The sequence below is a fragment of the Rathayibacter sp. SW19 genome, from assembly GCF_030866825.1.
GTDB classification, from domain to species: domain Bacteria; phylum Actinomycetota; class Actinomycetes; order Actinomycetales; family Microbacteriaceae; genus Rathayibacter_A; species Rathayibacter_A soli.
Genome location: NZ_CP133020.1, coordinates 916896 through 1378268, shown reverse-complemented (window position 1 = coordinate 1378268; position 461373 = coordinate 916896). Strand labels below are relative to the sequence as shown.

Here is a 461373-nt window from a genome sequence, read left to right as displayed (position 1 = left end):
TGCGCCTCCTGCTTGTGAGCTGATCGGCTGGCTCAGTGTGAGTTGACCGGCCCGCTCAGCGGGCGGTGTAGCCGCCGTCGATGGGCAGCGAAACCCCGGAGATCATGGATGCGCCGTCGCTCAGCAGGAACACGATCGGCGCAGCGATCTCGGCTTCGGTGGCCCAGCGGTGCAACGGCATGGCGTCGAGGAACGGCCCTTCGATATCAGGGCGTCCCCAGTACCAGGCCGACATCGGCGTCATGACGACGGTGGGGTTGACACTGTTGACGCGGATGCCATAACCGCCGAGCTCCAACGCGGAGACGCGGGTGATGTTGTCGAGGGCAGCCTTCGACGAGCCGTAGGAGATATGGCCCGCGAGCGCGACAAGCGAGGCTTGACTTGACACGTTGACGATCGCGCCGCCCGTGCCGACTCGGATCATCTCCCGTGAGGCGTACTTGGTCACGAGCAGTGATCCGCGCGCGTTGACGCGCATCACGCGGTCGAAGACGTCGATGTCGGTTTCCATGGGCGTGGCGATCTCGCCGCCCCAGCCGCCGCAGTTGACGACGCCGTACAGGTCGACGCCTTCGATGGCGGCGCGCACCGAATCCTCCGACTCGAGATCGAACGGGAGGCTGCGGCATCCGGTTTCGGCGGCGATCGCCTCCAGTGAGTCTGCGGTGCGGCCGGACGCCAGAACGTCGGCGCCTGCGGCGACGAGCTGGCGCACGACTTCGCCGCCGATCCCGCCGCCAGCTCCGGTGACGAGGATGCTACGGCCGTTGAATTCGGTCATGGAGGTGCTCCATCCTGGGTTGATCGAAGTTTGATCGCGCTTTGATCACGCTGTGATCACATCGGCATCCAATAGCTTGACACCGGTGTCATGAACAGCGTAGCTTACTCACACAACACGAGAAACTGCGAAGGAGCTGCTCATGGCCGATGATCGAGTCCCCGTGCTGGAGGCACTGGGTCTTTCCCGACAGTTCGGGCATGTGCGTGCGCTGAACGAGGCGAACTTCGACATTTATCCGGGTGAAGTGGTTGCGCTGATCGGCGACAACGGCGCCGGCAAGTCCACCCTCGTGAAGGCTCTGTCCGGCAGCCTGGCGGTCGACAGTGGCACCATCCGCTTCGACGGTCGAGAGGTGGACATGTCCACCCCGTCAGCCGTGAGCGCGCTGGGCATCGAGACGGTCTACCAGGATCTGGCTCTGGCCCCGCATCTGAATCCCGTGCAAAACATGTATCTCGGTCGTGAGCTCAAGGCATCCGGCATCGCCGGCGCGTTCGGGTTCATGAACAACAAGGAGATGCGCAAGCGATCTGCTGGGGCTTTCAACGCTCTCGGCGCGACCGTGCGATCGCTGAATTCCGAAGTGGGATCGATGTCCGGTGGGCAACGGCAGGCGATTGCGATCGCGCGCGCCGTGCACTGGGCGAGCCGGCTCGTCTTCCTGGACGAGCCGACGGCGGCGCTCGGCGTGCGACAGACCGCGAACGTACTCGACACCATTCGCCGGGTTAGCGACAACGGGATCGCGGTGGTGTTCATCAGTCACTCGATGCCCGCCGTGATGGAGGTGGCCGATCGCATCCAGGTGCTGCGACTGGGCACCCGCGTGGCGACGCTGAACGCCAAGGAGACCAACATGGAGGAGCTCGTGGGGCTGATGACCGGTGCGATCATCAAGGAGGGCCGGTCGTGATCGATCAGCAGCCCACCACCGAGACGGTGGCCATCGGCACCGTAGACGAACCCCAGGCGCCGTGGTGGAAGAGGATTCTCTCCGCGCAGGCCTTCCAGATCTTCCTGATCCTCGTGCTCATCGTGATCGCGTTCGCCGTGGTCGCGCCGACGCAGTTCGCACAGTGGTCGAACTTCCGCCTCATCTTGCAGAATGCGGCAATCCTCGCCGTGCTTGCGGTGGGCATGACCTTCGTCATCATCACCGCAGGCATCGACCTCTCGATCGGCTCGGTTCTGGTTTTCTCGGGTGTGGTCTCTGCGATGGTGATGCGGGCGATGGGCGGGCAGGGCTGGGGAACCGCCATCGTCGGCATCCTCGTCGCGATCGTGGCCGGCAGCGCCTGGGGTTGGATCAACGGCGTGCTGGTCGCGAAGGCGAAGATCCCGTCGCTGATCGTAACCCTGGGCACCTTCGGCGCGGCTCTCGGTTTCGCGCAGATCCTCACCGGCGGCGTTGACATCAGCACGGTGCCGCTCGTGCTGACCCAGTCCATCGGGTACGGCAACGTCTTCGGCACACTGCCGGTCATCGTCGTCATCGCCGCGGTGATCGTGGTGATCGGTGCGATCATGCTCAACTTCACGAAGTTCGGCCTGTACACGCGGGCCGTCGGGTCCAGCGAGGAAGCCTCCCGCCGTGTGGGCGTGAAGGTGGACCGTCACCTCATCTACGTGTACACCCTGACGGGTGGGCTCGCGGGCGTCGCCGGCATCCTCTCGCTGTCACAGTTCGCCACGACCGCAATCGCGGGCCAGTCGCTGACAAACCTGAACGTCATCGCCGCGGTCGTCATCGGCGGCACGTCACTGTTCGGCGGCATCGGCACCATCGTCGGCAGCATTGTCGGCCTCTTCATCCCGGCCGTGTTGCAGAACGGTTTCGTCATCACCGGCGTGCAGCCGTACTGGCAGCAGGTCGCCGTCGGTGCCGTGCTGATCGCCGCGGTGTACGCCGACCAGGTGCGCCGCTCCGCAGCCGCTCGCGGTGGCAGGGGCGGCGCGTGGAAGAAGATCTTCAGGCGAAGATCCACCTGACCTCACAGACAAGCCCATCCCTCATTACCGTCCCTATTCACCATCCCTAATTCCCATCCCTACCAGAGAAACGGAACATCACCATGAAGTGGAAGAAAGCGATACTCGGTGCCCTCACCATCGGCGCGGCGGCATCCCTGGCCCTGACAGGCTGCTCGAACTCGGGAGGCTCCGGAGGCTCAAGCACCAGCGGTTCCTCCGCAGCGAAGAGCTACAAGCTGGCGTTCGTGCCGGGCGTCATCGGCGACCAGTTCTACATCACCATGCAGTGCGGCATCGAGGCAGCAGCGAAGGCCGCCGGCGTCACTGTGACCACGCAGGGCCCGGCGAAGTTCGACCCGACGCTACAGAAGCCGATCGTTGACTCGGTCGTGGCATCGCACCCGGATGCCCTCCTGGTCGCCCCGACCGACCAGACGGCCATGCAGGCGCCCATCGCTGCGGCCAAGGCCGCCGGCATCAAGGTCGTGCTCGTTGACACCACCCTGACCGACCCGTCGGTTGCAGTGTCGCAGATCTCCTCCGACAACCTCGCCGGTGGCGCGGCGGCCTTCAAGGCCATTGAGCAGGCGCACCCGAATGGCGGCAAGGTGCTCGTCATCAGCGTCGACCCCGGCATCACCACGACCGACCAGCGTGAGCAGGGCTTCAAGGAGGCTGCCGCGAAGGACTCGAAGTTCACCTATCTCGGAGTGCAGTACAGCCACAACCAGCCGGCCACGGCCGCGCAACTGGTCACGGCTGCGCTGCAGAAGGACCCCGACATCGTGGGCATCTTCGCCGCTAACCTCTTTGCCTCGCAGGGCTCTGCGACCGGCATCCAGCAATCCGGCAAGACCGGTATCACGCTCGTCGGATTCGACGCCGGCCCCGCGCAGGTGCAACAGCTGAAGGAGGGCCAGGTGCAGGCGCTGATCGCCCAGCAGCCGGGCACCATCGGCCAGGACGGTGTGGCGCAGGCGCTCAACGCATTGCAGGGCAAGTCCGTCACCGCGAAGATCCAGACCGGCTTCACGATCGTCACCAAGGACAATCTGGACAGTTCCGCCGGACAGGCGGCGTTGTACAAGTCGTCCTGCAGTTGATCGCCGTATCGGCTGATCGATGACCGCCGCCCGCGAGTGCACGAGCACTCGCGGGCGGCGTATTCCCCCGCGCCCTCGGATTGTCGCGGGGCGATTCCCTGGAAGGATTCCGCATGACCGCCCTCACCGTCCCCTATGACCGCGCCGCAGTCACGCCGTCGATCGTGCACTTCGGCGTCGGCGGCTTCCACCGCGCGCACGAGGCGATGTACCTCGACCGGCTGCTGCGAGCCGGGAACACCGAGTGGACCGAGTGGGGCATCTGCGGGGTCGGTGTTCGGCCGGAGGATGCCGCGATGCGCGACGCGCTCGCCGCACAAGACGGCCTGTACACACTCGTGACCGTGGCCCCAGACGGAGCCGAAGAAGCCGCAACCATCGGCTCGATCGTGCGCTATCTATTCGCGCCGGACGACCCCGATGCGGTGTCACGGCAGCTGGCGTCACCGTCGACGCGGATCGTCTCTCTGACGATCACCGAGGGCGGCTACGAAGTGTCCGATGCGACCGGTGTCTTCGACCCGCACGACGATGCCACCCTCGCCGACATCGCCGAGCCCACGGCGCCCCGACGCAGCGTGCTCGGCTTCCTCGTGCGGGCACTCCAGCGGCGGCGGGATGCCGGCATCCCTCCCTTCACTGTGATGTCGTGCGACAACCTCCCTGGCAACGGGCATGTCGCCCGCGCAGCCGTGACGGGCTTCGCCGCCCGGATCGACCCCGAACTCGCCGAGTGGATCCACGCGTCGGTCGCGTTCCCGAACTCGATGGTCGACCGCATCACCCCGGCGACGACCGATGCTGTTCGGGATGCCGTCGAAGCCGCCTTTAGCGTCCGCGACCGGTGGCCGGTGCGATCCGAGTCGTTCGCCCAGTGGGTGCTCGAAGACAACTTCACCCTCGGTCGCCCACCGCTCGAGCGGGTCGGTGTGCAGATCGTGCCCGACGTCGTGCCGTACGAGCTCATGAAGCTGCGGATGCTGAACGCATCGCACCAGGTGATGAGCCATCTCGGCATCCTCGCCGGGTTCACCACCGTCGACGAGGCCTGCACCGACGCGCAGCTCGGCGAATTCGTGCGCGACTACATGACGCTCGAGGCCATCCCTACGCTGCCCCCGGTGCCCGGCATCGACCTCGACGAATACCGCGACCAACTGCTGGAGCGCTTCCGCAGCCCAGCCGTCGGCGACACGCTCGCCCGGCAAATCGTGGATGCCTCCGATCGCATCCCGAAGTTCCTCCTGCCCGTTGTGCGCGAGCAGCTCGCCGCAGGCCTCGGCCCTGGCCCTGGCCGCGGGATCGAGCGGGCGGTGCTGACCCTCGCGGCGTGGAGCGTCAACCTGGATCCGGATGCCGCCACCGGCGTCTCGCCCGACGACCGACGATTGCCGCAGCTGCGGGCGGCCGCGGTCGACGAGAGGCGGCATCCGGGAGCGTTCCTAGACCTCGACGTCGTATTCGGTGACCTCGGCAAGGATCCCCGGCTACGTTCTGCATTTATCGCCGCGCGGGCATCCCTTCTCGAGAACGGAGCGCGCGCTACGCTCGCCGCAGTTGGCTGAGCGCAGTGCTAAGTTCTCTGGATTAGTTCGGCTCAATACGGTGCGGACAATCCGGGGAACATCGGGAAGTGCTTCACGTTGCGGGTGAGAAGCGGGGCATCGAGCGCGATTGCAGTTGCGGCGATGGCGAGATCTGCGGAATCGATGCCGCGATTGCCGGGAAGCCAGCGTCGCCCCAGTTCGCCGGCGATCTCGGCCAGCCGCTCGTCCAACGGATGCCAAACGAATGCACCGAAGAGCGCTCGCGTTGCATCCTCTTCCCGAGCACGCATACCGGCCAGAACTTCCAATCGAGTCACCTCGCTCGCGTGCAGCGAGCCGGCTTCGCGCGCTGTGCGGAGCACGGCAGCGGCCAGCGGTTCCCCCCGAAGCACATCGATCAGGATCGAAGTGTCGACGAGAGTCATCGCGCGACCGCTTCGCCCAAACGGCCGCCTGAGCGGAGTCGCTCGACGTACCCTTCACCGTCAATGCCGTGTTTGCCCCACGCGCCAAGCGCCGCATCGATCGCCCCGATGTCGGCGGCGGCATCCCGCCCCGCACCGTAGCTGCTGGCAACGGCATCCCGGATGAGAGCAGAAATGGACCGACCCGTCCGCGCTGCCTCCGCGTCAAGCAGCCGCCGCTCCTCGGGGGTTAGTGAGATTTGAGTCCGCAGCATGATGTAATCATACATCACTTGAAATTTCGAGCGCAGGTTTTCGGGCGGATGTTCGCGCGCGCTTCTTCCCCTGCGACTTGCGATGGACACACGATCGCTTGTTCCGCACTCGGGCGAATGCGCGATTGCGGCGGCAATGCAAAGTGGCAGCAGCACGAGCAAAGTGGATGCGGCGCCAGCAAAGTGGATGCCGGTTGTCGCTATGTTAAATCTGCCTTATGTAAGGCGGATTTGAAACACCGAAAACGAGCACCTCAAATCCTGGGGCACCTTCCCCGGCGCGATCGCGGCCAGAACTTCCAACCGCGTCACGTCGCTCGCAGGCAGCGAGTCAGCTCTGCGCGCTTCCGGACCGCCAGCGGGGCGGTTGATCCACGGGGCACCGGGTGCTCAGAACGCGGCCGAGCGCCTTTCGAAATTGGAGACCCCGGTTGCAGCGCGACGCTCTCGCGTTGACGACGGCCTGTCGGTTCGGATGTTCGCGGTCAGGCGTCCGTGAACTCGCGCGCGTGATAGCAGTACGGGTCGATCACGGTCGGGCGGGGCACACCCAGACGGCTGGTCGGGCCGATCCGACTGGTCGGGGCGGGCGAACTAGGCGGGTCGGAATGACCGGCCTGCTCATTCTGGGCAGTCGGATCGGCCCAAATGCAGGTGCAAATCATGAGTTGAGTATCCTTCGGGTATACAGACCCTAACCCAGTTCCAGAGCCGGCGCACCTGACAATGCGCTGAGATTCGCGAGGGCACCTCAATCAGCTGCACGATGCGCCCGCGGCACCGCCACCGAAGCCGCCAACCAAGCGCATGCCGCACCTCGCGAGCTCCGCACAACGACCGCAGTCCGGCCCCGCCAATGGCGCTTCCGCCCGCCGAGTAGCGACGAAAAGCCGCCGGTCGACTAGCGAGGAAAAGCCGCCGGTCGAGTAGCGCGCGAGGAACGAGCACGCGTATCGAGACCGCTCACGGAGATCTCGATACGGCCGCGGGCCGCCAACTCGATCAGCGCGGCAAGCGCGGCGCGCGCCTGCGCATTGCCGCCCGCCAGCTCGGTCAAACTCGCCTGCCAGGATGCCTGCGGGTCGTATGCGCCGCCGTTCCAGGAATAGTCGGCCACGTTGAACAGGTCGATCTTCGAGGCTTCGGGTTGGATCATCGGGTTGGCGGTGATGCCATACCGGTCGAGCCCGGCATCCCTGCCGACAAATCGTTCTTGATCGCGGTCTTGTACGGGGTGACGGCGAGGCCCGAATACTCGGTGGGCACCATTTCGATTCGGGATGCCCGGGGTGCATGTCGATGAAATCCTTCTGCACCTGGGTCAACAGGTACGCCTGCGCCTGCCCGGCAGCACCGTCGCCCGTGCCGAACTTCGTCTTGTCCGCCGCGCAATTCCAGGTGGTGTAGCTGAGGTCATCCAGCGGACTGGAGAAGGTGCGCACGGTGACACCGGGCACCACCGGGTGGTTGCCTTGCGTGGTAATGAGTAGGCGCATGGTCTGCACGGCATAGAAGGTTCCGGCCACGTCCTGCCTGTTCAGCACGATCATCGCGCGCCCGTTCACCTTGCCGGTCGCGAGCGCGTAGCCGTCGGCCGCGAAGTCGCTGGCATCCGGCACGCCGAGCGTCTGCAGCGCCTGCAGCGTTGCCGGGTTGGCCGTGCTGCTGCCGAGATAGACGGCCGAATCCCGGAGCCCCACCGCAGCGGCGTCGGCGACCTGGTAGACGTCGCCGACGCCGCCGGACTTGGGCACGGCGCCCAGTGCCGTGACGGCTGATGCGTTGGTATCATCCGTCGCAACGACCGCGACGGATGAGCCAAGTGTCACGGAGTGGCCCTGTGCGGTGATCGAATTCGGCACCGGGTACACCGCTGGCAGGTCGGTGTAGGGGTTCGAGGGCGGCATGGTTGCGGTGGCGGCGGATGCCGGAGGCGCAGCATACAAAGCGCCCCGGATCAGCGCTGCTGTCATGCCGAAGATGACGGCGGCGACCAGTGGAAGAAGTGCGGAACGACGCTTGAACTCTCCAATGAATTCCTATGAAGACGAACTGAATTAGACCAATCCCTGTTTTACGTCAATCGGCCAGACCTGGGTATCCCTGTCAAGGGGTCGACTGGCGGGGTGCTACGGTCGGGGCGCACCGGATCAGGCGTTTCTGGAACTCGCCACGACGATGTCGAACGGATGCTTTGCCCCACCAACCGACTATTTGTCGCCCTGCGATCGCCGCTGGAGACCAGTCCCCTACTCACCGCATCGGCAGGTGGCCCCGAACGCCAATGCCGGCCCCCAAGAACGAAGACACTAAGTTGCCGTCGTAGACCCGGATGGGTATGCAATGTCATCCACGTGCGGCAACTCCCCTGCCGCGTCACAGTCCCTCAATTCGTCACAGATGTCGCCCCGCGTTCACGGCCTCATCATCTCGGCGAATCCACGCCGGCAACACATACGACACCCTCCAGGAGAACTTGCTACCCGGACTATGCAGATCCGTTGGTGTTACCTAAATCCCCGTCAATATGTACCGCCTGCGTCCGCGTCATCCCGGTGATCTTCGCAACCACATATGCATCATTTGTTGGCTCCAAATGCCCGGTCCACGAGGCATCCTCGCGGATCGGCTGCGCCGCAAATTTCGAATAGATGCGCGGCGAACCCAGGAACTGCAACAGCTAGGTGCCGACCCTGTCCTTCAGATCGAGCTCTGCGGATGCCTCCTCCGGCCAATCGCATAAACGCCACAGCTTCCAGCCGAGCGCCAGACCAGCACATAGCTGAAGTACGCGACAGTGAAACTTGGGTTGCACGGCATCAGATGTTTGGAACCTCCATACGTGTCAAATGACACGCAGACCGCATCACATGATGCAGTTTTCATGACATACAGGTCCACCGTCGTAGTTCAGCCGATCGGTAGCGCCGCACCCGGGCGGTGCTGACCACAGGCGGATCGCTCCCTCGAAGTCTCAAAACCGGGACGCAGCCTCGACCAGTACCTCTTCTCGTCCCCGAGTACACGCGGTTTGCGCGGGTCCAGTGGGTGATCATATCGGTGAAGCCGCCGCCGGCGACGCCGGTCGACAGCATCCGCGACGCTGTCGACGCTTTCGAGCGGGAACTGCGGCGACGCATCCAGGCTGAAGTAACGCTTAAGCGACCGTGGTTCGCGGCCGGCGCAGTTCAGGCTCTCGTCGAGTTGCGTGAACAGTTCGGCACCCCGCACCGCCACGCGCCTAGAAAACCCGCTCACGGACCAAACGCCAGCCAGCCGTCGCCGAGTTTCGTGACGAGCTGCGCCGCCAGCGGCGATGACGCACGGACATGCAGCCGTGCAAACGCGCGGAATTCCTTAATTGCTTCATCGCCCGGCTCAATCGGTCGGAGCAAGGCCGAGGGCCGAGATATTGCCGCGTAGCCGCGGCGCGACCGAATGCCTTCACGCGACATTTGGTCTATCAGGGTCGGACCGTGTCACGTAGCGCAAGCCGACTCGCTAGGAGTAATATCAGCAAGCCTGTACCGGAGAGGCCCGCGCCGATCCAAATTGGTGAGGCAAAGCCAAGTCCGGCAGTGATCGCTAGCCCGCCGATTCCGGCGGCAAGAGCATTGCCTACGTTGAACGCAGCGATATTTGCGCCGGATGCCATAGTCGGTGCGTCGCTGGCAAAACTGAGGATTCGCATCTGTGAGGTGGGAGAGATCGCGAAGCCGAAGCCTGCCATTAGTACAAGGCAGATAACTGACATGACCTTGCTCCCGACGGTGAGCGCGAAGACACCAAGGACAACGGTAAGCGAGCTCAGAGCAACGATCAGCGTCTTGTTGAGGTTCTTGTCGCCCGCCTTGCCGCCGATCAGATTGCCAATCACCGATCCAATGCCGAACGCCACAAGTAACAGAGGCACCGCGGTGGTCGAGAAGCCCGTCACCGAGGTCAGGGTGAAGGCGACGTAAGTGAAGGCGCAGAACATCCCTCCCCACCCTAGAATTGTGATCACGGCCGAGTACCAGACCTGTGGTCGTCGGAAAACGCTAAGTTGCTTTCGTAGATTTGCCTCGGTGGCTGTGCGCGGTTGAGGAACCGCGATGACGATTCCGATTAGAGCGACTAGTCCGATTATCGCGATCAACCAGAACGTGGATCGCCAGCCTAGGTTTTGTCCGACGAATGTTCCGAATGGGACACCTAGTACATTCGCGATGCTCAGCCCGCTCAACATGACGGCGATGGCTGTTCCACTCTTCTCCGGCCGAACCATTCCTGACGCAACAACGCTGCCAATTCCGAAAAATGCGCCGTGCATCAATCCGGCGAGTATGCGGCCGGTCAGCATCAGTTCGAACGTCCCTGAGATGGCCGATACGAAATTCCCCACAATGAATAGCACCATAAGCCCCACGAGTACCGTTTTACGTGGGAGTCTTGTCACGGCTGCGGTGAGCAAGATAGCTCCTACTGCTACCGAGACCGCATAGCCCCAAATCAAGATTGCAACGCCGGACTCATTGACCTGGAAATCGATGGCAATTTCGGGGAGAAGGCCGACTATTACAAACTCGGTGAGGCCGATTCCGAAGCCACCGACAGCGAGTGCAAAAAGCCCTAGCGGCATATGCACCTCCCTCGGGACAGAATTCAGATATGGCGTCTGCACAAGTTGAGGCCGTAGTCGTGGATGCAAGGGGTGCTCCATCGAATACTCACCGATGTGCCGCTGCGACCACGAGCCAGTGTCGCCGATAGTTCGGGAACGTGCTCGATGGTGCGTCCGAGCACGTTCCAACCGGCGATTGTAGATTCAGCGTTTTTGTCGAAAGGCGCCGAATCGGCACCAAGACTTCAGGTCAGGTACGCACGATCGCTGCGATCGGCGCATGCCCCGGAGGGGTCTGGTGCTCGGTACCCCCTGAGACAAAGATACGGGAGTCACCCGTCAAGCTCGCGATGACGGCCCCGACAGCTGCGCGACCGTGGCGCTCATAGTTTATGTCCGCATCCGAAAGCATGGTGGTGCGCTGACCGCGGAGCAGGCCGTCTACTGGCGCCTCCGCCTTGGCGAACACGGCTGCGATCCGCTCTTGATCTGCTGTTGACGGGTCGCAGGTGAAATTCAGCCCGGCGTCTCGGAGTGCGTTACGCACTCCGTCGATGTCGATGGGGTCCTTGAGTGAAGCGTGGCCGATCCGGAAGTCGCTGCACGACTGCGGGGAGTTTGCGAAGACGAGCACTTCACAGTTCACGAGTTCGCCTCCCGCGGACGTAGATGCGACCTTCGAGTACAGCGACATGTCGGTGGCGATAACGTCGTCAGTGATCGCGGAGGACGGTACCTCGGAGAGTCCGACGGCGACGCCGAGGGCGGTTGCACCGCGCGCATACGCCTTGGAGCGGTTCGGGTCGGTAGTCACGACTTCGACGCCCCGTCGCCGAGCGTCGGCGAGGCTCGACGGGGTGAGCAACGGACCCTTGACCTGGACATAGTGCACCTCCTGGGGGTTGCAGCCGAGGTCCTCGAGCGCCCGGTGGACGGCAGCCGCAACTTCGTTGACCTCCGCCATGCGACCGACCTCTTCGGGCAGTAGATCACGAGTGCGCTGGACCGACAAAGCCAGACGGCCGCCATCGGCAACGATCGCGCCAGCGGTGTCGTCGCGAGTAAACACCGTAACGTGGGGCGATAGAATTCCTTCGCAGCCACCTGACCACACGAAAGCGATTTGTTCAGTCACATCACTGGGGTTCCGATCTAAAACCTTGCCAAGATAGTTTGAGAAACTCGTCGTGGCTAGTGCGCGAGTGAAGTCGTTTGCGCCCCCGTTTCCTTCTGTCTTGCCGATGGTCGCGACGATTTTCGCCGGGTCGAGGTCACCGCTTTCCACTAGTTTCTTAAGCTCACTGACATCACCTGGGTGTGCCATCGCCATCCTGTGCAAACCGATCTTCATGTTGTGTTCCTCTCTGTGGTAGTTGACCGTGGTAGCTAACCTGATTATGCGTTCTCGACGCGGTTGACCAAGCTGCCGAGTGAGGTGATCCGGCACTCAACAACGTCGCCTGACTGCAGGTATTGGGGCGGCGACAGTTGGTATCCACACCCTCCAGGAGTCCCGAGCGTGATGATGTCGCCTGGCTCGAGCGTGATTCCCTGGGAGAGCCACCCGACTACCTCTTGAGGTGAGAAGAGCATATTGCCGGCGGACTCACTCTGACGCAGATCGTCGTTGACGAGCAGATCAAGAGTAAGGCTGCTGACGTCAACTTCGTCGGCGGTGCGGATTATGGGGCCCAACGGGCAGTAGGTGTCCTGCCCCTTTCCATAAAGGAACTGGCTGGTGCGCCACTGTAGGTCTCGTGCGCTTACGTCGTTAGCGATCGTGTAGCCGAAGATGTGCGACGGGGCGTCGGCTGCACTGATCCATTTCCCGCGCCGACCGATGACGATCGCCAACTCGACTTCGTAGTCCAGCTTGGTAGTGAGCCGCTCGTCGAGGACGATGGCGTCTCCTGGCCCGATTACCGCTGTGACTGGTTTCGAAAAGAAGAGTGGCACTTCTGGGATCTGCGCCTGCTCCCCGAGCGCTGCCGCGTTCTGCTCCACATGTGAGCGGAAGTTAAGGCCCACGCAGTAGACGTTCTTTCGCGGTCGTGGAATCGGCGCGAGCACCCTGACGGCGCCAATCGGCAGCGCGTGTTCATCGAACTCGTGCGAACTCAGCAAATTCTGCGCGCGGGCGATCCCGGAATCACCCGAGTCGATAAGGCTGAGAAGGGAACTGAAGACAGGATCTCCAGCGGCCGCCTGGGTGAGATCGAGCAGCGTCTCATCCGTCAGCAGCGCGCCTACATGCGGCCCGCTTCCTTCACGGGTAAATGTTAGAAGCCTCATAGGTCCTCCTCGTTCGTGTTGTGGCTAACGGATCGGGCCCATCGCCCGATCGTTTGGTCGCGGTCGGCGGTCGTCGTGACCCTCCGTTCAGGATTGCGAGATGACCGCGTAGCAGTCTGTCGCGCTGAGAACGAAGAGTGTGAGGACAAGCGGAAAGATGCCACGTTGCCCTCCGCCAAGCAGCACCATCCAGAGACGCGGTGCTGCCGTCCGGGCGAACAGAAGGCCTCCCGAACCGAAACCGGCAAGCGCGGCGACCAGGGCACGCTCGCCTGATGCCCATGCCGGGGGCGTGGCAACTATCAGAATGGCCAATGCTGCGATGAGCGTAGCCACGGATAGGAGGATCCTTGGCATCGGTGGCGAAGCCCCGCGGTCCTGGAGGATCGACGGGAACCAGGCGATCGCGCGGTGGCAGATAACCGACTGCGAAGCAGTGACGATTATGATTACCCAGGCGAGCGATTTGCGTCACTACGCGAGGGGTGCTGCTTTTATTGCCATTGAGCTTGCATTGTGGTCGCGTCGGCGCATTACCAGGGGCAGTCACCGCAGCAGTGCGGCGTTGATCGCGATGATCCAAATCACGAATCCTCCGCGGCGGCCCCGACCGGTGAATAGATGCGGTAGCACTGTGGTTCCCATCGTGACTGCAGCCAGAACGACGGGAGATATCTCGTAGAACTGAACGATAAGTCAGACTCGCAGGGGAAATCGTGTCATGCCTTGGACGGCTTGCCCCAGATTGCCGATGCCGATCGCCGCTCGGTGCGCCACTGCTCCGCCTAAAGGTGCAGAACACTTCTGACCGAGCCGAATGAGGTTTCAGGCGATTGACAAGGCCACGGCCGTGAGGATTGTGTACTCCATTCCCATCCGTCGCCGGATGGGCGTGACGATTCAGGCACCGAGCCCGAAGAACAACTCTGGCGACGCTGTCGGTAGCGAGGCCCGCGCACAACTTAGACCAGGGTTTATCTTGATCTGTGCAAGTACCGGACTGGCCGCGATTAGCGTCGGCCCGAGGTTTGCGGATTACAGGAACATCGCGGCCACAAGGAATACTGCTCGGCCACGGGCGCGCGTTGGCACGTTTCAGTGGGGTGTTCCTCGTGACCGCACCAGGTCCCCATTGCATGTCTTGAACTCTCAACGAAGAGTTGTTTGCCTCGTTCAAGAGGCTGGAGCGACATCGCTGGGAGGCTCACTCGCATTCCCTTCAGCTCCCTCAATCACTTCGGCTTCCTCAATCTCTTCGGCTTCCTCGATCTCTTCGGCCGTTCCACGGAACCCGCTGACGATGAGGTTGAGCACTATGGCCGTTATTGCGCCGGCAGCGATACCGGAGCTGAAGATTGTCTGTACCCACTCCGGGAACTGGGCGTAGAAGGCAGGGGCAACGCTGGGGAGGATACCCATCGTCAAAGTGGCGGCGACTATCAAGCCGTTGGCCGTGCCACGCTCACTGAAGAAGTCGACCTTCGCGAGGTACTGCACGCCGTTCACGGCAACCAAACCAAAGATTGCGATGCCGGCCCCACCAAGTACAGGAAGCGGAATGGCCGCGATAAACGCCGCAGTGATCGGGAACAACGCCAGTATGACAAGGAGTATTCCGCATGCTGCCACTGCAAACCGCGTCTTGGTCCGACTGACCACGACGAGCCCGATGTTCTGTCCGTATGCACTGGCTTGGAATCCGTTCAGTGTTGCGCTCAGCACCGATCCGAGAGTATCGGCCCTGAGGCCATCAGCAATATCTCGTGGCCTCAGCTTCTTTCCCACGATGCCGCCGATGACCACCATATCCGTTGTCGCTTCGGTCATGATGACGAGCATCACGATGATCATCGAGATGATTGCCGCCACGTCGAATCGTGGCAAACCCAACTGGAAGAAGCCCGGCACCGCGAAGATCTTGGCACTCGGTACCTGTGAGAAGTCAGTCAGCCCCATCGGGATCGCGATGATCGTGCCGATCAACATAGCGACAAGCATGCCGACACGCTTGGTGAACCCTGGAACGTATCGGGTGATGACGACGGTCAAGATCAGTACGAAGAACCCGAGGAAAATATTCTTCATCGAACCGTAGCCGGGCGTGCCTTGCGAGCCCTGCATCCAGCCGATCGAGATGGGAATCAGGGTAAGACCGATCACGGTAGCCACCGAACCCAGTACAACCCGAGGGAACAGCACCGGGATGAGCTTGGCGAACAGCGGTGTAAAGAAGAACATGATCGCTGACGAGACCAGTACCGCGCCGACGATCACCTGAAATGCGACAAGCGGGTCGGTGTGTTGCTTGCCTATAGCGATCATGGAAGCAATCCCGGAGAAGGAGACCCCCTGCACAAGCGGGAGGCGAACACCGATACGCCAGATACCAAGAGTCTGGAGCAGCGTTGTTATCCCAGACGCCAGAAGGCTCGCGCTGATTAGAAACGTGATGTCGAGGAACGACAGCTTCAACGCGGACCCGATTATCAGGGGTGGTGCAATGATTCCCGCATACGCTGCGAGCAAGTGTTGGAACCCCAACACGAATAGCTTATGCGGCGGCAACCACTCGTCGACTGGATGTACTTCGCTGCCGCCGGCCCCAGCGGACCGGAACTTCTTAAGCATTCTCGCCATTTCATCACACTTCTTCGGGTTCGAAATTCGGTATCCCAACTCAACCTCATTTCGTTCCGAATTGTCAAGACCAATTTTGAGACGGTAACGATCGGGCGCATGCGGCGAGTGTCTTGTATGAGTTGCTGTCAACACGGTCGTGGCCATCCGACTGCAACCTCACAGAGGGCATTCGGCCGATAACTGAATGTTGCGATATCACTCAAGCTCGCCGGGGCGGTATGCGGTTTCGATGCATTGACAAAGTTGCGGGGCTGGGTGATGGGATAACAAGAAACCGTATAATTGCTCCGGTCGTGGGTGCCCAAGCCCCAAAACAACTGTTCAACCAAGAATAGATTTATCACCTTGTAGGAGGGCCATGAAGTCGTCAAGCGCCCTGTACCAGAACGGCTCTCCGCTGCGGGAAGTTGTAAGTGAGAAGATCAGGTCCCGAATCCTCGATGGAACATATGTTCCCGGCACTCGCCTTGTCGAGAGGGATCTTGCCGTAGAATTTAAGGTATCGCGCTCGCCCGTTCGTGAGGCTATCCGACTGCTAACTCATGAGGGTTTGGTTGAATTGCTGGCCACACGTGGCGTTGTCGTGAAGAAGCTGACGCGCAATGAGGTCGTAGAGATCTTCGATCTTCGTGAGGCATTGGAGGGTCTTGCGGCGAGGTTGGCCGCGCAACGCGTCGCAGACGGTGCAGTCAGCGATCTGGATGAGTACGTTCGCCGTTCCCACGTTGCCGTGATTGCTTTGGATTTCGATGCCGCACACGCGGCGAATGCTGCCTTCCACGATGAATTGATTGCCTTCTCACAGAACGGCAATCTCCAAGCGACGCTCACACCGCTCCTGGGGCGTCTGCACTGGATCTTTCGTCAGGTATTGGATTTCCAACAGGTCTATCGGGAACATGATGGGCTGGCCAAAGCCATCGCCACAGGAGATCCCCGCAAGGCGCGCCGCGTTGCCGAGAAGCACGTCCAGTCTTATCGCGCGCGAACCTTGGACTATTTGTTCAACTGAATGGCGTGCTGCCGTTGTTCGGTTCTGCACTGAATGCTTGAGGGCTTGGCCGAGCGTCCTGTGCCATTGCCTTGGCATCCCAAAAGTAATAATCTATTGCGCAATGGCGACTTATTGGAGTCGATCATGGCCGAGGCGATCCGACAGGGTGCGAGAAGAATGCGAATGATGATCGAGAACACCGGGAATCGGGATTTTCGGCGGACCCGGACCTTTTGCCCGGGCGGGAACTGCCGCGGGTCGATGACTGATCGGAGTGCCTTTGAGGCGTGTGAGTATTCAGGGTCGCGCAGAATGGTCGGCGAATTGACAGAGGGGTACGTACCCAGGTGAAGCTCCTTGTTGTTGATCCGAACAGCAGTGAAGACGTCTCGATCCGCGCTGAGGAACGCCAGCACGGGGACTGTGTGGTGGCCACGGTTTTCCGTGATCCTCGTAAGAGCGCGCTCAAAGAGCTCGTGGTTGTTCCTGTGGGTGACATTGCCATGGCCGCCCTGTCCACGGCCGAGCTGCAGAGCATGCGGTCGTCGAGGATCGCGATCTCGAGTCTTCCCCAAGCTGGGTACCGCGCGGGCACGAATCGTGATGGCGTGCGTTCACGGTTAGCACCGATTCGTTCGCTGACAGATCCGTTGACGAGATCTGGATCTGTTCGCACCGACTTCGAAGACACGCCGCGAATTTTGTCGGAGGCTGCGGTGGCCGAGGGCAGTGCCGATCACGGGAGTTGGGCCGGCGTCTCGATAACCGGCCGGGCTCGAAAGTTCGGAAGAAGCCTCCCCCTTCCTATCGTCGGCGGTATTTCAGCCGGGGCCAAACCGTGTGAACCGTTGGTCGACATTGGATGCAGAATCCACCGTGCGGGAACTTTGGCCTGCCCTCCAATCTTGCCAAACGAGGGACTCACCGCAGGGATGGCTCGCACGCCCGCCGCCGGGAAGGAACGCGAATGAACGCGCCAGTCGATCTCCTGATAGTCAACGCAGTCGTTGTCAATTCCACGCACACCATGGCGGGACACATCGCGGTCAAGGCGGGGCGAATATGTGCGATTTACGACGTGCACACTCGGCCGGAGCTTTTACCCCTGGCGGGAAGGATATTGGACGCTGCCGGGAAGCTGGTCATCCCGGGAGGAGTTGACGGACACTGCCACGTGGAGCAGGTAACCGGGCCGTACAAGACCCGTGACACTTTCGAATCCACCTCGATCGCAGCACTGTGGGGTGGAACAACCACCATCATCGACTTCGGAATTCCCGCCGACAGAAGCGAGTCACCCCTTCATGCCGCCGAGCACAAAATGAATTTGGCGCAAGTCGCGCGCTGCGATGTCGGGTTGCACGGCTGCGTGCTGAAGTGGGATGAGACGGTTCCGGCTCAGCTGGAGGCTATGGCCGCCCACGGCATCCGTTCGGTCAAGCTGTACACGACGAATCGGAACTCGACGATGGCCGATGACGACACGATCATCAAGGTAATGAAAGAGATGGTGCGTCTGGATGGCCTTGTCTACGTTCACGCAGAGCACGATCCGATCATCTTCGACTGTACAGAGTCGAGTACGTCACTAGGGTTGACCTCCATTGAAAATCTGAACCACACTCGACCCGAGCTTTCGGAGACGGCGTCAGTACGCGAGACCCTGGCGATGGCCGAGTACACTGGAGCGGCTGTCTACTATGTACATCAGAGCACTCCGGAAGCCGTACGGCTTGTGCAGGACGCTCGGTCACGCGGCATGATCGCGTATTCCGAGACTTGCCCGCACTATCTGATGTGCGATGAACGCGTGTACGACTTGCCCGCGGCCGAACGGTTCGCCTGCTGCCCTCCGATGCGAGGCATAGAGTCCGTTCATCTGCTTCTCGAACGAGCGGTGAGGGGAGACGTGGACACGATCTCCTCCGATCACTCCTGCTACGACATGGCCCAGAAGAAATCTCACAAGGACGACATCAACTTCATGCCGTACGGGCTGCCTGGAGTTGAGACGCGGATGCCCGCCGCATTCACTGCGCTCGTGAAAGAACGAGGAATGTCGATGCAGCAATTCGTTAACGTGTTCGCCGCCGGTCCAGCTCGAATCAACGGGCTCCAGAACAAGGGAGTGATTGCTGCCGGATATGACGCCGATTTTGTCATCTTTGACCCGAAGGAAGTCCGCACCGTATTTGGCGCGGCACTTCACATGGGCACCGATTTCAGCCCTTTCGACGGCATGGAACTGGCAGGTTGGCCCAACACAGTGGTTTCAGCCGGGCGGGTGGTACTCGAAGATGGCCAATTCATCGATCCCGGGCCCGTCGGGAGATTCCTCAAGCGGCAGGGCGTTCGCGAAAGCGCCCAGTTGAGTGACGGCCGTCAGACGATCGCCGACTTACTTGCGACCGGAGGGCACTGATGTCAGATCGTCCCGCCCGCATTGGCATGATCGTCCCGTCGTCCAACACCTGCCTGGAACCCCAGTCCTACCGGATCCTCGGCGCACGCACGGATGTGACATTGCACTTTGCGCGGATAGATGTCACCAGAATTGCGATGGACGCAGATTCGGATCACCAGTTCGATCTGTCGACCATGATCGCGGCGGCGACACTACTAAAGCCAGCTGAGGTCGACGTCATCGCCTGGAACGGAACGTCCGGTTCGTGGCTCGGCGCGGCTTACGATCGTGAGTTGGTGGCGCACATCACTGCGGCCACCGGAATTCCTGCCACTACCTCGGCGCTAGCCTACTTCGACGCATACAAGGAGTTCGGGATATCTGAGATCGCCGTTGTGAGCCCGTACACGCTCGACGTGAACGCCGCCATCGCACAGCAGTACGCCAAGGAGGGGTTACATGTGATTTCCGAACGGCATTTGGGGCTCGTCGTGAACGAATCGTTTGCCCGTGTTGCGCCTGAAGACCTCATAGTCCCGTCGCATGAAGTTGCTGGCGGAAGGGATGGCAAGCGGCCGGACACGATCATCTACCTTTGTACCAATTTGTATGGGGCGCCGATCGTCGAGCAGGTCGAACGCGAGACGAACCTTCCTGTGCTCGATTCAGTCGCTGTGACCCTGTGGAAATGCCTAACCATGCTCGGACTGAAGGGCTTGGAACAAAAATGGGGGCGCTTGTTGTCCTGAAGGCTTCAGACCGGAGTGTCACATGAGCGTTCATCACCACAAATGGTCGACAAGAGGTGTCGCGGCGGATGGAAGTGGCATCCCTTACCGGCATAGTCGTGAGTAAGTGAATGATCGGTGTTGCGGTGGCAGAAGTTCTTGACCATGTGACGAAGCAGCCGGCGGGCGCGGGGGCACGCTCAGTCGAGCAGGCTTTCACGCTGCTCGAACTGATCGCGGACGCCGGCGGTGAGGCGAGCCTGAGCGAGTTGGCCGCGTCGTCCGGGCTCGGGCCGCCGATCGTCGACCGGCTATTGCGTACTCTCGTAGACCGGGGGTACATGCGGCACACCGCTTTCCGGCGTTATGCGCTCGGCCCCCGGCTGGCACGGTTCGGCGAAGCGGCTAATAAACAAGTTTGGGCGTCGGCCGAACCGCAGTTGACAAAGCTGGCTAGCATGCTCCACGAGACCGCGAGTCTGGCTGTACTTGATGGCGACCTCGTCCTGTACGTCGCGCAAGCACCAACCCAGCACGCGCTGCGAATGGCGATAACGATCGGCAAGCACGTACCCGCTCACGCAAGCGGTGTCGGCAAGGCGATCCTGGCTCAGCTTGACGACGTCACGGTGCGCAGTCTTGTCGGGAGGGAGGGGATGCATGCCTTCACGACCTTCAGTCTTGCTAATGTCTCGGCCCTTCTGGCAGAACTCGCAGTTATCCGACGACGCGGCTACGCGGTTGACGACCAGGAACAGGAGATCGGAATGCGGTGCTATGCGGTGGCAATTCCGAACGAGTCGTTGCGTGCCGCGGTCTCAGTGTCGGGTCCTGCACTCCGAGTCAACGACGACTTCGGCGCTGTGGCTGTGCCACTACTCAATGCGGTCGCAGTCGATATCGCCGACGGATTCAACGTACCACTCAGAAGCTACTGACGCGCAGTCGCGCCCTTGGGACAAACCTGCCTGCCAGATTTCAAGATCGAGGACAAGAGGTCACCGCGAACTGAACGCGTTTCTCATCGAACTTCGTGCGGCCGCTACTCAGTTAGAGCGAAGCGAACATTTCGACCATCTGAAAAAGTACGTGGCACAGGCAACGCGACACGTCGAGCAGTCTGATCCGCTGCGGACTATTCCGCTGCCGCCAGTCGAGATTCCCGACATGAACTACGACGAATGGCGGGACTGGCGCGACCGAAATCCTCAGCGGTAGTAGACCCGGCCGGAATGCGCCAAAGGGCGCCCACGGACTTGACCGCCGCGGGCGCCCAACAGCATCAGCCCTCCGGCAGGTTCTCGAGGTTGTCGAGCTTGGTACTGTCCGGATTCGTCTGAATGTAGGGTGAAGCCATACAAGCCGACCTCGGGCAGTAGCTGACTTGGCGGACGGTTGCCGCGTACCCGCCCGCGCTGGTCTGCCAGGTGTTCCCGGCTGTGATGCTATCGACAACTTGCTTGCGAGTGTAATGCACACTCATGTTGGTGATCACACCCTCTATGTGCCGATGGGTGCCGTCCGCGGAGAGTTCCTTGCGGACCTTGGTGACGGTGTACATGCTCATGTAGCACGACCTTTCTCCTGGCATCTGCCCGCCAGGTAGGCGACTTCCAGGAGAACGTGACTGTGTTGCGTCGCCACGGTCCAGCGGAATGGATGCAGATGCGCGCGGACACAGGCGTCCCCGGATTCGCACAGGCGCTATCGGAGCACCTAAGGTCGTAGTTGTCGTACCAAGACACCACGGACCTCGATCTGCCGCGAACATCGTTCGGGTTGATCGAGGCTCGTTGCTTTAATTGTACCGGCCAGAGCTGACATTCGCTCATCTACGCGCCTCAAGTGCAATCTGTCCACAGATGTACAGCGAGCCTGACATCTGCCGCGAACGGCCATTCTCCGGTCATTCCGGGGCAATTTTGGCCAGGGTACGTCCGGCGCAGGGAACTACAAGGGTGTTATTCACATCGATCGGGTTGTGCATAACTGAGTTATTCACAGGACTGCGTGTTTTTGCGGCTTCGCGACATATCAAAATCGGTAAACACTACGGCAGCTCAGCCCTTGAACGGATAGTGCTTATGGCTCATAGTCATGGGCAGATATGCCGTTGGATCTAGGAAAGACACCAGCTCGGGTAACCAAACAACGCGGCTTCAGTCTCGTGGACCTACTCATTGTCATCGTCGTCATTGCCATCTTGGCGGCGATCACCATCATCGCCCACAACGGCGTGACGCAGAAGGCACATGAAGTTGCCCTCCAAAGCGATCTCTCTAATGGTGTAGCTGCCCTGGAGATGAGTAACGCAACCGATGGTCAGTGCCCAGGCAGTGCCGGCGATGCCAGCAACGGCCAAGGCTTGAAATCTAGCACCGGTTACACCTTCACCTACAACGTCAGCAGCGACGGTTCGAGCTACGGCTTGCAAGAAAGCGGCTACGGCATGACATGTGTCGTCACGAATACCAGCACCGTACCGCAATTGGGCTATTGCTCCGGAACCACAAGTATTTCCGGCACGCCGCTACCACCTAATGGTGGTGTGGTCACGACACTCGCAGGATCGGGAACGGCAGGCTACGCCGACGGCACCGGCACAGCGACGCAGTTCAGTAACCCATACGGAGTCGCCGTTGACGCATCTGGCAACGTCTATGTGGCGGATACCTATAACTACAGCATCCGCATAATCAAGTAGCGACGGCCATCAGCTCGCGCGCCTACGACGGATCTATACAGCGGCTGAAGTCATGATGACTTGCCAGCAGCAGTGATTGGTCAGCGCCGTCAAACGCTCGGCGCCGGCCCTGTGGACGTGGAGCCATTTGGAGCGCCCGTCCACGCCCCGCCAGGAGAGTCACCGTCGGCATACCCGTAGAGAATCGAACCTTGGGTAAGCATCGTCTCATCACCAGTTGCAGACTATACGCCGGAATACTGACGTTGATACGCGGGGGCATGACGGTTAACCCGCCCGGGGTTGTCTACATCGCAGACCTAGCCTGTAGCCGTATTCGAGAAATCACGCCAAGCGGCGTGGTCACGACCCTGGCCGGGTCCAGCTCCGTAGGCTGCGCCGATGCCACCGGCGCTGCCGCACAATTCAATGCTCCTGCTGGCATCACGGTCGATTCCTCAGGCACGATTTACGTTGCCGACGAAAGCAACAATCTCATCCGCATCATCAAGTAGCTCGACGAAAGTCTGGCAGGGTCAACTCGACGTAGTAGGCCAAGGGGTCGTAACCAGCGTGGACGATCGTACATCTGGCCAGTTCTGACTCGTCGCAGCGAACCGGTTTCATCTTCGGACGTGGAATCGCTGACTGCGCGTTGGTCGATGGCCTTATGTCGAGGGCTCCACTTATCTGTCACACCTCGCCGACGGTCTCCAGCATCTTGCGCAAGATTGCCGCGTACTCCTCTTTGGTGATGCCGGGCTTCGGGTCATAGTCATAGATGTTCATGTCACGCAGGCCGTACATCCGATGCCCACTGATTGGGTCAACCCTGTCGCTCTGCCACCCCACGGGGAACCCAGCAAGCCGCCCCTTGCCCTCCACTCGGTTGATCTTGCCGCGAATGCTGCCCGTGTTCTTGAGACCGACCTTCTCGACCATCTCCTGATCCGAAACCAGTTCTGGCGACGCGTTGATCCACAAGCGCCAGACATTGCGCTCGTCTTGGTTCAGACGACCCCACCAGTCGACCGCCTTCGCTACGAGGTGATCACTGGCATAAGTGTGCGGAAATGGCCCAGTGGACGCCTCGGCGACCGTGATCTCTCTTACCTGCGGCGCTTCCGCTCCGCCCTCTCGCCAATCTGCGAACCACCGATAGAAGTTGCTAACCCGATCTACCGGCACCGGCACCGTTACCTGCACGTCCTTGTTGTCCATTGCGCTCCTCGTCCCCGCTCATCTCGACTTCAGGTGAACTTAAATATATCATACATGTCGTATCATATGTTTGACTTCTATCATAAGCAGAACCTAGGCCGCGTTGCCCCCTGCCCGCCTGCGTCCTCGTCTCCACGCGCTAGCAACGCTTCGGGACACCCGATGAGACGCTTGCAGAGCACTCCAAGCGGCTTACAACAAGACGTGCTCAAGAGCATGGGCGAACCAGGAGGGAGGTGGCAGTCAGCTCCTCGGTGCCATGCGGCTTGTTGGAGAACCAGCCCGGTTCGCCGGCCGCACCCCATCGAGGAGGCCACTCTCATGAGTGATCCTGAAGCACCCGGATATGCGGCGAGCTACCGGGTCTTGTCAGGTCGGACGGACGATGAGACCAGAGCACAGCTCGAAGTCCTCGCCCAGCTGAACAACCGCTCCGTGACCACGGAAACTCGGTTCGCCCTGGAGAGCTGGGTGGAACGGTCTAAGACCGATCCAGCCATCAAGGAACGCGCCGAGGCTGCGCGTGCCGAGATCGAGCGCGAGGCACAGACAAAGCGCAATGCAATCGCCGCCATCTTCGGCGGCGGCGCGGTATCTGCGCCCTCATCACAATCCAGGCCGAGCAGCAGCGCGCGTTCCACCAAGCAGGCCGATCAGGCCTGAACTGCGGTCGCCAGCCACGGTCGAGACGATCGAGGTCTCCCCTGGCCTGGTTGCCGCCTATTTCATTTCGACCACACTGCTTGCCATTCGGCGGCCGCTACGGTGATTCCGCGGCCGACATTCCGATTCGAAGTGCGGGCGAACCGCGGCACTCTCCAGAGCCGCTCGTTTACGCGCTCAAGGAGACCCTGCAGGATCTGCTCGCGACGCATGCGCCCCTCATCCCTGGAGTTAGCAGTGAGGCGCGGACGCATCCAGCGGTGCACACAAACAAGCAAGCGCAACAAATCTGAATGAGGGGAGCAGGAGAGCTTCCAAAGTGGTTGCATACTTCCGGCGAGCGATCCTTCTGACACCCAGACGGGGCCGTGCAGCTTGTTGGTGACCACCGGTAGCGTTGAAATATGATCTTTCGCGACCCGAGCGCACGCCGTGCAATGCAGCTTGCGCGCATCCTCGCTCCGACGGCAGCCCATGCCTAGAGAGCAGATGTGGGTCGAATGGGATGACGGGTCCGAGCTCGGACGTTCTAAGCAGGGCGACGCATACGCCGCCAACGCCTACGCCGATGGAAAGCTTGTCGACCAAGCGCGCTTCACGCCCATCAGCGAAGACGAGAAGACCGCATACGACGATGACGGCTCCTGGAATCACTCGGAGAGGCGTACGGAGTCGAAGCACCAGCTCTCCGAGGAGGAACTCGAAGCGCTTCTCAAGTTGCTCGTATTCACAATCGAGGTCACAATAGCAGCCGCTCCACACGTCCACCGTTGGTACAAGAGGACTTTCACGCCGGCCGTTCGGTCGGGGTGGAGCTCTGCGAAGGCGACGGTGTTGCGGCTTTCCAAAAGGCGCCGCAAGGATGCGACATCCGAGCCTGATGGACTCGTGATACCTGTCGAAGTTCACGAGCCGAACCCATCTGGTGCCATCGCGGTTTCGCCCAAGGTCAATTCGCCCATCATGACCTTGAACGAAGCGCAGCAACGCATCCTCTCTGCACTACTGGCCGCCGCATACAGTAACGAGCAATTGCGCATTGTGGCCGGCGCTCGCATCGTTGATGGCGACCTCCAGCAACTGCTATCTGCAATGCAGGCTCTCTCGGCTGAACAGGCATCGGACGTAGTAGGCCAGATGCTCGAAACAAACCCGTCGCTTGTCACAGACGACGGGGCGGCCGAAATGGTGAAAGTCTTGGTCGACGGGGGCTTGGTGGACGAGAAGTACCTTCCACCGGAACCAAACCATGCGGGGCGGCATCGCGCCTGACACCCCACTTCAGCAGTTCGACATGGACCTGTACATTCGAGGGGCGATCTCAAGGCAACGCTCGGACGCCGACGCCCTAGATCCGAGATAGCAGAGCGAGGATCGACCGCTCTGCACCAGTGAAATGAGTACGCCATGCCGTTCGATCTCTTGATCTCCTACGCCTGGACCAGCGATGCCCACCGGGAATGGACGTGCCTCCTCGCAAGTTCGTTGCATCTCCTCGGCTACAACGTCGCGCTCGATAGAAACGTTGACTACGGATCGAACTTGACCGGCTTCATGCGTGAGGTCACGGAGTCGCGGCACGTGCTTCTGGTCGTCGACGAAAACTATGTCGACCGAGCAGACAACAATCCTGCGTCAGGCGTGGCTGTGGAGAACGATTGGATTCAGTCTGATGTGTGTTGGGATAACGCGGTCGCCGAGTCGTTCTTCTCCCATTTAAAGACCGAGATGTTCTACCAGCGCTCATGGCCGACCCGGATGCATGTGCGCACCGCGGTGATGGACTACATCGAGACCTGGTACAACCGTCGCCGACCTCACGCACGAGCTGGCGGTATCCCACCGGTGATGGCCCGAAACGCACACCAAACCCGCGACCACGCCGTGGCCGCGTAACCAAGAAGGAAAACACAACAGACTGTCTCAAAAACTTGACGAACGCATTCACCTGCTGCGGCCCGTCATAATGCTCCAACAGGTGCACACACGCCACCGCCATATCATCCACATGCAAAAACTCTCGCCGCGGGCTCCCGGTCCCCCAATTCGTCACGGATGCCGCCCCCGAGGCCACCGCCTCGTCATACCGCGGAATCAACGCCGGCAACACATGCGACCCGATGCGCGAGAAGTTATCCCCCGGACCATACAAAACCGTCGGCATCGCCGAAATCCACGGCAACCCATACCGCCGCCGCACCGCCTGCACCTGCATGATGCCCGCGATGTTCGCATACGTGCACGAGGATCCGAAGAACAGCGGCGGCCAGCTGCCGGCCCGAGCGTTCAATCAAGCTCTGCGGATGCTTCCCCCCGCTAACCGCATGAATCGCTCGCCTCTTCGTCGACGCCGGATCGCCAAACTTACCAGCCGACGACGTCAAACACAGCGCAACCTTGGGCGAACAACGGTCCAGCGTTGATCGCAGGCCAGGCCGAGCCAAGACAGTTGCTGGATGAGGGGCAGGCGAGTAACAGTCCTTGCGACGCGTACAGGCGATATCTGAGCGGCACGAGAAATCACCTGCCATTCTCGGCGCGATGGCAGCATGCACGAGTGGCCGACATTGCTGCTCGACTAGACCGTACTACGACCGCCGTCGATGAGGACGTTCTCGCCCGAAATCATCGCGGCGTCGGCGCTGGCGAGATACCCGATGAGAGAAGCGACCTCCTCTGGACGAGCAAATCGGCCAACCGGAATTTCGGCCTTCGCACGCTCTCCCTTCTCGCCGGCCCAGGCTGCTTTTCCCAGTGGCGTTTCAACCACCGTCGGGGACACTGCATTGACGGTGACGCCACGACCCGCCCACTCCAATGAGAGCACCCGGGTGAGGCCGACAAGCGCCGCCTTACTCGCGGCGTAAGCGGCGTGCTGGTCGAGGCCGATGACGGCGGCCTGTGAAGCAAGGCTAATAATGCGGCCAAAGCCCGCCGCGAGCATCACGCGACCAGCCGCCTGCGCCATGTAAAAACTTGCGCTGAGATTCACGTCGATTGTCGCCTGCCAGCGTTCAGGCGACACGTCGACTGCGGAGTCGAGTAGCGCGATGCCGGCCGAGTTGACGAGCACGGTCGGCACCCCAATTGACTCCACGACGGATGCGATCACATCGGCGGCTGCGGCCGGATCGGTAAGGTCCCGCGTGATGCCCTGGTGTGCTTCTCCGGGTAGGCCGATCATCAACTCATCCACGCGTGGGCTCAGGTCAACACCGACCACGCGTGCGCCCCGAGCCGCAAAGTGGTGCGCCACGCTATAGCCGATGCCGCTCGCGGCGCCAGTGACAACAACGATGCTGCCATTGAACGATTGATTCATGCTTGCGCCTCATATTCCTTGATAGCCTGCACTTTGGCTTCCGATGGGCTGGATGGATCGAATCGGTACCCTAGCCACTCCCTTGTAAGGCGCCGCGCGAGCTCAAGTCCGATGACCCGCTGTCCGATGCACAACACTTGTGCGTCGTTGGACAACACACTGCGTTCCACGGAATATGAATCGTGCGCGGTAACGGCGCGCACGCCCGGCACTTTGTTGGCGGCGATCGCGACGCCGAGGCCGGTTCCGCAAAGCAGTAGAGCACGATCGACCTCCCCGGCCGCCACCAGCCGGGCCGCGGTGACAGCGATGTGTGGGTAGTCCGTGTGCTCGTCCCGGATTACGCCGACGTCGATGACTGACGTCACGCGCGAGTCTGCCTCCAGGTCCGCTTTCAGCACTTCCTTGTAGTCGAGAGCAGCATCGTCGCAGCCGATCACGACACGCAGACTTTTCTCAGTCACGTTCATTTCCTTTCTTGGGGAACTAGAAGTTCACCGATGGTCGAGACGATCAGACTGAAGGACGTTGCGCCCGCGTCGGGCGTGCCGACGCTCCTTTCGGCCAGCGGCCGGGCGCGTCCTTTCTTTGGGCTCAGCCAAGTTGTTTCCGCTGCAGCCTCGCCCGCGGCAAGGGCGGCGCGGTGCCATGCCGTGGTCAAATCGCATCCGTCGTCAGATTGCTGGCGCAGGCTAGATGCGAAGGGCACGAGCGCGTCGACCAATGTTTTGTCGCCAAGTTCGGCACGCCCCAAACCAACGATGGCGTCGACGAATGCATCGACCGCATCCACCGCGTTCGAGAGTGTGTACTTTTCCCGATCGTCGCGGAGTGAACGTCCAGCGCTTTCCAGGCCGGCCCCCCACAGCACGCCCGAGGTGCCTCCCGCCGCGGCGGCCCACGCTCGCCCGGCCCGAATGAGCATCCACCCCGGACCGCCGTCGGCACCGGCATCGGCAGAACCGGCCGCCGCCGCGGCTCCCTTGAGCATGCCGCGGCCGTGGTCGCCATCGCCAGCGACCGCATCTATCCGACCCAGCTCTTCTTCATGCTCACGTAGCTCGGCCTCAACTGCATGCAATGCCGACGCCACAGCAGGCGAGAGCTGACGCGCAGCGTCAGACGCCCAGGGCATCTCGACGGCCGCGCTCGATTCGGCGACTAAATCAACGGGGCGTAGTGCCAGGAGGGTGCTGTGCTGTTTGCGGTACGCAGGCGTGTAGGCGTCTGCTTGCCACATTCTCTCCAGTTCACCATCGAGCCACATCAGTGTGAGCGAACATCCACCCATGTCCAGGCTGGTTACCAACTCGCCGACCTCGGGAGCGACCGGCTCAAGGCCTGCGGCGCGCAGTAGCGGCGCAATTTCGCTCCACAGCAGAAACAGCTCCTCGTATTTCGTCGTTCCGAGACCATTGACGATCACCGCTACCCGCGAGCTTCCCGTGCGGGGTCGCTCCTCAAGTAGAGGGGTGACCAGCATGGCTGCGAGGGCTCGCGCATCGGTCACGGCGATATCGCGGATGCCGGGCTCGCCGTGGATGCCCAGCCCGACGCCCATCTTCCCCTCGGGGACTGCAAAGAGAGGCCCACTGGCACCCGGCATCGTGCACCCGCTGAACGCCACGCCGAAGCTGCGGGTGGCGTCATTTGCAGCGCGCCCGATGCGTTCTACTTCGTCAATGTCCAGTCCTTGGGCGGCTGCCGCCCCTAGCGCTTTGAAAACAGCGAAGTCTCCCGCGATGCCACGCCGGCCGGTAGGGTCCGCGGCCGACGCGACATCGTCAGTAACCAACACGATTCGGGTATCGATCCCCTCACTTCGCAGACGCTCGGCGGCAATACCGAAGTTCATGACATCGCCCGCGTAGTTCCCAAACGTCAGGACCACGCCCCGACCCTGTTCGGCCGCTTTCGCGACCGAATAAACGTGTGCCGCTGAAGGAGAGGTGAAGACGTTTCCGACGACCGCCCCTGAGGCGAATCCCGGGCCAACGAGCCCGCAGAATGCCGGGTAGTGACCGGATCCGCCGCCGACGATAACGACGACGATCGGTTCGCCGCTGCGGAACCCGACCGTACCCCCGGGAACACCCACCAAACGGTCCGAGTACAGGTCCAGGAAACCTGCGAATTGGTCGTCGGCGAAATCGGCCGGGTCGTTGTAGATGACAGTCATCAGCTGCTCACCTCTTCCAACTTCTGCTGGCTACTTCTGACCGGGAAGGCCTTCGTAGGCGATATCGCCGGACTTCAGGTTCTTGTCGATCAGCGCGGGGAGCTGCTTCAGAAACACCGAATTGTCGGTAACAACGTTCTTGATCGCGCTGTCCACGTTGTCCGAAGTGATCGCAGGCATGGTGTACACCAGGTTCGTGTTGACCTTTTGCTTCTTGACGATGCGCTCTGCCACGGCTAGGCCTGTAGCCAGTTCGACGGTTCCATGCTGCAGGGAGGTGCCAATCATCTGGCCCGATTTCACAGCGTTCAATCCGTCTTGGATTCCATCAATGCCGACGACCTTGACGCCGGTGAGTTTGCCCTGTTTCAGCGCCTGCAATGCACCGATTGCCATGTCATCGTTCTCGGAAATAACGCCATTGATCTGACTCCCGAAGGCCGACACCCAGTTGCTCATCTTGTTTACCGCTTGGTCGCGATCCCAGTTCGCTGTGTCTTTGGCAAGCACCTTGATGTCTGGGTTCTTCGCGAGAACGTTGTCGATTCCTTGCCCTCGGTTGATTTCAGGTGAACTCCCGAGTGGTCCCTGCAGAATGACGACGTTGCCCTTTCCGCCGAGTGCCTTCACCATCATGGTGGCTTCTTGTTCACCTGCTGCAACGTCGTCAGGCTGAACGTTTGCGTCGAGCTTCGCGCTGGAAAGTGCCGTGTTGACTGCGATTACGGGGATGTGAGCGGCCTTAGCGGCCGCGACCTGAGGCTGCAACGAGTCGGCTTGAACCGGAACGATGATGATCGCATCGACATGCTGATTGACGAACTGGTTAACCTGGTTCGCCTGCGTCGATACGTCGTTGTTGGCCGAGTTCCACTCCAGTGTGATGTTGTTGGCCTTCGCGTAGGCTTCCATGCCTTGTTTACCTTGCGTGATGAACGACGACATGTCGTACACCGAAACGCCGACCGTGACCGTCTTGGACCCTGCCGTCGGGTCCCCAGCCCCGCACCCGGAGAGTATGAGGGATGAGCCGATCGCGACGATCGCGGCAACGGCGCCGAGTGTGTGCTTTTTCATATGCCTTTTCCTGTTCTTCTTTCTTGGTTGCGGTGAAGAGAAACTCGTTAAATCGGTGCAGAGCGGACCGGGTCAGCGTCGATGTCGGCTGGCCCACACATCAACTCCGACGGCGGCGACGATGATCGCGCCTTTGATGACGTCCTGCCAATAGGCAGGAACCAATTGCAGGTCAAGGCCGTTGTTGATCGTTTGAATCAGCAGGAGGCCAATGACTGTGCCCCAGATCGTGCCGCGACCCCCCATGAGGCTGGCGCCGCCGATAACGACCGCGGCGATAGCATCCAGCTCGTAGCCGCTACCCAAGTTGGGGGCACCCGTGATAACGCGGGAGGAAAGCATCAAACCGGAGATCCCGGCCAAAACGCCGCTGATCGCATACACACTGAACAAGGTGCGACGGGAACGGACGCCGGCAATTTCTGCGGCCAACCGATTGCCGCCAATTGCGTAAATGCGAAGGCCGTATGCTGTGCGCTGCATCAAAAATGCAAAGACAAGAATTGCGACGATCATCAAGATCACTGGGATGGTGATGCCGAAGATCTCAGTATTCGCATAGCCACCATAGCTAGCGCTCAAACCGTTGATAGGAGCACCGTTGCCGATCGCATACGCAAGACCGGAGGCAAGGGTGAGCATGCCGAGCGTCGCGATGAATGGCGGCACATTCAGCCAGCTGATGACGATACCGTTGACAGCTCCCGCCAAAAATCCGACGACCAATGCCGCTGCCAACGGAATGAATAGATTGTGGCCAATATTTTGGTCAGCCCACGCGGCGGACATTGCACTGAGTGCGATGATGCTGCCCGGAGATAGGTCAATGCCTGCTGTGAGGATGACGAGCGTCTGCCCCAGCGCGATGAGTGCAAATGGTGCCGCAGCGATCAGGATCGTTGCGAGGTTGTCCGCAGTGGCGAAACGCGCGCTCCGGTAAGCGAAATACGCAATGATCAAGATCATCACGAGCACCATGATGTGGCGAATCACGAAATTGCTGATTCTCGGGCGCAGGGCTCCGATTCTGGCAGCGGCGGGTGATGTAGTTGATGTGGTCAACGGTTTGTCTCCTTTGACGATGCGGGCAAGGATTCAGATGCGTCCGCGAGCTGTCCGGATGCGAGGCGGAAGATCGTGTCGGACGCGGTCGGTTTGGCTAGCTGCGCCGCGGAAAGTTCGCCGACGACTCCCTTGCCGCGCATGATCAGGGCGCGGTGCGACAAGTTGAGGATCTCGGGCAGGTCACTGGATGCCATGACCACCGCCATTCCCGAGGCGGACAGTTCGGTCACGATCCGGTAGATTTCACTTCTCGCGCCAATGTCCACACCACGAGTCGGCTCGTCGAGCAGGAGCACATCAACTCGGCCTGTCAGCCAGCGCCCCAAAACAACCTTTTGTTGATTGCCACCAGACAGATGTTCTAGGCGCTGCCCGAGGCCATCACTCTTCAGACGCATCGATTTCATCGCCTCACCGATTTCGGTGCGCCTCCGCCGCCCGCGGAGGACACCGAATCGTATGAACGCGGCCACACGCGGCAGCGTTGCATTGTCAAGCACACTCATCGACAGCACAGCGCCGGCACCTTTGCGGTCTTCAGGCACGAACGCCACATGTTGCGCGATCGTCGCACCCGGATTCGCCTGCCTCAGCCGTTTGCCCGAGACAAAGACCGAACCGGAGACTGGCTTACGGATGCCGTAGATCGTTTCGATGAGTTCAGAACGCCCGGCTCCGACGAGACCGGCAAGTCCCAGGACCTCCCCTTTGCGTACTCGAAACGAGATGGGTGCCGCACCCTGCTCGATCACGAGGTCGGACGCCTCCAGCACAATGTCGTCCGCCGCCGGCGGCAGCACAGGGAATAGTTGATCCAGTTCCCGCCCGATCATCGCTGTCACGATTTCGTCATCAGTAATGTCTTCTAGAGCGCTGTCCACGATCAACGTGCCGTCTCGCAACACCACAACCCGGTCGCCCATGGCCCTGATCTCTTCCATCTTGTGCGTCGTCACGAGGACAGCAACGCCCTTATCCCGCAATGCGCGCACCACGCTCGCGAGATGCGCGACTTCACGCGCAGCGATCGCGCTGGTCGGTTCATCGAGCAGGAGCACTCGGGCACCGCGATTGGTCGCCTTGATAATCTCGATGATCTGCCGCACCCCAATCGGAAGCGTCACCATGCGCGTCAGCGGGTTGATGTCCAAGCCGAAATCGGAAAGCTGCTCACGCGCAACACGGATCATGCCGCGACGGTCCAGCGTGCCCAGGGCGGCGCGCTTCTCTCGTCCAACGAAGAGGTTCTCGTAGACCGAGAGATCCGGAATGGACGCCAGTTCTTGCGGGACGATCGCAACGCCAAGTTCCATCGCCGCACGGGTGCTGCCAGCGCTGAGTTCTGCACCTCGAACATGCACAGTTCCTTCGTCTGGACGGTACTGGCCCGATGCGATCTTCATCAGCGTCGACTTCCCTGCCCCGTTCTCGCCGGCGAGAGCTGTCACCGTCCCGGGTTCGAGTCGCAGGTCGACACCATTGAGCACGGGCACTCCGCCGAAGGACTTGCGCACCCCTGTACAGGTCAGCATTGCCACATCGGTTGCGGGTGCGTCAGGCATGCCTTGTCCTTTGCTCAGTGTCATTCGATGTGGTTGCGTGGCAGGACCAGTATGAACATCATGTTCTCATCCGTGCAAGTAGTTTGCTCATTTGAGCGCATTAGTGTTTAGTGCAAGTGCTATGCTCAAATGCTGAGGAAGGCTTCGATGACGCAACACCCAGGCCCGGCACGGCAGGTTCAGATTGCACAAATCGCAACTGAGTACTACCTGAATGGGCGCACCCGTATCGAGATCGCCGAGCAGACTGGACTCAGCCGATTCAAGATCGCGCGGCTTCTCGAAGAGGCTGCAGAGACTGGGATTGTGCGCTTCGAGATCGCCAGTACGACCGGCGTCGATCTCGGCCTGTCGATCCGATTGAAGGAACGATTCGGTCTCGACCACGCCGTCGTCGCCTCTGTTCCGATCGAGTCCGAAGAAAGAATCCAGAACGCGCTAGGCGCGACTGCAGCGGCACTGCTATCGGAGATTCTCAGCGAGGACGACGTGCTTGGTCTCACCTCTGGGCGCACACTGAACGCGATGGCCCACGCGATGCACGAACTTCCTTGCCGAAGCGTCGTGCAACTCGCCGGGATCGCTGGCCCTATACAGCAAAGCGGGCTGGAAGTGATTCGGCGAGTCAGTGCCTTCGACGGCGTGCGCCCGTGGCCTATTTACGCTTCGCTAGTCATGAGTGACGCGCAGGCTGCCGCTGGGACCCGACGCCAGCCGGACGTGAAGCAAGCCTTTGATCAATTCCGTCGAGTGACGATCGCAGTCGGCTCGGTCGGTTCGTGGGTGCCGCGCAACTCGCTGATGATTGAGAACCCGGCGCTTTCGGAAGCCGACCGACGAAACATCCTCACGAAGGGTGTTGTCGCCGAATTGGCGTCGACCCTGGTTACCGATGCCGGCAAGATCATCCATGACCTCGACGACCGGTGTATCGCAATCTCTGAGCAACAAATCCGAGCTATCCCAACACGGATCGCGGTCGCCGGCGGCCCACTCAAAACCAGGGCCATCCGTGCCGTCCTGACCGCGGGACTCGTTAGTGGCCTGGTAACCGATGGCGCAACGGCCGAGCGCCTCCTGGCTTCGTAACAGCAATGGCACGCACCCGCCCCGTTGCAGGCGTTGATTCCTCCACACAGAGTTGCAAGTACATCATTGTCGATTCCCGCAGTGGCGAACTTCTACATTCGAGCGCTCTGCCGCATCCAGATGGCACGGCAATTGACCCGGCGCGATGGTGGGAAGCGTTACATGGCGTCGGTGCCGCAACCGGCAATGACGTGCGTGGACTATCCGTAGCAGCGCAGCAACAAACTACTATTTTTCTCGATGAGCGCGGCGCGTCTGTGCACGATGCCATTCTCTGGAACGACAGCCGTGCCGCATCGCAGGGGCTCGCGCTACGTGCAGAGTGGGGCGAGTCGCGATGGCTCAGAACCTTTGGCCTTCTGCCCGGCGCTGCACACCCTGTATCGAAGCTGAAGTGGCTGCGAGAGCATTCGCCGGAGGCCGCGGACCAGGTCGCGCAAGTGTTGATGCCTCACGACTGGCTCACCTGGCGGCTTCTGGGCGGCACGCATTCTGGCTATGAGCCAACCACGGATCGATCCGAGGCATCCGGAACTGGGTACTGGTCAGTCGTGGAACGCAGCTACCGAGAGGACATCATGCGCCTCGCCTTCGGTCGTACATTCCGGGCCCCGCGCGTCCTGCAGCCGGAGGAGGCAGCGGGCACCATGCCCAACGGAACGGTACTCGCCGCCGGGTGCGGCGACAACGCAGCAACGCACCTCGGCCTCGATTCGCAAGTCGGCGAGGCTGTGGTGTCGATTGGCACGAGTCTGACTGTCTCGACATTGTCGCGCTCGCCTCTGTACGATCGCCGCGGGCACATCGAGAACATGGCTGACGCCACTGGGCGGTATCTTCCGATAATCGTGTCTTTGAACGGTGCGCGAACACTATCCTCGGTCGCACGCATGTTGCGCATCGATCTTAACGAACTCGATCTGTTAGCAGCCGCGGGCGCACCAGACGCCGATGGTATTACGTTCACACCCTATCTGGACGGAGAGCGCACACCACTTCTACCGAATGCGAAAGGAGCACTACTTGGTCTCACGCGTACGGCGCTCACTGCCGAGAACATCGCACGCGCAGCCGTCCTGGGTGTGGCCTGCGCGGTCGCCGACGCGATCGAAACGTTCGAGGAAGCAGAAGCATTCGTGCACACCATCACGGCGGTCGGTGGCGGGTCGCGGTCGATTGCGCTTCGCCAAGCGATTGCGGATTTGACCGGGCGCCCGGTGGCTTGGCCTGAACCTGCAGAATATGCGGCTCGCGGCGCGGCACGACAAGCCGCTTGGGCCGTTGACGGCGAGCTTCCCATCTGGGCAAGGCCCTCCCGTAGTGAAACCACGCCGTTGCAGTCCGCGAGCTGGGCAACGGACCTGAGACATCGCTACCGCGTGGCAGCCGAGCGAGCCCTCAGCACAAGTCCGCTAGGAACATGACAGCGATCCGACTTGATGGCACATTGATCAGCACCGCGTCGGGCCAAGTGACTCGGATCTCCATCCGAACCTGACCGTGTTCGTCGACGCCGCGGCCGTACCGGCGCTCTCGCACCCGACAACTTCCGCGGGACCATGCGCAACCAGATCGTCGGGATGCAGCCCGTGCGCGCCAGTGGTCGCCGGGTCCAGCCGGACGATTGCATTGCTCGAAACCGCAGTAGCGCCACCCTGCAAAGAAGTGATCGACGAGATTGCAACCCGACGTGTCGACTGTGTGAGTCGGCACGACCGTCCCTACTCCCTAACCGCCCCCTTCTGCCCCCGGTACCACGCCGCAGTCCCCCGCAGCCCGTCCTCCAACCCGATCTGCGCTCTCCACCCTTCCCCCGCCAACTTCGACACATCCAACAGTGCGTTCGTCAAGTTTTTGAGACAGTCTGTTGTGTTTTCCTTCTTGGTTACGCGGCCACGGCGTGGTAGCGGGTTTGGTGTGCGTTTCGGGCCATCACCGGTGGGATACCGCCGGCTCGTGCGTGCGGTCGGCGACGGTTGTACCAGGTCTCGATGTAGTCCATCACCGCGGTGCGCACATGCATCCGGGTCGGCCATGAGCGCTGGTAGAACATCTCGGTCTTTTAAAATGGGAGAAGAACGACTCGGCGACCGCGTTATCCCAACACACGCCGACCTCACCCATCGACTGGGTGATCCGGTTACCGGCGCACCAGTCCTGGAAGGCGCTCGAGGTGTACTGGGCGCCGCGATCGGAGTGGAACACGGCCCCGGCCCGATCCAGCCGGCCGTGGTCACGGGCCATGGCCAACGCGTCGATCACCAGCTGGGTGCGCATATGATCGGCCATCGACCAGCCGATGATCTCCCCGTTGAACAAGTCGATCACCGTCGCCAGATACAGCCAGCCCTCCCCGGTACGCAAATACGTGATATCCCCGCAGAGGCGCTGCCCCGGCGCGACCGCGGTGAAGGACCGCTTCCCGTTCTCATCGAGCATGTGATTGTGGATGTGCGCCGTCCGGGCGTGCGGATCCTGCCTGGTCGTCTTCTTCCACGCCCGCAGCCGGATCGCTTTCACACCGAGCTCACGCATGATCGCCCCGACGGTCGCGGCGGCCACCCGGATGCCCTCCAGGGCCAGCAGCCGCCGGATCTGGTCCCGCCCGGCCTTGCCGCCGATATCCTTGAACACGCGGGCCACGTGCCCGGCCAGCTCCTGATGGCGTGCCGCCCGCGGGGAGGGGCCAGACGGTTTGACCCACCGGTAGAACGACGCCCTGGACACGTTCAATCTCGTGCACATCCAGGTGATCGGATAGTTCGCCTTCTCCGCGGCGATGAACGCGAACACGTCCTCTACCGTTGCTTCGCGGCGAAGAAGGCGCTGACTTTTCTAAAGGAACTCAACCTCACGCTTCAGCTCCGCGTTCTCGGCCTGCACCGCCTGGAACTTGGCCCACTCGACCGGGCCGCGCTCTTCCCGCCCGGCCTCGGGATGATCTGCCCGCCAGTCGCGCACCCAGTTGCCCAGCGTGCCCTCGTTGATTCCCAGATCGACCGCGCACTGCGCGATCGGCCGGCCCGAAGCGATCACCAACTCGACAGCGTCGGCCCTGAACTGCGGCGTGTACTTCTTCCGATCGGTCATTTGAAACAGATCCTCCTAACGACTGTCTCAACAAACCATACGGGCGCACCCGCCCTGGAGAAATTAACCCCCGGACCATACAAATTTGTCGGCATCGCCGAAATCCACGGCAACCCATATGCCGCCGCACCGCCTGCACCTGCATGATCCCCGCGATCTTCGCAATCGCACACGCATCATTCGTCGGCTCCAAATTACCGGTCAACAACGCATCCTCACGAATCGGCTGCACCGCGCACTTCAGGTAAATACACGACGACCCCAAAAACAGCAACGGCTCAGCACCCGTCGCAACGGCCGCATCCAGCACGTTCACCTAGATCTGCAGGTTCTCCGAAATGAAATCCGCCGGGTACGTGTTGTTCGCCAAAATCCCGCCGACCTTCGCCGCCGCCACAATCACATACCGCGGCCTCACCTGCGCGAAGAACGCGAACACGCTCGCCCGATCCTTCAAATCAAGCTCCGCGGATGCCTTCCCCACCAACCCCGTAAACCCCTCAGCCTCCAGCCGCCGCCAGATCGCAGAACCGACAAGACCACGACGACCGACAATACGGATCCGACGTGTGCCGGCACCGGATGTACCCGGCCGACCTGCGCTCGTGCTCACTCCCGGGTTGCCCCGCAACGCTAGCGCTCCTTAACGTAGCGATCGACGAGCCGGTCCCCGGTCACGACCTGACACTCGGGAAAGAGGTCATCCTCGGACGGAAAAACCGACCGTCGAAGTAGACGAGGCAGGCGGCCGATAGTAGAGGGAGACCGAAAGGAGCCGCTAATGGCTAACGAAGAATGGAACGAGTGGCACCGGCAACAGTGGGAGCGCGACGACCGTGATGCATATCGCTGGGCAAACCTGAGCCCTAACGCGAAACCCCCCCACCTACCGACGTAGATGCGGCAAAGTAGTTTGATCAGCGAGATGCGACGCACTCGCTCCCACCGCACGAACTCAACTCCGAAAGCACGCGCTGGGTTGAACGCGACATGCGAGGAAAATGAGCTCTTCCTCCGCGACCTCGAGCATGTCGGCCTCGTCGATGTCCAGCCGATCGGTCGCGCCTATCGCTATTCACCAACCTGCGGGCACATCGTCAGGCCCATGAGCAGCCAGCTACTCAAGATGCCTGCGGTCCTCGACTCGGAACCCAAAGACTTCGTCGTCAATTTCTTCGGCGACCACGCGCGGCGCACCAACCCTTACGGCCCGTTCGCCAAGGACGCCGCAATCACGGGCTACGACCTGGATCTCCTCGTCATGAGGCGGCAAGATACACTCACCGAGGAACGCGCACAGCTGGTCGATGCCGCAACCGATCAAGTACGGCGCCGCACAGGCAACTCGGCGCAGTTCCTTACCGCCCCCGTCGAACTCGATTCTCTCATCGACAATGATTATCCACTGAGCGAATCGCTACGCACCGATGGGCGAGCGCTCACCGAGGGCACGGATGACTGAGCCATCCTGACGGGCACGGGATGACAATATGCAAATCGCTCACTTCGAACGTCCGAACCGAGCAGCGACCTCGGTCAGGACGTCTTCTCGCCCGGCGTACACCCCGTCGGCGCGCGGCCAGTGGGTGATTACGTCGGTGAAGCCGAGCTCGGTGGCTCGGCCGACGGCATCCGTGAAGCTGTCCACGCTTTCGAGGGCGAATTGCGGCGAGGCATCCAGGCTCAGATAGCGGTCGATGCTCTGTGGTGCGCGGCCCGCGTTCGCGAACGTCTCGTCGAGACGGGCGGACAGTTCGGCAACACTCCGCCACCAGGCGTCGAGGGAGTCGGATTGCCGGCCGAGCGTCACCCAGCCGTCGCCGAGTTCGGCGACCAGTTTCAAGCCTTTCGGCCCGTCGGCGGCGATGACGAACGGCATCCGCGGAAGCTGTGCAGGTTCGCCGACCATGCGCGCTTGGTGCGCGGTAAACCACTGACCGTCGAAACTGATCCCGCCGGAGCCGGGCTGCTCGAAGCGCAACAGCGTGTCTAGGCCGCGCACGAATTCGACGAAGCGTTCGTGCCGTTGCCGCGGCGTCAACTCCGGATAGCCGAGCACGTCTGCGTCGAAGCCGGTGCCGCCGGAGCCGACACCGAGCAGAAACCGGCCGCCGGACACGTCATCAACGGTCGCGAGATCCTTGGCGAATGGCACCGGATGCCGAAAGTTCGGCGACGTCACGAACGTGCCGAGCCGGATCGTCGAGGTGACGGATGCCGCGGCCGTCAGCGTCGGAATCGTCGCGCCCCAGCGCTGATCGGCCAAACTCTGCCACGACAGATGATCGTAGGTCCAGGCATGATCGAAACCGAGCCTTTCCGCGCCCTGCCACGTGCGCTGCGCCTCACTCCAGGGTGCCTGCGGCAGGATGACGATTCCGTGTCTCATGCGCCCACTCCAGACCGCGCTAGAACGCCAACCCCAGGACGCTGGCGGCCCCGTAATCGCGGGCATCGATTGCTCGGATCGGAGCGATGCAACTTCGGAATCATCGTGCGGCGCCTCCCTTACACCACTGCCGCTTCGGCGTGCTTGGTGCTCTGTGCAGTTGTGAACGCGTTGAGGAGGCGTGCTGTATCGGCCATCTGCTCATTCCACACAGCACGAACGATGTCAATGCGCGACATTTCGCCCTGCAGTTCTCCCAAGTAGGCCGCAACACCCGCAAACCCATCGGATGCCTCTTCGTGCAGCGCGATCATTCGGAGCGCGAGCTTGGCCTGTTCTCCATACACGGGGATTTGAGGCCCTCGCGGTGAAGCCAGACCGATGTAGTACAGCTTTTCCAATCCTTTCGGGATAATGCCGCCGGCAAAGCGTAACGGAACGCCGTGTCGACGTTCGACGAGCTCGTCGGCAAGGAACGGCAGAGTCGGCTTAAATCCGGTCGCCCACAATATGGTGTCGTACTCACCATCTGTGCCATCGCTGAAGAAGACCCGACGACCGACAATGTGATCGAGGCCTGGGCGAATCGCGATGCGCCCGTGCTGCACCCAGTAGTGCAGCAGGCTGTTGACGGTTGTGCTGCCCTCCTCGGACCGATCGCGCGTAGGCTCTGGCATGCCCGGATAGTCCTTCCAGTCTCCGAGCGTTACGCGAGAGAGCAGACGGGCGATCATGTCCCGTTCGTCGGCGGGAAACTGGCTCAGCCAGGGGATATCCGACCGCGGAACTCCGAAATAGGATTTCGCCTGAAAGTAGGTGCCCGTGCGGATCACGATATCCACCTCGTACCGATGCTGAGCAGCATCGGCCGCCAGGTCACAACCGGAGTTGCCGGCTCCGACCACAAGGACCCGAGTCCCTTCGACATCGTCGGTGTTGTGGTATGAACCTGAATGGATCTGCTTGCCAGTGAAGTCGGCGGATATGCGCGGGATGTTCTGATCCCAAAGATGCCCATTGGCGATGAGCACGCCATCATAGTTGATGCTCTCACCGGTGTCCAAGGTGACGGTCCATCCGGCGGACCCAACTGGACCATCCGTGACAATCGGCACCACAGATGCGACCGCAGTATCGAATCGGATGGCCTCGTAGAGCGCGTGGTGACGGGCGTAAGACTCAATGTACGTGCGCACCTGATCGCGACGCGGAAAGTGCGCGTAGTCGGCCGGCATCGGAAAGTTCTCGAAGTAGGTCGTGTCTCTCGAGGTAATCAGGTGCAAAGCGTCGTAATCGGTGTGCCAGTGACCGCCTACTCGATCGGTCTTCTCATAGCAGTCAGCGTTGAACCCAGCCTGCAGCAGCTGCTGCAATGCTGATACGCCGGCGGCGCCGGCGCCGATGACGCAATAGCGGGTCATGTCGTGTCCTTTGGATCGGTGCGTGTGGTGGTGTGGAGCTATTAACGACGCTAATGAGGCGGCTACAAAAGGTAAATGTTAAGTTTCTGACGGCAGATAAAGGTTTTGCCAATACAAGGCGCACGCTGTCGTTGCAATGTCAGAATGCGCCGCGGGCAAGCCTGTGTTCAGCGAAGACGGACAGCCAAGTCGCCGGCACGGCGATGAGAACGTAGATCAGGCCTGTGACGGCGTACACCTGCAGGTACTGGAAGTTCACGGCGCTGACCTGATAGGCCTGACTCATCAACTCGGCCACTGCGATCGTGTATGCGAGCGAGGTGCCCTGAAACGACTGGATGGCCAGGCCCATCAGTGGCGGTATCGACGCGCGCAGGCCCTGCGGCAGCACGATCCGGCCGAACGTGCCTCCCCAGCGGAGGCCGAGCGCTGCGGCCGCTTCGTGCTGGCCAACAGGAACCGAGCGAATGCCCGCACGGATCATCTCGGAGGAGTACGCCGCAACGGTGAAGGTGAGACCGATCGCGGCGGCAGTGAAACTCTCGAAGAGCAGCCCGATCGCGGGAAGCCCATAGTAGACGATGTAGAGGACTACGAGCGAAGGAATGCCGCGGCCGATCTCGACGAGAACGAGCACCGGCCAGCGTATCCAGGGGTTCTCCGATGCCACGCCAACCGCGAATACCAGACCGACGATGAAGCCGAAGAAGACGGATATGACAGTCAGTTGCAGGCTGACGATCAGCCCCTGGCCCAGCTGAGGAAGATAGCTTGCGATATCCATCAGCGGGCCCTCGACATTTTCGAGTCAAGTCGCCGGGCAACGATTGCCAAGGGCACGCTCACGACGATGTAGACGCCAGCCGCGGTCAAGAACGGGGTCAGACCGTCGCTTCCGGAGTGTTGGCGTGAATAGATGGTGGCGGCACCAACCATTTCCAGAACGCCGATCGTCGAGGCGATCGAGGAGTCCTTCAGCAAGGCCAACAGATAGGTCGTCAAGGATGGCATTGCTGTCTGCAGCGCCTGCGGAGCGAGAATGCGGCGAAAGATGGTCGGGCCGCCGAGCCCGAGCGCCTGCGCGGCTTCCGACTGCCCGCGGGGCAGGGTCGTGAAGCTGCCGCGGTAGATTTCGGCGAGATATGCACAGGAGATGAGGCCGAGGCCGACGATTGCGGCAGCGAGTGAACTGAACCGGAAGGCACCGATCGCGATGCCGAAGTAGATGAGGAACAGCCAAACGATGATCGGCACACCGCGAATGAGGTCGACGATCAGGCGAAAGGAAAGGCGCACGATCCGATGCTTGGAGCGCAAACCCAACATGAGCGGTATGCCACCCAGCAGTCCAATCGCGAACGCTGCGGCCGTTACCAAGAGCGTCAGTGGAAGGCCGACGATGACGGCCAGAAATACTTGCATGTCATCGACCTAGAACAGCGCTCAAGAATCGTCGGGTGCGTTCCTGTTGCGGGTTCGCCAGAATCTCAGCTGGGTTGCCTTCCTCGATCAAATGCGAGTCGGCCATCACAACAAGGTGATCCGCGACATCACGGGCAAACTGCATCTCGTGAGTGACGACGATCATTGTCATCCCGCCCTCCGCCAGTTCGCGCATCACGGCGAGCACCTCCACTCCCACCTCGGGATCGAGCGCGCTGGTCGGTTCGTCGAACAGCATGGCGCGCGGATTCAGCGCTAGTGCCCGCACAATGGCGATGCGCTGCTGCTGACCTCCTGAGCACTGCGCCGGATGCTGAAGGGCTTTGTCTTTCAACCCGACGCGCTCGAGCAGAGTGAGCGCGCGGGCTTCCGCCTCTTCTTTGCTGATGCCGAGGATCTTCTGTTGCGGAAACGTAACGTTGCGCAGCACAGTGAAATGCGGGAAGAGATTGAAGGATTGGAAGACCATTCCAACCTGGCGACGCAAGGCGAGGAGGTCACGCTCCGACACCCTTGTTCCCGCATCAACGCTCTGCGCTCCAATGGTGATCGTTCCCTTGTCTGGCTTTTCGAGAAGGTTCACGCACCGCAGCAGTGTGCTCTTGCCCGATCCAGACGGCCCAATCAAAGCCGTGACACTGCCCGGCTTGACTCTGATGGAGATGTCGTCGAGGACCAGATTCGTGCCGAAGCTTTTGGAAAGGTGCGAGATTGTCACACCAGCGTGATTGACTTTGTTGGATTCGGTAATCAGCTGTGCATTCATAGCCCCTCCCGGGGTAATGAGCCTGCGGCGTCATGCCGCAGGCTCGACGGGCCCGCTAGCGCAGGGATTTCGCCGCCACATCGGCAGGGACAACCAACGACGCGGAAAGGCCGTGGGCCGTGAGGATCTTCGCAAGCGTGCCGTCTTTGCGGTACTGATCGATGAGCTTGCTGAGCGCATCGTTCAGGGCCTTATTGCTCTTATTGATCGGGAACGCGGTGATGGGGCGGTCGATCGTGATCGCGATTCGCGGATCTTTCTTGGCGATCTCGACTTTGAAGTCTGTTCCCTTGTATGCGTCCACGGCGACGGCGTACCCGTCGAGGCCTGCCTGAATACGGCCTGCCTGCAAATCCTGTTTGATCTCGACGGTGCCGGGGTATGACTTCAAGTTGTCGCCGAGAACCTTCGTCATATCGCCCTGCCACGAGAATCCGGTGGCGCTGCCGACTGCGCCAATCGATTCGAGGCCCTTCACGGTGTCAATCCCCGACTTGGAGATGATTGCCATTTCGTCGTAGTCGATTGGCGAGGTGAAACCGACCTGCTGAGCGCGTGCCGGAGTGACATACCAGCCTCCGGTGATGAGATCGGCACGCTTCTGATTGTTGATCATCGCGATGCCGTTGCCATACGTGACGGGTATGTATGAGACCGGAAGACACTCAGCAGCCGCGAGCTTGTTCACAATGTCAATCTCGTAGCCGGATGCCTTGTTGCCGTTGAGCACGGTATATGGCGGGTTCTGTGGGACTCCGACGGTGAGCACACCTGCTGTGTACGTTGTCAAGCCGGGATCTGCAGGCGTACAGCCCGCCGCGGCGGCTGTGGTGCTGGCGTCGGAGGACGTCGTTGCGCAACCAGCCAGCGCAAGAGCGGAAATGCTGAGCAACGCTGCTGCACGAACCGCGCGCTGTATGACGATGTTTTTGGTCATTGTTTCGCTTTCTGGGTAATGAGTTGTCGATCGGATGATGTTCAGTATTGAAGATTCAAACGGCGGTCAGCCCACCGTCGATGGTGTAGACCGAGCCCGTGATGAACGAAGCGGCGGGAGAGGCGAGAAAGTCGATTAGGGGTGAGATTTCGTCTGGATGCGCTCGTCGCCCGAGCGGCGCTGACGCGCTTGTTCCGCCATCCGGCTCCTCATCATTCATCGCCGTGGCCACACCGCCAGGGCAGATCGTGTTGACCCTCACAAGTGGTGCAAACTCAACAGCGGCTACTCGCCCGAGCGCGATCACTGCCGCCTTTGAGGACGCGTACGCCGCGTAACCGTCCGACCCACGCAGCGCCGCGGTGGACGACACGTTGATGATTGAGCCTCCCCCGGCGTCTGCGATAACGGGACCGAAAGCGCGAATGCCAAGGAACGCTCCATGTACGTTCACTCGTTCATGCAAGGTCCACGCATCCAGCGTCGTGTCGACGATCATGTTGTACTTGAGAATTCCCGCGTTATTGACGAGAGTGCGTACACGTGCCTTGGTCACCGCAAGTTCATCGACGAGGGCAGCCCACGAGCGTTCATCCGTAACGTCCAAGTGCCGATAGTCCGCCTCGGCGCCAGAAGAACGCAATACCGCGGTGGTCTTCTCTCCTTCGTCGTCGAGAACATCCGTCAGGATGACGCGGGTGCCGAGGTGCGCAAGACGCGCCGCGTGCGCGGCCCCCTGACCACGAGCCGCACCGGTAACGATGACAGTGTCTTTGCGACTCATCGCATCACGTCCCCTCCGGCGAGCACGATCGTCTCACCGGTCATGAATGCGACTTTGGACCGGGACGACAACGTCAAGACCCATTCTGCGATTTCCTCCGGCTGCGCGACGCGACCCAACGGGATGCCCGCGGCTGCGGCGGCCATCCGCTCGGTTGCGGCGTTACCGGGCGTGGCAACCCAACCGGGTGCAATACCGTTCACGCGGATGCCTGCTGGAGCCAATTCCAGCGCCAGCGATTTGGTGAGCATGACGACCGCGGCCTTGGACGCCCCGTACAGGAGCTGCCCTGGAGAGACGGTGAAAGCATCCACCGATGCGAAATTGACGATGGCCGAGCCGTCAAGCATTCGAGGCCGCGCGGCCGCGGTCACATTAAGGATGCCAAGCACATTGATGTCGAAGATTCGCCGGTATGTGTCCTCGTCATAGCTGTCAAGCGTTGTCGGCGGGTAGACACCGGCAACATTCGCAACGGCGTCGATGTGTTCGCCCGGCGGCAGCAGCTGGTCGATGACGCGGGTCACGTCTTGGCGAGACCGAACGTCGGCCACACCGGCGAGGAACATGCTGGGTTCAATGTCGCCGACCACGGTCTGGACGATGTCGAGACCGACCACGCGCCATCCGTTGCGCAGAAAAACGCGAGCTGTGGCCAACCCCATTCCCGACGCAGCTCCTGTCACGATGACTGTGCCTGCAGTTCCCACCATTGCGATCTGACCTCCTGGTCTGGTACGTATCCCTAAGTGCACCAAGAAGCGGAAAGCAGGACAATACCTAATAGCGGATGGCAGGCATAGGTTAAACCTTACGTAAGAAAGGGATCGCACATGGCACTACCGACCATTCGGCAGCTTGAGTATTTCGTCACGGCCGCACGGGTCGGGACATTCGCGGGCGCAGCCGCGGAACACTTTATTGCACAGCCGAGCCTGTCTGAGCAGATCAGCACTCTTGAGCAGTCGCTCGGAGTCGTACTTTTCACCCGAACGTCGCGACGCCTTCTACTTACCGACGCCGGCAAGCAGTTACTCCCGCTGACGCAGCGCACGCTCGCGAGTGCCCGCGAGCTCTCCGAACACGGCAAGCGCCTACGGACATTGGAGGAAGGCACCGTCTCGTTCGGCACGTTCAGTAGCGCTCACCTGTATTTGCTCACCGACCTGATCCGCGACTTTCACAACCTGTACCCTTCTGTGCGCATTCGGGTGACCGGGCTCAATTCCTCCGATGTTGCCGATGCGGTGCGTGCTGGCGACATCGAGGCCGGCCTCGTGCAGTTGCCAATTGATGACAGCGAACTCGACGTGACACCGTCAATCTTCAGTGACCAGGTGGTGTACGTATCGAACAATCCGGAGCACACCGCCAAACCGGTTAATGTCGCCACCCTGGCGAACTACCCGCTGATCCTCTCCGAGGCTCGATGGGCCAACGCCGACCCGTTGCGGGTGTCTCTGGCCCGACTGGCGCAACAGGAAGGCATCAGCCTGCAGCCGCTGATCGAGGTGGAGTTCCAAATCCATGTGCTCGATCTCGCCGCCGAAGGCGTCGGAAATTCTCTCGTGTCGTATCACGTGGGCCGGCCGTTGCTAGCCCAACGCGGCTTGACGTGGGCACCACTCGATCCGCCTATCATCGAGCACTACGCATTCATCACACGCCACAACGGGGCGATTTCCCCGGCCACCGCACAGTTCATGCGTCTGGCCGGCCAGGCCCTGCAGAAGCTCGCCAAGCAGGTGGAGACGGGCGAAACCACCATCTGATTCGCGCTGGTCCGCTGCTTCCTGTCGGCATCACTCACACGACGCTTCAAGTCAAGCTGCGCAGGTGTCCTCCCGTAGCCGTGCCGCCCTCGCCGGGCCGCCCTAGCCGTGCAGTCGTCGCCTTCGAGTTCCGGCGATTACTCGCCCGGCTTCGTCGCGGCTAAGGTCGTGTATCGCGCCGGTGGTGCCGGGGGCTGACCAGATGCAAACCGACTGGGCCCAGGCGCGCACACGCTCGAACCCTGGTCAGCTTTCGCACCAACGTTCGAACGATTGTCGGTCGCGAAGGTACGGGCGTCGCCGACCTCGATTGCCACGTACGACGAGTATCCCGTTCCAAGCTTCTTCGGTGGTGAGCAGGCCCGTTCGTACGCAAAGCTTCAGGATATCCCAGGTGGTATATGTAGGAATGCCAAGCAGGGTGGCTCGCAGCGCGGCTGCCTCGTCGTCTGTCACGAACATCGCGTTGATTTGACGATTGTTTATGATGGTGAGCGTTTCTGCTTCGCCAAGGTGTTTGGTCTTCGGATCCCCCGGGGCTGCGAAGGTTCCCCGAAGTGCCAGCGCATCGATCCGTTCCTTCCGGTCGCGCAGATACAGCGGCTCCCCGAATATCTCGCGGGCGAGCCCCATTGACTCTTGGCCCGGTTTGCGCGCACCGAGGTCGCACTCGTGCGCGACGCTTGCACACCATGAACCGCGGTCGCGCACGACCAAACGCAAAGTTTCCATCCGGCCCATGAGGGCGAAATGCACGAGAACAGTAGTGTCAGGAAAGAACAGCGATGCCACGGTCGGGCGCTCAGGCTGGTAAAAAACCGAGCGCGTCCGCCAACGCGTTGACGTCACCCTCGGTCAGTCCCGGCTCGTCCACTTCGAGGGACTCCGGAGCAACACCCAGCATCCATGCCAACGTATCTTTCCTAACGCGACCTTCCGCGATCGCCCGCACGTGCGCCTCTTGCAGGGATAAAGGAAAACGACGCGCCGCGGCAGCATCCATGCGCCGCGTGATCTCGTCGATCGGGCCAGCCGGCGGTGCCCAATATCGTCGGAGCAGACCCTGAGTCTTCAACGACGCAAGCGCGTCTGCCAGCGCCGGAGTTACCGCTATTGTCAGCGCATCGAGCCGCGCACTCAGCGCGGCAGTAGAGATACCCCAGTCCCATACGAGGTCGGCTACATCCGATAGTTTGACGCGCTCCCAGTCGATAGACCGCACAACCTCTTCCGGCATGAGAAGCTCAGCCGCGAACTCATTTGCCGCGGATTCTTGCACCGCCGTCGAATGCTTATTTGATACTTCATGTCCCAGGGCGACATGTGCCACTTCATGAGCGAGCGAGAAGTTCTCGTAGAACCAATTCGGCGTCTCTCCGATAATGACCACCGTGCGCGATAGAAAGCGCAAGGTTGCGGCAGAAGGCAACCCATCGACACGCACCACATCCACGTTGAGATTGTTCTCAACCCGGTCCGCGAAATCGCGAACGAAGTCGGAACCTAAAAGGTCTCGGACCTGGCCAGCGGAAGAGGGCACGTTGGGTACCCTGTCGAGAAGTTCGACCTGATGGTACGCAAGCGTGACATCGTCGACGACGCTCTGTAGCCCATCCCAGTCAACGTGCCGGGCACCTGTGCGCTGGTCGAATGTGTGGCGGGCCACAACCAAGGGTTCGGACGGATCCCGCTCCCCTGTGATCAGCCAGTAAGTGGAGGCGTGCAAGAACTCGGAAAGGCGCGCGAGTTCCACGGCGGCGAACGCACGGTTGCCGCTCAGCGCGCGGGAGAAGCTATCGGCAGTCATCTCGATTTTCTCAGCGACCTCTCCCTGCTTGAGGTCTGCCGCCACCTCATGGAGGCGCGCGCGAACGCGTGCACCGATCTCTGCGTTCATACCAACACCCTAGCAAGATCTGTTGGGAAAATCCCAAGGAATAGTTCCTCTCTCCTATTGCTCAGGCGGGGCGCCATCCAGCCTTCCGCCGCAAGCTTCGACACATCCAACAACTTCTGCGGCGTCCCATCCGGTTTCGACGCATCCCACAACGTCTCCCCGGCGTATCCGACCACCCGCGCCACTGTCTCCGCAACCTCACGAGCGGTCACATCCGTACCCGCACCCACATTCACCTGCTGGGCCTGGTCGTAGTGCTCCAACAAATGCAGACACGCCGCCGCCATATCATCGACATGCAAACGCTCCCGCCGCGGGCGTCCCGGTCCCCCAATTCGTCACGGATGCCGCCCCCGAGCCCACCGCCTCGTCATACCGGCGAATCAACGCCGGCAACACATGCGACCCACCCTGGAGAAGTTAACCCCCGGACCATACAAATTCGTCAGCATCGCCGAAATCCACGGCAACCCATACTGCCGCCGCACCGCCTGCACCTGCATGATCCCCGCGATCTTCGCAACCGCACACGCATCATTCGTCGACTCCAAATGACCGGTCAACAACGCATCCTCACGAATCGGCTGCACCGCAAACTTCGGGCAAATACACGACGACCCCAAAAAGCAACCACTGGATGCCGGCCCGATCTTTCAGATCAAGCTCTGCGGATGCCTTCCCCAGCACCCGCATGACACCCTCGACCGCCAGCCGGCGTCAGATCACTGGACCGGCAAGCTCGTGGCGTTCGCCCTCCCAGAACCCCATGCTCAGGATGCCTTCTTGGCCAAGTACTCGCTCAGCGCGTCACGGATGATCGTGCTTGGCCGTCGCCGGTCTTCAACGGCCGCAGCCGTCAGCGCCGCGTCTAGCTCACGCGACAGTCGCACCTGCCGCTTGGGTGACTCACCGCTGCCGGCCGGGCGATTCAGTGCTGGCCGGCCCCGGCCGATCGAAGCCAGCTCGCCATCGCTGAAAACCTCGTCAAGCAGCCCGCCGATCTCCTCTTCAGCAGCGTCGCCTTCGAAGGCATGGGCGCTGGCCGGGGTGTTGAAGTCGTCGGACTCGGCGCGCTCGGCCCAGGCTGTCCAGAACTCGCCGTCGACCGGCAGCGTCGCTCGTTGCGACTCCTTCTCGCTCATCATCGGTTCCTTTCTGCCAGCAGCAGCTCGACGCGTCGGCGGGTGGACTCACGAGCTTGCATCACCTGGAAGACAATCATTCTCTTGTTCCGACGGTCGATGTGCGCCGGCACCTCGACCAGCGTCGAGCCGTCACGACCTTGACCGCCAAGATCACGCAGCACGGCTACACGTGAGCGAAGATCTCGAGCACGTCCGTCCGATCTTCCACACCCAGCTCCGCGGATGCCTTCCCCACCGCACGTGCCGAACTCTCCTCTTCCGCCCGGTCCCAGAATGCTCAACCGACAAAATCTAGTTTCGCGACGTGCCGTTCGGAATAAGGCCGTTGCGCAATGGGTCGCCGGGTCGGTACTCAGCACTACGCATGCGGGCCGGCGGCTTGCAGCGCACGAGGGACAAGTCGCCCGAAAGACGTGTGTTTCCGACCTCGAACGGTACGAGTACGGTGTCTCCCGCGCAGATCGGGAGTACGCCGCGGTCCCATTCGAGTTCGCCTAACCCAGACGTGACGACGATCACTGAGAACTGGGAAGCCAACCGCAGATCGGCCATAGGCCTCACTACGATCCACTCGGCTTGGAGGAATGGGCGTGCCTGCGGTGGTAGGAGATCGCCTGTTCCGTCACTCGGTATCCGTCCCACGTATGCAGCGAGGTCTTCCGCGCGGAGAGCGGCACGATTCACCGCTCTGGACGCCGTGGTCACTTCGAGATCGAGCACCGAATCTTCCCGTTCGAGGCGCTCGAATGGTGCGTATTCGAGGATGACGGAGAGATCTGCTGGCTCCTGCAATTCGAGAATGAGCGAATCCGCAGCAATTGAATGTGGAGTCCCGGCGGGTACGAAGAGGACGTCCCCAGCGCGGAGCGATGCTCGATTCATGGCCGCGAGCATTGCACGGCTGTCCTGCGAGTCGTACCAATCGGCCAGAGTCGACTCTTCTACGTTCTCCCGGAAGCCGAGCCAGGCAGCGCCCTCTGCGCCTTCATCAACGTCGAGGACAATCCACGCCTCGGTCTTCCCGTTCGGAAGATGAAGCTCGCGACGAGCGAAGTCGCCGTCGGGATGGACATGCACGAAGAGTCTCTCGCCGGTGTGCAGTAACTTGCACAGTAACCGCGGGTCGGTTCCGAATGCAGCAACGTGCGCAGCGCCCAGGTAACCCAGTGGGTCGGACGCAATCCGGTCCCGGAGCGCAACGCCTTCGATTACGGTCGGCCCCTCATTCAGGAGCCGAATGTGGTGACCGTGGGCGAGAGGAAGTCCTCAGGAGCCCATTCGTTTTCGGTCTCCGGAAGACGACGGAAGCGTTCGATTCCCGCGCCTCCGCGATACGGTCGCGGTGCTGGGCGATTCGGTGAGAGTGCAACGGGAGACAAATCTCCGCTCATGCGGGGTTGTGCCCTTCGTTTGGAGAGGCGGCGAGTGCGGCCAGGAAGCCCCCGACGAAGCAATCGCCTAGTCCGATTGTGGTCGGGTGCTCGACGGAGATCGAGTATGCGGGAACGCTAGTGATCGGCTCGCTCCCGGCGCGGGTTATGGACTCCGCGAACCGCTGGTGAGCGACTGGCGGATTAATCTGCGTGATCGCTGCGACTCGAGCCGCAGTGACGCGGTCACCGTACACATACCGCGCGGTGGCGGCGGATATACCTCCGCGAAGTCCAGGCGCTAACCTCGCGGCACCGTGGCCGGATGCCAGCGCCCAGTGTCGGGTGTGGATGACGAGTGTAGGACCCGGGATGAGTGCGCGCGCGTCGTCGAGCGCGTGCGCCACTGAATCGACGTTGAGCAGGTCGACAGTGCGTCCGAGGTGTGTTTGCAGTTCATCCTCGTTCATGCTGTACACATCCACCATCGGCGCGATGTGTTCGCGAACGCTCGTTTGCAGCCGTGGCGAGTGGAATCCTGCATCCTCGTACATGACGGTGGCCGCGGCCGGTCTCACCTTGAGCGTGGACCTGAGCTCCGTCAGCCTCTCATTCAGGAGATCGATGTCGTTCATTGCGTTAAACCCGGAAACGAGTACCAACTGCGCAGTGCGAACAGACTCTTCGAGGTCCGAGCTGAGCCCCATCTGAACATGAGGTGGATCGTTGACGAAGATCAGACGATTCGGACCCTCGATCGGTATGTCCCCGTCGATGAGCTTGATGCATCCGCGCTCGGGCAGCTGCACTATCAGATGTGGGTACATCCCGTCGTGAGTCGCGCTCGAGATGTAGTCGCAGTCCGGCGGGTATAGCTGGCGGAATTCGTCGTCGACGCTCACCAGGTGGACTGTCGAGCGCATGCCGAGCGTCCTCATGATGAGGGCGGCACGGACGCAGGTTCCACCCAGGGTGATTATCTTGTCGTGCCGTGCTGCGAACTCTTCGATAATCTCGGGCGACTGAACGAAGCGTTCCCCGCCATGACGTTCACGTGCGAATCCGAGGATCACGGCGATGAGCGAGCGCTCGTCGATGATCGGGAGCGTCGAGTCGCACTCCTCGCGGCGCATGCGATGCTCGAACGCGAGCTGTTGAAGGAGCAGCTCGTCCCAGCGAATTTCGTAGTCGATGGTTCCCCCGAGGCCCAGGACGACGCGCCCGGGCCCGGAGGGAGTCATCGCGTCAGTAGAGATCCGCTTTTCCGGCTGCATCGAAGAGTTCGATCTTCTGCTTCGCGGTGGCCTTCAGCGCCGCAATCGGCTCGGGCTGGATCGCGTTCGGTTCCCGCAGGCGTTCGTCGGTGCCCAGTACTTCGCGCATCCGGTTATGGTAGGCCACCTTGATGTCGCTGGAGATGTTGATCTTGTTGATGCCGAGTTCCACCGCCTTGCGAAGTTCCGAATCGGGGTTTGCAGAACCGCCATGCAGCACGAGCGGGATGCCGGTTGCGGCCTTGATCTCCTGCAGCAGGTCGTGCCGCAACTCGGGGTTCTTGTCGGCCGGGTAGAGGCCATGGGAGGTGCCGATCGCGATCGCGAGGCTGTCCACTCCTGTCTCGGCAATGAAACGCACGGCGTCTGCGCAGTTGGTGTAGATGATCTCAGCCGCTCCCGTCTCCCCGTAGCTGTCATTGCCGCCGATGGTGCCGAGTTCGCCTTCGACCTGGATACCCACTGCGTGTGCGGCTTCCACCACCTTTCGTGTCAGTGCCACATTTTCGTCGAACGGTTGCAGGGACGCGTCGATCATGACCGAGGTGAAGCCGGCTTGGATCGCGGCGATCATCTGCTCGTAGCTGCCGCCGTGGTCCCAGTGGATCGCGACGGGAACGCTCGAGCGGTGCGCGCGGGAGTGCATGGCGGGGATGAGATCAGTCGTGATATGCGCGACCTCGTCGGGGTGGATTGCGATGATGACCGGTGCCGCCAATTCCTCGCTGATGTCCATGACGCCGTTGAACATCGCCCAGTCGCTGATGTTGAAGGCCGGGATCGCGAAGTTGTGCGCGTTTGCGACGTCGAGGATGGACTTTCCTTTGTATAGCACGGTTTTCTCTTTCTGTTGTGGGTCTGGGTTTGACCGAGCTGGTCAGGATTTCACGGCACCGGCCGCGAGACCGCCGATGAAATAGCGCTGGAAAATGAGGAACAGAACGAGCACGGGAATGGATCCGAGGATGCTCATGGCCATGACTTCGTTCCACAGGTAGTTGTTCTGCCCCATGAGAAGTTGGATGCCGACCGGCACCGTCCGTCGGTCGTCGGTCTGGGTGAGGGTGAGTGCGAAGAGGTATTCGTTCCACGAGATCATGAACGTGTACAGACCGACGGAGACCATGCCCGGTACGGAGACGGGCACGAGGATGCGCCAGAGCACTGAAATGGGTCCGGCGCCGTCCACCCTTGCTGCTTCGTCGAGTTCGCGCGGAAGGCTGTCGAAGTAGGCGGTCATCATGATAATCGCGTACGGCAGCGTGAACACGACGTACGTAAGGATGAGTCCCTGATAGGTGTTGTAGAGGTGCAGCGCGACCATGATCCCGAAGAATGGGATCAGCAACGTGATTGGTGGCACTGCCTGGACGCCGATGATCACCACCCGGATGATCGACTTGAACTTGAACTCGTACCGGCTGAACACGAACGCGGCCAGAAGTGCGATGACCAGCGTGATGACGACGACGCAGATTGCGACGATGTAGCTATTGACGAAGTAGCCGATTTTAACCGGGTCGGTGAGGACGGCGACGTAAGGCTCGAATGAAAACGAGCTGTCGAAGAGCCTGGGTGGGTAGGCGAAGATGTTCGCGTTCGATTTGAACGAACTCGACAGCATCCATAACACTGGGAAGGCTGCGAAAACGGCGCCGATCAGCAGTGCGAGGTAGATGAAGACACGCCCGGCGTTGCGTTTCGTGCGGGATTTCATTGCGATGCTCAAAACTGGCTCGCCTTCTTCTGCTGACGTACGTAAAAGACCGCGACGAACAGAGACGCGACGAGGATCAGGACCGCGCTCGTCGATGCTAGTGAGAACTGGTAGCTGTTAAACGCGAGCTTGTAGGTATAGGTGCTGAGCACTTCCGTGTGATTGATCGGTCCCCCTCCGGTGGTGGCCCAGATCAAGGTGAACTGCTGCGTGGTCCACAGCAAGTCGAGCAGCGCCATGCTGAGCAGGATCGGCCGTAGCGCCGGCAGCGTCACGCTGAAAAACTGGCGGATGAGTCCAGCACCGTCCACCCGTGCGGCCTCGTAGAGATCCCCGGGCACGCCTTGCAGCCCGGCGAGCAAGCTGATCATGAAGAACGGGTAGCCAGACCAAATGTTGATGACCGTGACCGCTAGGAGGGCAGTCGCGGGCGTGGCAAGCCACGGGACTGCCTCCTGCAGGACGCCCAGCGTCTGCAGGAGGTAGTTGATGACGCCGGAGGGGTCGAGCAGCAGACGCCATAGCACCGCAACGACGGACGCGGTGAAGATCCAAGGCAGAATGTAGATCGCCCGGAAGATCGCCCGCGGCAGCGTGTGCACGAGCTTCGAGTTGAGCATCAGCGCGAAACCGACGCCAATGCCCATGTGGATGACGACGCTGGCTACGGTGAAGATCACCGTGTTGCTGACCGAATTCCAGAAGTTCGGGTCGGTCAGGATCGTGAGGTAGTTGGCGAGCCCGACGAACTGCGGGTTCTGGTTCGTGACCACGTTGTCGAAGAGTGAGTACGCGATGACGATGACTACCGGCACGACCATGAGGCCGACGACGAGCAGCACGGTCGGTGCAATCAGCAAGTACGGCTCGGCTCGTCCGCGCCGACCGCGGCGCGGGCGCGACGGGTCGCGTGGCGCCGGTGTTGTGATCATCACCGTGTCAGGTGGTGATGTGGTCATGATGATCCCTTTCCGGGCGGCCGACCGCAGCTGTGGAGCCGTGCCGGCCGCCCGTTCTGCACCTCAGGTGCAGATCAGAATTGCTTCTTCCACTGGGCTTGGACGTTTTGGAGCATCGTCGAAGTCGACTCCTGCCCCGCAACCGACTTCTGAAATTCGGTGAGGAATGAGGTCATGAGTTGATCGGCTGCAGGCAGGCCGGTGAACTCGTTGACCGGCTTACTGTTCTGATAAATGCTGAACGCGGCCTGGAAGTGCGGGTCGGCACCACTGAAATCGGGCCTCGACGTCTTGTTACCGGGGAAGCCGTTGGCCAGCGTGGAGAGGTTGGAGTTCGCGTCCTTGCTCATCAGGTACTGGATGAACTCCCACGCTTGAGTCGCGTGCTGGGTCTTCGCCGAGATGCCGATCCCCCAGGAGGCGGTGAGCATACCCTTCGTTCCGGTGTAGCCGTCCTTCACAGGCTGTGCCGACACGTGGAACTTCAGGTCCGGCGCGCCCTTCGTGATAGTGGTGACATGCGCGAGAGAGTCGATCATCATCCCGACGCGACCGTTGATGAAGTTCGTGACCTTGTCCGTCTCCTGCAGACTGTTCGCACCCGGGAGGACATCGTTCGAATTGACGAGGTCCTTGACCATATCGACAGCGCCCGTGACGTCCGCGTTGTTCGTGAGGTCAGGTTGCCCGTCCTTGAGCATGCTGCCACCAGAAGCCCAGGCCCACGACAGAATGTCGTTCTGAACTCCGTTGGGATTGGTTGTACCCAATGGCACGACCCAGCCCTTGGCGCCGCTGTCCGCTTGGCTGATCTTCTTGGCATCGTCGGTGAACTGACTCCATGCCGCCGGCGGGGATGTGATGCCTGCCTTGGCCATGATCGCGTCGTTCGTGAAAAGCGGGTAGACGAAGTTGACCACCGGGATCATGTACGTGCTGCCCTTGAACCCAACCTGACTGGCCAGTTCACTGTCGTTGTACTTCGCCGCCGTCATCGCGTTGGTGAGGTTGTACAGCGCGCCCTGCTTATACAGGGGGTTCACCCACGACCCATCCAGACCGACGATGTCCGGTAGTGTGCCCGAGGCGGCCTGCGAGATAGTCTGTGTCTGCAGTGATGCGAACGGTGCACTGATCAGCTTGACCGTAATGTTCGGATGCTCCTTGTGGAAGTCATCCGCGATTTTCTGCAGCGCACCACTTGGCATTTCTGGTGCCCACCATTGCGAAAAGGTGAGCGTGACCTTCTGATTGGTGTCGTTGCTGCTGGGGCTCCCGCTGCTACACCCCGTCAGCGCAAGCGCGGCCGCCGACACGGTCGCGGCGGCGGCGAACATCCATCGCGATCGCTTGAACGACCGCCGAGCTTCCTTGCCCATGATTCTCCCATCGTTGGAATGAGACTGCTGTTCTTTCCTGCTTTGTGCAGTTCTATGCATGTTACGAGCTTGGCGATTGCTTAGTCAAGCACAAATCAGCAACAATTGGGTGAAAATTGCTCGTGCGGCTACTGTTATACGCAATCCGATGCGGTTTAGTGCGGCTAGCTTATGCTGGTGCTGCACGTTGTGTGGGACTCGAGGAGGTCATGAGATGAGCCTGTTGGACATGGAGCGGCGTCTTCCCGCCGGGCGCAAGGCCGATCTCGCGGCGTATGTGGCGGAACACGGAGAGGTCACGGTCTCCAGGCTGGCGTCACACTTTGGTGTCTCCACCGACACGATCCGGCGTGACCTCGACCACCTCGACAGCGAGGGGCTGCTGATTCGTACGCACGGTGGTGCGGTGAGCCTGAGCGCGGGAACCAAACCAGACACGGAATTCGAGGTTCGACTTCGCGTTCAGACGAGCGCGAAGGAAGCGATCGGACAATGTGCAGCGAGCCTCATTGAAGACGGATCCGTGGTCATGCTCAACGGGGGCACGACCACACTCGCGCTAGTACGTCACCTGAAGAAGCACCGCAACCTGACGATCGCGACGAACAACCTGCGGATACCTGGCGAAATCTCCCCCAGCGTTCTTCGGGACCTCTACATGTTCGGCGGCCCGGTGCGAACGTTGTCGCAGACAACCACCGGGCCGGTCGCCTTGCGGCTGGGCTCGAGCGACCGCGAGATCGATTTGCGTAGCGAAATTGCGTTCATCGGCGTGGGCGCCGTTTCCGCTGCGGGCGGCTACTCGACCAGCAATCTAGGCGACGCTGACATGATGGCGGCGATGATGGCACGGTCATCTCGAGTCGCCATCCTCGCCGACTCGTCCAAGTTCGACCGCGACCTGTTCGCTCAGGTGGCTGCCATCGGAGCAGCCGACTACTTCATCACGGACGCGCAACCGCCGGCCGACCTGATGGCAGAATTCGATGCGGGCAGCGTGCAGGTCCTCATCGCCGCGGTGACGTGACGCTTGGTCAGGCAGATCATGCCCAAGGCACTCATCGCGACCAGCCCCAAAATTTCGGCGATCCAGCCCACCGTGGCGAGTTCTCCGCAGAAAGTGGTCTGCACCGGCATGCTCGACACCGTGCGCCGGCAAGCGTTGGCGAGGTAGATCGTCCGCGAAAGTAATGGCACGTAGGCCTGCGCGGCTCCCGCTCAGCCTCCAACCGCACCGGATCTGTGTCCGGATACTCAACCTGGCGAACGGCCCGCCACCGCCCCGCTGCAACCGATGCCGCGGTGGTCTACCGATAACGCACTTCCGTTCATGAGCAGCAGCGCGCTGACGATCGTGACCGCCCTGACGAACACAGCACAGGAGAATCCCCTCTTCACGAACGACGCCGCGATTCACCATGCGGGTTTCCACCAGGTCGCACTCGCGCTGAAAGCAGACGCGCTGGTGATCGCTTTGGCCGCTCTAACGCCCGTAAGCCTGTCCCGCATTCGGGTGATGAGCGAACCCGATTACACGGGCATGCGACCATTTCACCCCTGTCGCCGTTGTCGACCCGGGCGCACCCCCAGTTAGAGGGCGAGCGGCATGTCGGCGTTGTCGACGAATTAAGCTCGAGTTGCTCTACTGAAATGAAGAAGCGATCATGCCCAAGCAGCAGCCGATTGCAGGCTGGTACGTAGACACGCGCAGCCCGAATATGCTGCGCTGGTGGGACGGCACCCGATGGACCGATTCAGTCACACCGATGCCGGGCATACCACCGTCCACGCCGCCGCCCGGTCAATCGGGGCCGCGCAATCTGAACAAGCCACGCGCGTCCTTGCGCAACGTGACCACGCGCAACAGGGTCACGTGGCGACCAACAGTCTCGACGTGGGCCGTCGGTCTCGTCTTGCTTCTCTTTCTCACCATTGCTGCACGAACGGGCGGCTTCTTTAGCTTTCTCATCATGCTCGCGCTCGTCGCGCTGATCACAGCGCTCTATGTGGCTTTCACGCGTCGCCCGTCCTGGGCCAATCTGCCACGTTCCCGAACGGCAGCCGTCGTAACAGCGACAGTCGCCTTCATCGTGCTCCTCATCGGATCGGGCGGCTACGGGGCCACGCACCCCACCGCCGACAACGCTGGCGCGATCATCGCGACGAACTCTGCAACTGCAACCCGCCACCCAGCGCTCACGGTCTCGAACTATATCGGCCAGCACAGCGACATAGTCCAGAGGCGACTTGCCAAAATGGGTTACCGCGTTGTCCTGAAAACCAACGACGGATCCGCCCCGACCGATCTCTCTGCGTGGCTGGTGAAATCCCAACTCCCTGCGCCTGGAACGGGCCTTTCCAAGGGCGACATCGTCACGCTGACCCTCGTACCGATTCCCAAACCAACGCCGACGCCCTCCATCCTCTTGACGGACCATGCCGGTCAGCTCGCTGAGCAAGCGCTTGCCGCCGTTGCCGCCCAAAAACTAGCCGCTGTTTTCGTCGACGGCAGCGGTGCACCCGTACAAGATGCAACGGGCTGGACCGTGATATCACAGAGCCCCGCCGCGGGCTCGATGTTGTTCGCCGCAGACACCGTGACCTTCACCGTGAAGGCGCCATACGTTGCGCCACCGCCCCCACCCGCACAGGCTCCGGCTCCTGCCCCTGCTCCAGCTCCAGCTCCCGCGCCAGCTTCGGGTCCGATCACGCCCGGCGCCTTCTGCCCCGACAGTCTCGTCGGTCAATCGGGAACAGCGGCAAACGGAAGAACCTATGTGTGCGGCGGCAAAGGTGCCGACGCCAACGGCCACTATCACTGGAACAGTTGACTCCACAAAGGGTTCGGATATTGTCAAGCCGCGGCCGCGCACATACTCCGCTTTCTTCCTCACATGCCTCTAACACCACCGTCACTGATGCCGCACTCGCCGCCACCGCCTCGTCACGCAGGCGAATCATCGCCAGCAACACCTGCGGCCCGGCGCGCGAGAAGTTATCCCCCGCCATACAATTCGTCGGCATTGCCAAAATCCACGGCAACCTTTACTGACGCCGCACCGCCTGATACTTCATGAACCGCACGATCTTCGCATCGGCCATCTGCCCCTTCAAGTCAAGGCCCGCGGATGCCTTCTCCTCTGGTTACAAGCGGCCACCCCAATAACCCGCCACCCTCACCGCGACTTTCGAAAGCCCTCTAGAGGAGCGGCAATCCGAAGCGATATTCCCAAAGTTGCCAGGCGGTCATTTGAGCAATTCACATGTGGAGTCGATAGCCGACCGCGTCGAGGCCTTCCGGAAAGAACTGGACGATCTACCAGAAAGTGACGTGCAGCAAACCGGCCAGCCGCTGAATCCGGCCCGTGTCGACCGTGGACTCGAGCTGGCGGCCCGGATGATGGTGCGTCGTATGCCGGCAGCGATCGCCGTGCATCTTGATAACGATGACGGTGTGGGCGACATCGATGCTGCGCGAGCTTCGTCGGCCGAGCACCGCATTAGTCGGCCCATTCTCCTGCTCGGGGTGGTCGAAGAAGCGATCTCCAGCGTGCTGCTGAACGGCCACGCTGCCGAGCTGGCCATGCGCATCACCTGTGACGGGCAGGATGGCATTGTTCTCACCGTCGACGGCAACGGTACGGGCCCGCCAGAACACGCGCCAACCCTCCACTGCCTCAGCCTGCTCTCGCAAACCATCCACGCGCTGGGGGGCGCAATCACACTCGCGCCCGGACCACTCAGCGGCGCCCGGCTGGCGACCACAGTCCGATTCTGCGCAACTGCGCACGACTAGATTCCGGCCCAAAGCGAACGTCAAGAACAAGCAGATGCTCCTTCACACCAAGCCCCGCGGATGCCTTCCCTGGCAACCCTCTACAGCCCGCGAATTATCACCGCTGCCTCCACGGTGCCCAGAGTGCTTCCCGCTCGCATGAGCCACTCATCGGACTTGCGCCGACGGTTCTGACACTCGCAACAATTGTGGCATTTAGTTGCACTGCCGAATATCGTGCTCCTGTGCAATCGAGACGTTGCGACTGAGATGAATGCCACATATTGGGTTGATATGTTGCAGTCTGTCTTGAATCCGACACGCGGCACGACCGCACCTACTCCCGCAACTCCCCGGCATGCTCCCGGTACCACTCAACGGTCCCCCGCAGCCCGTCCTCCAACCCGATCCGCGCTGTCCACCCCTCCCCCGCCAACTTCGACACATCCAACAACTTCTGCGGCGTCCCATCCGGCTTCGACACACCCCACAACGTCTCCCCCCGTAAACCCGACCACCCGCGCAACCGTCTCCTCAACCTCACGAATGGCCACATCCGTACCCGTACCCACATTCACCTGCTGCGGCCCGTCATAATGCCCCAACAGGTGCAAACACGCCGCAGCCATATCATCCACATGCAAAACCCCCGCCGCGGGCTCCCGGTCCCCCAATTCGTCACCGAGGCCGCCCCCGCAGTCACCGCCTCGTCATACCGGCGAATCAACGCCGGCAACACATGCGACCCGGTACGCGAGAAGTTATCCCCCGGACCATACAAAACCGTCGGCATCGCCGAAATCCACGGCAACCCACACTGCCGACGCACCGCCTGCACCTGCATGATCCCCGCGAACTTCGCAGCTATCTGAATCCCGCTGACGTTCGTCGGGTCGAAGGTCACGTGCCGCAGGTTCAATAGCGTGACGACCTCGAGCGCACCCGCCCGAATGTCTAAATCAAACCCAGCGGATGCCCTCCCTCGCCACCCAGAGAAGCGCTCGGCTTCCGGCCGAAACGAGTCTCCCGAAACGATCAAGGTGCCCTGGTTGCGCGCTAGAACGCGACTTCGATTGCCGGTGAGACAACGCTGCCGCAACCTTCAAACGCCAGGGCAGCCTTCGACAGCCCCGCGCCAAACGGGAATTCGACGGCGCAGAACACGGACGGCATCCTGAGGCTTGCCCGGTGCCCCGTCGAGGGACGGATCTCGTACAACGGCAAATGCATCGGCATCCCCCACCGCAGTGCATGGGAATCATCGACCTGCGATGAGTCGGTGTCTGCGTGGCAGTTCGGCCAACACCAACACCAGGCACACTGCCAACAGAATGCCGACCCATGAGAACACAGCGGCCGGCGTCGAGCCCGCACCAAGCGCGACAAAGAAAGAGATTACAACCCCTCCCGCCGCTCCCGCTGCGACCAGCGCCCCTGTGACGAGAGGAACGGAATTCCCGCTATCTATTCGGGTGAGCGCCCTACCAAGGAGCAACGCATAGACCGGTGCGATCGATACGATGGCGGCACCGACCAGGATGGCTGCAACTGGGCCATGCCCGACGATCGCTGCGCTAACCGCGAATGCTGCAGCGCCGAGCAACACAAGGACAAGGTAACGCTCTGGCGAAACCCCGCGCCGTAGCAGGCCAGCGCAAATGAACCGGCCAGCGGCAGCCAACACCCAAAAAGCCGAAGTTCCGAGGGCCGCCGATTCCACCGGGGAACCCAGGACGGTCTGCGGGAGCACGCTGGACCACCCTGATAAAACAGTTTCAGCACCAACGAAGACGAACACCGCGAATCCTAGGACTACTAATGTCGCTATTGGCATCCGTCGCCGGCCGGTCGCTGTCGAGCTAAGGGTTGCCTTTGGACACGGCACGCCAACCCACGCGATCACGACCCCCGTCAATGGGACTGTACAGAGAAGCACAACGGGAATCGTTTGAAAGAGCGGGGGGAAAGCGGCGATGAAAAGCGGGCTAAGTGCCGCAGCGACGGCAGAGGAACCGTTGAGCACCGCAAGGTGTCTTGAGGTTGATCGCGCCGCCAGCGATCGAGTCAGCGCCGTCGCACTGGTCTCCACGAGACCGTATCCGAGGCCATTCAGCGCACATGCGACGAAGAACATCATCGGCGTGACACTCGCGGCTAGAAAGGCAAGGCCAACGAACAGAAGGAGAAGACCTGTAATCAGGAATCTCCGCTCATGTCGCCGGGTCACGGCAACGACTACGACACCGACGAACAGTCCCAGAAACAGCGCGGAGATTGCCTGCAATAATTGGTCGGAATCGGTATGCATTCGAAGCGCTGAACCGGGGATTGTCGCCGGAATTGTCGCCCCAACCACGCCCATCGCGAAGAACGCGACCACGAGCGACGCGCGATGCAGGCGCATTGTCGGAACACTAGCCGTGTCTGCCATTATCGCCAAGACATAGTTGCATCGCCGAACAGGTCGCGAATGTGACGATAAGGTTTGCCTGTTGCTTGCGTCATTCTGAGCCCACATGCCCGAATAGCCGAGGCGCGAACAGCACGGTGTGACCTTCGGAGCCCACAGACTCGGCGCGCCCGCCCACGCTCCCGCCTCATCACGATGCGTTGGCTCGGGGTGGCGGTCAGATCATTGCTTACGCAGACCGCCTCGCACAACCCGCACCCGACACCGCGGTCAGACTCGGACTCGACGGTCGGAGTCAGCACAAGGTTCGGTACGGGCCCGTCAGAATCTTCCGTGAGTAGAAACCGCGTCCCACGGGCCATCCCGCTGGAGTTGGAGGCGCTTGTGCCCTCAAGCGTGCAAGCGATCCCGCTCGCGGGATCCGACCCGAGCTCGTGTATGCGACGGGCAGGCCGAATGCTGACCCGCCGAACCGTCGCCCCCGACCGGAAGCTCATCGGAACGCGTAGCTCTGCCGTCAGGCCGACGAGGTCGACCAGGCGGTCGTGATCGGCCACCACCTTCACGCCCAGAGACGCCATCAGGTGGCCAGACCCATCGTGTGCCATCGCCAACGCCGTCGAGCGTTCGAGCTCGTACAATGCAAGACTGAGCGCCTCGAGTGGTTGGATGCGGGCAGATAGTCTGGCCCCCGAATCCTCGTCCAAAATCCTCAATTGACCGCGAGTTCGCGCCCAGGGATCGCGGCGATGAGCTGACGGGTGTATTCCTCACGCGGAGCTTGGAAGATCGCGTCGGGCTCACCACTCTCGACCACTTTGCCGGCGCGCATAACGTAGACGCGATGCGACACGAGTCGCACGACCGCCAGATCGTGACTGATAAAGAGGTAGGAGAGGCCAAGTTCACTCTGAAGCGAGACCATCAAGTCCAGTATCTGCTCCTGAACGAGGACGTCTAACGCACTCACCGCCTCATCCATGACGACGAGTTCGGGGTTCAGCGCAAGCGCGCGCGCGATTGCAATGCGCTGACGTTGTCCACCGGAAAGTTCGTGGGGATATCGTTCGGCGAAGGACGCTGGTATTGCAACCTTGTCAAGCAGGCCGTCAACGGCTTTGTTCCGACTGGTCGGGTTACCAATCTTATGGACGCGCAGCGGCTCCTCGACGGCCTGTCTGATTGTGTAGCGCGGATCGAGCGAAGCATACGGGTTCTGGAATACCGGCTGTATTGAGCGCCGGAATTCAAGAAGCTCTCGGCCAGACAGCTTGGCCACGTTGTGTCCGCGGAATTTGATAGTCCCGCCGTCCGCCTCCTCCAATTTGAGAGCGAGTCTGGCCGTCGTCGACTTGCCTGAACCGGATTCGCCAACAATCGCTACCGTTTCACCCCGTCCGATCTTCAGACTGACTCCATCGACGGCCAGGAAAGGCTCACGGGCACCCCGGATCCGATACTTCTTCACCGCATTGGTGACCTCTATGATCATCTGAGGTTCGGCTGCGTCACCGCCCTGGTCGAATGTGGGCGCGACCTTGGCAGTGGCCATGCCGGGTGCTGCAGCGAGCAAGCGCCGGGTGTACTCGTGCTGCGGATTCGCGACGAGTTCGGCCGCAAAGCCGGTTTCGACGATCTCGCCACGATACATCACTGCAACACGGTCCGCGCGTTCCGCAGCCAGCGCCAGATCGTGGGTAATGAGCAGCACTCCCGCTCCCAGTTCAGACGCCAGCTCTCCCATCTGATCAAGAACCAGTCGCTGAACGGTCACGTCGAGCGCCGAGGTCGGCTCATCTGCCAAGAGCACTTCAGGGCGGCACGCCAGCGCCATCGCAATCAGAACACGCTGACGCATGCCACCGGAGAACTCGTGAGGATGTTGATTGAAGCGCGCGGCCGCCTCGGCAATTCCTGCGCGTTGAAGCAGCCGGATCGCCTCCTGTTTGGCGGCACCGCCTCTGGCTCGGTCGTGAACTTGGAGGGCTTCGACAATCTGCGCGCCGATCTTCATCACAGGATTCAGGCTCGTCATAGGGTCCTGTGGCACGAGGCCGACCCGATTCCCGCGGATCGAAATTATCGCCCTCTCGTTCGCCGCGGTGATGTCCATATCGCCGAGCATGATTGTGCCTGAGACGATTCGCCCGTTATCCGCGAGGAGCCGATTGACGCAGGCGACCAGCGTGGACTTCCCAGAGCCGGACTCGCCAACAATCGCGACGGTCTCACCAGCGGCAAGGTCAAGACTGACATTTCGTACGGCCTCAACTTCTCCCCGTGATGTGGTAAACGCAACCGAAAGATCCCGGATGGTCAGAACGAGCTTTGAAGCCGAATCTAGATTGTTGGCGTTCATACGTCCTCGGGCAATGTCGTGGCACGGGTGGGTTCGGTCCGGAGCGCATCAGCTGCGGTGGCCAACAGGATCTTCTGAATGTGGTCGACTGTAACGAGCTGAGGTAATGGTGTCAGCGGCCCGTGGCGCGAAAGCTGGCCCACAGTGCCGTACAAGCGCATCACACCTCCGGCGACCACGACCTCCTTCTCCAGGGCGAAGCCGAAGCATGCTCCCGTGAAACCACCGTGGTGAAGGATTGTGATTGGGTCCCCATCAACGTTTACGGTCGTACATCTGAATCCGACGGCTTGGTCCGAGCGAAGCGAAGTCGACTCAGCGAATGCGTGGACCACACGGCGTGGGATAAAGTTGCCCCCGCGAATTGCGGCACCAAGGGCGAGTAAGTCGTCCACTGTTGAGAACAGGCCAGCGTGTCCCGAAACACCGCCGAGTGCGTGCGCGGTGTTTCCGTCGTTCACTTCTCCGCGCAACGGATGACCACGCCAGCCGAGGAATTCGTCTGCAACGAACGGTACCGGATACGGAATCCCGGTTTCCACCATCCTCTGCTCATAGACATCGCTGTCCGCACTGGTCACGGCGGTGTCTGCGGCAACGGGGCCGTATGTACTTGTCAAGCCAATTGGTTCCGCGACGAGAATACGATATGCATCCGCCAGGCAGTGCGTGGTGACCCGCTCGACCACCGCTCCTGCGAGCATCAGGCCCAAGTCAGAGTATGACCACGCGTCTCCCGGTTGTGCCGCGAGCGAAAGCCGTTGCACCCGCTCGATCGTCTCTTCGCGCTGCGTGCTCTCGAGGTACAGCGGCCACCACTGCCGCATGCCAGCGGTGTGCGTGAGTAGTTGCCTGACGGTAATCGCCTCTTTGCCGTCGCCGGAGAACAACGGCAAGAATGAGCGCACAGTGTCATCCAGGCGAATCTGGCGCTCAGCGATCAGGCGCATCACCGCGACAGTTGTCGACGCGACTTTGGTCACGGACGCCAAGTCAAGACGCAGTCCACGTCTCATCGGCACCCCAGGAGAATTCTGGCTGGGAAGCACAGCCCATCCGAACGACTCGACTGACGTGCCCTGGGATGTACCGACGCCGAGGATGGCGTTAGCGGGGGGCGCGGGTGACGCGTTGATCAAGCGCTCCAGGTGCTCAGCTAGATTACGCACGGTCGGGCAACTCTCCAGCTTCGAACCGAACCCGGGGCCACCGGTCCAGCGCACTCCACATGGGCGCCGACCGCACGGGCGAAGGCGTCACGCTGCCAAGGACGCGCGGACCGCTTGCTCCGGTGCAGCTTGGGACGTTTGCTGACAGCCCGTGTGCCGTGGCCCAGCCGATCAGCGCGAACGCTACAGCCTCCTTGCCGTCTGATGAGACGCCGAGATCGTCACTGGGCAGTACCTCCACGTGCGGCAGAAGGTTGACAATCCGATCGATCAGCGTCGGGTTTCGCACTCCGCCTCCAGAGACCACGAGCACCTTGACATGCGCAGCCTGCACTGCGTCGGCCACGGTGCGAGCGGTGAGTTCCGTAACCGTGGCGACGAGATCGCTGAATGAAAGTTCCACCTGTGCTTGGGCGACTTTCGACTTGAGGTACTCGAGGTGGAACAGTTCCTTTCCTGAACTCTTCGGCGCAGGCAGCGCATAGAACGGTTCATCCAGCAGAACGCCCAGGAGTGCGGGATGGACTGCACCTGAGGCGGCCAGGGCGCCGTCACGATCAAACGTGTCTGTCGTCGCTGTTGACGCGGTGACAACGGCGTCGATAAGCGCGTTGGCTGGGCCGATATCCCATGCCCTGGGATCGGCGTCCGGCGCACATACTGTGATGTTGGCGATCCCGCCTAGATTGAGCGCGGCAGCGCTCATACCATGGCTCAGGTACGGGGAAAGCAGGATCTGATCGAGGATCGGGACCAAAGGTGCACCTTGCCCGCCTGCTGCGATGTCAGCAGCTCTGACGTTCGAGACGACAGGCAGTTGTGTTTTCTCAGCAATCCAAGCTGGCTGTCCAAGTTGTAGAGTCCCGCGGGCACGGCCCTCCTCAACCCAGTGAAACACTGTCTGTCCGTGGGAGCAGACTAGGTCGACTGCGGCTACGGGCGCGGCAGCGGAATGACGCCGTAATGCGGCTGCGGCAGCTTCTGCGAAGGCTTGGCCGATAACTGTGTCCAGCTCACAGGTTACTTCGAAGCCCACCGTGGCAGGGGGCAGGGAACGGAGCAGGCGTGCGCGCAGTTCGGGCGAGTAAGAAGTGGTCGCGGTGTACTCAATGCGAGCAACTACATCGCCACCGGTCTCGGAAAAGTCGACCACTGCGACATCGATGCCGTCGTGCGATGTGCCGGAGATCATCCCGAGGACGCGCATCAGACCCTCCCCGTTCCGGGGACCGAATCGACGACTTTGCGCAACACGCCGCCGACTGCGGCCAGCGCCGATTGTGCGTCGGACACGCTCAGACCGGTGACGATCGTTGCGATTGCCAGTTTCGCGTTCCAGTCTGCAGCATCGAGCGCTGTGCGGGCTGACACTTCATCCGCCCCGGTTGCGAGGGTAACGATGCGAATTGCACGTCGGATCAGCTTAGCGTTGGTCGCTTTTACATCGACCATGAGCGTCCGGTAGGTCTTGCCAAGTCGGATCATGCTGATCGTCGAGAACATGTTCAACACCATTTTGGTGGCGGTACCCGCCCCGAGACGGGTTGAACCAGTAACAATTTCCGGGCCAACCGCTATTTCGATGCCGTAGCGCGCGACAGCCGAAACTGGTGTGTCGGTGTTGCATGAAAGCCCGACTGACAGCGATTCCCGCTCATTCGCAAGCTTCAAAGCGCCAAGGACATAAGGAGTCCTCCCGCTCGATGCTATCCCGACAACGGTGTCGAGCGGCCCGACGCCGAGCCTGTCCAGATCGGCCCGGCCTGCGTCTTCACTATCCTCGGCCGACTCGACCGAGCTCACGAGCGCCAGCGGGCCACCGGCAATCAGCCCCAGCACAATGTTCCCGTCCGTCCCGAAGGTCGGCGGAATCTCTGACGCATCGAGCACACCCAGGCGCCCCGATGTACCGGCACCAACATAGATAAGCCGCCCCCCTGCCCGGATCCGCTCGGATGTCGCCTCGATTGCAACAACAATCACCGACAGCGCCTCGCGCACGGCGCCGGCGATCGCCGCATCTCTGCGATTCATCATCGTGACGAGCTCTCCAACTGACAGTTCGTCGAGCATAAGTTCATCGTCAGCCACAGCCTCGGTCAACAGGTCATCGAGCGCGGCGTCTGGAGCGTTGTTAGCCACTAATGGCCTCCGGTCTTTGGGTCGAGTGCGGCGCGCAATCCGTCGCCGAGAAGGTTTAGCCCGATCACGGCGCAGATCAGCGCGGCGCCCGGGAAGAGCAGCATCCACGGTGCGACGCTCGAAAGTGCCTGCGCCTCGTAGACCATGCCGCCGAGCGATGCTGCGGGTGGAGGTGTGCCGAATCCGAGAAAACTCAGCGCCGCTTCGGTGAGGATCGCCCAGGACAGCGAAAGTGTCACCTGGACCACGAGGATGCTCCGCATGTTCGGAAGAACATGCTCGAACAACGTTGATAATCGCCGCCTGCCGATGGCCGTAGACGCGATCACGTATTCTGCGGAACGTAGTGTGAGCACAGGACCTCGAGCTACACGCGCGAAGATCGGCATATAGACAATTGCGATCGCGATCGCAACGGTCAACCAGCTGCGTTGCAGGGCCGCGGCCAAGGCCAATGCCAGCAGCAAAGACGGGAAAGCGAACAGCACGTTCGTGACAACGCCTACGATGCGATCTGTGACACCAAGGTAGAAGCCGGCGACGACGCCCAAGAACGTGCCGACGACACCCGCGGCGGCAACAGAGACGATCGCGATTAGAAGCGAGTTAGACAAACCGGATGCGACCCGCGACAGCGTGTCACGACCGAATTGGTCCGTGCCAAACCAGTGTGCAGCAGACGGTGGCTCCAGCGACTCTGCGATATTCTGGTGCGCCGGATCATACGGCGTTAGACCAAACACTGCCATGAGCGCCAGCACGATCACAATGAGCATCAGGACAAGTCCTGCGATCCCGGGCACCGAGCGGAAGGCTGTCGCCCAAACATGGGAACGCCTGCTCGTGTCGATCGCCACCTCGGGCACGTTGCTCATTTCGACACCGGCACTCATCGGGCACGCACCCTTGGGTCGACTAAACGATAAACGAGGTCGGTGAGGAAATTCACCAGCACGAACAGTGCCGCAATGATGAGAACGGTGCTCTGCACCACGGCGTACTCCTTCTGGTTGAGCCCCAGGAGAACTTGTCGTCCGATCCCTGGAATGGCAAAGATCTGCTCGACGACGACGGCGCCCCCGAGCAAGAACCCGAACTGGAGGCCAGTCATGGTCACAACCGGAATGAGTGCGTTGCGGAGAATGTGGCGCACTCGAAGCCGCCGTTCGGGAACCCCCTTGGCACGCGCGGTCCGAATGAAGTCCTCTGATCGAATAGCGAGGATAGCTGTCCGCGTCGTTTGGAGCACCGGCGGTGCGATGCTGATGCCGAGTACCAGCGATGGGATAAGCATCTGTTGAAGATTCAGTGCGGGGTCCTGCAGAAAGGTCTGGTAGCCCGCACCGTTCGGGAACCATCCGAAGGCGTTAGTGAGCCATGTAGCCAGAAGCGTCGCGAGGAGGAAAGACGGAACGGAGAGTGCGACGAGACTGCCGAACTGCGTCAAGTTGTCGCCAAACTTCCCAGGCCGATTCGCCGCGAAAACTCCACCGGGAACGCCGAGTGCGAACCCAATGACTATGGAGAAGATGGCCAGTTCAATAGTGTTCGGCAGCGCTTGCGCCGTCATCTGCGCGACAGTCAGGTTCGAAGTTGTCGAGATGCCGAGATTGCCGGTAAGGATCCCGCCGAGCCAGTTGAAATATTGAACAATCAGCGGCTTGTCGAGGCCGTAAAAGGCCTCGAGGGAATGAATCTGCGAGGCAGACAGATCGCCGGCAGCCGTGCCGTATGCCGCCGTGATCTGGTTCCCGGGCACGACGCGAAGCACAATGAAAGTAAGGACGGACACACCGATCAGGGTCAGCAGCGCCTCACCGAAGCGTCGGGTGACGGGATGGCGAACTATCGCCGCGAGTTGTGTCATGAGATCTTCAGTGATGATGGTGGGGTGGGCAGGGCGCCCACCCCACCTGTGCGGTCAGGAGATGGTTGCCTGCCAAAGCATGCTGAGTTCTGCATCCGGACGAGCGGCAAAACCATTCACCCCGGAACTCATCACAATGTATTCCTTCGGGGTAAACAGCCAGATCCATGCGGCGTTGTCGACCAGCTGACTTGACACCTCTTTATAGATGGCTTGGCGCTTCGATACATCCGTCGTCGCGATCCCCTCTGCGAACAAATTGTCGAGTTCAGCGGAACTGTAGCCGGCAACCTTGTTGTACGTGCCAGTCGACGTGAAATAGCGCGCGTACATCGTATTCGGATCAGCATTGCCGCTGTTCTGTGCGATGGCGGCATCGAAATCGCCGGCGAGCCACTTGGTGACGTAGGTGTTCGAATCGAGCGTCTGCACGTTTACCTTGATGCCAACCTTGCCAAGTTGCGCCTGTACCGCCTGCGCCTCATCCACAGCTGTGGAGTATAGACCCTGCGATGTCATCACGTTTAGCGTGAATCCATTAGGTGTGCCGGCCTTCGCGAGGTAATCCTTCGCCTTCGCAAGGTCCTGCTTCGGACAAGGCTGCGCATTGATATCAGACTTGAACAACGGGGACGTGATTGGACCAGTCACTTGACCAGCACCCAGGGCCGCCGAGTCGATGACGTCCTGGCGGGAGATGGCGCACTGGATTGCCAGGCGGGTGTTGACGTTGGACAGCACAGGCGAAGCGGCACGCAGCTGTAGGACGTGATATTGAAGCGACCCTGCCTGCTCGGTCTTCGTCTTGCTTGAGGCCGCCGTCTTCGCTGTGACCGGGTTGTCGAAAACTGCAATATTGACCGAACCTGTCTTAAGCGCGGACACCATCGACTGATCGTCGGGGATGATGCGGAAGGTGAGCTTTGCTGCGCCAGGCGTGCCTGCATAGTAGCTCGAATTACGTGCGAGGTTGATCGATTCATTGGGCACACGGTTTACGAACTTGTATGGTCCGGACCCGACCGGGGTGGTCTGCAGGCTTTCAACAGATACGTCTGACGGGACAATGCCTGTGTTCACGGCTGTCAGGCCCGCGGGGAACGACGCGTCCGGCTTCTTGAGGTGTACGACGACAGTGTCGGGTGACGGCGCATCCACTGACGCGACGGAGGCGAAGTAAGAGCCGGAACTAGCTTTGGATGCCGGATCCATGATCTTGTCGTACGTGTACTTGACGTCAGCCGAGTCTAGAGCTGATCCGTTCGTGAATTTGAGCCCACTCTTCAGAGTGAATGTATAAATGAGGCCGTCGGCCGACACTTTCGGGAGCGCCGCCAGGCCGGCGGCGGGTTCTGCGTTCGCGTCTTTGTTCAGCAGTGGACTGTAAATCTGCGACAGCACCTGCAGGGACTGCTCCGAGGTTGTCGTCCAGGGGATCATCTGAGTCGGGTCCGCGGTGATACCGAACACGAGTGTCGCGTTGGAGTTCGCGGACGACTTTGGGGGATTGCTGCTGCCGCTACATCCGGCGAGCAGCATGGATGCCGTAGCAACCGCGGCGCCGACTATGAGTGCTCGGCGTAGGGAACGGGTGACCGTCATTAGTGGCCTCCTAGGTAGGTGTTGCGTCTGCTGTGAGCGGCAACGCCGGCGGCGTTGCCGGGGAGTGCACAAAGGCAACAATATCCCTTTTTGATGCCAATGTTGTAAATTATTCTCCAACGATGTTAGAGCCCAGGAGCGACTGCAGGTTTCGATCGCACCAGGCCGCCAAATATGAGGCGGAATAGCGTCACATCACGAGGTCGCGCAACGTCGCGCGCGGCATTGATTTATCCACAAGGCAAGAGGGGAAGGCAAATGACAGACGATATCTTGGTCCGGTTGCGTCAAGCGCTGCCGACACTGCGCCGCAGCGAACGGCTCATCGCCCAAGCCGCACTTGCAGAGCCGGCAACCGTATCGGAGCTGAGCATTACCGAACTGGCAGCGCGGTGCGGAACCTCGGCCACGACCGCCGCGCGATTCTGTCGTAACGTCGGATTCGAAGGTTACAGGAGCTTTTGCCTCGCATTGGCCCGCGCCGCAGTCAACGAGAGCGGGCGCCGCCTGGAGTTCGGTGTGTCGGAAGGGGACATCGAATTGGGCGACTCTACGAGCGAGGTCGTCCGTAAGCTAGCTTTCCAGGAGGCTCGCGCGGTCGAAGAGACGGCACAGCTGCTGGATCTAGCCGAAGCAGACCGCGTCGTGAGCGCCATAGCCCAGGCGCCGGCAATCGACGTGTACGGCTCGGCGTCGAGCGGTCTTGCTGCGCAAGACCTCAGTCAGAAGCTGCGCCGCATCGGCTACTACGCCAGCGCATGGACCGACCCACACTTGGCACTCACCAGCGCCGCTGTGCTGCGCCCAGGATCAGTCGCGATCGCATTCTCGCACTCCGGCGAAACAGAGGAAGCATTATCGGCGATCGCAACGGCGCAACGGGCCGGCGCATTTACGGTCGCAGTCACGAACTTCCCGGAGTCTTCATTGGCTCAGATGTCAACTGCCGTCCTCGCGACGGCTTCGCGCGAAACGCGATTCCGTTACGGAGCGATGTCGAGCCGTATGGCACAGTTGATGATCGTCGACGTGATCTTCATCGGAGTTGCTCAACGGGACCCCGATGCCGTAACGGCCTCCCTGGCCGCAACTCTGCGCGCCGTCGAAAATCGCCGGCGCCCGGCCACCAGCGGAGCGAGCTGAGCAATCACAGCTCTTTGGTCATCCCGACCTGCGGTTCGCTCCATTCAGCCAAAGTCGTACAGCGCCCGTCGAGCGTCCAGCCGAGATTGCTATAGAACGCTTGCGACGGACTGTTCTGCTCGAAAACCCAGAGCTGAGCGCGCTCAGCTCCAAGACGTCGGAGTTCGTCTTCACCGCCAGTGAGCAGAAGTCGACCAAGCCCGCCGCCCTGAACGAACGGAGAGACGTACAGCGAACTCACGTACCCCAGGCTTGGGCTCACGAGACGAAACCCCACGAACCCGACGACCTGGCTATTATCCACTGCTGCCAGATAGGTATCCGTCCCCGCCGTCAACGCTGTCCTCCACAGGTCGTTGGCCCGCTCCGACGTCATGCTTTCAAGCAGTGTTGTGGGCATGGTCTTCGCATAGCTAACGCGCCAGCAGTCAAGGAAAACGGCGCGAAAAGCTTCGGCATCGTCAGGACCGGCAAGCCTTACTGTAGCCACGCTCTCTCCGCTCATGATCGTTCTCAGGTACAGCGTAACGACGTCTACGATTCCAATCACACCGTCGGTGGAAATGGCGTATGAGATTGGCATCTCGATCCGGCGATCAACGCCGTCCACGCATCCGACCCGGTCAGCGAGAAGTTGTTGCCCGGACCATGCAAATTCGTCGGCATCGCCGAAATCCAAGACAATCCGTTCTGCCTATGCGCGCATCCACCTGCATGATCCCCGCGTTCTTCGAACAATTGCAGATGAACACAGGAACAGCACCCGCGACCCCCAACATCCAGGTCAAGTTCCGCGGATGCCCCTCCCGCGGGCCGCAAGAACCTCCAGGCTGCTAGCCCCGCCTGATCGCTCATCCGACAAACCGCTGGGGTCGGCATCAACGCAATCGAGGGCCCCGCCGATGCATGCCATCTAAGCCGCACAAATAGCGCCCAGCGATCGTTTTCCAACCTGACCCGGCCGCGACTCCGACCGCCCGGCCCCGCCGGCCGCCAGCGTCACCGGCGCTACATCAACCCTTTGCTTGCGAGCCACTTCTTGGCGATATCAGCCATGTTTGCTCCCGTAGCCGCCTGGCCATTCAACGTAATCAGGTCATCCGTCGTGAGCTTCGCCGAGACGGCGTTGAGAGCCTTCTTGACGGCGTCGCTGACACTGGCGGTTCTGATGATCGGCACAACGCTCTCGTCTGCGAACAGCGACTTGTCGTCTTTCAACACCACCAGGTTGTTCTTCTTGATGCCGGGATCCGTACTGAAGATGTCACCGGCCTGCACTTGGCCAGACGTCAGGGCAGTCATTGTGAGCGGCCCACCCGCATCCAGGGTGACGAACTTCTGGAATGTGATGCCATACAACTCATTGAGTCCGACGACACCGTTGTAGCGGGTCTTCCACTCGGGCGGGCCGCCCAGAGCAATCTGGGAGCCGACCGCAGCGAGATCCGAGATCTTCGTGAGGTGAAACTCGTCGGCGGTCTTCTGCGTGACCGAGACGGTGTCGTTGTCGGTCGCCTGCGACACATCAAGCAGACTGAGGCCCTTTGGAAGCTTTGCCGTGAGTGCAGCTATCACATCTGATCTGGTTGTTGCTTTCGCTTTTTCGTCGAGATACAACAGAACTGAACTCGAGTACTCCGGCATAAGGTCCAAGGAGCCGTCCTCCAACGCCTTCATGGTGACCTCGCGGCTGCCGATGTTGAACTGCTCCTTCACGTTCACACCGTCATGTTGAAGCTCCTGCGAGTAGATGTTCGCGATGATCTCGCTCTCCGCGAAATTCGCCGAACCGATGATGACAGGTCCGCCCGACTTGGCATTCGTTGCCCCACCGCCACCGCTGCTGAGCGGATCATTGCCCGCACAACCGGCGAAGGCGATAGTTGCCGTAATGGCGATGGCAGCGGCCACCCCTGCCCGCATTTTCCTGTTCATCTGTGAATCTCTCCTAATCTCGTTGATGACGTATCAGTGGTGCCGGAAAGCGCACTAGCCGGCGCTCGAGCCGCTCGGCCCGCTCGAGCCGCTCGAGGCTGTCGACGGGTCTTACGAAGAAGTCCGGGAGACACGACAAGCCTCGTCAGCCCGATGAAGCCCAGCTCCAGTACGACCGCAAGAACAGCGATGAGCACCGCCCCGCCGAGCATCTCCGAATAGTTGCCCTGAGCTTGCCCATCGATGATGTATCGGCCGAGACCGCCGAGGCCCACATAAGCGGCGACGGTGGCAGTTGACACGACTTGAAGCAATCCGCCCCGAATCCCTGAAAACATGAGAGGCAATGCGCACGGCAGTTGCACGTGCCACAGAATCTGCATTTTGGTATAGCCCATGCCTCGGGCTGCGCTGACGGCACCCGGGTCCGCGGATTGGATTCCGCCATATGTCCCCGTCAGGATGGGCGGGATGGCCAGCAGCACCAGCACGGCTATCGCCGGGATCGTGAACGCCAAATCCGAGGCGAACATTGGCGCCAGGATCAACACGGCGAGAATCAGCAACCCGACGGTCGGAAGTGCCCGAAGCGAGTTCGCGAGGCCCGCCACGATCACTTCGCCACGCCCGGTGTACCCGACGTAGATGCCAAACGGCACCGCCACCACCAAGGCGATCAAAAGTGCAATGCCGGTGTATTCCAGATGCAGCCCAACCTCGAGCGGGATGCTCTCTGACCCGGTCCACTGCGCCGGATTGAAGAACCACTCAAAGAAGTTCATGAGGTTTCCACCCGCTGACGCCACGGCGTGAGAGCCCGGTTGCCCCACACGATCAAGAGGTCGAACACAATGGCCAGCACCAGGCACAGGATCACGCCGGTGATGATCGGCACGAACAATCGCAGAATGAAGCCCTGCGTGAACAAGGACCCCAGCTGCGGAACGCCGACAAGCGCCGCGACTGTCACAATGCTGACGTTGGAGACGACTACGACCCGCAACCCGTCCGCGATCACCGGCAGCGCCACCGGGAGCTCAACGTGCAACAGCCGTTGCCATCCTCGGTATCCCATCGCGGTCGCGGCAAGCACCGTTTCAGGCGGCACCGAGGCCAGGCCGTCTGCCACGACCCTCACCATCAATGCCACCGTATACACGGTCAGCGCGACGACCACGTTCAGCGGGTCCAGAACCTTGGTGCCCAGAATCTGCGGCAACAAAACGAACAGCGCCAAAGAAGGAATTGTGTAGAGTATGCCGGCCACCCCCGTAATCGCCGGGTAAACCTTGCCGTGCGCGTATGCCCACCAGCCGATCGGCAGTGAGATGAGCAGGCCGATGATCGTCGGAAGCAGCGTCAGCACGATGTGTGAGAGCGTGAGCCCCCAGATCTCGTCGAGGTTTGACCAGACCCAGTCGATGTTCATGACGCGAGCACTCCGGTTTTCGCCGCACGGATGGCCGACACGACGTCTTCAGCGGTGACGGTTCCGAGCAGTGCTCCGTGGTCGTCGACCGCGACCCCCCGGCCGCTCGGGCTCGAGAGCACCGAGTTGAGCATGTCGCGAAGCGTTCCGGATGCTCGCGCGACCGTGCCGCTGATATCGATGTCTTCAACGGCGACCTTACGGCCATCCGTTGTGCCCAGTTGCACCCACCCCAGTGGCGCACCCGACCTGCTCACGGAGAGAACCCAATCACCGTCTGAACTTGGACGGTCGCTCAGATCATCGCCGACCTGCACGGTCGCCTCCCGCGTGATGGGCACGGCCTGGTCCGCGGTGACGAAGCTGAGTGCGTGATAGCCGCGAGCTGTTCCGACGAAGTCCGCAACGAACCCGTCCGCCGGGTGTGCCAGCAGGTGGGCGGGCGGTGCGATCTGCACGAGAAAGCCGCCCTGCCGCAGCACAGCCACTTGATCTCCGAGCTTCAGTGCTTCGTCGATATCGTGCGTCACCATGACAATGGTCTTGCCGATGTCGCGTTGCAGGCGAAGGAATTCGTCCTGCAGTTGCGCGCGAGTAATCGGGTCGACGGCACTGAAAGGCTCGTCCATCAGCAACACCGGCGGGTCTGTGGCCAAGGCGCGGGCCACGCCGACACGTTGTTGCTGGCCTCCAGACAGCTGCCAGGGGTACCGCGTTGCGAGGTTGGTGTCGAGACCGACGCGTTCGAGCAATTCCAGCGCCTTCTTGCGCGCATCCGCTTTGTTGGCCCCGAGCAACCGCGGAAGGGCCGAAATATTGTCGACGATCGTGCGGTGCGGAAACAATCCGGCGCTTTGAATCACGTAACCGATGCTGCGCCGCAGCTCTACGCGGTTGAGTGCCTGAGTCGCCACCCCGTCCAGCGAGATGGTGCCAGACGTCGGCTCGATCAGGCGATTGATCATTCGCATGGACGTTGTCTTGCCGCAGCCCGACGGCCCGATCAGGATGGTCAGTTTTCCGGTCGGAGCTTGCAGGCTCAGGTCATTGACGGCGATGGTGCCGTCGTCATAGACCTTTGTCACGTTCTTGAATTCGATCACAATACCGTCTTCTCCGTCGTAGCTGGGTTGGTTTTGCCGCCGAGCAGGGCGGACACGTGGTCGGCCCCCTCGATGAGCAGGCGACTGTACCTGGCCGTATCGAGCTGGGTTAACCGATAACTCGGAATGACAAGGCTGAGTGCCGCGACCACTTTGTGTTCAGAGCGGATTGCAGCCGCAATGGCGGTGATATCGTCTTCGACCCCGTGTTCGACGATCACGTACCCCGCAGCAGGGATCTCGTCGCGAAGTACCGCCCCGGCAGCAGAGCCGGAGATCGGGATGGTGCGCCCAACCCAATTCGTGTGCCTCACGGAGTGCGTGCCCTCAACGGTTGCGATGTAGATCGATGTCTTGTTATGACCCTCGATGCTCAAATAGACGGACTCACCGGTATCCGTGCAGAGCATCTCCATCGTTTCGCGAGCAAGTGAGATCAGCGATTCGTTGCTCAGCGATTGCGCACCGAGCTGGATCATCCGGCTGCCTGGGCGGTAGTCCCCCGCGTCGTCGCGGCGAACGAACCCGCCGCTTTCGAGGGTGCGCAACAAGCGCAGTGTGGTGCTCGGTGACAGCCCGGCAGCGCGCGAGCTATCGGCGAGATTGATCCGACCCTCGTCACAAATGATCGCAAGCAAGCTGAGCGCTCGCTCCACGGTTCGGGTCGCCGCTTCGGCCACGAGTTCCCTCTCGTCGTTGAGCTTGGACATGCCACGTCGCGCAATGCGATGTTGCACAGAGCAGGTCCGGTTATTTCGTGGATTTCCGAATCGAGCTAGAACATGTTTGTTTCACCTAGTAAAATACAATTGCCACCAGATAGCAATATGTGATTGACATCTTTTGTAATTACGACTGGAAGCGTTACCGACACGGAGGTTGGTTGTGATCGAATTCGACGGGGAAATTAGTGTCGCTGACATCGTTTCGGTGGCGCGTGACCACGAGCATCCGGTTGTGCCTGACGCGACGCGTCAGCGGGTGCGGCACATGCACGACCACGCGCAGGAATTGGCTGCGCGGGTTCCCACCTACGGCCGCACGACGGGCGTGGGTGCGAATCGCACAACTTCTGTTGACACGACGGATGCCGAGCACGGGCTTCGGCTGCTGCGTAGCCACGCGATCGATGCCGGCAATCCGCTTCCGGCCGTGGCCGTGCGCGCGATGCTCGCCGTGCGCCTCGCCCAGCTCAGCATTCCGGGCTCGGGCATTCAGGTCGACATCCTGGACGGCGTGCAACGCATGCTCGACACCGACGCACTCCCCACCGTGCTCGAGTTCAACTCCGTCGGAACAGCCGACCTTGCAGCACTTGCCGGCACCGCGCTCACCCTGATGGGCGAACGGCCCGCTACCGCCCCGCTTCAACCGATGCCGCGTTGGTCTACCGATAGTGCACTCCCGTTCATGAGTAGCAGTGCGCTGACGATCGGGCGGGCATGCCTGGTCATCGACGAATTGCGCGCGCTCAGCCGCGCCTCAATCGTCGTGTTCGGTCTCAGCTTCACGGCCCTGCGCGGCAACCCGTCACCGTTCAGCCAGGCTGCGGCCATCGCGGGCGCGTCCCCGCAGCTCGTGCCGACCTGCGCCACCCTTCGCACCATCGTCGGGGATGCCGACCAACCGGCGCGCATCCAGGACCCGTACGCGCTGAGAGCCTTCCCGCTCACCCTGGCCCCCGCGGCAGACGCACTCGACCAACTCGAAACAATCGTCATCGCACTGACGAACACGGCACAGGAGAATCCCCTCTTCACGAACGACGCCGTGATCCACCACGGGGGTTTCCACCAGGTCGCCCTCGCACTGAAAGCGGACACGCTGGCGATCGCCTTGGCCGCTCAAACACCCGTGACCCTGTCCCGCATTCGGCTGATGAGCGAACCCGACTACACGGGGATGCGACCATTTCTTGCCGCCGGACAGCCCGGCTCATCAGGCATCATGATGGTCGAATACGTCGCCGGAGCCGCGATCGGCGATCTGCACGCCAGTGCACAACCCGCCTCGCTGACAACGGTGTCCCTGTCACGAGGAACCGAGGAAGATGCCAGCTTCGCGCCCTTGGCGATCAGCCAATTGGAGCGTTCTGTGCGTGCACTCCGCATCCTCCTCGCGTGTGAGGCACTGATCGCAGTACGCGTGCTGCGCCAGCAAGGAGCCTCCGCCGCCGACCTGCCATCAGAAACCCTGGCCTCCGCATGGAACGTGTTGCAGGAGTTGCCGGCCGACGACCACGACCGCGACCTCCGACCAGACCTCGAACTCGCGCAGAACCTCCTCGACCGACTCGGTGATTTGGTCTGACGGCCTATCGCCAATCCCTCAGGCGCGTTCAACTACCGTAAAAGCGGGTATATATGGGGTCGAGCCATTCCAGCCGATCTCCCATGCACCAGCGTTGTGACCGCGACCAGCGCTATTCCGATGCCGCGCCTGCGAGCCCTGGACCAATCCCGGATCTCGTCACGAAGTAAATTCCCAGCGGCCGAATTCATGCGCTCCGCTGGCAGGACAACCGGCCGCTGAAATAGTCGCACACTACTGCTCAACCGTCCCACAACCAGTTGATCACACGCAACGTCACGAACCAGCAGCCGCTCATTAAAATCCAACTCCGAGGATGCCTCGACACCAACTCTCTTAGGCCCGCGAATTATCGTCACAGGCTACACGCTGCCGAGAGCGCCCCCCGCGCCGCATGGCCTCAGCTTCCCACCGCTAGAGGGGCACCGCTTCGCTGAGTGTTCGACCGTATGAGCGCCACAGGGCATGTCGATCCCGGGTCGCTCAGAATTGCCGGTAGACCCCAGAGGTTCAGCTCACGCTAACAGCCGCGGTTCGAGTCCGAGCCCCGCATGTTCGCGCATGTTGGCGATGCCAGTCTCTAGCCAGATCGTGTGATAAACGATGCGGTCGTTGACTGCGTAGGTGTGGACACCGGAGCCCAGGTGTTGATGCCGGTCCTTCTATTGCGCAATAGGTGCAGAACTACGTCGACGCGGCGCCCCAGTGGCGTTGCATCAGCCCGAAAGCGCAGGTCGTCGAAGTAGTCGTCTGGATGGTCGTGTAGCCAGCCATCCACCACGCGGAGCATGAACGCCAGGTACTTTCGCGGGAACTTTACTTCTTTTGTCGTCTAACAGGGCAGACGGCGCTCAGCCTCAACGCCGATGGCACCCCAGTACCCAATCGTTAAGAAGCGCTCGATGCTGCGGACCAACGGGCCACAATTCGTTCCCTGCTAGTTAGGCGGACCTCCTCAAGAAGTCGGTGTCCCGCAAATTGCGCACGCGAGAATTGACCAAGCAGTGCAGAGTCCCGACGATGCCTTTCAGAAGTCACTGTTGATGCCACCGCGCTCGAGTCGGACTGTTTGCTGTGACCCCACAAACCATAGGTGTCCCTGCGCTGGTCACCCCCGTCGCACCAGGCGGCGCACAGAACGCGCCCGGATGCACGATGTTAGCCGGCGCCGGTGGGGCTGGCGGAGCCACAGGAGCCGCGGGCAGCGCCGGAACAACCGGAGCAGGAGTCACCGGTGCAGAAGGCTGCGGCGATGCAACAGGCGACGGATCCGCGGATGGCAAGGGGGCTGACGTCGCTGTCGATGGCAACGGTGCAAAAGGAGACGCATACGTAACCTGCTCAGGGCAGCTCCCGAGGACACGAGCAAGAGCGTCATGCTCCGGTTGTTTAACCCACAGCCCATAAGTGGTCTTCACCGAAATTTGAAAGGCCGCATATTTGCAGCGAAATCCCTTGTTGGCGGGAAGCCACGACGCCGCGTTCTGATCGCTTTTCTGCTCGTTCGCAAATCCCGCGACCGCGACGAGGTTGAGCGGGTCATTTGCCAGGCTGACCCGCTGGGCTTGGGTGAGCTGCTGGGCCCCCGTTTGCCATGCGTCGCCGAGCGCCACAATGTGGTCGATCTGCACAGCCGTCGACGTCGTGTTGCCGCGAATGAAATCGAGTGTTTAACCCGTGTACGGATCGTCGAGTACGCCAGACAGCACCTTGCACGACCCGGACCGCTGAAGCTTTGATAGGTCTCTAGCCAGAATGTCGTTTCTCGTGTCACATCCGTTCCGGTCGACATCAAGCCACCCGACTCCGAAATTAGTAGTCCTTTGATACCCAGTCATCGGAGCGCGCCCCTTGATTGCGAGCGCGGCCAAAGCCGCTAGCGCGGTTGGTCGCGTGACCGGTGCGCTTGTCTCGACTACGGATGCTGGCGCTTCCGGCTGCACAACAACCAGCGGGGCCTCGGACTTCGGGCTCGCGCTGGGCGTGACCATTGTTACCGGAGCTTCGACAGGGGAATGCGTCGCGCCGAAAAGGATCGAGCCGAACCCTGTCAACATCAGCGCTGCGATCGACAAGCTCGCCACGGTTACGTGCGCCGTGGGTAGGTGCAGCCACGACGAACGCCTGGTCGTGAGTGCGTATATTGCGGTGCCCAGCGCGATGAGCCCCGCTGTCAAAAGCATTCCACCGAACCCTCCGCTGACGGAGCCCACGATGATTGCGAAAGCCGACAGGCCGAATCCGAGCCAGGTGGCGAATCCAAGGCGGCCTTTGCGACGCTGTTCGGACGCGCTTCCAGTCACATGAGCGCGCTCCTGCGTCGCCAGCGTCCAATGTGTGCCATCCCACCAATGTGCTAGCGAGGGATCCACGCGATCCGGATACCAACCAGCTGCCAGCGGGCCCTGTTCGCCCACCGCAACTCTGACTTCAACGGTTTTGTCGGAAGCGCGGATTCGCGTCAGCGCGGTCCATGAGGTCGGCCAGCGGGGTCGTATATTTCGGCGCGACGTCCTCTTCAACTGTCTCAACTCCACCATGTATCGCCGAACGGCCGCTTGGAGCCTCGGATCCACGGGCAGCAACACCTGCGCCGCTCATAGGGCAATGATTCCACCCTGACTTCTTCAGCGGACGTTTCTGGACCTCCCACTTCAGGGGACGTAGCCAAGTCGGCCCTGGCCAGCGAACAAGACCGATAGTGTGTCGTGTATGAGTGCGAGATTTCCGACACTACCTCAGCGGGCACTCATGCACGTCGGCAGTCAGCGCAAGCTGCCTACGTTGGAGTGGCGCGCGATCATAATTGCGATCGTCGCCGCGTTTGCGGCTAGCAGTCCCGACTACGTTCTGCGGTGGGGCGCTGCCATTTGCGGAGCGGTCCTTCTGACTCGGCTTCGGTGGGTCCGGCTAGATGCCCCGAACGTATTTATGATCGCACTGACTCTTTGGTATGTTCTATCTCAGCTCTGGGCCGTCAATGCCGACGTAACCGGATTGGCGATCAAGAACCAACTTGCGGTTGCGGCGCTGTTTTTGGCCACTCGATCCATTAAAAGTCAGCGAGAGTTGGTAATCATCGCTTGGGGCTATCTCGTTGGGTGCCTCATTGGCGCATACCTGCTGTTTGTGCAGAACCCGGATATCCTCGCCGCGCCAGAATTATCGACTAGCCGCGCCGGAATAGAAGGCGTCAACATAAACTACCTGTCGTACGCACTTGCCGTCGGACTGGCTGTCATCGTTCTGCTTTGGTCAGTGTATCGGGTCCGGGTCGTGCGCATCGGGTTAGCCGTTTGCATCCTGCCCTTAGTTGTGAGCATCTGGTACAGCAATACGCGGGGCGCAGAGATAGCGGTCGTATTACTCGCCATTTGGATTCTGGTTCACCATGTCAGGGGTGCTCTTGTGGCCGCTTGGCTTATGGTGGCAGTTTGCGCGCTGACAATAGCTACGGGTGCCGCCGATGGCGTGCTGCACGAGATCGATTCAATTTCCGTCCGGTCAACGGGCGATCTAGCCGGCCGGTTGACGATTTGGCCGTTTGCTCGCGAAGTTTTCTCTCAACATTTCATTGCAGGCGTCGGTGCGGCGGGATTTCAAGCGGTTGACCCAACGATGGTTGCCACGCACAATGTCATCTTGGAATTCGCGACCGGTCTCGGGCTGGTAGGTGTCCTCACCTTCCTGGGGCTTTATGTCAGTGCGTTAGTCCCAGCGACAAAGGGGCTAACAATAGGACGTCGGTCACTTCTCGTGGGCGCAATTCTTCTTGTGAGCTCCCCCATGTATCTGTCGGGTCAATGGGACCTATCGCCAGCGGCATGGCTTACTCTAGCCATGTTCTCCCGGATTCCCTTGTTGACCGCAGCAGCTGTAACCCCGTCGAGTGGGTAGTGCTGGCAACGCCCTCCGCTGTCTGCCCGAGGACCTCCTCGACGCGGAGATAGATGAGCGCTGATGCTGACAGTTTGAATCCCCCCACGACGACATATCCCAGGAAATACATCAGCCTGACGGAACCCGTATGCGCTCCCGATACTGTGTCGCGCTCTGCGCAGATTCACCACGGACAATACTTTCGTGCCGACGATGAAGCCTAGTCCGTGCCTGGCCGCGTGCAATCAAACCCAGGATCGGCGCGCGAATCGATCAGCGGCCGCAACGCACGTCGGCAGGATGTTCGAATTCGTCCGTATCAAGGAGCAATGCCACTTCCCCGACCGTGGCAGTTTGTCGACTCCCTGTCCCGCCGCTTCTCGCCAGCCCGCGCGGAGTCCGTGTGCCAGGCCGCCCCGCACCACGACTAGGCTACTCTGGCCGGCCGCCAAGCGCCGAAACACTCGGACCGGCTGTGCGCAACGACTCAGTTGCGCCCCAGATAAGCAACAGTCACTGTCGGTCGCATTACCGGGATTCACCATTCTGATAGTTTTGACATGCGCTTTCGCACAATAGAACACGGATTGGATCTCATGATCGCACAGCCCCACAAAGCCGTCATTGTCGGACAAGGATATGTCGGATTGCCGGTCGCAATGCGTGCTGTCGAAGTGGGATACGACGTTGTGGGCATCGATCTTGATATGGCTCGCATCGAGAGTCTCTTGCGTGGTAAGTCGTACGTTGACGACGTCAGCCAGGACCAGTTACAGAATGCAATCGCGTCCGGTCGTTACCTCTCCACCTTTGACTATGACGACGCGGCAGACTTTGACATCGCGGTCATAACTGTTCCGACGCCACTGCGTGAAAGCCTCCCCGACCTGACCTTTATAGAGGAATCCGCGAAATCGCTCGCAGAGCACCTCACGAAGGGCGCAACGATCGTCTTAGAATCAACCACCTATCCTGGCACTACGGAAGAACTACTGGTCCCCATCCTCGAAGGGGGTTCGGGGCTTACCGCTGGTACGGACTTCTTCGTCGGCTATAGCCCTGAACGAATTGACCCCGGCAACAAAACGTGGGGCTTCGTCAATACTCCGAAGGTGGTGTCGGGGCTCAACGAAGAGTCGCTCGCGCATGTCCGCGGGTTCTATGACGACCTCGTCAACCAGACCGTTCCGGTTAGCTCCCCTAAGGAAGCCGAACTAACCAAGCTGCTCGAAAACACGTTCCGCCACGTGAACATCGCACTTGTCAACGAATTGACCGTCTTCGCGCACCAACTCGGGGTGAACCTATGGGAATCGATTGAGGCGGCGAGTACCAAGCCTTTTGGATACATGAAGTTCACCCCCGGACCGGGGGTGGGAGGGCATTGCCTGCCTGTAGACCCGAGCTATCTCTCGTGGCAGGTTCGCCGGAAGCTAGGCAAGAACTTCCGCTTTGTGGAGCTAGCAAACGACGTCAACGACCACATGCCGGACTACGTGGTGCAACGTCTCATGACATTACTGAACACAAACGGCAAAGCGCTAAACGGCTCCACCGTTCTAATTGCGGGGCTCGCTTACAAAAAGAATACTGGCGACATTCGCGAAGCGCCTTCTCTGCGGCTTGTCGAATTGCTCCATGAGTACGGTGCCAAGGTACTCGCCGTCGACGGCCACGTTGAGGCGAATCGTTGGCCGCATGACGTGGAGTCGGTGGAACTCACGCAAGAGACTGTCGCGCGCGCAGATGTTGCGATTTTGGTTACTGATCATGACGATCTCGACTTACGTGACCTCACGTCTAGCAACGTGCCAATCCTGGACACCAAAAATGTTCTGGTCGGCCACTCTGTCACGAAACTCTGATCACCTAACTCGCGCGATCGAACCCATACCGGTCGCAGAGCCACGCTCATCTAGGCAAGGAAGACCAATGCGTATTCTCATCACCGGCGGTGCCGGCTTTATCGGTTCAAACCTGGTCAAGCTCATCAATGCTCGCGAACCGGAAACCGAGGTCCGCGTCTTGGATGACCTCAGCACGGGATTTCGATCCAACTTGAAGTCCACCGATGTCAAGTTCGTCGAGGGTTCGATACTCGATCAAGACACACTTGCTCAAGTCGCGGCGGGCGTAGACTCGATTGTGCACTTGGCTGCTATCCCGAGTGTGCCTAGGTCCGTCGCGGCACCGCGGCCAAGCCACGACGCAAATGCCACCGGGACGCTCAATGTACTCGAGGCTGGGCGCACGCTAGGGATTGAACACGTGGTAGTCGCATCTTCAAGTTCGGTCTACGGCAGCAATCCAACTCTGCCGAAAAGCGAGTTTGACTGGACGCGACCCATGAGCCCGTATGCCGTCAGCAAACAGGCTGCAGAGGGGTATGCGCTCGCGTACGGATTTTCGTACGGAATGAAGGCTCTGGCCTTCCGCTTCTTTAATGTATTCGGCCCTGGACAGGCAGCTGGTCACGCGTATGCGGCGGTCATCCCCAAATTTATCGAAGCGGCCCTCGCCGGAGACCCTCTGCTTGTTCATGGCGATGGGACGCAGTCACGAGATTTCACCTATGTAAAAACCGTGTGCGACGTAATCTACGAAGCGGTGCTCTCGCAAGTTCATACGCAAGATCCCGTCAATCTCGCGTACGGCACACAGACCACGCTTCTCGATTTGATCTCCTTGCTAGAGGGTCTCCTGGGTCGCGGCCTCGAAGCGCAAATGGATGATCCGCGCATAGGCGATGTGCACGCGTCACAAGCTGACGGCCGCCGCGTCCGTGAGCTGTTCCCAACCATAGAACCCACGGCTTTACTGCCAGCCTTAGAGGAAACTCTCGCCTGGTACGTGGAGCACCGGAAAGCCACGAGCTTACCGTAATTTACTGTCACGCCGTGCCCGTTTGGTTCCGGCCAAACTGACGGCGCCGCGCGATTCAAATTGCTGCCAATAGTTCAGATTCTTTGCCCGTGGCACGCTGAATATCGATTGCCGCGGCAAGCGACAGGCATCAGATGGTAAACCTATTGGCAGGCCGCCGTATACCGACCAAGGTAGAGTACCTACGTCGGCGCATCGTGCGACATAGAACATTCGGGAGCATCAGCAGACATTCTGGAACGGCTCCGCCACGGTATCGGCCAGACCCGGATCGGGGCAGTATCGTGGGAAGTCTACGACTTGGTACATACGGCGGCGGTCAGGGGGGCGTTTGCAAGACACCATCAATCGGGGGCCCGTTATTGAGCCGGATTAGGTTGACGCCGAGAACCGATCAGACGCGTGCCGTCGCGAAAAGGCGGACTAACGCCCTTTTTCTTGGTATTGCGACCGGCCTCGGCTCACGGGTCTTGACCCTCGCAGCACCGCTGCTAACGATTCCAGTAACACTGCACTACTTGGGTTCAGAGCTCTTCGGGTTTTGGATGATCGTAGCGTCGATCACTTCGATGGCGATGTTTGCCGATCTCGGTCTTGGTAACGGACTGCTCACTCGACTAGCGGCATCTGTGGCGTCGGGCGATTCAGTCGAAGCAAAGCGCCTGATAAGCACCGCCTACGTCACTCTTGGTGGAATCGCGTTAGCCCTACTTGCGGCAATCTGGATCGTCGTTCCAACGCTGAACTGGGCGCAATTCATAGGTCACAGCACGGGCCTCGATTCTTCCAAAGTCAAGTTGGTGGCCGGGCTGTGTCTTTCGGCCTTTGCACTGACGATCCCTCTGTCGCTGGTTCAGAGGGTACAGTATGCATTTCAACAGGCATGGAGAAGTAACCTCTGGCAGGTAGCTGGCGCTGTCTTTACGGTGTTGAGCGTCTATGCAGCCGCGTACTTGAACCTCGGTTACGAGCTGGTAATAGCAGCAGCCGTTTTTGCCAGCCCCTGTGTGATCCTCTTAAATAACATTTGCTACTACTTGTTGGGTCACCGAGATGTGATGCCGAGCCTCCGCGCTGCGTCTTCCGGGGCCGCCGGATCGCTGCTTCGGATTGGGCTTGCGTTCTTCTTCCTGTCGATCCTTACTTCATTGTCCCTGAACGCTGACAATCTGATTGTCGCGAATGTAGCAGACCTGAAGACTGTCGCTCAGTACTCGATTACGACAAAACTCTTTTCGTTGCTCGGGCTTGCCATCACGCTCGTAGCATTACCGCTGTGGCCGGCAAATGGCGAGGCACTCGCTCGCGGAGACACCGATTGGGTCAAACGAACCACACGGACCATGGTCTGGTTGTCGGTCGGCTCCGTATTGTTCGGCGGACTAGTCCTGACTTTCGGGCGTGATCTCATCGCATCGCTGTGGCTGGGGGACGGCCATTCGGTGCCACTCGACTTAGCTCTTAGCCTCGTGTTGTGGTCAACGGTCATGGCTTTTGCGTCCCCGTATTTCAGCGTTCAGAACAGCGTAGGTCTACTTCGATACCAGTACGCAGGTTGGGCGTTATTCGCGCTCGTGTCCATCCCGCTCAAAATATTGCTCTACCCGCTCTTCGGGCTAGCAGGCATCCCTCTCGCCGGAATCCTCGCATACTCTGCGTTCCTTGTCCCTGCAGCCGTCCTCGGCTATCGCGCAACGATCCGAAAGGTGGCGCTTGTAGGTGGCGCTTGAATCAGAACCTCGTCAGCAACCCCTTCGCCTAGTCTATGTTGGACCCGTCGATTATCCGTCGTCATCGGCCAATGCTCAACGCATGAGTGGTATTGCGGGAGCCTTGCGCCACGCGGGCGACCAGGTGCAGATTGGATCCGGCGGTCGACCGAACCGAAGTGGGCTAGCTCAACCCGAGATGGCTGAGAGCTTTACATTGCTCGCCGAAATACCTGACCCCGCGTGGCGCCGAATTCACAGAGTCTGGCGCGGCCTGAGTTGGGGAGCGTCAACGAGCTCGTGGATCAAACGGATGAAGGATCCGCCAGACGCTATTCTGGTGTACGGAACATCCCTGGGTTATCTTCTCAGACTGATCCCATTGGCCCGACGACTCAATGTTCCCCTCGTGATCGATGCGGTCGAATGGCAAAAGTCGTCGCACCTCCCGGGCGGTCGATTTGGTCCATTCGCAGTCGCGAATGCGATTTCCATGCGCTTGATGGCCCGCCGCGCATCCGGCGTCATTGTCATCAGCCGTTACCTTGAGCAGCATTTTGCGCACCAAGGATCGCCCACCCTTAGAGTTCCACCGCTTTTTAGTGTCGGAATCGATCGGGGTCGTGCGCACCTCCCAGATCGCCCGCTATCTTTGTGTTACGTTGGAAGTCCTGGCCAAAAGGACAAACGGACCGTCCGCAACTTGGTGCTAATGTGCCGAGATCTCGAAGTACGTCAAACTGAACTCCGAATCGACATAGTTGGCGTGGATAGACACGTCGCGGCCTCGCTAATCGGTCGGGACGCTGCGGTCTCAATTGATCACCCCAGTCTGCAGTTTCATGGCCGCGTCTCAGCAGACCAAGCACGCGAAGTCGTGGCCCACAGTCATTTTTCCGTTTTGCAACGCGAGGACGAAAGATATACGCGAGCGGGGTTCCCATCCAAGGTCGCAGAAAGTCTCATTCTCGGTACACCAGTGATGACTAACATGTCTAGCGATCTATCCGATTATCTGACCGATGGAGTGAACGCAAAAGTGCTGGCCGATGCATCAACTGACGCGCTCGCCCAAGCCGTCTCGGCAATGATCACCACCCAATACGACTACGATGCCGAGACGATAGCGTCAACTGCGCGCGGCCATTTCTCACCGGAGAAGTATGGTGATTCGTTACATGCCTTTCTCGTGCGTTTGCGCGATTCGGCGGCCTTTACGCATGTGGCAGATTCCGCAGCTACCACCGAATGAAAATCGGCTCAATGGTGCCGTCAGGCAACGGCGCCGCGCGATCGCGGTCACCGAGTATCAGCGTTATCGAAGGGGCGCTGTGTCAGCGGTCATCGGAAAGTGCCGACCGGTGACCCTTCGGGGATTTGGATTGTATTTCGATACGGTAATCAGAATCCTCACAGGAGCTCAAGCGAAGCGACCTCCTATGGCGACGGCGACCCGCTATGTTCGCAGCTGAAGTCGGGCTTCAGGTCCTTAACCATCAGCACGTTCTGACAGTAAGCAGCCTCCAGCATCGAGGTCGACATCACGGCAAGAACCGTTCTGGGCCGCTCTGGTGACCTGTGAAGGTGGCGATCCCGATCGGATATGGGCGTCGCATTCGAGGCGGAGCGCATGCATGCCGCAAACGTCCGACCGATTTTCTCGCAACGGTTGACGCAACGCAACCAGCCTGCACCGCGACTCTATGCTGCGGGAGCCACCTATGCCTACAGGCGCCGCACCATGGTCGGCCGTGTTCCGGCTCAGCAAGTACCATATGCCGGCGGTTCTTCACGATCGCTATCATAAGGACCGCGACATCTATCCGTGGATGGGTGTCTCAGCGTTCCTGATTGTGCCGCTCCACTAAGCGGTGTCGCGCAAGTCCACGCCAGCTATCTGCGACAGGAACCTCTCAATCCGCTCACCCTGCGCAGTAATCGACTTCTTCGCGAGGACGTATTCTTGAGCAAGCCGTGCTCGATGGGCGCAATCCACAGGAGCTGTTCGGACAGCGAGGATTGCTCTCGTCAGAGCGTCAACTGAGTCGTCATCGACAAGCTCGAGATATGGGTAGTAATCGCGTGGTATACCGGCCAATCGAGTCGTGACCACGGGAACCCCAAGCGCCATGTACTCAAGCAGTTTAGAGGGGAATGAATATTGAACGAACGATTGGTGGGCGGGCCTCGCGTTCACCAAGATCTGAGATCGCCTCAACTCCCCAATAACTTGATCATGCGGAAGCGCGCCGTGGTACCGTATTCGACGATCGTCTCTGCATTTCTGCTGAACCCATGGTTCTAGTGGGCCACGTCCGAATAAATCCAAGCGGAGTTTGGCGTCCTCGATCTGCATGAAGGCAAGCACTAGGTTCCGGACACCATAGTCTTCACTAATGCCACCAGCGTAAGAGACTCGTTGTTCCCGCCCTCGACTTCGCTGAAGCGGACTTGGCAAGGCGAGTCCAGCATCCGCGAACCCTTCCATCACCAGTGCCGGGACACCCGGAGCAAAATCGCGCGCGAGCTGGGGGGTGAGCGCAATCACGCCGTCAAATCTGGATGCCAGCCGCGTGACAATCACTCGATCGATTCGTTTCAGCGCCCGCGACACGACGCCGTCGATCTCGCGCACAACTCCGGGTGGGTCGGTCATTATCAAACATGTTCGCGTGCTAAGTGACTTTTGCAATACGCTCGCGAAAAGCAGAAAGGGGCTATGAACCCCGTGGACAATGACGACCTTTGGATTTACCCTACCCACGTAGCGGCGCCCGCGAGTAATGCAAGCAAAGAAGCGGGTCAGATGTTTGAGGAGCATCAGATTCACGAATCCGAGCGATATGCCGGCGGCTCCGCCCTGATGTACAGCACCGGAGTGAATCAGGATCTTTGGGTACTCAGGATAATTTGGAATCGGCAACACCGAAATAAGCTTCACCGGCACACCTGTAGACGTGAGGGCGCGGACCAAGTTCTTGGCAAAATTGTGCGTCTGAACGGCAAGCACAGCGCTGCGTTGCGAAAGCGCGGCAGCAACATCGTCATCCACAGTGAATCCAAGGAGGATCACAGGCACGGAACGATTGGCGTTCATTTTTGTTCGCGCTCCAGAACTCGCCGATAAGCACTCGCCAGCGCAGCGGTCATGTGCCGGGTGGTGTAGTGCTGCTCGATAACAAGCCTGGCCTGCGCGCCAAGCTCTTTTCGAAGGTTGGCATCCGTCAGTATCGGCTCGAGAGCTTCACGAAGCGCGTTAGGGTCGCCTGCGGGAACTAAAATGCCACCGCCGCGGGAAACTACCTCGGTGGTGCCGCCAACGGCAGTGCTGACGACCGGTAGCCCGGCGGCCATTGCTTCAAGAAGCGCATTTGACATGTTCTCGTGCAGGCTGGGAAGGACGAACGCGTCCGAAGCCGCGAGCAAACTATCGACGTCCAGACGCCGTCCAAGCATATGCGCTCGCACGCTTTCTAGTTGCTCTGCGAGCATTGAAATCGATTGTGAATCAGGACCGTCCCCGACGATGAGAACGTGAGTATTCTCCGTACAGGCACAAGGAAGGGCCTCGAGCGCTTCAAACAAATTAGCATGGCCTTTGTCATGTGCGAGCCGCGCTACGATGATCAAGACAACGTCATCGGAAGCAATCCCCAACGCACGCCTAGTTTGATTTCGTGCTGTGGCCGAAATCGACGGAATGTCTACCCCGTTCGGCACCACACCGACCATCTTGTGGCCGACATGACGCAGGATTGGCTTGTGGAGCGCAGCTTCGCACACCACGGCGACATCGGTAGCCATTCGCAATGTGATCGGCTCGAGGATGCGCGATACAAGCCGTTGGCGAAGCGATCCACGGCCAGCCACTACGTCTCCGACGGACCCGTGGACTGAGACCAGAATCCGCGGTACTCTGGCTATTCGCGCGGCGAGCACGCCGTGAAATCCCTCATTGCCTAGTCCCCGAATATGAGCCATGTCCGGATGAAAGTCATGCATTTCGCCGGCCATCCGGCGGATCAGCCGCAGGCTAATACCGCCCGCCGCCTTCGACTGCTGCACATGGCGAAACTCAAAAGACTCAGCAAGGTCAGATCGCAGTATTCTTCCTAGCGCGCCGATTGGGCCGCCCGAACCAAGTGAACCAAATGAATGCTGTATGACCCGAGGCCGAGGCGCATTCATTGCGTGTCTTTGTCCTTTCATAGGAAACCACCTCCGAGGAGCCGTCCAGCACGATCGATCACCAATAGCGTTCCAAATCCAAGCTCAACGTATCTGGAGGCCATGATTGGTTGTTTTCGGCGATGCAAACGACTGCGATTGCCGCATGACCAAGAGCGCAAGCGACAGCGGGTGAGGCTCGTATCGCATGCCGATCCACATTCGCGCCATGAGCCGCCCGAAACCTCCCATGAACAGCACCGCCCGGGAGGATGCGAGATCGGGTGTCAGCCATGCATGAATTGTCGACCAATATCGGACCTTGTCGCTTGCCAACGGTGGAACGCTCGCCGCTTCTGAGGCAACGAATGAGACGTCTAGCTCCTTGGAGGAGCCGATAACACCGATAGTTGGACGAAATTGTGCGACCGCGTCGCCCCACGAGAACGTTTCGCCGGATGACAAAGTAACTACTGGATTAGGTTCAAAGCTCGCTGCAGCATTAGTGCATTCGATGCGAGCTTCTTGCCTGTTGCCGAGGTAAATCACGGCCCCGAGCGACCGCAGGATAGCCAACACGCGCGACGGACGGCGAAGGCGACTGCGCCTTCTCGGATTCGTGGCGTCAAGACCGACTACTGCGGCTAGTGCAGCGCCGAGATAAATCACCACACGTTCCAAAGGCAAAAGCGCACTCGGTGGAGAGCTATCCTCTGATCCAAGGTCGGTGCGCCGTTGCGTGTGTGTTGCCGAGATTACGCGGCATTGTTTGGACAGAAGCGTCAGCTCTTTCTGATTCCGGTGCGCAGGTGGTGGCTTCGTGCGGTCGAAAGAATGAAGTTTACGACGCGCCGCGATGCATCGGAGATCTCGTATTCAAATGGCACGCTGGCTGGGCCGTCGGTTGCCCACGTTGCGAGCAGAACTCGTGCGCAGTCGCTTACTGACTCGGCACTGACTCCCGTAAGGAGAATAGCTGCCGTATCGAGCGCTTCAGGTCTCTCTATGGAATCGCGAAGCGTAACTGCGGGAAATCGCAAGATGCTCGACTCCTCGCTAATGGTTCCGCTGTCTGATAAAACCAACTTCGCCGACTGCTGAAGCTTGACATAATCGTTGAATCCAAAAGGCGGATGGAATGTCAGCCCGTCCTTCAAATGGTCTGGCTGCCTTTCCAGCCGATGGCGAGTTCTCGGATGCGTCGAGACGAGAACAGGCAATTCGTATTCGACGGCAAGCTGCCCAAGCGCATCCAGTACGGACGCCAACCGTTCTGGGTTGTCTACATTCTCTTCGCGATGCAAGCTGACCAGAAAGTACTGCCCGTCGTTGAGCCCCTGCCGTTCGACGACATCGCTCGCGGCGATGGCAGCCGTGTTTCCGTCGAGTACCTCCCGCATCGGCGATCCGGTTAGCAAAATGTGCGAAGGATGGATGCCCTCCGCGAGAAGGTTCCGCCGCGCGTGCTCCGTGTATACGAGGTTGTAATCAGCAACATGGTCCACCATTCGCCGGTTAACTTCTTCCGGTACGTTCTCGTCGAAGCACCGGTTGCCCGCCTCCATGTGATAGACCGGAATCTTCATTCTGCGAGCCATAAGGGCTGAAATACAACTGTTGGTATCACCCAAGACCACCATTGCATCGGGCCGCTCCTGAAGCAGCACTCGCTCCACCTTGGTCAAGATGGAGCCGAGCACTGCGCCGAGCGAACTCGTGTCCGCCTCAAGAAAGTGGTCTGGTCGCCGCAGCCCGAGATCCTCGAAGAAAACTTCGTTCAATTCGTAGTCATAGTTCTGTCCGGTGTGCACGAGCACGTGCTCGGTGAACCGATCCAAGCGTTTGATGGTCGGTGCAAGTCTGATGATCTCTGGCCGGGTACCTACGACCGTCAGGACCTTGAGCTTGGTGTGGTGACTCATACCGCCTCCGCGAAGGTGTCAGGGTTGACGGGATCGAATATTTCGTTTGCCCAAAATGAGGTGTACAACTCTGACGCACCGGTATTGACGATGTTATGTGCCCACATGGTCGGCATATCGATGGCCTGAGGTCGCTCCCCGGAGACCGCGAATGCGTGCACTTTTTCACTGAACAGCCGACGCAGGGAAATAGTGGCCTCGCCAGCTAAGACTGTGAATCGCTCAATTTTGCGCCGGTGATAATGGTCACCGCGACTAACTCCAGGAACTGTCGTTGAAAACGAACTCTGCCCGGACCCGCCGTGTGAACGCACAATCTCAAAGAATGAACCACGGTCGTCGGCGTGCCGCTTCAGTGCAATTGGCGACTGTGAGGCGAAAGCGAACGAACGATAGGTGTTGAAGAGATCTCGGTCAAATTTGGCGGAAATGTCCGGAATGTCGCCAATCGCATAACTGGTGGCCATCACAGTAAGCCGTTCGAGCACGGTTGAAACATTGGCGTGCTGTATCGGCGCCGCGGCGTCAGCGATCACTCCAAGCATGAGGTCAGCGGCATCCTGAGCATGCATCAGGGTCAAATCTCGATCTTGTTCGACCGAGGGCACGCCCCGTGACGCGAGCAAATGGCAAAATGTCGCCACAACGGAGTTGTAGAACGGAACGCCGTGTTCTCCAAACAAGTTGGGCAAAACAACGTCGACAAACTGGGCGCCAACGTCTTCAGCCGCGGTGCCAAGTATGCCCGACGCGACTCTCTTAGCCTCTCCGTAGGCCGAACCGTTGCCAGCTTGCGTGGAATTCGCGAACACAACCCTTGGCGGCGGCGCTGGTGCAACTCGAAGTGCGCTCGCGATCTGCTCTGCGAAATGTCGGTTCCCCGCGACGACCTCCTCATCGGTCGCTCGGTTTACACCGGCGATATGCACCAAACGGGAGGCGCCGCTGATACTCTGCGCAGCGTCACTGATGCTGAACTCATCACCGACGGGAATTGACCGCACGATCGTGCCCTGCGACAGCGCGGCAGCCCTTGTGTGCCAGCCAAGAAAGCCATTGGCTCCGGTCATTGCGATGGATTGCACGGTCAGCTCCGCTGCTCTACTGGATGTCCGGCAATTTCAAGTTCCTTCCGCACCTTCGGCAATGTGAGTAAAAGGTCCTCGACTTGGCCGACAGTAAGGCGCTCCACCGTGTGTGAGTCATAGTCGCGGAACTGTGCCTGTTTTGTGTCGCCTCGGTCGAAATACGCGTCATAGTTCAGATCACGCTTGTCCGCTGAGATGCGAAAGTAGTCTCCCATGTCCTGCGCGCGCGCGAGTTCTTCACGACTCGCGAGGGCTTCGGAAACTTTCTCCGCGTGCCGCGTGCCGATCACCCGAATGTCTGCATCGACGTGGAAGAGGTTGGCAATCGCTCGGGCGAGGTCTCCGATGGTGCATGCCGCCGCCTTCCGAATGAACAGGTCGCCCTGGGTCGCGTTTGCGAATGCGAATTCAACTAGATCTACTGAACTCGCGAGGGACATCATAAATCGGGTCATGTCTGGGTTGGTTACCGTCAGCGGCTGGCCCGACTTGAGCTGTCGGATGAACAATGGAATGACGGATCCTCTTGAATACATGACATTACCGTAACGAACGCACGAGACAATCGTCCCTGCGTTCGGGTTATTCAGACCATGCGATTGTGCAATCTTTTCCATCATCGCCTTGCTCATTCCCATGGCGTTGACGGGATACACGGCTTTGTCGGTGCTGAGGCACACCAGCGACCGAACGCCAGAATACTCGGCTGCGCGCACGACGTTCTCACTGCCTATGACGTTTGTTTTCACAGCCTCCATCGGGAAGAATTCGCACGACGGTACCTGCTTGAGCGCGGCCGCATGGAAGGCATAGTCAACGTCCTTCATGGCGCGTTCCACGCTGGTGTAGTCGCGAATGTCACCGATATAGAAGTGAACACGAGGGTCGTTGAGCTCGTGACGCATGAGGTCCTGCTTGGCTTCATCGCGACTTAATATTCGGATCTCACCGACGTTCCGGGACAGCAGCTTCTTTGTAACGGTGTGCCCAAACGAACCAGTCCCACCCGTAACAAGAATCTTCTTTGCGTCATAGCTTTCGTCAATCAATGTGGCCCTCCAAATTGTGCCTTGTTTGAGTTGGAAACTTGCGCCCGCCTGCGTCGGCGGAGTCTGACATCGTGAGTTCGGCGCGAACCCTAGGATCCGACCCAGGATGCGGGGTAACGCTCATGATCGATACTCCGGAAAGAACCCAGACGATTTCTGACGAGTTGCATCGGCGTCGCGCGCAGCCACCAGTCGCTCATACGTTCTTGTGTCAAAGACTCGTCTCCCGACCGTGAACGGCCGGATACCGTTCGGCGCAAACGCCTTCTTGTATCGAAAGATGCCGTCATCAGGCTCATACCCTCCTCCGAGCACGAACCATTGACGACCCGAGTTTTTTACCCACCGGATGATTTCGTACTTGAGAAAGTCATTGGGGCGAAGGTCGAACGCCGTGCTCTCGGTCCCACCGAGGAATGAGTATGCGGTTTGGGCCGAAAGCAGAACGAGCTCTGTTGAAACGACTGCTCCAGCATGCAACGCGTGGAAGTACGCATACTGCCCTCCCAGTTGCTCGTGCACTCGCTTGAAGAATTCGATATCAAAGTAGTAGTTTGCGCGCGCGCTACGCCGATCCAACGTGCCCTCATAGATCCTCACAAAGTCGTCGACTCGCTCCCCGACTTCATCGACGACCACTGTAACCCCCGATTTTCGGGCACGGTTCACGTTTTTGCGAACCTTGTGCTCAAAACCCATCCAGAGTGCCTCTTCATCCAGTGAAAGGTCGCAAACAACATTCATCTGGTTGACAGAGGTGTCGCCGTCAAACGGGAGTATTGAGTTCGGGAAGAGGCTCAATCGCACGAATTCGGATACGACGCGATTTTGCGAAGCCCACTTGTCGAACGCGTCCGAAAACAACTCGGCGGCAGCTTCTACATCCATCGTCCCCCAAACGAAGGCGCCGCCATAGCCGTAGGGACTGACGATGTCCTTCAGGGCAGCGTCGGCCGTGGGCGAGCCAATCGGTGGTATGTCTCGCAAGATAAATGGGAAGAGGACCGACCCATCTGAAGACTCCCAGACTGCGCACATGGGCTCACCCGCACCTTGGCTGAAGAGATTCACAAATGCCGGGTGCGCATGAACTTCGCGAGTCGGCGACTCGGCCCACAGACGAATCCACTCGAGTTTGTCTGCTTCTGATCGAATTGTTAAGACGCGAAATGACGTCGATGAGTTCACGACACGTCCGACCGATTATTGACTACAACATCACTACCTGACACGTGGCGTTGGAACGCTGCAGCCATGGGTGAAAGCTCCGACAAAACGACATCTTGATGCACTGGAAAGTTGATAATGTGCCGCGCGAGGTCATTGAGCGCCTGGAAGTTCGCACGAACGGGCTCGATCAGCGTGTGATAGAGGCTAACCATGCCAAACCCGTCCGCATTCATGTTTGAGTAGATCGAATCTCTGCTGTCGCCAGTAACAACTACTGGAAGAGTCTGCGGCACGTCGCATTCGCGCAGGCTGGGCCAAAGCAACTTGAACCGCGTTCCGTAACCAGGCAGTTTTTGCAGCAGTGACGCCAGATGCAGATAGTTCTCACGTCGAGCATGTGCGATCGCGCGCCAGTCGTAGCCGAGAATTCGAATAGCGAGGTCCGGCCTCGACTCCCGCTGTCCTCTCACCAATTTCTGGTCCAAGTACGAAACCATGCCACCCTCAGCAAATGGAAACATCTTGTGTAGCGAGAACAGGCTCGCATGGCCGTAGCTGCCGGCCTGCCCGGTGCCATAAGCGGAGAAGAATCCGTGTGCGAGATCCTCCACCAAAATGGCACCGTGGCGATCTGCAATGGTGCGAATCACCGCGAGGTTAGGATCAGTGCGACCGAAATAGTGGATCAAGACGATGACGCGACACTGATCGGCAACGAGCCGCCGCTCCAGATCATCGATATTGGCCGACAAGTCCGCATTGAGATCGTAAAAGGCAAACCGCGCGCCACTATTGACGATCGGGTCAAACACTCCGCTGCCCTCGCGCCGCGACCAGCCAATGTAGGCCGGCAGAAGCACGCCGTCATCGGCGTGATCGAGTACGTTCGCGAGCAGGTCACGCATCCCCTCGCGCGCCGATTCATAGAAGAATGTGGGGCGGCGAAACTGCTCGACACGTTGCGCCGTCTTGGCGACCAATGGAGTCACGCCTGTCTTTGCGATCACGAACGAACCGCCAATGTCATCCGAATAGAACGCTTGATCACCTGATGTTGCACCCGCAATTCCGGCTCGGCCTCTTCAGGTAGTACGAAAAAAGCACGATCAGTATCAGGGAACAGCGTGTGCATCCCAGCGAGAAGTTCGTCGTTCTGAAACGTCGAGGATGAAAAACAACGAATAGTCTGCGCGCCAATGAGGCCCAGCCTTTCGGTACTTTCACCCTCGCCGACCAGAACTTCACAAAAGCCGTAGCGCGCATGCGCTGCGAGCGCTGTGTGGGGTGCCATCAACGAGGCTCGTCCGCGCGATTTCGGGAGCCGCCGATCGACCCACACCGACGCGCCTGACGCGACAAACCCCATTTTGTAATACAGATTGCACGCGCGCACGTTGTCGTCAAACACATCAAGCTGCATCTGCCGAAGTCCGTGGCTGGGATCGCAAACGCGGGCCAATAGTGCCGACGCAACTCCTCGCCCTTGCGAATCGGCCTCCACGCATATATACGACAGGAAGATCTGCCCGTCTTGTCCAGTGCGATAATCGGCAAATCCTGCAAGCGTGTTCGGAAGCCGATCACTTGTCGCGACGATGAGTCGCCGGTCGGAGGCAGTGCTTGGATATCGCATATCGACGGCGAGGTATTCGTGGATCCCTCGCTGTGCATAGATCATGTATCGCCACAATGATCTGTCGAAAGAATGCCGCAGCAACGCGGCAATGCCGTCGAGATCCTCAATGTTCGCATCCCGGATTTGGCAGCCGATCATGCTGACACAGCCTCGCGACGCTCTTCGTCCAGGTTCTTCATTTCGGAACCAGGATCGACCACAACACCGCTACCCCGAAAGACCCCAACCAAAGTACCAACCAAGATTCGCGCATCGATGCGCGCGGACATGTTTCGCACATACCATACATCGTGCGCGAGTCGGCTATTCCACGAGAGCTCATTACGTCCGTGAATCTGCGCCCACCCGGTGATTCCGGGGCGCACAAGTAGCCTGAGTTGCTCTTCCTCGGTGAAATACTTCGTGTATCGCATGAGCAGCGGCCTTGGGCCAACCAGGGACATGTGGCCCCGAAGGACGTTCCAGAGAGTTGGCAGTTCATCGACACTGCTCGCTCGGAGTGCAGCCCCGAACGTGCCAAGCCGTTCTCCGTCCGGCAGTAATGCTCCTGAATCGTCTCGACCGTCGTTCATGGTGCGGAACTTCACCATTTCAAATGGCACGCCATCCCTGCCCGGGCGCGTCTGTCGAAACATGACCGGTGTGCCCAGCTTGACCCGCACAAGGACAGCGGTCACGGCAATGGGCAAACTCAGTGCCGCGAGTGCAGCGGCTCCAACGCCGAGATCCACCACCCGTTTCAGCAACTGGAAGTGTGGCTTTGACAGGCGAGCCACTCGAAACACACGGATGAATTCGCGTGTGCCGACCGACAGGGCTAGCCGGTCCTGATAAAACTGCCGCCCTGAAGCGCCTAATTGAGCACGCCGCGCGCTGCTCATGGCCTTCAGTCGCAATACTGCATCAGCCAACTGGGCGGCGTTTCCTGGTTCGAAAACAATGCCAGCGCCGGCATCTGAAACCATCTTGGCCGCGTCGCCTTTGACGCCCATCAGGATCGGTCGTCCTGCCATGAGGTAGGCCTGCGTTTTTGATGGGATTGTGATTGAGAAGAGCGGATCGTCGATCAGATGTACCAGGAGAGCATCCGAGCTGACTAGGATCTCACCCATCTCGTGGATTGGTCGACGGCTAAGGAAATCGACATTTGAAAGGTTACGTGCGCGGGCTTTCTCGGCGAGTTCGGCCGCGTTCACACCGCCCCCGACGAGTAGGAAGCGAACGTCGGGAACGTCAACAAGGCGTTCGGCTGCGTCAAGAACGGTTTCCAATCCCTGCACCTTGCCCAGGTTGCCTGCGAACGTCACCGTAAACTTACCGCCAAATCCCAGTTCGACATACCTGTCCTGGGATGGCGGAAGCATCTCGATCTGCTGCTCATCGGCCCAGTTCGGAATGACGTTAATCCGGCGTGCGGAGACTCCCCTTTCAATCAGGGCCTTGCAGAACCCCTCCGACAGCACAACCACCCGGCTTGCGCCTCGGTATACGCGCGTCATCGAACGACCGATTACCTTCAGCAGGCGAGGGTGGGTGAGCATTCCAGTCGCCTTGAGTGAGTCCGGCCAAAGATCCTGCACGTCGTACACGAATGGCACGCCTTTCAGGGCCTTCAATACGAGCGCCGGGAGTGCTACGGTCGCCGGCGGGTGATAGATATACGCCACGTCCGGGCGGCGCGAAGCGAGAGCACCAATGGAAGCCGATAGGGCAAAGCTCATGTAGTTAGCGATCCTGCGTATTGCGGACCCATCGTGACTCGGGTATAGCGGCACTCGCAGAATCCGGATCCCGTCAACGACCTCGCGCTGCCATGGCTTTACCCGATAGCCTTCGTAGATCTTGCCGCCAGGATAATTGGGAAACCCCGTCAAGACCTGCACGTCATGGCCTAGGCTTTGCAGCTCTTTCGCGAAAAGCATCCCCTTAAATGTGGGTTCCGGATCAAACCACTGGGTAATCAAGAGAATCCGCATCGGACCGGTGTCTTCAGAGTGCGGCGGCGCGCTTTCGGTATGCTTTTGAGTCATGCGGAAGTGGTACTTGTGAACAGCACCGCGTTGCGATTGGAATATGACCTCGCGCTGGCATCCAGGAAGGTTTGAATGCTTACCCCGACACGTTGCACGTCCCCGTCGCGCAAAGCAGACCCACTCGGCAACGTGAGCCCTGATTCGAACAGCCGTTGCGAATTGCCGTTAAGCAGCGCGGGCGCATCAGCAAAGACCGGCTGCAGATGCATCGGCTTCCACAGCGGCCGGCTTTCAATGTTGTCGGCGCTGAGCGCATCCCGCAGCTCGGCGGCGCTCCACCCGGCGGCCTCTTCATCGACGACCACTGAAGTCAACCAGCAATTGTCCTCGCGGTCGTCATCGCCTCCGAAGATTTCGACCCCGACGACATCGGCGAACAACGCACGATAGCGTTCTCGGATCGCGCGGCGGCGGGCGATCATACTGTCGAGCCTGGTCAGCTGTGCTCGCCCGAGCGCCGCAAGCAAATTGCTCAGGCGGTAGTTGTAGCCGATCTCGGTGTGCTCGTAGTGCACGGCCGGCTGACGCGCCTGAGTGGCCAGATATCGGGCGCGGGAGGCAAGCTCACCGTCATCGGTGAGAAGCATTCCACCGCCCGATGTGGTCATCACCTTGTTGCCGTTGAACGAAACGATCGACACTCGGCCGAACGAACCAGCGGCCTTGCCGTGATGAGTCGCACCGAGCGACTCCGCTGCATCCGCGACAACCGGGATTCCTGCGGCATCCGCAATGCCGCAGATCGCGGTGTAGTCGACTGCCTTGCCCAGCAGGTCAACCGGCACTATTGCGGCGACGTGTTCGCCTGCGCCAGCCAATTCGGCAAGAGCTTGCTCGAGCAGCTCTGGCGACATGTTGCCGGTCGACAGCTCACAGTCGATGAAGTACGGGCGCGCCCCGGCATAGGTGATGGCGTTGGCCGTCGCAGCAAACGTCATGGTCGAGGTCACCACGGTGTCCCCTGGCTTAACTCCAACTCCGAGCAACGCAAGGTGCAGGGCAGCGGTTCCAGAGCTCAGTGCCGCTGCGTGTGCGACGCCCACTCGATCCGCAATCTCCCGCTCGAATGCGTCAACGTCAGGCCCGAGGGGCGCGATCCAGCCCGAGCGGAAGGCCTTAAGCAGGTACTGTTCCTCGAGCTCGCCGACGTCAGGCGACGACATCAGAATGCGATCGGTCACGACTTGGCCTTCGTCACACTCAACCGCTGGATGATCGCCGTGTCGCCGCCGTTCGTGCGCAACCGGTAGTCCCAGCCCTCTTTGTCTAGGTGTGACGCAGGCATCGGCGGAATCTTGGCGTGGGAGATTTTCGGATGCTTCGGGCGGTTGTCGACCTCGTCGAAACCCATCAACTCCTCATTCAACTTCTCGCCCTCGCGCAAGCCCGTGTACACGATCTCGATCGGCTTGCCGCTCGCCGCGATCATGCGCTGCGCGATATCGAGAATGCGCACCGGCTCCCCCATATCGAGAATCAGCACCTCCCCCGGGTCGCCGATGCCGCCAGCCTGAACCACCAGTTGGCATGCCTCGGGGATCGTCATGAAGAACCGTGTCACGTCTGGATGCGTCACCGTGACTGGCCCGCCGGCCTCGATCAGCGACTTGAACGTGGGCAGCATCGAACCGCGGCTGCCGATCACGTTGCCGAAGCGCACCGACAAATAACGCATGTCGGTTTCTTCTGCCATCCAGGCCGTCAGTTTCTCGCCGACCCGCTTCGAGTGGCCGAGCACGCTCGTCGGGTTCGCCGCCTTGTCCGTCGAGATGTTCACGAAAGTGCTCACCTCGGCATCCCGCGCGGCTTCCAGCACGTTGAGTGTGCCAAGCACATTCGTCTTCCACGCCTCGTCCGGATACTGCTCGAGCATCGGCAGGTGCTTGAGCGCGGCGGTGTGGAAGACGACCTGCGGCCGGCGCTTGGTGAAGATCTCCGCCAACGCCTGAGGGTCACGGATGTCCGCGAGCACGACGTCTTTCGTGTTCAGCAAGCCATGGCCGAAGATCGACAATTCGGTCCTCTGCAACCCTGTCTCATCACGGTCGAGCATGATCAACTCGGCGGGGCCGTACTTGAAGAGCTGGCGGCACAGCTCGGAGCCGATCGATCCACCCGCGCCGGTCACGAGCACGCGCTTACCCGTCACATAACCGGCAATCGAGCTGACATCGGTGTCCACCGGATGCCGACCGATCAGGTCTTCAATGGAGATGTCGCGCACATCGGAGAGCCCGGACTTTCCTGCAAGGATCTCGTCGAGCACGGGCAGAACCTTGACCGTCAAACCGGCCGCGAGCGCGGCATCCGTGATCGTACGCAACAGCGTCGCATCCGCGCGCGCGATCGCGATAATGAGCGTTCGAGCACCAGTCTTTGCGACGATCTGCGTCAGGTGCTTGCCGGTGCCGAGCACCGAGATGCCGCTCAGCTGCAGGTTGCGCCTGCGCTTGTCGTCGTCGATGAAGCCGACCGGGCGATAGGCCGAGAGCCGATCCGTCACCATGCGGCGAGCAAGCACGCCACCCATGTAACCGGCGCCGTAGATCAACGTGGGCTGGGCGCCCTCGCCCGGCTTTTCCTGGCGCTCGACCATCAAGCGTTTCACATAACGAGCTGCTGCCATCAGCACCAGAGCAAACGGCAACGCGATGACAATCGTGCTGCGCGGAATCGACCAGTTGACCCCGTACAAAATCACCGGCAACCCGACCACGAAACCGACCAGGAGCGCGGTGTAAGCAAGCGCCCGCACCTCGTGGAAACTGCCAAAGGTGTAACGCCCTCGATAGAGCCACATGCCCCAACCGATCAGCAGTTGTGCAACCGCCGTGGCGAGAACCACGGCGATCAGAGGCAGCCAGTGGATGGCATTCACGTCGAATTCGTAGCGGCAGATTTCTGCGCCGATAAGCGCAACCGCCCACGCCACCGCGTCCAGCAGATATTGACTGCCGAATCGCCCGATAAGCGTTTCGCCGCGATCTGCCGTCTGCTTGCGAACCGCCGCACTCCATAACCGCGAACTCAATGCCATGTTTTCCCCTGATCTCCTGAACGCGCAAGCGCGTCTCCCGCCCATAACCACAGCGTTCCAGCGCCGTCCGACAGTGCCACTGCGCCGGCGGCCGGCGCTGCTGTGACAAAGCATCCCGCGGTCGACGGCTGCGACGATGCAGCATCGAGGGCGGCAAGTGAAATTCCGGCGCAGTCGGTGACACCGACGGATGCCGCGGCGTAGCCTGCGCCCGAACTGCTGATCGCGACTGCTCCCGTCACGGTGGTCGCCGCTCCCCAGGTCGCACCGGCGTCTGCGGTTCGGAACACGGTGTGGTTGCTGCACAACACCGCTGCGGATGTCGCGTCCCGCGGCGCCAATCCAACCACCGTCGGGCACGGGGCCGGCTTGTCTCCCTGCGGAGAGTGCACCACGGCCGCGTTGGCCGGGTTGAAGTACCAGGTGCCGGCGAGTTGGGTGGGATACGTAGCCCAGTTGTCTCCGTTCACGTAGCTGCGGATGAACTCGGGCGCGCATCCGGCCGCCGCCAACGCGACAGCATCGATCTGCGTAGCGCTTTGCACGCTCAAGCGAATGATTGCGGATGCGCCGGCCGGCCGCGCGGCATCCGAATTCTTCCAGGTCGCACCAGCGTCGCTCGTGCCCTGAAGCGTGCCGGGAGTGGCCGGGCATGCGCCGGTGGCAGCGCGCCACGCGGTGTTGGCGTCGAGTGAGGAGATGATCCGGGTGGGTTGCGTGGCATCCGGGAGCGACACCGCAGTCGGGGCAGGAGTCGCCGACGCGGTCGGGCGGGCGGTGGGAGTGCTGCTGGCTGTCGACCGGGGCGTGGTCATGCTTGAATTTGCGGGATCTTCGTTGCCGTGCGGTGCCCGCGTTGCAGACACTGCCCACGCAATCAAGAGAATGTCCACGAGGACGAACGCACCGATGCCGATGATGGCCCATCGTCGGCGAATCGGATCTGTCTGCCTCCTTCGTGTGAGAATCTTGCGTGCCATCCGCGCCTACCGAACTGAAACGGCAGCCGCGCGCTGGAGTGTAAATGCGATCGAGTTGACGGCTGGCACGAGTTGTGCGACCGATTCTGCGTAAACCTCATCGGTGCGGCCATACGGGTCGATGATGTCGTAATCCTGCGGCTGGTCTGGCGGCACGATCGTGCCGCGGTTGTCTGCTGCGCTCTCGACAACGGCCGTGAACCGCGCCGTGAAGTCGGTCTCGGGCAGGTTTGCGGCGGTGCTGAGCACGTCTTGCTGGGTCGCGGCGAGAATGTGCGCCAATTCGCGCAAGGTAAAGGCGTAGCGGGCTGCGCGCGGCAGCATTTGCACGATGGCCTTGCGATGCTCGCGGGACATCGCCAACACCAGATCCGAGTCGGCAATCTGTTCGACCGTCAATTGGCGGGAGCGATGTTGCGACGGATCTCCGCCGAGCTGGCGCGAGTACGCGGCCGCGCGGGCATCCATTCCGTAGCCTTCCATCGCCACCGTGCCTGAACTCTCAATCGTCACGCCCGGCTGCTCGGCGAGCTGCTCGCGCAGGAGTTGCTCGGCTAGCGGTGACCGGCAGATGTTGCCGGAGCACACGGTGAGAATTGCGACGCCACTCACGCGCGCGCCGCCCGACGAGGCGCTCGCTCCGTCGTCATCTCGTCGTCGACGACCTCGTGCTGCACGCCGTAGCCGTACACCCCATAGCCGTAGGAATCCGGCCCGCGCACCGGCAACTTCGTCACGACGACGCCGACCAAGCGGCTGCCGATGTGCTCGAGCGCACGAACCGCCGCGGCCAACTCGTTCTTCTTGGTGGTTCCGGATGCCGCCACAACGATCGCGCCGCCCGTCAGCTTGCTGACAACGGCAGCGTCGGTCACCAGCAGAAGGGGCGGCGAATCGACCAGCACATAGTCGAACTCAGCGGTCAATGTGTTGAGCAGGGAGGCCATGTTCTTCGAACCGAGCAACTCGCTCGGGTTCGGCGGGATGCGACCACTCGGCAGCACGTAAAGCTGGCCTTTGCCCCACTTCTGCAGCACGTCGGTGAGTTTGGCCCGGCCGATCAGCACGTCGGTCAAGCCGACCGCGCCCTCGACGCCCATGTATTCGGAGATCTTCGGCATCCGCAGGTCGCCGTCGATCAACGCGACGCGCGCCCCGGTCTCGGCCAGGCTGATTGCCAGGTTCGCACACGTTGTGGACTTGCCCTCACCCGGAACCGAGCTCGTCATCACGTAACTGCGCGGCGCATCCGAAAGGTTGACGAACTGGAGGTTGGTGCGCAGGCTTCGGAAGGATTCTGCGCGGGGATTGCGGGGGTCGGCGTGCACGATCAACGGGCGCTTCTTCGCATCCGGATCCAGGTTGATTCCGCCGAGGATCGGGGTCTGGGTGACCAGCTCGATGTCGCGTGAGCTGTGAATCCGGGTGTCAAGCACGCTGCGCAGAACGGCGGCGCCGATGCCCACCGCGAGGCCGACGAGCAGGCCGAGCACCAGGTTCAGGGGCACGTTCGGGCTCGACGGTTTGGCCGGCGCGGTCGCCGGCTGAATGGTCTCGATGCGAACAAGACTCGGGGTGTCCCCCGAGGGCTTCTCCAACTGGTTGACGACGACGTAGGCGACGTTCTTGCCTACCGAGTTGGCGATCTTCGCCGCTTGGGCTGGATCGGAGTCCGTCGCTGTGATGTCGATCAGCACAGTGTTCAATGGGGATGCCGCGGTTATCTGCGAAGAGAGCTTGGACGCGGAGACCGTGAGGCCCAGATCGCTGATCACTCGGTCGAGCACGCGGGCGCTGTTCACGACGCTGACATAGCTGGTGACGGCCTGCCGGGCAAAGGTCGTGCCTTGGGCAAGATCGGCCGTCTGTGCGGCGTTGCTCGTCTGCACGGAAACGTAAAGCTCGGTCGACGCCTGATACTTGGGCGTCGTCAACGCTGAATAGACGGCGGCGATTCCCACGCCGGCGAGCACGCAGACCACGATGAGGATCCACCCTTTGCGAAGGATCCTGATGTAGTCCCGAAGCTCCAAGCTGGCACATCCTCAAATGTCGTGTTTATCGGTCGTGTTTATCGGTCGTGTTGGTTTTCGGCGCTGTTCTGCCGCTGCGTCTATAGCCCGCACCACGCGCGGGCAGCCGCCAACTGGGCTCTGACCACTTGTACGTGCGTTGGTTCTGTCAAAATCACACGCAAAACTCGGAGTTTTCGTAGACTCCGGATTCCATCATGACATACGGGTTGGGGGACACCCATGCACTTTCTAGCCCCTACTTGGGTGATAGAACCGCAGCAAGTCGGCTTTAAGGGGGACAGCGCGGGGCGTGCCGCAATGCGCGCGCTGAGTGGTTGCTGGGTGGCCGCGCTGCCGCACTTTTGATCAGTCTATGGGGTTGCGATGCGATGCGCTGCGCCGGTGGCGAGCGCGATGCGCCGGGCGGGCGGTGGCGAGCGCGACGCGCCGGGCGGCGGGTGCCGGGCGGCGGCAGCGGGCGGCAGCGCGCGGCGGGCAGCGGGCACCGGGCGGCAGCGCAGCGGGCGGCAGCGCAGCGGGCGGCAGCGCGCGGCGGGCAGCGGGCGGCAGCGCGCGGCGGCGCAGCGGGCGGCAGCGCAGCGGGCGGCAGCGCAGCGGGCGGCAGCGCAGCGGGCGGCAGCGCAGCGGGCGGCGGCGCAGCGCGCGAGGATCGGCTATCGTCGTCCTGCCCGCCAGCAAACAATGCCACCGATTTCCTTATTTCAAATGCGCCTTACATAAGGCGGATCTGAAATAGGAGAATCCGGCATTGACTTTGCCCGGCGAATTGCGCCGCACGTCGACAACCGCCACGCACGTCGAAAACCGCGACGTCAGCCGCACGCTTGCCTTGAGCTTCCGCAAGCTTGGCGCCAGCATCCGCGAGCTCGGCACCAACATCCGTGCGCTTGGCACCAGCATCCGCGCGCCTGACGCCACCTTCCACGAGTTTGGCGCCAGCATCCGTAGGCATCCGCTCGGTCTCACAACCCGGTGCCATGCCGTGTTCTCCACAGATCGGACAGACCCGCGCTTGTGTGTGGGCCCGGCTTGCTAGCGTTTTCTCAAGGAACAACGGACACTTGAGGGATGGGGCTGGTGATGAACGACGTGCAAGTCTGGAGCGTCATCGGCGTGCTCTTCGCCACCGTCATCTCGATGGTCGTCGGCATGTTCACGCTGTTCCTGCGCACGATGAACACTCACTTCCAAACTGTGAATGCGCAGTTCGAAACGGTGAATGCGCAGTTCGAAACCGTGAACGCCCGGTTCGACGCGGTGCGCGGCGAGCTCTCCGGTGAGATTTCCGGGCTGCGAGCCGAGATGAACGCACGTTTCGAGACCGTCAGTGCCCGATTCGACGCCACCGACCGGCGCATCGACGACATGGACCGCGACATACAAGTGGTGTTCTCCAAAGTGTTCGGCACCGGCGGAGAACACATCTGACTTCCCGAAAGCGTGACCGATCACTCGGGCGGCAAGCCTGGCCGATGTAGGCACGCAGGCGGCAGGCGCGACGCAGGCCGCTGGCGGCGCTCGGGCGGCGGCATCCTCGAGTGCAGGCAGCGGTGCACGGGCCGTGGTGACTGACGCCCGGCGCGCTAACGCCGCGCGCGCATCCGCTCGGCTTCCCAGAGGATGCCTACGCCGAGTTCTCCACAGATCGCTGCCGCCAACGAGTTTGGCCGGGCCCTGTCCGCTAGCTTTTTGTCAACGGACAGCCGACACTTGAAGGGTGGGCGTGATCATGAACGAGGCGCAGGTGTGGAGTGTTATCGGCGTGCTTGCTGCGACGCTGATCTCGATGGTCGTCGGTATGTCCACTTTGTTCCTGAGAACGATGAAGGCCAACTTCGACACCATGAGCGCACGCTTCGAAACGGTCGGGAGCGAAATCTCCGGGCTACGGGCGGAAATGAACGCACGGTTCGACGCGGTCGGTACGCGTTTTGACGCAACAGATCGACGCATCGAGGGCGTGGACCGCGATATTCAAACCGTGTTCTCCAAGATCTTCGGCACGGGCGGCGACAGAATCTGACGCGCCGGACGCGGCGGACACGGCGTTATGGGCAAGTGCTGCTTTATCGGCGACCGCGGCGGCTACGCCTCGTAGAGTTCGAGGGGCAGGCCGTCGGGGTCGCGGAAGAACGCCATCCGCTTTCCGGTGTGCGGGTCGATGCGCAGGCCTTCATGGGCGACGCCCTTGGCGTCGAGTTCGGCGAGCGCAGCCTGCACGCTCGGCACCTCGAAAGCCAGGTGGCGCAGGCCGACGGACTCCGGCCCGCTCACTCGCGCCGGCGAATCCGGGAATGAGAACAGCTCCAAGATGTACTCGCCGTTCAACGCCAGCTTGCCCATCCACGAATCGCGCTCGGCGCGGAACACCTCGCTGAGAAACTCACACCCGACGGTGTCGACGTAAAACTGCTTAGAACGCTCGTAGTCCGACGCGATGATGGCAATGTGGTGGATCCGATTCAACTGCATGCGTCAATCATGGCGGGAGACGCGGGGTGGCGAGGTCCTTTGCAAAATCAGCAAACGCACCGCCCGGTGGTCGAGTAGTGAGCGCCAGCGAGCGTATCGAGACCTCGTGCAGGTCTCGATACGCTCGTTCCTCGCTATTCGACCAACAGAATCGTTTGAATCCACGACTTTGCAAACACCCTGGGGATGGCGGGCAGACGGCGCGAGCGAGCGGCGACCACGCGACAGGCGAGCGCGGCGCGCGCGAGCCGGCCACGGGCATCCGCACGATGTCGCGTAGCGCTGGGTGAGCGGTCCTTCAGCGGATCCACAGCCGATCCCGATGGTGTCGAAGTCGCGCCGACTTACTCTGAAAGCAACCGCACGGTTGGCGCGAAGCCGGCGGCCGCGACACGTGGCCGATGCGAATGGAATGGGAGTGCGAGCTATGAAGGTGCTGATTCTCGGGGGTGACGGATTCATCGGATGGCCCGCGGCCCTCGACCTCTCGGCCGCCGGTCACGAGGTGGTCATCGTTGACAATCTCTCCCGCAGGCGGATTGATGTCGAGCTTGGAACGGACTCCCTGACGCCGATCGCGCCGATCGAGTTGCGGCTGGCGGCGTGGCGGGAACGATTCGGCCGTGAGGTGCGGTTCATACCGTGCGACATCGCCCAGGACTACGACGGGCTCGTCGCGCTGCTCGACACCGAACGGCCCGACACGATCGTGCACCTCGGCGAGCAACGATCGGCCCCGTACTCGATGAAGACGCCGACGACCAAGCGCTACACCGTGGACAACAACGTGAACGCCACCCACAATCTGCTCGCCGCGCTGGTCGAAGCGCAGCTCGACAGCCACGTCGTTCACATGGGAACGATGGGTGTCTACGGTTATGGCACAGCAGGCGTGCGGCTGCCGGAAGGCTACTTGTCTGTGACGACCGAGGGCGCCGACGGCCTGCCGGTTGCCCACGAAATCCTGTATCCGACGAACCCCGGCAGCATCTACCACATGACGAAGTCGCTGGACCAGCTGCTCTTCGCATTCTACAACAAGGTCGACCGGCTGCGGATCACCGACCTACACCAGGGCATCGTCTGGGGCACCCAAACGGTGCAGACGAGCAGCGACCCTCGGCTGATCAACCGCTTCGATTACGACGGAGATTACGGCACGGTGCTGAACCGGTTTCTCGTGGAATCGGTGGTCGGGCATCCGCTCACCATCAACGGCACGGGCGGCCAGACGCGTGCGTTCATCCACATTCAGAACAGTGTGCAGTGCATCCGCCTCGCGGTCGAGAACCCGCCCGAGCCGGGTGACCGGGTGCGCATCCTGAATCAGATGACCGAGACGCATCGCGTGCGGGATCTCGCCGCCCTCGTGGCCGGCCTGACCGGCGCGACGATCGAATACGTGGAGAATCCGCGCACGGAAGCCGCCGAGAACGAGCTGCTCGTCAGCAACGACGGCCTGCTCGCGCTCGGGCTCGAACCGATCACGCTGAGCGATTATCTGCTCTTCGAGATCACGGATGTCGTGCACCGCTTCGCAGACCGCGTCGACGCTGAGAAGATCCCGAGCACGTCGCTGTGGCGGCAGCGGGTTGGGGTTGGGGTGCGGGTCGGGGCGACGTCGGGGGTCGGGGCGCCGGTTGGAGTTAGTGCTTCGGCGGCGGTCGCGTCCGACGCGCCGGTCGGGGCTGGGGCGTGGGCGGGCGCGTCCGAGGCGCCGGTCGAGGCTGGGGCGTGGGCGGGCGCGGGGATTGCGGCGGCGGAGTTGCCGCAGGCTGAGGAGCCGGTCGGGGCCGGTTTGCGCGGCGCCGATCGATGAGGATCGCATTTGTCACCGAAGTGTGGAAGCCGTCGATCAATGGCGTGGTGACCCGGCTCTCCCTGACAATCGATGAGCTGATCGCCGCTGGGCACGAGGTGCTCGTGATCGCGCCGCGAGTCGATGGCGCCGGCGATCGCTCGGGCGAAACCGTCGGCGACCGCGGGGCGGGTGGCGACGGCAAATCCGTCGGCAACCGCGGGGCCGGTGACGAGGGCGAAACCGTCGGCGACCGCGGGGCGGGTGGCGACGGCAAATCCGTCGGCAACCGCGGGGCCGGTGACGAGGGCGAAACCGTCGGCGACCGCGGGGCGGGTGACGACGGCAAGGCCACGGAACGCACGGGCAGTTCCGGCGCGGTCGGCAATTTCGACGCTCATGATTCGGCCGGCAATGACCGCGCGGGCGAATCCGCGGTGCAGCCGGGGCTGCAGGTGCGGCGGATGCCGAGTGTGCGCATCCGCTTGATCTATGGTGGGCAGCCGTGGGGGCTCCCCCTGTTGCGGATGCGTCGCTACCTCGCAGAGTTTGCCCCCGACCTCGTGCACGTCGTTGCGCCCGCGCTGCTCGGTGTCGGCGGGGTGCGGAGTGCGAAACGGTTGGGGCTGCCGCTGGTTGCGTCGTTCCACACGGATATCGCCGGCTACGCCCGGTTCTACCATCTCGGCTTTCTGGCGCCGTTCATCTGGTGGTGGCTGCGGCGACTGCACAACGCGGCGGAGATCACGCTGGTGACGTCGGAGTATTCCGCGCGGCTGCTGGCTGGGCATGGGTTTATGCGGGTGGTGCACTGGCGGCGCGGCGTCGATGTGCGGCTGTTCGACCCGGCGCGGCGGACGCGGGTTGCTGGTGTGAGTGCGGTGGGTGCGGGGGCGGGTGCGAGCGCTGCAAGTGCGGCTGCCGCCGATGTCGCCACTGACGCGGTCGCCACCCTCCCCATTGCCTTGTACGTCGGCCGGCTCGCCTGGGAGAAGGGGTTGCAGCGCTTGGAATCCCTTGCGCGCTCGGGTGCCGTGCAGCTCGACGTGATCGGGGACGGCCCCGACCGCGAACGGCTCGAACACGTCTTCGACGGCACGCCGACGCGTTTCGTCGGGTCGGTCACCGGCGTCGAGCTGGCCATCACCTATGCCAACGCGGACCTCTTCGTCTTCCCATCGACGACCGAAACACTCGGACTTGTGCTCCTCGAAGCCTCCGCCAGCGGCCTGCCGATCGTTGCTGCCGAGTCCCCGGCCAGTCGCGAGTTGCTGGCTGCGAGCCCGACGGCGCGGTTGTTCCCGGCCGATCATCCGGAACTGGCCGTGCAGGCCGTGTACGACCTGCTCGCCAGCGGCTCCCGGGAGCAACTCGCCCACGCGGCGCGCAACGGCGTCGCCGGCTGGGGGTGGGCATCCGCGACGGCTGGCCTCGTCGAGGAGTACCGCGCGGTGCTTGCCGCACGTGTGCGTGTTGCCGATCTGGATGCTGCGGCTCACGATGCTGCACCTCACGTCAGTGCGCAGGTGCCGCATCCGGATGCTGCGACCCCGGATGCTGCGCCTCACGCGGGTGCGCGAGTGCCGCATCCGTGATCGTGTTGGCACTGCGCCGGTCGAGCGCGACCGCGCTCCCGACTGCGCAGAATTCAGGCTGGATGGCCAAAATCGCCGGGCCTCACGGCTTTGACCCCCGGCCCAGCCTGAATCCTGGCCCGGCCTCGAGCGGCCACGCGCCAAACGGCATCCGCCAACCGGCAACCGGATCTGCCGAGCCGAAACGCCGAAACGCCCAAACGGCCCCGGCCCCGGCCCCGTGCCAGCCGACCCGACTGCGCAGAATTCAGGTTGGATGGCCAAAATCGCCGGGCCTCACGGCTTTGACCCCCAGTCCAGCCTGAATCCTGACCCGACCTCGAGCGGCCACGCGCCAAACGGCATCCGGATCCGGCATCCGCCAACCGGCAACCGGATCTGCCGAGCCGAAACGCCCAAACGCCCAAACGGCCCCGACCCCGCGCCAGCCAACCCCGACTGCGCAGAATTCAGGTTGGATCGCCAAAATCGCCGGGCCTCACGGCTTTGACCCCCAGTCCAGCCTGAATCCTGACCCGACCTCGAGCGGCCACGCGCAATCGCCCTCGACGGGGTCTAACCGATCTACCCCCCGAAGAGGGGCAAAAACTTGCCAAAATCTAGCATTTAGCTGAGAAGCAGGTGTAAGTTTCGAGCGCTGCCTCCGGCCAGGCGGGCAAGGAGCGACTCGTGCTATTGCGCCATCCCCGCACACTCCGAACACGATTGTGCACCTGGATCGCATCGGCCGCGATGGTGGCGGCCCTCACGGTCGCTGCTCCCACAGCCGGTGCCGCAGCGGCAAGCCAGGCTGCAACACCGGCTGCAGCCCAGGCGGCAACACCGACGCCAGGCCAGGCACACAGCCCTCTCGCCGGCCCAACTTCCACCGCCCGCGCGACGACGGCTGCCATGTCCTCTTCGGATTGCTCCGCCCTCGCCGTCGGCGGTTACTGCTCATTCAGCTATGCCGACTTTCCCAACCAGACCACCTTCACGATCCCGGAAACGGTGAACACCATCACGGTGCTGCTATCCGGAGGTTCAGGCGCCGGCGGCAGCACGAAGGGCGGCGGTGGCCAGGGCGGGTCCGTGATGGCGACAATCACCTTGGCGCCCTCGACAACAGACCGGTCGCTCGACCTGTGGCTTGGGGGCAGCGGCCACGGTCGTGACCGTGGCGGCCAGGGTTGGGCAGACGGCGGACCCGGTGGTGTCGGAGTAGGTGGCGACGACGGCGGATCCGGCGGCGGCGCATCCGCTTTGGCCTGGTCAAGCGCAGGCCACGACGATCCGCTCATGGTTGCGGGCGGAGGTGGAGGCGGAGGCCACGACATCGACGGATTTGCACACAATGGCGGCGTCGGCGGCGCCGGCGGAAACCCGCCCGGCAACGGCCTTCGTGGCACCAGCGGCGGAATCTGGGGCCCGGGCGGCAAGGGTGGCGGCTCCGGCAGTTCACACGGCGACGCCGGTGGCGGCGGATCGGACAGTGATTTTACCGGCGGCGGCGGGGGCGGCGGCGGGTATCGGCATGGAGGCGGCGGCGGAGAAGCTGGCGGTGTCGCGTATGGCGATTACCAGGCGGGGTCCGGCGGCGGCGGGGGCGGCGGCGCGTCATTCGCGAAGGGAGTGACGGTTCATACCTACGGCGTGGGGCCGTTCGGTGACGGGTCATTGATGATCTTCGGCGGCAGCCCGCAGAGGTACGACTGCGTCGATACTCACAACCCTCGGACCCTGACAATACCCGCTGGCGTGTCTGCGTACGGATTCATTGCGGTCGGAGGAGCGGGCGAGCACGGGAGCAACAAAGCGCCGGGCGGCACCGGGGCCCTCGCATCCGGAATCCTCAACGTCGACGGATTGAACACGCTCGACTACTGGGTCGGATGCACCGATTACGGCGGAGCCGGATACAGCTACCGCGGGCACGGCGGTGACGCCGGGGACGGCGGCAACGATGGCGGCAATGGCGGCGGCGCAACGCTGATCGCCAGCAACAATTACCCAACCCCCAGCTCGAACACCGTGCTGGTCGCAGCCGGCGGAGGCGGCGGAAGTGGTGGAGACGCCTCCAACTGCGACCACTACCCCAGCCAATATTGTGGCGGACAGGGCGGCTCCGGCGGTGGGGTGAACGGCACCCGGTACACCTATGACGGGCAGGAGGGCGGCGGCAACGGCGGAGACGGTGGCTATGCGAACCACCACACGGAACACGGCAAACCGTATCCTCACGGAGGTGACGGCACCAGCAGCGGCATCGATACGGGTGCTGGAGGCGGGGGCGGCGCCGGCTGGCCGAAAGGCGGAGACGGCGGCCATCACGCGACCTTCACGCCCGGCGGAGGCGGCGGCGCGGGCGGCTCCTACCTCTCCAGTCAACGCGTCACCGGCGGTTCGATCTCTGCCAGCGGCACCAACACGAACGGCTACATCCTGCTCCTGCCGATCAAGCCCGCGAAGACCGATCTCACCGTGACGAAGGCCGTCAACGGCAATGCTGCCGCCTACGGGTACGGGCCGTTCACGATCGACGTCACCTGCACGCTCGACGGTCACTCCACCCTGAAGGAGACGATCACGCTCGGGCCTGGTGGCTCGCACCTGTTCCCCGGTGTGCCGACCGGATCGTCGTGCGTCGCAAACGAGACCGGCGCGGGCGGTGCCAGCAGTCCCGCATCCGAAGCACAGGTGACGCTCGGCATGAATCCCGCCACACTGACTCTTGTCAACGGATTCGAGGCGACGTCGTTCACCATCTCGGTGTTCTCAGCGATTCGCGGCGAGAACGGGGCACCTGACCCTGATGTCGCGATCACGCTCGGCGACCTGGGGGTGCACGTGGCGTGCACGTTCAACGGTCGCCCGATCGTTCTGCCTGCGCCCGTTTTGAACGGGCAACTCGACTTCGCCGGGCAGAAGACCTGGGTGAGCGGCGGGCAAACCTTCACGATCAACGGCATGCCCGTCGGTGCGCAGTGCACGGCGAAACTTGCGGCAGGCAGCGGTGCGACCGAGACGCTGTACGCGGTCGACGGCAGCTCCCCAGCCGGCGACGCGGCGACGTTCACGCTCGACTTTGCGACGACGAACGTGCAGGTGACGGATGTCTACGAACTCGCGCCACTGACCGTCACGAAGCTTGCAGACGGTGACAGTACGCCGCCTGCCGACGTGAGCTACCCGGGCACCGTCAGTTGCACATTCCAAGGCAGGCCCGTGATGCTGCCGGCTTCCGCGAGCTTCTCGATCGGGATCGGCACGTCGCAATTCGTACACAATCTGCCGATCGGCGCGCAGTGCACCGTGACGGAGACGAACGCGCACGGGGCAGCCGCCACGACTTACGCGCCGGCGCAGACCGTTCCGATCACGGCCGATGCCGATCCGGTTGCATCGGTGACGGTGACGAACACCTTCGACGCCCACACCCTGCTGGTCTCGATCGGCACGAGCGGCGCCGGCGCGAGTTGGGCGAATGAACCGTACCGTGTGCACGTCACCTGTGCCAGCGCCTCGGGCACGGTCTTGGATACCACTTTCAGAACCCACGACACGTTTGGCGGCTGGGCCGCGTTCGATGTGGAATCCGGCGCGGTCTGCTCCGCGACTGAGACCAGCTCTGGCGGCGCAAGCAGCGTCGCGTATGCCTCAAGTGTCAATCCGACACGTGGCGGTTCCCCGGTCTCGGTTGCCATTCCGACGCACGGCTCCGTGAGCCTGACGATCGACAATGAGTACACTGCGGCTGAACTCCGTGTCGCAACCACGACAACGGGCGCGGGCGCGATCTACGCGAGCGCAAGCGACGCGGGCGCGATCGGCGCGAGCGCAAGCGACGCGGGCGATCCGACGACCGTCACAGTCAGTCAGTGCACGTTCAACGGGTTGCCGATCGAGATTCTGCCAGGGCAGACCTCCGTCGCGTTTGCGCTGCCCGCGGGTGGTGGTGCCGCAGCGATTCCCGAACTGGTGACAGGCGCGCTCTGCGCTGTGACCGAGACGGATGCCGCTGGCGCGACCGCCACCGCGACCGCCACGTCCACGTCGTATGCGACGGCCAACGCGGATCCTTCCTCTGCTCTGCCCGACGGCGGCATGCAGGTCACAGTGAACCAGTCCGTCGCGGGCACACCGACAACCGTGAACATCGACAACCGGTTCGATCTGGCAGCGCTCACCGTCGGAACCACCGTTGCGGGGCCGGCAGCCTGGGCGGCGAACGCGCCGTACCAGGTGAACGTACAGTGCACGTTTGCGAACGAGCCCGTGCTGCGGCTCGGACCGGACGGCATCGCAGTGCTGCAGTTCACGGCCGACGGTGCCCTCGTGCCCAACTACGGATCCGAGGCGTTGCAGACTCTGTCGGTCGGAACTCAGTGCAGCGCGCTTGAGCAGACGACCGGCGGTGCGACCACGGTGAGCTACAACCCACCGGATGCCTCCGGCACGCGATCCGGATCGGTGACGGTTCCGAGCATGGGAACCTCGATCGGCGTGACCAACACGTTCGCCGCAACGACCCTGACCGCGACCAAAATTCTCACCGGCAACGACGCACCGGCGCACAGCGCTGACGTCTTCTTCTTCGACACTGCATGCACATTCAATGGCAGGATTCTGCCATCACCGCCGGATGACCCACGTTCCGAGGTCTTCACATTGATCGGCGGCGAGTCGCAGGCGTTCACCGAGTTGCCCGTGGGAGCGAATTGCTCGGTGAACGAGTTCGACGACGAGCACGCAACCGCCGTGACGCCACGTCACGACCAAACCGTCGTGCTGACAACGACGCCGGCGGTGCTCACATTCACCAACGCGTTCGACGTGACGCCGCTGGCTGTGACCGAGGTTCTCACCGGTGCCGGTGCGGCGACCTACGGCGCCGGGCAGACCTTCGCAGCCCAGGTCGAGTGCGTGTGGTCCAACGAGTTCAACGAGAGAGTCGAGCTACCGAACAACGGCAGGGTCGAGCTTTCGGCCGCCGATCACTTCACGGCCGTGTTCAACGCACCCGTCGGAGTCGAATGCTCGGTTAGCCAAGGGCTGCAGCTGGCAACTGCGCAGACCGCGTCGGGCCCGATAACCCTTCAAGCCGGCAGCGGCAACGAGCTATCTGTCAGCAGTGAGTATCGGATCGGGCCGATCTCCGTGACGAAGACAGCGCATGGCGTGTTCCCAGCCGGGCAGAAGTTCGGCTTCGCGACCCAGTGCGTCTGGCCGTCCGGCAGCGCGGGGGTCGTAGGCACGGGGTCGGGCGCTGCGGGGTCGGGCGGCGCGGGCCCGGTCGTTCTCCCGCTGAACGGTAACCAAGCCGGTGCGTTCACGCTGAAGAGCGGAGACACGCGGGTTCTTCAAGCACTGGCTGGGGCCCGTTGTTCCGTGACGGAAACCGACTCGGGCGGCGCGGTTCGAGTCGTCGTCGACGCGCACGGTAGGGATGCGTCGACGAGTGCGCAGACAGCATCCGTCCGCATCACGACAGGCGCCACCGGCACGATGACGTTCACCAACTTCATGCCGGGCTCGCTGCCGGCAACGGGGTCGGAGATATCGTGGACATTGGCGGCAGCACTGATTCTCCTGCTCGGTGGGCTCGCGCTGATTTTCGCACGCAGAAGGCTCTCCACCCGCAGAGGCAAGCGGACCACTTCATCGTGAGCGGCCGCACCGCAGACCCCGTCGGCAACGCGATAGGTTGGGATGCGACTTCGACGGCGGGCCTTATCAGCGCCGCAATGCCTGCGTGAGCATCGAAACGGGAGGTTGCAGATGAGTGCGGAGACGCATCCGTTCGGTCGTGATTATTGGGAAGACCGCTACGGCGCACCCGGGCTCGCCTGGAGCGGCAACCCGAACCCCGTGCTGGTCACGGAGGTCACGCCGCTTGCACCAGGCCGCGCGCTCGATGTCGGCAGCGGTGAGGGCGCCGATGCGATGTGGCTCGCGTTGCAGGGGTGGCAGGTCACCGGTGTGGACATTGCGCTCAACGCGCTGGAGAAGGCGCGTGGGCGAGCGGAGTCCGTGGATCGGGCCGCCGCCGCGCGCATCGACTGGCAGCAGCACGACCTGATGACCTGGTCGCCCGAGCCGGGGTCGTACGACCTCGTCTCCGCACAGTTCATGCATCTGCCTGAGCCGCGGCGGACGACGCTGTTCCGCTCACTTGCAGCCGCCGTCGCACCGGGCGGCACCCTGCTGATCGTGGGGCACGACACGAACGGCATGGACACGGACGGCCACTCCGAACACCTGCTGCAACTCATGTTCACCATCGACGACGTGCTCGCTGCGATCGACGGCGAGCAGCTGCAGATCGATGTCGCGGAGTCGCGGGTGCGGGCTGGTGGCGCGGTTGGTGGTGATGCGGATGCTGCCGGTCGCAACGGTGGTGGTGGTGGTGGTGGTGGTGGTGGTGGTGGTGCGGATGCCGCCGGTCGCGACGGTGGTGGTGGTGGTGGTGGTGGTGGTGGTGGTGCGGATGCCGCCGGTCGCGACGGTGGTGGTGGTGGTGGTGGTGGTGGTGGTGCGGATGCCGCCGGTCGCGTCGGTGATGGTGGTGCGGATGCCGCCGGTCGCGACGGTGATGGAGATGCGGATGCCGCGGGTCGCGATGCAGGTCATCACCATACGGATGCTGTCGGTGAGGGCGCAGACAGCGGCGCGGATGCAGGCCGTGACGACGGTGCGGGCGCCGGGCACGGCGTCTTGCGGGACGTCGTCGTGAAGGCAACGCGCGCAGGTTAGCGGCAAACAGGGCCGTTCGACAGCCGGAGACCCTCGGCTGCGAGGTGGTGATCACCCTGGCAGCAGCGTACGTCACGTCCCACCCACGCATTAGTTCGGGCGGGTCGAAGTCGCGCGGGTCGAGTTCGCGCGGGTCGAGTTCGCGCGGATCGAGTTCGCGCGGATCGAGTTCGCGCGGATCGAGCGCGTGGGTCGCGGTCCTCGCAATCTGCGGCCATGCTACCGATCTACCGACACTGGGTGCGTCAACTCGTCCTACACAGCTTGCCGATCCAATGACATATCCACAGATTTGCGACAACCGGCTCCGACGCCGGTGGCCACATTCAACAATGAGATATGTCACTTATCTTCGATGGGATCACCGCAAAGGCAGAGCGCATCTGCCGGCTCGCGGCATCCGTCGGCGATGCCGAGGATCGCGCCACAGCTCCCGCGCCCTCCAGAGCGACAGGTAGTGACGACGAGAGCAATACACCCTCCAATTCGGGAGACGACCTCGAGCGAAGTGAGATCGACCTCATCGAGAGCTTCGATGATGCCGGTCTGCTCGAGCTGAGCCAGGCATCCGCCGAGTTAATTCGTGCGGCCGAAACCATCGCCGCTCTCGCGGCGGGCGAAATCGAACGACGCTCGCGCCGCGAGCTGGGTTATGACGGGCTCGCCCAACGCAACGGACATCGCAGCGCCGGCGACCTCCTCCGCAGCATCAACAAATCGTCGTTCGGCGACGCGAATCGACTCGTGCGCGTTGGTCGCTCGATGATCGAGTCTGGCTCAGCGCCACCCGACACGCCCGATTCGGATGCGTCGCGTCCTACCCTAAGCGGCCCGGATTCCGCTCCCTGGCTCGCGCCCGTCTCCGCGGCTCTCTTGCGCGGAAAGTTGTCGCCGGCGCAGGCCGACAGCATCAGTCGTGGGTTGGGAAACCCTGCGCCCGGCGTTGACGCAACGGCACTGGCGCGCGAGGCCGCGCGCCTTGTCGCCGAGTACTCAGCTGCGCACGCGGACCAACTGTTCATGCTCGCGCGACACGCACGAGACGACCTCGATGCGGCGGGGATCGCGGAGCGAGAGCAGCGGATGCACGCGGCGCGTTCCCTGAAATTCTTTCGGCGGCCTGATGGCATGTGGCGATTCATCGGTCTCTTTGATCCCGAATCGGCGGCACCGGTGGTGGGCTACTTCGACGCGATGACCAGCCCACGACGCGGCGGGCCCAGGTTTGTCGGTCGCGCGCAAAAGGCCGAAGCCGAAGCGATCGCGGGCGATCCACGCACCACCGAGCAGCTACTCCTGGACACGTTCGTCGATGCGGTGCTCGCCGCGTCCGAGCTGTCACCGTCGACAATGCTCGGCTCGCGTCGTGCGAGCGTCAAGATCCTCGTGGCGGCCCCGCAGTTGGGCGCCGCCGGCAGGAGTTTAGAAGGGTCCGAAACCGGGAACGCACCCGCCGCCGGCGGCGCACCCGAGTCTGGGCAGCCACCTGGAGCCGCCCGTGATCCGGTGCTCGGACAAGACTCGACGAACACGCCAAGGCCAGCACCTCACCGCGAGACCACACCCGGCAGTGCGCCCGCACCTCACCGCGAGACCACACCCGGCAGTGCGCCCGCACCTCACCGCGAGTCCGCAACTGGCAGTGCGCCCGCACCTCACTGCGCGCCCGAATCAAGCACCGAGCCCGCTCATGGAGGCTCGCACGCACCGGCCAGCACGCCCGCACCGGGCAACGCGCTAAAATCTCGCCGCGCGTCCGAAACTGGCAGCGCACGCGAATCAAGCACCGAGCCCGCACCTGAAAACCTGCCCGGAATCGGCAGCGGCCCAGGGCGGATCGAAGGCATGCCAGACCCTGTCTCGATCGAAACAGTCGAGCGTCATCTGTGCAACACGGGCTGGGCCGCAGTCGCCTTCGACGACGACGGCCAATGCGTGAACGTCGGCCGAGATCAACGCTTGTTCACAGCCAGGCAGCGAGTCGGCCTTGCCGCTCGAGACTCCGGATGCTGCTGGCCCGAATGCGACCGCCCTCCCGCCTGGACGGAAGCTCACCATATCAACGAGTGGAAGGCGCATCAGGGCAAAACGGATATTGCCGATGGGATTCTGGCATGCCGTTTCCATCACCTTTTGCTGCACAACCGGCATTGGCGCATCATCCGAAGTGGTGGGCAGTACGCACTCGTGCCACCCCGCACCGAGCCCGACCAACGCGTGCGAGTTCTGAACAACAAGAGCCCAGCACTCCGTGACCTGATGAAATCACGCTCCCAATCCAGCCAAGTTCGGGCGGGTGGGGTCAATGCCGAGTGGGAATAGCCGACCTGGCCGGCCCGAATTGCACGCCCACTGGTCGCGGGTGCAATCGCGGATGTGTTTGAGGTCCCGGTTGCGGCCCCAGTTGCGAGCACGACCTCGATTGCAGCCTAGATTGCGACCACGGTCGCCGCCGCCAGACATCTCGTGATCAGAATTCCGGCCTCGATTGGCTTGTGCTATCGCAATGCACGGGTGATCAGAGGCGTCCGGCACTCCGCTTGCGTCAGGCTAGGCGCCGAGCGCCGCCCAGCAGACTCGCTCTGAGCCGCCCACGGCAGACGCGCCGCGCGCCGCCCACGGCAGACGCCCCGAGCGCCGCCCACGGCAGATGCGCCGCGCGCTGTCCATGGCAGACGCGCCGAGCGCCGCCCACGCCAGACGCGCCGCGCGCTGTCCACGGCAGACGCGCCAAGAGCCGTCCCTGGGAGACACGTCGAGTGCCGTCCATGGCAGACGCCCCGAGCTCCGCTTGCTGCGTCACTATGCCATCCGCCAGCCCGAGGCGTCGCCACCCACCACGCCGAGACGTGTCCGCCGCCGCCAGCCACACCGACAACAACCGTGCTGGCATCATCACCACTGCCGGCGCACAGTCGCCTTCTGACCAGTCACCAAACTCGCGGCCGGCACATCATCGGCAACAACCGACCCCGCCGCAATCACTGCATCACGACCAATACTCACACCCGGCAAAATGGTCGCGCCCGCACCAATCCACACATTCTCCGCAACATCAATCGGCGCACCCGTCAGATACAGCTTGCGCTCCACCGGATCCACCGGATGCCCACTCGTAATGAACGTCACCTTCGGACCAACCATCACACGCTCAGCCAACCGAATCCCGGCATAGTCGAGAAACGTACAACCCTGATTGATGAACACACGATCACCAAGATCCAAATGCAACCCATGGTCCGTGTAGAAGGGCGGATAAATCGTCACACCACCAGGCAACGGCTGACCCAGAATCTGCTCAAACAGCGCCGCCTTGCCCACCTCGTCGTCGAACGGCAACACATTCAATCGCGACGTCAGCTCGGTAACGCGCAAGACTCGCTCAGCCATCGCCTCAAATTCCGAACTACGGATGCGCATGAGCCGGTCACCAGACATTCAACGATTTTCCCGCGCACCCCTCACACCGACGCGCCAACGCGCCGGTCCGGCACACCGCACCGCCAACGCGCCGGTCCGGCACACCACACCGCCAACGCGCGGGTCCGGCAACACCACCGACTCGCCGACCCGGCGCACCACGCACGTGCCTACGTAAAGTCCGGATCCGGTTCATCGTTGTAAGTCGGCCCCGATTCCACCGGCCAACGCCGACGACCACTGTTCAACACACCCTGGCTCTCCTGCAAGTAGCAAGCGCCACACAGCGACTCGTACGACACATCCGCACCGTCAATCGCAACCTGGTCACCATCGAAGACAAACATGCCGCCGATCTTGCGCGCATTGAACACCGCCTTGCGACCACAACGACAGATCGTCTTGAGTTCCTCAAGCGAATGCGCAATCTCCAACAGACGACGACTCCCCGGAAAAGCAACCGTCTGAAAATCCGTCCGGATGCCATATGCCAGTACCGGAATATTCTCCAGTATCGCGATCCGCAGCAAGTCATCCACCTGCGCCTCACTGAGAAACTGAGCTTCATCCACCAGAAGACAACTGACATCACGCTCAAAACGCTTGACTGTACGCTGCCGATGCTGCTGAAAACGCGCATACAGATCAGCATCGGGTGTGATCAGAAAGTCGACCTCACGACGCACCCCCAGACGAGACAGGATGCCCAGATCACCCTTCGTATCAATCGCCGGCTTCGTCAGCAGAACACGATGTCCACGCTCTTCATAGTTGTACGCAGCCTGAAGCATCGCAGTGCTTTTGCCGCTGTTCATCGCCCCATAGCGGAAATACAGTTTTGCCACGAGGCCTATCGTATTGGTCCCCGGTCACACCGACCACGAACTCGCCGAACGCGAACTCGCTACGCGCGAACGCACCACGAGCGAACAACTCACGCCCCCACCTCCACAACGCGACTCGCTGCCGCGCCGAACTCACGTCAAGTAGCCATCCTCAGCAGCCCGCCGAATCATGTCCTCACGCGTACTCGTCGGCCGCCCCGCCTTCGCATATTTGTCACGAATTCGCCTCAAAAACGTCTTTGCCGTCTCGTAACCGACATTCATCCCACTGGCCACTTCCACTGTCGTATGTCCAGCCACATACAGCCCGAGTGCAATGACCTCCGCCCGACTCAGATGCGGACGGATCACAGCATTTTCGCGCACACCGCCCTCACCGACGGTATCGGCCTGCGACGCCACAACTCGAGGCAACCCCATCGCCGTACGAGCCACCGCCATCACCTCACGCGCAGACTGCGACTTCGTCAGGTAAGCCGCAGCACCCGCCTGAAGCGAGCGCTCCCGATCCTCGACCGTATCCAACGCTGTCAGCACAATCACAACTGCACCGGCCGCACGACATGTCCGAACGCGTGCTTCGATCGAAATGCGTTCTTTCAACTGCAGATCCATCAGAACGAGATCGGTTGGAAACGCAGGACTGTGCACCATCTCGACCCAGGTGCCGACCGCCAAAACCAGCTCGAACTGCGGTTCGTTCATGCGAATCCAGGTCGACAAGCTGTCCAGCAAGAGCTCGTGGTCGTCGAGCAGTGCCACACGCACGCTTCCTGACGGCGGCGGCACAGACACCGGCACGTGCGCCTGCGCGGGCGGCGGCACCGGAGCGCGCGCGAGCACGGGCGCGGGCGGCGGCACCGAAGCCGATACCGACGCCGACGTTTCACGTTCGTGATCAATCCAAGTCATAGGAGAACTCCACTTCGATTCTGCTCCCTGTCACACGCAACACCGCATCGGCAGAGATCACACGCAAAACGACAAGATACGGACGCAGCCGGGCCCTCACCACACGCGCATTCCCATTCGCAACTTCCGCTCGCAATTCAAATCGCGCGGTTCGCTCTCCACCAAGCGCACCAACCAACTCGCCGGTTCGCTCCCCACCGAGCGCACCAACCAACTCGCCGGTTCGCTCCCCACCGAGCGCACCAACCAACCCGCCGGTTCGCTCCCCACCGAGTGCACCAGCCAACCCGCTCGCTCGCTCTCCCGCAAGCACACCAGCCAACTCGCCCGCCCGGGCCTCGCCGCGCACACTACCCAACCCGCCCGCCCGCGCTACCAGCCACACGCGTTCAACCACGAAATCGGATGCCCTCAGCAACTCCCCGAGCACCGCACCAACCAGCGCACGCTGATCCGGCGTCACCAACTCGACGACCGCTCGATCGGCCTCCACCTCCACAATAGGCACCATTCGCCCAGCAAAGGTACGCTCGAGCAGACCGCTCAACCAGCTGGTATCTGCCATCCCGATCGCCCGCCCACGCAACGCATTCGCAATGGTGGCGGCAGCATCCGTATCGGCGAGTGTCAGTTCATCCTGACGCAAGATGTGCTCAACCAGAGGGGCGAGTTCGTTGTTGAGCGTGGTGACATACGCTTGCTGCACTGACCGCGTGACACTTTCACGCACCTGCGGTTCGAGCTGCTTCATCCCGGCCAGCGCACGAGCCTGCCACCGCTCGATCGCACGCACCAGGTTGTTGCCGAACGCAGCCGCACCGAACCCGAGCCCAACCGGAGCAGCAACGGCGACCACGACATATACCAGCGGCGACGCCTGTACGGCCAGAGTTCCGGACTGCGCCCACGCCCCCGCCCCCAGCAACAGCGAACTCACGATCGCCGCGTAGATCAGTTCCCGAGGCGGACGCAACTGCGCCATCGCGACAATCATGATCGCGACAACGAGCTGGCCCCAATCGTCTTGAATCATACGATTGAGCCGCCACAGCGACCCATACGAACACAGGGCCGCGGCCAACGACAGCCCCAGAACGGCAATGAATCGACCACGCCGAAACGGTGATCGGCTCGGCAGCGACCCCCACACCAACGCACTTGACGCCGCAACCGCGAGCAGCAGTGCAATCACAGCCAGCACCGGGTTGGAAACCTGATCGAGTTGACGCACCGTTTGCAGCACTGCAACCCCGATCGCGAGCACCGCCGCGCCCGGGGCGAGCATCCACGCGGCATAGGTACCCAGCGGATCCAATTGCTGAGGCGTGCGCTCGATTCTGACGCTCACCGCGCTCCCCCCGCGTTCACGGTGTTACCCCGATCCTCACAGGGCTACCCCACCGCTCACTGTGCCCCTCCGTCTTCCGGACGCTGTTCTCCCCACCGCTCACAGGGCTATCCCGCCGCTCACGGCGCCACTCCATCATCCGGATGCTGTGCTCCCCCACCGCTATCTTCGTCACCGACATCACCGGGCGCATCCGAAAACGGCAAGACCAACGAAACGGATGTTCCAGCACCGGGTCGCGAGAAGACTGCAACGTGCCCACCGACACGTTCGATCCGCTCGCGAATGGAACGTCGAAGACCCATCCGATCCGCCGGCGTTTGCGCCTCATCGAATCCGCGGCCCGGATCGACAACCATCACCGACACCTCGCGTGGACCCGACGCCAACGTCAACTCCGCAACGGACTGACCTGAATGCAGCAACACATTCGCCAGACACTGTCGCACCGCGAGAGCAACGGCACGCTGACGGTCTGCGTTGAGTCGGGCGAGCACACTGCGATTCCCGCTGACCGTGATGGTCAGACCTTGATCCCGCGCTTGCTCGATAGCGGATGCGAGGCCGCTCTCGATCCACAAATCGTCAACCGTGCGTGCATGCTCGGCATCGCGTGCCAACGCAGCAGCCCGGTCGCGACCCCAACTCGCGAGGCTGTCCTCGATCCGGTCGCGCAGACGCGCGCCGAGTGGACCGGGCGATGTGTGCGCAAGCACCGACAATTGACTGAGAACGGTGTCGTGAAGATCGGCTGCGGCATCCGCTGCGACGGATTTCTGCACAAGCGCCATCTGCTCGACGCGCAGAGCACGCAGGATGTTGCCCTGCGCACCTCGCTTCAGATTGCGGGTCAGCCCGTCGAGAGCTAGAACGGCGACGACAATCAGATAAGCGACCAACGCGGGCCATCCGAGGTCGAACTTGCGACTGGTGACAACTGTGGCCTCAAAGACGGCCAGCTCGCCGACGGTGTATCCCGCCGTTGCCCAGATGATGCCGGTCAGACTTCCGGATCCGGTGCCGCCGATAAACGTGAGTGCGATGACGGGCAGGGCGAACACAAACAGGTACGTGCCGGGGTAAGCCGGACTCTGAATGAGGACCACAAGCGCGTAGAGGAACGCGCTTACGGCACCGACAACGAGTGTCGCGACCATGAACGGCACAGAATGCCGGCGATTCAGCAGCAGATACATGCCCGCCAACACCGCAACCGCCAGAACGCCGATGATCGAAACGAACACCATCGACGCCGGTTCGATGAGCGCGGACACACCTGTTATTTGCGCACCGGACGATGGCGCACCAGGCACGTGCGCGAGCGCAGAAGTCTTTGCAACCACGCGCGTCGACCCGGCCTGAACTGGAGGGAACAGATCAGGTGCGATCACACACACCGCTGCGAGGCCCAGCGCGGTCAGCCCGCAGACGCGTGTCGCGCCCGCCAAGGCACGACTGTTCGCCTTACGTGCCAAATGGCTGGGCAGCCCGAGCGACATACCGTTTCCTCCGAGGTGGGCAGGCGGGGGTGGGTGGGCGGGAGTGGGCGGGCGGGAGTGGGTGGCGGGTGGATGGGCGGGAGTGGGTGGGCGGGAGTGGGTGACGGGCTGTACCCCTTTGGTGCGTCTACTGTACCCCAGACACTACGGTCCACCCACCATGTGATCCACCAACGTGGCGTTTCACCCGAGCGCATTGGTCGAGGCGCGCCGCGGATGCAGCGAGCACAGCGCCTTGAAACACCTGATGCGGGTTGATTTCGAGACGCTCGTTCCTCGCTCCTCAATCAGCAGAGTGACAATCGGAATCGCACGAGTGATTTCGAGACGCTCGTTCCTCGCTCCTCAATCAGCAGGGCGGCAATCAGAACAGCGTTGGCGCCGAAGCCTCGATCCCGTCCGCACCAGGACGCTCGCCAGCCGAATCGTGCTGCTCTCTAAATGCGACCGGTGGCGCATCCGTTCGGCGTGTCATCGAAACAGGCGCAGACGACAACACCCCACCGGTCGTCGGATCCTCCCGCCCACGTCGCAGCCCATACTTCGCGATCAACGGCTTCACGCGCGCTGCAAGCCACTTGCGATAACCCACCGGCGCATACGCCTTCTCCGCATACAACGCCGTATAGCGCTCCACCAATTCCGGATGCTCCCGCTCCAGCCAGAACATAAACCATTCCTTGACACCGGGCTTCAGGTACAGCGCGGTATACAGCACCGAACTCGCCCCGGCCGCCTTCGCCTGGCGCATCGCCTCATCCAGATGCTCGCGCGTGTCAGTCAGAAACGGCAGAATCGGCATCATGAACACGGAGCAGTCCATCCCGTGCTCGCGAACCGCCGTCACAGTCGCAAGCCGCGCCTTAGTGCTCGGCGTTCCTGGCTCAACGGACTGCTGCAGTTCATCGTCATATATCGCGATCGACATGGCGAGGTCCACGGGAACGCGAGTCGACGCATCCGCCAGCAGGTCGAGATCGCGACGCAGCAGCGTTCCTTTCGTCAGGATGCTGAACGGCGTTCCCGACCCGGCGAGCGCCTCGATGATGCCTGGCATGAGCGCATACCGCCCCTCCGCGCGCTGATATGGGTCGGTATTCGTTCCCAACGCAACCGGATGCCGCCCCCAACTCGGCTTCGCCAGCTCGCGCGCGAGCACCTCGGCAACGTTCACCTTGACGATGATCTCGCTGTCGAAGTCGGTGCCCATGTTGAGATCGAGGTAGCGGTGCGTCGGCCGGGCGAAGCAATTGTGGCTGACGACGCCGTTCGCGATGAAGTCGCCGGTGCCTGTGGTGATATCGATCATGTCGATGGTTTCGCCGAGGTCGTCGATAGCGACGATCTGCAGGTTAGCGTCTGACTTGAGAGCGACGCCATCGAACGACAGGGCTCCCACGATCGAGTCGGCTTGCTTCATCGAGTCGGCTTGCTTGATCGAGTCGGCCTGCTTGATCAAGTCGGCTTGCTTGATCAAGTCGGCCTGCTTGATCAAGTCGGCTTGCTCGATCCGGTCGGCCTGCTTGATCAAGTCGGCTTGCTCGATCCGGTCGGCCTGCTCGATCCGGTCGGCTTGCTCGATCCGGTCGGCTTGCTCGATCGACCTGGCACCCTCGATCGACCTGGCGCCCACAACCAACTGACCTCCGGCTTCCCTGGCGGTCCCGAACCCGATGAGCTTGTTATCCGTCGTCAGATATGGGCGCCGTGACGGCCCCGACATCGACCCTGTGACGTACTTCCACCCGTGCTCAGTGAGAAATCGGTGGTCAGCACTTGCCGTGAGCTGCGTGCCATCGGCGAGCGTGATGCGGAACGCCCGCTTCCGCGTATTCCACGACGCTAATACGGTCGTCTTGGTATAGCGCCGGTAGCGGCCGACAGTTCTTGTACCGTAGATCTCATCACCGACCTCGACCTGCCAAAGAGGCTTCTGCCGCCCATCGCCCATCAGGATGAGTGTCTCTGGATGCAGGCAGTAGGCACACGCATGCGAGCAACCACGGTACGGGTTGATCGTCCAGCCAAACGGCAACGCACCACCGCCACCGGGCACCTTATTGAGCGCTGACTTCGCAAGCACCTCGTGGAAGGTAATACCAGCGAACTCCGGTGTACGCACCGAACGCACGAAGTTGTTCAACTTCGCCAAGCCAGGCAACGTGTTCTGCTGCTCGGCGGTCAGTTCTTGGGTATTCCAACGCACGATGTTATTCGAACATAAATACGATGTCGATGCAAGGGTGGATCACCGTAAATCGAACGCGAGGTGCAATGCTACCGCACACACTCGCCGGGACCGCCGGTGTCACCGCGCGCAGCCCACGAAGCCACCGGTGTCGCAAGTGCGAATGCAGCAGGGTGAACCGCAAGGGTGAACGCAGCAGGGTGAACCGCAAGGGTGAACGCAGCAGGGTGAACCGCAAGGGTGAACCTGCCAGGGTCGCCGCGCGCAGCTCCCGTGTCGCCGCTCGAACCCGCCGGCGGTCCTCGCGCGCGGCTGCCAACTCGGCAACGCGCACCGGCGTGGCAGCACGCAACCGCGTGACATCCAACCGCATGGCGGGGTGCAACCGCATGGCGGGGTGCAACCGCATGGCGGGGTGCAACCGCACGGCGGGGTGCAACCGCACGGCGGGGTGCAACCGCACGGCGGGGTGCAACCGCACGGCGGGGTGCAACCGCACGGCGGGGTGCAACCGCACGGCGGGGTGCAACCGCACGGCGGGGTGCAACCGCACGGCGGGGTGCAACCGCACGGCGGGGTGCAACCGCTTCGCAAAAGGCAAACGGATGGCATGAAGCGTGCTCGTTTTCCTTGTTTCAAATCCGCCTTACATAAGGCGGATTTGAAACAAGGAAAACCGAAACATACTTTCCGCGGCGAGCCGTGCCGGACAGGATCAAACCTCGGTGGGATTGTCGAGCTTGGCGCGACCATCGCGCTTGACTGGTTCGGCGAGGCTTGCCGGACACTGCGCGATAATCGGGCTTGATGACCCGGTGGAGTTTGCCAGACTCGGCACGATCATCGGACTTGCCGGACTCGAGGGGCTTGCCAGACTCGGCACGATCATCGGACTTGCCAGACTCGATGGACTCGCCGGACTCGGCGGGCTCGCCTAGCCCGGCGGGGTTTACCGAGTTTTGCGGCGTTCCGCGAGTGCGCTACTGCCCCGCATTTGCAGCCTGCCACAGGTGCATCGCCGCATAGCTTTGCCACGGTGACCAGAGCATCGCGTGGTGGGCAAGGGTGGTGGGGTTGGTCGGCATCCGCAATTGTTCGGCTCCTCGACGGAGGCGCGCATCGCCCGCGAACAGAACGTCAGTGAGCAGAACATCGGTCGCGCCGAGCACACGCTGCATGACACGGTCGATCGTCGAAGCGTCGATGCCAGGGAATGCACTGAGGGTGTTTGCGAGCTCGGCGCGGGAGCATCCGTAATGCAGATGCGGACGAGCAGCCACGATTGCCTGCGCGATGTCAATGATGGTGCGGATGCGTTCGGTCGGGCCGGTCAGAACCGCACGAGCGTTGGCCGCGATCGCATCGACCGTGGGGAACAGCAGCCCCCACGGTGTCGCCTCGCCGAGCAGACGCGCGAGCCGGTTGAGCAGTGCACGCGCGGCGAACGCCGTTGCCCGCTGCCCGATCAGTACGCGGAACAACGTCTCCTCGATGTCAACCGTGCCGGGCACGCGCACACCGGGATGGGCAGCAACGCTCGACGCAAGGGCGGGATCCTGTGCGAGGCGTGCGTCGATGGGGATCGGGTCCGCGTCGGCGTCGAGCAGGTGCCGCACACGCGAGTACAGGGTTGCAATATCGCGCGGATCCTGCACAGTGAGCTGCACCAGGAGGGCACTGCGACTGCCGCCAGCGGCAACCCGTCCGCCAGTGCCACGGCTGTCGACACGGAAGTGACCCGCACCGTGTGGAAGGCGCACGGTGCGGGCGTACCAGCACTCGCCACCCTCTTCGACATCGGCGACGGCGCTGGCCGCCAGGAAATCGAAGATCCCGGCAGCGTCGAACGGACGGCGCACCGGCAGGTTGCAGCGCAGTACGAGCGGGCCGGCTGCCTGCGGCACGCGCGCAGAAGCGACGGATGCGCGGGTGACGGATGCGCGGGCCACCACCGCGCGTGCGTTAGGTGTTCGGGCGACCTGTGCGCCTTCGTCAGAAGCGCGGCCATCCAGTGCGCGTGCGTCAGCTGCGCGGGTGACGGACGCGTTCGCTCCGTCCGTTCGTCTACCAGCGCCGACGCCGACGCCGACACCGACACCGACACCGACACCGACACCGACGACACCGTACTCCCCGCGCCGACCCGCACCCCCACGGATGGCACCGGGCGTCATGCCATAAAACTGCAAGATCGTCGAGTTGAACTGGCGCACACTGGTGCATCCAGCGGCCGTTGCAACCTCGGCGACCGGAATCGTCGTCGCCGTCAGGAGAAGCCGAGCCAGATGAGCGCGCGCGGCACGCGCGACAGCCAGCGGTCCGCATCCCGCTTGAAACTCCACGGCACGCAGCACCTGCCGACTGGTGACACCGAGACGGCGTGCCACGCCCTCCGCACCGGTGCGATCGAGCTCACCGTCCGCAATCAGCCGCAACGCTCTCGCTGCCAACGTGTCAGCATGCGCGCTGTCGGGCGCAGCACACGTCAAATCCGGCCTGCACCGCGGGCACGGCATCAGACCCGCAGCGTGAGCAGCCGCCGCAGTCGGATAGAACACCACCTGAGTCGGCCTTGGAGTGCGTGTCGCACACCCCGGGCGACAGAAGATTTCGGACATCGGAATGCCCGTCACGAAATACCCATCAGCGCGACGATCGTGAGCAGCAGCACGGGCGTAGCGCTGCGCAAACACGGGGTCGCTCATGGCAACCCAATCCAAATGGGTAAACGCTCGCACCCTTCGAGAATGGCACGCGAGGCAACTCCATCAACACTAACTAGCGGTTTTCAGACATTCATCCCGTTCCAATCGCCCGTTCATTCGGTACCGTGAGCAACATCAGCCACCCGAGGAAGGTTCCTTATGACAGAACTTGAGCCACGCATCCAGAGCATCTTCGACAGCGTTCTGCGTCGCAACGCAGGAGAGGTCGAGTTTCACCAGGCCGCCCGCGAGGTCTTCGAATCGCTCGGACGAGTCGAGTCGAAGCGCCCGCAGTACGCGGAGGCATCCATTCTGGAGCGCCTGTGTGAACCAGAACGGCAGATCATCTTTCGCGTTCCGTGGGAGGATGACGAAGGTCGCCTGCACATCAATCGCGGTTTCCGCGTTCAGTTCAGTTCTGCACTCGGCCCGTACAAAGGCGGCCTGCGCTTCCACCCATCCGTGACGCTCGGCACCGTCAAGTTCCTCGGCTTCGAGCAGATCTTCAAGAACGCGCTCACCGGCCTGCCGATCGGCGGCGGCAAGGGCGGCAGCGACTTCGACCCGAAGGGCAAGTCCGACACCGAAGTCATGCGCTTCTGCCAGTCGTTTATGACCGAGCTCTACCGGCACATCGGCGAGTATCGCGATGTTCCCGCCGGCGACATCGGTGTCGGCGGCCGCGAGATCGGCTACCTGTTCGGCCAATACAAGCGCATCACCGGCCAGTACGAATCCGGCGTGCTCACCGGCAAGGGCATCGGCTGGGGCGGCTCGCTTGTGCGCACCGAGGCCACCGGCTACGGCGCCGTCTACTTCACCCAAGAGATGCTGGCCAGCCGCGGCGAAGGCTTCGAGGGCAAGAAGGTGCTGGTCTCCGGCTCCGGCAATGTCGCGCTCTACGCCATCAAGAAGGCCCAAGACCTCGGTGCGGATGTCGTCGCCTGCTCCGATTCGTCGGGCGTCGTCTATGACGCGGACGGCCTCGATTTCGAGCTGCTGCGGCACGTCAAGGAGGACGACCGCGGTCGCCTCAGTGGGTATGCAAACGAGCGGGGAAGCGCATCCGAATATCGTGCCGGGGGCAACATCTGGAGCATCGCGGCCGAAACGCACATCGACGTCGCGCTGCCCTGCGCAACGCAGAACGAGCTGAACGGCGACGACGCGAAACTGCTGATCGCGGGCGGAATCCTCGCGGTGGCAGAGGGCGCGAACATGCCGTCGACTCCGGATGCCGTACACCTGTTCGGCGACGCCGGCGTTCTGTTCGGGCCGGGCAAGGCAGCGAACGCAGGAGGTGTTGCGACCTCAGCTCTCGAGATGCAACAGAATGCATCACGTGATTCGTGGAGTTTCGATTACACGGAGGATCGCCTCGCGGACATCATGCGCGGCATCCACGTGCGCTGCGCCGAGACGGCCGACGAATACGGTGAGCCCGGCAACTACGTGCTCGGCGCGAACATCTCCGGGTTCACACAGGTCGCAGACGCGATGCTGGCGATGGGCGTGATCTAAGTGCGCTTCGCCGGCGCTGCGGCGAGCGCCGGCGCTACCAGCCAGGCAGACACCCTGTGGCTGATCGTCGCAACGGTGCTCGCGCTTCTCATGGCACCGGGCGTCGCGTTCTTCTACGGCGGACTCGTGCGCGCAGCCGGCGTCATCAACATGATGATGATGAGCTTCGGTGCGATGGCGGTCGTCGGGGTACTCTGGGTGATCTACGGCTATGGGATGGTGTTCGGCCCGGACTGGATTCCGCACTGGCTGGGCGACCCGCTTTCCGAGTTCGGGCTGAACGGAATCGTCACCGCATCCGGCGGCATCGACATGCATGTTCTCGCTCTCGCCGGGTTCTACGCGACGTTCGCGATCGACGTAGTCGCACTGATCTCCGGTGCCATCGCCGACCGGGCACGGTTCGGTGCCTGGCTGGTCTTTGCCGGGCTGTGGGTGACGTTCGTCTATTTTCCGATCGCCCGTTGGGTCTTCAACAGCACCGACGGCTGGGCTGCAAACGCGGGGCTCAGCGATTTCGCCGGCGGAACAGCCATCCACATCAACGCTGGTGCCGCCGCCCTGGCCTTGACGCTCGTGCTTGGCAAGCGTCACGGCTTCAAGAAGGGGATCGATACTCCGCACAATGTTCCGCTGACGATGCTCGGCGCCGCGCTGCTCTGGATCGGGTGGTTCGGCTTCAACGCGGGCTCGGAGGCAGCCGTTGACGGGGTGACCGTGCTCGCCTGCGTGAACACGCTGGTCGCGCCCGCTGCAGCGATCCTCGGGTGGCTAGCGGTGGAGAAATTCCGTGAGGGAAAGTCGACGTCGGTGGGGGCGGCATCCGGATTGGTCGTGGGATTGGTAGCCTCGGCGGCGTCCTGCAACGTGCTCACGCCCGGGTGGACCCTGGTGCTGGGCGGGCTCGCCGGCGCGGTGTGCGCGCTCATCGTCGACCTGCGGTTCGTGCTCGGCTTCGACGATTCGCTGAACGTCGTTGGCATTCACCTGGTCGGCGGGCTGATCGGCACACTGTTCGTCGGCATCGCCGGCAGCCGGATCGGCGTGCTCGAGACCGGCTCATGGAGGCAGCTGGGCGTGCAGGCCGGGGTCTCACTGATCGTGATGGTGTACTCGTTCGGCGTGACCTGGACGATCGGCACGGCGATTCAGCGGGTGATGGGCTTCCGCGTCGCCACCCATGAGGAACGCGTCGGCCTCGACGCCGTCGCCCACGGAGAACAGGGCTACGCGATCGGTGCATGAGGCGACGGTTGCGACGGTCGGTGCGGTCGCGACGGTCGGTGCGGTCGCGACGGTCGGTGCGGTGCGGCCGGATGCAGCTCGCGAGAGTGTCCGTTTCGGACGCGCCCGCACCTTCGGGCACGCTCGTCCGAAACGAGCACTCTCGGCGCACGGCCTGCCACCCACGGCCGACCACCCACTACACGATCCGGCCCTCCGCCATCATCGCCCGCTCACCGGCCCAGCCCGCAGGCAACCACCGGTCGTGACTGGCCACAACGACGGCGCCCGGATAGCTGCCGAGCGCATCCTCGAGTTCAGTGGCAAGCGCCAACGACAAATGGTTCGTCGGCTCATCCAGCAAGAACACGTGCGGCGGCCGCGCAACAATCAGCGCCAACGCGAGCCGCCTCTGCTGGCCGATCGACAGCACCCCAACCGGACGATCCAGGTCACGAGGAGCGATCAGTCCCAGACTGGTGAGCGGTGTCGCATCCGCCCGCTTCTCCGCCAGCACCGACGCGTAGATCGCGCGCGGACTGCGCGACGGGTCGGCGAACTGCACGTCCTGCTCAAGCAGGGCGATCCGCAGCCCGCGGCGCCGGTGCACGGATCCGGCTCCCAACGCCAGGGTGCCGGCGAGCGCCGCCAGCAGTGTCGACTTGCCCGCTCCAATCGGCCCTGTGATCAGGATGCGCGAGCTCGGCTCGACGCGGAACGTCGCGACGTCCAGGCGGCCGGGGATGCGAGCATCCGTCATTTGAAGCAGCAGTCCGGATGCATCATCCACCGCGTGCGAACCGCTCGGAATACCCGCGAACCGCAGCAGCGCCGGGGGTTTGCGCACCTGATTCTCGGTCAACTGATCAAGCCTGCCCCGCGCGTTCGTCACGCGACGGCTGACCTGCTGCTCGACCCGGTTGCGGTGCGTGCCGTAGGACATCTTGTTCTTGTCCGTCGCCGCACGATTGTGGTTGATGTTGCGGGAGGTCACGTCCACCGAGAGTTTCAGCCGCTTCAGCTGATCGTGCTCGTCTGCGAAACGGCGCTCCCAGCGGGCGCGCTCTTCGGCCTTCGCCACCAGGTAGTCGCTGTAGTTGCCACCGAACGACGTGGTCGTTGCGGTTCCGGAGGCGGCGGATGCGGAGGCGGAGCCTGCGGCTGCGGTTGCGGATGCTGCTGGTCCGGATGCTGCGGGGCCCGCACTCGCACTCGCGCCACCTGCGCTCGCGCCTCGTACACCCGCACCACTTGCACTCGTCGGATCGAGGTCCAGCAGGTTCGTGGCGACCGAGTCGAGGAACGCGCGGTCGTGGCTGGCGAAGAGAACCGGGCCGCGCCATCCGTTCAGCTGTCGCTCGAGGAAGGCGGCGGCCGCATCGTCCAGGTGGTTGGTGGGTTCGTCGAGCAGAAGGCACTCCGGTCTGCGCAGCAGCAATGCCGCCAACGCGAAGCGGCTGCGCTGTCCGCCGGAAACCTCATCGAGCCGCCGGCTCAACGACACATCGCCGACACCCAGCCCGTCGAGCAACTCGTCACGACGCGCATCGACCGACCAGATCTCGGCGTGTTCGGCCGCCGCGAGCGCTGCGTCATACCGGTCGGCGGTCGTTGAAAACGACGGAGATTCTTCGCGACACGCCGGGTCCGTGCGGTCGCCGCGCGACGCATCCGCAAAATCACCGTCGTTTTGATGCGGAACCGACACCGGAACGGATGCATCTGCTGCGAGGGCGGTGGCGGCATCCGCAAGCTCGGTCTCCATGGCGCGCACGTCGGCGAGGGCGTGCTCGATCAGGTCGTCGAGCGTATCGGTCGGGGCGAACTGCACCTCCTGCCAGAGCATTCCCGTTCGGGCAGGGCGCGTGATCGCGCCGCGATCAGCGCGCTCAACACCGGCGAGAATGCGCAGCAGAGTCGACTTGCCTGCGCCATTCTCACCGATCAGGCCGAGGCGCCGGCCCGGCGCTACAGTGAACGACACGTCGGTGAGCACGCGCCGATCACCGTAGGAGTGCGAAATTCCGTCCGCGCGAAGGTAAGCGGATGCGCGTGCCGGCACCGCCGCATCCGCTCGCCGTGTCGACGCGGCGCGGTCCGCAGGGGCGTTGTTCGCAGCGGCGTCGCTCGCAGCGACGTCGTTCGCAGGGGCGGCGTTTGCACCGGCGCGGCCGGCGACAGGGCTGCGCAGGTTCGTGGACTGTGAAGTGGATTCCGGAGTGAACATGGATTCAGGACTGAACATGGATGACCGCCGTTCGTGCCCACCCGGCAGCTCACGAATGCGCAGCCGGGTGAAGCTCGGGTGCTCCTGATGCGGAGCGCGGATTCCCGCCGGGCATGAACCTGCCTTCGTCGACCGGAAGACGTCAGGATCGTTTCCGCAATACAGCACGGCGCACGATGCGAAGAGTCTTTCGATCAACGGCGCTGCGACGCCGACCAGACGGCCAGCCATCGCGCAGGCAGAGGCCTCGGGCGCGGGACGAAAGGAATTAGCTCTTCATAGCGGAGATGACACTAACAGGTCGGAGCGCAGGTTGGCAAGCGTCGCGCGACCTCGGCAAGCGTCGCGCCGCGGACTCCGCCACGCACGTGTAGCAGTTCATAGTGCGCGAAACGTCGGAATGGTTCGGCAATCCAGCACTTCGCGCACTATGAACGATGGGCAACCGCCCTGCGGCCGTCTCGGGGCCATCGCAGGGGGTCTCGATACGCTCGTTCCTCGCCACTCGACCAACAGGGCCTCGATACGCTCGTTCCTCACTACTCGACCAACAGAGTCTCGATACGCTCGTTCCTCACCACTCGACCAACACGGTCTCGATACGCTCGTTCCTCACCACTCGACCAACAGGGTCTCGATACGCTCGTTCCTCGCTACTCGACCGACCGGACGACGCACTCACGGCAGCACATACGACAGCCCTACCGCGCTTTCCAAAGTGGCCGATGCCGCGTGCAGCGACACATCCCAGGTGTGTTCCCCGACGATCCCGTCAACAGTCACCTGCCCCCAGCCCTGGAACGTTTCGACCGCCGACTTCGTGTGCGCGCCGAAATCGCCGTCCACGACCAGAATCGGACCACCCCACTGAGGTTCGCCCTCGTTGAGCACGGTCTGCAGCCGGGAGACGACCGCTCCGTTCGAGCCCACTTGCAGCGCGGGCATTGGTCCGCCCGCGGGCAGCGCTGCCCACGTGAGTGGGCCGACGATACCATCGACAACCAACGGTGGATTGCCCTGTTGGAATTCGATCACCGCAGTGTGCGTCGCCGGGCCGAAGATGCCGTCGACCACGATGGACAGATTCGGCGTACGCCTCAACCCACGCTGCAGGCGCCGCACTGCATCGCCACTTGCACCCTGCTGAATTGTCGGCTGTCCTGGATTGCTCATGAGAAGCCCCCACTTTCACTCGGGGCCTAGAGTACGCCGGCGAAACCCGCTCGAACAGTGGCAATTCGCGAGCGCAGCCAACGCTACGCCAGCAGGTTCAACACCTTCGCGGATGCCGCCATCACCTTTTTCGCCTTGACCGGCACATCATTCAGCGTCGTGCCGACGGTCGGAATCAACTCGCGCAGCTGCGGTTCCCATCCCGGATACTGCTCCGGAAAACAGCGCTTCAGCACATCCAGCATGATCGGCACAGCCGTCGACGCGCCCGGTGAGGCCCCGAGCAACCCGGCGATCGACCCGTCAGCGGATGCCACCACCTCGGTTCCGAATTGCAGCACACCGCCGCGCTTCGCATCCTTCTTCATCACCTGCACGCGTTGGCCGGCGGTGATGAGCTCCCAATCGGCCTCCTTCACGGTCGGCATGAATTCGCGCAACGCCGCCACCTTGGTGGCGCGCGACGCGACCAGCTGGCTGATCAGATACTTCATCAGGTCGAAATTGTCGCGCGCGACGGCCAGCATCGGGCCGATATTGCTCGGCCGGATCGAACCGGGCAGGTCGAACCAGGAGCCCTTCTTCAGGAACTTGGGGCTGAACCCGGCATAGGGGCCGAACAGCAGCGACGCTTCACCGTCGATCACACGGGTATCCAGGTGCGGTACGGACATCGGCGGCGCCCCAACGGATGCCTTTCCGTACACTTTGGCGTGATGTTGTGCCACCAGCTTCGGATTGCTGGTTCGCAAGAACTCGCCGCTGATCGGGAAGCCGCCGAACCCTTTGATCTCGGGGATTCCGGACTTCTGCAACAGATGCAACGCACCCCCGCCTGCACCGACAAACACGAACCGCGCTGTCACATCGTGCGGCGTGTTGCCGACGATGTGACGCACCCGCAACTTCCAGAGACCGTCATTCGTTCGACGGATGCTTTTCACCCGGCTATTCAGCGCCACCTGCGCCCCGCGTTCGGTCAGGTTCTGCATCAGAGCGTAGGTCAGCGCGCCGAAATCGACATCCGTGCCGGCCGCAACGCGCGTCGCTGCCACAGCCTCGCGTGGGTTGCGTTTCTTCATCAAGAGCGGGGCCCATTCGGCGATCACTTCGGGGTCGGAAGAGTACTCGATGCCAGCGAACAACGGTTGATCTTTCAGCGCCAGGTAGCGCTGGTGCAGGTAGCGCACGTTCTTTTTGCCGCGCACGAATGTCATGTGCGGCGCCGAATTGATGAACGAGTTCGGCTCGGGCAATTCTCCCCGTGTGACCAGCGTGGCCCAGAACTGCCGACTCAACTGGAACTGTTCGTTGATGCTGATCGCCTTGGCCGGGTCGAGCACACCGTTGTCTGTTTCGGGCATGTAGTTGAGCTCGCACAGGGCGGAGTGGCCGGTGCCCGCATTGTTCCACGGGTTGGAACTCTCCTGAGCGACATCGCCAAGGGCTTCGTAAATGCGAATGGTCCAGTCGGGTTGCAACTGTTGCAGAAAGGTCGCCAGCGTCGCGCTCATGATGCCGCCACCGATGAGGACGACGTCGATCGGGGAATTACTCACTTACCAATTGTATCGACGAGCCGAAGAGCCCAAGATCGCGCAGCGATCTGCGAGCCGACGTCGCGGTGGTGGCGTGTGGCGGCGAGGTAGCGCGGTGGTGACGATGGACCACGGAGAATCGCAGGGCGGTCGCGAATACGCGTGTGGGCATCCGTTCGGCGCATGCGCTGGCAAGGCGAGGCGGGCGGGGGCGGGCTTCCGCGGCGTGCCGACGTCACCCGAGTGCGGAAGCGCCGGCAACGATCAGTGCGATTCCAGCGGTCAAAAGTGCGGCCGTCAACACGCCGAATCCGATCCAGATCAGAACGAAGAACCGGTTCGGTTTCTGCGGGTCCCGGCCCATCGCCGAGAAGAAGAAGCCGCCTGGAATCAGGATTGCGCACGCCAGTACACCATCCGCAGCAACGCGCCCCCACACGCCCGCACCGGCGGCATCGACGAACAACGTCACCAGCAGCCCGAGGATGATCAGCACCCCCGCGTGCGCATGGCCCGCACGGAAGAAGTTCTTTTGCAACGCATTCGCGCCCTGTTTTCCCGTCACGACTCGCAGCATGAAGGTGCCGCCGTACGCCACTCCGATCACGGTCAAGAGCACGGCGCCCGCCGTGATCGCGCTGCTGGGTTCGAGCATCACCGTCACCTTTCGTCGTTTGTGCCGCACTAGATAGTTGCGATATCTAAAGTTAGATACTGATACTATCTAATGTCAAGGGGGCATCGTGAAGATTTCAGAACTTGCGACGACATCGGGCGTTACCGTGCCAACGATCAAGTACTACCTTCGTGAGCACATACTCATGGCTGGTGTAGTCGTCAGCGCAACACAGGCCGACTACGGCACCGAGCACCTGCGTCGACTGCGCCTGATTCGCGCCCTTTCCGATGTGGCAGGGCTCCCCCTGCAGAAAATCAAGATCGTGCTCGCTCTGATCGAAGATCCCGGCGACGACCTTTTTGAGACGCTCGGGCGCGCCATAACGGCACTCCCCCCATACCTGGACGAGGGCGGCCGAGCTCAGGGCAGCACCAACGAAAACGGTATCGATGGCCACGGCTCCGACGAAGGCAGCCCTCGCGGAAACAGCGCCGACCAGAACAACTCCGACCGAAACAGCACCGACCAAGACAACTCCGACCGAAACAACTCGAATCAAAGCACCACCAACCAAAACAGCACCGATCAAAACAGCGCCTACCAAAACAACTCGGAGCGCTCCGTCCCCGACTTTCCGCGCGCGCGAGCTGCTCTGGCGAAACTCGGGCAGCTGTACGACCCACACTTCATCGCGGTCGCACAACTCGATCGGGCGCTGGACGCCGTTGAGGAAGCCGGCATCCCGCTGACCGATGAACGCCTGACCGCATACGCCGAGCACCTCCGCGCCATAGCCGCGTTCGACCTCAGCCGTATGCCGGCACATTCGGCACGGGCTTCGGTCGAGTACGCCGTTCTTGGCACGGCGCTCTATGAACCGGTCATGATCGCTCTGCGCAGACTCGCACACCAGGACCTGGCGTCTCGGATGCTGGCCGACCCACCCGCCGAGCCGGGCTCAACTCCTCCGGCCGCACAATCCTGACCAGCACCACCGAGACCGGCACAGTCTTAACCGGCACAGTCCTGACCGGCACAGTCCTGACCGGCACAGTCCTGACCGGCACAGTCCTGACCGGCACCGTCCTGACCGGCACCGTCCTGACCGGCACCGTCCTGACCGGCACCGTCCTGACCGGCACAGTCTTGACCGGCACCACCAAGCCCACGAGCACCACCCTGTCCACCAGCACGACCTCGCCTCCACAGCCCGCTCCGTCGGCGCGATCTGCACAACAACCCCGACCTGGCCCGCGAACACCCCGAACGTTGCTATCGTGAAAGCATGACCGACGAGGGGCTCCGTCGTGTCGCCGTTGTGGTTGAAGACGACGCCGACATCCGCAATCTACTTGAGGCCGTCCTGACACAGGCCGGCTTCGAAACGCACACCGCATCGAACGGACTCGACGGCGTCGAACAGGTGCGCGCCCACGACCCCGCCGTGACAACCCTGGACATCAGCCTGCCCGGCATCGACGGTTTCGAAGTGGCACGCCGCATCCGGGCCTTCAGCCCGACCTACATCGTGATGCTCACCGCGCGCAACGACGAAATCGACACACTCGTCGGACTGGACGCCGGCGCCGACGACTACGTGACCAAACCGTTCCGCCCGCGCGAACTGCGCGCCCGCATCGAGGCGATGATGCGCCGACCTCGCGTCGCACCGACGACAAGCACAGCGCCCACAACCACAGCGCCTATAACCACAGCGCCCATAACCACAGCGGATGCCGGTGGCCACGCCTCCGCCACTGCCTCCGCCGCCGACAGCCCTCGTGTTGCCCTCGCGCCCTCTTCGCCTGCGGGCGCAGGCGCGGGCGCCGATGCGCATGCGGGCGCTGGTGCTGGGGTGACTGCGGGCCTTGGTGCAGGCGAGTCCGGCGACGCAAGCGCCGCACTGGTCGCATCCGATATCGAGGACCTCGACGATGACTGGATCACGCGAGACGTTCTGCGGTTGAGTCCGTCGAAGCGATTGGTCGAACTCGACGGTGCCCGTGTCGATCTGACCAGAACCGAGTTCGAACTGCTGCTGTGCATCATGTCGAACGGAAGCAGAGTCGTCTCCAAGTCCACACTGGCAACCGCGATGCGTGCAGACGAGTACGACACCGGCGGCTACGTCTCGGACTCCGATCGACGTACCGTCGAGGTGCACCTGGCGAACCTCCGACGCAAACTCGGCGACAGCAGCGCTCGACCACGCTGGATCGAAACCGTGCGCGGCGTCGGCTATCGCCTGGCCAACTAACCCGCCGTCCGCCGTCCGCTGAGCGCAGCCGAAGCGGCAGCCTGCACGACAGAGCGAATTCGCGGTACACGGCGGCCCTTCGGCTGCGCTCAGGGAACGGCGGCCGCGCTCACGGAACGGAGACTCCACTCACGGAACGGGGCACCCACTCAGGGAACGGAGACTCCACTCACGGAACGAAGGCTGCACTCAGGGAACGGAGGCTGCGCTCACGGAACGGCGGCCGCGCTCAGAGAACGGGGCCTCCACTCACGGAACCGGGCCTCCACTCACGGAACTGCGGCTGCACTCACGGAACGGCAGTTGCCTGTATCAGCGCACGCATCGTCTTCTCTCCCGTCGAATGTAACCGACCCAACCCCGCCGCACACTCGGCGAAACGCCCCGCGCGCGCAGGCGGCTCGAGCTTCGCCGCCCGGCGGGCCAGCCGAACGGCACCAACCATCTGGCTCGCCGTACGAATGCTGAGGAGCGAAACGTAGGCTTCCTCAGCATCCGCAGCGGCAAGTGCCGCGCAGAACCGGTCGTAGCGCACCGGCCAGGCCCTGACATAATCTGAAACGAATCGCTGCGCGATCGCGGTGGACCCGCAGAGCTCGGTGACGATTGCATCCCAAGCCTGCGGGTCGATCAACTGCTTATGTGCCACACTTCGCCCGCTCACACCATGAAGTGATGCTGCCTGCCCAGCAGCTTGTTGAGCGACACCGCTGCTGGGTTCGCCATTGCAATCCTCTTTCGGCTGTGCGGTGATCTGGCTGCATCCGCCGAGTTGCGCCCGGACTGCTGGGTATGAACTGTCGGGCACTCTGGCGTCAAGCACTATGGCGTCGGTCTCATGTAATTCAAAATTGATGGGTAAGCCCGGGGTACATTGTTCGGGTTTGTACCCCGGGCTAGGTGGGGTCAAGCGGCGCCGGCGATTCGTTCGGGTTGATGTTCGCCGTGCCGGCCCTTTCGGGTTGACAACAGTCTGTGCGACCAGTCTCAATAGCGCCCAGAGAACGCCCTAAGGTCTGCTCAAGATTGGCTCAAGATAGGACAGACGCGACCACAATGCGGTTGCGACCGGCCGCCTTCGACTCCGCGAGCGCGTCCAGCGCTGTGTCTTGCAGCGGTCGCAGCCCGTAACCGGCTGTCTCCGACCCGGCGACGCCGAAACTGGCGGTCACTCGCACACCGGTGCCGTCGCCGACCAGCGGCGTCTCAACCAAATACAGGCGGATGCGTTCAGCCAGCGTCGCCGCCTCAGCAGCAGTCGCATCGGCGAGCAGAAACTCGAACCGATTCGCGACCATGCGGCACAGCGGGGTGCCGAACGGTGTCGCTGCCCGCAGCACCTCCACGAAACGCACGAGGACTTGATCGCCGTAGGTGCGGCCAAACGCCGCATTGATGTTAGCGAGCTCGTCGATGTCGGCGATGACGAGCGCAATCGGCCACGCGGATTCGCGGGCGGCGTCGAGCATCGGGGTGACGACATCCGCGAACTGGTGGGGGCTTGCGGTCTCGGTCAAAAGGTCCGCACTGCGTCTGTTGGTGAAGGTCTGCCGGGAGTCCTCACCGCGCAGACTCACCATCGAGATCGTGCCACCGGTGACGAACATGACGAGCACCAGCGCGGTCACCGCCGAGCCAAAAAACGTCGTGAAGACGGGGCTATTCGGGCCGAGCAGATACAGGAAGATCACGCGACCCAGGTAGTACAGGCCGGAGAGCAGCATCAGCACACCCAGAAAACGTGCACCGTTCAGCCCCAGCAGCCGCGGACGCAGGCATTCGACCCCGGCCAGGAGGCCGAACGCGGCCATCGCCCAGAACATCACATCTGCGCCGGCCCAATATCCGCCGTGCGGCCCCTCCATCAGCGGAACGAGCGCGACACCGGCCGCAACGATGAGCACGACCCAGAGCAGGATGCGGCGGTCGTTGAATCGGCGAGCCCCCGACCAGATTGCGCCGAACCCGAGCACAGCGGCACCGTTACCGAGCGGAATGCCCCACCACATCGGCGGGTACACGGACGACAGCAGGTACGCGAACGTGGTCGTGGTCGCGGCAACATACGCGAGCGACCAGAGGCGCCCGACGGTATCTTCTCCGCGGCCCAGACTGTCGATGACGAACATCACCGCCGTCAGCGTGACGACGAGCGCTGACGCAATGAACAGCGTCGGCACATCGAGCGTGATGGGCTGGATCACGATTCACCGCCGCTTGCCGAGGTGGGAGTGGGCGGGGCAGGGTCGGCCGGGTCGGTCGCTGGCTCGTTCGGGTCGGTCGCGGGCTCCTTCAGGTCGGTCGCTGGCTCGACCGGGTCGGTCGCAGACTCGACCGGGTCGGTCGCAGGCTCGACTCGGTCGGTCGCAGACTCGACCGGGTCGGTCGCAGGCTCGACTCGGTCGGTCGCAGACGGGTCCGATTCGGGCTGCTGTGCGATTGGAATGGTGATCGACACCGTCGTCCCCACGCCGAGTTCGCTCGAAATCCGGATGTCGCCTCCGTGCTCTCGCACGATCGCTCGGCTGATGCTCAGGCCGAGTCCTGTTCCGCTGATCGGGCCGCCGCGAACGGCGGATGCCCGATAGAAGCGATCGAACAGTTTGGCCTGGTCAGCGACCGAGATGCCTGTGCCGTCGTCCCTGATGGTGATCTTCAGGTGGTCGGCCTTCGTTCTCATTGCAACCGTGACGGTGCCACCTTCCTTGCCGTACTTCAGGGCGTTTGAGAGCACGTTGTCGAACACCTGCCGCATACGCAGCGGGTCGACGAAGGCCATCGTGCCGGTCGTGATTCCGCTCCTCATGGTCGTGCGGAGTTCGCGGGCGTGAGGCGCACGAGCCTCGATGGCGTCGATCATGATCTGACCGAGGTCGACATCGCGGCGCAGAACGGCGAGCTTGCCTTCCTCACTGCTGGCCGCGACGAGCATGTCCGAGATGAGTTGCAGCATCCGGTCGGCGTTGTCCGCCGCGATCCGCGTGTAGGAGACAGCCTCTTCGGGAACGCCCTCCGTGTCCAATGCCAGTTCGAGGTAGCCGACGATCGACGTCAACGGGGTGCGCAACTCGTGCGACACGGCCGCGATGAGTTGCTCTTTTGCGCGCTGCGCTTGCACTTCAGCAGTGATGTCGAGGAACGCGACGACCGCGCCGGTGCGCTCGCCGGCATCCGTTGTGATCTGTTGAGCCGAGACCGACAGCGCCGTCTGCTCAGTGCCGGGTTCACCCACCCAGACAAGTTCGCGATCGAAGGTCTCTCCGGCGCGCGCGCGGGCGATCGGGTCGTGTTCGGGCGAGACCCGCGTGTTGCGGTCCGCCGCGTAGAAGACGAATTCGCCGTGCGCCCTGCCTGTCGCGACCCCGAGAAGCGCTGCACTGCGCGGGTTGGCGAGCGACTCCGTGCCGTCGATCTCGAGGCCGACAATGCCGAAGTCGACGGCGTCCAACACGCCCCGCAGAACACGCCGGTCACGCTTCGCGCTCTCGAAGGCCTCCTCAACCAGTTCACTTTGCCGGGCAAGCATGTTCTGCTGCGCCTGCGCCCTGCTGGACATGATCGCAATCGTGACGCCGACGAATATCAACAGCAATGGGATGAGGAACAATCGGGCCGCATTGCCGATCGTGAACTCTGCTGGATTGACAACGGCCGGCCCCCAGGCCGCGAGTGAGCCGCACACGAACGCGATGAGCGCACCCAGATAGCGGAACGAGCTCGCGAGCCAAATCGCCGGCAGGATGAGCAGAACGCTGAGCCGCAAGTCGTCGTTGCCTGCGCGCATCAGCCCGATCGCTGCCATGTCGAGAACCGGAAGTGCGATTACCCAGAGCGCGTTCAGTCTCCCCCACGGCACGATCAACGACAGCGCTGTGACAGCCAAGATGACGACCACGCCGGCAAGAAACGCCGTCGAAGCCAGCATTTGCGGCACAAGCAGGGCGAGCGAAAACGTGATCAGCGCGGTGACGCCGGTCAGCGGCAATTGCGACAGGAACACCGAACGGCCAAGCGTCATGCCGATGCCCGACAACCGTCGGGCTCCGCGGCTGCCGGCGGGGGTTCGAGTGCGCCCGGCCCAATCGGGTGTGTCGGTCCAGCTGGGCGAGCCGGGTGAGCTGGGTACGCGGGGCGCGCCGGGCGCGCCGGGTGAGCGGAGTGAGCCGAGTGAGCCTGGCGTAGGGGGCACGGCGTGCGTGCCGGGCGAGCGGGCCGAACTGGGTGCGCCGAGCGGGCCGGGTGAGCGGAGCGAGCCGGGCGAGCGGGGCATGTCCGCTGCACCAACCCAACCACCCGCTCCAGCGGGTGGTGCAGCACCGGCGCCGGCATCGCGCGCGGGTCGATCGGCCTCCGCCGGGCCGACACCACTGGGCCGACCCACAGCATCCGCCGCGCCGACACCGGTAGGCCGACCGGCAGCATCCGCCGCGCCGACACCACCGGCCGAACGCGCGGCATCCGCCGCGCCGACACCACTAGGCCGACCCGCAGCATCCGCTGGGCCGACACCACCGGCCGAACGCGCGGCATCCGCCGCACCGACACCACTAGGCCGACCCGCAGCATCCGCTGGGCCGACACCACCGGCCGAACGCGCGGCATCCACCGAACGCGCGGTCGCGTCGGTTCCCTTTGTCGTCCCCCCGACCATGTTTCGATGCTATCGGTTGGCGGCCACCTCGGCGTGAGTGACGCCACAAGACCGACTGCCCCTCGGCCGCTCCCATGGTGAAGCGCCGCCCGGACGACCGCGGTCGGATCATGAAGGTCACACCATTACGGTCGCACCATCGCAGGTGCACGATCGCGGTCTCTCCATCGCAGGCGCACCGTTGTGGGCGCATGACCAGCGGCCAGCGTGTTCGACAGCGGGACGAGCGGCAATGTCGACGTCTTTCACCATGGTCTCGTGCCCGCGGGATCTCGCTGATCAGGTCTTACGCCACGCGCACCAACCGTCGATCCGCACTGCGATCGTCATGGTTGACGGTCGGCGCGATCAACGCCAGCCCAAGGAGCAAGTCAATCCTCTGCACGGCGGCCCTAGCTTCCGGGCCGCAGATCCAGTCCAGCGCGCAGATCCAGCCGCCAGATCCAGCCTCATCTTCAGCCGCCAGGATTCAATGTGCCCGTTGTCGCTGTTTCAAATCCGCCTTACATAAGGCGGATTTGAAACAGCGACAAGGCGCATGCACTTTCCCACGCGAGTAATCGTCCTGCTGCCCGGTTCTTCCTGGCACTGCCCGCACCAGCCCGCACCGCCCGCACCAGCCCGCACTGCCCGCACCAGCCCGCACCAGCCCGCACCAGCCCGCACCAGCCCCCGCGGCCCCGCGGCCCCGCGCGGCACGCGCTGCGCCGCACTGCGCACTGCCCGCGATCCCCGCGCCGCCCGCATTGCCGCGCGTCTAGCCCACGCTGCCACGCACGGCCCGGCGCCACCCCACGCTAGCGCACGCCGCCACGCACGGCCCGGCGCCACCCCACGCTAGCCAGCACCAGCTACTGCCGGTTCAGCCAGGGATCCGCGCCCGCTTGACGACGCACCCGCCAACCCTCGCCGTGTGATCGATGCGAGCGCCGCGCATTCGGAGACTCGGAAGACAGCGGATCGCGATCGTAACGATAGCCATAGCGCTGGTCCCACAGGTCGAACAGGGCGGCGACCGACTCGTCCAACAGGTCGAGCGCCTCCGGATTGAGCCGATACAACCGCGACGTCAGCTCGACAGCCACAATCACGAAATCGTTGTCGCGCAAGACCCGCAAATGATGCGACACCGCGGCTCGACTCACCGCGAACTCGCGGCCGATGACGTCGGCCAGTGCTCCTGAAGAGTGCTCGCCAACGGCAAGTACCTCCACAATGCGACGGCGAATCGGCTCAGCCAGAACCTCGAACGGATGCATCATGCTCACCGATCGTACGCAACGAGACCATCAGCGCGTGGAAGTTATCCACAGCCGCCCGCGATCACCGATCAACCAACCTGCCGTCAGTCCCAGGTCGCAGGTTTCGAGACGCCTGCTCGCTGCGCTCGCGGGCTCCTCAACCAGCGGAGCGCGACGCGTCAGACGGGGACATCAAGCTGCAGTAGCGACGGCGCGTTGCGCCGCAATGACCTCCGCGATCTGCACTGCGTTCAACGCAGCACCGTTACGCAAGTTGTCGTTCGAAACAAACAGAGCCAGACCGCGACCGCCAGGCACACCCTCATCCTGACGAATCCGCCCGACAAAGCTCGGGTCCCGACCAGCCGCTTGGAGCGGGGTCGGAACATCCGTGACCACGACGCCAGGGGCATCCGCCAGCAGTTCGAGCGCCCGCTCAGGTGTTAGAGGTTTCCATGCTGATGCCGTGCACGGGCAGCAGTGTGCGCCCTGCAACGCCGGTGCAGTCCGTCGCAGCACTATCCGTCGCAGCACTGTCCGTCGTAACGTCGTCGGCCGCAACGCCGGAGGCCGCTTCGCCGGCGCTCACAGCAACGACCTGCTCGTCGACCCGCATGTTGCGCGCCGTCATTCTTCACAGAATGGCGAATGCCACATAGTGACACGGCCTCAGGCGATGCCACCACCGTCTACGACGAGTGCGGAGCCCGTAACATAACTGGACTCGTCACTCGCAAGCCAAACGACCGCTGCGGCAATTTCGCGTGGTTCCCCCATCCGCTGAAGCGGACGATCGGCGGACTCCGCCAGGAACGAGTCGGCATCTTGTGACAGCTGACGCGCCTCGTCCCGCAGCATGCCAGTGTTGACGTCGCCCGGGTTGACCGAGTTGACACGGATGCCCTGCGGGCCGTGGTCGATGGCGAGCGCGCGCGTCATGTTCACGACGGCACCCTTCGACGCGCAGTACGAGATGGCCTGGCCACCGCCTTTGAGCCCCCAGCCCGACCCGGTATTGACGATCGACCCGCCACCGGACGCAGCCATGATCGGCACCACGTGCTTGCACATCAAAAAGATCGATCGCACATTCACGCCGAACACGCGATCCCACTCCTCGACGGTCGTCTCGACCGCCGTGGTGCGGCGAATGATCCCGGCATTGTTGAAGACCACATCCACCCCGCCGAAGGCTTCAAGCGTCTCCGCGATGACACGCTCAATGTCTGCTTCACTCGAAACATCGGCAGAAATCGCGACAGCCTCACCGCCAGCCGCCTGAATTTCTGCGACGACGGCAGCAGCGGCATCCGCTTTCAGATCGACAACGGCGACCCGTGCTCCCTCAGCTGCGAAAGCCAAGGATGTGGCACGACCGATGCCGCCGGCGCCGCCCGTGACGATCGCCCTTTTGTTTTCTAAACGCATGCGCGCGCTCCTTCGTTATCTTGTGCTTCGCACCCGGGAGCTTGACTCTCGGGTGCTTCACTTTCTGGTGTCTGGTTTTCCGGTGCTTGGACAGGGTAGACGCTCGCTGCGGCAGCTCCGGTTGTCACGCGGATGAATCCGGCCAGGCGAGCATCCAGTTCGGCATCGCCGGTGTCGACCAGAAGCGGCCTGCCCTGAAGGTCGATCAGCTTCTGCTCGGTGGCGACCGCGATCAATGGGTCGTCACCTATCGCGCGCACAACGCGCGCCGACAATTGCTGGTTTCCTCGCCCGAGCAGAAAGCCCTGCCCACCGATGACCGTCACGACCGCCTTTGCGCGAACGCCCGACAGCAGCGCGAGCAGATCGCGCTCCGACGCGTCGCTGCACACGATTTCCCCGTCGAGCACGACGTCAACACCGAGCGGCGTCTTCGGTAATCCGAGCAGCTGTGCTATCTCACCGACCGTGCTTCCAGGACCAAGGAGGTAGTGCATGCCCGGTTGGAGTTGCTTCACGACGCCGCGGGCAGCGGATCGCGCGGCCTCGGACTGGGAACTCGGCGTCGGCGCCTTGCGTGCCTGAGTGCGGCCGAGCACGAACGGAACCGGCAGGTAGCCGAACAGGCGTGGCTCGACCCGCCCATGTCTCAACTGCTCCTCCACCACGTCGAGCACTTCGGATTCACGCACAGGAAGCGGCCGCCGGCTCAACCACTGCGCGGCCAGCGCCCCGGCCGCCACGGGGCTGACCGCAAAGCACGCCGAGTACATCTTCACGCCGGCGGGTATCCCGAGCGCGGCGACCGGGTTTGCCGTCGAGGTGATGTCGTTTGCGGTCGCGGTGCCGAAGGTTGCGGTCGCGGTGCCGCCGTTTGCCGTCGCGGTGCCGGGCGACCCTCCCGCCGACCGGACGGCCGCCATGCCTGCGCAGACGTCTCGCGCGGTGCCGTCGCCGCCGACGAACAGCACGAGGTTCGCGCCCGCTTCCACGATCGCCGTTGTCGCGGCCACGGTGTCAGCGGGCACTGTCGCTCGCGGATCCTGGGGTGCTGAAACCACGCGCGGGTGCAGCCCGGCGGCGCGCACCGCGTTCTCCCCCATCTCCCCGGCAACCGTGACGATTTCGGCACCGGGATGCGCCGCCGCAACCACAGCGAGCGCCCTGACCGCGCGTTCGGCCGACCGCCTGCTGCCGCCGCGCAACAGGGCGAGTGCCTGCACCTTGATGCCATCGCTGCCTTTCAGCCCGGCACGCCCGCCGACACCGGCGATGGGGTTGACGATCAGACCCAGAAGCTGCGTCATGATTCCTCTCTCACACTCGACGTCGGAGCGAACAACGGACCCCGTTCCAGGCGTCCTAACGCTCGGCACCGGCCATCGCGTATGTCGCGGGTTCCGCTGACGGACCCACCACCTTTTCGGCGTTCAGTCGCGCGGCGACCTCCGGGTATTTGCGCAGATACGCCCGCCAGGTGATCGCCCACCGCGCCGGATCGTCGAGATCTTCGTGATGGATCTGATGCACGGTCTGATTGTGCGGCGCGGTTCGCACGACCTCGGGCTCCTCCCGTGCCTCGCGAACGACTTCGGCGATGACGTCGGCATACTCATCGAGCTCGGCTTTGGAATACGACTCAGTCGGCTCGAGCGTGAACGGTTGCGGCACGACATACGGATGATGGCTCGTCCAGTAGTGCATTCCGAAATCGGATGCGCGGATGCCAATCTCCTCTGACGAGATGCCGGTTTCTTCGTACAGCTCCTGCCAGGAGTACCGCACCTGCTCGATCCGGCGGCGGCCCTGCGCGTACGGCGCGCTGGCGCCCGGGATCTCCAGGATGCGCTTCATCAGGTAGTTGTTGTTGAGCACGGCGATCTCCGCAACTGCGCGCAAGCCCTCGGCGCCGAGCGCCATGGTCCACGCATATGCGCGCACAATGTTCGGGATCACGCCATAGAACGGCGCCACCTTGCCGATCGACTGTGGGCGGTCGTAGTCGAAGAAGAATCGGTCGCCGTCGCGTTCGACGAGTGGGCCGGGCAGGAACGGCACCAACTTATCGGCCACGCCACTGGCGCCCGCGCCGGGTCCGCCCGAGGCGTGCGGCGTGGAGAATGTCTTGTGCAGGTTGAAATGGCACACATCGAAACCGGCTTCGTGTGCACGGGTAATGCCAAGGATCCCGTTCGCGTTCGCCTGGTCGTACGACGCCAGTGCGCCCACGGCGTGAGCGGCATCCACCCACTGTTTGATGTGCGGGTTGAAGATGCCCGTGTCTTCAGGATTCGTGACCATGATCGCAGCCGTGCGGGACGACAGCGCGCCCTTCATCGCTGTGAGGTTCGGATAGCCGTGCTCATCCGGGTGAATAGTGATCACCGTGTAGCCGGCGGCCTTTGCGGCGGCCGCATTCGACGGATGCGAGAAGATCGTGGTGATCACCTCGTTGCGTTGCGCACCCTCACCGTTGGCCTCGTGGTAGGCGCGGATCATGGCGATGTTCGTCCAAATCGCGGCCGATCCCCCTTGTGTGTGCAGCGAGATGCGGGACATCCCGGATATTTCGGCGAGGATCTGTTCCATCCGCCAGATGATCTCCAGCACGCCTTGCACAGTCGCAACGTCTTGCAGCGGATGCAGGTCGGCGAGTTTCGGCGTGCGGATAATCGTCTCATTCACCTTCGGCGAGTACTTCATCGTGCAGGTGCCCTGGCCGACGTCGACGTTGAAATCAGCGCCGAGGTTCTCCTGACTCAACCGCAGGTAGTGGCGCAGCACACGCATCTGGCCCATTTCCGGCAACGCGGGCGGCGTGTTTCGTCGCAGTGAAGCGGGCAGCACGGCGACAACGTCGCCGACGGCGTCTCGAACGGCAGCCTCAGGGCGCGACACCAGCACTCCCCGCTCGCCGGGGGTGCTGAGCTCGAAGATAACGGGTTCGTCCCAGCTCGCCTGGTGAAAGCGACGCAGGGCTGGTTTCGGTGCAACAGGAAGGCTCACGCTGACTTCTCCTCAAGTACGGCCCCGAGTGCTCCGATGAGGCGGTCGATATCTGACTGACTGTTCATTTCGGTGACACAGACGAGTAGTCGGTTCTCGTCCAGGCGAACACCCGGTTCGATGCCCTGCTCGCGCAGACGGGCGATGATCTCGTCGGTGTGCACCCCGGATGCCGTAACGTCGACGACGAACTCACGCAGGTGAACGGCGGTGTCGCCGACGGTGACGCCCCGGAGCGCCCCGAGGCGGCCGCTTGCGTACGCGGTGCGCGCCAGTAGCGTGTTCCCCAGGTCGACCATTCCCTGCGGGCCCATCAGGCTCAGGTACACGCCGGCTGCGATGCCCCACAGGGCTGCCGCCGTGCCGACCCATTCTTTGCCGTCCTCGCGCACGGCGAACGAGGTGCGCTCATAGGCGACGTCACCGAAGCCGTACTCGCCCGGCACGTCCGTCGACTCGAGGCCGAACAGGCGAGAGGGCAGCTCCATCACAAAACGCGGATCGTCGTGCACCGCGATGAACCCGCCGTGCGCTCCTCCGAACCACTGCCGCAGCCCGAGCGACTGAATGTCGCCGCAGACGATGTCGGCCCCCTGGTCGGCCGGCGGTGTCAGCACGCCCAGACCAATGGGATCGACGCCGACCACGAAGATCGCATTCGCAGAATGCGCCGCATCCGCAAGTTCACTCACGGCCTGCTCGAGCGCTCCGGTGTAGCTTGGGGTGTCCACGAGTACGGCTGCGGTCGTCTCATCGATTCGTGCGGCGACCGCCGCGACGTCGGCCGTGCCATTCACGGTGGGAACAATTACAAGGTCCAAGTTGCTTCGCACGTAGTCGCGCACTCGGGAGAGCTTGTCCGGCAGAATGTCGCTCGCGACGATGACAGTTCGGCGGCCAGTGATCCGTCCTGCCATCGAAAGAGCTGTTCCCATCGCCTGAAAGCCGTCATACGTCGGAACGTTGACAACATCCATGTTCACAAGCTCGGCCATCAGCGATTGGTATTCGAACAACGCTTGGAATCGACCATGGTCTTCATACGGCTCGCCTGCGTACGCAGTTAGGAACTCGCTGCGCCCGATCACCTCTTCGACCACCGCCGGCACATAGTGGTTATAGGTGCCCGCACCGAGAAAGCTGAGTTGTTCACTCGTTGGCACATTGACTTGCAACAGGCCTGTGACGTGTCGCAGGAGATCCTGTTCGGCCGAAAACGGCGCTGGCAGATTGAGTTCTCGGCCGAGGCGCAATTCAGAGGGCACGTCCTCGTAGAACTCATCAATCGATGCCGCGCCCGTGGCACGAAGCATCGCCGCTTTGATCTCGGGCACGGTGTTCGGCACGTACGGATGCACGAAGGGCTCTGTCATGTTCGATCCTGTTCATTATTTTGTATTCAGTATACAGACACTCTAAATGTGATCGTGCGACCGGTCAAGCTGCTTTCGGCCGGGCGGCGCGGACGTCACCCACACGACAGTGTCGGCCGGCACCGCCGTCGCCGAAGCCCGAAGCCCGAAGCCCAAAATGCGAAACCCGCTCCGGCGTTACTCGACCACTGACGCACTCTCGAGTACCGCGACACCCCAGCCAGGCAGCCTCAGTTCGTGCACCGGTCGGTCACCGGTCAGCAGATCGCGTACCCCCGGCTCGATCGAAACGCGAGCCTCGGCCGCGCCATGGTTGAGCAAGAACGTGTAATCCGTGGTGCCGTCGGTGCGCGTTACGGACTCGACCTGCCGATCAGTATTTTCAGCGACAGGCAGGCCTGCGTCGCGGAGAGCGTCGGCGAGAATCGCGCGCAGCCCGGTGGGCGAAAAGCCCGCGCTGACGTACCGAGCGGCGCCACGGCCGTGCGAACGGCGTGTTGCCGCTGCGCGCCCGGCAAGAACGCCAGTCCCGTACGTAGCTGTGACGGTGGTGCCTTCCTGCACCTCCAGCCATTCTCGCCATACCGTGACGGGATAGCGTTCGCCGCCCAGCACGATGTCGTCAGATTCGCCGGCCGGAAGTGGCCACCACTCATCGACCTCTACTCCGAGCAGGGCACGCAACGGTCCAGGAGCGCCACCGTCGTGCACCTTCTCCGTATCGTCCACGACGCCGCTGAACGGTCCGACAACGAGCTGCCCGCCGCGGGCGACGAACGCAGCGAGCGCATCCGCCTGCTCGACCGTCGTCGCGTAGAGATTAGGAACGACGATGACGTCGTAGCGTTCGAACGGCCCGTCGGCGCGCACCACGTCGACCGCCTGGCCGCACGCGTAGAGCGCGCTGTGCCAGTCTCGCGCCTGCCGCAACCAGTTCAGCCGAAGCGACGGCAGCGAGTCGGGAGCGCTAAGCCCCCACCAGGAGTCCCAGTCGGCGACGAGCGCCACGGATGACTTCACCCGCGTTCCCCGGATCGCCTCAAGTTTCTTCAGCTCGGCTCCGAGCGCCTTCGTCTCCTGGAACGTCCTGCTGTCTTCGCCTCGGTGGCCGAGCATTGCCGAGTGATACTTCTCCGGCCCGAACTTCGCCTGCCGCCACTGAAAGAACATGACGCCGTCTGCCCCATGCGCGAGGGCGTGCATGCTGCCCAGCCGCATCTGCCCGGGCGTCTTGGGAACATTGACGTCACGCCAGCTGACCGCGCTCGGCGCCTGCTCGAGCAGCAGCCATGGGTTGCCGTCCTTGAGGGAGCGCATCAAGCCGTAGTTGAGCGCTGCCGCCACGTGCGCGTACGGGTCGGCAGGGTCGGGATAGGCGTCATCCGTTACCAGGTCCTCCGCCTCGGCGAACCGCCAGTAGTCCAGGTCACGCAGCATGCTCATGAAGTTCGTCGTCACAGGGAGCTGCGGCGTCACGTCGCGGAGAACGTCGACCTCGGCCTGGAAAAGCTCGAGCAGCGCATCCGAAGAGAAGCGCTCAAAGTCGAGTTGCTGCGCCGGATTGATCGGGCCGGTCGCCGTACGCGGCGGTTCGATGTGTTCCCACGCTATGTAGTTCTGACCCCAGCAGCTGGTTCCCCACGCGTCGTTCAGGGCGTCGATCGCCCCGTACTTCGCGCTCAACCAGCGCCGAAAATGTTCGGCCGATACAGGGCACCAGCACCGCGACACGTGATCGCCGTATTCATTTGACACGTGCCAGAGCACCACAGCGGGATGGTTGCCGTAACGCTCGGCCATGACGCGCGCCATGCGGGCGACATGTTCGCGGAAGATCGGCGAACTCGGGCAGTAGGCCTGCCGCGATCCGAACTCGAGGTGCGTACCGTCCACTGTTTGCGGCAAAATCTCCGGATGCTGCCGCACCAGCCACGCAGGCGGCGTCGCCGTGGCCGTCGCGAGATCGATGCGGATACCGTTCGACCACAGCAGGTCGATGACGCGGTCAAGCCAATCGAAGTCGTACTCGCCAGGATGTGGCTCCAAGCGAGGCCAAGAGAACACGGGAAGCGTGATCAGGTTGACGCCAGCCTCGCGCATGAGGCGCACGTCCTCTTGCCATACCTCTTCCGGCCACTGGTCGGGGTTGTAGTCCGCGCCATAAGCCAATTCGTCCAGTCGAAGCGTCCGACGCTCACCCACCTGCACTCCTCACGTCGTAGCGCAGATGATCGTTAACCTCCACCACGCTGTATTCTGTATACAGACACCGTATGGCGATCGGGTCGCATGGTCAAGTCGCGCACCCTATCGAGCCATACACTAGGCATCGTCGGCTCGGTGTCGGCCGGTTGCGAAGCAGGAGGACTCATGGCAATCGAGCGCAAGACGTTACGCTCACAGGTTCGCGAAGAACTGATCACTCGCATGCGCACGGGCAACGTGCGTCCTGGTGAGGGCATCAACGAGGTGCAACTTGCCGCTGAACTCGGCGTGAGCCGCACCCCGCTGCGTGAGGCACTCATCGCACTGGAGAGCGAAGGACAGATCGAAAGCGAAAACGGTAAAGGGTTTCGATTCGTGCCGCTCAGCGCGCGCGAGTTCGAAGAGCTCAGCCCGATCATCGTCGCACTCGAGGGTCTCGCTCTCGAGTTGAGCCCCCTGGACGAGCTCAAGACGATCGGCGCGGAACTCGCGAAACTCGCTGCGGAGTTCAACGACGACATCGCCCAGCACGCCTTGATCAACCGCCGCGACGACGAATGGCACAATCTGATGCTCAGCGCATGCCCGAATGAGCGACTGATCGACACGATAACGGGCATCCGCCTCGCAATTCACCGCTACGAATCCCTGCTCGTCGCGGATGACACCAAAATCGAGCGCAGCGCTCAGGAGCATGCTGAGATCGCCAAGTACCTCATCGCCGGTGACATCCCGAAGGCCAAAGCCGCGCTGAGCGCCAACTGGACCAACGGCATGCGTCGACTGCTGGCTGACGCGGGCATCTCCTGGGAGCGCGTCGAGGTGCCCGTCAGCCCCTGACCGCAGGCCCATGACCGTTGGCGCTTGACCGTCAGCCCTTGAGTGTCAGCCCTTGACTGCCCCGCCCAGCAGTCCGGATATGAACTGCTTCTGGAAAGCAACGAACAGGATCAGCAACGGCAAGGTCGCTAGCAGCGATCCGAGCATCAGTCCGGAGTAGTCCACGTGTGACAGCCCGATCATCGTGTTCAGCGCAACCGGGATCGTGTACTTGTCCTCTGTGTTCAGCATGAGCAACGGCCAGATAAACGAATTCCACTGACTGACGAAGGTGTAGATGATCAGCGCGGCGATCTGGGGTCTCGCAACTGGTATGACAATGCCGTAAAAGGTGCGGAATTCCCCTGCGCCGTCGATGCGCGAGGCCTCCAGCAGTGTGTCCGGAAAATCCAGGAACGCCTGCCGCATCAGGAAAATCCCAAACGCGTTCGCCAGGAACGGCACGATCAGGGCCTGAAAACTGTCAATCCAGCCGAGGCTCGCCATCATCTGGAACAGCGGAACCAGCAACACCTGCATCGGAATCATCATGGTGACCAGCACCAGGCCGAGCAGCATGCCGCGCGCGCGGAACCGGAATTTGGCCAACCCGTACCCGCACATGATGCTGACGATCCCGCTGAAGACGGTGTAGACAATCGCGACGCCCAGACTGTTGAGCATCACCAGGCCGAACCCGGTCTCCTGCTGAAGCCGTGCAAGATTGCTCCAGAGTTCGCCTCCGGGCAGGAGCGGAAGAGGCGAGGCGAAGAGGTCACGCGTCAGATGCGTCGACGAGATGATCATCCACAGGAACGGCACGATGCTGAGCACCGCCCCGATGATCAAAAGGAGATAAAGGGGAGCATGCCGAACGGCCCGGATCATGAGACTGTCTCTTTCTGCGCGGTCTCTTTTTGCACGGCCTCTTTCCGCACGGTGTGCGCCGAGGAATCTGATCCCCGTTTCGCGGCAACCTTGAACCGCTTCTCTCGTCTCTCACGCATCAGCCAGAACTGAATGATCGAGATGATTCCGGTCAGGATCACGAGCAGCCACGCGATCGCAGACGCGTAGCCGAAGTCGAACTGTTGGAATCCGACGCGGTACAAGTAGAGCACCGGTGTGAGGGTGGCATTGCTCGGCCCGCCTCCGGTCAGGATGAAGTTCTCGTCGAACAACTGCAGTGCGCCGATCGTCGACGTCACGCTCGTGAAGATGAGCACCGGGCGCAGTTGTGGCACGACGACCTTGGAGAACGTCGCCCAGCGGCCGGCGCCGTCGATCTTCGCGGCTTCATACAGCTCCGCCGGAATCGCCTGCAACCCGGCCAGGATGATCACCATGTTGTAACCGGTCCAGCGCCAGGTGATCGAGGCGATCACGGCGACACGGGCCCATGCCTCGTTGTTGAGCCAGTCGACGGGCGCGATGCCGAACAGCCCGATCAGCTGGTTGACGGCGCCGCCGTCTGTGGCCAGCAGCACCCGGAACACAACGGAGTATGCGACAAGCGTCGTGATGGCAGGCAAGAAATAGATGAGCCGGAACCCGGTCTTGAATTTGAGAAACGTCTGATTCAAGACGTAGGCGAGCCCAAGAGCGAGCCCGATCATCAACGGCACCTGCACGAAGAGGAATAACCCAGCATTGAACAGGCTCTCGCCCACCAGCGGGTCGCTGAACAATCGTGCGTATTGAGCCAGGCCAACCCACGTGGATGTGCCGCCCTTGGTCGAGAAGAAACTCTGCCACAGCGAGGCGATCAGTGGATATGCGAAGAACAGAAGAAACAACGCGGCTGCTGGAAGCACGAACCAGAGCCCGGGACGTTGGCGCTTGCGCCCCAACGTCCCGGCGCTTCGTGTGTCCGCGAATGGCCTGCCGATGCGAACCTCAGTGCGAGTCATGAACTCAGCCGGCGATCGAACGCCCGGTGGCGGTTGCGATCTGCTTGGCAGCATCCGTCAGCGCCTTGGTTGGGTCTGCACCGTTCAGCACGGCGGCGGCAACTGCGTTATTGATGACGTCAGTCGCCGCCGAGTTGTCACTCGTGTACGTGATCGGCGGAATCTTCGCCGTCAGATCAGCGAACAGCTGGTAGACCTTTTGACCGCCGAAGAACGGCTGCGGCTGCTGGAAGTAGCTCGTCTTCAGCGCAGGCAGATAGCTCGGGAAGAGCCCTTCCTTTTGCATCATCGACGCCTGGTTGTCCTTGTTTGCCAACACATACTTGACGAACGACGCAGCCAGTTGCGGGTTCTTCGCTTGGGTGGGGATCGCGAGCCCTGATCCGCCGTTGTTGGACGTACGAGCTCCACCGTCCGTGAACGCGGGAAGCTCGGTCACGCCGAACTTGCCGGAGAGCTCTGGCATCTCGCTGGTCAGCGTGCCGACCCACCACACGGCATTCGGATCTACCGCGGAATCGCCGTTCTTCGCGCTGGTCACCTCGGCGTCCCAGCCTTTGACGTTTTTCAGTAGCCCCTTGTCGTTCATCTGCTTGATCAGGGTGAGCGCATTCACTGCGGCAGGCGAGGTGATGTCAATCTTGCCCTGAGCGTTGAAGATGCCCTGCCCCTGCTGCTGCAACATGGCGTAGAACGGGCCACCAGCCGACAGGTCCGTCGACATCAGAGTGTGGCCGGTCTGCGACTTGATCTGCTCGCCTGCGGCGACAAGTTTATTCCAGCTCGTGAGCGATGCCGGGTCAACGCCGGCCGCCTTGAGATAGTCGGAACGGTAGTACAGCGCCATCGTTCCTGCATCCCACGGCGCGGCGTAGAGATCTCCGTTCTTGCCCAACGATGCCGCCCACTTTGAGGGATCGAAGTCGCTCTTGTCCGAGCCCAGAATCGGGTCGAGGTTGGTGAAGCTCTTAGGGAACTGCGAGATGTAGCCCGGTGTGTGATCGGTTTCGATCGTCAGCACATCGGGGAGTCCGCTGCCGGCCTGCAGGCCGACGGAGATCTTGTCGTAGACATTGTCATAGCCGACGTCGACGACCTTGATCGTGGTGCCAGGGTTCGACTTCTGGTACTGCGCGCCGAGCCGCTTGAGTGCGGTGGCCGCAACATCCCACGACCAAACGGTGATCTGGCCAGACACCTTGGCATCAGGATTGAGCGTCGAGCTCTGCCCGGATCCGCCGGCGCCGCCGGTCGCACAGCCGGCCAAGCCAACGGCTGTCACAACGGCTATGCCGAGTGCAAGTATCTTTCTCGTCCTTGAGAGGGAGGACATGGATTACCTCGTTTCTGGAGTGTGCAGATCGTTGTCCAGAAGTATTCTGTATACAAAATACGCGATTGTCAAGATGAGGGTCCCCCGGGCACTCCCACGCACCACTGACGCACACGAGACGGTTGCCCGCCCCACTCCGGTCGGGTGTAGTGTCGGCACCCAGCCGCCCCAAGGGCGTCCCAGCCGACGCGCGCGCCGATGGTGCCGGACCGCCGGACGCCTTCGGTCAAGCCGCGACAACCGACCTGCCGTTAGCCCCAGGTCGCAGGTTTCGAGACGCATGCTCGCCGACTCCGCTCAGGGACCGGCCTTCGACTCCGCGGTTCCTGAGGAGGCCGCTCGCGGCCGTCTCGAAGGGCAGGGACCGAAAGCTCGCGGGCTCCTCAACCAGCAGGGCGCGACGCGTCAGACGGGGACATCAAGCTGCAGTAGTGACGGCGCGCTGCGCCGCAATGACCTCCGCGATCTGCACTGCGTTCAGCGCAGCACCCTTACGCAAGTTGTCGTTCGAAACAAACAGAGCCAGACCGCGACCGCCAGGCACACCCTCATCCTGGCGAATCCGCCCGACAAAGCTCGGGTCCTGACCGGCCGCTTGGAGCGGGGTCGGAACATCCGTGACGACGACGCCAGGCGCATCCGCTAGCAGTTCGAGCGCCCGCTCGGGTGTCAACGGTCGGGCGAACTCCGCGTTGATCGACAGCGAGTGGCCGGTGAACACCGGCACGCGCACACACGTTCCACTGACCAAAAGATCCGGCAGCCCGAGGATCTTGCGACTCTCGTTGCGCAGCTTCTTCTCTTCATCAGTCTCGTTCAATCCGTCGTCGACGATCGAACCCGCCAGCGGGATCACATCGAACGCAATTGGCCGCACATACTTCACGGGCGCCGGCATCGTCACGGCAGCGCCGTCGTGCACCAGCCCAAGCAGCTCGCCGCCCGACACCGCAGCAACCGCCTGATCTGCAAGCTCCTGCGCACCCGCAAGCCCGGAACCAGACACCGCCTGATAGGTGCTGACGATCAACCGCTCCAGCCCGGCCTCCTCGTGCAGGACCTTCAGCACCGGCATTGCCGCCATCGTCGTGCAGTTGGGGTTCGCAATGATGCCCTTGTGCGCATCCGCAATGGCTTCCGGATTGACCTCGCTGACGATGAGCGGCACATCCGGGTCCATGCGCCAGGCACTCGAATTGTCGATGACAATCGCGCCGGCCGCCGCGAACCGCGGCGCTTGCGCTCGGCTGCCCGTGGCACCCGCGGAGAACAATGCGATGTCGATCCCGGCCGTGTCCGCCGTCTCGACGTCTTCGACCACTACGTTCTGGCCTTTGAACGGCAGCACGGTTCCGGCCGAGCGACTCGTCGCGAAGAAGCGGATGCTCGCAATCGGAAATTCCCGCTCCTCAAGCAGGCGACGCATCACCTTTCCCACTTGGCCCGTGGCACCGACGACGCCGACGTTGAATCCGTTGCTGCCCATCACTTCATCCCTTGCTTACTTGCTTACTGCGTGCTTACTTGCTTGCGTGCCTGCTTACTTGCTTGCTTGCTGCCTCATTCGGCCGTTGCGCCACTTTGCGCGTCGTGCGCCAGTTGAAGTGGCGCATACCACGCAACGTGGCGCACGCGCATCGCTTTCGCCGCGATCCACGCGCTCAGCGACCCGTGCCCGCGTGCACGATCGCCTTCGAGTCCGCGTCCAAGCCGAACGCGCGATGCACGACACGTGCGGCCTCTTCGACGCTGTCTGCGCGAGTGACGACCGAAATGCGGATTTCACTCGTCGAGATCATCTCAACGTTGATGCCCGCCTCGAACAGGGCCTCGAACAGCAGTGCGGAGACACCCGAGTTGGTGCGCATGCCGTTGCCGACCAGCGCGAGCTTGCCGATCTGGTCGTCGTATTGCAGCGACTGGAACCCGACATCGTGCTGCTCGCCAGTCAACGCAGTGAGCACCCGCTGCCCCTCCGACTTCGGCAGAGTGAACGAGATGTCCGTGAGGCCCGTCGTCACAGCCGATACGTTCTGCACGATCATGTCCACGTTGGCGTTCGCTTTCGCCACGATCTTGAAAATCTGTGCCGCCTTGCCGGGAACGTCAGGCACACCGACCACGGTGATCTTGGCCTGTGTGAGGTCGGTGGCAATCCCGGAGATAAGAGCTTCTTCCATTGGGCTACCGTCTTTCTGCTTCAGGGCCGCTTCATTCAAAACAAGGGTGCCCTCGTTGTTGTTGAACGAGGAACGCACATGTAACGTAACGCCATGCCGACGCGCATATTCCACCGCGCGTATATGCAACACTTTCGCACCGGATCCGGCCAGCTCGAGCATCTCCTCGCTCGTGATGCGGTCGATCTTGCGGGCGAGCGGAACAACGCGAGGGTCCGAGGTGAAGACCCCGTCGACATCCGTATAGATCTCGCAGACGCTGGCGTCAAGCGCTGCGGCGAGCGCGACGGCCGTCGTGTCCGAGCCGCCGCGACCGAGCGTCGTGATGTCGCGGGTGTCCCGGTTGAAGCCTTGGAACCCGGCGACGATCGCAATCGCGCCATCGCTCAGTGCGTCGCGGATGCGCCCGGGCGTCACATCGACGATGCGGGCGGCGCCGTGGTGGGCATCCGTGATCATGCCGGCCTGACTGCCGGTGAACGACAAGGCATTGACGCCCATGCTCTTGATCGCCATCGCGAGCAACGCCATCGAGATGCGTTCGCCCGCCGTCAACAGCATGTCAAGCTCGCGCGGGTCGGGAATCGGCGTCACCTCGTGGGCGAGGTCGACCAGGTCGTCTGTGCTGTCGCCCATCGCTGAAACCGCGACGACGACCTCGTTTCCCGCCTTGCGCGTCTCGACGATGCGCTTCGCGACGCGCTTGATGCTCTCTGCGTCTGCGACAGAGGAGCCGCCGAATTTCTGCACGATCAAAGCCACGGATATTCTCCTGGGGTGGGATGGGCTGGCGATGCCGGAACCTTCATTCTATCCGCAGACCCGGTGTGCGCCCGCCGTGTGACGCCCGGGCGCGTGGAGGCGCGGGGGCGCGACGAAGCTACGCCGACTTGTGCACGCCGGCGCAACGCCAACTGCGTGGCAACCCAGACCGTGGCAATGCGCCAGCTGGCGCGGTGTGCGCCACTTTATGTGGCGCACACCGCGTCAAGTGGCGCACCCGCCGCACACCGCGTCAAGTGGCGCACCCGCCGCGCGACCGCCGCGCGACCGCCGCGCGACCACTACTTCATGCGAAAGTAGTGCCCCAACTCGAGATCCTCGATCAGGTTGGGATGCGTCGGCTGCCAACCGACGAGGTCACGGGTGATCGCGCTGGATGCGTGACTGTCCATGGCGAGAAAGCGGCCGAGCCAGCCGAAGTGCTCGGCGGCATCCGCTTCGGGCACGCTGAGCGCGGGCACACCGAGGTGACGGCCGATGACCTCGGCGATGTCGCGCAGCGGCACCGCCTCATCGTCGATGGCGTGCAGCGTCGACCCGGCCGGCGCGTTCTCCAGCGCGAGGCGGAACAGGTGCGCCGCGTCCAGTCGGTGCACGGCCGGCCAGGTGTTGCGGCCATCGCCGATGTAGCCGGCGCTGCCCTTCTCGCGATCGATGCCGACCAGCGCCGACATGAACCCGTGGTCGCCGTCGCCGTGCACGGTCGGCGCCAGCCGTACCGCCGACGAACGGATGCCGCGATCCGCGAACCCGAGCAGCGTCTGTTCAGTGAGCAGTCGCGGCGACCACGACGTGGCCGGGCGCGGATGGTCGGTCTCCACCGAGACCGCGCCCAGAATTCCGGATGCGATCACCAGCGGACGATCCGACCCCTCCAGCAGGTCACCGAACAGTTGCACCGCCGCGAAATCGACTGCAGCGGCCTGCTCGTGTGTGGTGAAGTCGTGGATGAACGCGGTGTGGATGATGCTGTCGACACCCTCGGCACCAGCCCGCAGGCTTGCCAGATCGGTGATGTCGCCGCGCTGCACGTCGGCACCAGCTGCTGCGACGGCCGCCGCCGACGCATCAGATCGAGCCAGACCCACGACCTGATGGCCTGCGGCGACGAGTTCCGCGGTGACGGCCGAGCCGACCCAACCCGATGCACCGGTGACGAAAATACGCATGAGAAGTCCCTTCACGTGAGCGACGACTGGTGCGCACGGTGTGTACGATTTCGGTTAGATTCACTCGATGTCAGTCGCTGTCATGAACATTACTCTTGATGTCAGATTCTGTCATCACATGGATGAGAAATCATGTCAGTCGCTGTCGTGAGGTACGATCGGGCCATGAGCAGATGGGAGCCGGACGCGCGCGGTCGCCTTCTCACGGCCGCCGTTGAACTGTTCACCGAGCAGGGTTTCGAGCAGACCACGGTCACCGAGATCGCCGAGAGGGCCGGACTCACCGAGCGCACCTTCTTTCGTCACTTTGCGGACAAGCGCGAGGTGCTGTTCTTCGGTCAGGATGACTTTCTGCAACTGTTCGTCTCCGCCGTCGCTGGCGCTCCTGCAGATGCAACCCCACTTGAAGCGGTCGCGGCTGCACTGAACGCCGCCGCCATGCACTTCGAACCACGCCGACCGTGGTCACAGCAGCGCGGCGGCGTGATCGCTGCGAATCCGGGCCTGCAGGAACGCGAACTGATCAAGCTCGCGCACCTGTCCTCGGCCGTCGCTGAAGCATTGCGTGACCGCGGGGTAGCCGAGCCGACCGCGAGCCTTGCTGCTCAGGCCGGAGTTGCCGTGTTCCAGGTCGGGTTCACCCAGTGGATCGACGCAGACAACACACGCAAACTCTCGCAACTCATGACGGACGGGCTCGGCGCACTGAAGGTCGTAGTCGCAGCCGGTTGATCGGCTGGCCGCCGCGCCGTTGCACGGAGCCGTGCTGCTCGCCGCCCACTGCTGCCGGCACACCGCTGCCAGCGCACTGCTGCCAGCCGCCCCGCGGGCGCGGATGCCCGGCACCGGCCGGTCGCGGATGCGCAACCCGCCTTTCGCCCCCTCCAGCCGTCGGCTAGGCTAGCTCAATCCAGTCCCCTGTACGGGGGGTACGACTTGTTGCGGGCTGGTCCGACAAGAACGCTGGAGTTTCAATGGGCCGTCACAGTACGAAAGCGCGCCGACGTCGGAGTTGGATTTTCGCGGGAGCGGCTGTCGCCGTACTGGTTCTGGCCCTCGGTGTCGCCTGGTATCAGGATGCCCTCGACACCATTTTGCCGCCGAACGCGTGGGCAAGACACTGCACTCCAACCCAGTTGAGCGTCATAGCCGACACGACAATCGCCCCGGCGCTGACCAAATCTGCTGCGACATTTGACGCGGTCACGCCCTGCGTGAAAACCACCGTGCGAGCGCAGAACTCGGCTGACACGGCCGCCCTGCTGGCGGTCGGCGGCGATGCGAAGGCCGACGTCTGGGTGCCGGACTCACCGGCGTGGGAAAGCCGGATCCAGGTCATGGCCTGGTCGCTGATCCGGCCGGCGCCCGAAATGCAGTTCGGTGCCGCGATCGCCACAACTCCGCTCGTCTTCGCAGCCCCGGTTCGGGAAACCGCCGCGCTCGCCAACACGAAGCTCGACTGGAACTCGGTCGCCGACGGCTCCGTGAACGCCCTGCTGCCTGAGCCCGCACAGAACGGCCCGAGCCTCGCCGCCCTCGCGGCAATCAAGCAGAGCCTGTCATCGTCCGATCAGCTGGCGTTCTCGCGCGCGATGATCGCGCTCGGCAAGAACATTCCGAGTTCGGATGCCGCGGCATTCGCCGACGCCCAAAACGCCCAGAATACGAGCGGCTCCACCGTCGCAATCACGACAGAACAGGCGGTCGTTGCGCAAAATGCGGCATCGCCGTCCAGTCAGTTCTTCGCCGTATACCCGAACAGTGGCACGGTGAGTGTCTCGTATCCGTTCGTGCGACTGGACGCTTCGACGGCCGACGCTTCGACGGCCGCCGATTCGACGAGCGCTGATTCGACGCGCGGTCGTCTGGTGTCTGCACTCGAGCACCAGTTCGCAAGCAATAGCAAGCCGTTCGCGCGCGCAGGGTTTCGCACAGCATCCGGAGCCGGTGATTTCTCCGCAACCGGGGTAGTCGCTGCCGCACCGAAGGCGGAGCCGGCGCTCGATGGCGGAGCGCAGGTGGGCATCCTGCAGTCCTGGTCGTCCATCACCGTGCGATCACGGATGCTCGTGGTCATCGACGTCTCCGGCTCGATGCTGGACGATGCGGGCGGTGGGCTGACCCGGATCGGTGTGTTCCAGCAGGCGGCACCGGGCGTCGTCAGCATGTTCTCGCCCCAGTCCGAGTTGGGCATTTGGGAGTTCTCCACCAACCAGGTGGGCACACAACCGTGGAAGCCGCTGTCGCCGGTGGCTCCGATCGGCGACCCGGCGCACGCGGCGGACATCGCGAACATCATCGCAACGCTGCCCAGCCAGGTGCAGGGAGACACCGGACTCTACGACACAACGCTCGCCGCAGTGAAGCAGATGCAGGCCACCTACGACCCGAAGATGATCAATTCCGTTCTGGTGATCACCGACGGTGTCAACGATGACCCGGGAGGCCTCGCACTGCCGAGCCTGCTGACGCAATTGAAGGCAACGCACAGCGCCGACAAACCCGTTCCGGTCATCATGGTCGGACTCGGACCCGAGATCGACCTCGGCGTCATGTCGCAGATCGCGGCAGCGACGGTCGGATCGGCATACTCGGCGATGAAGCCGCAAGACCTTGGCAACGTGCTGGTCGACGCACTCTCGCAGCGCACCTGCCGGCCGTACTGCTCGTAGGCGGGTCGCGAGCGGGTCGCAGGCGGGTCGCAGGCAGGTTGCCGGCGGGTCGTAGGCAGGTCGCACGCGGGTCGCGAGCTGATCGGTTACGGACGCGAGGCGCACGCGGGCCAGGGGTGAGACCGATCCGAGGCGAACGCGAACACTGCGGGTTCGATGCGCCCGTTTTCGTTGTTTCAAATCCGCCTTACATAAGGCAGATTCGAAATAGCGAAAAGTCAGACATCGTTTCCTGAGCGGAAGCGACGCCATTGCGCGGATTTCACGACGATGGCGTCGAAATGTTGTCACGTTGGGCTTGACATGACGCCATAGTGGTGTCATTCTGACGTCGTGGATATTTCTCGATACGTTCAGGACCTGCAGAATCAGCTTTCGGTTGCTGCCGACGCTGCCGGCGACGACGCGAAGATCGTCGCCGGTCGGCTCGCATCCACCCTCGACTCTGCGGCGCGCCTCGTTCTGCTCGAAGCGCTCTCGGATGCCGCGGGCGAGATCACGACGGAGCTCGCCCCCGGCTCGGTCGACCTGCGACTACGCGGTCGTGAACCCCAGTTCGTCGTCACCGCGCCGCCGGTGTCGAGGTTCGAAGGCGAAACATCCGCAATGGATTCGACGCCGCACGACGAATCGCTCGCCGAGCCGGACGCGACGGAAGGCACGATGTCCCGCACCACGTTGCGTTTGCCCGAGCACGTCAAACTGCGTGTTGAGACGGCCGCGGCGCGCGAGGGACTGTCCGTGAACTCGTGGCTGCTGCGCGCGGTCACTGCCGCTTTGACCGGCGGCCCAAGTGCGCCGCAGCCGTCAGCCAAGCCCCGCAACACCGGAAGTCGCTTCACCGGCTGGGTCCGGTAGCGCCGCCAGAAACGTCGAGGAGAACAGCATGCACAACTTTTCAGCAGCCGGGCCCGTCGCGGTGTCGCTGAGCGTGCTCGCGGGCACCGTCACAATCACCGCAGGCGACGGCGACGAGGTCTCCGTGCAGGTCAGCCCGAGCAGCCCGGCAAGGTCTTCGGATGTCCGCTCGGCCGACCAGACGCGCGTCGAATTCTCGGGCGACCGGCTTACCATCGTGCAACCGAGGCCGTTGAGCCACTACGCATGGTTCGGCAGCACCAATTCGATCGACATCACGGTGCAGGTGCCCCGTGGATCCCGAATCGCCGCTGACTCATCGTATGGATCGATTCGCGTCGACGGTGCGATCGGACCGTCGAAGATCAAGACCTCCTACGGAGATGTCGACGTCGAAGAAGGCGAAGATCTGGTTCTTCGCACCGGATACGGCGACATCACCGTCGGCCGCGCAACCGGCCACACCGAAGTCGTCGGCGGCAAAGTGCGCATCGCCGAGGTCGACGGCAGCGCCACCGTCAAGAGTTCCCAGGACGGCACGTTCATCGGGATCGCGGCCGGCCCCGTTCACGTCACCTCGTCGTATGGCGACATCGAAATCGAGCACGCACTCGCACCGGTCGTTGCAACCACCGCCTACGGCAAGGTTCGCATCAACGACGCGGTGCGCGGCTCGATCGAAATGCGCAGTTCCTACGGTGGACTCGAGTTGGGCATCCGCCAGGGCACGGCCGCGTGGCTTGACCTCGATGCTCACCACGGCTCCGTGCGAAACGCCCTTGAGAACGCCAGTGCCCCGCCGGGCACCGACGAATCCGAGGAACCGGCCGACACTGTCGAGGTGCTCGGTCGCACGGCCTGGGGCAACATCACCGTGCGGCGGGCCGCCACACAGTAGCCGCCACACAGTAGCCGCCACACAGTAGCCACAGCACAGTAGCCGCAGCACCCGCGAATACAGCGCCGCCCGGTCGCGGCGCCCTACGACGACGCCTGGAAACCCCACAACCACACAACCCAACAAAACAGCCCACAACCCACAACCCACAACCCACGCAACCCGCTACCCACGCAACCCCAGAAGGAGCAACGCAATGAAAACTCTCACCATCCAGCCCGCCATCGCGGCTCGAGGTCTTCGCAAGTCGTACAAGAAGGTCGAGGTGCTCACCGGAGTCGACTTCGATGTGCCCCGTGGCAGCATTTTCGCTCTGCTCGGCTCAAACGGTGCAGGCAAGACCACGGTCATCAAGATCCTGTGCACCCTGCTGAAAGCCGATGCAGGCACGGCCGAAGTCAACGGCTTCGACGTGTTCGCGCAATCAGCGGACGTGCGCCGATCGATCAGCCTCACCGGGCAGTTCGCTGCCGTAGACGAAATCCTCACCGGGCGGGAAAACCTTGTGCTGGTGGCACAACTGCGGCACCTCAGCAACCCGGGCATCATCGCCGACGGCTTGCTTGATCGCTTCTCCCTTGCGGACGCCGCCGCCCGAAAGGTGTCGACCTATTCCGGTGGCATGCGGCGTCGTCTCGACATCGCGATGAGCCTGATCGGCAACCCGCCGGTCATCTTCCTCGACGAGCCGACGACCGGCCTCGACCCCGAGGGCCGCATCGAGGTCTGGCAGGCCGTCAAAGAACTCGCCGCAGGTGGCACGACGGTGCTGCTCACAACGCAGTATCTCGACGAAGCCGAGCAACTCGCCGACCGGATCGCGATCCTTCACGAAGGCCGCATCCTGGTCAACGGCACCCTTGCCGAGCTCAAGAAGCTGCTGCCCCCGGCCCAGGTTGAATACGTCGAGAAGCAGCCGACCCTTGAAGATGTCTTCTTCGCACTCGTCGGCGACAACGGGAGCAGCGCGAACGCGCGGGTCGCCGCATCCGCCCGCACGAGCAACGCAAGCAGCACGAGCAACCCCAGCGACGCAAACAACTCGAGAAAGGAAGAAAAATGACCACCTATTTCCTGGGCGACACGGCCGTTCTGACCGGCCGATCCCTCAAGCACGTCACACGCAGCATGGACACCATCATCACGACCTGCCTCATGCCCGTCGCGTTCCTGCTGCTGTTCGTCTACGTGTTCGGCGGTGCGATCAACACCGGAACGGGCATCTCGTATGTGAACTATCTTCTGCCCGGCATCCTGCTCATCACGATCGCGTCCGGTGTTTCCTATACCGCGTTCCGGCTCTTCCTTGACATGCAGGGCGGCATCTTCGAGAGGTTCCAGTCGATGCCGATCGCCCGCTCGTCGGTGTTGTGGTCGCACGTGCTGACCTCGCTGGTGGCCAACCTGATCTCGCTCGTCGTCGTTGTCGGCGTCGCCCTGATCATGGGTTTTCGCACCGGGGCGAGCATCGGGGCATGGCTGGCGATTGCCGGCATCCTGGTGCTGTTCACGCTGGCACTGACCTGGATTGCCGTCATTCCCGGCCTCACCGCCAAGTCCGTGGATGGCGCGAGCGCGTTCTCCTATCCACTCATCTTCCTGCCGTTCATCAGTTCCGCATTCGTGCCGACAGCCTCGATGCCCGGCCCGGTGCGTTGGTTCGCCGAATATCAACCGGTCACTTCGATCGTCAACTCAATCCGCGACCTGTTCACCGGGCAGCCGGTGGGAAGCGACCTCTGGATCGCGCTTGCCTGGTGCGTCGGCATCCTGGTCGCCGCCTACGTGGCCGCGATGGTCATCTACCGCCGGAAGATCTCGTAGGGTCGTGCGGTCGCGGCTCGCATCGGAGACGACCCGGCGTCAGCCGGAGACGACGCCGCTAGAGCGTGTCTCCTATATGCGGAGCCAACCCGGCTAGTCCGAGACAACCCGGCTAGCCGAAGCCAACGCGGCTAGTCGGAGCCAACCCGGCTAGTCGGAGCCAATGCGGCTCAGTCCGACACAACGCGGCGGCCTTCGAAGGCGCGGCCGAGGGTAACCTCGTCCGCGTATTCGAGGTCGCCGCCGACGGGCAATCCGGATGCGAGTCGCGTCACCTTGATGTCGATGGTGCGCAGCAGCCGACTCAGGTAGGTGGCTGTCGCCTCGCCCTCGAGGTTCGGGTCGGTCGCGATGATGACCTCTTGAACAGTGCCGTCTGCGAGCCGGGTCATCAGTTGGCGGATGCGCAGGTCATCTGGACCCACGCCGTCAATCGGGCTGATGGCTCCGCCGAGCACGTGATAGAGCCCGCGGAATTCGCGGGTGCGCTCGATCGCGACGACGTCTTTCGCCTCTTCGACGACGCAGATCGAGGTCTGGCTGCGGCGCGGGTCACGGCAGATCGAGCAGGTCTCCTCCTCGGAGACGTTGCCGCAGATCGCACAGAATCGCACCTTGTCGCGCACGGTCATCAACACCTCAGCCAAATGCGTGACGTCGAAGTTCTCGGTCTGCAGAATATGAAACGCAATCCGCTGAGCAGACTTCGGACCAATGCCCGGCAACCGACCAAGCTCATCGATCAGTTCCTGGATGATGCCTTCGTACACGAACTACCTCGCCTCGCCGCTCGGAGCGGGTTGTTCTTCGATGAAGGTCGCCCCAAGGATCTCGCGCACAACCGCCTCGCCATAGCGCTGCGGCTTTTCAAACGCAACGGATGCCGATGGCCGCGTCGGCTCGCTCCGTGTCGCTGAGCTGTCCCCTGCCGCTGAGCTTGTCGAAGCGCCGACCGTTGAACCGCTCCGGCTCGCTGAGCCTGTCGAAGCGCCGACCGTTTCGGCGCTGCGGCCCGGGTCGCGCCCGAGCCGTTCGTCGGGCTCCACCGGGCCGTCGTACCATCCGCCTGGCGCTGCAACGCTCGGGGCAGCCACGCTCGGGGTTGCTGCCGGCACACTGGCGACATCCTCATCGGGAACGGGCGGCTCGAACGGCGGTTCGGTTTCCGGCGGTGCATCGTCGTCTGAGGGGGCGTCCGCCGTTGCGCTGGCGCCACCGCCGCCGGGGATGGCCACGGTCGGCCAGCTCGTCGTCGATGCGCCCACGGCTGAAGGGGTGTCTGGACGCCCCGCTGCTTGCCTGTGTGGTTGCGCTGGCGGCTGGGCGGTCGGTCGGATTTGCGCCGCAGGTCGGCTGGGCGAGTCGGCCTGCGCCGGCGGGCTCGACGGCTGCGGAATTGAGGGCTGGACGTTCGACGACTCCGAGTTCGATGACTCCGAGTTCGATGACTCTGAGTTCGACGGCTGCGAGCTACCTTGCGACGCGGTCACCGACGCGTGGTCACCGTTGACCTTGGCGATGAACTTCACCCTGATGCCGAGCACAGCGAGGATCGCCTGGCGCAGGTACTCGCTCACACCCTGGCCACCACCGGTTTGCTGCTTAAAGCTGGCCACGTCGTTGCCGCTCGGAAAGTACAGCGTGAGAACATCGTCATCGAGCCGGTGCACACTCGCCGTGAAGACGACCATCCAGGCACTGCGCTTGGCGTGCTGAACGGCGTCAAGAATCTGCGGCCACGCGTCCTTGACCTGCTGGGTGGTCACCTGGCCGATGGGCGTCGTCGGTGGCGCGGCCGGGGGCGCGGTGGGAGCAGGGGTGGGCTCCTCACGGGGGGTCTCGAGACGCTCGCTGGCGCTCGCTCCTCGACCAGCGGGAGTTATCACGGAGGTCTCGAGACGCTCGCTAGCGCTCGCTCCTCGACCAGCGGGAGTTGTCACGGAGGTCTCGAGACGCTCGCTAGCGCTCGCTCCTCGACCGGCGGGGGTTGTCACGGGGGTCTCGAGACGCTCGCTGGCGCTCGCTCCTCGACCAACGGGAGTTGTCACAGGGGTCTCGAGACGCTCGCTGGCGCTCGCTCCTCGACCAGCGGGAGTGTCGGCAATCCCCTCTCGACCAGCGGGTGTGGCGTCTTCCGACGCCGACGCGGGGGCAGAGGCGGGCGGGGCATCCGCGACGCCGATGCGGCGCTCCAGGCGTTCGACGCGAGCCAGCGCACCACGTTCTGTGGCATCGCTCGCGGGCACGAGCATCCGGGCAATCATGAGCTCCAGGTGCAGTCGCGGAGAGGTCGCGCCGGTCATCTCAGTCAGCGCAGCGTTGACGATGTCGGCACTGCGCGACAGCTCGGCTTGCCCGAACTTGCCGGCCTGCGCGGCCATGTGCTCGAGTTCGTCCTGTGGGATGCCGCGCAGCACGGCTGCTGCTCCCTCCGCAGAGGTGGCGGCGACGATGATGAGGTCGCGCAGGCGTTCCAGCAGATCCTCGACGAAACGCCGGGGATCCTGCCCCGTCTGGATCACCCTGTCGGTCGCAGCGAACGCGCCAGGGGCATCCGCTGCGGCGATCGCGTCGATGGCCTCGTCGAGCAGCGCGCTGTGTGTGTAACCGAGCAGTGCAACCGCGCGCTCGTATTCGATCGTGTCGCCTTCTGACCCGGCCATCAGCTGGTCGAGCAGCGACAGTGTGTCGCGCGGCGACCCGCCACCGGCACGCACAACCAGCGGAAGCACGCCGGGCGCCACCGTCATATGCTCGCTGTCGCACATCTGCTGCACGTAGTCGAGCATCTGCGCCGGCGGCACCAGCCGGAACGGATAGTGATGCGTGCGCGAGCGAATCGTGCCGATCACTTTGTCTGGTTCGGTCGTCGCGAAAATGAACTTGACGTGCTCCGGCGGTTCTTCGACGATCTTCAGCAGGGCGTTGAAACCGCTCGCCGTGACCATGTGCGCCTCGTCGAGGATGAAGATCTTGTAGCGGTCGCGCGCGGGCGCGAAGATGGCCCGTTCGCGCAGGTCGCGTGCGTCGTCCACGCCGCCATGGCTGGCCGCGTCGATCTCGACGACGTCGAGCGAGCCACTGCCATCACGCCCGAGTTCGATGCAGCTCGGGCATTTGCCACACGGCGTATCGGTCGGGCCCTCGACACAGTTCAGGCAGCGCGCGAGGATGCGGGCGCTCGTCGTCTTGCCGCAGCCGCGCGGCCCGCTGAACAGATACGCGTGATTCACGCGGTTGGTGCGCAGCGCGGTCATGAGCGGTTCCGTCACCTGAGACTGGCCGATCATCTCGGCGAAGGACTCGGGCCGGTAACGGCGATACAGGGCTGTGACCACGGCTCAATGGTAGTCGGAGCCGCCGACAGTGCCTGCCCGGTTCGCGGCGGGCGGATGCTGCCCACCCATGGTGCGCCAGATCGCGCACCGTGCGCCACCTCGACTGGCGCAACACGCACAAAGTGGCGCACCGTCCGAGCTTGCGTCAAGACTGCAGGCTTGCGTCACGACTCCGGGCTATCGTCAAGTGCGCTCCCCTGACGAGCGCGACTCAATCGCCGAGGCCGAGGGGCGGCATCCGCCGAATACCGAACGTGTGCGCCAGGGCCGATCGTGCCGCGAACCAGCCGTTCATGCCGTGCACGCTCGGGCCGGGCACGCTCGACGCCGAGCACAGATACACGCCATCGATCGGGGTGCGCCACGGATCGTTCGACACGACGGGCCGGCGCAACAGCTGGGTCAGCGACACCGCGCCGCCGGAGATCTCGCCACCGACATTGTTCGGATTGTGCTCAGCCAGCTGCGCGGCGGACATCGCCGCGCTGGCCAGAATCGTGTCTCGGAACCCCGGTGCATACCGCTCGATCTGCCGCGTGATCGTCTCGGTCGCGTCCAGCGTGGACCCGTGCGGCACGTGCGCATACGCCCACACCACGTGCCGCCGCGCCGGCGCCCGTGTCGGATCGAACAGCGTCGGCTGCGAAACCAGCGTGAACGGATGCGCCGCGTGCCTCCCCCGCGCAACCTCGCGTTCCGCGCGCGCGATTTCCTCTCGCCTACCGCCAAGATGCACGGCGGCGGCAGCGGCCACATCCGGATTCGCCCACGGGATCGGGTCGCTCACTGCGAAGTCGACCTTGGCGACTCCCGACCCGTAGTGGAATCGCTCCAACCGCTGCCGGTACGCGACCGGCACCTCGGCCGATACCGCGCCCCGCACGCCGGCGGCCTCCACAATCCTCAGCAGCGCACGCGGTGACGTGTCGAACAAAGTGGCGCGGGCCGGCGGCAGGTCACGCAACGCCTTCACCGCGAACCCCGTGACGATTTCGCCGCCACGTGCGCGCAGATCGGCGGCCAACGCATCCGCAATCGACTGGGAGCCGCCGAGCGGAATCCCCCACCCACGCGCGTGCCCGTGCATCGCGAGCACCAACCCGGCACCCGCGGCCGCAAGCGACGGCAGCGACGCAGACGCGTGCGCCGCGACCCCGGTCAGCAACGCCGGCGCGACCTCACCGCGAAACCGCGCACCCCAGAGCCGGCTGCCCTGCTCGAGTGCCCGCAATCCGAACCGGGCGTCGACGAACGGATGCCGCGGCCAACGCAGCAGCGACGACCCCGCGAAGTCCGTGATCGCGTCAACCTCGCGCACCAGTGGCGTGAGCAGGCGCTGCCATGCGCCGCCGTCGACCCCGAGGCCGGCGGCGGCGCGATCGAGATCGCGCCAGGCGACTCCAGCGCGGCCGCCGTCGAGCGGATGCGCGTAGGACGCATCCGGAACGACGAACGACACGCGTTTCTCGAGTTCGAACGCACGAAAAAACGGTGATGCGAGCGCCTGCGGGTGCACGGCGGAGCAGATGTCGTGACGAAAGCCGGGCAGCGTCAACTCGGCGGTGCGCGCACCGCCTCCGAATGCATCCGCCCGCTCGTAGACGCGAACGGACAACCCGGCACGCGCGAGCGTCACTGCGGCGGCGAGCCCGTTCGGCCCGCTGCCGATGATGTTGACATCGACCTCGTCGCTCACAGCACCTCGCTTCCGCCGCGTCTGCTCAGGCTACGACCTCGCGTTCGCTCAGGCTACGACCTCGCGTTCACTCGGGTGGCGGGTCCGCGCATGCTCACGCGACGGCTCGACTGCACTCACACGACGACCGCGAGGGTCTGGCGCGCGATCTCAAGCTCCTCGTTCGTCGGAATGACGAGCACTGCGACGCGCGAGTCATCCGCCGAGATCACTCGCGCGACGCGCGACACAGCTTCATTGCGCTGCGCGTCGATCCGGATGCCCATCGCCTCGAGCCCCGCCAGCGCGCCCGCACGAACCAGCGCATTGTTCTCGCCGACGCCGGCGGTGAACGTGATCACATCAAGACCGCCGAGCTGCGCGAAATACGCGCCGACATACTGCTTGATCCTGTGCAGGTACACCTCGAAGGCGAGGCGCGCCTGAGCGTCGCCCGCCGTTGCGGCTGCCTGAATGTCGCGCATGTCGCCGTTGCCGCCCAGCCCGATCAGACCACTGTGCCGGTTCAGCAGTACGTCGAGTTGTTCGATGTCGTAGCCTGCGGTGCGGTTCAGGTGAAACAACACGGCCGGGTCGATGTCGCCCGAACGCGTACCCATCACGAGGCCCTCGAGCGGAGTCATGCCCATACTGGTCTCGACCGAGCGCCCGCCGTCGACCGCGCACGCCGACGCGCCATTGCCCAGGTGCAGCACGATCTGCTTGAGCTCGGCCAGCGGTCGGCCCAGGAATGCCGCGGCCGCCTCGGACACATATTTGTGGGACGTGCCGTGGAAACCGTAGCGGCGCACACGATACCGCTCGGCGACAGCCGCGTCGATCGCGTAGGTGTACGCGGCCGGCGGCAGCGTTTGATGGAACGCCGTGTCGAACACGGCCACGTGCGGCAGGTTCGGGAACGCCTTCTGCGCCGCAACGATGCCCTGCACGTTCGCCGGATTGTGCAGCGGCGCCAGTTCAGACAGGTCCTCGATGTTGATGCGCACGAGATCGGTGATCAGCGTCGGCTCGAAGAACCGCATGCCGCCGTGCACGACCCGGTGGCCGATCGCGATCGGCGGATGCTGCGCCAGACTCGGCCCGCTCGTCTCGAACGCGTCCAGCATGACCGCGAATCCTGCCGTGTGATCCGGGATCGGCAAGGTCCGCTCCGTCACGCCATCCGGGCCGTGGTGCGTTGAGCGCCCGCTGGTCTCACCGATGCGCTCGACCAGTCCGCTCGCCAGCGTCTCCTCTGTGGCCATATCGATCAACTGGTATTTGAACGAGGACGACCCACTGTTAACGACGAGGATGCTGCTCACTGGATGCTGCTTTCTGTGCTGGTAGTCGGGGGTCTCGATACGCGTACTCGCTGCGCTCGTGCGCTACTCGACCAACGGGCGGGGGTCATCCTTGGGCCTGGATCGCCGTGATCGCGATGGTGTTCACGATGTCTTCGACAAGGGCGCCGCGGGAGAGGTCATTGATCGGTTTGCGCAGCCCCTGCAGCACGGGGCCGATGGCGACGGCGCCTGCGCTGCGCTGCACGGCCTTGTAGGTGTTGTTGCCCGTGTTCAGGTCGGGGAAGATGAACACCGTTGCCCTGCCGGCGACCGGTGAATCCGGCATCTTCGTCGCGGCAACCGCGGCGTCGGCCGCCGCGTCGTATTGGATGGGCCCATCCACGAGCAACTGGGGCCGGCGAGCACGCACCAGGGCGGTTGCGGAGCGGACTTTCTCGACATCCGCCCCCGAACCGGAACTGCCGGTCGAATACGACAGCATGGCAATGCGTGGCTCGATGCCGAACTGCTCTGCGGTCTGTGCTGACGAGATCGCGATGTCGGCCAACTGGTCTGCTGTCGGGTCGGGTATGACGGCGCAGTCGCCGTAGACGAGCACCCGGTCGGCGAGTGCCATCAAGAACACGCTGGAGACCACCGAGACACCATCCCGGGTTTTGATGATCTCGAACGCCGGGCGGATGGTATGCGCCGTCGTGTGCGCGGCACCGGAGACCATGCCGTCTGCCAGGCCTGCGTGCACCATCATCGTGCCGAAGTAGGAGACGTCGGTCACGGTGTCGCTGGCCTGGCTCAACGTCAAGCCCTTGTGCGCGCGCAGCTGCGCGTACTCTTGCGCGAAGCGATAGCGCAGAACGTCGTCGAACGAGCTGACCACGTGCGCCGCGGAAATGTCCAAGCCGAGGCCGATTGCCCGGGAACGCACCTCGATCTCTTCGCCGAGGATCGTCAGGTCGGCGATGCCGCGGGTCAGCACCGTCGCGGCGGCGCGAAGGATGCGGTCGTCGTCGCCCTCCGGCAACACGATGTGTTTGCGATCGGCTCGCGCACGTTCGACCAGCCCGTAGCCGAACATGAGCGGTGTGACGACCGGCGATTGCTGCACGTCGAGGAGTGCGAACAGCGCATCCGCGTCGACGTGGGTTTCGAAAAGCGCGAGCGCGCGGTCGTGTTTGCTCTGCGAATCCGCGGCGAGCCGCCCGCGGGTTCGGGTGATCCGCACGGCGGTCTCGTAGGTTCCAAACGTCGTGCGGATGATCGGCAGGGTCGTGCGCAGCCCGTCGATGAGTCGATCGATCGGTTCGGATAGTTCGAATCCGCCGTTGAGCGCGATCGCGGACAGCGTGGGGAACGTGCCTGCCGAGTGCGCCATCAGCACGGCAAGCAGTACCTCGCTGCGATCACCGGGCACCACGACCACGGAGCCCTCGATCAGTCGGGTCAGCACATTCTCCATCGACATGGCCGCGACGACGACACCGAGCGTTTCGCGGTCGAGCAGTTGCGGATCACCCTTGATCAGGGTGCCGTCGATCGCGGCCATGACGCTGCGAACGCTCGGCGCGACCAGTGTCGTGTCTTCTGGAACGGCCCAGACCGGGGCTGCGGTGCCTGTGATGCGCTGCGTCGCGCTGCCCACAGTGTCGATGATCTCGGCGAGCGCGGCTGGGTCGGCCCTGTTGACGACGATGCCGAACAGTCCGGCGTGCTCGACCTGCAGTTCAGACAGGGTGACCTCGGCGAGCTGGCGCACCTCGTCTGGGGTGCGGGCATCCGCTTGTCCGAGGCGTTCTTCCTGGCCCTGGCCGGAACGCCCGCCGAGCACGAGCAGCACAGGTGCCCCGAGGTTGGCTGCCACCCGGGCGTTGTAGCCGAGTTCGGTCGGCGCACTGACGTCGGTGTAGTCGGAGCCGACGATCACGACGGCGTCGCACTGAGCCTCAACGGCCTTGTAGCGTTCGACGATGCGTGATAGCGCCGCGTCGGGATCGGCATGCACATCGTCGTAGCTGACGCCGATGCACTGGTCATAGTCGAGGTCGACGGCCACGTGGTCGAGCAGCAGCTCGAGCACGTAATCGCGTTCTGTCGCGGATCGGGCGATCGGGCGAAACACCCCGACGCGGTGCAGTCTGCGGGCCAGGGTGTCGAGCACCCCCAGAGCGATCGTCGATTTTCCGGTGTAGCCCTCCGCCGAGGTGATGAAGATGGATCTCACTCAGTGTCCCCTCTGCGACTGGCTTGCCCGCGTGGGTGCCGCCAGCAAATGAAAAGGACCCCTCGCGCACCCGCCAGAGCCCGGTTACCCTTGCTTCGTTTCCGTCCTGGGGGAATTGGCCTGGATGGCGCCACGCGAGGAGCCGACATCCAGTGTAACCGGTGACTGACGGGGTGCCGTAACCGCAGGGTTGAGACAAGGTGGCTCGCAGGTCGAGCCGTGGCGCGGCATCCGGTAAGCTTCTCTGTGGCCATCATCCGAATGCGGATGCTGCCGGCCAGGAGAATTCGCCTAGTGGCCTATGGCGCACGCTTGGAAAGCGTGTTGGGTGCAAGCCCTCGGGGGTTCGAATCCCCCATTCTCCGCCGATTGAAAACTACCCGTGATCGGGTTTTTTACACTTGCGAGCGACGATCCATTTCCCTCCGTGTGCTGAGATATGTGCTAAGCCCGATCCAGATGCTCGGCGAATCGGCGTACTGCGACTTTCTGCGTCGTCGGGGTGACGTGGCCTTTCGGGACGCTCGTCATTTTCCGCAGCCCTCCAACTTGTTTTGATTGGCGTTGGCTTAGCCGTCAATGGGCATGGCCATCGGGTCGAGTTCCATCCGGCGTCCGTTGATCAACGCGAGACGTTCGCGGTGGGTGGCGATGCGTTTCTCGTGCACCTCGCGTGGGGACGGCCTGCGGGCAGGGTGTGTCTTCAGTCCAGGGTCTTCGCCGCAGTGTTTAGCTCGTGCAGGGACGCGACGGTGAGGTCGGCGAGGTCCGCGAGGTCGGTGGTTTCGGGTCCGATGTGCTCGAACCATTGAGCGCACCCCTGTTTGAAGGCGAGAACGCCAAGTTCGGACGCAGGAGCGCAACCGGCTCGGCAATGCCACGGTCGCCGAGTGCGGTGGTCGTGGCAGTGGCCAGTCCCACGTGTTTGAGCGCGGCGCATTCCTGCAGTTCAGTGCTGACGACGATGACGGCGTGCAGACGTGATCCCATCTCGCGGTTGGATCTCCCCATTGCGGCTGCGGCTCGTCGAAGACCAGATGCGACTGCTTCAAGTGGCGTGGCGTCGGGTGCTGCCTCACGGATCCCCTCAACGAGCAACCTGCTCAGGGCCTCCTGCCGCGCCACCAGCAGTTCGCGCTTATCGGAGAAGTGCCGAAAGAAGGTGCTCTTCGTGACACCGGCGCGAGAAGCGATCTGCGTGACCGTGGTCGCGTCGTAACCCTGTTCGGTGAAAAGGTCCACGGCCCCGGCGACGAGCCGCTGGCGCGCTCAGAGAAGTCCGAGGGGCACTCCGGGGCGCCGGCGGATTCGCTGGACTCCTGACCGACACCGCGCGTCAGGCCGGGATCGCCGGCTACCCCGATGACGATGCACAGCACTGCCAGCCTCGCACACACGCGAAACCCTCGGCTGGACACCCACCCACCCCAGCCTCCTCGAAGACCTCGAGAACATCCAACCCTGAACAGCCCCAGTAGGGTGCCGGGGTTCTCCCTGCGGGGACCTATTTGTCGGGAAACTCACTCCGGCCGGCAGCTTGTGGAAGCTATGAAGGATCGTCAGGTCATCGCCGGGCATGCGGCACCATCTGGTCGGGCCCGATCCAGTTGGTTCGCAGATCGATCCTCCGGGCGCAACGTCCTTGTTGCCGCCTTTCTAGTGTCGCGGGGTCGGGAAGGTAGAGATGCTGTTGCCGACCGGAATTTCATTGGTCCGTGGCCCAGGAGTCGGAGTCTTCACACGGCCGGTGGCCGTGAATGTGCCATCCGCAGTGAAGCTATCGATCACCCACGGCACATTGTCAGCGGTGAGCGGCAGCGGGCCGCGCTGCAACTGGAAGTGAAGGTGTACCTCGCTCGAGTTGCCCGAATTACCGACTCGCCCGATTTCCTGGCCCTTCTTCACGGTGTCACCGACCTTGACAATGGCAGAGCCCTGTTTCATGTGCGCATACAGGGCGTAGATACCCTTGCCCAGGTCGAGGATGACCACATTCCCGGTGTAGAGGTCCAGCGGGGGGTCGAAGTCCTGCGACAGGCTCGGTATCCCATCCGGTGCCAGCTGAGGTGTCGCATCCGGCTGGTCTGAGATCACGGTGACCACTGTGGCATTGGCAACCGCGATAATCGGCTGATCGAACGCGAGATAACTCGTGTTCCGCGCCGGATCTCCGTGGGTGCTCGCGGTAGCCGGATCTGCCGTCGGGTCGATACGGATGAAGTCGATGGCGAATTGTTCCGCAGCATTGACCCGTCCGCCCACGGGGAGTACCACATTGCTGTGGTTGTTGAGCGCTCCAGATTCCAACCCGTTGCTCGCAAACCAGCCCGCACCCGCCAACGGGGGCCCGATCACAATCGGAGATTGAGAGCTCACTGTCACGGCATCGCCAATCTGCGCCACCTGTCCCGGATACTTCGAGGCAATTGTCGCCTGGCCTGGCTTCGGCGGCGCGAAGGTGGCACTGATGCGATGCGTGAAGGTTGCCGGAACAGCATTCTTCGTCGGGTAGACATCTCGGAAGCTGACGATCACCGTCCGTCCGGCCGGAATCACGGCCGACCCGGCCGCCGCGGCCGAATAGTCCCCAGTCAAGAGGGTGTTGGCCGCGATCTGTTTCTCGTCCAGCGACCCGATGACCGCGCCGTTCTCGTTGCCGGCAAGCGTGTCTATCTTGGTCATCGTGGCATCCCGTGGTGCGTCGTTGAAGACGCTCAGGTCGTATGCAACATAGAACGTGTTGTCCGAGCCCTTCAGCGGGATCGGCTCCGGCGCCAGCACGGTGATGATCAACGGAGAAAACTCGTCCTTGGTGACACGCTGATAGCCGGGCAGTATGCCGCTGTCGCTGGCAGTTCCCGCACTGCGGGGCGACTCGGTCGGCCCGGGGGAAGCCGCAGTACATGCCGTCAACGCCAACGCGCACATCACGGCCAACCCAGGCACAGTCAGCCGCGGCGATCCGCTCGTCATTTCGATACACGACCGTCCTGGTATGGGCACCGGGCGGCGGCATGGGTGCTCGTCGTTCGCGGACCCAACCTGACTTCAGCCACCAGAGCGCCAGCTGCCAAACTAACACTAAAAAGTATTGTCAAGGACACTAGCTCTCACGTTAGGTGCCGCCAGCGCAACAGATGCGGTAGCTGGCGACCGCCGAACACTGAGCTCAGCTACGGCTATTGGCAAACAGTGGCGGTGTTTTGCCTCGGCAGAATGGCGGTTCTGTCGCCCGACAGAGAAGGTCATGTGGCTGGAGGCGGTACTCCTCCTCGACGGCTGTGAGCGCCGAGTGGTTTTTCGCGATGCCGCAAGTATCGCGTTAGAAAGTTGCTCGCCTGTACGGCAACTCCGCTCTCGGCCAGGAAAACGAAACTATTCCGGTTCGTATTGGTCGCAGGTGAATCGTGCCCATGGTTGCTTCGAGTCGCTCTACGATCTCACGGCGCTCACGGTGCTGGACCGGGGGCGGGGTCGACCAGTCGACTCGGGCACGGGTACGGGCACGGGTACGTCCAGCCAGAAGGCGAGCGGCACGTCATTGACAGTTGTGGGCGCTGATGGCGGCACCCGACAGGAACGGCCACGAGCCCGTCGGCGGTCACACTAGTCGGAGTCCTCCACGGGTATCAGAGGCGTGCACAACGAGAGTTACTGCTCGCCTCCGACCGATCGTCGCGTGGAATACCGCCGCTGCTGCCGGGTTCGAGGCCTGGCGGGCCGTTGCGAGTTATCGACCGCGACGGGAGGGTTCCAGCCGACGGCAGGTCCAGGGAGCCGAAGTTGATTTCGGGCATGCGTCGATCGAATCCGATCGCTCTGTGCGTGACGGAGAGGGATAGTGCCACGCTGATATCGGCGGTGATGATGCCGAGCTTGCGGGTGGCGATAACCGCAGTCGTAGTTGGGTGGATACCAGTTCGGTGCGAGGCCGACGAACAGGATCGCGTCGACGGCTTCGGCGACTTCCGCGTCGCGGAACCAAATGGTTTCTCGACGTTCTTTCCCATGCGCCCGCATCCAGTCCGCTAGTCGCCCGCGCGTTTCGGCGTCTTCGACGATCACGGTCTCCATGAAGTTTGCGTTCCCGGCTAGGAAGAGTTAGCCGTCCGACTTGGGTGCGGTGATGGCTGCGGCCGCCATCAGCATCGCCCCGTGGTGGACGGCTTCGGTGCGCAGCGTGTCGGGGTCGAGGCGCTGCCCGTTCATGTTGTCGCCTGTGCTTCTCGGCGCTGGCACCATGCATGGAGGGCGTAATAGACGAAGAGACCGCGCTCGAGCAGTTTCTGGTCATCGGTCTCGACATCGAGACCGCGAAGACCGATCGCCAGAAGACCGGCGCCAGCCGGATCGGTATTCAGGTCGCGGTCGATATCGGCGGCGTGCACGATCCTCGCCAACGGGCCGGACCCGGTTTGTCTCCCAGCTGGTATGCGGCGAACAGTGTCTCGAACGTGCACCACTCGGGTTCGGTCTCCGTGGCGGGCCTGTGGCCGTAATCGGCTCCTGGAGCGTCGAATGAGCGCCCCTGCGCGGCGGCCGCGATGCTGATCGCCCTCCACATGCTCACCCCGACGTCAGAGGCGAACCCGGCGAGGCACCGCAAGTGGGACGACGCTGAGCGGGACGGCCAAATCGGCGACCCACACTGACGAAGTTCCTGGTGGTTCCGGGAGGCGCAATTCCCCTAAGACCCGCCCGAGAAATTGCCCGCGGGCGTCATACGCTACACGCAAATCCATGGCTGAATATCCGCGGCTTTGCAGATCACCCCACAGACCTCCTGGGCCAACTGTCGTTCAACCTGCACACGGTCGTCGAATTGGGGACCGATCCGGTGCGCACACGAACCCGTGAGAGCATGCCCTCTTCATGTGCCAACTCATGTGCTACCGGCCATGTAAGTCCGCGAATCCTGAGGGAGTTTTCCACAGGTCCGCTCGCCGACTCCCCTTTGATTTCGGGCCAAAACGCGCCTTCGTGATCCTGTGTGCGAGTGGGTACTGGACAGTTCGAGTCCCCCATTCTCCACCGATTGCAAGTTGCCTGGGATGGCGTCTTCATACTCGCGAGCGACGGCATATTCCACTCCACGTGCTGAAGTATGTGCGAAGCCTGATTCAGATGCTCCGCGAAGCGGCGTACTGCGGCTTTCTGCATCGCCGGGGTGACGTGGCTGTAGATGTTCATGTTCATGGTCGTGGTGATCGTCGAGCGCCCCAGGCTCTCCTGCACCACTTTGGGGTGCTCTCCGAGTTCGAGCAGCAGGGTCGCGTGCGTATGCCTCAGCCCCTTGAGTGTGACCCAGGGCAGTCCGTCGATCGCCACTCGAGCACGCTCAACGTGGAACGTCCACCGTCGGCCGACTTCCTTTGGAGAACGGATCGCGCCACGTTTCGCCTTGTATGTCTTCACGATTCCCACAGTCTCGGAGTGCATGTCGAGGACGCGCGCGGATCCTGTCTTGGTCGAGCTTGCCGCGTTGCGCACGATCACGTCAGGGGCCCGCCAACTACGCAGCCTGCGTCGAGTTTTGGAGCCGGAATACGCGGGCGACCGTTTGCAGGAGGCCATAAACTCGACGGGTCATAGGGACGAGTCCATTGGGTTCCGGTTGCTCTAATCTCTTGAGGACGCCGTCGGCACCGCCTTTGCTGGCTCACCGACGATCACCTTGTACAGGATCGACCTCATTCCGACGCACGGGCGCCGCATGATTTGGCATACCGTATCTACATGACTCCAATCGGGTTGGCGGGTTCGCCGACCGTCGATCAACTAGTCGAAGGGATCCAAGCTCATGAGTTCTGACGGTCAGTTGTGCTGTTCTTGTTGTGGCCGCGATCTTCCTCGGGAGAAGCTGCACTCGCTCAACAGTGGAGCGGCGTTCATCTGCCGGCGATGCGGGCGATGGGTTGCGTTCTTTTGGCGCGGCGACCGCGCCAATTCGTCCGCAGACGCCGCATAGCGCGCGATGTCAACCCTCCGAGCAGGCCGTGATCGATGACCTCCGATCGCCAATTCATTGCGGTGATCGCCGCGATACGTAGCGGAGACCTGGAGGCGCTTCAGCGGCTTCTCACCGATGACCCGAGTATCGCGGCGTCTCGCCTCGGAGGCATCGCGAACGGCCGCACTCCGCTTCACGTCGTTTCCGACTGGCCGGGATTCTTCCCGAACGGGTCCCGAATTGCTCGACTGCTGATAGACACCGGCGCGGAGGTAAATGTTCGCAGCGATGGGGATCACGGCGAGACGCCCCTCCATTGGGCGGCGAGCAGCGACGACGCCGACGTCGCAGCTGTGCTAATTGACTGCGGCGCCGACATTGAGACCCAGGGCGGATCGATCGGCACGCCGCTGGACAACGCGATCGGTTACAACTGCTGGAACGTTGCCCGACTTCTCGTGGCGCGCGGAGCGCGCGTCGATGCTCTCTGGCATGCCGCGGCCCTCGGTCTGTCCAGCCGACTCGAGGAGCTGCTCAGCGACGAGACACTCGCCACTCCGGAAAACGTCTCGCAAGCCTTTTGGCATGCGTGCGCCGGAGGTCAACGTCGAACTGCCGAACTGCTATTCGACCGCGGTGCCGACTTGAACTGGCAGCCCGACTATGCGACCGGAACCGCGCTCGACGCGGCCAACGCGCATGGGACCGGCCAGGACAACCTGATCCGGTGGCTCACCGCCCAAGGAGCAATCGCCTCCGAAAGCAAATAGTTCGCATTAGAGGTACGGCCGGCTGAGAAATTCTGATCAAGGAAGAGAATCTGTTACCGGTGCGTGGTCGCGGCGGATCTCTGCGGCTTCACCGGCGCGCGACTGTCCCGTCGTAGCAGAATAGCTGGCCGGTGGAGCCGTCGTCTGGGAGCAGCGCAAGCCGGAGAACACCGGCCGCCTGGAAGTCGAACTTCGGATTGGGCTCGGTGCTCCAACCCAGCGACCCGGTGCCGCTGGAAACGGTGATGATGCGAGGATGCGCCGAGCGGGACAACGCGGGCAGCATCGCATTGGTCACAGCGACCACCCCGAAAACACTCGTTTCATAGGTGCGGCGGAAGATCTCGACATCGGTCTCAATGACCGATGCGCCGGTATCCAGCGAGATGCCAGCGTTGTTGACCAAGACGTCGGGTTCGGGGATCGCGGCGGCGGCCGCCGCGATCGTGTCCGGGTCGGTGACGTCGAGTACCACGGGGCGACCGCCGACCTGGGCGGCCGTCTCAGCACCGCGTGCCGCGTCCCGGGCACCGACAAGCGCCGTCAACCCCTGCTCGGCGAGGTGGCGGGCAACATGCAGGCCGATACCGTTGTGGCCCCGGTGATCAAAACGGTCGAAGTCCTCAATACCCGTGCTCCGATCCTGACAGTGCCGCGCCGCAACAAGGCCGCAGCGCATCGCACAAGAGTGGCCATCGTGTCCCTAACGGTCACCGGGTTGTCGACCGTTGCAGATGCCGAACCTCCTGCGGGATTCTCGGTGTCGATGTCCGCTTGCTTACCACGCCGGCTGTGTGGGTTGGATGACTCGCGCGTCCGTGCGGCCGGTGGTTGCCTCTCGTGCGGCTTGGGTGAGCGCGTCACGCACTTGCAGAATGTTCGCCGTTTGTGTGGTGGATGCCCGCACCGCGGTGAAGATGACCCGTTTGAGGTGTACCCCGTCCAGTATGCGCAGGGTGACCCCGGGGGCCGCGGTTCCAATCAGGGCCGGGAGCAAGGTCACGGCGTGTCCGGAGGAGACCAGGGCGCGCAGGCTTAGGGCGTCGTCGGTGTGGTAGCGCACGTCGGGTTCGAATTCGCCGATGCGATTGCAGAGGTATTCGGTGACGGCGTGGTGTCCCCCGCCGCGGTTGCCGACAGCCCAGGCCATGGTTCGCAGGTCTTGGACCGTCAGGGGGTGTTTCCGGCTCAGTGGAGACCTGGACGGTACGGCGAGGAGTACGTCTTCTTCGAGCAGGTCGAGACGGTCGATGTCGGGGTACCGCGGCGGCGGTACCGGGGCGTAGTCGATCCCGACAGCCAGGTCGATCCGACGCGCACGAAGGTCCTCTAGCGCGGGCGGGGTCTCGATCTGTTCCAGTTCCAGGCGGAGGTCTGGTGCAGTGTCCGTAAGGTTGGCCACCACAGCGGGCAGCAGGGCCAGGGCGACGGTCTGCACGAATGAGACTCGTATCGTGCCGGAGGCTCGACCTCTGGATATTTGGGCCAGTTCGCCGCGGACGTGCTCGTCCTCTGCCAGGGCGGTCTCGGCGTGGTCCGCGAGTCGTTGACCGGCCGGCGTTAGATGCACGTTGCGTCCAACGCGCACGAGCAGCGGGACTCCTGCTTCTCGCTCAAGTTCGGCCAGTTGTGCGGACACCGATGAGGGGCTGTAGCCCAGGATTCGCGCTGCGGCCGCGATCGTCCCCGAGTGTCGTAGTTCGGCCAGGAGTCGTAACCGCCGTAGTTCCATACATCGGATTTTACGATGTTTTCACAACGGAAACGTCCGCTAGACACGATGTAAGCGTTGGCGGGACAGTGAAGGAGTGAATTTCTCCTCGGCGGAACTGATCTCGTTGGCGTGCGTACCGCTATTGATGATTCTGGCCAGCGTGTTCGAGAACCGGTTCGGCGCGACAGTCGCCGGAATGATTGCTTCCGCACCAGTTACCGCGGCCGTTGGTCTGGTCGCTGTCACCACGAGCATGGGACTGCCGGTCGGCCGGGACATGGCCTTGCACATGGCCGGCTACGCCCCCGCGCAGGTCGGGTTCGCGTTGGTGGTGGCCTGGAGCACGGGGCGACTCGGGATCACGCGCGCCCTCCTGATCGGTATCCCCGCCTTCGGCGCGCTGGCGTGGATCGCCACTCTTGTGCCGCCGATCATCGCGGTGGCCGCAAGCCTAGCGGCACTGGCCGGTGGCCGCCGCTTGTTACCTCCCACAGACAAGCCCGTGCAGCAGACAGCGCCAGCCCGGACCGGACCGTGGATGATCACGGTGCGGGCTGCCATAGCTTTGACGGCAACCGCGGGCCTGCTCGTAGCGGCGCACCAATTCGGCCCGGCTGTCGGCGGTGCGGTGGGTGCGTTTCCCATCTTCACGGCCACCTTATGCGTCTTCATCTTCACCAAGAACGGCCTACCCGCAATGCGCAGCACCTTGACCGGGCTGGTGCAAGGCTTGACCGGATACGTCGCATTCGTCCTCACCTACTGGGTCGCGACAAACTACCTCGGAGCACTAGCCGGTGCCATCGTGGCGGCCATCGTATGCCTGGCCAGCTACGGTCTGATCAGCCGGATCCAGACGCGACACCCCCTTCCTGCCGTAGCCGACGGTGTGTGATGGTGCGCGGTGCGACCGGTGAATCAGGAGAGGATCCCGGCGCGTCGGCGGATTCCGCGGTCGCGAATTTTCGGAGGAGAATCGCTCCCATGAACAGGCCCGAACTGCAAGGCAGCTATCTTGATCTGACCACTCCCCACGTGGCCGATGCGATCATGCGTTTGGGCATCCCCGTTCGGTGCGCGCCGGCGAACGTGCGCCCCGTGTGGAGCGGTTCGCATATCGTCGGGCGGGTCCAGCCTGCGCGTCACTACGGCAGTGTGGATGTCTTTCTGGAAGCTCTCGAACATGCCGAGTCGGGTGATGTACTCGTTGTTGACAACGGCGGGCGGGATGATGAGGCCTGCGTTGGTGACCTCATCGCGTTGGAAGTGCGGCAGGCCGGGCTGGCCGGCATCGTGATCTGGGGTCTGCACCGCGACACGCGCGAGCTGCGCACGATTCGGCTGCCGGTGTTCAGCCAAGGTGCTTTCCCTGCAGGCCCACAGCGCCTCGACGCGCAGGAGCCTGATGCGCTCACGTCGGTGCGGGTCGGGGATCACGTCGTGACCGGGGACGACTTCGTGCTCGCCGATGACGATGGTGTTCTGTTCCTGCCGCTGGACCGCGTCGCGGACATCGCCGAGCTCGCCTGCTCGATTCGCGACACCGAGCGGCACCAGGCCGCTCGAATGAACCTCGGTGACAGCTTCCGCGACCAGGCCCGATTCTCCGACTACCTCGCCGCGCGTGACCACGACGGTGTGACTTTCCGCCAACACCTGCGCACCATCGGCGGAGCGATCGAAGAATGAGCCGACCGCTGCCGCTGCAACAGCCGCCGACCAGGCCGGCCTGATGACCGCGACCGATCATCACTCAGGTGCGCCGGATCATCCGTGGCGTGGGATCGACCTTGACGTGTACGAGGCTCACATGAGCGACGCGCGAGTCGGCCAGCTCCAGCAACTCCACACCATCACCGCGGAACAACTCGCCGCGTATCGGCCCCGCGCTGTTGGCGTGCTGGGGGTTGCCGGAGGCAACGGGCTGGACCTCATCGACCCGCACACCGTGCAAACCGTGTACGGGTATGACATCAACCCCGACTACCTGGCCGCGTGCGAGGCCCGGTATCGAAGTATCTTCGGCGGCCACCTGCACCTGATCCAGACCAGCATCGACCGGACCACGGTGATCGAGCCCGTCGACCTGCTCATCGCCAACCTCATCATCGAATACGTCGGCGCCGACGAGTTCGCCGCCTTCGCATCCGCGAATGCCGGCTCGATCGGAGTGCTGTCGTGCGTAATCCAGCGCAATGAGACGGCAGGCTTCGTCAGTACGACAGGCTACTCGTCGTCGTTCGACGCCCTCGCCACTGTGTCATCGGATATTGACGCGGACACGCTAGATTCGGTGATGTCGGCGGCAGATTTCGTCGCCGTGGGTCGATGGGAATACCCCCTGCCGAACGGGAAAACACTCATCCGGCAGGACTTCCGGCCCGCGTGAACCCGATCCCGTCAAGCCGTGTGTCCTGCGCAGCGGACAAGTCAGTGCCGAGGTAGCCAGTCGGAACTTTCGGCGGCGATCTCGAACAGAGCGCGCGCGGCGGCCGACCTGGAGGCTTGTGACAGCCACGTGATGCCGATCTCGCGAATGGCACCCGGGTCAGCGATCGGCACCTCGATCACATCTGAAGATGACGGAACCGCCGGCGGCAGGATCGCTACTCCCAGCCCCACCGCGACCAGACCGCGCAGCGTGTGCAAGTCTTCGCCCTCGAATGCCCGCTCGAGTTCGACACCGGCTGCCACGAGAATGTGATCGACCATGCCCCGCAGCCCGAACTCGGGACGCATTTGCAGCATCCGCTGACCGGCGAGCTCGCGCAACCGCACATGAGAACGCCCGGCGAAAGGATGACCGGGAGGCACAGCCAATACCAGAGGTTCCACATAGAGACGAATGGTCTTCGCCGACAGTTCGCCGGCATACGGTGGCGAGAGCAGCACCGCGTCGGCCTGCCCGCTTTCCAGAACGTCGACGCAGAACTCGTGCGAACCTTGCCGCAACTCGAATTGCGTGCCGGGCCGCACGCTGAGGACAGCACGAAGCAGCGCGGGAACAACGACACGCCCCAGCGTGTCCTGGAACGCGACCGACACGGTATTGGAACGCTCCTCGGCCCGCCGGATCACGGCATCCATACCGGCACGCACCGCGTCAAGTGCTCGTTGGGCGTGCGGCAGAAAGTCGACGGCCTCCGGAGACAGTTCGACGCCGCGGCCCCGGCGAGTAAGGATCGGGGCGCCGATCCGGTCGGCGAGACGGGCAAGGCATCTGCTCACTGTCGGCTGCGGCACGCCCAATTCGTCGGCGGCCGCGGTGACCCCTCCGGTCTCGGCCACCGTGACGAGATACGGCAGGTCGGCGAGAATCTCACGCAGCTGAGTCGTCCCAAAATAACTCATGATCAAATCGTATCGGTTCGAATGGATCAATGCATTGGTGGTATGTGGCTGAGCGTCCTACCGTCGGGAGTATGACACAAACAGCCGGCCATGCGATCTGGCATGGACACCGGCAGGGTTCGCGTCAATACAAACGTGTCTTGGCAGCCCTGGCGTGTGCGGGAATCGCCACGTTCGCGCAACTCTACGCACCGCAAAGCATTCTGCCCGAGATCTCAGCAGCCGTTCACGTGTCCCCGGCCCAGTCCGAGCTGCTCATCTCCGCCGCCACGATCGGCCTCGCGGCGGGCGTGCTGCCCATGTCCTGGATAGCCGACCGCATCGGACGGCTGCCCACGATGAAACACTCGCTTGCGGCAGCGACGCTGCTCGGGTTCGCTGTGACGTTCTGCCCGAGCTTCACAGGAATTCTGGTGTTGCGAGTTGCGGAGGGGGTCGCGCTCAGCGGTCTGCCCGCACTCGCGTTGGCCTACCTGCAAGAGGAGATCCATCCGGCCTTCACCGCGCTGGCCGCCGGAACGTACGTGTCCGGAACTGCGATCGGCGGCCTCCTCGGCCGCCTGATCGCCGCACCGATCACCTCGGTACTCGGCTGGCGCTGGGGCATCGGAACAGTCGCGGTGTTCTCGGCACTGGTTACCGTCGGCTTCCTGCTCGCGGCTCCGCCATCTCGAAGCTTTCACAGGGTGCCAACCGAGGCGCGCGTCGCCTTGTTCAAAATGGTCTGGATCAATCTGCGATCGCCAGCACTGCTCGCACTGTATGCCCAGGGATTTCTACTCATGGGCGGATTCGTCACGATCTACAACTACCTGGCCTTCCGACTCGAACGGGCACCGTTCGCCCTTTCAACCACAGCCACCTCACTGTTGTTCCTGGCCTATCTCGCCGGCATCTGGTCGGCACGCCGTGCCGGGTCGGCCGCCGGCCGACACGATCGATTGGTCGTGTTGCTCGTTTCAATCGCAGTGATGATCGCCGGGGTATTGCTCACCCTCCTACCCTCGTTGCCGTTCGTCATCGGCGGCTTGGTACTGCTGACGTCGGGCTTCTTCGGCGCCCACTCCATCGCCTCCGGCTGGACCGCCGCCCGCGCAAACGTCGGGCGCGCGCAGGCGACCGCGCTTTACACCCTCTTCTACTACCTCGGCTCGAGCATCATCGGCTGGGCCGGCGGCATCGTCTTCACCCACGCCGGCTGGGCTGCGACTGCAGTCGGCGTAATAGCACTCGCCGTACTCGCGGCAGGACTGGCTGGCGCCTTGGCACGTTCCCACCGCGCGCCGACCGACTGAGCGGTAGTCGGACCAACGCCGCAGCCCGGGTGGAAGTACGCGGCGCAACCCGCGAGCAGTAAGACGCCAGTGAGAATCGCTGGCCCACCACTTCGAAACGCAGACAACTGGGTCTTCACACCGATACTGCTTCCAAACGCCGCTACCGCGGATCGGATGACTTCGCCAACGACCGAACCAACGGTTTGCTGCCGGCAGAGTCGGCTAGCAGGGCCAATGCGGGAGCGTACTGCTCATAGTCAGAACCGCTACGAAGCACTGTCTCCACGATTAGTGCTCACGAAGACACCGTTTTCCGACTACGCGCCCATGTTCGCGAGGAGGCACCTTCGACGACGCAGACTAGTCGGCGCACGATTGCGACGGGCACAAGAATCAGTCAAACCGAGTTGAGCGTTGATGCGCCGTCTGCTCCATGATGTCATCACCCTCAATGAATCTCGGCGAAAGCTGGTGGTTCGACTCAGACAGGACTATAGTCACCCGCGACGGTCCGGCATTAGCTCTGTGACCCGTATGAATGGTCCTCTTCTACCGGCCGGGGAAGGACGATTCTCATGGCCAATTTTGTCGTCGCCGGATACGACCAGCCGCTTCAACCGCCGCCACCGGTGACGGCGAAACCCGGCGCGCCGAGCAAGATCGTTCCCACACAGGCGGGGAACGCGAACGACGGGGGAGCATTGTGGTGGGACCACGATGATCCCGGGCAGGGCGGTGCCCGCGGTACGGGCGGAACCTGGGGGGTTCCTGGTGCGCCTGGCGGGAATGGGGGCTCGACTCCTCCTGGCGTGAGATTCACAATCTCCCAAACAATTAACGGTTCGTTCAGTATCGAGTTGGACGGCGGCCGCGGACAACTCGGCGGCAAGGGCGGCCCCGGCGGTGATGGCGGCGAGGGCCAAGACGGCGGCAACAGCGATGACGAACAACCCGCAGGACCGGGAGGTCAGGGCGGCGATGGCGGCCAAGGCGGCCCGGGCGGCCAAGGAGGCAAGGGCGGCGACATCAATGAGTTCGACTTGACGATCGGCGTCAGCATTGCCACCAGCCAACTTGCGGTGAGTTATAACCAAGGCCGTGCCGGTGGCGGAGGCGACGGTGGAGATTACGGCAATGGCGGCCCTGGCGGCAAGTCCGGTGACAACGGCCCGCGAATGATCAATGGGTCGCCAGGAAACATTGGCCCGCGCGGCGCGGCCGGCATCGACGGAATAGTCGACACGTTGAGGGTGGTGGCCTGATGAGTTGCTCATGCGCGCAAAATTGCGTCTGTTGTGTGCCGGCGAACGAGACGTATAACTCCAGAAACTCCGTCGACGCGTTTACGAGGGAAGCTCAAGCTCGTGCGCGGTCGCTCTACCTTTCTGGTTCATCTGGCACTCTGGTTATTTTCGCGAACGACACGCCGGAAGATGCCGTCGCGCTCGTCACAGAACAGTCACCATCGGCGGCGAGACAACACGTCATCGAGTTACGGCGCGGCGAGTCGTCTATGCAGGAACTGCCCGCAGGCGGATACCACGTTGTTGCTCGCGCCCCTGGCTTCGCGTCTCGCCGTGGTCACCTCGTCATCGTGGAAGGCGAGGTGACGACCCTGGAAATCACCTTCGCTGAACAAACCGAAGCCACGCCGACCCTTGGCTCGCGCGCGAAATACCTCGGCTTGGAGCTCGACGAGGCCGAACTCACAGACCTAGTGCTCAAACGCGGAAAACGACAGGCACTCGACAACGAAACAGATGCCAGTAGGAACTCGAGGCAGATAGTTACAATCGCGAATATTGATCAGATGAAGGCCCTGCTCGGCCAGCCCGATGACTATTGGCCAGGTGATCATCCGCGATACGGGGTAATGGTGTCAGAGTTCCCCGATGAGGTCAGAACGCGCGATGAAGAAAACATCACGCTCAGCACTCGTTTCGCCCTCCGGGAGTATGTGCACGGAAACTCTCGAGCGGTCGCCGGCTGGAAAGAGCATCTCAGCGGAATTGTCGCCCAATCGCCATTCCAGTTTCCAGTGTGGCTGTATCGGACGGTGGACGTAGGTGCCGGATGTCTCCTACAAATTGGAGCTGCAGGCCTATTCTGTGGCACGCTGCGCGTGCATCGAACCGGGAAAGTGCGAATCGAGGGCGGCGGGCCCACATTCGTCGACGTGCTCGCCTACGAGCAATACGGCCTCCTGGAAGGACCCATCGCCACGAGCGTCCACGTCAAAATCTAGGAGCCCGGAGCCAATGCGGTAGCCTCTTGCTGCCCAACCCCGCAGAAACAGCGGGATCATGGGATCGGGTGCGCACGCCAGCCGATCGATAACAACTTCATACAGCCTGCTCTACACGGACAGGCCGTAGTTGAGAGCCGCGACTACATCCTCCACATCGAGCGGTGCGGCAAACTCAAGAAAATCGGCTACAGCTGCGTGGAGCCTCCCACCACCCGCAAGTCGGACCGCCACAGGACACTCGCCAGCGAACATACGGTCCCACGGCACTGCGAGGCCCGAGCTGTGCACCTAGGCCACCCGACATTATGCCCGATGAACGCGCGTCAAATCCACGAGGTGGCTGTCGCAGGAAACTACGCTGCGGCCGAAAAGGTGACCGAAAATCTGACCAATATCGCAGCGAGTTTGCAGCCTCACGTTCGAAGCACTCCAAGTTTCATGTGCCAACTCATGTGCTGCCGGCCGTGTGGGTCCGTGAATCCTGGTGGTCTTGTCCACACGCCAATCACTCGAGATCGTTGATTTCATGCGTCAAAATGAGCCTCCGGGATGCTGCGCGCTCCGGTGCGCTGGACAGTTCGAGTCCCCCATTCTCCACCGATTGCAAGTTGCCTCTGCACCACCTCGTACGCCTGGCGCCCGGTTGGCGCCTGTTACCGGGGCGGGACGAGGCCGGCCCGGTATCCGAGGATGACGGCTTGCACGCGGTCGCGGAGGCCGAGCTTGCTGAAGATGCGTCCGATGTGGGTTTTGACCGTCCCCTCTGAGAGCGAGAGGTCGGCGGCGATTTCCGCGTTGGAACGGCCGCGGGCCACAAGGGAGAGCACTTCTCGTTCGCGAGGGGTGAGTGCTTGGAGCGCCTGTGCTTCGGGTGGGCTCTTACTGGAAACGTCGCGTGTGTCGGTTGCGATGTAGTGCTCGATGAGTCGTCGCGTGACGGAGGGGGCGGTAACGGCTTCGCCTTGGTATATGGTGCGGATCGCGGCGGCGAGGTCGGCGGCGAGAGCGTCTTTGAGAAGGAACCCGCTTGCTCCGGCACGCAGCCCGCTGTACACGTATTCGTCGAGGTCGAACGTGGTGAGCAGAAGAATTTTGGGACGGGGCACGGGAGCAGTGACGTCGAGGATGCGACGGGTAGCTTCGATTCCATCAAGGTTGGGCATCCGCACGTCCATCAGGACGACGTCCGGGCGCTGGCGGTCAACGAGGTGGATGGCCTCGAGGCCGTCTGCGGCTTCTCCGACGACCTGCAAATCGGGCTGTTCATCGAGGATCAGCCGAAAGCCGGTGCGGACCATCGCTTGATCGTCGACGATCACTATTCTGATCACTCCGTCACCCTGCTTTCGGTTCTAGGCTTGCGGTTCTAGGCTTTCGCTTCTAGCGGGAGGGTGACGTGGAGGCGAAAACCATCGCCCGGGACGGCTCCTGCCTCAAATGAACCGCCGAACGCGGCAACACGTTCGGCGATGCCGCGCAAACCGTTTCCGTGGTCATCGCCTTGCTCATCGACACCGTTTCCGTGGTCATCAACACCGTTGCCTTGCACATCAATCGGATGCGGCGTTGCCGCGATGTCATTTTCGACATCAATGTCGATTTCGGTCGGGCGGTAGGTGAGGCGGACAGTGCTTCTGGCAGTGGAACCGGCATGTTTGACGGCGTTGGTGAGTGCTTCTTGAATGATCCGGTATGCGGACAGGTCAAGCAGCGCGGGCAGGGTTGGCCTGTCGCCGTGAATCTCTAGCGTGACGTCGATCCCCGCTGCTCTCATGGTGGCAGCGAGCGCGTCAAGCTGCTCGAGGCTCGGCTGAGGTTCGAGCTGTGGGCTGATTGCTTCGTTCTCCCGGGCCACAAGGAGCAGCGCGCGGATTTCGGTCATCGACCGGCGGCCAGCTGCAACGACGTTGACGAGAAGACTTGTCGCTTCGTCGGGGTCGCGCTTCAGTACAGCGGATGCTGCTTGCGTTTGCACGATCATCATCGACAGGCCGTGGGCGACGACGTCATGCAGGTCTCGGGCGATGCGCCCACGTTCGGCAGCGGCCGCGAGCTGCAGGCGTTGTTCTTGTTCGCGCGCAAGGTCCCTGCTGCGGGCTTCGAGCGTGGCGACATGTTCACGACGCTCGCGCGAGGCGTCCCCCGCGAACCATGCGGCGGCGAGCAACAGCACCGGAACGGCCGCGGCCGTTATGGACGATGAGAGCGCCGCCACAACGCCTTCCGGGAAGAATCCACCTCCCGCCGGTTGAAGGGTGGTGCTCCACATGCCCAGGGTGGAATGCGAGGCCAGAACGATCATCCAACAGCCCACGACGGCAGCGATTGCGACTCCGAGTGAGAGCCGCCTTGGCCGGGCGGCCGAGGCTAATGAGTAAAGAGCGATTGGTGCAGCGAGGTCGGCCGCGAACAGTTGGGTCGGCCACGCGAAAAGATGCCAGCCCGCGGCTACTGCGCAGATCACGAACACGGTCAGGGGCCATTGTCGACGAAAGAACAGAGCGACCACGGAAACCGCAGTAAGCAGCCACCAGACAAGCACCTGCACGCGCCACGCGTCGAATGAGCCGAATACGGCGATCATCTTGAGGTTGCTGTGATCGGCGATGAAGTAGGGCCAGCCGACGGCGGCGCTGGCACCCAGAAGGGCAACCACCAGCCCCACGTCTCCGGCTACCGGACGCGCACGTAGCGGCCGTCGGGCAGCCGCCATAACACGTGTCCAACTCGTCATGCCTCACTGTATTCCGAGATGGCGGCAAGCGAATCCAACCCAGGTCGCACCCCGCCCTCTGCCTGGAGGGGTACCCGAAAACCCAAGATGTTTCCCCGGCCAGACGACATGCCAGATCGGGAGGATCACGCTGGATGGCGTCGCAGTACTGGAAGGAAGAAAACCGATGCTCTCCACTTTGCCACGAACCCACCGAGTGGGAGCGGCCCTGCTGCTTGCCGCAGTTTTCACGCTGTCGGCTGCCGGCTGCACCGTGGGTTCAGCGCAGCCGTCGGCTTCCGTCGCGCAAGGCACCACATCGACGGCGAACAGCCCGCTGGCGGTGTGGCAGAAATTCGCCGCCTGCGCGCGTGCGCACGGCCAGCCGAATTTCCCGGACCCGCAGATCGGGTCGGACGGCCAGGTCGACTTCGGCTCGGACCCCACGGTAAAGGCTCAGATTTCCGCCGTCCATGACGCCTGCTCAGCGATTCTCGACAAGCTGCCGGCATCGGCAGGCGGCCAGGGCTACACCGCTGCTGACTTGGCCAAACTGTTGAAGTTCGCAAAGTGCATGCGCGCCAACGGGGTTCCGCAGTGGCCGGATCCGAAAGCGGACGGCACCTTCCCGATCGTTGGGACTCCTCTCGAAGCTGAGGGCAAGTCGCCACGCATCCAGACCGCACTACAGGCGTGCCAGAAGTACTGGGATCGAGGAATCGCTATTTCATGAACGACACCGACCTCAAGGACACGGACCGCTCAGACGAGACGACGGGTCGGCGCCGAGTCTGGATGCTGGGCGGCATCCTGACGGTTCTCGTTCTCGGAGTAGGGATCGCCGTGGCGGCGTCGACTGGAATTCTGGGTCGACCGTCTGCACACACCAGCGCGAACGCAACCGGGTCGAACACCGCAACCGCATTGATCCGCGTGACCGACATCTCAGCCCAAGTCGATATATCGGGGACCCTCGGGTTCGTCGGCTCCTTCCCCATCGTCGCGCCCCCTCAAGGCACTGTTCTCACCTGGCTTCCGGCGACCGGAGCAACCATTGGTTTCGGCCAACGCATCTATGAAGCATCCGGCGCCCCGGTTGTCCTGTTACGCGGGGACCGACCTGCCTGGCGAGATTTCGTCGCCGGGATGAGCGACGGCGAGGACATCCGCCAGCTCAAACAGAACCTGCGCGACCTGGGGTTCGACCCGAACCATGTGCTCGACCTCGACGACCACTTCACGCCAGGGACCCAGGCCGCCATCGTCCGGCTCCAAGCGGAGCTCGGTATCCCACCCGCTGAACGAACCGGGACCCTCCCACTGGGCAGTGTCGCATTCGCCCCCGCCCCCCTGCGAATCGCCGCGCTCCCGAACCTGCTCGGATCCACCGTTGCAGGGGCGCCCGTGCTGACCGCTACCTCGCTGCAACACGCCGTCACCGCTGCGTTACCGGCCGAGTCGCAGGGCCAGGTCAAACCCGACGACCACGTCACTGTCACCCTCCCGGACGGCAGCCAAATCGCGGGGACCGTCGCGAACATCGGGGCCGCCACCATACCCGATGGTTCTTCCTCCTCGAACCAAAGCGGCTCCCAACCTCCAACCCTTCCCGTCACGATCGCCGTTACCCTGCCTACTGCCGCTGCCGCTCTCGACGCCGCACCTGTCCAAGTGTCGATCACCACCGCAACGCACGCCCACGCATTGACCGTGCCCATCACCGCGCTGCTCGCTCGGCCAGGCGGCGGCTACCAAGTTCGCGTGATCGGCGCCCACACCACACAACTCGTCACCGTGCAACCGGGACTCTTCAACGACGTGGAAAGCACCGTAGAAATCCGCGGGGCCGGCCTGACGGCCGGAATGAGAGTCCAGGTCCCGAACCCATGACCGCCGCCCCCGTGCTCGAACTTCGCGACGTGCTCGAACTTACCCCCGTGCTCGAATTTCACGATGTGCGCAAAACCTATTCCGGCCATCCGGCCGTGAACGCACTCCAGGGCATCGATCTCAGCATCCGCTCACGAGAGCTTGTGGCGATCGTCGGCGCATCCGGGTCTGGAAAGAGCACCCTCCTCACACTCGCCGCCGGCCTCGACAAGCCCACGAGCGGAAGCATCCGGATCGCCGGAACACCAATCAACCAGTTCGACGATGCCGCCCTCTCTGGCTTCCGGGCGCACCGGATCGGCGTCGTCTTCCAGCAATTCTTCCTCCTCGACCAACTCACCGCGCTGGAGAACGTTGCTCTCGGGCTCTACTACCAGGGCATCCGCCGAGACCGACGCCGTCGGGCGGCACTGCAAGCGCTCGACAGAGTCGGGCTTGCCAGAAGAGCCCACCACCGTGCGTCAAACCTCTCCGGCGGCGAACGCCAACGCGTCGCCATCGCCCGTGCCATCATCGGCGACCCCGCATTGCTCCTTGCCGACGAACCCACCGGCAACCTCGACTCTGTAACCGGTGCGGAGATCATCAGCCTCCTCAGCCAACTGAACAGCGAGGGCGCCACGGTCATCGTCATCACCCACGACACCAACATCGCACAGCGGATGCGTCGCCGCCTCGAGATCAGCGACGGCCGCCTCACCCACGACAGCGTCACGCCATGACAAACCCTTCCGCGCACACGCTGCGATCCACCGTCCGCAAAACGGATGCGCTCGCCTCCAGCGCGACCGGGCTGCGCGCGCGGCCCCTCCGCTCGACACTGTCCATCCTCGGCATCGCCATCGGGATCGCTGCCATCACCGCAGTGCTGGGCATCACCCAGTCCAGCCAAGCCGACCTCCTTGCGAAAATTGACCGGCTCGGAACAAACCTGCTCACCGTCGTCAACGGACGCAGCATCACCGGCGTCGAGACACAACTGCCGGCAACTGCCACGGCGATGATACGCGTAGCGCCCGGCGTGCTCCGTGCGACTCCGACCGCCGAAATCCTCGCCGCTCGCGTGTACCGCACGGACAAGGTGCCCTCGTACGCCAGCGGCGGTCTCGACGTGCGCGCCGTCGACTCCTCGCTTCCTGGCACGCTCAACACTCAACTCGCCGACGGCCAGTTCCTCACGGCGGGCGCAGACCACTACCCCCTCGTCGTCCTCGGCGCCACAGCGGCGGCTACCCTTGGCATCACCCAACTCGACACCGTCGGACACGGAGGCCCGACCCGTATCTGGATTGAGAACGCGGGGGTAGGGCATTGGTTCACCGTCATCGGCATCCTGCGCCCTCTAGACCTCGCTCCCGAGATCGACCGGTCAGCCCTCGTCAGCTTCCCGATGGCCGCCACTGACTTATACTCCACCTCGCAACCCAGCCGCATCTACGTCCGCGCGAACCAGGACACCGTCCCCGCAACCGCCGACCTCCTCGGCCGCACGGCCAACCCGGAAAACCCCGACCAAGTTGCCGTCAGCCGCCCATCCGACGCCCTCGTTGCGCGCGTCGCCGTACGAAACGCCGGCACCTCTCTCTACCTTGGACTCGGCGCGATCACCCTCCTCGTGGGCGGAATCGGTGTCGCCAACATCATGGTCATCTCCGTGCTCGAACGCCGCACGGAAATCGGCCTGCGCCGAGCGCTTGGCGCCCGCCGCACCCACGTCGCAACCCAATTCCTGCTCGAAGCAGTCCTCCTCTCAACCACAGGAGGAATACTCGGCGTCACCCTCGGAATTAGCGCAACCATGATCGTCGCCCTCCTGCAAAACTGGATGCTCCTCATCCCACCGTCCGCAATCTGGGCACCAATCGCCGTCGCGACGACTCTGGGCGGAATCGCGGGCATCTACCCCGCATTCCGGGCAACTCAAATCCCACCAAGCCAGGCACTTCGCGGCCCATAGCCAGCGCCCACGGCCGGCAACGAGGTTCGCGACTGATTCATAGTGCGCGAAGTGCTGGAAAGAACGCTCATTCGAGCACTTCGCGCACTATGAAGTCGAGGCAATCGGTTGGAACGTGTCGGCAGGCGCGCGGACCCTTGCGAGACGCTTACGCCGATGGCGGAGGCGGTGGCAGTGAAGCATCCGGGGATGGGAGCTGGACCGATTTCCCACTCTTCGGATGTAGTGAAAGCCATCGGTGGCCCACGATGAGCCACAGCACGAGCGCCCAGGCCAGTGCCGCGGCGAGGGCAACGTAGATGACCAAGATGAGCACGCTGATTCCGCTGAAATACATGCCGGGATGGTAGCAGTCACGCCAACGCCGCGGCCGACATCGAGATCGTGCACACTGTGCCCCGACTCGATTGAGGCTCAGTGCCCCGGGCTCGTGTCGACGATCCAGGTTCCGGTGCGTGTGGTGTCCGGGCTGTCGAACGACACGCCGGGCAGGGCCCAGGTGTGACCCTCGACCTTGATGGTGATCGTGCCGGTGTCGCGGTAGAGAGGAGCGACCGCCGAGATCACCGACGTGGCGTTGATGGGAACATTCACGTTCGCGGTCTGGGTGCGCGTGCCGACCCAGTCCTGCTTGTACTGCGCCTTGATTCCGTTCGCGATCGCCTTGAACAACGGGCCGTCCACGGTCACCGGCGTGTTGACATTGATGGTGAAGTTCGTGGTGTCCGACACCGCGATCGGTACTGTGCCCGGACCGTCCGCGCCCACGGTCGTGCCCTTCCACACTTGGTGCTTCGGGGTCGTGAGTTGTTCCCGCTTGATGTCCGTGAACGTGCAGGCGGCCAAACCGTTGTTGCACAGTGACCGCAGCATGTAGGCCTGGGCCTGCGGGTTGGTCACGGTGCCGTCTGGCGCCATCACCACCAGGTCCATCTCCAGCCCGGACACCACGAACCCGTTGGTCGCTGTCGCGGTGTAGCGGGGGGGGAAACCATAGGTCGATGAGACGGTCATCGTCGGGTCGTAGGAGCCGGCGACGGTGCCGTCGTTGTTGAGGATGGAGTAGTGAACAATGGATGTGGAGTCGTAATTTTCATTGAATTGGACCTCCCAGTCGTCCATCTGACCAGGCTGAAGGATGTGGCCGACCTTGGGGCGTCCTTCATACTGGGCGTTGCCCTTGATGCTGTCGACTTTCATCGGATGCCCGGTCAGGTTCCAGATGTGGAAGCCGCGGGACACCTGTGGCGACGCCGGGTTGCTCGGTGCGGACTGCGCAGCGGCTGCGGTGGAGGGGGTCGCGGCGTTTGCTGCGGCGGGTGCTAGCACCGCGCCGGCGATGACGGCGGCGGTAACACACGCGCCGAGCAGAAACCCTCGGCCGTGCCGATGGGGCCGATCCGTATCGTTGGTCGGTTTCGGTGTGGTGAACATGGGAAGAACCTCCTGCTGGTAGCGGGCCGCGTAGTTGCGGCCGTATGTCAACAGTCGCAGCGCTTCCGGAGAGACCGGGTCGGCCGAGCGGCCGATGGTGTGGTTGACGTACGCATCCCCCAATCGGAGTACCCCTTGCCAATCGAGTCGGGTCAAAGTGTTGAACCTATCGCGGAAATCGTCACACTTTGACCCGACTCGACTTGCGGTCGCCCGTCACGGCTCGAGGTACGCCGGAGTGAACAGCAGGTTCAAACCCTCCGCAATCGTGGGGTGGCTGATGATGGCGTCCCGTACGGCCGTGTATTCCATGCCGGCGAGCATCGCCAGCTGCACGACCGCGAGCGCCTCGCTTGCCTCGGTGCCCAGCAGGGCCGCGCCCAGAATCTTGTTCGTGTCACGGTCGACTAACGCCTTCCACATGCCCTCCAGGTGGCCGAGCGTGCGCGCCCGTGGGATCGCGGTGACCGGCATCCGCGCTACGCGCACGTCGTAACCGGCGCCGCGAGCCTCGGCCTCGGTGAGGCCAACACGACCCAACTCCGGAGTCGTGAAGACGCAATACGGGATCAGTCGCCCCTGAGTGCTTCGCAACTCTTCCTGACCGTTCTGGGCGGCGAGATTGGCCTTCAGCACACGGTAATCGTCGTAGGAGGCATGGGTGAACTGCGGGGTGCCCGCTGCATCGCCGGCGGCCCACACGTGCTCGGCACTCGTGCGCAGATGCTCGTCAACCTGAATGAAGCCGCGAGGATCGATGTGGATGCCAGCCTCTTCGAGATTCGCTCCGACGGTCACCGGTGTGCGGCCCACGGCAACCAGGATGTCCGCCGCCGTCACCGTCTCACCGGAGGACAGTGTCACCGAGACCAAGCCGTCCTCGGCCCTCGAGATGCTCTCGGCCGACGCACCGAGCCGCACGGTGATTCCCGCGTCCCTGAAGGCCCGCTCGATCGCGCCGGCGATATCGCCGTCTTCCCGTGGAAGGAGCTGGTCATGGCGCTGGATGATGGTCACCGTCACCCCGACGGTGTTCAGGAAGTCGGCGAACTCGCACCCCACATAACCGCCGCCGAGTACGATGATGCTCTCCGGCAGCGACTCGAGGTTCAGAAGCGTGTTGCTCGTCTGCACGGCGGACTCGGCCAATCCCTTGATATCGGGCAGCAGCGGCTCGGTTCCGAGGTTGACGACGACATCCGAACCGCGCAACCGGCGAGTGCCACCGTCGTTCACAGCGACTTCAACCGTTCTGGGCGCCACGAACTTCGCCTCGCCCAGGATGAAATCCATGCCGGAGCCGGTGAAGGAAGCCAGCTGCCCGTTCACCATGGTGCCGACGACATCCTCCTTACGAAGGCGCAGCAGATCGATATCCACGCGCGGATGTTCAACACCGGTGATACCGAATTCGGCCGCCCTGCGGGCATCTTTCAGCAACCGTCCGCTGTTGATGATCGTCTTCGTCGGGATGCACGCGACATTGATGCAGGTGCCCCCGATCATGGCGCGTTCAACCATCGCGACGCTCCGACCGGCACGCGCGACGTCCATCGCCAGCGACTTGCCCGCTTTGCCTCCGCCGACCACCAGCAGATCCACCTCTTCGACGTCCATGTCGCTCCGTTCTTGCGCATCGGATGTAAAACGGCCAATGGTCTGCCTCTACTTCTCGAGCCGAGTGGCCCCAACCCGTTCGCTCACCGCGCGGCTGGCATCGAGTGCGGCATCGATGAGCTCGCGGGTGGGATCCTGCGCCGGGTCGAGCCAGACCTCCGCGAAGTCCGCGGGAATGAGCAGCGGCATCCGGTCGTGAAAATCGGTCAGCGCCTCGGCGGCGGGCTGCATCACGATCGAGTAGCAGGTGACCGGATCGCCGCCGGTCGGCCTCCCCTGCTGTGTGACGGCGGCCATGCCGAACAACTCGTGCTCGCCGTGCTCGCCCAGGCCGAAGCTGTACCAGTCACGGCTCGGCTTCTGCATCTCGAGCCAGTTGGTCGCCGGCACGATGGCGCGACCGGCCAGCCCGCCCGGCCGTTCCTGCAGGCGTTCCGAACGCGTGTTGATTGAGGGAAACTTGGCCGGCTCGCCACCGACGAGGTAGCCCCACCACGCGCGTTCAAGGTGCGGGCCCTCCTCGGACCCACGGATGAGCGCGTTCAGGTTCCGCAGATTCTTACCGGTCGGGCGGATGGTCTCGCTTGCGTTCTGCCTGGCCCACTCGCGCAGCTCTGCGACCAGTTCCTGATCAGCCTCGGCCAGCGCTTCGTAGCCGCTGAACCGCGGATCCAGTCCGTAACTCGCGCACATGGATCCAGGGTAATGCCGCGCGCACTGTCGTGCGGGGCCCGTTAATGCAATAATCTGCGTATGGATGCAGATAACGAGATATGCGGGCGGCTCCCCGACAGTCAATACGTCGAGTTGGCGGTCGAGGTCTTCGGCATGCTGGCGGATGCGACGCGGGTGCGCATCATCCTCGCCCTGCGTGATCAAGAGCTGTCGGTCAATCTTCTGGCCGACATTCTCGAGAAGTCGCCGGCATCCGTTTCGCAGCATCTGGCGAAGCTTCGCCTCGCTCGGATCGTCACGACCCGGCAGGACGGCACGCGCGTCTTCTATCGGCTGGCGAACGAACACGCCCGTCAACTCGTCACGGATGCGATTTTCCAGGCCGAGCACGCGCTCGGCGGCATCCCGCGGCACCACCACGCACAGGCCGAGACGGATGGTGTGAGCGCGTGAGCACAGCACACACACGCAGCGACCATGATCGCGGGCACGGGCATGGGCACGGGCATGGTCATGAGCACGAACACGAGCACGACCACGGGCATGGTCATGACCACGAACACGACCACGACCACGACCACGAGCACAACCACGGGCATGACAACCACCACGGGCATGACCACGGCCACGGCCACAGTCATCCGACGGGACTGAGGGGTTTCTTCTACAACCTGTTCGTGCCGCATTCGCATGACGCAGCCGACTCGATCGATGACGCGCTTGAGGCGAGCCGGGAAGGTGTGCGGGCGCTGAAAATCAGCCTGTTCATCCTGCTGGGAACGACGATCCTGCAGTTCGCTGTTGTGCTGCTCAGCGGTTCGGTCGCCCTGCTGGCCGACACGGTACACAACTTCTCCGACGCGCTGACTGCGGTGCCGCTGTGGATCGCGTTCATCCTCGGTCGGCGGGTCGCAACGCGCCGCTATACCTATGGCTACGGCCGTGCCGAAGACTTGGCCGGACTGTTCATCATTGCGGTCGTGGCATTGTCCGCGATCGTCGCGGCCTGGCAGTCGATCGACCGGTTCATCAACCCGCACCCGCTGCACAACCTATGGTGGGTCGTCGCAGCCGGTTTCATCGGGTTCGCAGGGAATGAAGCGGTCGCGATCTATCGCATCCGCGTTGGGCAGAAGATCGGGTCGGCCGCGCTCGTCGCAGACGGCGTGCACGCCCGCATCGACGGCTTCACCTCGCTCGCGGTGGTGCTGGGGGCGTTCGGTGCGATGCTCGGATTCCCGCTCGCTGATCCGATCGTGGGCCTGCTCATCTCGTTCGCGATCGTCGCGCTGCTCTGGGGCACCGTGCGCAGCATCGGCCGCCGCCTGATGGACGGAATCGAGCCCGAACTGGTGCACAAAATCGAGCACGCCCTGGCCGACACACCGGGGGTGCGGGGCGTCGAACGGGTGCAACTGCGCTGGGTCGGCCACCGGCTCCAAGGCGCCGCCACGATCACACTCGACAACGTGAGTCTGGCCGCCGCGGACGCAATCATCGCCGACGCAGACAGCCGCGTGCGAAGCGTGACCGGCAATCTCGACGACTTCGCCATCCGCCCGACACACGCAACGCTCGCAACACACGCGACACCCGCGGCGCAGCGCAACCGTCGCCCCGCGTGACCGGCGGCTAACATGCAGCTATGGCACTGACGCCGCGTGAGCCGGAGATCGCACCGACATGACAGACCTCTGGGGCGTGGCGATTCCAGGCTGGGTCGGAGCGATCGGCGGCAGCGCCTCAGCAATCGTTGCCGTGCTTGCTTGGATACAGTCACTCCGGAACAAGAAAACCGGTGAGGTCCTGAGCGGCACCTACAACGAGCAAGCCCAGCGCCCCGAGGCGGAATCAGCCGCGCAGTCGGCCACCGCGCCCACCGAACTCGGTAACAGAGGCGAGACGGTGGCGAACGCCAGCACTCCCTACTTTCCGGTCACGTGGGGCGTTGAGCGTGCTGGCAGGAGGTACCGCTTGGTCAACCGGTCAACCGCTCATGCCGCACGGGTGCTCGCCCTGGACGACGTCAGCGACGGCCAGCGAAACGCTCTGCACGTCGACCTCGCCCTGCCCGTCGCCTTGGAACCCGGGGCAAGCATGCCGTTCGTCATCGAGAAATCCCTGGTCGGTGCATCCGTCATCGCGTTGAAGATCACCTGGCAGGAAGCCGATGCGAATGCGCGATCGGTGACATTGTTCGTGTAGTCGTGCAGCCGCGACAGAGCTTAGAAAACCCGATCCACGGATCCAAGAACGCCTCATCAAAGCCCTCGCGCTGGTGCGCCGGAATCCGCGATACGCGATCCGCGTTCCCAGTGTTCGCAAGGCATCCAGAGCCGGCCACGGGACTCGAACCCGTAACCCCCACTTGCTTTAGCCCATGTTTTGCCTAGATCGCCTAACCATCGTTTAGACCGTTTTGGCCCGTGATTACGCGGATCATTGACTAATCCAACTACGTTACAGATTTGTCCAGATCGGTCATGATTCTCTAGTCATCTTGACTAAATCATGACTGCGCCGCCGCTCGTCGTGCTCGTGTGCGGTTGCGTGCCGCGATCCGGTGCAGCTCGTCGCGCTCGATCGGTCCGCACACTGCACAGAAGGCGATGCTTGCTTTCCCTGTCATGTCAGCGCCGCAGCCGCCACGGCAACGACGGACGACCTCGCCGCGTCGCATCGCACGGCGCGATGAGTTCTTGTAGGCGCGTATGCAGGCGTCGCAGCGTAGCCGCCGCCTGCCGATGCGCTGCGCTCGCAACTCAGCCGAGCAGTCAATACAACCGGTCATGAATTCTTCCTATCGTTGTTTGCCGCCATACTCGACGGCGCGGGCTCGCGGATTTCGCAGGCCGTGGCGGATCGACTGCTCAGTGATGCCCTGATGCGAATGGAACGCCCAGCGCTCGCCTAACGCGTTTTCCTGCCCGTGCCGAGGTCGCTGCATCCGTACATCATTTCGACGCGCCCACCACCCCACGGTGGCTCCCTGAGTACATATGTTCGCCGCTCGGGCGGAACGATCGACACGAACATGACGGACTTGATACAAGATGTGACACAATATCGACGCTCGCGAAATGCCCCGATATCGCGGGAACGATTGCGAACTCGGGCGATCCGGCCCGTTCGAACTCGGCTCCCCCGAAAAACTCCCCCATATTTTCGTGGGGAGAGAGAGGGCTGCTCCCCGGCGGGGTTCCGCGACCTTTGGTCAAGGGGTCACCCCCCACCCCTCACAGCGTGTGCTCAGGTTCGACACAGCTTCAGCCGTCGTCTCGATACCCGCTGATGGGTGTGCCCTTGGGGCACGGTGTGGCCGTCGAGTTGCACAGCGCTCGTGTTGTCATCCCCTACACACGGTCAGCACGAGCGGCGGGGACGGGGGTACGGGTGTGGAGGGGTCCGGGGTACTCCGTGCCTGCACGCTGCAGATTGCCGCTATGCCCCCAGTCGCTGCGAGGTCGTGAGAGTCGTCAGCGTGTGCGTTGGCTCCCGTGCTGCGTGGTCGTGTGCGCGTCGCTGTGTCGTGCTCGTGGTCGACATGGTGGGCATGGGGCCAGGGGTACGGGGTCGGGTGTCCCCTCGGGCTGCGGATCATCATCAGCGAATCGGTGTTGTCCCCGTGGACGCATGCGTGGTGCTCGCCAAGCTAGCTAGCATCTGGTGTTGATCCGCTGCAGTGCTGCCCACCCGCGCCGTGTGCGTGCTCGACTGCCTGCGTTGCCCGAGGGGAACGGCTGCCCAGTGGGCTGCCCCCGTCCGAGCGGGGTCGTGTCGTCACCCAGCCCGTGCCTGCCGTCGATGCGGTGCAGGGTGGCCGTGGCCCGTGTCCGCCCGTTGCTGCACTGTAACTCTGTTGTGTAACTAAGTTACGTAACCGAGTTGTGTAGCGCTGTCGCTATTGAGCACGGCGCGCCGCATGCCTGGGAGCAGCGCGCCGTGCTCGGGTGCCCTCATAACGGGGTACAGACCGTCGTTATCGGCTGGGCGTACGCTCAGGTCGTTGGCTGTCGGCCGCATTCGGGTTGCGCCGAACTGCCAACGTCACTAGGGGAGGCTCGACCCTGACCAATCTTTCCCCCATCGGTCAGGGTCGGGCCTGGCGTGTTCGGGTCACGTCTCGACCAACTATTGGTTGGTCCTCGATTATTCCTCAACATTCGACATCTCGCTACCCCAAAATGTGGCACAACAAGAAGCGACCCCGCCACCATCGCAACGACGATGACGGGGCTTTGGTGAGGGGTTGTTGGTCGCTTACGTTAACACCGGGTCAGAGGTAGACGGAAGAGTCAATTCGTGATGACCGGCACGCCTAAGGTTGAGATCACAGCGAGTGTCCAGCAGCGACGGTGTCAGCCAGCGCGCCGGATGCTAGCCCGAGGTACGCGTCAGCGAGTAGCCGCGATTGCCCGTCTCCGATCCGGTCAAGGAACCTCGCCCACCTGGCTACAGTCCACTTGTCGAGATCCTGTGCGATCTCGCGGCCGGCCGTGACAACCACGATCTCAACGACCGCGGCCCGCATCAGCTTCAGCATTGTGTCTTCGGTGCTCGCCGCGTTCGCCGTACCGGTCTTGTGATCCGCCAGTTTCGACTCCGAGACGATCCTGGCACGCGTCGACTTGTCCGGCGCTGCGAACGTAACACGCGCCCTGTGGCTGGCGTACTCGGCCGCGATCGCGTTAGCCTGCTCGGTCAGATCTTCGATCACAGCTTTCTGCTGCTCGAAGATCTCGCGGGCTGCGTCATCGCCTGAGTCGCCCAGCGTCGCGCCCGCGTCGTCATCCTCGCCGCCATCCGGCAATGACTGCGCCAACCGTTCAAGCTGGTCGATCGCTGCCCGTCGTTGCTCCTGCAGCCGGCCGTAGCTGGCGAGCAGATCGCCGCGTGTGTTCACGGTCTGCATCCGCTGCGTCGGCTCGATGTCGTCAAGCCACCTGTCAAGGTCGAATTCCGTTGCTTGCGTCGAGTCGGTGTGTGTCGTCATAGTATTGCTCCCTGCGTGTTCGATCGTTGGTAGGTGTCGTGCTCGGCCGCGGGCGCGCTTGTGAGTGCTGCGCCCGCTGCCGGTGATTCATCGGCGTTCAATGTCAGCCAACTTGTCGCGCTATTGTTCGGTTCGTCAGAACCGATGTCGGCTCGGCTTGCGGATAGTAGATGTTCTGATAGATCGTGAAGCCGCCCTCAGATGCCCTGTGGCTTGTCTCCGTGAACTGCGGTGGGTAGTAGCCGACCGGGCCACCATCCGCATAGCGCGGCATACGATCGTGCAGGGCTCGACGTAGCGCGAAGACACCGGCCTGACCGCCGAGCTGTACCACGTCCGACGCTGTAAGCACGTGCTCGCCAGGTGCGAGCATGGCGTAAACGGAGTCGATGCCTTTTGGCCCTGGACCGTCGACCGCGCCACCTTCAGCGAAGGCAATATTCTTGCCGCCCGGTATAGCCATTTGATCGTGCGCGCTGACAGTGATCGTCGCCCGCTGCTGATTGATCCAGTTCACGAGCCCGCCTGCGGAGTTGATCGCCGCCTGTGTGTTCGCGTCGACATGCATCGTCAGCCGCTTGCCGTCCCATGACGCGCCCAGCGAGGTCATGATCTGATCGATACTCAACTTGCCGTCGAGGAATTCGCGTTTCAGGTTGTCAGACGCATCCTTGCCGAACTTCGCCGTGATCGCCGGTATCAGCGTCGAGAGCATTTCCATGCCACTGATCAGCGTTGCCGAACTGGATGAGGTTGCCCTATCCATCAGGTCGCTAAACTCGGTCATCTTGTCGTCTGTGCTGCTCACCAATTCGGCAACGAGCCCAGCCCCGCCAACACCCATATCTAGCAGAGCGGAGAGTGTGCCTGATGACACTTTGCCGCTGAGCAAAATCATGTTGTCGCGCCACTTCTCTTGTGCGGTGATCTGCTCACTGAGCCGAGCCATGTACTCGCTTAGGCTCTCGGTGGCATCTGCTGCGAAGCCTGCCACTGCGCCGCCCGCGCGGCCGGCTGCCGCCTCCGTCGCTGCTGCCAGACGCTCCGAGGCTGCCTCGATTCGTGCCGACGCCGCCTCTTGCATCGCAGCCGCCGCAGCGGATGCCGCCTCATACTCGGCCTGAGCAACGGATGCCGCCTGAGTTGTGCTCGTCGCATTCGCCTGCGCGGCCGTGTTCGTCGCCGTCGCTACCGCCGCCGTCGTCTCCGCCGTCGTCTTCCGGTTCAACATCTCCGCCTCATATGCGACCGCATCAGCCAAAGCTTGACTGAGCTGCTGCTTACGGACCGGGTCAGTCTCCGCCGCCAGCGTGCGTTCGATCGCCTGCCGTTGCCGCTGCGCCGATACCCACCTGAAGGTGGATTCGTCCAGATCATCCGACGCCTTCTTATAGGCGTCAGCGGCATCGTTCGCGGCCTTTTCCGCCGCGTCCGCAGCGTCCTTAGCCGACTTGGCTTTGACCTGTGCAGCCTTCTCGTGATCGCTAGCGGCTTTCTTGTCAGCGTCAGCCGACTTTTTCACTGCCGCCGACTCGGCCTTAGCGGCTTTCACCGCGGCCGACTCGCCGCTGTCACCGCCGCCGCCACCGCCGCCCGTCGCCTTTTTCTTCTGCGGTGCGAGGTCGATGAACGACGCCGCCGCCTTCGATGCCAAGCTGATGAGATCCTTCAGCGCGGCATCCGCCTGCGTCGTGTCAATGGTCACGGGTCCGTCGATAGCGTTCACGGCGTCCCCGGCCGCGCGCGCCTTACGCTGCACGTCGTCTAGGCTGCTCGAAAATGATTTCGCCTGCGTGTTGATCGCATCCAGTGCACGCTGTGACGCGCTGCCCCGATCCAGGATGCCCGTTTCGGCCTCTGATGCAGACCGCTGAGCCAGCAGCAACAGCTTTTTCAGTTCGTCCGCTTCCTTGATCGACCTTTTCAGCCCGGCAGTGATCGAATCAAACGCGGCACCACCGTGCAGAATCCCGTCGACCACCGCATCTGTCGCGATGCCGAGAGACTCCATTTCTTTCAGCGCACCCGATGAATCTAGAGCGTCCACGATCGTCCGCGCCGTGGCTTCAGTGATCGCGCCGGTGTTTTGATCGAGCGTGGCCGATAGTGTGGCGACCGCCTGCTCTTGCGCGTCCGTTGCTGCTGTCCAAGACGAGAGCGCCGCCGTGACTAGCGCAATGCCGCCCGCCACCGCAAGACCGACCGGCCCGCCGAACGCGCCCAGCAACGCTGAGCCGGCCGACCTCGCCGCCGATGTCGTCACGCCCAGCGCCGCCGTCACACCTGGCAACGCCGCCCCGGCCACGACCGCCTCTTGCCGCAAGGCGGTGAACTGCCAGGCCATATGCTTCAGGTCAAACGCTGCGTCACGGTAGGCAGTAGTTTTTTGGATCGCTGAGAACAGAACAAGCGCACCAATCGCGCCCTGGATCGGCGCGGGCAATGCGTTGAATACGTTCAGCAGACCCGTCAGCACGTCGAGGACCGGAACGCCAGCCAGCACGGCCTGCGAGAGTAGCTGCACGAGTGGTGTAGCCGCCCTAAACGCGGCCTCGCTCGCCGTGCTCAGGAGATCGAGTGCGTGCCCGATTCCGTCCACGATGTTCTGCACGCCGCCCGTGGAGATCTGCGCGGCGATCTCGTCCAGGATGCGCGGTATCAGCATCAGCGGCTGCATGGCGGGGTCCCAGTCGACGCCCTTCAATGCCGCAGTGGTGGCGTTGAACACGCTCGTGAGCGAGCGCATGATCTCTTTACCGACGTCCTGCAGCGGTGCAGCCAGTTCCTGCGCGGTGCGTCGACTTGCCGAAGCCGTCTTGTCTTGCCAACGGGCGTAACTGTCGCCCATGTTGGCGAGCATCCCGCCGAACTTTTCTTCCATGCCCGCCGTGATGATCGTGATCGCTCGATCGGCGTCGTACAGGCCTGCCGTGACATCCTTCTGCACGGCGCTAACGGACTTGCCCGCTTCGTCCGCGAGCATCTGCCAAACCGGGATACCGGCCAGCGCCAGCGAGTTGAGCTGCAGCGCGTCAGCCTGGCCCTTCGTCGCCATTTTCGAGATCGCATCAGAGACTTGCTCAAGCTTCGCGCCGTCGCCGCCCATCGCCGCGACCGCAGCCGAATAGGCGTGCATGACAGGGATGATCTTTTGAACATCCATGCCCGCCGCGACGAACGTCTTGTATTGCTCAGTGAGTACTGGGAACTGAAACGGTGTTTCGACCGCTAGCCCGTACACGTCATCGAGTGCAGCCTTAGCCGCCTTCGCATCCCCGAGCATCGTCGTCAGGGCGATCTGGTTTTGCTCCGCGAAACTGTTCGCGTCGATCCCCTGATTCAGGAATGCCGCGAACAGACCGCCCGCCGCTAGCACCACCGCAGCGATAGCGAGCTTCGTCTTAGCGCCCCACCGGGTGAACGTCTGCTCACTCGACTTCGTGGCACGCTCGGACTGAGCCATAGCCCGCTCAATGTCACTGCCCGCCGTACCCGCCGCGCTGCCAAGCTTGTTCGTCGCATCCGCGCTGCGGGCAATGTTCGCGACGTACGCCGCTACTTCAGCCTTTAGTGTGACTTTGACTGTTCTGTTGTCGCTCATGTCGTCCCTTCTGGAACGCAAAAGGCCGGGCTCTCGATGAGAGCCCGGCCTAGCTGTGGTGGGTTGTTACGCGGCGTTCGTCTTGCCGAGCGGATCGCCCCAGGCGAGCACTGTCGCCGGGTCGGTGTCCTCGATCCTTGCCTGAAGCGTTTGCGAGACGATCGCGGCGGCATGGAACCCGTGCCCGTGGTCGTCAATGTTGGTACGAGCCCAGCGCCGCAACGCGCCGGCCCAGTTCTCGGCCTGCTGCAGACGATAAGCGCCGTTGCGGCCCTCCAGCAGCAACGCGGCTGTCGGGTCGTCCACGATCTGCATGAAACGCGCCAACACCAGATTGGAGACAAGCTTTTCCTGATCGGGCTCTGACCACAGCAACGCTTCCAGCCCGCGCGGCGGCGTACCCTGCGCCGCCAGCCAGGACGGGGCGAACTCTTGGATCGCGAGCACCTTCTCAAGGTCGGATTGTGCGACGATCTGCACCAGGTTACGGCCCGATTCCAACAGACCTCGCGCCTGCTCCCATTTCTGGTTTGCACGGGTCATAGACTCGATGTCGGTTCCCATCCGCGGCGTGGCCGCATCGGATGCCGCGGCGATGGTCGAGAACGCCTGCTGAGCCGTTGTCAGGTACTCGCCCGCCATTGTGGCTACCGTCGATTTCAGGTCTGCGGTTTCCGCGGCGATCTTCGCCGTGCGGCCGTCGCGACTCAGCGTCTGATCAGCGGCAATGGCCGGCGCGATCTCCAGCAGCTTCCGCGGTGCGATCTGCGCCGTCGTCCGCAACGCGTCCACCGCCTCAATCATCCGCGCGGCCGTTCCGGCCTGAGCCGATGGAACGGTAAACGTGCGCTTGGCCTGCAGTTCGCGAGCCAGCGGTGTCGTCACGTGCCAGCTATTGCGGTCGGCCACGTTCAGAATGGCGTCGACTAGCGGGCGGTCGTTCGAGGCGAGCGCGTTGACGTATAGTGTTCGCGCTTCGAACCCGGAACGGATGCGGGAAGCTCGCTCCCAGGCGTCGCGCCGGCTGATGTCGGCCGCTGCGTTCGTGAAGTCAGTCATAAGTGTTTCCTCTGTTCGGGCGCTGTGATGCACCGTGGCCGTGTGGCCGTGATTTTTGGCGCGGTGAAGGCATCGACCGCGTGGCGGTCATCCGGTCTTCCCCGGTTCAAGCGGCTACGGCCGACTTGGCACGTACTGCTCGGTGGTATTGCTCAAGCTCGTGGCGGCTGATCTGCCAACGGCCGGAATCATCCTTGACGGCTTCCAGTCGTTCGCGCTCGATCGCCTTCCGCACGGCCCGCTCGGTGATCCCGAGTAGCCGCGCCGCCTCAGCCGTGCCCAGCAGAGTATCCCTCCAGTCTGCCCCGTGTTCCGGCGATTTCTCCACTTTGGTTCCGGTTCCGGTACTGGCCCAGGCCATTGCCGCGAGCTGCACCGCCTCCAACGCGGCGGAAATACCAGGGTTTGCACCGCGTGCCCGAATTCTGACCTCGCTGATATTCGAGTACCGCTCCAGAAACGCACACACCACGCCAGGCAGCACGACGACGCTGGCACCGTGGGCATAGAACGCGGTCGCGTTCGAGTACTGCCCGCCGCTCACGTCTGCCCACACACGGCATGCGCCGCCTGCGTCGACTCGACCGGCCCGGCGTCGATCGGCCACCCGCAGCCGTCGCATACGCTCGCCCACACATCCCACGTCAGCGGCCACGACCGGCCCCGCCCGGCATCGATAGCGCGCGGCTCCGCGCCGTCGATATCGACCAACCCTGCCGCGACGACGGCAACGATTCGAGGCATCGCCCGGTCGGCATCCGCCGCGATATGCTCAACCCGCTGCTTTTCGCTGCCGACCATTTTCGCCACGACCGCAGCCGCCGCCGATGTCGCCGGATACGAGAAAGCCGGCGGTGGGCTCAGCACCGGGGCGATCAAGACGAACCCGCCGTTTCGCCGCTGCAGCTTGAAACCCACCGTGTAGAGCTGCGCCACGTATCGCGCTACGTCGAGACGTTCACGCGGTGTCAGTGCCGCAGCCTCAGCCTCCTGCCGTTGCCGAATCCGGCCGGTCAGGTCACTCACGTTGCCTGCGTCAAGCTCGCTCATCTCGTATCCCTTCGTAGTTGTCCAATACGCCGCGGCGCACGAGCAGATCAATCCACTCGCGATCCCCGCGGCGGGCGTCGAACTCTTCGACGCTCACGCCGTGCCGCCTGCACCACTTCTGCTTGGGCGTCTCCTTGACGACCCGCCGCACGCCGTGCCGACGCCCACTGTGCGGCGCGTGCACTATCTGCCGCGCCGCTGGCGTCACGTGTTGCCGTGCTGGCCCCCATGCCTCGGAGGACAGCCACGATGTCGCGATACGGATCTGGCTTACGTCACGGCCCGCTGTCTCCGCTGCGTACCGGCGCGCCCCGTCCAGGAGGTCATCGTGTGATGCGATCCGGCGAGCCCGCCGATACGATGCGACCGCCCTGAAACGATCTTTGTGCCGCGGATAAGCGGCCCAAAACTCGGCAAATTCATCCACGTCGACAGCGCCGATATCAAGCGTTGCATCCGTCATGCCGCCTTCTCCGATTCTGCGAACACCGGGCGGCGCGACTCCCGAGCCATACGCATCTCAACCCAATGGCCGTGGCGCTGCCGAGCGTTCCCGCATGCCCTGCACGGCTGCTCGGTGCCTTGCGGGTGGGAGCGGCAGAACGGTGAAGGAGGCATCTCGTCATCTGGCTCGCGAGGTTGTGGTGTTGCACCCTCATTGCCCTGCGCTCCCCCGGTCTCACCCTCGCGCTCTCCCTCACCTCCCACGTACTCCCCTTCCCCCTCTTCCCTCTCTCCCTCTCCCCTCCCTTCCCCCACGAGTTGCTCGCGAGGGCTCGCGAGATCCTCGCGAGTGTCGTCGTTCGGCGGTGCTGGGATGTTGGATTTGCTCGGGCGATCCACCTTCTGATGCCGCGCCCAGTTGACGATTTGCAGGTAGGTTCGTGGCCCAACGGTGTAGAACTTGATCTGTCCGCCCTCGGCCAGGGTCAACAAGTATTCGTCCACAACACCTGTCGTTACGTCGTCATCGAGCGGCCACACGGACGCCTTCACCAGTGCCGCGTTCGCATTGGCGCGGCCGTAGTCGTCCGCGTAGCAGAACAGCCCCGCGAAGGTCAGACGAACCGGGACCGGCAGCGCCGCGACATCCTCACTGGAGAAGAACTCCGGCTTGAGTGTTCTAATCCGCCGCACGAGCCGCCACCCCCTGCAGCACCATCGCGACAACAGTCGGCAGATCCTCGATCGACGCACGGTAGCACTCGCTGTACCCGCGGCCACTCGGCAGGATCTCGATGCTGTCCGCGGCCGTCACGAATGCCCGCTCGAACCGTCGACGTATCCGCGTCAACGCACGCCGCTCATCGGCAGTTGTACGCTGCTCGATCAGCATCACGACGATCGCGCCCGTCGCTGCAAATCGTCGCACCCGTGCCAGATGCCCGGCAACGCCGATCTTCACCACTCCCACGGCCGGCCAATAAACCATGTACAGTGTCAGGTTTTCAGTTTTCGTCATTCGATTACTTGAACCCCTCTCACGTCACTGCTAGCCGCCTGCGCTTCGAACACGCGTTCTTCCCTAGTGCGACGCGCCGCAGCCTGTCTTATCGCGTCAGACGGCCGCTGAGCGCCGCTGAGAGTGACATCGTGCCCGTTCGGCACCGGCTCCCGCGACTTCACGTCAGCAACACGGCCCCGCTCGCGGCCGTTCCATGCCCGCAGCGCCTCACGCTTGATGCGGAACAACCCGCCCTGCCGATCGGCATGCAAACGCCCCGCCTCGATCGCCGCGAGGATGCTGTACGGGTGCAGGCCGTAGAGCCGTGCCGCCTGCCGTGATGTGTACACGCCCCGATCCTCGGCCGTGTCTCGCAGCGCCTCCGCCATGATGCCCGCCAGGGTTGCGATCATCCCCGGCGCGACCGCGGCTTGCCCCGCCTCCACTGCGTGCAAGTACCCCGTGGTGACCCTCGCACGGTGCGCGGCCTCATCGACATCGAGCCCGCTCAACAATCGGAGCACTCTCAGTGCTGGCCCTGCACCGCTCGTACCGGTGCCATGTTCGACTAACGTCGTCATAATTTGCCCTTCGTTTTCGTGAATTGTGATGAACGCGACGCCGCCCCCGCGACACCGCGTCCGTCCTCGGATGCCACCGGCTCGGATCGTTGCCCCGTCATGCGCCCGGCGCTATCGACGTTGTGCGCGCCGTATCCCCCGTGTCATCGAGATACGTCAGCGTCCAGCCGTCGCCCGCAGCCCGCCGCTGCCGCCGCCGCTTCGAAACAAACCCGGCAATCGTGCGGCGGATCTCTTCAGGCGAGAAGGTCACACCGTCGACCATCACCCCGCCCGCGGCGATCAGCCGCGGGCGTCGCCGGTCATTCAACGGCCGCGTGCCGCGCCGAGTCGAGTCGAGTCCGCTGGTCGCGTTCATACGCTCACCACCCTCTTCAGCAGGTCCCAGGGGTCGACCTCGAACGCGACGGCGATACGTACTAACTCCGGAACGGTGTAGTTCCGCTTACGGCGACCGTGCCAGAGCCTGGATGCCCCGTGTTGCGACACGTCGAGGATCTTCGCAAGGTCGCTGATGGTGCAGCCGTTGGACTCCAGTTCGCCACGCACGAATGCTGTGATGCGTTCTGACGTTGACAGGCTCCGCGTTTGCCGTAGCAACGTCGGGCGCATGGGCATAGCGCTCATGAGGACACCTCCGGGTGACGGCGATACTGTTCCAGATCGAACGCGCGTGCCGCGGCCTCGAATTGATCGAATATGGCCCGGATGTCGGCAAGCTCCGTATCGAGTTCGGATGGATCAATCGTCCAAATGTCGATGTCGAACTCGAACGCCGTCTCGCCGGTGTCTTCGTTGTGCGCGATGTCGAACTCGATCAACGATTCACCGGATCTCACCGTGATGAACGGCCCCACGTGCGACCTGAGGTCGACGCCGCTTTCAGTCGGTCGATGCCCGTTACAGAACGTGAACGCTTTGCACGGGTCAAGCTCGCTTGCGGCTGGTATGAGATTCACGATCAGTTCATCCTTCTAATCGGTGTTTCGGTTGCCGCTGACAGCCGAGCGATCAGTGCCGACAACTCCCGCACAAGCGCCCTCGCGTCGTCAAGCGCCAGGGTCAGCACGTTCTCAAGATCCGTGCCGCACCCCGGAATGTTCAGCGCGACCCCGAAGCCTTCGCCCCCGTACTCTTGCGGGATGAACTCAAGCTGTGCGAACGCCGCCCGGTCGCCGGTCATGCTCCAGCCTGTGCGCGGCCCCTCCAGATAGACGAAGCCTTCGTCACATCCCTCCATCTGTTCCCAGCTCTGCACAGTCTCGCGAATCGAATTCGTAACAGTCATCAGTTCGTTCCTTCGTGTAATGCGGGGCACACCCGCTTGTCAGTTTGAACGGGCATCGCCCGCTGAATAGATGGTCTTTCCATGCCGCCTCACTGCTGCGGTTTTCCTCCCCGATCCGCCGTCCTCACAACGTCGCCCCGTGCACCTGCACGTTTCGTTGCGGTGTGGGGCTGCGCCTGCCTTACGGCAAGGTGCGAACGCCGCCCCGTATCTCGGAATCGAGAATTATCACTGTGGAGTTGCACTGCTTCTCAGGTGAATCGTGGGGGCTTATTAGGTGCCCTATCTGCCTGATTGTGTGGGTGCGGCTGCGCCGCGGGCGGCTACTCGACTTCGGCCGTTCTCAGTGCCGACACGCCGGGGGCCACATCGCCGCCCGCCGCGCTCGTGGCCGGCTCACATGATCCGCACGAGACGCCCGCCTTGAACTCGGCCAGCTCGATCTGACTCAGTCCCTCGCTGGCAAACCAACCCGAACCAAGCGATGCCGCGATGCTCTCCGCCTGCTCGCCACTCGCCGCGAGCCCGGCCACATGCCCGCAAGCCGACTTCATAACCGCGAAACACGGGACCACGCACCCGCGGGCATCGCCGGTCACGTGAACGCCGCCGTAGTTGTCATGTTCGCCGCCACGAACGCCTCGACGGCTTCACTGGGGTAGCGGACGAGCTTGCCGAGCTTGGTAAAGGCCGGGCCACGGTTTTCGTAGCGCCAGTGGGCCAGCGTCGTGAGCGGCACTCCCAAGTGTGCTGAAACCTGCATCGGCGTGTTGAGTGCCTGAAGCTGCTGGGCTGACGTTTTGACTGGTGATTCTTTTTGTCGTGTTGACATTGGCAAATCCTCTCTGTGTCTTGACAACACTATACACATGAATTGTGTCCTTGCGGCATTTTCACGGTATTGTTTGTGTCATGAGTGATGCAGAGCGAACAACGTGGATCGGCCAAAGGGTGAAAAAATACCGAGGCCGTGCGATGAGCGCGGAAGACCTAGCGGCGAAGATCGGCAACCCGAAGATCACGCGATCGGTAATCGCCAATATCGAGAGCGGTCGGAAACGGGACCCGTCGACATCTGAGCTGATCGAGATCGCCCACGCGCTTGATATCCCATTAGTCGCACTTCTGGTCGACCTGCACAACCCCGACGAACCTCTAGATTTGCCAGCGTTGGGTGCACCACTAGCAACCACACCGGCTCGCCACCTACTGCTCAGCACCCTTAGCACAAACCGCCGCCCCGATTTGATGGATAACCCGGCCTCACAAGACGCACGCCTGATCGTGCAGACGTTAGCTCGTATCGAAGAACTCGAATCCCGTCTCAGCGACTTTCAATCCGGCATTTATGCACTGACCCAAAAACGACGCCTAAGAGGCGAAGAGTTCGGCACGGACGACAGCGAAGCCCTCGACAGGGAGCGCGATGGTGCCGCCATGACCGAGCAGGATCGTGACGCCGCCATGCGCACGCTTCAGGCGCTCGGCGTGCACTCGGACGTGATTCAATTCTGGCGTGACCGTGGCTAGGGCATGGATCACAGACCGGTGGTCGAGATCCGAGACGGACTCGACCACGGGCGCGAAGACGACCGTGCAGACAGCCCAGCATGGCAAAGGCTCACGCTGGCGCGTCGACTGGTACGAGATGCAGATCGACGGCAGCAAGAAGCTACGCTCACGATCGCTTCGAACGAAGTCGCTCGCTGAAGACTTCCTCGCGAAGACTGAAAACGACATCCGTTCGGGCTCATATCGCTCCATCGAGCACGGCCGAAAGACTGTTGCCGCCGTGGCGGAGCAGTGGCTGAACTCGAAGAAGCGCGTGAAGGACTCAACCCGGTTCACCTACGAGCGTGATCTACGCATGTGGGTAAACCCGAAGTTCGGAGCCCAGCGGATCGGCTCTATCGAGACGCACGAGATAGAGCAATGGATTACCGAGTTGCAGCAAGGCACCGCGCCGCGTGCTTACCTGATCGACTACGCCGCCGATGTCGAGCGGGGCAAGTTGAGCCCGGCCAGTATTGCCCGGCTGCACACCGTTCTAAGTTCGGTGCTCGGCTACGCGGTGCGTAACGGGTGGCTCGCGGTCAATCCGGCTCGCGGTGTCGAGCTACCGACTGTGAGCAAGGCCGGGCACGTGTATCTGACGTATGGGGAAGTCGAGTCGCTAGCGGATGCCGCCCTGATCGTCGGTGGCGAATCCAACCGGGCGTTGATCCACCTGCTCGCCTATTCGGGTCTGCGAATCAACGAAGCGCTTGCCCTGACGATCGATCAGCTCAACCTGCCCGCGAAGCGCGCGACGATCCGGCAAGGGTTCACGCTCGGCAACGACGGTAAACGCAAGCTCGATACCCCGAAAGGGCACAAGTCGCGCGTGGTCCCTATTCAGCCGTTCATTGTTGACGAACTCGCGGACCTAACAGAGGGTCGCCCGGCGTCGAGCTTCGTCTTTCAGTCGAGCACGGGCGGTGCCATTCACGATCACAACTGGCGTGCCCGCGAGTGGCGAAAGGCCGTCCTCGGTTGCGGGCTCGATGGTATCGGGCTGACGCCGCACAAGCTCCGTCACACGGCCGCGAGTATGGCGATATCGGCCGGTGCTGATGTGAAGCTCGTGCAGCAGATGCTGGGACATAAGGACGCCTCGGAGACACTGAACACTTATGGCCACCTGTGGCCTGATCGGCTCGATGAGGTAGCGAACAAGGTGGAGAAGGCTCGCCGCAAGGCGCTGAAGAAGCTGCGCGCTCCGAAGTCATCATGACTAAATCATGACTGCGAAGCTTTGACGCCCGGTCACATGCTCCGCGTTCCCAGTGTTCGCAAGGCATCCAGAGCCGGCCACGGGACTCGAACCCGTAACCCCCACTTTACAAGAGTGGTGCGCTACCAATTGCGCCAGGCCGGCAGATCAGGCGTGCGGCCGTCACGTCAGACAATCTTAGGGGTTCGCGCGCCCCGGCGCAGGCACCGCACGGCTGCACCGCCTGCGGCCGCACGCAACTACGGTGTGGCCGTCGGCGTGGGAGTCGCCGTCGACGTCGGCACCGGCGTCGACGTGGAGTACGTCTGGCTCTGCGCCTGCACGACGAAGGCGCGGAACTCATCCGGATCGGTCAGCGAGCCGGAGTACTGCTTGCCGTTCACGAGCACGAGCGGTGTTCCCGTCAGCTGCTTCACGGTGGAGTTGGCGATCGGGCCGGACAACGCCCGGTTCAACGCGTCCTGCGCCCAATTGTCAAACCGGCCGTCGTCCATACAGGTCGAGATCGACGAATAGTGCGACACCCCGGCCTGCTGAACGAACGACTTGAGCTGCTCGTCTGTGAGCCCAGGGCCGCCCTCTGCCGGTTGATTCTTGAACAGCAGACTGTTGAAATCCCAGAACGAGTTCGGGCTGTAGTTTGCGATGCAAGCCGCCGCGTTCGTGGCCCGCAGCGAATACTTCGTTCCGGCGGAGTGGCTGGCCAGCAGCGGCACCGGATGAATCTCGACGGTCGCAGCCCCGCTGTCGACAAGCTTGCCGATCTGTTCGGAATTCGTCTTCTCGAACTCGCCGCAGAACGGGCACAGATAGTCGACATACGTCACGATGCTCACGGTGGACCCAGTCGGATCCGGCGTGTTTGCGATCGGCGAGGCGGTCGGCCCGAGCGCGGCCGTCGTCTGCACCTTCATGCCCTTGCCGATCAGGATGCCGTCGCTCGCCATATTCGCCGGCCCCGGCGCCGGCGGGTGGATGGAACTCACGATCACCACGGCCACGATCGCCAGAACTGCCACGATCGCGACGCCGATTCCGGCTTGCCAGAAGACGCGCCTGCGACGCTCCTTCTTCTTTTGTGCCTCACGCAAGACTCTGGCTTTGTCCCGTGCAGCTGCACGACGCGAGTTCTTGCTGGGCCGCGAATCGTTGGATCCGGCGTTGGTCATGGATTCTCACTTCGGGTGACGGGGAAAGTTATGCATCGCAATTCCATGCAAACGCACCAACGATAATAAGACGGATCTCTGGGAATTGGCCAGGCGGCACCTGGGCCCGCTCAGTGCGTCTGCTCCATCTGACGATTCTGCACAACCCCGGCGATGTCGTACTATGAAGTCGGTCGCTGTTGCCCTAGCAATGGCGACCACACCATCCATTCACTACGGATCGTCCGGCACGTACCTGCCGGTGAAGGAGTAATACCACCATGGCGTCAGTAACTTTTGACAAGGCAACCCGCCTCTACCCCGGCTCGACCCGCCCAGCCGTCGACCAGCTCGACCTGCAGGTCGCCGATGGCGAGTTCCTCGTTCTCGTTGGCCCATCCGGATGCGGCAAGTCCACATCGCTCCGCATGCTCGCCGGCCTCGAAGAGGTCAACGACGGCAACATTTTCATCGGCGAGCGCAACGTCACCGACGTTCCGCCGAAGGACCGCGACATCGCCATGGTCTTCCAGAACTATGCGCTTTACCCGCACATGACCGTCGCCGAGAACATGGGCTTCGCGTTGAAGATCGCGGGCGTCAAGAAGGAGGAGCGCGCCGCACGCGTGCTGGAGGCAGCCAAGCTTCTCGACCTCGAAGACTACCTCGCGCGCAAGCCGAAGGCGCTCTCCGGTGGTCAGCGTCAGCGCGTTGCGATGGGCCGCGCGATCGTGCGTAGCCCGCAGGTCTTCCTCATGGATGAGCCGCTGTCGAACCTCGACGCAAAGCTGCGCGTGCAGACGCGCACGCAGATCGCGTCCCTGACCCGCCGCCTCGGCGTCACCACCGTCTACGTGACACACGACCAGACAGAGGCTCTGACCATGGGCGACCGGATCGCTGTTCTCAAGGACGGCGTGCTGCAGCAGGTCGGAACCCCGCGCGACCTCTACGCGCAGCCTCAGAACGTTTTCGTGGCCGGCTTCATCGGCAGCCCTGCGATGAACCTCATCTCGGCAGATGTCGTCGACGGCGGAGTGCAGTTCGGCTCCGCCGTGGTGCCTGTCGAGCGCGACGTGCTCGCAAACGCCGGCAAGCAGGTCACGATCGGTGTTCGCCCGGAGGACGTCGTGGTCTCGCTGTCCGAGGGTGTCGGCCTCCGCGTGAACGTCGACCTGGTTGAGGAGCTCGGCGCAGACGGCTACCTGTACGGCCACTCCGAGATCGAGGGCAAGCGCACCGACTTCGTCGGCCGTGTCGACGGCCGTTCGCACCCGAACGCGGGCGACACCGTCTACATCAGCCCGAAGGCCGGCCACGTGCACATCTTCAACGCTGAGGGCGGCGAACGCCTCGGCGGCGCGGTCGTCGACTAACCGCATCGACCACCCATTCAGTAACGACGCTGCCGCGGCTCCCACAGGGGCCGCGGCAGCGTCGTCGTACGAGACGATAGATTCTTCACTATGGCTGGCTCCCTGAACATCACGGCGGCGACCGTGGATCCCGCACTCCTCGATCTGCCGTGGGACGTGCCGCTCGACGCCTGGCCGAACGACTACATCGCGATCCTGCCCAAGGGCATTTCCCGGCATCTGGTGCGATTCGCAAACCTCTCCGGCTATGTCATCGCGATCAAGGAGACGACCGGCGAGATGGCTCGCCGCGAATACGACATGCTGCGCACGCTGCAGCGCCTTGACATTCCGTGCGTCGAGCCGCTCGCCGTCATCACCAACCGAACGGATGACGACGGTGACGCTCTCAAACCCGTGCTCGTGACCCGACATCTCAAGTTCTCGCTCCCCTACCGCGCCCTCTACTCGCAGACTCTGCGCCCCGACACGGCAACCCGCCTCGTCGATGCACTCGCTGTTCTGTTGGTGCGTCTGCATGTCATCGGCTTCTTCTGGGGTGACGTGTCACTGTCGAACACGCTGTTCCGCCGTGACGCCGGCGCGTTCGCCGCCTATCTAGTGGATGCCGAAACCGGGCAACTCTACGACGGCGGGCTTTCAAACGGGCAGCGTGAGAACGATCTGGAGATCGCCCGTGTCAACATTGCGGGCGAACTGATGGACATCGAGGCGGGAGGGCGAGCGGACGAAGCCCTCGACCCCGTTGAGGTGGCTGGTGGGATCGTTGCCGCTTACCGCACGCTGTGGAAGGAGCTGACCAGCAGCGAGTCATTCTCGTCGTCGGAGCGCTGGCGGATCAGCAGGCGCGTGGAGCGCCTGAACGATCTCGGTTTCGACATCGAGGAACTGGCCATCAAAACGGACGAGACCGGCACGACCGTGCGCATCCAGCCGAAGGTTGTCGACGCCGGCCACCACCAACGCCGTCTGCTGCGCCTGACCGGATTGGATGCCGGTGAGAATCAGGCCCGGCGGCTGCTGAACGACCTCGACTCCTATGCTGCGACGCTCGGAAAGCAGGGGCTGGACGAAGAGGCGATGGCCCACGAATGGCTTCTGCGCGTGTTCGAACCGGTCGTGCGCGCCATTCCGGGCGATCTTCGGGGCAAACTGGAGCCGGCCGAGGTGTTTCACCAACTGCTGGAACACCGCTGGTTCATGTCACAGCACGAGGGCCGCGACGTGCCGCTGGCCGAGGCGCTGAGCTCTTACATCAATGATGTGCTGCGTCACCGTCGCGATGAGGCGACCGTGATCGCACCGGAGACAGAGGCCATTCTGCTGCCGGACGCCGTCGACTGGCGCGACTCGGTTTAGCGGCCGCTACTCGACCAGCGGACCTTTTCGCTGGTCGAGTAGCCCGCGAGCGCAGCGAGCGGGCGTATCGAGACCCGGCCGCTCCTCAACGGGCGGCGGCGCGCAGTTTGGAGATCTCGTAAAGGGTGACACTCGCGGCGATTCCGGCATTGAGCGACTCGGTCGTCGCACTGATCGGGATCGACACGATCGCGTCGCAGGTCTCGGTGACCAAACGCGAAAGGCCCTTGCCCTCGCTGCCGACGACAACGACGACCGGCCGATCGGCCAGCTCGAGCCCGGGCAGTGACACATCGCCTTCACCGTCGAGTCCGAGCACGAACATGCCCCGCTCCTTGAGCGACTTCAACGTCTGGGTGAGATTCGGTGCCATGGCGACGGGGGTTCGAGCCGCTGCGCCTGCCGAGGTTTTCCAGGCCGACGCCGTCAGCCCGACCGAGCGCCTCTGCGGCACGATCACACACTGGCCGCCGAACGCGGCGGTCGAACGGATGATCGCCCCCAGGTTGCGCGGGTCCGTGATGCCGTCCAGTGCGACGAACAGCGGTTTCTGGGCGCGACTGATGACCAGGTCGAGCACCTCGAGCGGATGCGCGTACTCATACGGTGGCACCTTCAACACCAGCCCCTGGTGCACCGAATCGTGCCCCGCGAGCCGATCGAGCTCCGGCCGCATCACCTCGAGGATCGGGATGCCGCGACCGGTCGCGATCGACAACACCTCCTTCACGCGATCGTCCATTTCGATGCGTGCGGCCAGGTAGAGCGTTGTCGCAGGGATCTTCGCCCGCAGGGCCTCAAGCACGGAATTGCGACCGGTGACCATCTCACTGTCGTCAACCTTTGCGCGCCCACGCGGCGCCCGCCCCTCTGTCGCTCGACCGCCGACACTGCGGCGGGCACTCTGGCCGCCTCGACCACCGCCCTGGCCGCCGCGGCCCGACTGCTCTCCACCACGCCCCAGCGCACCGTCACCGCGCCGGTTCGGCTTGCCTCGACCACCGGATGCCGTCTCGTAGCGTTCGCCGGCAGCCTTACGCTTTCCAGCGGGATGGTATGGCCGATCTTCCGCTTTCGGAGTCGGCTTCTTGCCCTCGAGCGCTTGACGGCCTTGACCACCAGAGCCGACCTGAGCGCCCTTCTTGGATTTGCGCACGGCGCCGGCGCGGGGCTTGCCCGAACTGTTCTTCACGATTCAATGCTCCAATGCGCACCCGTCGGGGTGTCTTCGATGGTGATGCCCGCCGCGGCGAATTCGTCACGGATACGATCTGCTGCAGCGAAATCCCGGGCGTCTCTGGCAGCTTGCCTGTCGGCCAGCAGCCTGCGGGCGAGTGCGTCCAGCGCGTCGAGTGCGGGGGCATCCGCAGTTCTTTGCCAGTGTTCCGCGCGCGGGTTGATACCGAGGATCTCGCTCATGGCGATGACCTGGCCTCGCACGGTGGCTGCCGCGGAAAGGTCCCCGCCGTCGAGCGCGGCATTGCCGGCCCGCACCGCCTCGTGCAACACGGCAAGCGCCTGCGGAACGGCGAGATCGTCGTCCATGGCCGTGGCGAACGCATCCGGAATCACCTCAGCGCCGCTGCCTGCGAAGCGGGTGTCTGCCAGGCGCCGTTCGACCCGCTCGAGATAGCCGGTGATCCGATCGAGCGCGGCCTCCGCCTCGGCCAGCGATCCGTCGTGGAAGTCGATCGTCGACCGATAGTGCGCCGCACCCAGGTAGTACCGCACGACGAGCGGATGCGCCTGGCCGAGCAGATCTGCCGCATATACGGAGTTGCCGAGCGACTTCGACATCTTCTGACCGTTGATGTTGACGAGCCCGTTGTGCACCCAATAGTTCGCGAATGAATCGCCGGCCGCAGTGGACTGGGCGAGCTCGTTCTCGTGATGCGGAAAGCGCAGGTCAAGCCCGCCGCCGTGGATGTCAAACTGCGCTCCGAGGTATTGCGCCGACATGGCGGAGCACTCGATGTGCCAGCCAGGGCGGCCGGGGCCCCACGGGCTCGCCCACGACGCGGATTCCGGTTCGTCGGCCTTGTGGCCCTTCCACAGGGCGAAGTCCCGCGGATCGCGCTTTGCACGCGGGTCGGCGTCTTCCGCAGCCTCCATCTTGTCGATGCTCTGATGCGTGAGCGCACCGTAGGCCGGCCAGCTGGCGACGTCGAAATAGACGTCACCGGAGGCATCCGCTGCCGGATAGGCGTGCCCGGCATCAATCAGCCGAGCGATCAGCGACTGCATCTGCGGGATGCTCGCGGTCGCGCGCGGCTCATAGGTCGGGGGCAGAATGCCGAGAGCGTTGTAGCCTGCCGTGAACTCGAGCTCGTAGCGGTAGGCGAGCGCCCACCACTGCTCGCTGCTGCCCGAAGTCTGCCCGGCGGCGGCGTTGACGAGGATTTTGTCATCGATGTCCGTGACATTGCGCACGAGCGTGACGTCGTAGCCGCGATAGTTCAGCCAGCGCCGCAACTGGTCGTAGACAAGGGCGGAGCGCAGGTGGCCGATATGCGGGGAGGACTGCACCGTCGGACCACAGACGTACATGCCCACCGCGCCATCCACAAGCGGGGTGAAATCACGCAGGGCCTGGGCCTTGGTGTCATACAGTCTCACGGTCACCGGTCTAGCCTATTCGGTCACCGCTGAGTGTTACGGCGGCCGCAACCGGCTGGCCGACGCCTTCGAGTTGACCCTGTCGTTGCCGCGTAGCGCGCGGGATAATCGCGGCATGACCAAACTGGTTCCGGCGCCCCGCGTGGCCGCTGGCCACTCCAGCGTCTTGGCCGACGGGCGCGCCGCCTTTGCGGAGCGCCGTTGGGAGGACGCTTATGCGGGGCTCAGCGCGGCAGACCTCGAGCAGCCGCTCGACTCCCGCGATCTCGCACTGCTCGGTGCCTCGGCCGCGTTGACTCGTCGCGACGAGGTCGCCTCCCAGCTTCAGGAGCGCGGGTATGCTGCATGCCTGGCGGAGAAGGATGAGTTGGGCGCGGCCCGCGCGGCCTTCTGGCACGGGTTCCGACTGGCGTCTTTGGGTGAAACCGGCCGAGCCAAGGCGTGGCTCGCCCGGTGCGAACGGCTCCTCGAAAATCATGACGAGTGCGCCGAGCGCGGCTATCTCATGCTTCCACGGATCCACGAACTGCTCCGTGTCGGCAACACGCAAGGTGCACATGCGGTCGCCCTGGCGGCGCTGGCGATCGGCGACCGCTTCGGCGAGCCGGACCTGTCGGCGTTGGCGCGCCAGCTCGGCGGTCGCGCGTTGATCGAATCCGGTGATGTGGCCGGCGGGATGCAACTGCTCGACGACGCGATGCTGATCGCGACAACCGAGCCTGTCAGCGAGCTCAGCAAGGGTTTGGTGTACTGCGCCGTCGTTGGCAGCTGCCAGCGCATCTTCGCTGTCGACCGGGCGCGCGAATGGTCCGCCGTGCTTGACGCGTGGTGCGCGGCTCAGGCGCAGCTCGGCATGTTCAGCGGCACCTGCCGAGTGCATCGCGCTGAACTGATGCGACTCGGTGGCGCCTGGTCGGACGCGCTCGACGAGGTTCTCCTGGTCGCCTCCGGCGCGACCGCCGACCAGCACGAGCGGTCCGCCGCCTACTACGAGCAGGCGGAGATCCACCGGTTGCGCGGCCATGTCGCAGAGGCGGAGTTGGCATATGAGCACGTGAGCGAGCTCGGCGGCGACCCGCAGCCCGGGCTGGCGCTGCTACGCCTCGAGCAAGGCCGACTGGACGTCGCGGTCGGCGCCATCCGCCGCGCTGTGGCGACCACCCGTTCAGCGCTCAGTAGAGCCCGCTTCTTACCCGCGTGTGTCGAGATCCTGCTGGCGGCCGATGAGCAAGCATCCGCTTCGCAGGCTGCACAGGATCTTGCCGAGATTGCCGATTGCTATGGCACGCCTGTGCTGCGCGCGCTGTCGGCACAGGCACGCGGATTCGTGGCGCTGGCTGCAGGCGAATCGGGCGATGCGCTGGTGCTGTTGCGCGAGGCTCTCGGCATCTGGCTGGAGTTGGCCGCACCGTATTCGGCGGCACGGGTGCGCGTCGGGCTGTCCGCAGCGTATGCGGCGCTCAGCGACATCGAGGGTGCACGGCTCGAGTTTGCGGCCGCGCGCGCCGTGTTCGCGGACCTCGCTGCCGGGCCCGACCTCCTGCATCTCGGCCCACCGGAACGGGGACGGGCGGCGGCAGGCCTCCTCCTGAGCTCGCGGGAACTGCAGGTGCTGCGCCTGGCCGCGACAGGGCGCACGAACAAGGAAATCGCGACGACGTTGGGGCTCAGTGCGAGAACCATCGATCGGCATGTCAGCAACATCCTGACCAAACTCTCGGTGCCGTCTCGCGCTGCGGCAACCTCCTACGCGTACGAGAACGGGCTGATCTACGGCTGATTGGGTAGAAATGCCCAGTGCCGCCGCGCTTTGGATGGCGGATTCCGCCGATGTGCCGGTGATGCTCTGCGGTTACGTTTCGTTTCATGAAACAGATACCGAACCTAAAAACCACGCCCGGCGGCTGGCACCGAACCGACGTCATCGTGATCGGCGGCGGCCAGGCCGGACTGTCAGTCTCGTACCATCTCACTCGGCTCGAAGTCGACCATCTCGTTCTCGACGCCGCCACGAACATCGGGGATGCCTGGCGCAATCGCTGGGACAGCTTGCGACTGTTCTCCCCTGCCGGCTACGACGGGCTTGACGGCATGCCGTTCCCCGCGCCCTCGGCGAAGCTCCCTGCAAAAGACGATATGGCGGACTATCTGCAGGCCTATGCCGCGCGATTCTCACTGCCCGTCGTGGGTGCGGCGCGCGTCGATGCGCTCTTTCGCGATGGTGACGATTTTGTCGCCACGTGTGGCGCCCGCGTGTTCGTCGCCCGCCAGGTCGTCGTTGCAATGTCGGACTTCCAGGTGCCGCGGATACCCGACTTCGCCGAGCGACTCGCTCCAGGCATCCGTCAACTGAATGCGGTTTCCTACCGCAATCCTGGGCAGCTTGCAGACGGTCCGGTACTGGTGGTGGGGGCAGGCAACTCGGGTGCCGAGATCGCCAAGGACCTCGCGGCGACGCATCCGGTTGTGCTTGCCGGGAACAGCACGGGAGAGTTTCCGTTCGCGGCGGACAGCCTGTTGCGGCGGCGCGTGATCGTTCCGTTGCTGTTCGGGCTGGTGTTTCCTCGGATCCTGTCCGTGCAGACCCCGATCGGGCGCCGCGCACGCCCGCGGCTCCTGACCCACGGCACGCCGCTCGTGCGATTGAAGTCGAGGGAGCTCGCCGCAGTCGGTGTGCGTCGCGTCGGCCGAATCATCGACGCGCGAGACGGTCTGCCGACGCTCGAGGACGGAACCGGCCTCGACGTGACAAACGTCATCTGGTGCACCGGCTTCTCGGCCGGCTTCTCATGGATCCAACTGCCGACCATCGGAGAAGACGGAGTGCCGCAGCACGATTGCGGCATCGCCACCGACGAACCCGGTCTCTACTTCGTCGGCCTGCACTTCCTGAGCTCCATGGCCTCTTCGATGGTGCACGGCGTCGGCCGAGATGCGCGGCGCATCGCCGGTGTCGCCGCCGAGCATGTCGGCGCGCTGCCGTCTCCCGCGGTGCTCGCGGATAACGGTGCTCACGGATAGCGTGCTCACGCAGCGGGGCGCACGGGCACGGCGCACGAAAACTAGGTGCTACCCCGGATGCTGCGGGCACTGCCACCTTCCTACGCTGGTGGCACAGCAGGGCCGGGACGGCAATGGCGAACTGCAACGAATGACATCCGAGGAAAGGGAGATCATGAGTCAACTGCGCGGAGAGTCGGCAGACGGCGAGGCGGTACGCGGCGACAGCACGACGGCCCGCGGAGTGGTCGGATTCAGCCAAAGCGGCCAGGGCGTGTCCGGGCACAGCGTCTCCAATGCGGGCACGCTGGGCGAGAGCCAGCACTTCGACGGCGTGTTCGGCATCGCACACGACGAGAATCGAGCAGGAATCTCCGGCCACAATGACGCCGCAAACGGCATGGCCGGCTTCTTCGACGGCCGCGTCGTCGTCGTGCGCGGGCCGCTCGTAGTGGACGGCGCAGACATCCTGGCTCGCATTGTGCAAATCGAACGGCATTTGAATGATCTGAGCCGTCACAGCGGGGGTCCGCCGTATCCGTGGCTCGGCTGAGCACGCCGGTCGCGCAGGAGGCGCAGTCGACTACACGCCGGTCGCGTCAGACGACGTTGCCTACCTCGCCAATGAGCGCCCGAGTGAGTTCCATTCTGCCGTGCACTCCCAGTTTGCCGTAGACCCGTCCGAGGTGGGTCTGCACGGTGCGGACGGAGATCCCGAGTTGCTGCGCGATCTGTGCGTCACTATGCCCGAGCGCCGCCCGTTCGGCGAGTTCCGATTCTCGAGCGGTCAGCGGACTGCGGAGTTGGTCGCGGATCAGCGCGCTGTTCAGACCAGGGCATCGCGCCACCAATCGGGTCAGCCGCTCGATCGCGAAGAGCTCCGCCCGCGCATCTTTACGCTTGCGCTGGGCTTGAACGGCGTGGGCCGCTGCTTCTGCGGCGTACCAGTACAGCCCGGCTTCGCCCAGTGATCGAGCAGCGCGCTCGAGGGCATCCGGATCGTCGGCACGGAGGGCGACGGCATGCGCGACGATCGCGCCCTGCTGTGCCCCCGGTTGACGACTGTAGCGGTCGATCACGCCCTCAACCGCGTCGTGATCGCCATAGCGCATGCGCGCATGCCAAGCTTCTTCTGCCCGCAGCCGTTGCCCGTTGGCCTCCGCCCAGGGGCAGACCTCGCGCAGCACGGCAATCGCGCGGTCGCACTGTCCGCTCGCGGCGAGGACACTGGCCCGAGCCAAGGCGACATCGACGGTGTACAGCTCAGCGAACGGCTCCGTCGTCAGCCAGTACAGCTCCCGGCGCGCGGTCGCGACTTCTCCGCATCCGACGAGGATCTGGATCAGCGTCGAGCGCACCCAGGGCAGCGTCGTCGGCGTCCATACACCGTGCCCGGCATGCGCCTCTTTCAGGTAGCGCAGGCCCAGGGTCAGGTCTCCTGCGAGTGCGCGGTTCCAGCCGTACAGCAAGGCGTATTGCGCGCGCACCCCGTCGTCACCGCCCTGCAGAGCGGTCAGGTAGCCCTGCGCCGTGAGATGAGCGGCCTCCTGAAGGTCGCCGAGCATCATGGCGTGCCTGCTGGCGTTGACCAGTAGCGCTGCGCCTGTGCCCTCTGGCAGTGCATCCGTGGAATGCTGCGTCAGTTCCATCATGCGATCGACAAGCTTCGAGACGCCGCGCTGGTCGTGCGCGTAGATCATCGCGGACACGGCAGTCAGACACGCGTGAGCTGTGATCGGGATCGGCAAGTCGATTTCTGCGAGCACAATCTGCGCCGCCGTGATCGCCTCGGCGACTCGCCCGCAGCGCCACAGTGCCGTCGAACGCACCACCGTCAGCTCAGGGTGCTCCCCGAACTGTGCAATCGCTTCGTCAAGCAGCGCCAGCGCGCCCAGTGGCCGTTGCGCCGGCATCGCGAGCAGAAATGCACGCGTTGCAGCAAGAGATCGCCGCTGCTCGAGATTCAACTCGTCGGCGGAGAGCTCGGCGAAGATCGCCTCCGACTCAACGACGCGATGCTGGTGGGTCAGCAGGTTCGCCAGCAACAGCTTCGCGGGGATGCCCCCTCCGGCAGCAACGCCCGCGACCAGAAAGTCTTCGGCGAGCGCAGGGTTGACCGCCTGCACGAGTTGCGCCAACGCCAGCCACTCGCCGACGGGTCGGTCTTCGTTCAGCTCAAGGCTCCAACGGCCCAGCGCAATGCGCTCGGCGTCACTCAGCGGATCGGCGCCGACCGCTGTCACCAGTGATTCGTACACCCTGCGCCGACGCAACGCGGTCATCGTGCCGAGCACGGCGGCTCGATACGGCGGATGCGCCAGCCGGAGCGTGACCTGCGACACACCCTCGCTTCGCACAAGACCGGCAGCCTCGGCGCGCTCCCACACGGCCGACGTGAGAACCCGTTCGGCCCATGACAACCGAAGCGAGTCCATCACCGCCACCAGCTCGGCCGCGAACTTCACTTCGTCCTCGGCACCGGCGAAGCGCTCCTGCAAGAGAGCGGTCAGATTGTCGGCGACCGGCAACGGGGCGCGCAACACCCAGACTCCCCTGCGGCGCACGACGACACGCTGGTCAAGGCCTGCTCCGAGGAGCTCTCGAATGTACAACGCGTTGCCCGCGCTCGCCTCGAACGTCGCTCGTGCCAAGCCACCGTCGACGAGCCCAGACAGCATCGATTGCAGAAGCGCGGCGGTCTCTTCCTCCGTGAATGCCTCGATCTCAACCGGGCGGATGCCGCCTGCGCGCCACAGCGCATCGATCGCGGCAGCCAGCGGTTCGTTACGGCGAGCAGCCAGAAGCACCGCAGTTCCCGCGGATGCCAGCTGGTGCACCAATCCCGCCGAAGCCGGATCGAGCAGGTGAGCATCGTCGACGACAAGCAGATCAGCGGTCTTCGCGGTCCGGCGGGCGGCATCCGCAATCGTCAGGAGGTCGAGCGGCGCGGCGGAGGATGGCGTCGGCCCTGACTGGCTAGGCGCTGACTGACCAGGCGCTGACTGGCCAGGCGCTGACTGGCCGGGCGCTGACTGACCAGGCGCTGGCTGGCCAGGCGCTGACTGGCCGGGCGCTGACGTACCACCCGGCCAGTGCACGCCCAGTGTCGCTGCGTCAAGCAACGGGAGGAATGCACCCAACGGCACACTCGTACCCAGTTCGCTGCCGGAGAGGACGATGGCCGTGCCGCCTGCCGTTGTCACGTCGCTGGCGATGTGGCGCAGGATGGAACTCTTCCCGACGCCAGGAGAGCCCCGCAGGATCACACCGAGGCCATCCGCGCGCAACGCGTGAATCTCGGACAGTACGGTGTCGCGCGCGAACAGACCGCGCCCAAGCTGGAGCGCGGCGGGGCGCGGGGGTGCATCCGGCATGCCTAAAAGGTAGTGCCTCAGAAACCTCTAAGAAAGAGGCAACGCAAAATCTTTGCGCCATGCTCGAACTGCTCGCGGCGTGCTCGCGCTGGCCAGGCCCGCCGGGCAGGCAACCGCTACTTTGCGGGGGCGCACGCGAGCGATCCCATGCTGACAGAGGTTCCCCTGCTGAAAGAGGATCCCACGTGTCGAGTAACGCGCGCCAATCAACCGGTGGTCGAGTAACGGCCGAGCACATCCGAGGCAGCACCGCATGCCGCTGCCTCGACTACGTAGGCGGCAGCGGATGCTGGCCCAATACGTATGGCACCCGGTCGTAGGCGTTGCCTAGCCTTCTCACAGGTGCACAATGCAGGGCGAACAGGAGGCACGCCGTGACTCAACTCAGCACTCGCGAACGCGATGTGCTTCGCCTTCTCGCGCGCGGTCTGACGAACGCGGCGATCGCCGCGATGCTGTTCTTGTCGGAGCGCACCGTCGATGCGCACATCCGATCGATCTTTGCGAAGCTCAACCTTCATGCTGACGCCGCCACGAACCGGCGGGTCCTGACCGCGATCGCCTGGTTCGGCGCCGATGCCGCTGCCGCTCCCGGCGGAGACGGAGCCGACGCTTTCACCGAGGCGTGACGTTCGGAACGGCGCAGACGGTTCGCGCTTGCACTGGCGGTTCGCGCTTGCACTGGCGGTTCGCGCATGCACGGACGATTCGGGCCTGCACAGACGGTTCGGGCCGACGCCCGGCAGCAGTCAACGTCCGCTGTGCAGCAGTGCCGTGGCGACGGCTGCGATGCCTTCGCCACGGCCGGTGAAGCCGAGGTCATCCGTCGTCGTCGCAGACAGCGAAACCGGTGCCCCGAGGATGCCCGTGAGCAACTCCTGCGCTTCAGCCCGTCGCGGCGACAGTCGTGGGCGGATGCCGATCACCTGCACAGACACATTGCCAATTCGAAAGCCGGCCGCTTCCACTCGACGCCGCGTCTCGCGCAGAAACACCTCGCCGTGTGCACCGTCGAACTGCGGGTCTGCCAGCCCGAAGACGCTACCGATGTCCCCGAGGGACGCCGCAGACAACAGCGCATCCGTAATCGCATGAGCCACCACATCGCCATCGCTGTGCCCAGCGAGACCCGGTTGACCCGGCCAATACAACCCGGCCAGCCAGAGCGGCGCCTGCGAGTCGAATGCGTGGGCGTCCGTCCCGACTCCGATGCGATCGCCACTCTGCCCAGCGGCGGCCCGTGCCGCGAGTTCCTGTTCGGCCTTACGGAGATCGGCTGCTGTCGTGATCTTGAACGCGAGCGGATCGCCGTCGATCACAGCGACCGGATGTCCGATCGCGGCGACGAGCGCTGCGTCGTCCGTTACATCGTCGATGGCTGCTGCGTAGGCCGCGTCCAGTTGCTCGCGGATGAACCCCTGCGGAGTCTGCACCGCGGCCAGCACGGAGCGATCGACTGTCTCCACGACCGTCCCGGCGGCGTCGACCCGCTTGATGGTGTCTGCGACGGAAAGCCCCGGCACCACACCCAAACCAGTGCGTTCGACCGCGTCGACCACACGATCGAACTGGCCACTCGGGGTGAGCGCGCGAGCTGCGTCATGCACCAGCACGATCCGGATGCCGTCGGCCACCGCCGCCAGCCCCGCCGCGACCGAGGATTGCCGGGTCGCACCGCCCGACACCACGGTGACCGGCACCCCGACCGCTCGTGCACCGATCATTTCGGCGTCGTGCATCCGGTCGGCGGGCACCACCACGATCAACTGTGCCGGGCGAGACATTCCGGCGACTGAATGCAAGGCCCGCTCCAGGACCGTGCGCCCTGCCAGCAAGGCGAATGCCTTCGGAACGTCGGCGCCCAGTCGCGTACCTGTACCCGCTGCAACCACGATCACGGCGACCGCCGACGCTCGCTCACTCATGGATTAGAGCGTAGCGCGGTGCCGTTGGTCGAGTAAGGAGCGCCCGCGACCGTATCGAGACCCCGTGAGCCGACCCGCGGAGGTCTCGATACGCCTGCTCACCCTTCGGCTCCGCTCAGGGACCGAAAGCTCGCGGGCTACTCGACCAGCGAGCACTCGGTGGTCGAGTAAGGAGCGCCAGCGACTGTATCGAGACCTGGCGAGCCGGTCTAAAGGGGGGTCTCGATACGCCTGCTCGCCCTTCGGCTCCGCTCAGGGACCGAAAGCTCGCGGGCTACTCGACCAGCGGGGTGCGCTGCGCTCGCGAGCTACGAGGCGAGCACCCCGTCGAGCACGGTCGAGGCTTGCTCCTCGTCGGTCTTCTCAGCGAGTGCAAGCTCGGAGATGAGGATCTGACGTGCCTTGCCGAGCATCCGTTTCTCGCCGGCGGAAAGTCCGCGATCTTGGTCGCGGCGCCACAGATCGCGCACGACCTCGGACACCTTGATCACGTCGCCAGACGCCAGCTTCTCCAGATTCGCCTTATAGCGGCGGGACCAATTGGTCGGCTCTTCCGTAAACGGTGTGCGCAACACCTCGAACACGTGGTCCAGGCCGTCGCGGCCGATCACATCGCGAACGCCGACGAGGTCGACGTTTTCGGCGGGAACTTCGATCGTCAAGTCGCCCTGCGTGACATTGAGCTTGAGGTACAGCTTCTCTTCGCCTTTGATGATTCGCTTCTTCACTTCGGTGATCGTGGCTGCACCATGATGCGGATAAACGACCGTTTCACCAACCTCGAAATGCATAAAGTGTCGTCCCTTCAGCGACCTCCAGAATACCACAGCGCCTCCGTGCTACCCTGTGCGCCGGCAGCCGGAGCGACGCCACGGTATACGCTAAACTCGAACAGCATTGCGCGTGACGAGCGGCCGGAGCGGCCTCGCCGCGCTGAAGACTCTGGAGGTCTTGTGAGAGCGCGAATCGCGGCATCCGTCGTTCTGGCCGTGGGGATTCTTCTCGGCACGGCGGGATGCAACTTCCTCGCACCGCAGGAGACGGCGAACATTACAGAGACCAGCGACGGCGTCAATGGCAGCGTCGGGTCCATCGACGTGCGCAACGCCACGGTCATCTCAGACAACGGCCGGACCGGCAACCTGGTGGTCACGCTGGTCAACAACGATTCGAAGAGCCACCGCGTGCTCATCCAGCACGGCACGACGAACAAGGTCGACACCTACGTGACCGTCGAACCGGGCCAGGTCAAAGACATCGGCTCAACGACGCACCCGCAAACCCAGTTGACCAACATCAACACCCGGCCAGGTGCGCTTCTGCCGCTCTACTTCCAGTACGGAACGCAGACCGGCGTGCAGCTGTTGGTTCCGGTCCTGACAAGCGCTCAGGCCGAGTACCAGCAGTACACCCCGACACCCAAGCCCAAGGTCGTCATCGCCGTGCCGAACGAGTCGACCACGCCGACTCCGGAGCCCACCGCGACATCGAACGGCTAAAAGCCGGAGCCAAATCCCGGCGCTGGCCCCTCAACCCGCGTCGACCCGCGTCGACTCGCGTCGACTCGCACAGACCGCGCTACTCCGACTCGAACCGATAGCCCAGCCCGCGCTACTCCGACTCGAACCGATAGCCCAGCCCGCGCACGGTCAGCAGCATGCGCGGCTGTGACGGGCTGTCTTCAATGCGCGAGCGGATGCGTTTGATGTGCACGTCCAGCGTTTTCGTGTCGCCGAAGTAGTCGCTTCCCCACACGCGGTCGATCAACTGCCCCCGCGTGAGAACGCGCCCGGAATTGCGCAGCAACAACTCGAGAAGCTCGAACTCCTTCAGTGGCATCGGGGTCTCGACTCCGCGCACGGCGACGGTGTGCCGGTCGACGTCCATCCGCACAGTACCGGCTTCGAGAACGGCGTCATCGTCACGTACCAACTCGATCCTGCGGCGCAGCACGGCTCGGATCCGCGCCAGTAATTCGGGCGTCGAGTACGGCTTCGTGAGATAGTCGTCTGCTCCAAGCTCCAGCCCGACGACGATGTCCAGTTCGGAGTCCTTCGCCGTCAGCATGATGATCGGCACGTTCGAGCGCAACCGCAGCTGCCGGCACACCTCGGTGCCCGGGATACCCGGCAGCATCAGGTCGAGCAGCACCAGTTCTGCGCCCGTCGCCTCGAACACGGACAAGGCTCTCTGGCCGTCCGCGACGACCTCGACTTCGTACCCCTCCCGTGCCAGAAGAAAAGCGAGCGGCTCGCTCAGTGCGGTCTCGTCTTCGACCAACAGGATGCGTGTCACAGCGTTTGTTCTCCTTGCATGTCGGCGACGGGGGTCGTCGCATCGGCCTCGGGAAGCCGGATGGTGAAGGTCGAGCCATGGCCCGGCTGCGACCAGACCCGCACGTCTCCCCCGTGGTTCTGGATCGCGTGCTTGACGATCGCCAAGCCGATGCCGGTGCCGCCGGTTTCACGCGACCGGGCTTGATCCACCCGGTAGAACCGCTCGAAGACCCGGTCGACGTCGCTTGACGGGATGCCGTCGCCCTGGTCCGTCACCGAGACCTCGACCACCCCGTCTGCCCGGCGCACGCCAATGCCGACTCTGGATCGATCCGGAGAGTATCGGATGGCGTTCGAGATCAGGTTGTGCACCGCAGCCACGAGCAGCGCCTCGTTGCCGAACACTTCGACGTCGCTCGACTTGCCGGTCGCCAGTTCGATCCCGTGCGCCATCGCACTCACCCTGTTCTGATCGACAGCGGATGCGACGACCTCCGCAATCGAGACCCGCCGCGAGTTCGCGACCGCATCCGTCGCCTGCAGCCGGGAGAGTTCGATGATGTCCTCGGTGATGCGTGCCAGGCGAGCCGATTCCGCAGCCAGCAGCTCTGCGAACCGCCGCACGGCTTGCGGGTCGTCCGCCGCTACGGTGAGCGCATCGGTGAGCAGTCCGACGGCCGCGATCGGCGTCTTCAGTTCATGGCTGACGTTGGCGACGAAGTCGCGGCGCACCGCCTCGACGCGGTAGGTCTCCGTACGGTCCTCGGCCAGCAGCAGCACGTAGCGTGAACCCAGTCGGGCCACACGCACGCGCAGATAAATGCTTGCGTCGCCGAACGGTCCACGGGTCAGCGTGATCTCCGCGGTCACCGGGTCACCCGTGCGGCGCACAGACTCCACCAGCTGGATCAGCTCCGGGTGGCTCATCGTGCCGTTCCACACGATGCCGAGGGCGAGCGCCGCCTGCGAGGTCTTCATGATGTTGTTCGACGGGTCGAGCACGACCCCTGCCGTGTCCATCGCGTCGAGCATTGCGTCGACGCCGTCCGGCACAGTCGGACTGACGACACCGGCCGCGCGTTCACCGTGCCCGGCTGCGATGTGAAGCAGCGCCACGAACCCGGCACCGACGACAAGACCCAGTGCCAGAGACAGCAGCACCAACGCGGTGGAGTCCATGGGTCAAGCGTACTGAAATGGCGGTGGTCATCCTGTGCGTATGCCGACTGCCTGGGCCGACTTCAGCGAGTGTTCAGCCGCATGGCACCATCCGTTAACCTTGGCTGACAACTATGGCCGAAGGATCGAGCCGATCCGTCGCACGCGCGCGCCAGTAAGGAAGGGCCACAGACCATATGCGTGAAGTTTTCCAGCAGGAGTTGCGCGAGGTTCAGGACCGCCTCGTCGAGATCGCAGAACTCGTCACCTCCGCCATCACGAATGCCACTCGGGCGTTCAACGAATCCGATGTCTCGCTCGCCGAACAGGTGATCGCTGACGACAACAAGATCGACGAGTTGACCGTTGTGCTCGATGAGCTGTCCATCCAGATTCTCGCCCGGCAGCAGCCGGTGGCCCGCGACCTGCGAATCGTGGTCAGCGCCCTGCGGATCAGCGCATCCCTCGAGCGGATGGGCGACATGGCCGAGCACATCGCCCAGCTGGCCCGTTACCGGTTCCCGGACAAGGTTGTTCCGAAGTCGCTGCGCGGCACGTTCGCGGAGATGGGCAAACTCGATGTGACGATCGCGCGCAAGCTCACCGAACTGCTTCGCACCCAGGAGCTCGCACTCGCCGAGGAGATCCGCAACGACGACGACGACATCGACGACCTGCACGTCAAAGTCTTCGACAAGGTGCTCGGTGAGAAATGGAAGGGCGAAACCGTCGACACGGTGGATGCGACGCTCGCGTCTCGCTACCACGAACGTTTCGCAGACCACGCCGTTTCGATCGCGAAGAAGGTGCAGTACCTCGGCACCGGCGATTGGGTGCCCGAGGACGTGTAGCCCGCTACCGGGTCTCGATACGCCTGCTCGCCCTTCTGTAATGGTTGTGGCTGGTCTGGTACTGGCTGGCAGACTGGCGTTTTCAGCTTTGTCTGGTGTGACTCACCGCCCTTCCGACCGCGCGCAGCGTGTGTCTTGCAGTCGACATGTCCACCAGGCAGGGCGGGAAGCGCCGGCCTGACCGCGTGAACATGGCTTGATAGAAGCTCGTCCGGGACCTTGTAAGAGATCCCGTGACTCATTACAGAAACGCCTGCTCGACGACCAGACCGGCACGTAATAACACCCCCTACAGAAGGAGTTACCGTGCCCATCGTCTCACAACTGGTTTGGCAACAGTACGACCACGTCATCGGGGTCGACACGCATGCCAGGACCCACACCCTGGCCGTGCTCAGCAGTGCCGGAGCGCTGCTGAAGTCGGCGACTTTCCCGACCAGTAAACCCGGGCTGGACCGCGCCTACGCGTGGATGCTGCGCGAGGCACCAGGCCACACCCTGGTCGCGATGGAAGGCACCGGCTCCTACGGGGCAACCTTCACCGACCTGCTGAGTGCCCACCGGGTGGAAGTCACCGAAACGAAACCACCGAAACGAGGTGTCCGCCGGGCCGGTAAAAGCGACGTCATCGACGCCGAACACGCCGCCCGCCACGCACTGGCCCTGCCCGTGGACCGGCTGATGATCCCCCGCACACACCACGGCGACCAGGCCGCACTGCGAGTCCTTTTGACCTCCCGGAAAGCACTGCAGAAGAACAAAACCGCCACCAGCAACGCGTTGACCGCGCTGCTGCGTGGCTTTCCCCTCGGCATCGACGCCCGCAAGAAACTGACGAAAGCACAAATCGGCCAGGTCGCCGCCTGGCGCACCCGCAGCACCGACACCCCCGCACAGAACACCATCCGAGCCGAAGCAACCCGGATGGCCCAGGAAATCCACACCCGGCAGGGCGAGATCGCCACCATCAACGCCAAGCTGACCATCCACGTCACCGCACTGGCCGCCTGGCTACTGGAAGAGAACGGTCTCGGACCCTTCACCGCCGCCCAACTCCTGGTCTCCTTCTCCGCCCACGGCCGCATCCGCTCCGAGGCCGCATTCGCCCGCCTCGCCGGCGTCGCCCCGATCCCCGCGTCCTCCGGGAACACCACCCGGCACCGCCTGCACCGCGGCGGCGACCGGCAACTCAACCACGCCCTCTACATCATCGCCTCCCACCGCATGCTCAACGACGAGCCCACCAAGGCCTACACCGCCAAACGCCAAGAACAAGGCCACAACCGCCGCGAAACCCTCCGCAACCTCAAACGCCACATCGCACGCTCAATCTTCCGAAAACTCAACGCCAACACTTGACAAAACCCATAGAAGCGTCGACTACGCTCAGGGACCGAAGCTCGCGGGCTACTCGACCAACGGTACCGGTGGTCGAGTAGCGAGCGCCTGTCCCTGAGCTTGTCGAAGGGCGAGCGTATCGAGACCCAGCTACTTCGTGCCCTGCGCCGCCACCGCTGCAGCGCCGGCGGCTGCGGCCTCCGGGTCGAGATATTCGCCCGCGCCGAGCGGGCGGAACGCCGTGTCGAGCCGGTAAACCAGCGGAATGCCGGTTGGGATGTTCAATTCGGCGATATCGGCATCCGAGATGCCGTCCAGGTGCTTCACCAGGGCGCGCAGCGAGTTGCCGTGCGCCGTCACCAGTACGGTCTTGCCCGCGGCGAGATCAGGGATGATGTCGGAGTGCCAGTAGGGCAGCATCCGATCGATGACGTCCTTCAGGCATTCCGTGCGCGGCAGATCGGCGCCAAGGTTTGCGTAGCGCGGGTCATGCGCCTGCGAGAACTCACTGTCGTCGCCAAGCGGTGGCGGTGGCACGTCGAACGAGCGGCGCCAGGTCCGGAATTGTTCCGGCCCGTACTCGGCGAGGGTCTGCGCCTTGTCTTTGCCCTGTAGTGCTCCATAGTGGCGCTCGTTGAGCCGCCACGAGCGGCGCACGTCGATCCAGGCGCGGTCGGCGGTCTCCAGCGCGATGTTCGCGGTCTGGATCGCACGGGTGAGCACGGAGGTGTGCAGCACATCGGGGTGAAGGCCTGACTCGGCAAGCAGTTCGCCGGCACGCGCCGCCTCGTCCGCACCCTGCTCGCTCAGGCGTACGTCGACCCATCCTGTGAACAGGTTCTTCTGGTTCCAGTCACTTTGGCCGTGGCGCAGGAGGATGAGCGTGTACGCGTCGGAGCGTTCGGAATGCGAGGTCATTGTTCCAATCTAGCGGCCCGGTGCGGCTCGTTTTCGTGCGTCAAACCGAAGAGACGGCGGATGTCGCCAACACCTTTCCGTCGCCGTCCAGCGCCTGCACCGCGACCATTGCGGCCGCAGGAACGGCTGCTGAGCTCTCGAAGCCGGCGCTTGCCGCTGTGGCGACGATCACGAGGGACGCCGCTGAGGCACCGGTGAGAATATTCCAGGATGCGACATTCGTCGCGCCGTTCCAGCTCGCATAGACCGTCATCGCACCGTCGGCCGCGGCCTTCGCCGCAACATCGGGCACTGTCGTCGGCTGCGCGCTCCAGACCGACTTGTTCGCCCGGTAGCAGCCGGTGCCGAGGTCGCCGGCCTCGTACACCATCTGCCCGTCCGCAGTGAATTCGGTCATGGACGGGTCCGTGCCCCAGCCGACCAGCACGTTGCCGTTGCCGAGTACCTGGGTGCTCCCCATCGCGGTGCCGAGGTGCTTGTCGTAGGCGTACGCCTGCTTCAACGTGGAGGTCTGCGCGCTCTCGTCGACGACGAACGCCATGCCGCGCGACACGCCATCCGTCTGGCCGGTGTACAAATGGTTGTCGAACAGGGTGATCGACCCGTCTGCTTGGCGCCGCACATCGTGTTGCCAAGCGAAGACCGCATCGGGCGCGACCGTGATGTCGCTCATGCGGCCGCCGAAGCGCCAGCGAACATCGCCCGTCTTCCGATCGATGCGATAGACGGTGTGCGTGTGCCTGGCCGACACGAGCAGAGCGTCGCCATCGGCATCCACAGAGTTCAGGTGGTATGGGTCGAAGGCACGGCTGGCAGTTGTGCCGTCTTTGCCGGGGTCCGTCTTGAGCGTCAGGTAAGTCTCGCTGAGATCGACATGATCCATCGCGCTCCAATCCAGCAGCACGGCACCGCTCGCGATGTCGATCTCCTGCACGTGGCAGTCGTAAATGTAGCCGTTGGCCGGGCCGCCAAGCGGGGTCAGGTCTGCTGTGACGACCGGATACGCCGTGATCAGCGCGGTTCCGTTCGCGGTGAGATTGAATTCGTGCAGATCGGCCTTGATGCCGTTGCCGGCCGAGACCGTTGCGATCGTCTTGTAGCTCGTGTCGAGGATCGTTCCCGTGCCGTCACCGTGCCCGGTATTGCTCTTGCCTGACCAATAGGTCAACACCGGCCGGCCCTGATAGGTCTGCACGCGCAGGTCCGTCAGCGTCGCACCGGTCGGTTCAATCCAGACCGGCTCGCCAGATTGGCGGATGATCAGGCCTTTGAAACTTCCTTCGGTCTGTGGATCGATGAAGATCATGCCGGGCGCTGTGCGACCCCGTTTGGTCACGGTGATCTTCGGTGCTGTCAGCTTCGTGCTGACGAAGGCGTGCATCGGAACGGGTGCAGGCGTTGCTGTTGGAGTCGGCGTCGGTGCGCCCGTCGGCAACACGCCGCTGACGATCGGTTCCGCGAAGATTCCGCCGAGGAACGCGCCGACGCCGACGATGCCCCCGCCGATCAGCACCCTGCGCCTGGTCAGAACGGGAGACTGCCGGGCCTCGCGCCTCGACCGCTCTGCCTGTGTGGAACCCTGTGCCGGCTTGGAGGTCTGGGCCGGCTTGGAGGTCTGGGCATTTTTGGGCATCTGGGGCTCGCTCATGTCTCTTTTCTATAAACCTTTCCTGTGCGTTCTCGATGAGAAATCGAGCAGGAGCCCATGCATCACCGCAGCGACCCTGCCGGCATGCACACGTTGCATTGCACCAGCGGCGCCGGCCGAACTCAGCGCTTCGATCGAGTAACAGCCCCGAGCCGTGGCAGTCTCGGTACGTTCGCTTCCGCTCCGGCATCGGTCGGCACGATCAGCTCCTGGGCCGCAGCCACGTCGACGCCGGCGGCGTCGACGTGCAGCGTGGCGGTCGCATCCGTCGATCGCTTGAGGATTGCGAGAGCAATCGGGCCGAGCTCGTAGTGCAGCGCACTGGAGGTCACCTGACCGACCACGCGGTGCTCGCCCTCGCGCTCGATGCTGACGGGAGACCCCGGCGCGGGCAGCGCGCCCTCCGACCCGTCCAGGTGCAGCAGCACCAGTCGGCGCGGCGGATGCCCGAGATTGTGCACCTTCGCGACGGTTTCCTGACCGCGATAGCAGCCCTTGCTCAGGTGAACGGCGGTGCGCAGCCAGTCCAGTTCGTGCGGGATGGTCTTCGCGTCGACCTCGGTTGCGAACCGCGGGCGCCATGCGGCGATCCGCAACGCGTCCACGGCGATTGTGCCCGCCACCGCCAGGTCTCCGGATGCCGCTCGGCGCGCCAGCCCTGCCAGTGCGGCACGCGGCACCAGGGTTTCGGTCCACGTCCAGCCGGTGCCGGGGTGGGAATCCGTCACTGCATATTGGTGGCCGCCGCGGGCAACGGCCTGCCACGGGTCGTGCCAGTTGAGCGGGACGCCATTCGAGACGGCCGGGTCGATCAGAGGTCCGTCTGCCGGGTTGCTCCGTGCACAAAACCCGATCGTGGCGAATTCGGCGGTGCGGTCCGCCGGTTCGACACGCAGCATGAAGCGCATCCGTTGCAGAAAACCGAGCAGCGCCTCGGTCTGGGAGCCCTCGATGAGCAGCCAGAGCGTTTCGCCGTCGTCGATCAGGCGCACCGCGTGTTCGACGTGTCCGTTCGCATCGAGCAGCAACGTCTCAGACGATTCGCCCGGCGGCAAACCGATCAACCGCTGGCTGCTGATCGAGTCGAGCCAACTCAGCCGATCCGGCCCCCCGATCGAGACCACGGCGCGGTTCGACAGGTCGACGATCGCCTCGCCCGCGGCCAGCCTGCGCTGTTCGCCAAGCGGGTTGCCGTAGTGCGCGGGCACACCGGCGTCCGGCCCGGAGCCGTCGACGGCACCCGGCAGCGCAAGGAACGCGGATGCCGCCATCACTGAACCCTCGCAAGTCGCGCTGACGCATGCGTGCGCAAGTCCTGGCCGAGGGCCGCGATATCCCAGGCCCAGAGCAGGTGGGATTCGACAAGGCCGTACATGCGCGTTGCCGCCGCGTAGTCTTTGGCACCAGACGTGCGCATGACGGCGTCAGTGGCCAGGTCGATGCGAGGTCCGGCAACACTACCAAAATACAATTCGCTGACGCCTTCCGGATGAACGATCATGGCTTCGATGTCGAAGCCACCTCCCTCGGAGCGCAGTCTTTCGACCGCCTCCGCGTCGGTGAACGGCGGCGTACCGGTTGGTGGCAGCATCCCTGGCCCGGGGTCGCCGTCGACGCGCGGCCGGTGCAGCCGCCAATAGCCGGTCTCCGCCGCGAGCGGCGTTGCATCGTCGTCGAGCTGCCAACTGAATGCGGAGTAGTTGACGAATGGGAGCCCATCGTGACTGAAACTGATGCGCTGCCCGAATGCATGCTGCACGCGGTTCGCGCCGATCTTGTAGTCGATCACGCCGGTGCCCTCCCAGACGCCGAGCAGCCACGACAGCGGCACAAGCTCGGAAGAGAGCCCGCTGGGTATTTCGATCATGATCGACCCAAGCGCTTAGCGCTGCCCCCGAAAGAGGTTGTACACGACGATGACCGAAACGCCCGCGATCGCCAAACTCGCAAGGCCGAGAAGTCCGACGAAGACGATTTCCAAGGTCACAAGCATGGCTGCAAGTCTAGCCGGTCGCGGTGATAGCGATGATCCAGAGCACAAGGGCTGCAATCGCCAGCACGATCAGCACCCCGACAACGCTGGCAATGAGGCGGCCGACGAATCCATTCTTCTGCCGGGTGGCCAGCTGGATGGCCAGCGTCGCGACCATCGCACCGCCGAGGCTCAGCGACAGCCAGGTGGAGTACTGCGCCTGTGGTGAAAGCAGCCAAATGCACACGGCTGCGACGGCGGCCAGGAGCCAGGCCGCGACGATGCTGCTCCACCGGGTGGCAGGGGCGAGCGTCTCTTGCGTCACCCCCCTATTGTGCCTCTTTGCCACGCACGCCGCTTCATGGGCGTTGCAAGCTCTCCGATAGAATTGCCGGTACGCACGACGCGGGAGGTGCATTGCCGGAGCTTTTGATCCTCACTTCAGCGCCTGACAGTGACGTGCTGCCGGCGCTTGAACTGCTCAGCCATCGCGTGCGCAGCATTCCAGCAGAGCCGGCCTCACTGGTGAACGCGCCCCGCTGCGACCTGATCTTCGTCGACGGCAGGCGAGATCTGGCCAGCGCCAAGTCGCTCTGCAAGATCCTCACGACCACCGGGATCACGGTGCCCATGCTGCTGGTCATCACAGAAGGCGGGCTTGCGGCGGTCAGCGCCGAATGGGGAGTCGATGACGTCGTGCTCGAAGCGGCCGGGCCCGCAGAGGTTGATGCACGCATCCGGCTCGCCCTGGGGCGGCACGCGCAAGACCCGCTGCAGTCGAAGATCCAAGCCTCTGGCGTCACCATCGATGAGGCCAGTTATTCGGCGAAGGTGCGCGGTCAACCGCTGGATCTGACGTTCAAGGAGTTCGAGTTGCTGCGTTTTCTTGCGACTCACCCCTCGCGCGTGTTCACCCGCGAGCAACTGCTCAGCGAGGTCTGGGGCTACGACTACTTCGGCGGCACCCGCACGGTCGACGTGCACGTGCGGCGGCTGCGCGCCAAGCTCGGCGATCTCGAATCGCTGATCGGCACCGTGCGCAACGTCGGCTATCGATTCAACGTCACGGAAGAAGACAATGAGCGACTCGCTCCGCCTGTCAGTCACTGATCTGACGGATGCCGCCGCCGCGGCCGACTTCTTTCGGGTTGCGGATGCCGCGCGCGAGGAAGACGGTTACGACCCGTTCAACGAGCAGTCGCGTTTCGATGTCACCTCCGGCCGGCGCACGCCGATCGTTGCGACGGTGTGGTCGGCGCAGGAGCACGCCAGAGCGATCGGGGCTGCGATCCTCGGCCACGGGCAATTGGACTTCGTCATCGACCCTGTGTTCCGCGGCAAAGGGCTCGGCGGCATCGCGTTGAACGGCCTGCTTGCGACCGTGACCGGCGAGCTGACCGCATGGGCGCACGGCGACCATCCGGCCGCGCGTATTCTCGCGGAACGGCATGGGTTCGATGCGGTGCGGCGCCTGCTGCAACTGCGGGCGCCGCTGGATGCGCGACCGGAACTCGTCGCGCGACCGGGGGCGCTGCACGGCGGCGCGGCGCACCCGGCAATCACGGCGTTCCGCCCTGGAATCGACGACGCCGAATGGATGGCGTTGAACGCGGCGGTTTTCGCGACGCATCCGGAACAGGGCGCAGTCACGCTTGCCGACCTGGGGGAGCGCATGGCTGAGCCGTGGTTCAACGCTGGCGACTTTCTGATCGCACGCGATCAGGCGGGCCGCATGGTCGGCTACAACTGGCTGAAGATCGAGCCGGATGCGCAGGAAGGCGAGATCTATGTGATCGGGGTGGCCGCGGCATCCGCCGGCCAGGGGCTGGGAAGATCGCTGATGCGTGCGGGGCTGGCGCGGCTGCGCGAGCGCGGCAGCACGGCGGCGACCCTGTATGTCGAGGCGGACAACGCTGCGGCCGTGCACCTGTACCGTTCGCTCGGTTTCCTCGACCACACCGTCGATGTGCAGTACCGTCGCATTCCCCGCTAACCCGGTCGCTGCCGCGTCACTGCGCTCCTCGACCAGCGGAGACGGCAGCTCGTCGGCTCCGCTGATGGGCCGAAGGCTCACAGCCTTCTCGACCAGTAGTCCTCCCTACCGCGCGGTCTCTGGTGCAATGATGAGGGCATGGACGGCGAGAACACACTGACGGACACCGGCCCGATCGACTCGGGCCCAATCGATCGCGGGCTGGGCAGCGATTTCGACGACGACTTCGAACCGTGGAATCCATCGATCGATCCGACGCTGCCTGCCGATCGATACCTTGACCGTGAAATCAGCTGGCTGGCGTTCAACCAGCGTGTGCTCGAACTGGGCGAAGACCCGAGCATTCCCGTGCTCGAGCGCGCCAACTTCCTCGCGATCTTCGCCAGCAACCTCGACGAGTTCTTCATGGTGCGCGTCGCGGGGCTGAAGCGCCGCATCCTGACCGGGCTGGCCGTGCCGACGAATATCGGCCGTGCGCCACTGGATGTACTCGCCGATATCTCCGAGAAGGCGCATGAGCTGCAATTGCGTCACGCCGCCGCTTATCAAGACCTTGTCTTGCCGGCGCTGGCAGAGGCCGGCATCACGATCGCCAGCTGGGACAGCCTGGATGCAGGGGACCGCGCCCAGATGCGTGAGATCTTCTCGCAGAAGATCTTCCCCGTTCTGATGCCTTTGGCCGTCGACCCCGCACACCCCTTCCCCTACATCTCGGGCCTGTCATTGAACCTGGCCGTTCGGGTGCGCAACTCCCGTACCGGCAAGGAACAATTCGCGCGGCTCAAGGTGCCGCAGATGCTGCCGCGGTTCGTGCGCATCGATACGCGCGAGTCCGTGGACCAGATGCGCTTCATCATGCTCGAGGACCTGATCGCCAACCACCTTGGCGACCTGTTCCCCGGCATGGAGATCCTGGAGCACCACGTGTTCCGCGTCACCCGCAACGAGGATGTCGAGGTCGACGAAGACGAGACCGAGAGCCTCATCCAGGCGTTGGAGAAGGAACTTCTGCGTCGCAAATTCGGGCCGCCGATCCGCCTCGAAGTCACTTCAGACATGGATGACGTCACCCTCGGCCTGCTCGTTCGCGAATTGACGGTGACCGAACAAGAGGTCTATCGTCTGCCAGCCCCGCTGGATCTCGGCGGGCTGTTCGACCTGTCGAAGATCGAGCGCCCCGATCTGCACTACCCCAATCACGTGCCGACGACGGCAGCGGCGCTGATGCCGTCGGAGCCGAACGCGAAAGCCGACATCTTCGCGGCGATCGCGCGCCAGGACGTGCTGCTGCATCACCCGTATGAATCCTTTGCAACAAGTGTGCAGGCGTTCCTCGAGCAGGCGGCCTCAGACCCGTATGTGCTGGCCATCAAGCAGACCCTCTACCGCACCAGCGGCGACTCTCCGATCGTCGAAGCGCTTATCGACGCTGCCGAGGCCGGCAAACAGGTACTGGCGCTCGTGGAGATCAAGGCTCGCTTCGATGAGCAGGCCAACATCGAGTGGGCGCGCAAACTGGAGAAGGCCGGCGTGCACGTCGTGTACGGCATGGTCGGGCTCAAGACCCACTGCAAGCTCGCACTGGTTGTGCGGCAGGAAAAAGGTGTGCTGCGCCACTACAGTCACATCGGCACCGGCAACTACAACCCGAAGACAAGCCGGATCTACGAAGACTTCGGCCTGCTGACCACAGACGACCAGGTCGGCAAAGACCTCACCCGCCTCTTCAACGAGCTCTCCGGCTACGCCATCGAAAAGAAGTTCAAGCGACTGCTGGTCGCACCCCTCCACCTGCGCAAGGGTCTCGTCAAGGCGATCGAGAACGAACGCACGAATGCGGAGATCGGCAAGCCCAGCGGCATCCGCTTGAAGTTGAATTCGATCGTCGACGAGTCGATCATCGACGCGCTCTACCGCGCGAGTCGGGCCGGGGTGCCCATCGACCTGTGGGTGCGCGGCATCTGCGGGCTGAAACCCGGCCAGGAGGGCTACAGCGAGAACATTCGGGTGCGTTCGATCCTGGGCCGCTACCTCGAGCACTCCCGGATCTTCGCCTTCGAGAATGACGGCGACCCGCAGGTCTACATCGGCAGCGCGGACATGATGCACCGCAATCTCGACCGTCGGGTCGAGGCGCTCGTGAGGCTGACCGATCCGGCGCACATCACAGAACTTCTGACGTTGATCGACCGCGCAATGGACGAGCGAACATCGTCGTGGGCGCTGGAATCCGATGGCACCTGGATACGACACAGTGTCGACGAGCTTGGACATCCGCTCGACGATCTGCAGAATAGGCTCATGCAGCAGATCTCGCACCGTCCACGGCTGGGCTCGCGCCGGTGACCGAGACCGCGATCTACGCCGCGGGTGCGGTGTGTTGGCGCGTCATCGACGGCAAGATGCACATCCTCGTCATCCACCGCACGCGCTACGCCGACATCTCGCTGCCCAAGGGCAAGGTCGACCCGGGCGAGACGTTGCCGCAGACAGCGGTGCGTGAGGTCGCAGAGGAGACCGGACTGCGCGTTCGACTCGGCGTTCCGCTCGGGGTCACCCGCTACGTGATCTCCAGCGGTCGCGAAAAGTTCGTGCACTACTGGGCCGCCGAGGTGTCGGAGAAGGCGGTCGCTGCATCGACCTTCATGCCGAACGGCGAGGTAGCCGCGCTGGAATGGGTGACGATCAAGAAGGCCCGAAAATACCTCAGTTACGAACGCGACGTCGAACTGCTCAACACGTTCGCCGCCCTCGTCGACGAGGGCGTGACGAACACTTTCGCGATCATCGCGTTGCGTCACGGAAAGGCGGTTCCGCCGACGAATTGGGACGGTCCGGATGCGACGCGCCCGCTGACCGCACGCGGCGTCAGCCAAGCGGTCGGCAACGTTCCGACGATGGCGGCGTGGAAGCCGCAGAAGCTGATCACCAGCCCGGCGGTGCGCTGCGCCGCGACGGTCGCGCCGTTAGCCGCCGCCTATGGGCTCGGCGCCCACCGCGAACCCGGCATCAGCCAGGACGCCTATGAAGACGGGTCGGCCACCGTGCGTGACGTCGTCGGCAGGCGCGTGCGCAAATTGCGCACGACCGTGCTGTGCAGTCACGGCCCCGTGCTGCCGGACATCCTGCGCGAGATCGCCCTCGCAACAGGTACGACGATGGGCTCCTATATTCGCGAGGCCGCGGCGCTGGACACCGGTGGCTTCTCGGTGGTGCACCTGTCGACCTCGAACCCGGCGTCGGGCATCATCTCGATCGAAACGTACAGCCCGCGAGCGTAACGCAAGACGTTCGCGGCTAACACGTCGCCCCGCGTTAACCTTCCGTTCACCGAGAAGAGGCACCCTCGTCACGTGTGGGAAATAGCGTCGCTACCGGGTCAGCACCGGCCCGAACGACGACAACACGATTCCCGAAGGGTTCATCCGTGAATTTCAAGCGATTTGGCGCTCCCGTAGCCGTATTGGCCGTGGCGGCCCTCGCACTCACTGCCTGCGCGTCCAACGAGTCAGGCGGTTCAGCAAGCACAGCAACCACGTCGGCCGCAGCAGCCTTCTCCGGCACGCTCAACGGCATCGGCTCCTCCGCACAGGGCGCGGCGCAGACTGCCTGGGCCGCCGGCTTTCAGACCGCGAACAGCGGTGCGACGATCAACTACGACCCGCAGGGCTCCGGAGCCGGCCGCACGAGCTTCATCGGCGGGTCCGCCGACTTTGCCGGTTCGGATGCCGCCCTCAAGGACACCGAATTGAAGAGTGACTTCGTCGGATGCGCCGCCGGCAGTTCCGCGATCGACCTTCCGGTTTACATCTCGCCGATTGCGATCGCGTACAACGTGGACGGCCTGAAAGACCTCAAGCTCGACGCGGACACCATCGCAGGCATCTTCAGCGGTGCAATCACGAAGTGGAACGATCCGAAGATCGCCGCGCTCAACTCGGGCGCGACGCTGCCGGACGCAGCCATCACGGTCGTGCACCGTTCCGACGACTCCGGCACGACGCAGAACTTCACAGAGTACCTGGCCGCAAACGCGCCGAGCGTGTGGACCAAGCCGTCCGGGCAGACCTTCCCATACCAGGTCGGTGACGCGGCAAAAGGCACGTCCGGTGTCGCAGACGCCACCAAGGCCGCGAAGAACAGCATCACGTACATCGACGAGTCCGGCGCGGCCGGTCTCAGCATCGCACAGCTCAAGGTCGGCAGCGCATTCGTGAAGATCAGCGCAGCGGGCGCCGCCGACGTGGTCGCCAAGTCGCCGATTGCCAGCGGACGCACCGGCAACGACCTGGCAATCGCAATCGACCGCACGAACACCGACGCGAACGCGTGGCCGCTCGTGCTGGTGAGCTACTTCATCGCCTGCCAGCAGTACAAGGATGCCGCGAAGGCAACCCTGGTGAAGGGTTACGCGAGCTACATCGCCAGCGACGCCGGCCAACAGACTGCCGCGAAGTCTGCCGGATCCGCTCCGTTGTCCGCAACACTGGCAGCAAAGGTGGCAACGGCGATCGCCACCATCAAGTAGTCAAACCACGCGGTGTTGCCCGGGTCGAGCACGACCCGGGCACTGCGCAGCCCAGGCCCTGGCGCTGAAATCGCAGAACACCCCAGATCCGCGAGAAAGCGCAGCATGACCACGGAAACGACAGGTATCGAGCCAGCAGCGCCCGAGCCGGCAGACACCGAACTGAGTGGTAGCGGGCCGGCGGGCGCCGAACCGCGAGGTAGCGGGCCGGCCGGCACCGGTCCGACGCTTGCCGAAGCCGTGCGCACGGGCAAGGTCAAGGTTCGCCTCGGCGACCGGGTGTTCTCGATCAGCACCGTCGTGGCCGGTTCCGTCATCCTGGCCGTTCTCGCCGCTGTTGCGATCTTCCTGATCGTTCAGAGCATTCCGGCCCTCGTCGCCGGACCGAAGACGATGCCGAACAACGCGGCGAACTTCTGGGTCTATGTTGGCCCGCTGGTCTTCGGCACGATCTGGTCGGCCGCGATCGCGCTGCTCATCGCCACCCCGCTGTCCATCGGGATCGCGCTGTTCATCTCGCACTACGCCCCACGCCGCCTCGCTCAGACTCTCGGCTACATCGTCGACCTGCTCGCCGCGGTGCCGTCCGTTGTCTTCGGGCTCTGGGGCATCCTGACTCTCGCCCCGTTCGTGCAGCCGTTCTACGCCTGGCTGACAGACAACCTCGGCTGGTTTCCGCTGTTCGCGGGGCCGGTCTCCGGTACCGGCCGCACCATCCTGACCGCCGCCATCGTGCTTGCAGTCATGGTGCTGCCGATCATGACCGCGATGTGCCGCGAAATCTTCCTGCAGACACCGCGACTGCACGAAGAAGCCGCGCTCGCCCTCGGCGCGACCCGGTGGGAGATGGTGCGCATCGCCGTGCTGCCGTTCGGCCGCGCCGGCATCGTCTCCGCCGCAATGATGGGCCTCGGCCGGGCGCTTGGTGAGACCATGGCGGTCGCCATGGTGCTCTCTCCGGCCCTCGTCGTCAACTTCTTCCTCCTGCAGGCTCAGAACCCGAATACGATCGCAGCGAACATCGCGCTGCAGTTTCCCGAGGCATCCGGAATCAGCGTGAACGCGCTGCTCGCGACGGGTCTCGTGCTGTTCGTCGTCACCCTGCTCGTCAACGTGCTCGCCCGCTGGATCGTCGGGCGCCGCAAAGCCTTCTCGGGAGCGAACTGATGGCCACCGCAACGCTCACCGCCCGCCCGATCGGCAACGCGTTGACGGCGGGCAAGCTCCCCCGCGGCACCACCTGGATGGTGCTGGTCGGCAGCTGGGTGATCTTCGGCGCGATCTTCGCCGTGCTCGCTGCAAGCGGTGCTGCCGCGAGTTTCAACGTTGTCGGAGCAATCTTCTTCGGCACCATCCTGTTCGACGTCGTGCTCTACGTGCTTTCGCTTCTCGTCGAGGGCAGCCGAAAGGCCATCGACCGGCTGATCACCTCGCTGGTGGCGACCGCGTTCGTGATCGCCCTGCTTCCACTGATCTCCCTGCTCTGGACCGTCGTGGCCAACGGCCTCGCCCGGTTCGACGCGAACTTTTTCTCCGAGTCGATGCGCAACGTCATCGGCCCGGGCGGCGGCGCACTGCACGCCGTCGTCGGCACGCTGGAGGTGACCGGCATGGCCGCGCTGATCTCCGTGCCGATCGGCCTGCTGGCATCCATCTATCTGGTCGAATACGGTCGGGGCCACCTCGCACGCGGCATCACATTCCTGGTCGACGTGATGATGGGCATCCCCTCGATCGTCGCCGGCCTGTTCGCATACGCGCTGTTCGCGCTGATCTTCAATCAGCCCGGCATCCGCAGCGGCTTCATGGGGTCGATCGCGCTGTCTGTTCTGATGATCCCCGTCGTCGTGCGCTCCAGCGAGGAGATCCTGCGTCTGGTGCCGAACGAACTGCGTGAGGCATCCTTCGCACTCGGAGTTCCCAAATGGCTGACCGTGCTGAAGGTGGTGCTGCCCACCTCTCTCGCCGGGCTGACCACCGGCGTCATGCTCGCCGTGGCCCGCGTGATCGGTGAAACCGCACCGCTGTTGATCGTTGCCGGATTCACGGCGAGTATGAACTACAACCTGTTCAGCGAGCGCATGATGACCCTACCCGTGTTCGTGTACACCCAGTACGCGAACCAGGGCACACCCGCGTCTGCGTTCCTGGATCGCGCCTGGGCGGGTGCGCTCACCCTGATCATCATCGTGATGCTGCTGAACTTGATCGGCCGCATCGTCGCCAAGGCGTTCGCGCCGAAGTACGGCCGCTGAAGTCTCGCCAATCAAACCGAAGGAACACACCGTGTCCAAGCGCATCGAGGTCCGCGACCTCAACGTGTACTACAGCAAGTTCAAGGCCGTCGAGGGCGTCGAGCTGACGATCGAACCGCGCACCGTCACCGCGTTCATCGGACCGAGCGGATGCGGCAAGTCCACCTTCCTGCGCACCCTCAACCGCATGCACGAGGTGATTCCCGGCGCCCGCGTCGAAGGCGAGGTGCGCATCGACGGCAATGACCTGTACGGCCCCGGGGTCGACCCCGTGCTTGTGCGCCGCCAGGTCGGCATGGTCTTTCAGCGGCCGAATCCGTTTCCGACGATGTCGATCCGCGACAATGTGCTCGCCGGTGTCAAGCTCAACAACCGGCGGATGCCCAAGAGCGAGCAGGACGACCTCGTCGAGAAGTCACTGCAACGCGCGAACCTGTGGAACGAGGTCAAGGATCGTCTGAGCATCCCCGGCTCCGGCATTTCAGGCGGGCAGCAGCAACGCCTGTGCATCGCCCGCGCGATCGCGGTCTCCCCCGATGTGCTGCTGATGGACGAGCCGTGCTCAGCACTTGACCCGATCTCCACGCTGGCCATCGAGGACCTGATCGAGGAGCTCAAGCAGGAGTACACGATCGTCATCGTCACCCACAACATGCAGCAGGCATCGCGCGTCTCTGACCGAACCGCGTTCTTCAACATCGCAGGCACCGGCAAGCCGGGCAAACTCATCGAATACGGCGATACCGTCTCGATCTTCTCGAACCCGACCGTCCAGGCAACGGAAGACTACGTCTCCGGTCGCTTCGGGTAGCCTCCGCCACGGTGGTCGAGTAGCGCATGAGCGTAGCGACCCTCAGCACCGGTGGTCGAGTAGCGCATGAGCGTAGCGAATACGCGTATCGAGACCCGCGGGCGCGACCGCCCTCAGCACCGGTGGTCGAGTAGCGCATGAGCGCAGCGAATACGCGTATCGAGACCCGCAGGCGCGACCGCCCTCAGCACCGGTGGTCGAGTAGCGCATGAGCGCAGCGAATACGCGTATCGAGACCCGCGGGCTCGGCGACCCTCGGTCTCGATACGCCCGCTCGCTACGCTCGCGGGCTACTCGACCAGCGGGGCGCACAGAAAGGCGGCGTTACCGGGGGTCTTCTCCGCCCAGTAACGCCGCGGTCTCTCGCGTGGTGGCGCCCGTGCGATCGTGCGTCACAACGTCTCTGTATTGTGCCCTGTTCCGGCCGCGAGTGCATCTTTTCGAGTCTGCAGCGACCTGGGTCGGCTATTTCTGGGGCTTCGCTCAGAGCGCACGAACAGACATCGCGGTGTGAATCAGGGTCGTCTACACTTGAACACGGCCGGGCCGCAGTAACCCCGGGCTCCAATATTTGCCGCTCCGAGCGGCCTCCCGCCGAGAGGCGTTCTGCGGCCCGACTATTCGAGCGAGTCCTCGCGCCAGAGTCGCGCGCATCCGGCCAGCTCTGTGGCAGTCTCTGAAAAGCGCAGGGCACGTGTGGTGAGTTCGCTTGAGCGCGTCGGCTCCGTCGCATCCAAATCGTCTGCAACGCTGGTGCAACCGGCCGCTGTGACGCGACAGAATGCGGCTGCGCGTTCGAGGGCGATTGCGAAGTCGCCCTCGAATAGACCGCGCAGGATGCGATCGGCCAGCTCCGTGATTTCCGCCGGCCCGGTCGGGGTCGGGGCCCCTGCAATGACCGGGTCGATCGTCGTCGTGATCTCGACGCCGCGCTGGAACAGAAAGCTCGTGCCCTCTGGATCCTGCCGGATCAACAGCCGCAACAGATAAATGCGCCAGAGGGCGCCAGGAAGGCTCCGCGCCGATGACCGCGCCCATAGCTCCGCTATCGCGTCGATTCCGTTCTCGTCGGTGAACGCGACGAGCCGATCGACGACCTCCGCGTCGGGCTGGGCCCGCACTCTCGTGAGTAGTGCGTGCGCAGTTTCGTGAGCGATCCGCATGGTCTCAGCCGGGTCGTCCGCACCGCGCCACGAGTCAAACCTGCTGCCCGAGAACAGAGTCGGCTTGTGGAAGTCATCCGCCATCGTGTGTCCTCCCAACTGCCCGGCTCCTGCGCGCAATCGCCATTCAGACAATCATCGCAGGCGCAGCCTCGCAACGCCGCTGCCGAACGTGCTGTGTGAAACGACATGGCGAATTCGCGATAGATTAACGGGTGCGCGCCTGTAGCTCAGTTGGTAGAGCATCGGACTTTTAATCCGCGGGTCGTGGGTTCGAGCCCCACCGGGCGCACCACACACACTGCTTCGAAGCGGACACGGCTTCGAAGCCCTGGGTTTGCCGTGCGCCGTCGAACGCGAGCGCGCATGGTTGCGGCATCGGCACCTCGGGGGAGCTAGTGCTCGAGTTCGGGGTGCGCAAGCGCGAGCTTTTGCTCGCGCTGCTCCTGTCGGGTGTTCTGCAGCCCGGCGGCCACCGCCCAGATCGAGATCGGAATGAAAATCACGAATCCGAATGCGAACAAGATGAATTCCACGGATGCTCCTTTACTGCGTGATACCGCTTGAATCGAAGGTTTCGGCGCCGAGCGACACGACCATCACCAATCATGCCCGATAAACTGCCGCGCATCCCAACATCCGACAGCGAGCTTGGCGGAACGAGTTAGTTGATAGTGTGACAATAAAGTGAGCTTCATCGTCAGTAGGGAATGAGCACCGATGGCCGGTACGAAGGCAGCGCGATCGACAGGGGCCGCAACGACCCGGTCCCTGGCACAGGTCAACCGGACTGCGATCATCGAACTGCTTCGCAACTCGGGTGCCCTGTCGAAGCGCGAAATCTGCCGGCGGACGGGCTTAAGTTCTGCAACGGTCAACCGCCTCACCGCAGCGCTGCTGGACGAGCGCATTATCGCTGTGGCGGGAAGTGAGCCATCCAGTGGGGGCCGGCCATCGTTGCTCCTGCGGTACGCAGGTCGGGCGCGGTCGGTGGCATCCGTTCAGGTTCATGCGGAGCGGGCATCCGGAGTGCTGGTGGATTTGGAGGGCCGAATCGTTTTCCGGCGGGACGTCGCCCTGGAAGACAGCACCGGGCCCGACGTGCCGGCCGAACACAAACTTGAAGTGCAAGAACGCCAGTTGGCCTCGATCGGGGACCTGCTGCGCTACCTGATCGCCGCCGCCGACCGGATGTCTGCACCGTGCGTCGCCCTCTGCGTTGCGGTTCCAGGAACCGTGCTGCCACCCAACGGACTCGTGGCGAGCATGCCGGAGATCGGCTGGGACGAGATACCGCTCGGGCGCATTCTCGGCGCGGAATTCGATCTGCCGCTCGTCGTCGCAAATGACGCCGATGCTCTGGCGTTCGGGGAGTTGCGCCGCGGTTCCGGGCGGGGTTCCACAAGCCTGGTGGCCTTGCTCCTGAATCGCGGGCTCGGCGCCGGCATCATCACCAACGGCGAGTTGTACCTCGGCGCGACCGCGAACGCGGGCGAGGTTGGCTACCTGCTCATGGATCGCTCGGCGTTCGGGCGCTCCTACGGCGAGCACGGCGACCTCGAGGACCGCATCGGATCAGCGGCGATCACCCGGCAGGCCCGAGAACGCGGCATCCCCGTGCCGGATGGCACTCTCACCACCGCAGAGGAAATCCTGGCGCTGGCCTCGAACGGCGACCGGGCGGCGCAAGAACTGGCCACCGAGATCGTCGACATGATCTCGATGGCGGTCGCCGCTCTGGTGATCATCCTGGACCCGGAGCTGGTCGTCATCGCCAGCACCTTCGGCAATGCCGAAGCGCTCGTCCCGGAGATCCAGCGACGGCTCACGGGGCGCATCATTCGGGTGCCACGGATCGAAGTTGCGGCGTTTAGAGAGGACGCTGTGCTGATCGGCGCCGCTGAGCTGGCCGCTGCCGAGGTCAACAACTTCGCGTACCTGTCGTACTGACGAACTCGCCGACGCCGCACGCCGCGCCTTGACAACCGGCGAACGGCGTGGATATGCTCGGGTTACTTCTTATCAGTCCGATAAGAAAGTGATTCAACACGGGAGTTGATGTGATCGTCGGCATCGATCTGGGCGGTACCAAGACGCATGTGCGCGCCGAGTCCGACGACAACGTGCTACTTGACCTGAGCGTTCCGACGAAGGACTGGCTGCAGGGCACCTTGCTCGCGCACGACTCCAACGCCGAACGCCTGCTCGGACTGTTCGCCCACCTCGACGGTGCGGATGCCGCCCCCCTCGCCATCGGGGCGCACGACTTGGACAGCCGCCACCAAATCGATCAGTTCAGCGCGCTCCTGACCGCTGCCCGCGTCGGACCGGTGATCGCGGTGAACGACGTCGAGCTCGTCGCGCTCGCTGCCGGACTCGACGAGGCCGTCTCGGTCATCGTCGGCACAGGGTCCAAGGTCGTCGGACACAGCGCGAGCGGCCATGTTGTGGCAGCAGGCGGGCACGGCTACCTGCTCGACGACCCGGGAAGCGCACCGAGCCTCGCGCGCGAGGCTGTTCGGGCGGTGACGGATGCCGACGACGAGGGCAAAGAACCGGATCGCCTCGCGCTCCGGCTGATGGAGCACTTCGGTGTCGACGACGTCGCGGTGATGGCGGCCGAATTCACCGCGAACGCGAGTCTGGCAGCCTGGGCGCGGCTCGGACCGCTGGTGTTCAACTCCGCGGACCAGGGAAGCGCCATCGCCGCGCAGATCATCGACGAGGCTGCGTGCATCCTGGCGCGGGATGTTGCGCGCGTGCACGCGCGAGGCGCAGTCGGCGTTGACGTGGTGTGCGCGGGCGGCGTGATCACGAACCAGCCTCGCCTGTACCGGGCACTGACTCGGCACATCGAAGCACTCAATCTCGGGCTGGCGGTCAGCCTGCTGGCCGACCCGCCCGTCATCGGAGCCGTCGCACTCGCGCGACGACTCGTCACACAGGGCAGTACAAGACAGCGCAACACAACACAGGGCAACACAACGCACAGCACAGAATTCGAAAACCAATCAACGATGTCTGGGTTCGGAGGAACACATGAAGTCAAGTAAGAGGCGCATTCGGCGCATAGTCAGCGGGATCGCGGTTACAGCGGCGATCACGCTCGTCATCTCCGGTTGCAGCGTGACCGGAGCAGGGTCCGTCACGGGGGCAACCGGCGACAACAGCGGAACGATCAATGCACTGTTCATGAAACAGGCCGGCTATTCCGACACCGACATCAACGCCATGATCGCAGCGTTCGAGAAGAAATACCCGAAGATCAAGGTGAATCCGACCTACGTGGCATACGAGGCGCTTCACGACAAGATCGTCACGTCTGCGCCGGCAGGTACCTACGATGTCGTGCTCACCGACGTCATCTGGCCGGCCGAGTTCGCATCCAAGGGCCTGATTGCGAACCTGACCGCGAAGTTCCCGGCCAGCTGGAAAGACACCATGCTCGGCGGCGCACTGTCGACGGCCCAGTACAAGAATCAGTACTACGGCGTGCCGTGGGGGCCATCGACGAAACTGTTCTTCTACAACAAGGACATGTTGGCCAAGGTCGGAGCGACCGGCGCTGATGTCACGACGTGGGCGGGCGTTCTCGACGTGGCGAAGAAGCTGAAGGCCCAGGGCGTTGTGCAGTATCCGCTGTCCTGGAGCTGGTCCCAAGCCGAAGCGCTCATCTGCGACTACGCGGTGATCCTCGGCGCTTTCGGCGGGAGCTTCACCGATTCGTCGGGCAAACTCGATGTCAACAACGCGCAGGGTGTGCAGGCACTGACCTGGATGCGACAGACCATCACGGATGGTCTCACCGACCCCGCGTCGCTGACCTACCTTGAGAACGACACCGACAAGTCGATGGCTGCGGGCAAGACAGCAATGGAGTTGAACTGGGAGTCGACCTACGCCGACCTGAACAACTCGAGTATCTCGTCGATCGTCGGCCAATCCGCCGTCACCGTGCCGCCCACCGGACCGACCGGCCTCAACCCGGGCGTCAACGGTTCGATGGCGCTGTCGATCCCGACCGGCTCGAAGAACCAGGCCGCCGCTTGGACTCTGATCAAATATCTGACGAGCGAGCCGGTGCAAGACAAGTACACCGAAGGGTGGCTGCCAAACTGGAAGGCAAGCTACACGAAGACGGCCATCACGAAGTCGAATCCCGATGTCTTCGCCGCGGGAAGCAAGGCCTATGATTCGATGATCAACCGCCCAGAAGTGCCTGACTACAACGCGGTTTCGCAGATCCTGCAAGTGCAGTTGCAGAAGGCTCTGCTCGGCAGCGAATCACCTCAGAAGGCGCTCGACGATGCGGTCGCGCAGGCAGCCAAGGCTGGTTCCTAACCCGTGATGACGGTTGTAAGCACGAAGAAGAGCGCACCGCTCGCGACGGTGCCGCGACAGAAGAAACGGCATCGTGACCGGCAGGGCAGGTTGGCCTTTTGGCTGCTCCTACCGGCCGCGGTGGTGGTCTTCGGGGTCGTGATCTACCCGATCTTCCGCACCGTGTTCGTGTCGCTGTTCGAGGTCAACTCCGCGCTTGCAACCGTCACCCCGTTCGTCGGGATCGGCAACTACTTCAATGCCCTGTCCGAGCCGCAGTTCTGGGACTCGCTTGGTCGCACGCTCTATTTCACGATCGTCTCGACCGCTCTCGAACTCGTGATCGGGCTGTTCGTTGCAATCCTGCTCAACGCGAAGCTGAAGGCACGCTGGCTGTTCCGCACGATCGTGGTCATTCCGTGGGCGATCCCGACGATCGTCAACGCCGCGATGTGGAAGGGCATCTACAACGCGCAGTATGGAGCACTCAACGCGTTGCTCACGCAACTCGGCATCATGAAGGAATACAAGGCGTGGCTCGGTGACCCGTTCACGGCGCTGAACGCGGTGATCGTTGCGGATGCGTGGAAGACGATTCCACTCGTCGCATTTTTCCTGCTCGCCGGGCTCACCACCATCCCGGGTGAGTTGTATGAGGCGGCGCAGCTCGATCGAGCGGGTTGGCCGCGCATCTTCCGCTCGATTGTGCTGCCGATGCTGGTGCCCGCTATTTCGATCGTCCTCGTGCTGCGCACCGTCGAAGCGTTCAAGGTGTTCGACATCATCTACGCGATGACGGGCGGCGGGCCGGTCAACGGAACCTCGACGATCGCTTTCTACGCATATGAGCGAGCGTTCTCCGACCAGAACTTCGGGCTCGGTTCGGCCATCGCCGTCATCATCGTGATCGTCATCCTGGCGCTGACGGCGATCTATCTCCGACTGCTGCGCCGGTCAGAAATGAGCTTGCTATGAGGCGCCCGATATGAAGAGAAAACACGCATGAAGCGAAAAACGCGCAATTCGGTCCTGCTGCACATCGGTGCTTTCGTCGTCGCGGTGTGCTGCCTGGCCCCGGTCGCCTACATGGTGCTGGCGAGCATCACTCCGCAGCGAACGCTCATCACGACGCCGCTGCGCTGGATCCCGCAATTCTTCGATTTCAGCCGGTACGCCACAATCTTCGGGGGCGGCGCGAACGGCGTGGGCGCGGCATTCCGCGCGGCGTTGTTCAATTCGACGGTGGTCGGTGTCGCGACCGTGATCATCTCGATGATCGTGGGCATCCTTGGAGCGTATGCGTTCGCACGATTGCGCTTCCGTTTCCGGCGCGCTGTGCTGCTGCTCTTCCTCGGCACGTACATGCTGCCGCAGATCGCGTTGCTGATCCCGCTCTACCTGATACTGAATTCGCTTGGTCTGCTGAATACCCGCACGGGTCTGATCCTGGTCGACTGCTCACTCGTCGTGCCGTTCGTACTGTGGATCCTGAGCAACTATTTCGTGACGATTCCCGAGGAGTTGGAAGAGGCCGCGCGCATCGACGGCACGTCGCGCCTCGGCGCCCTGTTCTACGTTGTGCTGCCTGCCGCACGCCCGGGCATCTTCGCAGCCGTCATGTTCGCGTTCCTTCTCGCCTGGGATGAGTTCATGTACGCGCTGATCTTCACCTCGAGCAATGCCGCAAAGACCCTGCCGGTCGCCATCAGCGAGTTCGCGGGGCGTTACACGACCGACTTCGGTCTGGTCTCGGCCGGCGGCCTGATCGCGGCAATTCCGCCGCTGATCATCGCCATCATCTTCCAGCGCTACATCGTCAGCGGCCTCGGCGCCGGATCCGTCAAGGGGTGACCATGGAGACTGTGCCGTTCCTCACCGCCGTGCACTCGCAACCGGTGCAGCTCGAACGTGCTCGCACAGCGTTTTTGGGCGACCTGGGCGCCGCGCGGCTGCGACCGTGGCTGCCGAAGGAGACCATCGCCATCGTCGCGATGGGCGCGTCGCACAATGCCGGCCACGCGCTGGTTGCCGTCTTGGCCGCCATTGGAATCCGCGCGGTCAATCTGACCGCGTCGGATGTTCTGAACGGCGCACCCGGCTTTCAACCGGCCGATCACTATCTGATCGTTTCCGAGTCGGGGCGTAGCCCTGAGCCCCTCGAAGCGGCCAGGAGGCTTGCGCCGGCCGAGCGGATCGGCATCACCAACGTGCGCGGGTCACAGCTTTCCGAGACGGTCGACACGATTCTGACCCTGGGCGGCGTGCCGGATTCGGCCGTGTACACCGTCGGCTACACGGCGACGCTGCTGTCGTTCGCGCTGCTGTTGGATCATCTGGGCCTCACCTCGACACCGGATGCCATGGCTCGCGTTCCCGCGACCGTCGCCGGTGCTCTCCAATCGCTCACCCCGAGCGCGAATGCGATTGCCGAAGTCATCGCCGGAGCCGGCAGCGTCGATGTCATCGGGCAGGGCGCCTCGTACGCCAGTGCCGCGGAGTTCGCGTTGATGTGCCGGGAAGGCATTCATCTGCCGGCCACCGCATACAACACGCTTGACTACCTCCACGGCCCGATCGAAGCGGCATCACCCGCCTGTGCGGTCGTCGCATTCGGCGCTGGGCGCGAACGCACCATCCCCGAGTCCATTCCCGGGGCACTCCTCGAGGCCGGCGTACCGGTCATCCTGGTGACCTCGGGAGCGGCGGGATCGGGCGCGGAGAGATCGGGCTCGGTGAGCTCGGGCGCGGTGAGCTCGGGCGCGGGATCCGCAGTGGCCGGCCACGGGCATCCGCTCTTGACGGTAGTCGATCTGCCCGAAGAATCGGATGCGTTTGTGCGGACGATCGTCGAGACGGTGCTGTGCCAGCTGGTTCTGGCCAGGGCCGCCGAACTGCGCTCGCAGACGATCGGTGATTTCAGCTTCAAGGGGCTCGGCACCAAGCTGCCGCCGGCCGACGCCTGACGGCACGCGGTCAGCCGAGCGGGTCGCCGAGGCTCAGCTCCCAGATCGCGAGGCCATGCACGCTGTACCGTGCGGCGAGCTGTGTGCGTTCGGCCAGGGTGCGCGCATCCGACCACCAGAGCACCGTGCTGTCGTCGAGCGTAGCGGTCCACTCGTCCTGCATCACGTCGAAGTGGGCAGCTTCCGCGCCGCGGCGACTGTCAGTTGAGTTCCGTCCGTGCCGTCGCCGGGCCATGTGTACGCATATTCGGCGACACCGAGGTCGATCTTGTCTCGCGGAACGCCGGTGTCGATGAGAGCGGCGAGCGCCCTCTTCACCCACGGTGTCCCTGCGATCGGTCCGACGCCGTTCCAGGTCGGACCGTGTTCGTCGTAGCCATCAGCACGAAGCGGCCGACGGATGCGCTCAGTGCCTCAACCTGATAGCCCGCGTCTGCATACCCCGCGGCCGTGTCTGCTGCCATCAGTGCGATCGAGATGGTGTCCCGAGCAGGCAGTGCCGCGCGGAGCTCTGCCGCGAATGCGGTGAGGCCGTCGCCGTTGGACGCGTGCATCGACTCCAGATCGAGCTGCACTCCGTCGAACCCGCCGGCCTTCGCTTTCGCGACGAGCTCGGCAACGACTGCGGCACGGTTGGCCGGACTGCTGAGCACGTTCGTTGCGATCGCCGGCGAGAAGTCGCCGACGCCGTCGTCGTAGTTGCTCAACAGCAGTTCTGCCTTGACGCCGTGCGCGTGGGCCGCAGTTACGATCGGGACTGCGGATGCGGGGGTGGCCGTTAATCCTGCGCCGATCCGTGGCTTCCGTCACCCTGTCTGGTGCCGTGCTCCGACCCGGTGCCCTCCCCGGACCCAACAGCGCTCGCGCAAGCGGCCAGCGACAGCGCGAGAACCGCCGTCCCCGTGAGGACGATCACTCGACGCGCTTTCACGAGCCGCAGCGCTCGACCCTCACGCCCCGTACTGTCAATGCCGGTCACCCCTGTCCTGTCTCATCTAAGTTAGGGCAATCTCACTACAGATGTTGCATTGCGTGGTTCTGTCTCAAATTTGTTGAGGCAGCGGCCTAGTTCCACGGGATCTCGACCGCCGGTGCCGCCTTGCGAGCGTTCTAGAACGTGCCGTCGACGGCCGAATTCCCTCGCTCAGCTGGGACAAGCGCAACGGGTGGTGCGGTGGTTTTCGATCCCTCAGGAGATCTTGCGGCCGAGTCGGCCGCCATTGCGGAGCCACTGCACTTTGCCGTTGGCGTCACGGATGAAATTGCTCCGCGCCGCCAGCGGGTTGCCGTCGCTGTCGTACGGGCGTACGTAGTCGTCGCGATAGAGAGCCAACTCCGGCGCGCCGCCGGTCGGCGGCTCGAGTTCCTTGCCATTCTCATCCAGCCCGCTCATGCGCAGGCGCCCATTGTGGGCGGTGAGCTGGAGCGTGCTGGTCTTCGTGATCGGCTTCGCGCCGGTGCCGTCGATCTCCTGGAACCTGTAGCGGCCCACATACGGTGCCAGGTCAGCAGCCGACAACTTCTTTGGGTCCGCGGGCGGATTGTGAAGGCCGGCAAACCGTGACAGCGCCCAGTCGTTGTTGAGCAGCTCCCCGACCGCGGGGTTGCCCGTGGAGGAATTGGTCAGCAAGGTCATGGCGAAGTCGCGGCCGGGCACGAAGAGGAACCCGGACTCGTAGCCGGGCCAGGAGCCGCCGTGCTGCACGATGGTGACCCCCTCGGCGCTGGGCACCAGCATCCAGGTCACCCCTATCCCGGTCAGCTCCATCAACAGGGTGCCACCGGGGCCGGGGTTTGAGCGCATCGCCTTCAGCGCGGCCGGGCTGAGGATCTGCTTTCCGTCCGCGGCAACCCCCGTGCCGGCAAGGTGGAACCGGGCATAGGCCAACTGATCCCGTGCGCTGGAGAGCAGCCCGCCAATCGAGTTCAAGGAGCGCGGCAGGTAGAAGTCCGACCGGTTCACCACGGCTTTGCCCGGCACTTCCTGGGCAGCCGGCACCTGCTGGTGGGGGGCGGCGAACCGGTAGCCGATCATCTCGTCGGCGAAGAACCCGGTGTGTGCCAGCTTCAACGGGTCCAGGACCAACGAGCGCGCCGCATCCTCATAGGTGGATCCGGTGACGACCTCGATGATGCGGCCGGCCACGCCGATCGCGGTGTTGTTGTACTGGAACGTCGAGCCCAGCGGTGTCTGCTGCGGAACCCTCGCCACCCCGGCGACGTACTCGGCCAACGCGTTATCGCCCCGCCCGTAGTCGACCAAGTTGTCGCCCAACCATCCCGGGCTGTGGTTCAGCAGCTGCCGCACCGTCACCTGCCACGCCACGGACGGGTCGGAAGTGGCGAAATCGGGCAGGTAGGTGCGCACCGGCGCATCCAGGCCGACCTTGCCCTGCTCGACCAGGCGCATCATCGCCGTCCCGGTGACCGTCTTCGTCGTCGACCCGATCCGGAACAGGGTGTCCCCGGTCACCGGCTGCGGGTCTTCCACATTCGTCACCCCGAACCCGCGCACATGCTCGGCACCCTTGTACCAGACGCCCACCGCCGACCCGGGCACCTTGTACTTCTTCATCAACGCCAGGATCTTGGCGTCCAGCTCCGCGAACAATGTCGATGCGGATGCCGATGCTGGCGCCCCCGATGCCGCCTTCGACGCCGACGCCCCCGCGGAGGCCGTCCCGGGCGTGCACGCCGCCAGCGTCGCCGCAGCGCCCGCCAGCACAGCAGACCCTGCCACACCCCGGATCAGGGCACGACGCGACAACACTCGCGGCCCAGCGCCCACGGGCGCCGCCCCGCCACCCGACTCGGCCGCATCGTCGATCCCGGCCGAGGCCCCGGCGCCGCCCGCGGCTCGTGTGCCCGCCTCGTGTGCCGCCTTCTCAACCATCCTGCACGCTTCTCTCGTCCCTCGGCCCCAGCCGCGGGAGTCGTGAAGCATCCCGGGTTTCATGCCACCGGTTTGTTGGCGGCATCACAGGTTGATCGGCCGTCGTGCTGACCTTAGCAGTTCCTGAGAATTCCTTGGGCAGGAGGTTCCCGAGGGAGTGCAGCCGCTGCGTTGCCGTAAGCGTCGCCGACGGTCTCGATGGGGGCGCGGGCCCTCCAGCTCGGGCGTGTCGCGCTGAACGGACGGTGAGCGGGCGCAGAATTGGGTGCTTGAGGAACGGCCAATTGTCAGGGTTCGCCGTCTGGGACGGGTGCCCGAGTGGGGGCCGCGCCGCCTGCCGTAACGGCGACACCCTCGTTGTCGCTAAGCTCGACCGGCCGGCCCGATCCCTCCGCGATGCGAAGGACATCGTCGACGAACTCGCTGTCAAAGGTGTCAAACTCAGCATCGGCGGATCCGTCCACGATCCGACCGACCCGATCCGGCCATCCGGGAACAACGAACCTTTCAACAGACTCGTCTACCGTGTCATTGAGAACGACCTCGTAATCCTCCAGACACGATTCCACTACGACGACTAACGTTCGACAGCTTTCGGCGGGCGGATAACGCTCCGCAAACGGAACGCTGACCGGGCCCACAACGGGGGCGGAGTACCTGGTCTCAGGGTGGGCGTATCCTGAGGCCGCTGCCTTGAGGCGGCGCTGAAGCTGGTTGCCCGCTGGCTGACCCTATGGTGAGGTTCGATTAAGTCGCGTATGTGCACTACCACTCCGATGCCCAGATCGATCGTGAGGATGCCCCGCATGCCAGAATTCAACAATGCGATCCGATTGACCGCAGCGGGGTTGGCCGTGGCATGCCTGTTGGTGCTGACGGCCTGCACAGGGGCGGGTGTGACTGCGGCACCCACGCGGACGGCGGCCGTCAACGGGGCAGGCGCCGGCGGTAGTGGAGCTCTGCCCGGTTACCGGCAGGCGACCAAGGATCAGCTCTCGCCATTGATCATCACCACGCTCGCACCGGCGCCGATCCCGGTCAAGGGATCGGACAACAAATTTCACGTGGCATACGAACTCAGCGTTTTCAACGACGCACCGCGGGATGCGACGATGACGAAGATGGAGACCATCGCCGGAAACGACCGCGGCAAGGTCATCGCGACGTTGGATCAGGAACAGGTCGCGGGCAATACCATACTGACCGGTGACTATTCGCCTGCGATGTTAGGGTCGACGGATATTCCGGCCGGCCGGGCCGCGATTATCGTTCTCCGGGACGTCTATCCGACCAAGAAGTCCGTTCCGGCAACATTCACACATCGCATCAGTGCAACTCTCCCGTTGTGATCGGGCCGCCGCTGATCGGCGACAACTGGGTGGCGTTCAACGGGCTGAGCTCCCAATCGCTCAACGCGCACAGTATGACGCCGATACCGATCGGCGGCCGGATCAACGGTGCGGAACGGTTCGCCATCGACTTCATCCGCATCGACCCGAAAGCGCCGAAGGGCACAGAGCCGATCCAAGGCAGCTATAGCGGTGACCTGAGCCGGAACACCAGTTATCACGCGTTCGATCAGCCGCTGATCGCGGTCGCCAACGCCAAAGTCGTCACGGTGGTTTCGGACCGGCCGGATGGGACACCGAATTCGGCAATACAGTTAGAGTTGCCGACTGACCAGTTGCCGGGAAACGAGATCATCTTGGATCTGGGTCACGGAATCTATGCTCTGTACGCCCATTTGAAGCAAGGGTCTGCTGAAGTGAAAGTCGGCGAGACCGTCAAGAAAGGTCAGGAGATCGGGCGGCTGGGCAACTCGGGCAGCTCGACCGAGGCGCATCTGCATTTCCAATTGCAGGCTGGCCCCTTGCCGCTGACATCCGATAATGTGCCATGGGTGATCGACACATTCACGGCCGCCGGCACGTTGGGGCCGGGCGGCGTCGTGAAGACTCCCACTCCGGGACCGCGCACCGCCGAGCTACCGGTCGGCGATAGCATTTCAAACTTCGCCGCGCTGAGTCGGTAGGAGAACCGTTACAGCAGGGGAGTCATGGTGAGCGCGCCTCGAGTCATCATGGGAATCGCGGTACTCGCCGCGCCCGTTCGCCCAAACGTCCCCGTCCGCAACGGCCGGGTTGGTGTTCGTCGACGCGTTCGGCCCGAACATCAAGCAAGTGTTCGGCGCTCAGTGGCCTGCCTACGCCGAGACCCTCAACAAACCGGGGACCGCCCTCGATGATCAGCCCGACTGGGAGACCGTTGACGCGGACGAGGCCACTAGTGCAATTCAGAACGGCGGCCCGCTGCCGAACGTGCCAGCCGCCGTGATCAGCAAGACCGAACCGTTCGGTGTCTCACCTACTGTTCCGGCGGCGCTGACCCAAACCCTGGAACGAGCGTAGCCCCAGGTGCAGGACGCCCTGATCACGCTCAAGCCCAACACGCCCAACGTGTTCGCGACCGGCAGCGACCACTACGCGCAAGTCTGCGATCCCGACCTCACCAGCAGCATGATCCGGTTAGTCCTTGAGCGTCACAAGCGCATCGACGCACATTAGCGGATCGCGCACGCAGCAGACAAGCACCGGTTGATCCCTTTTCGACGCAGGACTGCTGGTCAACCGCTAATCGGCCGAGCGGACAGCCTTTCGCTCGTATTGACATGCGTGAACGGCGTCCGCAAGACGGACGATCAACGGGCGGCAATTCAAGCCGTCGCGACAATACATTCGAGACCGCGTTTTGATGCAGATCGCGTGCCCGGTGGGGAACCTTCAGCGGGCACTTTTCGAACGACAGTGAAATTGCGCTTGAGTTCGCGATTCGATCCATCACCGGTGGCCGCAAGCGGACCCCGTGCTGCAACTGCAACGGGGAGGTCGCGAAGGATGTCACTCGGGCGTTCCAGCACCCGAATGTTCAATTTGTCTAGAGGGATTGACACGAATCATCAAGGCCACTAGGGTTGCCGGGTGACGAAGCAGGCGGTGCTCAAAAGGATCAAGGCGGCAGCGAAGTCTGCCGGCTTGGAGTATCGGGAGGTCGAGTTGACGCGTCACAGAGGCATCATCGTGGGCCAGAGCGCAGCACGATCGGTCGGCATTCGGAAGTCCCGGACGGTACCGCACGTGCCGTCTGGAAGCAGTTTGAGAACGAATTGGGAGAGGGGTGGTGGAAGTGACCACGTACACGTCACGGGCGCACCGCAAGGGTGAATGGTGGATCATCCAGTGCGATGAAGCGCCGGGCGCGATCTCGCAGGTAAGGCGGCTGACCGAAGCCGCCGTCGCACAGCGGGAGGCAATCGCATTCGTGCTCGACGTACCGACAGCCGAGGTCGACGTGCACTTGGTGCCGACCATCACACCGGAGATTGATGCCGAGATTGCCGAGCTGCGCGACCTGCGTGCCGAGGCGGCCGACCGCGAAACCCGCGCCTGGCAGCTCAGCCGCTCCCTGGCTCGCCGACTCAAGGATGAGGGATACACCGTGCGGGAGGCCGCCGTCATGCTCGGCGTCTCGCCCCAACGGGTTGATCAGATCCTCAAACCCGCGCGCACTACCGAGCGCAAAACGGCAAGCTAACCAGCCAGGAACGCGAACCACGTGCAGCGTATTGCTCGGTTAAGGCCGCACCCTCCACTCAAATTCAGCACCATCCACGCAACCGTCATCGCGGCACTCGTCCCAGGTCGAACCAGTCCTTATGAGGGACGCCCAGCGAGCGGGAATTCAGCATTCTTTCCGGGGCAGATTTGAGAGCGTTCATCGCTTCGCGCGCCGCCCACAAGCGGAACGTCGAGCGCGCCGGGGCCAGAGGAGATCGAGTCAACGCCCTCGCGCAACTCTGGCAGCTGCGCGATCACCGCGGCCGCGGTCAGTTGTCGTTTGAGGAAGAACACCTCGCTACGAAGCTCCGTGGAGCCGTGGTTCGCGGGCGCTGCTGCGATCGTCGCGGCAAGCTCATCTCTCGACCGGACAATTGTAGGAATCGGAGTATCGAAGCGTTGCCGCAACATCCGTTCAAGTGCGGCCTCCAGGTCTGCACCACCCGGCGAGACTGATGCGAACAGAACGTTGCCGCTCTGAATGTGCGTACGAACGCCCTCGTATCCGGCTTCGCGAAAGCAATTGGCGAGGGCTCGCATGCTGATCAGGCTCTTGCCGCCGACGTTAATCCCTCGCAGCAGCGCAACGTATTTGACCATCACCGAACGATGGCGGCGACGGCACCAATTTCGACCAGCGGGCCCGGAACACCCAACCCAGCGACCCGAGCCCCCGTCACCAAGGCAGGCTCGTCCGAAGCGAGCGCAGGTGCGATCGCTCCATACGCCGCTGCTAGGTCAACCCCGTCGACGAACAGTACCGTCCACTGCACGACGTCTTCGATAGTCGCGCCAGCTGCGGCCAGCGCAGTCTTGGCGTTCTCCAGGGCGCGAGTTGACAGTGCCGCGACGTCGCCTTCGCCGACTAGCGAGCCATCGACCGCGACCGAGTTCTGGCCGCCAACGTAGATCGTGGTTGCACCGGCCGGCACAACGGCGACATGGCTGAAGGCTGGACTGTGGACAAGCCCCTCCGGGCGAATGCGTTCAATATGCAAATCTCACGATGGCATGGACTACCGACATAAGCCATCGCGCCAGACGGTCCCGATGCGCCCGTAGGCCGGACGATTATCGGGCGGCATTTCCGGGCATCGTGACCATGCACTCGAGACCGCGTTTCGATCCAGGTCGGGTACCCACAGGGAAGCCATCAGTAGTCATTGGATGCATGCACAATTCATGAATCGGGAGTATCCTGACCTTATGAATACGGAAATTATTCAGATTCGCGATGTCCCTGCCGAAGAAGTCGAGACCTTACGTGCACGCGCTGCTTCGCGCCGCATGTCGCTGTCAAGTTACCTTCGGGAGCTGATCCACGACGACACGTCTCGCCCTGCGATGGCGGATGTGCTTGCGCGGATCGGCTCCCGAGCCAGCGTTGAGGCCGCGGGTGAGGACATCCGCACGTTCATTGACGATGGCCGACGGTAATGACGGTCGTCGACGCATCGATCGTCGTGCGGCTACTGCAGAACCGCCACGGAGACCAATTGCTGCGCGACCGGTTCGGCCAGCAGCGTTTCGTGTACGCCCCGGCGCTGATCGATGCCGAGGTGAGTTCAGCGATCCGCGGCCTGCTGCTGACCACGAAACCCACGATCAAGATCGATGTGAAGCGAGCGCAGGAGATGCTCGACGACTTCGCCGACCTACCACTGGTGCGCTACCCGATGCAGCCGTACCAGCGACGGGCTCTGTCACTGCGGAACAACTTCACCGCCTATGACGCGTTCTACGTGGCGTTGTCCGAGTCGCTGGGCATGCCGCTGCTCACCGATGACCGGAAGTACACCACGGCACCCAGCCACACCGCCATCATCGAAACGTGGCACTGATCGTTCAGCTCAACTGGTAAACCGAAGTCCATAACGTCTCCGTTAGCCGAAACCTCTGCGGGCAATCCCGTGCCGGATACTGGGACTCGCGGTGCACTTGAGCGCGAGGTGGCCGCGACACCGGCCATACCGCCGGTGGGATTGCTGTGTTACTCGCTCATCACCGATGCGTGAGCCAGGGTCAGGGGGTGGTGGGTGCGGCATGCGGAGCTGTGCTCGACTGGGGATTCGCATCGAGGCGCTCGGGCTCCGCGGCCACGGCGTTCATCTTGCGTAACACCCTGGCGATGACGTCGAGTTCTTCGGCGCTGCACTCCAACAGAACCTGATTGGTGGTGCGCGCAAGGGGCGCGAACGCGTCTTCCACTTCCGCATCTCGCCTGCCGGTAGATCTGACCAGCACCTTGCGCCGGTCTTTCGTGTCGCGTTCGCGCGTGATGAATCCGGCGGTTTCCAGTCGGTCCAGCGCGGCGGTGACCGCCGAGGTGCTCAGGCCGGTCACCTCGGCCACGCGCCCGGCCGTCACGTTCTTCTCACCACGGCAGAGGTCCAGGCATTTCAGGTCTGTGGGGCCAAGCCCCAGCGATTCTGCGATGCGCTGATGCAGCAGCAGCATGCGTGAACTGTTCTCCCGCATCAGCTGCGAGCATTCCTGCACACGCTGCGCCTGAGCACTTGACATCGGTGGGCTCTCCCGAGAATATAGTTCGATAGACCGAGATATCCGATCAACTGAGATAAACAGCTAGGAGCCATTATGCCTGAACCGGACGAGAATTCACAAGACGTGGGCGATGTCCTCATCGTCGGCGGCGGGCTCGCCGGGTTGTCGGCGGCGATGTTCCTCGCTGTTCACGGGGTCAAAGCGACGCTGGTCGAGCGGCATGAGTCGACTTCTGTTCAACCGCGAGCACGGGGACAGGTGCCGCCCACGATGGAGGCATTGAGAGTCGCCGGTGTGGACCAGAACGTGCTCGACGCCTCGATCGCCGATCGACTGCATGTGGTGATCGCCGAATCACTGGTCGGCCAGGAATATCACGTGATCGTGGGGGATGAGAATCCTGACTTCGGGAGGTTCTCACCCGCGCCATGGGGGCTGGCAAGCCAAGAACGCGTCGAACCCATCCTCGAACGGCGGGCATGGGAGCTCGGTGCGAAGCTTCGCTTCTCGACCCGGCTGGAAAGCGTGGAGGAGCGCCAAGACGACGTTCGGGTGATGCTGCGTGATCTTCACACCGGTGAAGAGGCTGAGAGTCGCTGGCGATTCGTGATCGCTGCGGATGGGCACCGCGGCGCCATCCGGGAACAACTGGACATCGGCTGGCACGGGGCAGGCGATCTCGGCCAGATCAACTGCATTCTCTTCGACGCCGACCTGTCCGGTCCACTGAACGGTCGACGGTTCGCGCTCTATCACCTGCGCGGTGAGCTGCCAGGAGCGACGTTCGTCACAACCGATACCGACGGCCGCTATGCGCTCCACGTCGGCAGCGAAGGAACCAGCCCGTCTGGGACCGAAGCCGAGGACCTGGTTCGCCGGGCGGTAGGCATCCGGGATCTGGACGTGAACGTGATCGATATCGCCCCCTGGACGGTCGCGCTGCGCATTGCCGACCGGTTTGCCACCACCAGGGTTGCGCTCATCGGCGATGCCGCGAAACTCATGCCGCCCACCGGCGGCTTCGGCGGCAACGCCGCCATCCTGGACGCCTACTCGCTGGCCTGGAAACTTGCGGCAATCATTCGCGGCAACGCCGGCATCTCACTGCTGCAGACCCACGATGACGAGCGCCGGCCCTTCGCCGAACTGATCGCATCCCAGCAACTGGCACAGATGACACTACGAACCGGAAACGGGACACAGCCGGCCGCGCCACCGATCGATCCGGCCACGATCCTGTTCGGTTTTCGGTTCCTCCGCGGCGCGTTCGCCCCAGCGGAACCGGGCGACACTGAGGAACCGGGCGACACGGCGGAGCTCGAGGATCCCCGCACCCCGAGCGGAAGACCTGGAACGCGGGCTGCCTTCGTCCGCCTCGACCGCGTCCAGGATCTCACCGACAACAGCGCGCGGAACACCACCGACCTATTCGGCACGGAATTCGTGCTGCTCTGCGGAAACGCAGAGTCAATCCTCACCGCAGAACGGGTCTTCGCCACGGCCGGCCTGCCCATTCGAACGCAACTGATGCACGACACGAACACACCCAGCGATGAGGAACACACCTGGCCGCGCGCGTTCGGGATCCCGCACCAAGGCGCAGTACTGGTGCGCCCCGACGGGATAATCGCCTGGCGAACCAACCAGCAGATCGACGCCGAGAATATCCGGAGCGCCCTGCAAACGACACTCCGCAATCATCCCGGACGTTCGTAGTTGGCGGTCTTCGCAACGGCAGCAAGAATCGCGTCAGCGGCCTCCTCCACAGTTCGGCCGACGTCGATCGCTAACTCGCCCTGACTTTTCAGGCGAGCGCAGACCGTGGACTTGCCAACACCTGAATTGCCGGTCATCGGCACCAATGTCACGGACAAAGCAAAGCTCTCCCGGCACAGGCGATCTGGGCAGTCACGGCCATCTCGCCACTCCTTGACCTCAGTGGATGGGATGAAACCAGATTCTCACACCCAGCTGACACGCCCGCAAGCGAGACCCTCAGCGGGCACTCCCCCGTAATCACTGGGCTCCAAGGCTCGCTTGTGCGCAGGGTGCCCGTGTAGGTGTCCTGACATTGAGCCCGATGACCGGGCGTCAAATGCAACAACCTTTTGGGCGCGACCTGGGCCGCTCATTTCGTTCGCTCCGGTCAGGCGCACGAGTTCTGAAAGTGACGCGATTCTTCGATCTGCCTCAACTTAGATGAGACGAGACGACTCCTCCAGGTAGTCGTCCAGCGCATCCAGCATCGTCTCGGCGGATGCGACGCGCCATTTCGGCTTTTCGGATCGACCGAAGAACGCGCCGCTCTCCGTGAGGATGAGCAGCGTTCCATCCTCTTCAGGCAGGAACTCGAATGTCGCCAACGACACGGAGATGAGCACGTCGTCGAGACCGACCTCGTACGTGCACACGATGCGTTCGTTCGGCACGATGTCGAGGTAGTGCGTCGTCGACGTGCGCATGCGGCCATCGACGTGCCTGCCGCGCTTCAGTTCCTGCCCGCCGGCGCGGAAGTCCAGTTCATAGTGCTCAGCGCGCGCATCCTGGGGCTTGGCAAACCAGGCGCGCTTCACCGCACGGCTCGTGAACGCGGCGAACACCTGGTTCGGCGGTGCCGTGAAGTCGCGCTCGAGCGTGAAGTCCGCGTGCACGATTGTGCGATCCGGCATGATTCGTTCCTCACCCCTGCGGCAGTTCGGTGTCGCCTCATGCCCTATCGTATGGCCGCGGCCTATCGAGTGGCCGCGCCAGCAACGTGACGCCCCACCGGGTGGCGCAGCCGGCCGTCGTGCAGCTCCAGCACGCGATCTGCGCGCTGCATCAACATCGGATCGTGCGTCGTCACCACGGCCGCAACGCCCTCGTCGTGCACGAGCCCAACCAGCAAGTCCATCATCGCGGCCCCGGTCAGAGAGTCCAGTTGACCGGTCGGCTCATCCGCGAAGAGCACGCGCGGTGTGACAGCAAGCGCACGGGCGATGCCCACCCGTTGCTGCTGGCCACCGGAGAGCTCCGACGGTCGCTGCGCCGCGTGCTCCGCGAGGCCCACCCGGTCGAGCAGTTCCGCTACCCGGGCGTCACGCTCCGCCGGCTCCACCTCGAGCAGCCGCAGCGGCAGCTCCACATTCTCCGCTGCGGACAGCACCGGCACCAGACCGAAGGTCTGGAAGATGAAGCCGAGGTCGCGTCTGCGCACCTGAACCAACCGATCTTCGGATGCTGCACTCAACTCGAGCTCACCCAGCCAGACGGTCCCCTCGGTCGGTCTGTCCAGGCCGCCCAGCAGATTCAGCAACGTCGTCTTGCCGCTGCCGGAGCGCCCTCGGATCACCAGCAATTCGCCCGGCGAGACCTGCAGGCTGACGCAGGCCACGGCCGTGATCGGCGCGACGCGGTCGTCGAAGACGCGCGACAGGTTCTCCGCGCGCAACACCGGGCCGAGCGCATCCGTCTCACTCATGGTGTGGCTCCCCCGCAATCGGCTCGGCTTCCGAATCCTGCTCCGGCGACTCCGGCTCGTGCGATTCCGGCCCCGGCTCCGGCGATTCCGGCTCCGCCGATTCGCCTGGCACTGCCCGACCATCCGGCCCCGTTGGCGTCAGTCGTGTCTGACCCGGCCAGACGCCGACGTGATCCGGCTCAAGCGCCAGACGCACCCTGTCGTGCAGCTGCAGCGACGTCAGGTATTCCTGCGGCAATTGGAGCCGCCCGACCCTGTCGATCACCGCGAACTCCTCGGCGACCGTGCGCTGTGCACCGGATTCGTGCTGCTCCGTGCGGCGCAGCACCTCGGTCGAGGTGCGGCCGTCGCGAATCTGCACGGTGCGTCTGACATGCTCGGACACGGTCGGATCGTGCGTGACGATCAGCGTTGTCACGCCCAGCTCGCGGTTCACTCCGCGCATCGCCTCCAACACGTCAGCGGATGTCTTGTCGTCCAGTTCGCCCGTCGGCTCATCCGCAAGCAGAACAGCCGGCTGATTCGCGAGCGCCACCGCGATCGCGACCCTCTGCTGCTCACCGCCGGACAGCCGCGCCGGCGTGCGGTCGGCGCAGTGCCCCACCTCGAGCAGCTCGAGCAGCGCATCCACATCGAGGCGCGCGGCGGCCACGGTGCCTGCGCTGCCCGGCGCGTCGGCCGTGCCCGCGTTGCGCGAGGTGCCGGCGACAGATCGTGCCATTGCGACATTCTCTGCGGCTGTCAGGTACGGCAGCAGGTTGCGCCCCGTCTGCTGCCAGACGAACCCGACGGTGTGCCGCCGGTAGTCGACCCGCTGAGCTCGGCTCAGCGTCAGCAGATTCCTGCCCGCCACGGAAGCCGTGCCTGCCGTCTGGCGATCCAATCCGGAAAGGATGCCGAGCAAGGTCGACTTGCCAGAGCCGGATGCCCCGACGATGGCGACCATCTCACCGCGCTCCACCCGCAGATTCAGACCTTGAAGCGCCTGCACCTCAACGCCATCCGACGCGAAGATGCGCACCAGATCTGAGCAGACGATCGCACTGTCGCCCTCCCGAGCGCCAGCCGCACCTGTCGAATTCGTCGCCTCGGCTGTCATCGCCTATTCGTCCTCTCCCGTTCGCAAGATAGTCGCAACATTCGACCGACGCGCATTGAATGATGCGAACACGGCGACCGCCGCACACAGCACGATGAATCCGCCCACAGCGATCGCCACCAGCGCTGCATCGATCACCACGGTCGGATGCGCGAGTCCGCCCGTGAAAGCGGCGAGATTCAGCGGCGCAAGGATCACCATCGGCAGCACGAGTCCGGCGACGATGCCGCCGATCAGCCCGGCCGTCACGATCGGTGCGATCTCCCACATCACCAACGCTGCAGACTGCCTGGCCGTGAAGCCGAGCGTGCGCAGCATCCCGGTAAATCGGCGACGGTTTGCCGCATTCACAAGCAGCGTGAGCGAGAGTGCGAGCAGGCAGAGCAGCACCGACAGGGCGAGCCCGACCATGAGCATCCCCTGGAGCCCGCCGACGATCGGTGCGCTGCGCGCAACGCCGACCCTGGCTGCGGCCGTCTCCACCGACGTGTTCGCGCCGCCGATCGCCTGCAGGCGCTGGGCGAGCTGCGCCTGATCGGTGCCCGGTTTCACCGTGATGAGCGCCGTCGTCACCGTCGGCGACGGCAGCTCGAACTGTTTCGGCACGGCGTGGGGGTCCAGAAGCACCCACGGTGTCGTGGTGATGAAGTCGCCCGGCACCGCCGTTGGCAAGGCCACCCGAACGGATAGTGGAGTGCCGTCGCCGGTGAGTGTGCCGTCGCGTGACTGCAGGTTGGTGTCCCAACCGCCGAGCAGCATCGGTGCACGCGCGTCGATCGCCCGCCCCATCCCTTCGGGAGTGCGCGCCGAACCGGGCAGATCGCTCTGCAGCCGGGCAAGAGCTGCTGTGTCGGCGATGAGCAGGAACACGGCCTGGGACGACCCGTCCAGGTTCAGCGTCGCGTAACCGGCCTGCGCAACGGTGACGAGAGCGGCGACGCCGGGTATGCTGTGCATCCGCTCGAGTTGGGCAGCGGTCAACTGCGGGGCGCTGACGCTGAGATCCGCTCCGACCTGGCCCCGCGCGGACTGCTCGACGCCGGTCGTTTCCGTTGTGAAGATCGCCGACGAGAAGACGCTGACCGCGACTCCGACGAGCACCGCAAGAACAGGCACCAGCACGGCTGCGGAGGTGCGTTCGCCGCGAATCGCCCCGACGAAGCCGACCGCACCGCGCCGACGGCGCAGCACGGCGGCCACAGCGGCGAGCAGTGCGGGCAGCACACGGATGATGAGGATCGCTACCGCGATGCAGATCAGCAGCGGTGTCGCCACCACCAACGGATCGGCGGCGATACTCCCGACCGTCGGGGTCAGCCCGCGCTGGAACAGCGTCAACGCAGCGACGACTGCAATCGCGACCAACGCCAACTCGATGATCCACCGCCACCGAGCAAAACGCCCGCCGCCCGCAAAGCCGTGGCCGCCCGCAAAGCTACGGGCACGTTCATCGCTCTGACCTCGCGCAAACCGGCGCTCCGCACGCGACTGCGGGCCGCCGAGCACCGCCATGGCCAAGGCGGGCACAATTGCACAGCACGCGGCAAGCAGAAGCGTGAGCGCATCCACCGGTCCCGGCAGCAGGAGCACCGTGACGGCCGCACCGAGCACGGCCGCCGGCAGACTCACCACGAGCGCCTCCAGCCCGAGTGAGCCGCGGATGCGCAGTGCGGACGCCCCTCGGGCGGACAACAGCGCCAGCGCGCTGCGGCGTCGTTCCACGAGCAACTCGATGCCGAGGAACAGCACCGCAAGCGCAACCCCGAGTGGACCCGTGGCAAGGAGAAACAGCAGCGTCTGGGCTGGGCCGGCCGAGGCGACGTAGTCGGACAGGGTGGCGTCTAGTCGCGTGTCGAAGCGCAGCGGCACGGCAGCGCCCGGCGGGGGCGGTGCCGCGACGAACCGGGCCAGCTGGCCTTGCACTTGACCGACCGTCGATGCGGTGAACGCTGAACTGTTCACGCCATACCAGCCGTAGGTGTTCGCGCCGACCTGATAAACGAGTTGGTGCCATTGTGCTGGGGCGACCCAGCCGATCGCGGTCAATTTGAACCCGCGGTCTCCGAGATTTTCCAAAGCGGCACTGGCCCGAAGCGGTTCGCGCTGCCAGAAATCAGCAGCCAAATGAGGCGTGATCGTGCCGACCAGCGTCACAGTGCCGACCGGTTGCAATCCGCCGAGCCGGATCCGCCGGGTCTCACCCAGCTTCCAGCCCATCGCCGTCGCCGTCCCGCCGGTCATGACAAACTCAACGGCTGTGTCATCCTGGCCGGCAGTGGTCGCTCGCGGCCAGCGCCCTGACGACAGTGTCGAGGCCTGTTCCAAACCGGCGTAGCCCTCCAGCTGCACGTTGTACGCATAGTTGAACCGCGGCCCGGACGTACTGAGCGGCGTGCTGCGCGTTGCCGCATCCCCAGCTATCAGCACGTTTTTCAGGGGCACGGGCATCGATGCCCGCTGCGCCGCGAGTTGCTGGGTCACGATCTGGGTCACAGTCGGCTGGCGCAGGAGGTCGCCTGTCACCTGACCGCGATACGGATACGTCGTCACGGTCGTCTCCACGTCCCGTGAAACGGGTGACGTGACAGACACCCGATGCTGCAGGTCGCTGGTCAACAAGGTGGCGACCGCACGCGGCCATGCCGTCACGGCGACGGTCGCGACCAGCACGACGACGCCGAGCGCGATCAGTCCGCCCCGAAATGCGGCCGCTTGTTTGAGCTGCAATCGCGGGCCGGATGCCTCGCGCCGCCTCACAGCGTCGCCTCCCGGTATTCGGTGTCCCCGGCTTGTCTGCCGACTGCTCCCGAGTACGCGAGAACCACCCCGGCGATCGCCGCGATGACGACCAGATAGCCGACGGAAAGCAGGAGAGGATCGACGGCCGGCTGAACCGGCAACGCCGCTGGGGCTGTCACGACGGCGAGCTGGGTCAATGTCGGAACCACTAGGAACGCCACGGCGGTGCCCGTCGCGACCCCGATCACGGCTGCGATGGTCGCGATGACCGCCAGTTCGCCGCCGCGTGAGCGACGCTGCTGTCTCGCCGAGAAGCCGAGCGCGCGAAACACCGCCACCTCCGGCCGGCGCCGACGGGAGAGCGCGGTCGTTGCTGCTGCCAGCGCGATCATCGCGAGGGCGACACAGCCCGTGCAGCCCAGCCACAGCGCCAGGGTTGCTGCGCCCAGGAACCGTTCGACGAAGGACGTGTCCGGCAACGTGATGACCGCGCTCGGACCTGCAACCGCCGACACGGCGGGGAGCGTCTGCTGCGGGTTTTTCGTAGCAATCCAGATTTCGTTCGCGGCGGCCGGTGCCGCTGTGGTGCGCAGCAGGGCGTCCTGAAGCGTTGGCAGATCGAACAATGCTGCCTCTGAGTGCTCCCCGGGAACAACCGGCACGATCTTCGCGACGGTTGCCGCCGCCGCCCACCAGCCGCCGTCGAGCGACACGCTGTCCCCGACCGACAGGCCATTGGCGCGCGCGAGTGCGCCTGTCACCACGATCGAGGGCCGGTGCGCCGCACCCGGCATCAACCGCACTGTGCTGCCGAGGGGCGCGGCAGCATTCGTCACTGTGAGTCCGATGCCCATCGTTGCTCCGCGAGCAGCCGAATCCGTGCTGAACGCATCCGGTGCCACATTCCAGCCGTGTGCGTCGGAGACGCGCACCGGCATCGGGCCTGGGTCCTGCGCTGTTGCACCGGTGAGGGTCCACCGATAGTGGTCGCCGGCGACTCCTCCGCTGAATGCAGCGTCGACGGCGACTGCGCGCCACGGGCCGCCGGTGGGCAGCTTCACCGGCTTCGTCTGAACGGTGGCGGCGGCATCCGACAGGGCACTGAGCGGGGTGGTCGGGTAGGCGATGGGCAGGACTGTGCCGTCGGCATCCGCAAGCCACACCGTGACTGCCACCGTGCGGAGCGGCGCATCGCCATCCGACGGCGCGATCGACGGCGCAACTGCCGGTGCGACAGGCGACGCGACTGCCGCCGAGTAGGCAATCGACAGCGACCGGGAGCTGCGTGGCAAGGCGATGCCGGGCATCGCGGGGGCGGACACGGCGAGCGCCGAGCGGATGCCGTCGGCCCCGATCACGCCTCCGTCCGGCGTCAACGCCTCCCCCAACTGCGCGACAGGAACCGCCACGACCGGCGCCGTTCCTGTGCCGAGGACGGCGCTTGCGCGTATGGCCGGTATAGCGGCCGTGACGCCGCGCAGGGAGGCGTAGGAGGCGGTATCCGCTGCGTTGTCGAGGCCGAGCATCGGTGCGGCCGTTCCGATTGATACGCGCAGCTCGCCTGCGTTGACCACCTGAGCCGCAGTACTGCGGTACGCAGACCAGGTTCCGACGAACCCCGCGGCGAGAGTCGTCGTGCCGATTGTCAGGATGATCAGGGCCACCGGGGCGACGAAGAAAGCTAGCCCCCGGCCGACCTGACGCACCGGCAGCGCCAGCATCACGCCGGAGCCGCCCGACACCCCGTTCTCCAACCGGCGGGCGAGCGGAGCGAAGACGGTCAAACCAACCAGCACGGCGGCGAGCAACGCCAGGGCGGGCGCGATGATCCCTGTCGTGTCGATGGCGCCGCCAGTTCCGCTCGAATCGCCGAATTGCAGGAAGCGCCACAGGGCAAAGGCTGCCGCAATCACGATAAGCACGGTGACGCCGAGCGATGACGCCGACCGGATGCGCCCGGCATCGCGCGCGAGTCCGAGACTGCCGCGCACACTCGCACCGACGACGCTGAGTTGCACGATCACGGCGCTGAGCACGATCAGAACCGGTGGTGTCACCAGCACCGCTGGGCTCGGCAGCGATCCGGTTCGCCAGGCGAGGACCGCCGCTGCCCCGGCAACCCCAACCAACGCTCCGACCGCCGCGACGATCCCGGACTCCGACAGGGCAGCACCCAGCAACCTTGCTGAGGTCGCGCCACGCGCGCGCAGCAGCGTTGTCTCGGATTCACGCGTATCGGCCAGCAGCCTCGCCAGCAGGATCAACGCCAGCACCACGGCAACCGCGAGCACAGCGATCGGAAGAGAAACGACAGCGCCGAGCGAAGCCAGCGACGTCGTCATGCCGCGCGCGGTCTGCCCGCCGTCGCCCGTCACCGTCACGATGGTCGATGACACGGAGCTGTTGGCACCGAGCGCGCCCGACAGTGAACCGAATCCGTGAACCAGCTGCGGAAGCTGCGCCGGGGTGAGAGCGGCGGCATCCAGCGTTACGACCCAGCGCACGGCAGGAGTCGCATCCAGGTGCCCGAGGGCATCCGGGGCGACGATCAGCGGGCCGACCGCGGCACCCGAGCGTCCCGTGACAACCTGTCGGTCGTCGAACCAGAGCGGGTCGGCCGCGTCGGCGGCCCGCCAGGTTGCCGCGACGCGCAACTGCAAGGCTCCGTTGTCCGACGGGATATCGACGGTGTCACCGATCTTCAACCCCAGCAATTCCGCGGCACTCGTCTGCACGGCAACCGGGTACGCCACGGCGCCGGCCTGCCGCGCGGTCCCCCGCTGCTGAGCAGCCTGCTGCTGAACTCCTTGCTGCCCAGTTGCCTGCTGTGCAGTTGTCGGCTGTGCGGTTGTCGGCTGTGCGGTTGTCGGCTGTGCGCTGACCGGCCACTTGCCGGCGATGACGTGGATTTGGTCGCGTACGGCTGCGGCGTCTTCGAGGAGGATGGCGGTGGTCGGCGAAGCGGTGGTCGGCGCAGATGCGGTCGGCGCAGATGCGGTCGGCGCAGATGCGGTCGGCGCAGATGCGCCCGTACGTGCCAGGGCCAGGGTGACGGGTGCAGTGGCGACGCTGCGATACACGTGCACGTCCACACCGCGCAACTCGTGCGCGATCACCGCACGAGCGGCCGCATCCTGGGCGGACGCGTCCGTGCCCAACGTGGTCTCCGCCCGAATGCCGACGGACGACACCGGCCCGGTTGCAATGGTTGCGCGCACGGCCGGGCGCTCGGACTGCAGAGCAAAACCGACGATCGAGACCAAGAGAAATGTGGCAACGACACAGGTTGCCGCCGTCGCCGCCAGCAACCCTCGCCGAGCGATAGAGCGACGCAGCCAGAGAGCCACACCGCTCACCACCCGGGTCACCGCACACCGCCGCCGCGCACCCGGTACAGCACTGTTGCGTGCGCCGGCACCACGGCGGTAATCGCGTCCGTTGTCGTCGTGACCTGCTTCGACCAGAGGTCGGTAAGTGTGAGCGAGCCCACCGCGGACCGGATGCCGACGGCGGTGGCCGTGGTCGACATCCGCTCAGTGTGGTCGCTCGAGTTGAACAGGGCGACGGCCACGTCGCCGCCGACCAGCGGTTTTGCAAAGACGAACAGTCCGCCTCTCGACGTGAGCAGACTGCCCTGCAGGCCGAGCGCATCCTGATCGACGGCGATGACATCGGCATTCGTATAGATCGCAAGGGTCGCGGGAGACGCGGAGCGCAGATCCGTACCGGCAATCAACGGCGCAGCCATGATCGCCCAGAGCGAGAACTCAGATCTCTGCTCCGTCTCGGTCATTCCGCCGTTGCCGACCTCGAGCATGTCGGGGTCGTTGAACGCGCCGGGGCGTGCAGCGGAGGCAAGGGTCGCGTTGTGCTTCACGATGCTCAGCATGCTCGCGTAGCTGTCGGTGATGTCCCGGGTCGTGCGCCACATGTTCGAGATAGCGGGTGCCCAGCTCGGCGCGTCGCGCCAGCCCCACTCGCAGATCGAGTACACGATCGGGCGGCCGGTCGCCTGCAGTGCCTGCGCCATCGTCGTGTAACGCTCGAGGTAGCGGGCCTGCGTACCTGCGCGTTCCGACGGCGTGCCGCAGTTGTCGTATTTCAGCAGGTCGACGCCCCACGCCGCGAAATCGTTGGCATCGGTGGTCTCGTGGCCGAGGCTGCCCGGGAATTTCTCACACGTTATCGCGCCGGCGCTCTCATAGATGCCGAGTTTCAGCCCCATCGCGTGGACGGATGCCGCGACCGCCGCGATCCCGTCGGGGAACTTCACCGGATCGGGCACCAGATGACCGGCCGCGTCACGCCCCCGCGCCATCCAGCAATCGTCGATGTTGACATAGTCGTAGCCAGCCGCCTTCATGCCGTTCGCGACCATCGCCGCCGCGGTCTGCTCGATCAGGCGGGCGCTGACGTCGCAACCGAAAGCGTTCCAGTCGTTGAAACCCATCACCGGGGTGCGCGCCAGACCGTTGTCGATCGTCGTCGGCAGCGGCGTGCCCGATGCCTGCGCGGGCGTGACAGGCGCTGGCGTGACCGACGCGGCCGATGACGCGGGCCGCGGGGGGCCGGAGGACACGCATCCGCTCAATGCCGCGACGGTGGCGAGGCAGGCGACCGCAATGCATGCACGCTTCGCCGACGCGCGGCGCGCAGTCGGGCGAGTGCCGGCTCGCGCGCCGAAGCGGGTCAGAACCCGGTGTGCCGCACGCCCCACGCGACGCTCCAGGTTTCGCCCGGGGTGAGCCATTTCAGGTCGCGGCCCGTGTTCAGGGCGTTCGTCGGCGCCGTCATCGGCTCGATCGCGATCGCCACCTGCCCGGCCGGCAGGCTCTTCAGCTCGCGCGATGTGTACACCTGCACGTAGCGGAAGTGTTCGTCCGCCCACATCGACACCGTGCGGCCATCGGGGGCGGTCAAGGTCTGCTCCGAATGCCCGTCGACAAGCCCGACGTCGCCCCAGCCGTCGTCGAGGTGCAAGTCGCCGACGCGGCCGCCCGCTCGCAGGTCGAACTCCGTGCCATCGACCGGATGCTCACCGACCACATTGAGGCGGTCGTCGACCGTGAAGTGCGTCGCCGCGTTCAGCGTCAACGTCAGGTCTTCGGTGGGAACGTCACCGATCGTGAAGTACGGATGCGTTCCCACCGCAACCGGCGCATCCGCCGTTCCGACGTTGGTGATGCTGTGCGTCACGGTCAGACCGTCTTCGACCAACTCGTAGCGCACGCTTGTGTCAAGCAGGAAGGGGTAGCCGGACTGCGGAAACACGGTTGCCGCGAGCGTGACCGTCTCGTCGCTGCGCTCGGCCAGCGTGTATGGCGCGAAGCGAAGCAGCCCATGGATGGCGTTGGCGCGGTCCGGTTCGGTCAGGTTCAGCTGCTGCTGTTTGCCGTTCAGGGTCCACCGGCCGTCTTTGACTCGGTTCGGCCACGGCACCAGCACGATGCCGTTGCCAGACGGCGGGGTCGACTCCACGGCAAACGGCTCCGTCAAGTCGATGCCGCCGACGCTGTAGTGGCGCAGCCCCGCAGCCACCTGGGTGACGAACGCCCTGGCCTGCCCTGCGGCTGTTCGCCTAGTGAGTTCGAACTGTTCTCCGGTCGGTGCACGCATTGCTCTAGCCTATTGCGCCGCCATGCCGCCACGCGCTGGTCGAGTAGCACGCGAGCGCCAGCGAGCACGCGTATCGAGACCCCCGTCCCCCGCTGGTCGAGTAGCACGCGAGCGCCAGCGAGCGCGCGTATCGAGACCCCCACACCCGTCACGAGGTCTCGATACACTCGCTGACGCTCGTTACTCGACCAACGAGGGGCTGGCGCTCGTTACTCGACCAACGGAGTTACTCAGCGAGCGACGACCACGACCGCGGGGCCGGCGGCGGCTTGCAACGCCGCGAGCGCATCCGGATCTGCCGTGTCACCGGTGATCACGGTGTCGAACGCAGACAGCGGACCGATCCTCCCGAGTTGCACGGCGCCGATCTTCGACCCGTCTGCGACGACGACCGCGCGCGTCGATGCGGCGACCATCGCCCGCTTCACCTCAGCCTCCGGCAGGTTCAGGTTCGTGACGCCTTCGACGGCGTGCACGCCGTTGCAACCGATAAAAGCCAGGTCGACGTGCACCTGCTCGAGCACGACTGCGGCCAGCGGCGCGACCAGCGAATGCTGTAGTGGGCGCAACGTTCCTCCCGTCACGACGACCCGGAATCGCGGAATCGCGACCTCCAATTCGAGCGCGATGCTGAGCCCGTTCGTGATCACGGTCACGTCGTGCAGGTCGCCGCGCGCGACGAGTGCGCGGGCGACAGCGGCGGTCGTACTGCCGACATCCACGAGCACACTGGATCCAGACGTCACCAGGTCAGCCGCCGCAACGGCGATCAGCAGCTTCTCCTCCGCCGAGCTGGCCAGCGACCGCTCGAACGACGGCTCGACACTGTCGATTGCGACCGCCCCGCCGTGCACCCGGCGCAGAACTCCGGATGCCTCCAGCACCCCGAGATCACTGCGCACCGTCACCAGGCTGACGCCGAGTTCCTCACTCGCATCCACGACACGTACGAATCCACGCTCGGCGACCATGCGCGCGAGCCGCTCCTGACGCTTGTCCTGAGGAGGTCGCTCTGCGACCGTCTCGAAGGGCTTGTCCTGAGGAGGTCGCTCCGCTGATGCGCCCAACTCGTTACGATTCCTTTCGTAATCGAAAGCACGGTTTTCGCTATCGTAATACCATGCTCACCTCGGGGATCACCAAAAAGGTGTCGCAGCTTGCAGACGGTCGCGACATCATCTACTACGACGACGACGACTCCACGCTGCCGCCCGAGCGCTCGGCAGACCTGCGCACGCTGGAGCCGCGCCCGCTCACGGCGACGATGCGTCAAGATGTGCTGACCGGTGAGTGGATCTCCATCGCGGCGTCGCGGCAGAACAGGGTCGTGCTGCCGCCGGCTGAGTTGGACCCGCTCGCGCCGCAATCCCCCACGAACCCGTCTGAGGTGCCGAGCAACTACGACGTCGCCGTGTTCGAGAACCGGTCTCCGTCATTCGGTCCTGCCTTGGCTGGCGAGAACGCACCGCTCGGGCTCGAAGACCTCGGCGAATTGGGCATCGGCCGCACTCGCACCTCAATCGGCCGGTGCGAGGTGGTCTGCTTCAGCCCGGCAAGCACCGGGTCATTCGGCAGTCTGAGCCGCTCCCGCGCCCGCACGGTGATCGAGGCGTGGGCGGACCGCACCGCGGAACTGTCAGCTCTCGACGGCATCCAACAGGTCTTCCCCTTCGAGAACCGCGGCGAGGCGATCGGGGTGACCCTGCATCATCCGCACGGTCAGATTTACGCTTACCCCTACATCACGCCGCGCACGCAGCGACTGGTCTCATCGGTCGAGGCATACGGACCGACGCTTTTCGACGACATTCTGCGCAGCGAACGCGCCGCAGGGCGCCTGGTTCTCGCGGGCGAGCATTGGAGCGCATTCGTGCCGTTCGCAGCACGCTGGCCGCTCGAGGTGCACATGCTGCCGCACCGCCAGGTGGCCGACTTCACGGAGACGAACACGGATGAGCGCGACGAACTGGCCGTGCAGTACCTGCGGCTGCTTCGCGCGGTTGATGCGCTCTATGGCACGCCGACTCCGTACATCGCCGCCTGGCATCAAGCACCGATCTGGGTGCATCGCAACGACATCCGTCTCATGCTGCAGTTGACGTCACCCCGACGAGCTGCGGATAAGCTCAAATTCTTGGCCGGCAGCGAGGCAGCAATGGGCGCGTGGATCGGCGATGTACCGCCCGAAAAGCAGGCAAAACAACTGCGGGCCGCGCTGGCGAGGTCAGACGAGGAGAACCCGGTATGAGCGACGCGAACGAACCCTCTCTCGGCGACGCGGCGCGGGCCGGGTTCGAGCGCGTTTTCGATTCCGCCCCGCAGGGTCTGTGGGCCGCCCCGGGGCGGGTGAACCTGATCGGCGAGCACACGGACTACAACGACGGTTTCGTCTTGCCCTTCGCAATCAACCGTCACGCTATCGCGGCACTGGCTGTGCGAGACGACCGTCGAATCCGCGTCGCCAGCGCATTCGCCGACGACGCCGTCGAAATCGAACTCTCCGAGATCGGGCCGGAAACGGTCAGCGGCTGGTCCGCGTACCCACTCGGCGTCGCCTGGGCGCTCGGGCAGGTCGGTGCGGATCTGGCCGCCGTTCCCGGCTTTGACCTGTTTCTCGAATCGGATGTCCCCATCGGTGTCGGTCTGTCCTCATCCGCCGCGATCGAGTGCGCCGTAGCCGTCGCACTGAACGATGCCTGGCGGCTCGACTTCGACCTCAACACGCTCGTCACCGTGGGCCATCTCGCTGAGAACGAGGTGGTCGGCGCACCGACCGGCATCCTCGATCAGTCCGCATCGCTACTGGGCAGCGCCGATTCTGCGATCTTCATCGACTGCCGCAGCCTGGAATCCGCGGTGATCCCGTTGGGGCTCGATGACGCCGGCCTGGCGATCCTCGTGATCGACACCAAGGTCGAGCATGCCCACGCCGACGGCGACTACGCCGCACGCCGCGCCTCCTGCGAGGCCGGTGCGAGAGCGCTTGGCGTTGCGTCCCTGCGCGATGTGTCAGTTGCCGAGCTCATGCACGCGCGTGACGTACTCGACGGTGAGACGTTCCGGCGGGTGCGTCACGTCGTGACGGAGAATCAGCGGGTTCTCGACACCGTCAGGCTGCTCCGTGAGCAGGGCCCCGCCGCGATCGGCGACCTGCTGGACGCATCGCACCGTTCATTGCGCAACGACTTCGAGGTGTCGGTGCCCGAACTGGACCTCGCCGTAGAAATCTCACAGAACTTCGGCGCCCTCGGCGCACGGATGACCGGCGGCGGTTTCGGCGGGTCCGCGATCGCGCTCGTTCCCAGCCACCTGATCTCACACGTGCAAGCCGCCATCGATGGCGCGTTCGCCGAGCACGGCTACGCCCAGCCGGACATGTTCGTCGTGCGAGCCGCTGACGGAGCACGCCGCTTGGCGTGACGCGGTCGAGCCGCCGCTGCGAGACGAGCCTGATCGGCATCCGCGCGCCAGTGGTCTGCGATGCGCTGTTCTGCGATGCGTTGTTCTGCAAGGCGTTGTTCTGCGATGTGTTGCGCCCGCGCGCGTCGTTCCGTTTCCAGTTCGTTCAATCGCTGCTGAGCGTACAGTTCCGAGTACAGCATCTGACTGTTCACCGCTTTCGAGGTCGGGGCTGTCAATTCGTTTGACTAAACTCAGCCTGTCCTCTAAGGCCCCAACCGGTCATTGGGTGAATTCCTTATCTTTCCTGCCCTCCGGTGCCTGTGCCTTCATTCGGAGTGCGCGAAGTGCTGGAATGGCAAGGGATTCCGACACAACGAGCACTATGAATGGCACAGAGGCATCGCCAGCCTGTTACGGAACGCGCACTCACCACCCGCGGGCGCCGATCACAGACCCGGCCGATGGCGCAGGAAGTCGTCCACCTCGGCGTGCGTAGGTGCCGTTGGGGGGCCGCGGCGCGTGACCGCGAGAGCCGCAGCGGCATTCGCGCTGGCAAGTTGGAACCGTTGCTGCGGCCATTGCGGCAATACCTCTCACGAACCCGAAGGTCTGCGAGTCGCGAATACGGTGCGGAGTTAGTTCACGTTAGATCTGGGGATCGCTTCGCTCAAATGCTGATAAGAACGCACCGATAGCTCCTTGCGCTTGAGCCTGGAGGGCTGCAATGTCTGTCGTCGAGCCGGCGGCTCGCGCTTCGGCGGCATAAATGCGAGCACCGTTCGAGTGCGGTCCGTCGAACCGATGACACGCGCTAATTACGTCTTCGCGCGGGTTTCGAATCACCGTAAGTCCGGGAACGCAAGCGCTGGCGACGGCCATCGCAACGGCGTCCGGTCCCTCGGCGCGGACCGCATGGATCACAACGAATGCGAAATCATAGAAATCCTTCCGCAGGTCGCGCCGCACGATCGCGCCTGCTTTCGCGGTGAGGTAGCCGCCGACCCCTGCCGCGCGAGCTAGTCGGCCACCCAACTCGATTACGCGCGCGTCTTTTAACGCCGGCCCTGGTCCAGATAGGTTCATCGCAGTCAGGTCACGAGTGCCCGGAAGGTTGATCTCCGATTCGAGGTTGTCGGGAACGTCGACCAGGAATTCCACAATCACTGGCGACTGGTCGACCTCAACAATCCACCGCCAGCTGATATTCGGCTTTGCCTTGACAAATTCAGCCTTCTTGAGTGCAGCCTCCAGCCAGGAATAGTCTTCATCGTCTCTGTCGTATTCGAGTGCGAGCGACAAAAGCACATCCACATCGAGGGTCCCTTGGTGCGGTTCTGACGACTCAACCAGCGTGTCAGGGATAAGGCCACCAATCAGGACCAACTCCTGCCATTTGTCACCGCAGGCATCAAGTAACTTGTCGAACGCTTGCTCAGCAAGCTCGCGACCTTCGCGGCTGCGGGGTGAATGTGGAGGCACGTTAGAACCTTAGGACAGTCTCTCTCAGGTGGACGGCCGCTTCTGGGCCCCGGGCGTCCTCGACAAGTAGGTCTGAGTACACACGGACGGGCGAGACGAGGCGGAGCCCATTGCGCGAAGAGGCCGCCGCCAATACCGCGCCATTGGTGGAAGCGACTTCGACAGTCGACTCCGCCGCGAACGCCGTAACGCCGGCTGCCTGCAAGCGGCGCTGCCGAGCGTTGACATCTAAATCGAGTTTCACGTAGCAGCGCAGACGCGGCACTGCCGTGGAGAACGGGGCGAGCATGTCGGCAGCGAAACGCCCACCGAAGGCCACGTCATGGCCGAGTTCGCTCTGGATCGCCCTTGCGGTTTGCGTTGGGTCGCCCCAGATCGACGAGTAACCGCTGATGCCAGTGGATCGCGCAGCCTGTCTCGCCCACGAATCCAGCATCAGTCCCGGCTGCGTCAAACGACGGGTAGCGGTTCTACCTCGACCAACATCAGCCGTAGCCCACCCGAGTCGTGCGAACTCTCTTACGGCTGTCGATACCGTACCAACCGAGAGTTCTGTACGGTCTGCCAGTTCGCGGACCGTCGGAAGCACTGGGTTCCGAAACTGAGCAAATCCGGTCAGAATCGTCTCCGCGATTGTCTCCAAGGAAGCTGTCCAACGCGGGAATTTCGTGCCACTGTCCTGCAGAGAGGCCGGGGGCACCGCTTCACCATCGCGCTCCACCAAGATCGATCCCACATGCAACTGCGCTGCGCCCGACATCGTCACCCAGCTGATACCTCGAGCGTTCAGGATGTCGCGGCCTCCTGGGGACAAGGAATATGCGGCGACGACCAGCGGGTATGAGCCAACACGCGGCGCTGCGGCCCTTTCCACATCACGGGGAAAGCCGTGACCCGCCCAACGAAGATCCACTTTGAGCGGTGCGCCGTCCCCGAATTGAATACTCGCGTCTGCAGCGCTATCTCCTGAAGCTATCAATTCGATCCGCGCCTTGGGAACGGCTTTGCGGAGAGCTGCTATCGCTAAACGTTCAACTTTGGACATATGTTCACTGTACAGTGATCAATAGCCTTTTGCTGAACATTAATCAATGCGCGTCGTGTTAATGAGGCGAATTTCAACTGACTACTTTCGAACCGGCACCCCATGAAGGCCGGACCTCAGGGACCTCTTCCGCTCCCGGTCCCTTCGGGAGGTCTCCACGAAAGGACGAGCGAGTCAAATGCGGGCAAATTGTGCGCAATTCGTCGATTCCGCCGTTGCTCGCACTATGAATGGCACATGGGCTTCGCCACCCAGTCACTGAGCGCACACATGGTACGCCAATGCCGCTCGCAGACCCGCGGATGCCGATCACCGACCCGCGGACGCGGACCACAACGGAGGCCGACGCGCCAAGAAGTCATCGAGCTCGGCGTGCGTCGGCGCCGTAGCGGGGCCGCGGCGGGTGACCGAAAGAGCTGCGGCGGCATTCGCGCGCCGTGCCGCCGCATCTGGGGACAGCCCTGCGGACAGAGCGGCGAGGAACGCTCCTACGTGCGCGTCACCAGCGCCATTGGTATCGACCGCGGCGACCGCAAAGCTCTGGGACAGACGAGGCAGCTCACCCGGAAGCACGAGCAGACAGCCGCGCGCGCCGAGCCTCACCACGATGCCACACCGCGGTGATCGGGCGACCAACACTTCGCTCGCAGTACCGGCGTCTTTTGTGCCGGTCAAACGCAAGGCTTCGCGCTCGTTGCAACTGAACCAATCGGCTCGTTCCAGCACGGCATTCAGAATGTCCGGTGCGATGTCGTGCCCGAGCGGGCCCGGGTCGAACAGAACGCATGCCGAATCGGGAATATGCCCAAGCCATTCGGCGATCGCGCTGGCATTCGGGTCGCGCAGTAGACCGTATCCCGAAGCGACGACGCTGTCTCTACCGCCCACTGAAACAGCCGCAAGCCGCTCGTCGGTGAGCGTTGCCTCTGCACCGACGACGGTCACGAACGTGCGCTCGCCGCCAGCATCCGTAAGCGCGATGTCGTAGCCGGTGTCAGACTCCGGCGTCGGCTGCAACAGCACGCGGATGCCTTCGGTCGCCATCGCCGCGCGCGCCAGGTCGCCGAACGGCCCCGTTCCGTGCGCGCCCGCATACGCGGCGGGCAGGCCTTGGCGCGCTGATGCGACCATCACGTTGAATGCGCCGCCAGGATGCAGCCCTTCCGCGTGCGCGATCACGTCGCCACCGCGCTCAGGCAGCATGGGCACGGTGGCAACGAGATCGATCACAACGTTGCCGGCACAGATGAGCCGCGGTACGTAGACCGAGTGATCTGCGGGGCCGGCCACGCGGCCCGGCGCATCGGCGGGTTCGAGGCCGGGTGCATCGGCGGGCTCACTGCCCTGCCCGCGGCCAGGCGCATCGGCGGGTTCGAGGCTCACCTCAGCTCCAACAGCTGGCGCGCCAACGGCGCGAGGTCCAGCCCGTTCACCAATCGCACCGTTTCCACAGCTGCCTCGGGCAGACCGCGCATCCCGGAACACGCTCCTGCAACCGCGCCGACCATCGCGGCGATCGTGTCGGTGTCGCCGCCGAGCGAGGCCGCGGCGCAGCAGGCTTTCCATGGGTCGGCACCGAAGAGCGCGAGAACGCCGAAGGCCGCTGGCACAGACTCCTGCGTTGCCAGGCTCGTTCCCACCAGTTCGGTGATGTCGCGCAGCGAACCCTGCGAGTCATCCGGTCGCGCCAGTGACACAGCCCACTCGATGCGACGCGAAACGTCGGCCCCGGCGATCCAGTGCCCGCGCTTTCCACCGACCGCAGCCGCACGGATCGCGATTTCGATGCCCTGCGTGACGGATGCGCCGTCGATTCCCGCGCTCACCGCCGCCGCCACCGCCGCCGCTCCGGCGATCGCGATCGATGTGTTGTGCGAGACCAGACCGGCTTCGGCGACGAGGTCCACGAGCGCACTCAGCTCGTCGGCACCCGGGCGTTCGTCGGCACGCGGGCCTGGGTCGGCACGCGGATCCTCCGCAACACGTGGGTCATCCGCCGCCCGCAGATCGTCCGCGACACGTACGCGCCGTACAAGTCCGACCGGCGTCACGCGCATGGCTGCGCCGTTCGTCGTGCCGAATCGGCCGGCCTCGGTGGCCGGTGTGCCCGCAACGACAGCGGCGACGGCCGCCTTCGTGGACGGGCCGAGCAGATCGAGCGAACCCCGTGCGCGCATGTCGTCTTCCCACTCGACGAGCGACCGGGCGAAGCCTGCGGGGTCCACGTGCCCGCCGCCGGCAACCAGTGCGCGCGCCAGCAGGAGAGCCTGCTCCGTGTCGTCCGTGATCCGGCCGGCCGACATCCCTGCCGCGATCGGATGATCGGCATCAGCCGCCCGAAATCCATCGATCACGCCGAAGTGCTCCCGAACCTGCTGCGGCGACATCAGCTGCGTCGGCATGCCGAGCGCATCGCCAATCGCAAGCCCATATAGTGCCGCCGTTGCCCGGTCGAGCCTACCCGCCAAGGAGCCCTGCCTTGCCGATGAGCCCTGCCCTGCCGATGAGCCCCGGCCCACGGCCGAGCCGCCGCCCGCAAAGGACCGCGCGGTCACGCCGAATCCGCGAGCACCTGGTCGACCGTCACGATCTCGATCAACGGGCCGTAGAGCGCCATGGCGTCGAGCGCGCGCTGGTGGTCGGCGGGACTGACCCCGGCGCAGGCATCCGATACGACGCGAACGTGCACCCCGGCATCCGCTGCACCGAGCGCGGTCGAGAGCACGCAACAGTCCGTGGAGACCCCGGCCAGCACCATCTCCGTGCTGCCGTGCATTGCCGCGGCGAGCTCCTCACCCCACTTGCCGAACGTCGTGCGACTCACGATCGAGTGCCCGGCTGTGTCGAACTCGCTCGTCACGTCGTACAGCGGGTCGTCAGCGGGCACCAGGGCGAAGGACCAGTCCTTGTAATACGGCACCCACGACCCGACAGGATGCTCCGGCGCGATGAAGCGTGTGTAGATCACCCGGTCTGCGAATCGCGGCAGCAACCGGCGGATGCCTGCGGACGCATCCCCGTAGCCCGCGCTCGACCACGGGCTCGACGGATCGCCGAAGATCGTCTGCATGTCGATCGCCACCAGCCACGGCGTGCCATGTGCTGAGTTCTGGGCCACGGTCGTTACGCCTGCTCGGTCGCGGCACCCACAGCATCCGGAACCGCTTCCTGACGACGGATGGTGCCTCGCCCGAAGATGATGACGGCGAGGAAGCCGATCACCAGGGCGACGAGCACACCCAGGTTGGCGAACGCCCACGCGCCGGTGCGTCCGCCGAGTCCGAACGGTTCGAGCAGATAGCCGAGCCAGTCCAGCCAGTGCGCATCGGTGATCGGGTTGGTGATGAGGCCCCAACCGACCGCCGTGCCGACGATCAGTGCGCCGACGGCCAGCGCGTTCACGCTGCCGTAGCGGCCGCGCGGGTTGAACAGATCCTTGTCCGCGTAGTCACGGCGACGCAGCATCATGTCGGCCAGGAAGATGCCGCACCATGCCGCGATCGGCGTGCCCAGGGTGATCAGGAAGCCTTGGAACGGCCCGATGAAGCTGGAGGAGAAGAACACGATGAACACGGCGCCGATGATCATGATGACACCGTCGATGCCCGCAGCCACCGGGCGCGGAATCTTCACGCCGGCGCTGAGCAGGGCGATGCCCGACGAGTAGATGTCAAGCACGGCGCCGCCGATCAGCCCGAGCACCGCGACGATCGCGAACGGGATCAGGAACCAGACCGGCAGGATGCTCGTGAGTGCGCCGATCGGATCGTTCGCGATTGCGCTGTTCAGCTTGGTCGACGACCCGGCCAGCAGCAGACCGAAAATGACCAGGATAACGGGGGCAAGTGAGGAGCCGAACGTGGTCCAGCCGACGACCCCGCGGCTCGAGGATTTGCGGGGCAGATAGCGCGAGTAGTCCGCAGCAGCCTGCACCCAGCCGAGCCCGAATCCGGTCATCATGAAGACGAATCCACCGATCAGCTGCTGGATGTTGCCATTGGGCAGCGCGCCGACTTTCGCGAAGTCGATCTGATTCCAGACCAGGATGATGTAGACGATCGTCAGGATGCCGGTGACGATCGTGATGACCACCTGCATCCGCATGATGACGTTGAAGCCGAACACGCCGCCGCCGATCACCAGGAGCACGACGACGATCAGCGCGATCACCTGGGTGAGAACGCCGCCGCTCCCACCGAGCTCTTTGAAGACGGTCGAGGTCGCCAGCACCGCGAGCGACACCAGCACGGTCTCCCAGCCGACGGTGAGCAGCCAGGAGATGATCGACGGCAGCCTGTTGCCGTTCACGCCGAACGCCACCCGGCTCAGCGTCAGCGTCGGGGCGGAGCCGCGTTTGCCTGCGAGCGAGATGAAACCGCAGAACAGGAAAGAGACGACGATGCCGACGACGGCGACCAGCGTCGCCTGCCAGAACGAGATGCCGAAGCCGAGTAGGAAGGAGCCGTAGCTCACCCCGAGCACGGAGACGTTCGCCGCGAACCACGGCCAGAACAGGCCGCGAGGTTGCCCGACGCGTTCAGATTCGTGGATCGAGTTCAGCCCGTTGATCTCCACCCCCAGGCCGGTCGCGGCCGGTGCAGTCGATCGATCATCGGTGGTGGTCATTGCAACTCCCGTTCAGCGGCCGAAGCCTGCTCCGTGCTCTCACGGCATGCTCGAACGGTATCGACGCTAAGCGCTGCGCGTCAAGGTGTCAGTACGTTCTACCACCCGGGAGAATGACGGGAGGCCTCGGTGGTTTGCTGAAGTCGAAGTCGCTGTACAGATTGCCGAGCTGCGGATTGTTCTCCCGCACATCGGGGCGCGGGTCGGGGCGGCCATCCGTTTTCGGGTCCAGTCGCTGGCCGTTCAGAAAGTCGTCCTCGATGAACTTGACATAGGCATCGTGGCTGAGCGTCTGGTGGTCGATGTAGCCCGCCTTCGCGTACGGGCTAATCACGATGCCCGGCACGCGCAGGCCGTACCCGTTCTGGTCGACGACCGGCGGTTTGACGTGGTCGTAGAAGCCGCCCCAGTCGTCCCAGGAGAGGAAGATCGCCGTGCTGTTCCAATCCGGGCTCCGCATGACCGTGTTGATCAGGCCGGTGACGTAGGCCTGGCCGGCGCTGACCTTGGCAGGCGGATGCTCGCTGACCGCATCGGTCGGATCGATCCAGCTGACCGCGGGCAGCGTTCCCTTCTTCGCCTGGGCGTAGAAGTTCGTCAACGACTGGATGTTGCCCAGCTGACCGTCTTGCCGCACCGTGTCGAAGTACGGCAGGGGGTTCCAGATGCCCGGCGTCTTCGCGTTCTGCTTCACCGGCGCGCAGGTCATGGCCGAATCGTTCTCACAGTCCGGCTCGGTGCCGTTGAATACGTAGTAGCCCCACGACACCTTCTGCTTGTGCAGCAAATAGGTCAGATCGGTCCAGGCGTAGTCGGGCGGAGCCAGTTGGTTGGATGCCGCGATCAGCTTGTTCTTCAGCGCTGCCGGCAGGCTCGCGTTGTCGATGGCGCTCTGACAGCTCGCATACGAATCGGATGCCGCGCACTTCTGCTTGATCAACGCGTGCAGTTCTGCGGCCATGGTGGGTGTGATGCCATCCTTGGCCAGCTGCGCCTGGCAGGCTGGCTTAGCGACGCCGCCGCGGCACGCGCCGATCAGGTTCTTCTGCAGAGCGGTGCGGAAGTCCGGCGGGTTGCCGGGGCTCTCCAGCGCGCTGACGCAGCTGGACGGATCGTCGGCGACGCTGCACTTCGCGGACCACTCGGAGACCATGTAGAGGTGCGATGGCAGGCTCCAGGATGCGTTCGATTCGAACAGGTGATCCTGCAGCACGAAGTCTTTTGCATAGGTCCAGTAGTTCGGAATGTCCGCGCCAGTTTTGTAGCCCATCACGTCGGTCGTGCCGGTGCTTGTCGTGCCGGTGCTTGTCTGGCCCGCGCTCGTCTGGCCCGCGCTCGTCTGGCCCGCGCTCGTGGTGGCCACGTTGCCGCACAACGGCGCGTTCGGCGCGCACCCCTTCTTTTGGGCGGCTTCGGCCTGCGCTACGAAGCCATCCATCTTGCCGCCGTCGACGTCTGCCACGGCACTGCTCGCGCCGTGCGGGCCACCGGCGTTCACATCCTGCGAGTCGTGGAACGGTTTGACACACGATCCGCTCTGCGGGTCAGGCACGCAGGCCGTGGGCACCCCGTTCGCCATGGGGATGCCGTCTGCACCGGGGAACGTTCCGAAGTAGCTGTCGAACGACCGGTTCTCCTGCATGATCACGATGACGTGCTTGATGGTGTGGATACCGGGTTCCGCGGCGGTCGCAGCGGCGCCGGATGCAGCATCCGCCGCGCTCGTGCTGCCGAACGCCAGTTGCGCCTGCGCGAGGCCCAACGACGCGACGACGGCAATGATGCCGACGACCGCAACGGCAGACATTGCGGAGACGGCTTCGTGCTGCGCCGACCAGCGCCGCATCCGGTGCCTCAGGTTCGCGAACGGCGCTGTCCCACGCCGATCCGACCGCTCCGCCTTGTTCATCGTTGGCCTACCTCCAGGAGATGCCCTCGCTCCCCCATCTTCACGCGTGCAAGCGGGATCCAGCCCTGTCGCTCTGTGCGAATCCACACAGGTTCAGCGGCGGTTGCCGCCAACCATGTGCCGGGTGGCCGCCGAGTGGCGATCCGCGGGTGCCGAGTAGGCTGTCGATCATGGCAGCACATCCGGACGCCCGTGTGATCATCCTCCCCAACCACGTTGCTCCGCAGGTCGCCGAAACGGCGTGGGCTGCACCGGGTGCCGTGATCGTCGGCATGGTCACACTGAGCGATCGCGCCAGCGTCTGGTACAACGCCGTGCTCCGCGCCGACAACGAACCGATCTCGATCGGCGAGGGCTCGAACCTGCAGGACAACGTCTCATGCCACGTCGACACCGGCGCGCCGCTGACGGTTGGCCGCGGTGTCTCTGTCGGTCACAATGCGGTGCTGCACGGTTGCACGATCGAGGACAACGTGCTGGTCGGCATGCACGCTACCGTGATGAACGGCGCCGTCGTCGGCCACGATTCCCTGATCGCCGCGGGCGCACTCGTCACAGAGGGCGCGGTGATTCCGCCGCGCTCTCTCGTCGCCGGCGTGCCCGGCAAAGTACGTCGCGAGCTGAGCGACGACGAGGTCGCGGGGATCCGTCACAATGCCCAGGTGTACCTGCAGCACGCGCGGCTGCACGCCTCCGCGTAGAGCGGCTGCCGCCACGCTCGCCGCGCGCCAGTTGGCGCACGGTGCGCCACTTCAGGTGGCGCACGACACACAAAGTGGCGCAGCAACCGAGTCGCGCGGCACCCGACTCGAGTGACCGGCTACTGCGCAGGCACCACAGTCACCGGCGTGCCACCCGTGATGCGCAGCAACTCGTCGTAGGACGTCGGGAACACGGTGTGCGGATGCCCCGCCGCAGCCCACACAACCGGGTAGTCGCCGAGCGCGGTGTCCACCAGGGTACGCAACGGTGCCGGATGCCCAGTCGGCGCGACCCCGCCGATCACCTGGCCGGTCGCTTCGCGCACGAGCTCAGCGGATGCCCGCCCCAGCTTTCCGCCGAGCTGGTCACCGAGCCAGGCGGTGTCGACACGGTGCCCACCCGAGGTCATCACCAGGATCGGCTCGCCGTCGAGCGTGAACACGAGTGAATTGGCGATCGCACCGACCTCCACACCCAGCTCCGCCGCAGCGGATGCAGCAGTCGGCGTCGCCTCCTCGAACCAACGCACCTGCCCGGTGGCTCCATGTTCTCGCAAAACGGCTTCGACACGCGTGACGGACGGATGCTCATGGTTACTGACTGCCATACGCCCAGCTTAGAAGACCGAACGCGGCGAGGTCTCTGGCGCCCCCAAGGTCCGGTGGTTGAGGAGGCCGCCCGCGGCCGTCTCGAAACCACGTGCCTACTCTTGTGCAAAGTCAGGTTTCGAGACGCACTGCTCGCTGCGCTCGCGGTGCTCCTCAACCAGCACTATCGGTGGTTGAGGAGCGCATGAGCGCAGCGAATACGCGTCTCGAAACCACCACACCGGTGCAAACTCAGGTTTCGAGACGCACTGCTCGCTGCGCTCGCGGTACTCCTCAACCAGCACCACCGGTCCGGTGGTTGAGGAGGCCGCCCGCGGCCGTCTCGAAACCACCACTACGCAGCACAAAGTCAGGTTTCGAGACGCACTGCTCGCTACGCTCGCGGTGCTCCTCAACCAGCACTACCGGTGGACGCCCGCGGTCTCAAAACCACCACGCCCACGCATCCGCTCCGCAGCCCTGTGGACAACTTCGACGGCCGTCGTGCAGCATCCGCGATACTGGCAGTCATGCCCCACGTGTACATTCTGCGTTGCGCCGACGGCAGCTACTACGTCGGCAGCACGATCGACCTTGAGCGTCGACTGGCCGAGCACAGCTCCGGCATGGGCGCGGTCTACACTCGCAAGCGACTGCCCGTTGAACTCGTGTTCGCCGAGGAATTCAACCGAATCGATGAAGCGTTCGAACGCGAAAAACAAGTGCAGGGATGGTGTCGTGCCAAGCGGGAAGCGCTCATTTGGGGCGAATACGGCGAGCTGCCGAAGTTGAGCGTGCGAGGTGCTCGTCCGCCCGCTGGTTGAGGAGCGCATGAGCGCAGCGAATACGCGTCTCGAAACCACCACTACGCAGCACAGAGCCAGGTTTCGAGACGCACTGCTCGCTGCGCTCGCCGTGCTCCTCAACCCGCGCTACCGGTGGTTGAGGAGCAACCGACGCAGGAGACCGCGTCTCGAAACCACCACACCAGTGCAAAGCCAGGTTTCGAGACGCATTGCTCGCTGCGCTCCGCGACCAGCGAGGGGGCGGGTTACAGGCGCTCGGCCGCCAGCACCACGTTCTCCAGGAGCATCGCGCGGGTGAGCAGCCCCACTCCCCCTGGCACGGGGGACAAGTAGGCAGCAACCTCCGCGACGCCCGGATCGACATCTCCGGCGAGTTTCGCCCGGCCGCTCGCCGTCGTGCCGACACGGCTCACGCCGACGTCGACGACGGCCGCACCCGGCTTGACCCAATCGGCCTTGACCATCCCGGGCACTCCGACGGCAGCGACGACAATGTCAGCTCGGCGCACCTCATCCGGCAGATCAACGGTGCGCGAGTGGGCAAGCGTCACCGTCGCATCCAGCCCCTTGCGGGTCAAAATCAGTCCGAGCGGACGACCGACGGTGAGACCGCGACCGATCACGATCACGCGTTTGCCCGCGATCGCAATCTCGTACCGCTGCAGAAGCGCGACGATCCCGGCCGGCGTGCACGGCAACGGAAACGCCGGCGCAGCGCTCCCACCCGAACCCGCACCGCCCGCATTAACGCTGAGCACGAGGCGGCCGAGGTTCATCGGGTGCAGCCCATCGGCATCCTTCGCCGGGTCCATCAGTTCGAGCATGGCGTGCTCGTCGAGCCCGGCGGGCAACGGTAGCTGCACGATGTAGCCGGTGACCGACGGGCTCGCATTCAGCTCGGCGATCGCGGCCTCGACATCGGCGGCGGATGCGCTCTCCGGCAGGTCGATGCGCACAGACTCGATGCCGACCTCTGCGCAGTCCCGGTGCTTGCCCGCGACGTACGAGACCGACCCGGGGTCGCTGCCGACGAGCAGCGTTCCGAGACCGGGGTGAACGCCGCGGGCATGCAGCGCATCGACACGCGTCTTCAGGTCGGCTTTGATTGCGGCGGCGGTTTCGACGCCGTCCAGACGAATGGCGGTCATCGGGCCGGCGCTACGCGATGCTCGAGGCGAATTCGATGTGCTCGACGGGCTGACCGAACGGGTTCAGTCCGGGGTACAGCGGGATGGCATCCGCCAGCGTCTTGACGCGCGCACGCAAACCCGGAAGGTCCGCGCCCGGCTGCAAAGCTGCCGCGATGATGTCGGACACCTCGACGAACTCGGCGTCGCCGAACCCGCGCGTGGCCAATGCAGGCGTGCCGATGCGCAGGCCGCTTGTGACCATCGGCGGGCGCGGGTCGAACGGCACAGCGTTGCGGTTGACCGTGATGCCGACCTCGTGCAGTGCGTCTTCGGCCTGCTGGCCGTCCAGCGGCGAGTTGCGCAGGTCGGCGAGCACGAGGTGCACGTCTGTGCCGCCGGTGAGCACGTCGACTCCGGCTGCCTGCGAGTCGTCTGCGGTGAGCCGGGCTGCCAGGATCTTCGCACCGCGCACGGTGCGCTCCTGGCGGTCCTTGAACTCGGGAGTCGCAGCAAGCTTGAACGCGGTTGCCTTCGCCGCGATCACGTGCATGAGCGGCCCGCCCTGCTGCCCGGGGAACACGTTCGAGTTCAGCTTCTTCGCCAACTCCATGTCACGGGACACGATGAAACCGCTGCGCGGGCCGCCGATGGTCTTGTGCACGGTCGAGGAGACGACATCGGCATAGGGAACGGGGTTCGGATGCAGCCCTGTCGCGACGAGGCCGGCGAAGTGCGCCATGTCCACCCACAGCTTCGCACCGACCTCGTCTGCAATGGCGCGGAACGCTGCGAAGTCCAACTGCCGCGGGTAAGCCGACCAGCCGGCGATGATCACGGTCGGCTTGTATTCGAGAGCCTTGTCGCGCACGACATCCATGTCGACGAGGAACGTGTTCGGGTCGACTCCGTAGGAGACCGCGTTGTAGAGCTTGCCCGAGAAGTTCAGCTTCATGCCGTGCGTGAGGTGGCCGCCGTGGGCGAGCTCGAGGCCGAGGATCGTGTCGCCGGGGGTTGCGATCGCGGACAGCACCGCGGCGTTCGCGGTCGCGCCGGAGTGCGGCTGCACATTCGCGTATGCGGCACCGAACAGGCTCTTCACTCGCTCGATCGCAAGCGATTCCGCGATATCGACGAACTCGCATCCGCCGTAGTAGCGCCGCCCAGGGTAGCCCTCCGCGTACTTGTTGGTGAGCACGGAACCCACGGATTCGAGCACAGCGCGCGGAACGAAGTTCTCACTGGCGATCATCTCGAGATAGCCGCGCTGGCGGCCGAGTTCCTGCTCCAGGACGGCCGCGATCTCCGGGTCGACCTCGCTGAGGGGTGCGTTGAATGTGTCCGTCATTGCCTACTCCTTGAGTTTCCGGGATGGAAGGCACGCTGATGGCCGCGCATCGACCCAGGCGCACGGCCGAATCCATCCCAGTGTCTGAAGGTGCGTCAGTCGCTCCCCGATGGTGACCATCCGAGGCGGCATCCGAAGACACAGCCCCTACGCCAGTTGCGACGGTTACAGCATATCCCGGCTGCAGAGCGACATTCGAGCGGCCGGAATCGAGCGGCACAATTGGTTCCGCTGGGCTCGTGCTGCGTCTAGCCGGACAATCCCTCGATCCCAAGCCCGGTAGCAGGTGAGAGCTGCACGTTCCGGCCGTCATATCGTGCACCCCCGACGACCGGTGAGGCAGACAACCACAACCCAGCGTCAAGATCTTGGGGGGCGGTGAGTCCGACGGAAGCGGACAGGCTCGCTGCCGCCGCGATGCCGACAGTGCTCTCCATCATCGACCCGATCAGCACGCCGATACCTGCGTCTTTTGCCTGTCTCGCCATGCGCATCGCCTCGCGAATACCACCAGACTTCGCCAGCTTGATGTTCACCATATCCGCGGCTTGGCGCCGAATTAACTCGTGGAGGTCGTAATGGTCCCAAACGGATTCGTCGGCGAGTACAGGAGTGTCGACCGCTCTGCGTACGGCCGCCAGGTCATCGATGGCGCGTGCGGCAACGGGCTGCTCGACGAACGCGACATCGACGCCGTCGTTTTCCCAGAATCGGATAATCCGAATGGCCTGCTCTCGATCCCAGCCCTGGTTCGCGTCGACACGAAGCACAACGGATGCGCCGACCGCGTCGCGCACGGCGCGCAACAGCGCCTGATCGTCGCCTCCGCCGCCGCATTTGACCTTCAGCGTGTCGAACCCCGCATCGCGATGTTCGCGAGCGAGTGCGGCAACATCATCCGGGTTTCCCGCGGACAGTGTCATGTCGGTTGTCACCCGAATCCTGGCCGCGTCAGGACCGCCGAGGAAGACCGCCAGCGACTCGCCGGTTTCCTGAGCAGCGAGATCGTGCAGCGCGCAGTCGACCGCCATCTTCGCAGCCGAATTGCGGATGACGGCCGAGCCGAGCGCATCCGCCAGTTCTGCAAGATCGGCAACGGCTCGACCCACAACGACGTCGGCGAGCGGGCCCGTCACTGCGGCGGTGACGCCGGCCGGGCTCTCACCGGTCACCCGCCAGCTGCACGGGGCCTCACCCCACCCGCTGCGACCAGAGTCGTCGTGGAGTTCTACAAGCACCGCATCGTGGGCGGACGCGCTCCGTTGCGCCGTGACAAACGGGCGCAGCAGCGGTACTGAGACGCGGTGAACCAGGATTTCTGTGATCATGGGATGCGCCAGTTCACTCGATGTCCGCCAACAGTGCGGAGTACACCCGGGCGACCACGGGCGTCAGCTCGGCGATCGGAAACCGACTGGCCGCGAAACCGTTCGGCGGATCGACGACCGGCGAATGGCGCATGTTCGTCAAGATCGTGATTGTCATGTTGTGGGCGGGGTCGATGACGGTCAGCGTGCCGGTCCAGCCGGAGTGCCCGTAGCTGCTTCGGCTCGGACCACCGGTGAAGTATCGGTACCCGTCACCCGACGCGGATTGCAGGCGCCAGCCCAACCCGATCGTCGACGAGTCGACATCCGCCGCATCCAGAGCGTACGGGGCAGTGAACTGTTCCGTCACCTCCCGGGTGAAGTATTGCCGGCCGTTGTACAGGCCACCGTTCAGCATCAGTTGTGTCAGGACGGCCAGGTCGCCCACGGTTGAGAACAGGCCAGCATGACCAGACACTCCCCCCATCGAGTAGTAGCCTTTCTCGTCGTGCACCTCACCCTGCAGAGTGTTGTGCCGGATCGGCGCCGGCATTCCGTCTGGCAGGCTGCCGAAGCTGACGTGGCCGTCCCTGGTGTTGCCGTTCAGCTCTGTGGCGGCCGTCTGCTGCTTTGTGAAACCGTGCAGGAGCGGGTTGAACGTGGTGCGATGGAGCCCGAGCGGACCGTAGAAGTGCTCCTGCAGGTAGGTGTCGAGGCTCTGCCTGGTGAGCTGCTCGACCAGCAGTCCCAGAATCATGTAGTCGACGTCGCTGTAGCGGAACTCGGTGTGCGGGCTGGCGATCAGCGGCGTCCTGCAGATCACGTCGATGATCCCAGACCGGTCACGGATGTCGGCACTCTGGTAATAGAGACCGCCCGCGACCCGCGCGTTCTGGTACTGCGGATCCGGCAATTCGCCGGCCGTGTGATGCAGCAAGTCGGCCACGGTGATGGTCGATTTGCCCGCGTATGCCTGGTCGATCCCCCCGCGGCCGCCGACGACCCAGTCGCCGGTGTACTGCGTGGCGGCGTCCGTGTAGTCCTCCCAGCCCGGGAACGACTGCAGCGTTCGATCCAGGTCGAGCACACCCTCGGACACCAGCTGCTGGATCGCATAGTTCGTCGCGTACATCTTGGTGTTCGACGCGAGATCGTACATGGTGTCGACTCCCGCCGGTTGCCATTCATCCCGCGGTAGCTCTCGCGCCGGTTGCAGCACGCCGTCGACCAATGGTGTGTCGTACTTCTTCGCGTACCCGTACGCGGATTCCTTAGTGATGGCGCCGTCCTTGACGACGCTGATCGCCAGGGAAGGGCCACCATTGTCTACCTGCTCCTCGACATAGTCGTCGATCGCGTCGAGCCTTGCTTGGGAGAACCCGACCAACGTAGGGTCGTCGACCCGCCGCAGCGTGTCGTACACTATGAACTCTCGCGGCATCGTCAGACCCGGCCCGCGAGTAGAGCGGATGCCACACACGCGATCAATTCGCGACCCTGCACCGGTTCGTAGCCGCGCGTGCACACCGCGAGATAGTGCGTGCTCGAGCCATTCGGATCGCCGACGAACGCGACATCATGCTCGATCCCCGGCACGTCACCCGACTTGGACCCCCAGTCGATGCCATCCGGAACGGCATTTCCAATGCGCACGTGCTCCTGTGCGCTCAGCAGGGTGCGCATGACCTCGGTCGACTTCGGCGTCGTGAGTTCACCGCCCACAACGCACCGCATGATGGCTGTCAAGTCGCGTGCGCTGACCTCGTTCGTCAGCCCGGTGTCTGCGGCTGCGACATCGCCGAGCAAGCGCTCCATCTTCGACACAAGCGCCCCGCACTTCCGCAGCGCTTCCGCGATTGCGGGCAGTCCGATCCGGTCGACCAGCACATTGGTCGCCTCGTTCGACGAACGCGAGATCATCATGCGCAACAGTCGTGAGACGGAAAGCTGCGCGCCGTCCTTCGGGTAATTCGGATCAGCATCGTCGGGTGCCACGACGAAGTCCGGTGCACACGCTCCGCTCGCGAAGAGGCGCGGGCAGTCCAGGTTTTCCTCGATATCGACGGAACCGGCATCCACTGCTCGCATCACCGCCAGCAACACTGCGAGCTTGATGGTGGACGCCGCATAAAAGACGGCATCCGGATTGCGCTCCACCAACGGACGGCCGAGCGCGTCGCACAGCGAATATGCGATGACTGGCGGCCCGTCGCTGTAGCGCGCTACGACGGGCACGAGCGACTCACTTATTCGTGCCCTGCGATACCGAACCTTGCAGCTGGCGCTGGAAGAAGATGTAGACGATGAGCACCGGGACGACGGTAATGATGACCGCGGCATACAGCGCACCAAAGTCGACGGAGTAGCCCGCCTGCGAAGCGAACGAGGCCATCCCTTGCGTCAGCACGTAGTTGTTCTGATCAGAGTTCAACGCGATCGGCAGAAGGAACTGATTCCACAGCCCTAAGAAGTTGAAGATCGCCACGGATGCCATGCCCGGGCGAGCCATGGGAAGCATCACCTGGAAGAAGGTGCGCCATTCTCCGGCACCGTCGACCTGAGCCGCTTCGTAAATCTCGTCGGACAGACTCTGAAAGAATGAGTACAGGAAGAACACCGTGAACGGCAGCGCGAACGCCACGTAGGTCAGGATCAGCCCAGGCAGCGTATTGATCAGGCCGATATTCTTGAGGATGAAGAACAGCGGCACGATCGCCAAGAAGATGGGAAAGGTCAGGCCGGCCAGCATCAGGTAGTAGATCGCCCGCGCGCCGAAGAACTTGAACCGAGCGAGCACGTAGGCGCACATCGCTCCCAGCAACATGACGATGACCAGCGCAAAACCGACCACAATAAGCGTATTGGCGAAGAAGCTGCCGATACCTGCCGTGTTCCACGCGTTCACATAGTTGTCGAAACTCCATCGCGCGGGCAACGTGAATGGAGAGGCGAGGATCTCCTTGGTCGTCTTGAACGACGACAGCAGAACCCACACCAGCGGCAGGACAACGATCAACGTCCAGACGGTCAGCAGAACGTGCGAACTGGCACCAACCGCGACATCGCCTCCTGTCAGCGTGGATCTCTTCGGTGCTCGGATCACCGGCGTCGGCTTGCCGACTGCTTGCTGCGTGACAGTCATCCTCGTCCTCCGATATCGCTTCCGCGAGTCAGTCTGTTGACCGCGAACACAATCGCGGCGAAGAGCAGCGTGATGGCCGCGAGCACGACGCCCATGGCTGTCGCATAACCGAACTGCCCCTTGCGGAACGCGGTGATGAACAGCTCTTGGCTCATCACGAGAGTGGTGTTGGCGGGGCCGCCGGCGTTCGGAAACAGCGCGGCCATGAACACAAAGGCATCAAGCACTGCGATGCCGATGTAAATGTACGCGGTCTGAACGGTGTCGCGGATCATTGGAATCGTGAGGGAAATCGCCGTTCGGAACCGACCGGCGCCGTCGAGGCGAACGGCTTCGTATAACTCGGCGGGGATGCCCTTGATCGCCGCAACGAAAAGCACTGTGTAGAAGCCGATGAAGGCCCAGATCATGACGAACATCGATGCGGGCATTGCGGTTGCCGCCACGCCGAGCCACGCAAAGTTCGCAAATTGCTGCAAGCCGATGCCAGTCAGGAATCCGTTCAGAATTCCAGCGGACGGGTCATAGACCTGAGCCCAGATGAGGCCGATCACGATCGCAGGAATGCAATACGGAAAGAAGGACACAGTGCGGTAGAAGCCGGAACCCGCAATGCCACGGATCTGACCTTTGCTCGGCCCGCCGACCGTCACAACACCGGCGATGATCAGGGCTATCCCGACCGTCAGGACCGGCACAACGATGGCCAGGAGCACGTTGTTGAAAACGGCCTGCATGAAGATGTTGTCCTGGAAAAGCTTGACGAAGTTCTGCACGCCGACGAAGTCCATCGTCGAGGAAAAGCCGCTCCAGTTGGTCATCGAATACCACAGCGCCTGCACGAACGGGGAGATCACGAACACCAGGAAGATGGCCAACGGCAGCATCAGGAACACGGCCATGAAGCTGACCTTGTCGAAGGTCAGCTTTCTCCGGTGGTGCCGGGGGACCGGCTTACGCCGGCCCCCCGTCTTCCGCGTGATGGTGGAACTGGTCACTTCGTAACCGGATGCTTCGTGATCGATGAGTCGTTGGCAACCTTGTCGCTGATCCCCTGCATCGCCGCGGTGAGCGCGGCAGCGTCGATCTGACCGGCCAAGAATCCGTTCCAGGGAACCAACTGATCGGTGTTCATCCCGTACAGGCTTGCGAACTCCCAGTCGAACACGTTGTCGCCCGCGTTCGTCAGCATGGTCGTCTGCGAGACCAGCGCAGTCGACCCGAAACCATCAGCGGGCACAAGGCCCTTTACGATGGTCGGCGCAAGCCGCGTCTTGGAGAAGTTGCTCGCTGCATCCTTTGAAAGCATCGTGCGCAAGACCTCCTTGCCGCCGGCGACATTCTTACCCTGCTTGGGAACAATGTACGGCTCACCAGCCGCTGCGCGCAACGCAGCGTAGGGAAGCTTGGAGTTCGAAGTGAGCGTCGGCTCCGGGGCACCGGTCATCTTGAACCCGGACTTCGTCGCCTTCTTCATCTCGTTCTCGATCCAGCCACCCGATGGGTACAGGATCGCCTGCTCGTCATTGCTCCACTTGGCCTGCGCCGCGGTGAACTGCGTGCCGGCTCCACCTGGGACGAAGTAGCCCAGCTTGACCTGTTCTTCGAGTGCCTTGAAAACACCCTGGATAGACGGTGCCGACCACGCGTTCGGCTTGAGGTTCTCCAGGTCAAGCCGCACCTGGTCGCCACCTTCCTTGATCGCAGAGTTGAGCGCCATCGTCAGGTAATAGGTTGCGGCTTCCTTGCCCCACACCCAGAGATACTTGCCTGCGGCCTTTGCCTTGGCGCCCAATGCGGTCGCCTCGTCCCAGGTCTTCGGCGGCGTCCAGCCGTTTTGTTCGAAGAGGCTGGCCGAATACCAAATGCCGTAGACCGTCATGACGTAGTTCAGCGCAACGAACTTGCCACCGAACGTCCCGGGTGTCGCGACACCGGGGTACACGGTGTCGGAGATCTTCTTGCCCTCGAGGTTGTTTGCGGCGAAGACGTCGTCCATCGTCGTGAGCTGGTCGAGGATCGTGCTGAAGCCGATCTGGTTCGCGCCCGAGTTGTCGATCAGGTCTGGCGGGTTGCCGCCGACGAACCGAGGCTGCAGTGTCTGCGCGATATTCGTCGCTGGTGACACCTTCGCCTTGACACCCGTGATGTTCTTCTGCACGATGTCCGCCGCGAAAGTGACGTAGTCGTAGCCATACCCGCCGTTGAAGATTACGACGTCGATCGTCGAGTTGTCTTTCACACCGAACGGGTTTTTGGCTGACTTCGTACCACCGCCGCTGGTCGAAGTGCCCCCGCCGCCGCCCGCTGCGCACGAAGCCAGGGTGCCGGCGATCGGGATCATCACCGCCGTGACGAGTGCTCCTCGCAGAAAGTCGCGCCGCTGCAGTGGCTTATCCTTGATATTCATTTCGTGCTGCCTTCCATTAGTGGATTCTGTGGCTCCATTGGTTATGCCTCGCGCCTGATCTTGTTCAGATACAGACCTTCAAGTGCCGCATTGTGCTCGTCTCCGCCCGGGATATTGGCCGAGATGTACAGCGGAGGAATGTTCCCCTCCGCTGCAATGCGTGCAGCAGTCCCGATGGTCAGCAGCTGCGCAATGTACGCAGCAGTGATCGACGAGACTGCTCCTACCGGGATCCCTCCCGGAAGTTCGATGGTGGCGTCCCCGAAGGGTGCCTTGTTGTCCAGCACGACGTCTGCGATCTCGCACAGCCTTTTGCCGCTGACGTGTTTCGGCTCGACGCGCATGGTGTGCTCCATGCTCGTGACCGCGACGACAGGATGCCCATTCGCTTTCGCGAGCAGGGCGAGGCCGACTATTGACCCGTTGACACCCGAGTTCGACGCGATGACGAACGCGTCGTTCGGTCCGATCGAGGAGATCGCCCACAGTTCCTCGGCGATGTTCGGGTTACGCTCCAGAGTGGAACCGCCCAGAACGTCGACGTCGAGGCTGCCGTGCAGCACGACATCGCGGAGTGCGATCTTGTTCGTCGGAATCAGCCCGCCTGCGCGGCCGGCGATCTCCATGGCGAACGCCTCCGAGTGCCCCGTTCCGAACGCCTGGATGATGCCGCCCGCGGCGATCGCGTTCACGAAGATTGAAATCGCCTCATCAATGGCGCCCGCCTCGGCATCCGCTTCGAGGGACTGCAGCCGGGAAAGCACCTCACCGGTGAAGCGGTCGGCGAGTGCGTTCAGGGCGACGGTCTCAGACATGGTCGGCCTTTCTGATGTTGGTCGACAAGGTGCCTTCCGGCGTATCGGCGTGCGTGAAACTGCGCCTCTTCGCCGCTGCCGTCGAGCGGATCGGTCGGCGGTGCGATGCGACTGCCAGCGCGGACGCTGCGAGGTCGGCGGTCGAGCGCTCGAAGTCCTGCTGGGCGACCAACAGATACAAGAGGTCGAGCACGAGCAACTGGCCATGCTTGGCGGAAAGGTCATCCGGCTGCAGAAAGTGTTCGTAAATCGACGTGATGATGCTCATGTCGGCGGATGCGGCCATCGGCGAGTCCGGGTTATTGCTGATCGCTACCGTCATCGCGCCCGCTCGGCCGGCTTCGCCCAGCATCTGGATCGTTTCCTCGGTGCGGCCGGTGTTCGAAATGCCGATCGCAACACAGGCCGTATCGAGGATCGCCGCGCTGGTCAGCCCGGCGTGCACCTCAGACCAGGAGTGCGCGTTGATGCCGATTCGGTAGAGTCGCGCCTGCAATTCGTCTGCGAGCATCGCACTGCCGCCGACACCGTAAATATCTACGTGCGTGCTCGCGGCGATGCCCTGTGCGATTCGGGCCATGTCATCGACATCGATGACGGATGCCGTCTCCTGCAGCGTTCGCGAGTGCGCGTTGATCAGCGTACTCAGCACATCGCTCGGAGCGTCATCCGGACCGAACGCCCGCCCGATGTCGGCCTTCCACGACTCGTGCGCCGTGCTGCGGCCGAGGTCGGTCGCGATGCTGACCCGGAACGGCACATACCCGCTGTAGCCGAGCAGCCGACAGAACCGGGTGACCGTCGCAGCGGACGTTCCTGCGTGCTTCGCAAGCTCCCCGATCGACAGCTTCAACGGCGCCTGCGGGTTCTCCAGAACGAAGTCGGCGATCTTCACCATGGTCCCGGACATTTCCGGCAGCCGCGAGCGAATCCGGTTGGCGACGCCGGAAGCGTTCTCGCGAGAAGGAGCGACTCGGGGCAATGGCATCGTGGGAATCCGTTTCTCCTTCATTGGAGCGATAAGAAAATCATTCTTACAGTACAGTTTGCCTCAAAGCTATGCAATCTCCGGTCCCGAAATGATAACGATGCGCAAACAGCTCGCAATTGATGCAGGAGGCACGACGACACGAGCCGTCGTGCTGGACTCGAACGGGCGCACGCTCGGGTACGGTCGCGCGGGCAGCGGCAACCCGACGGCATCCGGAATCGAAGGCGCAGCGGCGGCCGTGCTGACCGCCGCACGACGCGCGTTGCGATCGGATGCGACCCCGACCGACCCGAAATCGTCCGCGCTGATCGCGCTGGCCGGGTCAGAGTCGGCGCAATTCCGGCATGCCGTGGCGGCCCTGATCGGCCCTCTCGGCTTCGAGGGAGGCGTGGCGACCGAGCCGGATCTGGCCGGAATGTTCTTCTCGGGCACCTTCCGCCAGCACGGCTATGGCTTGATCGCCGGAACCGGCGCCGTCGCCGCGCGGATCGAGCACGGAAAACTCGAACGGGTCGCGGGCGGCGCGGGCTGGCTGCTCGGTGACTCCGGCTCGGGATTCTGGATCGGGCGGCGCGTCCTGCGCGCGGTAACAGCAGCCATCGACGGGCTTGGGCCTTCGACCGCGCTGACCGCGCTGGTGCTGGGCTCGCTCGGGCTCGCCGCCGACCCGGGCAGCGACCGGGCGAACACCAACCACGCGAACACCACGCTTGCAAACAGCACCACTGCAAACGGTGCAGAGACCAGTGTGCAAGGTCGCCCGCGCGTGCTATTCGAGTTGATCGACGCCGTGTACGCACTGCCGCCTGTGCAGCTCGCGCGCTTCGCTCCCCTCGCATTCCAGGCACAGACGGATGCCGTCGCGCGCGACATCCTGAGGGGCGCCGCAACTGCGTTGTCCGACTTGCTCGCCACCGTGCATGATCCGCGACGCGGCGGCGAACTCGTCGTCGGCGGGAGCGTTCTGACAGCAGGGCTGCGGGATGCCCCCGAGATCTTCGGCCCGCCGCTGGCCGCCGTTGCTCCGAATGCGACGGTGCTCAGCGTGCCGGACGGCCTGGTCGGAGCCGCGGTGCTCTCTCTGCGCCACGCGGGAGTCGCCGTCGATGCCGCATTGTTCTCGCGGCTGCGCGCCGACATCGCCCGATCAGCAGCCGCATACACGGAAGAGGTGGAGACGCCATGACGGTCAGCTTGTCCAATCGTACGTTCCAGATCGCGGCGCTCGGCCCGGAGAGCCCGTTGCCCATGGTTGGCGCACCGCTGGAGAGCCCATACCAGGTTTCGGCGCCCGATCGGCCCAACGGCGAAATCCCACAGGAGATCATTGACGGATCGACCTATGGCAACCCGCGAAACATGTTCCCGTACTCAGAACAGAACGGCTACGGCAGACCGCTCGCCCGGCGGACCATGCGCACCGTTGTACTTCAGAACGCGAACCTTCGCGCAGAGTTCCTGCCCGAACTCGGTGGCCGGCTGTGGGAGCTGACCGACCTGGTCACGAACACGAGCCTGCTGCACTCGCCTGACACTATTCAGCTGGCGAACCTTGCGCTGCGCAACGCCTGGTTCGCTGGCGGCATCGAATTCAACATCGGCAGCCGCGGGCATTCACCGACAACCTGCAGTCCGCTGCACACGGCCGTACTGCGCACTGCTGACGGCACCGATCTGCTGCGAATGTGGGAGTTCGACCGCCTGCGCTCCGTCGTGTTCCAGCTCGACGTGTGGCTTCCCGAGCACTCCCCCGTGCTGCTTGTTGCTGTGCGGATCCGCAACCCGAACACCCGCGCAGTGCCGATGTATTGGTGGTCGAACGCTGCCGTTCCGCAGGATGCCGGCAGTCGCGTCGTCGCACCCGCCACCTCGGCATTCGCAACGGCATATTCGGGCGGCATCGCAAGAATCGATCCGACGAACGACGATGGAATTGACGGAACGTGGCCGGACCGAGCCGTCGGCGCACGCGACTACTTCTTCGACATCGACCAGCATTCTCCAGCGGGGCGTCGCCCGTGGATCGCGAACGTCGACCAGAACGGCAACGGCCTCGCCATGATCTCGAGCGCCAGACTGCGCGGTCGCAAGTTGTTCGTCTGGGGGCGTTCTCCCGGCGGCGAACAATGGCAACGCTGGCTGAGTCCAAACGGCGAGCAGTACGCCGAGATCCAAGCGGGCCTCGCCCAGACGCAATTCCAGAACCTGCCGATGCCCGCGGCATCCGAGTGGTCCTGGGTTGAGGCATACGGCAACGTGCGCGCGGACCCGGGCGTGGCCCACGGCGAGCGCGACAGGGCCATCAACCACGTGCAGGGCCGAGTGGATGCGCTCGTGGGCCACGGTTCCCGCAACAGGAAGGGCGCCCTCACCGGCGAGGGCACCCTCACCGGCCACCGTGCGCGCAGCGGCGAGAACATGCTGGAGACCGCACAACGGCACGCGTACGGCTGGGCGGATCTGCCGCCGCAAGAATCGGTACTGCACGGCAGCGGGTGGGGTGCAGTGGAGTCGGCGCTGCGGGCGCGCGAGTCCGAGCCGTGGATCGACGAGACGGGAACCCCCTTCGGCGCAGCGACGATCAGCGAGGTGGAACAGCCGTGGTTAGACCTGCTGACGGGGATACCATTCGCCGGTGCATCGACGTTCGTGGCGGGCGTCGGCTGGGAGGCGCGTCTCGCCGCGCAGCCGCACAATCTGCCTGCGCAGCTGCACCGCGCGGTGATGGTGCACGCCCGCGGCGGAGCCGAGGCCCGCGCGCTCTACGAGGGTGTCATCGCGCGCTACGAGGGTGTCGTCGCAGAACTCGATCGGGATGTTTCGCACGCGCGCCTTGTCGCACTCGCGCATCGCGGCCTTGCACTGCTGGACCTTGCAGGTGCGGATCTCGCAAGTCCGGATCTCGCAGGTCCGGATCTCGCAAGTCTTGATCTCACCGCGCCAGAACTCGCCACGCCGGAACTCACTGCGCCACAACTCACTGCGCCGGATCGAGCACGTGCAGACAGAGCGGGTCCGGGCACATCTTCTGCGCTCAGCGAGTATGCGCGCGCCTGTGCGCTCGATCCGGGCAACCTTGTGCTCACCGTGGAGGCGGCGACCGCCGCTCTCGCCCTTGATGCACCCGAACAAGCCATCCGATTGCTGGATGCCGGCGGTGCGCGACCGCAATCCGCGTGGAGTGGTCGGCTGCGATTCCTGCGAGCGCGTGCGCTTGCGAGCAGCGGGCACCTCGAGGAGGCCGGCGAGCTGCTCACGGCGGGCATCGAAGTCGCCGACCTGCGCGAGGGTGAGGATCTGGTGGCCGATCTCTGGCGACAGGTTTTTCCAGAGCGACCGGTTCCACCGCAGTATCGATTCAGCATGCACAAGGAGGACTGACCTGTGCCGACCATTGCGATTATTGGACAAGGGACTATGGCACGTGCGCATGCCAGGGCCTGGAGCGAAGTCGGCCTTGCGGATCGGATCCGCTATGTGTGCGCCCCCGGCACCGCTCGGCCGATCGACGACGCACCGCGTGCGGAGTTCGTCGCTGATCTCGACCTGGTGATCCGGGACCCCACCATCGACATCGTGTCCGTGTGCACGCCGACGCCGACCCATGCCGACATCGCCATCCGCGCCCTCGCGTGCGGCAAAAACGTGCTGTTGGAGAAGCCGATCGCACTCAATCTGCGCGACGCCGCGGCCATTCAAGACGCCGCCGCACACAGCGAGGGAATTCTCATGGTCGCCCACGTCGTGCGATTCTTCGGCGGCTACGAGGCTCTCCGGCTGGCTGCGCAGGCCGGGGAATTCGGGCGGGTGCTGTCCGTGCGTGCGGAACGAATCAGCGGCCCGCCTGCGCCCTCTCCGTGGTGGCACGACGAGTCGCAGTCCGGAGGGCTTCTCGTCGACTTCGCGATCCACGACTTCGACCAGGTGAACCTGTTCCTCGGCGTACCGCGCCGTGTCTGGGCCCTCCGCGCGAGCCCGACCGGCCCGATCGAGATCGGCGTCGAGTACACCGACGGGGGCATCGGTCAGGTGCAGACGTTCATGGGCATGGACCCGAATGTCCCGTTCAGTTCAGCGCTGGGCCTGCTCGGAACACGGGGCAGCGCGACTCATCAGTTCAGCGGCGCACCGGACGTGACCGCATCAACGCCGACAGCTGAATTCATCCGGCTCGTCACCGCGGCCGGCGTCGCGTTCCGACCGGCGGATGCGACCAATCCCTACGCTCGACAGGCACTGCACTTTCTCGATTGCGTCACAAGCCACACCGATTCGGGAATCGCCCCGACAAACGGCGCGATTCTCGCGCTCGCAGTCTCGCTGGCCGCCAGGCGGTCACTGGCGGAGGGCCGCCCCGTCGATGTCGAGACTGCCTGAACGTGCGTCGTCCGGCCAGTGCGCCACGCAATGCGCCATGCGCCAGTTGAAGTGGCGCATGCCGCACCAACAGGCGCAGCGGCCGCGGTGGGATCGACCCACTACGGATCGACATCGGAGCCGTGGACCGATATGATCGTTGATGATCGAATCGATTACCTTCCAATCACTTACTTGCAAGAAAACGGTAACCGCGCACCGGACAAACGGTGCACGGGACAAACCGCGCAACGGAACTAACCGCGCTGCGGACGAATAAGCAAAGGATTCGCGATATGACAACGACCGAGCACAGCAGCACCCCCGCGGGTGTGCACATGGCAGAAGAACTTGCCTCCCAGCCGCAAACCTGGGCGCGCGCGGCGGCGCTGGTGGATGAGCGAGCCGTGCTGCCCGCTTCCGGTGCGCGGGTTGCCGTCGTCGGCTGCGGTACCTCCTGGTTCATGGCCCAGTCGTATGCGGCGCTCCGCGAACGCGGCGGTCACGGCGTGACGGATGCCTACGCGGCATCCGAAGCGTTCATCGATCGCGACTACGACGCGATTGTTGCCATCACCCGATCTGGAACGACAACGGAGGTGCTGGAGTTGCTCGAAGCGGTGCGCGGACGCATCCGCACTGTCGGCATCGTCGGCGACCCCGAGACGCCGCTGGTCGAGCTGGCCGACGATGTGGTGAAGCTGCCGTTCGCCGACGAACAGTCCGTCGTGCAAACCCGTTTCGCCACAACGGCACTCGCGTTCCTGCGCGCATCGCTCGGCGAAAACCTGGATGCCGCCATTGCCGACGCGCAGAATGCCGTCGACGCCGAATTGAGCGAGGCCCTGATCACGGCCGACCAGTTCACCTACCTCGGCACCGGCTGGACGATCGGACTCGCTCACGAGGCCGCACTGAAGATGCGCGAGGCTTCGCAGTCCTGGACGGAGTCGTACCCCGCAAAGGAATACCGGCACGGCCCGATGGCCATCGCTTCCCCTGGCCGAGTCACCTGGATGTTCGGCCAGGCACCGCGCGGACTCGCGGGCGATGTCGCGGCAACCGGAGCGCACTTTGAAGACAGCGCCCTCGACGGCATGGCAGACCTGATCCGTGCACAGCGCGTCGCGCTCGAGCGTGCCCGCCGGGCCGGACTCAACCCCGACCAGCCGCGGAACCTGTCGCGCTCCGTCGTCCTCAGCTGAGTGCACCACGGTGAATGAGACGGACCGCACTCGACCGGGCGGTGCAAATCCGGGCAGCGCAAATCCGGACGGCACAGCCCCGGGCAGCGCACATCCGGACGGCACAGCCTCGCGCAGCGCAGCCGGCGACCGCGCCCCGCTGAGCGCTGACCGATCCATCCTGGGTGCCGGCGACGCGGTGCTCGCCTTCGACGTGGGCGGCACCGATATGAAGGCGGCGCTGATCAATGAAGCGGGCGAGCTGGTCGAGGTCGTCCGTGTTCGCACTCCCCTTGACGGAGCGAACACGGCGGAAAACGTGGTTGCGGAGGCGGGACGCCTCGCGCGCGAGTTCGCCACGCGGCATCCGCAGCTCACCCCCGTCGCGGCAGGCTTGCTGGTGCCGGGCGAGGTCGACGACGATGCCGGGGTCGGCGTATTCGCCGAGAATCTCGGATGGCGCGACATGCCCTTTCGCGACCGGCTCAGCGAGATTCTCGGGATCCCCGTCTCATTCAGCCATGATGTGCGCGGAGCCGGCGAAGCCGAATACCGACTGGGCGCAGCAGCCGGGTTCAGCGATGTGGTCGTGATGGTGATCGGCACCGGCATCGCGAGCGCCCTCTTCGTGCAGGGCCGGCTCTACTCCGGGCACGGAATGGCAGGCGAAATCGGCCACTCCAAGATCGCCGACGGCCCGGTGTGCGCGTGCGGCGGCACCGGCTGCCTCGAAGCGGTCGCCTCCGCCGGTGCGATCGCCCGGCGCTACAATGCGTTGACCGGCCGCAATCTGCCCGGCGCCCGCGAGGTGCTCGACCGTGCGGCAGCCGGGGACGCCGACGCGCAGGCGATCTGGAGCAGCGCCCTCGACGCCCTCGCGCTCGGACTCTCACACACCGTCGCACTGCTTGCCCCCGAGGCAATTGTGATCGGCGGCGGGCTGGCCGCGGCCGGCGACACCCTGTTCGTTCCGCTGCGCGAACGGCTGGATGCCATCCTCACGTTCCACCGGCGGCCCCTGCTCATCCCGGCATCGATCGGTCAGAACGCCGGCCTGATCGGTGCGGCACTCAAGGCCAGGGACCTCATGACGACCGCACCCGCACCGGATTCTGCGCCGACGAAGGCGTTAGTGCCATGATCCTCACCGTGACTCCAAACCCAGCCATCGACATGACCTATTACGTCGAGTCGTTCGAGCGGGGTGAGAGCCTGCGGGTCGATACCGGCATCGCTCGGGCCGGGGGCAAAGGGTTGAACGTCGCCCGCGTCGCACGCCAGGTCGGTGGCGACACGTTGGCATTGACGACCGCGGGTGGCGAGACCGGGCACGAACTCGAAGCCGACCTGATCGCATCCGCGCTGCCGTATCGACTGGTCCCCGTTGCCGCTGCGACACGGAGGAGCGTCGCCGTCGTGGAGGCGGCACATCGTTCGACGACGATCATGAACGAGCGCGGCGCCGCGCTGACCGGTGCGGAGTGGCGTGCCCTTCTCGCTGCGGCGACGGAACAGCTCGGGGCCCCAAACCGGAGCGGCGCAGGCCAGATTGGCGCAGGCCAGATCGACGCAGGCCAGACCGCCGCAGGCCCGACCGGCGCAGGCCAGGCCGGCGCGGGCGCGACCGGCGCGGTTCCAGGCTGCGTCGTCGGCTCCGGGAGTCTTCCGCCCGGTGTTCCCGACGCGTTCTATGCCGATCTGGTGACGGCTGCTGCCGCGCGTGGCCTGCCGGTCGTGATCGACGCGGTCGGACCCGCCCTGCTGAAGGCAGCACGCGCGGGCGCCGATGTCGTGAAGCCGAACCGAGCCGAATTACTCGAAACGACCGGCGAGTCGGATCCAGCAGTCGGAGCACGCATCCTGCTGGATGCGGGCGCCAGACTGGTGCTGGTGTCGCTCGGCGAAGACGGCATGCTCATCATCGACGCTCACGATGTCGCCCACCCGCTCCACGCCCGCCTGCCGCGCGCTCTTGACGGCAATCCAACGGGCGCCGGCGACGCTGCTGTCGCCGCGGTCGCGATCAGTCTCGCCGAGGGTGCCCTCGATCCTGTGACGATCTTGAGACGCGCGACCGCATGGTCGGCTGCGGCGGTGCTCATGCCGGTTGCTGGGGCGATCGCCGAAAATTATCGTGAACTCGAGCGACTGCTCATTCTCGAACCCTGGACCGCCTGAAGGAGAGCAATGCCACTGGTTCCCACCCACCAAATCGTCCACAGCGCCGCAGCAGCCCAGAGCGGCATCGGGGCGTTCAACGTCATCCACCTGGAAACCGCGGAGGCTCTGGTGTCGGCCGCCGAGCGGGCGGGGCATCCGGTGATCCTGCAGATCTCCGAGAACTGTGTGCGCTACCACGGTGCACTCGAACCGATCGGCCAAGCGACCTTGGCACTGGCCAGGGCATCGAACGCCCCGGTGGCCGTGCACCTCGACCATGCCGAGGATGAGAACCTCGCGATGCTCGCCGTCGACCTGGGTTTCGGTTCCGTCATGTTCGACGGCGCGAAACTCGATTATGAGCAGAACGTGGATGCCACGGTGCGCATTGTCGAGTACGCCCACGCGCGCGATGCGTCTGTCGAAGCCGAGCTCGGCGAAATCGGCGGCAAAGACGGCGCGCATGCACCCGGAGTTCGTACCGACCCCGACGAGGCGCACCGGTTCGTGGCCGACACTGGAGTGGACTCGCTGGCCGTCGCTGTCGGTTCTTCGCATGCGATGAAGGAACGGGTCGCGACTCTCGACCTCGAGTTGATCGCACGGTTGCACGCTGCGGTGCACGTTCCGCTCGTGCTGCACGGGTCCTCCGGCGTGGCGGACGATCAGCTGATCGCAGCGATCGTAGCCGGCATGACGAAGATCAACGTGTCGACGCACCTGAATGGATTCTTCACCGCGGCCGTGCGGGCCGCCCTCGACGCCGACTCGCAGCTGGTGGATTCACGCAAATACATCGCACCGGCACGCGACGCCTTGAGCGCGGAGGCGCAGCGCCTGATCGCCCTGTTCGCGAGCGCCAGCACACGAGCAAACGCAACCGCAAACGCGAGCGCGCGTGGCGGCGACGCTGCCGGCGGCGTGCCAGGCGGTCGGCTGCATCCATGAACCGCGACCAACGGCTGGCTGCGGTGCTCGACCTGCTTGCCGAGACCGGCCAGCTCGACGTCGACGACATCGTCGAGAAACTCGGGGTGTCCGCTGCGACCGCCCGACGGGATCTGGATTCGCTCGCGAGCCGCAAACTGCTCACCCGCACGCACGGCGGCGCGACTGGGCAGTCTGTGGCCTACGACCTGCCGCTGCGCTACAAGCGCGAGCAGCACGAGCCGCAGAAACTACAGATCGCGCGGGCGGCGAGCGCGCTCGTGCACCGCGGTGACGTCATCGGCCTCTGCGGCGGCACGACGAGTACCGCGATCGCAAGCACCCTCGCCGTCAGAGCAGACCTGATGGAAGCATCCGCCGGGCCGAACCTGACCGTCGTGACCAATGCGATCAACATCGCCGCGCAACTGCTCATGCGCCCGCAGATCAAAACGGTGGTCACCGGCGGCGTTGTGCACGGCCACTCCTACGAACTGGTCGGGCCGTACAGCGAATCGGTGCTCGAACAGATCACACTTGACATCGCATTCGTCGGCGTGAACGGCATCGACCCTGTGCTCGGCTGCAGCGTTCACGACGAGCGGGAAGCACGCGTGAACTCTCTGATGGGCAAGCGCGCCGCCCGCGCCGTCGTTGCCGCGGACTCGAGCAAGATCGGCCGCACCGCGTTTGCTACCCTCACCGGCGGGCTCGAGGTGTTCGGCACGCTGATCACCGATGACGGCATCACCGACGACCAGCACGCGGCTCTCACCGAACACGGATTCGAGGTCATCGTCGCATGAACCACCGCACACTCATCCACTCGGCCCGGCTCGTCACAGACGGTCGGGTCCGCGAGCGCGGCTGGGTGCTCTTCGACGGTGACACGATTGCGGCCGTCGGCGACGGCGACTACCCCGAGTCGATAGCGGATGCCGCGACAGCCCGTGTGAACGCGGCCGGCCGATGGCTGACCCCCGGCTTCGTCGACATTCATTGTCACGGTGGCGGCGGGGCGTCATTCGACGGCGGTCCTGAAGCCATCAGCACTGCGCTGCGCGTGCACCGCGCCCACGGAACGACCAGAACGGTGCTCTCACTCGTCACAGCGGAACTGAGTGACCTGCAGCAGCAACTCGCCGGCATCGTCGTCGCCACCGTCGCAGACCCGCTCATCCTGGGCGCGCACTTGGAAGGCCCGTTCCTGGATGCCGGACACAAGGGTGCCCACGATGCAACGCTGCTGCGCTTGCCGACTCCCGCCGCGGTCGAGCTGCTACTGGAAGCTGCCGGCGGCCGACTCTGCCAGGTGACGATCGCACCGGAACGCGCCGGCGGCATGGCGGCAATCGAGCAGTTCGCGGCGTCAGGCGTCGCCGTCGCGGTCGGTCACACCGCGGCAGACTACGAGACAGCGCGCGCCGCATTCGACGCGGGGGCGAGCATACTCACCCACGCGTTCAACGCGATGGAGGGCATCCACCACCGCGCTCCGGGCCCTGTCGTTGCCGCGACGGCCGCGGGTGGCGTCACCCTCGAGGTCATCAACGACGGTGTGCATGTGCACCCGCAGGTGGTGCGTCTCGTGTTCGCCGCAGCGCCCGACCGCGTCGCCCTGGTCACCGATGCGATGGCGGCAGCGGGCGCATCCGACGGCGAATACCTGCTCGGCGGCCTGAGCGTGACGGTTGCTGAAGGCGTCGCTCGGCTCACTCACGGCACCTCCATCGCCGGATCGACGCTGACACAAGACACGGCGCTTCAGCTGGCCGTGCGCACCGCCGGAGTGAACATCGAAACGGCGGTGGATGCGTTGACCCGCGCGCCCGCACACGCGATCGGTCGCTCGGCGGACCTCGGCAGGCTCGCGCCCGGCTACGCCGCCGACGCCGTGCTGCTTGGCGAAGCACTCACCGTCGACACGGTGTGGGCGGCTGGCAACCGGATCGTCGCCGCGTAAGGGTCGGCAGAAGCGAGCGTCAATCTTCACAAGCGCCTTAACTGCGTTAACAGAGGAGAGGCCGGGATGCTCCCCCGAGCTTCCCGGCCTCTGCGCCACACGAACCGTTAGACGACCCCCCGATCATGCCGGCGTCTGACTGGCGACTAGGGAACGCCGGTCAGATCCTCATACACACCACAGCCGAATATGGTGCGCGCGGTATTCGGGCTACCACGGAAGCGGCTTCGCAGGATCCCCCCACCTCAACCACGACTCCGCCGATATTTCGGACGACGCTCGTGCGCCGTCCAGATCAGACTCGCGCAGGATGCAGCAACAGTCAGAACTGCCAATGTCCAAATCCACACCTGTGCGTCCATTGCATTGATCCGGAGCAATCCGACCGTTTGGTTCGGCCGTACTGAGAACTCCGCCCTTCACCATGAGAGAGTGCATATTGGCCGATCTATGACGCGGGTTTTTGAGAATTTCTTCGCAGACTTTGTGTAATGTCTGGCAATCGCGCAAAATTCAGTAGAGACGGCGTCATCCCCCGCGCCGTTCTGCGTCACTTACGAGACGCACCCGACACGGTGAAGCGCATGCGTCACACCGCAAACCAGCACCGAGAGGAGACGCGGGCATGGCCATGCGAGCTCCGCGCGACGCATCCACACTCAGCGACGACGACCTGATCAAGCGTTCACGCAGCGGCGACACGAACGCGTTCGCAGAGTTGTGGAAGCGTCACTCCCGCGCAGGTGCAACGGTCGCGCGCTCGTACACGTCGACATTCGATGCCGACGATCTGGTCGCAGAGTCATACGCGAAGATCTTCCAGGCGATCCAGGCAGGCGGAGGACCGACCGGCGCATTTCGCCCGTACCTGTTCACAACGATCCGCAACACTGCCGCGAGCTGGGGCCGCGCGAAGCGCGAGACCGCGATCGAGGATGCCGAACAGATCGAAGACCCGGCATTCAGCGACGACAACACACTTGCCGCCCTCGACCGGTCACTGACCGCGACCGCATTTCAAAGCCTGCCGACGCGATGGCAGGAGGCGCTCTGGTACAGCGAAGTCGAATCGATGACGCCGCAGGAGATCGCGCCGCTGCTCGCGATGAAGGCGAACGCGGTGGCCGCGCTGACCTATCGAGCACGGGAAGGCCTTCGTCAGGCCTGGATTCAGGCCCACCTCTCCAGCGTGCCCGCCGACTCCGAGTGCCGCTGGACCATCGACCGCCTCGGCAGCTACGCACGCAACGGGCTCGGCAAACGTGACACCGGTCGCGTTGACGAGCACCTAGCGTCGTGCGCGAAATGCAGCATCGTCGCCGCTGAGGCGAAGGACGTCGGCTCGCGCCTCGCCCTCGTGCTGCTACCGCTCGCCGCGGGCGTTCTCGGTGCGACCGGATACGCAGCCTGGCTGCAATCCGGCTCCCACGTTGCCGCATACGCGCTCGGCGCGGGCGGTGTGGTGATGCCTGCTGCTGCCGTCGGCGCCGGTGGTACAGGATCGGCAGCTGGAGTTGGTGCGGGGGCAGGCGCAGGAGCTGGCGCAGGTTCCGGTTCCGGTGCAGGGGCCGGAGCCGGTGCCGGGGCAACCGCTGGAGCCGCTGCGGGAGGGGCCACCGGAGCGAGCGCGGTCGTGATCGGCTCCGTCGTCGCCGGCGTGCTCGTGGCGGCCGGCGTTGCAGCCGCCATCGTCCTTGGCCCCACACTGTTCGGAGGCACCCCGGCACCCAAGGCTCCGGTCGCCGCTGCACCCTCCTCGTCGCCGAGTGCGCCATCGTCAACCAGCCCGAGTGCGCCACCGTCAACGAGCCCGAGCCCGTCGCCGACCACCAGCGCGAGCCCCGTGCCCACCGCTCCGCCTGCGGTCGCGGCACCCGCCGCTCCTGCATTCAACGCATCGGTCACGACGCCGCCCGCCGGGCCGACCGCGCCGTCGATCGGCACCGCATCCATTTCATCTGCAGGCGTGCTGGTGCTCGCCGGCACCGGTGACCCCGGAAATACGGTGACTGCAACCGCGCAATTGATCTCGGGCGGTGCGGGTGGAACCGCGCGCTTCGCCGTCGTTCCGTCGAGCCTCGAAGTCGGGCACGTGACGGTCACCGGCTCGGGAACGTGGAGCCTCACGGCGGATCTCACGGCGCAGCACCTACCGAACGGCACCTACACGTTCTCCGTCGTGCAGAGCGGCGCCCATGGAGCCTCAACCCCGGCGACGACGCAGGCGATCCGGCTCAGCGTGGTTCCGGCCGCCCCAGGGATCACAACCCCGAACGCGGACCAGCCGATCACGTCTGGCACCACTCTTCAGGCGAGGGGGACGGGAGTTGCCGGCGACGCCATCACGGCGACGCTCACGTCGACGGATGGCGTGAGCCGAACATCCACGTCGGGCACGGTCGCCACGGACGGCAGTTGGAGCGTCACGGTCGACATCAGCGGATTGACGAACGGCACCGCCAGCTTGACGGTGACGCAGAGTAACGATGCGGGCCCGTCTGCCGCATCCACACTCACGCTGGTGCTCGCTGTACCACCCGCCGCACCGACCATCACCGCTCCGGCCGCTGGCAGCACAATCAATGTCGGTGGCCCCGTCTCTGTTGCCGGCAATGGGGCGCCGGGCAACAGCATTGAAGCAACGCTCACCCGACCCGATGGCACGACAGCCTCACAGCACGGCACTGTGACCACAAACGGCACCTGGACGTTCACGTTCGAGCTCAGTGCGTCCCCGAACGGCGCATATTCACTGCAGGCGACGCAAAGTAACGGCGAAATATCCTCTACCCCCGCCGCGAGCGCGTTCTCGATCGCGATTCCGCCGGCAGCTCCGATCATCACCGGCGTGGACACCGCGGGCGACGGCGGCATCGACGGACTCTACCTCCCCATCATTCGCGGCACCGCTGTGGTCGGTGGGACTGTGCAGGTATCGAATGGATCAACGGTCCTCGCAACGATTCCGGTCAGCAATGACGGCACGTGGACAACGGGCCAGCTCGACGGCTTCGGCCCGGGCGAGAACACGGTGACCGCCGTCGCGATCGACTCAGCCGGGCTCCGTTCCGCGCCGACGCCAAGCGCACCATTCGCCCTGCTGGCCCCGGCTGTTTCAGCCGAAGCGACGGGCTTCGGCGAATCAGCCGCCGGCTACGGGCCGACGTTCTCCGTGCACGTGAGCGACGGCATCCCGGGGCATGAGGTGGACCTGCTCGCCGACGGCGGCGTCTACACGAACGCCGGTGGCAACCCGCGTGTCTTTCTCATCAAGAGTGGCGCATCCGACACCGACTGGGTGTGGGCGGGTGCGACGCCGGGCAGCACGCACGCCATCGGGGTGCGTTATGTCGACGGAGACCGTCATGGCGTCACAGCCACCGCGTCGCTGACGCTGAGCAAACGGCCGACGCTGGCGGCGGCCCTACCTGCAGCCGGCGCACCAACAGCCGGCACACCCACTACCGGCGCAGGCGCTCCGGTTGGGCGCGGCGCAATAGCGGCGCAACCAGCGGGATGACCACGATCAGCACAAGCGCGATCGCGAGCAGCGCGACATAGATCCACGGCAGTTCACCCAGGCCGAACGCGCCGTAGACCACGGCGCCGACGAGCGCCCCACCACCGATGCCGATATTGAACGCCGTCGTGTACAGCGCGCTGGCCGTGTCACGGAACGACGCGGATGAGGCGTGCAGCAGCCGGGTCTGCAGCAACGGCGGAAGCGCCCCGAACGCGAGACCCCACAGCAAGAACGCCGCCAGGCCGAGCACCGGCGTCGCAGCGAAGACGGCCAGGAGCGAGACTGAGACACCCGCCAGCGCAATCATCGTCACCAGCCCCAGCTGCGGTCGCGGGCCGAAGACCGAGCCCGCGATGATCAGGCCGATCGCGCCGGCAGCCCCGTAGAGGAACAACAGCGGGCCGACGGCGCCGGCGTCGACGCCCATCACCGAGATCATGAACGGAGCGATGTAAGTATAGAACGCATAGTGACCGATCATGATCACAGTGGCAAGCCCGCAGACCGTCAGTACGGCAGGGATGCTCGCGTCGCGCGGTCGTTTGGCTTTCGGGGCACGCGCGGATGCCGCGGCGTGCGCATCCGCAGCACCTGATCGTGCTACGACGGGCAGGAAGAGCCAGACCAGCGCTGCGCCGAGGACGGTCAGCATGCCGAGGCCGGCAAAGGACATCCGCCAGCCGAAGGCGTGACCCGCTGCGGTGGCGACAGGCACCCCGAACACGAATGCGAGCGTGCCACCACCGATGATGATCGAGACGGCACGGCCGATCTGTTCCTTGGGCACGAGGTGCCCGGCATACGCGCCGACGATCGCCCAGAACATTCCGTGCGCCATGCCGCCCAGCACGCGCGTTGCCACGACCCACCCGAAGTCGGGGGCGAGCGCGGCGAGCAAGTTGCTGATTCCAAGCACGAGAATCACTCCGACCAGAAGACCGCGTCGCGGCCACCGTCTGGTCAGCGCGGTCAGAGGAGCACTCGTGGCGACGACAGAGACCGCGAAGATCGTCACGAGCAGCCCGACCTGTGGTTCGCTCACGCCGAGCGTCGAGCTCATGTCGGGAAGCAGCCCGGTCGGCAGAGTCTCGGCGGTGACCGAGAGGAAAACCACGCAGGCCAGTACGATCAGGCCGCCCCAGGGAAAGGGACGCGCGATCGTTCCACGCGGTGTTTCGAGGAGGGTCATGTTCGCTGGTGCTCACGAATGGCGTTCCCCGCTCACTCGTAGCAGTCGCGGTCAGGAACCAATCGAACTGTGGAGCGGGTCGACTACGCGCTGATGTGCGCGCCCAGGGCCGCGCGCTCTCCGCCGGCCACGAGCCAGTCTATCGAAGACAGGCTGCGAAACACCCGGGGCGACCGCAATCTGCACACCGGTATACACGTGGCATCCGCACGCAATAGATTGGTGGGGTGGAAACCTCAACTGCGCCCAACCCAGCCGACCTCATCACCCACTGGGTCGTCACTCTCGTCTGCGCCGACCGGCCCGGTATCGTTCACGCGGTCAGCGGTGCGATCGTGGCGGCACGGGGCAACATCACCGAGAGCCAACAGTTCGCCAGCCTCGACACCGGCCGATTCTTCATGCGCCTCCAGGTCGAGTCTCCGGCCTCGCGTGAGGAGTTCAGCGCCGAGTTGCTGCCCGTGACGCAGCGCTACGAGATGGAGTGGGGGCTCGACACCGTCGAGCGGCCACTGCGCACCCTGGTGCTCGTGTCCACAGCCGCGCACTGCCTCAACGACTTGCTGTTTCGCCAGCGCGCCGGGCAGTTGCCGGTCGACATCCCGCTCGTCCTTTCCAACCACGGAGTGCTCCGAGACCTCGCCGGCTTCTACGGCGTGCCTTTCGAAGCCTTGCCGATAACGGATGCCGTGAGCAAAGCCGCATTCGAAGCCCGCGTTCTCGAGGCGGTCGATGCCTACGACATCGAGTTAGTCGTGCTCGCCCGCTACATGCAGATCCTTTCGCCAGAGCTGTGCGAGCGATTGCGCGGCAAGGCGATCAACATCCATCACTCGTTCTTGCCCGGATTCAAAGGCGCGAACCCCTACCGGCAGGCGCACGCACGCGGCGTCAAGCTGATCGGAGCGACCGCCCACTTCGTGACCAGCGACCTGGACGAAGGCCCGATCATCGAGCAGAACGTGGTGCGTGTTGATCACGCCCGCACGCCAGCGCAGCTGGTCGCAATCGGACAGGATGAGGAAAGCCGCACGCTGACCCAGGCCGTCAAATGGTTCGCAGAGGGCCGTGTGCTCCTCGACGGCGCCCGCACCATCATCTTCCGCTGAGCCCGGCGGAGCCCCGCCAGCACGACAGCGCCCCGCCAGCACGACAGGGCCCCGCCAGCACGACAGGGCCCTGCTAGCACGACAGGGCCCTGCTAGCACGACAGGGCCCCGCTAAACTTCGTAGGGTGACTGCTACGCGCCCGGACACGTCCATCCGCCCCAACGATGTGCTCCAGTTCTTCATTGAATTGTTTGCGTTCGCGAGCCTCGCGATCTGGGGCTTCAGCACATGGCCCCTGCCCTGGAACATCGTCGTCGGAATCGGTGCGCCGCTGCTGGCCATGGTTCTGTGGGCGCTGTTCCTGTCGCCGAAAGCGGTGCTGCAGATCGACAACTACGCCAAGGCCCTGATCGAGATCGCGATCATGGTGACCGCGGCATACACCTGGTGGGATCTCGGCCAGCCGGTGGTCGCCGTCGTCTTCGCCGTCGTCGCGGCCGTCAGTGGCGTGATCAAGGGCCGGAAGGCGTACACGTGAGCGGCGCTTCCGGTGAGCGTGGTGCGACTCCGCTGGTCATCCATTCGGCACGCAAACTCGATGCTGACGGCCTGACCGACGATTTCTGGCTGGCGACTGAGGGCAATCGCATCCTCGCTGTTGGTGAAGGCCCGCACTGGCAGCGGTACGCAACATCCGCACGGGTCGTCGACGCGGGCGGCCACTGGCTGACACCCGGTTTCATCGACCTGCACGGGCACGGCGGCGGGGGTCATTCATTCGACGACGGGCCCGATGAATTGTTGCTCGCCCTCGGCACCCACCGAGCTCACGGCACGACCCGCTCGGTGATCAGCCTCGTTGCAAACCCGCTCGCACAGCTGCGAGAGAGCTTGGAATACATCGCCGACCTGGCAGTACTAGACCCGTTGGTGCTCGGAGCACATCTGGAGGGCCCGTTCCTGGCGCTCGGTCGACGCGGCGCACACAACCCCGACTTTCTGCGAGAGCCGGATCCCGAACTCCTCGAACAACTGATCGGCGCAGCGCGCGGCACGCTGCGCCAGCTGACGATTGCGCCCGAGCTGCCAAACGCGCTCGAGTCGATCGACATACTCGTCGAGGCCGGCGTGATTGTGGCGGTCGGGCACACCGAAGCGACAGAAGAGCAGGCTGCTGAGGCGTTCGACCGCGGCGCCCGGGTGCTGACACACGCGTTCAACGCGATGCCGGGCATCCAACATCGTGCACCAGGACCGGTTGTAGCAGCGATGAAAGATGAGCGGGTCACACTCGAACTCATTCTCGACGGACTTCACGTGCATCCGGATGTCGCCCACCTGGCTTTCACGCAGGCGCCGCACCGCGTCGCCTTAATTACGGATGCGATGTCCGCCGCGGGCGCGCACGACGGGGACTATCGCCTCGGCTCGCTCAACGTGACCGTCGCGAACGGACTCGCCGTGCTGTCAGGCACGTCGACGATCGCGGGCTCGACCCTGACCCAGGATGCAGCCCTCCGCGTCGCCGTCACCGCGGCACGGATCGAACCGGCCACGGCAGTCGAGGCCCTGACCCTGACCCCTGCACGTGTGCTCGGGCGTGAACACGAGTTCGGCCTGTTGAAGCCGGGCTACGTGGCAGACGCCGTACTGCTGGATCACGAGTGGCACGTGCGCGCTGTCTGGGCAGAGGGCGCTGCGCTCTCGGTGGTCGAGTAGTCCGCGAGCTTTCGGTCCATGCGCCGAGTAGCCGGGCCTCGATACGGTCGCTGGGCGACCTACTCGACCACCGGGTTCACGGTCGCCCGGTGGTCGAGTAGCCCGCGAGCTATCGGTCCCTGAGCGAAGCCGAAGGGCGAGCAGACATATCGAGACCACACCCGCGCTTCACGGTCTCGATACGGTCGCTGGGCGACCTACTCGACCACCGGGCCACCTCGCCCCTCGGGCGGGCCGGGGTCAGAAGCGCTGCCACTCCGGCTTGTTCGCGTAGGTGTACTGGTAGTACTCGACCAGCGTCAGCTTCGAAGCGGCAGCCTCATCGACGATCACCGTCGCGTGCTGGTGGAATTGCAGGATCGAACCCGGGCACATGCTCGAGACGGGTCCCTCGACGGCTGCGGCGACGGCATCCGCCTTGTTCGCGCCCTGGGCGACGAGCACAAGTGCTCGGGCGTCCATGATCGTGCCGAGCCCCTGGGTGAGGCAGTGCGTCGGCACCTCGTCCGGGTTGTCGAAGAACCGGGCATTGTCTGCGCGGGTTTGCGGTGCAAGGGTCTTGATCCGCGTGCGTGAGGCGAACGACGAGGTCGGTTCGTTGAACCCGATGTGCCCGTTCGCGCCGATGCCGAGAATCTGGATGTCGACGCCTCCTGCCTCGCGAATGGCCGCATCGTAAGCGGTGCAGGCCGCTTCGATGTCCGTGGCACGGCCGTCAGGCACATGGATCAGGTTCGGATTCATTCGCAACGGCCCGACAACGTCACGGTGGATCACCGTCTCGTAGCTTTCCGGGTGCCCTTTTGCGATTCCGACGTATTCGTCGAGTGCGAATCCACGGACAGCGGATGCGTCGAGCTCACCTGACTGCACACGCGCGGCGAGTTCAGCATAGATCGCCAGTGGCGAGGATCCGGTCGCGAGGCCGAGAACGGCATCCGGTTTGCGGCTGATGACCTGAGCGATCTTGCTCGCGGCAGCGCGCCCGACTTCGGCCGGGGACGAAAGAATGATGATTTCCATAGCGGCTCCAATCTATCGCCTCGCGCGATACTGCCCGGCCGGCGGGGTCGGTTGCTCAGCGAGTCGCGTGCACCTCGCTGGAACCGTCGAGCAGGCAGAGCAGCGCTCGGCCCATCAGGCGTGATGCTCCGAATGTCGCGACGTCGGCGTAGCGGCGGTCGTCTGAAGGCCAGCCCATGTCCACGACGAGCACGTTCGAGTGTCGGGCGCGCAGACCGTCGACAAGGTCACGCGCGAACGCGTACCTGTGGATGTCACGGCCGACCACGAGCACGTTCGACTCGTCGGCCGGTACAGACACGCCCCGCGCGCTCTCGAGTGCAACGAACTGCGGGTGGGAGGCGAAGGCAGCGTTCCCAGGCCGCGAAGGATCCGCGCCGACCTCGGCGAACGGACCCCACGGGGCCGCTCCGACCGCGATGTTGGCCGCAGTCTCGATCCGCACGACGGAGTAGTTTCCGCGGGCAGTTTCTCGCCACAGCTCAGCAGCCTCGTCAGCATCGAACGCGGAAAGCGCACGAGCGGTCGAGCGGTCGAGTTCAGCGAGCTGAGGGCCGGCATCCGGAATCTGAATCGCCGCACGCTCGGCCTGGAGCGCCTGCGCCAGGCCGACGACGCGACCTGCCGCCTCGCCCAGCCGCCCTGTCGTCAGTCGACCGGATGCGACCGCACGCCTGATCTCGTGAACGATCTGGTCGAGTTGTTCGTCCGTGTTGCCGGTTCCGATGCAGAGCAGGTCGCAGCCTGCCGCGAGCGCCCGGGCTGCGGCAACCGGGATTCCGTCGACACCGCTTGCGCCTGCCATGTCGAGCGCGTCACTGACGATCACACCGTCGAATCCCAATTCGTCGCGAAGCAGGCCGCCGAGGATCCGTCGGCTGAGGGTGGCCGGGTTGGCCGGATCCAGCTGCGGCAGCAGAATGTGTGAGGTCATGATGGTGCGCACCCCTGCGTCGATGACGGCGGCGAACGGCACCAACTCACGCTGCCGCAGCTGATGCAACGACCGATCGACGACCGGCATAGCCAGATGCGAATCGGTCGCCGTATCGCCGTGGCCCGGAAAATGCTTCGCACTGGCTGCGACGCCGGCGGATTGCAGCCCGCGGGTCCACGCAGCCCCGTGCGCTGCAACCCGCTGGGGCGTTGCGCCGAAGCTGCGCACACCGATCACCGGATTGTCCGGGTTGGAATTGACGTCGACGACCGGGGCAAAGTTGAGGTTGCAGCCGACACGGCGCAGCTCGCGGCCGACCAGTTGTGCGATCTCTTCGGTATAGCCGAGATCATCGATGCGACCGAGCGCCGCATTGCCAGGGTAGGGCGATCCGGATTCGTGGTAGAGCCGGGTGACGTCGCCGCCCTCCTCGTCGATCGCGACGATCGCTTCGGGATTGGCAGCGTAGACGGCGTCGGTCAGCGCGCGCAGCTGCGTGCGCGACCGGATGTTCTGCCCGAAGATGCACACGCCACCGAGCCCGCCGCGCAACCGCGCAGCGAGCCAGTCGGGCAGTTCGGTTCCGATGAATCCCGGCAGCAGCGTTGCCGCGATTGCGCGATCGAACGACACTCGCTCACTCGTCCCGTAACGACTCGACTTCGGGAGTGACGTCAACAGCAATCGTCGGTGCGATCAGCGGATCAATGCTTGCGGTCAATATCGGCTCAGGGTCGGGCTCGGCAACCGGAACCGCGATCTCAGTTTGCTCCGGCGCAATATTCGCCGTGACCTCTGCCATGTAGGCCGCACGCTCTTCGCGTGAACTCGGCCGGCCGGTGACGCCCGGCCGCCGCTGCCACGGCAGCGGGCCCATTGCGTGACGATACTCGACTCCGATCGCATCCAGCCGTGATCGGTGCTCATCGAGCCGCCCGGAAAATTCGTCGTAGTCCCGCGGGCCCGTGATCCACAGTGCCTCGGCCAGCGCACACAGGCGCGGGTACGCGAAGAAGTCCACCGTCCTCGGCGAATCCATGTGCTCTGTCCAGATATTGGCCTGGCCACCCAAAATGTGAGTCGCCTCAGCCTCCGTCAGGCCCTCGGGCACCGGTTCGAAGTCATACACGTCGTGAACGGTCAGCACGATTGCGACCGGGATCGGCTCGTCATCGGAGTCGGACTGCCGATAGTCCAGATACACCTGGTCGTCCGGGCAGGAGACGACATCATGGCCCGAGCGTGCGGCCGCAATCGCACCGGCCATGCCCCGCCATGAGGCCACTGTCGCTCCGGCGGCGAGCCCGCCCTCGAGGATCTCGTCCCACCCGAAAAGCCTTCGACCGCGCGAGGTCAGCCGATCGTCAAGCCGGCCGATGAACCAGCTCTGCAACGCCTCCTCATCACGCACCCCGAGTTCAGCCATGCGCTGTTGCGTGCGCGCGTCTGCACGCCACTGGTCTTTCGGGCATTCGTCGCCGCCGACTCCGATGTACGACGACGGGAAAAGGTCCATCACCTCACTCAAAACGTTGAGGAAGAACTCAACCGTCGACTCTTCGACGTTGAGCACGTTGTCATCGATCCCCCAGTGCGTCCACACCTCCAGTTGGCGGCCGGTCACTCCCAGTTCCGGATACGCGGCAAGCGCCGCCTGCACATGCCCCGGCGACTCGATCTCCGGTACGACCGTGATGAACCGTTCCGCCGCGTATGCGACAATCTCGCGAATGTCCTCCTGCGTGTAGTACCCGCCATGCGGGCGCCCGTCACCGCGCGCATCCGCGCCAGCACCGACCTGCGACTCACGCCGCCACGAGCCGACCTCGGTCAGTCTCGGGTAACGCAAGATCTCGATCCGCCAGCCCTGGTCGTCGGTCAGGTGCAAATGCAGCATGTTCAGACGGTGCATGGCCATCAGGTCGATGAACCGCAGCAGGTCGTGCTTCGGCATGAAGTGACGCGCAACATCGAGCATCGTCCCCCGCCACGTGAATCGCGGCGCATCCTCGATCCGCACAGCAGGAACCAGCCAGGCCTCACCCTCGACTCGCGCCCGCCGGTAGATCGAAACCGGCAGCAGCTGCAGCAGAGCCTGGCAGCCGTAGAAGACACCGGCCGGCGTGCCACCTTCAATCCGGATGCCGTCTGGCCCAGCAGTCAATCGATATCCCTCTGGGTTCAAGTCCAGTCCGAGATCGAGCACAAGAGTGGAGTGCACACTGTCCGGGTCATCGACACGCGCGAGTGCGAAACCCATCGCCGGGCGCAACGCCGCTTGCAGCCAGGCGGCGACAGCATCCAGCCCGCCTGGGGCGGCAATCCGGGTGGTGCGTTCAAAGACGAATTCGCCGTCATCGAACTCGAGCGTGGTGGGCCTGGGAATGATCACGGGTCCTAGCCTGCCAAACAATCGACGAACCGGCGAGCTGACGCCTCGATCGCCGCCCAATCCGAGGCAGCCAACGCCGCCGCATCGATCACACTGGAACCGGCCGTGACGGCATAGGCTCCGGCCGCGATGAACTCAGCGGCATTGCCCTCATTGATGCCTCCAGAACCGATCAAGCGCACCCCGGGCAGCGGCCCGAGGAGGTGTTTGAAGTAGGTCGGGCCCGCAGTTTCCGCAGGAAACACCTTGATGGCGGCAGCGCCGAGGTCGAGCGCCTGCATCACCTCAGACGGAGTGAACGCCCCCATCAGCACGGGCACGCCCTGCTCAACACCGATCCGCGCGACAGCTGGGCTGAGCCCCGGCGTGACCAGAAACGATGCTCCCGCCGCCAGCGCATCGTGCGCCTGCCCAATTGTGAGCACGGTTCCCGCGCCGACGACGGCACCGGACCGCACGGCATCCGCAATGTACGCAAGAACGTTCGGCGTTGTGAACGTGAACTCGACAGCGCGGATGCCACCAGCAGTGAGCGCGCTGCAGAGGGCAGCGGCATCCGGAATCTCACGCGCACGCACGAGCGCGACCGCACGGTCTTCTCCGATGATCGCGATCGGATCCGGGTCAGTGCGTTCTGGCTGATTGCCGATCATGTGTGCCTTACTTTCTCGAGTGTGCTCCACGTCAGAAGTAAGTCTCGACGGCGTCGATGATACGCGGGTCATCCGACTCGGCGTCGTCGATCACCGGCACAAGTCGCCACTTGTCGAAAGCTGTGCACGGATGCGACAACCCCAGCCTGATCACCGACCCCACGTGCAGTGCATCCGTCTGCGCGAACTCCGCCAGACGCAGAAAGCCATGCTGATCGTTGAGCGCACTCACCCGGCTGCCTGCCAGAACTGCGTTGCTCGTCGCGGCATCGAGTCCGAGAACACGTTGGGCAATCGGCATCCCCTCGTCGTAGGGAACGTCTCGTTTGCCCGCATCGAACAGCGCAAGCAACGGCTCCGGTCGCGAGACGACGCGCACCCAGGCGTGCATTCCGGCCCGGAACGGCTCGTTGCCGACCAGCGTGCCCATTGGTGTGATTCCGCTGTAAAAGCCATCGTCGTGAATCTGGAATGCGCCGGAGCGCAGCACAATGGTTGCGCCGTCGCGCAGCGGGCCGAGCCGGTCGGCGACCCGGTCGAAATACGCGCTGCCGCCTGCTGTGATGATCGGGGTTCGATTGCCGTAGTGCCCGGCATCCTTCAACGTAGTGTGCAACACGGCGAGTTCATCAAGATAGTTGTCGACATGCGTCAGGCCGGCGGCGCTGCGATCGTGCGCAAGTGCCCCCTCATAGCCACCGACCCCGGCAACCTCGAGCAGGTCGCTATTGCGCACCGCCTCGGCAATCTGCACGCCCTCCGCGACTGTGCGCGCGCCAGTTCGCCCGTTCGGGCCGCCCAATTCGATGATCACGGCAATCTTGCGTTGCCCGACCGGGCGAGCCGCAAGCATCCGATTGACCGTATCGACGCTGTCGACCCAGCACGTGAATTCGAACTCCGGATGCGTTTCCAACTCCAGCGCCACCCAGCGCAGGGCAACCGGATCGACGAGCGCGTTCGCCAGCATGATCCGCTCGATGCTGAATGATCGAGCGACCTGCACCTGCCATGCTGTCGCGAACGTCATGCCCCATGCGCCCGCGTCGAGCAGTTGACGCCAGAGCACGGGAGCCATCGTGGTTTTGCCGTGCGGCGCCAGTTGCAGTTCGTTTTTGCGCAGCCAATCGAACATGATCGAAGTGTTGTGCGCAAGCGCAGGCGCCTCGAGTGTGAGGAGCGGAGTCTGAAACTCGGACAGCGTCGGCGCCTTCGCGAGGAACGATGCGACGTCGCTCCCCCATGATCGCGCTGGGAACGACTTGAACCGCGGGCTCAAGGGCAGTGCGTGCCGCGCACTTGTCGACGTTAGCGCTGCCGTCGCAAGCGCTGCCGACTTTGGGTCTGCCGACATCGGAGATGCCGTCCTTCGCGCTGCCGTCATCGTTTTGCCTCCACATCGCGTCCCGCTGCGACTATCAAACAGCTTGAGTCGCACGCCCAGTGTCGCACAGCCTGTGCTGGCCAGCCCGTGCCGTGCGGTTCGCACCCCACACCCTGTGTCGCACCACTTGCATCACAAAGACTGTGTTTCATGGCCTGGGTTGCACAGTCTGAGCTGCACAGTCTGAGCTGCACAGTCTGAGCCCAGAGCCAGCATCACACCACGCACTGAACGCTTCGTTGTTAGCTGACTCGCGCGAGTTTCGGGGCTTTGCTGTGCAGTCTGATCTGCGTCTGTTCTGAATCGATGCCCGGCGGTGGCACCAGCCAATAGCTCATATTCTTGCGGATCACTTTCCACCCGTTGTTATGGATCAACATATGGTGATACCGGCACAAAAGTAGTCCCCGAGCGAGGTCAGTCTTGCCGTGGTCGGCGGCCCACTCGTCAATGTGATGAGCTTCCGTATAAGAAGGTGGCCGGTCGCAGCCGGGACACATGCAGCCGCCATCGCGGAATGCGAGGGCGATGCGCTGTTTCGTGGTGAACAGTCGCTGTTCCCGTCCGACGTCCAACGGGGTGCCCAACGCGTCGGTGAAGATCGGCTGGATGCCTGCGTTGCAGATCAGCCGGGTGACGATTGCAGCAGGAACGGCTTCTCCGGTCTCTTCGAAATAGCCGATCCCGGTCGGCGCGCCGGCTTCGTCGTGCTTGTTCAGCTCTGTTTCGGTGATGATGACGCGGATGCCCGGTTGGCGGGACCCGAACGCGATGGCCGGGTCGGCTTGTACTCCGGTGCGCAGCGCATCCATCAGCACGTCGAAAACCAATTGGTCGTTGCTGCGCGGATCCTCGGCAAGTTTCTGGGCGCGTTCGGCTTCGTCTTTGGCGACGAAGCGGGGCCCACCGCGACGTGGCCGCAAGGCGGCGCCGACGATCGTGTCGACCCACGCGGCGGACTCGTCATCGAAGCGCACCCACGCCGTCCTGGCTCCGTCCGGGGTATACCCGAACCGCCAGGTGCGTTCTTGGTAGCGGGCGGCAAAGCGTTCCTCGACCCCGCGTGGGTCGGCCAGGTCACGGGCCCAGCGGGCGCGTTTGGTCAACTCGTCCACATGGAGACCGGCCGCGTCGCCGATCAACTCGATCGCGGCGGTCCGCAGCGCAGCACCGTCACAGTGTTCGTTCGGCTCGCCGAGGCCGCGCAGAATCGCCGACGCCGCCTCCGAAGTGAGCGTATGCTCTGCGACCGCCCGGGTCACCGGCTCAAACCACGGCACCGCTGGCCCCTCAGCATCTGGCCGCTCATTCCCCGAAGCACCCGCGTCAGCTCCGTCGCCGGACCGATCGTCGTCTGGATCGGATCCGGGAGTACCTGGCAGATCCTCGCCGTTCGTGCCGACCTCGTCGCGCAGGTTGCCGCCGTCGTCGAGCAGGCTGGTCGCGGCATCAGCCTGGGCCATCGCCTCACCAAGTCGCACCTGGCGGGCTGCTTCAATGCGGGAGGACCCGGTCAACGACTGCAACAATCCGACCGGGGTGCGGTGCCCGGTCCGTTGGGCCAAACCCTGGTAACCAAGCACGCGGTCCGAACGTTTCGCGAGCGCCCCGGCACCGGCCGCGATGACGGCATCGACCTCGGACCGCAGCGCGGCCGCATCCGTCACCAACGCCTGCAACCGGTCATCGTCTAACCGGTCCACCATCACACTCAATGGCGCCGGAGCGCCAGCCACGCTCCCAGCGTCCGAGGCGTCGGATACCGTGAAGAACGAACACACCCGCTGTGCGCCTTCTCGTATCCGCCCCGTGATCAATTCCATAATTCATTGTACCACAGATTAGGTGGTCTGTTCTATTTGGATTGATTTATATGCGACTGAGATTAGAATATCTATTCGACTTCATGTTCATTCGCTGCCCCCTTGGCCATAGTCAGGTGGTCCCCGGATGCCGCACAGGGAGCGGCGACGACGAGCGGCGACGACACGCGGCCCGATGCACTCGCGGCCCGATGCATTCGCGGCCTGATGCATTCAGGACGCACGGAACACTCGCGACGCACGGCGCCGCACACGCTAGAGAGAGCCCGTCCGCCCGGCAAGTTCTCCCGTTGCACGCCGCGGCGGCTGCTGCGAAACTTTGAACTGGAAAATGAATTGAACCAGGTGCTCTTCCGATTCGTGTAACTCTCTGAGGAGGACGGGGCTGCAGGCCCTACGACAACCGAAACTCGTGAACCCAGAACTGGACCCAACGGGCTTCGAGAGCTCAACCCAGAGCCAACCGCATAGCCAACCCAGCGCCAACCCAAAAGCCAAGCCAAAAACCACCCCAGAGCCAAACCAGAGCCAACAATAAGGCCAACCGCTATGACAATCAGAACCGAGAGCCGCATCACAGTCGCCGCGGCCGTCAGCGACGTGTGGGCATATATCGCTGACGTCGCACGCTGGTCGGAGTGGGCGCCAACTGTGCTCGAATGCCGGATTCGGGGCGGCGGCACGCTGCAGCCCGGCGCGTGGGTGGAGCAACGGGCGAAGGACCTGGGATTCAATCACCGCAGGCGTGAGCAGGTAACCGCGGTTGACGCGCCCAACTCGATGGCGTTCGCCGGCACGATGGGCACGTCCGTGGCGCGCTGGGGAATGGAGTTCGAGCCAGCGGGCGAGGCGCACACAGACGGGCACATAGATGCACGCACAGAGGCGCACACAGACGAGCACACAGACGAGCACACAAACGCCATGATGTGGGTGGAGGTCGACCTCGCCAATGTCATGCGCGCCATCCCCGGCCGGGCCCTGCAGAGGCAGGTTCAGCGCGTGAGCAATATCGAGATGGCGGCGATCAAGGCCGCGATCGAGTCAGACGCGCAGTCAGACGCGCAGTCAGACGCGCAGTCAAGCCCGCAGGCAGACCGGCACGCGGGCTCGGGGCCACCGTGAGCCAGGCCGACCGCACCCGGGAGCGCCTGATCGAGACTTATCGCAAAAAGGCCAAACATTACGATGTCACCTCTCGGCTCTACCCTGCGCCCGGCTACCCGCAGCGGGCGCAGCGCTTGCGTGCTGTTCGGGCATTGGGCCTCCGCGCGGGTGACACGGTGGTCGACATCGCCTGTGGCACGGGCTTGAACTTTCCGCTGGTCCAGGAGGCGATCGGTCCCGACGGCCGGATCGTCGGCGTGGATCTGACCGACGCGATGCTCGCGCGCGCCCAGGACCGGGTCAAGGCGAACGGCTGGAGCAACGTCAGTCTCGTGCAGGCCGACGCGGCCGAGTTCGGCTTCCCGGCCGAGGTCGACGCGATCCTGTCCACCTACGCCCTGACCCAGGTGCCCGGGTGTGCACAGGTCATCGCTCACGGTGCCGCGGCCCTGGCCGGCGGCGGTCGCTGGGCAGTACTGGATCTCAAGATCCCGGACAGCACGCCTGGCTGGCTGTCGCGGCTCGGAGTCGCGGTGGTGCGCACGTCCGCCTCGCTCGATGAGTGGATCATGCGCCGTCCGTGGGAGACGATCCGCGCGGCCATGCAAGACACGCTGACTGATCCCTCCTGGACTGAGTTGTGCTTCGGCACGGCGTTCCTCGCCGCCGGGTCCGGCCCTGAACCGATCCCCCCTCGCCGACACCGTGCCAGAATCGACCCGTGACGACCAGAGTGACACCGCATTCGCACGTTCCACCCGGCTTCGAGTTCTCCGATGACGCCACCCGAATGGATCGCGCACGCATCCACCAGTGGCTCTCCGCCGAGTCCTATTGGGCCGCCGGCAGGCTGCGAACCATCCAGGATGCCGCGATCGACGCCTCGCGCAACTTCGGCATCTTCCGCGCCGGCACCGGCGAACAGGTCGCCTACGCCCGCGTCGTCACCGACGGCGTGACGTTCGCCTGGCTCTGCGACGTGTTCGTCGACAGCTCCGTGCGCGGCACCGGCATCGGCGTCGCCCTCATAGACGGAGTCTGCTCCGCGCTCGAACCCCGCCACCTGCAACGCATCACGCTGGCAACCGCGGATGCCCACGGCCTGTACCGCAAATTCGGTTTCGAGCCGCTCGCGGCTTCAGAAAGATGGATGACAAAGGAGGCGCAGCCGCCGCGCAACCGGCAGCCTAACTCTGCGCCATGAGGTAAGCCTGCGGCGTCTTCTCCCCCGCACCGGGTTCACGCAGCACGCGCGCGTGTACGGTGAACCCGGCTTCCACCAGCAACTCGGTGATGCCGTCGGGCGGCAGCCGGTACGCGTCAAGCGCCACCTCATGTCCGTAAGCCTGTGTCAAACGCACCATTTCGTCCCCCGCCTGGAACGCGAGCAACAGCTGCCCGCCGCCCGCGAGCGTGCGATGAAACTCGGCGAACACCTTCGGCAGCAGCTCGAGCGGCGTGTGGATGATGGAGTACCACGCCACGATTCCGGCGAGCGACGCATCCGCAGAATCGAGCGCGAGCAAAGACCCCTCTTCGAACCTCAATTCCGGATGCCGTCGGCCGGCTTCGGCAAGCATCCCCGGCGACAGATCCACGCCGAACACGTCGAGCCCGAGGCCGTGCAGGTAAGCAGTGATCCGGCCAGGGCCGCAGCCGAGGTCCGCGACGGGTCCGGCGCCGACGAGTTCTGCGAAGGCGGTCAGCAACGCCCGATCCAGCGGCTTGGCGGCCAGCTCATCGGCGAGCAGCTCGGCGTAGTCGGCAGCTACCGTGTCATAGGACGTTCTCGTCTCGCTCAGAAACGGCAGGTCGGGGCTTAGCCCGCTTGTCAGATCGGCCACCGTCCTACAGTAGTGGCCGGTCAACGACGCTTGGCGGAGGACACGTTCGTGCTGCCCACCGCCGGCCCGCCCGACCCAACACCACTCGACCCAGCCGCGCCCGACCCAGCCGCGCCCGACGCCACCCCACTCGCGCCGGCCTCTCCCGACGCCGCCCCCGCCGACACGGCCCGCGCCCCGACGAGCGCCCGTTCAGCCGGTCCACCAAGCGCCCGCAGCGCCCACAGAATCGTGGCCAGATCCACGACCTCTTGCAGCACGGCCCCGACGATCGCAGGCAGCAACCCGAACGTGGCGACGATCATCAGCCCGATGCTCAAACCGATGCCGATCCAGATGCTCTCAAGCGCGACGCGCGTCGTCGCACGCCCGATCTCGACCGCCCGCACGGTCTTGCCGATGTCGTCGAGCATGATGACGACATCCGCCGACTCGCTCGCAGCCGTGGACCCCCTCGCCCCCATCGCCACCCCGATGTCAGCGGATGCCAGTACCGGCGCATCATTAACACCGTCACCGACCATCATCACCGGGCGCTCGGTCGCCCCGCTGACGATGCGCACCTTATCCTCGGGCAGACACTCGGCCTCGACATGCTCGATGCCGACCTGCTGCGCCACATGCTCGGCGGTAGGACGCAGATCGCCGGTGAGCATCAGGATGTCCCGCACACCGAGTTCACGCAACCGTTGCACCGTTGCGGCGGCGTTCTCACGCACCCGGTCCGCCAGGATGACCTCTCCCGCATACTGCCCGTCGACCGCCACGTAGACGGCAAGCTGCCCGCCGACCGGCAGCGGAGAGTCGATCACGGCGCCGAGACCCGCGATGAATGCGCGCTTGCCGACCGCGACTCGTCGACCCTCCACCGTCGCTTCGACGCCGTTGGTCGCGCTCTCCGCCGCATCCGTTCCCGGATGGATGGTGAGCCCACGCCGCGTCGCCGTCGCGAGAATCGACGCCGCAAGCACGTGACTCGAGTACTGCTCGACGCTTGCGACCAGGCTCAGCAGCTCGTCGGCCCTCAGCCCGGCAGCGACACCGCCTGTGCCCGCGTCCAATCCGCCGCTGGGGCGCACGTCGACGACGTCCGGAGTGCCGTGCGTCAACGTGCCGGTCTTGTCGAACCCGACCGTGCGCACGCGCGACAACTGCTCGAGCGTGCCGCCTCCTTTCACGATCACACCGGCTTTCGCGCTGCGACTCATTCCGGCGATGAACGCGACGGGAGCCGCGATCAGCAACGGGCACGGGGTGGCGACCACCATCACTTCGGCGAAGCGCACCGGGTCTCCACTCAGCCACCAGGCCAGCCCCGCGATCGCGAGCGCGACGAGCGTGAACGGCACAGCGAACCGGTCGGCCAGGCGCACGATCGGCGCTCGCGATTCCGCGGCGGCGCCGACCAGAGCGACCACCCGCTGGTACTGGCTGTCGGCCGCGACCGCGCTCGCCCGCATCGTGAACACGCTCGGGCCGTTGACCGACCCGCTCATGACGGATGCGCCGCGCATCAACTCGACCGGCAAGCTCTCGCCGGTCAGCGATGACTCGTCGACGGATGCGGCCTCCGTCATCAAGAGCCCATCTACGGGCACAACCTCGGCCGGACGCACAAGCAGTACATCGCCGATCGCCACCTCGTCGATCGGAACGTCCACGATCGACTCGTCCGTTGCCACCCGGTGCGCCTGCACGGGCGTGCGCTCCAGCAGAGCGCTGACCTCGCGGCGAGCGCGCTGGCTTGCGAAGTCCTCCAGCGCTTCGCCGCCGGAGAGCATGAGTACGATCACCAGGCTCGCCCAGTACTCACCTACCGCCAGCGTAGCCGCGATAGCGATGATCGCGAGGATGTCTATGCCGACCCGGCCCTTGAACAGGCCGCGTAGCATGTCCCACGCCTGCATCGCGGCGATCACGATCGCGTAAGCCGTGGTCAGCCACTGCGCCACCACCGGCAAGCCACTGAAGAACAGAACAAGGCCGACGACGCCGACAACGATCGTGATGGCGACGACCGTGTACCGACGGATGAACCCGAATATTCGGCGCATCCCCCAGTATCTCGTATCGCCCTGAAAGCCCGTGGACCCTCGCGAGTCGCGGTAGCAAACCCGGTGGTCGACTAGGCCGCCCGCGGCCGACTCGAGACCCGTATCGACACGTGGTGAGGTGTCTTGGTCTCTTGGTCTCGATACGCTCGCTAGCGCTCGCTACTCGACCACCGGGTGCGCCGGTGCCGGTGGTCGAGTAGGCCGCCCGCGGCCGACTCCCAGTCGCAAACCCGGTGGTCGAGTAGGCCGCCCGCGGCCGTATCGAGACCCGTATCGACACGTGGTGAGGCCTCTTGGTCTCTTGGTCTCTTGGTCTCGATACGCTCGCTAGCGCTCGCTACTCGACCACCGACGCTCGCTAGCGCTCGCTACTCGACCACCGACGCTCGCTACTCGACCAGCGAGCCGACGGCTACCCCTTGATCTGCAACCTCTCACTGTTCGACGTCGAGCCTGCGATCGTGTCATTGCCGGCATACGTCGCGCGCAACGTGTGATTGCCGCGCGACAGTTTCGGCACGGCGACCTTCGCGGTACCCGTCGCGTCGAGTGTCGTGCGGATCGTCGTGCGGTCGACGGTGAGCGTGACGGCGCCTGACGGCGGCGTCGCCGCCTTACTCGTCACCGTCACCGTCGCCGTGACGCTCTGCCCGGAGGACACCGTCGACTTCGACAGCGACAGCGTGGCCGTCGACTCGTATTTCACAACCACCGCCGGCGACACTGCCGATGCAGACGGCAGCCCCTTCTTCGACGCCGTCACGAGTACGGTGATGCTGGCTCCCTGATCGGCCGACGTCACCTTGTACCGCGACGACGTCGCCTTGGCGATGTTCTTGCCGTTGGCCTGCCACTGATAGCTGAACTTCAACCCGTTCGGGGTCCAGCTGCCCGGCGACGCCGTCAGCGTCTGCCCGACCACCGCCATACCCTTGATCGCCGGAGCTGCCGTATTGACCGGGGCACTCGGCTGGGCTTCGACCGTCGACACCGCCACGACGGTCGTGCGACCGGTGTCCCCGTACTCAACGAGGCCGAGATACCTCGCATCCTTCTTCAGCTTGGTCCACGACGCCTGATACGTCACCGGCATACCCTGAACGCCCGCGAGCGTCGAAGGCGTGACGGCAAACGAGCCGACCCCGGCACCCGGCAGCACCGAATAGGTGGTCATGTCGAACGCGGTCGATCCGCTGAAGTCGTCGACGTAGATCAGGTAGTAGCCGGCATCCGCGTTCGGCAGGTCGACACGCTCATCGGACGAGCTCGTCGCTGACTGCCAACCCGCCACCGGGTTGCCATTCGGCCCGTCCAGCAGGTACACGGTCAGGTCGAGGTCGGCCGTCTTGTTGACGGCGACGAGGTCGAACCGTTGCAGCTGCACACCGGTCGGCACCTGCACCTCATAGCTGAACTCGGCGCCCGGCGTGCCCGACCCGCTGTGCGGGCTGTGCTTGTCCGCGGCGTCTGGCAGCGTCACTCCGGTGGCCAGCCCGCTGGTCTTCAGCGCGATTGGCCCATTGCCGCCCGGCGTCACCGTGATGCCGACCGATCCGTCTCGTCCGGTTCCGGATGCCGCCGCCGGCGCCACGATCGTCACCGGTCGCACCGCGATCGGACTGTGCACGATGGTCGAACCGCTCACCCAGTCGAGCGAGCCGGTCGCGAACGAGTCGAGCGGAGCATCCGTTCTGGTGAACGTCACCGAATAGCTCTGCGACTCACCTGCTGCGCCGAACGTCAGCGTCGACGGTGAGACGACCGCGTCGATGCCCGGAATCGAGATCGGCTTGGCCGTGAACGTGCCGGCTTGCGTGCTCGTGACGGTGCGGGTGACGGTCTTCGGCGCGGTCATCGCACCGACCGAAATCGACGCCAAGTTCAGGTTCGACGGGTCGATCGGGGCGACCCCAACGTCATAGCCGATGCCCTGAATGTACGCGTACCAATCCGCCGTGCCGCTCAAGTAGAGCAGCCCCGGGTTGAAGTACTTCGTCGGGTCGACGTGCCCGGCACCCTGGGTGAATGGGTCGGTTACGGGGGCGCCGGATGCGTCGACCGTGTTGTAGGCCGTCGTCATCATCGCGCTCTTGATCTCGGATGGCGTCGCATTCGGATGCACGCCGAGATACAGCGCCGCGAGCCCAGCAATGTGCGGCGTGGCCATCGACGTGCCCGACTCGAATTGGAACGTCGGCGTGGCACCCTGCGCGTTCGCGCCGTCGGCGATGATCGCGACGCCCGGCGCCGCGATGTCCGGCTTCAGGATGTCGCTGCCATCTGCTTCGACCGGCCCGCGACTGGAGAATCCGGCGACCTGCGGGGTCGGCGGCGTCACCCCTGTCGTATTGCCCGGCGTGAACGTCACCGTTGCGCCGGGTGTCGCGGCGTAGGTGCTCAACGGGTCGTAGAACTGCGCGTCGAGGTGGATCGTCGGCACCGAGTGCTCGTCGAGGTCGGTCGAGCCGGGCGTCTTGTTGACCAGCAGCATGCCGATGCCGCCCGCGCGCTTGACCTCAGCAGACTTCGCCACGCGGTCATAGGTGCCGCGTTGGCAGAACACGATCTTGCCCGTCACCTTCGTTGGGTCGAGCGAATTCGGTCCGCACAGGATGGCGTCGCTGACGCCCGCGTTGGCCACGAGGTCCGCCCGCACGAGGTCGCCGGTCAGAGGGGTCGCTCCTGGCGTCGTATCCACCGTGATGGATGCCCCGGCGTACGCCTGCCTGTTGCCGAGCGTCGCCGTCGCCTCATAGCTCGGGATGCTTGAGGCCGCGACCGTGGTCTCCCACGGTGCCGCATTGTCCAGCGTCGATGCGCCCGGTCCGGCATTTCCGCCAGCTGCAGCGACGAAGATCCCGGCGGATGCCGCGCCCAGGAATGCCTGATCCGTCAGGGACACCGTCGTGGTGGCCGCACCGCCACCGATCGAGAAGTTGATCACGTCGACGCCGTCGGCGACCGCCTGGTTGATGGCGGCGAGCAGGTCGCTGGTGGCGCATCCGTCGTCGGTTGTCACTGTCGGGTCGGGACCTTCCCAGCAGGCTTTGTATGCGGCGATCTTCGCGGCTGGCGCCATTCCGGAGATCACGCCGTAGGACGTGCCGGCGATCGACGCGGGCACGCCGTTGTTGCCCGCAGCGGTGCTCGCCGTGTGCGATCCGTGGCCGTCGCCGTCACGCGGCGAGACGTATTCGCCGGTCGATGCGTTGCCGATATTGCCCGCGCCGAAGCCGTCGAGGTAATACCGCGCGCCGATGAGCTTCGTGCTGCAATCGGACGCCGTGAACTGCTCACCGGTCTGGCAGACGCCGTGGAATGTGTTGCCGTCCGCCTTCGCAAACGTGATGGTGCTGCCGTCCAGGTAGGGGGCCGCGCCCGGTGTGGTACCCAGTGGTGCACCGGCAAACGACGGATTCTCCGGCGCGATGCCGGTGTCGATGTCACCGACGACGATGCCGGCCCCGGCCTTGTCCGTTCCGCCGACTCCCGCCCAGACTCCGGAGCTGCCGTCGAGGCCGAGGAAGCTGTAGTCCGATTCTGCCTGCACGTGCTGGATCGCATCCGGGGTGACCGCGACCACGCCCTTGGTCGCCACAAGTTGCGCGGCCTGCTTTGCACTCAGCTGGGCCGAGAACCCGTTGAGTGCGACCGTGTAGGTGTAGCCGAGCGACACCCCAGCGGCGTCGGCGACCTTCTTCTGCTGCCCTTTCAGATAGCCGGAGTATGCCTTCACTTTCGCCGATTGCGGGGCCAGTTTGTGACCGGGCTGCGGCTTCGTCGCCGCGTACCCTGAAACGTCGCCCGTGTAGGTCGCCGCAGCATCCTGCGCAAGGGTCACGATGTATTTGCCGGGCTTGAAGTGAGTGACCGGCTGCGGCAGGTTGAGCCCTGATCCAGTGCCCGGCGCCTGGGCAGGTGCAGGTGCCGGGGCCGCCGAGGCCGCACGGCCGCCGGCGAGCGCGAGGCCAGAGCCTACAAGAGCCGCGACCGCGGTGACGGTCAGTGCTCTGAAGAGGCGTGTCGATACTGGTGGCTTGAATTTGTGACCCGCTGCCCTGTCCGACAATGCCCTATCCAATCCGTTTGAATGCACTTAGTGATTGCTGGCAGTCGGGTCTGCACGTGGTTTAGAACATAGCGCATGCCTGCCCCTCAAACTAGGGGCATTCTTTCGAGGGTCGCACGCAAAGCAACGCGGATGGGCGCGCGAATTGGCGCCAGACGGGTTGAACATTGTCGAACAATCAGGCTGGCGGATCTCGTCGCGGCGGCATAGATGTGCGCTAATTTCCCCGGCCACTGCTCTGCAGGATGGCTAGGCTTGTGGCGAATGTTGTGCACTCGTCGCAACGAACGCGGTGGATGGGCCCCAACCAGTGGAGGTGCCAGTTGGCCGAGATCTCACAGCCCACAGAGGGCATGGTGATCACCCATTTCATCGTGTCGGATGACATCGAGCGTTCCCGACGCTTCTACACGGAAGTGCTCGGCGGAACGGTCGTTTTCTCGAAAGGGCCGATCAATGTCGCACTAGCTAACGGATTCGTCGTCATCAATGCGGGTGGAGGCCCGACCGACGACAAGCCCACCGTGACCCTGGCGACGCCGGACGATCCCGACCGGGTCAGCAGCTTCCTGAATATCCGGGTCAAAGACATCCACGCCGTATACGCAGAATGGAGCGCGCGCGGCGCTCAATTCCTGACGCCGCCGAAGCAGCACCAGTACGAGATCCGTTGCTACATCCGCGATCCCGACGGGTACCTGATCGAGGTCGGACAAACCACCGACCCAAATGGTGACTGGATGCCGTCCGTGTCGGAGCCGTGACGTCCGCGTCGGACTTCGAGGATGATCTAAGCCCACACGGTCCGTTGGCCGCGACGGGCCTTAAGAATTCATCGGCCCGGCAGCCGATTCCTGATCTCCTGAAGAATCCATTCATTGCCGTCAGGATCGTTGAAAGCCGCGAAAGAACCGTAGTCCGCATGCTGCGGGTCGGGCCCGGGCACCCGCTGCGTGCTTCCAGCGTGACGGAAAACTCCGCCCGCGTCGTGGAAAACCTCCGAGATATCGGCCCCGGATTGGGCAAGAACCTCGCGAGCTTCCTCGATGTCGTAAACGGTCAGCTGCAATCCCCGCAGCGAGCCCGGCACGGCGTCAGTGACCCCTGATCCGAATATGATCGAAGCTTCGGACTGCGGTGGGGTGAGTTGCACGACTCGAAACTCATCTCCTTCCGAGAAGTCGGCATCCAGTCTGAATCCCAGCTTCTGATAGAAATCCTTGGCGCGGTCGACATCGGTCACCGGCAGGACGACAACTTCTAGTTTGAGATACACGGTTCGCACTCCTTTGGCAGACGGCCCACTATTTTTTTGACGTTTCTGACGAAGCTGACCGCGATCGTCGAGAGATTGTGTCATGGTGCCGTGGCGCGAATGTCGGTGGTGCGAATCCGCCTCCGAATGTCAGGTATCCGGGCACGCGTTGCAACGTGTCCGCCGTGCTCATGGGGTATGCGCACTCTTGGGGTTGTCGCTTGGTGAAGCCGGACTCAGGCATGATCATTCGCTCCATACCTGACCGCCTTCGGGCGCGAGAGGTTGTTGGTGGGTTCACGATTCTGTGTTGTGTTTTTCATCGGGTTCTCCTTCTGCGGGTCGGGTCAGTGCCCAGCGCTCTGACCGCCATCGACGTGCAGGACTTCTCCTGTGACGAATGAGGCATTTTCCAGATAGAGGATCGCGTCGACCACGTCGTCGATTTCCCCGATCCGGCCAAGCGGATGCGACGCCACAACGTGGTCATCGGGGTCTCCGGCGGATTTTGGCGTGCGTATCACGCCCAGCGCGACGGTGTTGACCGTGATGCCGCGCGATGCATATTCAATTGCCAGCGCCTTGGTGACCGCGTTCAGTCCGCCTTTTGTCAGGGACGCGAGCGCCGAGGGATTTTCGGAGCGGGCATGATCGACCAGGCTCGTGGAGATGTTCACGATGTGGCCGCCATTGTGCACGAGCATTGCAGGAATGGCACGTCGAGAGAACTCGAAGAATCCGCGCAAGTTGACGCCGGTGATCGCTCGAAGTCTTCGTCGGTGTAGTCCGTGAAGGGCTTACCGATAAAGATTCCGGCGCAATTGATCAGTGTGTCAATCCGGCCGAATCGTGCCAGCGTCGCGTCGATCACCCGGGCACCAACGCCGACTTCCGCAGCGTCGCCGGGCACGACAAGCACGCCGGGATCGTCGGAGTCGGCGATGGACCGAGCTGTCGCCGCAACAAGGTACTCGAGGCTGCGGTATCTGGCAACCAACCCGGCCCCGATTCCACCGGAGGCACCGGTGATGACGGCCACCTTCTGGTGCACACCTTCGCCCAGGCTCTCCGCAGCTCCCGACGGATCGCGCTTGCTGCTGGTTACCTGCTGCGCCACCGGGATACTGCTCATTACTACAAAGTGCGCCGCGAACGAAGATTCCGCAAGGATTTGATTGCTATTTGGTCCTCGTTGACCGACTCAATAGTGAGTCGTAAACTCTCGACTGCTCAGCGGCAACCAGCACTGAGGTCTCCCGGTGCAGCCCGGTTTGATTCGCACCTGCAATCGGGGCGGGCGCGAGGGAATCAGCATGCAGCGCAGCGAACGTGACGTAATTATCATCGGTGGCGGTGCGGTCGCAGAAAATGTTGCCGAACGCGCGGTGCAGGGCGGTTTGTCCGCAACCATAGTTGAACACCAGCTGGTCGGCGGGGAATGCTCTTTCTGGGCGTGCATCCCGTCGAAGGCTCTGCTTCGGCCGGCGCAGAGCCTCCACGAGGCGCGAGCCGTTGACGGAGCGGCGCAAGCCGTGACCGGCACGCTTGATGTGGCCGCGGTTCTGCGCCGCCGTGACCGCCTGGTGCATGACTGGTCCGATCAAAGCCAAGTGGATTGGGTTCACGGGGCGGCATTGAACTGATCCGTGGCCACGGTCAGCTTTCCGGCCCAAAGCAGGTGAGCGTGACGTCGCCCGAAGGGACGACCACATTGCTCACCGCGCGCGCGGCCGTGGTGGTGGCGACCGGGTCTGACGCGATCATCCCCGACACCCCCGGCCTGCAAGACAGTGCGCCATGGACGAGCAGGCAAGCAACTAGCGTGAAAGACGTACCCAAGAGCCTTGCGATCGTCGGTGGCGGTGTCGTCGGCGCCGAGATGGCAACCGCGTACTCCGGATTCGGCTGCGCGGTGACGCTCATCGCACACGGCGCGCTCCTGACCAACATGGAACCGTTTGCGGGCGAAATGATTGCTCAGGCTCTTCGCCAGCGGGGCGTTGCCGTGTTACTGAATACGGATGTCTCCAGAGTTGAGCGCACGGCCGAGGGCGTGCGGCTGGATATCCGTGAAGGCGCCCCGATTGTTGTCGACGAGATTCTGGTCGCGACCGGGCGCAAGCCGCGCACGCTCAATATCGGTCTCGAGACAGTCGGACTGACTCCAGGCGGTTGGTTGCCCACCGACGACACGATGCGACTGCCGGGGTTCGAATGGCTGTATGCGGTCGGTGACGTGACTCATCGCGCACTCTTGACACATCAGGGCAAATATCAAGCGCGCATCGCCGGCGACGTGATCGCCGCCCTGGCGATGGGCGATGAGATCTTCGACGAGCCCTGGGGTGCGCATGTGGCGACCGCAGATCACGAGGCGGTTCCCTCCTACCCGACGGTGAGCGAAATCTGGCTGCGGCTGCTCGAGACCTACCGCCTCGGCAAAAGACAAGCGGCAAAGCAAGAGAAGGCAGCCAAGAAAACGACACTACCGAGTAGAACAAAGGGCGAACTCAGCGTTGAAGTGGAGGGCGATCCTCGTCGTCGTCGGACGCGCTCGATGGCCAGCGAACGGGCGTCCAGTCCCCCTCCGGGTCCGTTGTCTGGCCCACTTCGATCAGATGCCCGTCAGGGTCGCGGATGTAGCAGCGGATCTCGTACTCATGCTGTTTCGGCGGCGTCAGGAATTGAGCACCGCGCGCGCTCCATTCCGCGTAGACAGCCTGGATGTCTTTGACCCGGATATTGAGGAAGCTGCTGACCCGGTCGGGATCGTCGGGCGTTGCCAGGGTCACGGTGGGCTTGTCGTCGGTCGGGCCTCCACCGACGTTGATAGTGATCCAGCTGTTGGACAATGCGACGTACGTCAACCCTCCGGAGCCGGAAAACGCGACCCTGCCGCCGAGCACTTCCGTGTAGAAGCGCCGAGAGCGTTCGACACCGTTCGAGACGATGAAGTGGGCCAGCACGATTTCGTCAGGCGGTGGTGGAAGTTCGGTCATCAGGTACCTCCGCAGATTGCATATCACGCCGTTCTGACGCACTGTCTGCAGCCGACGTCTTGACGAACGCGGATCTTGATCTAACCACTGGCGGCCATCCGACGCTAGGTCCCCAACGCGCAACACGTGCAGGGGTGGTCAGCGTTTGATACCGATGCTTTTGCCTTCCGTGTACCTGATCGGCTCCTCCAGAGTGTCGACGAGGAACTGATCGCGGTCTCCTCGTTCCCAGGCCTCCTTCAACCCCGGAGACCCCAGGTCGAAATCCGGCCGGATCTTTTGAAACACAGCCCTCAGATCCAGGTGCAGCTCCGTCATCGTGGGCCGGCCCCAATACCAGTACCCGTTATAGATCTTGAAGATCTTGAGTCCCGGCTCGACGACGAACGTGTGCGGAATCATCGGATCGTGTGGCTCATCTGTGAACTCTTGGATGTCAAGGTCCCCTTGTACAACTCGATCGGGGTCCGATAGAAAAGGCCACGTCGCCCCCAGGGCGTCCCTGAACTCATTGATGTTCAACTGATTATCGGTCGAAATGAGAACAAGTCGCGTATATGCATTTCGGAACTCCGGATACGCGTCGACCAATTGCCGAACAAACTGATGCTCCTTCGGATCGAAGCCGCCTCGAGACAGATGGAGCACCATTGGGTTCCCACCCTGGAGCTCGGACAGAGTCCGCAACCTGCCGGACTGATCGGCCAGCTCATAGTCCGGGAACGTCCCGCCTTCACAAATGTCACTTCGCATCAGGCCTCCAAACGTGAAAGGGTCCGGTCGAATGATCCCACGAATATCAAGCGGATTCAGAGCGGATATCACCGATCGCAGTGACCACCTCCCCATTGACACGTTCTATTTCATCGCGTTATAGTGCGGGCGGTACGCGCTTATGAGCGAGCAGTGCCGGCGATGGGCCAGTCCCTCTCCGAAGTCGGGAGGTCCGCAACGATGGGGATCCACCAACCAGATCAAACCATTTTTCGATCGGTCCTGCCCGAGGATGTCGACTGGAAGCCGTTTCCCGCTTTTCCGCCCTCGGCGCGATTGGCAATCGTGGTTGGTGCACCTTCCGAGCCGGGGCCATACGTCATCCGTGTGAAGCTGCCCGCAGGAGTCAAGCTGATGCCACACCAGCATTCGGAAGACCGGGTCTATACCGTCATCTCCGGTGTCTTCTACGTCGGACTGGGGAGCCGGTTTGACGAAGAACCCATAGACGCCTACCCGCCGGGCACCGTCATTGTGCTCCCCAGCGGCACCCCACATTTCCACTGGGCGAAGTCCGGTGAATACGTCACCCAGGTCTCGGCCATCGGGCCGCTTGGTCTTGAATATGTAGACCCGGCTGACGACCCTCGGAACCAGTAAGGAGGCCGTTACCATGCGATCGGACATCAGACCCGGCAGAACATTCCCCGACTATGCCTTGCCGGATCACACCAACACGGTACACAAGCTCAGCGAGCTCCAAGGTGAAGACCCCCTGATCCTCACGCTGGCGCGGGGCAACTACTGCCCGAAAGAGCATCAACAACACCTGGAGCTTGCTGCGAACTATGCGAAAATCGCTGTGGCTTACACCCAGATCGTCACGATCTCGACCGATGATCATCACAGCACGCAGGAATTCCGCGCCTCAGTCGGTGCCCAATGGCCTTTCCTTTCTGACCCTGATCGGGTGGTGCAGAAGGACCTCGACATCCAGGAATATACCGACCCTGAGCACGACCCGATGATTCCCCACACACTGGTGCTCAAGCCGGGTCTGGTCGTTCACAGTGTTTACAACGGGTACTGGTTCTGGGGGCGCCCGTCCTTCTATGACCTCTGGCGCGATCTGAGCACCGTGTCCAGTGAGATCCGACCGGACTGGGACCTGAGTAAGCCGGGTCTGCGCGAGGCTTGGGATGCCGGCGATTACTCGAGCTTTCACGGCTGGAACAAGCGTGCACAGCAGTCGATGCCGACGTCGTACGGCCCATGAGTTGCTTATGGATGGATTGCGCCGGCCAAACGAGTAGGTGGTAGCGATGCGAACGCCGGTATGCGAACTGCTCGGCATTGAACGGCCCATCGTGCAGGCGCCGATGTCGGCAGCGCCGGAATTGGCGGCGGCGGTCTCGAACGCCGGCGCGCTCGGCATGTTGGCGCTGACGTGGTCCACCCCCGTCGAAAATGTGGTCCGTGAGACTGCCGCGCTCACCGATCGCCCCTTTGGCGGCAACTTCGTTCTCAATTCCGATCAGCATCGCCGCATCGACAAAGCCCTTGAGGCTGGTGTGCGAATCGTGTCGCTTTTCTGGGGAGATCCGTCCACATACGTGGAACAGATTCACGATGCCAAGGGCGTCGTCCTGCACACCGTTGGCAGCGCAGAAGAAGCTCGCCGCGCGGTCGCGGTCGGAGTCGATGTCGTCGTGGCACAGGGTTGGGAGGCCGGCGGGCACGTCTGGGGACAGGTTGCGACGCTCGCTCTGGTGCCGGCGGTGGTGGATGCGGTGGAACCTGTTCCGGTGATCGCGGCCGGTGGGATTGGCGACGCTCGCGGCGTGACCGCGGTGCTCGCGTTGGGTGCTCAAGCGGCCTGGCTGGGCACTCGATTCCTCCTGGCCCAGGAGATGCCGATCCATGAGGAGTATCGCCGCCGCGTGATGAACGCAGACGAGACCGATACTCGGTGGTACGCCGACCTCTATGAGGTCGGATGGCCGGACGCGCCCAACCGCTCCCTGCGCAACTCCACGGCCGACGCGTGGGAGGCGGCTGGTCGACCACCAGCGGGGACTCGGCCAGGAGAGGGGGACGTCATCGCTCGCTTTGCTTCTGGCGAAGAAGTCCTCCGGTACGAGCCGGCAGCACCAATGGTCGGAACCACCGGTGACATCGAAGCCATCTCAATGTGGGCCGGTCAGAGCGTGGCGTTGGCCAAGCGGCGACAGCCGGCCGTAGAGATCGTGGACGAGTTAGTGGCCAACTTGTAAACCGAGTTCAACTTGTAAACCGAGTTTGATGAGCCGCCCCGTAGAACCGCTATCGGACGGGGTCGTTTGGATGCCGAGACAGAGGCGTCACCGTGTCGTGCCGCCACGCGCGCAAGGGCATTGATGCAAGTACGCGCTCAAGTTGCTCTTCGTCGTCTGCGCTGAAGAGGCCCCAGGCGCGCCACTCCCCCGGGGCAAGGGGTGGTCGCCACAACCGAAGCAGATTCCCGTCAGCAGCCAACTCCTTGGAATGTGCGGCCTCCCTGGCGCGCATCTCTGCGACATCGTCTTCGGAGGTGTTAACCGGGACAGTCGTCACCATGTCTACCAGGTACTCCATGGCGCGCGCCCTTTCTCGAGGTTTCCGATGCGAAAGCGACTGCCTCCGAAGTAACACCGACCTCGCCACCATTATCGACTTGGATTCCTCGAGAGAGCAGCCCCCTGGTGATGCTTGCAAAATAAAATGCGCGCGCAGCATCCAAGACTTATAGTCGAGTTTGGGCACGGCAGCTACCCACTTGTCATCATCTGACGGGATCTACGAAGATCCGCCACGACAGGAGGAAAAGTCATGAGCATCATCGACGACGCACTCGCCGCGAACACAACCATCGCCAACGACTACGACCCCGATCGCGCGAAGCCACCAGCGATTCGATCCGGTCCCTCGTTATTTCGACACGGGTTCTCGGCACCCGCGAGATCATGATCATCAACCACAACGGCTGCGGGATGACCATGTTCACTGACGCTGAGCTGGAGGCCCGGCTCCGCGATGAGACGGGCATGGCGCCGATCGCCCCGGCCAAGTACTACAGCTTCACCGATGCCGAGCAGAACACGAGAGAGCAGATACAGACGGTTCGGTCGCATCCGTGGATCGCGTCGGATGTGCCGGTCAGGGGGTTCGTGTACGACCTGGCCAGCCGCCGGCTCGCCGAGGTGTTTCCCAGCGTGCCGACCGCAGCAGCAGAACCACACTAACGGGAGCGACTAAGGTGCTGAGCCAGGCGATGCAGATTGCCGTAGACGCGCTGTGGCACCGACGACGGGCTGGCGGCAGCCAGCAACCGGCTACGCTAACGCAGGCCCGCGCCGCGTTCTTGCCGACCGATTCGCGACATCCGCTGCCGGACGATGTGACCGTAAGCCAGGTGACGGCTAGTGGGGTGAGCGCCTATTGGCTCGACGCCCCTGGCGTGGACGCCAATCGAGTGCTCTACTTTCTGCACGGGGGCGGGTACCAGTTCGGGTCATTGGTCAGCGACGGCGAGTTGGCCGCACGGTTGGGTCGTGCCGGTGGGATGCGCGTGCTCTTTCCCGAATACCGGCTGGCGCCCGAAAATCCCTTTCCCGCCGCGATCGATGACGTCGTTTCCGTATGGCGGTGGCTTCGCACCGATGAGCACGTGAGCGAGCACTCGCTGGCGGTGGCGGGCGACTCCGCTGGCGGGGGTCTCGCTGTCGCCCTCCTCGAGGCCATACGTGACGTGGGCGACGCGTTGCCCGCGGCGGCCGTGCTGATGTCCCCGACTGTGGATCTGACGAGCTCGGGCACGTCCATGACCGAGCGCGTCGACGAGGATCCAATCTCTACTCCAGCCCTGCTGCAGCAACTCGCCTCGGACTATTTGGCTGGCGCGGACCCGAAATCACCCCTGGCTTCACCGCTGTTCGCGCCACTGACCGGCCTTCCGCCGCTACTCATTCAGGTGGGCACCGCCGACCTCCTGCTCAGCGACTCCGAACGCCTAGCCAAGGCGGCCACTGAAGCCGGAGTGGATGTCCAACTCGAGATCGGTTGCGGCCTGCCGCATGTCTACCAGCTGATGCTCGGCACGCCAGAGGCAGCCGAGGCGACAGAGCGCATTGGGAAGTTCCTGCGCGAACGGGTGCGGTAATACGACTGATCACGGGTGCGGTGGTGATGACGTGTTCGACAGCCCTGCAACTCTCAGTTGATCGCCCGCTGCCGCCGCGCCACCATCTCCCTCACGCCGTTGGCGGCGCACTGAGCGGCACCTGCCCGGTCGGCACGTAGGTCGCAGACGACCCGTGCAGGTCGGTGATCACGCCCTGCACGTGCACTGGAATTCCGCTCAGCCAGCCCTGCCACAGCCCGCCCGATAGATCCGTCATGTCCGTCGAGAAGCGTGCCACGCCCGTGACCACCTCGGATACGACCCAGCCTGTGCCGTTCCACACGTCAATTCGGAACTGAGGTCGTGTGTCGTAACTCCAGTGAACGTTCGAATACGTCCACCCTGCAACATTGTCGGCGACGCCGAACGGGCATCCTTCCGGTTGGAGTTCGCCTGAGGCGATGCACGTGTCGATGTAGCGATTGACCGCTGCCGTTGCCGCACTGTCGCTCGCGCCGATCAGTTGCGTGTCCAGAGGTGTCGCCGTCGATGCATGCCCTCCAAATCCCCACACCTCGGCTCGGGTATCTTCGAATGTCCACTCCGCGGTCGAGGCCAGGTGCGCAAAGTACGTGCCGGGAAACACACGTTGCGAAAGGTTGCCATTGGTATGTCCGACAGCGATTCCGGACACCGTCACAGCGGCATCATCAGGCGCACCGACAGAGATCGCGACGGTGCCGAGCTTGACTGGTGCCAGCTTCCAGTGATTCAAGACCAGAAGGTCTTTGCCGGTACGCGCCACGCGGAATGTGGTGTTGTATGTGGCGCCGGCCTGCTTGATCCGCACCGTGATCGTCGCCGCGTCGCCGCGCACCGTGGTCGATCGAATCGTGTAGCCGCTGATCCGGTTCACCGCGGCGCGATACGCGGCATCCGTCAGCAGCGGGTCGGCCTTCGTCGCGGTGACTCCGCCGAGGTGCAGCGCGCTCTCTGCATCGCCCGCTATGAGCGCATGCAGGTAGTCCGCGACGGCTTTCTGGGGTGTATGCAGGGCCACCCCGAGCGCGTACACCGCGGCACCCGCGACGGCCAGGAGAACGATCGCGCTCCCCCCAAGGATCAGCAGGAACAGCTTTCTCCTCCGACTGGGTGAATCGGAATTTCCCGCTGGCTGGCTCATCGATATCCTCTTCGCTCGACCGCGATCGTGGCCGGATCTGGCGACGATTCTAGTGGCGGATCGACGCGTCTGACCATGTGTCTTTAGTTGTGCAAAACGGGCCAGCTACCCCGTACGGCGGGGGCGGCAGATCAATTCGTGGGCCGTCGGCGTCTGCCCGCGCGGGCGGCGAAGTCGTCTAGAGAATGAAGCACGGGCTCCGCTAGCCATATCCGGTTGCGACGTTGGGAATTCGCGGCTCGGAGTATGCCGCGATCTGCGAGGGTCTCAAGCGCGCGGAATGCGGTCGTGGGCACGATGGACAACTCACGAGTGATCGTCTCGTAGTTAAGGACAGGATGCGCTATTGCTAACGCCGCTACGCGTCGCGCGGTGGAGTCGGAGCGCAGGCCGCGCATCTTGTCTTCCCACTCTGCTTCTATGCCGGCGATGTCACGAACAAGCTGGCGTCCGTTGACGACGGCATAACCAGCAGCTCTTGCGAACGCACCAATGATGGGACGGATGTCTCCGCGGCGATATGAGTTGAGCGCGTCGTAGTAGCCGTCGACGTCATGGAGGAGGCCAGCGGACACCGGCACGGTGATATTTTTCGTGACTTCGGCATGGCGCAGCATTGCCTGGGCCAGCGCGCGACCCGTTCTGCCGTTGCCGTCAAGGAACGGATGGATTGTCTCGAATTGTGCGTGCGCGATCGCGACTTGCGCAAACGTGGGGATGTCCGACCGTGCTACAAATGCGACAAGATCATCCATTGCGTGGGGGACGCGCTCGTGATGCGGTGGAACGAAATCGGCGAGGTGCGGGCTGAGCGAACCCCCACCGATCCCGACCTGTTCTTTACGCCATCCGCCCGTAAGCTCGGGAGCGAACGATCCGAGAAGGGCGCTCTGCATCGCGATGATGCTTTCTCCGTCGATGTTGTCGGCGAGTGTGAGTGCCGCTTGCATAGAGCGAACGTTGCGCACGATCTGTGCGGCGTTTCCGGTGCCTCGTTCGCCCAGTTCCGCTTCGGCTATGGCTCGGGCGCCGCTGGTCAGATGCTCGATTTCAGATGACGATGCCGACTCGGTCCGGAGCAAGATCGAAGCGAACGGAAGTCCGCCCCGTCCCACTTCGGCATCGAATCGGGTGAGCAATTGCGTTGCCTCGTCGGCACTGGCGGCGACCTCGCCAGGGATGTCGATCGGGAGATCGGCTATCGGCATTGTGATGGCCGCCGTGTAAGGCAAGCGGATCCGTTCACGTTGCGCACGGGTGAGATCGTCCGTATTGAAGCGTGACGTCCACGCGTGCTCTTCGTGACCGAGTGCCGGCCAGGCACCTGGAGCAGGCTTGCCGGAAGATCGACTGACCATAGCGAGACTACCCCCTCAGCGCAAGCATGCCGAATGCTTATCTGCACTTATGAGCTTAAGTGCAGATAAGGCAAATCGCTACCGACGGTTCACCGGCATCGCTTTTGCCGGCAGCCTGCCAACCCGTGTGCGCAAACGGCTCACTTGTTCAGAACGATCTGCGCACCCTGACCACGGTTCATCCATCACCCCCGCGCGGCCCGCATGCCGTTTGTGGCGCACGAAGCGCGCTTTACGTGGTGTCAATCGCCAATCCGAAGCGGGCCTCGCCGACGTGCACCCACCGGTTCGCGCTGGTTTCGAACCGGGCGAAGCTCCAGGACATGTTCTCAGCCACAGTTCTCCGCCACAGGTCGTGAGATATGCCCGAACTGGATCTCCGACACCACCTTGTCTGCATGCACGTCGACCGGGAATGCGAGCTTCAGCAGTTTCTGCCGCTCGTGCCAATCGACACGGGTGGTGGTGATCTTGAGGTTCGCACCGCCGGCCACGAGCGCGAATTCCGGCCTGATGATCGACCGGCTGGGCGTCGACGAGGCGAACGACCGGTCGACCCGCAGGGCGGCAACGCGATCACCGGGAAGTAACGCGTGAAACATAGGATTCGGCGCATATCCCCATGCGCCGGCGCGTCTGCAGCCGAGCTGGGCTGACGCAGCGACGCACAGGTCAACGACTCAACGACCAGTCATTCTGAATCTAGCCCGTCGACGCGACGAGCATCTGTGCGCCAAGAAACAAATCGCTGATCTCCGCAACGCGGTGTTCACCTACCGCGACCTGGGCAGCGGGCCGATCGGAAGCGCCGGATGGCCATAATCGACGATGGTATAACGACCGCAGTGCGTGACTCGTGTCGCGGCCGCGCTCAGTCCCGCTGGAACTTCCAGCGGTGGGTCCGCTCTGCTCACAATCACGAATGACGCTCGAGTGGCCTCGAAGTCAGTCCTGTTGACCAGCCACGGGTAGGCATTGAGAGCACTGGTGACTTGAACGAGCTGGGAAGGATCGGGAAGGTAAGCTTTCGGGCCCCTGATCGTCCAATATTCTCCGACACCGATCTCCCCGGAATCCGTAACCCACTGGTCGACACACTGAACATCGGAGTCGACGCGGTTTGCTTCGACAACCAATCGAGGAGTTGCGATGATGATGCTGGCAAGGACACCCACCGCCAACACGCCTGCGGTTGCGGACGCCAACAGCTGCGTGGCTGGTTTCGAGCCCGTGGGTTTACCAGTCTCGACGTTCCTGCGCACCAGCCTCGAGTCGTTGCCTTTCGGATCGAGGAGCTCCCCGCGAAGTGACCGATGAATGACCCGTTCGCGGCGTAGGACAGCAAGCACGACGCAAAGTCCGAGCAGCGGCGCAAAGAAAACGGGTTCCAGATAGCGGGCGGCGTCTGTCCCGAGAAGGATGGCGCCCGCGGTCACCACCACTGGCGTGATCCAACCCAGCCCGGCAACGAGCATCCCCGCCGTGTCGCGGCGGCGAAGCCTCCGCACGAATATCGCGATGTTGACTGCTATGAGCGCGAACACGAAAACGATCGAGAGCACGCCGGGGAGGGTTTCCAACCGCATCCGCAGAAGGCTTGTGTAGTACAGCAGCGACCTGCCGAACAGATCGGGCCGCGCGTAACTCACACCGCTCATCGTGATCCAAGGCGCCAGCGGCACGCGAAGCAGCAGGCCAGCGATCGCGCCAGCACCGACTGCGCCGAGGGCGACCACGCCGCTCAGGCGCGAAACGAGACGCGGGATGCCCACGGCGACGACTGCGATCGCGACCGGTACGGCAGACCATGCGAGGTAGAGCGGATTCGTCAGAATGCTCAGTGTGGCAACCAGGGCCAAGACGACGGCTGGAACCCATGAAATGCGCTGAGATTTGCTTGGGAAAGGACCATCAGCGACACGATGACAAGGTGAAAGGATGCGCACGACGAGTCCGACGGTCAGGATCATTCCGATGATGGTGGCGCTGTAATACGTCGTTGTTGCCACCAACGAGACAAGTTCCAAGCTATTGCGGTTGGCTGTGCTGTCTAGCAGCACGAAGACGGTCACACCTGCGATCGCGAGCAACGCACCTACGATGCGCGAGGAGCGCGCCCGGCCAGGCATCGCGCATCCGGCAACGAACCGGAACGATGCGTAGACGGCGACCAGGTTCACGATCGCGTTCAGAATGAAGGTTGCTTTCACTGACAACCCCAGAGCTGCGAGGCCGAGGTAGACAATGAGTTCGGGGATGAACAAGACGGAAGACATCGCCCAGTCTTGCGGCTGGCCAACGGCGAGTGATCCGTGGACGAGTGCCGGGAAGACCGAATCACTGTCGTAGAACAACAGCCAGGACCGTTGCGTGTCCGCAAGGTGCATGACCATGATGAGAGCGGCCGCAAACGCTATGACGCCTCCGCTGAGTTCCAATGCAATCGCATTGGCGAGGTGGAGCCGTGCTGCGGATCGCTTGCGCCCGCTCATTTCGAGTCGGAACCCGTCCGCGGTCAGCCGCGGTGCACGCGCAACGTCGCAATCTCGAACGGGCGAAGCGAAAGGTGTGCGGCCGCCGCGGACACGGTCACGCTGTCGGTCTCGATCCGGCGTTCAAGCAAGTCGGTCGGTTCGACGCTCACGGCATCGAACCGGAACGTGACAGCTGCCTCGGCACGCCGGCCGTGTGCTTCGTAGAGCCGCACGACGACGTCCCCGGATCGATCCTCCGCCAACTTCACCGATTCGACGAGCACACCCTCCCCTTCGATATCCACGAGGGGTTCGATCGGCGCTGCGACCCTGCGCAAAGGGAGGTTGAGCCCGTAGCCGGCGGCGATCGCATCCGATATTTCCGCACCCACTGTGATCGACGAGCGCATCACGTGCTCGCCCTGGTCTGCGGTTGGATCGGGGTAGACCGGTGCACGCAGCAGCGACTGCCGCACGAGCGCAAACGTTCCGCCCCCGCGGCGAGGCTGCTGCGTTACGTCGTGCCCGTAGGTGGAGTCGTTCGCAACAGCCACACCGAAGCCGGGCTCGCCCACATGCACCCAACGGTGGGCGCAGATCTCGAAGCGGGCGTGATCCCATGACGTGTTGTCGTGCGTCGCGCGGTACACGTGACCGAACTGCGTCTCGGCTGCGGACCGTTCCGCGCGCACGTCGGCGGGGAACGCGAACTTGAGTAGTTGCTGCCGCTCCTTCCAATCGACGCGGGTTGTGACCAGGAGTGTTGCGGAACCGGCCTCGAGTGCGAACTCCTGCACAATGCTGGAAGCGCCCACCGAGAAGTGTGCGCTCGCGATTCCAGATTCCTCGTCGATCTGCACGTCGGTCGCCTCGATGTCGTGCTCGTGACGACGGTAGTATTCGTCGATGTCCCAGGCGTCCCAACGCGTCGGGGTATCGCGGAAGAGTTCGAGCCCGGCGGATTGACCCGGTGCGACAGCCTCACGACCCGTCGCGAGGTCGACGGCAGAGATCACGCGGCCGCGGGCATCCAACACGAACCGTGCCTGCGCGTTCTCCAGCACCACGCCGTCGCCGTCACGACGCACCGTAACCGGCTCATCGACATCCGCGAGCGCTGCACCGAGTGCAGGCACACCGCGCACGGGCAGCGGTGACGCGTTGGCGAGCACTCCGCCGACGACGGCTTCTCGATCCCCGGCCGGATCTCCCCCCAGCCGCGCCAGCGACGCGTCGATCAGTTCACCCACTGTGTCGGCGAGCGCCGCATAATTGCGCTCGGCTTCTTGGTGCACCCAGGCGATCGACGAGCCCGGCAGGATGTCGTGGAACTGCTGAAGCAGTGTGGTCTCCCACGCCCCACGCAAAGCCTCATACGGATAGTCCGCACCCGTGCGCACGGCCGCGGTCGTCGCCCAGAGCTCCGCCTCTCGCAGCAGGTGCTCACTGCGTCGATTACCCTGCTTGGTGCGCGCCTGTGAGGTGTAAGTTCCCCGGTGCAGTTCGAGATAAAGTTCGCCCGACCAGACCGGCGGATGCTCATACTCGGCCTTCGCCCGCGTGAAGAACGATTCGGGGGTGTCCACCGCCACCCGCGGAGAGCCCTCGAGCGACGCGGTGCGGTGGGCGGCTTCCATCATCTCGCGCGTGGGTCCGCCGCCGCCGTCGCCGTGGCCGAACAGCGCAAGCGACGAGTTGGCCGCGCCCTTCTCCGCATACTGGCGGTCTTGTTTCGCCAGCTCCGCGCCCGACAGGTTCGAATTGTAGGTATCCATCGGCGGAAAGTGCGTAAACATGCGGGTGCCGTCGATACCCTCCCAGAGGAACGTGTGGTGCGGGAACCGGTCGGTGTCATTCCACGAAATCTTCTGCGTGACGAACTGCTCGAGGCCTGCACCGGCGAGGATCTGTGGCAGCGCGCCGGTGTAGCCGAACGAGTCTGGCAGCCAGCCCGTGATTGAGCGGATGCCGAACTCACGCTCGAAGAATCCCTGCCCGGCCACGAACTGCCGCGCCATCGCCTCACCGCCGACCATGTTGGTGTCGGACTCGACCCACATGCCGCCAACCGGAATGAAGCGCCCTTCCGCAACTCGCACACGGATGCGCTCGAACAGCTGCGGGTAGAACTGCTTGATCCACGCATACTGCTGCGCCGATGAGCACGCGAACCTGAAGTCCGGGTAGTCGTCCATCAGGGCCAGCACGTTTGAAAACGTGCGCGCGCACTTGCGAATGGTTTCGCGTGTCGGCCACAGCCACGCGGAGTCGATGTGGGCATGGCCGACTGCAGTGATGTGGTGTGCCTCCGCGGCCGCCTCGGCCGACAACACGCCGGCCACGATCGCCCGTCCCGCTTCCGCTGTGCCGGCGATGTCGTGCGGGTCCATGCCATCGCACATCCGCTCCAGTGCGCGCAGAATCTGCGCCGCTCTGGTGGATTGCGGCGGCAATTCGGCATGCAGGCCGAGCAGCGCCTTGACGTCCTGTTCGAGCCCCCAAACGATGGTGTCCCGCACCGCGACGTCGACGTAGCGAAGCGTGTAGATCGGGCTGCTGCCGGCCGTGGCTTTATCGCCCAACGGTGTGGGGCCCCACGCCCACGATCCAGCGATGTTGGGATTCGACGCCGCCTCGATGTAGAAGTCCACCGTGTCACTCGCGATGGCGACCGCCGTGTTGAACGGCTCGACGGCCTTGATCGTGGTGCCATCCGGCGCGAACACGAGACCCTCTGCCTGGAAGCCCGGCCCGTCGCCGGAGAAGCCCAGATCGATCACGACCTCGCGCCTGTGGCGGTCCGAAGCCTCGGGCCAGGCATCCGGAACGCCACCGGTAACGTGGAACCAGGTCGTGCCCCACGGCTTGCTCCACGGCGACCCGGCCGTGAACTCCTCGAATGTGTGCGTCACCGCTTCGGCGAACGGGACCGGCTCGTCGGGAACGTCCCACGCGGTCAGCGCGAGCGGGGTGCGCTCCGCATAGACGTTCGGGGTGATGCGTTCACCGAGAAATCGGTTGATGCGCTCGAGGACGAGTTTCGAATCATCGTGCACGATGGTGCTCCTTTTTAGTGCGTGCAGGTGCAGGGCGGCTGGTGTCTTGAGTGGCGGGGCTCAGCCCTTGACGGCGCCGGCCAAAGCCGAACTGCCGCCGAGGAACCGAGAGGTTATGACGTACAACCCCAGCACGGGCACCGAGTAGATCAGCGAGAACGCGGCGAGCTTGCCGTACGCGACGGCGCCGTACTGACCGAAGAACTGGAAAATGCTGACTGAGGCAGGCATGTTGTTCGGGCTCAGCAGCAGCACGAACGGAATGAAGAAGTTGCCCCAGGCTTGCACGAACACGAAGATGAATACCACCGCCAGGCCGGGCCGCATGAGCGGAACGACGATGCGGGTGAGCGTGGACATCATCGAAGAGCCATCCATCCATGCCGCCTCCTCCAGAGTGATCGGCACAGAGTCCATGAAGTTCTTCATCATCCAGATCGCCATGGGCAGGCTGGTCGCCGCCATGAAGAGCACCGTTCCCGACACGGAGTCCAAGAGGTTGAGCGAGACGAAGAGCGTGTACACCGGCACCATCATCGCGGTGATCGGGAGGCCGGTGCCGAAGAGGATTCCGTACATGAACGGCTTGTTGATCCGCATCCGGTATCGCGAAAGCGGATAGGCGGCCAGGATCGCGACAAGCACCGTCACAATCGCGCAGCCGAACGAGATGATGAGGCTGTTCCACAACGGTATGAAGGCCAGATCCGGGGTCATCACCGATGTGTAGTTGTCGATGGTCAACGGAGCCGGCAGTTTCAGAGTCAGATTCGCGGTCCCATCGAAAGACGCCACCAGCAGCCACAACAATGGGACCAGGAAGCAGAGTCCGATGACCACCAGGACCGTGTTCGAGACGATCTTAAGGCCGCGGCCCGAGGGCGAAGTGAGTTTCATGTCAGTCGACCTCCGGCTTGAGCGCTTTGATGTAAATAATCGAGAACACTGCACCGATGATGAGCATCACCACGGCGATCGCTGTGCCCAAGCCCAGTTGTGAGAACTTGAACGCCTCCTGGTACGCCAGCACGGGGAGTGTCGAGCTTGACGTGCCAGGTCCGCCGGCCGTCATGATGTAGATCAGCCCGAAGACGCTCAGTGTCTGCAGCGTGGTGAGCATCAGGTTGGTAGAGATACTGCGCCGGATCATCGGGAGGGTGATGTAGATGAGGCGCTTCCAGCCGCTCGCCCCGTCGAGCTCCGCCGATTCGGTGATCTCCTCGGGCACCTCGGTGATCGCGGCAGAGTAAACCATCATCGAGAACGCCGTCCCGCGCCAGATGTTTGCCAAGATGACGGAAACCATGGGCACGACGTAAAGCCAGTCGGTGCCTTTGATTCCGACAATCGCGAGAATCTCGTTGAGAGTGCCGCTCCCGCTGAAGAATGCATACGCGCAGAATGCGCCCACGACCTCGGGGAGCACCCATGACGTCACCACAAGTGTGCCCACAACACCGCTCAGCATCTTGCTGCCTGAACGCATGAGCATGGCGAGTGCCAAGCCAAGCACGTTCTGGCCGATGATCGCGCTACCGACGACGAACAGGACGGTCAGCCAGACTGACTTCCAGAAGTCTGGGTTCTGGAACAGTTGGATGTAGTTCTGAAATCCGATGAACTCGGAGTTCTGTGCCGCGGCGCCCGTGAGGGCCATGTTGGTGAACGAGCCGTAGAACGCGTCGATCACCGGCCCGAGCAGGAAGATCGCGACCAGCACCATGGCTGGAATCAGCGGTATGGACCGCAGCAAAGCACGTCGAGCGTGGTGCGGGCGGGAAGGGGAAGCCCCTCCCCGCCCGGGAGCGCCCGTCGCCTCTGCGGTATGCGTGAGCGACGTCATGGTCGTGCGCCTACTTCGTAACCACGTTCTTCGAGCCGCCGACGGCCTGCGGCAACGCCTGGTCGTACACCTTCTGTGCGGCCGCCGGCGTCTGCTGTCCTGTCATCACAGACTCCATGGCCACTTGAATGTTGTTCGACACGGTCGGGTATGCCGACGTTGCAGGCCGGAAATGGGTGATCTTAACCAGCCCTGCGAAGAACGCATTCGTCGGGTTGGACGACACGTAGGAGGGCTCGCTCGCGACGTCGGTGCGCACCGGGATGTTCTGGTTGCTGGTGGCGTAGAACAGCGAGTTGTCCTTGTTGAGCGCAAGCGAGATGAAGTTCCACGCTGCCGTCGGGTTCTTCGACTTCGACCCCATCGCGAGCGTCCACCCACCTGACATGCTCGTCGCGCCAGGTGCGGCGCCGTCTTGCGTCGGCATCTTGGCCTGGCCCATCACCGAGTTCCAGTCGGTCCACGGCGCGACACCGGATGGCCCCCAGCTGCTCGAGACCCACGAACCGTCGAGACTGATGCCGAGTTTGTTCTGCGACAGCAACGCGGGAGTCTGGTTGGACCAGTTGGGATCGAGAGCCTGCTGAGCAGTCGGCCCGACGCCTCCCTGGTAGACGTCCTGGACGAACTGCAGCGAGACCTTGAACCCTGGTGACCCGGCGACCCACTTGCCGTCGCTCGTGGTCAACTGGTTCTGCGTGCCGTAGAGCAGCATCTCGAAGCCCTGCATGGTGGACCCCTCGCCGGTACCCTTACCGGAGTAAACGTTGAGTGGGATCACGCCGGGCTCGGCGGCTTTGATCTTCTTTGCAGTGTCGATGATGTCATTCCACGTCTTCGGCTGCCACGGCAGCGAGACACCGGCCTTCTGCAGAACGGTCTTGTTGTACCAGAGCGCGCGCGTGTCGGTGCCCATGGGGATACCATAGAGCTTGCCGTCGGCGCCCTGCCCCGCCTGGCGTGAGTTGGCCGGGAACTGCGACCAGTCGCTCCACTTCTTCACATTGCTGTCGAGCGGCGCAAGGTAGCCTGCTGCCGCATCGGACTTGATGAGGAACGTGTCCTCGTAGAGAACGTCAGGGGCGGTCGATGCCGACTTGTTCATCAGCGCGAGCTTGGTGTAGTAGTCGTTCTCAGCGGCTTCGATGGGAACGAGCTTGGCCGTGTAGCCCGGGTACTTCTTGTCGAACTGCGTGGCGATGCGGGCCATGTAGTTCTGCATCTGCTTGCCGCCGTATGACTCATAGGCGATCGAGATCGTCTTGCTGTCGCCGCCGCTGCTGCCGGATGAGCAGCCGGTCAGCGTCGCGGCTGCGACCATACCGACCGCGACGACAGCGATGATGCGTTTCTTCATGATGCTCCTTTGCCTCATGGGGCAGGGGTATCCGGGCACTCGGCCCGGTCGAACCTCATTACTAAATCATTTGCAGTTATCAAAGTCAATATGTCGCTATGTCATTTCATACGACCGAAATCAACTTGTGATCAACGCTTCGGGCGCCCGCCAATATTTCATCCAATAATTTGACTGATTAGCCGCGCGTCCTGCAAGATGTGGTTTGTCAGACATCCAGGGCCGTCGCCCGCCGCTGCGCGACGAGGACCTTCAACGAATACTGAGGGAGAAGATATGCCTGCTGAGGCCCCGATCAGAGTGGCCGTGCTGAGTTTCTGGCACGTGCACGCCGGTGATTATGCTGCGGCGGCCGCGCGGCATCCGAACACAGAACTTGTCGCGGTGTGGGACGACGACGCGGACAGAGGCAGAGCGGGCGCAGCCCAGTTCGGAGTCGAGTTCGTGGCGGACTTGGACACCCTGCTCGCGCGTGGCGACATCGACGCTGTGACGATCACTACGTCGACGAAGGAACACCTCGACGTGATGGTGAAGGCGGCGAAGGCGGGAAAACACATCTTTACGGAGAAGTTGCTCGCGCCGACGGTCGCTGCGGCCGAGGAGATCATCCGCGCCTGCGATGACAATGGCGTGAAACTCATCGTTTCGCTCCCTCGGCTCTATCACGGGTACACGCAGGTCGTGGAGGATGTGCTTGCAGACGGTCGGCTCGGTACGGTCAGCTACAGTCGCGTTCGACTCTCCCACGACGGTGCAGTGGCGAACTGGCTGCCTCCGCAGTTCTACGATCTCGATGCCACTTTCGGCCTCGCCCTCGCCGACCTCGGATGCCACCCCGTCTACCTCACACAGCTCATCCTCGGCCCGACCCCGAAGACCATTTCGTCCACGTACACCTACATCACGGGCCATGCAGTTGATGACAATGCCGTGGTGACGGTGACCTACTCCGGCGGCGCCATTGGGGTCATCGAGGCCGGCGTCGTCTCGCCCGACCCGTTCCTCATTGAAATCGGTGGGACCAAAGGCTGGCTCAGTTATTCCGAGCACAACGACGAGGTCACTGTGGCGCTGAAGGGTCACGAAATCGAGCACCTTCCCGTGCCCGACGATCAACCGAACGCGTTCTCACAGTGGGTCGGCCACATCCAAAACGGTACGAGAGCCGACGACAACCTCGCGCGCGCTCTCGAGTTGACGCGACTCGTCGCGGCAGCAAACAATGCAGCACATACAGGAAACACGGAGGACTACCGATGATCAAGGTCGGTCTCATTGGCGGTGGCGGCATCGCCAGCGCGCACATCAAAGGATACCGCGCACACGCAGACAAGATCGTCGTCGTGGCGGTCGCCGACGCCTTTGAACCGACGGCGATACGTCGCGGTAAGGAACTCGGCGCGTCCGAGTACACGGATTACCGCGAGATGATTGCCAACGAAGAGCTTGACGCCGTCGACATCTGCCTACCCCACCATCTTCACGCTGACGCCATCGTCGCGGCCGCGGAGGCGGGCATCAACGTGCTGTGCGAGAAACCGCTCTGCCTGAAGCCGGAGGAAGCGCAGCGCGTCAACGACGCGGTCAAATCGAACGGCATCTCGTTGATGTGCGCGCACAACCAGCTCTTCATGCCGACTGTCGCCAAGGCCAAGCAACTTATCGATTCCGGCACGATCGGGGCCGTCTACGAAGTGCGCACGACCGACTCGTTTTTCAACGAATTCGATCCAGCCAACATGGGATGGCGCGCACACGCCGCCACATCCGGGGGTGGCGAACTCATCGACACCGGCTACCACCCGAGCTACCTCATGCTGCACCTCGCAGGCGCAAAGCCAGTCGAGGTGACAGCCATGCTGTCGACACATCGGTTGACGTTCATGGAGGGCGAAGACAGCGCCCAGGTGCTCATCCGCTTCGAAGAGGGCGTGGTCGGGCAGCTGGTGACCAGCTGGGCGTACGAACCTGCCACGTCAACGGAGCGGTTTTCTGTGGTCGGGGAACTCGGCTCGCTCACGAGCGACGACACGACGGTGAGCTACCGCCTGCGGTCCGGTGGGGAAGAATCGTTCACCTTCGAGCCGGTCGATACGTTCGTTGCCGAGATCGGCCACTTCGCGGATTGCCTGATCTCCGGCACCCGCCCGCCTCACACTGAAGACGAAGGCATCCAGGTACTGGGCATGCTACTCGCTGCGTACGAGAGCGCTGCAAACAAGACGATCGCGCCCGTGCTGGACGTGCTGAGCTGAACAGCCTGTCTAAATCGCTCAACGCGGAATGAGCAGTCCGTGCGTGCTTGGCGACAAAGTGTGGTCGAGCACCAGGCAGGCTGCGCCGACTGCGGCAACGTCGTCTCCGATTGCAGATTCACCGAAGGTGACGGCGTGAGGAAGCCGATAGAGCGGCGACCCCATCACCATCTCAGGCACACGGCTAAGCACCGCGTCACGGAGCGGAGCAAAGTACGGGCCCCCAAAGACGACGTGATCAACGTCCAGGAGGTTGACGAGCATCAACATCGCCTGCGCGATATCCGCGACGGCGGCATCCATGAGTGCCACCGCCCGCGGATCTCCGTGTGAGCCCAGCAACTGCGCGTATGCCGATGCCACCTCAGCGGTCGTCATTGCGGTCGCGTCGCCCCCCATCACACCGCTCGCAATCGCATCCTCGACCATCAGGCGCGGCGACATCGCCCAACCAAACCGTCCTCGACGATCGTGTGCGCGGTCCGCCGTCTCACCTGAGACGTCGCCGACGATGATGCTGCCGACGTCGCCAGCGTTATTGGAGAAACCTCGCACGACCTCGCCGCGCGAGACCACCCCGATTCCGACGCCAGTGCCGCAATACATGAACACCATGTCACTGCGCTCGCCCGTCGTATCCATCCACAATTCGGCGACGGCTGCCGCCGTCACATCCTTCTCCAGTATGACGGGCAGGCCTAGTGCGTCGGCCAGCTCATCTCTGACGGGGACGTCATGCCACTTCGTAAGCAGCGGCGGATTGAGCACAACCCCACTGACAACGTCGATCGGGCCGGGCGCCGCGATACCGACGCCGATGACACGCGAAGGTTCCACAGCAGCTTCGGCAATCAGGGCGGACACCGCCCGCACGATGCGCGCGATCGTACGCGAAGCCTTGGCTTCCGGAGTCGTCGCCAGAGTGCGGCGGGCGACCTCCTTACCCGCGAGATCGAGAAGCACCAATGTGATCACCGAAGGATCCAAGTGCACGCCGACTGCCAGCCGTCCGCGTGGTTCGAGCCGCAGAATGGTGCGCGGCTTGCCAACCCCGTTCACTCGCGTTCCTGCCTCGACGACGAGACCCTCGTCGATCAATCGGCGCACGATGTTCGTCGCGGTCTGAGCCGAGAGGCCAGTACGACTGGCCACCTCGACACGGCTCACGCCGTCTGGAGCGCGTCTGACGGCATCAAGGATTACAGCCTGGTTGTATCCGCCGACAGCAGGAAGGTTGCTCCCTGCGCGCATGATCACCTCGTATTCTCTGCGAGCCGCAACCCGAAACGTGTGTGTTCTGAACTTATCGCCTGGATGCAAGCCGGGTGGGCGCACCCTATAACTACATCATTTTTGGTTATTAGCGTCAAGTCGTCGTTCTGGCGCAGCCCGCTTCGTAGTCCACGCCTCGTATCCTTTGGCTGACTCGGAGATTACCGGCGCAATGCACAGTGGGGGTCGGCACCGAGACGGTGTCGACCCCCCACTTCAGGCTGCGCTACACGTGCGTCGCGTGTGCCCGCTTACGCCAGGCGCGCCTCAAGGTTCTCGGCCAGCGACGCCATGAACTCTTCAGTCGTCTGATACGGCTGGTCGCCGCCGTGCAACAACGCGAGATCCTTGGTCATCTTGCCGGATTCGACGGTCTTGATGACGACATCCTCGAGCGTGTGCGAGAAGTCGATCAGCGCCTGGTTGCCGTCGAGCTTGCCGCGGTGCGCGAGGCCGCGGGTCCAGGCATAGATCGAGGCGATCGGGTTCGTCGAAGTCGGCTTGCCCGCCTGGTGCTGACGGTAGTGGCGGGTGACGGTGCCGTGCGCCGCCTCCGCCTCAACGATCTTGCCGTCGGGTGTCGTCAGCACACTGGTCATCAGACCGAGGGAGCCGAAGCCCTGTGCGACTGTGTCGGACTGCACATCGCCGTCGTAGTTCTTGCAGGCCCAGACGTAGCCGCCCTCCCACTTGAGCGAAGCAGCGACCATGTCGTCGATCAGGCGGTGCTCGTAGGTGAGCCCGGCCTCCTCGAAACGCTCCTTGTACTCATTCTCGAAGACCTCAGCGAACAGATCCTTGAACCGGCCGTCATAGGCCTTGAGAATCGTGTTTTTCGTCGAGAGATACACCGGGTAGTTGCGGTCGAGACCGTAGCTCAGCGATGCGCGCGCGAAGTCGCGGATCGAGTCATCCAGGTTGTACATGGCCATCGCGACACCGCCGCCGGGCGCGTCGAAGACATTGAACGACTGAGCCTCCGAACCATCCGCCGGCTGGAAGCTGATGGTCAGCGTGCCCGGGCCGTCGAAGACGAAGTCCGTTGCGCGGTACTGGTCGCCGAATGCGTGACGACCGATGATGATCGGCTTGTTCCACCCAGGCACCAGACGCGGGATGTTTGAAATGATGATCGGCTCGCGGAAGATCGTTCCGCCGAGGATGTTGCGGATCGTGCCGTTCGGGCTCTTCCACATCTTCTTCAGGCCGAATTCTTCGACACGGGCCTCGTCAGGCGTGATCGTCGCGCACTTGACGCCAACCCCGTGCTTTTGGATGGCGTGGGCTGCGTCGATCGTGATCTGGTCGTTTGTCTCGTCACGCGTCTGAATCGACAGGTCGTAGCGCTCGAGGTTGATGTCGAGGTGCGGGTAGATCAGTTGCTCCTTGATGGCCTGCCAGATGATCCGCGTCATCTCGTCGCCGTCGAGCTCGACGACGGTGCCTTCAACCTTGATTTTTGACAATGGGACTCCTCGTGAGATCTGTGCCGTTGGGATGCCTGAAAACTGTGCCGTTTCGGCCACAGACAGCTTACTAGAACAGCGCAACTATCTTGACATCGAGATATCTGAACGGGTAGACGCGCGCGAACGCCGCCGGTATAACGGGAGGAGCAAACCGACCATCCACAGGGAGGCAATCATGGCGAGCCCAAACGGCAACGCAACTCTCTTGACAGGCGGTGTTCGGCCTGCGGTGCGGTTCGAACGTCACCTGACGGATACCGCACCCGCGGTTTGGCAGTCGCTGACTGATCGAAGCCGGTTGAAGACGTGGTTCCCGTCTGACGTCATCGTCGCCGGCGGGCAGTGGCAGGTCGGTGCTGCGATCAGCTTTCCATTTCCACCTGACCAGATCGACATGACGTTGACCGGCGAAGTCATTATCGTCGACGAGCCCTACGTGTTGGCGTACACGTGGGGCGATGAGTTGCTTCGTTTCGAACTCTCGCCGATGTCGGACGGAACGGAGCTTGTGTTGATCGACGAACTGGAGGCGAGCGTCGCAGCGCGCAACGCAGCCGGCTGGGAAGGCTGTCTTGACCTGCTCGAGGGGCGCCCATCCGCCCCCGACGACTGGCAAGGCTACTTCGATGCGTATGCCGCTGCATTCGAGCCGGTGCTTGGCCCGCAAGCCGGGCCGCCGGCCGAATACCACGGCACCTGATCGGCACCCTCACATTGGAAGCTCTGGGCGAACGCATACGGGAGCGACTATCCGGCGGGGCCGCGCTCGGGATACGCTGAAGCCATGGCTGAGTTGCGAGTGGTTGAACTGTCGGCGTCGAACATCTCTGCCGCGAACGCTCTGACTCTGAAACCCGGTCAGGAACAGTTCGTGGCTCCGGTGTCATACTCGGCGGCAGCAGCCGTGAGCAATCCGGCAACCACGTGGCAGCGCGTCGTCGTCGATGGCGACGAAGTCGTCGGCTTCGTGATGGGCAGTTTCGACGACGATGCCGAACACGAGGAATTCCACTCCATCCTGTGGCGCATCAACGTCGACGCCACCGACCAGGGTCGCGGCATCGGTAAGTTCGCTGTCACCGCCCTTGCCGACGAGGCACGGGCGCGCGGCAAGAAGCAGCTCAACGTCATCTGGGAACAGGGTGAGCTCGGACCGGAGGCATTCTTCCTCCGCATGGGCTTCGTGCCGGTCGGTGAGACCCAATACGGCGAAATCATCGGCGCCCTCGACTTGTGAACGCCTCCGGTGGTCGCCCTTCGAGACGGCCGCGAGCGGCCTCCTCAGGAACCGTAGCGAGCGCCAAAGATGGTGGTCGAGTAGCGAGCGCCAAAGATGGTGGTCGAGTAGCGAGCGCCAAAGATGGTGGTCGAGTAGCGAGCGCCAGCGAGCGTATCGAGACCCGTATCGAGACCCGTATCGAGACCCGTATCGAGACCCGTATCCAGACCCCTGACCCGGCCGATTCGTTCGTCGAGCGTGTGCTCGAAATCGTGGCGGACATCCCACCCGGCCGTGTCATGACCTACGGTGACGTCGCGGCAACGCTCGGCTCGCGGGCCGCCCGTGCGGTCGGCACCGTGATGGCTCGCTACGGTTCGGATGTCCCGTGGTGGCGGGTCGTGCGTGCGAGCGGTGAGGCGCCGGTTTGCCATGAGCGTCTGGCGTTGGAACACTACCGCGAGGAGCGCACCCCTCTGCGCGGCATGACAACCGAAGACGCGGCCCGCACCGGTGCAGAAGACCACTTTCGGATCGACTTGCGACAGGCCCGCTGGTCGCCGTTCGCCGACGAGCGCGCCGCGCTATGAGCCAGGGGCCAGGGTTCGTGAGCGCCAGCCCCCGGCTCGGAACGCTGCCCGCACACCGGCGCGGCCTCAGGGCGACTCCGCTCTATGTGGCGACCCGGAGCTCCTTCAGAATCGTCAGGAATCGCTCTCGGGCGGCGAATTCGACAAGGTGCCCGGCGCCTGTCACTGTCACGAATTGTTTGTGCGGGGCCCGTATTCGGTCGAAGTGACGTCGGGCGAGGACGACGGGGCTGATCAGGTCTCCTTCTCCTTGCACGATGGTGACGGGCACTTCGTAGTCCCAACCGAGTGCGTCGAAGTCGTAGGCGTTGTATTCCGGTTGAAGCTCGTGCAATGCCAGGGCCATGCCTTTTTCGAGTTGCCGGATGTCGCCCATGGTGTAGTCGGGGCTGTACATCAGCGCCGGCAGCATGAGGTCGTAGACCATGTCTGGTACACCTTCGCTGGCCTTGATCGCGATCTTGCTGAAGGTGAGCGAGTCCCCTGGCGACCAGTGGTGACTGTCCGGCCCGAGGCGCTGGAGGTCGCGGATCGCGTGCCGATCCCCGCGCCGCTCGGCCCAGTCCCTGACGAGTCGATACCCCTCGTCTCCCGGCTCATTAGTCAGCACGTTGGCGGCGACAAACGAGCTGACGAGCTCGGGACGGCGTCTGGCGATGATGGCGCCGATGAGGCTGCCGACCGAGCTGCCCATCAGCACGATCGGGCTTCCGAACCGTTCCACGAGCGATTGCGCCAGTTCGATGCCGTCGGCGACGAGTCGCTCCAGCGAAAGGTCGGGCGCGGTGCCCGTTCGCAGAAACGTCTTGCCGCCGCCGCGCTGATCCCACTGCACGAGCGTGAACTCTCGCTCCCAGGAGCCGAGCCACGAGTTGAAAGGAGTGTAAGACGACCCGGGACCACCGTGGAGGATGAGCAGAACGCGATTGGTGGCATCCCGTCCGCGGATGGTGACCCACTGCTGGATGCCGCCCAACGGCACGAAACGCTCCTCACGGATCGTACCCGGTCCGGTGATCTCCAACAGGCGTCGGTTGCGAGACCGTTCGAGCGGCCGCTTGGCCATCGCGACCATCGGGTTGACCATCAGTCGCTCGCCCCCTGCATCACGGCCTCGATCCGCGTCAGAGACTGCTGCAATGGAGCCTCCTCAACGCCGGCAAGGCGCAACAGATCCCGGAACCGCTCGTCCAGTCGCCCCCGAGCCAGTCGAATCACTCGCTGCCCTTCAGCCGTCAAGCCGACCGTATTGCGGCGCCGATTGCGTTCATCCGGCCGCACGCTCACGAAGCCGTCAGCCGTCAGCTCACGCAGCAAGCCCGTGACAGCCGGCGCGGTCGAGCCGAGCCAGTTCGCAAGCGCCTGCTGACTCATCGCCCCCTCGCTGTCGATGGCCAGCAGTACCAGCGTGCGGGAGTACGAGAGCCCGACTTCGTCACGAAGGATGCGGTCGCCGGCTCGCGCAAGTTCCCGCACCAGACGATGCAGCGACATTACGATGTGATTCATTCTTAAGATCTTAACATACGGGTTAGCCGACAGCAACCGTCGACCCGAGGAAGGCGAGTCGGAAGCGTGCAGTCCGGCGGTCGCTGCTCGTGCCGGGACCCGGCCAGGAAGATCGTGCTTCGCCTGCCCAGGAACAACACCGGCAGAAAGGCCGCACGATTTGCCTTGCCCGCAACCAGAAAACTCAGATCAAACCCGGGTGGCCCCTCTCACCAATTCGGAGCCATGAATTCCTGGGACGACTGCGAGGCACTTTGCGATGTCACTTGACACCGACGGGTACGGGCGCAGCAGCCATTCCGCCCCGCCACCGTATCGACGTGCTCCCCGATCGGCGGCGCCCCGTGGGCTCCTCAGCGGCCGGCGCCGGTCCGACTGAACAGTCGAAACCACACCCGAACCGCCATGGCGATGGTCGTGACCAGCCAGGCTGCGACGGCGAACCAGAGCCACATGCTGCCGATCCAGCTCACCAGCGGCAGGCGATCTGCGTGCCCGAGATCGATGCTGGCGACGGCATACATTCCGAGCGGAAAGATGATCCCCCAGAGTGCGGGCGTGTATGCAAGCCGAATGCGGTGCCTGATGTGTCGCCACCATCCGATCGCCACAAGCACTGGTATCAACCAGGTCGCAAAGCACCAGAGCACGACTGAGCCGCCCGCGACAAGGCCTCTCGTCACGGTCACCATCGGCGTATTCGACATCTCGACCACCCTCGAGCCCGCCAAGATCGTGATCGCCGCCGCCCCCATTGCCACCCAATACGGCGGTCCGAATTCCTCGGGTGCGATGCCGTGGGTCACCAGGCGCACGACCACCAATATGCCGATCGTGGCATACAAGATCAGGCCAACACCCCAAGATAGGATCGCAACAACCGATAGCAACTCGCGGATGCCACCCAGCTCCGGCTCGAGCCCGGCCGCCAGCACCGCGACCGATTGGCTCGCGACCGCCCAGATGAACCAGGTTCCGTCAACGCCGCTCAGAACAGACTGCTGTCGCCTGCCGAGCATCACGGCCCACGGGATCGCATACCCGGAGATCAGCCACGCTGCACCGGACACTGCAAGCAGTATGGCCGGCAGTACCACTCCCCAGTCCATCGCAAAGCGTGCGCCCAGCACATTCGTCGCGGCGACGAAGGTGAAGAACTGAAAACCGATCGCCGGGTCGGCCAACTCGCGTGCAACGATCGCTCGATGCGCGATAACGCGCCAGATCGTGAGCGCGATCAGCGCGACGTAGGCGAGTGCAGCGATGGCGAGGAGGGCATCCGATGCGCCGGTGAAGCCCTCGAGTGTCAGGCCGACGGAAATGATGCCGGTGGCCATGACCAACGCGAAGTAGCCGGGTGAAAGGTTCCGCACCACCGAGCGGATGCGGCCACTCCCCACGTCGATCGCCTCACTCTGCACCACACCGCGAGACTACCGTGCTCGACCCGCTACACCAGTGAATCCCGCCAGGCGGCGTGCAACTGCGCGAAACGGCCCGTGCCGGCGATCAGGTCGGCCGGCGTGCCGTCTTCGACAATCCGCCCGTGTTCCATCACCAGCACCCGGTCGGCAATGGCAACCGTCGAGAGGCGGTGCGCGATGATCACCGCGGTGCGGTCGGCCAGCAGCGTCTGCAAGGCCTCCTGCACCAGCCGTTCGCTCGGAATGTCCAGCGAACTGGTCGCCTCGTCCAGGATGAGCACGGCCGGGTCCGCGAGGAACGCCCGCGCGAACGAGATCAGCTGGCGCTGCCCGGCCGACACCCGGCCGCCGCGCTTGTTCACATCCGTCGCATACCCGTTCGGCAGGCTCTGAATGAACGTGTCTGCCCCCACCGCGCGGGCGGCTGCCTCGATTTCTTGGCGCGTCGCATCCGGTTTGCCGAGTGCGATGTTGTCCGAGACGGTGCCGGAGAACAGGTATGCCTCCTGGGTGACCATGACGATCGCACGCCGCAGGTCGTTCGGGTGCAGGTCGCGTAGGTCGACCCCGTCGAGTGTGATCATCCCGGCAGTGGGGTCGTAGAAGCGCGAGATGAGCTTCGCAAGGGTCGACTTTCCGGCTCCGGTCGAACCGACCAGCGCGATCGTCTGCCCCGATGGCAGGTCGAGGCTGAACGCGGGCAGGATCTCGCGATCCTTCTTGTACGCGAAACTGACGTCGTCGAAACGCACGTGCCCGGTCGAAGTCCACAGGTCTACCGGCTTGGCTGGCTCGGGCACGCTCGGCTGCTCCTCGAGCACACCGGAGATCTTCTCCAGCGCTGCTGCGGCCGACTGGTAGGAGTTGTAGAACATCGCCATCTCCTCCATCGGGTCGAAGAAGCGCCGCGTGTACAGCAGAGCGGCCAGCAGCACACCAATTGGCAGGGCGCCGTCGGCGACGCGGAATCCGCCGACCAGCAGCACGACCGCCACCGTGACGTTTCCGATCAACACGAGACCCGGGTCGAAAATGCCGAACAACTGGATGACCCGCGCGTTCACGTCGCGGTAGTCCTCGACGAGACCGCCGAATTCCTTCTCGTTGCGCTTCTCCTTGCGGAACGCCTTCACCGCGCGCATGCCGGTCATCGTCTCGACGAACGACACGATCAGCTTCGCGGATGCGACGCGCGAGATGCGGAACAGGAACTGCGAGCGCTTCTGGAACCAGCGGGTCAGGAACCACAGCGGCACCAGTGAAACGAACAGGATAGCGCCGCTCACCCAATCCAACGCGAACAGTGCGATCGCGATGAAACCCGAGTAAAGCACGCCCTGCACCAACTGGTTGATGCCAGAATCCAACAGTTCGCGGATCGAGTCGAGGTCGCTGGTCTGCCGCGAAATAATGCGGCCAGAGGTGTACGACTCATGAAATTCCAGCGAGAGCTTCTGCGTGTGCAGGAACACCCGCTTGCGCAGATCGATCAAGATCGCCTGGCTGATCCGTGCAGACATCACCGTGTACCAGGCCACCGTGGCAGCCCCGGCGACACCGGTGAGCAGGTAGGCGAATCCTGTCCACGCAAGCGGCCACCAATCCGACTTCAGCAGCGCCGGCAACCCGGTGTCGATACCGATCGCGATCAGGGCCGGGCCCGCGACCTGCGCCCCGGTCGACAGCACGACGACCGCCATCGCCACTGTGACACGCCACCGCAGCGGATGCAGCAGCGAGCCCAGCAGACGTAGCGAACGCCCGCGCATCTGACGCGACTCCTGCGTCGTGAAGTCCTCGCGCTCTTCGCCCTCAACTCCGACAACAGTTGCGGTGCTCATAGATTCGCCTCCTGCAGGACTTCTTGGTCCTGCTCGTCTTCCAAGCTCGAGATGACGAACCGGTAGTGTTCGCTCGTCTCGAGCAGTTCATGATGTGTTCCGACGGCCGTGATGCGCCCGTCTTCGAGCAGTGCAACGCGGTCCGCGAGCATGACGGTCGACGGCCGGTGTGCGACGATCAGCGCTGTGGTCGCGGCCAGCACCCGCCGCAGGGCGGCCTCGACGAGCGCCTCCGTGTCCACGTCCAGCGCAGACAGCGGATCGTCCAGCACCAGGATGTCGGGCTTGGCTGCAACAGCACGTGCAAGCGCCAACCGCTGGCGCTGCCCGCCAGACAGGCTCAGCCCCTCCTCACCGACCTTCGTGTCGACGCCGTCAGGCAGGTCGTAGACGAACCCGGCCTGGGCGATCTCCAAAGCTTCGGTCAGCTGTGCCTCGGCGGCAGCGACCGTCGCGGGATCGTCGCCGACGAGATCGCCCCGGCCGAGCAGCACATTGTCGCGAACGGATGCCGAGAACAGCGTCGCGTCCTCGAACGCCATCGCGATGTGAGAGCGAAGTTCCTCCAGCGTGAGGTCGCGCACGTCGACATCGTCGATGCGTATCGACCCTCCGGTCACGTCATAGAGGCGCGTGGTCAGCGCGGTCAAGGTGGACTTACCGCTGCCCGTCAGCCCGACCAGCGCCATCGTCTCGCCCGACTCGACCGTGAAGTCGACGCCGTTCAGAAGGTCGGGATAGCGTGCCGGAGAATCGGCGTAGCGGAAGTGCATGTTCGTAAAGCGCAGCACTCCGCGCGGATGCGCGATGGTGCGCGGCGCATCCGGGTCGGTGATGTCGTTCGGCGTGTCCATCACCTCGAAGAAACGGTCGGCCGCGGTGCGGGTGTCGAACGTCATCGACAGCAGGAAGCCGATCGACTCGATCGGGAAGCGCAACACCGTCGCGGTCGCGAAGAACGCCAGCAGCTGTCCGATCGTCAGCTGGTCGGTCGAGGTCAGCCAGACGCCGACGACCAGGCAGACGGCGAACGCGACATCGGGAACGAGCAGCAACCACAACCAGATGCCCGCGATCGCCTTCGCCTTGGCTATCTCGGTGCCGCGCAGGTCCTCGGCCTGTGCCGTGAAATTCTTCAGAGCGTGACGACCGCGGCCGAACGCCTTCAGAACGCGGATGCCGTGCACCGACTCCTCGACGGAGGTCGCCAGGTCGCCGGCCTGGTCCTGACTCCGCCGCGCGATCACCGAGTACTTCTTCTCGAAGATGAACCCGTAGACCCAGATCGGTATGGAGCAGACGAGGAAGATGATCGCGAGCAGCGGATTCCACCAGAACAGCACGCCGAAGCCGATCACGATCGTGACGATGTTCACGAAGAACAGCACGAAGCCGAATGACAGCCACCGGCGGATCAGGTTGAGGTCGCTGACCGCGCGCGACAGCAGCTGGCCGCTGGGCCACCGGTCGTGGAAGCTGACCGGGAGCTGCTGCAGTTTGGCGTACAGGCCGTTGCGCAGCGACGCCTCGATGTGAGTGCCAGGGGTGAGCACGAACCAGCGGCGCAGTGAAATGAAGACAGCCTCGCCAACACCGAGCCCGAGCACGGCGAGCGCCGCCGTCCACACCTGGCTGGAGTCGCCGTGCTTCAGCGGACCATCGACGAGCACCTGCAAAACCAGCGGGATCATCAAGGCCACAAGGGAGGCCGCGAGCGCAGCCACCATTCCGAGATAGATCCTCGGCATGGCCGGCTTCGCATACGGGTAGATGCGCGTAAGCGAGCGCAATGTGCTCAGCCGTTTGGCCGATGCGGCGCTCTTGTGCTGTGAGGTCTCGTGGGGTGAGGTGTCGTCGTGGGGTGAGTGTTGCGCGTTCGTGATGGGTGCAGACATGTGTCCAACGTTTTCTGAGTGGGGTGCGGTCTCTTGCTGTAACGAGATCGGCGGCACGTTATGCCGGATCTTGTGTGTCGGTTCTCTCGCGATTGAACTTCGGTGGAGACAAGTTCGACGGAGATCCGAGGGCCAGGAGAGGTCCGTTGCTCAAGGCGGAACGGACAGTCCTGTGCGCGGTTGCGTCGTGGATGCTGCGCGGCGGTTGTTGCTATCGCTGCACGGCGCGAGTCGAATGAAGCCGGGAGTGCTCTACCCGGCGAACGGCTGACGCCGCGGCGCGGACCCGGCCGCGGAGACGCCGCCGAGCACCGCACGCCTACCCGTTGTGCTGTTCTGCGTCGTCTTCATGGCATCCTCCTGAGCCTGATCGCTTGCGTCGTGCTGCTGCTTCCATGCACACCAGTGCGTTTTGCGACAGCCCTACAGGCTATAACCGTCCGGCTGAATACCGCAAGCTCTTTTTGACGAATCACAGGTGAGCGCGTCAGCGCACCCGGATCGACAGGCACGTGACGCAGCCCTCGAGTTTTTCGAACTCGCTGATGTCGACCGTCACCACCCGATAGCCGAGGTCGGCAATCAGCGCGGCGGACTGCGGTGCGGACGCCGCCATCAGCACAGCATCCGGGCCGAGTACGACGACGTGTGCGCCGCCCGGCTCAGGCACAGCCAGGAACCGATCGAACAGGCCGGCGTCATCCACGGTATCCGGGTGCCCGATGATGGTACCGTCCGGCAGCGCGGTCACGGCGCTCTTCAGATGCAGCGCCTTCGTCACCGGCACCGCGATCACGGTGTAGCCGAGCGGTGCGACCAAAGCTCGCAATTGACGGATGCCTTCCGCATTCGTGCGCCCGCCTCGCCCCACGTAGACCGTCTTGCCGACCTTGAGCACGTCACCGCCGTCAAGGGTGCCCGGCTCGGTGATGTGCTCGATCTTCAACCCCTGCTCACGCAGGCTGACCTCGACGGATGCCGCCTCCGGCCGCCGCTCCGGCGCCCCGGAGTTTGTGACGATGGCGGTTTCACCGAACACAACCGCAGCGTCCTCGACGAAGACTGAGTCCGGCAGGGTTTCCGCTGGAGCGACCTCGACGGTCTGCCAGCCATCCGCAACGAGCGCCGCCACATAGGCGTCCCACTGCTCGTCTGCGACGACGGGATCGATAGCGCTCCGCTCGATGTGTGTGACGAGGCCGTCGGCGAGGTTCGATGCGGGAATGCGCACGAGCGCGAACTTGTCCGATGAACGGCCGCGATAGGCGTATGCAGCCCGATAGACAACCCGGCCCAGGGTCACCGTGGTCACAATCGTCGCAAGCACGAAGATCAGGTTGACGCTGAGCAAACTCGAAAGCATAGCGAGGATCAGCGCGCCACTGAACGCCGTGCCCGCGGCAAGCACCTGGAAAAGGCTGCCGATCAAGGGTGCGACGATTCCGATGACGACGCCCCCGACGAGGGCCTTCCACCAGTTCGTCAGCCAGCCGAGCACTCCGAGCACGAACACCAGCACGGCAGCGGCGACCGCGGCGATCGTGAAGTACGAGTGCACCTGTCCGAGCGTTGACAGCTGGAATCCGCCCTGAATGAAGAACGCCAACAGATTCACGATGTGCACCGTGAGCCCGACGGCCAGCGCGGACAAAGCGGATGCGGCGAGCCTGCGGCCCCAAGAATACGTCACGATCCTCGAGCCTAGCGGACCGATTCTATGAGCCCGTTGTGCTCACCCACGCTGGTCGAGTTGCGCGCGAGCGCAGCGAGCACGCGTATCGAGACCCTCACCCCGCGGCGCACGGGGTCTCGATACGGTCGCTAGCGCTCCTTACTCGACCATCAGTTGGTCAGCCAAGGTTTCCGACTCGACCGCCGGTGGGTCAGCCCAGCCGCGCAGCGGCGAGTTCTTCCGCAGCGGCCAACGTCGTGATGCCGCGGGAGCGGGCATCCGCGAAGATCTGCGTCACGGTGTCACCGATCGACTCGACTCGCGCCTGCGTTGCCTCCGGGGATGCACCCGGGCTGGTCAGCGTGTCAAGGAAGATCACGCCGCCTGCGTTGACGACGAAGTCGGGAGCCCAGACGATGCCGCGAGCGCGCATCCGTTCCGCGCCGCTGCGCTCGGCGAGCTGATTGTTCGCAGGGCCGACGACGGCTCGCACTCGAAGTTCGTCGATGACCTGGCTCGTCAGTGTGCCGCCGACGCCGGCCGGAACAAAAAGGTCGCCCTCGACGCGGTGCGCGTCCTCCGGATGCACCCAGCGAGCGCCGAGAGCATCCGCAAGTTCGCGCTTGACCGGGTTCACATCGGTCACCGTCAGCCGCGCGCCGGCGCCCGCCAGTCTGGCAGCGATGAGCGATCCGACATGCCCAAGACCCAGCACGGTGACCCGACGACCCGAGACCTCGCGGCTGCCGAATGCCTCCTGAAGTGTGGCCAACAGTGCAGCGTAGACGCCGGCGGCCGTGGCATCGCTCGGTTCGCCGACGCCGCCGCGCTCCGACGGCAGGCCGCACACGTGCTTCGTGCGCTCGGCGACGACGGCCATGTCCTCAGCGCTCGTGCCGACATCCTCGGCCGTCATGTATGCACCGTTCAGGCTCTCGATGGCGTCGCCGAGGTCGAGCATGACGGCGCGGCGCAGTGTTGGGTCCAGAACGGTGCCCCGCGGCAGGAAGATCACTGTCTTGCCGCCCCCACGGTTCAGGCCGGCGGCCGCGTTCTTCAGCGTCATGCCTTCGGAAAGCCGCAGCGAATCGTGCACGGCTTCGACCCAGTTGTCGTAGGTCCAGAGGCGGCAGCCGCCCAGCGCCTGGCCGAGCCGCGTCGAATGCACGGCAATGCTGATGGTCAGGCCGCTTCGCTCACCCTTGACGACCACGAGCCGCTCGTGCGGCAGGTTTGCGCCGGTCAGCGCCGTCAGGTCGACGCCCGTGGTCGCGAGCGCGGTCGTTTGCGCGGCCGTCGAAGTTGGTATCTGCACGGATTCCTGAGCGGATGCCTGCGCGGCTGTCTCCGCATCCGTGGCGATCAAATCTGTGGTTGCGGTCGACATCGTCGTCTCCTTCTGGCGCTTCGTGGCGCTCATCGTTCGGCGCATGCGCGCCACGCATCGCCGCGTCTCGTGAACGCGTCGAGGTATGCATCCATTCGATCAAATTCTGGCGATCTGCACAACCGCAGCCGCCGCACCTGCGCATTCTGTGATGTGGATCTGCGCGTCTGGCGCGCATAATGATCATCATGACCACTCTCGATGCCACTGATCGCCGCATCCTTCTCGAACTCGAGGACGATCCGCGCCTGCCCGTCGTGCTGCTGGCAGCCCGGCTCGGCCTGGCGCGCGGCACCGTGCAAGCACGGTTGGAACGCCTCACCGCGCGCGGCGTGCTGCTGCCGCACAGCGTGCGAGTGGCACCGACCGCGCTCGGCCGCCCGATCCGTGCCATCGTCACTGCCGAACTCGACCAACGCGAATTCAACGCGTCGATGAATGCGCTCGGCAGCATCCCGGAAGTGCTGGAGTGCGCCGCAATCTCCGGCGGAAGCGATCTGTTCCTGCAGGTCGTCGCGCGCGACCCGGACCACCTCTACCGCGTCGGCCAGCAGATCCTCGGATGCCCGGGCATCCGCCACACCGCAACGTCACTGATCCTGCGTGACCTGATTCCGTTCCGCACGACACCGCTCCTCGCCGAAGACTCGTAACACGCGCGCCGGCGGGTGCCGTCCCGCTCGCGGCGTGCGTTGCGCCACCTCCCGCGCCCTGCGCCACCTGAACTGGCGCACACCACACCACCCGGCGCACAGGCGCCAGCCACCGGCCTGCGCGGCCACGCGCCCTGCTCTTGTCCTCAACACACGCGCGCCGAAGCGCTTTGTCCCCAAACCGCTGCATCAGCCGACCCGACGCGTCGATACTGATGAACAATTGCGGCATGAATTCATCCGTCGTGCGGGCCGACCCGGGGTCCACCCTGGTGCTCAGCCGCAATGCAACCGCAGACGGTTTGAGCGCCCCATTGCGATCCCGAATCGCCCAGGGCCAGCTGAAACTCGTCCGCCGCGGCGTCTACACGGATGCGGCGGCGTTCGCACAGCTGGACGACACCGCGTCCTACCGCACACGGGTGCTCGCAACCTTGGCACTTCGGCCGGATGCCGTTGTGACAAGTTACTCCGCCGCGGTATTCCTCGGATTGCCGATGATCGGAAAATGGCCCAAGGAGGTCTACCTACTATCCGGCACATCGTCCGGCCGCCGCCGGAACGGGGTGGTCGAGCTGGGTCGTCGCGGAGGCGAATCGATTGTCGAGACGGATGGCCGACTGATGACGTCGATTCCGTATACGCTGCTGCACATCTGCCGAACCGCACGCTTTGTCTCGGCGCTTGCGATCGTCGATGCCGCTGTGCACATTGACCGCTTCGACCGCACGCCAGCACTGATTACTATCGCAGAACTTGCTGCCTACGCCGCCGAGCAATTGCCATTTCCCGGGAGCATTCGCGCCGCGCGCGTGCTTCGGAACGCAACGACGCTTGCCGACAACTCATTCGAGACCTTGAGCCGCGTTGCAATCGATGAACTCGGCTTTCCACAACCGATACTTCAGCACAAGCTTTATCTGCCGCTCAGCAATCGTTACGTCTTCACCGACTTCGCATGGCTCGAGCACGCGTTAGCCGGCGAGGCAGACGGCCTCGGCAAGTACCTGGGCGGCGGACCGGGCCCGGTAAAAGATCCGGCACAGACGGTCATCGAGGAGAAGCAGCGCGAAGACGAGATCCGCGGACTTGGTCTTGCGGTTGCCCGCTGGGGCTGGAAAGATGCCCTTCGTCGAACACCTCTCAAGGCCATCCTGTTGCAGAAGGGCCTTCCGTTGGTTCGCCGGCCGCGGACATACGTCTAACCATCGCATCGCCGCACCTCCGCGCTGTGCCGGCACACTCTGCGCCACATCCGGCGGCATGCGCCATTTCAACTGGCGCACCGCGCACAAACTGGCGCAACGCCGAGGCCTAGCCGGCGAAACTTCCACTCGCCGTGGGCCTTACGCCGACAGCGCACCCTGACGTCGCACCCGCGCGCCGCGCCCACGGGCGCCACATCCGGCGGCATGCGCCATTTCAACTGGCGCACAGCGCACAAACTGGCGCAACGGTCGATACGGCCGCAGGCGGCGTACTGCACGAACAACCGCAGGTCGACTGGCGCCGCTCAGTGGTAGAAGTGGCGCTCACCCGTCAGGTACATGGTGACGCCGGCTGCAGCGGCCGCCGCAATCACCTCGTCGTCGCGAATCGAGCCACCCGGTTGCGCGACCGCTGCCACGCCGGCATCCAGCAGGATTTGCAGTCCGTCAGCAAACGGAAAGTACGCGTCGGATGCGGCGACCGCCCCGGCGGCGCGCTCCCCCGCACGCTTCACTGCGAGGTCACACGAATCGACCCGGTTGACCTGTCCCATACCGACCCCGACGGATGCCCCTCCCGACGCCAGCAGGATCGCGTTCGACTTCACGCCCCGGCATGCCTTCCAGGCGAACTCGAGGTCAGCGAGCGTGGCCTCGTCGGCGGCCTCGCCTGAGACGAGCTTCCAGCTCGCGGAGAGTCGCGGCGCATCCGGCGACAGGTCGAAACGGTCGGCGGTCTGCATCAGAGCGCCGCCGGAGATCTGCCGAAGCTCTGTTGCAGCGCGGCGGTATTCGTCCGGTAGCTGCAGGATGCGCAGATTCTTCTTGGTCTGCAGCAGTTCGAGTGCCTCCGGCTCGAATGCGGGCGCGATCAGCACCTCGGTGAAGATGCCCTTCACGGTTTCGGCCATCGCCAGCGTGACCGTACGGTTCGCGGCGATGACTCCGCCGTATGCGGAAACGGGGTCGCACGCGTGTGCGCGAGCATGGGCATCCGCAATGTCGGCTGCAATGGCGATGCCGCACGGGTTCGCGTGCTTGACGATGGCGACCGCCGGTTCGGCGAAGTCGTAGGCGCTGCGCAGTGCGGCATCCGCATCGACGTAGTTGTTGTAAGACATCTCCTTGCCGCCGAGTTGCTCGGCCTGTGCGATGCCGCAACCGTTGCGCTGCACATACAACGCCGCACGCTGGTGAGCGTTCTCGCCGTAGCGCAGCGGCTCCGCGAGGGCGACGCTGACCGTGAACGTCCTCATCCACTCGTTGTCGCGCGGCTCGACGAGACCGCCGGCCTCCGTGATCTTCTTGTCGTCGTACGTGTGGCCGAAGTTGACGGCGTCGGCGCTGGAGAACCAGGCCGAGACGGCCGCGTCGTACTCGGCAGTGTGCTCGAACGCCTGCTTCGCCAGAGCGCGCCGTTCCGAGAGTGTGGTGCCGCCTCGGGTCTGAATCGCGTCCACGATCTCGTCGTAGTTGTGCGGCGAGACGACGATTGCCACGTTGGCGAAGTTCTTCGCCGACGCACGCACCATCGACGGCCCGCCGATGTCGATCTGCTCGACCACATCGTTGGCTGCGGCACCGGAGGCAACGGTCGCGGCGAACGGGTACAGGTTGGAGACGACGAGCTCGAACGGTTTGATTCCGGCCGCTTCCAACTGCTGCTCGTGATCTTCCAACCGCAGGTCTGCCAGAAGGCCCGAATGCACGGCAGGGTGCAGCGTCTTGACGCGCCCGTCGAGCATCTCCGGGAATCCTGTGACAGCACTGACATCGGTCACCGGGAACCCGGCCGCACGGATCGTTGCGGCTGTCGACCCGGTCGACACGATCTCGACTCCTGCCCCGATCAGCGCGGTCGCCAACTCCTGCAGCCCTGTCTTGTCGTAAACCGAGATCAGCGCGCGGCGCACCGTGACAAGATCACGGTCGCGATAGCTGCCAGATTCGTGGCTGCTGAGGTCGTGGCTGAGGTTGTGGCTGTTGAGGTTGTGGCTGCTGAGGTCGTAGCTGGGTCCGCTCATGATCGGGCAAGCTCCTTCAAGTCGACGTGTCCATTGGCGATGTCGAGCACGGCCTGCACGAGCAGTCTGCGTTCAACGGGTTTGATGCGATCGTGCAGCGCACTCTCCGTGTCATTGCGCAGCACGGGCACCCGCTCCTGCGCGATGATGGGCCCGGAGTCCACGCCGTTGTCGACGACGATCAGACTCGCGCCGGTCTGCTGCACGCCCGCGGCAAGCGCGTCGCGCACGCCGTGCGCTCCCGGAAATTCGGGCAGATAGGCCGGATGCGTGTTGATCAGGTTCGGCGAGAGCTCCTCCACGACGTGCGACGGCAGCAGTCGCATGAAACCGGAGAGCACCACGAGGTCCGGCCGCCACCTTCGGATCTCCGCCAGCAACGCATCGCCCCACGCCTCGCGGCTGGCGAATGACGAGTACGCGACCGTGAACGACGGAATTCCGAACTGTTCCGCGTGTGCAAGCCCGGTGGCATCACGGTCTGCGCCGACCGCAACGACCCGTGCCGGGAACTCCGCATCTTCGGATGTTTCCAGCAGGGTGCGTAGGTTCGATCCTCCTCCGGAGATGAGAACCACGAGCGAAAGCACGGTCTCAGCCTACTGGGTCGACCTACTGGGCGCGCCGCGCCGCTGTAAGGATTCCGACGAGCGCTCCGACCGCGATCGCTGCCGCCGCGCAACCGGCGACAACGATGCCGTTCGGGCCTGCATCGTGCAGGCGGCCGGGGCCGATCGAACCGGATGCCCACCAGGCCAGCAGACCGAGCTGCGCACCGGCGGCGACGCCTGCCGCGAGCGCGATCAGCACGAGGCGCGCGGATGACGGCACCGCGCCGGGAAGCTGCGCCATCCGCCGGCGGAGCAGGGTTGCGCTGAGGAAACCGGCCAGCACGGGCACGAGAAGTCCGGCGAAGCCGAGTGCTACAGAGCCCTCCGGCAGCACGCCGAGCAACGGCAGGCTGGGCAGTGGCCCAACCTGCGTGCCGACGGGGCTGACCGACGACCCCGTGCCGAGCGCGAATCCCGGCCCCAGCAACCAGGATGCCGTCCAGATCACCGCGTTGGGCAGAAGCGCCAGCTGCGCAACGGTCAGCGCCGTCGCGCCGAGGAACCCGGCCTGAACCTGCTCGTACAGACCGACGACAGTGCCGAAGTGCCCGAACAGCAGCACGGCGACCAATACCGCTGCCGCCGCGACCACGAGAGCGGACGCCGCTGTTCCTGCCCTCAGGGCCGCCGCCGCCTCCGATCGCAAACCTGCGCTGAAGTGTCGCTCGAACCAGACCGCGATCCGCGGCCGCCAGCTCCCGGCCGCGATCGCCGCGGTCGACACACGATCATCGGATGCCGCCGCCCGCCGCGCGCGCGCCGCCCCGACACCCAAACCGATCGTCACGCCGAGGCCGAAGACGAACGCAGGCAGCACGATGCCCTGCCACAGCGACACGGCAACCAACGCACTGCCTGCCGTCAGTGCGATGACCGCTCCCAGAGCTCCATACACGACGACGGCCGCGATCGCGCCGGTCCACGGATGCGGAGTCTCCGCCGCGCGGATTCCCGTGCGCGCGCCCATCAGAACCGCGAGAAGGGCGAAGCCGAGCACGGCGATCGTCACCTGGAACGGCACGCCCGCCTGCGCGAGTCCGAGCGCTGCAGTCGTGGCCGGGCTGAGCGCAAAGGTGAGATTCACGCCATGCCCGAGCAACCAGATATCCGCTGCGGCCTTCCAAAACACGCTCCAGTCCACGGCGAGGTGAAACTGTGTCGCCCACAGAACGGTCAGAGGGACCAGCACGATTCCGATGCCGATGGCGACAACGATGAGTGCGTCAAGCGCAGCGAGGAGGACGACGGTGATGCGGTTCATCGCCAGGGAGCTTATCGGGCTGCGCGGCCGCCGGCCCGCTCGCGCGCCGAGATGCGGCACTTCCGGCCGCTCGACCGGCACCGGTGGTCGAGTAACGACGCGAAGAACGGGTGCCGTGTATCGAGACCCCACCCTGGTCAGCGAAAGGCCCTCGGTCTCGATACGCCCGCTCGCTTCGCGAGCAGGCTACTCGACCACCGAAAGCTCGCTTCGCGAGCAGGCTACTCGACCACCGAAGGCTCGGGTCGCGCGAGCGCCGCGAGCACACCGATAACGAGTATGCAGATCACGGCCGTCCAGACGATCAGGCCCGGCGTGAGCGGGCGCACGAATAGGATGATGACCGCACCGATCAGCGCGACCACCACGCGCAGGAGCAGTCGCTGCCGGTAGATCCACTCGCCGGTGCGGCCAGTCGACAACCGGTGCCTGTCCCCGAGGCCGCGCAACGATGTGGCAGCGGATGTCCCCACCCCGCGCAGTCTGCGCGGAATCCTGAACGGCCCCGCAAGCCAGCCGACCAGTGCGACGGTCAGGGCGAGCACGGCGACGGCGACCGCCTGGCTCTGCATGAAGCTGATCACCTGGTCGAACAGCGATGTTGCGACCTTTGCAGACATGATCGACGGCGAGACACTCGCCACGAAGATGATCCGCCCGACTGTCATCCCGATCGCGAGAACGATCATTCCGAGACCGAGCCCGACGGCGGCCCAGATCAGGGCGAGCGATCGCCGCCGCGCCACGGCGACACCGAATACCAGAAACAGCAGCGCGATCCACGGCAACCACGCGCCAAGGCCGATCGTCAGGGCGTACGCCGTTTGAATCGGGCCGATCGCGTCAGATTTCGCGATCACGATCGTCTTGTTGATGACGGGGATGTTGGCGGCGAAGGTCATGCCCTGCTTCACCAGCAGCTGCTTGACCTGGGTGATGATCGGTCCGAGCTGAATTCCGATTTCGCCGTTCGTTCCGATCGAAACGGCGGCATTCGGGTTCGACTGCATGGTGGCGATCAGCTGGTCGTGCGTCGTGCGCAGGGTCTGCTCCCACAGCGACGCGAACTGTTTCGATGAGATGAAGTTGGACACCGCTGTGCGCATGAGATTCTGAAGGCCCGCCGCCGCCGGTGCTTTGAGCGCATCCAGGGTGCGAGTTGCTACCGGACCGAGGCCGAGCCCGGCGATGCTGTCGAACACGTCGGAGGTCAAGCTCGGGATGTCCACCTGCTGGTTGATCGCTGAGACTACCTCGTCTGTTACGAACGCCCTGACTCCGGCATCCTTCGCGAGCGGCGCGAAGGTAGCGACAAAGGTGTCCGTGTCCGCGAGCTCTGCCTTCGCCCAGCTCGAGACAACGGCAACGGGTGCCAGGATCGATCCGATGACGATGAGCACCGTGGCCAGGAGTGTCCAGCCCCAGCTGCGGCTTCGCTTGCCTGGGTGCTGTAAACCTGGATGCGGCGCAGTCGGCAGCGCGTCGATCGCCGACGGCCCGTTCGCCGACTCCAGTTCGGCCCGCAGTGCGTCGTTTTCCGCCGTCAACTGTGCGATCGCGTCTTGCATCTGCTTGTTCGTCATGCGTGCCATGGCCAGTCCAATCGCTTGTCAGTGCGCGAGTGTTTTCAAGACGATTATGACGACACCGAACGCTGCTGTGGCGATCGCTCCGATAATCCTGATCGGAATGTTGCGACCTCGCTGCTGGAACGCGAAATAGCCGAGTATTCCGAGCGCCAGCACGCACCACCACAGGGAGAGGTCGACGGCCAGTACGCCGTCCATCGGGCCGAGCGCACCCAAGAAAAGCAGCACAGCGGGGATCGTCGCGGCGAGCAGAATTCCGAAGGACTGACGAACGCCGAACTTCAGCGACTGTCGCACGCCGGTCGTCTTCTCTCCCTGCCGACCGTGCGAGGCTACCGCCTCCGCGTAAACATGCGCGGTCCACAGTACGAGCACCGATCCCACCGTCATGAAAAAGATCTCCCACGCTGACGCGTCGTCCGAGGTGGCGCCCAGGATCGCGGCGACGACGACGGTGCCGTAAACGGCCTGCGGCGACACGATGCCGGGCGAATAGTGGGTCGTGGCGAGTTCGGCAGGCCGTGCTGCGTCCTCGTCCTCCACATCGCCCATGCGATCGCCTGCCCTCATCACGTTTTCGCGCGTGCACGCCGCGCCAGCTTATCGAGTTCGACGACGACCGGCAGCACGAAAGACAGCCCAATGCAGGCGAACCACTGGTACCCCGTCAATGACACCGTGGACAGGATCGATTGCAGCACAGGAACAGACGTGGCAAGCAGCAGCAAAACAAGCGGTGCACCCAACAGCAGCAGAGGCATCAGCAGCGGCGCGGCGAGCCCCGTGGTCGGATCGCGACGCAGCACGATTCCGCTGAACGAATTGGTCAGCCCCATGATCACGAACGCCATTGTCGCCGAGGCGGTTGCGACCCCGGCTCGCGGCGCATCCGGTCCGAACAGCAGCGGCACGAGGGTGACGATCAGGATGATAACGGCATAGCTGACCCACTGTACGAGTGATCGTCTGTCGGACAGCGATGCGCCGGCAGCGCGTGGCGGGCGCCGCATGACATCCTCGCCAGGGGTATCGAACATGATCATCAGCAGCGGCGGCGTGGAGATGAAGAAGCCCAGGAACAGCACCATGGCGGGGGTGAGCGGCACGCCGTCCGCGATGCCGACGACACTGGCCGTCAGGAACAGCAGCACGAGCGCGATCAGGTTCGACATCTGGTAGCGCACGTAGGCGACGATCTTGTCGTACATGCTACGGCCGAGCCGGATCGCTTCGACGAGCGTGCCGAAGTTATCGTCGGTCAGCACCATGCGTGCGGCCTGCTTGGTCACCTCGCTGCCGCTGCCCATGGCCACGCCCATGCTAGCCGCCTTGATCGCAGCGGCGTCGTTGATGGCGTCGCCTGTCATCGCCACGACTTCGCCGCGCGACATCAGCAACTGCACCAGGCGCAGCTTGTCTTCCGGGGCGACCCGGCCGAGCACGTGCAACTCGGGCAGCCCGGCGAGCGCCTGTTCGTCGGTCATGCCACGGAACTGCGCACCCGTCGCAGCCCCGGGGCCGAGACCCAACTGTTCACCGATCGCAGATGCGGTGACCACGTGATCCCCCGTGATCATGCGTACCGAAATCCCCGCCGCACGCGCCTGCGCCACGGCGGCGATCGCTGCGGGGCGCAGCGGGTCGATCATGCCGAGCAGCCCGACGAACGTCAACTCGCCGACGGCGGCGAACGGGTCGGATTGCACCTGCGCGAGTTCGGCATCCGCATGCACTCGGATCGCCAGCGCGAGCACTCTCAGCCCGCGTGCGGCCAGGTCGTGGTTGGCCTGTTCGATGTGTGCGCGTGCCTGCTCGATCGGGACGAGGGTTCCGTCAGCGCCGAAGGCCGCTGTGCAACGCTCAGCGATGACATCCGGTGCGCCTTTGACCAGACCGACGAGGCGCTCTGCGCCGGCGAACGGCACCCGATGCCAGGTCGCCATGAACTTGTATTCGGAGTCGAACGGCACCTCGGCCAGTCGCGGGTACGCGCGACGGGTCAGCACCGCATCCACGCCGAGCTTCGCGGCAAGCACGACCATCGCGGCCTCGGTGGGGTCGCCGACCACGACGCCGGCGTCGGAGACGGTCGCATCGGAGACCAGGCACAGCGCGTAGGCCATCTGCTCGAAACCGGATGCCCCGGTGCCGGTTGTCGACTCCGGCGCGCCGGATGCCGCGCTGCCTGATGCCGTTGCGCTGGATGCCGCGCTGCCAGATGCCGTCGCGTTGTCTCGCGCTGCGCCCGGCGTCGGGGTGCCTGCCGCGCCGAGAATCCGGCCGGTCTTCGCATAGCCCTCGCCTTCGACCCGGTACCAGGACTCGTTCGCATACAGCTCGACGACGGCCATCTCGTTCATGGTGAGAGTGCCGGTCTTGTCCGTTGCGATCGCGGTGGTCGCGCCGAGCGTTTCGACATCGGTCAGGCTCTTCACCACCGCGCGGTGCTCGGCCAGAATGCGCGCACCGTAAGCGAGAAGGGACTGCACGAAGGTCGGCATCCCGGTTGGAATCGCCGACACGGCTACTGAGATCCCGAGCAGCAGCAGCTGATCGAACGGCAGCCCGCGCAGCACCCCGATGCCAACCATGACCACGACGGCACCCCAGGCGACGAACGCGAGCTTCTTGGTCAGGGCGCCGAGTTCGCGCTGCAGCGGCGAATCGGTACGGTCGACCTCCGCCAGCATGGTCGCGATGCGGCCGATCTCGGTCGCCATCCCGGTGGCGGTAACCACAAAGGTCGTCGTGCCGCGCACGAGCGTCGTGCCTTGGAACACCATGTTGCTCTGATCGCCGAGCGCTGTTTCATCGCCGTGGTTCCCGGCCAGCGTCACCGCATTCTTGTCGACGGGTGCACTCTCCCCCGTCAGCGCCGCCTCCTGAGTCTGAAGATTGGCGGCCACCAGGATGCGCCCATCGGCGGCGACCGAATCGCCCGCCTCGGCCTGAACGATGTCGCCTGGTACGAGGAGCGCGGCATCCACGCTGGCGGGCACACCGTCGCGGATGACGCGCACATACGCGACCTGCTGCCCGGCCAGCGCGTCAACGGCGCCGCGCGCCTTGACGGCCTGCTGCGTGGCGAGCCCCACGTTCACGAGCACCAGCACGCAGACCAGCACAGACAGTGGCCACTGATCGATCAGAATGCCGGCCGCGGCCACCAGCAGCAGCATGATGTTCATCGGGTCGCGCAGGTTCTTCAGCAGAACGAGCAGCACGGACGGCGGCTTCTGCGCCGCGATGCGATTCTCACCGAACTGCGCCAGACGTGCGGATGCCTCCACCCCGGTGAGCCCGCTCGTCGCGTCCGTCTCGAACTGCTTGCAGAGCTCGGCCGGGTCAAGCGCGTACGCGGCGAGTCCTAGCGCGGCGCGGGCATCCGATTGCACAACAGTGTCCATGCAGACTCCCCCAAAAGTCTTCGTGTGCCGATCCTATCGGCGACCTACGGCCCCGGCGCACCCCTCGAAGGCGGGGTTGCGGGCTACGGCGAACGACTCTGACGAACGCGTCTACTCGGGGGTCTGCTCCAGCATGCGGCGGATATCCGCCTCGAATGCGGCGATGTCGTTGTCGAAAGTGTCGTCCAAAGTTGATGCGTCCATTACCGCATAGGCGTGAGCAATCCGGTTGCGCATACTCTTGATATCGCGCCACACCTTCTCGCTCATCTCTCGCTGGCGCAACTCCTCGGAAACGCGCGACAGGCTGTCAATGGCCGCTGACAGTCGAAGTGCCGCAGCATCAACGACCAACTGACGATCGGTCGTGGGCTGGGAAAGGTGGCGGTGCAGGACTTCGAGATGATCGAGCGACTCTTGAATGTATTTTCTGTCTGTGCGCTTCATACTGCGACCGCCGTCTTCTTGAGGGCGAGCAGGGCATCACGTTTGACTATGTGTTCGGGTATTACGTCAACGTGCACGCCAAGAACCTCAGCAAGGTCCTCGCCCAAACCGGACACCTGAAACATGCCTGTGTTCCGTGGCATGTTCACCAGCAGATCGAGATCGCTGTCTTCGTCGTCTTCGCCGCGCGCGACCGAACCGAAGACACGAACGTTGGATGCGCCGCGTGAGCGAGCGATGTCGAGCACTTCTGCCCGGTGTTCGATGAGTTTGCGCCCGACGGGGCCCTGGGCGAGCTTTGCCCGCGCGCGCTTCGCGGCGATCATCTGCGAAACGGCCGACTGCGTGACCCCGAGCGTCTTGGCTATTTCCCGCTGGGAAATACCGCTCTCGGCGGCGCGAATGACGGCTCGGTGGAACGCTTCTGTCGCAGCGTCTCGTGCGCGGGCCGCCCTGGCGAGCTCTGCCTGCGCGGCAGAAGTCTTCGCCTCCTCGGCTACGGCCTGACCCACTGCACGCCTCCTAGGCCGATCCCTGCATGATAAGTAATCTTATCATCCGGTTCGACTCACGTCGATCGCACAATAGGCAGGCGGGCGAGCGATGGCCGGCCTGCCGAGCGATGGCCGGCCTGCCGAGCGATGGCCGGCTTGACGAGCGATGGCGCCTAGGCAGCCACATTCGTCCAGTCGGCCATCGCTCGGCGTCGTGTTACAGCGCCGCACGCCTCGACCAGTGTTACAACACCGTAAACGGCGTGCGGATGCGCGCTACAGCGTCGCGTACACCTCGCGCAGCAGCGACGCGGTCTCGCTCGGCGTCTTGCCGACCTTGACGCCGGCGGCCTCGAGCGCTTCCTTCTTCGCCTGTGCCGTGCCCGCAGAGCCGGAGACGATCGCGCCGGCGTGGCCCATCGTCTTGCCCTCCGGAGCGGTGAAACCGGCGACATAGCCGACGACCGGCTTCGTCACGTGCGCCTTGATGTACTCAGCGGCGCGCTCTTCGGCGTCTCCGCCGATCTCGCCGATCATCACGATCGCCTTGGTCTCCGGGTCGGCCTCGAACGCGGCGAGAGCGTCGATGTGCGTTGTGCCGATAATCGGATCTCCGCCGATGCCGATGGCCGACGAGAAGCCCAGGTCGCGCAGCTCGTACATCATCTGGTAGGTGAGCGTGCCCGACTTGGAGACGAGGCCGACGTGACCCTTGCCCGTGATCGTGGCGGGCGTGATGCCGACCAACGACTCACCGGGCGTGATGATGCCGGGGCAGTTCGGGCCGATGATGCGGGTCTTGCCTCCCTTGGCCTTCGCTGTGGCCCAGAACTCGGCAGAGTCCTGCACCGGAATACCCTCCGTGATGATCACGACGAGCGGAATCTCGGCCTCGATGGCCTCGAGCACCGCATCCTTCGCGAATGCCGGCGGCACGAAGACGACCGAGACATCCGCCCCGGTATTCTCGATGGCCTCGACGACCGTGCCGAACACCGGCAGCTCGAGCGCTGAGCCGTCCGCAGCCGTGTGGCTGACCGTGGTGCCGGCCTTGCGTGCGTTCACGCCGCCGACGATGGTGGTACCGGCCTTGAGCATCAGTGCGGTGTGCTTGGTGCCTTCGCCGCCGGTGATGCCCTGGACGATGACCTTGGAATCCTTGTTGAGGAAGATTGACATTGTTCGAATCCTTAAGTTCGTGTCGGTGTGATCTCTTGGTCGATACGCTCGCCCTTCGGCAAGCTCAGGGACCGAAGATCAGCGAGAAGCAAGTTCGGCGGCCTTGTCGGCGCCTTCGTCCATGGTGTCCGCGAGTGTGACGAGCGGATGCGCCGCCTCGCGCAGGATCCGTCGGCCCTCGTCGACGTTGTTGCCGTCCAAGCGCACGACCAGCGGCTTGTTCGCCTCGGCGCCCAAAATCTCCAGCGCCTTGACGATGCCGTTCGCGACCGCATCGCACGCCGTGATGCCGCCGAAGACGTTGACGAACACGGCCTTGACCTGCGGGTCGCCCAGGATGACATCGAGCCCTGCAGCCATCACCGAAGCGGATGCGCCGCCACCGATGTCGAGGAAGTTCGCCGGCTTGACGCCGCCATACTTTTCGCCCGCGTACGCAACGACATCCAGGGTGCTCATGACCAGTCCGGCACCGTTGCCGATGACACCGACCTGACCGTCGAGCTTCACATAGTTGAGGTGCGACGCCTTCGCCTTGGCCTCGAGCGGGTCAGCAGCGGCGGCATCCTCGAGGCCGGCGTGGTCAGGGTGACGGAAGTCGGCGTTCGCGTCGATCGTGACCTTGCCGTCGAGGGCGATGATGTCGCCCTCTTCGGTCAGCACCAGCGGGTTGACCTCGACGAGCGTGGCGTCCTCGCCCTTGTAGACGTTGTAGAGCTTCGCGATGACGGGGGCGACCTTGGCGACGAGGTCGTCGGGGAATCCGCCGGCCTTGGCGATTTCAGCGGCCTTGGCCTCATCGATGCCGGCCAGCGGGTCGACCTCGATGCGTGCGAGTGCCTCCGGCTTTTCGACGGCGAGAATCTCGATCTCCATGCCGCCCTCGACACTGGCGAGCGACAGGTAGGAACGGTTGGCGCGGTCCAGCAGCACAGAGAAGTAGAACTCGCGTGCGATGCGGGCACCGCCGGCGACCATCACGCGACGCACGGTGTGACCCTTGATGTCCAGGCCGAGGATGTCCCGCGCGGCTTGCTCAGCGGCATCCGGATCCTTGGCGACCTTCACACCGCCGGCCTTGCCACGACCACCGACCTTCACCTGCGCCTTGACGACCACGACGCCGCCAAGCTTCTCGGCAGCCGCGCGCACCTCCTCGGGAGTGTCCGCGATGATGCCCGGGAGTACCGGGACCTCGTACTTCTCAAACAGGTCTCTGGCCTGGTACTCGTAAAGATCCACTGCTTCCCATTCTGTTCGACTGTGTTGGCTGCTCGACGGTTTTGGCCGCTCGACTGACTCGGCCGGTCGGCCATCCGCGAGATTGGTCGACGCCGAGAGGTATTTTGCCAACCAAAACTCTATCCTGTCCCGCTGAATGCGGTCACAGCGGGCGATGGTGCTGGATGCGCCTGCCCGGTGCGCCACTTCGCACGCCATGCGCCAGTTGAATTGGCGCACGGTGCCCCGAGTGGCGCACGGCGCTGGAGACTCAGCCGGCGCGGCTACAGTGGCGGCATGGCACGTGGCGCGGCGGTGCACGGCATCCGGGATCTGGCCGACGAAGGCGTGCTCATCGCCGGTGGCGGTCGTGCGATCCTGTTGCAGATCGCGTATCCGGGTGTCGGCCGCGGTGTCGCCGAGCACAGTGACTTCGCGTCCCGCCCGTTGGATCGCCTGCACGCCACGTTGACCTATGCATACGCCGTCGTCTATGGCACCGACGCGGAGATCGCGGCGGTGCGGCGGCGCGTGAACCGCGCGCACGCATCCGTCAACGGACCAGCGGATGCCGACGGCCCCGCCTACGACGCATACGATCCGAGCCTGCAGCTGTGGGTCGCCGCGACACTGTATGACACCGCAATCGGCCTCTACGAGCGCATCTTCGGCGCACTCGATGACGAGACGGCCGAGCGGGTGTACCGCGAATACGGGGCGCTCGGCACCGTTCTGCAGGTGCCGCCAGGCGCCTGGCCGGTCGATCGTGCGGCCTTCCGCGCGTACTGGGATGCGACCCTGCCGACACTGCATGCAACGGATGCGACACGCCTGGTCGCGCAGGATCTGCTGCACCCGCGTGTCGGCCCACTGTGGCTCAAGGCGGTGATGCCGCTTGCTCGGCTGATGACCGTCGGGCTGCTGCCCGCTGCGCTGCGCGACGAGTTCCACCTGAGCTGGGGGCCGCGGCACGAGCGACGATTCCAGTGTTGGCTGCGAGTGACTGCCGTCGTGTTTCCGCGATTGCCGGCGCGCCTACGACACGCGCCGCGGCGCCGCGAACTGGCCGCACTGCGTCGCGAGCTCGCTGCGGGTTCTCGATACGGTCGCTAGCGCTCCCTACTCGACGGTACCGCTGGTCGAGTAGCCCGCGAGCGCAGCGAGCAGGCGTATCGAGACCCGCGCAGACCACGTCACAGGTCTCGATACGGTCGCAGGGCGACCTACTCGACGGTACCGCTGGTCGAGTAGCCAGCGAGCGCAGCGAGCAGGCGTATCGAGACCCGCGCAGGCCACGTCACAGGTCTCGATACGGTCGCAGGGCGACCTACTCGACCACCATGTCGACGATCGCAGGGCGACCTACTCGACCACCGCGGCCGCCAGCGCCGCGCGCAGCATTCCGCCATGCTCGCTGAGAAGCTGAATCGCATCTGGCCCGCTCAGCCCGGTCACGGCCACGACGATCGCGGCCTTCACCCAACCGTCAACCTCGGCGAGCGCTCGCGCGGCCGTGGCCCCATCCACGCCGGACGCCAGCATCACCGTGCGCTGGCTGCGGGCGCGCAGCTTCTCGTTTGTCGCCTTGAGGTCGACCATCAGCGACCCGTAGACCTTTCCGAGCCGCACCATCACGATCGTGCTGATCATGTTCACCACGAGTTTCTGCGCCGTGCCTGACCCGAGTCGGGTCGACCCCGTCAGAAACTCGGGGCCGACGGCCGTCTCGATCGCAACCTCGGCAACCTGCCCGATCTCCGAGTTCGTGTTGCACGCGTGCGCCACCGTGAACGCTCCGAGCGACCGCCCGTACGCAAGCGCGCTGCGCACGTACGGCGTGCGGCCGGATGCCGAGATCCCGACAAGCGCATCATCCGCCGTCAGCGACAACACCGTCAGATCGGCGACCGCGGCACCCACGTTGTCTTCGGCGTTCTCGACGGCGCTGCCGATGGCATCCGCCCCGCCCGCTATCACGCCAACGACCAGTGTCGGGTCCGTGCCGAACGTCGGCGGGATCTCGCTCGCAGCGAGCACACCCATGCGACCCGCCGTGCCCGCGCCGACATAGATCAGCCGCCCTCCGCGCTGCATGCGCTCGACGATCCCGTCGATCGCGCGGGTGATCGCCGGCGCCGCTGCCGCCACCACGGCGGGCACTGTTTCATTGGCGCGATTCATGGTGTCGACGAGCTCCGCGACGGACATCAGGTCTAATTGCAGCTGCTCATCACCGACCTGTTCTGTCGACAATTCGCCCAACTGTGCAAGCAAGGCGTCGCGTCGTTCGCCAGCATGCCCGCCGCGCTGTGAGCCCGACTGCTCCTCGCGCTGCTCCTCGCGCTGTTCCTCGTGCCGTTCCGGTGATTCAACCACGGATGATCCTTCCTTCGTGCGGCAGCTCCTCGGTGGCCGCGACCAGGGCAGCGCCGTCCAGCGCGTCGCCGCGTGCAGCGAGCTCGCGGAGTCCGGCCGTGGCCAGCGCCTCCCGCAGCCGAGCGGCGAAGAACGGATGCCCGGCGAGCCCGCCTGCCACACACACCGCATCCGATCCGGATGCAGCGCAGGTCTGCGCCAACAGTCGTGCGGCTTCGTCGACGATGCCGGCGGCTACCGTGTCATGCTCTGCGGCACGGTCGATCACGGCCGGCGCAAAACGCCCAAGCTGGCGGGCAGGTGCCCCGGAGTGCGCGACCCACAGCGGAAGCTCCGCGATGCTGCCAGCGAGCTCGGCGGCATCCGCTGTCAGTGCGGTGGCGGGACCACGGCCGTCGTGTGCGCGCAGCACCGCCTGCATGCCATGCCGGCCGATCCACTGTCCACTGCCGTCGTCGCCGAGCCAGGGACCCCAGCCGTCGATCTGCATGACCGCACCCGCTTCGGTCACGGTGAAGCAGATCGCGCCGGTCCCGGCAATGAGGATGCTGCCGGAACCGCCTGCGAACGCGCCAGCGTGCGCCGCCAGGGCATCGTTGATGATCGCGACCGGAACATCCGCCAGCCGGGAACGCACGATCCGGATGAGCTCGCGTGCGGCTGCGCGCCCCGCTTCGACGCCGGCCGCGCCGATGCCGATTCGTGCGTAGTCGCGCGGGTCGACGCCGGCTGCGGCGGCAGCAGCCGCGATCGCTTGGAACGACAGTTCAGCGCCGTTGTGGTCAGCCAGCCCCGGGGCGCCGGCGCCCTTGCCCTCGGCGATCGCGGCCCCGTCGTGGCTCACGCGCGCGCGGCAGGAGGTCTTGCCGAGGTCGATGGCCAGGGTCAGCCCTGCCGGTGTCGTTGTCACTGTGCTCCTCGCTGTGCGGTGGTGGCTGTGCGGTGGTGGCTGTTCGGTGGTGGCTGTGCGATCGTGACTGCGCTCTTCTCATCTTGACCTGTACAGCGTATTCAGGTGCTCAGCGAGCTGCGGCCTCGGCACGTTTTCGCCGGGATTGGAGTTTTCCACAGCCTCACGCTCGCAAGCGTTCTCCACAGATTGCGGAATCGCAGCAGAAGCATTGCGATGCCCACGGCAGCATGCCCATATGACCTTATCCTCACTACGCTTTCCGTCCGCGCTGAAGCCGGCCGGCACGCTGATGCGGCGCACGCCGCGCGGCATCCGCCTCACCGCCGCCGCGGTCTTGCTCGGCCTGTTGCTGTCGAGTCTCGGCGCGGTTTTTGCCGCCGCGCCGGCATCCGCGATCATCTCGACGGGCGCCGCGGTTGGCCATAGCTCCACCTCGACCGGATTATGGATCGGCACGTATCGGCTCGCGGACGGCCAGTCCGGATTCTGCCTGAATCTCGGCCGCCCGTCGCCGCGCGGATCGGACTTCACGCCCGTTGATCTGCGCACATTGGGTTGGTACTCGGCGGATGACGCAGCCCGGCTCGCGTACATCGCCCGCACTTGGGGCGCCACGACGGATCCGGATGTTGCTGCGTCGGCGCAGCTCGCGACCTGGCTGATCACCGGCCTGAACGGGCAGACGACGGCTGCGTTGGCCGCTCGAGCGAACGGTGCAGCGACAGCGGTGCTCGCAGCAGCAACCAGCATGCTCGCGCAGGTCAATGGCGCGACCGGCGCATCGCGCGGCGTCGCTGCACGGGTGCTGATCGAGCGCGGCGACGACGGTAGCGATACCGTTCGCGCCGAGCTCGACGTCGACTATCTCAGTGGTGGGAGCACCCTGCCACCGGGTACCCACCGAGGCACTCTCACCCTGGAGGGCGCGAGATTCGCAGACGGTTCCACGACGGCCGAGGTCGGCAACGGCGAACCGGTTGCAATCCGGCCGGCGACGGCCCATGCGATCCTGAAGGTTACAGCGCACGCGGAATTCGGCGAGCTGCCGTATGGCGACAACGCAACGGTCGCGCACAATCCATCGGACGTGCAAAACCTCCTGCTCGGCGGGGCCGCGTCTGCCCGAGCGGTGGCGGATGCGTCGGCCGAGCGCCCGACACCGCTGCCGTTCCGGCCGCAGGTCGTCACGCGCACGAGCGCTGCGACTGCTGCGGTGGGTGCCGAAATCACGGACCACCTCACGGTCAGTGCCGCCGATGGGGCAGACCGGCCTGGCGCGGACAGCGGTGAAGCTGTTGCGCCGCACTCAACGGCATGGGGCATCGTCGGCGCTGATGGCGGGCCGTATACACCGATCCCCGTCACGGTGCTCAGCACGCTCTTCGGGCCTTTCGAGAGCGCGCCCGAACGCGCGGCCGAGCCGCCGGCCGGTGCCCCTGTCGTATGCGAAGTCAGCACGGTGATCGATCAGGGTCCAGGTGACTACGAGACCGAACCGTGCACACTACCGACAGCAGGGCACTACGTCTGGGCCGAACGGATTGATGCGGCAGATACCGCGGCCGAGCACGGCGCTGCCCGCATTCTGCCGTGGCGATCCGCGTTCGGGGTTGCTGAGGAAGTCAGCTTCGTGCCCGCGCCGGCCGCTCCGGCCGCACCACCGGCCAATGCACGGACGGTTGCCCCGGTGAGGCACGAGCTCGCCGCAACGGGTCGCTCAATCGGGCTCGGTGCAGCTGCACAAAGCGCCATTACTTTCGCCGCAGGCGCGCTCCTGACCGGACTCGTCTTGCTCGCGTTCAGTCGCGGTGCCGCCGTGCGCTGCGCGTTTCCGGGACGACCCCCTCGGCCGGCGAACCCACTAGAACGGCTGCGGCACTTACAGCGACCGCGAGCAGCGCACCGACGCCACCGCGCGGAGTCCGGAGTGTTCGCGAAACTGCGGCGTGCGGTCCAATCGGCAGACGAGTGTCGAAACTGACAGTACCGAGACTGACACGATCGGTGTGTCATAGCATTGAATGCATATAGCATCCCCGCTATAGCGTCTCTGTACCGGGTTGAGATTGAGCCGGAGGTCAGAGCCTGGTTGGAGGGCCTGTCTGACCGTGATTTCGGCCGGGTCGACTTCCTCGTCGGATTGTTAGCCGAACACGCGGAGTGTGAGGCCGGACACCGCCCGGCACACGGCATATATGAACGAGGGCGATGAGGATAGATGGACACCCACAACAGTTATGAGGACGTTGCCGCCCGTAGGCGCGAGGTCGGGGCGTACCGCGAAGGCTACGAGGAGGCCCGCCGAGCGTTCGAATTGGGCCGCGCGGTCCGGGAGCGTCGGTTGGCATTGGGCCTGTCCCAAGCCGCGGCTGCCGCGCGGGCCGGGATGACGCAGTCCGCCCTGTCCCGCCTGGAGGCCGGCGGCACGGTGCCGACCATCCCCGTGCTGGAGAGAGTATCGGCCGCGCTCGACGCGGAGCTCGTCATTGCTATCGCACCCAGAGCCACCTGACCCGGGAAGTCCGCGTGGACTCGTCGCGAGACTCCATGCGTACAGGCAGGTTCATGATATGGCGACAGAGGTCATCAGTGCGTCACAACTTCTCGATCGGCGCGATCTTGATCAGAAGCTTCTTCGCACCGGCCGTGTCGAATTGCACATGTGCGACCCGCTTCGTGCCTTCGCCTGTGACGGCACTCACATGTCCGACACCGAAGTCGGTGTGTCGAATGGTGTCGCCGGCAGCTAGTTCGAGGTCGCCGTTGTCGCGCACAGTTCCGGTGACGCGATTCGGCCACTCGGTTTTCGGCTTGTCGAGCGCTGGCCGGCCATAGCCACCCGCCGTGCCACCACCACCGAAACCGCCGTCCCGGCGTGCGTTGAGCGCGCGCGATTGGGTTCCGCCCCGGCCGTTCGCCGTGCCGGGCGACTGCCGCCACTCGATCAACTCGCCCGGAATCTCTTGCAGGTATCTGCTCGGCATCGCCACTGACGTCTCACCGAACTGCGCCCGCGACATCGCAAGCGACAAATACAGCCGCTTCTTGGCCCGGGTGATGCCGACATAGAACAGGCGGCGCTCTTCTGCGGGCCCGCCCGGCTCCGCGGCCGACATCTGATGCGGCAGCAGCCCTTCTTCGACGCCGGTGAGAAACACGGCGTCGTATTCCAAGCCTTTGGCGGTGTGCAGCGTCATCAAAGAGACTGTTCCGCTCGAGTCGTCGAGATCGTCCGCTGCCGCGACAAGCTGCACTTCCGTGAGGAAGTCGATGAGTCCGCCATCCGGATTGTTGCGCGCGAATTCGCGCGTTACCGCGACCAGCTCCTCTACGTTCTCGGCGCGTGCTTCGTCTTGCGGGTCGCGGCTCATCCGTAGCGAACCCAGATAGTTGCTGCCGTCGAGCAGGAAGATCAGCACGTCGGCGACGGACGCGGCGCCGCCGGGGGCATCCGGATCGATCTTCAGTGCTGCATCGTCGAGAAGCGTTGCAAGCTTGAGGATTGCACCGGTGACCTTGGGGCCGAGGCCCAGCGCGTCGGCGTCGCGCATGGCCTGCCGATAGCTGACGCCGTTGTCTTCCGCCCACGAGTTCAACTGCGTCTCGGTTGTCGGGCCGATGCCGCGTTTGGGCGTGTTCAGGATGCGCCGAAGTGCCAGTGCATCCTGCGGGTTGGCGACCGCGGTCAGGTAGGCGAGCGTGTCTTTGATCTCGGCACGCTCGTAGAACTTGGTGCCGCCCATGATGCGATATGGCAGCGCCGCGCGGATGAAGATCTCCTCGAGCGCACGTGTCTGCGCGTTGGTGCGATAGAAAACGGCGATCTCGTTGTACGGCGTGCCCGCGCGGTGCAGTGCGTCGATCTCATCGGCGACGAACTGTGCCTCGTCGTGCCCGCTGTACCCGGTGAAGCCGACGATTTTCTCACCGTCGCCGACCGCGGTCCACAGGTTCTTGTCTTTGCGGTCGAAATTGTGCGAGATCACCGCGTTCGCCGCTGAGAGGATGTTCTGGGTCGAGCGATAGTTCTGCTCCAGCAGCACCACCTTCGCGCCACGGAAGTCGCGCTCGAACTCGGAGATATTGCGGATGTCCGCGCCCCGGAAGGCGTAAATCGACTGATCCGAGTCACCGACCACGGTCAGTGACGCACCGGGAATCGCACCGGAACTGTCCCGCAACCCCTTGACGTACAGGCCTTGGCCCTCGAGTTCGTCGACAAGGTCAGGCACGACCGGCTGTGTGAGCTCGCGGATCAGTGAATATTGCGCATGGTTCGTGTCCTGATATTCGTCGACCAGAATGTGCCGGAATCGCCGTTGGTAGAGCGCCGCAACCTTCGGAAACGCTCGGAACAGAAACACGACCTGCCCGATCAGGTCGTCGAAGTCGAACGCGTTAGCCTGGTTCAGTTCGCGTGTGTATTGGCGGAAGATCTCGAGAAAGAGCCGCTCCTGCGGATCGTTGAGGTTTGCGTTGCGGGCGTAGGAATCGACATCCGCCAGTTCGTTCTTCAGTTTCGAAATTTTGGCGGATGCGTTCGCCGGCGTGAACCCATACGTGTCGGCGTCGAGACCCTTGATGATGCGCTTGAGCAGCGCCCGGCTGTCGCCGGAATCGTAGATCGTGAAGTTCTTGGTGAAGCCGAAATTCTCCGCTTCGCGGCGCAGGATGCGCACGCACGCTGAGTGGAATGTGGAGATCCACATACCGTCGGATGCCTGCCCCACGAGCGTCTGCACCCGCTCGCGCATCTCTGCAGCGGCCTTGTTCGTGAACGTGATCGCGAGGATCTGACTGGGCCAGGCCTCGCGACTGCCGAGCAGGCTCGCGATACGCCGCGTGAGCACACTGGTCTTGCCACTGCCTGCGCCCGCAACGATCAGGAGCGCGGGGCCGCGGTATTCGACGGCCTCACGCTGTTGCGGATTGAGTCCGTCGAGAAGTGCGTCCTGAAACCCATCTGGGCTGGGGCCCGGTCGTCCGGCGCCCGATGCCGCGCCATCGAGTTGCCCGCCATCCAAAATGATCGGTGTCGCGGCACCGCGTTGAGGCGTGCTTGCGCGGGCATCATCGGGATCAAGGAGAGTCGTCATGTCTGCATCAAGTTTAGGCGCCGCCCCCGACACCGGATGCCTTGCCAGCACTTCCATCAGGGCGCCCGGGTGCCACGATCTGCACATCATCGAAACGCCTGAAGTCGCGATCGGGTGATGCACGTGGTCAGCTCGAAAGGCGGCAATGACCACGTTGACCTCCAGCACGATCATGAGAGGTTGCCCGCTGCATCGAGAGCGTCGAACAGCGACTGATTCGACGACGGCTCGAGGCCCGGGCGCATGCCTGTGCCCCGCGCGAAGATCGGGCGTTCGAGAATTGTTCGCTGCTCCGCGTAACCCGCTGTATCGAGCCCCTCGGCGGCGTCAACCCAAACGACGGAGAAAGCTCACGACAGGCCAGGCTCCGCCAGCACACAACGGCGATTCTCGAGAAATCTCCGTCGTTTTGGTCGCCTTCATCGCGCCAATCATGCTTGCTCAGGCAGCGCGCGGCTACCCCGGGGAAGCCGCTTTAACGCAGCCCATAGACCGATCGTTTGTGGGGCGGTTGAGGTGTGGTATCTAGATTGTCAGTGCTCGGTGGCAAGCTATGGCGCATGACGACATCTGCGATGTTCGAAGGGTGTGTTTTTCTCGGCCTCAGCGTTGACGATTTCATCGCCCGGCCGGACGGCGACCTCTCGTGGCTGATCAGCCGAGGAGAGCCCGCCGGCGATGCCGGATTCACCCCGTTCATGGAAAGCGTCGACGCGCTTCTGATGGGTCGAAGCACCTACGAGGCGATTGCGAGCCAGAGTGAGTGGCCCTACTTAGGACGCCCGGTGCACGTGCTCAGCAGCACTCTTCCAGCCGATATCGATCGTCGAATCACCGTGCACGCCGGTTTCACCGCCGCAGTGCAGGCACTCACCGACGCGGGCTACCGGCGTGTCTATGTCGACGGGGGTCGCACGGTGCGCACCTTTCTTGAAGCAGGGCTGATCTCCGAAATGACCTTGTCTCGCGTGCCGGTTCTGATCGGAGATGGGGCCCCACTTTTCGGGCCGTTATCCACCGATATCAGCCTCGAACACGTCCGGACCAACGTGCTCGACGGCGGAATGGTGCAGACGACGTATCGCGTCCTGCCGCGCTCCGACACGACATAGGCGCACCGCGACCGAGACCGCGTGGTCACCGCAAGCAGAACGGCCTAAGGATCGGATCACACCGAGAATTCGCTTTGCATACCGTTGGTGAGATCTCGAGTCATCCACACACGATCACCGCGCTCGTTTTCCCTGGTTCGTTTGCCGCTGTCGAGGAAGCCATTCTTTTCGAGGACTCTAAATGAGGCGACGTTCCATTCCCGCACGGTGGCCCAGAGGCGCGTGCATCCCGTGTCTCGTGCGGCGGCGATTACGGCACCGGCAGCCTCGGTCGCATATCCGTGGAACCCTGGCTCTCCCTTTCGCTCGATGTTGAGCAGATACAAGCCGGTCCGGTCCGACTCTGCGAGCTGCGTCGTGATGATGACACGCATTTCTTCGACAGTCCGTCTGCCGTCTGAGCTGATGACGCGTCGTGACCGAGGGTCGCGCTCAGCCCAAAGCGACCGTTGCATCTCAGCGTCCGAGGGGCGCCGCGGCCGCAACCGAAGGCGTTCGGTCTCCAGTTCTTGATTCATCGGAGCGAACGAACCCATATCGACACAATACCGGCCCACTCCGGGGCCTTTTGTCTGCTCGAAAGGCGATCCATTCACGAAATCCGCGGCCCGGCAGGCATGCCCCGCACCCTATTCTGAACGGTGTGGACCACGACGAGCTCACCCTGGCCACCAGTGGCTCAACTGTTTTCGTAACGACCGCGAGCCGGACGGAAATCGTGCACCATCTGCATGCAGAGTTCATGAATGAGACGTATTCTGACTCTATGAACAAAGAAATCATTCAGATTCGCGACGTCCCAGCGGACGATGCAGAGGTCCTGCGTGCGCGCGCAGCGTCCCGGCGCATGTCATTGTCAAGCTACCTTCGCGAGCTGATCCACGACGACGCCGCGCGCCCTGCGATGGCTGACGTTCTCGCGCGGATCGGCGGTCGAACCAGCGTTGAGGCCAGTGGTGAGGACATCCGCTCGTTTATTGACGATGATCAACGTTCATGACGGTCGTCGACGCGTCGATCGTGGTGCGGCTGCTGCAGAACCGCCGCGGAGACGAGATGCTGCGCGACCGGTTCGGCCAGCAGCGACATGTGCACGCGCCGGCGCTGATCGATGGCGAGGTGAGTTCCGCAATCCGCGGTCTGCTGCTGACCTCGAAGCCCGCCATCAAAATAGATCCGAAGCGGGCCGACGAGATGCTCGATGATCTCGCTGACCTGCCGTTGGTGCGCTACCCGATGCAGCCCTACCAGCGCCGGGTACTGGCGCTGCGGAACAACTTCACCGCGTATGACGCGTTCTATGTGGCGCTGTCCGAGTCGTTGGGTATGCCGTTGCTCACCGATGACCGTAAGTACGCCACCGCGCCAGGCCACACCGCGATCGTCGAAACATGGCCGTAATCGTCTAGCTCGGCGAAAGCGATAGCTGGATTACAACAGCACAACAGGAGAAATCACGCATCCGACACCAAAACAGGCTAGATGGCCACCTGTCGACGACATTCGCCTGTTCTCGTGCGCGTTGCCGGTGCCCGCTAGTCCGGGAAGCCTCCCGCGCGCAGCAGGGCACCCGGCAGTTTCTTGTCGAGCTTGCCCTCGAGCCAGGCAGTCGCTGCGACGACCTCGCCGAGACTCAAGCCCGTCGAAATGCCCATCCGATCGAACAGGTACACGAGGTCCTCGGTCGCCACATTTCCGGTCGCGTTCGGCGCAAACGGGCATCCGCCCGTGCCGCCGATGCTCGCATCCAGCACGGAAACGCCCGCAGCGACCGCCGCGACCGCGTTAGCCACCCCTGTGTGCCGCGTGTCGTGCAGATGGATGCGTAACGGCAACGTAGCGCCGGCCAGGTCACGCGCCATGCGCATCCGCTCGGTCACATCGCTCGGCACCGCAACGCCGATGGTGTCGGCAAGTGCGAGTTCATCAGCGCCCGCATCGACAATTCGCTCAAGCACACTGAGCAGGCGGACGACGGGCACTTCGCCTTCGAACGGACACCCGAATGCGGCGCCGATCGTAATCGTCGCACCGACGCCGGCGGCCCGGGCGTCCGCGACGAGGCCCACCGCCTGGTCGACGGATTGCTGGGTCGTCATGCCCTGATTGCGCTGACAGAACGTGTCGGTAGCCACCACCACGATGTTGATCTCATCGACTCCTGCGGCGAGCGCGCGGTCCAAGCCGCGCCGGTTCATCACTAGGCCGGCGTAGCGCACGCCCTCCGGATGCGTCAACCCGGCCATGACCGCCTCTGCATCCGCCATCTGCGGCACCCGCTTCGGATGCGCGAAACTGACCGCTTCGATGCGGCGAGCCCCGGCCGCGACCGCGCGCTCAATCAGCTCGATCTTGTCGGCGGTGCTGACGACCACGTCCTCGTTCTGCAACCCGTCGCGCGGAGACACCTCACAAATCTCGACCGTGTTCGCCCGAACCTTGCTCATCTGCTCTGCTCCAGGTAGCGGATGATCGTCGGCTCGTCGAGAACCTCCGCATACTTGGCGCCAAGATCGAACAGGTTCGATTCATGGGTCGCATCCGTCCGGTCTCCGACCGCATCCCGAACCACTGCAGCGACGACGCCGTATTGCAGTGCGTCGACGGCGGTCGCCCGCACGCATCCGCTCGTGCTGACGCCGACGATCACGACGGTGTCGATGCCGTTGGCCTGCAGAGTCGAGACGAGTGTTGTGCCGAAGAACGCGCTCGCATACTGCTTCACTAGCACGAGTTCATCGGCACGCGGCGCGACCTGCGGCATGATCGCGTTCATGGCGTTGTCGCCGATCAGCATCGACAGCGCCGGGACCTTGCGGATGAACAGGCCGCCGTCGATGCCGCCCGGGCCGAAGATCGTACGCGTGTGCACCACGGGAATGGCAGCCTCACGCGCGGCCGCGACGACCCGGCCGGCCGCCTCCAGACTTGAGGTCGACGGCAGACACAATGGGCTGGTCGGGTCGTAGTAGGCGCGCATAAGGTCGATCGACAGCACGGCAGGTCGGCGGCCCAGCGCGAGCGCGCCTCCGAAACCGGTTGAAAATTCCGTCATCAGTCTCTCCTCACTTCGGCACAGGGGCCTTGATACACTCGCCCTTCGACTAGCTCAGGGACAGGCGCTCGCCACTCGACCAACGGAGCGATCTCGGCACGGGGGCCTCGATACGCTCGCTGGCGCTCGCTACTCGACCGACGGGAGTGTCGCGGGCTGGGCTCACAGCCGCACGGGCGGCCGCGGCGCCGGCAATCCGGTCTCCTCCAAGCATCTTTCAATGATGGTTGCCAGAGGCGGCCCCATGTTGAACGTCGGCAGCGGGTTCGGCCGGCCTGCACTCAATTCCGCCCTCAACGCTTCGGATGCCGCGTGATCAATCACGCCTGCGTCGTCACAGACCACCCCGTACGCACGCGCCCCGTCGGCGGTGACCAGGCCTCGCTTCACCTCGAGCGCCACCAAATCGACGTCGCGTGCGAGCGGATCACCCCAACCGCCGCCACCCCAGGTCACGAAGTGCAGAACGTCGCCGGGATAGACCTGCACGTCGATCACCTTGCTCGGGATGACGTCCTTCGTGCCGTCCACCCGGTCGATCCACTTGGTGCCGCGCGCACCCGGTTCGCCGCCGTTGACCCCCCACGGATAGGTCAGCCAGCGGTCGTCGTGGATGGCGATGGTGCCCGGCTCCAGGAATCGGTACGCCACGTCCACTCCATTGCCGCCGCGATGCAGTCCAGCACCGCCGGTATCCGCGATGGTCTCCCAACGTTCGATCCGCAACGGATAGTACGACTCAAGATACTCGCACGGGATGTTCACGAACGACGGCCACAGCGAGTGCCCGTCCGGTCCGTCGCCGACCGGGCGCCCCGGGATGCCGCCGAAGCCGATCGAGTACAGCTGGAACCACTCGCCCTTGCGTTCGCCCTCTCCGTAGTTGCCCGAGTACATGAAGTGCGGAGACGAGGAGAACCCTGCCGCGTTGAGCAGGTCGGGGTTGGTCTGCCCAAGCAACCCGCCGAACAGGTCGAACACGCGGCCGATCCCATGGTTGCGGGCGTTCAGCGCTGCCGGATACTTCGGTTTCCAGAATGAGTCCTCCGGAATGATCACGTCGACCAGTGGATAGAAGCCGTCGTTCCAGAGAATCTGCGGGTCAGCGACGGTGATCATGTAGATGCCGAAGAACATCCGCACGAGGTTCTCGTTGATGAAGTAGTTGATCGGGCCTTGCGCTTGCGGACTGCTCTCCCGGAAGTCCAGCGTCACCTTGTCGCCGGTGCGGGTCAGGCTCATCTTGAGTTTGTACGGGCCGAAACCTACGCCGTCATCGTCGATGTAGTCGGTGAACGACAGCGTCTCACCGTCTTTGAAGACCAGGGCGAGCAGCGTCTTCATCGCGCGATAATTGCGATCCATCAGCGCGTCGAGCGCCGACGTGTACGTTTCGGCACCGAACCGCGCGCACAATTCCTGCACCCGCCGGGATGCCGTGCGGCACGCCGCGATCAGACCGTTCAGGTCCGCCCGGTTCCAGTCGGGCTTCCGCACCTGGTTCAGGATGATCCGCAGCGCGTCCTCGGCGAGCACGCCCTTGTTGTAAATCTTGAACGGCGGGATCACCACGCCCTCTTCGAAAATGGTGCGGGCATCCGTCGGCATCGAGGCAGGAGTCTTGCCGCCGACATCCGTCATGTGGCCGAACATCGACGACCAGCCGACGATGCGGCCCTCGAAGAAGATCGGCATCACAATCAGCCAGTCGTTGGCGTGGCTGATCGCGGCGCCGCACGAGTACGGGTCTGAGGTCAGCAGCACGTCGCCTTCTTCGATCGTGCCGTGGAAGTTGTCGAGGAAGTCCGGGATCGACAGGCCGAACTGGCCGACGACCATCTTGCCCTCGGCGTCGCCGATCAGCGGGAATTCGTCGTGCTGTTCGCGGATGCCCGGCGACAGCGCCGTGCGGAACAAGACCTCGTCCATCTCGTACCGGGCGTGACGCAGCGCGTTCTCGACCAGGTCGATGGTGACGACGTCGACATCCACGGGTTGCAGCGGTTCTGTTGCGGTTTCAATCAGGCGTGCCATGGCGCTATGCCTCCTGGGTCGCGGTGTTCGATTGGGTGCTGGTGGGTCGAATGAGCAGGCTGCCGCTGGCGTGCACGGTTGCGGCGTGGTCGGGCAGCACGAGGGTTGTTGAGTCCATTTCGGTGACGATCGCCGGGCCGACGACGACATTGCCGGCGCGCAGCCGCTGCCGGTCGTAGACGTTCGCGGCGACGAACGCGTCATCGACCCAGATCTGCGTCGTCGAGCTGAGTGCGACGGCGGGGTCGCTGCCACCGTCATCCAATGACTGCGCCGCTACCTCGGGGCGCGGCCCGCTGGCCGTTGCCCGCACGGTGACCATCTCGTGTTCGGCATCGAGCAGGAACGAGAACAGACGTTCATGCTCGGCGTCGAACACCGCTCGCAACGCGGCCAAGCCGGCGCCGTTTCCGTCGAAAGTGTCGATATCGATCGTTACTGGGATCTCGAATCCCTGCCCGAGATACCTCAGGTCTGCCGAGTAGACGATCGTATGTTCGGATTCGGCGATGCCGTCCGCCGTGAGCGAGGCGCGCGCCAGGGCGGCCAGCTCGTCCAGGATTTCGTGAAGGCTGTCATCCGTCAGGTCGTTGAAGCTGACGACGAGGGTGCGCACCGACTCGTCGCGCAGGCTGGTCGTCGCATCGCCGTAGGCGCACAGCACGCCGGGCGAGGGCGGGATGATCACCGGCCAGGTTCCCATCAGGCGACCCAGCGCGTTCGCATGCAGTGGTCCGGCACCGCCGAACGCGACGAGCGCGAAGTCGCGCGGGTCGAATCCTTGCTGCACCGAGACGAGTCGCAGTGCGCCGAACATGTTCTCGTTGACGATGTCGACGATTCCGGCCGCGGCGGCCTCGACGGAGTCCAGCGTCGTGGCATCCACAATCGACTGCACCGCGGTGCGGGCTGCGTCGCGATCCAGGGTGATCTCACCGCCGGCGAGTTCTGTCGGAAGATAGCCGAGCACGACATCGGCATCCGTCACCGTCGGCTCGGTGCCGCCTGCAGCGTACGCCGCGGGCCCCGGGTCGGCGCCCGCGCTCTGCGGGCCCACCCGCAGCGCCTGAGTCAGCGGCGGAACGTGTGCGATCGAGCCGCCCCCTGCCCCGACCGTGCGCACGTCGACAGACGTTGCCCGCACGGTGAGGTCTCCGACGGATGTCTCGCGACCGATCCGCGGGGTCAGCCCCTGTACGAGAGCCACGTCGGTCGAGGTTCCGCCCATGTCCAGGGTGAGGAAATCGCCGAATCCGGCCTGCTCCGCGACCCAGGCTGCGCCGATGACGCCACCGGCCGGGCCGGACATCATCACGGACACGGGATCGTGAGCGGCGGCATCCGCTGAAACCAGGCCGCCATCGCTCTTGAGGATGTAGAGCTTGCCGGCCGCTCCCGATTCAGTGAGCTGGTTCTCGAGGTGCTCGACGTAGTTGGCCACCTGCGGTTGCACGTAGGCGTTGGCAACCGTGGTGATCGCTCGTTCGTACTCGCGCAATTCCGGCAGCACTGAGGATGAAAGCGACACGGCGATGCCGGGAAGTTCCTCCGCGGCGATCTCGCCGATGCGTTGCTCGTGTTCAGCGTTGGCGTACGAGTTGATCAGGCTGACGCTGAGTGCCTCGACGCCCTGAACCTTGAGCTTGCGCAACTGGGCGCGCACATCGTCCTCATCCAGAGCGGTGACGATCTCGCCCTTGCTGTCCATGCGGCCGATCACCTCGACGGTGTCTTCCAGGGCTGCGAGCGGTTCGGGCTTGGGCCAAATAATCCAACCGGCCAGCCCGCCGGGCACGAACGACCGCGCGATCTGCAGAACCTGCCGAAATCCGTGCGTCGTAACGAGGCCAACTCGCGCGCCCTTGCCCTCGAGCACGGCGTTCGTGGCCACGGTCGTGCCGTGCAGCACGTCGCCCACCTCGTGTAAGCCGATGTCGGCCAGGTTGCAGACCTGGTGGATGCCGCGCAACACTCCGACCGATTGGTCGGCCGGTGTAGACGACGTTTTCGCGCGGAACGTCTCGCCGCTTTCTTCGTTGACCAGCAGGATGTCCGTAAACGTTCCGCCGACGTCAACACCGAGTCGATAGCTCATGGGTTCTCCTTATATGACGCCGGCGGAGCGCAACGACGACAGGGTGTCGTCGTCGATGCCCAGCAGGCCTTGGTAGATTTCTGCGTTGTGCTCGCCGAGCGTCGGGCCCAAATGCCTGACGGCCCCCGGCGTTTCGGACAGTCGTGGAAAAACATTCTGGAGCGCGAAGTCGCCGAGCTCCGGGTGCACCAGCTTCACGATGGCTTCGCGTGCGGCGAACTGAGGGTCGGCGAACATGTCTTTGGCGCGGAAGATGCGCCCAGCCGGCACACCACCGACGTGCAGGCGTTCCAGCAGATCGTCAGCACCGAGCGTGGTGGTCCACTGCGCGATGATCTGATCGAGCTCCTCCATGTGGGCGCCGCGTGCGCCGTGCGTGGCATAGCGGTCATCGGTGATGAACTCCGGCCGACCCATCACCTCGGCAAGCCGCCGGAAGACGGTGTCTTGATTGGCTGCCACCAGCACCATCTCGCCGTCGGCGGTCGGGTACACGTTGCTCGGGGAGACATTCGGCAGCGTTGAGCCGGTGCGCTCCCTCTCGTAGCCTGCGATCTGCCACTCGGGCAGAAGCGATTCCATCAGCGCGAGAACCGCCTCGTAGATTGCCGAATCGACGACCTGGCCCTTTCCGGATCGCCCGCGTTGGTGCAGTGCGACCAGCGTCCCGAGTGTCGCAAACAGTGCGGCGAGCGAGTCACCAAGCGAAACGCCGACGCGCGCCGGCGGCCGATCCGGCTCTCCAGTGACGTAGCGGATGCCGCCCATCGCCTCGCCGATCGATCCGTAGCCGGCCTGTTTCGCGTACGGGCCGGTCTGCCCGTAGCCGGTCACCCGCGTGACGATCAGCCTCGGGTTGAGCTTCCACAGCTCCTCGGGGGCGAGGCCCCAGCGCTCGAGCGTGCCCGGCCGGAAGTTCTCGACGAGCACATCCGCCTCTACGATCAGCCGACGCACGAGATCTTGACCGGCCTCGGTGCGCATGTTCGCCGTGATCGATTTCTTGTTGCGTGCGACCACCGGCCACCACAGCGAGATGCCGTATGGCTTCTCCTGGCCCCACTGCCGCATCGGGTCGCCGACACCCGGATCTTCGACCTTGATCACCTCGGCGCCGAAATCGCCGAGAAGCTGACCGCAAAACGGCCCAGCCAGCAGGGAGCCGAGCTCGACGACCCGTAGATCGTCGAGCGGGTAGACCGGATCCGATTGCACCATTGCCATCTTTCGTATACAACATCAGCACTATTGCCGAGTATCTGTCAGTTGCTTAGCCACCAACCTAGGTAGAAGTTCACGACTCGTCAAGAGATCTGACCCAAATTGCATACAATTCTCTGAAATGAGCGGCGTGCTAGCTTTTATTGCGTCATGACCAGCACCCCAGAACGATCCAGCGCCGAACAGTCCAGCGCCAATCAGTCCAGCGCAGAACAGTCCAGCGACAGCCGCAGCGTCGATCTTGCGTACCGATCGATTCGCGAGCAGATCCTGTCCGGCGAACAGCAGGGCGGCGAATGGCTGCGCGAAAGCGATTTGGCGACATCCATCGGTGTCAGCAGAACGCCGGTCCGCGAAGCGTTGCGCCGCCTCGCGGCTGAGGGCCTGGTGAGGCACGAGCGCAATCGGGGCGTTCAGGTGCAGAGCTGGACACTGAAGGATCTGGCGGATGTCTACGCGATCCGCTCGCTCCTGGAACCCTGGGCCTGCGGTATGGCCGCGGCCGGCGGCATGGCGGACATCGACCTCCTGCAGCAGCTCGCGGATGACATGAGCGCAACAGCGGGGCGGCCGCACGCCGACCTGGACGCGCTCACGGAACTGAACAGCCGTTTCCACACAGCGATCCTCGAGGCCTCAGGCAACGATCGCATCCGCGGTCTGCTCGCCTCCCTGGTGCAACTGCCGCTGGTCTGGCGAACGTTCTCGCACTACACGCCCGAAGAACTGCGCAGGAGTCTCACGCATCACCACGAACTGGTTGATGCGATCCGCGCCCGCAACGCCACCTGGGCCGAGTCGGTCATGCGCGCCCACATCCAATCGGCATGGACCTCTGTGCGGCGCGAGGCCGGCGGCGAAGAGTATCCCTGAACCGCCGCAGCTGCTGGTCGAGGAGCCCGCGAGCGGCATGGACTACAGGGTGTCACGCACCGCAAGGGCCAAGTCGGGGTGATCGGTGAACACGCCGTCGACGCCGGTCTCCATCAGTAGTCGGTATTCGGTCTGCCAGTCGCCGTAGTCAGCTGCAACGCTGCCCCTGCGCAGGCTCGGCACGAGAAACCTGTTCTCCGGCCGCAGCGTCCAGCAATATGCCGTGAGGCCCGCCGCGTGCACCAGGTCAACCAACTCACTGACCGCGATCGGCTCGTCGTCGTCCACGTCCACGTCCGCACCCGCATCCTGCCTGACCGGATCGCTCAGGATCATCGACGTGTTCACGCTCACTCCTGCAACTCGACTCGCGGCCGGTGCGCTGGCCAACCCATATAGCCCGGCCTCGGTCATTTCGTCCGCGTAACCGCGGGCACTGGACCCGTGCGCTGCGATCTCGTCGAATGGCGAACCGGATGCCTCGATCAAGTACACCCGGTCCGCACGCACCCCGCGTTGGTGCAGTTTGCCGAGCACGGTGCGTTCGAACGACTCGATGACGAGCCGCTGCCGCTCCTCGGCCCAACCGGCCTGGGCCAATTCCGCAGCGAACAGCTCATCCAGGGGCAGCCCGACCGACTCGAAGTAGGTTGCGTGTTTGATCTCAGCGACGATGCCCGCGGGGCCGAGCGACACATCCGCGACCTCGTCGACCAGGGTGAACAGGTCGCGAAGCCGCATGATCGGATACTGCCCGTCGAAGCTTCTGCTGGCCTGCCGCAACTCGCCGAGTCGCTCCCGCGCGCGCAGCGTCGCCAACTCCGCCCAGGTGAAATCCTCCGTGAACCAGCCGGTGACGACCTTGCCGTCCACGGACTTCGTTGTGCGGCGGTCGTTGAATTCCGGATGCCGCGCAACATTCGTTGTGGCGGAAATCTCGTTCTCGTGGCGAAGCACCAGCACGCCGTCGCGAGTGGCGACGATGTCGGGCTCGACAGCATCCGCTCCGAGCGCGAACGCAAGACGATATGCGCTCGCCGTGTGCTCCGGGCGGTACCCGCACGCACCGCGATGTCCGATGATCAGCGGGGACGTGCGGGCGCGCATGGACCGATCCTAGTCTTGGCCACTCGGCGCGGACGCAATCCCGGCGACCAACAGCAAACGCTGAGCAAACTCCTACACATTCTCGGGTAACGTTGGGTCATGGCTCTCAAGAACCCTGCACTGTCCAACAATCCCGCGTTCCGCCCGGCGAACAGCGCCGTCGCCACGACTGAGGCGACCGGCCTGGCGACGGCCGACGGGCTGCAGCAGCTGTACGAAGCCCCATCAGCGACCGCAGCGGACACCGATCGCATGACCTACGGTGACACCATCGGCAAGACAGCACTCATGTTCATCGTGCTGTTGGCAACGGCAACGGTCGCCTGGTTCGTGCCGGTCCTGACCATCCCGGGCGCCATCATCGGGTTGGTGCTCGGCCTTGTCAACGCGTTCAAGAAGAAGCCGTCACCCCCGCTGATCCTGCTCTACGCCGCGGCGGAGGGCCTGTTCATCGGCGGCATCTCGAGCATCTTCGAGCAGCTCTGGGGCGGCGTGGTGATGCAGGCTGTCCTCGCGACGCTTGCTGTGGTCACGGTCACCCTCGTGCTGTTCGCGAGCGGCAAGATCCGCGCCTCGAAGAAAGCCACGAAGGTGTTCCTGATCGCGATGGTCGGCTACCTCGTCTTCAGCCTGATCAACGTTGGCCTGATGCTGTTCGGCGGCGTCTCCAGCGATATGGCATTCGGCCTGCGTTCACAGCTCGTCTTCGGCATTCCGCTCGGCATCATCATCGGCATCCTCGCCGTTCTGATGGCCGCATACTCGCTCGTGCTCGACTTCGACTTCATCAAGAATGCCGTGCACAACCGCGCGCCGCGCGTGATGGGCTGGTACGGCGGATTCGGCCTCATGGTCACGATCGTGTGGCTCTACGTCGAGTTCCTGCGGATGTTCGCGATCGCTCGCAACTAGCGCCCTCGCCGTCATTTGACGTAGAAGTACACCACGGCCGCGACGCCGATCAGCACGATGACGATGCGGTAGACGACGGCAGGGAGGCGCCGCCCGATCGTTGCGCCGAGCTGCCCTCCGAGGATCGCGCCGATCGCGATCATCAGCGCGGCGAGCCAGGCGATCTTGCCCGTGAACAGGAAAACGACCGCGGCGGCACCGTTCGCCATCGCGGCCAGCACGTTCTTGTACGCGTTCGCCTTGTTCAGGTCACCGGGCAGCAGGATCGACAACAGCGCAAGCAGGATCACGCCCTGAGCCGCACCGAAGTAGCCGCCGTAGACCCCGGTGAGTCCGGCACCGGTTCGCAACGCGACCCGCTGAATCGGCGTGGTGTGAGCATCCGCTCGTCGGCTTTCGGCCCAGCGCTTCAACCACGGCCCCGCGATCACAAGCACGCAGGCGATGATGATCAGCACCGGCACGATGGCATCGAACGCGGCCGCCGGCAAGACGAACAGCAGAAGCGCGCCGGCGAGCCCTCCGACGAACGAAAAGGTCGCCAGCGGCCAGACATGGCGCCACTGCCCTTTGAGCTCGCGGCGATACGCCCACGCGCCGCTGACGCCGCCCGGAAAGACCCCGATGTTGTTCGTGACATTCGCGATGATCGGCGGATAACCGAGAGCGAGCAGTGCGGGGAAGGTGATCAGCGATCCGGAACCGACGACCGTGTTGATCGTGCCGGCCGCAGTGCCCGCAACGAAGAGCACGACGACGTCGAGCCAATTCACGGCCAGCACGCGGCTCAGCCCTCTGCGTCGGCCCGCGCCTCCATGCCGGTTTTGATCGCGTCCATCACGGTCGAGTCAGCGAGTGTTGTGACGTCACCGACCGGGCGATCTTCGGCGACATCGCGAAGCAGACGCCGCATGATCTTGCCGCTTCGAGTCTTCGGCAGTTCGGCGACCACCATGATCTGGCGCGGCCGGGCGATCTTGCCGATCTGTGTGGCGACATGCTCGCGCAACTCCGCGACGACATTCTCACCGCCGTCACCGGCCTCGCTGCGCAAGATCACGAACGCCACGATAGCCTGCCCGGTCATCGGATCGGATGCGCCGACCACCGCGGCCTCGGCAACCTTCTCATTCGAGACAAGCGCCGATTCGATCTCCGTCGTCGACAGACGGTGACCGGATACGTTCATCACGTCGTCGACCCGCCCGAGCAGCCAGAAGTCGCCGTCCTCGTCACGTTTCGCGCCATCACCGGCGAAGTATTTGCCCGGGAACCGCGACCAATAGGTGTCGATGTAGCGCTGGTCGTCACCCCAGATCGTGCGCAACATGCTCGGCCACGGCTCGGTCGCCACGATGTAGCCGCCTTCGCCGTTCGGAACAGACTCGCCCTCTTCGTCGACGATGTCCATCACGACACCGGGAAGCGCTCGCATTGCAGCACCGGGTTTGCCCGCAGTCACACCGGGCAGCGGGCTCACGAGGATCATGCCGTTCTCGGTCTGCCACCAAGTGTCGACAACCGGCGTCTTGTCGTGCCCGACGAAATGCCGATACCAGATGTAGGCCTCCGGGTTGATCGGCTCCCCCACGGAACCGATCAGTTTCAGCGACGACAGGTCGTACTTCTCCGGAATCTGCGAACCCCACTTCATCAACGTGCGGATGGCGGTGGGCGCGCAGTAAAGCTGCGTCACCTTGTACTTGTCGATGATCTCCCACCACCGACCCTGGTGCGGCGAATCCGGTGTCCCTTCGTACAGCACGGAGGTCGTGCCGTTGGCAAGCGGCCCGTACACGATGTAGCTGTGCCCGGTGACCCAGCCGATGTCCGCCGCGGTCCAGTAGACATCCGTCTCGGGCTTCAAGTCGAAGACCGCCCACTGCGTATATGCCGTTCCGACCATGTAGCCGCCCGTGGTGTGCAGGATGCCCTTCGGCTTCCCTGTCGTGCCCGACGTGTACATGACGTAAAGCGGATGCTCAGCATCGAAGAACTCGGCCTCGTGCGTTTTCGAGGCGGCATCCACGACGTCGTGCCACCAGAGATCGCGACCATCGACCCACGCGACCTCGTCGCCGGTGCGCTTGACGACCAGCACCGTGTCGACGTCCGCGCCATCCGCGATCGCCTGATCGACTGCCGGCTTCAGCGGCGAGGATGTGCCCTTGCGGAAGGCGCCGTCGGCGGTGATCACGATACGCGCCTGGCAGTCCTCAATGCGGCTGCGCAGTGCTTCAGCGGAGAACCCGCCGAATACGACAGTGTGCGGCGCGCCCAACCGGGCACAGGCCAGCATTGCAACAACGGTTTCGGGGATCATCGGCATGTAGATCGCAACACGGTCGCCGGTTTTGACGCCGAGCGAAACGAGCGCATTCGCGGCCTGGCAGACCATGTCCAACAGCTCTTTGTACGTGATCACGCGTGAGTCGCCGCGGTCACCTTCGAAGTAGTAGGCGACGCGGTCGCCGAGGCCATTGGCGACATGCCGATCAAGGCAGTTGTATGCGGCGTTCAGCTTGCCGCCGACGAACCACTTGGCGAACGGCGGGTTCGACCAGTCGAGCGTCTGATCCCAGTGCTGCGCCCAGTCCAGCCTCTCGGCCTGCTTGTCCCAGAAGGCGAGACGATCCGCGCCAGCCTCGTCGTAGGCATCCGCCGTGACATTCGCCTGCGTGGCGAACGCCTCGCTCGGCGGGAACGTTCGATCCTCGCGCAGCAGATTGGAAATCGTCGGGCCGGTGATTGGACTGTCTGTCATCGTTGAGCTTCCTTGCTTCTGAACTTCTGTGCTTCCGTACTTCTGTGCTTCCGTACTTCTGGGCTTACGCGTCTCCACGTCGATGCTGTTGAGGCGCACCACGACCACGATCGCGAGTAGTCACAGCGACCCGCGATCCGATACCAGGATTGTCGTGATCATATCGCGGATCGCCAACCCGAGCCCAAGCGCGAGCCGCGAGAGCACTTCCGAACCGCGTCCTCACCGCGTCCCGGGTGGATCAAAGGAGAGGGGCATGACCCACGGCGAGTGCGCCGCGCTACTCCCACTCGATGGTACCCGGCGGCTTCGACGTGACGTCGAGCACGACCCGGTTGACATCCTTCACTTCGTTCGTGATCCGGTTGGAGATCTTGGCCAAGAGGTCGTACGGCAGCCGCGTCCAGTCCGCGGTCATCGCATCTTCGGACGAGACCGGCCGCAACACGATCGGATGCCCGTACGTGCGCCCGTCGCCCTGCACGCCAACCGAGTGCACATCTGCCAGCAACACAACAGGGCACTGCCAAATCTCGTTGTCGAGACCGGCGGCGGTGAGCTCGGTGCGCACGATCGCATCCGCTTCTCGCAGCAGGTCGAGGCGCTCGCGCGTCACCTCACCGACGATGCGGATGCCGAGGCCCGGCCCCGGAAACGGCTGCCTGCCGACGATCGCCTCGGGCAGGCCGAGCTCGCGGCCGATGGCGCGCACCTCGTCTTTGAACAGGGTGCGCAGTGGTTCGACGAGCTCGAACTGCAGGTCTTCGGGCAGGCCCCCGACGTTGTGGTGGCTCTTGATGTTGGCCGTGCCGGTGCCTCCGCCGGATTCGACGACATCCGGGTAGAGAGTGCCCTGCACCAGGAATCGGATCGGGTCGCCGCCCGCCGCCGCTTCCGCGATGAGATCGGCCTGCGCCTTCTCGAACGTGCGAATGAACTCACGCCCGATGATCTTGCGCTTCTCCTCCGGGTCGCTGACCCCGGCCAGCGCATCGAGGAACTGATCGACGGCATCCACCGTCACCAGGCGGATGCCCGTGGCCGCCACGTAGTCTTCCTCGACCTGGCGCCGCTCATCCTGGCGCAGCAGGCCGTGGTCGACGAACACGCAGGTCAGCTGGTCGCCGATCGCCTTGTGCACAATTGCCGCCGCCACGGCGGAATCGACCCCGCCGGAGAGCCCGCAAATGACCTTGCCGCCGCCGACCTTCGCGCGGATCGCGGCCACCTGCGTCTCAATGACGTTCTCACTGTTCCAGTCGGCCGGAATGCCTGCGGCACGGTGCAGGAAGTTTTCGAGCACGGCCTGCCCGAACGCGGAGTGCTTCACCTCGGGGTGCCATTGCACGCCGTAAAGTTTGCGCTCGTCGCTGGCGAACGCCGCAACGGGGGTCGAAGCAGTCGACGCCAGCACATCGAACCCGGCCGGTGCCTTGGCCACGGAGTCGCCATGGCTCATCCACGCGGTCTGCTGCGCCGGTTGGTCCGCGAGCAACACGCCGGCGTCGCTGACGGTGACGTCCGTCGACCCGTATTCGCGAGCGCCTGTCTGCGCGACCTCGCCGCCGAGGGCGGTTGCCATCACCTGGAAGCCGTAGCAGATGCCGAGTGTCGGAACCCCGAGATCGAAGATCGCCGAGTCGAACGCGGGCGCGCCTTCCTCGTACACGCTCGACGGCCCGCCCGACAGCACGATGCCGATCGGGTTCTTCGCCGCGACCTCTGCTGCCGTGATTGTGTGGGGCACGATCTCTGAATAGACGGATGCCTCTCGCACGCGTCGCGCGATCAACTGCGCGTACTGCGCACCGAAATCGACGACGAGAACCGGGCGAGCGGCTGTACCGGCGGCCGGATCGGTGACGGGTTCGCTAATGGGATGCCTCCACGTTGGTCGATCCGGTGCCGGTTCCCGAGCTTGACCCTGCACCGATTCCGGCAGCCAGGTCTTCGGCCTCGCGCTTCGCGAGGTATGCCCGCACCTGCTTGGTGATGTAGTGCTCGACGATGAAAGACATGAACGGAATGACACCACCGAGCGCGATCTGCACGAACTTCGTGAACGACAGCCGCATCAGGCTCCACAGCCGGAAGTCGGCGAACAAATACAGCACGTACAGCCAGCCGTGAGCGATCAGGATCGCTGTGGACAGGTCGACACCCGTCGTGCCGCCGTTGCCGTCAACTGCGTTCCACGGAACGAACGCGAGCACGGGGAGTCCGGGGGCGAATGCATACAGCGAGTAGCCGATCCCGTACTTCACGATCATCTCGGCGACGAGCAGCAGGAGCATGATTCCGGTGATGTACGCCGTCACGCGGTAGAGCTTCAGCGCGCCCGGGATCTTGGGCAGATCGACGGCACGCGGGCGGGCGCTGGAGGCGGAGGAAAGTTGGGCGATGGTGCGGGAGAACAGGGATCCGCCGTCCTCCGGATCGGGGGTACTGGGCATGAGATCAGTCTACGTTGCCGACGTGGATGGCCCCTGATCGCGGGCAAGCCGATCGCGGGCTGTGATCCTGGATCAGACGGAGATGATCTCGACTAAACCCTCGACTCCGAAAAGATCCGCCGCGTTGCGTGTGTACAAGCGCGCCGAGTGCGCGTGCGCGGTGGCAGCGATCAGGAGGTCCAGCACTCGAGATCGCGGCTGACGACCAATTCCGACAACGGCGGCTGCAAGTTGCCCATAGCTTGCGGCCACCGCATCATCGATGGGCAGCGCGTCGAATTTGCGTTGGAGGCCCGCCAGCCTGCGCAGACGCTCGGCGCGGACCCGGTCGTCGGCGGTGACCAGCACGCCGAAGTGCAACTCGGCGATCGTCGCGACGCTGATCGCGAGTTCACCTTCCAGCGGCCGCACATCGTGCGCAAGCAAGACGCTTGTGTCGAGGATTGCCTTCACGAATGGTTCTCCCACGGGTTGTCGATGGATTGATCGATCACATCGCGGTCACGTTCCCAATCAGGGTCAGACGGTCCAGTAAAAATGTCGGCAATGTCATCCCAGCGTTGCCAGCGCTTCGGCCCGGCAGGAACCATCCGAGCCGCTACTCGACCGGAGACGGTGATTTCGATCTCCTCACCGCGTTCGACTCGCCGCACAAGTTCAGACGCGTCCTGACGCAAAGCACGAAGCCCAACAGATCCCATGCGCCCATTGTAGCACCTGTGCTACTAGCCAGCGCATGAGCTCGTATGGTGCCTACGACGCGGCGCCCCTCACTGCCGCGATCACCAGGCCGATCGGGGCCGTCACGATGAGGATCACGACGATGATCCGGAAGCCATAGAGCATCGCCCTGCTGTCGGTGCGACCCCCACGCACACCCCACACGAACAGGATCAGCGCGATCACGAGTAGCGCCGCACCAATGAAGACGACAGGAGTCACGGCCAGCACGGTTCCAAGGACCACACCAACGTGCGCCAGATTGAACGTCACGGCTTCGATCGCGATCACACGCCCAGACGGCTGCTTGGTGGCAAGCCGCGCCTGCCCGATGCCGAGAACGAGCTGCGCCACACCGGCGACCAGCACAATGTATGCGACCGCCCACGACGCCGTGTAGCTGGGCGATAAAGCGGTCGCCGCAGAAAGTGCACCGCCAAGCACAATGCTGATTCCGCCGATGATGACAAATGGGGTCATGGAACGCTTCACACTCTCGAGACTATCCCGCGCGTCTGAACCCCGCAGCGCGCAGCCATCGCGGCGGTCACGAACGGGTCGGCCGATTGCGGCGACTACGTTGGAACCATGAACTGGTCCTCGTTCCTCGCCTCCGGAACGGGCCGCCCCGTTCGCCCTCTTCTCACCGAAGCGCTGGCCGCGCGCAGCGATCGCACCCCGGGCACGGCGATCGACCTCGGCGCCGGCGACGGAACGGAGTCGCGCTTCCTCGCCGTGAACGGCTGGACTGTTTACGCCTACGACGGTGCCATCGGCACAGAAGAGCGCGTGCCCGCCGGCCTGAACACAAGCCCAACTGATGCCTCGGCTCGCCTCCACACGACACGGCTCGACTTCGAAGCTATCACCACGCTTCCCAGCAGCGATCTGATGTACGCCGGCCGATCCCTGCCGTTCTGTGCCGAGGCCGCGTTTCCAGAGCTGTGGAACGTGATACTCGCATCGATCAAACCCGACGGATGGTTCGTGGGCGACTTCTTCGGCCCAAACGATTCCTGGGTCGGCCGGTCCACCATGAACTTTCAGGGCCGTTCGGATATCACGGAACTGCTGGCGGGCTTCACGATCGACAAACTGGCTGAGGCAGAAGGACCGGCGAGCACTCCGTTCGGTGACAAACACCTGCATATCCTGAGCGTGATCGCTCACCGCTAGCGGTTGATCACCTACCGACACCCCGCTGGTCGTGTAGAACGCGAGCTTTCGGTCCCTGAGCGAAGCCGAAGGGCGAGCGAATCGAGACCAAGGGTCATCCGTCGTGCAGAGCCAGGTCTCGATACACGGCGCTCGTTCCTCGCGGCGCTACTCGACCACCGGGGGTGCGGATGCGCCCGCCTCGGCAGCATCCACAGCCTCCGCAGCCACCGCATCCTCCTCCTCACGCTCCCACGCGTCGCGCACCACGCGATACCAGAGGAAGACGGCGAAACCTGCGAAAACGGCCCACTCGAGGGCGTAGAACACGTTCAACCAGTCCAACGTGGCTTGCTCGATCGGCGGCGGCGAATAGATCTTGACGAGACCGGCCGGCGGAGTACCGTGCTGCACGACGTAGCCGATGTACACATCCGAGCCGTCGACGCCGGTCCAGAGGTTGTACAGCGCGGCAGTGGACATCGCGCTCATGGTCTGAGGGTTCTCGCTCGCCGCTGGCGCGGTCGGAGCCTCTGGGGGCAGCAGTCGACCCGTGATCGTCTCCTGTGTTGCCGGTTCTGCAGTCAATTTCGCCACTGCACGGTCTGCGGCCGCTTTGTCAGGTGCCCAGCCACGGGCCACGGCAAGTTCGACGGGCCGACCCGCGGCATCCGTGTCGGCCAACGTGAACCGGGCGACGACCCAATAGCCGGTCGCGCCGTTGTTGAGCCGACCTTCAAGCAGTTGATAGTCGTGCGGTGCGAACGCACCGGTCGCTGTCACGAGCTGGCCGACCATGTCGGTGCGCACGTCGGTGTTCGGCTGCGCCGCTTTGGTCAACGGAATCACGGTTTCGGTCGGCCGCTGCACGACCGTGCCCGATTCGATTGCCCGCTGCAACTGCCACTGCCCGAGTGCGGCGAATCCGGCGGCGACAGCCAGCGCGAACACGAGCGCCAGGAGCCATTTCGGGCGCACCATCGTTCGAAGCAGCGTCGAGCGCTGGTGCAGGCTCTCCGGGTCGCGCACGGAGGTATTGTGGCTGGAAATCTCAGTTCTGCTTTCGGTTCACATCGGTGTCGCTCTGGCGCATGGCTTGCTCGACGACCCGGTCGATCGCCTGCCGCGTGTCGGCATCCGGTGCGCCCGAGGGTCCGGATGTCGCCGCCTCGACGAGCGCGATCTCCTCATCGAGCATGGGGTTGCGTTTCTCCCGCGGCGGGCCGCCCTGCTTCGCGCGGCGCCGTCCGACCAGTACAGCACCCATTCTCTCTGAATTCGCCGCAAACAGCGGCCCGAGCACCGCCATGATCAAGACGTACAGCCCGGCGAAGGGTGTCAGCCGGGAGTCCAGGCCGGCGGAAACCGACAGCGTGGCGAGGATCAGAGTGAACTCGCCTCGGTTGACAAGGATGGCGGCAGCATTCAGACCCTCTGGCAGGCGGTAGCCGTGCATTCGCGCGATGATCGCACCGGAGGCGATGTTGAGCACGAATGTCATCACGACGGCCAGCAGCACGATGCCGATTACCTGCGGGAAGTCTGAGACGTTTAAGGCGAGGCCGAAGTTGAGGAAGAAGAAGGCGGCGAAGACATCGCGCAGCGGCACAGCGACACGTTCGATTTTCGTGCGGTAGCGACTGGCGCCGAGAACGAGGCCGATTAAGAACGCGCCGATCGCATCCGTCACGCCGATGAGCTCGCCGATGCCGGCGAACAAGACAGCGAGCCCGAAGAAGAGGATGGTAAACAGCTCGTCGTCCTTCGTGCGCACCAGTCGGGACACGACCCGGCCACCCCAGCGCGCAATCGTGAACATGACGATCAGGAACAGGAATGCGATCGACAATTGCAGAATGATCGGCCAGATCTCGGTCTTGCCGCTGAGCACGACCGAGACGATCGCCAGATAGATCGCGATGAAGATGTCGCCGACCACGGTCACGCCGAGGATCATCGGCGTCTCTTTGTTGGCCAGACGCCGAAGCTCGATCAGCAGTTTTGTGATGATGGCACTGGATGAGGTGCCGGTCATGCCGGCGATCACGAGTGCCTCGCGGGTGCCCCAGCCGGTCATCATGCCGAACAGGAAGCCGACTCCCATGTTCAGCACGATGTACAAGCCGCCGGAGATCAGCAGCTTGCCGGCACTGCCGAAGAACTCATCCTGATCGAACTCGAGGCCGAGACTGAACAGCAGCAGAATCAGCCCGAAGACGGCGATCAGCTCGATGTAGTTCGAGTCGAAATTGAGCGGGAACCAGCCTTGATTCTTACTGGCCAACAGCCCCACCAGCATGTAGATCGGAATCGCCGGCAAGCTGACCAACCGCCCCAGCCTGCCGAGCACGTATGCGACGAGCAGCAGCAGGCCGAGAACAATGAGGTCATCACCGAGATGCATCACTACCCTCCGGGTGGCGCGTCGACGGCGATGGCCGCGGTCGCTTGTGGCAGCTCACCGGAGCGGAAGAACGTGAACGTGCGCGCGACTTTCTCCGGCGAACCTGCCACCACGAGCGTGTCGCCCGGGAACACTTTGAAGTCAGGGGACGGCGCCGGGTTGGCGGATTCACCGCGCACCACCGCGACGACCGTGAGCCCCGCGACACCGCGATCGGCCGGGCTGCCGAGCGACTGTCCGGCGATGTAGTCCTCATAGTCAACCGTGAACCAATCGATCGACAAGCCCGGGATCTGGTCGAGCGCCGTCAGTGACTCGGTGATCTGCGTGCCACCGAGCAGTTCAGCCAGCGTGTGTGCTTCGTCTTCACTCAGTCGTAGCGAGACTTTCGTCACGTCCGAACCGTCTTCGTCGTCGGAGAACGTGATCAGGTCGCTGTGACCGGAACGGTGGGCGATCACGCCCACTTTGCCGCCGTCATCCGTCACGAAGGTGTGCAGCACACCGACGCCGGGCAGCTTGACCCGCCGAACATCAACCATGGTTGGACTCCCGTGCGTGTCTCGTGAGGGCGTTCGTTAAGTGTAACGGAGGGCGACTCCCCAGCCGGTGGTCGAGTAGCGCGCGAGGAACGAGCACGCGTATCGAGACCTCGCAGTCCGGCGCGCGGAGGTCTCGATACGGTCGCTGAGCGACCTACTCGACCAGCGGGGGCTATGTCACCGAGAAGTCGGGGGCTTCCAGGCGCACGCGATCGGCGGATGCGTCATCCGGTTGGGTCTGCGACGCGCGCTCGGCCTCGAGGCGGCGCAGGTAGAACGCCACCTCGCGCTTCTGACGTTTCTCGTCCCAACCGAGTACCCCTGCCATGAGTGCGGCGGCAACCGGAGCCGCGGACGCGCCGCGATCCCATGCCTCGATTGAGATGCGCGTGCGTCGCGCGAGCACGTCGTCCAGATGCAGAGCACCCTCGTGCGAGGCCGCATACACGACTTCGACGCCGAGGTAGTCGTCGGCTCCGGGTAGCGGGTCGGCCAGTTCCGGATGCGCGTGGATCAGGGCAAGCAGCTCCTCAGCAAGCGTGCCGTATCTGTTCAGCAGGTGCTCGATCCGGGTAACGTGCAGGCCTGACTTTGCTGCGATTCTCGCCCGTTTATTCCACGCGGCTTGATAGCCTTCCGCTCCGACGAGGGCGATTTCCTGCGTCGTCGACGGCGGGATCTTGCCGTCGAGCGCATCCGCTGCCGCGTCGATCGCGTCTTTCGCCATGATGCGGTATGTCGTCCACTTGCCGCCGGCGATGACGACCAGGCCAGGCACGGAGTGTGCGACGATGTGCTCGCGCGACAGCTTCGAGGTCTGCTCGGATTCACCTGCCAGAAGCGGACGCAGGCCGGCGTAGACGCCCTCGACGTCTTCGCGAGTCAGCGGAACCGCTAGAACCGAGTTCACGTGCTCGAGCAGATAGTCGATGTCGGCGGCGGTCGCGGCCGGATGCGCCTTGTCCAGGGTCCAATCGGTGTCTGTCGTGCCGATCAGCCAGTGCCTGCCCCACGGGATGACGAACAGCACGCTCTTCTCGGTGCGCAGCAACAGCCCGATCTTCGACTGAAAGCGGTCGCGCGGCACGACGAGATGCACGCCCTTGGAGGCCCTCACCTTGAACTGCCCGCGCTCCCCCACCATGGACTGGGTGTCGTCGGTCCACACCCCAGTTGCGTTGACCACCTGCTTTGCACGAATCTCGAAGCGCTCGTCCGTCTGCAGGTCGCGAGCCTGCACACCGACGACGCGCTCGCCGACCTTGAGAAAGCCCTCGACACGCACCCGGTTTGCAACGTGCGCTCCGTACGCGGCAGCGGTGCGCGCCAGATTGGCGACGTAGCGGGCGTCGTCGACCTGCGCGTCGTAGTAGGTGATGCCACCGATCAGCGCGTCGTGAGCAAGGGACGGGATGGCACGCTCGACCTGCCGCTTGGACAGGTGCCGGTGGTGCGGCACACCCGGCGGGCGCAAACCTGTGTAGGAGAACGCATCGTAGAGAAGCATGCCCGCACCGACATATGCCCGCTCGACGAACCGTTTTCGCAGCGGATACAGAAAGCGCACCGGCTTCACCAGGTGCGGCGCGATCCGCTGCAGCAGCAGGCCGCGCTCGATCAGCGCCTCGCGCACCAGGCGAAAATCGAGCTGCTCCAGATAGCGGATGCCGCCGTGCACGAGCTTCGAGGACCGACTCGAGGTTCCGGATGCCCAATCCCGCTGCTCGAGCAGGCCGACCGAGAGACCGCGAGTGACAGCATCCACGGCGCAACCGGTGCCGACGATGCCGCCGCCGATGACGAGAATGTCGAGCTCGGTGTTCTTCAGCGAGGCGATCGAAGCCGCCCGTTCGGTCGGCCCGAGCTTCGATGAATGTGTTACGAGACCGCTGCGTGGCATGCGCTCCGCCTCCCTCGGGCTCCTGCCCGACCTGTCTGCCGACCGCTGTGCCCGATCGCTGTGCCCAGCCGTACCCGTGCGGACGGCTTTTGTTAGTGCTCCTGGTACGGCGAGACGATCACCTCGACGCGCTGGAATTCTTTCAGATCCGAGTAGCCAGTCGTGGCCATTGAGCGCCGCAAGGCACCGACCAGGTTGGACGTGCCATCCGCAACGGGTGACGGCCCGTAGAGCACGCCCTCCAGCGTTGCGACCTGTCCGACCGCAACGCGGTTGCCACGCGGCAGCTGCGGATGGTGCGCCTCGGGCCCCCAGTGCCAGCCGCCGCCCGGCGCATCCGTCGACCGGGCCAACGCGGTGCCGAGCATTACGGCATCCGCCCCGCAGGCGATCGCCTTGACGATGTCGCCGGAAGAGCCGAGCCCGCCATCGGCGATCACGTGCACGTAGCGGCCGCCCGACTCGTCCATGTAATCGCGGCGAGCGCCGGCGACATCGGCGACCGCGGTGGCCATCGGCGCATGGATACCGAGAGTCTTGCGGGTGGTCGTCGCGGCTCCCCCGCCGAAGCCGACGAGCACACCGGCAGCACCGGTGCGCATCAGGTGCAGCGCCGCCGTATAGGTCGCGGCACCGCCGACCACGACGGGCACATCCAGCTCGTAGATGAACTTCTTCAGGTTCAGCGGTTCGCGGTCTTTGGAGACGTGCTCGGCGGAGACCGTTGTGCCGCGGATGACGAACAGGTCGACACCGGCAGCTACCACGGTCTCGTAAAACTCTTGGGTGCGCTGCGGCGACAGTGCGCCGGCGACCGTGACACCGCCCTCGCGGATTTCGGCCAAGCGCTGGCTGATCAGTTCTGCCTTGATCGGCTCGGCATAGATCTGCTGCATCCGCGACGTCGCCCGCTCGGCAGGGAGCGATCGGATCTCGGCCAGCAACGGCTCCGGATCCTCATAGCGCGTCCAGACACCTTCCAGGTCGAGCACACCGAGACCGCCGAGCTTGCCGATCATGACCGCGGTCGTCGGCGAGACGACGGAGTCCATCGGTGCGGCGAGGAATGGGATATCGAACTGATATGCGTCGATCGACCAACTGACGGAAACGTCCTCGGGGTCGCGTGTTCGCCTGCTCGGCACGATCGCCACATCATCGAACGCATACACACGGCGCGCGCGCTTGGCCCTGCCGATCTCGATCTCCATGCTCACCGCTCCAGCCTAGCCGCCGCCTCAGTCATGGCTCGGCTCGGCATGCGTTGTGATCGTTCCCTGAGCGCAGCCGACGGGCCACCCTGCACGACGCTTCGGCTTCGCTCAGCGACCGGGGTCGTGGTCGTTCCCTGTGCGCGGAAGGGCCACCCCGCACCGCGCTTCGGCTGCGCTCAGCGACCGGGCTTCGCTCAGCGACCGGGCTTCGCTCAGCGACCGGGCTTCGCTCAGCGACCGAGGTGCGCTCAGCGACCGACAGGATCGAGCGCGCGCAGGCGGGGCGCGAGGTCCCGCTCGAAGAGCGTGAGAAAGCGCTCCTGGTCGGCCCCCGGCCCGTGGAAGACGAGATGGTTGAAGCCGGCGCGCACATATTGGGCGATCGCCTCGACGGTTTCTTCCGGGTCCGAGCCGACAATCCAACGCTTCGCGATGGTCTCGATGGGGAGGGCATCCGCCGCCTGCTCCATTTCGATCGGATCGGTGATGTCGTGCTTCTGCTCTTTGCTCAGCGACAGCGGCGACCAGAACCGGGTGTTCTCCAGCGCCGCGGTCGGATCCGTGTCGTAGGAGAGTTTGATCTCGATCATCCGGTCAATGGTTTCGCTGTCGCGACCGGCGGCCGCGGCTCCGGTCGCCACTGCCGGTATCAGCTGCTCGGTGTAGAGCTCCATGCCCTTGCCCGATGTGCAGATGAAGCCGTCGCCTGCTCGCCCCGCATATCGTGCGACCATCGGGCCGGCTGCTGCGATATAGACGGGGATGCCGCCCTCCGGCCGGTCGTAGATGCTCGCGTCGTGCGTCGAGTAATACTCGCCCTCGAAGTTGACCCGGTCGTCGGTCCACAGCGCTCGCATCAGTGCGATCGCTTCGCGAAGCCGAGCGAACCGCTCCTTGAATTCGGGCCAGCGCTGCTCGCCGGCACCGCGGAACCCGGTGGCGATCTCATTGAGTGCCTCGCCGGTGCCGACGCCCAGCATGATGCGCCCCGGGTACAGGCAGCCGAGTGTCGCGAACGCTTGCGCGATCACGGCCGGGTTGTAACGGAACGTCGGGGTCAGCACCGATGTGCCGATCTGCACTCTGGACGTGCGCTCGCCGACGGCTGCCATCCACGCGAGTGAGAACGGCGCGTGACCTCCGGCGTGCCGCCACGGCTGGAAATGGTCGCTGACCGCCACGCTCTCCATGCCGTGTCGTTCGGCCAACACCGCGATCTCAACGAGGGTGCGCGGGTCGAACTGTTCAGCCGAGGCCTTGTAGCCGAGCTTGAGTGGCAGCATTGCGTGTCTACTTTCTACGCTGATCGATTGCTCTCAACTGTGCCAGATGTTCGGGCATGCTTGAAGCATGGATGTCCACGCTGAGCCACTTGCAACCCTCCGCACGCGCACGAGCGAGAAGTGGGCCGAATATCCGGATGACGTGCTGCCTCTGTTCGTCGCTGAAATGGACTACCCGCTCGCCGAGCCGATCGCGGCGGCGCTGGCCGACGCCATCCGCCGCTCTGACACCGGCTATGCGGGGCCCGGGCGCAACCCGCTGCCCGCGGCTTTCACGGATTTCGCGCGTCGGCGCTGGGGCTGGTCGGTCGACCCGAAACACCTGTCGACCACCACCGATGTCAGTGTCGTGCTCGTCGAGTCGCTTCGGCTCTCCATCACCCCCGGCGACCCTGTCGTCATCACGCCGCCGATCTATCCGCCGTTCTTCGATCTGGTGCCCGAAGCCGGCGGCAGCGTCGTCGAGGTACCGCTGTTGGACGACGGGGCGACGTGGGCGCTCGACCTCGACGGCATCGAGGCCGCATTCGCCGCGGGCGCCCGAGCGATGCTGCTGTGCAACCCGCACAATCCGGTCGGGCTCGTGCATCCTGCAGACCAGCTAGCGCGCCTCGCAGAGATCGCGGCGCAGTACGACGCCACGATCATCAGCGACGAGATCCACGCCCCACTGTGCCATCTCTCCTCCACTGCCACCCCCACCGGTGCGGATGCCCCGTTCACGCCGTTCCTGTCCGTGTCGGATGCCGCCCGCGAGCACGGGGTCGCAGCGCATTCCGCAAGCAAAGCCTGGAACCTCGCTGGTCTCAAGTGCGCGCTGTTCGTGACGGCCAGCGACCGGATGCGCACCCGCTTGTCCGCGCTGCCCGACGAGGTTCACTTTCGCACCAGTCTGTTCGGGCGCATCGCGAATGCCGCCGCATTTGCAGAGGGTGAGGAGTGGCTCGACGGGGTGCTGCGCAGCATCCGCTCGAATCGTGCACTGCTGACGACGCTGCTCACCGAGCGGATGCCCGAGGTCGGCTACCGCGAACCGGCCGCCAGCTACCTGGCGTGGCTCGACCTGCGGGCCCTGGGTTGGGGCGACGACCCGCGCAGGCACATTCTGAAGCACGCGCGTGTCGCCCTGAACGCCGGGCACAACTTCGGTGCGCAAGGTGCCGGGTTCGTCCGGCTCAACTTCGCCTGCTCCCCCGAGGTGCTCACCGAGGCCATCGACCGCATGGCGCGGCTCGTGCACCCCTGAGTCACCTCGAATGACCCTTCGCGAGGCGACTCGGTGGAGAGCGACCGACCGGCTCAGCGAGTGAGCGAAGCGAGGATGACATCCGCGGTGCGTTCGAAGCGCTCGACGTCGTCGAACGCGCGCGCGACGAGCATCGCGCCCTCGATCGCGCCGATCATCGTGGACGCCGCGCTTGCAGTGCTTTCGGTCGTTTGAAGCGAGCCGTCCTCGGCGCCCTGATCCAGCACCGCTGTCAGCCACTTCTCATTGCGCTGAAAGAAGTCGAGCACCGCCGAGCGCATCGGCTCCGGCAGGGTGAGATAGTCGGCCGCGAGCATGCCGCACAGGCACATCCGGTGCTGCCGCAGAACTTCTGCGTAAAGCCTGGTGTAGCCGACAAGTTTCGCCGCCGCATCCGGAGCGCCACGATCGAGTTCGTCAAGCGCGGACTGAAATCGCCCGGTGTAGCGATCGACGACGGCCAACCCCAGGGACGCCTTGCTGGCGAAGTGGTAGTGCAGTGAAGCGGTCGTGATGCCGAGTTCCCCGGCGACATCGGCATAGCTGAACGCGTTGAAGCCGCGCTGCTGCACGAGGCGTTCGGTCACATCCAGGATGCGTGCCGCTGTGTCCGTCCCCACTGTTTGAGTGGCCATCCGACCAGCATACTCACGAATCTACTTGTATCTATCTACTAGTAGATAGATACTGTTGCGCAACGCTGCGAGCGACAAGGAGGTCAATAGAGATGAGCACTGTCGAACAGGAGAATTTCGGTTTCCCGACGCAGACCAGAACGTTTCCACACGGTAAGGCGGAAATTCTCGAGATGGAAAACGGCACCATCGGTCGCCTGACTCTGGAACCCGGGTGGCGCTGGTCGAACGATGTCAAGCCGATAGCCGGAACTGCAAGTTGTGAAGCTCCCCACTTCCAGTATCACGTGAGTGGTCAGCTTGCCATTCACATGGATGACGGCCGCGAGTTGCTTGCAGGCCCGGGCGACGTGACCAGCCTTCCCGAGGGCCACGATGCCTGGGTCGTGGGCGACGAACCCGTGGTCGTTGTCGACTGGTACGGGGCCACGGACTACGCGAAGCAGGCACACTGACCGCATTTGTTCGCGCGTGATGATGAATCTCTAACGTGCAGGCCAAGGGGGTGAATGATGAACAGAGTGATGGTTGACTGCCGCAAGACACCGAGTGACGCGAACTGCCAGGTCACAATTGCCGGAACACACGACGAGGTGTTAGAACTCGCCGTCTGGCACGATGTGACCGCACACGGTCACGTCGACGGACCCGAATTGCGAGCGGCGATCGAAAAGGACATGACCGCGGTCGAGCCCGCGATGATGTGATCCAGGGCCGATTGCCCGGTCGCTGAGCGAAGCCCCCGGTCGCTGAGCGAAGCCGAAGCGCCGCCCGCCACGGCCTACGAACACGCAGCACCAGGTGGCCCGTCGACTACGCTCAGGGGCCGAAGCTCGCCGGCTACTCGACCAACGGTACCGGTGGTCGAGTAACGCACGAGCGCCGGCGAGGACGTGTATCGAGACCCGACCGTGCGGGTCATGAGGGTCTCGATTTGCCTGCTCGCCGACTGCGCTCAGGAACCGACAACACTACACTCAGGGAACGACAGCACGATCGCGACAGACGACCCGTCAGCCGCGGTAGTTGGGCGCCTCGACGACCATCTGGATGTCGTGCGGATGCGATTCCTTCAGCCCCGCGGCGGTGATGCGCACGAATTTGCCGCGCTCCTTCAGCTGCGGAATCGTGCGAGCACCGACGTAGAACATCGACTGGCGCAGACCGCCGGCCAGCTGGTACGCGACGGCAGAGAGCGGGCCGCGGTACGGCACCTGACCCTCGATGCCCTCAGCGATCAGCTGTTCGTCGCTCGGCACATCCGCTTGAAAATATCGGTCGCGTGAGTACGAGGTCTTCTTGCCACGCGTCTGCAGTGCCCCGAGCGAACCCATGCCGCGATACTTCTTGAACTGCTTGCCGTTGATAAACACCAGGTCGCCGGGGCTCTCATCGCAACCGGCGAGCAACGAGCCGAGCATCACGGAATCGGCCCCGGCGACGAGCGCCTTCGCGATGTCTCCCGAATATTGCAGCCCGCCATCCGCTATTACCGGCACTCCGGTGTCACGCGCGGCCAGCGACGCCTCGTACACCGCGGTCACCTGAGGAACGCCGACGCCGGAGACGACGCGCGTCGTGCAGATCGAGCCGGGGCCCACGCCGACCTTGATCGCGTCAACGCCCGCCTCGATCAATGCTTGCGCACCCGAACGGGTCGCGATGTTTCCGCCGATGATGTCGACGTGCGCGGCTGCCGTCTCGGCCTTCAGTCGACGGATGATGTCGAGCACGCCCTCGCTGTCGCCGTTGGCGGTGTCGACAACCAGCACGTCAACGCCCGCGTCGACGAGGGTCATCGCACGATCCCACGCATCGCCGAAGAAGCCGATCGCAGCGCCGACCCGAAGCCGGCCCTCGTCGTCCTTGGTGGCGTGCGGGTACTGCTCGCTCTTGTCGAAGTCCTTGACCGTGATCAGGCCCTTGAGCTTGCCCGCGGAGTCAACGAGCGGCAGCTTCTCGATCTTGTGCTGCGCGAAGATCGCGACCGCAGCATCCGTGTCGATGCCGACCGGGGCCGTGATCAGCGGCGTGCGTGTCATGACGTCGCGAACGAGTGTCGACGCCTTCTCGAACTCGGAGACGAAGCGCATGTCACGGTTCGTGATGATGCCGACGAGGGTGCCCGCCGCATCGACGACAGGCAGGCCGCTCATCCGGAACTGGGCGCAGAGCGCGTCGACCTCGGCAACGGTCGCATCCGGCGTCGTCGTCACCGGGTTGGTGATCATGCCGGATTCACTGCGCTTGACCTTGTCGACATGCGCGGCCTGGTCTTCGATCGACAGATTGCGGTGCAGGATGCCGATGCCTCCCTGGCGCGCCATCGCGATCGCCATGCGCGCCTCGGTCACCGTGTCCATCGCGGAGGAGAGCAGCGGTGTCGCCATCGAGATGCGGCGGGTCAAGCGGGTCGAGGTGTCCGCTTCGCTCGGGATCACGTTCGTATGCCCGGGAAGGAGCATCACATCGTCGTAGGTCAGGCCGATGAAACCGAAGGGATCGCTCTGTTCCATGTCATCCTCTGCGCATCAAGAAGCTTCGCTGTGCTCGTCGATATTCGCAGTGCCATCCGCGATTTTCGGCAATACTCCATGTTAACGGCAGAACGCCGTGACTATTCCGGGAGCGGATCCGCTGTGGGCGTGCCTCCGGGCTCACAGCTTTCGGATGCCGCTGCCCGGCTCCTGCGTTGTCGCCGCGTCGCGACGACCATATCCACGCTCAGGATGACGAGTGCGAGCCAGACGAGGCCGAATCCGAACCAGCGCTCCGGCGGCATCGCCTCGTGCAGCAGAAACACGCCGACGAGAAACTGGATGAACGGAGCGAAGTACTGGATGAACCCGAGATAGATCAGCGGAAGCCGGCGCGCTGCAGCCGCGAACAGCAAGAGCGGCACTGCCGTGATCACACCGGCGGAAACGAGAAGCACCGTGTGCCAGGTGCTGATCGTGCCGAGTGTAATTCCAGTGGTCGCGCCGACGACGATCAGCTGAATCACGGCGACCGGCGCCAGCCAGGCGGTCTCCAGGGTGAGCCCGGAGACGGCATCCACGTCTTTGCCGACTTGTTTCTTGACCAGACCGTAGAGACCGAACGAGAATGCGAGCACCAGCGCGATCCACGGAAGAGATCCGTAACCCACGGTCAGCACACCGACCGCGATGATGCTCACGGCCACTGCGATCCACTGCGTGATCCGCAGTTTCTCGCGCAACACGATCACACCGAGAAATACGGTCACGATCGGGTTGATAAAATAGCCGAGCGCGGCCTCGACGACTCGCCCTGCTTCAACTCCGTAGACGTAGGTCTGCCAGTTGATGTAGATCAGGGCACCGGCAGCACCCATGATGAGAACGATCCGCGGGCGACGCAGGATCCCAACAAGCGGGTGCCAGGCCCGGGTGACGGCGATCAGGATCGCGCAGAACACGAGCGAGAACAGCACTCGCCAGGCGACGATCTCGAATGCCCCGGTCGGTTGCAGGGCGACGAAGTAGATCGGAAGCACACCCCACAGGCAGTATGCGACGATCGCGAAGATCAGCCCGCTGCGGCTACTCGGCTCACTCGAGCCCGTGCGCACGGCGCGGGTCGGGGATGCAGCTGGCGGCGAACTCACTGACCAATGCTATGGCCACCCGCCGACATCCGCTTACCTCGTCGCCGTGCGCCGTCGGTCTCGATACGCTCGCTAGCGCTCGCTACTCGACCACCGGTTCCGTCAGGTGGTCGAGTAGCGCACGAGCGCAGCGAGTACGCGTATCGAGACCCTCGCTCGCTAGCGCTCGCTACTCGACCACCGACAAAGAAAGGGCCCGGGCGGCTTTCGCCATCCGGGCCCTTCCACAAAACGAACGTGCTTAGTGCACGACCACAGCGAGAACGTCGCGGGCCGAGAGCACGAGGTACTCGTCGACGCCGAACTTGACCTCGGTTCCGCCGTACTTGGAGTACAGCACCTTGTCGCCAACGGCGACGTCGAGCGGAACACGGTTGCCGTTGTCGTCAATGCGACCGGGGCCGACCGCAATGACTTCGCCCTCCTGGGGCTTTTCCTTGGCGGTGTCCGGGATCACCAGGCCGGAAGCTGTGGTCTGCTCAGCCTCAACCTGCTTGATAACAATGCGATCCTCGAGCGGCTTGATGGAGACCGACACGTTTGACCTCTTTCTCGTACTGAAGACTGGAGTTAGCACACTCACACCGAGAGTGCTAAGACCGAGTTTAGAGCCTGTGCTGGCACTCTCGCAACGTGAGTGCCAAAGATCGCCCTCGAATCGACCAAATAGGCCGACCAGATAAGTTGGTCGAATGGAACGCTCGGAACTGCTCGAACTGATGAGTCCGGCGGGGCTTCGGCTTCTCGACTCGCTGCCTGAGTACACCTCGTCGACGGATGCGCTTGCCAGCGTTTCCGCGCTCCGCAAGGCGGGGCATCCGCCCGCGCTTGTCGCTGCGGTGCTCAGCCAAGCGAAGCTGCGCGGTAAGGCGAGGTCGAAGTTCGGCGAGTTCGCCTCGCGTATGCTGTTCACCGCCGCGGGCCTGGAGCAGGCCACGCGGTTACGAGTGGCCGCACTGCACGCTGGGCGGTTCCAGAGCGCCGGTGCCGGCCACATCGCCGACCTCGGTTGCGGCATCGGTGGGGACGCCCTGGCGATGGCTGCGCTCGGCCTCACCGTGACCGCGGTGGAAGCCGACGAGATCACTGCCGCGATCGCAGCATACAACCTTGCACCATTCGAGACGGCGAACGTCGTGAACGCCCGCGCGGAAGATGCGGCCGGCAGCGCTGCGGCACTGGCGGACGTCGACGGCGTCTATATCGATCCGGCTCGGCGCACAGCGGGCCACTCCAACACCAAGCGCTTGACCGACCCGAACGAGTACTCCCCGAGCCTCGACTTCGCCTTCGGCCTCGGCGAACGGATGCCCGCGGGCGTCAAGCTCGGGCCAGGCCTCGACCGCAATCTCATCCCCCACGACGCTGAGGCGCAATGGATCTCCGTCGACGGCCAACTCGTGGAGCTGGGAGTCTGGTTCGGAGCGGTGGCCAGGGAGGGCATCCGTCGGTCTGCACTGGTGTTGTCCGACGGCGAGCCTGCGGAACTCGCCGGGCCGGCAGACAGCGAGGATGAGCCGGTCGGCGACCTCGGCGAGTACCTCTACGAGCCCGACGGCTCAGTGATCCGCGCTCGCTTGATCGGCGACCTCGCGCGCCGCATGAACGCGCGGATGATCAGCGACGGCATCGCCTACTTGACGACCGACCAGCCGGTCGGCACCCCGTTTGCCGCTGGATTCCGGGTGCGCGAGCGGGTGCCGTTCCAGGAACGCGAGTTGAAGCGCGCACTGCGCGAGCGCGGCATCGGCACGCTCGAGATCAAAAAGCGCGGGGCGGATGTCGACCCCGCCGCCCTGCGGACCCGCCTGTCCCTTCGTGGTGACGCCTCCGCCACGCTCGTGCTCACCCGCATCGGCGGCAAACACGAGGCGTTGCTCGTGGACCGCCTCTAGCCCTTGCCGAAAGCCGGCCCCTGAGCTTGCCGAAGGCCGGTCGTCTGTCCCGCTGATCGAGGAGGCCGCCCGCGGCCGTCTGTCCCGCTGATCGAGGAGGCCGCTCGCGGCCGTCTGTCCCGCTGATCGAGGAGGCCGCCCGCGGCCGTCTCGAGATCCACCCCACCCCAACCAAACACCAACAAGCTCCGCTGATCGAGGAGGCCGCCCGCGGCCGTCTGTCCCGCTGATTGAGGAGGCCGCTCGCGGCCGTCTCGAAATCTCCGGCACCCAACACCGACGGGCCGCCCTCCCGTGGGAGAGCGGCCCGTCTGGCGTGCGCGTCGACTCAGTATGTGTATGAACCAAGGTTTCCGACGGCGACGAGCACGATGATCGTGAAGATGATCGCGATCACGAGCACGAGGATGCCGACGAATCCGAGGATGATGCCGGTCAGCCACATGCCCTTCGCCTGCGGTTCTTTGCTCTTGCCGAGGAAGCCGAGCACGATGGCCGCAATCGAGAACAGTCCTCCGAAGAAGAACCACGACGTGAACACGCCGAGAATACCGGTGATCAGCGCGATGATGCTGAGCACGGGTGCCTTCTGCGCCGGAGCCGTTGTATACGGCTGCGCGTAGGGGTTGACCGGCGGCGCACCGTACTGCGGTGCGGCCGGTTGGGCGGCGTACTGCGGTGCTGCCGGCTGAGCGGCGTACTGCGGTGCAGCGGGCGGAGGCACCGGGGCGCCCTGCGCGGGCGCGTCATACGCCGGTGCCGGCGGTGCAGCGGCCGGAGCAGCGGGTGGAGCGTTGTATACCGGGGCGGCGGGTGCTGCTGGTTCAGCGGGCGCGGGCGGCGCGTCGGAGACGGGTGCCGCCGGTGCCGGCGGTGCCGCGGGCGGCGCCTCTGGCGCGGGCGGCACCTGCGCGGGCGGGACCTGCTCGGCGGGAACCTGCGGTTCGCCGTCGGGGATGTTCGGATCGGTCATGAGACCAATCTCCTTTCGTGATGGTCGGTGTCGCCTGTCTGTCGGCGCCGTCTGCTGTTAGTGAATGATTTGTTGAATGACCTGTCTGTCCGCGCCAGCGGGAAGTATTGAGCCAAAGCCGTTCGTTGCCCCCCGGTTCCTGAACAAAAGCTGTATCGCAGCCCATAGTGGCATCCCCCTCAGGGGGTGTCAATGACCAGTACTCCCCGTGTCGCCGAATGTTCGAATTGGCCGCCCGGGTCAGCGCAAAACCTGGATGTCGGTGACCGGAAGCGTCGAATCTGCACCGAATTCCAGGGTCGACGGCCGGTGCCCGGCCATGATCAGCTGAGCTGCTAGCGCGGCGATCATCGCGCCGTTGTCTGTACACAACGAAAACGCCGGAATGCGCAGCGCAATGCCCGCCGCGGCGCAGCGTTCGGCGGCCAGTTGACGAATGCGCTCATTCGCAACCACCCCGCCGCCCAACAGGAGCCGAGGCACCCCACGGTCGGTGCAGGCCGCGACCGCTTTGGTCAGCAGGATGTCGGCGACGGCCTCGCGAAAGCTGGCGGCGACATCCGCGACCGGAACCGGCTCACCGGCATCCTGTAGCTTCTCCACCCAGCGTGCGACGGCGGTCTTCAACCCGGAGAACGAGAAGTCGTAACGGTGTCGCGACATGTCCTTGGGCTGACTGAGCCCGCGGGGAAAGCGAATCGCTTTCGGGTTTCCGGATGCCGCAACCCGGTCGATCTGCGGACCTCCCGGATACGCCAGCCCGAGCACGCGCGCGACCTTGTCGAAGGCCTCGCCTGCGGCATCGTCGATCGTCTCGCCGAGCAGCTCGACGTCGGAGGTCAGGTCGCGCACATGGAGCAGCGATGTGTGCCCGCCCGAAACGAGCAGGGCGATCGTGGGCAGTTCGAGGGCGCGGCCGGGGCCGCCTTCTGGGTCGAGAATGTCTGCGCCGACGTGTCCGACGAGGTGGTTGACGGCGTAGATCGGCTTGCCGAGCGAGACGGCGAGCGCTTTGGCCGCGCCGACACCGACCATGAGGGCACCGGCGAGGCCCGGGCCGCTGGTGACGGCGACCGCATCGATCTCAGTGAGTCGGATGCCGGCCTCCGCGACGGCCGCGCGGATCGCCGGCACGAGCTCCTCCAGGTGGGCGCGCGCCGCCACCTCGGGCACGACTCCGCCGTAGCGGGCGTGCTGCTCCATCGAGGATGCAATGGTGTTGGAAAGCAGGCGGGTGCCGCGCACGATTCCGATTCCGGTCTCGTCGCACGAGGTCTCGATACCGAGCACAAGGGGATCAACCCTATTCACAGTTGCTCCTCCGCCCCGTCGTCTGTGCCGACTTCGGTCCCTGAGCGCGGCCCGGTCCCCGCATGCAGCCCCGTCCCCGAGCGCGGCCCGGTCCCTGAGCGCGGCCCGGTCTCCGAGTGCGGTCCGGTCCCTGAGCGCAGTCGAAGGGCAGGGGCAGACAGTTTCATCACGAGTGCGTCGACACCGTCCGGCTGGTAGTAGCGCGGTCGCACGCCGATCTGTTCGAACCCGAACGAGCGATACAGCGTTTGGGCTCCGGGGTTGTCCGCACGAACCTCGAGAAACACCTCACGTGCACCCCGCTCGGCAGCCTCAGCGATCAGTGCGCCCACCAGTGCCCGACCGACACCGTGCCGCCGAGCGCGCGGCGCGACAGCGATGGTCTGGATCTCAGCCTCCACTGCGCCGCGCGGCGCGAGCAGTCCCGCGTAGCCGTCGACGGATGCGCGCACCGCGCCGGCAGCGGACGCCGCGGCATCCGTCGGCGAAGCTTCAGGCACCCCATCCGCGGGCGCAGCGTCACGCAGCGCCGCATCCGCCGGGCCATTCGCCGAGCGCACGGCGACGAGATAGTAGCCGTGTTCGTTTTCCAGCTCGGCGCGCATCGTCGAGCGGGACCAGGCATCCGTCACGAAGGTCGCCGTCTCGATCGCCATGATCGCGTCGAGGTCTGCGCTGGTGGCCCTGCGCAACTGCCAGTTGACGCTCACGCGGTCACGCGCTTCGGGCCGGCGGACGGCGTTATATCCGGCGACCGCAGGTACAGCGGTTCGTCGGCGGCGAAAGGTCGGCCGTGCTGATAGGTCAGTTCGGCGAGCATGCCGAGAGCGGCTGCGGAGACGGATGCCGCGTCGAGGCGCGGCAGGTCTGCGTGCGGGAGCGCATCCGGTTTGCAGAGTCCCGGGCCGTCGTTGCGAAGTGGGATGCCGACATCGTCGATCCCGCTGTACGCCGACCAGTAGACCTCACGGCGGCGGGCATCGGTGACGACCAGTAGCGGGCCGGTATGGCCGAGGCCGTAGCGTTCGAAGGCGACGGCGTCATGGCTGACGAGCGGAACAACGGGAATGCCCGCGCCGAGCGCGAACACGCGTGCGGCGGCGATGCCGACCCGAAGCCCGGTGAAAGGGCCCGGACCCACTCCGGCGGCGACAGCTGACAGGTCGGCGACTGCGACACCCGCCTCGACCAGGCATTCCTCGATCAGCGAGCCGATGACCTCGGCGTGCCGCATCGTGTCATCGACGGACCGATCCGCGAGAACACCACGATCGCGATCGACGACGGCGACGCTCGATCCGGCGGAGGTGTCGATCGCGAGCAGCATGCCTTCCAGTTTATGGGCGGGTGCGAGTGTGAGCGGCCGCGTCGCCGGACCAGGCCGTGGGCAGCGCGGCCCGCGCACAATTCAGGCTGGACGGCACGACTCCCCGGTGTCCACCGCTCCGACCCCCGGTCTGACCTGAATGCTGCGCAGCGGCGGCGCGAGCGTCAGCGTCCGATCGGGCCGGCGTAGCGCGACGCACGCTTGAGGCCTAGCGTTGAGCACAGAGAGTTCAAGGGGAAGCACGGTTATGAATACTGGTCGATTTTTTGTTCGTGTTGTCGTCGGAGGCCTGTTCTTCGGGCACGGAATGCAGAAACTCGCCGGATGGTTCGGCGGATCCGGGCTCGAGGGCACCGACAAGATGATGCATGCTCTCGAGATGGAACCGGCGCGGCGGAATGCGATCGCGTCTGGTCTGACCGAGGCGGCCGGTGGTGCCGCACTGGTCGCCGGATTGGCTACACCGGTCGCGGCCGCCGGGCTGATGGGTGCGATGATCACCGCGATCCGCAAGGTGCACTACAAGAACGGCGTCTGGAACTCGAATCGCGGCTGGGAGTACAACGCCGTGCTGCTCGCGAGCCTGTTCGCTCTGGTGGAGTCCGGGCCGGGCAAATTCTCACTGGATGCCGCGCGCGGGCGCGTGCGGTCGGGCACCGGATACGCGGTGGCCGCGCTGGCGGCCGGCGCGGCAGCATCCGTCGCTATCGTCGAAGTCGGGCGACGCAACGCGCAGGCGGCGCGTCTACTCGAAGCGCACGACGCACCGCAGGAGGACGCGCCCGCGACGCGCCCATCCGCCTGATCCGCGCCCATCCGCCTGATTCATAGTGCGCGAAATGTCGGATTGCCCGGTCAATCCGACATTTCGCGCACTATGAATGCTGGGAGCCGCGCAGATCCGAGCATGCTGCGATCAGGATTCACCGGCACCGCCACAACTCAGCGAACGATGCTCCACCAGCGCGACCCATGGCCGGCCAGCGTGATCGTGCGGGCCTCCGGTGCGTCTAACGCTGCGTCGAGCCCGTCAGTGACCGCGTCGAGCGCGTCGGTGCCCGCGTCAATGCCTACGTCGAACCCGTCGGCGACCGCGTCGGTGCCCGTGTCGAGTCCGTCTGCGACAGCATCCGCGTGCTCATCAGCACCGATCGGACGGTCGATCGCAACGTCGAGCCAGGACTCGGCAACGCCGTCAAGCATGCCATCGCCCCACTCGACGACCACGACGGAGCGTGCGAAGTCGATGTCGAGGTCGTCCAGCTCGAGTGCGCTGCCCAGCCGATACGCATCCACATGCACCAGTGGGGCACCCCCGACGAGACTCGGATGCGTGCGCGCCAGCACGAACGTCGGGCTCGTCACCGGCCCGCGCACGCCGAGCGCGTCACCGATTCCGCGCGTCAGGGTCGTCTTGCCCGCCCCGAGCGGGCCGTTCAGCACGACCAGATCCCCAGGGCGCAACAACGCGCCGAGTTCGCGGCCAAAGGCTTCCATCTCGTCGGGTGTCGCAATAATGCGAGTGCGCGCAAACGGCCCAGGCGGTGTCCGCTGCTCCGCTGGTGTCTGCTGTTCCGCTGGCGTCCGCTGCTGCACTGGCGTCTGCTGCTCCGCCGGCGTCCGCTGTTCCGCTGGCGTCTGCTGCTCCGCTGGCGTCCGCTGCCCGAGCGGCCCAGGCTGCGCACGCCGCGCCGAGCGCCCAGACCGCTGCGGCCGCTCGGCCCGCTCCGATTGTTCCGCCCGCATGGCTCAGCCGCCCACGTAGGTCCGCGTCACGCGCCCGCCGATGCGGGCGATGATCTCGTAGTTGATGGTGTCCGCGGCGGCGGCCCACTGCTCCGCAGACGGCATTCCCTGGGCAGGATCACCGAACAACACCGCCTCGTCTCCGACAGCCACCGGATGTTCGCCCACGTCGACGACGAACTGGTCCATCGCGACCCGCCCGCTCACCCGGAAGATCCGCCCGCCGATCTGCACCGGACCGCCGTTGGAGGCGCCGCGCGGAATGCCGTCCGCATACCCGAGCGGGATGAGGGCGAGCGTCGTGTCGGCATCCGTTCGATAGGTGTAGCCATACGACACGCCCGTGTCGGCGGGCACGCTGCGCACGCCCGCGACGCGCGAGCGCAGCGTCATCGCGGGTGTCAGCCCGAGGTCGGCAGAGGAGCGTCCTTCCAGCGGCGACAGCCCGTACATGCCGATTCCGATGCGCACCGCGTTGTACCGAGCCGTCGGCACCGTGAGCGCGGCGGTCGTCGCGGCGATGTGCGTCAGCGACGGCGCCAATCCGGCCTGCGCTGCCAGCTCCAGCCCGCGGTCGAATCTGCCAACAGCAGCCTCGTCATCGGCCACCGAGGCGTTCGACACATGGCTGAAGATGCCGTCGACGCGCACAGGGGCGGTGTGTTCCAGCTCGCGAGCCGCCTCGAACACGTGCTCCCACTGCGGTTCCGGAATGCCATTTCGGCTGAGTCCGGTGTCCAACTTGAGCTGAACGGATGCCGCCGGCCCACCCGCGCGGCCCGCAGCATCCGCCACCGCCCGCAGTTGAGCCGAAGAGGAGATGCCGACGCTGACGCGCGCGGCGAGCGCCACCGCGAAGTCGTCGATCGGGTCATGCAGCCATGCGAGAATCGGCGCGTCAATGCCTGCGTTACGCAATTCCAGCGCCTCGCCGACATCCGCCACGCCGAGCCAGTCCGCACCGCCGGCCAGCGCCGCGCGCGCGGATTGAACGGCCCCGTGGCCATACGCATCCGCTTTGACGACGGCGATGAAATGCTCTGTGCGGGTGACGCTGCGCAGGTGTTGCACGTTGCGGGTGATCGCGCTGAGATCAATGGATGCTTCGCGCCAGGCCCGCTCAGCCATGACCGTCCTCTGCGCTGCGTGCGCTCAGCCCGGCAACACGGACATCAGTGCCGCCCTCTGCAATGACGAACGCGCAGGCGACACCGGCGTCGTGCGTCATCGTGAGGTGCACGCTGGCGATGCCGCGAGCCGCGATGAGGGCAGCGGCGGAGCCGTGGAGGGTGAACCCGGGGTCGCCCTCACCGTTGGCGGTCACTTCGATGTCGTGCCAGTGCACTCCGTCAGAAGAGCCGAGCGCTTTGATCAGCGCCTCTTTCGCGGCGAACCGAGCGGCCAACGAGTGTGTCGGCAGCTCGCGTTCGCTCTCAGCGAACAGGCGCTCGACGAGGCGTGGCGTGCGCGACACGGCGCGGTCGAAGCGCGCCAGGTCGACAATGTCCACACCGATGCCGAGAATCATCTGCGGTTACTCGACGGTGACGGATTTTGCGAGATTGCGCGGTTGATCGACGTCCAAACCTTTCGCCGCCGAGAGCTCCATCGCGAAGATCTGTAACGGCACGACGGCCAGCAGCGGTTCGAACAGGGGCGCCGCAAGAGGAATGCGCAGCACCTCGTCTGCGAACGGCAGGACCGCCACATCACCCTCTTCGGCGACCGCGATCACCCGGGCACCGCGCGCGCGGATCTCCTGGATGTTCGAGACCACCTTCTTGTGCAACTCGGCTGAACCGCGCGGACTCGGCACGACGACGAACACCGGCTGACCGGGCTCGATCAGCGCGATCGGCCCGTGCTTGAGTTCACCGGCAGCGAAGCCCTCCGCGTGGATGTACGCGAGCTCCTTCAGCTTGAGCGCACCCTCGAGGGCGATCGGGTAGCCGACCTGGCGGCCGAGAAACAGCACCGCGCGGGTGTCCGCCATCCACTTTGCGAGCTGCTCGATCCGTTCCGCCGATTCCAGAACGGTTGCGATCTTCGCCGGCACCGCTGTCAGTTCACGCACCTGGGCCGCCTGGTCCGCGGCCGACATCGTCCCCTTGACCCGCGCGAGATGCAGGCCGAACAGATACAGCGCGGTGATCTGTGCGACGAACGCCTTCGTGGAGGCAACGGCGACCTCGGGGCCGGCGTGCGTGTAGATGACGCCATCCGATTCACGTGGGATCGTCGCACCCTGCGTGTTGCAGATCGACACGGTGTGCGCACCCGCCTCGCGAGCGTATTTCACAGCCATCAGCGTGTCCATGGTCTCACCGGACTGGCTGATGGAGACAACGAGGGTCCCCGGTGTGATCACCGGGTCGCGGTAACGGAACTCGTGGCTGAGGTCGACGTCGACCGGCACACGTGCCCACTTTTCGATCGCGTAGCGGCCGACCATGCCGGCGTACGCGGCCGTGCCGCAGGCGATGATCACGATACGGTCGATGCGCGCAAGCACGTCGTCGTCGAGGCCGCTCAACTCAGGGATGACGACCGCGTCGTCCTGCACCCGGCCGCGCACGGTATTGGCCACGGCATCCGGTTCCTCGCTGATTTCTTTGGCCATGAAGCTGGACCAGCCGCCCTTTTCCGAAGCGGATGCGTCCCACGCGATCTCGAACTCGTCGACCTCGACCGCGTGACCGTCGAAATCGGTGACGATGACGGCATCCGGGGTGATCGTGACGATCTGGTCTTGCCCGATCGCCACCGCGCGGCGGGTGTGCTCGACGAACGCGGCGACATCCGAGCCGAGGAAGTTCTCGCCGTCACCGAGGCCGATCACGAGCGGCGAGTTGCGGCGAGCACCGACGACGACGCCGGGCTCGTCCTGATGAACGGCGAGCAGGGTGAACGCGCCGTCGAGGCGGCCGACGATGCGACGGAACGCCTCGCGAAGGTCGCCCGTATCGCGGTATTCGCGGCCGAGAAGAGCGGCGGCGACCTCGGTGTCCGTCTCGCTTTCGAAGACGAACCCGTCTGCGGTCAGTTCATCCTTCAGCGCGGCGAAGTTCTCGATGATGCCGTTGTGGATCAACGCCAGCTTGCCGTCGTCGCCGAGGTGCGGATGCGCGTTGCGGTCGGTCGGCCCGCCGTGCGTCGCCCAGCGTGTGTGGCCGATTCCGGTCGATCCGTTGGCGAGCGGATGCGCCGCGAGATCATCGACAAGCACCTGCAGCTTTCCGGCGCGCTTGCGGGTGCCGAGCCGTCCGTCGCTGCCGATCACCGCGATCCCGGCCGAGTCGTATCCCCGGTATTCCAGACGCTTCAGCCCACCGAGCAGCACGTCGACGCTCTTATCGGTACCGACGTACCCCACGATTCCACACATGCGCCTGATTTTAGCGGGGTGCGCTGGATGCTCCCGACACCGCACCCGCCACGCCGCGCCCGACCCGCGGCATCCGTTCGCCGTTACAAAACGACGGAGAATCTCGCGGACACGCGGAAACCGGCCGGCATGCCAGGGTGTGTCGACGAGTATCTCCGTCGTTTTGGAACCGGGCGGGAGGAGGCAGGCACGGAAACTGCGTCGTCAGCGTGCACTAAGCTGAGCCGTTATGACGGGGACCGGGTCACGTGCCGACACCGCGGCGACGTCTCCGTTCGTCGAACTCGATCGCGCCGACTGGGCGGAGCTCGCCGCCTCGACGCGTCTGCCGTTGAAAGAGACGGAAATCGTTCAACTGCGCGGCCTGGGCGATCCGCTCGACATGCGCGAGGTCGCCGAGGTCTATCTACCGCTCAGCCGGCTGCTGAGCCTGTACGCGGCCGGCGCGAAACAGTTGCATCGGGTCACCAGCGACTTTCTCGGAGAGCGGGCGGCTCGCACCCCGTTCGTGATCGGTGTGGCCGGATCGGTCGCGGTCGGCAAGTCCACAATCGCTCGTCTGCTGCGTGAGCTGCTGTCGCGCTGGGAAGACACACCGCGTGTGGAACTCGTCACGACGGACGGGTTTTTGTTTCCGAACGCGGAACTCGCCAGGCGCGGCCTGATGGACCGCAAAGGGTTTCCGGAGTCGTACGACAGGCGGTCGCTGCTGCGGTTCGTGACCGAGGTCAAGAGCGGCGCATCCGAAGTGCGTGCCCCGTTCTATTCGCACCTGAGCTACGACATCGTTCCTGGCGCACAGATCGTGGTGCGGCGGCCCGACGTGCTCATCGTCGAGGGGCTCAACGTGCTGCAGCCGGCAGTCGGCGGCCACAACCGACTCGCGGTCAGCGACCTGTTCGACTTCAGTGTGTATGTGGATGCGCGCACCCGCGACATCGCATCGTGGTACGAGGAGCGTTTCCTCAAACTGCAGCGCGGCGCGTTCGCGAATCCGAAGTCATACTTCCACCGGTTTGCCAGCCTGACCGAAGACGAGGCCCGTGCCCGTGCCAGCCAGATCTGGTCCGACATCAACGAGCCCAACCTGCTCGAGAACATCCGGCCGACGCGCTCTCGCGCCAAGCTCGTGTTGCGCAAAAGTGGCAATCACACCGTCAGTTCGGTGCTGCTGCGCAAGTTGTAACCGGTGGTCGAGTGGGAGCGTGCGAGCGTACCGAGACCCTCATGGGACCGGGGTCTCGGGGGTCTCGGGGTCTTGGGGTCTCGATACACTCGCTGGCGCTCGCTACTCGACCAACGGGGGGGCTGGGGTCTCGAGGTCTCGATACGGTCGCAGAGCGACCTCTCGACCAACGGGGATCAGATTGTCAGGCGCTCCCGCACGACATCGGCAAGCGCGTGCGCAAACCGGTCGGCGGTGGCCTGGTCTGCAGCCTCGACCATGACGCGCACCATCGGCTCTGTGCCGGAGGGGCGAAGCAGAACCCGCCCGGTGTCTCCCAGCGCCGCCTCGGTGTCTGCGATCGCTGCAGCAATCACTGCGTCGCCGCTCAGGCCTTCGCGGTCGACGCCTCGCACGTTCACAAGGATCTGCGGGAACACCGTCATCGCACCGGCCAGTTGCTCGAGCGATTTGCCGGTGCGGGCCATCTGGCTCACCAGGTGCAACCCGGTCAGGATGCCGTCGCCCGTCGTCGCAAAGTCACTCATGATCACGTGCCCGGATTGCTCGCCGCCGAGTGAGAACTTGCTCTCGTTCATCCGCTCGAGCACATACCGGTCGCCGACCTTCGTCTGCACCACCGTGATGTCGTTCTCGCGCATGGCGATGCGCAGCCCGAGGTTGCTCATCACCGTGGTGACCAGCGTGCGCTCGCGCAGAACGCCGCGCTCGGCCATTCCAAGCGCCAAGATGGCCATGATCTGGTCGCCGTCGACGATGTTTCCGGATGCGTCCACCGCCAGGCAGCGATCCGCGTCGCCGTCGTGCGCGATGCCGACGTCCGCGCGGTATGCGACGACCGCATCCGCGAGCTGGCTGAGGTGGGTCGAGCCGACGCCGTCGTTGATGTTGATGCCGTCCGGATCGTCACCGATGACGGTGACGCGAGCGCCGGCATCCGTGAATACCTCGGGAGACACCCCGGCCGCCGCGCCGTTCGCGCAGTCGAGCACGACGTGGATGCCGTCCAGCCGATGCGGGAGGCTCGCCAGCAGGTGCACGACGTAGCGGTCCTCCGCGTCGGCGAACCGACGGATGCGGCCGACGTCGCCGCCGGTCGGCGCCAGCTTCGGCTTGCCCAGAGCAGCTTCGATGCGATCCTCGACGATGTCGGGCAGCTTGGTGCCGCCGCGGGCGAAGATCTTGATGCCGTTGTCCGGCGCAGGATTGTGCGACGCCGAGATCATCACGCCGAAGTCAGCGTCGATGTCCCCAATCAGGAACGCCGTCGCCGGAGTCGGGATGACACCGGCGTCGAGCACGTCGACGCCGGAACTCGCAAGGCCTGCTGCGACAGCCGAGATGAGGAATTCACCGGAGACGCGCGGATCGCGCGCGACGACCGCAACCGGGCGACGGCCAGCCGCACGACGGGCGTCTGCGCTGCGGCCTTGCGTCAAGACAACAGCGGTTGCCTGTGCGAGGCCGAGCGCGAGGTCGGCTGTGAGATCGCCGTTCGCTAGTCCGCGAACGCCATCCGTACCAAAAAGACGTGGCATAGGGTGCCGAACCGAGGCGCTGGTCAGCGCTTCGAGAACTGCGGAGCCTTGCGGGCCTTCTTGAGTCCGGCCTTCTTACGCTCCTTGACTCGAGCGTCGCGGCTCAGGAAGCCGGCCTTCTTCAGCGTTGCGCGGTTGTTCTCCTCATCGATCTCGTTCAGCGCGCGGGCAATGCCCAAGCGCAGAGCGCCAGCCTGGCCGGAGGGGCCGCCGCCGGTGATCTTCGCGATCACGTCGTAGCTGCCGAGCAGGTCGAGCACCTTGAACGGGTCGTTGATCAGCTGCTGGTGCAGCTTGTTCGGAAAGTAGTCAGCGAACTCGCGTCCGTTGACGGTGATGGTGCCGGCGCCCGGCACCAGGCGCACGCGGGCAATGGCCTGCTTGCGTCGGCCGACGGCTGCGCCGGGAACGCTGAGCACGGGGCGCGGGGCCTTGACTGCCTCGGTTGCGGGGGTCTCGGTGCTGAAGCTCTGTACGGCTTCCGGAGCCTCGAGCTGGTCTGCGATCTTCGCCATGGTCTTTGGAATCCTTTTTCTGTGGTCTCTTACGCCGGCGTCTACTGCGCGACCTGGTCGAAGGCGTATGCCTTGGGCTGCTGTGCAGCGTGCGGGTGCTCGCTGCCGGTGTAGACCTTGAGCTTGCGGAGCTGGGCGCGACCGATGGAGTTCTTCGGGAGCATGCCGCGAACGGCCTTCTCAACGGCACGAACCGGGTTCTTCTCGAGCAGCTCGGCGTAGGTGACAGCGGTGAGGCCGCCCGGGTAACCGGAGTGGCGGTACGCCTTCTTCTGGTCGGCCTTTGCGCCGGTCAGTGCCACCTTGTCGGCGTTGATGATGATGACGAAGTCGCCGCCGTCGAGGTGCGGGGTGAATGTTGCCTTGTGCTTGCCGCGGAGCAGAACGGCGGTGTGGCTGGCCAGTCGGCCGAGCACGACATCCGTCGCGTCGATGACGATCCAGTCCCGCTTGAGCTCAGAGGCCTTCGGTGAGTAAGTGCGCGTCACAGTAGTGGCTGCTTTCTTTCGTAAGTTGGGTAGTTCGTGAATCCCGCTCCGTTGGGTGTTCTCGCGATTCGATGAATACCGGGGAACGCCGCAGGTGGAGGGCTCAACTTCGGATGTCACGCCGCAGAGGGCGCAGGCACCAAGGGTCAATAGTACGCGACAACAGGGATGCCGCGCAAACGCACTCGAGTCTGCTCCTGTAAAGCAGCTTTACAGGGTGCCGCGCGGCAACATTTCGCGGCGCGCTCGGGTCTGCTCGGCTCGCTGCGCGAGCTGCGCGTCATCCGGATACCCGACTTCCATCAGGGTTAACCCGCGGGCGGGCACGACGGTGAATGCGCTGGTACGGTCGCCGGCCTCGCGGAGCAGCGCAAGGTCGCGCGCGGCGAGCTTGCCTTCGCCCACGGCGACGCAGCCTCCCACCAGGGAGCGCACCATGCTGTGGCAGAACGCATCCGCCTTCACAGTGGCGATCAGCACGCCGTCGGTGTCGCGCTGCCAGGTGAACTCCTGCAGCGTGCGGATCGTCGTCGCACCTTCGCGCGGCTTGCAATACGCGGCGAAGTCATGCAGCCCGGGCAAACTGTGTGCCGCTTCATCCATCGCCTGCACGTCGAGCGTGGCAGGCAGCCACAGTGTGCGATGCCGTTGCAGTGGGTCGTGCGTTGCCGAACGGTCTGCGATTCGGTATCGGTAGCGGCGCCAGAGAGCCGAAAACCGTGCATCGAACCCCGTCGAGGCGAGGGTGCCGCGCGTGACGACGATGTCGGAAACCGCACCGAGGATGCCGTTGACCCGGTGCGCGAGGGCGGCACCGGCATCCGGTTGTCGTGTTGCGCCGCGACGCGGCTTGAGCAGGGCGGCGAGCTGCCCGGCCGTGAGGTCGACATGCGCGACCTGCCCGGCGGCGTGCACGCCGGCGTCCGTGCGGCCGGCGACGACGAGCGTCGGCGCGGGCGCGTGCCTGCGGAACATCGTTGCCAACGCGTGCTCCAGTTCGCCCTGAACGGTGCGCAGACCCGGCTGCCTGCTCCAACCGCTAAACGCAGAGCCGTCGTACGCGATATCCAAACGGATGCGCGTGGGCGCGACCGCGAGCTCGGCTCCGATTTCAATCACGCGAGCAATTCTAGGATGCGCGGTCGCTCGGCCGGCGGCGCGCCGTGCCACCCGCTTCGCGTCGTCAGGCGTCCCCCGGGCCGCCCCCGCGCCATGTCGCGCACGTGCGCGCCGGCGCTCGCGACCACGAAGCACTCAGCGGCAATTGTTAGGGTGGATCGCGATGCTGCCGCTTTGCCTATGACCAACCTCGCCCGACAACCACCCGAATCTTCCGCTCGGCCCCTCTCCGCGCGCCCTGCGTCGACCCGTCATTTCGCCGGGCTCGACGGGCTGCGTGCCATCGCAGTCATCGCCGTGATCGTCTACCACCTGTTCCCGGGCCTGCTGCCGGGGGGCTTCATCGGCGTTGACGTGTTCTTCGTGATCAGCGGGTTCCTGATCACAAGCCTGCTGATCGGCGAACGAGCCGCCTCAGGCCGCATCTCACTCAAGCGATTCTGGCAACGCAGGGTGCGTCGCCTCATCCCAGCGCTCGTCGCACTGGTTTTGGTCTGCTGCACGAGCGCGTTGATCATCGGCGGCGATGTGCTCGTCGGGCTTGGGCGCCAGGTGCTCGGCGCAGCGACCTTCAGCTACAACTGGCTCGACATCGCGGCCGGCAGCAGTTACTTCAACCGGGATGCGCCAGAACTGTTCCGCAACCTGTGGTCGCTCGCCGTCGAGGAGCAGTTCTACCTCCTCTGGCCGTTCCTGCTGCTGGCGGTGCTGTTGCTGCTGCGCAACAACCGGGTGCGGATCGCGGCGCTGCTGACGCTGGCGGCGGCATCCGCCACGCTGATGTGGCTGCTGTACATTCCCGGTGCGGATGCGACGCGCGTCTACTTCGGCACGGATACCCACAGTTTCGGGCTCATGATCGGTGCGGCCCTCGCACTGATCGTGCGGTCGGTGAGGCCGCTCGACCTCGACGCGGGCGAAAGTGTGCTGCAGGTGTTCGAGCGCAGGTGGCTGCCTGGCCTCGGCCTGATCAGCTTGGCCGCTGTGCTGAGCGCAACCTGGTGGCTGCACGACGATGCAGCGATCACCTACCGGGGCGGCCTTGTCGCCGTCAGCGTGCTGACCGCGGTCGTGATCTGGGCTGCGGTCGCCGTAAGCTCGGCGCGCGGATCGGGAGCCGCGCGCTCGGTCGCCGGATCGGGTGCCGCGAGCTCGGTGCGCGGGTCGGGAGCCGCGCGCTCGGTGCGCGGGTCGGGAGCCGCGCGCAGTGGGTCCGCCGGTCGGTCGAGGCTCGGTGCCGCCTTGGACATCGCCCCGCTGCGCGCGATCGGCGCCCGCTCATACGGGCTGTATCTGTGGCACTGGCCTGTACTTGTGCTTGTGGCCGCCGCCTGGCCACCCGGGCCGGATGCGCCCGGACGCACGCTTGTGATCGGCGCCGCTGCACTCATCATCACCGTGGTTGCCGCCGTACTGTCCTATCGCTACGTCGAACAGCCGGTGAGGAGGCACGGATTCCGCGGCATCATGGGCGCCGTGAGCGGCCGCCTCCGAGCCTCTCGGCGCGGACGAAGCCTTGCGATCGCCGGCCTGACCGTCGTCGCCGTCACGTTGGCAGGAACCGGCGCAGCTCTTGCCGTCGCCCCGGCACAAACGAGCGCACAGGCGTTCATCGAACGCGGCGCGAAGGCCGTGCAGCGGGAAGGTTCAGTCCAGGCTTCCGCTGAAGCGGCGCCGACGGCGACGCCAGTGCGATCATCGCCGACTGTCCCGACTGCAGGAACCGCTGCGACCGAAGGAACCGCCGCGAGGGAGAACGCGACTCCGAACGCATCCGCCGGCCAGAGTGCATCCGCTGGTCCGAACGCATCCGCCGGTCAGAATGCATCGGCTGGTCAGAGTGCGCAGGGCACGGCGACGCTGCCGGGCGCGGCCCAGGATCCGCGGCACAAACCGATTCCGACCGGAAACGAGCTGGCAGCCATCGGTGACTCGGTGATGCTGGCCAGCGCGCCCGAGTTGCAGCAGGCATTTCCCGGGATCGCGATCGACGCCGTCGTCTCGCGCCAACTGCGCGCGGCTCCCGAGCTGGTGCACTCGATGGCGGCCGCGGGCACTCTACGGCCGGTGCTGATCATCGGACTGGGAACGAATGGTTCGATCAGCGCGGACTCGCTGGAGGACATCCGCCAGACGCTCGGCCCGGATCGCGAGCTCGTGCTGGTCACCGTGCAGGCCCCGCGCTCGTGGACGGCAGGCGTCAACGACACACTTCGCGCCTTCGCAGCGCAGTATTCGCGCACCGTTGCGCTCGCTGATTGGCAGTCGGCGATCGCCCCGCACCTGGATGTGCTGGCGGACGACCAGATCCATCCGGGTGCGACGGGCGGGCGGATCTATGCTGCGACTGTGCAGTCAGCGCTGCAGCGCCTGACCGATCTGCCGCCGATCGATGTCGGTATCGCCCAGGTGTACGGCCCGACGCTGAAGCCGCCGCCCCTGCTGCGCGACCCCGCCGCCTCCCCCTGAGCGTTTGCCCGTGGGCGAGCGCTGCAGGCCGCGCTTCCTGAGTGGCTCCGGGCCGTGCTGCCGTGCGCCGGCGCCCGTGACCCGTCACGTTTGGTCGAAGCCGCACGTGGTCACCGCCCGTGACCCGTCACGTTTGGTCGCGGGAAGCGTCAAATCCGGACCAATCGTGACGGGTCACGGAGCAAATGGCGGCCATGGGCAGGGCTGTGGATAACTTCTGCATGCCAAGCGGCGACTTTGCCAGAGTTGAGGCATGCCGGATGCCACTCCACTTCAACCCCACCTGCACGGGCTCGCCTTTCGCACGAGCGAGACCGACCTACACGGCGCAACGCGCGCCCGTTTGCGCAGAAAGGACGTCACGCATCCGCACCACGGCGTGAGCGCAGTCGATCTCGACGTCGATTCGATCGTTGGCAGCTGCTGGGCGTATCAGCCGCTCATGGCCCACGGCCAGTTTTTCAGCCACATAACGGCCGCAATCCTGTTCGGGATGCCTCTTCCCCCCACCGCCACCGACGGATCGCCACTCGATGGGTCACCGCTCCATGTGTCGGTACTTGGCGCCGCGACCAGGCCTCGCACGCAGAAGATTGTCGGACACGGGCTCAGTGCAGGCGACGTGCAAACGACGATCCAGCTGGGATTTGCCGTCGTCGGGCCGGCCGACACCTGGTGTCACCTCGCAGCGATGCTCACCCCGAACGACATTGTTGCAATCGGTGACTACCTCATCTCCGGCGCGAGAATGAAGTCCGGCCGCCAGCCGCCGTTGGCCACCCGCGCGGAACTCGCGGCCGCCCGAGCACGCCATCACGGGCGTCGCGGTGCGCGCACAATCACCTGGGCGCTGCCGCGGCTTCGCACTTCCGTCGACTCCCGGCCGGAAACTCTGCTGCGGCTGATGCTGCTCGATGCGGGGTATCCAGAACCGTTGATCAATGACGCAACGGCGGTCGACGATGAGACCGCTATCCTGCATCCGGATCTCAAGTGGCCGCAGTGGAGGATCGTCCTTGAATACGAAGGCGATGGGCACCGCGAGAACCCGAAGCGATTCCGCGAGGATATCAAGCGCAAAGAACGTTTCGAAGCTGCAGGCTGGCGAGTCATCCGCGTCACGTCGGACGACTTGTTCGTCGATCAACTCGGATTCCTCGAGCGCGTTCGCCTCACAGTCGCTCGCCAGAGGGCCCGCACAGTCTGAACTGCCGGATAGCCCGAACGCCCTCTCAGTCTGAGGGCCCGCACAATCTGACCGCCCGGCCAGCCTGAACTCTCGCACAGCCCGAACTCCCGCACAATTTGACCGCCCTCACAACCTGAACGCCCGGCCAGCCTGAATGCCCGCAAAGTCTGAACGCCCGGCCGCGACCCGTTACGTTTGGTGCGAATTTGGGACTCTCTACCGCCAAACGTGACGGGTCGCGGGCTGTCCGTCGTGCTCGGGCGGCCGTGAGTTCCGCGCGGCGCACGAAAAGGCCCCGACATCTGAACGGATGCGGGGCCCTCGCGCTTTGCAGAAACCTTCTGCGGGAATTACTTGGCTTCTTTGTCGTCCTCGCCGGCGTCGGTGGACTCACCGTCGGCTTCGGTCGCCTCATCGGCCTCGGCCGTCTCCGCGGCATCGATCGCATCGACAGAGGCAGCGTCTTCGGCAACCTCTGCGGGCGCGTCTTCGACGACCGTCTCATCAACGGCGATCTCTTCAACGACCGACTCGTCAACAGGCGCGCCTTCGGCAGCAGTGTCTTCAACAACCGCGTCGTCAACAGCCGCCTCGTCAACAGCCGCCTCGTCAACAACCGGCGCAGCCGCAGCCGCAGCCGCAGCAGACCTACCGGACTTCGTGGACTTGACCTTCGGCGTGACCGGCTCGAGAACGAGTTCGATCTGAGCCATCGGCGCGTTGTCACCCTTGCGGTAGCCGAGCTTGGTGATGCGGGTGTAACCGCCCTCACGCTCGGCGACGAGCGGTGCGATCTCGGTGAACAGCTCGTGCACAACGCTCTTGTCGTGAATGACAGCCAAGACGCGACGGCGCGCGTGCAGGTCGCCACGCTTGGCGAACGTGATCAGCCGCTCGGCGAGCGGACGAAGACGCTTGGCTTTCGTCTCGGTCGTCTTGATCGACTTGTGCGTGAACAGGGCAGCGGCCAGGTTGGCGAGCATCAGACGCTCGTGCGCCGGCCCGCCGCCGAGACGTGGGCCTTTAGTTGGCTTAGGCATTTTCGTGTATCTCCGGTGTTTTCAAGGTGTGGATGTTCAAGGGTGAGAAAGCGTGAACGGCGAGACTAAACGGTCTCGTCGTCGTAGCCGCTGTAGAAGTGGGCGCCATCGAACCCGGGAACCGAGTCCTTGAGCGACAGGCCCATCTCCGTCAGCTTGTCCTTGACCTCATCCACTGACTTCTGCCCGAAGTTGCGGATGTTCATGAGCTGCGTCTCCGAGAGGGAGACCAGTTCGCTGACGTTGTTGATGCCCTCACGCTTGAGGCAGTTGTACGAGCGCACAGACAGATCGAGGTCCTCGATCGGCATCGACAATTCGGGGCTGAGCACGGCGTCGACCGGC

Annotated in this window: 404 protein-coding genes, 3 tRNA genes, 1 other RNA gene and 12 pseudogenes (2 of these 420 running past the window's edge); 152 read left to right on the top strand and 268 right to left on the bottom strand. The window is 64.0% G+C overall.

The window, feature by feature from the left end; all coding sequences use genetic code 11:
- Positions 1–23 carry the 3' end of an HAD-IA family hydrolase gene (locus QU604_RS06265; protein WP_308467949.1) on the top strand. The gene continues 1177 nt to the left of window position 1, outside the view, so the window shows 23 of its 1200 coding nt (coding positions 1178–1200); its start codon lies beyond the left edge, outside the window; it ends in the stop codon at positions 21–23.
- Between the two features lie 32 nt (positions 24–55).
- Here QU604_RS06265 and QU604_RS06260 read toward each other — a convergent pair whose 3' ends face one another.
- A complete protein-coding gene (locus tag QU604_RS06260; protein WP_308467948.1) occupies positions 56–784 on the bottom strand; it encodes an SDR family oxidoreductase in 729 nt (242 codons plus the stop codon).
- A 142-nt stretch (positions 785–926) separates the two neighbouring features.
- Here QU604_RS06260 and QU604_RS06255 point away from each other — a divergent pair, with 142 nt between their 5' ends.
- The 4 genes from QU604_RS06255 (at position 927) to QU604_RS06240 (ending at position 5426) form a co-directional block, all read left to right on the top strand.
- Positions 927–1700 (top strand): ATP-binding cassette domain-containing protein, encoded by a 774-nt coding sequence (locus QU604_RS06255; RefSeq protein ID WP_308467947.1) that lies wholly within the window; start codon positions 927–929, stop codon positions 1698–1700.
- Entirely contained in the window at positions 1697–2776 is a 1080-nt protein-coding gene (locus QU604_RS06250; RefSeq protein WP_308467946.1) for an ABC transporter permease, read from the top strand. Before QU604_RS06255 ends, QU604_RS06250 begins: the two co-directional genes overlap by 4 nt.
- An 83-nt stretch (positions 2777–2859) precedes the next feature.
- Positions 2860–3861: an ABC transporter substrate-binding protein gene (locus QU604_RS06245; RefSeq protein WP_308467945.1), complete on the top strand. Its 1002-nt coding sequence runs from the start codon at positions 2860–2862 to the stop codon at positions 3859–3861.
- A 113-nt stretch (positions 3862–3974) separates the two neighbouring features.
- Positions 3975–5426 carry a mannitol dehydrogenase family protein gene (locus QU604_RS06240; protein WP_308467944.1) on the top strand — a complete coding sequence of 484 codons (1452 nt, stop codon included), beginning with the start codon at positions 3975–3977 and terminating at the stop codon, positions 5424–5426.
- A 32-nt stretch (positions 5427–5458) separates the two neighbouring features.
- On the opposite strand, the gene QU604_RS06235 is transcribed toward QU604_RS06240, so the two are convergent.
- The 8 genes from QU604_RS06235 to QU604_RS06200 form a co-directional block, all read right to left on the bottom strand.
- Complete coding sequence (locus QU604_RS06235; RefSeq protein ID WP_308467943.1) at positions 5459–5833, bottom strand: PIN domain-containing protein; 375 nt, start codon at positions 5831–5833, stop codon at positions 5459–5461.
- Positions 5830–6087: a ribbon-helix-helix domain-containing protein gene (locus QU604_RS06230; protein WP_308467942.1), complete on the bottom strand. Its 258-nt coding sequence runs from the start codon at positions 6085–6087 to the stop codon at positions 5830–5832. Before QU604_RS06230 ends, QU604_RS06235 begins: the two co-directional genes overlap by 4 nt.
- Before the next feature lie 755 nt (positions 6088–6842).
- Positions 6843–8060, bottom strand: a complete 1218-nt coding sequence (locus tag QU604_RS22325) for a glycoside hydrolase family 20 zincin-like fold domain-containing protein (protein ID WP_308467941.1) — start codon at positions 8058–8060, stop codon at positions 6843–6845.
- A 1490-nt stretch (positions 8061–9550) separates the two neighbouring features.
- On the bottom strand, positions 9551–10708 hold the full coding sequence (locus QU604_RS06220; RefSeq protein WP_308467940.1) for an MFS transporter: 1158 nt from the start codon (positions 10706–10708) through the stop codon (positions 9551–9553).
- Positions 10709–10940: 232 nt separating this feature from the next.
- Positions 10941–12041 carry a cyanuric acid amidohydrolase gene (gene atzD, locus QU604_RS06215; RefSeq protein ID WP_457852545.1) on the bottom strand — a complete coding sequence of 367 codons (1101 nt, stop codon included), beginning with the start codon at positions 12039–12041 and terminating at the stop codon, positions 10941–10943.
- 44 nt (positions 12042–12085) lie between these two features.
- Positions 12086–12982 (bottom strand): fumarylacetoacetate hydrolase family protein, encoded by an 897-nt coding sequence (locus tag QU604_RS06210; protein WP_308467939.1) that lies wholly within the window; start codon positions 12980–12982, stop codon positions 12086–12088.
- 87 nt (positions 12983–13069) lie between these two features.
- Positions 13070–13318, bottom strand: coding sequence for a hypothetical protein (locus QU604_RS06205; RefSeq protein WP_308467938.1), 249 nt, complete (start codon positions 13316–13318; stop codon positions 13070–13072).
- Positions 13319–14155: 837 nt separating this feature from the next.
- A complete protein-coding gene (locus tag QU604_RS06200) occupies positions 14156–15766 on the bottom strand; it encodes a nucleobase:cation symporter-2 family protein (protein ID WP_308467937.1) in 1611 nt (536 codons plus the stop codon).
- A gap of 214 nt (positions 15767–15980) precedes the next feature.
- On the opposite strand from QU604_RS06200, the gene QU604_RS06195 reads away from it, so the two are divergent.
- The 4 genes from QU604_RS06195 (at position 15981) to QU604_RS06180 (ending at position 20686) form a co-directional block, all read left to right on the top strand.
- On the top strand, positions 15981–16634 hold the full coding sequence (locus QU604_RS06195) for a GntR family transcriptional regulator (protein WP_308467936.1): 654 nt from the start codon (positions 15981–15983) through the stop codon (positions 16632–16634).
- Between the two features lie 949 nt (positions 16635–17583).
- Positions 17584–19038, top strand: coding sequence for an amidohydrolase family protein (locus QU604_RS06190; RefSeq protein ID WP_308467935.1), 1455 nt, complete (start codon positions 17584–17586; stop codon positions 19036–19038).
- Between the two features lie 26 nt (positions 19039–19064).
- Positions 19065–19769, top strand: a complete 705-nt coding sequence (locus QU604_RS06185) for a maleate cis-trans isomerase family protein (protein ID WP_308467934.1) — start codon at positions 19065–19067, stop codon at positions 19767–19769.
- 125 nt (positions 19770–19894) lie between these two features.
- A complete protein-coding gene (locus tag QU604_RS06180; protein ID WP_308467933.1) occupies positions 19895–20686 on the top strand; it encodes an IclR family transcriptional regulator in 792 nt (263 codons plus the stop codon).
- Between the two features lie 344 nt (positions 20687–21030).
- On the opposite strand, the gene QU604_RS06175 is transcribed toward QU604_RS06180, so the two are convergent.
- Complete coding sequence (locus tag QU604_RS06175) at positions 21031–21315, bottom strand: DUF3892 domain-containing protein (protein WP_308467932.1); 285 nt, start codon at positions 21313–21315, stop codon at positions 21031–21033.
- Positions 21316–21855: 540 nt separating this feature from the next.
- Here QU604_RS06175 and QU604_RS06170 point away from each other — a divergent pair.
- Complete coding sequence (locus QU604_RS06170; RefSeq protein ID WP_308467931.1) at positions 21856–22452, top strand: type IV pilin protein; 597 nt, start codon at positions 21856–21858, stop codon at positions 22450–22452.
- 260 nt (positions 22453–22712) lie between these two features.
- Positions 22713–22946, top strand: a complete 234-nt coding sequence (locus tag QU604_RS06165) for an NHL repeat-containing protein (protein WP_308467930.1) — start codon at positions 22713–22715, stop codon at positions 22944–22946.
- A gap of 178 nt (positions 22947–23124) precedes the next feature.
- On the opposite strand, the gene QU604_RS06160 is transcribed toward QU604_RS06165, so the two are convergent.
- The gene (locus QU604_RS06160) at positions 23125–23652 is read right to left on the bottom strand and encodes a hypothetical protein (RefSeq protein WP_308467929.1); all 528 of its coding nucleotides are present in this window, start codon (positions 23650–23652) and stop codon (positions 23125–23127) included.
- Between the two features lie 321 nt (positions 23653–23973).
- Between QU604_RS06160 and QU604_RS06155 the strand changes: the two genes are divergently transcribed.
- The 3 genes from QU604_RS06155 to QU604_RS06145 all read left to right on the top strand — a co-directional run bounded on the left by QU604_RS06155 (position 23974) and on the right by QU604_RS06145 (position 26211).
- The gene (locus tag QU604_RS06155) at positions 23974–24315 is read left to right on the top strand and encodes a hypothetical protein (RefSeq protein WP_308467928.1); all 342 of its coding nucleotides are present in this window, start codon (positions 23974–23976) and stop codon (positions 24313–24315) included.
- Positions 24316–24789: 474 nt separating this feature from the next.
- Positions 24790–25587 (top strand): hypothetical protein, encoded by a 798-nt coding sequence (locus QU604_RS06150; protein ID WP_308467927.1) that lies wholly within the window; start codon positions 24790–24792, stop codon positions 25585–25587.
- Between the two features lie 135 nt (positions 25588–25722).
- On the top strand, positions 25723–26211 hold the full coding sequence (locus tag QU604_RS06145; protein ID WP_308467926.1) for an IS3 family transposase: 489 nt from the start codon (positions 25723–25725) through the stop codon (positions 26209–26211).
- A gap of 46 nt (positions 26212–26257) precedes the next feature.
- Here QU604_RS06145 and QU604_RS06140 read toward each other — a convergent pair.
- From QU604_RS06140 to QU604_RS06110, 7 genes and pseudogenes are all read right to left on the bottom strand, one after another.
- A pseudogene (locus QU604_RS06140) lies at positions 26258–26575 on the bottom strand (NAD-dependent epimerase/dehydratase family protein); the annotation flags it as partial.
- A gap of 318 nt (positions 26576–26893) precedes the next feature.
- A complete protein-coding gene (locus QU604_RS06135; protein ID WP_308467925.1) occupies positions 26894–27637 on the bottom strand; it encodes a GolD/DthD family dehydrogenase in 744 nt (247 codons plus the stop codon).
- Positions 27634–28101, bottom strand: a complete 468-nt coding sequence (locus QU604_RS06130; RefSeq protein WP_308467924.1) for a ribose-5-phosphate isomerase — start codon at positions 28099–28101, stop codon at positions 27634–27636. The genes QU604_RS06135 and QU604_RS06130 overlap by 4 nt, the downstream gene beginning before the upstream one ends.
- A gap of 2 nt (positions 28102–28103) precedes the next feature.
- Positions 28104–29816: a dihydroxyacetone kinase family protein gene (locus QU604_RS06125; RefSeq protein WP_308467923.1), complete on the bottom strand. Its 1713-nt coding sequence runs from the start codon at positions 29814–29816 to the stop codon at positions 28104–28106.
- A 30-nt stretch (positions 29817–29846) separates the two neighbouring features.
- Positions 29847–30893 carry a substrate-binding domain-containing protein gene (locus QU604_RS06120; RefSeq protein ID WP_308467922.1) on the bottom strand — a complete coding sequence of 349 codons (1047 nt, stop codon included), beginning with the start codon at positions 30891–30893 and terminating at the stop codon, positions 29847–29849.
- Positions 30894–30965: 72 nt separating this feature from the next.
- Entirely contained in the window at positions 30966–31955 is a 990-nt protein-coding gene (locus QU604_RS06115) for an ABC transporter permease (protein ID WP_308467921.1), read from the bottom strand.
- Positions 31952–33520 (bottom strand): sugar ABC transporter ATP-binding protein, encoded by a 1569-nt coding sequence (locus tag QU604_RS06110; RefSeq protein ID WP_308467920.1) that lies wholly within the window; start codon positions 33518–33520, stop codon positions 31952–31954. Before QU604_RS06110 ends, QU604_RS06115 begins: the two co-directional genes overlap by 4 nt.
- 147 nt (positions 33521–33667) lie before the next feature.
- On the opposite strand from QU604_RS06110, the gene QU604_RS06105 reads away from it, so the two are divergent.
- Both QU604_RS06105 and QU604_RS06100 read left to right on the top strand, forming a co-directional pair.
- Positions 33668–34609 (top strand): sugar-binding transcriptional regulator, encoded by a 942-nt coding sequence (locus QU604_RS06105; RefSeq protein WP_308467919.1) that lies wholly within the window; start codon positions 33668–33670, stop codon positions 34607–34609.
- Positions 34610–34614: 5 nt separating this feature from the next.
- Complete coding sequence (locus QU604_RS06100) at positions 34615–36033, top strand: xylulokinase (protein ID WP_308467918.1); 1419 nt, start codon at positions 34615–34617, stop codon at positions 36031–36033.
- Between the two features lie 461 nt (positions 36034–36494).
- Here the strand turns inward: QU604_RS06100 and QU604_RS06095 are convergent.
- Both QU604_RS06095 and QU604_RS06090 read right to left on the bottom strand, forming a co-directional pair.
- A pseudogene (locus QU604_RS06095) lies at positions 36495–37699 on the bottom strand (IS3 family transposase).
- Between the two features lie 11 nt (positions 37700–37710).
- Positions 37711–38312: pseudogene (locus tag QU604_RS06090) on the bottom strand (NAD-dependent epimerase/dehydratase family protein); the annotation flags it as partial.
- A gap of 492 nt (positions 38313–38804) precedes the next feature.
- On the opposite strand from QU604_RS06090, the gene QU604_RS06085 reads away from it, so the two are divergent.
- Positions 38805–39161 (top strand): hypothetical protein, encoded by a 357-nt coding sequence (locus tag QU604_RS06085; RefSeq protein ID WP_308467917.1) that lies wholly within the window; start codon positions 38805–38807, stop codon positions 39159–39161.
- Positions 39162–39200: 39 nt separating this feature from the next.
- On the opposite strand, the gene QU604_RS06080 is transcribed toward QU604_RS06085, so the two are convergent.
- The 8 genes from QU604_RS06080 to QU604_RS06045 form a co-directional block, all read right to left on the bottom strand.
- Complete coding sequence (locus QU604_RS06080; protein ID WP_308467916.1) at positions 39201–40088, bottom strand: LLM class flavin-dependent oxidoreductase; 888 nt, start codon at positions 40086–40088, stop codon at positions 39201–39203.
- A 119-nt stretch (positions 40089–40207) separates the two neighbouring features.
- Positions 40208–41509, bottom strand: a complete 1302-nt coding sequence (locus QU604_RS06075) for a flavin-containing monooxygenase (RefSeq protein WP_308467915.1) — start codon at positions 41507–41509, stop codon at positions 40208–40210.
- Between the two features lie 139 nt (positions 41510–41648).
- A complete protein-coding gene (locus tag QU604_RS06070) occupies positions 41649–42293 on the bottom strand; it encodes an amino acid ABC transporter permease (protein ID WP_308467914.1) in 645 nt (214 codons plus the stop codon).
- Positions 42293–42931, bottom strand: a complete 639-nt coding sequence (locus QU604_RS06065; protein WP_308467913.1) for an amino acid ABC transporter permease — start codon at positions 42929–42931, stop codon at positions 42293–42295. Before QU604_RS06065 ends, QU604_RS06070 begins: the two co-directional genes overlap by 1 nt.
- A 1-nt stretch (position 42932) precedes the next feature.
- Positions 42933–43718, bottom strand: coding sequence for an amino acid ABC transporter ATP-binding protein (locus QU604_RS06060; RefSeq protein WP_308467912.1), 786 nt, complete (start codon positions 43716–43718; stop codon positions 42933–42935).
- 55 nt (positions 43719–43773) lie between these two features.
- The gene (locus QU604_RS06055; RefSeq protein ID WP_308467911.1) at positions 43774–44655 is read right to left on the bottom strand and encodes a substrate-binding periplasmic protein; all 882 of its coding nucleotides are present in this window, start codon (positions 44653–44655) and stop codon (positions 43774–43776) included.
- 55 nt (positions 44656–44710) lie between these two features.
- Positions 44711–45439 (bottom strand): SDR family NAD(P)-dependent oxidoreductase, encoded by a 729-nt coding sequence (locus QU604_RS06050; protein WP_308467910.1) that lies wholly within the window; start codon positions 45437–45439, stop codon positions 44711–44713.
- The gene (locus QU604_RS06045; RefSeq protein ID WP_308467909.1) at positions 45436–46152 is read right to left on the bottom strand and encodes an SDR family NAD(P)-dependent oxidoreductase; all 717 of its coding nucleotides are present in this window, start codon (positions 46150–46152) and stop codon (positions 45436–45438) included. The genes QU604_RS06050 and QU604_RS06045 overlap by 4 nt, the downstream gene beginning before the upstream one ends.
- A 120-nt stretch (positions 46153–46272) precedes the next feature.
- On the opposite strand from QU604_RS06045, the gene QU604_RS06040 reads away from it, so the two are divergent.
- Positions 46273–47211: a LysR family transcriptional regulator gene (locus QU604_RS06040; protein ID WP_308467908.1), complete on the top strand. Its 939-nt coding sequence runs from the start codon at positions 46273–46275 to the stop codon at positions 47209–47211.
- A 246-nt stretch (positions 47212–47457) separates the two neighbouring features.
- Here the strand turns inward: QU604_RS06040 and QU604_RS06035 are convergent, their stop codons facing one another.
- The 10 genes and pseudogenes from QU604_RS06035 to QU604_RS05990 form a co-directional block, all read right to left on the bottom strand.
- Positions 47458–48003, bottom strand: a complete 546-nt coding sequence (locus tag QU604_RS06035; protein ID WP_308467907.1) for a hypothetical protein — start codon at positions 48001–48003, stop codon at positions 47458–47460.
- Between the two features lie 10 nt (positions 48004–48013).
- On the bottom strand, positions 48014–49063 hold the full coding sequence (locus tag QU604_RS06030) for an ImmA/IrrE family metallo-endopeptidase (RefSeq protein ID WP_308467906.1): 1050 nt from the start codon (positions 49061–49063) through the stop codon (positions 48014–48016).
- 41 nt (positions 49064–49104) lie between these two features.
- Positions 49105–49731: pseudogene (locus tag QU604_RS06025) on the bottom strand (NAD-dependent epimerase/dehydratase family protein).
- A 147-nt stretch (positions 49732–49878) separates the two neighbouring features.
- Entirely contained in the window at positions 49879–50253 is a 375-nt protein-coding gene (locus QU604_RS06020) for a CopG family transcriptional regulator (protein WP_308467905.1), read from the bottom strand.
- Positions 50254–50544: 291 nt separating this feature from the next.
- Positions 50545–51330 carry a hypothetical protein gene (locus QU604_RS06015; protein ID WP_308467904.1) on the bottom strand — a complete coding sequence of 262 codons (786 nt, stop codon included), beginning with the start codon at positions 51328–51330 and terminating at the stop codon, positions 50545–50547.
- A gap of 310 nt (positions 51331–51640) precedes the next feature.
- Positions 51641–52864, bottom strand: a complete 1224-nt coding sequence (locus tag QU604_RS06010) for an ADP-dependent glucokinase/phosphofructokinase (protein WP_308467903.1) — start codon at positions 52862–52864, stop codon at positions 51641–51643.
- A 4-nt stretch (positions 52865–52868) separates the two neighbouring features.
- Positions 52869–53732, bottom strand: coding sequence for a ketose-bisphosphate aldolase (locus QU604_RS06005; protein ID WP_308467902.1), 864 nt, complete (start codon positions 53730–53732; stop codon positions 52869–52871).
- Between the two features lie 42 nt (positions 53733–53774).
- A complete protein-coding gene (locus tag QU604_RS06000; RefSeq protein WP_308467901.1) occupies positions 53775–54614 on the bottom strand; it encodes a carbohydrate ABC transporter permease in 840 nt (279 codons plus the stop codon).
- A gap of 8 nt (positions 54615–54622) precedes the next feature.
- Entirely contained in the window at positions 54623–55573 is a 951-nt protein-coding gene (locus QU604_RS05995; RefSeq protein WP_308467900.1) for a carbohydrate ABC transporter permease, read from the bottom strand.
- Between the two features lie 74 nt (positions 55574–55647).
- Positions 55648–56952, bottom strand: a complete 1305-nt coding sequence (locus QU604_RS05990) for an ABC transporter substrate-binding protein (RefSeq protein WP_308467899.1) — start codon at positions 56950–56952, stop codon at positions 55648–55650.
- Between the two features lie 214 nt (positions 56953–57166).
- Between QU604_RS05990 and QU604_RS05985 the strand changes: the two genes are divergently transcribed.
- The 4 genes from QU604_RS05985 to QU604_RS05970 all read left to right on the top strand — a co-directional run bounded on the left by QU604_RS05985 (position 57167) and on the right by QU604_RS05970 (position 60748).
- Positions 57167–57979: a DeoR/GlpR family DNA-binding transcription regulator gene (locus QU604_RS05985; protein ID WP_308467898.1), complete on the top strand. Its 813-nt coding sequence runs from the start codon at positions 57167–57169 to the stop codon at positions 57977–57979.
- Positions 57980–58282: 303 nt separating this feature from the next.
- Complete coding sequence (locus QU604_RS05980) at positions 58283–58546, top strand: aromatic amino acid lyase (protein WP_308467897.1); 264 nt, start codon at positions 58283–58285, stop codon at positions 58544–58546.
- A 70-nt stretch (positions 58547–58616) separates the two neighbouring features.
- The gene (locus tag QU604_RS05975) at positions 58617–59783 is read left to right on the top strand and encodes a PASTA domain-containing protein (RefSeq protein WP_308467896.1); all 1167 of its coding nucleotides are present in this window, start codon (positions 58617–58619) and stop codon (positions 59781–59783) included.
- Between the two features lie 419 nt (positions 59784–60202).
- Complete coding sequence (locus tag QU604_RS05970; protein ID WP_308467895.1) at positions 60203–60748, top strand: hypothetical protein; 546 nt, start codon at positions 60203–60205, stop codon at positions 60746–60748.
- A 316-nt stretch (positions 60749–61064) separates the two neighbouring features.
- Here the strand turns inward: QU604_RS05970 and QU604_RS05965 are convergent.
- The 9 genes and pseudogenes from QU604_RS05965 to QU604_RS05925 form a co-directional block, all read right to left on the bottom strand.
- Positions 61065–61622, bottom strand: a pseudogene (locus QU604_RS05965) (NAD-dependent epimerase/dehydratase family protein); the annotation flags it as partial.
- Positions 61623–61985: 363 nt separating this feature from the next.
- A complete protein-coding gene (locus QU604_RS05960) occupies positions 61986–63131 on the bottom strand; it encodes an MFS transporter (RefSeq protein WP_308467894.1) in 1146 nt (381 codons plus the stop codon).
- 718 nt (positions 63132–63849) lie between these two features.
- Complete coding sequence (locus QU604_RS05955; RefSeq protein WP_308467893.1) at positions 63850–65496, bottom strand: dipeptide ABC transporter ATP-binding protein; 1647 nt, start codon at positions 65494–65496, stop codon at positions 63850–63852.
- Entirely contained in the window at positions 65493–66545 is a 1053-nt protein-coding gene (locus QU604_RS05950) for a serine hydrolase domain-containing protein (protein WP_308468851.1), read from the bottom strand. Before QU604_RS05950 ends, QU604_RS05955 begins: the two co-directional genes overlap by 4 nt.
- 112 nt (positions 66546–66657) lie before the next feature.
- A complete protein-coding gene (locus tag QU604_RS05945; RefSeq protein WP_308467892.1) occupies positions 66658–67872 on the bottom strand; it encodes an anhydro-N-acetylmuramic acid kinase in 1215 nt (404 codons plus the stop codon).
- Positions 67872–68807 (bottom strand): N-acetylmuramic acid 6-phosphate etherase, encoded by a 936-nt coding sequence (murQ, locus tag QU604_RS05940; protein WP_308467891.1) that lies wholly within the window; start codon positions 68805–68807, stop codon positions 67872–67874. Before murQ (QU604_RS05940) ends, QU604_RS05945 begins: the two co-directional genes overlap by 1 nt.
- Complete coding sequence (locus QU604_RS05935) at positions 68807–69700, bottom strand: ABC transporter permease (protein WP_308467890.1); 894 nt, start codon at positions 69698–69700, stop codon at positions 68807–68809. Before QU604_RS05935 ends, murQ (QU604_RS05940) begins: the two co-directional genes overlap by 1 nt.
- Positions 69697–70674 carry an ABC transporter permease gene (locus QU604_RS05930; protein ID WP_308467889.1) on the bottom strand — a complete coding sequence of 326 codons (978 nt, stop codon included), beginning with the start codon at positions 70672–70674 and terminating at the stop codon, positions 69697–69699. Before QU604_RS05930 ends, QU604_RS05935 begins: the two co-directional genes overlap by 4 nt.
- Before the next feature lie 54 nt (positions 70675–70728).
- Positions 70729–72276, bottom strand: coding sequence for an ABC transporter substrate-binding protein (locus tag QU604_RS05925; RefSeq protein WP_308467888.1), 1548 nt, complete (start codon positions 72274–72276; stop codon positions 70729–70731).
- Positions 72277–72534: 258 nt separating this feature from the next.
- Here QU604_RS05925 and QU604_RS05920 point away from each other — a divergent pair, with 258 nt between their 5' ends.
- Positions 72535–73419, top strand: a complete 885-nt coding sequence (locus QU604_RS05920) for a MurR/RpiR family transcriptional regulator (RefSeq protein WP_308467887.1) — start codon at positions 72535–72537, stop codon at positions 73417–73419.
- Positions 73420–73423: 4 nt separating this feature from the next.
- Here QU604_RS05920 and QU604_RS05915 read toward each other — a convergent pair whose 3' ends face one another.
- From QU604_RS05915 to QU604_RS05885, 7 genes and pseudogenes are all read right to left on the bottom strand, one after another.
- Complete coding sequence (locus QU604_RS05915; RefSeq protein WP_308468850.1) at positions 73424–73795, bottom strand: GNAT family N-acetyltransferase; 372 nt, start codon at positions 73793–73795, stop codon at positions 73424–73426.
- A gap of 218 nt (positions 73796–74013) precedes the next feature.
- Positions 74014–74153: pseudogene (locus tag QU604_RS05910) on the bottom strand (GDP-L-fucose synthase); the annotation flags it as partial.
- A 274-nt stretch (positions 74154–74427) separates the two neighbouring features.
- Positions 74428–75354, bottom strand: a complete 927-nt coding sequence (locus tag QU604_RS05905) for an ABC transporter substrate-binding protein (protein ID WP_308467886.1) — start codon at positions 75352–75354, stop codon at positions 74428–74430.
- Positions 75351–76136, bottom strand: coding sequence for an ABC transporter permease (locus QU604_RS05900; RefSeq protein WP_308467885.1), 786 nt, complete (start codon positions 76134–76136; stop codon positions 75351–75353). The genes QU604_RS05905 and QU604_RS05900 overlap by 4 nt, the downstream gene beginning before the upstream one ends.
- The gene (locus tag QU604_RS05895) at positions 76133–76783 is read right to left on the bottom strand and encodes an ABC transporter permease (protein WP_308467884.1); all 651 of its coding nucleotides are present in this window, start codon (positions 76781–76783) and stop codon (positions 76133–76135) included. The genes QU604_RS05900 and QU604_RS05895 overlap by 4 nt, the downstream gene beginning before the upstream one ends.
- Entirely contained in the window at positions 76780–77886 is a 1107-nt protein-coding gene (locus tag QU604_RS05890; RefSeq protein WP_308467883.1) for an ABC transporter ATP-binding protein, read from the bottom strand. Before QU604_RS05890 ends, QU604_RS05895 begins: the two co-directional genes overlap by 4 nt.
- Complete coding sequence (locus tag QU604_RS05885) at positions 77883–78596, bottom strand: IclR family transcriptional regulator (RefSeq protein WP_308467882.1); 714 nt, start codon at positions 78594–78596, stop codon at positions 77883–77885. Before QU604_RS05885 ends, QU604_RS05890 begins: the two co-directional genes overlap by 4 nt.
- Positions 78597–78771: 175 nt before the next feature.
- Between QU604_RS05885 and QU604_RS05880 the strand changes: the two genes are divergently transcribed.
- Together QU604_RS05880 and QU604_RS05875 are read left to right on the top strand one after the other, a co-directional pair.
- On the top strand, positions 78772–80196 hold the full coding sequence (locus tag QU604_RS05880) for an aromatic amino acid lyase (protein WP_308467881.1): 1425 nt from the start codon (positions 78772–78774) through the stop codon (positions 80194–80196).
- 1171 nt (positions 80197–81367) lie between these two features.
- On the top strand, positions 81368–81532 hold the full coding sequence (locus QU604_RS05875) for a hypothetical protein (RefSeq protein WP_308469027.1): 165 nt from the start codon (positions 81368–81370) through the stop codon (positions 81530–81532).
- A 34-nt stretch (positions 81533–81566) separates the two neighbouring features.
- Here the strand turns inward: QU604_RS05875 and QU604_RS05870 are convergent.
- The 3 genes and pseudogenes from QU604_RS05870 to QU604_RS22165 all read right to left on the bottom strand — a co-directional run.
- Positions 81567–81827: pseudogene (locus QU604_RS05870) on the bottom strand (HNH endonuclease family protein); the annotation flags it as partial.
- Positions 81828–81866: 39 nt separating this feature from the next.
- Complete coding sequence (locus tag QU604_RS05865; RefSeq protein WP_308467880.1) at positions 81867–82499, bottom strand: hypothetical protein; 633 nt, start codon at positions 82497–82499, stop codon at positions 81867–81869.
- A gap of 15 nt (positions 82500–82514) precedes the next feature.
- A pseudogene (locus tag QU604_RS22165) lies at positions 82515–82736 on the bottom strand (DUF2510 domain-containing protein); the annotation flags it as partial.
- Between the two features lie 391 nt (positions 82737–83127).
- On the opposite strand from QU604_RS22165, the gene QU604_RS05860 reads away from it, so the two are divergent.
- From QU604_RS05860 to QU604_RS05840, 5 genes are all read left to right on the top strand, one after another.
- Positions 83128–84093, top strand: coding sequence for an O-antigen ligase family protein (locus QU604_RS05860; RefSeq protein ID WP_308467879.1), 966 nt, complete (start codon positions 83128–83130; stop codon positions 84091–84093).
- A gap of 578 nt (positions 84094–84671) precedes the next feature.
- Positions 84672–85940 (top strand): nucleotide sugar dehydrogenase, encoded by a 1269-nt coding sequence (locus QU604_RS05855; RefSeq protein WP_308467878.1) that lies wholly within the window; start codon positions 84672–84674, stop codon positions 85938–85940.
- 67 nt (positions 85941–86007) lie between these two features.
- On the top strand, positions 86008–86958 hold the full coding sequence (locus QU604_RS05850) for an NAD-dependent epimerase/dehydratase family protein (RefSeq protein WP_308467877.1): 951 nt from the start codon (positions 86008–86010) through the stop codon (positions 86956–86958).
- Positions 86959–87428: 470 nt separating this feature from the next.
- On the top strand, positions 87429–88688 hold the full coding sequence (locus tag QU604_RS05845) for a lipopolysaccharide biosynthesis protein (RefSeq protein ID WP_308467876.1): 1260 nt from the start codon (positions 87429–87431) through the stop codon (positions 88686–88688).
- Positions 88689–88770: 82 nt separating this feature from the next.
- On the top strand, positions 88771–89919 hold the full coding sequence (locus QU604_RS05840) for a glycosyltransferase (protein ID WP_308467875.1): 1149 nt from the start codon (positions 88771–88773) through the stop codon (positions 89917–89919).
- Between the two features lie 612 nt (positions 89920–90531).
- On the opposite strand, the gene QU604_RS05835 is transcribed toward QU604_RS05840, so the two are convergent.
- The 15 genes from QU604_RS05835 to QU604_RS05765 all read right to left on the bottom strand — a co-directional run bounded on the left by QU604_RS05835 (position 90532) and on the right by QU604_RS05765 (position 108764).
- Positions 90532–91719, bottom strand: a complete 1188-nt coding sequence (locus QU604_RS05835) for a glycosyltransferase family 4 protein (protein ID WP_308467874.1) — start codon at positions 91717–91719, stop codon at positions 90532–90534.
- A gap of 41 nt (positions 91720–91760) precedes the next feature.
- A complete protein-coding gene (locus QU604_RS05830; protein WP_308467873.1) occupies positions 91761–92732 on the bottom strand; it encodes a glycosyltransferase in 972 nt (323 codons plus the stop codon).
- Between the two features lie 884 nt (positions 92733–93616).
- A complete protein-coding gene (gene wecB, locus QU604_RS05825) occupies positions 93617–94756 on the bottom strand; it encodes a non-hydrolyzing UDP-N-acetylglucosamine 2-epimerase (protein ID WP_308467872.1) in 1140 nt (379 codons plus the stop codon).
- Entirely contained in the window at positions 94753–95841 is a 1089-nt protein-coding gene (locus QU604_RS05820; protein ID WP_308467871.1) for a polysaccharide biosynthesis C-terminal domain-containing protein, read from the bottom strand. Before QU604_RS05820 ends, wecB begins: the two co-directional genes overlap by 4 nt.
- A gap of 2 nt (positions 95842–95843) precedes the next feature.
- The gene (locus QU604_RS05815) at positions 95844–96893 is read right to left on the bottom strand and encodes a polysaccharide biosynthesis protein (RefSeq protein ID WP_308467870.1); all 1050 of its coding nucleotides are present in this window, start codon (positions 96891–96893) and stop codon (positions 95844–95846) included.
- Between the two features lie 120 nt (positions 96894–97013).
- Positions 97014–97964 carry a GNAT family N-acetyltransferase gene (locus QU604_RS05810; RefSeq protein ID WP_308467869.1) on the bottom strand — a complete coding sequence of 317 codons (951 nt, stop codon included), beginning with the start codon at positions 97962–97964 and terminating at the stop codon, positions 97014–97016.
- Positions 97965–98077: 113 nt separating this feature from the next.
- On the bottom strand, positions 98078–99070 hold the full coding sequence (locus QU604_RS05805; RefSeq protein WP_308467868.1) for a DegT/DnrJ/EryC1/StrS family aminotransferase: 993 nt from the start codon (positions 99068–99070) through the stop codon (positions 98078–98080).
- A complete protein-coding gene (locus tag QU604_RS05800) occupies positions 99067–99837 on the bottom strand; it encodes a GNAT family N-acetyltransferase (protein ID WP_308467867.1) in 771 nt (256 codons plus the stop codon). Before QU604_RS05800 ends, QU604_RS05805 begins: the two co-directional genes overlap by 4 nt.
- Positions 99834–101729 (bottom strand): sugar transferase, encoded by a 1896-nt coding sequence (locus QU604_RS05795; protein WP_308467866.1) that lies wholly within the window; start codon positions 101727–101729, stop codon positions 99834–99836. The genes QU604_RS05800 and QU604_RS05795 overlap by 4 nt, the downstream gene beginning before the upstream one ends.
- Entirely contained in the window at positions 101726–102913 is a 1188-nt protein-coding gene (locus QU604_RS05790) for a DegT/DnrJ/EryC1/StrS family aminotransferase (RefSeq protein WP_308467865.1), read from the bottom strand. The genes QU604_RS05795 and QU604_RS05790 overlap by 4 nt, the downstream gene beginning before the upstream one ends.
- Positions 102910–104769, bottom strand: a complete 1860-nt coding sequence (locus QU604_RS05785) for a polysaccharide biosynthesis protein (protein ID WP_308467864.1) — start codon at positions 104767–104769, stop codon at positions 102910–102912. The genes QU604_RS05790 and QU604_RS05785 overlap by 4 nt, the downstream gene beginning before the upstream one ends.
- Positions 104760–105584, bottom strand: a complete 825-nt coding sequence (locus tag QU604_RS05780) for a hypothetical protein (RefSeq protein WP_308467863.1) — start codon at positions 105582–105584, stop codon at positions 104760–104762. Before QU604_RS05780 ends, QU604_RS05785 begins: the two co-directional genes overlap by 10 nt.
- A gap of 171 nt (positions 105585–105755) precedes the next feature.
- On the bottom strand, positions 105756–106361 hold the full coding sequence (locus QU604_RS05775) for an arsenate reductase/protein-tyrosine-phosphatase family protein (RefSeq protein WP_308467862.1): 606 nt from the start codon (positions 106359–106361) through the stop codon (positions 105756–105758).
- Complete coding sequence (locus QU604_RS05770) at positions 106358–107782, bottom strand: tyrosine-protein kinase domain-containing protein (protein ID WP_308467861.1); 1425 nt, start codon at positions 107780–107782, stop codon at positions 106358–106360. The genes QU604_RS05775 and QU604_RS05770 overlap by 4 nt, the downstream gene beginning before the upstream one ends.
- Positions 107783–108497: 715 nt before the next feature.
- Entirely contained in the window at positions 108498–108764 is a 267-nt protein-coding gene (locus QU604_RS05765; protein WP_308467860.1) for a hypothetical protein, read from the bottom strand.
- 101 nt (positions 108765–108865) lie between these two features.
- Here QU604_RS05765 and QU604_RS05760 point away from each other — a divergent pair, with 101 nt between their 5' ends.
- Together QU604_RS05760 and QU604_RS05755 are read left to right on the top strand one after the other, a co-directional pair.
- Entirely contained in the window at positions 108866–109213 is a 348-nt protein-coding gene (locus QU604_RS05760) for a hypothetical protein (protein WP_308467859.1), read from the top strand.
- Positions 109214–109502: 289 nt separating this feature from the next.
- Complete coding sequence (locus tag QU604_RS05755) at positions 109503–109808, top strand: hypothetical protein (protein ID WP_308467858.1); 306 nt, start codon at positions 109503–109505, stop codon at positions 109806–109808.
- A 62-nt stretch (positions 109809–109870) separates the two neighbouring features.
- On the opposite strand, the gene QU604_RS05750 is transcribed toward QU604_RS05755, so the two are convergent.
- Positions 109871–110257 (bottom strand): VOC family protein, encoded by a 387-nt coding sequence (locus QU604_RS05750; protein ID WP_308467857.1) that lies wholly within the window; start codon positions 110255–110257, stop codon positions 109871–109873.
- A 427-nt stretch (positions 110258–110684) separates the two neighbouring features.
- On the opposite strand from QU604_RS05750, the gene QU604_RS05745 reads away from it, so the two are divergent.
- The 5 genes from QU604_RS05745 (at position 110685) to QU604_RS05725 (ending at position 122704) form a co-directional block, all read left to right on the top strand.
- A complete protein-coding gene (locus tag QU604_RS05745; RefSeq protein ID WP_308467856.1) occupies positions 110685–112076 on the top strand; it encodes an NAD-dependent epimerase/dehydratase family protein in 1392 nt (463 codons plus the stop codon).
- Positions 112073–113650 (top strand): glycosyltransferase, encoded by a 1578-nt coding sequence (locus tag QU604_RS05740; protein ID WP_308467855.1) that lies wholly within the window; start codon positions 112073–112075, stop codon positions 113648–113650. The genes QU604_RS05745 and QU604_RS05740 overlap by 4 nt, the downstream gene beginning before the upstream one ends.
- Before the next feature lie 669 nt (positions 113651–114319).
- Positions 114320–119296, top strand: a complete 4977-nt coding sequence (locus QU604_RS05735; RefSeq protein ID WP_308467854.1) for a DUF5979 domain-containing protein — start codon at positions 114320–114322, stop codon at positions 119294–119296.
- A 111-nt stretch (positions 119297–119407) separates the two neighbouring features.
- The gene (locus QU604_RS05730) at positions 119408–120382 is read left to right on the top strand and encodes a class I SAM-dependent methyltransferase (RefSeq protein ID WP_308467853.1); all 975 of its coding nucleotides are present in this window, start codon (positions 119408–119410) and stop codon (positions 120380–120382) included.
- A gap of 339 nt (positions 120383–120721) precedes the next feature.
- The gene (locus QU604_RS05725; RefSeq protein WP_308467852.1) at positions 120722–122704 is read left to right on the top strand and encodes a DUF222 domain-containing protein; all 1983 of its coding nucleotides are present in this window, start codon (positions 120722–120724) and stop codon (positions 122702–122704) included.
- A 573-nt stretch (positions 122705–123277) separates the two neighbouring features.
- Here the strand turns inward: QU604_RS05725 and QU604_RS05720 are convergent.
- From QU604_RS05720 to QU604_RS05690, 7 genes are all read right to left on the bottom strand, one after another.
- Positions 123278–123820, bottom strand: coding sequence for a sugar O-acetyltransferase (locus QU604_RS05720; protein WP_308467851.1), 543 nt, complete (start codon positions 123818–123820; stop codon positions 123278–123280).
- A gap of 152 nt (positions 123821–123972) precedes the next feature.
- Entirely contained in the window at positions 123973–124647 is a 675-nt protein-coding gene (locus QU604_RS05715) for a thymidine kinase (RefSeq protein ID WP_308467850.1), read from the bottom strand.
- A 132-nt stretch (positions 124648–124779) separates the two neighbouring features.
- A complete protein-coding gene (locus QU604_RS05710; RefSeq protein WP_308467849.1) occupies positions 124780–125559 on the bottom strand; it encodes a DNA-binding response regulator in 780 nt (259 codons plus the stop codon).
- Positions 125546–126907: a hypothetical protein gene (locus tag QU604_RS05705; protein ID WP_308467848.1), complete on the bottom strand. Its 1362-nt coding sequence runs from the start codon at positions 126905–126907 to the stop codon at positions 125546–125548. Before QU604_RS05705 ends, QU604_RS05710 begins: the two co-directional genes overlap by 14 nt.
- A 119-nt stretch (positions 126908–127026) precedes the next feature.
- Complete coding sequence (locus QU604_RS05700; protein ID WP_308467847.1) at positions 127027–128406, bottom strand: sensor histidine kinase; 1380 nt, start codon at positions 128404–128406, stop codon at positions 127027–127029.
- Between the two features lie 364 nt (positions 128407–128770).
- Positions 128771–130612, bottom strand: a complete 1842-nt coding sequence (locus tag QU604_RS05695) for an intein-containing Rv2578c family radical SAM protein (RefSeq protein ID WP_308467846.1) — start codon at positions 130610–130612, stop codon at positions 128771–128773.
- A gap of 4 nt (positions 130613–130616) precedes the next feature.
- Positions 130617–131195, bottom strand: coding sequence for a hypothetical protein (locus QU604_RS05690; protein WP_308467845.1), 579 nt, complete (start codon positions 131193–131195; stop codon positions 130617–130619).
- A gap of 214 nt (positions 131196–131409) precedes the next feature.
- Between QU604_RS05690 and QU604_RS05685 the strand changes: the two genes are divergently transcribed.
- Entirely contained in the window at positions 131410–131532 is a 123-nt protein-coding gene (locus QU604_RS05685; protein WP_308467844.1) for a hypothetical protein, read from the top strand.
- 42 nt (positions 131533–131574) lie between these two features.
- On the opposite strand, the gene QU604_RS05680 is transcribed toward QU604_RS05685, so the two are convergent.
- Together QU604_RS05680 and QU604_RS22160 are read right to left on the bottom strand one after the other, a co-directional pair.
- Positions 131575–133044, bottom strand: coding sequence for an AlkA N-terminal domain-containing protein (locus tag QU604_RS05680; RefSeq protein WP_308467843.1), 1470 nt, complete (start codon positions 133042–133044; stop codon positions 131575–131577).
- Positions 133045–133095: 51 nt separating this feature from the next.
- Positions 133096–133299 (bottom strand): annotated as a pseudogene (locus tag QU604_RS22160) (Ada metal-binding domain-containing protein); the annotation flags it as partial.
- A gap of 159 nt (positions 133300–133458) precedes the next feature.
- Here QU604_RS22160 and gdhA point away from each other — a divergent pair.
- Both gdhA and QU604_RS05670 read left to right on the top strand, forming a co-directional pair.
- Complete coding sequence (gdhA, locus tag QU604_RS05675; RefSeq protein WP_308467842.1) at positions 133459–134820, top strand: NADP-specific glutamate dehydrogenase; 1362 nt, start codon at positions 133459–133461, stop codon at positions 134818–134820.
- Positions 134821–136065 carry an ammonium transporter gene (locus tag QU604_RS05670; RefSeq protein WP_308467841.1) on the top strand — a complete coding sequence of 415 codons (1245 nt, stop codon included), beginning with the start codon at positions 134821–134823 and terminating at the stop codon, positions 136063–136065.
- A 178-nt stretch (positions 136066–136243) separates the two neighbouring features.
- Here QU604_RS05670 and QU604_RS05665 read toward each other — a convergent pair whose 3' ends face one another.
- The 4 genes from QU604_RS05665 to QU604_RS05650 form a co-directional block, all read right to left on the bottom strand.
- Positions 136244–138502, bottom strand: coding sequence for an ABC-F family ATP-binding cassette domain-containing protein (locus QU604_RS05665; protein ID WP_308467840.1), 2259 nt, complete (start codon positions 138500–138502; stop codon positions 136244–136246).
- A 447-nt stretch (positions 138503–138949) separates the two neighbouring features.
- Positions 138950–139444 carry a peptidoglycan-binding domain-containing protein gene (locus QU604_RS05660; RefSeq protein ID WP_308467839.1) on the bottom strand — a complete coding sequence of 165 codons (495 nt, stop codon included), beginning with the start codon at positions 139442–139444 and terminating at the stop codon, positions 138950–138952.
- Positions 139445–139527: 83 nt separating this feature from the next.
- The gene (locus tag QU604_RS05655) at positions 139528–141003 is read right to left on the bottom strand and encodes a malate:quinone oxidoreductase (protein ID WP_308467838.1); all 1476 of its coding nucleotides are present in this window, start codon (positions 141001–141003) and stop codon (positions 139528–139530) included.
- A gap of 214 nt (positions 141004–141217) precedes the next feature.
- Positions 141218–141637, bottom strand: coding sequence for a hypothetical protein (locus tag QU604_RS05650; RefSeq protein ID WP_308467837.1), 420 nt, complete (start codon positions 141635–141637; stop codon positions 141218–141220).
- Positions 141638–141725: 88 nt separating this feature from the next.
- Between QU604_RS05650 and QU604_RS05645 the strand changes: the two genes are divergently transcribed.
- Genes QU604_RS05645 through QU604_RS05640 form a run of 3 tightly spaced genes read left to right on the top strand, consistent with a single transcriptional unit; the run spans position 141726 to position 143858 of the window.
- Positions 141726–142586, top strand: a complete 861-nt coding sequence (locus QU604_RS05645) for a MerR family transcriptional regulator (RefSeq protein ID WP_308467836.1) — start codon at positions 141726–141728, stop codon at positions 142584–142586.
- Positions 142580–142882, top strand: a complete 303-nt coding sequence (locus QU604_RS22155) for a pentapeptide repeat-containing protein (RefSeq protein WP_409350021.1) — start codon at positions 142580–142582, stop codon at positions 142880–142882. The genes QU604_RS05645 and QU604_RS22155 overlap by 7 nt, the downstream gene beginning before the upstream one ends.
- A gap of 4 nt (positions 142883–142886) precedes the next feature.
- The gene (locus QU604_RS05640; RefSeq protein ID WP_308467835.1) at positions 142887–143858 is read left to right on the top strand and encodes a response regulator transcription factor; all 972 of its coding nucleotides are present in this window, start codon (positions 142887–142889) and stop codon (positions 143856–143858) included.
- A 289-nt stretch (positions 143859–144147) separates the two neighbouring features.
- Here QU604_RS05640 and QU604_RS05635 read toward each other — a convergent pair whose 3' ends face one another.
- From QU604_RS05635 to QU604_RS05585, 11 genes and pseudogenes are all read right to left on the bottom strand, one after another.
- On the bottom strand, positions 144148–144522 hold the full coding sequence (locus QU604_RS05635) for a hypothetical protein (RefSeq protein ID WP_308467834.1): 375 nt from the start codon (positions 144520–144522) through the stop codon (positions 144148–144150).
- Between the two features lie 367 nt (positions 144523–144889).
- Positions 144890–146062 (bottom strand): GGDEF domain-containing protein, encoded by a 1173-nt coding sequence (locus tag QU604_RS05630; protein ID WP_308467833.1) that lies wholly within the window; start codon positions 146060–146062, stop codon positions 144890–144892.
- The gene (locus QU604_RS05625) at positions 146059–148509 is read right to left on the bottom strand and encodes an ATP-binding protein (protein ID WP_308467832.1); all 2451 of its coding nucleotides are present in this window, start codon (positions 148507–148509) and stop codon (positions 146059–146061) included. The genes QU604_RS05630 and QU604_RS05625 overlap by 4 nt, the downstream gene beginning before the upstream one ends.
- Positions 148510–149360: 851 nt before the next feature.
- The gene (locus QU604_RS05620) at positions 149361–149771 is read right to left on the bottom strand and encodes an ArsR/SmtB family transcription factor (protein ID WP_308467831.1); all 411 of its coding nucleotides are present in this window, start codon (positions 149769–149771) and stop codon (positions 149361–149363) included.
- A gap of 171 nt (positions 149772–149942) precedes the next feature.
- A pseudogene (locus tag QU604_RS05615) lies at positions 149943–150200 on the bottom strand (Asd/ArgC dimerization domain-containing protein); the annotation flags it as partial.
- On the bottom strand, positions 150187–150381 hold the full coding sequence (locus QU604_RS05610; protein ID WP_308467830.1) for a hypothetical protein: 195 nt from the start codon (positions 150379–150381) through the stop codon (positions 150187–150189). The gene QU604_RS05610 and the pseudogene QU604_RS05615, both read right to left, overlap by 14 nt.
- A gap of 38 nt (positions 150382–150419) precedes the next feature.
- A complete protein-coding gene (locus QU604_RS05605) occupies positions 150420–151178 on the bottom strand; it encodes an SDR family NAD(P)-dependent oxidoreductase (protein ID WP_308467829.1) in 759 nt (252 codons plus the stop codon).
- Positions 151169–152485: an ATP-NAD kinase family protein gene (locus QU604_RS05600; protein ID WP_308467828.1), complete on the bottom strand. Its 1317-nt coding sequence runs from the start codon at positions 152483–152485 to the stop codon at positions 151169–151171. Before QU604_RS05600 ends, QU604_RS05605 begins: the two co-directional genes overlap by 10 nt.
- A gap of 55 nt (positions 152486–152540) precedes the next feature.
- A complete protein-coding gene (gcvPB, locus tag QU604_RS05595) occupies positions 152541–154184 on the bottom strand; it encodes an aminomethyl-transferring glycine dehydrogenase subunit GcvPB (protein WP_308467827.1) in 1644 nt (547 codons plus the stop codon).
- Positions 154181–155557: an aminomethyl-transferring glycine dehydrogenase subunit GcvPA gene (gene gcvPA, locus QU604_RS05590; RefSeq protein WP_308467826.1), complete on the bottom strand. Its 1377-nt coding sequence runs from the start codon at positions 155555–155557 to the stop codon at positions 154181–154183. Before gcvPA ends, gcvPB begins: the two co-directional genes overlap by 4 nt.
- A gap of 177 nt (positions 155558–155734) precedes the next feature.
- Entirely contained in the window at positions 155735–157759 is a 2025-nt protein-coding gene (locus QU604_RS05585; protein ID WP_308467825.1) for a beta-galactosidase, read from the bottom strand.
- 168 nt (positions 157760–157927) lie between these two features.
- Between QU604_RS05585 and QU604_RS05580 the strand changes: the two genes are divergently transcribed.
- Positions 157928–158602 (top strand): GntR family transcriptional regulator, encoded by a 675-nt coding sequence (locus tag QU604_RS05580; RefSeq protein ID WP_308467824.1) that lies wholly within the window; start codon positions 157928–157930, stop codon positions 158600–158602.
- Between the two features lie 45 nt (positions 158603–158647).
- On the opposite strand, the gene QU604_RS05575 is transcribed toward QU604_RS05580, so the two are convergent.
- The 6 genes from QU604_RS05575 to QU604_RS05550 all read right to left on the bottom strand — a co-directional run bounded on the left by QU604_RS05575 (position 158648) and on the right by QU604_RS05550 (position 165956).
- Positions 158648–159469, bottom strand: coding sequence for a carbohydrate ABC transporter permease (locus QU604_RS05575; RefSeq protein ID WP_308467823.1), 822 nt, complete (start codon positions 159467–159469; stop codon positions 158648–158650).
- Positions 159466–160491, bottom strand: a complete 1026-nt coding sequence (locus QU604_RS05570; RefSeq protein ID WP_308467822.1) for a carbohydrate ABC transporter permease — start codon at positions 160489–160491, stop codon at positions 159466–159468. The genes QU604_RS05575 and QU604_RS05570 overlap by 4 nt, the downstream gene beginning before the upstream one ends.
- Positions 160492–160495: 4 nt before the next feature.
- A complete protein-coding gene (locus tag QU604_RS05565) occupies positions 160496–161824 on the bottom strand; it encodes an ABC transporter substrate-binding protein (protein ID WP_308467821.1) in 1329 nt (442 codons plus the stop codon).
- Positions 161825–162242: 418 nt separating this feature from the next.
- The gene (locus tag QU604_RS05560) at positions 162243–163310 is read right to left on the bottom strand and encodes an aspartate-semialdehyde dehydrogenase (protein WP_308467820.1); all 1068 of its coding nucleotides are present in this window, start codon (positions 163308–163310) and stop codon (positions 162243–162245) included.
- A gap of 175 nt (positions 163311–163485) precedes the next feature.
- Positions 163486–164766 carry an aspartate kinase gene (locus tag QU604_RS05555; RefSeq protein ID WP_308467819.1) on the bottom strand — a complete coding sequence of 427 codons (1281 nt, stop codon included), beginning with the start codon at positions 164764–164766 and terminating at the stop codon, positions 163486–163488.
- Between the two features lie 302 nt (positions 164767–165068).
- On the bottom strand, positions 165069–165956 hold the full coding sequence (locus QU604_RS05550) for an SDR family oxidoreductase (RefSeq protein ID WP_308467818.1): 888 nt from the start codon (positions 165954–165956) through the stop codon (positions 165069–165071).
- 165 nt (positions 165957–166121) lie between these two features.
- Here QU604_RS05550 and QU604_RS05545 point away from each other — a divergent pair, with 165 nt between their 5' ends.
- The 6 genes from QU604_RS05545 (at position 166122) to QU604_RS05520 (ending at position 172208) form a co-directional block, all read left to right on the top strand.
- Positions 166122–166688, top strand: a complete 567-nt coding sequence (locus tag QU604_RS05545; protein ID WP_308467817.1) for a TetR/AcrR family transcriptional regulator — start codon at positions 166122–166124, stop codon at positions 166686–166688.
- A gap of 242 nt (positions 166689–166930) precedes the next feature.
- Positions 166931–168628 (top strand): VWA domain-containing protein, encoded by a 1698-nt coding sequence (locus QU604_RS05540; protein WP_308467816.1) that lies wholly within the window; start codon positions 166931–166933, stop codon positions 168626–168628.
- Positions 168629–168961: 333 nt separating this feature from the next.
- Positions 168962–169486: a histidine kinase gene (locus QU604_RS05535; protein WP_308467815.1), complete on the top strand. Its 525-nt coding sequence runs from the start codon at positions 168962–168964 to the stop codon at positions 169484–169486.
- Between the two features lie 28 nt (positions 169487–169514).
- Entirely contained in the window at positions 169515–170384 is an 870-nt protein-coding gene (locus tag QU604_RS05530; protein ID WP_308467814.1) for a DUF4097 family beta strand repeat-containing protein, read from the top strand.
- A gap of 196 nt (positions 170385–170580) precedes the next feature.
- Positions 170581–171447: an ABC transporter ATP-binding protein gene (locus QU604_RS05525; protein WP_308467813.1), complete on the top strand. Its 867-nt coding sequence runs from the start codon at positions 170581–170583 to the stop codon at positions 171445–171447.
- Positions 171444–172208, top strand: a complete 765-nt coding sequence (locus tag QU604_RS05520) for an ABC transporter permease (protein ID WP_308467812.1) — start codon at positions 171444–171446, stop codon at positions 172206–172208. Before QU604_RS05525 ends, QU604_RS05520 begins: the two co-directional genes overlap by 4 nt.
- A 170-nt stretch (positions 172209–172378) precedes the next feature.
- Here QU604_RS05520 and recR read toward each other — a convergent pair whose 3' ends face one another.
- The 6 genes from recR to ffs all read right to left on the bottom strand — a co-directional run bounded on the left by recR (position 172379) and on the right by ffs (position 180893).
- Entirely contained in the window at positions 172379–172978 is a 600-nt protein-coding gene (recR, locus tag QU604_RS05515) for a recombination mediator RecR (protein ID WP_308467811.1), read from the bottom strand.
- 3 nt (positions 172979–172981) lie between these two features.
- Positions 172982–175546, bottom strand: coding sequence for a DNA polymerase III subunit gamma and tau (locus QU604_RS05510; protein WP_308467810.1), 2565 nt, complete (start codon positions 175544–175546; stop codon positions 172982–172984).
- A gap of 211 nt (positions 175547–175757) precedes the next feature.
- The gene (locus QU604_RS05505) at positions 175758–177242 is read right to left on the bottom strand and encodes a phytoene desaturase family protein (protein WP_308467809.1); all 1485 of its coding nucleotides are present in this window, start codon (positions 177240–177242) and stop codon (positions 175758–175760) included.
- A gap of 116 nt (positions 177243–177358) precedes the next feature.
- The gene (locus tag QU604_RS05500) at positions 177359–178546 is read right to left on the bottom strand and encodes an acetate/propionate family kinase (protein ID WP_308467808.1); all 1188 of its coding nucleotides are present in this window, start codon (positions 178544–178546) and stop codon (positions 177359–177361) included.
- An 85-nt stretch (positions 178547–178631) separates the two neighbouring features.
- Positions 178632–180746 carry a phosphate acetyltransferase gene (gene pta / locus QU604_RS05495; protein ID WP_308467807.1) on the bottom strand — a complete coding sequence of 705 codons (2115 nt, stop codon included), beginning with the start codon at positions 180744–180746 and terminating at the stop codon, positions 178632–178634.
- Positions 180747–180796: 50 nt separating this feature from the next.
- Positions 180797–180893: signal recognition particle sRNA small type (gene ffs / locus QU604_RS05490), an RNA gene on the bottom strand.
- Between the two features lie 133 nt (positions 180894–181026).
- Between ffs and QU604_RS05485 the strand changes: the two genes are divergently transcribed.
- A tRNA-Ser gene (locus tag QU604_RS05485) sits at positions 181027–181111 on the top strand.
- Between the two features lie 364 nt (positions 181112–181475).
- Here QU604_RS05485 and QU604_RS05480 read toward each other — a convergent pair.
- The 3 genes from QU604_RS05480 to QU604_RS22150 all read right to left on the bottom strand — a co-directional run bounded on the left by QU604_RS05480 (position 181476) and on the right by QU604_RS22150 (position 185134).
- Entirely contained in the window at positions 181476–181988 is a 513-nt protein-coding gene (locus QU604_RS05480; protein ID WP_308467806.1) for a TetR/AcrR family transcriptional regulator, read from the bottom strand.
- 414 nt (positions 181989–182402) lie between these two features.
- Positions 182403–183719, bottom strand: a complete 1317-nt coding sequence (locus QU604_RS05475; RefSeq protein WP_308467805.1) for a M23 family metallopeptidase — start codon at positions 183717–183719, stop codon at positions 182403–182405.
- 1232 nt (positions 183720–184951) lie between these two features.
- Positions 184952–185134, bottom strand: coding sequence for a hypothetical protein (locus QU604_RS22150; protein ID WP_409349999.1), 183 nt, complete (start codon positions 185132–185134; stop codon positions 184952–184954).
- Between the two features lie 1615 nt (positions 185135–186749).
- Here QU604_RS22150 and QU604_RS05465 point away from each other — a divergent pair.
- Positions 186750–187466, top strand: a complete 717-nt coding sequence (locus QU604_RS05465) for an ankyrin repeat domain-containing protein (RefSeq protein WP_308467803.1) — start codon at positions 186750–186752, stop codon at positions 187464–187466.
- Positions 187467–187554: 88 nt separating this feature from the next.
- On the opposite strand, the gene QU604_RS05460 is transcribed toward QU604_RS05465, so the two are convergent.
- Both QU604_RS05460 and QU604_RS05455 read right to left on the bottom strand, forming a co-directional pair.
- Positions 187555–188145, bottom strand: a complete 591-nt coding sequence (locus QU604_RS05460) for an SDR family NAD(P)-dependent oxidoreductase (protein ID WP_308467802.1) — start codon at positions 188143–188145, stop codon at positions 187555–187557.
- 99 nt (positions 188146–188244) lie between these two features.
- Positions 188245–189198, bottom strand: a complete 954-nt coding sequence (locus QU604_RS05455) for a LysR family transcriptional regulator (RefSeq protein WP_308467801.1) — start codon at positions 189196–189198, stop codon at positions 188245–188247.
- Positions 189199–189274: 76 nt separating this feature from the next.
- Here QU604_RS05455 and QU604_RS05450 point away from each other — a divergent pair, with 76 nt between their 5' ends.
- The 3 genes from QU604_RS05450 to QU604_RS05440 all read left to right on the top strand — a co-directional run bounded on the left by QU604_RS05450 (position 189275) and on the right by QU604_RS05440 (position 191569).
- Positions 189275–190075: a hypothetical protein gene (locus QU604_RS05450; RefSeq protein WP_308467800.1), complete on the top strand. Its 801-nt coding sequence runs from the start codon at positions 189275–189277 to the stop codon at positions 190073–190075.
- Between the two features lie 89 nt (positions 190076–190164).
- Positions 190165–190869 carry an RraA family protein gene (locus QU604_RS05445; RefSeq protein ID WP_308467799.1) on the top strand — a complete coding sequence of 235 codons (705 nt, stop codon included), beginning with the start codon at positions 190165–190167 and terminating at the stop codon, positions 190867–190869.
- A 121-nt stretch (positions 190870–190990) separates the two neighbouring features.
- On the top strand, positions 190991–191569 hold the full coding sequence (locus QU604_RS05440; protein ID WP_308467798.1) for a class I SAM-dependent methyltransferase: 579 nt from the start codon (positions 190991–190993) through the stop codon (positions 191567–191569).
- A 41-nt stretch (positions 191570–191610) separates the two neighbouring features.
- On the opposite strand, the gene QU604_RS05435 is transcribed toward QU604_RS05440, so the two are convergent.
- The gene (locus tag QU604_RS05435; RefSeq protein ID WP_308467797.1) at positions 191611–192531 is read right to left on the bottom strand and encodes a LysR family transcriptional regulator; all 921 of its coding nucleotides are present in this window, start codon (positions 192529–192531) and stop codon (positions 191611–191613) included.
- 71 nt (positions 192532–192602) lie between these two features.
- Here QU604_RS05435 and QU604_RS05430 point away from each other — a divergent pair, with 71 nt between their 5' ends.
- From QU604_RS05430 to QU604_RS05420, 3 genes are all read left to right on the top strand, one after another.
- Entirely contained in the window at positions 192603–193826 is a 1224-nt protein-coding gene (locus QU604_RS05430; RefSeq protein WP_308467796.1) for an MFS transporter, read from the top strand.
- A 557-nt stretch (positions 193827–194383) separates the two neighbouring features.
- Positions 194384–195070, top strand: a complete 687-nt coding sequence (locus QU604_RS05425) for a hypothetical protein (protein WP_308467795.1) — start codon at positions 194384–194386, stop codon at positions 195068–195070.
- A 344-nt stretch (positions 195071–195414) separates the two neighbouring features.
- Positions 195415–196053 (top strand): hypothetical protein, encoded by a 639-nt coding sequence (locus tag QU604_RS05420; RefSeq protein ID WP_308467794.1) that lies wholly within the window; start codon positions 195415–195417, stop codon positions 196051–196053.
- Between the two features lie 656 nt (positions 196054–196709).
- Here QU604_RS05420 and QU604_RS05415 read toward each other — a convergent pair.
- Together QU604_RS05415 and QU604_RS05410 are read right to left on the bottom strand one after the other, a co-directional pair.
- Positions 196710–197387, bottom strand: a complete 678-nt coding sequence (locus QU604_RS05415; RefSeq protein WP_308467793.1) for a response regulator — start codon at positions 197385–197387, stop codon at positions 196710–196712.
- A gap of 35 nt (positions 197388–197422) precedes the next feature.
- Complete coding sequence (locus tag QU604_RS05410; RefSeq protein WP_308467792.1) at positions 197423–198790, bottom strand: sensor histidine kinase; 1368 nt, start codon at positions 198788–198790, stop codon at positions 197423–197425.
- A 166-nt stretch (positions 198791–198956) separates the two neighbouring features.
- Here QU604_RS05410 and QU604_RS05405 point away from each other — a divergent pair, with 166 nt between their 5' ends.
- The 4 genes from QU604_RS05405 to QU604_RS05390 are packed head-to-tail and all read left to right on the top strand — an operon-like array spanning position 198957 to position 202616.
- Entirely contained in the window at positions 198957–199502 is a 546-nt protein-coding gene (locus QU604_RS05405) for a hypothetical protein (RefSeq protein WP_308467791.1), read from the top strand.
- Complete coding sequence (locus QU604_RS05400; RefSeq protein WP_308467790.1) at positions 199499–200659, top strand: peptidoglycan-binding protein; 1161 nt, start codon at positions 199499–199501, stop codon at positions 200657–200659. Before QU604_RS05405 ends, QU604_RS05400 begins: the two co-directional genes overlap by 4 nt.
- Positions 200656–201381, top strand: a complete 726-nt coding sequence (locus tag QU604_RS05395; RefSeq protein ID WP_308467789.1) for an ABC transporter ATP-binding protein — start codon at positions 200656–200658, stop codon at positions 201379–201381. The genes QU604_RS05400 and QU604_RS05395 overlap by 4 nt, the downstream gene beginning before the upstream one ends.
- Positions 201378–202616 carry an ABC transporter permease gene (locus QU604_RS05390; RefSeq protein ID WP_308467788.1) on the top strand — a complete coding sequence of 413 codons (1239 nt, stop codon included), beginning with the start codon at positions 201378–201380 and terminating at the stop codon, positions 202614–202616. Before QU604_RS05395 ends, QU604_RS05390 begins: the two co-directional genes overlap by 4 nt.
- 148 nt (positions 202617–202764) lie before the next feature.
- On the opposite strand, the gene QU604_RS05385 is transcribed toward QU604_RS05390, so the two are convergent.
- From QU604_RS05385 to QU604_RS05370, 4 genes are all read right to left on the bottom strand, one after another.
- A complete protein-coding gene (locus tag QU604_RS05385; RefSeq protein ID WP_308467787.1) occupies positions 202765–202953 on the bottom strand; it encodes a hypothetical protein in 189 nt (62 codons plus the stop codon).
- Between the two features lie 77 nt (positions 202954–203030).
- On the bottom strand, positions 203031–204206 hold the full coding sequence (locus tag QU604_RS05380; RefSeq protein WP_308467786.1) for a hypothetical protein: 1176 nt from the start codon (positions 204204–204206) through the stop codon (positions 203031–203033).
- A 60-nt stretch (positions 204207–204266) separates the two neighbouring features.
- On the bottom strand, positions 204267–205667 hold the full coding sequence (locus QU604_RS05375) for a dihydrolipoyl dehydrogenase family protein (protein ID WP_308467785.1): 1401 nt from the start codon (positions 205665–205667) through the stop codon (positions 204267–204269).
- A gap of 48 nt (positions 205668–205715) precedes the next feature.
- On the bottom strand, positions 205716–206360 hold the full coding sequence (locus QU604_RS05370; protein WP_308467784.1) for an SOS response-associated peptidase family protein: 645 nt from the start codon (positions 206358–206360) through the stop codon (positions 205716–205718).
- Between the two features lie 60 nt (positions 206361–206420).
- Between QU604_RS05370 and QU604_RS05365 the strand changes: the two genes are divergently transcribed.
- Genes QU604_RS05365 through QU604_RS05350 form a run of 4 tightly spaced genes read left to right on the top strand, consistent with a single transcriptional unit; the run spans position 206421 to position 208547 of the window.
- Positions 206421–206795, top strand: a complete 375-nt coding sequence (locus QU604_RS05365) for an ArsR/SmtB family transcription factor (protein WP_308467783.1) — start codon at positions 206421–206423, stop codon at positions 206793–206795.
- Between the two features lie 24 nt (positions 206796–206819).
- On the top strand, positions 206820–206996 hold the full coding sequence (locus tag QU604_RS05360) for a hypothetical protein (protein ID WP_308469026.1): 177 nt from the start codon (positions 206820–206822) through the stop codon (positions 206994–206996).
- A 23-nt stretch (positions 206997–207019) separates the two neighbouring features.
- A complete protein-coding gene (locus tag QU604_RS05355) occupies positions 207020–207967 on the top strand; it encodes a cation diffusion facilitator family transporter (protein ID WP_409349998.1) in 948 nt (315 codons plus the stop codon).
- A 58-nt stretch (positions 207968–208025) separates the two neighbouring features.
- Positions 208026–208547 carry a hypothetical protein gene (locus tag QU604_RS05350; protein ID WP_308467782.1) on the top strand — a complete coding sequence of 174 codons (522 nt, stop codon included), beginning with the start codon at positions 208026–208028 and terminating at the stop codon, positions 208545–208547.
- Between the two features lie 2125 nt (positions 208548–210672).
- Here the strand turns inward: QU604_RS05350 and QU604_RS05345 are convergent.
- From QU604_RS05345 to QU604_RS05275, 15 genes are all read right to left on the bottom strand, one after another.
- Positions 210673–211335, bottom strand: a complete 663-nt coding sequence (locus QU604_RS05345; protein ID WP_308467781.1) for a hypothetical protein — start codon at positions 211333–211335, stop codon at positions 210673–210675.
- A 103-nt stretch (positions 211336–211438) separates the two neighbouring features.
- Positions 211439–214936: a tape measure protein gene (locus QU604_RS05340; RefSeq protein WP_308467780.1), complete on the bottom strand. Its 3498-nt coding sequence runs from the start codon at positions 214934–214936 to the stop codon at positions 211439–211441.
- Positions 214937–215002: 66 nt separating this feature from the next.
- Positions 215003–215995: a hypothetical protein gene (locus tag QU604_RS05335; RefSeq protein WP_308467779.1), complete on the bottom strand. Its 993-nt coding sequence runs from the start codon at positions 215993–215995 to the stop codon at positions 215003–215005.
- A 106-nt stretch (positions 215996–216101) separates the two neighbouring features.
- Positions 216102–216539, bottom strand: coding sequence for a helix-turn-helix domain-containing protein (locus QU604_RS05330; RefSeq protein WP_308467778.1), 438 nt, complete (start codon positions 216537–216539; stop codon positions 216102–216104).
- Positions 216536–217045 (bottom strand): hypothetical protein, encoded by a 510-nt coding sequence (locus tag QU604_RS05325; RefSeq protein WP_308467777.1) that lies wholly within the window; start codon positions 217043–217045, stop codon positions 216536–216538. The genes QU604_RS05330 and QU604_RS05325 overlap by 4 nt, the downstream gene beginning before the upstream one ends.
- Complete coding sequence (locus QU604_RS05320) at positions 217032–217508, bottom strand: hypothetical protein (RefSeq protein WP_308467776.1); 477 nt, start codon at positions 217506–217508, stop codon at positions 217032–217034. Before QU604_RS05320 ends, QU604_RS05325 begins: the two co-directional genes overlap by 14 nt.
- Complete coding sequence (locus tag QU604_RS05315; RefSeq protein ID WP_308467775.1) at positions 217505–218182, bottom strand: hypothetical protein; 678 nt, start codon at positions 218180–218182, stop codon at positions 217505–217507. Before QU604_RS05315 ends, QU604_RS05320 begins: the two co-directional genes overlap by 4 nt.
- The gene (locus QU604_RS05310) at positions 218169–218507 is read right to left on the bottom strand and encodes a hypothetical protein (protein WP_308467774.1); all 339 of its coding nucleotides are present in this window, start codon (positions 218505–218507) and stop codon (positions 218169–218171) included. Before QU604_RS05310 ends, QU604_RS05315 begins: the two co-directional genes overlap by 14 nt.
- Positions 218504–219070: a helix-turn-helix domain-containing protein gene (locus QU604_RS05305; RefSeq protein WP_308467773.1), complete on the bottom strand. Its 567-nt coding sequence runs from the start codon at positions 219068–219070 to the stop codon at positions 218504–218506. Before QU604_RS05305 ends, QU604_RS05310 begins: the two co-directional genes overlap by 4 nt.
- Positions 219071–219167: 97 nt before the next feature.
- Positions 219168–219428, bottom strand: coding sequence for a hypothetical protein (locus tag QU604_RS05300; RefSeq protein WP_308467772.1), 261 nt, complete (start codon positions 219426–219428; stop codon positions 219168–219170).
- Complete coding sequence (locus QU604_RS05295; RefSeq protein ID WP_308467771.1) at positions 219425–219697, bottom strand: helix-turn-helix domain-containing protein; 273 nt, start codon at positions 219695–219697, stop codon at positions 219425–219427. The genes QU604_RS05300 and QU604_RS05295 overlap by 4 nt, the downstream gene beginning before the upstream one ends.
- Positions 219694–220029 (bottom strand): hypothetical protein, encoded by a 336-nt coding sequence (locus tag QU604_RS05290; RefSeq protein ID WP_308467770.1) that lies wholly within the window; start codon positions 220027–220029, stop codon positions 219694–219696. Before QU604_RS05290 ends, QU604_RS05295 begins: the two co-directional genes overlap by 4 nt.
- A 2-nt stretch (positions 220030–220031) precedes the next feature.
- Positions 220032–220358, bottom strand: a complete 327-nt coding sequence (locus tag QU604_RS05285) for a hypothetical protein (protein ID WP_308467769.1) — start codon at positions 220356–220358, stop codon at positions 220032–220034.
- 323 nt (positions 220359–220681) lie between these two features.
- Positions 220682–220957 carry a hypothetical protein gene (locus QU604_RS05280; protein ID WP_308467768.1) on the bottom strand — a complete coding sequence of 92 codons (276 nt, stop codon included), beginning with the start codon at positions 220955–220957 and terminating at the stop codon, positions 220682–220684.
- On the bottom strand, positions 220954–221190 hold the full coding sequence (locus QU604_RS05275) for a helix-turn-helix transcriptional regulator (protein WP_308467767.1): 237 nt from the start codon (positions 221188–221190) through the stop codon (positions 220954–220956). The genes QU604_RS05280 and QU604_RS05275 overlap by 4 nt, the downstream gene beginning before the upstream one ends.
- A gap of 80 nt (positions 221191–221270) precedes the next feature.
- Between QU604_RS05275 and QU604_RS05270 the strand changes: the two genes are divergently transcribed.
- Complete coding sequence (locus QU604_RS05270) at positions 221271–221888, top strand: helix-turn-helix transcriptional regulator (RefSeq protein WP_308467766.1); 618 nt, start codon at positions 221271–221273, stop codon at positions 221886–221888.
- Positions 221875–223131, top strand: coding sequence for a tyrosine-type recombinase/integrase (locus QU604_RS05265; RefSeq protein WP_308467765.1), 1257 nt, complete (start codon positions 221875–221877; stop codon positions 223129–223131). The genes QU604_RS05270 and QU604_RS05265 overlap by 14 nt, the downstream gene beginning before the upstream one ends.
- A gap of 71 nt (positions 223132–223202) precedes the next feature.
- On the opposite strand, the gene QU604_RS05260 is transcribed toward QU604_RS05265, so the two are convergent.
- Positions 223203–223275, bottom strand: a tRNA-Thr gene (locus QU604_RS05260).
- A gap of 95 nt (positions 223276–223370) precedes the next feature.
- The gene (locus QU604_RS05255; protein WP_308467764.1) at positions 223371–224300 is read right to left on the bottom strand and encodes a DsbA family protein; all 930 of its coding nucleotides are present in this window, start codon (positions 224298–224300) and stop codon (positions 223371–223373) included.
- Positions 224301–224560: 260 nt separating this feature from the next.
- Between QU604_RS05255 and QU604_RS05250 the strand changes: the two genes are divergently transcribed.
- Positions 224561–225655 carry an ABC transporter ATP-binding protein gene (locus QU604_RS05250; RefSeq protein WP_308467762.1) on the top strand — a complete coding sequence of 365 codons (1095 nt, stop codon included), beginning with the start codon at positions 224561–224563 and terminating at the stop codon, positions 225653–225655.
- Positions 225656–225745: 90 nt separating this feature from the next.
- Complete coding sequence (locus QU604_RS05245; RefSeq protein WP_308467760.1) at positions 225746–227014, top strand: DUF4032 domain-containing protein; 1269 nt, start codon at positions 225746–225748, stop codon at positions 227012–227014.
- Positions 227015–227099: 85 nt separating this feature from the next.
- Here the strand turns inward: QU604_RS05245 and rlmB are convergent, their stop codons facing one another.
- The gene (gene rlmB / locus QU604_RS05240; protein ID WP_308467757.1) at positions 227100–228206 is read right to left on the bottom strand and encodes a 23S rRNA (guanosine(2251)-2'-O)-methyltransferase RlmB; all 1107 of its coding nucleotides are present in this window, start codon (positions 228204–228206) and stop codon (positions 227100–227102) included.
- Positions 228203–229636 (bottom strand): cysteine--tRNA ligase, encoded by a 1434-nt coding sequence (cysS, locus tag QU604_RS05235; RefSeq protein ID WP_308467755.1) that lies wholly within the window; start codon positions 229634–229636, stop codon positions 228203–228205. The genes rlmB and cysS overlap by 4 nt, the downstream gene beginning before the upstream one ends.
- Before the next feature lie 109 nt (positions 229637–229745).
- Between cysS and QU604_RS05230 the strand changes: the two genes are divergently transcribed.
- The 3 genes from QU604_RS05230 (at position 229746) to QU604_RS05220 (ending at position 233183) form a co-directional block, all read left to right on the top strand.
- A complete protein-coding gene (locus QU604_RS05230; protein WP_308467753.1) occupies positions 229746–231410 on the top strand; it encodes a helix-turn-helix transcriptional regulator in 1665 nt (554 codons plus the stop codon).
- Positions 231411–231496: 86 nt separating this feature from the next.
- On the top strand, positions 231497–232651 hold the full coding sequence (locus QU604_RS05225; RefSeq protein ID WP_308467751.1) for a flavin-containing monooxygenase: 1155 nt from the start codon (positions 231497–231499) through the stop codon (positions 232649–232651).
- Between the two features lie 154 nt (positions 232652–232805).
- On the top strand, positions 232806–233183 hold the full coding sequence (locus QU604_RS05220; protein WP_308467749.1) for a hypothetical protein: 378 nt from the start codon (positions 232806–232808) through the stop codon (positions 233181–233183).
- A 46-nt stretch (positions 233184–233229) separates the two neighbouring features.
- On the opposite strand, the gene QU604_RS05215 is transcribed toward QU604_RS05220, so the two are convergent.
- Entirely contained in the window at positions 233230–236004 is a 2775-nt protein-coding gene (locus QU604_RS05215) for a LuxR C-terminal-related transcriptional regulator (RefSeq protein WP_308467748.1), read from the bottom strand.
- A gap of 374 nt (positions 236005–236378) precedes the next feature.
- On the opposite strand from QU604_RS05215, the gene QU604_RS05210 reads away from it, so the two are divergent.
- Positions 236379–236633, top strand: a complete 255-nt coding sequence (locus tag QU604_RS05210; protein ID WP_308467746.1) for a response regulator transcription factor — start codon at positions 236379–236381, stop codon at positions 236631–236633.
- Positions 236634–236753: 120 nt separating this feature from the next.
- Here the strand turns inward: QU604_RS05210 and ispD are convergent, their stop codons facing one another.
- Both ispD and QU604_RS05200 read right to left on the bottom strand, forming a co-directional pair.
- Entirely contained in the window at positions 236754–237929 is a 1176-nt protein-coding gene (ispD, locus tag QU604_RS05205) for a 2-C-methyl-D-erythritol 4-phosphate cytidylyltransferase (protein WP_308467744.1), read from the bottom strand.
- A gap of 308 nt (positions 237930–238237) precedes the next feature.
- Entirely contained in the window at positions 238238–238720 is a 483-nt protein-coding gene (locus tag QU604_RS05200; protein ID WP_308467743.1) for a CarD family transcriptional regulator, read from the bottom strand.
- A gap of 162 nt (positions 238721–238882) precedes the next feature.
- Between QU604_RS05200 and QU604_RS05195 the strand changes: the two genes are divergently transcribed.
- Complete coding sequence (locus QU604_RS05195; RefSeq protein ID WP_308467741.1) at positions 238883–239428, top strand: hypothetical protein; 546 nt, start codon at positions 238883–238885, stop codon at positions 239426–239428.
- A 112-nt stretch (positions 239429–239540) separates the two neighbouring features.
- Here QU604_RS05195 and QU604_RS05190 read toward each other — a convergent pair whose 3' ends face one another.
- Both QU604_RS05190 and QU604_RS05185 read right to left on the bottom strand, forming a co-directional pair.
- Positions 239541–240224, bottom strand: coding sequence for a winged helix-turn-helix domain-containing protein (locus QU604_RS05190; RefSeq protein ID WP_308467739.1), 684 nt, complete (start codon positions 240222–240224; stop codon positions 239541–239543).
- Complete coding sequence (locus QU604_RS05185; protein WP_308467737.1) at positions 240221–241384, bottom strand: sensor histidine kinase; 1164 nt, start codon at positions 241382–241384, stop codon at positions 240221–240223. Before QU604_RS05185 ends, QU604_RS05190 begins: the two co-directional genes overlap by 4 nt.
- A 176-nt stretch (positions 241385–241560) precedes the next feature.
- On the opposite strand from QU604_RS05185, the gene phoU reads away from it, so the two are divergent.
- Together phoU and QU604_RS05175 are read left to right on the top strand one after the other, a co-directional pair.
- Positions 241561–242214, top strand: coding sequence for a phosphate signaling complex protein PhoU (gene phoU / locus QU604_RS05180; RefSeq protein WP_308467735.1), 654 nt, complete (start codon positions 241561–241563; stop codon positions 242212–242214).
- Between the two features lie 306 nt (positions 242215–242520).
- The gene (locus QU604_RS05175; RefSeq protein WP_308466613.1) at positions 242521–243573 is read left to right on the top strand and encodes an IS110 family RNA-guided transposase; all 1053 of its coding nucleotides are present in this window, start codon (positions 242521–242523) and stop codon (positions 243571–243573) included.
- 129 nt (positions 243574–243702) lie between these two features.
- Here the strand turns inward: QU604_RS05175 and QU604_RS05170 are convergent, their stop codons facing one another.
- From QU604_RS05170 to QU604_RS05150, 5 genes are all read right to left on the bottom strand, one after another.
- The gene (locus QU604_RS05170; protein WP_308467733.1) at positions 243703–244470 is read right to left on the bottom strand and encodes a phosphoglyceromutase; all 768 of its coding nucleotides are present in this window, start codon (positions 244468–244470) and stop codon (positions 243703–243705) included.
- A 40-nt stretch (positions 244471–244510) separates the two neighbouring features.
- On the bottom strand, positions 244511–246118 hold the full coding sequence (locus QU604_RS05165) for an arylsulfotransferase family protein (RefSeq protein WP_308467731.1): 1608 nt from the start codon (positions 246116–246118) through the stop codon (positions 244511–244513).
- 122 nt (positions 246119–246240) lie between these two features.
- Complete coding sequence (ygfZ, locus tag QU604_RS05160; protein ID WP_308467729.1) at positions 246241–247389, bottom strand: CAF17-like 4Fe-4S cluster assembly/insertion protein YgfZ; 1149 nt, start codon at positions 247387–247389, stop codon at positions 246241–246243.
- A complete protein-coding gene (locus QU604_RS05155; protein ID WP_308467727.1) occupies positions 247389–247985 on the bottom strand; it encodes a nitrobindin family protein in 597 nt (198 codons plus the stop codon). The genes ygfZ and QU604_RS05155 overlap by 1 nt, the downstream gene beginning before the upstream one ends.
- 136 nt (positions 247986–248121) lie before the next feature.
- The gene (locus QU604_RS05150; RefSeq protein WP_308467725.1) at positions 248122–248415 is read right to left on the bottom strand and encodes a hypothetical protein; all 294 of its coding nucleotides are present in this window, start codon (positions 248413–248415) and stop codon (positions 248122–248124) included.
- Between the two features lie 92 nt (positions 248416–248507).
- Here QU604_RS05150 and QU604_RS05145 point away from each other — a divergent pair, with 92 nt between their 5' ends.
- From QU604_RS05145 to pstB, 8 genes are all read left to right on the top strand, one after another.
- Positions 248508–249200, top strand: a complete 693-nt coding sequence (locus QU604_RS05145) for a response regulator transcription factor (RefSeq protein ID WP_308467723.1) — start codon at positions 248508–248510, stop codon at positions 249198–249200.
- The gene (gene mshD, locus QU604_RS05140) at positions 249169–250083 is read left to right on the top strand and encodes a mycothiol synthase (protein ID WP_308467721.1); all 915 of its coding nucleotides are present in this window, start codon (positions 249169–249171) and stop codon (positions 250081–250083) included. The genes QU604_RS05145 and mshD overlap by 32 nt, the downstream gene beginning before the upstream one ends.
- A 138-nt stretch (positions 250084–250221) precedes the next feature.
- Entirely contained in the window at positions 250222–252429 is a 2208-nt protein-coding gene (locus QU604_RS05135) for an RNA degradosome polyphosphate kinase (RefSeq protein ID WP_308467719.1), read from the top strand.
- A complete protein-coding gene (locus QU604_RS05130) occupies positions 252426–253364 on the top strand; it encodes an NUDIX hydrolase (protein ID WP_308467717.1) in 939 nt (312 codons plus the stop codon). The genes QU604_RS05135 and QU604_RS05130 overlap by 4 nt, the downstream gene beginning before the upstream one ends.
- 146 nt (positions 253365–253510) lie before the next feature.
- Entirely contained in the window at positions 253511–254611 is a 1101-nt protein-coding gene (gene pstS / locus QU604_RS05125) for a phosphate ABC transporter substrate-binding protein PstS (protein ID WP_308467715.1), read from the top strand.
- Positions 254612–254716: 105 nt separating this feature from the next.
- Positions 254717–255778, top strand: coding sequence for a phosphate ABC transporter permease subunit PstC (gene pstC / locus QU604_RS05120; RefSeq protein WP_308467713.1), 1062 nt, complete (start codon positions 254717–254719; stop codon positions 255776–255778).
- On the top strand, positions 255778–256866 hold the full coding sequence (pstA, locus tag QU604_RS05115; protein ID WP_308467712.1) for a phosphate ABC transporter permease PstA: 1089 nt from the start codon (positions 255778–255780) through the stop codon (positions 256864–256866). Before pstC ends, pstA begins: the two co-directional genes overlap by 1 nt.
- A 31-nt stretch (positions 256867–256897) precedes the next feature.
- Positions 256898–257677 carry a phosphate ABC transporter ATP-binding protein PstB gene (pstB, locus tag QU604_RS05110; protein ID WP_308467711.1) on the top strand — a complete coding sequence of 260 codons (780 nt, stop codon included), beginning with the start codon at positions 256898–256900 and terminating at the stop codon, positions 257675–257677.
- A 617-nt stretch (positions 257678–258294) separates the two neighbouring features.
- Here pstB and QU604_RS05105 read toward each other — a convergent pair.
- Entirely contained in the window at positions 258295–258924 is a 630-nt protein-coding gene (locus QU604_RS05105; RefSeq protein ID WP_308467710.1) for a DNA-directed RNA polymerase subunit beta, read from the bottom strand.
- 135 nt (positions 258925–259059) lie between these two features.
- On the opposite strand from QU604_RS05105, the gene QU604_RS05100 reads away from it, so the two are divergent.
- Positions 259060–259135 (top strand) — tRNA-Lys (locus QU604_RS05100).
- 100 nt (positions 259136–259235) lie between these two features.
- Here QU604_RS05100 and QU604_RS05095 read toward each other — a convergent pair.
- Positions 259236–259376, bottom strand: a complete 141-nt coding sequence (locus tag QU604_RS05095) for a hypothetical protein (RefSeq protein ID WP_308467709.1) — start codon at positions 259374–259376, stop codon at positions 259236–259238.
- A 184-nt stretch (positions 259377–259560) separates the two neighbouring features.
- Here QU604_RS05095 and QU604_RS05090 point away from each other — a divergent pair, with 184 nt between their 5' ends.
- The 6 genes from QU604_RS05090 (at position 259561) to QU604_RS05065 (ending at position 266123) form a co-directional block, all read left to right on the top strand.
- Positions 259561–260790, top strand: a complete 1230-nt coding sequence (locus QU604_RS05090) for an ROK family transcriptional regulator (RefSeq protein ID WP_308467708.1) — start codon at positions 259561–259563, stop codon at positions 260788–260790.
- A gap of 110 nt (positions 260791–260900) precedes the next feature.
- Positions 260901–261893: an N-acetylglucosamine kinase gene (locus QU604_RS05085; protein WP_308467707.1), complete on the top strand. Its 993-nt coding sequence runs from the start codon at positions 260901–260903 to the stop codon at positions 261891–261893.
- Positions 261880–263181: an extracellular solute-binding protein gene (locus tag QU604_RS05080; RefSeq protein WP_308467706.1), complete on the top strand. Its 1302-nt coding sequence runs from the start codon at positions 261880–261882 to the stop codon at positions 263179–263181. The genes QU604_RS05085 and QU604_RS05080 overlap by 14 nt, the downstream gene beginning before the upstream one ends.
- 6 nt (positions 263182–263187) lie before the next feature.
- Positions 263188–264135: a carbohydrate ABC transporter permease gene (locus QU604_RS05075; RefSeq protein WP_308467705.1), complete on the top strand. Its 948-nt coding sequence runs from the start codon at positions 263188–263190 to the stop codon at positions 264133–264135.
- Positions 264136–264162: 27 nt separating this feature from the next.
- Positions 264163–265011, top strand: coding sequence for a carbohydrate ABC transporter permease (locus tag QU604_RS05070; RefSeq protein WP_308467704.1), 849 nt, complete (start codon positions 264163–264165; stop codon positions 265009–265011).
- 2 nt (positions 265012–265013) lie between these two features.
- Positions 265014–266123 (top strand): SIS domain-containing protein, encoded by a 1110-nt coding sequence (locus tag QU604_RS05065; protein WP_308467703.1) that lies wholly within the window; start codon positions 265014–265016, stop codon positions 266121–266123.
- Between the two features lie 10 nt (positions 266124–266133).
- Here the strand turns inward: QU604_RS05065 and QU604_RS05060 are convergent, their stop codons facing one another.
- The 4 genes from QU604_RS05060 to QU604_RS05045 form a co-directional block, all read right to left on the bottom strand.
- Positions 266134–266289 carry a hypothetical protein gene (locus QU604_RS05060; protein ID WP_308467702.1) on the bottom strand — a complete coding sequence of 52 codons (156 nt, stop codon included), beginning with the start codon at positions 266287–266289 and terminating at the stop codon, positions 266134–266136.
- A complete protein-coding gene (locus QU604_RS05055; protein WP_308467701.1) occupies positions 266286–266441 on the bottom strand; it encodes a hypothetical protein in 156 nt (51 codons plus the stop codon). Before QU604_RS05055 ends, QU604_RS05060 begins: the two co-directional genes overlap by 4 nt.
- A complete protein-coding gene (locus QU604_RS05050; RefSeq protein ID WP_345784276.1) occupies positions 266438–266830 on the bottom strand; it encodes a glycosyl hydrolase family 18 protein in 393 nt (130 codons plus the stop codon). Before QU604_RS05050 ends, QU604_RS05055 begins: the two co-directional genes overlap by 4 nt.
- A gap of 482 nt (positions 266831–267312) precedes the next feature.
- Positions 267313–269016 carry a serine hydrolase domain-containing protein gene (locus QU604_RS05045; protein WP_308467700.1) on the bottom strand — a complete coding sequence of 568 codons (1704 nt, stop codon included), beginning with the start codon at positions 269014–269016 and terminating at the stop codon, positions 267313–267315.
- Positions 269017–269285: 269 nt separating this feature from the next.
- Here QU604_RS05045 and QU604_RS22145 point away from each other — a divergent pair, with 269 nt between their 5' ends.
- From QU604_RS22145 to QU604_RS05015, 6 genes are all read left to right on the top strand, one after another.
- The gene (locus tag QU604_RS22145) at positions 269286–269597 is read left to right on the top strand and encodes a recombinase family protein (protein WP_409349997.1); all 312 of its coding nucleotides are present in this window, start codon (positions 269286–269288) and stop codon (positions 269595–269597) included.
- 225 nt (positions 269598–269822) lie between these two features.
- Complete coding sequence (locus QU604_RS05035; RefSeq protein WP_308467699.1) at positions 269823–270365, top strand: hypothetical protein; 543 nt, start codon at positions 269823–269825, stop codon at positions 270363–270365.
- Positions 270362–271048, top strand: coding sequence for a M23 family metallopeptidase (locus tag QU604_RS05030; protein WP_308467698.1), 687 nt, complete (start codon positions 270362–270364; stop codon positions 271046–271048). The genes QU604_RS05035 and QU604_RS05030 overlap by 4 nt, the downstream gene beginning before the upstream one ends.
- 112 nt (positions 271049–271160) lie before the next feature.
- Entirely contained in the window at positions 271161–271424 is a 264-nt protein-coding gene (locus QU604_RS05025) for a hypothetical protein (protein WP_308467697.1), read from the top strand.
- A 6-nt stretch (positions 271425–271430) separates the two neighbouring features.
- Positions 271431–271580 carry a hypothetical protein gene (locus QU604_RS05020; RefSeq protein ID WP_308467696.1) on the top strand — a complete coding sequence of 50 codons (150 nt, stop codon included), beginning with the start codon at positions 271431–271433 and terminating at the stop codon, positions 271578–271580.
- 619 nt (positions 271581–272199) lie between these two features.
- Positions 272200–272607, top strand: coding sequence for a hypothetical protein (locus QU604_RS05015; protein ID WP_308467695.1), 408 nt, complete (start codon positions 272200–272202; stop codon positions 272605–272607).
- Positions 272608–272726: 119 nt separating this feature from the next.
- On the opposite strand, the gene QU604_RS05010 is transcribed toward QU604_RS05015, so the two are convergent.
- Together QU604_RS05010 and QU604_RS05005 are read right to left on the bottom strand one after the other, a co-directional pair.
- Positions 272727–273230: a DUF1697 domain-containing protein gene (locus QU604_RS05010; RefSeq protein WP_308467694.1), complete on the bottom strand. Its 504-nt coding sequence runs from the start codon at positions 273228–273230 to the stop codon at positions 272727–272729.
- Positions 273230–273628: a Rid family hydrolase gene (locus QU604_RS05005; RefSeq protein WP_409349996.1), complete on the bottom strand. Its 399-nt coding sequence runs from the start codon at positions 273626–273628 to the stop codon at positions 273230–273232. Before QU604_RS05005 ends, QU604_RS05010 begins: the two co-directional genes overlap by 1 nt.
- Before the next feature lie 208 nt (positions 273629–273836).
- Here QU604_RS05005 and QU604_RS05000 point away from each other — a divergent pair, with 208 nt between their 5' ends.
- On the top strand, positions 273837–274067 hold the full coding sequence (locus QU604_RS05000) for a hypothetical protein (RefSeq protein ID WP_308467693.1): 231 nt from the start codon (positions 273837–273839) through the stop codon (positions 274065–274067).
- Positions 274067–274471, top strand: coding sequence for a type II toxin-antitoxin system VapC family toxin (locus QU604_RS04995; RefSeq protein WP_308467692.1), 405 nt, complete (start codon positions 274067–274069; stop codon positions 274469–274471). Before QU604_RS05000 ends, QU604_RS04995 begins: the two co-directional genes overlap by 1 nt.
- A 181-nt stretch (positions 274472–274652) precedes the next feature.
- Here QU604_RS04995 and QU604_RS04990 read toward each other — a convergent pair whose 3' ends face one another.
- Positions 274653–275087, bottom strand: coding sequence for a MarR family winged helix-turn-helix transcriptional regulator (locus tag QU604_RS04990; RefSeq protein WP_308467691.1), 435 nt, complete (start codon positions 275085–275087; stop codon positions 274653–274655).
- 141 nt (positions 275088–275228) lie between these two features.
- On the opposite strand from QU604_RS04990, the gene QU604_RS04985 reads away from it, so the two are divergent.
- On the top strand, positions 275229–276851 hold the full coding sequence (locus QU604_RS04985; protein ID WP_308467690.1) for an FAD-dependent oxidoreductase: 1623 nt from the start codon (positions 275229–275231) through the stop codon (positions 276849–276851).
- Here QU604_RS04985 and QU604_RS04980 read toward each other — a convergent pair.
- The 9 genes from QU604_RS04980 to QU604_RS04940 all read right to left on the bottom strand — a co-directional run bounded on the left by QU604_RS04980 (position 276833) and on the right by QU604_RS04940 (position 289116).
- Positions 276833–276988 (bottom strand): hypothetical protein, encoded by a 156-nt coding sequence (locus tag QU604_RS04980; protein WP_308467689.1) that lies wholly within the window; start codon positions 276986–276988, stop codon positions 276833–276835. The two genes, QU604_RS04985 and QU604_RS04980, sit on opposite strands and share 19 nt — an antisense overlap.
- Before the next feature lie 342 nt (positions 276989–277330).
- A complete protein-coding gene (locus QU604_RS04975; protein WP_308467688.1) occupies positions 277331–277804 on the bottom strand; it encodes an SRPBCC domain-containing protein in 474 nt (157 codons plus the stop codon).
- Positions 277805–277866: 62 nt separating this feature from the next.
- Positions 277867–278595 (bottom strand): ABC transporter ATP-binding protein, encoded by a 729-nt coding sequence (locus tag QU604_RS04970; RefSeq protein ID WP_308467687.1) that lies wholly within the window; start codon positions 278593–278595, stop codon positions 277867–277869.
- Positions 278588–279694, bottom strand: coding sequence for an ABC transporter ATP-binding protein (locus QU604_RS04965; RefSeq protein WP_308467686.1), 1107 nt, complete (start codon positions 279692–279694; stop codon positions 278588–278590). Before QU604_RS04965 ends, QU604_RS04970 begins: the two co-directional genes overlap by 8 nt.
- Before the next feature lie 3 nt (positions 279695–279697).
- Positions 279698–282451, bottom strand: a complete 2754-nt coding sequence (locus tag QU604_RS04960; protein WP_308467685.1) for an FtsX-like permease family protein — start codon at positions 282449–282451, stop codon at positions 279698–279700.
- Positions 282448–285780: an FtsX-like permease family protein gene (locus QU604_RS04955; protein ID WP_308467684.1), complete on the bottom strand. Its 3333-nt coding sequence runs from the start codon at positions 285778–285780 to the stop codon at positions 282448–282450. The genes QU604_RS04960 and QU604_RS04955 overlap by 4 nt, the downstream gene beginning before the upstream one ends.
- Positions 285781–285797: 17 nt before the next feature.
- Positions 285798–287012 carry a glycoside hydrolase family 27 protein gene (locus QU604_RS04950; RefSeq protein WP_308467683.1) on the bottom strand — a complete coding sequence of 405 codons (1215 nt, stop codon included), beginning with the start codon at positions 287010–287012 and terminating at the stop codon, positions 285798–285800.
- A gap of 110 nt (positions 287013–287122) precedes the next feature.
- Entirely contained in the window at positions 287123–288049 is a 927-nt protein-coding gene (locus QU604_RS04945) for an aldose 1-epimerase family protein (protein ID WP_308467682.1), read from the bottom strand.
- Between the two features lie 230 nt (positions 288050–288279).
- Positions 288280–289116, bottom strand: a complete 837-nt coding sequence (locus tag QU604_RS04940; RefSeq protein ID WP_308467681.1) for a DeoR/GlpR family DNA-binding transcription regulator — start codon at positions 289114–289116, stop codon at positions 288280–288282.
- Positions 289117–289169: 53 nt separating this feature from the next.
- Here QU604_RS04940 and galT point away from each other — a divergent pair, with 53 nt between their 5' ends.
- A complete protein-coding gene (gene galT, locus QU604_RS04935) occupies positions 289170–290297 on the top strand; it encodes a galactose-1-phosphate uridylyltransferase (RefSeq protein ID WP_308467680.1) in 1128 nt (375 codons plus the stop codon).
- Positions 290294–291469, top strand: coding sequence for a galactokinase (gene galK, locus QU604_RS04930; RefSeq protein WP_308467679.1), 1176 nt, complete (start codon positions 290294–290296; stop codon positions 291467–291469). Before galT ends, galK begins: the two co-directional genes overlap by 4 nt.
- A gap of 627 nt (positions 291470–292096) precedes the next feature.
- Here the strand turns inward: galK and QU604_RS04925 are convergent.
- From QU604_RS04925 to QU604_RS04900, 6 genes are all read right to left on the bottom strand, one after another.
- On the bottom strand, positions 292097–292930 hold the full coding sequence (locus QU604_RS04925) for a hypothetical protein (protein WP_308467678.1): 834 nt from the start codon (positions 292928–292930) through the stop codon (positions 292097–292099).
- 1354 nt (positions 292931–294284) lie between these two features.
- Positions 294285–295358 (bottom strand): PfkB family carbohydrate kinase, encoded by a 1074-nt coding sequence (locus tag QU604_RS04920; RefSeq protein WP_308467677.1) that lies wholly within the window; start codon positions 295356–295358, stop codon positions 294285–294287.
- Positions 295355–296530 carry an ADP-ribosylglycohydrolase family protein gene (locus tag QU604_RS04915; RefSeq protein ID WP_308467676.1) on the bottom strand — a complete coding sequence of 392 codons (1176 nt, stop codon included), beginning with the start codon at positions 296528–296530 and terminating at the stop codon, positions 295355–295357. The genes QU604_RS04920 and QU604_RS04915 overlap by 4 nt, the downstream gene beginning before the upstream one ends.
- Complete coding sequence (locus QU604_RS04910) at positions 296527–297093, bottom strand: cysteine hydrolase family protein (protein WP_308467675.1); 567 nt, start codon at positions 297091–297093, stop codon at positions 296527–296529. Before QU604_RS04910 ends, QU604_RS04915 begins: the two co-directional genes overlap by 4 nt.
- Before the next feature lie 5 nt (positions 297094–297098).
- Positions 297099–298601: a purine-cytosine permease family protein gene (locus QU604_RS04905; protein ID WP_308467674.1), complete on the bottom strand. Its 1503-nt coding sequence runs from the start codon at positions 298599–298601 to the stop codon at positions 297099–297101.
- An 88-nt stretch (positions 298602–298689) separates the two neighbouring features.
- On the bottom strand, positions 298690–300510 hold the full coding sequence (locus QU604_RS04900) for an alkaline phosphatase family protein (RefSeq protein ID WP_308467673.1): 1821 nt from the start codon (positions 300508–300510) through the stop codon (positions 298690–298692).
- Between the two features lie 170 nt (positions 300511–300680).
- Here QU604_RS04900 and QU604_RS04895 point away from each other — a divergent pair, with 170 nt between their 5' ends.
- On the top strand, positions 300681–301211 hold the full coding sequence (locus QU604_RS04895; protein ID WP_308467672.1) for a gamma carbonic anhydrase family protein: 531 nt from the start codon (positions 300681–300683) through the stop codon (positions 301209–301211).
- Positions 301212–301330: 119 nt separating this feature from the next.
- On the opposite strand, the gene QU604_RS04890 is transcribed toward QU604_RS04895, so the two are convergent.
- Complete coding sequence (locus QU604_RS04890) at positions 301331–301819, bottom strand: YbaK/EbsC family protein (protein ID WP_308467671.1); 489 nt, start codon at positions 301817–301819, stop codon at positions 301331–301333.
- Between the two features lie 510 nt (positions 301820–302329).
- On the opposite strand from QU604_RS04890, the gene QU604_RS04885 reads away from it, so the two are divergent.
- A complete protein-coding gene (locus QU604_RS04885) occupies positions 302330–302623 on the top strand; it encodes a GIY-YIG nuclease family protein (RefSeq protein ID WP_308467670.1) in 294 nt (97 codons plus the stop codon).
- Between the two features lie 227 nt (positions 302624–302850).
- Here the strand turns inward: QU604_RS04885 and QU604_RS04880 are convergent, their stop codons facing one another.
- From QU604_RS04880 to QU604_RS04835, 10 genes are all read right to left on the bottom strand, one after another.
- Positions 302851–303753, bottom strand: coding sequence for a bifunctional methylenetetrahydrofolate dehydrogenase/methenyltetrahydrofolate cyclohydrolase (locus tag QU604_RS04880; protein WP_308467669.1), 903 nt, complete (start codon positions 303751–303753; stop codon positions 302851–302853).
- Between the two features lie 10 nt (positions 303754–303763).
- A complete protein-coding gene (glyA, locus tag QU604_RS04875; protein ID WP_308467668.1) occupies positions 303764–305080 on the bottom strand; it encodes a serine hydroxymethyltransferase in 1317 nt (438 codons plus the stop codon).
- A gap of 248 nt (positions 305081–305328) precedes the next feature.
- Positions 305329–306408 carry a mandelate racemase/muconate lactonizing enzyme family protein gene (locus QU604_RS04870; protein ID WP_308467667.1) on the bottom strand — a complete coding sequence of 360 codons (1080 nt, stop codon included), beginning with the start codon at positions 306406–306408 and terminating at the stop codon, positions 305329–305331.
- A 13-nt stretch (positions 306409–306421) separates the two neighbouring features.
- Positions 306422–307810, bottom strand: a complete 1389-nt coding sequence (pbp4b, locus tag QU604_RS04865) for a penicillin binding protein PBP4B (RefSeq protein WP_308467666.1) — start codon at positions 307808–307810, stop codon at positions 306422–306424.
- A 20-nt stretch (positions 307811–307830) separates the two neighbouring features.
- A complete protein-coding gene (locus QU604_RS04860) occupies positions 307831–308622 on the bottom strand; it encodes a serine hydrolase (RefSeq protein WP_308467665.1) in 792 nt (263 codons plus the stop codon).
- A 7-nt stretch (positions 308623–308629) separates the two neighbouring features.
- Positions 308630–309529 carry a carbohydrate ABC transporter permease gene (locus QU604_RS04855; protein ID WP_308467664.1) on the bottom strand — a complete coding sequence of 300 codons (900 nt, stop codon included), beginning with the start codon at positions 309527–309529 and terminating at the stop codon, positions 308630–308632.
- Positions 309526–310431, bottom strand: coding sequence for a carbohydrate ABC transporter permease (locus QU604_RS04850; RefSeq protein ID WP_308467663.1), 906 nt, complete (start codon positions 310429–310431; stop codon positions 309526–309528). The genes QU604_RS04855 and QU604_RS04850 overlap by 4 nt, the downstream gene beginning before the upstream one ends.
- 92 nt (positions 310432–310523) lie before the next feature.
- Positions 310524–311939 (bottom strand): N-acetylglucosamine/diacetylchitobiose ABC transporter substrate-binding protein, encoded by a 1416-nt coding sequence (gene ngcE, locus QU604_RS04845; RefSeq protein ID WP_308467662.1) that lies wholly within the window; start codon positions 311937–311939, stop codon positions 310524–310526.
- A 41-nt stretch (positions 311940–311980) separates the two neighbouring features.
- Positions 311981–312754 (bottom strand): sugar isomerase domain-containing protein, encoded by a 774-nt coding sequence (locus QU604_RS04840; protein WP_308467661.1) that lies wholly within the window; start codon positions 312752–312754, stop codon positions 311981–311983.
- Positions 312747–313742, bottom strand: coding sequence for a MurR/RpiR family transcriptional regulator (locus QU604_RS04835; RefSeq protein ID WP_308467660.1), 996 nt, complete (start codon positions 313740–313742; stop codon positions 312747–312749). Before QU604_RS04835 ends, QU604_RS04840 begins: the two co-directional genes overlap by 8 nt.
- A gap of 100 nt (positions 313743–313842) precedes the next feature.
- Between QU604_RS04835 and QU604_RS04830 the strand changes: the two genes are divergently transcribed.
- The 10 genes from QU604_RS04830 (at position 313843) to QU604_RS04785 (ending at position 327855) form a co-directional block, all read left to right on the top strand.
- On the top strand, positions 313843–314931 hold the full coding sequence (locus QU604_RS04830; protein WP_308467659.1) for an N-acetylglucosamine kinase: 1089 nt from the start codon (positions 313843–313845) through the stop codon (positions 314929–314931).
- A complete protein-coding gene (locus QU604_RS04825) occupies positions 314928–317126 on the top strand; it encodes a DUF5107 domain-containing protein (protein ID WP_308467658.1) in 2199 nt (732 codons plus the stop codon). Before QU604_RS04830 ends, QU604_RS04825 begins: the two co-directional genes overlap by 4 nt.
- Positions 317127–317129: 3 nt before the next feature.
- The gene (locus QU604_RS04820; protein ID WP_308467657.1) at positions 317130–318122 is read left to right on the top strand and encodes a Gfo/Idh/MocA family protein; all 993 of its coding nucleotides are present in this window, start codon (positions 317130–317132) and stop codon (positions 318120–318122) included.
- Positions 318123–318397: 275 nt separating this feature from the next.
- On the top strand, positions 318398–319306 hold the full coding sequence (locus QU604_RS04815; protein WP_308467656.1) for an SIS domain-containing protein: 909 nt from the start codon (positions 318398–318400) through the stop codon (positions 319304–319306).
- Positions 319307–319316: 10 nt separating this feature from the next.
- Entirely contained in the window at positions 319317–320426 is a 1110-nt protein-coding gene (locus QU604_RS04810) for an ROK family protein (RefSeq protein WP_308467655.1), read from the top strand.
- A complete protein-coding gene (locus QU604_RS04805; protein WP_308467654.1) occupies positions 320423–321463 on the top strand; it encodes a 1-phosphofructokinase family hexose kinase in 1041 nt (346 codons plus the stop codon). The genes QU604_RS04810 and QU604_RS04805 overlap by 4 nt, the downstream gene beginning before the upstream one ends.
- Positions 321464–321472: 9 nt before the next feature.
- A complete protein-coding gene (locus tag QU604_RS04800) occupies positions 321473–322393 on the top strand; it encodes a class II fructose-bisphosphate aldolase (protein WP_308467653.1) in 921 nt (306 codons plus the stop codon).
- Positions 322390–323178, top strand: coding sequence for a DeoR/GlpR family DNA-binding transcription regulator (locus QU604_RS04795; protein WP_308467652.1), 789 nt, complete (start codon positions 322390–322392; stop codon positions 323176–323178). Before QU604_RS04800 ends, QU604_RS04795 begins: the two co-directional genes overlap by 4 nt.
- On the top strand, positions 323175–324335 hold the full coding sequence (nagA, locus tag QU604_RS04790; protein WP_308467651.1) for an N-acetylglucosamine-6-phosphate deacetylase: 1161 nt from the start codon (positions 323175–323177) through the stop codon (positions 324333–324335). Before QU604_RS04795 ends, nagA (QU604_RS04790) begins: the two co-directional genes overlap by 4 nt.
- A gap of 625 nt (positions 324336–324960) precedes the next feature.
- Complete coding sequence (locus tag QU604_RS04785) at positions 324961–327855, top strand: sigma-70 family RNA polymerase sigma factor (protein ID WP_308467650.1); 2895 nt, start codon at positions 324961–324963, stop codon at positions 327853–327855.
- Here QU604_RS04785 and QU604_RS04780 read toward each other — a convergent pair.
- The gene (locus QU604_RS04780) at positions 327797–329047 is read right to left on the bottom strand and encodes an MFS transporter (RefSeq protein ID WP_308467649.1); all 1251 of its coding nucleotides are present in this window, start codon (positions 329045–329047) and stop codon (positions 327797–327799) included. The two genes, QU604_RS04785 and QU604_RS04780, sit on opposite strands and share 59 nt — an antisense overlap.
- A 227-nt stretch (positions 329048–329274) precedes the next feature.
- Here QU604_RS04780 and purU point away from each other — a divergent pair, with 227 nt between their 5' ends.
- The 3 genes from purU (at position 329275) to nagA (QU604_RS04765) (ending at position 331816) form a co-directional block, all read left to right on the top strand.
- On the top strand, positions 329275–330156 hold the full coding sequence (gene purU / locus QU604_RS04775; RefSeq protein ID WP_409349995.1) for a formyltetrahydrofolate deformylase: 882 nt from the start codon (positions 329275–329277) through the stop codon (positions 330154–330156).
- Positions 330157–330281: 125 nt separating this feature from the next.
- Positions 330282–330635: a YrdB family protein gene (locus tag QU604_RS04770; protein WP_308467648.1), complete on the top strand. Its 354-nt coding sequence runs from the start codon at positions 330282–330284 to the stop codon at positions 330633–330635.
- The gene (gene nagA, locus QU604_RS04765; RefSeq protein WP_308467647.1) at positions 330632–331816 is read left to right on the top strand and encodes an N-acetylglucosamine-6-phosphate deacetylase; all 1185 of its coding nucleotides are present in this window, start codon (positions 330632–330634) and stop codon (positions 331814–331816) included. Before QU604_RS04770 ends, nagA (QU604_RS04765) begins: the two co-directional genes overlap by 4 nt.
- Before the next feature lie 240 nt (positions 331817–332056).
- On the opposite strand, the gene nagB is transcribed toward nagA (QU604_RS04765), so the two are convergent.
- The 6 genes from nagB to QU604_RS04735 all read right to left on the bottom strand — a co-directional run bounded on the left by nagB (position 332057) and on the right by QU604_RS04735 (position 340028).
- A complete protein-coding gene (gene nagB, locus QU604_RS04760; RefSeq protein ID WP_308467646.1) occupies positions 332057–332839 on the bottom strand; it encodes a glucosamine-6-phosphate deaminase in 783 nt (260 codons plus the stop codon).
- Between the two features lie 55 nt (positions 332840–332894).
- Positions 332895–334409: a beta-N-acetylhexosaminidase gene (gene nagZ, locus QU604_RS04755; RefSeq protein ID WP_308467645.1), complete on the bottom strand. Its 1515-nt coding sequence runs from the start codon at positions 334407–334409 to the stop codon at positions 332895–332897.
- 4 nt (positions 334410–334413) lie between these two features.
- Complete coding sequence (locus QU604_RS04750; RefSeq protein ID WP_308467644.1) at positions 334414–336168, bottom strand: beta-N-acetylhexosaminidase; 1755 nt, start codon at positions 336166–336168, stop codon at positions 334414–334416.
- 5 nt (positions 336169–336173) lie between these two features.
- Positions 336174–336821 carry a bifunctional 4-hydroxy-2-oxoglutarate aldolase/2-dehydro-3-deoxy-phosphogluconate aldolase gene (locus QU604_RS04745; RefSeq protein WP_308467643.1) on the bottom strand — a complete coding sequence of 216 codons (648 nt, stop codon included), beginning with the start codon at positions 336819–336821 and terminating at the stop codon, positions 336174–336176.
- Positions 336822–336852: 31 nt separating this feature from the next.
- Positions 336853–338175 carry a type III PLP-dependent enzyme domain-containing protein gene (locus QU604_RS04740; RefSeq protein ID WP_308467642.1) on the bottom strand — a complete coding sequence of 441 codons (1323 nt, stop codon included), beginning with the start codon at positions 338173–338175 and terminating at the stop codon, positions 336853–336855.
- A gap of 272 nt (positions 338176–338447) precedes the next feature.
- Complete coding sequence (locus QU604_RS04735) at positions 338448–340028, bottom strand: HNH endonuclease signature motif containing protein (RefSeq protein WP_308467641.1); 1581 nt, start codon at positions 340026–340028, stop codon at positions 338448–338450.
- A gap of 549 nt (positions 340029–340577) precedes the next feature.
- Here QU604_RS04735 and QU604_RS04730 point away from each other — a divergent pair.
- Genes QU604_RS04730 through QU604_RS04720 form a run of 3 tightly spaced genes read left to right on the top strand, consistent with a single transcriptional unit; the run spans position 340578 to position 342339 of the window.
- A complete protein-coding gene (locus tag QU604_RS04730; RefSeq protein WP_308467640.1) occupies positions 340578–341153 on the top strand; it encodes an SRPBCC family protein in 576 nt (191 codons plus the stop codon).
- Complete coding sequence (locus QU604_RS04725) at positions 341150–341860, top strand: class I SAM-dependent methyltransferase (RefSeq protein WP_308467639.1); 711 nt, start codon at positions 341150–341152, stop codon at positions 341858–341860. The genes QU604_RS04730 and QU604_RS04725 overlap by 4 nt, the downstream gene beginning before the upstream one ends.
- Positions 341857–342339: a GNAT family N-acetyltransferase gene (locus QU604_RS04720; protein WP_308467638.1), complete on the top strand. Its 483-nt coding sequence runs from the start codon at positions 341857–341859 to the stop codon at positions 342337–342339. The genes QU604_RS04725 and QU604_RS04720 overlap by 4 nt, the downstream gene beginning before the upstream one ends.
- Here the strand turns inward: QU604_RS04720 and QU604_RS04715 are convergent.
- The 3 genes from QU604_RS04715 to QU604_RS04705 all read right to left on the bottom strand — a co-directional run bounded on the left by QU604_RS04715 (position 342323) and on the right by QU604_RS04705 (position 349102).
- Positions 342323–342979 (bottom strand): class I SAM-dependent DNA methyltransferase, encoded by a 657-nt coding sequence (locus QU604_RS04715; protein ID WP_308467637.1) that lies wholly within the window; start codon positions 342977–342979, stop codon positions 342323–342325. The genes QU604_RS04720 and QU604_RS04715 overlap by 17 nt on opposite strands.
- A 20-nt stretch (positions 342980–342999) precedes the next feature.
- Positions 343000–345033 carry a heavy metal translocating P-type ATPase gene (locus QU604_RS04710; protein ID WP_308467636.1) on the bottom strand — a complete coding sequence of 678 codons (2034 nt, stop codon included), beginning with the start codon at positions 345031–345033 and terminating at the stop codon, positions 343000–343002.
- Positions 345034–345445: 412 nt separating this feature from the next.
- Entirely contained in the window at positions 345446–349102 is a 3657-nt protein-coding gene (locus QU604_RS04705; RefSeq protein ID WP_308467635.1) for a S8 family serine peptidase, read from the bottom strand.
- Between the two features lie 323 nt (positions 349103–349425).
- On the opposite strand from QU604_RS04705, the gene QU604_RS04700 reads away from it, so the two are divergent.
- Complete coding sequence (locus tag QU604_RS04700; RefSeq protein WP_308467634.1) at positions 349426–349866, top strand: VOC family protein; 441 nt, start codon at positions 349426–349428, stop codon at positions 349864–349866.
- Between the two features lie 68 nt (positions 349867–349934).
- On the opposite strand, the gene QU604_RS04695 is transcribed toward QU604_RS04700, so the two are convergent.
- Together QU604_RS04695 and QU604_RS04690 are read right to left on the bottom strand one after the other, a co-directional pair.
- Positions 349935–350378 carry a VOC family protein gene (locus QU604_RS04695; RefSeq protein WP_308467633.1) on the bottom strand — a complete coding sequence of 148 codons (444 nt, stop codon included), beginning with the start codon at positions 350376–350378 and terminating at the stop codon, positions 349935–349937.
- A 326-nt stretch (positions 350379–350704) separates the two neighbouring features.
- Positions 350705–351489: pseudogene (locus QU604_RS04690) on the bottom strand (SDR family NAD(P)-dependent oxidoreductase).
- A gap of 181 nt (positions 351490–351670) precedes the next feature.
- On the opposite strand from QU604_RS04690, the pseudogene QU604_RS22320 reads away from it, so the two are divergent.
- Positions 351671–352740 (top strand): annotated as a pseudogene (locus tag QU604_RS22320) (dihydrolipoyl dehydrogenase family protein); the annotation flags it as partial.
- 127 nt (positions 352741–352867) lie between these two features.
- On the opposite strand, the gene QU604_RS04675 reads toward QU604_RS22320, so the two are convergent.
- Positions 352868–353356, bottom strand: coding sequence for a VOC family protein (locus QU604_RS04675; protein WP_308467631.1), 489 nt, complete (start codon positions 353354–353356; stop codon positions 352868–352870).
- Positions 353357–353494: 138 nt separating this feature from the next.
- Positions 353495–354109: a redoxin domain-containing protein gene (locus QU604_RS04670; RefSeq protein WP_308467630.1), complete on the bottom strand. Its 615-nt coding sequence runs from the start codon at positions 354107–354109 to the stop codon at positions 353495–353497.
- A 375-nt stretch (positions 354110–354484) separates the two neighbouring features.
- Here QU604_RS04670 and QU604_RS04665 point away from each other — a divergent pair, with 375 nt between their 5' ends.
- Genes QU604_RS04665 through QU604_RS04655 form a run of 3 tightly spaced genes read left to right on the top strand, consistent with a single transcriptional unit; the run spans position 354485 to position 356343 of the window.
- The gene (locus QU604_RS04665; RefSeq protein ID WP_308467629.1) at positions 354485–354730 is read left to right on the top strand and encodes a cupin domain-containing protein; all 246 of its coding nucleotides are present in this window, start codon (positions 354485–354487) and stop codon (positions 354728–354730) included.
- Positions 354731–354743: 13 nt separating this feature from the next.
- The gene (locus QU604_RS04660) at positions 354744–355346 is read left to right on the top strand and encodes a peroxiredoxin family protein (protein WP_308467628.1); all 603 of its coding nucleotides are present in this window, start codon (positions 354744–354746) and stop codon (positions 355344–355346) included.
- Between the two features lie 46 nt (positions 355347–355392).
- Positions 355393–356343 (top strand): NAD(P)H-dependent flavin oxidoreductase, encoded by a 951-nt coding sequence (locus QU604_RS04655; RefSeq protein ID WP_308467627.1) that lies wholly within the window; start codon positions 355393–355395, stop codon positions 356341–356343.
- Positions 356344–356392: 49 nt separating this feature from the next.
- On the opposite strand, the gene QU604_RS22140 is transcribed toward QU604_RS04655, so the two are convergent.
- Entirely contained in the window at positions 356393–356683 is a 291-nt protein-coding gene (locus QU604_RS22140) for a muconolactone Delta-isomerase family protein (RefSeq protein WP_409349994.1), read from the bottom strand.
- 395 nt (positions 356684–357078) lie between these two features.
- On the opposite strand from QU604_RS22140, the gene QU604_RS04650 reads away from it, so the two are divergent.
- Positions 357079–357330, top strand: coding sequence for a carbonic anhydrase (locus QU604_RS04650; RefSeq protein ID WP_308467626.1), 252 nt, complete (start codon positions 357079–357081; stop codon positions 357328–357330).
- A gap of 29 nt (positions 357331–357359) precedes the next feature.
- Positions 357360–358247 carry an alpha/beta hydrolase gene (locus tag QU604_RS04645; protein WP_308467625.1) on the top strand — a complete coding sequence of 296 codons (888 nt, stop codon included), beginning with the start codon at positions 357360–357362 and terminating at the stop codon, positions 358245–358247.
- Positions 358248–358338: 91 nt separating this feature from the next.
- Here QU604_RS04645 and QU604_RS04640 read toward each other — a convergent pair whose 3' ends face one another.
- The 8 genes from QU604_RS04640 to QU604_RS04605 all read right to left on the bottom strand — a co-directional run bounded on the left by QU604_RS04640 (position 358339) and on the right by QU604_RS04605 (position 369479).
- A complete protein-coding gene (locus QU604_RS04640; RefSeq protein ID WP_308467624.1) occupies positions 358339–359391 on the bottom strand; it encodes a hypothetical protein in 1053 nt (350 codons plus the stop codon).
- 131 nt (positions 359392–359522) lie between these two features.
- The gene (locus tag QU604_RS04635) at positions 359523–360749 is read right to left on the bottom strand and encodes a Fic family protein (protein WP_308467623.1); all 1227 of its coding nucleotides are present in this window, start codon (positions 360747–360749) and stop codon (positions 359523–359525) included.
- Positions 360750–361078: 329 nt separating this feature from the next.
- Positions 361079–361351: a glycoside hydrolase family 38 C-terminal domain-containing protein gene (locus tag QU604_RS04630; protein ID WP_308467622.1), complete on the bottom strand. Its 273-nt coding sequence runs from the start codon at positions 361349–361351 to the stop codon at positions 361079–361081.
- 171 nt (positions 361352–361522) lie between these two features.
- The gene (locus QU604_RS04625; protein ID WP_308467621.1) at positions 361523–363241 is read right to left on the bottom strand and encodes a hypothetical protein; all 1719 of its coding nucleotides are present in this window, start codon (positions 363239–363241) and stop codon (positions 361523–361525) included.
- Between the two features lie 23 nt (positions 363242–363264).
- Positions 363265–366279: an alpha-mannosidase gene (locus tag QU604_RS04620; protein WP_308467620.1), complete on the bottom strand. Its 3015-nt coding sequence runs from the start codon at positions 366277–366279 to the stop codon at positions 363265–363267.
- A 60-nt stretch (positions 366280–366339) separates the two neighbouring features.
- A complete protein-coding gene (locus QU604_RS04615; protein ID WP_308467619.1) occupies positions 366340–367176 on the bottom strand; it encodes a carbohydrate ABC transporter permease in 837 nt (278 codons plus the stop codon).
- A 1-nt stretch (position 367177) separates the two neighbouring features.
- On the bottom strand, positions 367178–368122 hold the full coding sequence (locus tag QU604_RS04610; RefSeq protein ID WP_308467618.1) for a carbohydrate ABC transporter permease: 945 nt from the start codon (positions 368120–368122) through the stop codon (positions 367178–367180).
- A 10-nt stretch (positions 368123–368132) separates the two neighbouring features.
- Complete coding sequence (locus tag QU604_RS04605; RefSeq protein WP_308467617.1) at positions 368133–369479, bottom strand: extracellular solute-binding protein; 1347 nt, start codon at positions 369477–369479, stop codon at positions 368133–368135.
- Between the two features lie 276 nt (positions 369480–369755).
- Here QU604_RS04605 and QU604_RS04600 point away from each other — a divergent pair, with 276 nt between their 5' ends.
- Both QU604_RS04600 and QU604_RS04595 read left to right on the top strand, forming a co-directional pair.
- A complete protein-coding gene (locus QU604_RS04600) occupies positions 369756–370742 on the top strand; it encodes a Gfo/Idh/MocA family protein (protein ID WP_308467616.1) in 987 nt (328 codons plus the stop codon).
- A complete protein-coding gene (locus QU604_RS04595; RefSeq protein ID WP_308467615.1) occupies positions 370739–371737 on the top strand; it encodes a Gfo/Idh/MocA family protein in 999 nt (332 codons plus the stop codon). The genes QU604_RS04600 and QU604_RS04595 overlap by 4 nt, the downstream gene beginning before the upstream one ends.
- A gap of 18 nt (positions 371738–371755) precedes the next feature.
- On the opposite strand, the gene QU604_RS04590 is transcribed toward QU604_RS04595, so the two are convergent.
- Complete coding sequence (locus tag QU604_RS04590) at positions 371756–372988, bottom strand: ROK family transcriptional regulator (protein WP_308467614.1); 1233 nt, start codon at positions 372986–372988, stop codon at positions 371756–371758.
- 272 nt (positions 372989–373260) lie between these two features.
- On the bottom strand, positions 373261–374475 hold the full coding sequence (locus QU604_RS04585; protein WP_308467613.1) for an NADP-dependent isocitrate dehydrogenase: 1215 nt from the start codon (positions 374473–374475) through the stop codon (positions 373261–373263).
- A 178-nt stretch (positions 374476–374653) separates the two neighbouring features.
- On the opposite strand from QU604_RS04585, the gene QU604_RS04580 reads away from it, so the two are divergent.
- The 3 genes from QU604_RS04580 (at position 374654) to QU604_RS04570 (ending at position 376287) form a co-directional block, all read left to right on the top strand.
- A complete protein-coding gene (locus QU604_RS04580; RefSeq protein ID WP_308467612.1) occupies positions 374654–375178 on the top strand; it encodes an SRPBCC domain-containing protein in 525 nt (174 codons plus the stop codon).
- Positions 375179–375262: 84 nt separating this feature from the next.
- The gene (locus QU604_RS04575) at positions 375263–375715 is read left to right on the top strand and encodes a GNAT family N-acetyltransferase (RefSeq protein WP_308467611.1); all 453 of its coding nucleotides are present in this window, start codon (positions 375263–375265) and stop codon (positions 375713–375715) included.
- Positions 375712–376287 carry an MGMT family protein gene (locus QU604_RS04570; RefSeq protein ID WP_308467610.1) on the top strand — a complete coding sequence of 192 codons (576 nt, stop codon included), beginning with the start codon at positions 375712–375714 and terminating at the stop codon, positions 376285–376287. Before QU604_RS04575 ends, QU604_RS04570 begins: the two co-directional genes overlap by 4 nt.
- Positions 376288–376369: 82 nt before the next feature.
- On the opposite strand, the gene QU604_RS04565 is transcribed toward QU604_RS04570, so the two are convergent.
- The 7 genes from QU604_RS04565 to QU604_RS04535 form a co-directional block, all read right to left on the bottom strand.
- Positions 376370–377374 (bottom strand): alpha/beta fold hydrolase, encoded by a 1005-nt coding sequence (locus QU604_RS04565; protein WP_308467609.1) that lies wholly within the window; start codon positions 377372–377374, stop codon positions 376370–376372.
- Positions 377374–377796, bottom strand: a complete 423-nt coding sequence (locus tag QU604_RS04560) for a MarR family winged helix-turn-helix transcriptional regulator (protein ID WP_308467608.1) — start codon at positions 377794–377796, stop codon at positions 377374–377376. Before QU604_RS04560 ends, QU604_RS04565 begins: the two co-directional genes overlap by 1 nt.
- Positions 377797–378149: 353 nt before the next feature.
- Positions 378150–379220 carry a tellurite resistance/C4-dicarboxylate transporter family protein gene (locus QU604_RS04555; protein WP_308467607.1) on the bottom strand — a complete coding sequence of 357 codons (1071 nt, stop codon included), beginning with the start codon at positions 379218–379220 and terminating at the stop codon, positions 378150–378152.
- A 26-nt stretch (positions 379221–379246) separates the two neighbouring features.
- Positions 379247–381061 (bottom strand): ABC transporter ATP-binding protein, encoded by a 1815-nt coding sequence (locus tag QU604_RS04550; RefSeq protein ID WP_308467606.1) that lies wholly within the window; start codon positions 381059–381061, stop codon positions 379247–379249.
- Positions 381058–382956, bottom strand: coding sequence for an ABC transporter ATP-binding protein (locus tag QU604_RS04545; protein ID WP_409349993.1), 1899 nt, complete (start codon positions 382954–382956; stop codon positions 381058–381060). Before QU604_RS04545 ends, QU604_RS04550 begins: the two co-directional genes overlap by 4 nt.
- A gap of 487 nt (positions 382957–383443) precedes the next feature.
- On the bottom strand, positions 383444–384646 hold the full coding sequence (gene ddaH / locus QU604_RS04540) for a dimethylargininase (protein WP_308467605.1): 1203 nt from the start codon (positions 384644–384646) through the stop codon (positions 383444–383446).
- 193 nt (positions 384647–384839) lie between these two features.
- A complete protein-coding gene (locus QU604_RS04535; RefSeq protein WP_308467604.1) occupies positions 384840–386015 on the bottom strand; it encodes a Glu/Leu/Phe/Val dehydrogenase dimerization domain-containing protein in 1176 nt (391 codons plus the stop codon).
- 188 nt (positions 386016–386203) lie between these two features.
- Here QU604_RS04535 and QU604_RS04530 point away from each other — a divergent pair, with 188 nt between their 5' ends.
- Positions 386204–386668 carry an Lrp/AsnC family transcriptional regulator gene (locus QU604_RS04530; protein WP_308467603.1) on the top strand — a complete coding sequence of 155 codons (465 nt, stop codon included), beginning with the start codon at positions 386204–386206 and terminating at the stop codon, positions 386666–386668.
- Between the two features lie 230 nt (positions 386669–386898).
- Positions 386899–387873: a hypothetical protein gene (locus tag QU604_RS04525; protein WP_308467602.1), complete on the top strand. Its 975-nt coding sequence runs from the start codon at positions 386899–386901 to the stop codon at positions 387871–387873.
- 308 nt (positions 387874–388181) lie between these two features.
- Here QU604_RS04525 and purH read toward each other — a convergent pair whose 3' ends face one another.
- The 10 genes from purH to sucC all read right to left on the bottom strand — a co-directional run bounded on the left by purH (position 388182) and on the right by sucC (position 400130).
- Positions 388182–389900, bottom strand: a complete 1719-nt coding sequence (gene purH, locus QU604_RS04520; RefSeq protein WP_308467601.1) for a bifunctional phosphoribosylaminoimidazolecarboxamide formyltransferase/IMP cyclohydrolase — start codon at positions 389898–389900, stop codon at positions 388182–388184.
- A complete protein-coding gene (gene purN / locus QU604_RS04515; RefSeq protein ID WP_308467600.1) occupies positions 389897–390490 on the bottom strand; it encodes a phosphoribosylglycinamide formyltransferase in 594 nt (197 codons plus the stop codon). Before purN ends, purH begins: the two co-directional genes overlap by 4 nt.
- Positions 390491–390512: 22 nt before the next feature.
- Positions 390513–391772, bottom strand: a complete 1260-nt coding sequence (locus QU604_RS04510; protein ID WP_308467599.1) for a cell division protein PerM — start codon at positions 391770–391772, stop codon at positions 390513–390515.
- Positions 391773–391993: 221 nt separating this feature from the next.
- On the bottom strand, positions 391994–393364 hold the full coding sequence (locus QU604_RS04505) for a hypothetical protein (protein ID WP_308467598.1): 1371 nt from the start codon (positions 393362–393364) through the stop codon (positions 391994–391996).
- A gap of 18 nt (positions 393365–393382) precedes the next feature.
- On the bottom strand, positions 393383–393913 hold the full coding sequence (locus QU604_RS04500; protein ID WP_308467597.1) for a hypothetical protein: 531 nt from the start codon (positions 393911–393913) through the stop codon (positions 393383–393385).
- A gap of 17 nt (positions 393914–393930) precedes the next feature.
- On the bottom strand, positions 393931–396768 hold the full coding sequence (locus QU604_RS04495; RefSeq protein WP_308467596.1) for a cation-translocating P-type ATPase: 2838 nt from the start codon (positions 396766–396768) through the stop codon (positions 393931–393933).
- Positions 396769–396879: 111 nt separating this feature from the next.
- Positions 396880–397215, bottom strand: coding sequence for a HepT-like ribonuclease domain-containing protein (locus tag QU604_RS04490; RefSeq protein ID WP_308467595.1), 336 nt, complete (start codon positions 397213–397215; stop codon positions 396880–396882).
- Positions 397212–397727, bottom strand: coding sequence for a Cro/CI family transcriptional regulator (locus tag QU604_RS04485; protein WP_308467594.1), 516 nt, complete (start codon positions 397725–397727; stop codon positions 397212–397214). The genes QU604_RS04490 and QU604_RS04485 overlap by 4 nt, the downstream gene beginning before the upstream one ends.
- A 258-nt stretch (positions 397728–397985) precedes the next feature.
- The gene (sucD, locus tag QU604_RS04480) at positions 397986–398888 is read right to left on the bottom strand and encodes a succinate--CoA ligase subunit alpha (protein WP_308467593.1); all 903 of its coding nucleotides are present in this window, start codon (positions 398886–398888) and stop codon (positions 397986–397988) included.
- A 78-nt stretch (positions 398889–398966) separates the two neighbouring features.
- Positions 398967–400130 carry an ADP-forming succinate--CoA ligase subunit beta gene (gene sucC / locus QU604_RS04475; protein ID WP_308467592.1) on the bottom strand — a complete coding sequence of 388 codons (1164 nt, stop codon included), beginning with the start codon at positions 400128–400130 and terminating at the stop codon, positions 398967–398969.
- A 276-nt stretch (positions 400131–400406) separates the two neighbouring features.
- Between sucC and QU604_RS04470 the strand changes: the two genes are divergently transcribed.
- Complete coding sequence (locus tag QU604_RS04470) at positions 400407–401222, top strand: oxygenase MpaB family protein (RefSeq protein ID WP_308467591.1); 816 nt, start codon at positions 400407–400409, stop codon at positions 401220–401222.
- A gap of 249 nt (positions 401223–401471) precedes the next feature.
- Here QU604_RS04470 and murQ (QU604_RS04465) read toward each other — a convergent pair whose 3' ends face one another.
- Together murQ (QU604_RS04465) and QU604_RS04460 are read right to left on the bottom strand one after the other, a co-directional pair.
- Positions 401472–402485, bottom strand: a complete 1014-nt coding sequence (murQ, locus tag QU604_RS04465) for an N-acetylmuramic acid 6-phosphate etherase (protein WP_308467590.1) — start codon at positions 402483–402485, stop codon at positions 401472–401474.
- Entirely contained in the window at positions 402478–403395 is a 918-nt protein-coding gene (locus QU604_RS04460) for an N-acetylglucosamine kinase (RefSeq protein ID WP_308467589.1), read from the bottom strand. The genes murQ (QU604_RS04465) and QU604_RS04460 overlap by 8 nt, the downstream gene beginning before the upstream one ends.
- Positions 403396–403633: 238 nt before the next feature.
- On the opposite strand from QU604_RS04460, the gene QU604_RS04455 reads away from it, so the two are divergent.
- A complete protein-coding gene (locus tag QU604_RS04455) occupies positions 403634–405379 on the top strand; it encodes a hypothetical protein (protein ID WP_308467588.1) in 1746 nt (581 codons plus the stop codon).
- Between the two features lie 237 nt (positions 405380–405616).
- Positions 405617–405910, top strand: a complete 294-nt coding sequence (locus QU604_RS04450) for a type II toxin-antitoxin system RelB family anti-toxin (protein ID WP_308467587.1) — start codon at positions 405617–405619, stop codon at positions 405908–405910.
- An 82-nt stretch (positions 405911–405992) separates the two neighbouring features.
- Here QU604_RS04450 and QU604_RS04445 read toward each other — a convergent pair whose 3' ends face one another.
- Entirely contained in the window at positions 405993–408494 is a 2502-nt protein-coding gene (locus tag QU604_RS04445) for an ATP-dependent helicase (RefSeq protein WP_308467586.1), read from the bottom strand.
- Between the two features lie 560 nt (positions 408495–409054).
- Here QU604_RS04445 and QU604_RS04440 point away from each other — a divergent pair.
- On the top strand, positions 409055–409606 hold the full coding sequence (locus tag QU604_RS04440) for a dihydrofolate reductase family protein (RefSeq protein WP_308467585.1): 552 nt from the start codon (positions 409055–409057) through the stop codon (positions 409604–409606).
- 56 nt (positions 409607–409662) lie between these two features.
- Here the strand turns inward: QU604_RS04440 and QU604_RS04435 are convergent, their stop codons facing one another.
- Positions 409663–409980 (bottom strand): GNAT family N-acetyltransferase, encoded by a 318-nt coding sequence (locus tag QU604_RS04435; RefSeq protein ID WP_308467584.1) that lies wholly within the window; start codon positions 409978–409980, stop codon positions 409663–409665.
- A gap of 269 nt (positions 409981–410249) precedes the next feature.
- On the opposite strand from QU604_RS04435, the gene QU604_RS04430 reads away from it, so the two are divergent.
- Together QU604_RS04430 and QU604_RS04425 are read left to right on the top strand one after the other, a co-directional pair.
- Positions 410250–410606 carry a hypothetical protein gene (locus tag QU604_RS04430; RefSeq protein WP_308467583.1) on the top strand — a complete coding sequence of 119 codons (357 nt, stop codon included), beginning with the start codon at positions 410250–410252 and terminating at the stop codon, positions 410604–410606.
- Positions 410603–411007 carry a type II toxin-antitoxin system VapC family toxin gene (locus tag QU604_RS04425; protein ID WP_308467582.1) on the top strand — a complete coding sequence of 135 codons (405 nt, stop codon included), beginning with the start codon at positions 410603–410605 and terminating at the stop codon, positions 411005–411007. Before QU604_RS04430 ends, QU604_RS04425 begins: the two co-directional genes overlap by 4 nt.
- A gap of 134 nt (positions 411008–411141) precedes the next feature.
- On the opposite strand, the gene QU604_RS04420 is transcribed toward QU604_RS04425, so the two are convergent.
- The 5 genes from QU604_RS04420 to QU604_RS04400 form a co-directional block, all read right to left on the bottom strand.
- Positions 411142–412053 (bottom strand): hydroxymethylglutaryl-CoA lyase, encoded by a 912-nt coding sequence (locus QU604_RS04420; RefSeq protein WP_308467581.1) that lies wholly within the window; start codon positions 412051–412053, stop codon positions 411142–411144.
- Positions 412050–412661, bottom strand: a complete 612-nt coding sequence (locus QU604_RS04415) for an isochorismatase family protein (RefSeq protein ID WP_308467580.1) — start codon at positions 412659–412661, stop codon at positions 412050–412052. The genes QU604_RS04420 and QU604_RS04415 overlap by 4 nt, the downstream gene beginning before the upstream one ends.
- A 162-nt stretch (positions 412662–412823) precedes the next feature.
- On the bottom strand, positions 412824–414695 hold the full coding sequence (locus QU604_RS04410) for a hydantoinase B/oxoprolinase family protein (RefSeq protein WP_308467579.1): 1872 nt from the start codon (positions 414693–414695) through the stop codon (positions 412824–412826).
- Positions 414696–414699: 4 nt separating this feature from the next.
- Complete coding sequence (locus QU604_RS04405; protein WP_308467578.1) at positions 414700–416790, bottom strand: hydantoinase/oxoprolinase family protein; 2091 nt, start codon at positions 416788–416790, stop codon at positions 414700–414702.
- A gap of 9 nt (positions 416791–416799) precedes the next feature.
- Positions 416800–418014 carry a CaiB/BaiF CoA transferase family protein gene (locus QU604_RS04400; protein ID WP_308467577.1) on the bottom strand — a complete coding sequence of 405 codons (1215 nt, stop codon included), beginning with the start codon at positions 418012–418014 and terminating at the stop codon, positions 416800–416802.
- A gap of 147 nt (positions 418015–418161) precedes the next feature.
- Here QU604_RS04400 and QU604_RS04395 point away from each other — a divergent pair, with 147 nt between their 5' ends.
- A complete protein-coding gene (locus QU604_RS04395; protein WP_308467576.1) occupies positions 418162–418884 on the top strand; it encodes a GntR family transcriptional regulator in 723 nt (240 codons plus the stop codon).
- A gap of 42 nt (positions 418885–418926) precedes the next feature.
- Here QU604_RS04395 and QU604_RS04390 read toward each other — a convergent pair whose 3' ends face one another.
- Entirely contained in the window at positions 418927–419991 is a 1065-nt protein-coding gene (locus tag QU604_RS04390) for a glycerophosphodiester phosphodiesterase family protein (RefSeq protein ID WP_308467575.1), read from the bottom strand.
- Between the two features lie 99 nt (positions 419992–420090).
- Between QU604_RS04390 and QU604_RS04385 the strand changes: the two genes are divergently transcribed.
- Entirely contained in the window at positions 420091–420903 is an 813-nt protein-coding gene (locus tag QU604_RS04385) for a Bax inhibitor-1/YccA family protein (protein WP_308467574.1), read from the top strand.
- Between the two features lie 11 nt (positions 420904–420914).
- Here the strand turns inward: QU604_RS04385 and QU604_RS04380 are convergent, their stop codons facing one another.
- The 7 genes from QU604_RS04380 to QU604_RS04350 all read right to left on the bottom strand — a co-directional run bounded on the left by QU604_RS04380 (position 420915) and on the right by QU604_RS04350 (position 427320).
- Positions 420915–421685: a sulfite exporter TauE/SafE family protein gene (locus QU604_RS04380; protein ID WP_308467573.1), complete on the bottom strand. Its 771-nt coding sequence runs from the start codon at positions 421683–421685 to the stop codon at positions 420915–420917.
- A gap of 5 nt (positions 421686–421690) precedes the next feature.
- A complete protein-coding gene (gene acs / locus QU604_RS04375; RefSeq protein ID WP_308467572.1) occupies positions 421691–423667 on the bottom strand; it encodes an acetate--CoA ligase in 1977 nt (658 codons plus the stop codon).
- A 280-nt stretch (positions 423668–423947) separates the two neighbouring features.
- Positions 423948–425543, bottom strand: a complete 1596-nt coding sequence (guaA, locus tag QU604_RS04370) for a glutamine-hydrolyzing GMP synthase (protein WP_308468844.1) — start codon at positions 425541–425543, stop codon at positions 423948–423950.
- The gene (locus tag QU604_RS04365; protein ID WP_308467571.1) at positions 425539–426120 is read right to left on the bottom strand and encodes a DUF3817 domain-containing protein; all 582 of its coding nucleotides are present in this window, start codon (positions 426118–426120) and stop codon (positions 425539–425541) included. Before QU604_RS04365 ends, guaA begins: the two co-directional genes overlap by 5 nt.
- A gap of 72 nt (positions 426121–426192) precedes the next feature.
- Entirely contained in the window at positions 426193–426573 is a 381-nt protein-coding gene (locus tag QU604_RS04360) for a type II toxin-antitoxin system VapC family toxin (protein WP_308467570.1), read from the bottom strand.
- Positions 426570–426821: a type II toxin-antitoxin system Phd/YefM family antitoxin gene (locus QU604_RS04355; protein ID WP_308467569.1), complete on the bottom strand. Its 252-nt coding sequence runs from the start codon at positions 426819–426821 to the stop codon at positions 426570–426572. The genes QU604_RS04360 and QU604_RS04355 overlap by 4 nt, the downstream gene beginning before the upstream one ends.
- 52 nt (positions 426822–426873) lie before the next feature.
- Positions 426874–427320: a hypothetical protein gene (locus tag QU604_RS04350; protein WP_308467568.1), complete on the bottom strand. Its 447-nt coding sequence runs from the start codon at positions 427318–427320 to the stop codon at positions 426874–426876.
- Between the two features lie 108 nt (positions 427321–427428).
- Between QU604_RS04350 and QU604_RS04345 the strand changes: the two genes are divergently transcribed.
- Complete coding sequence (locus tag QU604_RS04345) at positions 427429–428016, top strand: class I SAM-dependent methyltransferase (RefSeq protein WP_308467567.1); 588 nt, start codon at positions 427429–427431, stop codon at positions 428014–428016.
- 147 nt (positions 428017–428163) lie between these two features.
- Here QU604_RS04345 and QU604_RS04340 read toward each other — a convergent pair whose 3' ends face one another.
- From QU604_RS04340 to fgd, 6 genes are all read right to left on the bottom strand, one after another.
- Positions 428164–429024: an SURF1 family protein gene (locus tag QU604_RS04340; RefSeq protein ID WP_308467566.1), complete on the bottom strand. Its 861-nt coding sequence runs from the start codon at positions 429022–429024 to the stop codon at positions 428164–428166.
- Between the two features lie 22 nt (positions 429025–429046).
- The gene (locus QU604_RS04335) at positions 429047–430399 is read right to left on the bottom strand and encodes a cation:proton antiporter (protein ID WP_308467565.1); all 1353 of its coding nucleotides are present in this window, start codon (positions 430397–430399) and stop codon (positions 429047–429049) included.
- Between the two features lie 2 nt (positions 430400–430401).
- Positions 430402–430941, bottom strand: a complete 540-nt coding sequence (locus QU604_RS04330) for a cation:proton antiporter regulatory subunit (RefSeq protein WP_308467564.1) — start codon at positions 430939–430941, stop codon at positions 430402–430404.
- A 172-nt stretch (positions 430942–431113) separates the two neighbouring features.
- On the bottom strand, positions 431114–432841 hold the full coding sequence (locus QU604_RS04325; protein ID WP_308467563.1) for a glycerol-3-phosphate dehydrogenase/oxidase: 1728 nt from the start codon (positions 432839–432841) through the stop codon (positions 431114–431116).
- A 92-nt stretch (positions 432842–432933) separates the two neighbouring features.
- Positions 432934–434052, bottom strand: coding sequence for a GuaB3 family IMP dehydrogenase-related protein (locus QU604_RS04320; RefSeq protein ID WP_308468843.1), 1119 nt, complete (start codon positions 434050–434052; stop codon positions 432934–432936).
- Between the two features lie 251 nt (positions 434053–434303).
- Positions 434304–435338 (bottom strand): glucose-6-phosphate dehydrogenase (coenzyme-F420), encoded by a 1035-nt coding sequence (fgd, locus tag QU604_RS04315; protein ID WP_308467562.1) that lies wholly within the window; start codon positions 435336–435338, stop codon positions 434304–434306.
- A gap of 67 nt (positions 435339–435405) precedes the next feature.
- On the opposite strand from fgd, the gene QU604_RS04310 reads away from it, so the two are divergent.
- The gene (locus QU604_RS04310) at positions 435406–436584 is read left to right on the top strand and encodes a MalY/PatB family protein (RefSeq protein WP_308467561.1); all 1179 of its coding nucleotides are present in this window, start codon (positions 435406–435408) and stop codon (positions 436582–436584) included.
- A gap of 53 nt (positions 436585–436637) precedes the next feature.
- Here QU604_RS04310 and QU604_RS04305 read toward each other — a convergent pair whose 3' ends face one another.
- Positions 436638–437219: a TetR/AcrR family transcriptional regulator gene (locus QU604_RS04305; protein WP_308467560.1), complete on the bottom strand. Its 582-nt coding sequence runs from the start codon at positions 437217–437219 to the stop codon at positions 436638–436640.
- Positions 437220–437311: 92 nt separating this feature from the next.
- Between QU604_RS04305 and QU604_RS04300 the strand changes: the two genes are divergently transcribed.
- Positions 437312–437674, top strand: a complete 363-nt coding sequence (locus QU604_RS04300) for a cupin domain-containing protein (RefSeq protein WP_308467559.1) — start codon at positions 437312–437314, stop codon at positions 437672–437674.
- Between the two features lie 54 nt (positions 437675–437728).
- On the top strand, positions 437729–437926 hold the full coding sequence (locus QU604_RS04295; RefSeq protein WP_308467558.1) for a DUF1059 domain-containing protein: 198 nt from the start codon (positions 437729–437731) through the stop codon (positions 437924–437926).
- A gap of 306 nt (positions 437927–438232) precedes the next feature.
- Here the strand turns inward: QU604_RS04295 and guaB are convergent, their stop codons facing one another.
- The 3 genes from guaB to groES all read right to left on the bottom strand — a co-directional run bounded on the left by guaB (position 438233) and on the right by groES (position 441385).
- On the bottom strand, positions 438233–439735 hold the full coding sequence (guaB, locus tag QU604_RS04290) for an IMP dehydrogenase (protein WP_308467557.1): 1503 nt from the start codon (positions 439733–439735) through the stop codon (positions 438233–438235).
- Between the two features lie 101 nt (positions 439736–439836).
- Positions 439837–440811 (bottom strand): EamA family transporter RarD, encoded by a 975-nt coding sequence (gene rarD / locus QU604_RS04285; RefSeq protein WP_308468841.1) that lies wholly within the window; start codon positions 440809–440811, stop codon positions 439837–439839.
- Between the two features lie 277 nt (positions 440812–441088).
- A complete protein-coding gene (gene groES / locus QU604_RS04280; RefSeq protein ID WP_308467556.1) occupies positions 441089–441385 on the bottom strand; it encodes a co-chaperone GroES in 297 nt (98 codons plus the stop codon).
- A 154-nt stretch (positions 441386–441539) separates the two neighbouring features.
- Here groES and QU604_RS04275 point away from each other — a divergent pair, with 154 nt between their 5' ends.
- Positions 441540–442742, top strand: coding sequence for a THUMP-like domain-containing protein (locus QU604_RS04275; RefSeq protein ID WP_308467555.1), 1203 nt, complete (start codon positions 441540–441542; stop codon positions 442740–442742).
- Positions 442743–443070: 328 nt separating this feature from the next.
- Here the strand turns inward: QU604_RS04275 and QU604_RS04270 are convergent, their stop codons facing one another.
- From QU604_RS04270 to tsaB, 4 genes are all read right to left on the bottom strand, one after another.
- Positions 443071–443715 (bottom strand): DUF4190 domain-containing protein, encoded by a 645-nt coding sequence (locus QU604_RS04270; RefSeq protein WP_308467554.1) that lies wholly within the window; start codon positions 443713–443715, stop codon positions 443071–443073.
- Positions 443716–443955: 240 nt separating this feature from the next.
- A complete protein-coding gene (gene tsaD / locus QU604_RS04265; RefSeq protein WP_308467553.1) occupies positions 443956–445026 on the bottom strand; it encodes a tRNA (adenosine(37)-N6)-threonylcarbamoyltransferase complex transferase subunit TsaD in 1071 nt (356 codons plus the stop codon).
- The gene (rimI, locus tag QU604_RS04260; protein WP_308467552.1) at positions 445023–445736 is read right to left on the bottom strand and encodes a ribosomal protein S18-alanine N-acetyltransferase; all 714 of its coding nucleotides are present in this window, start codon (positions 445734–445736) and stop codon (positions 445023–445025) included. Before rimI ends, tsaD begins: the two co-directional genes overlap by 4 nt.
- On the bottom strand, positions 445733–446353 hold the full coding sequence (gene tsaB, locus QU604_RS04255; RefSeq protein WP_308467551.1) for a tRNA (adenosine(37)-N6)-threonylcarbamoyltransferase complex dimerization subunit type 1 TsaB: 621 nt from the start codon (positions 446351–446353) through the stop codon (positions 445733–445735). Before tsaB ends, rimI begins: the two co-directional genes overlap by 4 nt.
- A 247-nt stretch (positions 446354–446600) precedes the next feature.
- Between tsaB and QU604_RS04250 the strand changes: the two genes are divergently transcribed.
- Entirely contained in the window at positions 446601–447158 is a 558-nt protein-coding gene (locus QU604_RS04250) for a DoxX family protein (RefSeq protein ID WP_308467550.1), read from the top strand.
- Between the two features lie 137 nt (positions 447159–447295).
- Here QU604_RS04250 and tsaE read toward each other — a convergent pair whose 3' ends face one another.
- The 4 genes from tsaE to glmS all read right to left on the bottom strand — a co-directional run bounded on the left by tsaE (position 447296) and on the right by glmS (position 451484).
- Positions 447296–447871, bottom strand: coding sequence for a tRNA (adenosine(37)-N6)-threonylcarbamoyltransferase complex ATPase subunit type 1 TsaE (gene tsaE / locus QU604_RS04245; protein ID WP_409350020.1), 576 nt, complete (start codon positions 447869–447871; stop codon positions 447296–447298).
- Between the two features lie 231 nt (positions 447872–448102).
- A complete protein-coding gene (gene alr, locus QU604_RS04240; protein WP_308467548.1) occupies positions 448103–449227 on the bottom strand; it encodes an alanine racemase in 1125 nt (374 codons plus the stop codon).
- Complete coding sequence (locus tag QU604_RS04235) at positions 449220–449627, bottom strand: holo-ACP synthase (protein ID WP_308467547.1); 408 nt, start codon at positions 449625–449627, stop codon at positions 449220–449222. Before QU604_RS04235 ends, alr begins: the two co-directional genes overlap by 8 nt.
- 6 nt (positions 449628–449633) lie before the next feature.
- A complete protein-coding gene (gene glmS, locus QU604_RS04230) occupies positions 449634–451484 on the bottom strand; it encodes a glutamine--fructose-6-phosphate transaminase (isomerizing) (RefSeq protein ID WP_308467546.1) in 1851 nt (616 codons plus the stop codon).
- 229 nt (positions 451485–451713) lie between these two features.
- On the opposite strand from glmS, the gene coaA reads away from it, so the two are divergent.
- A complete protein-coding gene (gene coaA, locus QU604_RS04225) occupies positions 451714–452670 on the top strand; it encodes a type I pantothenate kinase (protein ID WP_308467545.1) in 957 nt (318 codons plus the stop codon).
- 176 nt (positions 452671–452846) lie between these two features.
- Here the strand turns inward: coaA and glmM are convergent, their stop codons facing one another.
- From glmM to truA, 4 genes are all read right to left on the bottom strand, one after another.
- The gene (glmM, locus tag QU604_RS04220) at positions 452847–454208 is read right to left on the bottom strand and encodes a phosphoglucosamine mutase (protein ID WP_308467544.1); all 1362 of its coding nucleotides are present in this window, start codon (positions 454206–454208) and stop codon (positions 452847–452849) included.
- A 23-nt stretch (positions 454209–454231) separates the two neighbouring features.
- Positions 454232–454723: a 30S ribosomal protein S9 gene (rpsI, locus tag QU604_RS04215; RefSeq protein ID WP_308467543.1), complete on the bottom strand. Its 492-nt coding sequence runs from the start codon at positions 454721–454723 to the stop codon at positions 454232–454234.
- Between the two features lie 41 nt (positions 454724–454764).
- On the bottom strand, positions 454765–455211 hold the full coding sequence (gene rplM / locus QU604_RS04210) for a 50S ribosomal protein L13 (RefSeq protein WP_308467542.1): 447 nt from the start codon (positions 455209–455211) through the stop codon (positions 454765–454767).
- Between the two features lie 210 nt (positions 455212–455421).
- On the bottom strand, positions 455422–456327 hold the full coding sequence (truA, locus tag QU604_RS04205; RefSeq protein ID WP_409350019.1) for a tRNA pseudouridine(38-40) synthase TruA: 906 nt from the start codon (positions 456325–456327) through the stop codon (positions 455422–455424).
- A gap of 183 nt (positions 456328–456510) precedes the next feature.
- On the opposite strand from truA, the gene QU604_RS04200 reads away from it, so the two are divergent.
- Together QU604_RS04200 and QU604_RS04195 are read left to right on the top strand one after the other, a co-directional pair.
- Positions 456511–458799 carry an acyltransferase family protein gene (locus tag QU604_RS04200; RefSeq protein ID WP_308467540.1) on the top strand — a complete coding sequence of 763 codons (2289 nt, stop codon included), beginning with the start codon at positions 456511–456513 and terminating at the stop codon, positions 458797–458799.
- A 253-nt stretch (positions 458800–459052) separates the two neighbouring features.
- The gene (locus QU604_RS04195) at positions 459053–460006 is read left to right on the top strand and encodes a putative endonuclease domain-containing protein (protein WP_308467539.1); all 954 of its coding nucleotides are present in this window, start codon (positions 459053–459055) and stop codon (positions 460004–460006) included.
- Positions 460007–460338: 332 nt separating this feature from the next.
- Here QU604_RS04195 and rplQ read toward each other — a convergent pair whose 3' ends face one another.
- Positions 460339–461028, bottom strand: coding sequence for a 50S ribosomal protein L17 (gene rplQ, locus QU604_RS04190; RefSeq protein WP_308467538.1), 690 nt, complete (start codon positions 461026–461028; stop codon positions 460339–460341).
- 65 nt (positions 461029–461093) lie between these two features.
- Positions 461094–461373, bottom strand: partial view of a DNA-directed RNA polymerase subunit alpha gene (locus tag QU604_RS04185; RefSeq protein ID WP_308467537.1) — the 3' end only. The gene runs 710 nt beyond the window's last position; only the last 280 of its 990 coding nucleotides appear in the window; its start codon lies off the right edge, out of view; the stop codon is at positions 461094–461096.

What these genes read in the sequence shown, in the direction of transcription:
- QU604_RS06260 (WP_308467948.1), bottom strand. Translation starts at nt 784, where the DNA reads ATGACCGAATTCAACGGCCGTAGCATCCTCGTCACCGGAGCTGGCGGC.
- QU604_RS06255 (WP_308467947.1), top strand. Translation starts at nt 927, where the DNA reads ATGGCCGATGATCGAGTCCCCGTGCTGGAGGCACTGGGTCTTTCCCGA.
- QU604_RS06245 (WP_308467945.1), top strand. Translation starts at nt 2,860, where the DNA reads ATGAAGTGGAAGAAAGCGATACTCGGTGCCCTCACCATCGGCGCGGCG.
- QU604_RS06240 (WP_308467944.1), top strand. Translation starts at nt 3,975, where the DNA reads ATGACCGCCCTCACCGTCCCCTATGACCGCGCCGCAGTCACGCCGTCG.
- QU604_RS06235 (WP_308467943.1), bottom strand. Translation starts at nt 5,833, where the DNA reads ATGACTCTCGTCGACACTTCGATCCTGATCGATGTGCTTCGGGGGGAA.
- QU604_RS06230 (WP_308467942.1), bottom strand. Translation starts at nt 6,087, where the DNA reads ATGCTGCGGACTCAAATCTCACTAACCCCCGAGGAGCGGCGGCTGCTT.
- QU604_RS22325 (WP_308467941.1), bottom strand. Translation starts at nt 8,060, where the DNA reads ATGACAGCAGCGCTGATCCGGGGCGCTTTGTATGCTGCGCCTCCGGCA.
- QU604_RS06220 (WP_308467940.1), bottom strand. Translation starts at nt 10,708, where the DNA reads ATGCCGCTAGGGCTTTTTGCACTCGCTGTCGGTGGCTTCGGAATCGGC.
- atzD (WP_457852545.1), bottom strand. Translation starts at nt 12,041, where the DNA reads ATGAAGATCGGTTTGCACAGGATGGCGATGGCACACCCAGGTGATGTC.
- QU604_RS06210 (WP_308467939.1), bottom strand. Translation starts at nt 12,982, where the DNA reads ATGAGGCTTCTAACATTTACCCGTGAAGGAAGCGGGCCGCATGTAGGC.
- QU604_RS06200 (WP_308467937.1), bottom strand. Translation starts at nt 15,766, where the DNA reads ATGGCCACGACCGTGTTGACAGCAACTCATACAAGACACTCGCCGCAT.
- QU604_RS06195 (WP_308467936.1), top strand. Translation starts at nt 15,981, where the DNA reads ATGAAGTCGTCAAGCGCCCTGTACCAGAACGGCTCTCCGCTGCGGGAA.
- QU604_RS06190 (WP_308467935.1), top strand. Translation starts at nt 17,584, where the DNA reads ATGAACGCGCCAGTCGATCTCCTGATAGTCAACGCAGTCGTTGTCAAT.
- QU604_RS06185 (WP_308467934.1), top strand. Translation starts at nt 19,065, where the DNA reads ATGATCGTCCCGTCGTCCAACACCTGCCTGGAACCCCAGTCCTACCGG.
- QU604_RS06175 (WP_308467932.1), bottom strand. Translation starts at nt 21,315, where the DNA reads ATGAGCATGTACACCGTCACCAAGGTCCGCAAGGAACTCTCCGCGGAC.
- QU604_RS06170 (WP_308467931.1), top strand. Translation starts at nt 21,856, where the DNA reads ATGCCGTTGGATCTAGGAAAGACACCAGCTCGGGTAACCAAACAACGC.
- QU604_RS06165 (WP_308467930.1), top strand. Translation starts at nt 22,713, where the DNA reads ATGACGGTTAACCCGCCCGGGGTTGTCTACATCGCAGACCTAGCCTGT.
- QU604_RS06160 (WP_308467929.1), bottom strand. Translation starts at nt 23,652, where the DNA reads ATGGACAACAAGGACGTGCAGGTAACGGTGCCGGTGCCGGTAGATCGG.
- QU604_RS06155 (WP_308467928.1), top strand. Translation starts at nt 23,974, where the DNA reads ATGAGTGATCCTGAAGCACCCGGATATGCGGCGAGCTACCGGGTCTTG.
- QU604_RS06150 (WP_308467927.1), top strand. Translation starts at nt 24,790, where the DNA reads ATGCCTAGAGAGCAGATGTGGGTCGAATGGGATGACGGGTCCGAGCTC.
- QU604_RS06145 (WP_308467926.1), top strand. Translation starts at nt 25,723, where the DNA reads ATGCCGTTCGATCTCTTGATCTCCTACGCCTGGACCAGCGATGCCCAC.
- QU604_RS06135 (WP_308467925.1), bottom strand. Translation starts at nt 27,637, where the DNA reads ATGAATCAATCGTTCAATGGCAGCATCGTTGTTGTCACTGGCGCCGCG.
- QU604_RS06125 (WP_308467923.1), bottom strand. Translation starts at nt 29,816, where the DNA reads ATGACTGTCATCTACAACGACCCGGCCGATTTCGCCGACGACCAATTC.
- QU604_RS06120 (WP_308467922.1), bottom strand. Translation starts at nt 30,893, where the DNA reads ATGAAAAAGCACACACTCGGCGCCGTTGCCGCGATCGTCGCGATCGGC.
- QU604_RS06110 (WP_308467920.1), bottom strand. Translation starts at nt 33,520, where the DNA reads ATGCCTGACGCACCCGCAACCGATGTGGCAATGCTGACCTGTACAGGG.
- QU604_RS06105 (WP_308467919.1), top strand. Translation starts at nt 33,668, where the DNA reads ATGACGCAACACCCAGGCCCGGCACGGCAGGTTCAGATTGCACAAATC.
- QU604_RS06100 (WP_308467918.1), top strand. Translation starts at nt 34,615, where the DNA reads ATGGCACGCACCCGCCCCGTTGCAGGCGTTGATTCCTCCACACAGAGT.
- QU604_RS06085 (WP_308467917.1), top strand. Translation starts at nt 38,805, where the DNA reads ATGAGCAGCCAGCTACTCAAGATGCCTGCGGTCCTCGACTCGGAACCC.
- QU604_RS06080 (WP_308467916.1), bottom strand. Translation starts at nt 40,088, where the DNA reads ATGAGACACGGAATCGTCATCCTGCCGCAGGCACCCTGGAGTGAGGCG.
- QU604_RS06075 (WP_308467915.1), bottom strand. Translation starts at nt 41,509, where the DNA reads ATGACCCGCTATTGCGTCATCGGCGCCGGCGCCGCCGGCGTATCAGCA.
- QU604_RS06070 (WP_308467914.1), bottom strand. Translation starts at nt 42,293, where the DNA reads ATGGATATCGCAAGCTATCTTCCTCAGCTGGGCCAGGGGCTGATCGTC.
- QU604_RS06065 (WP_308467913.1), bottom strand. Translation starts at nt 42,931, where the DNA reads ATGCAAGTATTTCTGGCCGTCATCGTCGGCCTTCCACTGACGCTCTTG.
- QU604_RS06060 (WP_308467912.1), bottom strand. Translation starts at nt 43,718, where the DNA reads ATGAATGCACAGCTGATTACCGAATCCAACAAAGTCAATCACGCTGGT.
- QU604_RS06055 (WP_308467911.1), bottom strand. Translation starts at nt 44,655, where the DNA reads ATGACCAAAAACATCGTCATACAGCGCGCGGTTCGTGCAGCAGCGTTG.
- QU604_RS06050 (WP_308467910.1), bottom strand. Translation starts at nt 45,439, where the DNA reads ATGAGTCGCAAAGACACTGTCATCGTTACCGGTGCGGCTCGTGGTCAG.
- QU604_RS06045 (WP_308467909.1), bottom strand. Translation starts at nt 46,152, where the DNA reads ATGGTGGGAACTGCAGGCACAGTCATCGTGACAGGAGCTGCGTCGGGA.
- QU604_RS06040 (WP_308467908.1), top strand. Translation starts at nt 46,273, where the DNA reads ATGGCACTACCGACCATTCGGCAGCTTGAGTATTTCGTCACGGCCGCA.
- QU604_RS06020 (WP_308467905.1), bottom strand. Translation starts at nt 50,253, where the DNA reads ATGATGAGCGAGAAGGAGTCGCAACGAGCGACGCTGCCGGTCGACGGC.
- QU604_RS06010 (WP_308467903.1), bottom strand. Translation starts at nt 52,864, where the DNA reads ATGACTCCCTCCGGGCCCGGGCGCGTCGTCCTGGGCCTCGGGGGAACC.
- QU604_RS06000 (WP_308467901.1), bottom strand. Translation starts at nt 54,614, where the DNA reads ATGAAATCCCGCACGAAACGCAACGCCGGGCGTGTCTTCATCTACCTC.
- QU604_RS05995 (WP_308467900.1), bottom strand. Translation starts at nt 55,573, where the DNA reads ATGACCACATCACCACCTGACACGGTGATGATCACAACACCGGCGCCA.
- QU604_RS05990 (WP_308467899.1), bottom strand. Translation starts at nt 56,952, where the DNA reads ATGGGCAAGGAAGCTCGGCGGTCGTTCAAGCGATCGCGATGGATGTTC.
- QU604_RS05985 (WP_308467898.1), top strand. Translation starts at nt 57,167, where the DNA reads ATGAGCCTGTTGGACATGGAGCGGCGTCTTCCCGCCGGGCGCAAGGCC.
- QU604_RS05980 (WP_308467897.1), top strand. Translation starts at nt 58,283, where the DNA reads ATGAGCAGCAGCGCGCTGACGATCGTGACCGCCCTGACGAACACAGCA.
- QU604_RS05975 (WP_308467896.1), top strand. Translation starts at nt 58,617, where the DNA reads ATGCCCAAGCAGCAGCCGATTGCAGGCTGGTACGTAGACACGCGCAGC.
- QU604_RS05960 (WP_308467894.1), bottom strand. Translation starts at nt 63,131, where the DNA reads ATGCGCCTGCATCGCGCGTCGCTCGTGGTCGCGTTCTTCGCGATGGGC.
- QU604_RS05955 (WP_308467893.1), bottom strand. Translation starts at nt 65,496, where the DNA reads ATGAACGCCAACAATCTAGATTCGGCTTCAAAGCTCGTTCTGACCATC.
- QU604_RS05945 (WP_308467892.1), bottom strand. Translation starts at nt 67,872, where the DNA reads ATGCGCGTCCTCGGGATGATCTCCGGCACATCGCACGACGGCATCGAT.
- QU604_RS05935 (WP_308467890.1), bottom strand. Translation starts at nt 69,700, where the DNA reads ATGAGTGCCGGTGTCGAAATGAGCAACGTGCCCGAGGTGGCGATCGAC.
- QU604_RS05930 (WP_308467889.1), bottom strand. Translation starts at nt 70,674, where the DNA reads ATGACACAACTCGCGGCGATAGTTCGCCATCCCGTCACCCGACGCTTC.
- QU604_RS05925 (WP_308467888.1), bottom strand. Translation starts at nt 72,276, where the DNA reads ATGACGGTCACCCGTTCCCTACGCCGAGCACTCATAGTCGGCGCCGCG.
- QU604_RS05920 (WP_308467887.1), top strand. Translation starts at nt 72,535, where the DNA reads ATGACAGACGATATCTTGGTCCGGTTGCGTCAAGCGCTGCCGACACTG.
- QU604_RS05915 (WP_308468850.1), bottom strand. Translation starts at nt 73,795, where the DNA reads ATGACGTCGGAGCGGGCCAACGACCTGTGGAGGACAGCGTTGACGGCG.
- QU604_RS05905 (WP_308467886.1), bottom strand. Translation starts at nt 75,354, where the DNA reads ATGAACAGGAAAATGCGGGCAGGGGTGGCCGCTGCCATCGCCATTACG.
- QU604_RS05900 (WP_308467885.1), bottom strand. Translation starts at nt 76,136, where the DNA reads ATGAACTTCTTTGAGTGGTTCTTCAATCCGGCGCAGTGGACCGGGTCA.
- QU604_RS05895 (WP_308467884.1), bottom strand. Translation starts at nt 76,783, where the DNA reads ATGAACATCGACTGGGTCTGGTCAAACCTCGACGAGATCTGGGGGCTC.
- QU604_RS05885 (WP_308467882.1), bottom strand. Translation starts at nt 78,596, where the DNA reads ATGTCCAAGCTCAACGACGAGAGGGAACTCGTGGCCGAAGCGGCGACC.
- QU604_RS05860 (WP_308467879.1), top strand. Translation starts at nt 83,128, where the DNA reads ATGATCGCACTGACTCTTTGGTATGTTCTATCTCAGCTCTGGGCCGTC.
- QU604_RS05855 (WP_308467878.1), top strand. Translation starts at nt 84,672, where the DNA reads ATGATCGCACAGCCCCACAAAGCCGTCATTGTCGGACAAGGATATGTC.
- QU604_RS05850 (WP_308467877.1), top strand. Translation starts at nt 86,008, where the DNA reads ATGCGTATTCTCATCACCGGCGGTGCCGGCTTTATCGGTTCAAACCTG.
- QU604_RS05840 (WP_308467875.1), top strand. Translation starts at nt 88,771, where the DNA reads ATGAGTGGTATTGCGGGAGCCTTGCGCCACGCGGGCGACCAGGTGCAG.
- wecB (WP_308467872.1), bottom strand. Translation starts at nt 94,756, where the DNA reads ATGAGTCACCACACCAAGCTCAAGGTCCTGACGGTCGTAGGTACCCGG.
- QU604_RS05800 (WP_308467867.1), bottom strand. Translation starts at nt 99,837, where the DNA reads ATGATCGGCTGCCAAATCCGGGATGCGAACATTGAGGATCTCGACGGC.
- QU604_RS05795 (WP_308467866.1), bottom strand. Translation starts at nt 101,729, where the DNA reads ATGACTCAAAAGCATACCGAAAGCGCGCCGCCGCACTCTGAAGACACC.
- QU604_RS05785 (WP_308467864.1), bottom strand. Translation starts at nt 104,769, where the DNA reads ATGGCATTGAGTTCGCGGTTATGGAGTGCGGCGGTTCGCAAGCAGACG.
- QU604_RS05780 (WP_308467863.1), bottom strand. Translation starts at nt 105,584, where the DNA reads ATGACCACGCCCCGGTCGACAGCCAGCAGCACTCCCACCGCCCGCCCG.
- QU604_RS05765 (WP_308467860.1), bottom strand. Translation starts at nt 108,764, where the DNA reads ATGGCACCGGGTTGTGAGACCGAGCGGATGCCTACGGATGCTGGCGCC.
- QU604_RS05760 (WP_308467859.1), top strand. Translation starts at nt 108,866, where the DNA reads ATGAACGACGTGCAAGTCTGGAGCGTCATCGGCGTGCTCTTCGCCACC.
- QU604_RS05750 (WP_308467857.1), bottom strand. Translation starts at nt 110,257, where the DNA reads ATGCAGTTGAATCGGATCCACCACATTGCCATCATCGCGTCGGACTAC.
- QU604_RS05745 (WP_308467856.1), top strand. Translation starts at nt 110,685, where the DNA reads ATGAAGGTGCTGATTCTCGGGGGTGACGGATTCATCGGATGGCCCGCG.
- QU604_RS05740 (WP_308467855.1), top strand. Translation starts at nt 112,073, where the DNA reads ATGAGGATCGCATTTGTCACCGAAGTGTGGAAGCCGTCGATCAATGGC.
- QU604_RS05730 (WP_308467853.1), top strand. Translation starts at nt 119,408, where the DNA reads ATGAGTGCGGAGACGCATCCGTTCGGTCGTGATTATTGGGAAGACCGC.
- QU604_RS05725 (WP_308467852.1), top strand. Translation starts at nt 120,722, where the DNA reads ATGTCACTTATCTTCGATGGGATCACCGCAAAGGCAGAGCGCATCTGC.
- QU604_RS05720 (WP_308467851.1), bottom strand. Translation starts at nt 123,820, where the DNA reads ATGTCTGGTGACCGGCTCATGCGCATCCGTAGTTCGGAATTTGAGGCG.
- QU604_RS05710 (WP_308467849.1), bottom strand. Translation starts at nt 125,559, where the DNA reads ATGACTTGGATTGATCACGAACGTGAAACGTCGGCGTCGGTATCGGCT.
- QU604_RS05700 (WP_308467847.1), bottom strand. Translation starts at nt 128,406, where the DNA reads ATGTCGCTCGGGCTGCCCAGCCATTTGGCACGTAAGGCGAACAGTCGT.
- gdhA (WP_308467842.1), top strand. Translation starts at nt 133,459, where the DNA reads ATGACAGAACTTGAGCCACGCATCCAGAGCATCTTCGACAGCGTTCTG.
- QU604_RS05665 (WP_308467840.1), bottom strand. Translation starts at nt 138,502, where the DNA reads ATGGCTGGCCGTCTGGTCGGCGTCGCAGCGCCGTTGATCGAAAGACTC.
- QU604_RS05660 (WP_308467839.1), bottom strand. Translation starts at nt 139,444, where the DNA reads ATGAGCAATCCAGGACAGCCGACAATTCAGCAGGGTGCAAGTGGCGAT.
- QU604_RS05650 (WP_308467837.1), bottom strand. Translation starts at nt 141,637, where the DNA reads ATGCTCGAACCCAGCAGCGCGATCACGGCGGGCGCCGTGCTCTTGACC.
- QU604_RS05640 (WP_308467835.1), top strand. Translation starts at nt 142,887, where the DNA reads ATGACCGACGAGGGGCTCCGTCGTGTCGCCGTTGTGGTTGAAGACGAC.
- QU604_RS05625 (WP_308467832.1), bottom strand. Translation starts at nt 148,509, where the DNA reads ATGGTCGGGGGGACGACAAAGGGAACCGACGCGACCGCGCGTTCGGTG.
- QU604_RS05620 (WP_308467831.1), bottom strand. Translation starts at nt 149,771, where the DNA reads ATGATGCATCCGTTCGAGGTTCTGGCTGAGCCGATTCGCCGTCGCATT.
- QU604_RS05610 (WP_308467830.1), bottom strand. Translation starts at nt 150,381, where the DNA reads ATGACGGCGCGCAACATGCGGGTCGACGAGCAGGTCGTTGCTGTGAGC.
- QU604_RS05605 (WP_308467829.1), bottom strand. Translation starts at nt 151,178, where the DNA reads ATGCGTTTAGAAAACAAAAGGGCGATCGTCACGGGCGGCGCCGGCGGC.
- QU604_RS05600 (WP_308467828.1), bottom strand. Translation starts at nt 152,485, where the DNA reads ATGACGCAGCTTCTGGGTCTGATCGTCAACCCCATCGCCGGTGTCGGC.
- gcvPA (WP_308467826.1), bottom strand. Translation starts at nt 155,557, where the DNA reads ATGACAGAGCCCTTCGTGCATCCGTACGTGCCGAACACCGTGCCCGAG.
- QU604_RS05580 (WP_308467824.1), top strand. Translation starts at nt 157,928, where the DNA reads ATGGCAATCGAGCGCAAGACGTTACGCTCACAGGTTCGCGAAGAACTG.
- QU604_RS05575 (WP_308467823.1), bottom strand. Translation starts at nt 159,469, where the DNA reads ATGATCCGGGCCGTTCGGCATGCTCCCCTTTATCTCCTTTTGATCATC.
- QU604_RS05570 (WP_308467822.1), bottom strand. Translation starts at nt 160,491, where the DNA reads ATGACTCGCACTGAGGTTCGCATCGGCAGGCCATTCGCGGACACACGA.
- QU604_RS05565 (WP_308467821.1), bottom strand. Translation starts at nt 161,824, where the DNA reads ATGTCCTCCCTCTCAAGGACGAGAAAGATACTTGCACTCGGCATAGCC.
- QU604_RS05560 (WP_308467820.1), bottom strand. Translation starts at nt 163,310, where the DNA reads ATGGGCAGCAACGGATTCAACGTCGGCGTCGTCGGTGCCACGGGCCAA.
- QU604_RS05550 (WP_308467818.1), bottom strand. Translation starts at nt 165,956, where the DNA reads ATGCGTATTTTCGTCACCGGTGCATCGGGTTGGGTCGGCTCGGCCGTC.
- QU604_RS05545 (WP_308467817.1), top strand. Translation starts at nt 166,122, where the DNA reads ATGAGCAGATGGGAGCCGGACGCGCGCGGTCGCCTTCTCACGGCCGCC.
- QU604_RS05540 (WP_308467816.1), top strand. Translation starts at nt 166,931, where the DNA reads ATGGGCCGTCACAGTACGAAAGCGCGCCGACGTCGGAGTTGGATTTTC.
- QU604_RS05530 (WP_308467814.1), top strand. Translation starts at nt 169,515, where the DNA reads ATGCACAACTTTTCAGCAGCCGGGCCCGTCGCGGTGTCGCTGAGCGTG.
- QU604_RS05525 (WP_308467813.1), top strand. Translation starts at nt 170,581, where the DNA reads ATGAAAACTCTCACCATCCAGCCCGCCATCGCGGCTCGAGGTCTTCGC.
- QU604_RS05520 (WP_308467812.1), top strand. Translation starts at nt 171,444, where the DNA reads ATGACCACCTATTTCCTGGGCGACACGGCCGTTCTGACCGGCCGATCC.
- QU604_RS05475 (WP_308467805.1), bottom strand. Translation starts at nt 183,719, where the DNA reads ATGACGAGCGGATCGCCGCGGCTGACTGTGCCTGGGTTGGCCGTGATG.
- QU604_RS05465 (WP_308467803.1), top strand. Translation starts at nt 186,750, where the DNA reads ATGACCTCCGATCGCCAATTCATTGCGGTGATCGCCGCGATACGTAGC.
- QU604_RS05460 (WP_308467802.1), bottom strand. Translation starts at nt 188,145, where the DNA reads ATGCGCTGCGGCCTTGTTGCGGCGCGGCACTGTCAGGATCGGAGCACG.
- QU604_RS05455 (WP_308467801.1), bottom strand. Translation starts at nt 189,198, where the DNA reads ATGGAACTACGGCGGTTACGACTCCTGGCCGAACTACGACACTCGGGG.
- QU604_RS05445 (WP_308467799.1), top strand. Translation starts at nt 190,165, where the DNA reads ATGAACAGGCCCGAACTGCAAGGCAGCTATCTTGATCTGACCACTCCC.
- QU604_RS05440 (WP_308467798.1), top strand. Translation starts at nt 190,991, where the DNA reads ATGAGCGACGCGCGAGTCGGCCAGCTCCAGCAACTCCACACCATCACC.
- QU604_RS05435 (WP_308467797.1), bottom strand. Translation starts at nt 192,531, where the DNA reads ATGAGTTATTTTGGGACGACTCAGCTGCGTGAGATTCTCGCCGACCTG.
- QU604_RS05430 (WP_308467796.1), top strand. Translation starts at nt 192,603, where the DNA reads ATGACACAAACAGCCGGCCATGCGATCTGGCATGGACACCGGCAGGGT.
- QU604_RS05425 (WP_308467795.1), top strand. Translation starts at nt 194,384, where the DNA reads ATGGCCAATTTTGTCGTCGCCGGATACGACCAGCCGCTTCAACCGCCG.
- QU604_RS05410 (WP_308467792.1), bottom strand. Translation starts at nt 198,790, where the DNA reads ATGACGAGTTGGACACGTGTTATGGCGGCTGCCCGACGGCCGCTACGT.
- QU604_RS05405 (WP_308467791.1), top strand. Translation starts at nt 198,957, where the DNA reads ATGCTCTCCACTTTGCCACGAACCCACCGAGTGGGAGCGGCCCTGCTG.
- QU604_RS05400 (WP_308467790.1), top strand. Translation starts at nt 199,499, where the DNA reads ATGAACGACACCGACCTCAAGGACACGGACCGCTCAGACGAGACGACG.
- QU604_RS05395 (WP_308467789.1), top strand. Translation starts at nt 200,656, where the DNA reads ATGACCGCCGCCCCCGTGCTCGAACTTCGCGACGTGCTCGAACTTACC.
- QU604_RS05390 (WP_308467788.1), top strand. Translation starts at nt 201,378, where the DNA reads ATGACAAACCCTTCCGCGCACACGCTGCGATCCACCGTCCGCAAAACG.
- QU604_RS05385 (WP_308467787.1), bottom strand. Translation starts at nt 202,953, where the DNA reads ATGTATTTCAGCGGAATCAGCGTGCTCATCTTGGTCATCTACGTTGCC.
- QU604_RS05375 (WP_308467785.1), bottom strand. Translation starts at nt 205,667, where the DNA reads ATGGACGTCGAAGAGGTGGATCTGCTGGTGGTCGGCGGAGGCAAAGCG.
- QU604_RS05370 (WP_308467784.1), bottom strand. Translation starts at nt 206,360, where the DNA reads ATGTGCGCGAGTTACGGACTGGATCCGCGGTTCAGCGGCTACGAAGCG.
- QU604_RS05365 (WP_308467783.1), top strand. Translation starts at nt 206,421, where the DNA reads ATGGATGCAGATAACGAGATATGCGGGCGGCTCCCCGACAGTCAATAC.
- QU604_RS05360 (WP_308469026.1), top strand. Translation starts at nt 206,820, where the DNA reads ATGATCGCGGGCACGGGCATGGGCACGGGCATGGTCATGAGCACGAAC.
- QU604_RS05350 (WP_308467782.1), top strand. Translation starts at nt 208,026, where the DNA reads ATGACAGACCTCTGGGGCGTGGCGATTCCAGGCTGGGTCGGAGCGATC.
- QU604_RS05345 (WP_308467781.1), bottom strand. Translation starts at nt 211,335, where the DNA reads ATGACGACACACACCGACTCGACGCAAGCAACGGAATTCGACCTTGAC.
- QU604_RS05340 (WP_308467780.1), bottom strand. Translation starts at nt 214,936, where the DNA reads ATGAGCGACAACAGAACAGTCAAAGTCACACTAAAGGCTGAAGTAGCG.
- QU604_RS05335 (WP_308467779.1), bottom strand. Translation starts at nt 215,995, where the DNA reads ATGACTGACTTCACGAACGCAGCGGCCGACATCAGCCGGCGCGACGCC.
- QU604_RS05325 (WP_308467777.1), bottom strand. Translation starts at nt 217,045, where the DNA reads ATGAGCGAGCTTGACGCAGGCAACGTGAGTGACCTGACCGGCCGGATT.
- QU604_RS05320 (WP_308467776.1), bottom strand. Translation starts at nt 217,508, where the DNA reads ATGACGGATGCAACGCTTGATATCGGCGCTGTCGACGTGGATGAATTT.
- QU604_RS05310 (WP_308467774.1), bottom strand. Translation starts at nt 218,507, where the DNA reads ATGACGAAAACTGAAAACCTGACACTGTACATGGTTTATTGGCCGGCC.
- QU604_RS05305 (WP_308467773.1), bottom strand. Translation starts at nt 219,070, where the DNA reads ATGACGACGTTAGTCGAACATGGCACCGGTACGAGCGGTGCAGGGCCA.
- QU604_RS05300 (WP_308467772.1), bottom strand. Translation starts at nt 219,428, where the DNA reads ATGAACGCGACCAGCGGACTCGACTCGACTCGGCGCGGCACGCGGCCG.
- QU604_RS05295 (WP_308467771.1), bottom strand. Translation starts at nt 219,697, where the DNA reads ATGAGCGCTATGCCCATGCGCCCGACGTTGCTACGGCAAACGCGGAGC.
- QU604_RS05285 (WP_308467769.1), bottom strand. Translation starts at nt 220,358, where the DNA reads ATGACTGTTACGAATTCGATTCGCGAGACTGTGCAGAGCTGGGAACAG.
- QU604_RS05275 (WP_308467767.1), bottom strand. Translation starts at nt 221,190, where the DNA reads ATGTCAACACGACAAAAAGAATCACCAGTCAAAACGTCAGCCCAGCAG.
- QU604_RS05270 (WP_308467766.1), top strand. Translation starts at nt 221,271, where the DNA reads ATGAGTGATGCAGAGCGAACAACGTGGATCGGCCAAAGGGTGAAAAAA.
- QU604_RS05255 (WP_308467764.1), bottom strand. Translation starts at nt 224,300, where the DNA reads ATGACCAACGCCGGATCCAACGATTCGCGGCCCAGCAAGAACTCGCGT.
- QU604_RS05250 (WP_308467762.1), top strand. Translation starts at nt 224,561, where the DNA reads ATGGCGTCAGTAACTTTTGACAAGGCAACCCGCCTCTACCCCGGCTCG.
- QU604_RS05245 (WP_308467760.1), top strand. Translation starts at nt 225,746, where the DNA reads ATGGCTGGCTCCCTGAACATCACGGCGGCGACCGTGGATCCCGCACTC.
- QU604_RS05230 (WP_308467753.1), top strand. Translation starts at nt 229,746, where the DNA reads ATGACCAAACTGGTTCCGGCGCCCCGCGTGGCCGCTGGCCACTCCAGC.
- QU604_RS05225 (WP_308467751.1), top strand. Translation starts at nt 231,497, where the DNA reads ATGAAACAGATACCGAACCTAAAAACCACGCCCGGCGGCTGGCACCGA.
- QU604_RS05220 (WP_308467749.1), top strand. Translation starts at nt 232,806, where the DNA reads ATGAGTCAACTGCGCGGAGAGTCGGCAGACGGCGAGGCGGTACGCGGC.
- QU604_RS05215 (WP_308467748.1), bottom strand. Translation starts at nt 236,004, where the DNA reads ATGCCGGATGCACCCCCGCGCCCCGCCGCGCTCCAGCTTGGGCGCGGT.
- ispD (WP_308467744.1), bottom strand. Translation starts at nt 237,929, where the DNA reads ATGAGTGAGCGAGCGTCGGCGGTCGCCGTGATCGTGGTTGCAGCGGGT.
- QU604_RS05200 (WP_308467743.1), bottom strand. Translation starts at nt 238,720, where the DNA reads ATGCATTTCGAGGTTGGTGAAACGGTCGTTTATCCGCATCATGGTGCA.
- QU604_RS05185 (WP_308467737.1), bottom strand. Translation starts at nt 241,384, where the DNA reads ATGGACTCCACCGCGTTGGTGCTGCTGTCTCTGGCACTGGGTCTTGTC.
- phoU (WP_308467735.1), top strand. Translation starts at nt 241,561, where the DNA reads ATGCGTGAAGTTTTCCAGCAGGAGTTGCGCGAGGTTCAGGACCGCCTC.
- QU604_RS05170 (WP_308467733.1), bottom strand. Translation starts at nt 244,470, where the DNA reads ATGACCTCGCATTCCGAACGCTCCGACGCGTACACGCTCATCCTCCTG.
- QU604_RS05165 (WP_308467731.1), bottom strand. Translation starts at nt 246,118, where the DNA reads ATGAGCGAGCCCCAGATGCCCAAAAATGCCCAGACCTCCAAGCCGGCC.
- ygfZ (WP_308467729.1), bottom strand. Translation starts at nt 247,389, where the DNA reads ATGGCGGCATCCGCGTTCCTTGCGCTGCCGGGTGCCGTCGACGGCTCC.
- QU604_RS05155 (WP_308467727.1), bottom strand. Translation starts at nt 247,985, where the DNA reads ATGATCGAAATACCCAGCGGGCTCTCTTCCGAGCTTGTGCCGCTGTCG.
- mshD (WP_308467721.1), top strand. Translation starts at nt 249,169, where the DNA reads ATGAGCGACTCGCTCCGCCTGTCAGTCACTGATCTGACGGATGCCGCC.
- QU604_RS05135 (WP_308467719.1), top strand. Translation starts at nt 250,222, where the DNA reads ATGGACGGCGAGAACACACTGACGGACACCGGCCCGATCGACTCGGGC.
- pstC (WP_308467713.1), top strand. Translation starts at nt 254,717, where the DNA reads ATGACCACGGAAACGACAGGTATCGAGCCAGCAGCGCCCGAGCCGGCA.
- pstA (WP_308467712.1), top strand. Translation starts at nt 255,778, where the DNA reads ATGGCCACCGCAACGCTCACCGCCCGCCCGATCGGCAACGCGTTGACG.
- QU604_RS05105 (WP_308467710.1), bottom strand. Translation starts at nt 258,924, where the DNA reads ATGGCGGATGACTTCCACAAGCCGACTCTGTTCTCGGGCAGCAGGTTT.
- QU604_RS05090 (WP_308467708.1), top strand. Translation starts at nt 259,561, where the DNA reads ATGGCCGGTACGAAGGCAGCGCGATCGACAGGGGCCGCAACGACCCGG.
- QU604_RS05080 (WP_308467706.1), top strand. Translation starts at nt 261,880, where the DNA reads ATGAAGTCAAGTAAGAGGCGCATTCGGCGCATAGTCAGCGGGATCGCG.
- QU604_RS05075 (WP_308467705.1), top strand. Translation starts at nt 263,188, where the DNA reads ATGACGGTTGTAAGCACGAAGAAGAGCGCACCGCTCGCGACGGTGCCG.
- QU604_RS05070 (WP_308467704.1), top strand. Translation starts at nt 264,163, where the DNA reads ATGAAGCGAAAAACGCGCAATTCGGTCCTGCTGCACATCGGTGCTTTC.
- QU604_RS05065 (WP_308467703.1), top strand. Translation starts at nt 265,014, where the DNA reads ATGGAGACTGTGCCGTTCCTCACCGCCGTGCACTCGCAACCGGTGCAG.
- QU604_RS05045 (WP_308467700.1), bottom strand. Translation starts at nt 269,016, where the DNA reads ATGGTTGAGAAGGCGGCACACGAGGCGGGCACACGAGCCGCGGGCGGC.
- QU604_RS05035 (WP_308467699.1), top strand. Translation starts at nt 269,823, where the DNA reads ATGCCAGAATTCAACAATGCGATCCGATTGACCGCAGCGGGGTTGGCC.
- QU604_RS05010 (WP_308467694.1), bottom strand. Translation starts at nt 273,230, where the DNA reads ATGGTCAAATACGTTGCGCTGCTGCGAGGGATTAACGTCGGCGGCAAG.
- QU604_RS05000 (WP_308467693.1), top strand. Translation starts at nt 273,837, where the DNA reads ATGAATACGGAAATTATTCAGATTCGCGATGTCCCTGCCGAAGAAGTC.
- QU604_RS04995 (WP_308467692.1), top strand. Translation starts at nt 274,067, where the DNA reads ATGACGGTCGTCGACGCATCGATCGTCGTGCGGCTACTGCAGAACCGC.
- QU604_RS04990 (WP_308467691.1), bottom strand. Translation starts at nt 275,087, where the DNA reads ATGCTGCTGCTGCATCAGCGCATCGCAGAATCGCTGGGGCTTGGCCCC.
- QU604_RS04985 (WP_308467690.1), top strand. Translation starts at nt 275,229, where the DNA reads ATGCCTGAACCGGACGAGAATTCACAAGACGTGGGCGATGTCCTCATC.
- QU604_RS04980 (WP_308467689.1), bottom strand. Translation starts at nt 276,988, where the DNA reads ATGACCGGCAATTCAGGTGTTGGCAAGTCCACGGTCTGCGCTCGCCTG.
- QU604_RS04975 (WP_308467688.1), bottom strand. Translation starts at nt 277,804, where the DNA reads ATGCCGGATCGCACAATCGTGCACGCGGACTTCACGCTCGAGCGCGAC.
- QU604_RS04970 (WP_308467687.1), bottom strand. Translation starts at nt 278,595, where the DNA reads ATGAGTGAGACGGATGCGCTCGGCCCGGTGTTGCGCGCGGAGAACCTG.
- QU604_RS04965 (WP_308467686.1), bottom strand. Translation starts at nt 279,694, where the DNA reads ATGACAGCCGAGGCGACGAATTCGACAGGTGCGGCTGGCGCTCGGGAG.
- QU604_RS04945 (WP_308467682.1), bottom strand. Translation starts at nt 288,049, where the DNA reads ATGCGTGCACCGACCGGAGAACAGTTCGAACTCACTAGGCGAACAGCC.
- galT (WP_308467680.1), top strand. Translation starts at nt 289,170, where the DNA reads ATGCTCACCTCGGGGATCACCAAAAAGGTGTCGCAGCTTGCAGACGGT.
- galK (WP_308467679.1), top strand. Translation starts at nt 290,294, where the DNA reads ATGAGCGACGCGAACGAACCCTCTCTCGGCGACGCGGCGCGGGCCGGG.
- QU604_RS04905 (WP_308467674.1), bottom strand. Translation starts at nt 298,601, where the DNA reads ATGACCACCACCGATGATCGATCGACTGCACCGGCCGCGACCGGCCTG.
- QU604_RS04900 (WP_308467673.1), bottom strand. Translation starts at nt 300,510, where the DNA reads ATGAACAAGGCGGAGCGGTCGGATCGGCGTGGGACAGCGCCGTTCGCG.
- QU604_RS04895 (WP_308467672.1), top strand. Translation starts at nt 300,681, where the DNA reads ATGGCAGCACATCCGGACGCCCGTGTGATCATCCTCCCCAACCACGTT.
- QU604_RS04890 (WP_308467671.1), bottom strand. Translation starts at nt 301,819, where the DNA reads ATGGCAGTCAGTAACCATGAGCATCCGTCCGTCACGCGTGTCGAAGCC.
- QU604_RS04885 (WP_308467670.1), top strand. Translation starts at nt 302,330, where the DNA reads ATGCCCCACGTGTACATTCTGCGTTGCGCCGACGGCAGCTACTACGTC.
- QU604_RS04880 (WP_308467669.1), bottom strand. Translation starts at nt 303,753, where the DNA reads ATGACCGCCATTCGTCTGGACGGCGTCGAAACCGCCGCCGCAATCAAA.
- glyA (WP_308467668.1), bottom strand. Translation starts at nt 305,080, where the DNA reads ATGACGGACACATTCAACGCACCCCTCAGCGAGGTCGACCCGGAGATC.
- QU604_RS04870 (WP_308467667.1), bottom strand. Translation starts at nt 306,408, where the DNA reads ATGATCACAGAAATCCTGGTTCACCGCGTCTCAGTACCGCTGCTGCGC.
- QU604_RS04855 (WP_308467664.1), bottom strand. Translation starts at nt 309,529, where the DNA reads ATGACTGTCACGCAGCAAGCAGTCGGCAAGCCGACGCCGGTGATCCGA.
- QU604_RS04850 (WP_308467663.1), bottom strand. Translation starts at nt 310,431, where the DNA reads ATGGCCGTGTTCCTGATGCTGCCGTTGGCCATCTTCCTGGTGTTCGTG.
- ngcE (WP_308467662.1), bottom strand. Translation starts at nt 311,939, where the DNA reads ATGAATATCAAGGATAAGCCACTGCAGCGGCGCGACTTTCTGCGAGGA.
- QU604_RS04840 (WP_308467661.1), bottom strand. Translation starts at nt 312,754, where the DNA reads ATGTCTGAGACCGTCGCCCTGAACGCACTCGCCGACCGCTTCACCGGT.
- QU604_RS04835 (WP_308467660.1), bottom strand. Translation starts at nt 313,742, where the DNA reads ATGCCATTGCCCCGAGTCGCTCCTTCTCGCGAGAACGCTTCCGGCGTC.
- QU604_RS04830 (WP_308467659.1), top strand. Translation starts at nt 313,843, where the DNA reads ATGCGCAAACAGCTCGCAATTGATGCAGGAGGCACGACGACACGAGCC.
- QU604_RS04825 (WP_308467658.1), top strand. Translation starts at nt 314,928, where the DNA reads ATGACGGTCAGCTTGTCCAATCGTACGTTCCAGATCGCGGCGCTCGGC.
- QU604_RS04815 (WP_308467656.1), top strand. Translation starts at nt 318,398, where the DNA reads ATGACAACGACCGAGCACAGCAGCACCCCCGCGGGTGTGCACATGGCA.
- QU604_RS04805 (WP_308467654.1), top strand. Translation starts at nt 320,423, where the DNA reads ATGATCCTCACCGTGACTCCAAACCCAGCCATCGACATGACCTATTAC.
- QU604_RS04800 (WP_308467653.1), top strand. Translation starts at nt 321,473, where the DNA reads ATGCCACTGGTTCCCACCCACCAAATCGTCCACAGCGCCGCAGCAGCC.
- QU604_RS04795 (WP_308467652.1), top strand. Translation starts at nt 322,390, where the DNA reads ATGAACCGCGACCAACGGCTGGCTGCGGTGCTCGACCTGCTTGCCGAG.
- nagA (WP_308467651.1), top strand. Translation starts at nt 323,175, where the DNA reads ATGAACCACCGCACACTCATCCACTCGGCCCGGCTCGTCACAGACGGT.
- QU604_RS04785 (WP_308467650.1), top strand. Translation starts at nt 324,961, where the DNA reads ATGGCCATGCGAGCTCCGCGCGACGCATCCACACTCAGCGACGACGAC.
- QU604_RS04780 (WP_308467649.1), bottom strand. Translation starts at nt 329,047, where the DNA reads ATGACCCTCCTCGAAACACCGCGTGGAACGATCGCGCGTCCCTTTCCC.
- nagB (WP_308467646.1), bottom strand. Translation starts at nt 332,839, where the DNA reads ATGGAAATCATCATTCTTTCGTCCCCGGCCGAAGTCGGGCGCGCTGCC.
- QU604_RS04745 (WP_308467643.1), bottom strand. Translation starts at nt 336,821, where the DNA reads ATGATCGGCAATCAGCCAGAACGCACTGACCCGGATCCGATCGCGATC.
- QU604_RS04740 (WP_308467642.1), bottom strand. Translation starts at nt 338,175, where the DNA reads ATGTCGGCAGACCCAAAGTCGGCAGCGCTTGCGACGGCAGCGCTAACG.
- QU604_RS04735 (WP_308467641.1), bottom strand. Translation starts at nt 340,028, where the DNA reads ATGGAATTGATCACGGGGCGGATACGAGAAGGCGCACAGCGGGTGTGT.
- QU604_RS04730 (WP_308467640.1), top strand. Translation starts at nt 340,578, where the DNA reads ATGACAATCAGAACCGAGAGCCGCATCACAGTCGCCGCGGCCGTCAGC.
- QU604_RS04710 (WP_308467636.1), bottom strand. Translation starts at nt 345,033, where the DNA reads ATGCGCCGAATATTCGGGTTCATCCGTCGGTACACGGTCGTCGCCATC.
- QU604_RS04675 (WP_308467631.1), bottom strand. Translation starts at nt 353,356, where the DNA reads ATGACCGAACTTCCACCACCGCCTGACGAAATCGTGCTGGCCCACTTC.
- QU604_RS04670 (WP_308467630.1), bottom strand. Translation starts at nt 354,109, where the DNA reads ATGCGAAGTGACATTTGTGAAGGCGGGACGTTCCCGGACTATGAGCTG.
- QU604_RS04665 (WP_308467629.1), top strand. Translation starts at nt 354,485, where the DNA reads ATGCCACACCAGCATTCGGAAGACCGGGTCTATACCGTCATCTCCGGT.
- QU604_RS04660 (WP_308467628.1), top strand. Translation starts at nt 354,744, where the DNA reads ATGCGATCGGACATCAGACCCGGCAGAACATTCCCCGACTATGCCTTG.
- QU604_RS04655 (WP_308467627.1), top strand. Translation starts at nt 355,393, where the DNA reads ATGCGAACGCCGGTATGCGAACTGCTCGGCATTGAACGGCCCATCGTG.
- QU604_RS22140 (WP_409349994.1), bottom strand. Translation starts at nt 356,683, where the DNA reads ATGGAGTACCTGGTAGACATGGTGACGACTGTCCCGGTTAACACCTCC.
- QU604_RS04650 (WP_308467626.1), top strand. Translation starts at nt 357,079, where the DNA reads ATGACCATGTTCACTGACGCTGAGCTGGAGGCCCGGCTCCGCGATGAG.
- QU604_RS04645 (WP_308467625.1), top strand. Translation starts at nt 357,360, where the DNA reads ATGCAGATTGCCGTAGACGCGCTGTGGCACCGACGACGGGCTGGCGGC.
- QU604_RS04640 (WP_308467624.1), bottom strand. Translation starts at nt 359,391, where the DNA reads ATGAGCCAGCCAGCGGGAAATTCCGATTCACCCAGTCGGAGGAGAAAG.
- QU604_RS04635 (WP_308467623.1), bottom strand. Translation starts at nt 360,749, where the DNA reads ATGGTCAGTCGATCTTCCGGCAAGCCTGCTCCAGGTGCCTGGCCGGCA.
- QU604_RS04630 (WP_308467622.1), bottom strand. Translation starts at nt 361,351, where the DNA reads ATGTTTCACGCGTTACTTCCCGGTGATCGCGTTGCCGCCCTGCGGGTC.
- QU604_RS04625 (WP_308467621.1), bottom strand. Translation starts at nt 363,241, where the DNA reads ATGAGCGGGCGCAAGCGATCCGCAGCACGGCTCCACCTCGCCAATGCG.
- QU604_RS04615 (WP_308467619.1), bottom strand. Translation starts at nt 367,176, where the DNA reads ATGAAACTCACTTCGCCCTCGGGCCGCGGCCTTAAGATCGTCTCGAAC.
- QU604_RS04610 (WP_308467618.1), bottom strand. Translation starts at nt 368,122, where the DNA reads ATGACGTCGCTCACGCATACCGCAGAGGCGACGGGCGCTCCCGGGCGG.
- QU604_RS04605 (WP_308467617.1), bottom strand. Translation starts at nt 369,479, where the DNA reads ATGAAGAAACGCATCATCGCTGTCGTCGCGGTCGGTATGGTCGCAGCC.
- QU604_RS04600 (WP_308467616.1), top strand. Translation starts at nt 369,756, where the DNA reads ATGCCTGCTGAGGCCCCGATCAGAGTGGCCGTGCTGAGTTTCTGGCAC.
- QU604_RS04595 (WP_308467615.1), top strand. Translation starts at nt 370,739, where the DNA reads ATGATCAAGGTCGGTCTCATTGGCGGTGGCGGCATCGCCAGCGCGCAC.
- QU604_RS04590 (WP_308467614.1), bottom strand. Translation starts at nt 372,988, where the DNA reads ATGCGCGCAGGGAGCAACCTTCCTGCTGTCGGCGGATACAACCAGGCT.
- QU604_RS04580 (WP_308467612.1), top strand. Translation starts at nt 374,654, where the DNA reads ATGGCGAGCCCAAACGGCAACGCAACTCTCTTGACAGGCGGTGTTCGG.
- QU604_RS04575 (WP_308467611.1), top strand. Translation starts at nt 375,263, where the DNA reads ATGGCTGAGTTGCGAGTGGTTGAACTGTCGGCGTCGAACATCTCTGCC.
- QU604_RS04565 (WP_308467609.1), bottom strand. Translation starts at nt 377,374, where the DNA reads ATGGTCAACCCGATGGTCGCGATGGCCAAGCGGCCGCTCGAACGGTCT.
- QU604_RS04560 (WP_308467608.1), bottom strand. Translation starts at nt 377,796, where the DNA reads ATGAATCACATCGTAATGTCGCTGCATCGTCTGGTGCGGGAACTTGCG.
- QU604_RS04550 (WP_308467606.1), bottom strand. Translation starts at nt 381,061, where the DNA reads ATGAGCACCGCAACTGTTGTCGGAGTTGAGGGCGAAGAGCGCGAGGAC.
- QU604_RS04545 (WP_409349993.1), bottom strand. Translation starts at nt 382,956, where the DNA reads ATGTCTGCACCCATCACGAACGCGCAACACTCACCCCACGACGACACC.
- QU604_RS04535 (WP_308467604.1), bottom strand. Translation starts at nt 386,015, where the DNA reads ATGTCGACCGCAACCACAGATTTGATCGCCACGGATGCGGAGACAGCC.
- QU604_RS04530 (WP_308467603.1), top strand. Translation starts at nt 386,204, where the DNA reads ATGACCACTCTCGATGCCACTGATCGCCGCATCCTTCTCGAACTCGAG.
- QU604_RS04525 (WP_308467602.1), top strand. Translation starts at nt 386,899, where the DNA reads ATGAATTCATCCGTCGTGCGGGCCGACCCGGGGTCCACCCTGGTGCTC.
- purH (WP_308467601.1), bottom strand. Translation starts at nt 389,900, where the DNA reads ATGAGCGGACCCAGCTACGACCTCAGCAGCCACAACCTCAACAGCCAC.
- QU604_RS04510 (WP_308467599.1), bottom strand. Translation starts at nt 391,772, where the DNA reads ATGAACCGCATCACCGTCGTCCTCCTCGCTGCGCTTGACGCACTCATC.
- QU604_RS04505 (WP_308467598.1), bottom strand. Translation starts at nt 393,364, where the DNA reads ATGGCACGCATGACGAACAAGCAGATGCAAGACGCGATCGCACAGTTG.
- QU604_RS04500 (WP_308467597.1), bottom strand. Translation starts at nt 393,913, where the DNA reads ATGGGCGATGTGGAGGACGAGGACGCAGCACGGCCTGCCGAACTCGCC.
- QU604_RS04495 (WP_308467596.1), bottom strand. Translation starts at nt 396,768, where the DNA reads ATGGACACTGTTGTGCAATCGGATGCCCGCGCCGCGCTAGGACTCGCC.
- QU604_RS04490 (WP_308467595.1), bottom strand. Translation starts at nt 397,215, where the DNA reads ATGAAGCGCACAGACAGAAAATACATTCAAGAGTCGCTCGATCATCTC.
- sucD (WP_308467593.1), bottom strand. Translation starts at nt 398,888, where the DNA reads ATGTCAATCTTCCTCAACAAGGATTCCAAGGTCATCGTCCAGGGCATC.
- QU604_RS04470 (WP_308467591.1), top strand. Translation starts at nt 400,407, where the DNA reads ATGGCACGTGGCGCGGCGGTGCACGGCATCCGGGATCTGGCCGACGAA.
- QU604_RS04455 (WP_308467588.1), top strand. Translation starts at nt 403,634, where the DNA reads ATGACCTTATCCTCACTACGCTTTCCGTCCGCGCTGAAGCCGGCCGGC.
- QU604_RS04450 (WP_308467587.1), top strand. Translation starts at nt 405,617, where the DNA reads ATGGACACCCACAACAGTTATGAGGACGTTGCCGCCCGTAGGCGCGAG.
- QU604_RS04445 (WP_308467586.1), bottom strand. Translation starts at nt 408,494, where the DNA reads ATGACGACTCTCCTTGATCCCGATGATGCCCGCGCAAGCACGCCTCAA.
- QU604_RS04440 (WP_308467585.1), top strand. Translation starts at nt 409,055, where the DNA reads ATGACGACATCTGCGATGTTCGAAGGGTGTGTTTTTCTCGGCCTCAGC.
- QU604_RS04435 (WP_308467584.1), bottom strand. Translation starts at nt 409,980, where the DNA reads ATGCGTGTCATCATCACGACGCAGCTCGCAGAGTCGGACCGGACCGGC.
- QU604_RS04425 (WP_308467582.1), top strand. Translation starts at nt 410,603, where the DNA reads ATGACGGTCGTCGACGCGTCGATCGTGGTGCGGCTGCTGCAGAACCGC.
- QU604_RS04420 (WP_308467581.1), bottom strand. Translation starts at nt 412,053, where the DNA reads ATGAGCAAGGTTCGGGCGAACACGGTCGAGATTTGTGAGGTGTCTCCG.
- QU604_RS04415 (WP_308467580.1), bottom strand. Translation starts at nt 412,661, where the DNA reads ATGACGGAATTTTCAACCGGTTTCGGAGGCGCGCTCGCGCTGGGCCGC.
- QU604_RS04410 (WP_308467579.1), bottom strand. Translation starts at nt 414,695, where the DNA reads ATGGCACGCCTGATTGAAACCGCAACAGAACCGCTGCAACCCGTGGAT.
- QU604_RS04405 (WP_308467578.1), bottom strand. Translation starts at nt 416,790, where the DNA reads ATGAGCTATCGACTCGGTGTTGACGTCGGCGGAACGTTTACGGACATC.
- QU604_RS04400 (WP_308467577.1), bottom strand. Translation starts at nt 418,014, where the DNA reads ATGGCAATGGTGCAATCGGATCCGGTCTACCCGCTCGACGATCTACGG.
- QU604_RS04395 (WP_308467576.1), top strand. Translation starts at nt 418,162, where the DNA reads ATGACCAGCACCCCAGAACGATCCAGCGCCGAACAGTCCAGCGCCAAT.
- QU604_RS04390 (WP_308467575.1), bottom strand. Translation starts at nt 419,991, where the DNA reads ATGCGCGCCCGCACGTCCCCGCTGATCATCGGACATCGCGGTGCGTGC.
- QU604_RS04385 (WP_308467574.1), top strand. Translation starts at nt 420,091, where the DNA reads ATGGCTCTCAAGAACCCTGCACTGTCCAACAATCCCGCGTTCCGCCCG.
- acs (WP_308467572.1), bottom strand. Translation starts at nt 423,667, where the DNA reads ATGACAGACAGTCCAATCACCGGCCCGACGATTTCCAATCTGCTGCGC.
- QU604_RS04365 (WP_308467571.1), bottom strand. Translation starts at nt 426,120, where the DNA reads ATGCCCAGTACCCCCGATCCGGAGGACGGCGGATCCCTGTTCTCCCGC.
- QU604_RS04355 (WP_308467569.1), bottom strand. Translation starts at nt 426,821, where the DNA reads ATGGGATCTGTTGGGCTTCGTGCTTTGCGTCAGGACGCGTCTGAACTT.
- QU604_RS04350 (WP_308467568.1), bottom strand. Translation starts at nt 427,320, where the DNA reads ATGACCCCATTTGTCATCATCGGCGGAATCAGCATTGTGCTTGGCGGT.
- QU604_RS04345 (WP_308467567.1), top strand. Translation starts at nt 427,429, where the DNA reads ATGAACTGGTCCTCGTTCCTCGCCTCCGGAACGGGCCGCCCCGTTCGC.
- QU604_RS04335 (WP_308467565.1), bottom strand. Translation starts at nt 430,399, where the DNA reads ATGCATCTCGGTGATGACCTCATTGTTCTCGGCCTGCTGCTGCTCGTC.
- QU604_RS04330 (WP_308467564.1), bottom strand. Translation starts at nt 430,941, where the DNA reads ATGGTTGATGTTCGGCGGGTCAAGCTGCCCGGCGTCGGTGTGCTGCAC.
- QU604_RS04325 (WP_308467563.1), bottom strand. Translation starts at nt 432,841, where the DNA reads ATGCCACGCAGCGGTCTCGTAACACATTCATCGAAGCTCGGGCCGACC.
- QU604_RS04320 (WP_308468843.1), bottom strand. Translation starts at nt 434,052, where the DNA reads ATGGAGATCGAGATCGGCAGGGCCAAGCGCGCGCGCCGTGTGTATGCG.
- fgd (WP_308467562.1), bottom strand. Translation starts at nt 435,338, where the DNA reads ATGCTGCCACTCAAGCTCGGCTACAAGGCCTCGGCTGAACAGTTCGAC.
- QU604_RS04310 (WP_308467561.1), top strand. Translation starts at nt 435,406, where the DNA reads ATGGATGTCCACGCTGAGCCACTTGCAACCCTCCGCACGCGCACGAGC.
- QU604_RS04305 (WP_308467560.1), bottom strand. Translation starts at nt 437,219, where the DNA reads ATGGCCACTCAAACAGTGGGGACGGACACAGCGGCACGCATCCTGGAT.
- QU604_RS04300 (WP_308467559.1), top strand. Translation starts at nt 437,312, where the DNA reads ATGAGCACTGTCGAACAGGAGAATTTCGGTTTCCCGACGCAGACCAGA.
- QU604_RS04295 (WP_308467558.1), top strand. Translation starts at nt 437,729, where the DNA reads ATGATGAACAGAGTGATGGTTGACTGCCGCAAGACACCGAGTGACGCG.
- guaB (WP_308467557.1), bottom strand. Translation starts at nt 439,735, where the DNA reads ATGGAACAGAGCGATCCCTTCGGTTTCATCGGCCTGACCTACGACGAT.
- QU604_RS04275 (WP_308467555.1), top strand. Translation starts at nt 441,540, where the DNA reads ATGGAACGCTCGGAACTGCTCGAACTGATGAGTCCGGCGGGGCTTCGG.
- QU604_RS04270 (WP_308467554.1), bottom strand. Translation starts at nt 443,715, where the DNA reads ATGACCGATCCGAACATCCCCGACGGCGAACCGCAGGTTCCCGCCGAG.
- tsaB (WP_308467551.1), bottom strand. Translation starts at nt 446,353, where the DNA reads ATGCTGCTCGCGATCGACACCTCCGCCGGATCGAGCGTCGCCGTCGTC.
- QU604_RS04250 (WP_308467550.1), top strand. Translation starts at nt 446,601, where the DNA reads ATGAATACTGGTCGATTTTTTGTTCGTGTTGTCGTCGGAGGCCTGTTC.
- alr (WP_308467548.1), bottom strand. Translation starts at nt 449,227, where the DNA reads ATGGCTGAGCGGGCCTGGCGCGAAGCATCCATTGATCTCAGCGCGATC.
- QU604_RS04235 (WP_308467547.1), bottom strand. Translation starts at nt 449,627, where the DNA reads ATGATTCTCGGCATCGGTGTGGACATTGTCGACCTGGCGCGCTTCGAC.
- glmS (WP_308467546.1), bottom strand. Translation starts at nt 451,484, where the DNA reads ATGTGTGGAATCGTGGGGTACGTCGGTACCGATAAGAGCGTCGACGTG.
- coaA (WP_308467545.1), top strand. Translation starts at nt 451,714, where the DNA reads ATGACGGGGACCGGGTCACGTGCCGACACCGCGGCGACGTCTCCGTTC.
- glmM (WP_308467544.1), bottom strand. Translation starts at nt 454,208, where the DNA reads ATGCCACGTCTTTTTGGTACGGATGGCGTTCGCGGACTAGCGAACGGC.
- rpsI (WP_308467543.1), bottom strand. Translation starts at nt 454,723, where the DNA reads ATGGCGAAGATCGCAGACCAGCTCGAGGCTCCGGAAGCCGTACAGAGC.
- QU604_RS04200 (WP_308467540.1), top strand. Translation starts at nt 456,511, where the DNA reads ATGACCAACCTCGCCCGACAACCACCCGAATCTTCCGCTCGGCCCCTC.
- QU604_RS04195 (WP_308467539.1), top strand. Translation starts at nt 459,053, where the DNA reads ATGCCGGATGCCACTCCACTTCAACCCCACCTGCACGGGCTCGCCTTT.
- rplQ (WP_308467538.1), bottom strand. Translation starts at nt 461,028, where the DNA reads ATGCCTAAGCCAACTAAAGGCCCACGTCTCGGCGGCGGGCCGGCGCAC.